Origin of the sequence: Streptomyces sp. NPDC090119 (genome assembly GCF_044747085.1) — a bacterium.
In the GTDB taxonomy this organism is placed as follows: domain Bacteria; phylum Actinomycetota; class Actinomycetes; order Streptomycetales; family Streptomycetaceae; genus Streptomyces.
Genome location: NZ_JBIVDK010000001.1, coordinates 511,947 through 961,047, shown reverse-complemented (window position 1 = coordinate 961,047; position 449,101 = coordinate 511,947). Strand labels below are relative to the sequence as shown.

The window sequence follows — 449,101 nt, the reverse complement described above, 5'->3', positions numbered from 1 at the left end:
AGGTGGCGGCCGTCGGCGTCCGCGAGCAGCACCGAGACCAGCACCTCCTCGGGCGCCAGCTCCTCGATGACCCGGGCCATGCCGTGCAGCACGTCGGTCAGCGGGGCCTGGCGGGCGATCTGCTCCAGCAGTGCCGCCTGCTCGGCCGTGAGCCGCTGGGCCTGCCTGACCTGGGTGGTCTCGACGCCGATCACGCGTACGCCGGTCACATTGCCACCGGCGTCCAGCCGGGGCTCGTAGGTGAAGTCGAAGAACGTCTCGCGGGCGTCGGCGCCGGAGCCGAGCAGCACCCGCCGGTCCCGGCCGGTGACGGGCCGCCCGGTGCGGTAGACCCGGTCCAGCAGGGTGATCAGGCCCTGTTCGACGAGTTCCGGCAGCAGCTCGCCGAGCGGCAGGCCGGTGCGGGCCCGCTCGGTGCCGCCGATCGCGGCGAAGAACGCCGGGTTGGCCGACTCCAGCATGTGCGCCGGACCGGCGAGGGAGGCGAAGACGGCCGTCGAGTGCCCGAACAGCGCGCGCAGATCGTCGTCCAGGCCACCCGAGGCACCCCCCGGCCGTCCGGGCTGGGGCTGGTTCAGCCCCGGTACGAGCGTCATGCGCTCCGCTCCTCATTCTGTTGAACCGCCGCGGCGACGCCACGTTCGTCCGAGCCCGCGGCAAGGGCCTCGGCAGCGTCCTTGTGCACGGAGAACAGCTGGTCCAAACCTGTCAGGGTGAACAGACGTGACACCGAGGCGGGTACGGCCGCCAGCCGGAGCACCCGCTGCTGTGCCGAGAGCCGCTGGTAGAGACGGAGCAGCGCGCTGATCCCGGAGGAGTCGCAGAAGGTCAGGGCGGCACAGTCGACCACGACCGGCAACGCCCCCTTCGACAGCGACAGTTCTTCGTCGGCAGCCTCGTGCAGCTGCACCACGCTGTCGAAGTCCAGCTCTCCGAACAACACGAACAGCACGCCCAGCGCGTGCTGTCTGACATCCACCGAGAACACCCTCAGCTGCCTCCCTTTCGGCTACCGCCGTCCGCCCTTGGTCACAGGAAGCGTCTCACGGGCGTGACGGCGGCCTCCTTCAGCCGCTGGAACGCCGCTCTCCGCCGCCATCTGTCGAGGTCGATGGCCACGCTGTGCTCCAGGTCGGCGTCGTAGTCGCGGTCGAGGGACGCGGTGAACTTCTCGTCCAGCACGGCGAGCATGACCTCCTCGTCGTGGTCCATGGAGCGCCGGTTGAAGTTGGTGGACCCGATCAGGGCGGCAACCGAGTCCACGGTCATGATCTTGGCGTGCATCATCGTCGGCTGGTACTGGCGGATGTCGACGCCCGCGCGCAGCAGCTTCGTGTAGTGGTGCTGTCCGGCGAGCTGGCAGGCGCGCTGGTCGGTGTACGGGCCGGGCAGCAGGATCTCCACCTGCACGCCCCGCTCCGCGGTGCGGCACAGCAGGTCGATGAAGTAGTCGTCGGGGGCGAAGTAGGCCGTGGCGAGGCGGAAGCGTTCCTCGGCGGAGGTGAGCATGACCCGGATGAGGGTCTGCATGTCCTGCCAGCCGATGCTGGCCGAGCCGCGCACGACCTGGACGACGGAGTCGCCGATCTGCTGGTGCTCGGTGAACCGGTCGCGGTCGTCGAAGAGTTCGTCGTGGCACTCGGCCCAGTTCTGGGCGAAGGCGGCGGCTATCCCGTCCACCGCCGGACCGCGCACCTGGACGTGGGTGTCGCGCCACTCGCCGGGGTTGCGGGCGTCGCCGCACCACTCCTCCGCGATGCCGACGCCGCCGGTGAAGGCGGTGTCCTCGTCCACGATCAGCGCCTTGCGGTGGCAGCGGTGGTTCTGCTTGAACGGCGAGAGCCAGACGGGCTTGCGGAACCAGGCCACCTGGACCCCGGCGGTGTCCATGAGGTCCAGCAGCGCGGGCTCGATCTGCTTGGCGCCGAAGCCGTCGAGCAGCAGCCGTACCCGCACCCCGTCCCGTGCCCGGTCGGCGAGGGCGGCGGCGAAGTCGCGGGCGATCTGACCGCGCCAGTACACGAAGGTCATCATGTCGATGGTGTGCCGGGCCGAGGCGATGGCCTCCAGCATCGCGGGGAAGATGGCGCTGCCGTTGCGCAGCGGGGTCAGCTCGTTCCCCTCGGTCGCGGCCACTCCGATCAGCCGCTCCAGGCGTCGGCGCAGACGCTGCTTGCGGGCGTCCGCGTCCAGTGCGCCGTCGGGGGCGAGAGCTACCGGTCTGCCGTCGAGGCTCACAGCGAATCTCCAGTGGTGCCGTTGCGCGAATGGGTCCGGGACGGCCGGAAGACCCCCGAGGAAGCTCATGCCCGGCACTCGGCCCATCATCCCGCGACCGTGAACCACCCATACGTGACCGGCATCACAGTGCGTCGATCGCTGTCCTCAGGTCATCATATGACCCGACCGTCGGCGAAAGGGCCTGGCAGTGAAGGGCGTCCGGGCGGCCACTGCGAGACAAGGATGTTGCGCGTGAACGACCAGAAGCCCCGTGTGGGCGTGGTGGGACTCGGGGCCATGGGTCTCGGGATGGCACGTAGCCTGCGGAACGCGGGGTACGACGTCGGGGTCCACGACCTGCGGCCCGACGTGGCCGCCGACTTCGCCCGGGAGGGCGGCATCGCCTTCGCCACCCCCGGTGAACTCGCCGCCGCCGTCGATGTCCTGGTCGGCGTGGTCGTCGACTCGGCCCAGATCGAGCAGGTGTTGTTCGGTCCGGAGGGTGCCGCCGAGCGGCTGCGGCCGGGTGCCGTGTTCGTGATGTGCTCCACCGTCGACCCCGTCTGGTCGGCCGAACTAGGGCTTCGGCTGGCCCGGTTGGACGTGCTCTACCTGGACGCCCCGGTCTCCGGCGGCGCCGTGCGCGCGGCGGCCGGTGAGCTGACCATGATGACGTCGGGCGCCCCGGAGGCGTACGCGCTCGCCGGGCCGGTGCTGGACGCGATGAGCGCGACCGTGCACCGGCTGGGCGACAGCGCCGGGCTCGGCTCCAAGGTCAAGGTCGTCAACCAGCTGCTCGCGGGCGTCCACATCGCCGCGGCCGCCGAGGCGATGGCGCTGGGCATCAGGGCTGGCGTCCCGGCCGACACCCTGTACGAGGTCATCACGCACAGCGCGGGCAACTCGTGGATGTTCGAGAACCGCATGGCGCATGTGCTGGCCGGTGACTACACGCCCCTGTCCGCCGTCGACATCTTCGTCAAGGACCTGGGGATCGTGCTCGACTCCGCCCGCCCGGAGCGCTTTCCGCTGCCGCTGGCCGCCACCGCCCACCAGATGTTCCTCCAGGCCGCGGCCTCGGGGCTGGGCGGCGAGGACGACAGCGCGGTGATCAAGATCTTCCCCGGGATCGACCTGCCGAAGCCGGAGGATGGCTGACATGGGAATCCGGCTCGGCGCCATCGCCGACGACTTCACCGGCGCCACGGACCTGGCGAACAACCTGGTGCGCGCGGGCATGCGCGTGGTCCAGCTCATCGACGTCCCCGAGGACGGCGGCCCCGAGAACGGCGGCCACGGCATCGTGGGGGACGCGGACGCGGTCGTCATCGCGCTCAAGTCCCGTACCGTGCCCGTCGCGGAGGCCGTGGACGCCTCGCTGCGCGCCCTGGCGTGGCTGCGGGGCGCGGGCGCCGAGCAGATCTACTTCAAGTACTGCTCGACCTTCGACTCCACCCCGGCCGGGAACATCGGCCCGGTCGCCGAGGCACTGATGGACGCGCTGGGCACGGACTTCACGGTCGCCACCCCGGCGTTCCCGGACAACGGACGCACCGTCTTCAAGGGTCATCTCTTCGTGGGCGACGTGCTGTTGAGCGAGAGCGGCATGCGGGACCACCCGCTGACGCCGATGACCGACTCCAACCTGGTCGACGTGCTGGGCGCGCAGACCACGCGTCCCGTCGGGCTCATCGACCACACGGTCCTCGCGGCGGGCGCGGACGCGGTGCGGGCCCGCATCGACGAACTCCGGTCCGGGGGAGCCGCGTTCGCCATCGCCGACGCCGTCTCCAACGACGACCTGGTGCGGCTGGGCGAGGCCGTGCGGGAGCTGCCGCTGGTGACCGCCGGTTCGGGGCTGGCCATCGGGCTGCCCGCCAACTGGGGGCTCCAACCGTCCACGGCGGCGGCTCAGTTGCCGCCCGCGAGCGGTCGCCAGGCCATTGTCTCCGGGTCGGTGTCCGTGGCCACCAACGGCCAGGTCCGGGCGTTCCTGGCCGGCGGGCGGCCCGCGTTCAGCGTGGACCCGCTGCGTATCGCGGCCGGTGCGGACGTGGCCGGGGAGGCGCTGGCCTTCGCCGACGCCCACCTGGCCGACGGGCCGGTGCTGATCTACTCCACCGAGGCGCCCGACGCGGTGCGCGGCGTGCAGAGCAGGCTCGGTGCCGCCGAGGCCGGTGAACTGGTGGAACGCACCCTCGCCGAGGTGGCGCGGGGGCTCGTGGCGCGCGGGGTCCGGCAACTCGTCGTCGCCGGGGGCGAGACCTCGGGCGCGGTCGTGCGGGCGCTCGGCGTCACCGGGCTCCGGATCGGCCCGCAGATCGACCCCGGTGTGCCCTGGTGCGCGGCGACGCTGCCCGACGGATCGCCGCTCCATCTCGCCCTGAAGTCGGGCAACTTCGGCGCCCCCGACTTCTTCACCGCCGCGTTCGCCCTGCTGGAGAAGTCATGACCGGCCCGGTGGAGGAGGCACGGCGCGAGATCGTACGGGTCGGCGCGAGTCTGTTCGCGCGCGGCTATGTCCACGCCAGCGCGGGCAACATCAGCGCCCGGGTGGGCGACTCCCACCTGATCACCCCGACCGACGCCGCCCTGGGCTTCCTGGAACCCGACCGGCTGGCCCTCGTCGACCCGCGGGGCGAGCAGCTAGCGGGCGACCGTGCCAGCAAGACCCTCACCCTGCACCGGCGGATCTACGCCGCCGACCCCACCGCCCGCTTCGTCGTGCACACCCACTCCACGCACCTGGTCGGGCTGACCCTGGCCGGTGTGTGGAGCCAGGACGACGTGCTCCCGCCGCTCACCCCGTACTACGTGATGAAGGTCGGGCACGTCCCGCTCGTCCCCTACCACCGGCCCGGCGATCCGCGCGTGGCCGATCTGGTGACCGCCCGCGTCGCCGAACGCGCCGCGCGCGGCACGCCGATCCGGGCCGTGCTGCTCGACCGGCTGGGCCCGGTCGTCTGGGGGCCCGACGCGGCCTCCGCCCTGGCCGTCCTGGAAGAACTCGAGGAGACCGCCCGCCTGTGGCTGCTCACCGAGCGCAGGCCCGCACCGCTCGCGGAACCCGAACTCGCCGAACTGCGTGCCGTGTTCGACGCCCGCTGGTGAACCTCACACCTCCGAACCCCCGTCCCCGTCCCGCCCGAGAATCCCCCTGAGCCGCTCAAAGGATTCGCCATGTCGCTCCCCACGGTCGCCGCCGAAGTCGACCTCACCCGCGAGAACGCCGTCTTCCGCAAGGTGGTCCGGCGTATCGTCCCCTTCCTCGTCCTCTGCTACATCGTCTCCTACCTCGACCGCGTCAACGTGGGCTTCGCCAAGCTCCAGATGTCGCACGACCTGGGGTTCAGCGAGGCGTCGTACGGCCTCGGCGCCGGGCTGTTCTTCATCGGGTACTTCCTCTTCGAGGTCCCGTCGAACCTGCTGCTCCAGCGGGTCGGCGCCCGCACCTGGATAGCCCGGATCATGATCAGCTGGGGCGTGGTCTCGGCGGCGTTCGTGTTCGTCACCGACGAGACGACGTTCTACGTGCTCCGCTTCCTGCTCGGCGCGGCCGAGGCCGGGTTCTACCCCGGTGTCATCCTGTACTGCACCTACTGGTTCCCGTCCCACCGCCGGGCCCGCGTCATCGCGATGTTCATGTCGGCGATCCCCGTGGCGGGCATCTTCGGCAACCCGCTCTCCGGCTGGATACTGGACGCCTTCCAGGGCACGGGCGGCTGGCAGGGGTGGCAGTGGATGTTCGCGCTGGAGGCCCTCCCCGCGCTGGCCGTCGGTGTGGCCACCCTGTTCTACCTGGACAACGGCGTACGGGACGCGAAGTGGCTCAGCGACGAGGAGAAGGACGTCGTGGAGCGGGCGCTCGCCGAGGACGCCGCGCACCGGACCGTGCACGGCAAGGTCTGGGACGGCTTCCGCGACCCCAAGGTGTGGCTGATGAGCCTCATCTACTTCTGCTTCATCATGGGCCAGTACGCGCTGACGTTCTGGATGCCGACCTTCGTGGAGTCCACCGGCATCAAGGGCAACCTGGCGATCGGCGTCCTGAGTTCGGTGCCGTTCCTGGCCGCGCTGGTCGCGATGAACCTCTTCGGCCGCTCGGCCGACCGGCGCCGCGAACGCCGCTGGCACCTGGTGATCCCGAGCCTCATGGGCGCCGTCGGCTTCACGCTGGCCGCCTCCTGGTCGGGCTCGACCGTGCTGTCCCTGGTCGCGCTGTCGTTCGCCGCGGCCGGTGTGCTGACCTGCGCCCCGCTGTTCTGGTCGCTGCCCACCGCCTTCCTGGGCGGCACGGCGGCCGCGGCCGGGCTCGCCCTGATCAACTCGGTCGGCAACCTGGCCGGTTTCGTCAGCCCGTACATGATCGGCGCGCTGAAGGACAGCACCGGTTCGGCGGCGATACCCATGTACGTGCTGGCGCTGAGCCTCGTCGTGGGCGCCGCCGCCGTACTCACCACCAAGAAGGACGTCGTCAACCGCTGACCGGCGCCTCATCGGCGTCATGGGAGTGACCATGCCGAGGTTCGCAGCGAACCTGTCCATGATGTACACCGAGCACCCGTTCCCGGCCCGCTTCGCCGCGGCCTCAGCGGACGGCTTCGAGGCCGTCGAGTACCTGTTCCCGTACGCGTACGAGCCCGCCGAGCTGCGCCGCCTGCTGGACGACCACGGGTTGCGGCAGGTGCTGTTCAACGCCCCGCCCGGTGACTGGGACGCGGGTGAGCGGGGTACGGCCGCGCTGCCCGGCCGCGAGGCGGAGACGCGGGCCGGGATCGACCGGGCGCTGGAGTACGCGGCCACGCTGGACTGCCCGCGCGTGCATGTGATGGCCGGACTGTCGACGGCCGGTGCGGCCCGCGAGACCTACCTGGGCAACCTCGCATGGGCCGCCGAGCGGGCCGGGGCGGCCGGGGTGGACCTCCTGATCGAGCCGATCAACCACCGTGACATGCCGGGCTACTTCCTGAACCGCCAGGCGGAAGCGCACGCTGTCGTACGGGAGTTGGGCGCCGACAACGTCAAGGTCCAACTGGACCTCTACCACTGCCAGATCACCGAGGGCGACCTCACCACGGCCCTGCGCCGGGACCTGCCGACCGGCCGGGTCGGGCATCTCCAGATCGCGGGCGTACCCGACCGGCACGAACCCGACGCGGGTGAACTGAACATCGGCCATCTCTTCCACGTCGTCGACGAGTTGGCCTTCGAGGGGTGGATCGGCTGCGAGTACCGCCCCCGTGCCGGGACGAGCGACGGGCTCGGCTGGCTGCGCGACTACCGAGGAGCACACGCATGAGGATCGTCATCACCGGTGGCTTCGGCTTCCTGGGGCGCCAGGTGGCCGAACGGCTGCTGGAGACACGGACGTTCGACGGCGTACCCGTGGACCGGCTGGTGCTGGCCGACCTGTTCGTACCGGACGCGTCGCCGCTCGCCGCCGACCCGCTCGTCCAGGTGGTCCAGGGTGATCTGACCGAGCGGCTCGGCGAGTTGTTCGCCGAGCCGGTGGACGCGGTGATCCATCTGGCGTCCGCCGTGTCGGCCGCGTGCGAGGCCGACTTCGACCTCGGTATGGCCGCCAACGTGGACACCACCCGCGCCCTGCTCGAAGCGGCCCGCGCCCAGTCGGCCGCCGGGGGCCCGGTCGTACGGCTGCTGTTCTCCAGCAGTGTCGCGGTGTACGGGTCGGACCCGGCGCTGCCGCTGCCCGAGCTGGTCGCCGAGGGCACCCTGCCGACGCCGCGGTCCAGCTACGGGGTGCAGAAGTTCGTCTGCGAGCAGCTGGTCGCCGAGTACACGCGGAAGGGGTTCGTGGACGGCCGGGTGGCCCGGCTGATGACCGTGTCGGTGCGGCCGGGCAGGCCCAACGCGGCCGCGTCCGGCTTCCTGTCCGGCATCGTCCGCGAGCCCCTGGCCGGGCTGCCCGCCGTCTGCCCCGTCGACCCCGCCCTGCGGGTGGCGCTGGCCTCGCCCCGGCGCACGGTGGCGGGCATCCTGCACATCGCGGAGCTGGAGCGGGGCGACGGTCCGGGTCAGCTGAGCGGGCGGCTCCCGGTCAACCTGCCCGCGCTGACGGTCTCCGTCGCCGAGATGCTCCGGACCCTCCGCCGGGTGGCCGGGGACGCGGTCGCGGACCTGGTGACCGTCGTGCCCGAGCCCGCCGTGGAGGCCATCGTGGGCTCCTGGCCCGCTGACTTCGACAACGCGCGCGCCGCCACGCTCGGCCTGGCGGCGGACCCGGACTTCGAGTCGGTCGTCCGGGAGTACCTGGCCGACCACGCCGACGCGGTGACCGCCGTCACCGCGCTCGGGGCCGGGCGGCAGAGCGCCGGTCGATAGACTGAAAAGCATGTTTTCCAAGGTGAGCGGTCCGATACGGCTCGCGGACCGGGTCGCCGCGATCCTCGCGGAGGAGATCGAGTCCGGGCGGCTCACCGAGGGCGACAGACTGCCGACCGAGGTCGCGCTGGTCAAACAGCTCGGAGTGAGCCGTACGGTCATCCGCGAGGCGGTGTCCCGGCTGCGCAACGCGGGCCTGGTCGAGCCGCGCCAGGGCCTCGGCGTCTTCGTCCTGCCCCGGCGCACCCGGCCGCTCGACCTGACGGCGGAGTCCCCGGGCACCAAGTCCAAGGTGCTCCAGATCGTCGAGGTCCGCGCCGCACTGGAGAGCGAGGCCGCGGCCCTGGCGGCGACCCGGGCCACACCGGACGACATCGCCCGGATGCGGCTGGCGCTGGCCGCGCTGGACACGGCGGTCGCCGCCGACGGTGACGGCGTCGATGAGGACCTGGCCTTCCACCGCACCATCGCGGAGTCCACCGGCAACCCGGTCCTCGTCCAGACGGTGCGCTACCTGGGCGAGGTCGCCCGCGACGGCATCCGCGTCACCCGCGCCAACGAGGCCCGCCGCACCGACTTCATCGAGGCGGTCCGCCAGGAGCACCACGCCATCCTCGCCGCCGTCGAAGCCCACGACCCCGAAGCCGCCCGGGCCGCCGCCCGCCTCCACCTCCGTCACGCCGCCGCCCGCCTCCAGGACGCGGACGACCGCTTCTGGACGGAGACCGACGGGATGGACGTGCGGCTGCGGCCGGACGCCTGACGGCCGGGTCCTGTCCCGCGCGGACCGGTCAGACATGTCCATGTCTCACCGGTCTGGATCATGGTTGACTTCACCTCGCGTTCACTCCGTGTACAGGCGCGGAGCATTCACGAGGGATGACACATGCTCAAACGAATACGGCTCCTGCTGGCGGCGGTGCTCACCGCGCTCAGCACCGTCGTGGCAGTGGCCGCGCCGTCGGTCGCGGCCGACACCCCGGTGCCCCCCTCGTCGGCGGGCCAGAGGTGGGCGCTGAAGGTGGCCGGTCACTTCGTGACGGTCTCCGCCGGAACGGGCGGTGACAGCAAGCTCAGGGCCAACCTGACCGCCACCGCACCCGAGACCACCGAGCAGTTCACGCTGCACACCGACTGGGTCACGGACAGCGGTTTCGGCAGCACCGTGAGCTTCCGCTCCGAGGCGACCGGCAACTACGTCACGACCGAGGACGACGCCAGCGCCTCCATGCTGCGGACCCGGGCGACGACGATCGGGGCCTGGGAGCGCTTCACCCTCAAGCAGCTGTCCGACGGCACCTTCGGCCTGCTGGCGTCCAACGGCAAGTATGTCGCGGCGGAACTGGGCACCTACCCGGACGCGGGCCTGCTGCGGGCGCGTACGGCGCCGCCCGCCAACCCGAACAGCCTCGGCTCCTGGGAGCGCTTCTCCCTGGTGAAGGTCGGCGGACAGGGTTCCACCAGTCCCGCGCCCGCGCCCACCACCCAGGCGCCGGTCGCGCGTGACGTCGTCTCCTGGAACGTCTGCGCCAACAACAACGGCTCGTGCTCCCTGAACGACGCCCCCTCCACGACCGTCGCCACCAACGTGTCGAACGCGCTCCACCAGGCCATGGGCACCCGGCGCCCCGACGCGATCTTCTTCCAGGAGATCTGCGAGAAGGCGGCCAAGCCTCTGGAGCTGGCGCTCGAGAGCTGGGCCGGTCCCATGGACGTGCGTTTCATGCCGACGTCCTTCAAGGTCGGCGACACGGCCATCGAGGCCCAGAAGGACTGCGACGACTCCAAGGACGGAGTCAGCCGGGGTTCTTTCGGCATCGCCCTCGCCGTGCCCGACAGCAACACCTGGTACCAGGGCACCGTCCTTCCGTCGCCGCCCAAGAAGAAGTCGACGGACTTCGCGAAGGAGCAGCGGCCCATGCTCTGCGCGGTCATGCCGGCCGAGGGCACCGCGTACTGCAATGCCCACTTCAGCAGCGGGCCGTACACGGACGCGAACGGCAAGCCCGCGGGCGACGACACCGACCCGTCGGACCTGTACCGCCCCAAGCAGGCCCAGGCGATGCGCGACACCGTCGACGGCCTGACGCCGCGCGGCTACACCACCTACTACGGCGGTGACCTCAACACCACGCAGAACGACGTCAGTTACCTCAACCCCCTCTACCCCGGCCACCAGGAGTGCGGGCAGCCGACCCCGTCCTCGCCGCACACCGGCGCACCCACGGACGGCAACAACAAGATCGACTACATCTTCGGCCCGCAGGGGCCCACGTACACGTGCCGGGTCGTGGACGGCACGCTGTCCGACCACCGCATGATCAACCTCACCACTTCCTGAGCCACCGCGAGAGCCACCGAGGGCCGTTCCGGATCATCCGGGGCGGCCCTTTCGCGTACGCGCCGTGATCTACGTCATTCCGGGCAATCCGTGGAATTTTCCCGGCCGTCTGGAAGGTTGGTGTTTACATCTGATCGTCGAGGACGCGAGGCACCCGTGAACCACTCCCCCACCGAGCAGGCCGCCGACACCGTGGCCCGGCTGCGCGGCACGTTCCGTACCGGACGGACCAAGTCCGTCGAATGGCGCAAGGAGCAGCTGCGCCGACTGCGCGCGATGCTCACCGAGCACGGTGCCGACCTCGCCGCAGCCCTCCACGCCGACCTGGGCAAGAGCGCCACCGAGGCATACCGCACGGAGATCGACTTCACGATCCGCGAGATCGACCACACCCTGGAGCACCTGGACGCGTGGCTGCGCCCCGAGCCGGCGCCGGTCCCCGCGTACCTCGGTGACGACGCCACGGCGTGGACGCAGTACGACCCGCTCGGCGTCGTCCTCGTCATCGCCCCCTGGAACTACCCGGCGCAGCTGCTGCTCGCCCCCGTGGTCGGCGCCCTGGCGTCGGGCAACGCGGTCGTGGCGAAGCCGAGCGAGCTGGCCCCGGCGACCTCCGCCGCGCTGGCCGAGCTGATCCCGGCCTACCTGGACACCGACGCGGTCGCCGTGGTCGAGGGCGGCATCCCGGAGACCACGGCTCTGCTGGCCGAGCGCTTCGACCACATCTTCTACACCGGCAACGGCACGGTGGGCCGTGTCGTCATGCGCGCCGCCGCCGAGCACCTCACCCCGGTCACCCTCGAACTGGGCGGCAAGTCACCGGCGTTCGTCGACCGGGACGCCGATCTCGAGGTGGTAGCCGACCGGCTGGCGCGCGGGAAGTTCCTCAACGCCGGGCAGACCTGTGTCGCCCCCGACTACGTCCTCACCGACCCGGAGACCGCCCCCGCCCTGGAGGCGGCGCTCGTCCGCGCGGTCGAGGGCATCTACGGCCCCGACCCGGCGGCCTCGGCGGAGTACGGCCGCATCATCAACGAGCGCCACTTCGACCGGCTTTCGGGCCTGCTGGACTCCGGCCGGGTGGCGGTCGGCGGGGGCAGCGACCGTGCGGACAAGTACATCGCGCCGACCGTGCTGGCCGACGTCGCGCCCGAGGCGCCGGTGATGCGGGAGGAGATCTTCGGCCCCATCCTCCCGATCGTGACCGTGCCGGACCTGGACGCGGCGGTGGACTTCATCAACGACCGCGACAAGCCGCTCGCGCTGTACGTCTTCACCGACTCCGACACCACCCGTGAGCGGATCGCCGCCGAGACCTCCTCCGGCGGCCTCGGCCACGGTCTCCCCCTCGCCCATCTCACCGTCTCCGACCTCCCCTTCGGCGGCGTCGGCGAGAGCGGCATGGGCAACTACCACGGCCGCTACTCCCTGGACACCTTCAGCCACCGCAAGGCGGTCCTCAGCAAGCCGCTGGCCTGACCCTCACAGCCACCGCAGCGCCGCCTCGACGCTGTCCCCGCCACTGGTGTTGAAGGCGAGGGCGGCGCGAGGGGCGTGGCGGTGGACGACGTTCACGATCTGCTCGAACAACGGCAGCAACTGCTCGGTCTTGCGGATGCCCCCGCCGACGACGAGTACGGAAGCCATGCGGCCAACCTACTCCCCTTCCACCACCCCGCGGGGCGGCAATTTCACACCGGTGCCGACGCGCTGACACGGCCGGTGAATGCCGCTAGCTTCCTGGCTGAGTTCGTGCCAACGCATGGGCCGACAGGGGAGGGATCTTCGGTGTTTTCCAAGAAAGTGCTGCCCAGAGGGCTGGGGAGAGCGGCGGCCGCGGTGACGGCGATGGCGTTCGTCGCGGTGCTGGGCTCGGCCACCGCCGCCAACGCCGGGGCGAGTTGCAGCCTCGCGGGCTGCTCGTCTTCCGTGAACGACACCGCGCTGGGCGCGACCGCGCTCAAGAACTGGTGCCGTGGCGGGGACAGTACGGGCGCGTGGACGGCCACGCAGCCGACGTGCAAGAGCGACAACGTGGCGCAGACCACCTACTACCTCTCCTCGGGCGGCGGCCACACTCCCTACAAGGAGGACTGGGACACGCTGCGCGTCGACGCCGGGTACTGCTACAAGGTGAAGTTCATCGTCGACCTGGGCTCCGACTTCACCAAGACCTATGACCGCCGCGGCACGTCGGCCGCCTATGTGAAGGCGGCGGACAACGCGGACGCCCACGTCGTCGGCCAGAGCTCCAGCTCCTGCCCGTGACCACGCGGACGGACCAGTAGACGACCCCCCGGCGGACGGCCGAACGACCGTCCGCCGGGCGGGCGTTCACCGGACCGCCCCGACCCGCTCGCCGGCCCGCGGAACCGCCTCGTGCCTCCGTACGGACGGCACCGCCAGCACCACCCCGACCGCGGTGAGCTGCCACAGCACCCCGAACCCCAGTACCCGGTCCGCGCCCACCACCCCCGACGCCGGCCCCGCCAGCGCCAGCCCGAGCGGCCCCAGCGCGAAGGCCCCGAGACTGTCGAAGGCGCTGATACGTCCGCGCACCTCCGCCGGGACGTCCCGCTGGATCACGGTCGTGGCGAGAGTGGTGCACACGGCGGCGCCGATACCGGCGCAGAAGGCGGCGGCAGCTACCCAGAAAAGCGGCAGCCCGACGGCCAGCGCGGCGGCGGGTACGGCCCAGCCCGCCGACGCGGCCACGGACCAGGCGAGCCCACGCCTGGGTTTCCGGCCAAGCAGCAGCACCCCTCCGACGATCGCGCCGACTCCTTCCAGCGCCAGCACCAACCCCCAGGCCCGCGCCCCGCCGAGCCGCTGCTCGGCCATGGACGGGCCGAGGACCAGGAACGGCGCCCAGAGGACGAAGTTGAACAGGCCGATGTGGAGAGTGGTGACCCACAACCAGGTACGTGAGGTGAACTCCCGCCAGCCACGCCCCAGTTCACTGAACATCCCACCCCCGGCGCCCTCGGCAGCCCGCGCCACCGGCAACCCCGCCAGGGCGACGACGCTGACGCCGTAGCTGACCGCGTCGACAGCGACCACCGTCCCGGCGTCGAAAGCGGCGACGAGCAGCCCGGCCAGCCCCGGTCCCGCGATGGAGGTCATCGGCCGGGTCATTTCCAACAACGCGTTGGCATTCGCGAGTTCGTCGGCCGGGACGAGGCCGGGGACCAGTGCCGACAAGCCCGGCATGAAGCCGCCCTCCCCGATCCCGAGGAGCACCGCCAGCACGACCACCTCCCAGATCCGCGCGCTGTGGGTGAGCAGCAGCACGGCCAGCACACCTTGGGAGAGGAACCGGAGCAGATCCGCCGCCAGCATGACCGTACGGGCCCCGAGCCGGTCGGTGAGCACCCCGCCGAGCAGCAGCACGACCAGCACCGCGAGAATCCGGGCCGCCATGACCCCGCCGACGGCGTCGACACCGCCACCGGGGAGCCGCAGCACGGCGAAGGTCGTGGCGATCGTGTTCATCCCGGAGCCGAGCAGCGAGGTGGTCCGGCCGAGGAGGAAGCGGCGGAATCGGGCGTGCCGCAGCACGCGCAGCCGGCGAGTTCCGAGTGTCATGAATGCGTACCCTGCCCTCGTCCGGCAATTTCCCGCAAGGGTTTCCATGAATAAAGCCCGCCCCTTTATGGAAAAAATTCCACCAAAGCGAGTTGGCGCAGTAAATGAATAACGTTTACTGCAACACCGCTGCTGGTACGGTCGGTTGGGGAAACGCGAGCAGGCTCCGTGAACTCATTTACTGCGGATGGACGGCGACATGAGCGACGAACAGTCGGCACCGGTCGAATTCGGCGCCGCCGTCGACCGCTATCTCGGCGCGGTGGACCTCGGCCCCGCCTCGCGCCGCGTCTACCGCATATCGTTGCTCGGCTGGGCCTGGCCCCTCGTCGACCGGCGGACCCCCACCGGGCGCGACCGCCGAGGTGCCAGTCCGCCGACCGTGCCGCTCGCGGTGCTGGACGACCCGAGGACCCCGGAGCGGCTGCGACAAGGACTGGCCGACCGCACCGCGACCACACGACCCGCCTCCCTCACACGCGAGTTGGCCTGTCTTCGAGCCGCGGGCGCCTGGTGGCTGGCGCGAGGCTGGATCGGCACGGACCCGACCATGGGCCTGGCACAGCCACCGGCGCCGCCCCGGCTCCCCGCCCCGGACCGCGCCCGAGCCGCCCTGGCCCTGCGGGCGCCGCTCCGCGAGCTGACCCTGTGGTACCTCCTCCACGAGTCCGGAGCACCGGTGGAACACGTACTCGCGCTGGACATCGACCACTTGGACCTCCCCGGGCGGCAGACGAGGAGGGGTGCCGGGGGCGGGCTGAGCTGGGGGCCGGGAACCGCACGGCTGCTCCCGCTGCTCCTGGCGGGCCGTACCGCGGGGCCGGTGTTCGTCACCGCTCGCCGGGCCCCCGCCGACGCGCCCCCGGCCGACCGCTGCCCGGTGACCGGCCGGGGCCGCCTCTCCTACCGTCGCGCCGCGGAACTCTTCACCGCCGCGACCAGCCCCCTCGACCCGTCCGGCCGCGGCTGGACCCTGCTGGCGCTGCGCGACCGCTCGCCCCGCGACCGGACAGCCGCGTCCTGACTGCCGGAAGTCAGACCGGCCCGTCCAGCACCACCCGCAACTGGTGCAGCCGTACCGCCAGATGGAGCCGCAGCGCGGAGTCGGCCGAGCGCCAGTCGTCGCCGAGGAGGGCCGCGATGCGGTCCAGGCGCTTCAGCAGCGTGTTGGTGTGCACATGGAGGGAGTGGGCGGTCCGGCTCAGGTTCCCGGAGTGGGCGAAGTAGGCGGCGGTCGTGCTCACCAGGTCGGTGGAGCGGCGGCGGTCGTAGTCGAGCAGGGGGCCGAGGGAGTCGGCGATGAAGCCGTCCAGTTCGTGGGCGCGGCGGGGGTCGAAGACGAGCCCGTACATCGCGTACCGCCGTGTGGTGGCGCCCCGGTCGGTCTCGCCGAGGGAGCGCATGACGTCCAGGCAGCGCTGGGCGAGCGTGACGGAGTGGGCGCGGTCGTGGCCGGTGATCCGGTCGGCGACCACGAGGACCGGCGTGCCGAGTCGGCGGCGCAGCCGCTGGTGCAGCGTCCGTACCGCGGCCTCGGGGTCGTCCGCGCGGAGCAGCATCGTCGCCCGGCCCAGGTATTCGCCCGCCAGGCCGGACCACTCCGGGGAGGAGGCGTGCAGCTCGCGGACGAGGTCACCGGCGGACCGGTCGGGGCAGTCGGCCGTGACCAGGACGTCGAGCCGGTCGACGTCGACGCCCCGGGCGAGCGCGCGGTCGCGCAGCGCGGGATGGACCGGCTGGAGCGGCGGGTGGGACAGCAGCTCCGTGAGCAGTTCGCCCCGTACCCGCTCCTCCGCCTCGACCCGGGCGTCGCGCAGGAGCATGAGCAGGCCCGTGATCTGGGCCGAGCGCTCCAGCATCCGGACGTCGGCCGACTCCGTGGGGGCCCGGCGCCGCAGGGACAGGGAGCCCAGGTGGCTGCCACCGGCCTGGATGGCGGCCACGCTGTGGACCGTGCCGTCGTCGTCCTGGCCGTGGACGCATCGCCCGGTCCGGCGGGCCCGCTCCAGCAGCTCCCGCTCGAGTCCGGGGTCGGCGCCCGGGGTTCCGGCGCCGGAGGAGCGGGTGGCCACGACCTCGTCGTCCCGGTCCCGGATGGTGACCACGCCCCGCAGATGCTCGACCAGCGACTGCGCGATGTCGCCCGGTCCGCCGCCGGTCAGCACCACATGGGTCAGCGCCTCGTGCACCGCGGCGGCCAGTTCCATCGTGGCGACCTGGTCCTCGATGACGCGGTACGCGTCCTGGAGGCGTTGGAGTGCCACCCGGCTCTCGTCGTACAGCCGCGCGTTGTTGAGGGCGATCGCGGCATGGTCGGCGAAGGCGCTGAGGAGGGCGACCTCGTCCTTCTCGAAGGGGCGCTCGGTGCGGTCGGCCGCGAAGAGGACGCCGATCACACGGTCGCCGACCAGGAGCGGTACGCCGAGCAGCGCCACCAGCCCCTCGTCGGAGACGAGGCGGTCGAAGGCGGGGTCGCGGTGGAAGCCGTCGGCGTGCCGGTAGTCGCTGACCCAGACCGGCGCCCTGGTCTCGGTCACCCAGCCGCCGAGACCGGCCCCGGCGGGCATGCGGGCGGAGGAGAACTCCGGCGAGATGGTGCCCGCCGCCGCGCTGAGGGTGAGGACGCCGTCCGCGTCGCACAGCGAGAGATAGACGAAGTCGCTGCCGATCAGCTCGTGCGCCTCCCGGACGATGGCCGGGAGCACCACGTCGACCTCGCCCAGCACGGTCAGCGAACGGGCCGTGGCGTACAGGCTGCTCAACTCGCGTTCGCGGCGCAGCCGGTAGGCGGCGAGTTCGCCCTGGCCGTCGTTCCTGTCGGGCTCGGACCCGGTCGGTGCCATCGCTCGCCTTCTGCCAGAGAAGGGAGGTGGTGGATTCACCCACCCCTGGGGTGCGAGGAGTGTAGCCAATCCCCATCTCCCAAAGCGCTTGCTCAGCCCTACTCTCACCCCACACAGAGCTGTGACACATACCCCGACCGGCCGGCGGACGTCCCCGCACACACCCCCTGACCAGAACCGGAGGGATGCCTCCCATGGCCTCATCCGCACAGGCCCACGTCCAGGGCGAGAACCCCGGTCCCGCCCCGGTGTCCGAACGCCGTACCGGCTGGAAGCTGCTGGCGGCCGGACTGATCGGCAGCTCGATCGAGTGGTACGACTTCTTCCTCTACGGCACGGCGGCGGCGCTGGTCTTCCCACACGTGTTCTTCCCGCACTCGTCGGCCCTCATGGGCACGCTGCTGTCCTTCAGCACCTTCTGGGCCGGGTTCGTGGCCCGGCCGCTCGGCGGGCTGCTCGCCGGTCACTTCGGTGACAAGCACGGCCGCAAGCCCACGGTCGTGGCCTGTCTGATCGGCATGGCGACGGCGACGTTCCTCATCGGCTGTCTGCCGAGCGCCGCGAGCGTCGGTGTTCTCGCCCCGGTCCTCCTGGTGCTGCTCCGCTTCGTCCAGGGGGCGGCGGCGGGCGGCCAGTGGGGTGGCATCGCGCTGCTCCTCACGGAGTCGGCACACCCCAAACGCCGTGGTTTCGCTGGCACGTTCGGCCAGACGAGCGTGCCCGTGGCGGTCATCATCGTGAACCTGATCTTCACCACGACCGGCTCGATCATCTCGAACGAAGCTTTCCTGGACTGGGGTTGGCGCATCCCGTTCCTGCTCAGCGCGGTCATGTTCCCCGTCGTCCTGCACATCCAGCACAAGGTCGAGGACACCCCGGACTTCCGCGCCCTCCAGGAGAAGGCCGCCGTCAAGCCGGAAGCGAGCGTGGTCCGGGCCCCGCTGACCGAGGCGATACGCCGTAACTGGCGCACCATCCTGCTCGGTTGCGGCACTCTGTCCGCGACCAACAGCCTCTTCTACGTGAGCATCACCGGCCTGCTGAGCTACGGCACCACGACGCTGCACATGGACCGCGACTCCCTGCTCACCGTCACCCTGCTCAGCTCGGCCCTGATGGCGGGAATACTCCCCTACGCGGGCCATCTGTCGGACCGCCTCGGCCGACGCAAGCTGGTCCTCGTCGGCGGACTCGGCGTGGCGGCCTGGGCGTTCCCCTACTTCACGCTGGTGGACACGGCGTCGGCGCCCCTGGTCTTCGTCGCGATCACCGTCGGTTTCCTCTTCCAGGGACTGACGTACGGCCCGATGGCCGCCTACCTCGGTGAGCTGTTCGCGACCGACGTCCGCTATTCCGGCGCCTCTCTGGCCTACCAGCTCTCCGCCATCGTCGTCAGCGGCGGTACGCCGGTCCTGATGACCGCCGTGATCGCGAAGACCGGGGCGACCACGCTGGTCGCGGCGTACATCGCGCTCATGGGCCTGATCACCTTCGGCTGCGCCTGGTTCCTGCCCGAGACGAACACCGCCGAGGTGCGCCGGGACCCCGACGCGCTGCCCGGAGCGCAGCTCTACCCGTGACCGGCCGGAATCCCTGAAGCCGAGGACACAGCGCCATGCGAACCGCCCGCCTTCCGTCACCTCGGGGCGCTCGGCGTCGCGGGCGGAGCGCCTCAACTAGTTGGTGCCAGCGGTGAGTTCGGCGAAGAGCCGGTTCGCGGTCTCCGAGGTGAACTGCCGCTGGAGTTCCGCTCGGGCGACCCGCTTGCGGAACTCTCCCGCGTGCCGGGTGTCACCGGCGTCGTGCATGACGTCGGTGATCCAGGTGGCGAACGCCTGGTAGTTCCAGATGTGGGGCAGGCAGGTCTCGGAGTAGCCGTCGAGCAGGCTCGTGTCGCCGTCCTCGGCCCAGCGGAGGACCGCGCGGGCGAACACCTCGGCGTCGTGCAGGGCGAGATGGATTCCCTTCGCGCTCATCGGCGGCACGAGGTGCGCCGCATCCCCGAGGAGGAAGAGCCTGCCGTGGCTCATCGGGTCGAAGACCACGCCGCGCAGCGGCACGATCTGCCTGCCGACGATCTCCCCGCGCGCCACCGAGGTCCCGAACCGGGCTTCCAGCTCGCCCCAGACCCGCTCGTCCGGCCACTGCTCGGGGGTGTCGTCCAGGGCGCACTGGAGGTAGACGCGGGTGGCGTGCGGACCGCGCGGGATCAGTCCGGCGAGGCCGCGCGAGTGGATCGCCATGCCGGACGGGCTGGTCGGGACGGCGGCCAAGGCGCTGAGCCAGGAGTACCCGTACTGGTGGGAGTACTCGGTGAGGACGCCCGCGGGGACGGCCCGCCGACTGACGCCGTGGAAGCCGTCGCACCCCGCGACGAGGTCGCAGTCGACGACCCTGGGCGTGCCGTCGGCATCCCGGTAGCGGGCGCGGGGGTGTGCGCCGTCGATGTCCTCCAGCGTCACGTCGGCGGCCTCGTGGCGCAGGTCGCCGCCCGCTCGCAGGAAGACGTCGGTGAGGTTGCGCACGAGGACCTGCTGCGGGCAGTAGAGGCTCTCGTTGTCGTCGTCCACGTCGATCGGCATGGCCTCCCCGTCGAGGTAGAAGCCGCCCTCGCTCCGCGGGACCGGATCGCCCGCCAGTACCTCGGCGAGCCCCCACTCACGGAGCATCCGCACCCCGAAGCCGTCGATGGTCCCGGCCCGCTGCCGCTGCTCGACATGGGCGCGGCTGTGCTTCTCCAGTACGACGCAGCCGACGCCGTTGCGCAGCAGGAAGTTGCCGAGCGCCAGCCCGGCGACACCGGCTCCGACGATGACCACGGCGGTGTGGGTGTGTGTCTCGGTCATGGGTGTACGGGCCTCCGTGCTCGGCGGGGTGGTCGGGGGGACTGCCACCACTCTGGAGCCGGGCCGGGGCGAGCAACCACCGGGAAAGGGACAGCGGATACCGGAAACCCGCCGACCTACCGACCGCGCAGCTCCGCCCGATACCGGCCGGGAGTCTGGCCGACCACCTCGGTGAACGCCTCGATGAAGCTGGAGGGGTTGGACCAGCCGCACACCATGGCGGTGTCGGTGACTGACAGGCCGCCGGTGAGATGGGCCAGGGCGTGCTGGACGCGCAGGGTGGTGCGCCAGCGGTGGAAGCCCATGCCCAGCTCGGTGTGGAACAGCCTGCTCAGCGTGCGCTCGCTCGCCCCGGCCGTCCGGCCCAGCTCGGCCAGGGTGGCGGGGTGCGCGGGATCGGCGTGCAGGAGGTCGGTGACGGCCCGCAGCCGGTCGTCGCGGGGTTCGGGCAGGTGCAGTGACTGCTCGGGGGCCCCGGCCAGCTCGTCCATGACCACGGCGAGCAGCCGGGCGTGGGCGCCGGGGCGGGTCTCCGGCCGGTCGGTCAGCACCAGGACCGCCTCGCGCAGCAGCGGACCGACCGCGAACACGCTCGGCCGGTCGGTGAGTTCACCGCACAGCTCCGGCGGGACGCTGAGGAGGCGGGCGTCCGTACGGCCGTAGAAGCGGTGGGAGTGGGCGAATCCGGGCGGGGTCCAGGTCACGCGGTTGGCCGGGGCGACCCAGGTGCCGCGCTCGGTGGTGGTGGCCAGTACTCCGGCGGCGGCGTAGACGAGCTGGCCGTGGGGGTGTGAGTGCGGGGCGAGGTGATAGCCGTGCGGAAGCCGGCCCGCCCCGCGCAGCGGCACGTCCACCGACTCGGGCAGGGACAGGTGGTTCTCCGGCATCGCCCGGCAGCGTACCGCCCTCCCCCACGCTCACTCGTTCAGCCGATGAGCAAATCGCCGTAAATCGATCTCCGGCACCTAACCTGCAAAAACCCCCAGCCAGTGGTCATCCCCTCGGAGATTCAGACATGAATGACGAGCAGAACGCGAACGACGTACCCCGGCGTCAGTTCGTCGCCCTCTCCGGAGCCGTCGGTGCCGCGACGCTGCTGACCGGCGCGGCCGCGCTGAGCGGCGGCACGGCCGCGGCGGCGAGCGGTGCCGACGCGGGCCCGACACCCGACACGTGCCCAACCACGCCTCCTCCCCCGGGCGGCGCGAGCCCGTGTCCCCCGGCCCAGCTCCAGGGCATCTGCGGCAGGCCCACGGACAACGAGCCGCTGTGGAACGACGTCCAGTACTGCGTCAACGGGACGGTCCCCCCGTCGGGGCAGAAGCCGGACTGCCTGAAGATGACCCCGAACTACATCGTGCTGCGCGGAAAGCCGGTGAGCACGCAGAACTATCTCCTGGTGCCGACGTGCCGCATCACGGGTATCGAGTGCCCGTTCCTCGAGACCAGCGGGGTCGCGAACTACTGGCACGAGGCGTGGGAGACCGGGCGCAGCGGCGGGGACGTCCCCGTGCAGTCCCGGTACATCGGATTCGGGATCAACTCGCAGGGGGCCCGGCAGCTCAACCAGCTCCACATCCACATGGCGGGCGTCCGGCCGAGCACCCAGCGGCGCCTGCAGGACCTGGAGGCGCAGGGCCGGATGGCCACGTCCCCCTCGCAGTGGGCGGCTCCGGCCAACCACGCCCCCATCACGGGCACCGGAGGCGACCGGGAGTACCGCATCCTCCGGCTCGCCAACCTCAGGGACAACCTCTTCAACCTGGTGTACCAGAACGTGGTGCGGCCGAACTCGCTGAACATGGCGGACCAGACCATCATCGTGGTCCCGAAGATCACCGCGACCGGCTTCGCCAACGCCTTCTACGTCCTCAACAGCGACAACTCGCTGCACGACGGCACGAGCACGTGCGACCGCCTGCTCGTCTACTGACGGGCACGTGGGACGGCAGGGCACCGGCCCGGTGAGGTGCACCGGGCCGGTACCCCCGGAAGAGGTAATCCGGGCCCGCACACCGATCCGGCCGGGGTGGCGGCACCGGATCACCGTCGATGAGGTCGAGCGTCCCCGCACTCGGCACCGTGCTCGTCCCCACGCGTGAGGTGATGTCGTGCGCTCGTTCCGCGAGCAGTCCGTGGTGGCCCGGTTCCCGGTGTTCGTCGTGGCCGCCTGGCTGGTCGTGGCTTTGTGCACGGCCGTCTTTCCCGGCCGCCTCGCGTCGGTCGCGGCCCAGCGGCCGCCTGCGACGCTGCCCGCCACGGCCGAGTCGAGCCGGGTGGCGGCGGAGCTTCAGCGGGGCGGACCGGCCGTAGGGCCACCGGTCGTGGTCGAGTGGGAGGCCGCGGCCCGGAAGGCCCCACCCGCGCGGCTGGACCCCGTGGCCGCACAGCGGGTCCTCGGCACGCTGCCCCGCTCGGTCGGGTCCCTCGGCCCCGTGACCGCCTCGGCCGACGGCCGGGCCCTCGTGGGCGTCGTCACGCTCACCGACCCGGACGAGTCCCGGCTCCAGCCGACTCTGGAGCGCATCAGGAAGATCGCCGGTTCGCTGCCGGACAGCAGGGTCCGGCTGGCCGGTCCCGCGGCTGCGCAGGCCGATCTGCAGACGTCGTTCGAGGGCATCGACGGGAGGCTGCTGCTGATCGCGCTGGCCGCCGTCGCCGCCATCCTGTTCCTCGTCCACCGCAGTGTCCTGCTGCCCCTGGTGGTGGCCGCTTCCGGGGTCGTCGCGCTGACCCTGTGCAGTGCGGTGCTGTACGCGCTGGGGAACTGGGGCGTGGTGACGATCGACGGGCAGGTGCAGGGCATCCTCTCCGTGCTGGTCATCGGCGCGACCACGGACTACGGCCTGCTCCTGCTGGCGCGGTATCACGAGCACGCGCCGGAGATGCCCGCCCCGGCCGCCATGCGGACGGCGCTGCGGGCGAGTTGGGCGCCCATCACGGCGAGCGCGGCGACGGTGGCCTGCGCCATGGTCGCCCTGCTCCTGAGCTCCCTCCCCGCCAACCACTCCCTCGCCCTGGCCGGAGCGGTGGCGATGGCCTGCTGCGTACCGGCCGCGCTCACCTTCGTCCCGGCCGCCGTGCTCCTCGGTCCCCGGGCGATGTTCTGGCCGCGGGGACCGCACTCCGGCCGGTCCGGCGGGCGGGTCTGGTCCCTGGTCGCGGCGGTGGTCGAGCGGCACGCGCGTCCGGTGTGGACGGTGGGCTGCGCGGCGCTCGCGGGCTGCGCCTGCCTCGCCGTACTGCTGGCACCGGGCGGCCTTCCGCTGGGCCAGGCGCTCGCGGCGCGGGCGCCCTCGGTGCTGGCCCAGTCGGCTCTGGAGGCTCACTTCCCCGCGGGAACGGGCAGCCCGGCCGTCGTCCTGGTCGACTCCGACGGCGCCGCACGGACGCGGCAGCGGATCGACGCCACGACGGGGGTCGCGCGGACGGAGGTCGTGCCCGGCGCCGGGCCGGCGACGGGTCGCACGGCCTTCGCGGTCACCCTCGACAGCGCCCCGGACAGCGCACGCGCCCAGGAGACCATCGGCCGCCTCCGCGCCGCCGCGGGCGCCCGAGCCCGGGTCGGCGGCCATCCGGCGCAGGTGTACGACATGCAGCGGGCGGCCGAACGCGACCGCTCCCTCGTCCTGCCCGCGGTCCTGGTGATCGTGCTGCTGCTTCTGCTCGGCCTGTTGCGCAGCCTCGCGCTGCCGGTCCTGCTCGTGGCCATCGCCGTGGCCAACTTCCTTGCCGCGCTGGGCATTTCGGCAATGATCTTCGACGTGGCCTTCGGTTCGACCGCGACGGAGCCGTCCCTGATCCTGTTCTCCTTCGTCTTCCTCATCGCGCTCGGGGTGGACTACAACATCTTCCTCATGCACCGCGTCCGTCGTGAGTCCCTGCTCGTGGGACAGCGCATCGGCACGCTCCGGGGGCTGCGCGCCACCGGGAACGCCATCAGTTCGGCGGGGGTCGTTCTCGCCGTCACCTTCGCCGCGCTGACCGTCATGCCGCTGCGCTATCTCGCGCAGATCGGCGTCATCGTCGCCGTGGGCGTCCTCCTCGACACCCTGTTCGTCCGCCCATTGCTCGTCCCGGCCCTCGCCGTCGACACGGGGCCCTGGCTGTGGTGGCCGACGAAGCCGGCGGACGGTCCGCGACTGGGCAACGTCGGCGAGCAGCGGGGCCAGCCGGAACTGGCCCCGGTCTGACACCGGGGGTCGGCGCGGGCTCGCCCGGCACGCCTGTCAGCGACGGGGTGCGCCGGCATCGCCGGACTCGCGATGCCGAGGGCGTCCCGATCCGCTGCGCGGTGGCCCGTACCCGTCAGGCGCGGCTCCGCGGACCGGCCTGCGTGGTGGGGGCCGCGGCGGACGCTCCCGCCGCCTGCCCCTCGTGCCCTGCCGTGCCGTCTCCTGCGGGGCGGGTCCCCGGCCCGGCTGCTCGTTCGGGGGTGGTGACGAGCATCCGGGCCACGGAGCGCGGGAACCACCAGTTGGCCCGCCCGAGAAGGGTGACCAGCGCGGGGGTGAGAAGGCCCCGGACCACGGTGGCGTCGATGACGATGCCCGCCGCCAGAGCGGTGGCGAACACCTTCACGTCGGTGACCGGAATGCCGGCCAGCGCGGTGAAGGCCAGGAAGAGGATGAGCGCCGCGGAGGTGACCAGCCGTCCGGTGCGGCTGATGCCGGTCACGACGGACGGGACCACGGTGTCGCGCTCGCCCTCGGCGGTCAGCTCCAGGTGCGTCTCCCGGATGCGGTGGAGGATGAACACCTCGTAGTCCATGGACAGCCCGAAGAGGAAGGCAAAGACCGCCATGGGGACCCAGATGGTCACCGCCCCGATCGCCGGGGTGTCGAACAGCGCCTCGCTGCCGTAGCCCTTCTGCCAGACGAGGACGATCACGCCGTAGGCCGCGCAGGTGGACAGCGTGTTGAGGATCAGGGCCTTGATGGGGAGGACGACCGAGCGCAGGGTACGGGCGAGCACCACGAAGGTGAGCAGGGCGACGAAGGCCAGGATGAGCCCGAGTGAGCCGTAGACGGCGTCGATGAAGTCCACGTCGGTGGCGGGTCCGCCACCGGCGAGGGCGCCGGGGGTGTCCTGGGCGAGGTCCATGACCTTGGTGACCGTGTCGCGGCCGTCGCCGCTGGACGGATCGGCACGGGTCCACACGTCGATGACGCGCTGTCCGCCGCCGGTCCACTCTCCCGGGGCGGCGGAACCGGCCACGCCGTCGAGACCGGCGAGCCTGCCGTGCAGGGCGTCGGCGCCGCCCGCGTCCACGATGACCTCGAGGGGACGGGCGATGCCCTCGCCGAAGCCCGCGTCGACGATCCGCTGGAACGCGGCGGCCGGCCTGCCCCCCTGAGCCAGTGTCACGGTGGCGGGCTGCCCCAGGCGCAGGGCGAACACCGGCGCGGCGAGGGCGAGCAGCACCGCTCCGCTGAGCACGGCGCACAGCGCGGGACGGCGGGTGGTGAGTCCGGCGATCCGGCCCCACAGCCTGCTGTCCGGGCGGTGGGTCCGGCGTGGCCGGTCGAGCTTGTCGCCGAGGGTGTACAGCAGGACGGGCAGCAGGGTGACCGCGATGGCGACGCTGACCAGCGGGATCAGCAGACCGGCGTACCCCACGCTGCGCAGGAACGGGACCGGCAGGACGACGAGCGCGGCGAGGGAGATGGCCACCGTGGCCCCGCTGAGCACGACCGCGCGACCGGCGCTGCCGACAGCTCGTACGATCGCCTCGCGGCGCGCTTCGGGGTCGGCGCCGTCGGAGCCGGGCTTCTGCCGTTCCTCGCGCCAGCGGGTGACGATGAGCAGCGCGTAGTCGATCGCGATGCCCAGGCCGATGAGCGCCACCAGGAACTGCACGATGAAGGAGACATCGGTGATGCCGGTGATGCCGCGCACCAGCAGGAACGTGGTGGGGACGGCGACCGCGGCCATCAGCAGGGGTACGACGGCCAGTCCGCTGGCGAAGACCAGGGCCAGGACGACCAGGGCCCCGAGGGCGCCGATCAGGGTCTCGTGGACCGGGCTGCGGGCCGCTCCGCCGTCCCGGCCGGAGAGCACCGGCTGGCCGGTCAGCTCGACCGGGGCCCCGGCGATCTTCGCCTGCGCGACCGCCGCCTGGATGTCCGGGAGGGACTGGGCGTACGGGGCGTTGGACCGGTTGGCGGGCGGGTAGACCAGCGCGACCGTGGTGCGCTGGTCCTTCGAGACCAGGGACTCGCCGCCGGGGCTCACGTAGGAGACGCTGCGGCCGCCCCGCGGAGTGACCTTGGCGACCAGGGCGCTCCACTGCCGGCGTACGCCGGTGTCGTCGACGCTCGCGCCCTGAGGCACGGTCACGACGAGCAGCAGCGGGGCGTTCTTGCCGCCGGTCCCCGAGAAGCGCTGAGCCAGTGCGTCGTTCGCGGCCTGTGACTGCTTGTCAGGGAGCCGCGACTCGTACGAGAGCTTGTCGATCGTGCCGCCGGCGAGTGCCCCTCCGGTCAGGGTCAGCACCACCCAGAACAGGACGACGGGCAGCCGATGGGAGAGCACCCATCGAGTCACGCGCTCCAAGGTAACCCCTCCTGTAGGGACACTACTGTGTAGCCACACTACATATACCGGAGGACAAGCTAGCCTGGTGATCGAGTCGAAGCAACACATTCCGGAGTGCGCGAAAGAGCCCCCGGCGGACGTGTTCTGACGAACAGTCAGCATTCGGGGGCGCTCGTGGTGCCGGTTGCTACGCGGAGCCCGCCCCGCGCAGGAAGGACAGGAAGCGCCTCAGCGCCGTCCCGAAGTACGCCCCCGCCAGCAGGGTCAGCGTCGCGGGGATGGCGACCATGGGCCAGTCCAGGGATTCGGGGTGACTCAGGCCCCGGTTGAGGAGCAGCAGGATCAGGGCGCCGAGCACGGCGAGCAGCCCGATGAGGGCGGCGAGCGTCCCCGTGACGACCCCCTGGTCACGCCGGGCGAGCGCCGCGGCCGGGCCGGTGCCCTTGCGCAGCCCGGAGAGCGCACCCGCCAGGGACAGCACACAGCCGAAGGCCACGATCCCCAACCCCGTCAGCAGCAGCGGCGGATGGTGCGGCCAGGGCCCGGCCGGGCCCCCGAGGAGCGCGGACGCCCAGGCGGCGGCGAGCAGCGGCAGGGCGCACACCGTCTGCACGGACAGCTGGTTGGCGCTGATGCGCAGGGTGGCGTCGTTGTAGGCACGGGCGACCTCGGACGCCGGGCCCCACTCCCGGACGGCACGGTGCGCCGCCTCCTCGCCGTCGGCGCCGTCGTCCACGTGGCACTCCACCAGGCACTGGAGACCGTCCAGCACCTCGTCGATGATGGCCGAGCGGCGCGAGTACGGCCCTACCAGGTGCTCCGCGACATGGTCGGCGTAGCGCCGCAGTACGGCCGCACGCGCCACGCTATCCGCCGAGGACGACGGAGATGACGGAGGAGATCTCCTGCCATGCCGTCCGCTTGTCCGCCAGGGCACGGCGTCCGGCCGGGGTGAGGAAGTAGTTGCGGCGACGTCGGCCGTTGTGCGTGGTCCACTCACTGCCGACCAGGCCCGCGGCCTCCAGCCGGTGCAGCGCCGGATAGACCGTCCCGGTGGGGAGGTTGATGGCATCGCCGCTGCGCCGCTTGAGTTCCTCGATCACGGCATAACCGTGCTGCGTGCCGGGTTCCAGCACCGACAGCAGCATGCCTTCCAGGTTGCCCCGCAGATTCTCCGCCCTCACATCCGCCCACCCTACACATCGGGACCGGTCCCGGACATGGCCGTTCACCCACCCATGGCGGTACCCGCACCCACGCGCGACCTACGGGAACGTGCGGCGCCCATCGTCATGGCGGCCATTCACCATGATGGCGACGCGGGGGCGGGTGGTCGCTGTTGATGATCTCCGCGTCGGTGACCTGCGCAGGGGTCCCGAGGAGGAGCGTCGCAGCACCTGACTGGGCGACATATGTGGCGATGCGCCAGGTTGCGGAACCCGCGGGCTGTCGGTTGCCTCGTGGACAGAGCGCGAAAGATGCGCCGCACCGGGTAGGCCGGACACCGTTCCGTTGGAGGATTCGCATGCGTTACACACACATAGGTGCAGGTATCGGCCTGGCTCTCGGTGCCCTCGGACTGCAGATCCCGGTCGCTGCCGCCGACGACTCGGATGTCCGTGTCTACCCGTGGAACGCCGCCCCGGGCTCCACGGTCACGGTCAGTACGAGCGCCTGCGACCCCGACGCGGACTACGGCAAGGGCCACTCGGAGGTGGGCGGGGATTTCCACCTCTTCGAGGGTGACGAGGAGGGTGAGCTCACCGGCGAGTTCCAGATCCCGGAAGGAGCCAGGGCGGGCAGTGACACGGTCACCCTGAAATGTCCGCCGCTGACCAAGGTCACGGAGACGTACGAGGTCACCGGTCACTCCCCGAAGGGCTCGGTCGACGCCGGATTCGGGCCGTCCGAGGACTCCGGCGTGGGGCTCGCCCTGGGCGGCGGACTGCTGGCCACGGCCGCCGCGGGCGGGCTGGTGCTGATGCGGCGCCGCCCGGACGACGTCCGAGCCTGATCGCCGAGCCTGGCGATGGCACCTGGACTCGGGCTGAGACTCGGACGCCGTATCAGCGCTTCCCGTGATCCGTACCTCTGCGCACGCCTCGGGCTGGCGTGCGCCATGGCGGCGGGTACGGTGCTGCTGATCTCCGGCGTGAGCGAGGAGGGCCCGTCCCAGCGTCGGCCGCCGCAGGCGGGCTCGACCGCTGTGGACTCCGGCCGCCCCCCAGGAGCCACCGCGGACCCGGCCCGCCCTGCGGTCTCCGCGCTGCCGCCCGCGGAGCCGGTCCGGCTGCGGATCGGTGCCATCGGCGTGAACGCGCCGATGGCACGCGTGGGGCTTGACGCGACCGGGGCGCTGCGGGCCCCGGCCGCGTCAGCCCCCGGCGTCGCCGGCTGGTACGGCGACGGCACGGCTCCCGGCTCGGCGGGAACCGCCGTCGCCACCGGGCATGTGGACACCCCCACCGGCGATCCCGGCGTCTTCTACGACCTCGGCGACCTGACCGAGGGCGCGACCATCGAGATCGGCCGAGCGGACCGGCGGACAGCGGTGTTCACCGTCCGCGCCGTCGAGCTTCACGACCGGAAGAACTTCCCCAACGAGAAGGTCTACGGCAGTACCGGCCGACCCGAACTCCGGTTGATCACCTGCGGCGGCCGCTACGTCAAGGGCACCGGCTACCAGAGCAACGTCGTGGTCTACGCGACACTGACCGCGGTGACGTAGCCCGAACGGTTACTCCTCCGTGCGGGGCGCGTTCCGGACCTCCTCCCGGCGAGGCGTGCGGGCGGCGCATAAAGGCGGCGGGAGCAGCCCTGCCGCGGGTCGGCGCGCGCGAGGGGAGCCCACGGCGCGCCCATCCCCATGATGCGCGGACGCGCCATGAGGGAGTCGGGGCGGGGGTGTCGATCCGCCGGTCGATGTCGGCCCCGATCGCATCGAGGGTGGCCGCGAGGCGTCCGCGCTCGGAGATCATCACCGCGGGGGTATACGTCACGTAGGGGCCGATCTCATAGGCGGTGTCCTCGATGTGGACCTGGAGGTCGAGTCGGCCACTGGATGGCCCTGCATCGTCGAGCCAAATTCTGCAGCCGGTCTGGCCGTGGGCGTCGGCCGTCGAAGCCGCCGGGTTCATCCGTGTGCGCAGCGGCGCGTACGCCACGTCCGTCGTCGACGCACGGACGGCCCGGCGCACGGCCAGCGCCCTGGCGGCCCGCGCCCACGCGGAAGAAGTCGAGCGGCAGGTCGCGGATGCACCGGTCCGAGTGGTGGGCCCGGTCACCTTGGGCTCGAGGACGGCCCGGTAGCGGGCCCAGTCCTGCTGCGCGAATATACATCGGGAGGAACCGTCAGGGGGCTGCGTCGGGTGGCGCACCGCCGTCCCGCGGGGGACTGAGGCGCTGGAGAAGGCGGTCTCCCTCCAGACTCTCCAGGGCTTTCGCCATGGTGCGCGCGTGGATCTCCTTCTCGTTCCGTTCGAACATGAGAGCAAGGGCGTCACGCAGCGCCCGCGACTCGGAGACGAGCGCCTGCGCCGCCCGGAGAGCCGTGTAAGTGCCCGTCGTCTGGGCTGGATTGACGCTGCTCAGGCGCCTGAGCACGGCTACGTAGGCATCCATCACGCGGCTCTCGGCGTCGGTGAGGGCCGGCACGCGTGGACCTTCTGAGAACATCACGGACTGACCGCCTGCCTCCGTCTTGTCAGTTGCCGGGGCGCAAATGGCTGGAGCGGGGCGTGATGACCTGGTCCACCAAGCCGTATTCGAGGGCCTGTTCGGCTGTGAGGATCTTGTCCCGCTCGATGTCCTTGCGGATCGTCTCCAGCGGTGTGGACGAGTGCTTGGCGAGCATCTCCTCCATCTGCTCTCGGATGCGGAGGATTTCGTTCGCCTGGATCTCCAGGTCGGAGATCTGACCCCGTCCGGTCTCGGTGTATGGCTGGTGGATCAGCACGCGCGCGCTCGGCAGCGCCATGCGCTTTCCGGGGGTGCCGGCGGCCAGGAGAACGGCCGCACCGGAGGCGGCCTGCCCCAGGCACACCGTCTGGATGTCGGGCTTCACGTACTGCATGGTGTCGTAAATGGCCGTCAGCGCGGTGAAAGAACCGCCAGGGCTGTTGATGTAGAGAGAGATGTCCCGGTCCGGGTCCATCGACTCCAGGCACACCAGCTGGGCCATGATGTCATTGGCCGAGGCGTCGTCCAGTTGCACACCCAGGAAAATGATGCGCTCTTCGAACAGCTTGGCGTAGGGGTCGTATTCGCGAACTCCCTGCGAGGTGCGCTCGACGAAGCGCGGAATCACGTAGCGTCCCTCGGCCTGGGGAAGCTGGGCGGCGGGTCGGGCGCCGGGTCGAAAACTCACGTATTCCTCCGTAGGGTTCGCATGAAAGGGCCTGGTCATGAATGGCGTGAAAGAATTATGGGAATTTCCGGGTCTACGGCTTCACGGCACGGGAGTGATCTGGCGGCAGTCGTCGGCGCTGTGGTCCGCGCGGCTTCGCGGTGCCGCCGTCCAGTCGCCGACCGCGCGGTCGAGGATGCGGGCGATTCCGGGAAGGCGGGCGCCGTCCATCAGTGAGTAGTGCGTCCCCGGGGCCCAGACCGCGGGGACGGGGCGCCCCACGAGCGCGGACCAGCCGAGGCACTCCGGCGCCGCGTTCCACCCGGTCTCCTCCCGGGCCCGGACCATCAGGAGCGGAGCGGCGCACGGGCGGGCCTGCCAGCCCTCGTCGAAGATGCCCTGATGCCAGGTGTAGATGTCCCAGAAGGGGCGCAGGTCCGCGCCCGTCAGGCCATGGGCGTCGCGCGCCGCGGCGATCAGTGCGGCGGCCTCGTCGAGCAGTTCGTCGACCGACCGGGCCCCGGACCCGGACATGTCGATGCCGAACAGTCCGCCGACCTCCGTGGCCAGGTCGGTCGTCCGCCCGCGCAGGGTCTCGTGGGTCGCGCTGTCCAGCAGGATGACGCCGGCCGCGCCGCGACCCTGCTTCTCGCAGAGGCGCGCCATTTCCACGGCGACCGGCCCGCTGAAGGACCATCCGACGAAGACCGGCGCCGAGTCGGGGTCGGCGCTCCGGAACTCCGCCAGGTAGGTCTCCGCTATTCCCTCGATGGAACGAGGCCGGTCGGGGTCGATTCCGGATGCCTGGAAGGCGTAGACGGAGCAGTCCGAGTCGAGATGGGGCTGCAGTGACCGGAACGATGCGGCCGATCCGCTCGCCGGATGGATGAAGACCAGCGCATTCGGGCCGTCGGCCTCCTTCAGGCGCACCAGGTTCCCCCGCACTTAAGGCAACTCCCTCTCGGTCGGCGAGAGGCGCCCCTGCCCCATGTGACGATTCGTCACCTGGGGCCCGAGCGCCCGTCTCAAACGTACAGGACGTACAGAGCGTATGATAGGGATCATGGCCCACGAGATCCCCGTGACGCAAGCCCGGTCCGAGCTGGCGGAACTCATCAACCGCGTTGTCTACGGCGGGGAACACGTCGTCCTGACCCGTCACGGCAAGCCGCTCGTCGCCCTCGTGTCGGCCGCCGACCTGGAACGGCTCGAGTCCGCCACGCAGGAGCGGGATCAGGATCAGGTGATCGGCACGGTCTCCGTCGTCCTGGACTCCCAGTCTCCGCAGGTGGAGAGGAACCAGTACGGCCTGACCGCCGAATACGGAAACCCGCAGGACTCTTACCGGACCCGGTGAACTCGTCGCGCCCGGCCGCTCGCGCGCGCACGGCCCGATCCGCCTACGGCGCGCGCCGGTTGTACAACCGCCCCCTCTGAACGCGCCGAGCCGAAGCCCCCGGCGCGCGGGCGGACCGACCCAACCGGCCCTGCGCTTCTCCACGCCTCATGGACATGACCGCCACCGCGTACCGGACACCGCGTACCGGACCGAACCTGGCGTACCGTCATCGGGCCCGCTCAGAATGTTGGGCCACTGGGCCCGACTGGTCCCCAAAAATGATCAAGGGCCGGTTTCGGATCTCTCCAAAACCGGCCCTGACCTGCGACTGTCTCCAGTCGGGACGACAGGATTTGAACCTGCGACCCCTTGACCCCCAGTCAAGTGCGCTACCAAGCTGCGCCACGTCCCGAGGTGATCCAGCGGAGTGCTCCGCGCGATCACGCAGGTCAACCCTACCGCACCCGCACTGGTGCCCGTACCGACGTGTCATTTGATCAGGGCGTTGGCGATGACCACCACGAAGCCGAGGAGGGCGTCCGCGAGGCCGATGAGGATCGCGGCGGGCCAGCTGCGGGCGGCCCAGCGGGCGGTGATGAGGCCGAGGGTGAAGAGGATGGCGATGTTGAGGTAGAGCGCGGGGTACTCGACGTCGCCCGGCGGCCACCACCCCCAGCCCGCACCGGCCAGCAGGAACACGGTCGGCAGGGTGGCCGCGACGAGCGGCCACTCGTCGCGGAGGACGCGCAGCACCTCGCCCCGGCGCCGGGGGCCGCGCTCGGCGACATGGTGGGCGTAGCCGTGGGCGAAGGCCGAGGCGAACGCGGTGACCAGCACCCACAGGGCGTCGTAGCGGCGGCTGGCCGCCGAACCGTGGCCGTGCTGGGTGAGCGCGGCGACCAGGGAGCTGGCCAGGACGGCGCCGTACACCCCGCCGAACAGGACGGACTCGCGGGTGTCGCGCCGCGGCCGGGGTGCGGCGGTCTCCGTCGTCGGGTCAGCAGCCATGCCTCCCACGATCACCCGGAGCCCGTACCCCCGCACGCCGGTGTGCACCGGTCGGGGGCGTGCACCAGGGTTGACACCCGGCATTTGTCCGCACAAAGGTGGGCCGGGCAGAGGTGGATCTGGTCCGGAGAAGGGCTGTCATGGTGGATGCGCTGGGTGTCGCCGTCGTCGGTTTCGGCTGGATGGGCCGGGTGCACACCCAGGCGTACGCCCGTCTGCCGCACCACTACCCCCGGCTCCCCCTGCGCCCCGAGCTGGTGACCGTCGCCGAGGAGGTGCCGGGGCGGGCGGAGGAGGCGGCCGCGCAGTACGGGTTCGCCACCGCCACCCGCGACTGGCGCGAGGTGGCCGCCGACCCCCGCGTACAGGCCGTCAGCGTCACCGCGCCGAACTTCCTGCACCGCGAGATCGGCGTCGCCATGGCGGAGGCGGGCAAGCACCTCTGGATCGAGAAGCCGGTCGGGCTGAGCGGCGCGGACGCCCGCGCTGTCGCGGACGCGGTCGCCATGGCCGGTGTGCAGGGCGCGGTCGGCTTCAACTACCGCAACGCGCCCGCCGTGGAGGCCGCCCGCGAGCTGATCGTCTCCGGCGGGATCGGCCGTGTCACCCACGCCCGCGTCCGGCTGCTGAGCGACTACGCGGCCCACCCGGACGGTGCCCTGACCTGGCGGTACGAGCGGGACCGGGGCGGCAGCGGGGTGCTGGGCGACCTGGCGTCGCACGGTGCCGACCTCGCGTACTTCCTGCTCGGGGACATCGCGTCGCTGGCCGCCGACACGGCGGTGTTCGTCCCGGAGCGGTCCCGGCCCACCGGTGCCACCGCCGGGCACACCCGCGCGGCGGCCGGTGAGCGCGGGCCGGTGGAGAACGAGGACTACGTGAGCTGCCTGCTGCGCTTCGCCTCCGGCGCCCGTGGCGTGCTGGAGGCGTGCCGGGTGTCGGTCGGTGAGCAGAACAACTACGGCTTCGAGGTGCACGGCACCGAGGGCGCGGTGTTCTGGGACTTCCGGCGGCTGAACGAACTCCGCGTCAGCCGGGGCGGCGCGTACCAGGACCAGCCGGTGAGCACGGTGTACGTCGGTCCGGGCGACGGCGAGTTCGCCGCGTTCCAGCCCGGCGCGGCCAACGCGATGGGCTACGACGACCTGAAGGTCATCGAGGCGTACCGGTTCCTCCGCTCGATCACGGAGGGCAAGCCCCACGGGGCCACGCTCACGGACGCGGTGCGCGCGGCCGGTGTGCTGGACGCGATGACGGTTTCCACGGCGGACCGGGGGTGGGTCGACCTGCCGGTGAGCTGAAGCGCGGCCCCCGTCACAAGCACGAGCGAGGAGTACTCGAGCACATGCGTATCGGAATTCTCGGCCTCGGCCGCATCGGCGCCTTCCACGCCGAGACCCTGTCCGCGCTGGACGCCGTCACCTCCCTCGTCGTCGCCGACCCGGTGGCGGACGCGGCGAAGGCTGCCGCCGAACGGTACGGGGCCCAGGTCGCGGACTCCCCCGAGGCGCTGCTCGCGGCCGGGGTGGACGGCCTGGTGATCGCGGCCGCCACCGACGCCCACCCGGCGCTGATCCGGGCCGGGGTCGCGGCGGGCGTGCCGGTGTTCTGCGAGAAGCCGGTGGCCCGCACGATCGCGGAGGGCGTGGCCGTGCTGGACGCCGTGCGGGACAGCGGGGTGCCGATCCAGATCGGCTTCAACCGCCGCTTCGACGCCGGTTTCGTGGCGGCGCGGGCCGCCGTCCGCTCCGGTGAGCTGGGCACACTGCACACGGTGCGCTCCACCACCCTGGACCCGGCACCACCGCCCGCCGCGTACGTCGCCACGTCCGGCGGCATCTTCCGGGACTGCTCGGTGCACGACTTCGACATGATCCGCTGGGTGACCGGCCGCGAGGTGACCGAGGTGTACGCGGTCGGCGGCAACCGGGGCGCCGCGTACATCGGTGAGGCGGGTGACGCGGACACCACTAGCGCGGTCCTCACGCTGGACGACGGCACGATCGCCGTGGTGTCCAACTCCCGCCACAACGCGCGGGGTCACGACGTACGCATGGAGCTGCTCGGGTTCGCGGACTCCCTCGCGGTCGGCCTCGACGACCGGCTGCCGCTCCGCTCGGCCGAGCCCGGCGTCACCTTCCCCTCCGACACCCCGCACGACTTCTTCATGGACCGCTTCACCGACGCCTACCGCGCCGAACTCACCGCGTTCACCGAGCTGGTGGCCGGTACCCGCCCCTCCCCCTGCACGGTCGAGGAGGCGCTCGAGGCGGGCTGGATCGCGGAGGCGTGCACGCTGTCGCTGCGCGAGCACCGGCCGGTGAAGCTGGCAGAGGTCCGCACCAGCTGAAGGTTCGGGCGCACAGGCCGTCTGCCATCCGCTTAGAAGACCTGCCTCGCCGCCGACCCTCATGACGGGGTGTGCGCGGGCCGGGGTGCGGTCATGTCGAGCAGGAGGAGCGCGTCGTGTTCGGGGGTGCCGGGTTCGGCGGTGTAGACGCCGATGCGCTGGCCGGGGGTGGCTTCGACGTGCAGGACCTGGGAGGTGAGGGTGACCGTGCCGACCTGGGGGTGGTGGAACGTCTTGGTGGCGGGTTTGCGCCGGGTGACTTCGTAGCGCTCCCAGAGTCCGGCGAACTCGGGACTTTTCAGGAGGAGTTCGCCGACGAGCCCGGTGAGGTCGGGGGCGTCCGGGGCGGTGCCGGCGACCGCGCGCAGGCGGGAGACGCAGCCGGTGATCTGCTGCTCCCAGTCGGTGAAGAGGTCGCGGGCCGCCGGGTGCAGGAAGAAGTAGCGGGCGAGGTTGCGCCGCGTGGCGGGCCAGTCGGCGATGCCCGCGTAGAGGGCGAGGCCGCCGGGGTTCCAGGCGAGCAGGTCCATGCTGCGGCTGATGACGTAGGCCGGGTACGGGCGCAGCGATTCGAGCAGCAGCTTGAGGTGCGGGCCTACCGAGCGGCTGGGCGCGGGCGGCGGCTCGGGGGTGTAACGGGCGGCGCGCGCGGCGAGTTCGCGCAGGTGGTGATGCTCCTGGTCGTCCAGGCACAGGGCGCGCGCGAGGGAGTCGAGCACGGCGGGGCTGGGCCGGGTCTCCTTGCCGCGCTCCAGGCGTACGTAGTAGTCGATGCTGATGCCCGCGAGCGTGGCCAGCTCCTCCCGGCGCAGGCCGGGGGTGCGGCGGATGCCCGGTCCGACGGTGAGGCCGACGTGCCGGGGGCTGGTCCGAATGCGGAGGGCGCGCAGAAAGCGACCCAGTTCGGCGCTCTCGCTGTCTGATGCCATTCCCTCAGTCTCCCCCGGCGGGGCGCGTACGAGAGGGGCCCTGTCATGACCCCCGAAGAGCCCGCCCTGCCACCCGGGCGCCGACCGGGCGAAGGTGGGGCTCCCCCCTTCCCCAGGAGCACTCATGCGCGCAGCAGTGATGTACGGAGCCGGAGACGTCCGCGTCGAGGACCGGCCCGACCCGAAGATCGTCAAGCCCACCGACGCCGTGGTCCGCACCGTCGCCGCCTGCGTGTGCGGCAGCGACCTGTGGCCGTACGCCTCGATGCCCGCCACCGGCACCGGCCGCCCCATGGGCCACGAGTTCCTCGGCGTGGTCGAGGAGAGCGGCGCGGAGGTGACCGGGCTGAAGGCGGGTGACCTGATCGTCGCCCCCTTCACCTACTGCGACAACACCTGCGACCACTGCGTCCGGGGCCTGCACATCTCGTGCCGCGACGGCGGCCGGTACGGCTTCGACGGCGTCGACGGCGGCCAGGGCGAAGCGGTCCGCGTGCCGTACGCGGACGGCACCCTGGTGAAGCTGCCCGTGGCCGCCGACTCCGCCCTGGTGCCCTCGCTGCTGGCCCTCTCGGACGTGATGACCACCGGGCACCACGGTGCGGTCACGACGGGCGTCGGACGCGGCGACACGGTGCTCGTCATCGGAGACGGCGCGGTCGGACTCTGCGCGGTGATCGCGGCCCGGCGGCTGGGTGCCGAGCGGATCGTCCTCGCGGGCCGCCATCCACAACGGACAGACCTGGGCAGGGAGTTCGGGGCCACCGATGTCGTCGCCGAGCGCGGTCCGGAGGGCGTCGCCCGTATCCGCGACCTCACCGGCGGGGTCGGCAAGGTGATCGAGGCGGTCGGCACCCGTGAGGCCCTCGACACCGCCCTGGGTACGGTCCTGGACGGCGGCACGATCAGCCGCCTCGGCGTCCCCCAGTACGAGCAAGGGCCGCTCGGCCGCACGGAGTTCCGGCGCAACATCACCCTGACCGGCGGAGCGAGCCCGGCCCGCGCCTACATCGAGCACCTGCTGCCCGACGTCCTGGACGGCACGATCGACCCCGGCCGCGTCTTCGACCGCCGATTCGCCCTGGACCAGGCGCCGGACGCCTACCGGGCCATGGCGGACCGCCGAGTCCTCAAGGCACTCATCCGGCCGTGAGCCGACATCACGGCAGCTCCGCCACATCCACTCCCCGCACCTGCGCCAACTCTTGCTTGAGCGCCGTGAGTTCCGTGCCGCCCGCCATGTGGTCGGTGAGGTCCTCCAGGGTGATGTCGCCACGGGCCGCGCTGAGTTCGAGGGTGCCGAGGCGGAGCACGCTGAAGTGGTCGCCGACCATGTAGGCGTGGTGGGGGTTGTGGGTGATGAAGATGACGCCGAGACCTCGTTCGCGGGCGGCGGCGATGTACTTGAGGACCACCCCGGACTGCTTGACGCCGAGCGCGGCGGTCGGCTCGTCCAGGATGAGCACGCGGGCGCCGAAGTGCACGGCGCGGGCGATGGCCACGCACTGGCGCTGGCCGCCGGAGAGAGTGCCGATGGGCTGCTCCAGGTCGTCCAGGGCGATGCCCATCTCCCGGAGTTCGCGGTCGGCGGTCTCCTTCATCCGGGCGATGTCCAGACGGCGCAACGGCCAAGGTCCTTTGGTGAGTTCGGAGCCGAGGAAGAAGTTCCGCCAGACCGGCATCAGCGGGATGGTGGCGAGGTCCTGATAGACGGCGGCGATGCCCTTGGTGAGGGCGTCGCGTGGGCTGTCGAAGCTCACCGGCTCGCCGTCCACGAGGAATTCGCCCTCGGTGTGCCGGTGCAGCCCCGAGATGATTTTGATCAGAGTGGACTTGCCCGCGCCGTTGTCGCCGAGGACGCAGGTGACCCGTCCGGCGTGCACGGTCAGGTCGACGTCGTGCAGGGCGCGTACATTGCCGTACGACTTGCCCGCGTCGCGCAACTCCACCAGCGGGGCGCTCTGTTGGTCGGTCATCTCACTCACCTCCGGGTCGCTGTGCGCTGGACCCACAGATTGATCAGGACGGCGCCGAGCAGCATCACGCCGAGGAACGCCTTGAACCAGTCGGGGTTCCAGCCCGCGAAGACGATGCCTTGGTTGACCATGCCGAACATGAACGCGCCGAAGACCGGCCCGATCGCGGACCCCGAGCCGCCGGTGAGCAGACAGCCGCCGATCACCGCGGCCGCGATGTAGATCAGTTCCTGGCCGACGCCCTCGCCGGACTGCACGGTGTTGAACGCGAACAGGTTGTGCATGCCGACGAACCACGCGCCGAAGCTGACCAGCATGAACAGCGTGATCTTGGTGAAGTCGACCCGGACACCGACCGCGCGGGCGCTCTCCTTGCTGCCGCCGACCGCGAAGATCCAGTTGCCGTACTTGGTGCGCAGCAGCACCCAGGTGGCGAGCGCGGCGAAGGCCAGCCAGTAGAAGACGGTGATCTTCACCTGGACGCCCCCGATGTCGACCGAGGACGCGAAGACCGCCTTGGCCTGACCGAAGCCGTCCATGTCACTGATGTCGTCGGTGGCGACATTGCCGGTGACCAGTTTGGTGACGGCGAGGTTGACGCCCTGGAGGATCAGGAAGGTGCCGAGGGTGACCAGGAAGCTGGGCAGCCCGGTGCGCACCACCATCCAGCCGTTGAACGCACCGATGGCCAGGCAGAGGACGAGGGAGACGAGGACGCCGGTCCAGGCGTTCACCGTGAGCTGGTAGCTGAGCATGCTCGCGGTGAGCGCGGAGGTGATGACGGCGACGCCGGAGGACAGGTCGAACTCCCCGCCGATCATCAGCAGGGCGACCGGCAGCGCCATCAGCCCAATGGTGGAGCACTGGTAGAGCACGGTGGCCATCGAGTCGCCCTGGCGCAGCGAGGGCGCCACGATGAGGAAGAAGACCAAGACGGCCAACGCGCCTAGGAACACGCCCACTTCGGGCCGGGCCAGCAGCCGCAGCGCGAGCGGACGCCCGGCGCCCGGTGCCGGACGGGACACGGGAGCGGACGCTGGTTCCGTCTGCTCGGCGGTACTCATCAGCGGGTGCCCTTCGCCGCGAACTCGGCGACCCGGTCCACGTTGGACTTGTCCACGAAGGCCGGACCGGTGAGCACCGGCTGCTCGCCGCCCCCGCTGTAGTTGCCGTTGTTCTTGTACAGCCACAGCGAGTCGACGGCCAAGTAGCCCTGGAGGTAGGGCTGCTGGTCGACGGCGAACTCGATGGTGCCCTTCTGGATGGCGCCGGTGAGGTCCTTGTTGAGGTCGAAGGTGGCGACCTTGGCCTTGCCGCCCGTCTCGGCGACGGACTGCACGGCGGTCAGCGCGAAGGGGGCGCCGAGGGTGACGACATGGTCGAGGGAGCTGTCCTGCTTCAGCTTGGCGGTGATGGTGGACTGCACGGAGGGCCGGTCGGTGCCGTTGACGTACAGCGTCTCGGTCTTGCCGGAGAAGGTCTTCTTCACGCCGTCGCAGCGCTGGGTGAGGCCGACATTGCCCTGCTCGTGGATCACACACACGATCTTCTTGGCGCCGACCTCGTTCAGCTTCTTGCCGAGCGCCTCGCCCGCGACGCTCTCGTCCTGCCCGAAGAACTGGAGCAGTCCGAGCTTCTTCCAGTCGCTGAGCCCGGAGTTGAGGCCGACCACGGGTATCTTCGCCGCGTTCGCCTTGGCGACGACGTCCTTCATCGCGCCGGGCTTGGCCAGGGTGAGCGCGATGCCGTCCACCTTCTGGTCGACGGCGTTCTGCACAAAGTTGGCCTGGTTTCCCGCACTGGGGTCGGCGGAGTAGACGAGCTTGATGTTGTCCTTGGCGGCGGCCGCCTCTGCGCCCTTGCGGACGATGTCCCAGAAGGTGTCGCCGGGCGACTGGTGGGTGACCAGCGCGACCGTCATCCGGGGGGTGTCGGCCTTCCCGGCCGGTGCCCCCGATCCGCCCTCCGCCGCCTTCTTCCCGCCGGAACCGCTGGAGCAGCCGGCGAGGGCGAGGGCTGCCGCGGCGGCCACTGCCACGACGGCGACCGGTCGGCGCGAGCGCGAGCGAGAAGAGCGGTCCATCTGTCGTGCACCTCACTGTGCTGGGAAGGGTGAGCGCTGTTGCGTCGGGACGGGATACAAGTCCCTGCACCGTCCGCTGTCAATGGTTTGTCCAGACATGCCGACCGGGTCAGGTCAGGATGTAAGCGCAAAGGGGCATTTCCCGGTCAGCGGGTGACCGGGGCCGACTGGGCGAGCTGGGCGAGGACGCGGGCCGCCGGTGCCGGGTCGACCAGCCACTTCAGATGGCTGCCCGCGAGGGTGCGTACGTCGTAGGGGTTGTCCGGGGTCAGCTCGTCGCCCTCGCGGATCAGCCGGTCCTGGAGGGCGAGGGGCATGCTCGCGTCGTCGGCAAGGCGGACGTAGGTCTTCGGTACCCGGCCCCAGGTGCCGGCCCGGGCGCGGTCGGCCGCGGTGCCCGCGTCGAGGTTCTCGTCGGGCTGGAAGGTGTTGAGGAAGACGAGGAACTCGTCGTCGGTGCCGTCCGCGAGGAAGGCGGCCTTGAGCGCGGCGAGGGCTTCCGGGTCGGCGGTGCGGAAGTTGACGCGGAGCAGGCCCAGCTCGGCCGGGTTTCCGGCCAGCGCGAGGGCGAGCGAGGCGGGGTCGGCCGTGGCCATCTCCGGCTCGGCGTAGTACTGGCTCGCCTCCAGCGCGACCGGGGCCCAGGCCGAGACGTACACCAGCCGGTCGATCAGGTCCGGCCGGGCGTTGGCGGCGGCGGTGGCCGTGACGCCGCCCCGGCTGTGCGCGACGAGGACGACGGGGCCGTTCGCCTTGGCCCGCTCCAGCACCCCGATCAGATGGGCGGTGTTGTCGGCGAGGGTGACGCCCTTGATCGCACCCGGCGCGGTGGCCAGTCCCTCCGGGTCCTGCGGTGCCTGGTAGGCGTGCGTATACGTGGCGGCGAACCCGTGGCCGGGCAGGTCGACGGCGACCGAGCGGTGCCCGAGCAGCCCCAGCTCGGCCTGGAGCGGGGCGAAGGAGAAGGAATTGGCGAAGGCGCCATGCACCAGTACGAACGTCGGCTGCACCGTCTGCTCACTCCCACCCGCGAGGCCCGTCATCGGTGGGCCACCGTACGCAGTCGAAGATCACCGGCACTAGCGGTAGGAGGCGATCCGCTTGTGCGGGTGCCGGGTACGACGAAGCCCGGCGGTCTCCAGGGGAGGCCGCCGGGCTTCGGGTGGCTGATCAGCCTTCGGAGCGGCGCCGCCGTCCGGCCATCACGGCGTAGACGAGGATGCCGACGAACAGGAACAGCACGCCCTGGTAGACCGCCGCGTAGCCCGCGCCCGCGACCAGCCAGATGGAGAAGCCCGCGGCGACGGCGGCGATCACCATGTCGCGCACCAGTCGCCGTCCGTCGACGGCGTCACGGCGGCCGGACGCGAGGTGGTAGAGCTGCGCGGCCGTGGCCAGCAGGTAGGGGACGGTCGCCGTGAAGGTGGTGACCAGCACCAGCACCTCGAAGACGTGCGCCGAGCCCGCCATGAAGTTGTAGACGGTCAGCAGCGAGGACAGGACGACCGTGACCCCGACGCCGACGGTCGGCACCCCGCGACGGCGCCGCGTGAAGGCGGCCGGGAAGAGCCCGTCGCGCGCGGCGGCGTACGGGGTCTGCGCGCTGAGCAGGGTCCAGCCGTTGAGGCAGCCGGTCATCGAGACCAGCGCGGCGAGCGCCACGGCCCAGCCGCCCCAGGTGCCGCCGAACATCGAGTTCACGGCGTCGGAGAACGGCGCGGTCGACTTCACCAGGCTGCTGTGGGAGACGGTGCCGAAGACGGAGACCGTACCGAGGAGGTAGACGACGGCGGCGCCCACGGTGCCGATCACGGTGGCCCGGCCGACGTTGCGGCGGGCATCGCGGACCTCGCCCGCGCTGACGGCGGCGGACTCCACACCGAGGTAGGAGTACAGCAGCAGCGCGGCGGAGGCGGAGATGGCCCCGAGCGGGCTGCCCCCGCCCGCGTTGAACGGGCCCAGCTTGTCCGGGTCGAAGAAGAACAGTCCGCCGACCGCCACGAGCAGCAGCGGTACGAACTTCAGCACGGTGGAGACCAGCTGTACGGCGCCGACCCAGCGGGTGCCCGCGAAGTTGGCGAGCGCCGGCAGCCACTGGATGACCAGGGCGGCCAGGCACGCGGTCCAGCGGTGGTGGCTGACCGGGATCAGTACGTCGAGGTAGCCCACGGCGGCGACGGCGAGCGCGGCGTTGGACACCCAGGTGGTGATCCAGTACGCCCAGGCCGCGAGGAACCCGGCGAAGTCGCCGAACGCCTCGCGGGCGTAGACGTACGGGCCGCCGGTGCGCGGGTCGCGCTGGGCGAGGCGGCCGAAGACCAGGGCGAGCGCGATGGCGCCGACCGTGAGGACGCCGAGGGCGACCAGGCTGACCGTGCCGTAGGGGGCGACGGAGGCGGGGAGCAGGAAGATGCCTCCGCCGATGATGTTGCCCATGACCAGGGCGGTGGCGACGGGCAGCCCGAAGCGGCGGGCGTGCTTGTTCGCGTTGCCGCCCGGCTCCTCGGCCGGGGCGCCGAGGGGGCCCGTCGCCGGAGCCGACGGCGGAGCGGTCCCGGTGACCTGCATGGCTGGGGGTTACCTCTCGCGGAACTGGCCGTGACCGGGCCAGAGGGGGACGGGCGGTGACCTGGCTCACGGAAAAGGCCAGGTGAGCGGCCCTCCCGGGGCACCGGGCCGAGCCCTATGGTCGGTGATGCCCCGAGTCGCCGCCAAATCGCCGCTTCTTGTCCCGTCCCGTCCACGTGATCACGCAAAAACCGCGCTTACGGGGCCTTGACACCGGCAGATATTCACCCCTGCCGTCGAATCCGTGTTTGGCTTCAGCTGGGACTGGCGGGTGATCTGGCGCAGAGGTGCTCAGGTCCGGAAGGTGATCACGTCGACTTCGTCCGTCCCCGCCAGCTCCGGGTAGTGGCGCGTGAGGACTTCCCGGAGTTCGGCCGCGGTCGTCAGCGCCTCGGCCCGGGCGTCCTGGTCGGTGAGGTCGCTGACCAGGCAGTGCCTGATGTCGGTCACCTCCGCCGACAGGACGACCTCGGGGTCGCTCTCGAACACCAGCCGGGCCGGTCCGAGCTGGGCGGGGTCCCGGAAGCGGGTGGTCCTGGTCTTGGCGCCGGAGCGGACGTCGTCGAGATAGCGCGGGTTGAACCGGATGACCGGCGGACCGGCCGACTCGGGGTCCTGGTAGAGCGACGGGTCGAGCTCCTGCATGCCCTCCGGGGTCCATCGCTGGGTCAGCGGCATCAGGTCGGCGGCGAGCACGGACCTGAGCCCCGCGGGCGTGGGCACGATGACGCGCATGGTGGGGTAGTAGTCCGCGAAGACCTGCCGATCGCGCCCGCACGGGCCGACGACCCCGCGCCCGTGGTTTCCCACGGCGACGATGCAGCGCATCTGGCGGGCGCCCTGAGCTCGCGCGGCCCCCAGCGCCACGAGTTCGGCGCAGGGGCCGCCGGTGAAGTGGTAGAGGTTCACACCGGCGAACATCCGGTGGTCGGCGGCCATGACCGCGGCGCCCATCGTGTGGGTCCCGTCCTCGTCGGGCCCGGCATCGGTGTGCGCGTCGATCGTGCGGCGCGCCAGCTCCACGAGCTCACGCTCGTCGTCATCGAGAGCTCGCGCGGATGACGGTACGTACACGTTCATAGCCTTCCCCTACACCGACGGTCACCGCAGAGCATTCCACGCCACATAGGTGGACTCCACGGGATTTCGGCTCGCCCCGGCCGGGACCATGTGGGCTGCTCACACAGCCGTCGCTGCGGCGGCCGCCCGGCCCGCCTGGCGTCCGGAGAAGAGGCAGCCGCCGAGGAAGGTGCCCTCCAGCGAGCGGTAGCCGTGCACTCCCCCGCCGCCGAAGCCCGCGACCTCCCCGGCCGCGTAAAGCCCCGGAACCGGTTCGCCGGAGGCGTTCAGCACGCGCCCGGAGAGGTCGGTCTGGAGCCCGCCGAGGGTCTTGCGGGTGAGCACGTTGAGCCGTACGGCGATCAGCGGGCCCGCCGACGGGTCGAGGATCTTGTGGGCGGGGGCGGTCCGGCTGAGCGAGTCCCCGATGTAGGAGAGGGCGTTGCGGATGCCCATGACCTGGACGTCCTTGGTGTACGGGTTGTCCATCTCCCGGTCGCGGGCCTCGATCTGCCGCTTCAGCCGGGCCAGGTCGATCAGGTTGTCGCCGGTCAGCTTGTTCATCCCGGCCACCAGCTCGGACAGCGTGGTGGCGACCACGAAGTCGGCGCCGTTCTTCTTGAACTTCTCGATCGGTTCGGGCGTCTGCCAGATCCGGGACAGCAGCTGCCAGACGTTCTTGTTGGTGAGGTCCGGGTTCTGCTCCGAGCCGGACAGCGCGAACTCCTTGGCGATGATCTTCTGTGTGGTCACGAACCATGAGTAGTCGTGGCCGGACGCGGTGATCGAGCCGAGAGTGTGCAGCGTGTCGTATCCGGGGATGTCGGGGGTGCCGAAGCGCTTGCCGGTGGCGTCGAACCACATGGAGGACGGCCCGGGCAGGATGCGGATGCCATGGCCGGGCCAGATCGGGTCGTAGTTGCGCAGCCCCTCGGTGTAGTGCCACATCCGGTCGGGGTTGACGATCCGCCCGCCCGCTCGCTCGGTGATGGCGAGCATCCGCCCGTCGACGTGCGCGGGCACCCCGGTGACCATGTTCTTGGGTGGCGTCCCGAGCCGGGCGGGCCAGTTCTGGCGTACGAGGTCGTGGTTGGCGCCGATCCCGCCGGAGGTGACGACCACGACCGGCGCCCGCAGCTCGAACTCCCCGATCGCGGTACGGGAGCTGGGCCTGCCGCGGGCCGCGCCGCTGGGTTCGAGCACGGCACCGCGTACGCCGGTCACGACACCCCCGGTGGTGACGATGCCGTCGACCCGGTGCCGGAATCTGAAGGAGACCTTCCCGGCCGCCACGGCCGCCCGCACCTTCTTCTCGAAGGGCTCGACCACGGCCGGACCGGTGCCCCAGGTGACATGGAAGCGCGGCACCGAGTTGCCGTGCCCGTCCGCGAGGCCGCCGCCGCGCTCGGCCCAGCCGACGATCGGGAACCACTGCACACCCAGCCCCGCGAGCCAGGACCGCTTCTCCCCGGACGCGAAGTCCACATACGCCTCGGCCCACTTGTACGCCCAGTGGTCCTGGCCCGCCGGATCGTCCACGCCCCGGTCGAACCCGGCGCTGCCCAGCCAGTCCTGCCAGGCCAGGTCGCGGGTGTCCTTGACGCCCATCAGCCGCTGTTCGTCGGAGTTGACGAAGAACAGCCCGCCGAACGACCAGAACGCCTGCCCGCCGAGACTCGCCTCGGGTTCCTGGTCCAGCAGCAGCACCTTGCGTCCGGCGGCGGCGAGTTCGGCCGTGGCGACCAGTCCCGCGAGGCCATGTCCGACGACGATCGCGTCCGCGTCCTGCGCCTCCCCGGCGAACGCCGGGAAGGCATGGGCGGCCAGCGTGGCCCCGGCGAGCATCCCGCCGGTGACGGTGAGGGCGCGGCGACGGGTGATCCCTGCGGGAGCGATGGGGTGGTCCATGGCTGCCTTTCGTCAGAGTTTCGTCCACGGGGTACCGGCGGTGCGGGTGACGAACGAAGGCCGACGAGGCGGGGAGGACGTGCTGACGGTCGCCGTCGGCAGGTGTTACCGACGGTAGCCCAGGGGGTGCGGGGGGACCAGGGGTGTGCGTCAACTCCGTTGTGCCATAGGCGAGTTACGGTCGACGTGGGGGCTTGAAGGCGTACAGCTCGAGGATGTCCGGCAGCGGGGCGACACCCGGTCCGCCGTCCCGCACCCAGCCGAGGACGTCCTCGGTGGCGTCGGGGTCGTTGACGAGGCCGAGCCACACCGGCCGGCCCCCGGCGGTGCGCCCGGCGGCGGAGGGCTGGACGACGATCACATTGGCCTGGTCGCACACGTCGAGGCACTCGGAGATTCGTATGGGCGCACACTCGGCGAGCCGGGCGGTCTGCGCGGCATGGTCGACCCCGGTCACCTTGGGACTGCCGCAGCAGCAGTCCCGGCACACCACGATCCGGCAAGGGGCGGGCTTCATCTCGGGCATGCCGTGATCGTCGCATCCGGGCTGGTGGAACGTCAGTGCCACCCCGGTTCGTCGGTGGACCGGGCCCCCGACCCGGCCTATGCTTCTACACACTTGTAGAAGCAGGAAAGGGAGTGGACGCCACATGGTGTTCAAGAGGCTGCTCGGCTCGCTCGGCGTGGGAGGGCCCGCGGTGGACACCGTCCTGGACCCCGGTGCCGTGCTGCCCGGCGGCACACTGTCGGGAGAGGTCCGCCTCACGGGCGGGTCCGCCTCGGTCGACGTCGACCACATCACGCTGGAACTGGTCGCCCGGGTGGAGGCCGAGCACGCGGATGGTGAGAGCGAGGGCTCGGTCGTCTTCGAACGGTTCAGCGTGGGCGGCGGGTTCCGGCTCGGGGAGGCTGAGCAGCGCGCGGTGCGGTTCGACGTTCCGCTGCCGTGGGAGACCCCGGTCACCGAGTTGTACGGGCAGCCGCTCGGCGTCGTGCTGGGCGTGCGTACCGAGTTGGCGGTCACCGGGGCGCGGGACAAGGGCGACCTGGACCCGCTGGCCGTCCGTCCGCTACCGGCCCAGGAGGCGGTCCTGGAGGCGTTGGGCCAGCTGGGCTTCGGCTTCAGGTCGGCCGACCTGGAGTACGGCCGCATCGGCGGTACGGGCCAGCGACTCCCCTTCTACCAGGAGATCGAGCTGACCCCAGCGCCGCAATTCTCCAACGAAGCAAGCGAGTTCGAGCTGACCTTCCTCGCCCACTCCGGTGGCATGGAGGTCGTGGTGGAGGCGGACAAGCGGGGCGGCTTCCTGGGCGGCGGCCATGACACGCTCGGCCGGTTCACGGTCACCCACGACACCGCGGGCGTGGACTGGAACACGCTGGTCGACGGCTGGTTCCGCCAACTGCTGCAGAACCGGGGCGCGGTGTACGCCGAGCCCCATCACGTCCACCACGAAAGCCGCCACGGCTCCGGCCCCGGCATGGGTACCGCTGTCGCGGCGGGCGCGGCCGGACTGGCGGTCGGTGTGGTCGGCGGCATGGTCGCGGCCGAAGTCGTCGACGAGGTGGGCGACTTCTTCGAGGGCGACGAAGACGAGGGCTGAGGAACTTCCCTGCGACGAGGGACACTTGGGGGCCGGGCAGTGGCACGGCTCCTTCCGTTTCGAGATCTGGAGTGATCATGGCCCTGTGGGACCGATTCAAGGAATCCGCCGCCACCATGCAGACGCAGCTGGTGGCACGGAAGAACGACCTCAAGAGCGGTGCCTTCCGCGACGCGTCGATGGCGATGTGCGCGCTGGTGGCGGCCGCCGACGGCACGGTGGACCCGTCCGAGCGGCGCCGGGTCGCCCAACTCATCGCCGGTAACGAGGTGTTGCAGAACTTCGATGCGATGGATCTGCAGCGCCGGTTCGAGGACAACCTCGGCAGGCTGACCGCCGACTACGACTTCGGCAAGGTCAGCGTGCTCCAGGAGATCGCCAAGGCGAAGAAGAAGCCCGCCGAGGCGCGTGCCGTCATCCAGATCGGCATCGTGATCGGCGGCGCGGACGGCGACTTCGACAAGGACGAGCAGGCCGTGGTCCGCGAGGCGTGCTTCGCCCTCGGCCTGCCGCCGCACGAGTTCGACCTCTGAGACGCCGAGTTCCGCGGGGCGGCCACCGCTACAACGGGGTGGCCGCCTTCAGCACCAGGAAGAGCGTCACCGCCGAATTGGCCGAGGACAGCGCCGAGATCATCGTCCCGGCCGCGGCTGCCCAAGCCGCCACTCCCACGGCCGTGAACAGCGAGGGCCACGCATGCACGGCGGGCGCGGGCCCCAACAGGGCGGCCACGCGACGCGGTACCGGCCCCGGGGCGGCGAACCCGGCCAGGACGGGGTGCGGCCGTGAGATCAGCGCCGCCCGGCCGATGGCGCGGGCCACCGTCCGCCGACTGCGCACCACCCCGGCCGCCTCCTCGTCGGCCCACCGCTCCACGGTGTACGACACGGCGGTACGCAACGGACGTAGGAACGGGTTGGCCCGCGCGGCCAGTTGGACCAGCAACAGGAACCGGTGGTGCCCGCCCGCCAAATGCGCCCGCTCATGCGCGAACAGCGCCCGCCGCTCCTGTGCGGCCAACCGGGTCAGCAGGCCGGTCGACACCACCACCCGCCCCCGGCCCCGCCCCGGCAGGGCGTACGCGTAGGGCTCCGGGTCGGGCAGTACGGCGACCGTACGCCGGGGCAGACCCGCGAGGCTCCGCTCGGCGCGTCGCCGTACCCGTAGATGCCGCCAGAGCACACGAGAGCAGCCCGCGAGCACGGCGAGCAGGGCGGGGATCGCGGCCTGGCCCGCGACCTCGTCGTACGGGACGGCCTCGCGCACCTCGTCGTCCGACCAGGCGTCCGGCAGTGGGTTGCCGGGGAGTTGGGCGGTGCCGACCACCATGAGCAGGGTCAGGCAGAGCGTGCTGCACAGGGCCAGCGCGCAGGCGGTGACGGTGAGCAGCCAGGTCGCGGCGCGGGGGTGCAGCCGCTGTTCGGCCAGCCGGGCGACCGGCCATGCCGTCAGCGGGAGCACCAGCGGCAGCAGGACGAACACGCCCATGGACTCTCAGCCTTCTCCGTCCGGGCCCGACTCGCCCAGCAGGTGCCGCAGGAGACGCTCGTCGTCCGGTTCCAGGGAGGTGACGAAGCGGGACAGCACCGCCTCACGGTCGCTCTCGCCGTCGAGCACCTTGCGCATCCGGTGCGCGGCCAGGCCCGCCTGGTCCGACACCGGGGTCCACACGAAGGAGCGGCCCGCGCGTTCGCGGGTGACGGCGCCCTTGGCGAGCAGGCGGGTGAGGATGGTGATGACGGTGGTGTAGGCGAGGTCGCCGCCGAGGTGTTCCTGCACCCAGCCGGTGGACGCGGGCGTACGGGCCTCGCGCAGGGCGGAGAGCACCAGCCCCTCCAACTCGCCCTGCCCCCGTCGCCGGGTACGCCGCTGGTCGTCCACGCCCGCTCCTGTCCCTTCCGCCGTGGATAGATCGTAGGCCGCGGGTGGGTCAGCTCCGTTCGTCGCGGGGCAGGACGGTGCCCTCTACGACGGGTCCCGTCGTGGCCGGGGCGTCCTGGGTGCGGAGGGCGCGGGACTCGCTCTTGAAGATGCGGGTGGCCTGACCGGCGGAGCGGACGAGTCCGGGCAGCTTCCGCACGCCGAGGAGGGCGATCAACACGATGAGGAGCAGGGCGATTTCACTCAAGCCGAACATCGGATGCGGTTCCTCCCAGCGGGGCGAGCGGCGACCGGGACCGGACGGCCCCGCTCACCATCATTATCTACATTGCTGTAGAAGTCTCGTACAGAGTCAGGCTGAGTACGGGCACGGGAGCAGGGCCCGGCGGTCGTTCCCCCGGACCACCGGGCCCTGCTCCTGCACATGGGAGAGTCCCGCTCAGTGTCCCGGGCCGTACTGGCCGTAGTGACCGCTGATCTGGTCCCGGTACGCCGCGTCGCCCAGGTGCTTGTCCTTGTCGAACTCGGGCGCGTCCTTGATCTGGTCCTTGGTCTGCGCCACGTGCAGGGTGCGCTCCTCGTGGTCGATCCCGGTGATCGTCCCGGCCGGCAGCAGCACCTCCTTACCGAAGATCCACACCCCGGTGTCCACGACGATGTACTGCTCCCCCACGTCGTTCGAGTGCTTGTCCACCTTGCCGATGTGCCCGTCGAGCGCCTCGACCTTGTACCCGCTCAGATCAGCGTCCGGCGTGTGCCCAGCGGTCGGGCCATAGCTCCACATGTTCTCGGCAGTCATAGACCACACCTCCATACTCCGGCCCCAGGAGGTGGATGCGGTCCACATCCGTCTCCCGCCAGGGGCGTAACGGGCGGGTGTCCGCCCTGAGGGCGAACAAACCCGGGGTCCCTCTTTGGGGGAGGTAATCGGCCTAGGGCTCCTCACACACCCGCTCGCGCGGCATCAGCACGGTGAGCCGCCCAGGAGCCCGCGAGGTCCATTGCCCTGCCCCGGACTCCGGCCGAAGCACCCACATGGACCCACCGCGCACGTCCTCGTCCGCCGAGGCGGTCGCCGTACGCGCGTCCGAGATCAGGTCCGGGAGCGCCTTCATCACGGTGTCGAACTCGGCGGAGTGATACTGCGTCCAGCCCTCCGCGATCTGCTCACGCAGCCGGTCGAGGGAGAAGTGCGCCGTCGGTGGGGCGGGTTCAGGGCCCCACAGCACCGGCATGACCGCGCGCCGCATCGCCACGAATCGCGGTCCGTCGTTCTCTCCGGAGGAGACGGCGGGCGGATCGCCCAGCAGCGTGGTCAGCTCCACGCCCAGGCCGTTGGCCAGCGCGTGCAGCGTAGGAAGACGGGCGGAGTGCTTTCGCCCCTGTTCCAACTGGCGGATCACGTCCACGGACACGTCGGAGCGGGCAGCAAGCTCCTCCTGCGTCAAGGATGCCAGCCGCCGCAGACGGCGCAGGGTCCGCCCCAGATCATCGTTTGCCACCCGGCCACCGTACGCCGCGGCCCCTGTCAGCAGCCCTCGAGACGGCACCAGGAGGCGCGGTCGCTATGTTGATCCGATCAGATGAGTAGCGGGTGGCAGGGGTGGTGGGTGGATGCAGGAGACGGCGGACCATGCCCGGGCGGCTCCCGCCCCGCCGGGCTGGCTGCGGTATTGGCCGTTGATCCTGCTCGGCGCTGCCCTACTACCCGGCGCGGCGGTCTTCCTCGTCGGCCGGTGGGGCGACGCCCCGGTCGTGCAGGCGTGGCGGACCGTCGCGCTGGCCGTGTTCTTGCAGGCCGTGCCGTTCATGCTGCTCGGTACGGCGCTGTCGGGGGCGATCAACGCGTTCGTACCGGCGTCCGTGTTCACCCGGCTGTTGCCGAAATGGCCCGCGCTGGCGGTGCCGGTGGCGGGGGTCGCCGGGGTGGTGTTGCCGGGGTGTGAGTGCGCGTCGGTGCCGGTGGCGAACAGCCTGATCGGGCGCGGCGTGGAACCGGCGGCCGCGTTCGCCTTCCTGCTCTCCGCCCCGGCCGTGAACCCGATCGTGCTGACCGCGACGGCGGTGGCCTTCCCCGGTCGGCCCATGATGGTGCTGGCCCGGCTGCTGGCCTCGCTGGTCGTCGCGGCCCTGATGGGCTGGCTCTGGCTCTGGCGCGGTAAGGCGGAGTGGCTGCGGCCGAACGTACGGCACACCGGGCACCGGCACGGGCACAGCCGCTGGGCGGAGTTCCGGGGCGGCTTCCAGCACGACTTCCTGCACGCGGGTGGGTTCCTCGTCGTGGGCGCCCTGGCCGCCGCCACCTTCAACGTGGCCGTACCGCCCGCCGTACTCGACGCGTTCACCGGCTCGGCCTGGCTGTCGGTGCCGTTCCTGGCGGGGCTGGCCGTCGTGCTGGCGGTGTGTTCGGAGGCGGACGCGTTCGTGGCGGCCTCGCTGACCGGGTTCTCACCGGTGGCACGGCTGACGTTCATGGTGGTGGGCCCCATGGTCGACCTGAAGCTGATCGCCCTGCAGGCGGGGACCTTCGGGCGGGCCTTCGCCGTACGGTTCTCCGCCGCGACCGCGCTCGTGGCAACCGTGTGCAGCGCGGCGATCGGAGGGGTCCTGCTGTGAAGCGTCCCGTACAGGCGGCGTTGCTCGCCCTCGGCGGCCTCGCGCTGCTGCGGGTCTCGCTCTTCTCCGACCTGTATCTGCGCTACGTCAAGGCAGGCATGCGCCCGCTGCTGATCGCCTCCGGCGCCGTACTCCTGACGCTCGGGCTGGCGGAGGCATGGTCGTGGTACCGCCGCACACGCCACGACGACAACCACCTCCCACCCCGCACCGCCTGGCTCCTGTTCCTCCCCATTCTCAGCCTCGCCCTCTGGGCCCCACCCGCACTCGGCGCGTACACGGCGGCCCGGGAAGCCCCGAAGTCCACCACCACCCAGCCCCAGGACTTCGACCCCCTCCCCACCACGTCCCCCCTCCCCCTCACCCTGGGCGACTTCACGGACCGCGTACGCGAGGACCACACGAAGGCGATCCGCATCCGCACCGTACGGATGACAGGCTTCGCGACCCCCGCGGGCCGGGGCGGCGGCTGGTACCTGACCCGCCTCATCATCAACTGCTGCGCAGCGGACGCCCAGTCGGTGAAGGTCCGCGTCTACGGCACCCCACCCCCGAAGCCGGACACCTGGGTCACGGTGACAGGCGTCTGGCACCCCCACGGCACCCTCGGCACCGCATCAGCCGAAGTAGCCCTGACCGCCCGCACCTTGAAGAAGATCCACCGTCCTACGAACGGCTACACGGACGCCCTCCCCCTGGGCTGAACCCGACTACGGCATCCCAAGGATTTCCGCAACGGCCTCCTGAACCTGCGTGGAGATCCGACTCAACTCGGCCCCGCCCCCAGCACGCTCCGACTGCCACTCGATGAACATGGGCGCAAACCAGATGAGTTGGACGAGCCGGGAATCCACAGTCTCTCCAACTGGCGGAATGCGGGCGAACAATGCCACGTAAGCGGCCCCGGCCTCGGCATCGAACTCCCCCGCCCGAAGCTTCCCGAGAAACCCGACCTCGTCGTCCCACGCCTCATCGAGAAGCGCAAGCACATCATCCGAAGGACTCACCACTCCCCGCCTCGGCGATACGGCGAGCCGCGTCGTCTGTCACCTCGCTCCACACGACCAGGCACTCCGACGCGAACGCCTCGGCGAGAGCAAGCCGGACCTCGTCCACCGGGCGATCACCGTGTGTGAGACGCACCTGCGCGACCGCCCGCTCGAACCGCTCCAGATACTCTCGGATACGCGGAGCAGCTTCGTCGTACTCGGCCGACTCAACCACCCCCGCATCACTCCCCCCGGGGACTCTACAGGGATCAGCGCGGAGAGCTTCCCCCGCTGCTCCCCTCCTCCTCGTCCCGCTCCCCCGGCGTGTCCACCTCCGCCCAGATCGTCTTCCCGCCCCCGCTGTCGTAGCGGGTCCCCCACCGGTCCGCGAGCTGGGAGACGATGAACAGCCCGCGTCCGCCCTCGTCGCCCTCCTGCGCGTGCCGGAGCAGAGGTGCGTTGCCGCCCGCGTCGGAGACCTCGATGGTGAGGGCCTGGTCGAAGATGAGGCGGAGGCGGGCGGGCGGGGAGCCGTGACGGACCGCGTTTCCGGCGAACTCGCTGACGATCAGCTGGCCGTTGAAGCGGACGTCGTCGTCCAGCCCCCACTCGCTGAGGTACCGCTCGCAGCAGGCGCGGGCGGCCTCGGCGGCCTGGGGGCCGTCGGGCAGGGAGAGGGTCGCCACGCGTTCGCGGGGGAAGGCCATGACCCGGCACACCAGTACCTGCGCCTCGATCGCGCGCGGGTGGGAGGTGAGCAGGGCGTCCAGTTCGTCGCAGAGGGCCCGTGGGTCGACGCCGTCGGCGGTGTCGGGGAGCCGGTCCAGCGCCTCGCGCAGCAGGCCGGGGACGGCGCCGGGGTCGTCGGTGAGGCCGGGGGTGTGCAGGATCAGCAGCGACTCGGGCGGGACGGCGGCGGTGACGGACGGGATCGGCTCGGCCGGACCGCCGAGGTGGGGGCCCTCGGGGCTGGCGATGGTGTCGATGGTGCCGTCGGGGCGGACGAGCACGATCTCGGGCCCGCCCGCCCGCGCGACGGTGACCTCGCAGGACAGCGGGTCCCACTCCGCGTAGGTGCACCCGGCGCGCAGGGGGCCGGACTTCCGCTGGTCCGCGCTCCGGTCGCGGGCCAGGGTGGCGGTCGTACGGCTCAGCCGCGCCAGCAGTTCGCCGGGCTGGAGGTCGAGCGTGGCGAGGGAACGCCCGGCGGTTCTCAGCTCGCCCATGGTGGTGGCCGTCCGCACGCCGAACCCGGTGACCTGTCCGACCGCGAGGCCGGTACGGGCGCCGGACAGCGGCATCACGTCAAACCAGCCGCCCCCGCTCTCCTCGCCGGGCAACCGCAGGTCCGCGATGTCGAGCGCGGCACCCGTCGGTGGCTGTCGGGGCAGCAGCGAGTGCTGGATGGCCAGCGCGATGGTGTGTTCGCGGTGGAAGCGCCGGGCGTGGTCCAGGCACCGTGCCGTGTGCGCGCAGACCTTCTCCACGAGGGCGATGTCCTCGGCGGAGAACGGCGCCGGTGTCTCGCCCCGGTAGAGCAGCAGCAGGCCGAGTACGGTGCCCTGCCGGGTGATCGGGGCGGCGAGCAGCGCGTGCGCTCCGGCCGCGCGCAGCAGGCGTTTCAGTCCGGGTTCGGTGTCCAGCCAGCCGGGGTCGGCCTCGGTGTCGGTGGCGCGTGGTGTCCGGGCGGCCAGGAGCGGGGCGAAGAGCCGCTGGTCGGCGGGCCAGATGCGGCTGTCCTCGGGGACGCCGCCGCACGCGATCGGGCACAGCGGCTCGGGGTGGTGCGGGGCCAGCGGCGGGGGTTCGCCCTGGGTGAGGTGTTCGGCGAGGGCGATGACGACGGTGTCGGCGGCGCCGGGGACGAGTGCCTCGGCGAGTTCGGTGCAGGTGGTGTCGTGGTCGAGCGTCTCCCCCACCTCGCCCTGGATGGCCGCCAGGCGGCGCAGCGGGTCGGCACCGGCCCGGTCCGTCTCGTCGGGGGTGATGTCGGCGATCGTGCAGACGAGCCCGGCACCCTCCTGGCCGGGCGGCGCCGGAAAGAAGGAGAGCGCCAGGGTCCTGGGGCGCTGCCGGAGCGTGTGGCGGGTGCGGACGAGCCGGTTCAGGGAGGCGACGCCGCTGGTACGTACCTCGCGCGCGTCGGCCGTCTCCGCCTCGGGGTCGCGCAGCGGGAGCACGTCGGTGAGCACCTGGCCGGTCAGGTCCTCGGCGGTGCTCGACAGCAGGCGGTGCGCGGCCTCGTTGCACTCGGTGACACGCAGCTCGTCATCGAGGACGAGGATCGCCAGGGGTGATGCGGCAAGGGCCTCGCAGGCCACGCGCATGGCCTCCGGGCAGGTCTCAAGGGTGCGCTCGCGTCGGGCGTCGCCTTCCATGGCACCTCCCCTAACCAGCATGCGCAAGGTGCTGGCGGGGCGCACTCCGGGCGGGGTTCCGCCCCGGCGATCGTCGCCGCCGGGGCGGAACCGCGTACGGATCAGGCCGTGCGGCGCCGGATGACGCGGAAGGAGGCCAGGACGAACAGCGCCGCCACCGCCAGCACCAGCGTGCTGGAGGCGATCTGGAACGGCCAGTAGTCGCCGGTGTCCAGGGCGTTGGTGAGGTAGGCGTCCTGCGGCAGCGCGTCATAGAACATCAGACCGAATACGGCGCCGGGGTGGTATCCGTCGACCTTGGCGAGCACGGGGAGGTCGAGCAGCAGCATCGCGCGCGAGCGGACGAGCAGGGCTGCCACCAGCCAGGTCAGGAGCGGGGCGGCGAGGAGCGTGGGCCACAGGCGCCGCAGCAGGGTACCGGTCAGGGCACCGGCGGCGACGCCGAGGACCACGTACGCGACGGTGACGGGGCCGATCGTGTAGTACGCGTTCTGCCGTTCGGCGCCGTAGGTGAGCAGGTCGAGGTGGAAGGCGTGGACGACACTCATCCGGTACAGCGCCACCAGCGGGACGGTCAGCACCACGAGGATCGCCGCCAGGACGGCCCAGCGGACGCCGAACCAGCGCCGGGGGGTGACCGTCTGGGTGAGGGCGAGGACCACACGCCGGGACTCCCATTCACGTGCGGTCAGCACACCGGTGAGGAGCGCGGCGAGCAGGGCGGGCTGGAAGGCGAGCATGGTGCCGTCATCCATGAGCCTCGCCGTCATGGTGTGGGCGTCATCCGTGTAGCGCCCGAAGTGGTACGCCTCGCTGCCGACATGGTCACGCAGGGCTATCGCGTCGGCCCAGCCCTGGTAGTGGTACACGATCTGGACGCCGATGCACAGGGCGAGCAGCAGCAGGATCGCGCCGGCGATCCAGTACTGGCGCAGGGCGATCCCGGCGAGTGGCCGGAGGCGGCCGGGCCGCCGTGCTGACTTCGGTGCGGCGGCGATGGCGGCGCTCATGCGGCGGTGTCCTTGCGGTGCGGTGTCGAGACGGGCAGGGAGGAGCCGGTGAGGTGGGCGAGCACCAGCTCCTCCACGGCAGGCGGCCGGACCTCCCAGTCGGCGGGCAGCGGACGCTCGCGGCGGATCAGGGCGCTGGTGCCACGCCCGGCGGGCCGGGACTCGACGACGGGGTGGCCGTCGAGCCGCTCGGCGCCCCCGGCGAAGGCCACCACGGCGTGGGAGTCGGTCAGTTCGTCGATGTCGCCGCAGAGCCGGGCCGTGCCGCGGTCCAGGAGCAGCAGGTGGTCGCAGACGTCGGTCAGCTCGGACAGGATGTGCGACGACATGATCACCGTGGCGCCGGTGTCGGCGACATGCGCCATGAGCAGGCCCATCAGCTCCTGGCGGGCGAGCACGTCCAGGTCCGCCATCGGCTCGTCGAGCAGCAGCAGGTCGGCCCGCTTGCCGAGGGCGAGGGCCAGGGCGATCCGGGTCCGTTCGCCGCCGGACAGGCTGCCGACGCGGGCGGCCTTGCCGAAGCGGGAGGGGTCGGCGAATCTCTCCGCCAGTTCGGCGTCCCAGTTGCCCTCGTTGAGCCGTGCGCCCAGGCGGAGCGTCTCGGCGACCGTGAACCGGGGGAACAGGGGGCGGTCCTGGGCCAGGTAGGCGACTCGCGGATGGCCGATGCGCGCGGGCCCGCCGAAGACCTCGACGGAGCCGGAGGTGGGACGCTGCAGTCCGGCCGCCAGCTCCAGGAGGGTCGACTTGCCCGCGCCGTTCGGTCCGACGAGGGCGCAGACGACCCCGGCGGGGACGGCGAAGGCGCAGCCGTCGAGCGCGTCGGGACCGCCGCGCCGGTATCTCCGTCTGACGCCGTCCGCGGCGAGCGCCGCTTCAGGGCTGCTGAGGGGGAACGACATCGGGTTCCTTCGGTGAGTACGTCGGTGAGTAGAGGTCTTCGACCACGGCGGCGAACAGCGCGGCGAGATCCTCGCGCTCCAGCCCCGCCGCACGGGCGCGCGCGGCCACGTCCGCCAGCTCCGCCCGCCAGGGCGAGTCGCCGGACGAGGCGCCCAGCGTGCCGGTGATGAACGTCCCGTGCCTGCGCCGGGTCTCGACCAGGCCCTGGGACTCCAGCTCGCGGTACGCCTTGAGCACGGTGTTGGGGTTGAGCGCGGTCGCCTCGACGACCGCACGAGCGGTCGGCAGACGATCACCGGGTTCCAACTGCCCCAGCCTGAGAGCCTGTTGAACCTGCTGCACGACCTGCACGTAGCTCGGCACCCCACTGGACCGATCGATCCGGAAGGCGAACGCCACGAGTGATCCCCCGCTTTCAACCAATGAACTAGTGGAATAATGCATTGACTGTTCCGAGCACGTCAAGGGCGCGCCGAGATCTCAGGCGGCCCCGCCGCCCCGGCCGAACTGGTCAGCCACCTGACCACCCGCGATCCGGACTTGACCATCGCCACCCCGTGCACCACGGGTCGGTGACCGGGTGACATGATCTCCACGCCACGAGGCGGTGTCTCCTGGCGCTGCCTCGCTCCGGCCGCGGGTGGCTCACCCGTACAGCCGTCCGGGACGGCCGCCACCGGGGACACTGCGCCAGGCTGGTGGTGCGGGACGGACCGAGATCCTCCGGGAGGGCTTCATGGGCGGGGCACTGAAGGCGCGGTTCCGGCCGGGGCTGGCAGCCCGGCTGCTCGCGCGGTGCGCCGTGGTGGCGGCGATCGGCGCCGTGGTGGTGCTGCTGCTCGCGGTGGGCGGCGGCGGTCTGCTCGTGGCCGTGGCCGGGATCGTCGGGCTGGTGCTCTGCGCCGCGGGCGTCTGGTGGTTCGTGGCCCGGCGCGGCGTGGTGCGGCTGCTCGGCGCGCTGGTGGCGGTCGCCGCGCCGGTCGGCGTCCTGGTGTTCCTCACGCGAAGCGGTCTGTGGCTGATCGCGCTGATCTCCGCCGTGTGCTGGTCGGTCGCGGGTGTCGCGGGCCGCGCGGCGCTTCGCAGGGCGCGGCCATCCCGCTCGCAGCGGCCCACCCGGGCACACCGGCCGAAACGGCCGGTACTGATCATGAACCCGAAGTCGGGCGGCGGCAAGGTCGGCCGGTTCGACCTGGTGGAACGGGCGGAGCGGCTGAACGCGCGGGTGATCCTGCTGGACCCGGCGGAGCCGGCCGACGTGGGCAAGCTGGCGCGTGAGGCCGTGGCCGACGGCGCCGACCTGCTCGGTGTCGCGGGCGGCGACGGCACTCAGGCACAGGTCGCGGCCGTCGCCGCCGAGCACCACCTGCCGTTCCTCGTGATCTCCGCGGGCACCCGCAACCACTTCGCCATGGACCTCGGCCTCGACCGCACCGACCCCGCCCGCTGCCTCGACGCGCTGACCGACGGCGAGGAGATCCGGGTCGACCTCGGCGACGTCTCCGGCCGCCCCTTCGTCAACACGGTGTCCTTCGGGGTGTACGCGGACATCGTGCAGAGCCCCGAGTACCGCGACAACAAGACCGGCACCGCCCTGAACCTGATGCCGGACCTGCTGGCCACGGAGGGCGTACGACGGCTCGGCGCGCGGGTGGACGGCACCCCGCTCGACGACCAGCAGGCGCTGCTGGTCAGCAACAACCCGTACGTCTCCCCCGACGAGCTGAGCGGCGGCGGGCGGCGGCCCCGGCTCGACACCGGTGAGCTGGGCGTGATCGGGATCAGGGTGGAGAACGCGGCCCAGGCGGCGGAGCTGGCCGTACGGGGCTCACAGGCACCGGGGCTCACCGTGACGACCGCCCGGCGGGTCGAGGTGACGGCCGGGGAGCCGCAGATCCCGGTGGCGGTGGACGGCGAGGCGCTCTGGCTGCGCTCACCGGTCACGTGCACGGTACGGCCCCGTGCGCTACGGGTGCTGCTGCCGCGCGACCGTCCCGGCGTGCCGCCCCCCGCACCGCCCGTCGACTGGCGGAAACTGCTCGACCTCGCGTTCGGTCCCGCCGAGCTCACCGCACCAGGAGAGAACCGTGCCTGACCGGAACACCGTCCCCGCCGTCCTCGGCGACCTGCGCGCGGTCGACGGAGCGCTGTACGCGGCCGTGGCCGCCACGCCCACCCCCGCGCTGGACCGTGCGCTGCGGATGGTGTCGCACGCGGCCGACCACTCGAAGATCTCGTTCGGTGTCGCGGCGGCCCTCGCCCTGCTGCCGGGCCGCCCCCGCCGCGCCGCGCTGGCCGGGGTCGCGTCGGTCACGCTGGCGTCGGCGGCGGCGAACCTGTTCGGCAAGCGGATGGTGCGCCGTCACCGCCCCGACCGGGAGGAGGCACAGGTGGCCGTGGCCCGGCACGTGCCCATGCCCGCGTCGGCGTCCTTCCCCTCCGGACACACCGCCTCGGCCACCGCGTTCGCCACCGCCGTGGGTGTCGTACTGCCCCCGGCGGCGGCCCCGCTGGGCTCGCTCGCGGCCGCCGTCGGCTACTCCCGTGTCCACACCGGCGTGCACTATCCGGGCGACGTCGCGGCGGGCGCGGTCCTCGGCTTCGCGGCGGCGGCGGTGTCGCTGGCCGTGGTACGCGGCCTCTCGCAGCGGCGGCCGGCCGGACGACTCACCCGGCACATCGCCGACGTCTAGCGCACGGCTCCGCGCGCCACCCGATAGCGGAGGTAGAGGACTCCCGAGCTGAACGTGCGGGTCTCGACGAGTTCGAGATCCACCCGGCGCTCATGCGGCGGGAAGAACGGAATGCCGCCGCCGACCAGCACCGGGTGGACCCTGACCCGGTACTCGTCGATCAGTCCCGACGCGGCCGCCTCGGCGGCGAGCGTGGGGCCGCCGATCGCGATGTCGCCCTCCCCCGGCGCGGCCCGCAACCGCTCGATCTCCTCCGCGAGGCCGCCGGAGGCCAGCCGGGCGTTGCCCCGTACCGTCGAGAGCGTGGTGGAGAACACCACCTTCGGAAGCGGCTTCCAGAGGGCGGCCCATTCGAGCATCGAGTCGTCGAGCGCGGGGTCCTGGTCGGCGGTCTCCCAGTACAGCATCGTCTCGTACAGCCGTCGCCCCATCAGGTGGACGCCGACCTGCCGGAGCTCGTCGGTGACGAACCGGAAGAGCTCCTCGTCGGGCGCCGCCCAGTCGAAGCCGCCGTCCGGCCCGACGACATGGCCGTCCAGGGACACACCCATCGAGCAGGTCACACTGCGCATCGCAACCCCTCCTCGGGAACAGGTCCGACACTACGACCTTCGACCCCGAAGGACTGGTCGGTCCCGCCCGACCGCAGGACGCGCGCGGCGAGGACGGAGGAGTGGCGACGGGACCACCGCGCCGAGTCGGCCCGCTCTGATCCACCGGCACCCCGACGCAGCGTGCGGTCCCGCTCCGGGTCAGGTTCCGGAGCGGGACCGCAGGGAGTGCGCGGGCGGGTCGGGTCAGCCCGTGTACGCCTCCAGCTCGGACAACTGTGCCGCGGGCCAGCCGGTGTTGGCGGTGACGGTCACGCGGAGGTAGCGGGTCGGGGTGCCGGACAGGGTGATGGTCGCGGTGTTGCCGCTCGACGGGTTGAAGGTGTACCCCGCCGACGGCTTCAGCGTGCCGAACGTGGAGTTGTCGGTGCTGCCGAGGATGCTCAGCGTCTGGGTGCGGGTGGCCCAGGCCGCAGCCGGGGGCAGCTTGAGGACGACGCGTTTGACCGCCTTCGCCGCGCCCAGGTCGACGGTGACGGACTGCGGGAAGGCGTTGTTGGCGCTCTCCCAGTACGTGTCCGCGTTGCCGTCGACGGCCTTGGTGGCCGGGTAGACGTCGGTGTGGCTCGTCTCGGTGACGGAACGGTTCTTGGCGAGGTTGACGGTGGGGTCGGTCGGCGGGTCCGTGGGGGGATCGGTGGGCGGGTCGGTCGGGGGCGTGGTGCCTCCGCCGGGTACTCCGCCGTTGGTCCACTTCGGGTCCGGCCAGGTGCCGGTGCACGCGGGCGGGTCCGCGTACCAGCCGCTGTTGCCGGTGCCGCGGGTGATGACGAAGCCGGAGCCGACGCAGTTGTGGATGGGGTTGGACTGGGCGATGTGCGTGGCCGTGACGTTGGTGAACGAGGCGTTGCCGGGCGACTGGATCTGCAAGGCGTAGGTGCCCGCCCCGTCGATCCGGACGTTCTCGAAGTGCAGGCCCTTCGTCGCGCCCTCGATGTTCATGATGGCGGCGTAGGAGCTGTCGAGGATCTCGGTGTCGGTGATGTTGACCGTCGCGTCCAGCGCTTCGTTGAGCCCGCTGAACCAGACCGCGCCGACGCCGAACTGCCAGTTGAAGTCGTTGTTCCCGGCCCGGATCAGGGTATTGCGAGCGGCTGTCGTGGTACCGGAGACAGCGGTACCCTGACCGGAGTTGACCCCCGGATACCGGTTGGCGACATGCAGACCGCCGCCGTTGGTGATGGTGTCCGCCATCACGTTGTCCGAGATGGTGATGTCCTTGCCGCCGTACGTGACGATGTTGTTGGCCAGGATCGGCAGGATCACCGTGTTGAAGGTGAACTTGTTCTTGACGTTCGGTATGGCTTCCGCCCACATGGCGAGTCCGTCGTCACCCGTGTTGCGTACGAACGTGTTGGTCACCGTGGAGTTGGTGACACCCATGTGGAAGTTCACGCCGTCCGCGGTCTGATCCAGGATGCGGCTGTTCTTGATGGTGAAGTTGTCCATGGGGCCGTCCATCCAGGCCCCGCACTTGGTGTGCTGCATCCACACGTTGTCGACGGTGGAGTTGGAGAGCGCGCCGCCGATGGCGTTGACCTGGTCGTCGTCGACGCGCTCGCGGATGTCGCCCAGGATGGCGAAGTCCTTGAGCGTGACGTTCTTGCTGCCGCCCTGGTTCGCGTACTTGCCGTACACGCCCACGGCCTTCGCCCGGTTCACCGGATCGCGGCCGGTGAGGACGCTGTACCAGGGACCCGCGCCCGCCAGGGTCACCTGGTCGACGACTATGTGGTCCCGCACCTGGAAAGTGCCCTGCGGTATGTAGACCGCCCTGCCCTGTGCCTTGCCCGCGTCGACCGCGGCCTGGATCTTGGCGGTGGAGTCGGCCGCGCCGGTCGGGTCGGCGCCGAAGTCGCTCACCACGTCCAGGGCTCCGGACGGCTTGCCGAGGGCCGTGCCCACCTGCTCGAAGTCGGCGAGGTCGATGGTGAAGGTCGGTGAGGCGCTGGTGGACGACACCTGCAGGCGCACCTTGGTCCCGATCGGCAGGGTCGAGCCGAGCAGGGTGCGGGTCTCGTCGTAGAAGTGGTGGGGGTTGGTGTCGCCGGGGTTGTTGTTGAACGGATAACCCCCGTAGTACCAGCCGTACTTGGAGGTCACGGGTACGGACTTGAGCTGGTTGCCGTTGATCTTCACGTCGAGGCTCGCGTCGCGTCCGGTACCGGCCGCGTTGTCGGGCAGCGAGTAGCGGAACGACATCGCGTTGGCGGGCGCGGTCAGGGTGAACTCGACGTACTCGCCGGGCGCGTCCAGTGTCACCGCCTGCCGCCCGGACGCCTCGGAGGGGAGATGGCCGTAGAGGCGGTCCGGTCCGATGAGGGTGCCGTTGGTGGCGGCGTACTCGGCCTCCTGCTCCTTGAACGGGACGGTCGCGCCACGGCCGGAGATGCCGACCGGGGACGGCGCGGGCACCCCGGCCGCGGCGGCGTCGGGTGCGAGCGCCACGGCGACGAGGGTGCCGGCCGCGGCCAGTGCCAGCGACACGGTCGCCGCCAGGGATCGGCGCAGGGGTCTGCGATCGGGGGGTGAGGTCATGGGTGTGCGTCCTTAGGGCTCGTGGGGTGAGCGGACGCAAGAAACGTAGGAGCGTACGGAAATGAAGTCTATGAACCTGCGCAAGATTGTTACAGGGCGACGCAGATTCTCGACGACCGATCATCCGCCCACGCGCCGCGGCTCCCGATGATCCACATGGCAGGATGACCGGATCGGCGGAGGAAACATGGTCCTTGCGCTGCTCAAGAGCGTCATTGGAAGAAAACGGCGGGGTCCCGGACATGACTGCTGAGTGGTACGTCCTCATCGAAGAGGACACTCGGGTGACGGAATACGTCGACGGCAACGAACTGAAGCTGCATCGGTGGATGTTGACGGGCACCCACCACATCGACGGCGACGAGGCACAGGCCGTCGCGGCCGCCGAGGACGCGGCCCTGCACTACGTACCGGGGACCATCGCCCGGCACGCCAAGCCCGGGGACGAACCGGCCCGGCATGCCCTGCTCGCCCAGGACGGTGCCTGGGTGGTGATCGTGCGGCAGCGCCACCGTGAGTGCCGCATACGCGTGACGACGGCCCGGCTCATGCACTCCCAGGAGGAGAAGGAGGCTCCCCCGAAGACGCTCAAGCAGTCCCTCCGCGGCGCCCTCCAGGCCCCGCCGGTGCCGCCGGGGCCCTGGGCACCGCCCGGTCAGGGCTGAGGGTCACCACCAGACCCGCGTCAGGGGGACTTCAGAGACTGGCCGACTGCTCCGGCCAGCCGTGATCAGAGGCCGGCCGGGTGGTGTCGTGCTCGGCCGCTCCGGGTCCGGCGTGGAGGACTTCGCGGGCCTGTTCGGCGGCGCGGGTGATGCTTTCGCTGATGAAGTCGAGGAAGCGGGCGATGTTCTCCAGACGGGTGGCGGCGGGGGTGTGCGGGCCGAGCACGGCGACGCCCCGGCGGGCGGTCTCGACGAGCCGGTCGTTGGCCCGGACGCTGGCGATCGTCGCCTGGAAGAAGAGTTCGTCGTCGACGACGTAGCGGTCACGGCGACGTTCGTCGCGTTCGCGGCGGACGAGACTCTGGCTTTCCAGGAAGGCGATCGCCTTGGAGACGGACGACGGGCTGACCTGGAGGCGTTGGGCGAGCCGAGACGCGCTCAGGCTGCCCGAGTCGGTGGTGAACAGGCAGGTCAGCACGCGTGCCGACATCCTGTTCAGGCCCGAGCCCATGAGGACGGCGGTGAACGTCCCCTCGTACTCGGCCATGGCGTCGGCGTCCCGCCCATGTGGCTGCGGGGCCGACTCCGGCCCTCGGGAGACGGCCGACCCGCGTCGGTGGGCGCGGCGTTCGGTGGCCTGGTGGGCCAGGTCGGCGCGGTAGGCGTTGGGTCCGCCGTTGCGCATCACCTCGCGCGTGACCGTCGAGGTCGGACGGTCGAGGCCGCGGGCGATCGCGGCGTAGGAGAGGCTGTCGGCCAGCCCCAGCGCGATCTGCCGACGCTCCTGGTGAGTGAGCCTGCCTCCCGGCATCGCTGCCTCCTCAATGATCCTTCGTGACGGTCACCGAGCGCCCACAGTAGCGTTCACTCCGCACCCATTGCAATGAACGCGACAGCTGACGTTGCGTTACCTTCAGGACCATTGCAACACTTTATAGCTTCCCAGCTGCATAAATGAATTCCCAGTGCAACAAGTACGTTGCCCAATCATGGAACGCAACGTAGCGTTTTCGATGTCAGAAACGACGAGCACTCGGGAGCAGACGATGCGGAAGTTCGACACCCCGGCCCCGATCTCCGCCGTCCTGGAGATCCCCGCCGGACGCGTCCGGTTCATCGCGGCGCAGCGCGCCGACACCACCGTCGAGGTCCTGCCCGCAGACCCCGCGAAGAGCCGGGACGTGAAGGCCGCCGAGCGGACCTCCGTCGCCTACGCCGACGGCGTCCTGCGGATCACGGCCCCGGCGCCGGACAGCCGGCTCTTCGGCCCCTCCGGTTCCCTGGAGGTCACCGTCCAGCTCCCGGCCGGCTCTCGCGTCGAGGGCAGGGCCGACGGCGCCGAACTCCGCGGCGTCGGGCGCCTGGGCGACATCTCCTTCGAAGGCGCGTACCGCCACATCAAGATCGACGAGGCGGCCGGTGTCCGTCTCACCGCGATCGACGGTGACATCGAGGTCGGCCGCCTCGGCGGTCCCGCCGAGATCAGCACCACGCGGGGCGACATCCGGATCACGGAGGCCCGGCGCGGAACGGTCGTGCTCCGTACCCAGGCGGGCGACATCTCGGTCGCCGCGGCCTCCGGCGTCTCGGCCGCGCTGGACGCCACCGCCGGTCATGGCCGCGTCAGCCACGCCCTCAAGAACGACGGCACCACCGCACTGGAGATCCGCGCCACCACCGCGAAGGGCGACATCACCGCCCGCAGCCTCTGAAAGAACACAGCCGGAACATTCCAGGACCAGGGGGAACACATGACGAAGAACAGCACGTCCGCGAACGGTTCGCGGTGGACCGGCATGGTGCCGGTCGAGGACACGGCCCTCGCCGTCACCGACACCGGCGGCCCCGGAATCCCGGTGGTCTACCTCAACGGCCAGTTCGCCACGCAGGGGTACTGGCGGCGGGTCATCGCCGAACTGGGCCCGGAATGGCGGCACATCACGTACGACGAGCGGGCCCGCGGCAGATCGAAGCGCTCGGCGGACTACTCCTTCGAGGCGGCCGTCCGCGACGTCGACGCCGTGCTCGCGGCCCGGGGTGTGGACCGGGCGTTGGTGGTGGGCTGGTCCTACGGAGCGGTCGTCGCGGCGCACTGGGCCGAGCGGAATCCGGAGCGCGCCCTGGGCGCGGTCCTGGTGGACGGCGCCTTCCCCTACGACTGGCTCGACGAGGCCATGGAGCGGCGCATCCGCAAGCTGTTCCGCCGGATGAGCTGGTTCCTGCCGCTGCTGCGCCCGACCGGCCTGGCCCCACGGATGACCGCCGAGCAGCAGGCGGACAGCAACATCGAACTCGGCAGGATCTCCCGCGAGCGCGAACTGGGCCCGGTACTGGACGGCATCACCGTCCCGGTGCGGTACGTGGTCGCCTCGGGAGCGTCCTTCGGCAGCCGCGGCGACGAGCAGGAACGCCTTCGCGCGGGCCTCGGCGCGGTGACCGGGCGCAATCCGAACATCCGGATCGCCGCGAAGGTGGCCAGCAACCACGGCGCGCTCCTCAAGAAGGACTTCGGTGCCATCGCCGAGGCCGTACGCGAGGTCGCCGCCCTCTCCCGCTGACGAGTTGATGGCGGGACGCGGGTCCCCGAGGACGGCCGGGGGCCGGTTACGGATCTCCCCGTAACCGGCCCCCACCCGGGCTTACAGTGCCCTCGTGAATGTGGATGATCTTCAGTGGCAGTTGAACCACCTCGGTGGTGTCCCGCCGCGAATGGTGAACGAGATCCTGGAACGCGGCGGTCTCGAGGTGTTGGTGGAGGCCGCACGCGAGCGCGAGGACTGGTTCTGCGCCGCAGGTGCGGCACGGGGACTGTGCACGGCGGGGGAGTTCGGGCGGGCCTGGACGGTCGTGGAGCCGTTCGCGGCATCGGGCTGGCAACCGGCGATTCGGGTGGCGATCGACGTCCTCCTGCGGTGGAACCACGTCGAACAGGCGCTGGAGCTGGCGCACCCCGACGGGCGGGGGCAGGAGAGCGGTGACGCGTGGCGGGACTACGCCGAAGCGCTGGTCCGTGCCGGGCGGGTGGACGACGCGATCAGCGTGCTGGTCCCGTTCCTCCGCGACAGACGGGTGCTGCGCGGCCTGGTGGAGATGACCGACGGGCAGGGATGCGACGAGCGGGTGCTGGAGGAACTCGCCCCGCTCGCCAAGGATTTCCGGCGCGATCCGACGCAGTGCCACGTCGGTGACCTGTGGGAGGTCCTGGCGGCGCAGGCCCGGGTCCTGGAACGGTCCGGCCGCGCGGACGAGGCGATCCGGCTGCTCGGCACGGACGTGGCGGTACGCCGGTACGGGCCGGAGAACACCATCGAGTTCTACGCCGAGCTGCTGGCCCGGCACGGTCGCATCGAGGAACTGCGCGACCTCGCCACCGGAACCCGGAGGTCCACCGTCGGGATCACGTACGTCAAGGCCCTGGAGAACATGGGCCGGGCCGGGGAAGCAGAGGCGTACCTGCGCGAGCTCATCGCTTCCGGACATCCGGGCTGGTACGAGCACGCGCTGGTGGATCTACGTGTCCGTCAGTGTCGCTTCGATGACGCCATCGAGGCGGGGAGGCACACGTTCGACGACCTCCATGACGGAAACCTTCTCCAGTCGACCATGATGCTGCTCGCCGAACAGGGCCGACACGACAAGGCCATCGACCTCACGGAAGGACGCAGCCCCGAGTTCCTCGCCGAGAACGAGGAGTGGCTCCGGTCCAACCGGTGGTCGCTGATGGGAGAGGCGGGACGCGCCCGGGAAGCCATCGAGGAGATCGAGGCACTCCCGGCCGACGAGGTCGACGACCGCGAGCTGACCCTCGCCTGGCTGCTCGCTCAGGACGGCCGGGTCGAACAGGCCGTCGCCCACCTGCGCCCACTGCCCGGCAGGCGGGCAGCGATCGACCTGGCCGAACTGCTGATCCGGCAGAACCGCTTCACCGAAGCTGTGGCTGTCATCCCCCGCAGGTGACAGCCAGATCGCGCACGATCGCGCGCCCGCGCCCAATCGAACCGGCCCCCGACCGGACCCCGAAAATGGTCAGAGGCCGCTTCAGGATTCCCTCTGAAGCGGCCTCTGACCTGCTACTTCGTAAATTCGTAGCGTCTCTGGCCCGGTGTTTTCCACGCAATTTTACGTTGACAGCCGGTCGCCGTGCTTGCCCGCGCGGCAGTCGTCCGCCGATCGCCCCGGGGTGCCCGCCCCGCTGGAGCGCACCACGCCGAGAAATGAGTGCAAGGCCGTGGCCGGAACGACCGGTGTCGACCCTGAGCACCTTGCTCAGCCACTCGCGTCAGCCTGCCCGATAAGTTCGATCAGCAGAGCAGTATCGGTTAGGTCTGGAATGACGTGGTGTGCTCCGGCGGCGGTGAGTTCGTGACGCGGAGTTGTCCCGGACGCGACGGCGATCACGCGGGCTCCTCCCTCTTGTCCGGTGCGGACGTCTTCGAGGGAGTCGCCGATGATCACGGTCGTTTCACGGGTGAAGTCGCAGCCGTAGCGGATACCAGCCCGCTGCTGCGCCACACGCACCAGCGCAGGGCGGTGGGAGTTGTCGGACGCGTATCCGCCGATGGCGAGATCGAGGTGCTTGTCGAGACCCAGGGCCTGGAGCTTGATCTCGGCGCTACCCTGCAGATTGCCGGTGACTACGGTCGGCACGAACTCGGGCTTCTGGTGGACAGCGGCGAGCGCTGCGGCAGCACCGGGCATGACCTTGCCCGTACGTACGAGGTCGCCCCGATGGCTCCCGAGTTGGTCGGGCATTCGCGAGATGATTTTGTGAGCGAGTCCCTCAATCTGCGTCGGCTCCACCGAGTTGACGCGCAGCAGTTCCCGCACAGCGAGTGGCATGGTCACCCCGGTTCCGCGCGCGGGCAGCTGTTCGGCGGGACGGCCGACCACCTCTTCGAACAGCTCGCGGTACACCCTCCGGTCGATGTCTCCCGTGTACAGCAGAGTGCGGTCGATGTCCCAGAGGACCAGGATCAGCATCGCGCGACCACCCGTTCCCTCAGCACGCTTCGTTCCCGGTCGAGGAGATCTTGCACGGGCGTGTAACTCCGATACAGACGGGCTTCGCCCAGCATGGTGCGTAGGTGATCATGGAGACGCCTGCACCGCGATGAGACGCGCACCACCGCCCAGTTCCTCGCGCGCGCTGCCATGGTCCAAATACGGGCTGGGGACGCCGATGCAGGCTACGTCACGGGCGTCCGCGAAGGCGAGGGCTGCACAGTCTGGCTTGCCTAGATCGAGGTGGCAACTGCCGGTCTGCCCAAGGATCTCGCCTGGAAGCGTGAGCTGCCCGGAGCGCCCCGAGAAATAGGTGCTGCGCGACGCAGAGCATCGGTGGTGCCCTGCAAAGAGTCGATCAAGCTCTCCGTGACGGTGGTGGTGCCGGTGGATGCGAGAGCTTCGACCGGGGCGACAGCGGACTGCAGAACGTTATTGGCTGGCGCTGGCGCAACAAGCCCCGGCACTTCACCCTCTTCTGATCGTCACCCTCTTCCGATGAAAGGAGGCCCAACGCCATGACCTATCTGCACACCGACCCGGAGCTCAACGCACGGGAGGAGCCGACGGGACGCGAGCGAGAGCTGATCGATACCGTCGACGCACTCCTCACCTCCGTCGGTCCAGTCGGGATCATCGGGGACGAAGCCCAGTGGTACCTCGGCACGGCTCTGGAAGATCAGGACAATCTGGAGCTGGCACTGCCGCTGGGATGGGACCGCGAGGTCGCCCTGCGCGTACGGCTGACGGCCACGTCGTTCACCATCGGCTGGGGTGGCGAGCTGGGCGAGAACCCGCTGGTGCTGTCCTTCGAGTCGGCCGCACCTTCGCTGGAGGAGATGACGGCCGCCGTCGAGGCGGAGCTGTCCCGTGAGCTGAGGGTCTCCGGACGCCGACGCCTCTTCGGCGGGGCATCGGAGTTCCACCTTCGCCACGCGGAGAGCTGGACCGACCTGCTGCGCGGCGGCACGCCGTCGCGGGAACGGGACCTGAAGCGCGCCTCGCAGGAGGCCACGCTGCGGACGGGCTGACCGCCTGTCTCACACCACACCGCGGGCGTGTTCCGTGTAGGCCGCGCCCGCGTACGCGGCTGCACACAGTCGACCGGCGGACCGGGGACCGGACCTTCCAGTGCGACGCGACGGCGGTGTGCCGGGTGCCGGACGGCATCCGCGCCCCGGAGGCGTCGATCTGTCAGAGGCGACCGCCTTGTTCGGTAGCCAGCCGCTTCGCGTGCCCGCGGGACACGGTGCTCATCACCGGAGCACCTTCTCCGGCGACCGAACCCTCGTCGTTGCCGCCCGAACAGTCACTCTTCTGGAGTCCGGACGTGCGTGGCTGGCGATCTCGCATCCGGAGCAGGCCAGATGCGCGAGAGGGCGTACCGACACGTGCTGTCGGTCATGACCCAGGTGACGTCGTCCCAAGCGCCGGATGGCGCTGGGTCTTCGCCCTGCACGCAGTGGCGCTCGCCGTCGTCCTGTGCCTCGTGCCGATCCCAGTGGGGCCGGGCCAGCACCGGAGTGACCACCCTCTTCGTGGGCGCGGTCGTTCCCCTCGTCGTCGGCGACCTCGGACTGCTCCTCCACACACCGCAGGTGTCCATCCCCGTCGTCGCTCTGCCCATCCTCATCACCGGCTCCGGCATGGCACTGGCCGCCGGCCTGGGCGATGGCCAGGCACTGGACCACCGTGACGGCCGAGGTTCACGACGGCATCGGCCGCTTCCCCTTCTTCCACGGCGACTCCGACCGTCTGGCAGGAAGCGTCGCCGTCGGAGACGTCGAGAACCAGGCCGCACAGGCAGCGGCCAGTCAGCGCACCGGCTTCACCACGTTCCTCATCGATGCCTACGACAGCGCGTTCCACCAGGTCCTGTTGGTCCTTGCCGCAGTCTGCCTCACCCTCCTGGCGACCGCGGCCACGCTGCTGCGCCGTTCGCACAGCAGCGAGATGAACTGACAAGCAATGACCAGGTCGAGCGGCGCGCGGCTTCGGAGATCGCGCACCGCTTGACGTCGCTGCTGGGGCTCCGTGCAGCGCTCCGCCGCATTCCTACGCCTGGCCCGGATCATCCGGCTGGGTCGACGCATTGGTGAACGACAGTGAGAGCGAGGTGGTTCGTCTGCCCTGGGCACACTGACGACGAGCCGCTTGAAACCTTCTCCAGCACGGAGTGCGGGCTCGCTCCAGTTCCTGACGCCGTGCTTGCGGTCAAGCTCCTGTGTCGACATACCGCCAAGTCACCCATCCATGGAACCGGGCGCCTCCCGAACCCATCGACAAGCGACGTCGCTACTGCTCGATGCCCGGGGGCGAGCCGCCGCGCGTGTGCGTGGTGGTGCCGGCCTCGACGGGCGTGCGATGCACGTACCCGTCCGAGCGCCCGCGACCGTCCGTGAGCGTGCGGATCGAGGGTTTCGCGCTGTACGCCCTTCCTCAGCTCGGACCCGAGCCTGAGCCGGGTTGACCCGGTGACATGGGCGCGGCATCCCAGCATGACGATCGTTCCTCCGGCCCCGGCCGCGCCGGGGCCGACCGGTGATGCCGGGGCCGGAGGAGTCACCACTCAGCCCACCGGGGGCGTCAACTGAGGATGTTGATCTGGGTGTTGCGGATGGTGGTGCCCAGCGGGCACTGGATGTCGGTGCGGACCTGACCGCCGCGGACGATGATCGGCGCCGACGTCTTGTTCTGGCCGTAGGTGCAGTTCAGGCGGAGGGCGAAGGTCCCGTTGCCCGAGCAGACCCCCCATCCCCAGGTGTTGCCGCTGCCGGCGTCGACGCCGGATGTGCAGTTGTAGAGCCCCGACGCCGGCGCCGCCGAGGCGGTGGCGGCGCCGGTCAGGGCGGGCACCGCCACGCCCACCAGCAGGGCGGCCGCCGCGAGCAGCCGTCGTCCGCGGCGTGCCGCGGCCCAGGGTGCGGGTATCGCCGTCGACGGAGCAGATGTGCCGTGATGCATGATGCTTCCCTTCGGTTCGGCCGGGCTCTTGCAGGGTCGTGCCGCCCGGTCCGCCTCAGTTGTAGGCCGCGCCGTGGCGCTCCGGCGCGGGGTGTGCAACGGGGCCCTCCGCCGTGCACCGCGCCGCCATATCGCGGCTTCTTGTGGTATGGCGCCGTCGCGCGGGGCCTTGAGGCGCCCACCGTCCTCAAACCCCCTCGCAGAAGGGGGAATAAGTGGTCCAGAGTGCGGTAAATCTGGACAGGGGTGTGATGTGTACGAGCGGGGGGTCCGTGTGGAACACAGTGACTTGACCGGTCCGGCGGCCATCCGCTGGACGCCGTGGCAGGTGCGAGCGGGATGGCTGCTGCGGGCTCACCGGCTGTGCCACGCCGACGCCTCACGGCGGGAACTCCCCGGGTTCGCCCAGGCCTACCGCGAGGGCCACCGCGGTGCGGCCGGGACGAGTCCCAGCTCGCTGTCGCGCTGGGAGACCGGCCGCGTGCCGGTGGTACAGGAGGCCGTGCGACGTTACGAGAGAGTGCTCGGGCTGCCCGCGTACTCCCTGCTCGCCCCGATCCAGACCATCGCCCGCCACGAGGGCGGTCCGGCCGCGGCGGCCTTCCTGCGCGGCGGGAGCGGCCCTGCGGTCCCGGACGGCGCGGACCCCCGCTTCGAGTCGCTGCTGGACCGGGCCCTGGACGGGGGCGTGCTGACCGGCGGCGACTGGGAGAGGCTGAGCCGCTGGGCCGTCCACGGCGGGGGTCACGTGTCGCCGGGGCGGGTGCGCAGCGCGGTCGTCCGGCGGCTGCTGGAGGAGACGCTGGTATCCGGCGGCGTCTCATGGATGAGGCGCTTCGAGTCGCTGGGCAGACTGATGGCCGACCCGCGTTGGGGCCCGGAGGTGATCGCCGTCTGTTCGGGGGCGGCCGAGCAGTCGGACCACGCCGGCCTGATCGAGGTGGTGTGCGCACTGGACGGCAGCCCACACCCGGATGCCGGCCGGGCGGTGCTGCGCCAGCTCACCGACCCGACCACGCCGGACAGCCTGTACGGGGCCCTGCTTGCCGCCGCCCGCAAGACACGCAAGCGGCACTTCGGCGCCGAGCAGACGCGCACCCTGGTGGACCTGGTCGACGGTGTCCTGACAAGCGGTCCGGGACCGGGACTGCCGCCGCCCGCTCTGGAGGCGGCCTCCGTTCTCCTGGCGTCGCTCCCGCTCGCACCCGCCCACGCCGCGCGGCTCACCCGCGCGGCCGCCGGCCGGGGCGGCGTCGTCCGGGCGGTCGTGACGCATGGCTCGCTGACGGACCCGGCCTCGGCCTCGGTGGTCGTCGGCCGGCTCCTCGCGCGGCTGGCCGGTGACGTGCCGAAGACGACCGCCGGCGTCCTGAGCGGACTCCTGGACGATCTGCTCCACCATCCGGTGGCGGACATGCGCCTGTACGCGGCGATACTGCTGCGGGCCAGCCCGTACGGCTCCGGAGTGGCCGCCGCGCTCGCCGCAGAGATCGGGCAGCCCGGCACGCTCCGCGCCGAGGACCGGGCCGTGCCGCTGCTGCACGCGCTGCGGGTCCTCGGCGGCCCCGGGCAGCGCGAGGTGGTCGCCGGCCTCACCCTGGCTCGGGGCCTGCCCGCGGGAGTCGTACTGGCCGCCGTCCACGCACTGGGCCACATCGGCGGGCACAGTCCCGAGAGCTACTGGCGTGCTGTCTTCGACCAGCACACCCGGGCGACCACCGCGGACCCGGCCGGACAGCACGGCGTCATGAAGCGGCTGGTCTACGGCTTCGCGATGGCCGGCGAACTCCCCCTGCTCACCCGGCTCGTGGAGGAACAGGACCGGGCCGCATCCGCACAGCACCTGTCGCGGTGGTGGACCGGCCTCGCCCACCACATCAGCGACAGCGCCCGCCGCGGCTGATCGTGCCGCAGCGGGCGCCGGGCCACCTGCGGGCGGGGCGAATCCGCCACCACCGACCAGACCTGAACCGGTACCGGCAACACCCACCGCCTGACCCCCGACAACGCCACCGGTCCCCGACTGGTCCCCGAGAACGGCCAAGGGCCGGTTGCGGATTTCTCCGTAACCGGCCCTCACCTGCGACTTCGTAAAGTCGGGACGACAGGATTTGAACCTGCGACCCCTTGACCCCCAGTCAAGTGCGCTACCAAGCTGCGCCACGTCCCGATGCGCTCACTCGCGGTGACCCGCGTGATCGCGCGAACAGCACTTTACCCCACGTACGGGACTCCTCCGAAGCGGGTTAGGGGCGGGGCGGGGCAGAATCGGCCGCATGGCAGACGCAACCGGAGACGGAGACATCGGCGGGCGGGACCGGGACCCGGAGGGCCGGGCGCGCAACGCGCGGCCCCGGGACGGGCTGGGGCGGCCCTTGCCGTACGGGGCGGCGGGGGTCGAGCGGCAGCCGGAGGGGGTGGTGCGCAGCCCGGCCGAGACGGTCGCGGAGGCGCAGGCGCTGCTGGACGCCGGGAAGCCGTTCCACGCGCACGAGGTGTTCGAGGACGCCTGGAAGTCCGGCCCGGACGCGGAGCGGGGCCTGTGGCGGGGCCTGGCCCAGCTGGCGGTGGGCCTCACCCACTCCGCGCGCGGCAACACCACCGGCGGTGCCCGCCTGCTGCGGCGCGGCGCGGCCGCCGTGACGGAGTGGTCCACCGAGCAGCACCGGCCCCGCCCCTACGACCTCGACCTCACCGGCGTGGCCTCCTGGGCCGGTGCCCTGGCCGGCCGGGTGGAGCAAGCCCCCACCCCCATCGACGCGGGCACCGAGGCGCCCCGCCTCCGACGCCCCTGACCCCTGCGGAGGGCCCCGGCCCCTGCATGGCACCGGCGCCAACCGGGTCCGGCCTCCGATGCCCGGGCCACCTCGGCGTCGTACCGACCCGCGTCGAAGTGGAACGTCGGGGGCCGTACCCCGCCGTCGGGGACCTGCCGGACCAGCGGACCGCGTCCCCCCTCGCCCACCGCGTCCGGAACCACCGCTCCGGGGACCTGGTGGCAACGTGCTGATCCGCAGTGGGTGCACCATCCGGACCCCCGTATCGCGTCGGGCGCGCCGATCCTGTTCGGCGGGGTGCCCGACGCCTACGCCTTCCGCCCCCGCAGTTCCTCGTCCGCCACGCCCCCGGCGCCCAGCAGGCCGGTCGGCGGAAGTGCCCGGTCGGCCTCCAGGCGGGGCAGCGCCCGGCGGGAGACGCGCAGCACGATCGGGGGCAGGATCGCGCGCCCCAGCTGGGCCAGCCGCAGCCAGGCGGGGACGTAGACGGAGGTGCGGCGGTGCTCCACCGCCCGGACCAGCCGCTCCGCGACGAACTCGGCCGGGTACACCTTGCGGGCCGGCGTGGGCATGTGGGCGCGGAGTTCGCGGAGTACGGGGTAGCGGTCGGCGTCACGGGTCATGTCGGTGTCGGTCCAGTTGATGTAGGCGATGCCCACGCCGACGGACTCGTGCGCGACCTCGGCCTGGAGGGCGTGGGCGAAGGACTCGACGCCCGCCTTGGAGGCGCAGTAGGCGCTCATCATCGGTGAGGTGCCGATGGACGCCAGCGAGGCCACCTGGAGGAAGTAGCCGGAGGTGGCCAGCAGGTCGGCGAGGAACGCCCGCGCGGTCAGCGCGCTCCCGACGAGGTTGACGTCGATCACCCGCCGCCAGGACTCCGGGTCGGACCCGGCGAAGGGGCCGCCCTCGGCGATCCCCGCGTTGGCGACGACGACGGACGGCGGCCCCAGCCGGTCCCGCACCTCCACCGCCGCGCGCTCCAGGGCGTGGAAGTCGGTGATGTCGACCTCCAGGGCGATCACCGGCGGCGGGAGCGAGGCGGCCACTCCCTCCAGTTCCGGACGCTCCAGGCCGAGCAGGGCGAGCCGGGCTCCGCGCTCGGCGAAGGCGTGGGCCAGGGCCGCGCCGAGGCCGCGCGCGGCCCCGGTCACGACGACGGTACGGCCTGCGAGGGGGCTGTCGTACATGGCGGCCTGCCTCCGATCGCGGGACCCGGCCCGTCCGGGCTCACCGGAAGGGCCGAGTACCCAGGTGCGAGGCGAAGCGACGAAGCGACCCCCTGGCGGGGACTAGTGCACCTGGTACTGCCCCACCGCGATGAAGTACCGCAGCTGCTCCAGCGTGCCGTCGAGCGCGGCGGAGGCGGCCGCGCGGAGGGCGGGGCTGGACTTGGGGTCGGCGAGGATGCGGAGGGCGGCCACGCGGTCGTCCTCGCCCTGCGCAAGCCGGTAACCCGTCTCCAGGAACGCCCGCTGGTCCGCGATCGTGCCGTCCAGGGCCTTGTTCGCCTCCCGCTTCACCGCCTTCCCGCTCTTCGGGTCCGCCAGGATGCGCACGATGGCCACCCGGTCGTCCTCGGCCTGCGCCAGCCGGTAACCCGTCTCCAGGAAGGCCCGCTGGTCCGCGATCGTCCCGTCCAGGGCCTTGTTCGCCTCCCGGAGGACCGCCTTGCCGCTCGCCGGGTCCGCGAGTATGCGGACGATGGCGACCCGGACGTCGTCGTCGGACATCTGGTTCACCGGGGTGGATGCCGTGGCCGACACCTTCGCGGCCTGGACGGCCGCGGACGCGGGGGTGGAGAGGAGGAGGGCCGGGGTGAGGGCCGTGGCCGCGAGGAGCAGTGCCGCGCGGGTCGTTCTCGTCATGCTGAGCCTCCGTCATCGAGTGGGCGGAAGATCACCGTCGCTCCCGCCGTGATCATTACCACGACGCCGCGGGCTCTCCGGTTCCCGTCGCCACCCCCGTATCCGGCCCGCCGCACCCCGTGCGGCAGACTCGGCGCGTGCGAAAGATTCATGTCATCGGTATCGGCGCGGGCGACCCCGACCAGCTGACCTTGCAGGCGGTCAAGGCGTTGCGCGGCACGGACGTGTTCTTCCTGCTCGACAAGGGCGAGGTGAAGAGTGATCTGACGCGACTGCGCCGGGACATCCTGGACGCGCATCTGCCCGAGGGCTCGTACCGGGTGGTGGCGGCCCGCGACCCGGAGCGGGACCGGCGGGCGGGCGGTGCGGCCTACTCCCCCGCCGTCGAGGACTGGCGTACGGCCCGCGCGGGGATCTACGAGCGGCTGATCGCCGAGGAGGTCGCGGAGGACGGCACGGGCGCGTTCCTGGTGTGGGGCGACCCCTCGCTGTACGACAGCACGCTCGGCATCCTGGAGGAGGTGCTGGCCCGGGGCGCGGTGGAGTTCACCTACGACGTGGTGCCCGGCATCAGCAGTGTCTCCGCGCTGGTCGCCCGGCATCGCACGGGCCTGAACCGGGTGGCGCGGCCGGTGCAGATCACCACCGGGCGGCGGCTGGCGGAGGGGTTCCCGGAGGGGGTGGACGACGTGGTGGTGATGCTCGACGCGCACCAGGCGTTCCGCGAGTACGCCGGGGACGACATCGACATCTACTGGGGCGCGTACATCGGCACCCCGGACGAGATCCTGGTCTCGGGGCCGCTCGCGGAGGCCGGTCCGGAGATCGAGCGGGTGCGGGCGGAGGCGCGGGAGCGCAAGGGCTGGATCATGGACACGTATCTGCTGCGCAGGCATCCCCAGGGGGAATGACCCCGGCCAGCCAGTCCAGTACGCCCTCCACGTCCGGCAGCGACCGCACACCGGTGGGGAGTTCGGGGCGGCGCACGACGACCACCGGCAGCGCGAGCGAGCGGGCGGCGGTCAGTTTCGGTGCGGTCGCCGCTCCTCCGCTGTCCTTCGTCACCAGTACGTCGACGCGGTGCGTCCGCAGCAGGTCCAGCTCGTCGGCGAGGCTGAACGGGCCGCGTTCCAGGATCAGTTCACAGTGCGGGGGCAGGGGCGGGTCCGGTGGTTCCACCGAGCGGACCACGAACTGAGTGTCCGTCAGATCACGGAAGGCGGCGAGTCCGAGCCGTCCCGTGCTGAGGAACACCCGTTGTCCCAGGCGGGGTACGACCCGCGCCGCCTCCTCCAGGGAGGCCACGGAACACCAGTCGTCGTCGAGGTCCCAGCCGGGGCGGCGCAGGACCGCGTGCGGGACTCCGGTCAGCCGTGCCGACTCCGTCGCGTTCGCCGTGATCCGCTCCGCGAAGGGATGGGTGGCGTCCACCAGCGCGGTCACCCGGTGGGCGCGCAGCCAGTCGGTCAGCCCCGTCACTCCCCCGAACCCGCCGACCCGGACCTCACCGTCGACGGCCCCCGGCCGCGTCACGCGTCCCGCGAGCGAGGTGGTGACCCGCGGGCCGGGGCGGGCGGCGAGGGCGGCGGCGAGGTGGCGGGCCTCTGTGGTGCCGCCGAGGATCAGGACGTGCGCGGGCATGGGGTGAGCGTACGCATCCGGTCAGCGCGGCAGGAGGTCAGCTCAGCAGGAGTTCGAGGGCTCCGACGACGGTCGCCACGATGACGATGCGGTCGAAGAGCCGCTGGTTGATCTTGTGGACGGCCCATTTGCCGAGGAACGCGCCGGGGATCACGAAGACCAGCAACGCAGCGTCCAGCAGCAGTGAATTGCCGTCGATCAGGCCGAGGGCGGCGCTGAAGGGGATCTTGGCGACGTTGACGATGAGGAAGAAGAAGGCGGAGGTGCCGAGGAAGCCCATCTTGCGGAAGCCCGCGGAGAGCAGGTACATCGACATCACCGGTCCGCCCGCGTTGGCGACCATGGTGGTGAAGCCCCCGGTCACGCCGTACGCGGCGGCTGTCGCGCGGCCGGTCCGGGTGCTGACGTCCTCCGTCGCCTCCTGGCGCCGTCGCCACAGGGTGATGCCGGTCATCATCAGCAGGATCACGCCGATGGAGGTCCGTACGATCCCGTCGCCGACGCGGGCGAGGAACAGGGTGCCCGCCACCACCCCGGCCGCGACGGCGGGGAACAGCCGCCACAGGGTGGGCCAGTGGGCGTGCCGCCGGTAGGTGAGGACGGCGAAGGTGTCGCCCGCGATGAGGAGCGGGAGGAGTACCCCGGTGGAGGCGCGGGCGGGCAGGACGGCCGCGAAGACGGCGAGGCTGACCGTGTTGGCCCCGCTGACCGCGGTCTTGGAGAAGCCGACCAGGAGGGCGGCGAGGGCCAGGGCGGCGAACTCCCAGCCGGATATGTGCCAGAGCGTCATCATGTTCATGCGGAGACCGATGCTATGTGCACACGTCCGGCCGGGCGCCGGGGGGCTCAGCGTGCGGTGTACCGAGCGCGCAGTTCCCGCTTGAGCACCTTCATGCTGGGGCCGAGCGGGAGTTCGTCCGCGAACTCCACGCGGCGCGGGTACTTGTGCTTGCCGAGGTGCTCCTTGGACCACTCAGTGATCGCGGCGGCGTCGGGGGTGACGCCCGGTGCGGGGACGACGACCGCGCAGACCTCCTCGCCGTGCAGCTCGTCGGGCAGGCCGATGACGGCGACCTGGGCGATCTCGGGGTGCCGGGCGAGGATCTCCTCGACCTCGCGCGGGTAGACGTTGTAACCGCCGCGGATGATGACGTCCTTCTTGCGGTCGACGATCCGCAGGAACCCGTCCTCGTCCTTGGTGCCGAGGTCACCGGTGCGGAACCAGCCGTCGACGAGCGCCTCGGCGGTGGCCTCCGGGCGGCCGAGGTAGCCGGAGAACACGTTGTGGCCCCGGATGACGACCTCGCCCAGCTCACCGGGAGGCAGGAGTTCGACACGGTCCTCGACGTCCGCCCGGGCGATCTCGGCGTCCACGCCCCACAGCGGGTGGCCGATGGTCCCGGCGCGGGTGCCGAAGACGGGCTGGTTGACGGTGGCGGCCGGGGAGGTCTCCGAGAGGCCGTACCCCTCGTAGATCTGCGCGCCGAACGCCGTCTCGAACCTCTCCAGCACGGCTACCGGCAGCGAGGCGCCGCCGGAGATGCACAGCCGCAGCTCGGGCAGGGCCGGGGCGTCGGCCGCGACGGCGGCCAGCGAGACGAACATGGTGGGGACCCCGTGGAAGGTGTTGACGCGCTCGGACACCATGATCTCGATCGCGCGGGCGGCGTCGAAGCGGGGCAGCAGGACGAGCGTCGCGCCCGCGCGCCAGGTGGAGTTGAGGGACACCGTCTGCCCGAAGGCGTGGAACAGCGGGAGCGCGCCGAGGACGATGTCGTCGGGGCGGATGTCGTTGGCGTCGAAGGCGTTGACGGTCGCGTTCATCACGATGTTGAAGTGGCTGAGCACGGCGCCCTTCGGGACGCCGGTGGTGCCGCTGGTGTAGAAGACGACGGCCGGGTCGTCGGCGGACCGGGTGACGTACGAGTACGGCGGCTCGGCGTCCACCGCGAGCTTCTCCAGCTCCTCGCCGAGGACGACCACGCGGATGCCGAGGGGGTCGGCGGCCGCGCGGGCGGTGGCCTCCTGGGCGGGGTGCGCGAGCAGCAGGGTGGCGCCGCTGTCCTGGAGGACGTGCTGCACCTCGGACGCGGAGAGCAGCAGGTGGACGGGGACGACGACTCCGCCCACCGCCATGGTCGCGTAGTAGGCGAGCGGGAACTCGGCGGTGTTGGGGGCCATCAGGGCGACCCGGTCACCCGGCCGTACGCCGAGGGCGGTGAGCGCGCCCGCCTGGGCGAGGGAGCGCCGCCACGCTTCGGCGAAGGTGAGGCGCAGGTCGCCCTCGACGAGTGCCGTCCGGTCGGGTCGGCGGCGGGCGTTCTCGGCCAGGATGGCGGCGACGGACAGGGTTGCCATGAGGTGCGGCTCCGTTTCCTGCGGTGCGACTCGGCTTACGGAACTCCCCTGTGGGGAAGTCCCGTCGGGGTGGTTCAGGGGCGCTCCACCAGGACCGCGCTGCCCTGCCCGACGCCGACGCACATGGTGGCGAGGCCGCGTCCGGCGCCGGTGCGGCGCATGCGGTGCAGCAGGGTGGTGAGGATGCGGGCGCCGGAGCAGCCGAGGGGGTGGCCCAGCGCGATGGCGCCGCCGGTGGGGTTCACCAGGCCGGGGTCGATGCCCAGTTGGTCGACGCAGGCGAGGGCCTGGGCGGCGAACGCCTCGTTGAACTCGGCCTCTTGGAGGTCGTCGATGTTCCAGCCGACGCGGGCGAGCGCCTTGCGGGTGGCGGGGACCGGGCCGATGCCCATCACGTCGGGGTGGACGCCCGCCGAGGCGCCGGCGACATAGCGGCCGAGGGATTCGAGGCCGAGTTCCTCGAGCGCGTCCTCGCTGACCAGGAGGAGTCCGGCGGCGCCGTCGTTCATGGGTGAGGCGTTGCCCGCGGTGACCGTGCCGTCCCCCCGGAACACCGGCTTGAGGCGGGCGAGTTTCTCCAGGGAGGTGTCCTCGCGTACGCATTCGTCGCGGTCGACGGTGATGCCGTCCGGGCGCTCCACGGGGAGGAGTTCGGCGTCGAAGTGGCCGTTCTTGCGTGCGGTGGCGGCGAGTTGGTGGCTGCGCAGGGCGAACTCGTCCTGCCGTGCACGGGAGATGCCGTACCGCCGGGCGACCTCCTCGGCGGTCTCGCCCATGGCCAGGACGCCGTGCAGGTCCTTCATCGCCGGGTTGGTGAGGCGCCAGCCGAGGCGGGTGTCGTAGGTCTCCATGCGGTGCGGGAGGGCCTCGTCGGGGCGGGGCAGCACGAAGGGGGCGCGACTCATGGACTCGGAGCCGCCCGCGATCACGATGTCCGCCTCACCGGCCGCGATGGTCCGGGCGGCGGTGGTGACCGCCTCCAGGCCGGAGGCGCAGAGCCGGTTGACGGTGGCGCCGGGCACGGAGTCGGGGAGCCCGGCGAGCAGGGCGGCCATGCGGGCGATGTTGCGGTTGTCCTCACCGGCCTGGTTGGCGGCGCCCCAGTACACGTCGTCGATACGGGCCGGGTCGAGGGCGGGCGCGCCGCTCACCAGGTCGCGGACGACGGCCGCCGCGAGGTCGTCGGGCCGCACCCCGGACAGGGCGCCACGCAGCTTGCCGATGGGGGTGCGGCGGGCGGCCGCGAAGTGGACGGGACGCAACTCGGGGACTCCTGACCGACGACGTTGTGGATCAGCATGAACCTACGCTCCGCCGGGGCGGAGCAAATTAATTAGCACTGCTAGTTTTGGGCTCTACCGGACTATAGACCGCACACCGGCCCGCTGGGAAGATCCTCCCGGAGTGACCCACGCGACCACGCCGGAGGAGACCCGCATGACCGACGTACGCGCCCACACCCGCCAGGGCGTCCACGGAGCGCTGCACATCCGCGCCTGGCCGCACCCCGCGCCCCGCTACCTCGCCCTGCTGGTGCACGGATACGGCGAGCACGCGGGCCGGTACGACGAGGCCGCCGGTGTGCTCCACAGCCATGGCGCCGCGGCGTACGCGCCCGATCACCTCGGGCACGGCAGGTCGGCCGGGGAGCGGGTGCTGATCGAGAACTTCGAGGACGTGGTCACCGACGTCCACACGGCGGCGGACCTGGCCCGCGCCGAACACACAGATCTGCCGCTGGTCATGGTGGGCCACTCCATGGGCGGCCTGATCGCGGCCCGGTACGCCCAGCGATACGGGTCCGAACTCAGCGCGCTGGTGCTGTCCGGCCCGGTGATCGGCGAGTGGGCGCTGCCCGGTCGGCTGCTCGCGCTGGACGAGATCCCGGACCTGCCGATCAGCCTGGCCGCACTGTCCCGCGATCCGGCCGTGGGCGCGGCCTACGCCGCCGATCCGCTGGTGTGGCACGGCCCCATGAAACGGCCGACTCTGGTGGCCTTCGAGCACGGGCTCGCGGCCGTGGCCGAGGGCGGCGACATCGGGGAACTCCCGCTGCTGTGGCTGCACGGCGACGACGACCGGCTCGTCCCGCTGCCGGGCAGCCGGGTCGGCGTCGACCGTCTCGGCGCGGGCCGGACCACCGAACGCGTCTTCCCCGGCGCCCGCCACGAGGTCTTCAACGAGACCGACCGGGCGAAGGTCTTCGAGGAGCTGACGGGGTTCCTGGACCGAGTGCTCGACAGCCGCACCGGCCGCTGACCGACGGGGGCCGTACGGAGGGCGCGGTACGTTGCCGCCATGTGCATCTCAACCGGCGGTGCTCCTGGCGAGCGACCCCTCCGCGATCCTCGCCGCGCTGGGGCAGGTGCCGCCGCACCGGCGTCCCGCTCTCGACCCCGACCTGCTGCGGTTCTACGCCGACCACTTCCCGGACCACACCCTCGCCGTCTGCTGCTTCGACAACGCCGACGCGCGCCGCGCCAAGCCCCTGCTGCTGTGGTACGCACCCCCTGGACCCCGACCGGCTGACCGTGCCCGCCCTGGACAGCCACACCGGCAGGGCGCCGGACCTCGACGCCGATGTGCCCGTGGACCACTGGGTCCTGCTCGCCACCGACCAGGCGCCGACCGGCTGGGGCACGCCCGTCGCGTACCCGGAGAACATGCGCCACCGCCTGCGCGCGTTCCTCCCGGACACCGTGGTGGGCCGCCACTACGGCGCGGGACGGATGCTGCCCAACGGCGACTTCACCATCAGCCACGACGACCTGCTCACCGGCGACCTCGACCACGTCGCGCGGGCCCGACCGGCCCGGAACTGACGGCTGTCACAAGCCCTGGAGGTCGATGCCGAGCAGCCGTGCGACCGTCCGCGGCACGCCCTGGTCGTTGTTGGACGGGGCCAGGTGGCGGGCCCGCCGGATGACGTCCGGGTGGGCGTTGGCCATCGCGAAGGACCAGTCGGCGGCGTCGAGCATCTCGAGGTCGTTGAGGTAGTCGCCGAAGACCATGGTCTGGGCGGGGGTGATGCCCAGTTCACGCTGGAGGCCGCGCAGGGCGGCACCCTTGTTGGCGGTGCGGTTCATGACGTCCACCCAGTGCGCGCCGGACACCACCACCTGGTGGCTGTCGGCGAAGGGCGCCAGGGCGGGGGCGGCGCCGGTCTCGGCGGAACCGAAGTCGTACACCGCGACCTTGATGATCTCGTCGTCCACCGCGGTCACGTCCTCGACCACCCGGTGCTCCACGTAGTACTTGCGCACCTCGGCGAGGAACGCCTCGTCGGTCCGCTCCACGTACGCGGCCCGCTTGCCGCAGACCACGGCGCCCGCGTCCACGCCCCGCGCGGCCAGGCCCCGCACGGTGCGGGCGAGGTCGGCGGCGGAGGCGGCGTCCAGCGGGTCGGAGCTGAGTTCCACCCCGTCGCGGACCACATAGGTGCCGTTCTCCGCTATGAACACCATGCCCTCGGCGACCTCGGCGAACTCCCGGGCCAGCGTGGCGTACTGGCGGCCACTCGCGGGGCTGAACAGCACGCCCCGGAGCCGGAGTTCGGCGAGGAGGGGCCACAGGGTGTCCGGCGGGCACTTGTCGTCGTCCAGCAGGGTGCCGTCCATGTCGGTGACGACGAGGCGGATGTCGGCGGGGCCGGTGGGCGGGCCGGGGACGTCGAGGAGGTGCGCGGGCGTCGCTGACATGTGCTGCTTCCGGTCGGTTCGCGGGACGCCTCCAGTGTTCCTCATGCCCCGAACAGGCTTTCCCCTGGGCGGCGCGGCCAGGTCCGGGAGTCGTCCGGGGATGCCCGTTCGGTGCCCGTTCGCGCACCGTGCGCGATTTTCGGGACAGCGCGATCGCCGGACGGCACAATGACGGGACGACGTGATCAAGGGCGGCGCACGACCGCACGTATCCGAGCCCGCCCGCGCCCGCGGCGGGTCCCCACCCGGAAAGTATGATCAAGCAATGTCTGACATGACCGAGACCACGCCCGGCTGGCTGACCACGGACGAGCTGGAGATGGCCAGGGCCCGGATGCCGATCCTGTACGTCGAGGCCGTGCCCGTGCGGGTGGACGACAGCGGCGAAGTCACCAGCATCGGACTGCTGCTGCGCATAGGACCGGACGGCACGGTCAGCCGCACCCTGGTCTCCGGCCGCGTCCTGCACCACGAGCGGGTGCGCGACGCGCTGCTGCGCCACTTGGAGAAGGACCTCGGACCGGTCGCACTGCCCCGGGTCCCGGTGTCCACCCAGCCGTTCACCGTCGCGGAGTACTTCCCCACGGCCGGAGTCACCCCGTACCACGACCCGCGCCAGCACGCGGTGTCGCTGGCCTTCATCGTGCCGGTGGCCGGCGACTGCCGTCCCCGGCAGGACGCGCTGGACCTCGTCTGGTTCACCCCGCAGGAAGCGGCCTCCGCGTCGCTGCACGACGAGATGCCGGGCGGCCACGGCGCCCTGCTGAAGCAGGCGCTGGCGCACGTGGGCATCGTCTTCTAGCGCTCGCCGTCTCGCGCTCGTCCGGCCGGGGCCGAAGGGTCCCCGGCCGGTTCTGGATCCACCCAGGGGGTGCGACGACGACGCCGTCCTGCAGGACGGCGCCCCACAGTTGCGAGCGTCCCTGGAGCGGGGCCCGGCATGGACGCTGAATGGGTAGGGGTCATGGACGTATTCGATGAGCTGGACGACGCTGCGCTCACGGATCTGTGTGCTGCCATGACCACCGGCCAGCGCCGCCACGCGGCCACGCTGGCGCTCTGGAGGCTGCGTGCGCCGCTGCTGATGCTCGGGCTCGAGCCCGCGTGGGGCCTTCACCGCACGGTCGTGGAGCGCGTGTTCCGCGCCATGGTCCTGCCCCCGGGCGAGGAGGAGTCTCACCGCGCCTACACGGAGGCGGTCGCGGAAATGGTCGGCACCCCCTTCTTCACCGACCCGGAGAAAGGTGAACCGGACAACATCATCGCGGAGGTCCAGATGGAGGCCATCGCGGAGCTGGACATGTGGAACGCGCTGGACGAGCTGAGCGCGGAGGACACCGAGCGCATCATCCGCCGACCCCGCGAGGTGTCAGGAGGGCTCGACAGCAGCACGCAGGACTCCCTGTGGGACCATCCCGCTCGCCGGGCCCACGAGCGGTACCTCGCGACCGCGCCCAGCCAGGTCCGTGACGCCGACTTCGGCTACCACGGCGCCCGTAACATCGCCGCCGAGGCCGCTTGCACTGACATCGTTCTGGCACTGCCCCCGGCTGCCGGTCTCCTGGACACCGCAGCCGGTCGAGAGGCACTGGCCCTCTGCGAGTCCTTCAGCGCCGAACTTGTCTCGACCCTGGCCTGGCAGCACAACTTGGGCCACTAGGTCCTGTCCGACCGTTCGCGACCACCACCCGGGTGCCGAGGATCATCGTCCGCCGACCATCCGCGATGACGGTCGTGAACCGTCTTCCAGCTACCGGAACAGAGAGGCAGGTCTGCCGAAGGGCGCCGGTACGCTGCCGGAACAAGATCCTGTTGCTCGCCCGAAGGTGGCACCGCAGGCGTCGACCCCACGTGGTGGAGCGGTGCTTCGAGCGCTTGCAGCAGGGGCGCGGCATCGTCGCTCGGCGCGAGGCCCGGTCCCCCGGAGGGACCCGTGGCCGTGGCCCGGGCGGCCCGTTGCGGTCAGGCTGGTGGGTGGGGCTGCTTCGGCCCCCGGACGCCAGGGAGGTGTGGACGATGCCCCGGACCGTGACCGTAGGACTGGACGGCTCCGCCGAGAGCCGGGCCGCCGCCGAGTGGGCGGCGCGCGAGGCGGTGCTGCGCGGGCTGCCGTTGCGGCTCGTCCAGGTGTGGGAGCCGCTGCCCGACCCGCTGGCGCAAGCCCCGCTGCTCGGCGCCGAGGCCGAGCAGGAGTGGACCGAGCGGGCGCCGAGCGAGAGCGCGGCGGGGCTCCGGCTGCGTCACCCCGGCCTGGAGGTGAGCACCGAGCAGCGCACCGGCGACCCGGTGGACGAACTGTGCGAGGCCGCCGGGACGTCCGAACTGCTGGCGCTCGGCTCACGCGGCCTGGGCGGGTTCCAGGGGGTCATCGTCGGCTCGGTCGGCATGGCGGTGGCCGGTCATGCCGGATGCCCGGTGGTGCTGGTCAGGGCGGGTGAGCAGGCCGCCGACGAGCACCTGGCGGACCCGGCGGGCATCCCGTCGGCCGCGACACCGTTCCGGCCGGTCGTGCTGGGCCTGGACATCACCGCGCCCGACGCGGCCCTGCTGGACTTCGCCTTCGGCACCGCCGCGCTGCGCGGTGCCCCGCTGCGGGTGGTGTACGCCTGGGTGCCGCAGCCCCCGCCCGCGTACACCAGCACCCCCGGCTACGCCTACGAGGCGGAGGCGCCCCCGGTCGCCGAGGAGGCGCTCGAACCACGCAACGCGTTCATGCTCGGCAGGGCGCTGGAGCCCTGGCGGAAGTCGTTCCCGGACGTCGACGTGGCCGAGGCGGCGGTCGAGGGCAGCGCCGGGTCCGTGCTGGTGGACGCCGCCCGCGACGCCTGCCTGGTCGTGGTCGGCCGCCGGGTGCGCAAGTCCCGGCTCGGCGCCCACCTCGGGCACGTCGCGCACGCCGTGCTGCACCACTCCCCCGCCCCCGTCGCCGTCGTCCCGCACGGCTGACCGAAGTGGAGAACCCGATGGACGAGCCGATCGTGGTCGGTGTGGACGGTTCCGCGCCTAGCCTGCGCGCCGTGGACTGGGGCGCGGAGGAAGCGGCCCTGCGCGGGGCGCCGCTGCGCCTGGTGTACGCCTCGCTCTGGGAGCGCTACGAGGGCGAGCTGATCGCCCAGGAGCTGAACCGCCCCGTGGAGGAGGTCATGGCCCGCGACGTGGTCGGCACCGCCGAGGCGCGGGCCCGGCTGCGCCGCCCCGGTGTGGAGGTCACCACCGATGTACTGCCCGGTGAACCGGAGTACGCGCTCGTCCGGGAGAGCCGTACCGCCCGCGCGATGGTGGTCGGCAGCCGGGGTCGCGGCGGGGTCGCCGAGGCGCTGCTCGGTTCGGTCAGCCTGACGGTCGCCGGGCACGCGCACTGCCCGGTGTTCGTGCTGCGCGACGGCCCTGAGGAGGAGGCGGCCGGCGGTTCCCCGCGGATCGTGCTGGCGGTCGGCGACAAGCCCCGTGACGCGGCCGCCGCCCGGTTCGCGGCCCAGGAGGCCGAGCTGCGCGGGCTGCCGCTGGAGGCGGTACGCGCCTGGCGGCGGCCCTCGGGCCCCTTCACCGGCCATGACGCGGCCGAGACCGACCCGGAGGAGGCCGCGCGGGAGGCGGCGGCCGAGGCCCTGCGGGAGGTGCCGGAGGGGGTGGTGACGGTGGTCCGTACCCCGGAGGGCCACACCCGTGACGCCGTGGCCGAGGCGGCACGCGGCGCCACCCTTCTCGTGGTCGGGGCCCACCCCCGGCATGGCGGCTTCGGTCTGCAGCTCGGCCGGGTGGCCCACGGCCTGCTCCACCGTGCGCCCTGCCCGGTCGCGGTGGTCCCGGAACCGGCTTAGGCGCGACGGGCGTGGGCGCGCTTCGGCGGATCGGCTTGGTGTGATTCTCGGCGATGCGTCGAGCGAAACGTATGTGGGCTCGCACTGTGTGGGCTCGCACTGTGTGGGGCCGCGACGTGTGGGCTCGCACTATGTGGGGCCACAACATGTGGGCTCGCACCATGTGAGCTGGCACTGTGTGGGCCCCGCCGCTCCCCTCCGGGGTACCCGTGTGGCCCGCCGCGTCGGGCGTGGGCCGGGCGGCCCGTGCGCGGGAGCGCCGGGGCGGCGAAGCTGGAGACAGGGGCCGGTTCCTGGCCGTGACGGCAGGCGCGGGATCAGCAGCGGGCCGGCCGACGAGGTGAGGAGCGCGTCATGAAGGGCTTCGTCTTTCACGGACCGGGCCAGGCGTCCTGGGAGGACGTCCCGGACCCCGCGGTCAAGGAGCCGACCGACGCGATCGTGAAGGTCGGCATGGTGTCCATCTGCGGGACCGATCTGCACATCCTCAAGGGAGACGTGCCCGAGGTGCCGCCCGGCACGGTGCTCGGCCATGAGGCGGTCGGCGAGGTCGTGGACGTGGGCAGCGATGTGCGCACGGTCCGGCCGGGCGACCGGGTGCTGGTCTCCTGCATCACGTCGTGCGGCCGGTGCCGCTTCTGCCGGGAGGGCCGGTACGGCCAGTGCCTGGGCGGGGGCGGCTGGATACTCGGGCATCTCGTGGACGGCACCCAGGCCGAGTACGTCCGGGTCCCGTTCGCCGACCTGTCCGTGCACCCGCTGCCCGCCGCCGTGCCGAGCGAGGTCGCGGTGCTGCTGGCGGACATCTTCCCCACCGCGTACGAGGTGGGGGTGCTCAACGGGCAGGTCCGGGCGGGTGACACGGTGGTGATCGTGGGTGCCGGGCCGATCGGGCTGGCGGCCGTCGTCGCGGCGCGGCTGTACGCCCCCGAGCGGATCATGGTGGTGGACCTGGCCAGGACCCGGTTGCAGGCGGCCCGGCGGCTCGGCGCGGACGTGGTCGCCCTCGCGGGTGAGGACCCCCGGCTGCTGGTGGACGATCTCACCGGCGGGCTCGGCGCGGACGTGGCCGTGGAGGCGGTCGGCGTACCGGAGAGCTTCGAGCTGTGCACCCGTGTGGTGCGGCCCTGTGGGCACGTGGCCAACGTCGGCGTCCACGGCTCCGCGGCGATGCTGCACCTGGAGGACCTGTGGATCAGGGACGTCACCATCACGACGGGCCTGGTGGACACGTACTCCACCCCGACCCTGCTGCGGATGGCGGCGGCGGGCCGACTGCCGACCGCGGAGTTGGTCACCCACACCTTCCCGCTGAACCACATGGCGGAGGCGTACGAGGTGTTCGCCCACGCCGCCGAGACGGGTGCGCTGAAGGTGGTGCTGGGCGCGGACCGGCACGAGGTGGCCATCCCGATGCCGTGAGTCCCTGGTCCTGACGGGCTCCGGACCCCGTGGTCCCGGCCGCGAGGGGGCGTGGCGCCGGGTCAGGTGCGCCAGAGGGTGGCCGCGGCGGCGGCGAGGGTGACCAGCGCGGAGAGGGCCACCATCACGGTTCTCAGGCGCCCCGGCCAACGTGCCCCGCGTCGCCGACGCGGGGGTTCCGAGAGCCGGTTGTCCGGCGGTAGGAGCAGCAGGCACCAGGGGCACTCGTCGTCAGGCGGGTGCGGCGGCAGCCAGTGGATCTCACCGCGCGGGGGCGGGCGGGGGTCGTCGCGCGCGTCCCTGTCGTCCCTGCGGTCCCTGTCGTCCCTGCGGTCTCTGTCGTCCCGGTCGTCTCTCATGTCACTCCGTGAGCGCGGTGGCCACCGCGTCATCGTTGCGAAACCCTGGGCCTTTGCCTCACCTAACAGCCAGGCCCTGGGGAGAGGTTGCGGGTCATGCCTGCCGTACGGTCGTTCTGCACATGCGCGAGCGACGGGTCAGGACTTCCACGGGACGCCGGAGGGGGTCAGCGGCGGCAGTCGCCCGCCACCACCCCGTAGGTGACGGCGCCGAAGACCAGGTGGGGCACCAGGTCCGACACCCAGTCCTTCGCGGACCACGTGCGGGGGTCGGTGACGCCCAGCCGGGTCATGGACGCGTCCGTGGCCGCCATGGCGAGCACACCGGTCACCAGGCTCCCCGCCCACCACGGCAGCCGGACGCCGACACGGTGCGCCAGGGAGACGACCACGCCGGTGGCGACACCGACGCCGATGCCGCTGAGCGCGCCGAGCCCGGAAAGCCGGTTCTCCCGCGTGTCGCCGGTGCCCCCGACGTGCAGCCCCACGTCCTCGGCGAGCTTGTCGGCGGCCTGGGCGGGCACGTCACTGGCGCCCCTGCCCCGCAGGGCCATGTCGGCGTAGGTGGCGGCGTCGAGGGCGGTGGTACCGGCGGCGCCCGCCGCCGCACCGCGCAGAATGCTACGAATCATGCGCCCCCGAGTTCCCGGAACGCCATCCGCGAACCATGAGGGCCCGCCGTACGGGTGTGGGGACTCCACACATGGTCGACACACACCGGGGGTGCCCCACCCCGGTGTCTCCGCACACCAGGGTCTCCACACACCCGCAAAGAACCTGTCACACAAAGACCGGAATGCGGCCTCGGTCGGTGGCCGTTCTGTAGGGCATGACTGTGGGAGCAGTGCTCAACACGCCCGGCGCCGTGAACCAGGTCGACGCCTCCGTCCTCCAAGCCCGCGAGGCCGCCGCGGCGGGACTGCGGTCCGTCTGGTTCGGCCAGACCTTCGGCGCGGACTCGCCCCAGCTCGCCGCGATCGTCGGCCGCGAGGTACCCGGTCTCCAGGTGGGCACCTCCGCGATCCCGGTGTTCGGCCGCCATCCCCTGCTCGTCTCCAGCCAGGCCCAGACCGCCCAGGCGGCCACGCACGGCCGCTACCACCTCGGTCTGGCGCTCGGCACCAAGCTGCTGACCGAGGGCGGGTTCGGGCTGCCCTTCGAGCGCCCCATCGCCCGGCTGCGCGAGTTCCTCACCGCGCTGCGCCAGCTCACCGAGACCGGGAACGCCGACTTCCACGGCGAACTGCTCACCGCGGTCACCCCGATCCCGGCACGGGTACCGGGTGCCGGGGACGGCGTACCCGTACTGGTGGCCGCGATGGGCCCGCAGGCGCTCAAGGTCAGCGGCGAACTCGCCGACGGCATCCTGCCGTACCTCGCCGGACCCCGGGCACTGGAGCGGGACATCGTCCCGGCGGTCACCGCGGCGGCCGAGGCGGCGGGGCGGCCCGCGCCCCGGATCGTCGCGCTGGTGCCGGGCGTGGTCACCGACGACGCGGACGCGGTACGGGAGAAGGCCACCGAACAGCTCGCGTTCTACGAACAGATCCCGTCCTACGCCCGCGTCATCGAACACTCCGGCGCCCGCCGGGCGTCGGACGTGGCCGTGATCGGCGACGAGCGGACGGTCGCCGCCGAGGTGCGCCGCTACCGGGACGCGGGGGCGACGGAGGTGGTCTTCGCGGGCACCGAGGTCGCCGGTGACGAGGCCCGGCTGCGCACCTGGGCCCTCCTCGGCGAACTGGCGGAATGAGCCGTCACCCCCGTACACCCCCCGCACACCCCAATAAGCACGACGAAGGAGCACCGATGACCACCCACGCCCCGGCGACCGACCTGCACGCCTTCACCGAGTCCTGGCTCGACTGGTACCGCGCGCACGAGGAACGTCTCGCCGACCCGCACGGCTTCCTCGCGGTCACCAGCCTGAACTGGCTGGACGAGCACCCCCGGCGCTTCCCCGACGCCCCCGGCGCCTGGCACACCGGCCCCGACGGCGTCACCGTGACCCTGGACGACGGCGAGGAGCTGACCGTGGCCGGGCAACCGGTGCGCGGGGAGCAGCACTTCGGTGTCCTCCCGGAGCGCGGCGGCGTGGAGGCGGTGTGGGGAGACGCCGTGATCGAGGTGGCCAGGCGTGGCGGCCACGACATCGTGCGTCCCCGGCACCCGGACGCCCCGCTGCGCACCGCCTTCGCGGGGACGCCCGCCTACGCGCCCGACCCGCGCTGGGTGGTGACGGGCCGGTACGAACCCTTCCCCGAGCCCCGCCCCACCACCGTCGGCGCCGCCGTGGAGGGTCTTGAGCATGTGTATGACGCGCCCGGCCGGATCACGTTCGAGCTGGCGGGTCGCACACTGTCCCTGACCGCCTTCCCCGGCAGTGGACCCGGCGCCCTGACGGTGTTGTTCACCGACGAGACCTCCGGTCGCACCACGTACGCCGCGAACCGTGTCCTCTCCCTGGCACCGCCCGCCGACGACGGCACGGTGGTGCTCGACTTCAACCGCGCGGCGAATCTGCCCTGCGCCTACACCGACCTGGCCACCTGCCCGCTGCCCCCGGCGGAGAACCGGCTGCCGGTGGCGGTGGAGGCGGGCCTGAAGATCCCGCGCGAGCGGGGTGGGGCGGCCTGACGGCACGTCGAGAAGAGGCCGGTCAAGAAGAAGCCGGGTCCCTCGTCCGAGGCCCGGTCACGCCTGCCGGTCGAGCGGCTTGACCACGGCGCCCTCGGGGTCCAGGCGTTCGAGTACGGCGTCGGCGATGGCGGCGAGCTGGTCCAGCTGCTCCGGCGTCAGGGCGTCGATGACGTTGTACCTGGCCGTGGCCACATGGCCCGGAGCGGCGGCGGCGAGCTTCTCGCGGCCGGCCTCGGTGAGACGGGCGTCGGTGGCCCGCTTGTCGTCCGGGCAGGGGGACCGGGCCACCAGACCGCGTTCCTCCAGCCTGCGCACCACATGGGAGAGCCGGGGGAGGGTGGCGTTCGTGCGGTCGGCCAGGGCCGTCATCCGCAGTTGACCCTCGCGCGCCTGGGAGAGCACGACGAGGACGTGGTAGTCGAAGTGGGTCAGGTCCGCGTCGCGGCGCAGCTGGGCGTCGAGCACACCCGGCAGCAGCTCCAGCACGGCGACCAGGCGCACCCATGCGCGCATCTCCTGTGAATCCAGCCAACGAGTGCTCATGAGGCCATTCTAGCCAAGAGGTTGACGCTACAACCTTCCCCGCCCTACCCTTTTGGTTGTAGCAACAACCTTCAACGGAAGTGAGCTCATGTCGAACCGCGAGATCGTCAGCCCCGTCACCGACGGCGTGCAGCCCTGCGCGTCCTCCCCCGACGAGGCCCGCGCCGCCGGCCGTACCCCCTACGAGAAGCCCACCCCGCAGAACAGCGTCATGCTGCTGATCGACCATCAGATCGGCCTCATGACCAGCATCCGGGACTTCCAGTCGCTCGCCACCCTGCGGGCCAACGTCCTGGGACTCGGCCGGATCGCCAAGGCTCTCGACATCCCCGTCCTGCTCAGCTCCTCCAACGCCCAGTGGCAGAACGGCGACACGATCCCGGAGCTGAAGGAGCTCTTCCCCGACGAGCCGATCTACCGCCGCACCGGCATCATCAACTGCTACGAGGACCCGAGCTTCCGCTCCGCCCTCGAGGAGCTGATGACCCGGACCGAGCGCACGCACGTGATCATCGCCGGTATCACCATGGGCACCTGTACGGCGATGCCGACCCTGTCCATGCTGAACGACGGCTACCGCGTCCTGCCCGTCATCGACGCCTGCGGCGCCTGGAACCAGTACGAGGCCCAGGCGGCCATGTCCCGCATGGCGAACGCCGGGGCCGAACTGGTCACCACCTTCGCCCTCGGCTGTGAACTCCAGGCCGACTGGAAGCTGCCCACCGCGGACGCCATGTTCGAGCCGTTCGTGAAGGAGCTGCCCGAGTACGGCTACCTCATCCAGAACTTCTGGAACAACGCCAACACCCACACCGTCGAGGACCCCTTCGGTCAGGTCAAGTAGTAGACGGCACACGGACATCGGCCCGTGCGCGCCCCTGGTCGCCCGACCGGGACGCGCACGGGCCGCCGACGCCGGTGCCCGTCACCACGCGCGCGTCAGTCGCGCGGGAAGAGGTGGTGCAGCGGCTCCCCGGCGGCGAACCGCCGTACCTGCTCGACGATGAGACGCTCCGCGCGGGGCCGAAACGCGGCCGAGCCGCCCGCGACATGCGGGGTGAGGAGCACTCCGGGGGCGTGCCGCAGGGGGTGTTCGGCGGGCAGCGGCTCGGGGTCGGTGACGTCCAGGGCCGCCCGAAGCCTGCCCGACCGGGTCTCGGCCAGCAGGGCCCCGGTGTCCAGCGTGCGGCCACGCCCGACGTTGACGACCAGTGCGCCGTCGGGCAGCGCGGCCAGCTCCGCCGCGCCGAACATGCCGACGGTGCCCGGGTTCTCGGGCAGCACGAGCACGACGACGTCCGTGTCCGGCAGCAGCGCGGGCAGGTCGGCCACGGCGTGGACGCCCTCCTGGGGCCGGGCGCGCCGCGCGACCCGGACGACCTCCGCCTCACAGGCGAGCAGGCGCCGTTCCAGCGCCGCGCCGATGGAGCCGTACCCGACGATCGTGACGCGGGCGTCGGCCAGGGAGCGGGTGAAGTGCGGCGCCCAGCGCCCGGCGGCCTGGTCGACGACCCACTGCGGGAGGTCCCGCTGGGCGGCGAGGATCAGCCCGAGGGCGTGCTCGGCGGTGGAGGCGTCGTGCAGGCCGCGCCCGTTGTGCAGGGTGACCCCGGCGGGCAGGTACGGGACGAGCTTCTCGACCCCGGCGCTGAGTGATTGCACCGCGCGCAGGTTCGGCAGCTTCGGCAGCAGGTCGACGGCGTCCGGCACGGCGTAGGGCATCACCCACAGGCCGACGCGCGCGAGCACGTCGTCGGCGGCTTCGGTGCCGGGGGTGGCGCCGTCCCACATGTGGACTTCCACACCTTCGGGCCAGGGGCCGTGGTGGCGGTCCAGGTCGGGCCAGGGCAGCAGGACGCCGGTGGCGGTGTGGTGCAGATCTCTGGTCATCGGACCCTCCGTCTCGTACCGTGCTTTCCGTCCAGTGAAACACTTTCCATCACACGGAAAACAGGGGGTCCGGGATGACAGCGACGTCACCCGCCACCGACACCGCAGCGGCGGCACCTGCGCAGGCAGGCTTCTGGCGGTCCTCCCGCGCCCGGTATCTGATGCCGGTCGCGTTCGTCACCTACTCGCTCGCCTATCTCGACAAGTCCAACTACGCGATCGCCTCCGCCGGGGGCATGGCCGAGGACCTCAAACTGTCGGCGGGGGCGGACTCCCTGATCGCCGCGTCGTTCTTCCTCGGCTACTTCTTCTTCCAGATCCCCGGCACGATCTACGCCGAACAGCGCAGCGCGCGCCGCCTGGTGGCCTGGTCGACCGTGGCCTGGGGTCTGCTCGCCGTGCTGCAGGGCCTGCTCAGCAGCCCGGCCCAGCTGATCGCGGTGCGGTTCGCGCTGGGCGTGGTCGAGGGCGCGGTGCTGCCGTCGATGGTGATGCTGCTGGGCCGGTGGTTCACGCGCGGCGAGCGCGGCCGCGCCAACACCTTCCTCATCCTGGGCAACCCGGTCACGGTGATGTGGCTGTCGGCGGTCTCCGGCTGGCTGGTGTCGGTCTCGGACTGGCGGGTGATGTTCATCGCCGAGGGCGTGCCGTCGGTGCTGTGGGGCGTGTGCTGCCTCTGGCTCATCAAGGACCGCCCGGAGCAGGCCCGTAACCTCCCCGAGGCCGAACTCGCGCTGCTCCGAGCTGACTTGGCGGCGGAGCAGGCGGCCGCACCACCGGTGACCGGCACCCTGCGCGAGCGGTACGGCCGGGTGCTGCGCTCCCCCGCCGTGCTCACCATGGCCGCGCAGTATTTCTTCTGGTCGTTCGGCATGTACGGCTTCGTCTTCTGGCTCCCGGCCATCATCAAGAAGGGCTCCGGGGAGGGCATCGGCGCCACCGGCCTGCTCACCGCGATCCCGTACGCCTGCGCGGCCGTGGCCATGCTGGTCAACTCCCGTCTCTCCGACCGCAGTGGGCGCCGACGGGTGGCCGTGTGGCCGTGGCTGGCCTGCGGCGGACTCGCCCTGCTCGGCTCGTACGCGGCCGGAGACGACTTCCCGCTCGCCCTCACCCTGCTCGTGGTGGCGGGCGTGTGCCTGTACGCGCCGTACGGCCCGTACTTCGCCCTGGTCACCACCCTGGCTCCGCCGGGGATCGCGGGCGCGGCGGTCGCGCTGGTCAACTCCTTCGGCGCGCTGGGCTCGTTCGCCGGGACCTACCTGGTCGGCTGGGTGCGCGGCACCGAGCTGGGCGACGCGGGCGCCTTCGGCCTGATGGCGGTGTGCGCCCTGGTCGCCGCCGCGCTGACCCTCGCGGCACCCGAGCCCGCGAAGAGCTCCGGCCCGGTCCCGGTACGGTGACCGTCGAAGCGGCGGCCGCCCCGGCACACGTACGGACGGCCGCCGCACCCCATCCCCACCCCGGCCACGACAGCGGCCGTGAACGACGAAAGGCGCGCACGGTGACCACACCATCCGGCGACGACATGCTGGGCCGGGGGCTGCGGCTGCTCACCGTGCTGGCCGAGCACCCCGCCGGTCTCGGCGTCAGCGCCGCCGCGCGCGCCGCGAAGCTGCCCGTGAGCAGCGCCCACCGCATCCTCGGCCGCCTGGTCGAGGAACGGTTCGCCACCTACGACGCGGAGGCCCGGCGGTACGCGCTGGGCTCCCGGGTGCTGGAACTGTCCCGCGGCTTCCAGCGCTCCCCCGCGGGCTACTCCGCCGCGGCCGCGCCGATGCGCGGACTCGGCGCGCGCACCGGCCTGCCCGTGATCGCGGGCATCCTCAACGACAGCGAGGTCCTGCTCGTCCTCTCCGTCCAGGGCACCCAGCATCTCCAACTGCGCAACGCCGAGGGCACCCGCAACCCCTGGCACGCCACCTCGCTGGGCAAGGCGCTGGCCGCCTGGCTGCCGGAGGCGGAACGCGAACGCCTGCTCGCCGGTCCGCTCCCGGCGGTGACCCCCCGCACGATCACCGATCCCGCCCTGCTGCGCGCCGAGTTGGCCCTCGTACGGGAGCGGGGCTGGGCGGAGGTCGACGAGGAGAACGAGATCGGCGTCCGCTCGATCGCGGTGGCACTGCCCGACACCCCGGAGGGCACCCCGCCGCTCGCGCTGTCCGTCGCCGCGACGGTCATCCTGACGGACGCCGACCAACTCCGCGCACACGCGCCCGCGTTGCGGGAGTGCGCGGAGGAGGTCGCGGCGCGGATGTCGCCGTAGGCCCGTCAGGACTCCGTCGGCTTCAGCAGAACCAGCCGTCCTGGACCCAGCCCCGGCGGTTGATGTCACCGTAGGCGAAGCCGTAGGCCCAGCCGGACTGCTTGCTCTCCACGAGGAACGTCTGTCCCTTGCTGAGCGTGCCCATCCAGGCGCCCAGCGGCTCGGTCCGCACGAAGAGATCCTGCGCGCAGACGGTCTCGCGGGTGCCGACGGTGCCGTTGGCGGCCTGCGCGGGGCCGGAACCCAGCAGCAGGACGGCGCCGACGGCGGCCACGAGCGCCGCGAAGCGGACGGTACGGGGTGCGGACATGCCCCTGCCTCCCTTGTCCCGGCTCACCATGAGCCGTAGCCGCCGATGCATTCGTCGCGCACATAGCCCCAGTCGTTGGGGCCGAAGTCGAAGGTGGCGGCCCAGCCGTTGTAGACGGGGTGGGCGCCCCGCGTGTGGCCGACCTTGTCGCCGTAGTACAGCGTCCGGACCAGGCCGGTGGGGCCGGAGGAACTGTCGTAGTTGGCGTAGAAGCTGGCGCTCTGGCAGGTGATGATCGCGTGATCCGGGACGACGGCGGCCTGGGCCGGGGCCGGGATCTGGAGCAGCGCGGCGGTGGCCAGCGCGGGGGCGGCAAGAGCGAGGGCTCGTCTGAGCAGGGGCACGGCGCATCGACTCCTCGTGGGGGAGGTGTGGGTTGACGCGGGTAGACCGTAGCGCCGTTTGGCATGCGCGCAACAGGGCGCATCGCAGATAGGACACGCCTATGACCGCGTCGGCGGGCCCTCTGGGCGGCGCTTTTCCGGGACATGAAAGAGCGGCCGTTTTATCCGGTGCTGCATTCCGTGCTGGAACACCGGGTAAAACGGCCGCCGAACCTATTGTTCAGGTTCAGTTCTTCTTGTCGCCTGCGGTGTAGGAGGCGGCGCCGGTGCCGGCGAGCTTTCCGCCGTCGACGATGAGGTATTCGTCGCGAATGGGCTTGTTGTCGAAGAAGTCTTCGAGGATCTCGCGGGTGCCTGCGGCGTAGCGGGCCTGGGCGGTCAGGGAGGTGCCGGAGATGTGGGGGGTCATGCCGTTGAACGGCATGGTGCGCCAGGGGTGGTCGGCCGGGGCGGGCTGGGGGTACCAGACGTCGCCTGCGTAGCCGCCGAGCTGGCCGGACTCCAGGGCGCGGACCACGGCGTCGCGGTCGACGATCTGGGCGCGGGCGGTGTTCACGATGTAGGAGCCCTTGCGCATGCTGTTCAGGAGCTTCTCGTCGAACAGGTTCAGCGTCTCGGGGTGGAGGGGTGCGTGGATGGAGACCACGTCGACGTTCTTGGCGAGGTCCTGCGCGGTTTCGTGGAAGGTGAGGTTGAGCTCTTCCTCGACCTCCTTGGGCAGGCGGCGCTTGTCGGTGTAGTGCAGACGCACGTCGAAGGGCTTGAGGCGGCGCAGGACGGCGACGCCGATGCGGCCGGCGGCGATGACGCCGACGTCCATGCCTTCGAGGTCGTAGGAGTGGGAGACGCAGTCGGCGATGTTCCAGCCGCCCTCGGCCGCGATCTTGTGCGAGGGGAGGTAGTTCCGCACCAGGGAGAGGACCATCATGACGGCGTGTTCGGCGACGCTGATGGAGTTGGAGTAGGTGACCTCGGCGACGGTGATGCCGCGGGCGATCGCGGCGTCGAGGTCGACGTGATCGGAGCCGATACCCGCGGTCAGGGCCAGCTTCAGCTTCGGCGCCTTTGCGATCCGCTCGGGGGTGAGGTAGGCGGGCCAGAACGGCTGGGAGATCACCACATCGGCATCCGGGAGTTCACGGTCCAGGACCGAGTCCGGGCCCTCCTTGTCGGAGGTGACGACCAGGGTGTGGCCGCGGGACTCCAGGAACTCGCGCAGGCCCAGCTCACCGGAGACGCTGCCCAGCAGCTCACCGGGGGTGAAGTCGATGCCGTCGGGGCTGGGCAGGGTCTGCCCGCCGGGATAACCCTCGATCTTCGGCAGACTCGTCCGGGCGTACCGGGGCGGGAATCCGTCGACCGGGTCCGGGTAAAGGACGCAGACAATCTTAGCCACGATTTCCTCCTCTGGAATGACGGAATAACCCCGGAATTCCTTACCGGTTTCCGTTCCGAAAACCACACTCCACCCGTCCGGGCAGCACGGTCAAAGAGGAGGATTCAACCACTTAATAGGAGTTGCTTATTGGTTGAGGTCTTCAACCTCCACGAGGGGAGGGCGTGGCGACCCCCTACAGCGGCCGCCGGGACCGAACTACCGCCTCCGAACTGCGCGTTCGAATGCCTTTCGCACCCTCTCCCGCACCCACGGGGCATCCGCAGGGCCACTCCCACCCGCCGCCGCGCCCCCACTTCAACGGCTTCCGGTGTGACCGATGCCACACCGCAAGTCCACCGCATATGCCATGCCAACCAGCACCACCAGCCGCACATGCAACCTGAAGCGCACTTTTGACATTGCATTCGCGTGCGACATCTCGAATTCGACTACCGCCCCCTCACACGAGCCCCGCCGTACTGCTCCGCGGTGACTCCCTCCGCCCAGGTGGTCTCCGGCGCGCCCCCGTCCCGCCCCTCCCACAGGGCGATGTGTTCCATGAAGTGGTCGGGAGTCGCGCCGTGCCAGTGCTGCTCGTCGGGCGGGCAGGTGACCGTCTCGCCCTGGTGGGCTTCCAGGACGGTGCCGTCCCGGGTGCCGATCAGGGCCACGCCGGAGATGACGTGGAGGGTCTGGCCGAGGGCGTGGGAGTGCCAGTGGGTGCGGGCGCCCGGTGCGAAGCGGACGAGGTTGGCGCGCAGCCGGGAGGGCTCCTGGCCGGCGACGATGACGTCCCACCACACGTCGCCGGTGAACCACTCGGCCGGGGCCTTGCTGGTGGGCTGTCGCTGGACGAATTCCACGGTGTCTCTCAACTCTGTCGTACGGAGGGCTGGTCGGGCATCGGTTCGGCGTAGTGCCGGAAACCGGTCCGCTCGGTGTGGAGGGTGTAGAGGCGTTCCGCCAGGACCTCGGGGCTGCTGTGCTCGGCGCCGGGGCGGATCGCGCCCGGCACGATGAGCTGGGCCGCGTGGATGTTCTCCCCGGCCAGCGCGTCATGGAGCAGCCGCGCGTAGGCACTCTCGGCGGCGAAGGCGATCGACGTACCGGCCCGCTCGGGGTGGGGGCGGACGGCGGTGCCGCCGTTGACGAACAGCAGCGTGCCCCGGCCCAGCGTCCGCATCCCCGGCAGGACGGTCCGGACGCAGGTGACCGGGCCCTTCACGGAGAACGCCAGCGGGGCGTCGAGGTCGGCGGCGTCCGTGTCGAGGACCGGCTTCATGAAGTCGGCGCGGGGCACCGGGCTGTACTGGAGGATCTCGATCGGCCCCAGTTCCTCGGCGGCGGCCGTCAGGGCGGCGGCGAGCGAGGCGGGGTCGAGTACGTCGGCGGTGTGACCGCGGGCCCGGACGCCGTCGCGGCCCAGTTCCTCCACCAGGCTCGCCAAGTGGTCCGCGTCGCGGGCGATCAGGGCGACGTCGTGTCCGGCGGCGCCGAAGCGGCGGGCGGCGGCGAGCCCCAGTCCGGGGCCCGCCCCGACGACGGCGAATGTGGTCATGATGCGTCCTCCGGAAGATTCAAAGCTTTCAGGGCTGCAGCAGCGTCTTGATCGCGCGCCGCTCGTCCATCGCCCGGTACCCCTCCGCCACCTGGTCCAGCGGCAGTGTCAGGTCGAAGACCCTGCCCGGATCGATGCGGCCCGACAGGACGAGGTCGATCAGTTCGGGCAGGTAGCGGCGGACGGGGGCGGGGCCGCCACGCAGGCCGACGTGGGAGAAGAAGAGTTCCTGGGCGTCGATCGTGACGTCGTGCGGGACGCCGACGAAGCCGACGTTCCCGCCGGGCCGGGCCGAGTGCAGCGCCTGTCGCATGGACTCGGCGGTGCCGACGCACTCCAGGACCGAGTCGGCGCCGATCCCGTCGGTGAGGTCCTTGATCCGGGCGACGCCCTCCTCTCCGCGCTCGGTGACGATGTCGGTCGCGCCGAACTCCAGGGCGAGTTTCCGCCGGGGCTCGTGCCGGCTCATCGCGATGATCCGCTCCGCGCCCTGCTCCTTGGCCGCGATCACCCCGCACAGCCCGACCGCGCCGTCCCCGACGACCACCGCGGTGGAGCCGGGCCGGACCTCGGCGGCCAGGGCGGCGTACCAGCCGGTGCCCATCACGTCGGAGACGGCGAGCAGACCGGGCAGGAACTCGTCGCCCGGGATCTCCTCGGTGGCGACGAGGGTGCCGTCCGCGTTCGGGACGCGTACGAGGTCGGCCTGGCAGGTGCTCATGAACTCCCGGTGCAGACAGCTGGACTGCCAGCCGTTGCGGCAGTTCGCGCAGGTGTTGTCCGAGGTGGCGAAGGAGCCCACGACGAGCTGTCCCGGCCGGACGGAGGTGACCTCGCCGCCGACCTCCTCCACCACCCCCACGTACTCGTGACCCATCGGATGCGGGTCCCCGAGCGGCTCCAGACCCCGGTACGGCCACAGGTCCGAGCCGCAGACACAGGTGACGACCGTACGGATGATCGCGTCGGTCGGCCGGAGGATCTTCGGGTCGTCGAGCGTCTCGAGGCGCACATCGCCGGGGGCGTGGATCACTGCTCCGCGCATGACGGGCTCCTTGGGGTCGGTGCGGTTGCTTCCGTATCCAGGTAACCGCTGTTCCGCGTGGGCAGCGAGGCACCGTCGAGGGGTGTACCAGCGGTACACCCCTCCCGTGGCGGGAGGGACGTACCGTCGAGGGATGGACAACCGTGACGAGGTCCGCGAGTTCCTGACCTCGCGGCGAGCGAAGATCACCCCCGGGCGGGCCGGACTGCCCGCCGGGCCCCGGCGCCGCGTGCCCGGCCTGCGCCGCAGCGAGGTGGCGGCGCTGGCGGACGTCAGCGTCGAGTACTACGCCAAGCTCGAACGCGGAAACCTCGCCGGGGTCTCACCGGCCGTCCTGGAGTCCGTGGCCCGCGCCCTCCAGCTGGACGACGCCGAGCGCGCCCACCTGCTGCACCTGGCCCAGGCCGCCGACGGCTCCGACGCCCTCACCCGGCCGCGCCGGAGACACGGCAAGGCACGGTGGACCCCGCACCGCAGCCTGCAGTGGACGCTGGACGCGATCACGGCGGGCCCCGCCTTCGTCCGCAACGCCCGGATGGACGTGGTCGCGGCCAACGACTTGGCCCGCGCCTTCTACAGCGACCTCTTCACCGGCACCGAGCAGCCGAACCTCGCCCGGTTCAACTTCCTCGATCCGGCCTCCCGGCGCTTCTACCCGGACTGGGACACCTTCGCCGACATCTGCGTCGCCATCCTGCGCACCGAGGCGGGCCGCGACCCGTACGACCGGGACCTGCACGACCTCGTCGGCGAACTCTCCACCCGTAGCGAGGAGTTCCGCTCCCGCTGGGCCGCCCACGACGTCCGCCACCACGGCACCGGCACCAAACGCTTCCACCACCCCACCGTCGGCCCCCTCACCCTCGCCTACGAGGGCCTGCGGCTGACCGCGGAACCGGACCTCACCCTCACCGTCTACACGGCCGAGCCGGGCTCCCCGTCGGAGGAAGGACTACGGCTGCTGGCGTCATGGTCGGCCACGGAGGAAACCGCCGCCGGTACCGGGCATCACCAGCCCGGCGCGCCATCCTGACCGGGACGGACGTCCGCGCCCGCGTTGGACCGGCGGTCGTCGGTGGTGGGGCCGTGCCAGTCCAGGCAGAGCACGGTGGCGTCGTCGTCGAGGCTGTCGCCCCCGGCCGCGAGGACCGCGGCGACCAGGACGCGGACGACCTCGCGCGGATGCTCCGTGGCGGTGTCGCGGAGGAGCCCGGGCAGGTCGACGGATGCCGCCCGGCGTTCCTGCGTGCCGTCGGTGTGGAGGAGGAGGCGGTCGCCGGGCCGCAGATCGAGGTCCTGCACCTCGTACGGGCCGCGTCGGCCGGTCACCCCGAACGGCAGGTTGACGTTCAGCCTGACCGGGGTGACCTCGCCGTCGCGCAGCCGCAGCGGCCAGAGGTGCCCGGCGTTGACGAGCTGGGCGCGGCTTCCGTCGAGGGCGATGCGCAGGAGTTGGCCGGTGGCGAAGGTCCGCCGTCCGTGGTCGAGCAGGGCCTGGTGGATGCGCTGGGCCTGCTCGGCGAGACCGGCCCCGGCGCGGCGGGCGCCGCGGGAGGCGTTGACCAGGAGGGTGGCCATGAGGGCGGCGTCGACGTCGTGGCCCATCGCGTCGGTGATGGACAGGTGCAGGGTGTCCTGGTCGAGGGTGTAGTCGAAGGTGTCACCGGCGCTGCTGTCGGCCGGGACCAGCGCACCGGCGAGGGCGAACTCGGCGGCCTCGCAGGAGGGGGCGGAGGGCAGCAGCTGGCGCTGGATCTCCGCGGCCAGGCTCACCGGGGTGGTGCGCTGCCCCCAGTGGTACAGGTCGGTGAAGCGGCGGTCGGTGACGACGATGTACGCCAGCGCGTGTGCCGCCTCCTCGACCTGCTCCAACACGTCCTCGGTGACGTCGGGCAGCCACAGCTCCAGTACCCCGATGGTGTCGCCGCGGTTGGTGACCGGGGCGACGACCCGCTGTCCCTGCCCGTCGTCGACCGCCCGCGCCGGTTTCTGGGTGCGCAGGACCTCGTCGTAGATGCTTCCGGCCAGGGGGATCTGGTCGGCGCGGTGTCCCCGCTGGATGGCCGACTCCTCGGTGACCCTGACCACACGCCGCCCGACGACGTCGACGAACAGGAGCGACACGGACTGCGCGCCGAACCGGTCGCACAGATTGCGGGCGACCACGTCGAGTGAGGCGACGGGAGCCGCGGCCTCCGCCGCCTCGAGTACTTCGGCCAGTCCGATCCTGTCGCGCGCCACATTTGCCTCCCTGGGTCGACCTCTCTCCTTCCCGCAGGTCGAAGGGACACGCAGGTGTGGACGATACGGACGCCTCGAGGGGGTGGCACCTCACTCGATGGCGGGCGGCGCCGACCTCCACCCCCGGCTCCAGCGCAGGGTCAGCCGGATCAGGCCGGCCAGGGTCAGCAGCCAGGTGGCCGCGAAGACCCAGAGCAGGACCGGGTGCGCGTAGGCGACGGCGACGGCGAGCAGGGTGAGGGAGACGACGGCGAAGGCGATCACCGCGATGGCGAGGGTGTGCGGCCTTCCGTGCGGGGCGGCCGTCGCGCCGGGGCGCATGACCCGTATCTCCGCGAGCCGCCGGGCGAGCGCCGGGTCGCGGCTGAGCGCCCGCTCCATCTCGGCCAGGACGCGCTTCTCGTGCGGAGACAGGCGGACTTCCTTCATGGCGGGCACCTCCTGCTCCGAAGCCGTCACCTGTGCTTCGGCCCTCCGCGCGCCCCCGGATGCAGCGCGCACGCGGAGGGGCCGCGCCCGTCGGACGCGGCCCCCGGGTGCGCGCTGTCAGTCGAGCAGCGTGACCGAGTAGTCGAGCGTGGTGCCGGTGACGGAGTACGTCGCCGTCTGCCCGTTGTCGCAGTACGAGACGTACCGGTTGCCGTAGTTCTTGGTGCCCGCGACGGCGTCGACGTACGGGCGCAGGTCGGTGCCCTCCGGGAACGACGTGGTCGTCAGGTCGATGGTCCGGGTCTGGTTCACGGGGTACGCGTCGGTCGACGGCGACTGCTCCCCGGTACGGGTGCTCGCGGCCCAGGAGAGCACGAACCCCGAGTTGTTCACCACCGCGACCTTCTGGACACAGGGCGCCGCCTGCGCGGGCGCGGCCTGCGCGGTCACCGCCGGGACGGCGGCGAGCGCGACGGCACCCATCAGCGGCAGCGCGGTCCTGAAGAGCTTGCGGTTCATCGTTCGACTCCCTCTCGTTAGTACGTCAAGTCCCGCTCCTTGTACGGGACTTGGGATGCGGCGCGAGTACCCGGAGATGCCCCGCGAGCACTACCGTCCTGGGCCCGGCGCAGGGAATCGGCCATTCGTTCGGATGGAAACGGAACGGCCGGGCGTCGCGACCCGTCCGACACGTGTCACACCTGCTGGCCGCCCCTCCGGACGCACCGGCCGCAGGGGGCGAGGCGCGTCACCGGCTCGGGGCGGGCACCCGTCGTACGAGGCGGGGCGAGGGCGGGGAGGGATACGGAATGGCTGAATCCGAGGACGGCCGGAGCCACCGGGACGACCGGGGGCCGGTCAGGCGGGCCAGGTGTAGCCGAGGGAGAAGTCGACCACGACCGCGAAGGTCAGGTACATGCACCAGAGGGCCGTCAGGATGCGGAACAGGCCCATGAGGCGTTCCAGCGCGGGGACGCCGACGAAGGTGACGAACTTGGTCGCGTAGACGAGGAAGAGACCGATGAAGAGCACCCCGACCGGCCAGGAGTGCGCCGCGAAGAACACCAGGATGCCGAGCGCGCCGAGCACCATGAAGGACAGTGAGAACCCGACGTTCACGCGCGGATCGTTGCCCCGGTAGCGGTCCCAGCCGAGGGCGAACCAGTGGATGCCGTACGCGGAGAAGGCGAGCGAGGCCATGTACAGCGGCGGTTCCCGGAACACCTCGAACCAGGTCAGTCCGACCGCGAGGATGATGCCGGTGACGAACTGGCAGAACCCCGGCATCCAGATGGCCCAGGTACCGAGCGCCCGGTCCACCGCCTCGCTCCGCGGCGGCCACCCCAGCAGCTCCTGGATGCCCCAGATCAGATAGCCGGTGCCGAGTCCGAAGAAGCCGAGCGCCAGCGGCGGGTACGCCGACGTGGTGAAGGTCACGTCCATGCGCCTCAGTCTTCCGAAGGGGGCGCCGGGCTGCATCTCCGGCGCCCTCTCCCCCGCGCGGCTCAGGCGGTGAAGCCACCGTCCACGTGGATCGAGGCTCCGGTGATGTACGCCCCGTCCGGGCTCGCCAGATGGGCGATCGTCGCTGCGATCTCGGCGGCTTCCGCGTAACGGCCCACCGCCGTGAGGCCGGTGATCGCCTCGGCGTTCGGCCCGTCGGCGGGGTTGGTGTCCGTGTCGGTGGGGCCGGGGTGCACCAGGTTGACGGTGATCCCGCGCGGCCCGAGTTCGCGGGCCAGCCCCTTGGTCATCCCGGCGAGCGCCGTCTTGCTCATCGAGTACAGCGCGAGTCCGGGGAAGGGGGCGCGGTCGGCGACGTTGCTGCCGACGCTGATGATGCGGCCGCCGGGGCCCATGTGGCGCGCGGCCGCCTGGGACGCGACGAACGGCGCCCGGACGTTCACCGCCAGGGTGCGGTCGATCTCCGCCGGGCTCATGCCATCCAGCGGGCCCACCACGAAGACGGCGGCGTTGTTCACCAGGATGTCGATCCGGCCGAACGTGGCGGCGGCCTCCTCCACCGCCGCGGTGACCGCCTCGGGGACGGCGCTGTCGGCCTGGACGGCCAGCGCCCGGCGCCCCATGGCCTCGACCTTCTCCACCACCTGTTCGGCGAGATCCGTACGACTCTCGTACGTCAGCACGACATCGGCGCCCTCTTCGGCCAGCCGTAACGCCACGGCGGCGCCGATGCCCCGGCTGCCACCCGTGATCAGGGCGACGTTTCCTTCGAATCTGTTCATGCGGTCGAGCATCGTCGTCACCGGCGCCGGGGGCTGGCGGGAAGCGGACCTGGCGTCACACCGCGAACTCGTCGAGCCGCGCCCTGCTCGGTCGCGGCCCCGGAGGGCAGGTCAGTGCCCGGCGCCGAGTTCGATGCACAGCACCCCGACGGCGATGAGGCCGATACCGGCACCCATGACCCTGGTGAGGGGTTCGCCGAAGAAGGCGCGGGAGGCGATGGCGGTGAGCGCGACACCGGCGGCGGCCCAGATGCCGTAGGCGACGCCGAGCGCCATGCCGCCGTCCAGGGCCAGGGTGAGGGCGGTGAACGCGGCCGGATACCCCACCACGGCACCGGCGAGCCACTTCTTGCCCGCGCCTCGGGAGGCCATCCCCAGACACAGGGTGGCCCCGACCTCGACAAGGATGGCCGTGCTGAGGAAGACCCAGATCACGAGGGTGCCCCTTCCTCGCCGGACCGGCTCGGCCGGGCGGCCTGTGCGCCGAGTTCGACACAGAGCACCCCGGCGATGACCAGGGCGATGCCGACACCCATGACCGCGCTGAAGGGGTCCCCGAAGAAGAGGGTGGCCAGGACCGCGGTGAGGGCGACACCGCAGGCGCCCCAGATGCCATAGGCGACGCCGAGGGCCAGTCCCGCGCGCAGCACGAGGGCCAGGGCGGTGAAGGAGCCGAGGTAGCCGACGGCCACGAGGACGTAGAGCGCCTGGTGGTCGATGGCTCCGCGCAGGGAGAGGGTGGCGGTGACTTCGAGCAGGATCGCCGTGGCGAGCAGCAGCCACTTCCTCATGACGCCGTCTCGTCTCCCAGGAGCCCCGCGATGACGGTCAGCAGCTCGGCGCGGTCGCGCTCGGGCACGGGGAAGACACCGGTGGCGGCGGCCATCCAGTACCCGTCCGCCAGCAGCCGGGCCGCCGTGAGCCGGGCCCGCAGCGGTTCCGGCAGGTCGTCCGGCAGGGTGAGCCAGGGCTCTATACGGCGCACCCAGGCGTCGGTCAGCGCGGTGCGGTAGTGCGCGTCGGTGTAGATGGCGAAGTCCGCGCGGTCGAACGGGGCGTCCAGCGCGACTTCGACATGGGCCCGGACGCGCTGGGCCGGGGTGGCGGTCTCCAGGGGCCGGCCCAGCCGTTCGAGCAGGAGCTTGTCCCAGCGGTCGGCGACATGGTCGATGACCCCCAGCATCAGGGCTTCCTTGGTCGGAAAGTGGTACATCAGGCCCGGCTTGGACAGTCCGACCTCCTTGGCCGCCGCCTCCAGGGTGATCGCTCCACCGCCCTCGACCCGGAGCAGGTTCAGAGCGCCGTCGAGGATGCGCTGCTTCGCGTTCTTCGCCATCACGCGACTTTACCAACCGGTCGGTAAAGCAGGTCAAGGAGTCAGTGGCTTACTGGACCGCTCGATCAAGAATCGATACGGTTCCCCCATGGCCAGGACCAAGGAATTCGACCCGGACGCGGCACTGCAGTCAGCCCTGGAACTGTTCTGGCGGCGCGGCTACGAGGCGACCTCGATGGCGGACCTCGTCGCACACCTCGGCATCGGCCGGGCCAGCATCTACGCGACCTTCGGTAACAAGCACGACCTGTACCTGAAGGCGTTGGACCGCTACAACGAACACCGCGACCTGACCCTCCTGCACGAGCTGTCCCGACCGGGCCCCGCACTGCCGGTCGTCCGCGCGGTGGTACGGCGCTTCGCGACCGAGGCGAGCAGCGAAGTCCAGCGCGACCAGGGGTGTTTCGTCACCAACACGGCGGTCGAGCTGGGCGCCGACGACCCCGCCGCACGTGGCCGGGTCGGGGCGAGCTGGGACCACGTCGAGACCCTGCTGCACTCCGCGCTGGTACGAGCCCGCGCGCAGGGCGAGCTGCCCCCGGAGCACGATCCGCGGGCCCTCGCCCGGATGCTGCTGGTGCTGATGCAGGGCCTGCGGGTGGTCGGCAAGGCGTCGAGCGATCCGGGGCGGGTCATGGACGCGGCCGAGCAGGCGCTGAGGCTGCTGGACTGAGCGGGGGCGGGTGGCCACGCCCCTCGTCGATGGCGGGCCGCCATGCCTCGAACGCTGCTATGCCTCGAATATGGAACGAACAGTCAATAATGGGAGTCGTCACCGTGACCGCACGCTTCACCGGCAAGACCGTCCTCGTCACCGGCGCGGGTTCCGGCATCGGCCGGGCCGTCGCTCTCGCCTTCGCCGCCGAGGGGGCCTCGGTGGTCGCGGCCGGTCGCACCGCCGCCCCGCTCGACGAGACCGTGACGCTCATCGAGGCGGCGGGCGGCAAGGCTGCCGCGGTCACGGCCGACGTGAGCAGCTCCGCGGAGGTCCGGGAAATGGTCCGCCGCACCGTCGACCAGTTCGGCAGCCTCGACGTCGCGGTCAACAACGCGGGCGTCTTCCGGGGTGGTGCGCCCGTGGCCGATCTCCCCGAGGAGGACTGGCGGGCCCTGCTCGACATCAACGTCAGCGGAGTCCTGTTCGGTCTTCAGGCCGAGATCGCCCAGATGCGCACGCAGCCCGGCGGCGGCGCGATCGTCAACATCGCCTCCAACCTCGGCGCGCACCGCCGCGCGAAGGGCCTGGCCGCGTACATCGCGAGCAAGGCGGCCGTCTCCGCGCTGACCCGCGCGGCCGCCCTGGACCACATCGGCGACGGGGTGCGTATCAACGCGGTGAGCCCCGGCCCGTCCGACACCGCGATGTCACGGAGGCCGGGCGAGTGCGACGCCGACCGGGCGGCCCGGATGAAGGACGTGGCGCCGCTGGGGCGGGTGTCCTCCACCGCCGAGATCGCGGCGGCGGTGCTGTACCTGGCCTCGCCGGACGCCGCCTCCGTGGTCGGCACCGACCTGGTCGTGGACGGAGGCGCGGCGGCCTGACGCGGGCTCACCAACGGTGGCCCGACAGGACTCACCATCGACGGCCCGACGCGGCTCACCAACGGTGGCCTGACCGGACTCACCATCGGCGCCCCGACCCGCCTCACCAGGGGACGACGCCCGCGTCCTCGTAGAACGCCCCGGAGGGCCCGTCGTCGGGCAGGGTGGCGAGCCGGATCGCGGTGGCCGCGCCCTGCTCGGGGGTGCGCGAGCCCGCGTGGTCGTTGAAGTCGGTGGCCACCAGGCCGGGGCACATGGCGTTGATCAGGATGCCGGTACCGGCGAGCTGCCGGGCGTACTGCAGGGTCATGGCGTTGAGGAACGTCTTCGACGGCGCGTACGCCGCCATGACGGGCCCGACCTCGATGTCCGGGTCCGCCTGGCGGCCGAGGGAGCCGACGGAGCTGGAGACGTTGACGACGCGCGGCGCGGACGAACGGCGCAGCAGGGGCAGCATCGCGTTGGTGACCCGGACGACGCCGAGGACGTTGGTGTCGACCACGGTGCGGATCAGGTCGAGGTCGATCGTGGTCGGGTCCTGCACCCAGTCCGGTCCCAAGTCGCCCGAGATCCCCGCGTTGTTGACCAGGACGTCCAAGCCTCCCGCCTGCTGCTCGACCAGCGCCGCGGCCTCGGTGACGCTCCGCTCGTCGGTCACGTCCAGCGGCACCCCGAACGCGTCCACCCCGGCGGCCCGCAGCTTCTCGACCGCCGCCTCGCGCCGCGCGTCGTCGCGGGCGCCGACGCCCACCCGGTAGCCGAGGGCGCCGAGACCGGCCGCGATCTCGTATCCGATTCCCTTGTTCGCGCCGGTCACCAGCGCGGTCTTCGTTTCGTTCATGTTTCGATGCTCGCTCGTGGACCGGGGGTGGTGCCAACACCAATGGGGTGGGCTGTGATACCCGGCGGGTATCACCGGGTCTACGCTGGCGTCATGGAGGCACTGGAGACCCGTGAGCTGCGGTATTTCATGGCGGTGGCGGAGGAGCTGCACTTCGGCCGCGCCGCCGAGCGCCTCGGCATGGCCCAGCCCCCGCTGTCCCGGGCGATCCAACAACTGGAGCGGCGCCTCGAGGTCTCCCTGCTGGCACGCGACCGCCGGGGCGTCTCCCTGACCGGCGCCGGTGAGGTGCTGCTGCACGAGGGCCGCGTGGCCCTCGACGCGGCCACCGCCGCCGCCCGCCGCACCCGTCGCGCGGGCGGCGCCGACGGTGCGGGCGGCTCCCGCGACCGTCTGGTGCTGGCGGTGAAGGCCGCCGCCGCCCACGACCTGCTCCAGAAGCTTCTCGCCGCGTACGCGGACGAGCCCGGCGCCGCCGAGATCGAGGTGCTGCCCAGCGGCATGTGCGAGCAGGAGGAGATGCTGCGCGACGGCCGTGCCGACGCGGCCCTCATGCACGCCCCGTTCAACTCCCTCGCCGGGTTCGACCACGAGGAGCTGATGCGCGAGGGCCAGATCGCCGTGCTGCCCGCCGGGCACCCGCTCGCCACCCGCACGACCCTCACCCTGGCCGACATCACCGACGTCCCCGGCCTGCCGCACGCCCGCTGGCCCCGCGACGGCACGTACCCGCCGGGGCCGGGCCCCGAGATCCACGACCAGACCCAGTTGGCCCAACTGATCGCGCTGGGCCGCACCATGGCCGTCTTCCCGGAGTCCGCCCGCGCCTGGCTGTGGTCCGAGCACGCCGCCGTACCGCTGACCGACGCGCCCCCGGTCGTCACCCACATCGCCTGGCCCGCGCACAGCCGTTCCGTCGCGCTCGCCGGTCTGATCCGTACGGCGACCCGGCTCTGACGGTGCCAGACTGGTCCCGTGACGGACACGGACCAGCGGCTCGAGCAGACCATCATGAGCCTGCTGGAACAGCGTGCCGAGACGTCCTCGATCTGCCCGTCCGACGCCGCCCGCGCGGCCTACGAGGGTGACGACGACGGCTGGCGCGACCTGATGGAAGCGGCGCGCCGGGCGGCCTGGCGGCTGGTCGCGTCCGGAGAGGTCGAGGTGACGCAGTCCGGACGGCCGGTCAAGGAGTCCGAGGCCCACGGGCCCATCCGCATCCGCCGCGCACGCCGGTAACGGCCCTGTCCTCCCCGACAGCGGGGCGAAGTCGGCGTGGGCCTGTTCGACGGCTTCGGGGTGCGCCTCGCGTTTGGCGTGTTTGACGAGGGCCCGGTAGATGCTGGCCACTGAGGGATTGTGTGTCTCTTGCGCTTGCCGGTGGGGATGATCAGGTCGGGCTGGATCTCCTCGACGGACTCGCCGCCCGCGCGGCGCCGGAGCACGGTGTGGAGCATGTCGTCGGTGACGGATACCGGTGAAGATCATCAGTGGTCGGCGGGGACGGCTGGGGTCATCTGTTCGGGCTTCGGCTCGCAGTCGGCGACGGCGTCGTGCGGGCCGCCCGCAGGGTTGGTTGCGGTAGGCGCCGCGCTTGACTGCCCATCAGCAGCTCCCCGACCCGTCATGACCGCCGCGAGGCCGCGTCAAGGAGAGCACGCCCAGCCTCGGTGAGCTCGTGCGTGGCCGTGCGACCGGCCCGGCTGCTGTCGATCAACCCGGCGTCTCGCAGGATCGCCAGGTGTTCGCTGGCCGTCGGGGGAGTGACGCTCACCAGCCTGGCCACAACGGTCGTCTGCAGCGGAGTGGCGAGCGCGGCCAGGATCCTCGATCGGGTCATCCCCAGGAGCCGGTCAAGCGACCCCGGAGTGGGAGGAGTCGCCCATAGGTACCGCCCGGATGCCGGGTAATAGATCGCCGGTGTCCAGTGGTCCGAGGTGGTGCACTGTATCCGGTCGGTGATGAACAGCGACGGAACAAGAATGAGTCCCTCGGGGCAGTCGACGTCGATGTCGACGGTCTTTTCGACGGTGACGGTGTCGCCCTCGCACGCAGCAGAAGGGTGCAGGCGCGGAAGGACTGCGCGCAACCCCTCGCGGTTGACCTGGAGGGCCCGGTCCAGCATCTCGGCACGCAACGCCTGCCGCATGGACGGCCATTCCGGTTCGACAACTGCCTTCCAGAGGCGGCGCAGCGCATCGGCGGCCTCGGACCTGGCTCGGTCGGGGTCATCGAGCAATCGGCGGCCTATTTCTGCCCCGCGCCCCCTCGCAGCGTCGACCAGCTCGGCGTACGTCTGGTCCGCCGGCGCGGCGAGGAGGGCATCCACACCTTCCTCGAACGTCGGCTCACTGGACATCGGCGACGGGTCGAGGAAGTCGGGTCGATACGCGCCATCGGCCATGAAGACCGTGAGCGCCCTCAAGTCCGGGAGCGAGAGACGGTGGCGGCGACGGCGAAGCCACGGGTGGAACATCGGGTGACGCTGCGGTTCGGTCAAAAGCCGGGCCAGACTGACCACTTCGTGCATCGGCGACACCGCCCACCGCACGCTCGCAGCACCAACGCCCAATCGGTAGCGGATCACTCCACCATTGTTAGGCCACCGCCGAAGTGAGCGCGAGTAGAACGGCGAAGCACCGAGACTCGGGGCATGACCGTGAAGTCGACTACTTCGATGGGCATGCCTGGCGAACACTGCTGCCCGGCGACACCGCGCATGCCGCGGTGGGTGACGTCCACGCCCTCCGGAAGGAGCGCGCCGAACCTGCCACCCTCCTGATGGCACTCTCGCCAGGTGTACCGCGGGCGGAGTACTTCGCACAGCTCACCACTGTGAACGAGCGTGACCTGAACCGGCTTCACGAAGCCCACGACAACCATTTCGTCGACGACTACGGACGGTGAGGGCACCGGCAACGGCATGTGCCCCCGGCCCACCCCACTGCCTTTATCGCGGCCGTAGCACTGCGCCCGCGCGTGAGCGCCACCGCCGATGCGAGGCGTTCGGCGCCAGCTCCTCTCGGCAAGACCGCGCTCACCGTCGCCTGATCCACCCCTTTCCCGACGGCTTCCCAGCAAAGGAATTCACTGTGCCCAGCATCGCCATCGTCGGAGCCGGACCCGGTATGGGCCTGGCCATCGCCCGTACCTTCGGCTCCCACGGCTTCGACGTCGCTCTCATCGCCCGCAACCGCGACAAGCTCGACGACCTGGCCGGTCGGCTCGACGCAGAAAGCATCACCGCCGCCGCGTTCCCCGCGGACGTACTCGACCATGACGCACTCACCCAGGCGCTCAAGGACGCCGCCACCCGCTTCGGCGGCATCGACGTCCTGGAGTACTCCCCAGGCGGGAGTCTCGAATCCACGCCGCTCACGGCTCCGTCCAAGACCAACCCGTCCGATGTGCGGTGGGCGATGGACATCCTGCTCCACGGGGCCATTGCCGCCACACGGGCCGTGCTGCCGGTAATGCGCGAGGCCGGCGCCGGCACCCTGCTCTACACCAACGGCGCCGGTTCGGTCGACCCCACTCCGATGCTCGGCAACCTCAACGCCGCCCAGGCCGCGCTGCGCAACTGGGTACTCGGCCTGCACAAGGAACTGGCCGACACCGGCGTCCAGGCCGCGCACGTCGCCATCGGCGTGTGGATCGGCACGGGCGGCCCACCCGGAGTACCGACGGCCTCGGCCGAGGAGGTCGCCCCCCTCTACTGGGACCTGCACACGCAGCGCGACGAAGTCGAACGCGTCTTCACCGTGTGATGCCGTGCCCGGACTCGAACACGCCGGTGTTCGCACATTTCGACTGGAGCAGGTGCTTCCGCCCCAGCGCGTTCAGCAGCGGCGAGAGCATCCGTGCCGCCCGGCTCCGCCACCGCCGCCTCCGCCACCCGTCCCCGAACAGCTCCGGCGGCAACTCCAGCGCCCGCAACCGCTGGAGCTTGTTCACCTCCGCCAGTCGCCGTAGCTTCGGGAGAGCAGGGCCATAACGAACCCTCACATCAGGTCAATTGGCGCTCCGTCACCTTCTCCAGGCGCGCCCGCTCACCGTCGGCGGACCGCGCCTGTTCCAGCAGCAGCCGGGCCGAACGGCCCTTCAGGTTCAGGGTCATGAGCTGGTTGCCGAACCAGGGGCCACCGGTGTGCCGCCAGACGACGGGGAGTTGGGCGCAGCGTCCGTGCCGGGCCAGCAGGCGGCCCAGCGCGCGTGCCGTCCGGCTCCAGCCGAAGCGGAAGCCGAACCGCATCGACCGGGGCACCGAGTTGTGCACCGGCGAGCAGGTGAGCTGTGTGACGCGGGAGTCGACCTTCCCGGACCGCCAGGCGGGCTCGGCGACGTAGGCGTGGTGGACGTCGCCGGACAGGACGCTGATCGTCGCCGGCGCCCCGGGGCCCGAGCCGGCCTCGGCGATCAGGTCCGCCAGCGCGGCGAACGAGGCCGGGAACGCCGCCCAGTGCTCCAGGTCCGCCGCCCGGCGCAGCCACTCCCCGAACCGGGCCCAGCGCGGGCCGCGCTCCCCCCGGCACAGGGCCGCGTCCCACGCCTCGGCGTCGTGCACGAGGTGGGGCATCAGCCAGGGCAGCGAGGTGCCGATCAGCAGGTGGTCGACCGATCCCCGGTCCGCGAGCGCTTGGTCCCGCAGCCAGCGCTCCTCCTCCGGGTCGAGCATCGCCCGCTCGTCCTCGGCCAGCACCCGCGCCGCCCGCGAGTCCACGATCAGCACGCGTACCCGGCCGAAGTCGCGGCGGTAGCTCCAGCGGGTCGAGGCCGGGTCGGCGTCGGCCTCCGCGGCGAAGGCGCGCAGCGCGTCGGTGCCGTCGGCGGCGGAGGTGACGGCGGTGTACAGCGGGTCGGCGGCCAGGTCGTCCGGGGCGAGGTTGCCGATGTGCTGGTAGACCCAGTAGGACATCAGGCCGCTCAGCAGCCGCTCGCGCCACCAGGGGGTGGCCCGCATGTCGGACAGCCAGGAGGCGGAGGTGTTCCAGTCGTCGATGACGTCGTGGTCGTCGAAGATCATGCAGCTCGGCACGGTGGACAGCAGCCAGCGCACCTCGGGGTCGAGCCAGGACTCGCGGTACAGCCCGGTGTACTCCTCGTAGTCCGCCACCTGGGAGCCGGGCGGTTCGTCCAGGTCGCGGCGGGCGGCGATCCGCTTCTGGGTCTCCTCGGAGGTCTCGTCGGCGTAGACCTGGTCACCGAGGAGCAGCAGGACGTCGGGGCGTTCGCCGCCCGCGACGAGCCGGGTGGCGAGGGTGTCGAGGGCGTCCGGACCGGCCGGGTCGTGGCCGCCGTCGGCGGGCGGCGCGGACCAGCGACAGGAGCCGAAGGCAACCTTCAGACCGTCCTCGGCGCCGGGTACGCGGATGCGGGACGGCGGGAAGGGCGAGTCCGGCAGCGGCCACACGGACTCGCTCTCCAGCAGCACCTCGTACTCCGCCTCGGTGCCCGGCGTGAGACCGGTCACCGGTATCAGGGCGTAGTGGTGGCCCGCTATCCGGAAGGTGCGCGCGGCGCCCTTGGCGCCGTCGGAGCAGCGCACCTCCGCGGTGCACGGACCGCTCGTCTCGACCCAGACGGTCGCGGACGAGTCGTCGACGTAGCGCAGCAGGGGGCCCAGGGTCAGGCTCGGCAAGATGTCCTCCGTCCCGCCCCGGCCGGTGCGGACGGGACGGACCGTACGGTAGTCAACGAGGAACACGGGCCGACAGCCCCTCCCCCACGACCGGACGGGATCGGCGACGACCGGGGTGCGCCGCTGTCGTCGGCACCGAGCGCGTCCGTTACTCCACCCGAGTGTCAAAACCCCCCGATCGGCGGCGTGTCGGCCGCTCAGCAATTCGGGGTCCGGCCGGAGCAGCAAGGATGGCCGTCACTGACGCCACGGCGCGGGCGGAACTCGATTACCAGGAGAAGCGCGACCTGTGACAATCATCAATCAGCCCGAGCCGGCGGCTGAGGACTCGAGCGAGAACGAGCTTCTCATCCAGCGCAGGCAGCCCGGAAACGTCGTCGTGAAGTGGCTGACGACCACCGACCACAAGACGATCGGCACGCTCTATCTGGCCACGTCGTTCGGGTTCTTCCTGTTCGGTGGCGTCATGGCGTTGCTCATGCGTGCCGAATTGGCGCGCCCGGGCATGCAGATCATCTCCAACGAGCAGTTCAACCAGGCGTTCACGATGCACGGCACCGTGATGCTGCTGATGTTCGCCACCCCGCTGTTCGCGGGCTTCACGAACTGGATCATGCCGCTGCAGATCGGCGCGCCCGACGTGGCGTTCCCCCGGCTGAACATGCTGGCCTACTGGCTCTACCTGTTCGGCTCGCTCATCGCGGTCAGCGGCTTCATCACCCCGCAGGGTGCGGCCGACTTCGGCTGGTTCGCCTACTCCCCGCTGACGGACGCGATCCGCTCCCCCGGTGTCGGCGGCGACCTGTGGATCATGGGTCTGGCCTTCTCCGGTTTCGGCACGATCCTCGGTTCGGTCAACTTCATCACCACGATCATCTGTATGCGCGCGCCCGGCATGACGATGTTCCGGATGCCGATCTTCGTGTGGAACGTGATGCTGACCAGCGTGCTGGTCCTGTTCGCCTTCCCCGTGCTCGCGGCGGCGCTGCTGGCGCTGGAGGCGGACCGCAAGTTCGGCGCCCATGTCTTCGACGCCGCCAACGGCGGGCCCTTGCTGTGGCAACACCTCTTCTGGTTCTTCGGCCATCCGGAGGTTTACATCATCGCGATCCCGTTCTTCGGCATCGTCACCGAGATCATCCCGGTGTTCTCCCGTAAGCCGATCTTCGGCTACATGGGCCTGATCGCGGCCACGATCGCCATCGCCGGTCTCTCGGTGACGGTGTGGGCGCACCACATGTACGTCACCGGTGGTGTGTTGCTGCCGTTCTTCTCCTTCATGACGTTCCTCATCGCGGTCCCGACCGGTGTGAAGTTCTTCAACTGGATCGGCACCATGTGGAAGGGATCGGTCTCCTTCGAGACACCCATGTTGTGGGTCACCGGGTTCCTCGTGACGTTCCTCTTCGGTGGTCTGACCGGTGTCATCCTGGCCTCGCCGCCGATGGACTTCCACGTCTCGGACTCGTACTTCGTGGTGGCGCACTTCCACTACGTGGTGTTCGGTACGGTCGTCTTCGCGATGTTCGCGGGCTTCCACTTCTGGTGGCCCAAGTTCACCGGCAAGATGCTGGACGAACGGCTCGGCAAGATCACCTTCTGGACGCTGTTCATCGGCTTCCACGGCACCTTCCTGGTCCAGCACTGGCTGGGCGCCGAGGGCATGCCGCGCCGGTACGCCGACTACCTGTCGGCCGACGGCTTCACCGCCCTGAACACGGTCTCCTCGATCTTCTCGTTCCTGCTCGGCCTGTCGATGCTCCCGTTCCTCTACAACGTGTGGAAGACCGCGAAGTACGGCAAGCCGGTCAAGGTCGACGACCCGTGGGGCTACGGCCGCTCGCTGGAGTGGGCCACCTCCTGCCCGCCGCCGCGGCACAACTTCCTCACCCTGCCGCGCATCCGCAGCGAATCCCCGGCGTTCGACCTGCACCACCCGGACATCGCGCGGGCGGAGCGCGAGGCGTACGCCATCGGGCACTGAGTCCGGAGACCACCATGACCAGAGTGCCGGGGCAGGAAGCCGAAGGCGCCGAACTCGGCAACGAGGTCGAGGGGTATCTGCTGTGGCAGGCCACCATCGCGGTGGCCGAGCAGCGGGCGCGGGAGTTCGTGGAGCGCATGGACTGGCTGACCACGGCGCAGCGCGAGGAGATCGAGCAGCTCCACATCTCCGACAGCCTGCGCCGTGCCCGGCAGGACCTGGAGCGCATCGCGGCCCGCTGCCGGTCGCTGCGGGGCGAGTACGAGGAGCGCTACCGCGTGTTGCGGCTGCGCTGTGTGGGATACACGCTGGGCGCGGCGGCCGGTCTCACCTCCGTGGCGGCCGCCGCGCTCGCGCTGAGCCGCTGACCGGAGAGGACCTCACATGAAGATCGCCGTCATCGGAGCGGGCGGATTCGTCGGATCGCGCCTGGTGGAGAAGCTGCGGACGACCGGCAACGAGATCACCGCGCACGACCGTTCCACCGGAGTCGACCTGCTGACCGGGCAGGGCGTGCCGGAGGCGCTGGCCGGAGCCGACGCCGTCGTCAACACCATCGACGCGCCCAGCTTCGACGAGGCCGCCGTCCCGTTCTTCCGCACCACGACGGAGACGCTGCTGCGCGCGGCGGACCGGGCCGGGGTCCAGAACGTGGTGCTCCTGTCCATCGTCGGTATCGACCAGGTGCCGGACGTGGACTACTACCGGGCGAAGCTGACGCAGGAGCAGCTGGTCGAGTCCGGGCCCGTCCCGTACACGATCGTGCGGGCCACGCAGTTCATGGACTTCGTCGAGCCGATCATGTCCTGGACCAGTTCGGGCGACACCGTACGGCTGCCCACCACCCGCATCCAGCCCGTCGCCATCGACGACGTGGTCGACACGCTCGCCGAGGCCGCCACCTCCGCCGCCCTGAACGGCATCATCAACGTCGCGGGCCCGGACGTCTTCTCCCTCGACGAGCTCGGCCGCCTCACCCTCCGAGCCCACGACGACGGCCGTGACGTGATCGTCGACGAGAACGCCGGACTGTTCGGCCAGGTCCCGCAGGACGCCGTCACCGCACCGCCGGGGGCCCACATCGGCACCACGTCGTACGAACAGTGGCTCCAGCACCACGCCTGAGACGCGGTGGCGGACCTTCCACGCCCGCGACCCCGACCCGACCGGCTACGGCCCCGGAAACCCGGACAGAGGTAGTGCGATGCCCCAGAACGACGAGCCCGCGCAGGGACACCGGTCCGAGGCGTGGAAGACCGCCGTGACCGTGGTCGGCGAAGCGGAGCCTCCCGCCTTCCCCGACGGCGCCCGCGTCGTCACCGCACGGGTCGAATTCCCTCCCGGAGACCCCGGCACCCCTCCCCACCGGCACTCCGGCCCCGTCTTCGGCTATGTGATCGAGGGCGAGATGCTGTACGAACTCGAAGGACAGCCGCCGCGAGTGATCCGCGCCGGTGAAGCCTTCTGGGAGCCGGGCGGCGACGTGATCCACTACCAGGACGCGAACCACCGTACGGACGTCCCCCTCCGCTTCCTGGCCACCCTGGTCTGCGAGCCGGGCAAGCCCCTCCTCGAACTCGTCGACGAGCGGGAACTCGAGCAGCGGCGGCACCGGCGCGCACCCCGGACCGCCTGACGACCCGGCGGTCTGCCGGTCACGGAGTGGAAGAAGAAGCCACTCAGCGCCGATGCGTGCCCTATACCACATAAGTCAACCGTCAAGCTATTAGACATTGACAAGATTGGGCGTTACACGCAAAATGGACAGAATCTTATAGTCTTTTGTCCGCTTCTGTGCGGTTACATCGAGTTCAGGAGCGAACCTCATGGCATTCCCGTCCGAGAACCGGCGCATCACCCTCGCCGAGCACACCGCCGACCAGGTCATACGGTCCGGCCGCCCGTTCGAGGTGGTGTCCCGCCACACCCCGTCCGGGGACCAGCCGAAGGCGATCGCCGAGCTGGAGAAGCACGTCCGCGCCGGGGAGCGCGACGTGGTCCTGCTGGGTGCCACCGGCACCGGCAAGTCCGCGACGACCGCCTGGCTCATCGAGAAGCTGCAGCGGCCCACCCTCGTACTCGCCCCGAACAAGACGCTCGCCGGACAGCTCGCCAACGAGCTGCGCGAGCTCTTCCCGCACAACGCGGTGGAGTACTTCGTCTCCTTCTACGACCACTACCGGCCCGAGTCGTACGCCCCGAGCACGGACACCTACTTCGCCAAGGAATCGGTGTCCAACAAGGAGGTCGACCGGCTGCGCCATTCGGCGACCTGGTCGCTGCTGAGCCGTCGTGACGTGATCGTCGTGGCGTCCGTGTCGTGCATCTACGGCCTCGGCACGCCCCAGTCCTACCTCGACCGCTCCTTCCAGCTCGCGGTGGGCGACACGCTCGACCGCGAGGAACTGCTCGCGGCGCTGGTGGACATCCAGTACACGCGCACCGAAGCCGAACCGGCCTCGGGCACCTTCCGCGTGCGCGGCGACACCATCGACATCCACCCCGCCTACGAGCACACGATGCTGCGGGTGGAGATGTTCGGCGACACCATCGAACGGCTCACCATCGCCGACACGGAGACCGGCGAGGTACGCGAGGTCATCGACCGCACCCGCGTCTTCCCCGCCACCCACTACTTCGCCGGACCCGAGCGGATGCGCGCGGCGGCGGAGTCGATCCAGGCCGAGCTGACGCAGCGGGTCGCGGAGCTGCGCCGGGGCGGACGACTGCTGGAGGCGGACCGGCTCCAGACGCGTACGGAGTACGACATCGAGCTGATCCGGCACACCAAGGTCGCCTCCGGCATGGAGAACTACTCCCGGCACCTGGACGGCCGCTCCCCCGGCGCGCCTCCGTCCACGCTGCTGGACTACTTCCCCGACGACATGCTCGTCGTCATCGACGAGTCGCACGTGACGGTGCCGCAGCTGTCCGGCATGAGCCACGGCGACGCCGCGCGCAAGAGCACGCTGGTCGAGCACGGCTTCCGGCTGCCGTCCGCGCTGGACAACCGTCCGCTGACCTGGCCGGAGTTCGCCGCGCGCTGCCCGCAGCGGGTCTACCTGTCCGCGACCCCGGGCCGGTTCGAGCTGACCGCCGCACGGGGCGCGGTCGTCGAGCAGATCATCCGGCCGACCGGGCTGGTCGATCCGCGGGTGACGGTGAAGCCGACCGCCGGGCAGATGGAGGACCTGCTCGAGGAGATCCGCGAGCGGTCCGCCCGCGGCGAGCGGACGCTGGTGACGACGCTGACCAAGCGGATGTCGGAGGAGCTGACCGACTACTTCGACACCCGGGGAGTCCGCGTCCGCTACCTGCACTCCGGCGTGACGACCATGCGCCGCGTGGAGCTGCTGGCCGACTTGCGCCGGGGCGAGTACGACGTGCTCGTCGGCATCAACCTCCTGCGCGAGGGGCTCGACCTCCCGGAGGTCTCGCTGGTCGCGATCCTGGACGCCGACAAGGACGGGATCTTCCGCTCCGACACGGCGCTGATCCAGATGATCGGCCGCGCGGCGCGCAACGTCAGCGGCGAGGTGCACATGTACGCGGACCGGATGACGCCCTCGATGCTGCGCGCGATCGACGAGACCGATCGCCGCCGCGCCCTGCAGGAGGCGCACAACGAGACCCACGGGATACGCCCGACCGCCCTGCGCAAGAAGATCAGGCACACGGTGTCCGCCCTGTACCCCCAGGCCCAGCACCCGACCACCGGTACGTCCTACAACCGCGGGATGGCGGCGTAGCGGCGCGGGGCCGCCATGCCGCGGGGGCCTTTCTCAGGCGCCGGTGACTCCGTCTATCTGCTCACGGATGAGATCGGCGTGACCGTTGTGCCGTGCGTACTCCTCGATCATGTGCACCATGATCCAGCGCAGCGAGACCCACTGATCGCCGATCGAACCCGCCTCCTGTTCGGGCAGCCGACCGGAATCGTCCAGCGAGGCGTCGGCGATCAGCGCACGGCCGCGGGCGATCTCGGCCTGCCAGGCGGCCGTCGCCTCGTCGAGCCCTCGGTCGGGCTGGAGGGCGTAGCCGTCGACGTTGCCCTCCCCGAAGACGGGCGGCATCTCCTGGCCCGCGAAGACGCGCTGGAACCAGTTGCGTTCCACCTCCGCCAGGTGCTGCACGAGACCGAGCAGCGTCACCGACGAGGCCGGCACCGCGGCAAGCCGTAGCTGATCGTCCTTGAGGCCCGAACACTTCAGGGCCAGAGTCGCACGATGAAAGTCCAGCCACGCTTCGAGCGTCCCGCGCTCGTCGGCGTGCGGGGGTGGGATCGGACGGCCGTCCGGTGTCGTGTTCATCGACACACCATGGCAGCAAGCGAGTTCGGGCAACAGGTGTTGATCACGCGGAGCGTTCTCCGCGGAGTCGGCGCCGGTCGCGGGCGGCTCAGGGCAGGCATCCGCGGTCGACGCCATGCCCTGAGGCCCACTCGTCAGGCCGCCGCGGCCGTTTCGGCCAGCTTCTGGAATTCCCCGAGGTCATAGTTGGCCAGCGCGGAGTCCAGGTTGGTGAGGGCGCCGAGGTGCTCGACAAAACCCTGCGGGTCGTACTCGATCTGCAGGGTGACGCGGCTGGTCGTCTCACTCAGGTGATGGAAGGTGACCACTCCGGCGTGATCGACTCCGTCGACCGTGCGCCAGGCGATGCGCTCTCCCGGTACGACTTCGGTCAGCTCCGCGACGAACTCCTTGTCGGCTCCGGGAAGCTTGAGCTGCCAGACGAAGCGCCGGTCGTCCACCTTCCGCACACTGCGAACGTGGCTCAGGAAGTCCGGCCACTTCGTCACGTTGCTCCAGAGCGCCCACGCGACGGAAACCGGGGCCTTGATGTCGAGAGTCTCTACCAACGATGCGGACAACTGACGCCTCTTTAGGTTCGGTGGGTCGGATTCCCGGGTCCGGTTACCCCGGCAGGAAGAGGCCACACTGCGCGCGATGTCAGCGATGGAGCAGGAGATCGATCAGGAAGAGCAGCACGCCGAACAGGCCGAGGGTGATACCGGCCCAGATGAGCCGTCCGAGCAGCTTCCGCTTCCTGTCCGCCGTCACGATGTGCACGCCCCCCCCTGAAATGATCAAAGGCCGGTTTCGGATTTCTCCGAAACCGGCCCTGATCTGCGACTCTCTCGAGTCGGGACGACAGGATTTGAACCTGCGACCCCTTGACCCCCAGTCAAGTGCGCTACCAAGCTGCGCCACGTCCCGATGCTGTTTGACCTGGGGTTTCCCTGGTCGAAACGCGCAGGGAAACTCTACCGCACTCGGGTCGGTGCTCGCGCACCGCTCACTGTTGACCTCAAGCGGGCTTGAGGTTGCAGGATCGTCGGCATGACGATCACAGCGGACCACGGCTACGACGATCTGCCCCGGCTGATGAGCCGGATGACCGGCGACGAGAAGCATGATTTCGCCGCCACCTCCACGCTCGACGTGCTGTGGGTGCTCTACGACCGGGTGCTCGACGTCACCCCCGAGCGGGCCGAGGCGCCGGACCGGGACCGGTTCCTGCTGAGCAAGGGGCACGGTCCGATGGCGTACTACGCCGTCCTCGCGGCGAGGGGGTTCGTGCCGGAGGAGTGGCTGCCCGGCTTCGGGGCGTACGACTCGCCGCTCGGGCACCACCCGGACCGCGTGCTCGTGCCGGGGGCCGAGATCGGCAGCGGCTCGCTCGGGCATGGGCTGCCGCTCGCCGTCGGCAGCGCGCTCGGGCTGCGGGCGCAGGGGCTCACGGACCCGGCCGTGTGGGTGCTGATCGGGGACGCCGAGCTGGACGAGGGCAGCAACCACGAGGCCATCGCCTACGCCGGGGCGGCCGGACTGGACCGGCTGCACACAGTGGTCGTGGACAACGCCTCCGCCAGCCACGCCCTGCCCGGTGGCATCGCGGCCCGGTTCGAGGCCGCGAACTGGTCCACCGCCACGGTCGACGGACGCGACCACGCCGCGCTGTACGAAGCCTTCACCGCCCCGCATCCCGGCCGCCCGCACGCGGTCGTCGCCCGGGTGGAACCGAAGAACGCCCGCTGACCGGAACAGGAAAGGTTCATCCTCGTGGACACCATCGAGACCGTCGAGAACCTCGCGACCACCGAGCACCTCGCGACCACGGATGCGACGGAGACCATGCGTGACCGGTTCGGCGCCGTCGCCTCCCGGCTGCTGGACGAGAATCCGCGGGTCGCGGTCGTTCTCGCCGAGATCGGCCGGGACGCGTTCACCGACGCCGCCCGCCGCCACCCCGACCGGCTGATCAACGTCGGCATCCGCGAGCAGCTCCTCGTGGGCGCCGCCGCCGGGCTGTCGCTCACCGGGATGCGGCCCATCGTGCACACCTTCGCCGCGTTCCTCGTGGAGCGCCCGTTCGAGCAGGTCAAGCTGGATCTCGGTCACCAGGACACGGGCGCGGTGCTGGTCAGCGCGGGCGGCTCCTTCGACTGGCCGGCCGGCGGTCAGACCCATATGTCGCCCGGTGACGTCGCCCTCCTGGACACCTTGGACGGCTGGTCCGTGCACGTACCGGGCCACCCGGACGAGGCCGAGACCCTGGTCAGGCACGCCGTCGCGGCGGGCGACGACAAGGTGTACGTACGCCTCTCCCTCCAGCGCAACCGGCTCCCCCTGCCCGTCGACGGCGCCCGCTTCCACACCGTGCGCGAGGGGCGGGCCGGGGTGGTCGTCGCGGTCGGTCCGATGCTGGACCCCGTGCTCGCCGCCACCGAGGGCCTGGACGTGACCGTGCTCTACGCGACGACCGTCCGCCCCTTCGACACGGCCGCCCTGCGCCGGGCCACCGGGACCGCGGGCACCGACGTGGTCCTCGTCGAGCCCTACCTCGCCGGAACCTCCACCCGGGCCGCCACGGAAGCCCTGTCCGACGTGCCGCACCGGGTGCTCGGACTGGGCGTCGGGCGCCGCGAGCTGCGCCGGTACGGCACGCTCGACGAGCACCTCGCCGCGCACGGTCTGGACGCCCGTGGCCTGCGGGAACGGATCGGCGCGTTCGTGGGAGCGGGCGCGGTCAGCGCCTAGTGCTCCTGCGGCACCCCCAGCTCCGGATGCTCCTCCAGCAGCCGTATGGGTGCCGCCTGGCGCCAGGAGTCGGCGAGGATGTCCCGGAGTTCGTCCTCGCCGTCCAGCGCGGCGAGCCGCGCCCGTACCCAGGCGAAGTGGGCCTCGTGGTCGGCGATCCAGAACTTCTCCGGCTCGGCCAGCACGAGTTCGTCCCGCTCCTCCTTCGGGCAGCGCACCGCGAGGGAGGTCTCCTCCTCCGGGAGCGTGGCGAACATCTTCCCGGCCACCCGGAAGGTGGGCATGCTCCAGGCCGTCTTCTCGGTCGTGTCCGGCAGGGACAGGGCGATACGGCGTACGTCTTCTGCGTCCGGCATGCAACGCACCGTAACCCCCGGCACTGACAACGGCCCCGGCTCAGCCCTCGGCGGCGACCTGCTCCAGCGCCTCCAGCACCGGCCGGATCAGCGGGTGCGCCTCGGCGCCCCGGCGCACGGCCGCGAAGACCCGCCGGGTCGGGGCCACGCCGTCCACGGGCCGTACGACGACGCCGGTGAGATCCATGCCGCGCAACGCGGAGCGGGGTACGAGGGCCACGCCCGCGTCGGCGGAGGCCAGCGCGACCACCGCGCGGAAGTCGTCGGAGGAGTGCTCCAGACGCGGCTGGAACCCGGCGCTCTCGCAGGCCAGCACGACCACGTCGTGGCAGGGGTTGCCGGGGTACGGGCCGATCCACGGGTCTTTCGACAGCTCCGACAGCTCCGCGAGCGGCATCTCGGCGTCGTCGGCGAGCCGGTGCCCGACCGGGACGACGGCGTCGAACGGCTCGGCGTACAGCGGGAGGTGGGTGAGCCGGGGGTCGTCGGCGGGCGGGGCGCCCCGGTACTCGACGGCCACCGCCACGTCGACCTGCCGGTCCAGCAGCATCCTGAGGCTCGCGTCGCCCTCGGCGTCCTGGACCCGGATGCCTATGCCGGGCGCCGCACGGCCCAGTCGGGCCAGGGCGGGTGCGACGACCTGGGCGATCCCAGTGGCGAAGGCGGCGACGGTGACCGTCCCGGCCTCCCCCTTGCCGTAGGCCGCGAGTTCCGCCTCGGCCCGCTCCAGCTGGGCCAGCACGGCGTTGGTGTGGCTGAGCAGGATCTCACCGGCCGGGGTGAGCCGTACGCCCTTCGCGCCCCGGTCGACCAGGCGGTGCCCGGTCTCCTGCTCCAGCGCGGTGAGCTGCTGGGAGACGGCGGAAGGGGTGAGATAGAGCGCGGCGGCCGCCGCCGTGACCGTGCGGTGGTCGGCCACCGCACGGAGGATGTGGAGCCGCCGCGCCTCGATCATGCCGCCATTATCGCAAGGCGGCCGCCCTGTTCCGGCGCAGGTCAGCCCGCCAGCTCGGCGCGGGCCGCGATGAAGGCGTCCACGGCGCGGTTCACGTCCTCGGTGGAGTGCGCGGCGGACAGCTGGACGCGGATGCGCGCCTTGCCCTGCGGGACCACCGGGTACGAGAAGCCGATCACGTACACCCCGCGCTCCAGCAGCAGCTCCGCCATGCGGCCCGCCTCGGACGCGTCGCCGATCATCACCGGGGCGATGGCGTGGTCGCCGGGGAGGATGTCGAAACCGGCCTCGGTCATGCGGGAGCGGAACAGCGCGGTGTTCTCGGCGAGCCGCACCCGCAGGTCGTCGGCGGACTCCAGCAGGTCGAGGACCTTCAGGGAGGCGGCGGCGATCACCGGGGCGAGGGTGTTGGAGAACAGGTACGGGCGCGAGCGCTGGCGCAGCAGGGCGACGATCTCGGCGCGGGCCGCGACATAGCCGCCGGAGGCGCCGCCGAGGGCCTTGCCGAGGGTGCCGGTGATGATGTCGACGCGGTCCATCACGCCGTGCAGCTCGGGCGTGCCGCGGCCGGAGGGGCCGACGAAGCCGACGGCGTGCGAGTCGTCGACCATGACCATCGCGTCGTAGCGGTCGGCCAGGTCGCAGATCTCGGCGAGCGGGGCGACGTAGCCGTCCATGGAGAAGACGCCGTCGGTGACGATCAGCTTGCGCCGGGCGCCGCCCGCGGTGGCCTCCTTGAGCTGGGTCTCCAGGTCGGCGAGGTCGCGGTTGGCGTAGCGGAAGCGGCGGGCCTTGGACAGGCGGATGCCGTCGATGATGGAGGCGTGGTTGAGGGCGTCGGAGATGACGGCGTCCTCCGCGCCGAGCAGGGTCTCGAAGACACCGCCGTTGGCGTCGAAGCAGGAGGAGTAGAGGATCGTGTCCTCCTGGCCGAGGAACGCCGACAGGCGGGCCTCCAGCTCCTTGTGCACCTCCTGGGTGCCGCAGATGAAGCGCACGGAGGCCATGCCGTAGCCCCAGCGGTCCAGCGCCTCGTGGGCGGCGGCGATCACCTCGGGGTGGTCGGCGAGGCCCAGGTAGTTGTTGGCGCAGAAGTTGAGTACCTCACCGGGGCGGCCGCCCTCGGTGACCTCGACGGTCGCGGACTGCGGGGTGCCGATGACCCGCTCGGGCTTGTGCAGCCCGGCGGCGCGGATCTCGTCGAGGGTGGCGCGGAGGTCGTCGCGGACGGTGTCGAACAAGGGGGGCTCCTACAGAGGTGTGAGTGCGAGTGAGCCGAAGGGGCGCGGCGGTGTCGGGAGAGCGAGCGCGCGGAGGCCCGAAGGGCTGAGCACGGTCGGTCTCCCGACACCGGCTCGGGCGCCCCGGAGGCGAACCGAGCCGGGAATCACGCGGTCCAGTCGAGGATGACCTTGCCGCCCTTGCCGCTGGCCGCGTCCTCGAAGGCCGCCTCGTAGTCGCGGTAGTCGTACCGGCCGGTGATCACGGGGGCGAGGTCGAGGCCGCCCTCCAGGAGGACCGACATGGCGTACCAGGTCTCGAACATCTCGCGGCCGTAGATGCCCTTGATGGTGATCATCGAGGTGACGATCCGGGACCAGTCCACCGGGAACTCCTGCGACGGCAGGCCCAGCATGGCGATGCGGCCGCCGTGCGTCATGTTGGCGATCATGTCGCGCATGGCCTCGGGGCGGCCGGACATCTCCAGGCCGATGTCGAAGCCCTCGCGCAGGCCCAGCTCCCGCTGACCGTCCGCGATCGAGGATCGCGAGACGTTCAGTGCCAGGCTCACTCCTATCTTGCGGGCCAGTTCGAGGCGCTCCTCGCTGACGTCGGTGACGACGACGTTGCGGGCGCCCGCGTGCCGGGCGACGGCCGCGGCCATCAGGCCGATCGGGCCCGCGCCGGTGATCAGGACGTCCTCGCCGACCAGCGGGAAGGACAGCGCGGTGTGCACGGCGTTGCCGAACGGGTCGAACACGGCGGCGATGTCCAGGTCCACGGGGACCCGGTGCACCCACACGTTGGCCGCGGGCAGCGCCACGTACTCGGCGAACGCGCCGTCGCGGCCCACGCCCAGACCGATTGTGGAGCGGCACAGGTGGCGGCGGCCGGCGAGGCAGTTGCGGCACTTGCCGCACACCAGGTGGCCCTCGCCGCTGACCCGGTCGCCCACCCGGATGTCGGTGACGTCGCGGCCCATGGACACGACCTGTCCGACGAACTCGTGGCCGACGATCAGCGGGGTACGGATCGCCTGCTGCGCCCAGCCGTCCCAGGCGCGGATGTGCAGGTCGGTGCCGCAGATACCGGTCCGCATGACCTTGATGAGCACGTCACCGGGACCCACTTCGGGCTCGGGCACGTCCATGAGCCGGAGACCGGGCTCCGCCTTCTCCTTGACCAGCGCCTTCAACGCTACGGCTCCTGTGGGTGAGGCCCGGCCGTACGGGCGCGCCGAGGCGTCCGCACCGGGTCCGAGGGGTGGAATCACCCCGCAATCTGCCGTATGCGCCGACCGGAATCCATCGAGCTTTTCTTAACCGGCGCCACAGGTTTCCTTCACGCGTCGGCGGCCTCCGTCCAACTCCGGTCTTATTTACGTTCGTTCAGATGGGCAGACCGTCGTCGGCGGCCCGTTCGATGCGTACGGCGAGTTCGGCGGCCATCCCCTTGATGGCCTCAAGCCCGGTCCTGCCCCAGTTGCGGGGCTGGGTGTCGGCGGCGCACACGGTGCCGAGCACCATGCCGGAGCTGTCGATGAGTGGGGCGCCCATATAGGAGCGGATGCCGAGGTCGTCGACGATCGGGTTGCCGGCGAAGCGGGGGTAGTCGCGGACGTCCTCCAGCACCAGGGCCTTGTGGCGGACGACCACATGTGGGCAGAAGCCATGTTCGCGGGGCAGCACCCGGCCGGCCCCGTCCGTGCGGGTGAGGCGGCCGGTGGGCGGGGCGCTCAGGCCCGCGAAGAACTGTTGCTGCTCGCCGATGAAGTTGACCATGGCGTACGGCGCGCCGGTGACCTGGGCGAGGTGGTCGGCGAAGGCGTCGAGCGCGGGCTCGGCGCGCTCCCCGAGGCCGAGGCGGCGCAGCCGGGAGGCGCGGGCCGGGGCTTCCTTGTCCTCCGGGGTGAGCAGCAGACCCCGGACCCGGCGGACCGGCTCGTACATCATGACCGCACTCCCTGGACGGGGGCTCCCTGCGCGGGGGCGGGCGCCGGGACGTGGGCGAGGAGGTGGCGCACGAGGGTGAGCAGGGTCTGTACGCCGGAGCTGGAGATACGGGCGTCGCAGGGGACGACCGGGACGGCGGGGCTCAGATCGAGGGCGGCGCGCACCTCGTCGGGGTCGTAGCGGAAGCCGCCGTCGAACTCGTTGACGGCGACGATGAAGGCGACGCCGCGTTCCTCGAAGAAGTCGACGGCGGGGAAGCACTCCTCCAGGCGGCGGGTGTCGGCGAGGACGACCGCGCCGAGCGCGCCCTCGGACAGCTCGTCCCACATGAACCAGAACCGTTCCTGGCCGGGCGTGCCGAACAGGTAGAGGACGTGCCGGGGGTCGAGGGTGATGCGGCCGAAGTCCATGGCGACGGTCGTCTCGACCTTGTTCTCGACGCCGTCGAGGTTGTCGGTGGCCGCGCCGACCGTGGTGAGCAGTTCCTCCGTGCTGAGCGGGGCGATCTCGCTGACCGCGCCCACGAAGGTGGTCTTGCCCACCCCGAACCCGCCCGCCACCAGGATCTTGAGCGCGGTGGGGAACGGGTCGGGGCTGTACGGGTCGGAGCTGTACGGGTCAGAGCTGTCGTCGTAGTCCATCGAGCACTGCCTCCAGCAGAGACCGGTCAGTGGGGTTGTGGCGGAAGGCGGGTGGCTTGGTGGTCAGCGCCCCGCAGTCGACGAGGTCCGAGAGCAGCACTTTGGTGACCACGGCGGGCAGCCTCAGGTACGCGGCCATCTCAGCCACCGAGACGGGCGCGCGGGACAGGTCGAGCGCCTGGGCGTGCTCGGGGCCGAGGTAGCCGAGCGGGGTGACTCCGGTGGCCATCACCTGGGAGATCAGGTCCAGGGCGACACTGGGTTCGGTACGGCCGTCGCTGACCGTGAACGGTCGCACCAGCCGCCCGGCCGCGTCGTCGAGCCAGGGCTCGTCGCCCACGGCGGCCACGCTCACGGCCTCATCGCCGTGGGGTCGGTGGCGGGCTGGCGGGGCGCGGTGACGAGGTACGGGCGCACGCTCTTGACCAGCATCGCCATCTCGTAGCCGAGCACGGCGGCGTCGGCCTCGCGGCCGGCGAGCACGGCGAGACAGGTGCCGGAGCCGGCGGTTGTGACGAACAGGAGGGTTGAGGCCAGTTCGACCACGACCTGGCGTACTTCCCCGCCGTCCCCGAACCGGACGCCCGCGCTGCGGCCGAGGGAGTACAGGCCGGAGGCGAGCGCGGCCATGTGGTCGGCGCTGTCGGGGTCCAGCCCGTGTACGGACTTCACCAGCCCGTCGCAGGACAGGAGCACCGCACTGCTGGTGTGCGGTACGCGCTGCACGAGGCCGCTCAGCAGCCAGTCGAGGTCGGATGCGTGGGCGGTCGGCGCATCGCTCGCCATGGTGGATCGACTCCTTGGGGTTCGGGGGGCTGCGGGAGCGCTGGTGGGGGTGGTGAGGGAGGTGGGGCTGAGGGTGAGGCTGGTGGGGGTGTGGGTCATACGGGGGGCGAACTCCTGTCCATGGGCCCGGGCTGTGTGTGATCGGGGGCCGTGGGGCTGGGCGCGGTGTGGCCGGGTGCCGTGTGGTCGACCTCCATGTGGCCAACCTCCATGTGGCCCGGCGCCATGTGGTCGGCATCCACGTGGTCGGCCTCCAGGTGGCCAACCTCCAGGTGTCCGGCATCCATGTGGCTGGCGCCCATGTGGTCAGCCTCCATGGGCACAGCAGCCATGTCGTCAGCGGCCATGAGCGCGGTGTCCGTATGCGTGCCCTCCATGTACGCGGTGTCCGAGGACACGGCTTCACCGGAAGACTGCAGCTCCCCGTACCCGTCGCTCCCGCCCCCGTCCTCCAGGCTCTGCTGGGACTCCGCGAGGCCGACGCCGCGTTGGAAGGCGGCCATGAGGCCGGGGTCGTGGCCCACGACGAGGTCGCTGTCCTGACGTGGCGCGGGACCACCGCGGAGCTGCGGGACGATGTGCTCCTGGGCGCGGCGGCGGGGCAGTTGAGGCCTGTCCGTACCCGTGGGTGCCACTCCCGCGCGCGGAGTCGGCAGCGCACCTGTGTGCGCCTCCACCACGGCCCGGTCCCCGGCGCTGATGCCGGGCACCGCCTCGGCGGGGTTGGCCCGCTGCTCCTGAGCCCCTCGCATGGGCAACGGAGGCGGCGTCGCAGCCCCCGTACCGGCACCGGCGTCCCCGCTCCCCCGCCGAGCCACCTGCCGATGCCGCCCGGTGGCCGGAGCGGGAACCGGAGCACTCAGTGCAGCTGCCACCGCCCCAGCCGCCTCGGCCGGAGGACCAGCCAGCTCCGGAGCGGGCACCGCCACAGCCCCCGCCCCCTCGCCCCCCGCCGAAGCCCCCAGCAAGCCCTGCGGCACGACCAGTACCGCCTGTACTCCCCCGTAGATGTTGGTCTGGAGGCGCACCGAGATGCCGTGGCGGCGGGCGAGTTGGGAGACGACGTAGAGACCGATGCGGCCGTCGGCCAGGAGGCTGGCGACCTTGACCTGGTCGGGGTCGGAGAGGAGGGCGTTCATCCGGTGCTGTTCCTCGACCGGCATGCCGAGTCCGCGGTCCTCGACCTCGATGGCGAGCCCGGAGGTCACCAGGTTTGCGCGGAGCAGGACTTGGGTCTGCGGGGCGGAGAACACGGTGGCGTTCTCGACGAGTTCGGCGAGGAGGTGGATGACGTCGGCGACGGCGTGGCCGCGCAGTTCGCCCTCGATGGGCGGGACGAGCTTGACCCGTGAGTACTGTTCGACCTCGGCGATGGCGGAGCGCAGCACCTCGGTCATGTCGACCGGGTTGCTCCACTGGCGCCGGGAGACGGCGCCGCCGAGCACGGCGAGGTTCTCGGCGTGGCGGCGGATGCGGGTGGCGAGGTGGTCGACGTGGAAGAGGCCCTTGAGCAGGTCGGGGTCCTCGATCTCGTTCTCCAGCTCGTCGAGGATGGAGATCTCCCGGTGCACCAGGGACTGGAGCCGTCGGGCGAGGTTGACGAAGACTTCGAGTTTCTGTTCGTTGGCGGCCTGGCTGGAGAGTTGGGCCGCGCGGACGACGGCGGTGACGGCGCCGTCGTGCGCGCGGGCCAGGTCGGCGGCGAGGAGTTCGAAGTCGTCGGCGTCCTCGGGCGGCCTGCGCCGGGGTTTGCCGCGCGGGGGTGCGTCGCCCCGGCGTAGCCCGTCGACCAGGGCGCGCAGGTCGGCCTCGCCTCGGGCGGCGTTGCGGCGCAGCGCGCCGACGCGGTCGCCGACGGAGCGGGCGGCGCGGTCGGCGGCGACGGCGGCGACGGCGATCGCGGCCCCGGCTACCACGACGGCGGCGGCGAGCATCGCCCAGAGGGCGAGGCCGGTGTGCGCGCGGGCGGTGAAGACGACGGCCGCGGTGGCGGCGAGGGCGACCGCGACGGGCGGGAGTACGGCGAGCCGCATGAGCTGGGGCCGTAGGAGTGTCTCGGGCAGTGCGGGAGCGGGTCGGGCGACCGGTCTCCCGTGTCGGCCGCCCTCTCGGCGGTCGGCGCGGGCGGCCGGTGCGCGGAGGTGAGACATCTGCGTCCTCGTACTGGTCCGTCGGGCCTGGTGTCGGAAAGAAAAAGGGAAGGGAAAAGGGCCCTGAGTTGTCCGACGGGAATTCACGGTAGTTGCCTGTGCGGTAGGTCCGGCGGGCAGTTGACAAACTCTCCCGGCCTGCGTCCCGCTCTGGTATGAGGCGTCGTACGTCCGATCGATAAAGCCGGTGGATTTCCGCGCCAGAGGGAAAAGGAAATGGTCCGACTCGATCAGAAGAAATCATTCCCCGTGATCCGCACGTGATCAGCACCGGGTACGCTCCCGCCTGATCGGTGTGCACCGACGCGGCAACTACGGGGGATACACGATGACTTGGGGACGTGCGGCGATACCCGCGCTGGTCGGCGGGCTGCTGCTCACGGCATTACTGTGGTGGGCGGGGGCGAGCACGGACGCGCTGCACCTGCCGGGGAGCGCCGATCTGCTCGGCGGTGAGGGGGTCGCCGAACTGCAGCGGTGGCTCACCCCGTGGGCGTACGACCCGCCGCAACCCCTGCAGTACGCGCCGGGCGGTGACGGCACGCACTACCTCGACCTGTTCCACACCGCGGTGCAGATCCGGTTCGGGGCGCTCTTCGGGTTCTTCACCGTCGGGGCGCTGTTCCTGATGCGGTGGCTGCCGCCGGTGGCGGGGCGGGTGACGGCCGCGCTGCTCGCGCTGTGGGCCTGGGGGCTGGCGGCCGCGATGCTGGCGATGACGGTGTCCGCGCCGTGGCAGATCGCCGCGTACGGGCACGGCAGCTATCGCTTCCTGCCGAATCTGGCGGGCGAGACGACCGAGGGACGCCCCCTCGTGGTGGTGGTCGGACTGATCGTGTCGGGGGCGACGGTACTTCTGGGGCGGATCATCGCCAGGGACGCGGGCCCGCTGCCCTGGCAGGAGGTGCCGGCGCGGGCCGCGCGACTGGCGGCCACGGCCGGCACGGCGATGATCGCGCTGTCGCTGCTGGTGCTGTCGTACGTGTCGGTCGCCGCCGCGATCCAGACGGCGCCCTACGGCGGCGGATTCTTCTCCGAGCCGGGTGATCTGCTGCGGGAGTGGCTGCTGCTCGGCAGTTGGTCGGGCCCCGCGGGCATGCCGTTCGGCGAGTGGCTGCTGGCCCGGCTGCCCGACCTGCTGGTGCTCGCCGTGGTGTGGTGGGCGCTCCGGCTGCTGCCCGGCCTGCTCACCAGGGTCACGGTCCCCGCGATGGTGGTCGGTACGATCTGCGCGACCCTCGTCGCCCTGACGGCCGGGCAGTTGCTGCGGATGGCGACCGTCGGGGGCGGCCCGGAGTGGGGGCTGCGGTACCTCGTCGGCGGTATCGGGGGCGGTCCGGCCGCGCTGACCTGGGGGCTGATCGCGGGGGTGGTGGCCGCCGTCACGCTGCGACTGTCGGCGCGTAGCGCGGCGGCCTCGGGGAAGGCCACCGCGCCGGGCGCGGCTCAGGGATGATCAGACGAGGGTGAGGACGACCGCGAGCGTGGAGTCGTACTTCTGCTGGCGCCCGGCGACCGATTCGAGGACCTGCTGGGCGCTCTCCCACTGCTCGGGCTGGGCCTTGGCGTAGTCGCGCCAGCCGATGACGACCATCAGACGGCCGGCCACCTCGGGGCCCCAGCCGATGTCGCCGCAGGCGTCCTGGAACGCTTGCCAGTTGCGTCCGGCGAACTCGGGCAGGTCGAGGGCCTTGGTGGCGCGGTCCATGAATCCGGCCTGGTCCGTGACTCCGGCGAGGTCGAGCGGGATGACCTTCCAGCCGGCCTTCTGGACGACCTCGGCGAGGGTGGCTGCGGGCATGTCGGCACCGCCTTCGGGGTCCGGGGATGGCGTCGGTCCCCCCATCATGCCCCGGTCGGAGCGGGTCCGCAGGTTCGCCGGACCGGCCCGGAGGCGCCGCCGGGGTGCTGGGCGCGCTCGGGGTGGCGCGGCTGGTGCGGTTCGTGCCGCGCGGCGCGCTGACCGAGGTCATCGTGGCGGCGGGCATCACGGTTCCGACCATGGGCGACCCGTCCTTCGCCTCGGTGGGCGGCCTGGCGCACCGTTTCGCCTCCGCCCCCGGTCCCGGCCGGGTGGTGGTCGACATGTCGGCCGCCCACGTGTGGGACGCCTCGTCCGTCGCCGCGCTGGACGCCGTCGAGGCGCGGTGCGCCGAATACGGCAAGACGGGCGAGATCAACGGCCTGAATGAGCGCCTCGCCCGTCTGCATAGCAGGCTGACCGGCGAGCTGACAGGCAAGGGCTGAGCGGACACGGGCCGTGTGGACGTGGAACATATGGCCCCGGACCATGTGGGCCGAGACCATATGGTCCGAGACCATATGGTCCGAGACCATGTGGTCCGAGACCATGTGGGCCGAGACCATGTGGGCCCGGACCACTCACCCGGTCGCGGCCAGCAGGGTGCGGCCGCCGAGCGCGACGGAGAACTGGTCGGTGATCTGGGCCAGCGCCTCGGCGGTACCGGGAGCGACGGCGAGGCTGCCGTCCTCGCGCACCACGATGTCCTTGTCGAGGGTGAACCAGCCCTGGACTATATGGGCGGCGCCCATGGAGCTGAGCACCGGCCGCAGGGCGTAGTCGATGGCGAGGACATGGGCCGTGGTGCCGCCGGTGGCGAGCGGCAGCACCGTCTTCCCGGTGAGCGCGTACTGCGGGAGAAGGTCGAGGAAGGACTTGAGCAGCCCGGAGTACGCGGCCTTGTACACGGGGGTGCCGATCACGACGCCGTCGGCCCGGTCGACCAGCTCGGCGGCGGCCGCGATCGCCGGATGGCGCACATCGGCACCGAGCAGCGCCTCGGCGGGCAGCCCGCGCACGTCCAGCGGGACCACCTGGTGTCCCTGACGGCTCAGCCGCTCGTCCAGGTGGCGCAGCAGACGGCCGGTGCGGGAGGTGGCGGAGGGGCTGCCGGAGATGGACAGGACGGTTGCCATGGGGGGACCTTTCAGCGGGGTTCGGTGGGGCGGGGGCCAGGAGGTGTCTCGATGTGACGCCTCCTACGCCTGCCGCCACAGGGTGGTGGGCGCTTCTGTCCGCACCACGGGGGCGATCTCCTCGGCGAACCAACGGAGTTGGTCGAGCTGCCGGGGCAGGGCGAGGCCGGAGCCGTCGACGGTGACGGACTGGAGGTCGTGGCGGTAGGCCGCGTGGAAGCCGAGGATCTTGTCGATGACCTGCTGCGGGCTGCCGATGAGGTGGGGCCCGTCCGCGATGGCCTCCTCGACGGTGCGGAACGGCGTGTTGTAGCCGGGCTTGCCCGCCAGGTGCGGCTTGTACGTCTGGCGGACGCGGGCCTCGTAGAAGTCCTTGAACTCGGCGACGGCCTGCTGGCTGGTGCGGGCGATGAACAGGCCGCCGGAGCCCGCGCCGACGTAGGCGTCGGCCGGGTCGTGGCCGTGGGCGGCGAAGCGTTCCCGGTAGTGGTCGATGAGCCGGGTGTACGCCTCGCGGGGCTGGATGGCGTTGGCGCTGAACAGCGGGTCCCCGTACCGGGCGGCCAGCTCGGGTGAGTTGAGGCTGGTCGCGGAGCCGTGCCAGACGCGGGGCGGGCGGCCCTCGTAGGGGCGCGGGAGGGTGGTGACGTCGGTCAGGGGCGGGCGGAACTTGCCCTGCCAGGTGACGTCCTCCTCGCGCCAGAGCGTGCGCAGCAGCTCGTACTTCTCGGCCTGGTAGTCCCACTGGAGGCCCTCGTCCAGGCCGAAGAGGTCGAAGTGGCCGGCTTCGGCGCCCTTGCCGATGACGAGTTCGAGGCGGCCGCGGGAGAGCTGGTGGAGGGTGGCGTAGTCCTCGGCGACCCGTACGGGGTCGAGGATGGCGAGGACCGTGACGCCGGTGAGCAGCCGGATGCGGGAGGTGCGGGCGGCGAGCGCGCCGAGCAGCACGGTGGGGCTGGAGGACAGGAAGGGTCCGGCGTGCCGCTCCCCGATGGCGTAGGCGTCGAAGCCCAGCTCCTCGGCGGCGACACCGGTTTCCACGATCTCGGTCAACCGGTCTGCGGCTGTGGCCTGTTCGCCGGTGAGGGGGTGCGGCGCGTGACCGCCGATGGTGAGGACCTGGAACCTCATGCGGACTTCTCCTGACGCGGTGCGGGGCGGCCGAGGCCGAGGTGGTCGCGCAGGGTGGGGCCCTGGTACTCGGTGCGCAGGACGCCGCGTTCCTGGAGCAGTGGGACGACCCGGTCGACGAACTCGTCAAGACCGCCGGGGGTGAGGTGGGGTACGAGGATGAAGCCGTCGGCCGCGTCGGTCCGGACGCGTTCGTCCATGGCGGCGGCGACCGAGCCGGGGGTGCCGATGAAGGATTGCCGGGCGGTGAGTTCGATGGCCAGTTCGCGGATGGAGAGGTGCTTCTCCTCGGCGAGGGCCCGCCAGCGGGCGGCGATGCCGAACCGGTCGGCCATGTGGGCCCAGCCCTGGGCGAGTTCGCCGTCGGGCACCGGTTCGACGTCCGGGAGGGGGCCGTCGGGGTCGTGGCCGGTGAGGTCGCGGCCCCAGACGTTCTCCAGCGTGGCGATGGCGGTCTGCGGGCTGACCTGCTGACGCCGGATGTGCGCGGCGCGTTCCTGCGCGTCGGCCTCGCTGTCGCCGAGGACGACGGTCGCGGCGGGCATGATCTTCAGCTGGTCAGGGGTGCGGCCGTACCGGGCCAGGCGGCCCTTGACGTCGGCGTGGAAGGCTCGGCCCGCCTCCAGGGTGCTGTGTCGGCTGAAGACGATGTCGGCGGTGCGTGCGGCGAACTCCCGGCCCTCGTCGGAGTCCCCGGCCTGGATGAGGACGGGGTGCAACTGGGGCGAATGGGGCAGCGTGGCGCGGGCGGTGATGTCGAACTGGGGCCCGCTGTGCCGCACGGTGCGTGGGGTGCCGCCGCTGGGCCAGGAGTCCCACAGGGCGCGGGCCACCTCCACGAACTCCTCGGCGCGCAGGTAGCGGTCTGCGCGGTCGAGGTAGCCGCCACGGCGGAAGTTCTCCCCGGTGAACGCGTCGGAGGAGGTGACGATGTTCCACGCGGCCCGACCGCCGGAGAGGTGGTCCAACGAGGCAAATCTGCGGACGAGTTCGTACGGCTCGTTGAAGGTGGCGTTCACGGTGGCGGCGAGTCCGAGGTGCTCGGTGACGGCGGCGAGCGCGTTCAGCACCGTCAGCGACTCGGGACGGCCGACCACGTCCAAGTCATGGATGCGGCCCTTGCGTTCGCGCAGCCGCAGCCCCTCGGCGAGGAAGAAGAAGTCGAACCGGCCGCGTTCGGCGGTGCGGGCCAGGTGCTGGAAGGAGGCGAAGTCGATCTGGCTGCGGGAGTCGGGGTCCCGCCACACGGTGGTGCTGTTGACGCCGGGAAAGTGTGCGGCGAGGTGGATCTGCTTGCGTCCGGCGGGAGTTGCGGCGCTCACAGTGCGGCCCCCGTCCGGACGGCGTAACGGCTGTCGGGGCGGGCCAGGCCGAGGTGGTCGCGCAGGGTGTGGCCCGCGTGGGTGGCGCGGAACAGGCCGCGGGCGCGCAGCGCGGGTACGACGTCGTGGATCACGGCGGGCAGTTCCTCCGCGGGGTCGGTGAGGGCGAGGTGGAAGCCGTCCGTACCGGCCTCGGCATGCCAGTCGGCGAGCAACTCCGCCAGCCTGTACGGGCTTTCGGCGACTCGTATCAGCACCCGCAGGTCGTCCCGGCCGGCGCGCCTCAGCAACTCGGCGTGGGCCTCGCGGGCGGCGGCCGGACTGTCCGCGTCCAGCAGCACGATCTCGGCGTGGTGTGCGGCCAACTCCCAACGACCGTCACGCCCTTGAGCGTCGAGTACGACGGCGACGGGAGGCCGTCCCTGCGGTGGCCGGGGCACGATGGACGGCCCCCGGACCGAGAAGTGCGGCCCCTCGAAGTCGGCGTAGTGCAGCTTGTCGCGGTCGATGAAGCGGCCGGTGTCGGCGTCCCGTATCTCGGCGTCGTCCTCCCAGCTGTCCCAGAGCCGGGCGGCGACCTCCGCGGCGTCGGCCGCTTCCGCCCACAGCTCGGGCGCGGGGGCGGGATCGCGGCGGCCGACGGCGCGGGCCGCTTCCTCGGTGGTGGAGACGTCGACCAGCCAGCCCGCGCGCCCCTGGCTGACGAAGTCCAGGGTGGCGAGGGCGGTGGAGGTGTGGAAGGGCTCGGTGTGGGTGGTGGTGACCGTGGGCACGAGGCCGATGCGGCTGGTGCGGGCGGCGGCGTGGGCCAGGACGGCGACGGCGTCGAGGCGGCCGTCGGCGTCGGCCGGGTCGAGGGAGTCGTCGAGGGTGACGAAGTCGAGCGCGCCGAGTTCGGCGAGCTGGACGAGCCCGGTCCAGTGGGCGGCGGGCCGGGGTCCGGCGTTGCCGAGGGCGACGGAGAGATGGAGTTCGCGGGTCATGCTGTCCTCCTCGCCTACTTCCCGGCCTTGGGCAGGCCGGGCGGGTTGATCTCGGACTTGGTCACGGCCTCGTCGGACAGCCCCCAGCGCTTCAGCACCTTCGCGTAAGTGCCGTTCTTGATCACATGGTCGAGGGCGTCGGCGAGGGGCTTGGCGAGGCCGCTGTCCTTCTTGGTGGTGGCGGCGATGAGGCCCTGGAGGGTGGCACCGGCACCGGAGTAGGTGCCGACGACCTCGGTCTCGCCGGTGGTCGCCGCGTGGTAGGCGGCGGTGGGGTTGGGGCCCACATAGAGGTCGATGCGGCCGGAGCGGAGAGCCAGGTAGGTGTCGCTCTCATCCTGGTAGTACTTGATGCGGATCGGCTTACGGCCCGCCTTCTCGTTCTCCTTGCTCCACTCGACCAGGAGCTTCTCCTGGTTGGTGCCGCTGGAGACGGCGACGGTGCGCCCGGCGAGGTCGGCCGGGCCGGTGACCTTCAGGCCGCTGCCCTTCTTCGCCGCGAACCCGAGGTTGTCCTCGCGATAGGTGGCGAAGTCGTACTTCTCCTTGCGTTCCTCGGTGACCGTGATGTTGCTGAAGCCCACGTCGTACTTGGCGCTGTCGAGGCCGACGAAGATGTTCTCCCAGGACACGGTGTTGAGGTGGGGCTTGAGCCCGAGCACTCCGGCGACGAGGTACGCGAGGTCGGGTTCGACACCGATGACGGTCTTGTTGTCGGTGGCGTGGAAGCCCAGTGGCGCTGCCGAGTTGGAGGAGTCGACGATCTCCAGGGTGCCTCTCTTCCTGATCTTCTCCGGGACCTCGGCGGCGAGGGAGGCGACCTGGGGCGTGGTGATCCGGTGCTGGTCGGGGCTGAGGTTGATCTTCGTGGTGGTGCCCTTGGCGGCCGCGACCTCGGCCGTGCCGCCGTCGGTGGGGTTGGCGCAGGCGGCCAGGACGAGGGCGGAGGCGAGGCCGAGTGCGGGGACGGCGATACGGCGGGCGGTGATGGACACGGGGAAATCTCCTCTACGAAAGATGAGTTGGAAAGGTCAGAGGACCTTGGCGAGGAAGGCGCGGGTGCGTTCGCGCTGCGGGGCGTCCAACACGGCGGACGGCGGGCCCTGTTCGACCACCGTGCCGTCGTCCATGAAGACCACGGTGTCGGCGACCTCGCGGGCGAAGCCGATCTCGTGGGTGACGACGATCATGGTGGTGCCGGTACGGGCCAGGTCCTTGATGACGTCCAGGACCTCGCCCACCAGCTCGGGGTCGAGCGCGGAGGTGGGTTCGTCGAAGAGGAGCACCTTGGGCTCCAGGGCGAGCGCGCGGGCGATGGCGACGCGCTGCTGCTGGCCGCCGGAGAGCTGGCGCGGGTAGGCGTCGGCCTTGTCGGCGAGGCCGACCCGGTCCAGCAGGCGGCGCGCGGTCGCCTCGGCCTCCTTCTTGGGGCGGCGCAGCGCGGAGACGGGGGCTTCGAGCAGGTTGTCCAGCACGGTGAGGTGCGGGAAGAGGTTGAAGTTCTGGAACACGAACCCGATGTGGGTGCGCTGCTTGAGGACGTCCCGTTCCTTCAGTTCGTGCAGCTTGTTCCCGGCGCGGCGGTAGCCGATGAGTTCGCCGTCGATGCTGATCCAGCCGCTGTCGACCTTCTCGAGGTGGTTGATGGTCCGCAGCAGGGTGGACTTGCCGGAGCCGGAGGGGCCGAGGATCACGGTGACCTCGCCCGCCCGCACGGTCAGGTCGACGCCGCGCAGCACTTCCAGGGGGCCGAAGCTCTTGTGGACGCTTCGTACGTCCACCATGACGTCGTTCATCGGTTCTCTCCCCGGAGGTGAAGTGCGGTGACGGGTGCCTCGCGCCGAGCGGCGGCCGCGCGGAGGTCGCGCAGGAAGCGGCGGGCCCGCTGGAGCGGGGTGGGTGGTGGGGTGCGGTCGGCGCCGCGGGCGTAGCGGCGCTCCACGTAGTACTGGGCGATCGACAGCAGCGAGGTCAGCAGGACGTACCAGGCGGTGGCGACGAGCAGCAGCGGGATGACCCGGCCGTTGCGGCCGTAGATGACCTGGACCTGGTAGAACAGCTCGCCGATGGCCATCACGTAGACCACCGAGGTGCCCTTGAGCAGGCCGATGATCTCGTTACCGGCGGTAGGCAGGATGGCGCGCATGGCCTGGGGCAGCACGATCCGGCGGATCTGCCGCAGCCGGGGGATGCCGAGCGCGGCGGCGGCCTCGCGCTGTCCGGCGTCGACGGAGAGGACTCCGCCCCGGACGATCTCGGCGGCGTAGGCGGCCTGGTGGAGGGTGAGGCCGATGACGGCGGCGCCGATGGTGCCGATCAGGCTGTCGCTGTCGACGGACCAGAAGACGGGCCCGAACGGGACGCCGATGCCGAGGCGTTCGTACAGGGCGCTCAGATTGAACCAGAACACGAGCTGCACGATCATCGGGATGGACCGGAACACCCAGATGTAGGTCCAGGCGACGGTCTGCAGCACCGGGCTGTGCGAGAGCCGCATGAAGGCGAGCACGGTGCCGAGGAGGAAGCCCAGCACGGTTGCGTAGGCGGTGAGTTGGAGGGTGACCCAGACGGCCTGGACGATCGTCTCGGACAGGACGTAGTCGCGGAAGACGTGCCACTCCCAGACCGGGTTGGTGGCGAGCCCGTGCGTGAACTGGGCGACCAGCACGAGGACGGCGGCGGCACCGGCCCAGCGGGCGGGGTGCCGGGCGGGTACGACCTTGAAGGCGGCCGGGTCGGCGGTGGCGGGCGGCACGTGGGGAGCGGCCGGGGCGGTGTCGGGGGCGGCGGTGGTCATGGTGGGTTCCGTCGCTTCTCAGGCGTGCTCGGGCGGGCTGATCCGCGAGCTGTCGATGGCGGAGCCGGTGGTTCCCCACTTCTCGAGGATGCGGCGGTAAGTGCCGTTCTCGATCAGCTCGTTGACGGCGCTCTGGAACGCCTTGGTCAGTTTCGAGCCCTTCTTGAAGGCGAAGCCGACGTCGAGGCGGTGGAATTCGCCGAGGAACGCGGTGTGCGCGGCGGGCTGGGCGGCCTGGTAGCGCAGGCCGTTGATGGTCGACATGATCACGTCGATGCGGCCCTGCTGGAGCGCGGTGACGGTCGCCCCGTTCTCCGCGTACACCTTCACCTCGTACGGCTTCTTCCCGGCCTCGGCGCAGACTCCCTTCCGCGCGGCGAGGGTGGCCTCGAAGGTGGTGCCCGCGTTGATGCCGACGGTGCGGCCGCACAGCTGGGTCAGCTCGGTGATCTTGCTTCCGAAGGAGGTGTCGCCCTGCTTCACGGCGAAGCCCTGGCCGTCGTCGATGTAGGTGACGAAGTCGATGGTCTTCAGCCGCTCGGTGGTGACGCCGAAGTTGCCGGTGCCGACGTCGTACTTGCCGCTGCCGAGGGCGGGGAGGATGGTCTCGAAGGAGGCGTCCTGCCGCTCCAGCCTGATCCCGAGGACCTTGGCGACCGCGGCGGCGATGTCGATGTCCTGGCCCTGGGGCGTGCGGGAGCCGTCCGGGTAGTACGCGGAGGGCGGCGCGCCGACCGAGCTGCCGATGCGCAGGGTGCCCGCGGCGCGTACGTCGGCGGGCAGCAGGGCGGCGGCGGAGTCGACCTTGTGGACGGCGGCGACGGGGTCGGCGGTCGGTGCGGGCGAGCCGCCCGCGGCGGTCGCCTCGGCGGGATCGCCGGAGCCGCACCCGGTCAGGGCCAGCAGGGGCAGGAGCGCGGCGGCGGCCACGAGCGGGCGTGCGCGGCCGGGGATGCCGGGGAGCTTCACTGGGCGGTGGCCTTTCCGGTGCGGAGGTCTTGTCCGTGCTCGGGCTGTCTTTCGAGGTGTTTCTCGAAGGGCAGCGGGCCGATGGACTCGGGGTCGGCCTGGGTGTCGAACAGCGGGTGGTAGCCGGTGTTCAGGTACAGCGCGCGGGCCTCGGGCTGGCGGGGTCCGGTGGTCAGGTAGATCCGCCGGTAGCCGCGGGCGTGTGCCTCGCGTTCCAGTTCGGCGACGACCTCGCGGGCGAGGCCCCGGCGGCGGTGGGCGGAGTGGGTCCAGATCCGTTTCAGCTCGGCGGTGGCCGGGTCGTACCGGCGGAAGGCACCGCCCGCCACCGGCTCGCCGCCCTCCAGGATCAGCAGGAGGACACCGCCGTGCGGTGGGGTGAACTCCTCGTCGGGGTAGCGGGCGAGTTCGGCGTGCGCGTCCTTGCCGTAGCGGGCGGAGTACTCCTCGCCGAGTTCGCGCAGCAGGGGGCGTACGCGCGGGTCGGAGACGGTCACCTGGACGACCGAGCGGGCGGAGAGGGCGGGCAGGCTCACTCGCCCACCGCCGTGAGCGGGCCGCCGTCGGCCGCGCGGGCGGCGTCCCGCTTGGCGACCTCCTCGCGGACGATCGGGATGACATGCCGGCCGAAGTCGATGGCGTCGCCGAGCAGGTCGTAGCCGCGCGCGGAGAGGATGTCGACACCGAGGTCGTAGTAGTCGAGCAGGGCCTGGGCGACCGTCTCCGGGGTGCCGACCAGGGCGTTGGAGTTGCCCGCGCCGCCGGTCGCGGCGGCGGTCGGGGTCCACAGGGCACGGTCGTACCGTTCGCCCGCCTCGGCGATGGCGATCAGCCGCTGCGAGCCGGTGTTCTCGGGGGCGCCGCCGCGGCGGTGGCGGACGAGGCCCGCCTCCCGGCGCTGCTTGATGGCGCCGACCGTGCGGTGCGCCTTCTCCCAGGCCAGCTCCTCGGTGGGGGCGATGATCGGGCGGAAGGCGACCTGGAGGCGGGGTACGTCGGTGCGGCCGGCCTCGCGGGCGGCGGCCTTGACCTTCTCGATCTGCGCGGCGGTCTCGGCCAGCGGCTCGCCCCACAGGCAGTAGATGTCGGCCTCGGCGCCTCCGGCGGCGTAGGCGGCGGGCGAGGAGCCGCCGAACGAGACGCCGGGGCGCGGCTGTTGGACGGGGAAGACGTCGCTGACGAAGTCATGGAACGTGTAGTGCTCACCCTCGTGGTCGAACGCCTCGTGGGTGGTCCAGATCTTCTTGACGATCCGGATGTACTCGCGGGTGCGGGTGTACCGCTCGTCCTTGGTGAGGGTGTCGCCCTCGCGGCCCTGTTCGTGGTCGTTGCCGCCGGTGATGAAGTGGACGGTGAGCCTGCCGTCGCTGATCTGGTCGAGGGTGGCGAAGGTCTTGGCGGCGAAGGTGGGGTACGAGACGTTGGGCCGGTGGGCGAGCAGGAGCTGCAGCCGGTCGGTGCGGGCGGCGATGTAGGCGGCGGCGGGCGCGGGGTCCGGGGAGCCGGAGCCGTAGGCGAAGAGCACCCGGTCCCAGTCGTGGTCCTCATGGGCGCGGGCGAGGCGGAGGGTGTAGTCCTTGTCGAAGGCCGCGCCCGAGCGCGGGGTGGTTTCGGAGCCGTCGTTGGTCGCGGCTATGCCGAGGAACTCCACTGGCATGAGTGAGCCTTTCCGGCGGAAGAGCGCAGGCGTGCGGGACTGAACCGCCAAGCGCGGCAAGCAATTTGAGGAAGCGTCAGAACGGACGTCAGAAATGCGGCGTGACGACGACGGGCGTCGGGCGGAACGGTGCGGCGGCAGCGCGCGGAAGGGATGGGCATCGGCCCGCGCCGGAATACGCCGGCGGAGGGAAAGGGCCGGTCAGACGGCCCGCTGCCGAGTCAGACGCAACACGAGGACGACCACACTCGACCGAAGTCGATGTGATCGCGCGTGACCAAGCGCTGCTGGGCATCCATGCGGTCAATTGAGCAGTGCGTCTCGCTTTTCGTCAACCCATGACCGCATGCCGGACCACAACCGACCTGCTGTCCGGTGTGGTTGCCGGAGGTGTGGTTGACAGACATGTGTGTCCCACCCATACGATCGACGGCGGACGGGCCCGTCACACGGCGGGCTCCTCCGGTCGCGTTGAGGGACGCGGCACGTGACGACGCAGGCCACCGGCCGCCGCACCGTACGCGCGTACGTGTGCCACCGGACGGTCCCCACGTCCGCACCTCCCTCCCGGAGCGTCTACCGATGGCCACGCCCTCCCCTGTCACCTCCACGCCTTCCGATGCCCCCTCCACCCCTGTCCTGAAGCCCTCCGTGGCCGCGCCGCCCTCCGACGGCACCGAGCTGCCCCGGATCGTGCCGCGCCGCCACCCCGGCCGCTGGATCGCCGCCGCCGTCGCCCTGCTGGTCCTCGCCATGGTGCTCAACTCCGTGGTGCGCAACGACGCCTTCCAATGGCAGGTGGTGGGGCAGTACTTCACCACCGCCGCCGTACTGGACGGGCTGCTGCTCACCCTGTGGCTGACGGCCGCCGTGATGGTGCTGGCATTCCTCCTCGGCACCGGCATGGCGGTGCTCCGCCTCTCCGCCAACCCCGTGCTGCGCACCCTGAGCTGGGGCTATGTGTGGATCTTCCGCTCGACGCCGCTGCTGGTGCAGTTGCTGTTCTGGTTCAACATCGGCGCGCTGTACCCGACGCTCGGCATCGGCATCCCGTTCGGCCCCGAGTTCATCAGCGTCAAGACGGTGAACCTGCTCGGGCCGACCCTGACCGCGCTGATCGGCCTCACCCTGCACGAGACGGCGTACGCGGCCGAGGTGATCCGGGGCGGCATCCTCTCCGTGGACGCCGGGCAGACCGAGGCGGCCCAGGCACTGGGCCTCGGCAGAGGGCGCACCCTGCGCCGGATCGTCGTCCCCCAGGCGATGCGCTCCATCGTGCCCACGGCCGGGAACATGCTGATCGGCACCCTGAAGGGCACCAGCATCGTGAGTGTGCTGGCCGTGCACGACCTGCTGTTCTCCGTCCAGCTGGTCTACAACCGGACCTACCAGGTCATCCCGCTGCTGCTGGTCGCCACCGTCTGGTACATCGCGGTGACCTCGGTGCTGAGTGTGGGCCAGTACCACGTCGAGCGGTACTACGGCCGGGGCGCCGCCCACACCCTGCCGCCCGCTCCGCTGGCCCGGCTGGGGCCCTGGCTGACCGTGCTCCGCGCCCGGGCCCGCCGCGCCGCCGCCCTCGGCGGTGACCGATGAGCACGCACACACTGGTGATCGTCGGGGCGGGGCCGCGCGCCACCGGACTGCTGGAGCGCCTCGCCGCCAATGCGCCCGAACTCTGGTTCGGGGAGCGCGAGTTGCACATCCATCTGGTCGATCCGCATCCGCCCGGTCCGGGCCGGGTCTGGCGGCACGAGCAGTCGCCGCTGCTGCGGATGAACTCCATGGCCGAGGACGTCACGATGTTCACCGACGAGACCTCCACCGTGGCCGGCCCCGTGCGCCCCGGCCCCTCACTGGCCGAGTGGGCTGCGCAGTTCGCCGGGCCGGACGCCCCGCGCTTCACCCCGTACGCGGAACCGGCCGACCCGGAGGTGCTGGCCGAGCTGAGCACCCTGGACCCGGCCGACTTCCCGACCCGGCGCGCCCAAAGCGCCTATCTGGACTGGGTGTTCCGCCGGGCGTTGGCCGATCTGCCGCCCTCCGTGGCCGTCGAGTGGCACCGCACCACCGCGACCTCGGTCACCGGCCCGGTCGACGGCCCCCAGGAGGTCCGCCTGGCCGGCCGAAGCGAACCGCTCCGCGCCGACCTGGTGATACTCACCCAGGGGCACCTGGGCTCGACTCCCGCCCCGGCGCACCGGGTGCACGCCGACTTCGCCCGCCGGCACGGGCGCTTCCATCTGCCGCCCGCCTTCTCCGCCGACGCCGACCTGTCGGGACTGCGGCCCGGTGAGGAGGTGGTGCTGCGGGGCTTCGGGCTGGCGTTCGTCGACCTGGTGGTGCTGCTCACCGAGGGCCGCGGCGGCGCCTACCGGACCGAGCCGGACGGCACGCTGACCTACCTGCCCTCCGGCCGCGAACCCGTGCTGCACGTCGGTTCGCGGCGCGGGGTGCCGTATCACGCGAAGACCGGCTACCGGCTCCAGGGTCCCCGCCCGCCGCTCCCCCGGTACTTCGGCCCGGAGGCGGTCGACGCGCTGCGCGCCGGGTCGGGCCCGCTGGACCTGCGGCGCGATGTGTGGCCGCTGATGGCCAAGGAGATCGGGTTCGGCCACTATCACGAGCTGTTCCACGCCCACCCCGAGCGCACCGCGATGCCCTGGCCGGAGTTCCTGGCCGCCTACGACCGCTTCGGCTGGTACTCCGACCGGCTCGCCGGGCTGGTCGCGACCGCCGTGCCCGACCCGGCAGACCGGCTGGACTTCGAGGCGCTGGACCGCCCGTTGGACGGGCTCGTCTTCGACACCCCGGACGCCTTCCAGGAGCATCTGCGCGCCTACGCCAGCCAGGACGTGGCCCGCCGCGAGAACCCCGAGCACAGCGCCGACCTCGGCGCGTTCCTCGCCCTGCTCTCCATCTACGGCCAACTCCCGGGGCTGGTCGCCTCCGGGCGGCTGACGGCGCGCTCGCTGGCGGACGGGCTGGACGGCTGGTGGCACGGGTTCTTCAGCTTCCTCGCCTCCGGACCGCCCGGCTTCCGGCTGCGCGAGCTGGACGCGCTGTCCCGCGCCGGTGTGGTGCGCTTCCTCGGCGCGGACGTCCGGGTCGGCACGGACGAGGCGACGGGCACCTTCACGGCGACCAGTCCCACCGTGCCGGGCCACACCGTGCACGCGACCGCCCTGATCGAGGCGTATCTGCCGGGCCCGAACCTCGACCGCACCGAGGACCCCCTGCTGCGGCACCTGCACCGTTCGGGTGCGCTCGCGGAGGAGGTGGTGGCCGACGGTACGCACCGGCACCGGTCCGGCCGGATCACCGTCTCCCCCGCCGACGGCCACCTGATCGACCCCGGCCTGGGCCGACCGCACCCCCGCCGGATCGCCCTGGGCGCCCCCACCGACAGCCGGGCCATCGCCGCCTTCGCGCGCCCCCGTACCGACGCGCCCGCCTTCCGGCAGAACGACACGGTGGCCAGGGAGGTGCTGCGGGCGCTGGACGCCGAACCGGAACCACATGTGCGAGGGCCACATGTGCCGGAACCACATGTTCCTGTGCAGGAGCCACACGTGTCGGGACCACACGTGTCGGAGCCACACGTGCAGAAGCCACATGTACCGGAACCACACGTGCAGCCGTCCCACGTCCCGAAGCCACATGTACCGGGACCAGCCGACGGCGCGCGGGTCGGACGCTGACGCACGGAGGGGCTGCCCGGACCATGACCGGGCAGCCCCTCCGTCTGTGCCTACGCCCGCGGCCCCACCGGGGCGTCGCCGCGCAGCGTGATGCGGTGCATCACCCGGTGTTGGTCGCCGTAGTCGCGGTTCGCGTAGTGCGAGGTGCTGCGGTTGTCCCACAGCGCCACATCGCCCGGCTGCCAGCGGTGCCGCACCACATGTTCCGGCTTGGTGAGGTGTGCGTAGAGAATGTCGAGCAGGCCCCGGCTCTCGTGCTCGGAGACGCCGACGATGTGCGAGGTGAAGCCGGGGTTGACGAACAGCCCCTTGCGCCCGCTCTCCGGGTGCACCCGCACCACCGGATGCTCCACCGGTGTGAGCTGCGTGAACACCTCGCCCTCCCACAGGTTGCCCTTCCCCTGACGGCGCTGGGCGAGGTAGTAGCCGAACTCGCGTGAGCCGTCGTGGACGGCGGTGAGAGTGTCGATGTGCGCCCGCAGCCCCGCCGACAGCGACTCGTACGCGGCCTGACTGTCGGCCCAGTTGGTGTCACCCCCGGTGGGCGGCAGCACCACCGCGCGCAGTACGGAGATGGCGGGCGGGCGCGGTACGAAGGTGACGTCGGTGTGCCACACGTCGGCGAAGCCGTTGTCCTGGCTGTCCAGCGAGTACACCTCGGGCGCCACGTCACCGGAGTCGTGCACCGGGTGCCCGACCGTGACCTCGCCGAGCCGACGGCCCAGCTCGATCTGCCCGGCGTCGTCGAGCTGGTGCTGTCCGCGCACGAAGAGGACCTTGTGACGCACCAGGGCCTCGCGGAGCGCGAGCACACCGTCGTCGTCCAACCGGGCCAGCTCGATGCCGTCGATCTCGGCGCCGATGTTCGGGCCGAGTTCGGTGAGCGGCAGCCGCGTCGCCACGGGCCGGTCGCTGAGGATGCTCATGGGGATGTCCTTTCCGGTACGGCCCCGTCCGGGACCTGGGATTTCTCGGGGTACGGCGTTCAGGAGGCGGCGGCGCTCTTCACGGCGTGCGCGACCTCGGCGCGCAGCTCGCCGAACTCCGGTGAGCCGCGCAGCTCTTCGGCGTCCACCGCACCGCGCGGCAGGGTGATCGGCAGGTCCAGGGCGACGGTTCCCGGGCTCTTCGTCAACACCACGATGCGGGAGCCGAGGAAGACGGCCTCCTCGGCCGAGTGCGTCACGAACACCGTGGTGCGCCCGGTCTGCGCGGCCATCCTCCGCACGTCCTCCTGGAGCCGTTCGCGGGTGAGCGCGTCCAGGGCGGCGAACGGTTCGTCGAGGAGGAGCAGCGGGTTCTCGGCGGCGAGCGCGCGGGCGATGGCGACGCGCTGCTGCTGCCCGCCGGAGATCTCCCAGACCCGGCGGGCCTCGGTGCCCTCCAGGCCGACTCGCGCGAGCAACTCGGCTCGTCGCTCCGGCCATTGGGCGCGTTCGACACCCGCGTACCGGAGGGCGAGGTCGAGGTTGCCGCGCACGGTGCGCCACGGGAAGAGCCTCGGCGTCTGGAACACCACGCCCGCCGTGTCGCCGGGGCGCGGGCCGGTGGCGGAGACCGTCACGGTGCCCTCGGTGGGCCGCTCGAATCCGGCGATGAGCCGCAGCAGGGTGCTCTTGCCGCAGCCCGAGGCGCCGACCAGGACGAGGAACTCGCCGGTGGGCACGGTGAGATCGACCGGACCGACGGCGGTCACCGCACCGTACCGGTGGGTGACGTGATCGAGCCGGACGGCACCGTTCTCGACACTTGGCTCAACTTGTGCCTCGGTCAGCTCACTTGAGGACATCGGGCAGCCCCTTGAGGTAGAACGCCTTCTCGACGGAGGTCGCCGAGGGCGCCGCGTCGATCTGCTTCTGACCGGCCAGGAAGCGGCCGGTGTCGCCGACGTAGGTCAGCAGCTTGCCGGGCTTGCCGTCGGTGCCCAGCCACTCGTCGGAGGTCACCTGCTCCGGGGTGAGGAACACGCCCTGCGCGAGCTGGGCCCGGGCGTCGGCGGCGCTGATGTTCAGCTCGGCCGCGACCGCCTTCACCGAGCCCTCGTGGTCGGACTTGAGCAGCCGCAGCGCCTCGGCCTCCGCCTTGCGCCAGGCGTCGATCGCCTTGGGATCGCGGGCGATCAGCTCGTCCGAGACGACGGCGAGGTCCAGGGTCGGCTTGCCCGAACCGGCCACCTGCTTGCTGCTGGTGAGCTGCTTGCCCGTCTTGCGCAGCTCGTCCAGCGTGGGCAGCCACACGTACGCGGCATCAATGTCGCCCCGCTGCCAGGCGGCGAGGATCGCCTGCGGCTGGAGGTCGATCAGCTTGACGTCGGACGGCTTCAGCCCGGCCTGGTCCAGCGCGGCCAGCAGGCTGTAGTGCGAGGTCGACGCGAACGGCGTGGCGATCGTACGCCCCTTCAGCCCGGCCACGTCGGAGACCCCGGTGCTCTTCCGCGCGACCAGCGCCTCGTTCTCCCCGGCCACGTCGAGAATCCAGGCGACCTTGTACGGGATCGGGGACGGCCCCGATATCCCGCGCGCGAACGGACTCGACCCGAGCGCGGCGATGTCGAGGGACTTGCCGAGGAAGGCCTGGTTGACGCTCGCCCCGGAGTCGAACTTGATCCAGGTGATGGTGTGGTCCGGCAGCGCCTTCTCCAGCAGCTTTCTGTTCTTGACGATCAAGTCGCCGCTGGGAAAGGCGAAGTAGCCGATCCGCAGCCGTTTCCCGGAGCCCGAGGCGGAGCTGTCGGTGGAGCAGCCGGTGACCGCGGCGGTGGCGGCGACGGCGAGGGCACCCGTGAGCAGCTGACGACGGGACGGGCGGAGCGGGGCGTGGGACATGGAAGTGCCGTTTCTCTGAGCGGGAGTTGGGCGTGCGGATCAGGTGCGGCCGCGCCAGGGCACGACGGCCCGTTCCAGGCGCAGCAGCAGGCCGTCGATGATCAGCCCGGAGATGCCGATGGCGATGATGCCGACGAGCACGACCGGAGTGTTGTTGTAGTTGGCGGCGTCCTTGACCATGCCGCCGATGCCGGGCAGCCCGTTGACCAACTCGGCGGCCACCAGGGAGGAGTAGGCGACCCCGACGGCCAGCCGGACGCCGGTGAGCGTCTCCGGCAGGGCGGAGGGGACGACGACGTCCCGTACGACGTCCCAGCGTGAGGCGCCGAGTGCGCGGGCGGCCTCGGTGAGTGCCTTCGGCACGGCTGCCACGGCGGTGGTGGTGGAGACGGCGACCGGCGGGAACGCGGCCACGGCCAGCAGGGTGATCTTGGGTTCCTCGTTGATGCCGAGCCAGATGATCAGCAGGGAGAAGTAGGCCAGCGGGGGCAGCGTCCGCAGGAAGGTGATCCACGGCTCGAACAGCGAGCGCACCCAGCCGACGGTGCCCATGAGCAGCCCGAACACCACTCCGGCGGCGATGCCGATCCCGGCACCGAAGGCGATGCGGCGCAGGCTGATGCCCAAGTGCTCGATGAGATAGGTGCCGTTGTAGCCCCGGACCCCGTCGTGTGTGGTCGACACGTCGATGAAGGCCCGCCACACCGTGGCCGGCGGTGGCACCAGCGTCTCGCTCCAGGTGCCGCTCACCGCGAGGAGTTGCCACAGGAGGAGGAACAGCACGAGCGAGCCGAGCGGAAGTGCGGTACGGCGTACGGCACTTGGTATCCGGGGTGGACGGGGCGCGGCGGCGGCCGGGAGTGGGTCGGCCTTCTCCGGGCGCAGGGAAAGGGACACGGGCGGCCTCCATGAGGGCCTCGTAACAGCGGCGATGTGAGAAGTGGGTACGGCGAAGCGCCGCCTGCACAGCGGGAAAGACCGGTCCTGCGAGACACAACTCGTCTGATACCGCGCCGGGTTACCTCACCGGGCGGAGTGGACCGTCAGGAACGCGCGCGGACAGCGGCGGTCAGCGACAACACGCGGCCGGGCGTCGGCACAGGTCGATGACCAGGCGTCGCACCAGCGGCATGGGATTCATGGGGCCCTTTTCTACCGCAGCGGGGGCCCACCACCAAGAGGTGTCCACGAAGTGGACCACAGGGTGAGAAGAGGGGTGGGGGGTGACCGGGAGAAACGTTCTGCCTGGACAGGCGGCCGAAACGCCCGGTGACCCGAGCGGCGGTCACTCGTTTGCCGTAGCACCAGCTCCGAACGTCCCCGGTCGAGGAAGGCAGTCACCCGATGGTCCTGTCCCCGCTCAGTCGTTCCCCGCACGATTCGCGCCGTCGCCTGCTGCACGCCGAGCGCAGACTCGCCGAGCGGTACGCCGAGCTGGTCCGCCTGGCCTACCTGGTCCTCCCGGCCTCCCTCGGCCGACACCGCCGGGTCCTCGCGGCGCACTCGCTGGTGCAGCGCAGCCTGCCCGACGCCACGCCCGCCGTACCGGCGCCCCGCTCGTCGGGGACCGACCCGGACCGGTCGCTCCGGGTGGCGGTGGTGCGTGCCGCGCTCGCCCAGTGCAGGCGGCCCCGGCTGTGGCCCGAGGGGGCCCGGCCGCCCCGGCTGCTGCTGCCCCGGCTGCCCGTGGTGGTCGGGCTGCGGCTGGCGCCGCGCTCGGGCGGCGCCGAGGAGATGGCGCTCGGCCAGGCCCTGTCGGAGCTGTCCGCCCCGGCCCGCGCCGCCTTCGTCCTGCTCCGCGTCGAGGGCCTCACGGCCGACCACACACGCGGGGTGCTGGAGGCGGCCGGGGTGGCCGAGGCGCGGGTGGCCGTACGGGAGGCGGCCCGGCTCGACACCTCGCTGGGAACCGCCGCCGCGTCGGTGCTCACCTCGGACGAGTTCGACGCGTGCACCCTGCGCGCCCGCCCCACCGACCTGGTGCGCCGCCGTCGCCGGGTGCGCCTGGCCGCCGTCGCCGTACTGGCGGGGGCGCTCACGGCGGGCGGACTGGCGGCGGCCGTCACGCACTCGACGCCGGACGCGCCGGGTCCGTACGGGCGTCAGCCCCGGTCCGCCGATCTGCTCCGGGGCGACCCCGACGCGTGGGCGGACACCTCGCGGGTCGACTTCACCGCCTGGCCCGCGCGCGGGGACCGGGTGCGGGACCGGGCGCTGCTGGACCGGGCGCTGGCCGTCTGGGCCGACCCGCCGTCCGGCACCCGGATCGTCCGCGCCCCCGGCACCCCGGCCGATCCCCCGCCGCGCGCGCCGCGACTGCTGTACGCCGGGTCGGTCGGCGGGCGCGCGGTGGTGGTGTTCCACGACGGCCAACGCCTGGTGCGGTACGGCGAGTCGGGCACCGGTGCGCTGCTCGTACTGGCCCGCGCGGACGACGCCGACGTGACCACGGCCGCGGCTGTGGCGCTGGCCGAGCGGGGCGGCGCGGTGCGCTATCTGCTGGCGCCGTGGGTGGCGGAGTCCTCGGTGCGCGACCTGACCCGGCCGGACTCCCCGGCCCGGCCGCTGTCGGTCGCGCGGGACGGGGTCACCGCGCCGGTGCCCCGGTGGACGGGTGGCGGCTGCGGGCGCCGTCCGGCGCTCCAGCTGCGGTCGTCCCCGGCGATCGCCGAGCACCACGCGTTCCTGCTGACCGACCTCGGCGGTCTCACGCCCGCGCATCTGACGTACACCCCGCTGCCGGGCCATGGCGCACCGCCCGCCCGGCAGCCGCGCGAGGCGACCGGCCCGGCCGCGCTGGTGGCGTGGGGCCAGACCGGCTGCGGCCTGGAGTCGGTGGACGGCTCGGGGGTGCGGGCGGTCAACGCCTGGGACTTCGCCGAGCAGGACCTCCCGGACGGCGGCGGGCGCGCCGTGTGGACGTGCGTGCGGGCGGACACCTGGCGGGGGCCGGGCGACATCACCGTCTCCCTGCGCCGTCCGGGCGAGAAAGCGCTGGTGGTGACGCGGGTGCGGTCGACGGCCGCGTGCAGCAGGTTCGGTCAGCATGTGGTGGCCCGGACGCACTGGAAGTCACCGCGCGGCCACTGGTACGTCCTGGCCGCGGGCAGCCGCGCGGTCACCTCGCTCACCCTCACCGGCGAGGTGACGGCCACCCGGAGCGGGCACACCCTGGCGGTACGGGCGCCCAAGGACGCCTCCACCGAGGTGCGGGCCCGGCTGGCTTCGGGCGGGAAACTGCCGGAGGTCGGTTCCGGGCCGTCCGGGGGTACCCGTCCCTAGCGGCGACCCGCTGCCCCGAGCACTGGAGAACGAGCATGGTCCACGTCCGACGTTCCTTCACCGTCCCCCGCCCCCTGCCCGCCGTGAACGCCTACCTGGCCGACTTCGCGAACGCCGTGGACTGGGACCCCGGCACCCAGGAATGCGCCCGGACGAACGGCACGGGCATCCCCACCGAGGGCGCCACCTGGCACAACGTCTCCGAGTTCCGGGGCCGTAGCACCGAGCTCGAGTACCGCCTCGACCACCGCTCCGAGGACCGCCTCACCTTCATCGGCACCAACAAGACGGCGACCTCCACCGACGACATCACCCTCCGCTCCACCCCCGAGGGCACCCAGATCACCTACGACGCCAACATCCAGTTCCACGGCCTGGCCCGCCTCGCGGACCCCTTCCTCCGAAGCGAGTTCGAACGCCTCGGCGACGAGATCACTCACACGATGCCGGAGGCGATCGAGTCGGCGGTGCCGCTGTCCTGACCGGTGCGCCGGGCTCCGGGCCGAGTGCGCTCGTTCTCACGCGGCAGCTCGATGCGGTGCCCTAGAGTCGCCGCATGCGACGACGAACAGGGCTGGCGGTAGCCGTGGTTGCCGCTCTGGCCTGGGGCGAGTGGGTGAACTGGCGCTGGTCCCGGATCCCGGTGAGAAGCAGCGGGGGCGCTTCGGAAGCCGTGGTCGTGTTGGGCTACCGCAATCCACGGCCGACGGCGAACTTCATCAACCGCTGGCGCGTCCGTGCCGGTCTTCGCTCCGTCGCCGCTGACGGTGCACGGGAAACTCTCGTGATCTTCAGCGGGGGCGCGACCGGCAGCTTCGCCGCGGAGGCCCAACTGATGGCCGACTACGCGAAGTCGGTGCTCGGGTTCGACGGTACGGTGCTGCTCGAGGACCGGAGCGCGACGACCTGGGAGAACATCACGAACGTGATCCCGCTGATCGAGGACGTCGACCGCATCAAGATCGTCTCCCAGCCGGCTCACGCGCTCAAGGCCCGTGCGTACCTGCGGCGGCAGCGCCCCGATCTCGCCCAGCGGCTCGTGCGCGCGGCCGACTACCGTCCTGGCGAGTGGATGTTCGGCAAGCCGCTGCTGGCTCTGTACGGGCTCTGGACACTCCGTGGCCTCACGGCGGAGGAGCGGGCCGGACGGCCAGGATGAAGCACGGCTCGACTCGGCGGCCCATCAGCCGCAGCAACCGGGCCTGCCGGGACTCCCCGGCAGAGGACTCGGCCACGGGTGCGGCGAAGAAGCGGTCGATGATGCCGACTGCGAAGGCGTGGGACATGGCCGCAGCGTAGGACTGCCGAAGGCGACGCGCTGGCGGACGTCGGCCACCGAGTTCGGCCCCCGGCAGTCGCCCGAGGTCAGGCGTCACTCCGCGAAGTCGAGATCCCCGCTCCGCTCCCCCGCGGCGGCCGGCACCGCTGGTCGCTGTGCGCGCCATGGGTGGGCGATCGGGCCGGACACCGACTGCCACCAGGGGTCGGTGGGGATCTTGCCGCCCGGCTCGAAGGGCTCGCCCGGGCGAGGGGAGGCGACAGGCTGGCCCGCTTCCGCGCTCGCGTCCCGCGTCCACTCCCCCGGTTCCGCCCACGCGTGCATCGCCAGGTTGAAGGTGCCCCAGTGGATGGGGAGGAGGACGCCGTGGGGGGTGCCGGACTGGAGGTCGAGGTGGGCGCGGAGGCCCTCTTCCGGGGTCATGTGGATGTCGGGCCAGTACGGGCTGTACGCGCCGATCTGGATCATCGTGACGTCGAACGGGCCGTGCGCCGCGCCGATGTCCTTGAAGCCGTCGAAGTAGCCGGTGTCGCCGCTGTGGTACACCCGGTGCTCCTCGCCCGCGACGACCCAGGAGGCCCACAGGGTGTGCTGGGTGTTGCGCAGGCCGCGCCCGCAGAAGTGGCGGGCCGGGGTCGCGGTCAGGGTCACCCCGCCGACCTCGGTGGACTCGTGCCAGTCCAGCTCGCGCAGCCGGTCCGGGGACACCCCCCAGTGTTCGAGGTGCGCGCCCACGCCCAGCGGGACGGCGAACAGGGTGTCGGTGTCGGCCAGGGCCTTGATGGTGGGCAGGTCGAGGTGGTCGTAGTGGTCGTGGGAGATGACCACCACGTCGACCGGGCCGAGCGCGGCCAGCGGCAGCGGGGCGGGGTGCAGTCGCTTGGGCCCGGCGAAGGGGAACGGCGAACAGCGCTCGCCCCAGACCGGGTCGAACAGCACCCGGTGCCCGTCGATCTCCACCAGCACGCTGGAGTGGCCGAGCCAGGTCACCCGCAGGCCGGAGACCGGCGTCTTGGACAGGTCGGCCACGGTGGTCGGGTGGACCGGGATGGTGCCGTGCGGTGCGCGGACGGGACGCGTGTCCTTGTCGAAGAACGCCTTGGCGAGGTCCAGCGCGGAGCCGGAGGGCCGGGTGCCGGCCGTGCCGCCGGGGTTCTGGAAGACGCCGTCCTTGAAGTGCGGGGAGCGGTGGATGCGCGCGAGGCGCTCACCGCGCGGTTCCGCGCCGAAGGCCTCGGGCTGTAGCGCGCGGAGCCCGGAGCTCAGGGAACGCAGACCGGACACGATACCTCCAGGTGGAGTCACTGCGGGCTCCCTCGTCGTCGGCGGCTGGGGCGGCCCGGAGCCGCCATGGGCCGGGTGACCCGGCCACCCGTCCCAACGCGCTCACGGCCCTCACTGTTCCCGAACAGTGTTCCGGATCTGACCCACCGCGAGCGGTCGACTCCGTTGCGCCCGGACGACGGCCACGCGACGAAAGCGTGCTGGGACCGCCGCCCCCGCGGATACCGGAGGTGCCGGGACGGCCGCCCCCGCGGATACCGGAGGTGCCGGGACGGCCGCCCCCGCGGATACCGGAGGTGCCGGGACGGCCGCCCCCGCGAGTACAGGACGTACGGCGGGGGCGGCGGGCGGCCTCACGCCACCGGCGCGATCCGCATCCTGATGTCGCTCGGCGACAGCAGGCCCTTGGCGACCACATGGTCCCCGGAGGACTCGCCGCGCAGTCGGCGGCCGATCCACGGCACGAGGTGCTGGCGCGCCCAGTGCACGTTGTCGCGCCGGATCTCCAGCGAGCCGCGCGGCGGCAGCACCGGCCACGCCTGCTCGGGGTCGGCCGGGACCGGGAGGCCGAGCGCCTGCCCGGCGCGCAGCGCCACCCGGGTGTGGCCCTCGGGCGAGAGGTGCAGCCGGTCGCCGTCCCAGGCCCTGCGGTCCTGGACGGACTTCAGGGACCACAGGTCCAGCACCGGGCAGTCGTACCGGTCGGCGATGGCCCGTACATGACCGTTGTACGTGGCGATCTTGCCGCGCAGGTGCTTGAGCAGCGGGACGCCGCGGGTGTCGAAGCCGGTCGCCACCAGCACGGTGCCCGCGCCCGCCGCGAGCTGGGCGACGGCGCGCTCGAAGCGCTCGGCGGCCTCGTCCGGGTCGGTGCCGGGGCGGATGATGTCGTTGCCCCCCGCACAGATGGAGACGAGGTCCGGGGCGAGCCGTGCCGCCTCGGGTACCTGGTCCGACGCGATCTGGTCGAGCAGTTTCCCGCGCACGGCCAGGTTCGTGTACATGAAGTCGCCTTCGGGGCGCCGGTCGGCGAGGAGTACCGCCAGCCGGTCGGCCCAGCCGACGAACGCCCCGTCGGGGCCGGGGTCGCCGACGCCTTCGGTGAAGCTGTCCCCCACCGCCACGTACGACCCGATCACTGTCCTGTTGTCATTCTCCGCATCGTCTGCCACGTCGGACCATGATTCACCTTCGGATGTGACCTACGCGACCGTAAGCAGGGGTTGACGAACGGTGAGATAAGCCACGCTTAAAGAATTTGCCAATCAAGGAATAGCGCTGTCGGCCGCCCTGTTGAACGGGCGGTCAACGGGGTCGGGGCCGGGGAAATCCCATGTCGTATCGTCGGCTGTGCGCCCGTCGACGAGCCGCGCGGCGGGGCGGAGCCTTCAGGGAGCACCCGTGACGCAGCAGGTCCCGTCGACCGAGCCCGAACTGGCCGCAGTCCGCAACTTCCGTGACGTGGGCGGCCTGCCGACGGTGGACGGACGCCGGGTGCGGCACGGGGTGCTGTTCCGCAGCGGGCATCTCGCGCACGCGACCGAGGAGGACGCGGCCTATCTCTCCTCCCTGGGCCTGCACACGGTCTTCGACTTCCGCAACACGGCCGACCAGCGGCTGGAGGGCCCCGATGTCGAGCTGCCGGGCGTGCGGAACGTGAACGTCCCGCTGAGCGACCCGGCGGACGGCGCCGAGTTCTGGCGGATGGTCCGCGACGGCGACCTCGACCAGCTGCGGGACATCCTGGCGGACGGCAAGGGCGCGGGCCGCATGATCGCCTCGTACCGGAAGATCGTCACCGAGCGCACCGCCGAGCACTCCCGGGTGCTGCACGCGCTGGCCGAGGACAGTGTGCCCGCGCTGATGCACTGCGCGGCGGGCAAGGACCGGGCGGGCATCTCGGTGGCGGTGACGCTGCTCGCGGTGGGCGTGGAGCGGGACGCGATCATCGCCGACTATCTCGAGTCCAACGCCAAGCACCGGCGTTACAAGGTCCGGCGGAACGGTGACCAGGCGAGCGCGTACACGCCCGAGGTGATGGAGCTGCTCAGCCCGCTCTTCGACGCCCGCGCCGAGTACCTCGCGGCGGCCTTCGACAGCATCGAGGACACCTGGGGCGACGTGGACGCGTACCTGGAGCGGGGGCTGAAGCTCTCGGACTCCGCGCGGGGGCGGCTGCGCGAGCGGCTGGTCGACTGACCGCCCGTCCCGGCCGCCCCTCGGCTCTCGGCGCCGATCAGTTCTTGGCGCCGAGTGTGAACAGCAGGTAGAGGAAGGCGGCCAGGAGATGGCCGAGCACGACGTAGATGATCACCCGGACCCACAGGGCGGGCGGCAGCTTGTCCTCGATGTCACTCATGACGGCTCTCCGGTGGGATGGCCCAGGCACAGCGTGGCCGTGGGGCTCTGCAGCAGGGTGTGGACGAACAGCAGCTCGACGCCGTCGTGGTCGTCGGCGTTGAGGCGGTGCGGGGTGAGCGAGTCGAAGTGGGCGCTGTCCCCGGGCGCGAGCAGGTGGGAGCTGTCCCCGAGGCGCAGCCGCAGGCGGCCGTCGAGGACGTAGAGCCATTCCTCGCCGGGGTGGACGCGCACGATGTCGCCCTGGGGGCGGTACGGCACCCGCACGCGCAGGGCCTGCATGCCGCGGCCGGGGGAGCCGGCCTGGAAGTAGGTCCAGCCCGCGGCGCGGGTGGGTTCCATGTCGGCGGCGCGGACGATGGCGTCCCGGTCGGCGGCCGTCTCACCGAGCAGGTCGGAGACCGTCGTACCGTAGATGCGGGCGAGGGCCAGGAGCATCGGCAGCGAGGGCTGGCGGTGGCCGGTCTCCAGCCGGGAGAGGTGCGCCGGGGAGAGCCCGGCGGCCCCGGCCGCGGCCTCCAGGGTGAGACCGGCCCGGCGGCGCAGGGCGCGCAGTTGGGGCGCCACGGCGGGCAGGTCGTCGCCCTGGCCCGCCGGGGAGGCCGCTTCGGAGGCGTTCATGCCTCCATTCAGCCGGAGTTTTGCCCGCTGGGCAATTTTCTTGCCTCAGAGGCAAAAACCACTGCGAAAAGCCTCAGCGTCCGGCCACCGCCTGCTTGATCAGGGTCCGGCCGAAGTCCCACATCAGCCCGCCGCCGCTGTGCGCGTCGTCCATGACGGCGGTGAAGGCGTCCACGAAGCGGTCCACGTCCGCCTCGTCGATCACCAGCGGCGGGATCAGCTTGATCACCTCCAGGTGGTCCCCGGAGACCTGGGTGAGAATCCGGTGCCGCTGGAGCAGCGGTACGACGACCATCTGCGCGAACAGCCCCTTGCGGGCGGCCTGGAGCATGGTCCAGCGGCCGCGCAGCTTGAGCGAGTCGGGGCGGCCGAACTCGATACCGATCATCAGCCCCCGCCCGCGCACGTCGGCCAGCAGCTCGTACTTGCCGATGAGCGCGGCCAGCCGGGACTTCAGCAGCTCGCCCATGGTCCGGGCGCGGGCGACGATCTGCTCGTCCTCCATGACGGAGAGCACGGCGAGCCCGGCGGCCATGGCCTGGGCGTTGGAGCCGAAGCTCGCGGAGTGCACCAGGACCCGGTCCATGGACGAGTAGACCTTCTTGAAGATCCAGTCCTTGCCGAGCGTGGCGCTGACCGGGACGTAGCCGCCGGAGAGCGCCTTGGCGACGCACACCAGGTCGGGTTCGACACCGTCCTCGTGCTGGTAGGCGTAGAAGTCGCCGGTGCGGCCGAGGCCGGTCTGCACCTCGTCGGCGATCAGCAGCGCCTTGTGCTTGTGCAGCAACTCCTGCGCGGCGCGCAGATATCCGGGCGGCGACTCGTGCACGCCCTTGCCCTGGATCGGCTCGACGATGAGGGCGGCGACATCACCCTTCTTCAACTCCCTTTCCAGCGCGGCGAGATCACCGAGGGGTACGGCGGTGTCGGGGAGCAGCGGGGCGAAGCCGTCGCGGAAGCCGTTCTCGCCGTTGACCGACAGGGAGCCGGTGGTGAGGCCGTGGAAGGCGTGGTCGCAGTAGAGGACGCGGGGGCGGCCGGTGGCGAAGCGGGCGAACTTCAGGGCGGTCTCGACGGCCTCGGTGCCGCTGTTGCCGAAGAACACCCGGTCCAGGTGCGGGCTGTGGGCGAGGAGGCGTTCGGCGAGCAGGCCGGGCAGCGGCTGGCAGTCGAAGCGGGTGAGGTCGGCCAGGTTCAGGTCGAGCACGTCGTGCAGGGCCTTGCGGACGACCGGGTGGTGGCGGCCGAGGCCCATCACGCCGAACCCGGCGAGCATGTCGAGGTAGTCGTTTCCCTCGGCGTCGAAGAAGTGGGCGCCCTCGGCGCGTTCGTAGACCTTGTCGAAGCCGATGGTGTGCAGCATGCGCGGGAGTTGGGGGTTGAGGTGGCGCGTGTGCAGGTCGTAGCGCTCGGCTCCGCGCGCGGCGAGGAGGGCTTCGAGGTCGAACTCCGTACTCATTCAGCTCTCCTGGTTCTGCCGTGCGCCGACGTCCTTGACGGCGAGGCTCGCGCTGATCCGCCCGGCGATCTCCACCGGTGTGAGACCGATGTCGGCCAGCACCTCAGCGCGCTTGGCGTGCGCGAGGAACTGGTCCGGGATGCCGAACCGCCGTACGGGCACGTCCACGTCGGCGTCCCCGAGGGCCAGCGCCACGGCCGAACCGACGCCCGCCGCACGGCTGTTGTCCTCGACCACGGCCACCAGCCGGTGCGCGGCGGCGAGTTCGGGCAGCGCGGGGTCGACGGGCTTGACCCAACGTGGGTCGACCACCGTGCAGTCGATCCCGCGTGCTCCGAGCAGCGAGGCCACCTGGAGGCAGACGGGTGCCATCACGCCGACGGAGACGAGGAGGACGCCGGGCTCGTCGTCCCGGTGGAGGACGTCCATGCCGCCGACGTGGCCCAGGGCCGGGACCTCGGGGCCGACGGACTCCTTGGGGAAGCGGACCAGGGTCGGCGCGTCGTCCACCGCGACCGCCTCGCGCAGCTGGGCGCGGAGCTGGGCGGCGTCGCGCGGGGCGGCGATCCTGAGGCCGGGGACGACCTGGAGGATCGACATGTCCCACATGCCGTTGTGCGAGGCGCCGTCGACGCCGGTGACCCCGGCGCGGTCGAGCACGAAGGTCACTCCGCAGCGGTGCAGGGCCACGTCCATGAGCAGTTGGTCGAAGGCGCGGTTGAGGAACGTCGCGTAGACGGCGACGACCGGGTGCGCTCCCCCGGTGGCGAGGCCCGCCGCGGACACGGCCGCGTGCTGCTCGGCGATGCCGACGTCCCAGACCCGGTCGGGGAAGCGGGCGGCGAACGGGCCGAGGCCGACCGGGTGCAGCATGGCCGCCGTGATGGCGACGACGTCCTCGCGCTCCTCCGCGATCCGGACGATCTCCTCACCGAACACCGTGGTCCACGAGGGTCCGCCGGAGGGGGTGAGCGGGGCGCAGGTCAGCGGGTCCATCACCCCCACGGTGTGGAAGTGGTCCTCCTCGTGGGCGAGGGCAGGGGGATAGCCGCGTCCCTTCTCGGTGAGGCAGTGCACCAGCACCGGTCCGTGGAACCGCTTGGCCCGGCGCAGCGCGGACTCGACGGCGCCGATGTCGTGCCCGTCGATGGGGCCCACGTACTTCAGCCCGAGGTCCTCGAACATGCCCTGCGGGGCGAAGGCGTCCTTGAACCCCTTCTTGGCGCCGTGCGCGGCCTCGTAGAGCAGACCGCCGACGACCGGGGTGCGCTGCAGCGCCTCCTTGCCCCAGGCGAGGACCTGCTCGTAGCCGTCGGTGGTGCGCAGCGTGGCGAGGTGGTTGGCGAGGCCGCCGATCGTGGGCGCGTAGGAGCGCTCGTTGTCGTTGACGACGATGATCAGCGGCCGGTCCTTGGCGGCCGCGATGTTGTTCAGCGCCTCCCAGGCCATGCCACCGGTGAGCGCGCCGTCCCCGATGACCGCGACGACGTGCCCGCGCTCCCCCAGCACCTGGCGCGCCTTGGCGAGGCCGTCGGCCCAGCCGAGGGAGGTGGAGGCGTGGCTGTTCTCCACGATGTCGTGCTCGGACTCCTCACGCGAGGGGTAACCGGACAGGCCGCCCTTGCCGCGCAGCTTGGAGAAGTCCTGACGGCCCGTCAGCAGCTTGTGCACATAGCTCTGGTGCCCGGTGTCCCACACGATGCGGTCGACCGGTGACTCGAAGACCCGGTGCAGGGCGATGGTCAGTTCCACCACGCCCAGGTTGGGGCCGAGGTGCCCCCCGGTCCTCGACACCGCCTCCACCAGGAACTCGCGTACTTCACCGGACAGTTGGTCCAGTTCTTCCTGCGACAGCGCCTTCAGGTCGCGTGGTCCCCGGATGCTCTCCAGAATCGTCACGCTGGCCCCCTCTCGGTCCGTGCCGTGCTCTGCCTCAACTCACCTGATCCGCTTGGCCGGTCTCCTCGGCCAGCCGCATGGCCTCCTCGATGAGGGTCTCCACGATCTTCGACTCCGGGACGGTCTTGATGACCTCGCCCTTCACGAAGATCTGGCCCTTGCCGTTGCCGGAGGCAACCCCGAGATCCGCTTCTCGCGCTTCACCGGGGCCGTTCACCACACAGCCCATGACCGCGACCCGCAGCGGGACCTCCATACCGGTCAGGCCCGCCGTGACCTCCTCGGCCAGCTTGTACACGTCGACCTGGGCACGCCCGCACGACGGGCAGGACACGATCTCCAGGCCGCGCTGCTTGAGGTTCAGCGACTCCAGGATCTGCAGGCCCACCTTGACCTCCTCCACCGGCGGCGCCGACAGCGAGACCCGGATCGTGTCACCGATGCCCTCGGACAGCAGCGCACCGAAGGCCACGGCCGACTTGATCGTGCCCTGGAACGCCGGACCCGCCTCCGTCACACCCAGGTGGAGGGGGTAGTCGCACTGGGCGGCGAGCTGCCGGTACGCCTCGATCATCACGACCGGGTCGTTGTGCTTCACCGAGATCTTGATGTCCCGGAAGTCGTGCTCCTCGAAGAGGGACGCCTCCCACAGCGCCGACTCCACCAGCGCCTCCGGCGTGGCCTTGCCGTACTTCTGCAGCAGGCGGCGGTCCAGCGAGCCCGCGTTCACGCCGATCCGGATCGGCGTGCCGTGCTCCTTGGCGACCTTGGCGATCTCGCGGACCTTGTCGTCGAACTGCTTGATGTTGCCCGGGTTCACCCGGACCGCCGCGCAGCCCGCCTCGATCGCCGCGAACACGTACTTCGGCTGGAAGTGGATGTCCGCGATCACCGGAAGCTGCGACTTCCGCGCAATGGTGGCCAGCGCGTCCGCGTCGTCCTGCGTCGGACACGCCACCCGCACGATCTGGCAGCCCGACGCCGTCAGCTCCGCGATCTGCTGCAACGTCGACCCGATGTCCGAGGTACGCGTCGTCGTCATCGACTGCACCGACACGGGCGCCCCGCCCCCGACCGGCACCGAACCCACCTGGATCTGCCGCGACACCCGGCGGGTGGCGACAGGACGGGCCGGTACCTCGGGGACGCCCAGGGAGACGGCGCTCATGGCCTCACTCCCGGTTTCCGGAGACGGTCTCGCGCATGGCCCGCAGCGACTCCTTCAGGGAGCCCATGGTGGCGAGGACGGCGGTCGGCTCGTAGCCGCAGTGCGCCATGCAGTTGGCGCAGCGCGGGTCCTTGCCGCGGCCGTACTTGTCCCAGTCGGTGTCCTCGACCAGCTCGCGGTAGGTCGGCACATAGCCGTCGCTCATCAGGTAGCAGGGGCGCTGCCAGCCGAAGAGGGAGTAGTTCGGGATGGCCCAGGCGGTGCAGGGGAAGTCGACCTTGCCCTCGAGGAAGTCCAGGAACAGCGGGGAGTGATTGAGCCGCCACCGCCTGCGGTTGCCGCCGGAGAACGCCTTCTTGAACAGCTCGCGGGTCTGCTCGACGCCGAGGAAGTGCTCCTGGTCGGGTGCCTTCTCGTAGGCGTAGGCGGGCGAGATCATCATCTCGTCGACCTGGAGGTCGTCGTTGAGGAAGTTCAGCACCTCGACGATGGTCTGCGGGGTGTCGGTGTTGAAGAAGGTCGAGTTGGTGGTGACCCGGAAGCCGCGCTGCTTGGCCTCCTTGATCGCCGCCACGGCCTCGTCGAAGACGCCTTCCTTGGCCACGGACTCGTCGTGCCGCTCACGCAGCCCGTCGATGTGCACCGCGAACGCGAAGTACGGGGACGGCGTGAACTTGTCCATCTTCTTGCGCAGCAGCATGGCGTTGGTGCACAGGAAGACGTACTTGCGCTTGGCGACCAGCTGGCGGACGATCTCGTCGATCTGCGGGTGCATCAAGGGCTCACCGCCCGCGATGGACACCATCGGCGCGCCGGACTCCAGCACCGCGCCCACGGCCTGGGCGACCGGCATGCGCTGCTTGAGGACGCCCGCCGGGTGCTGGATCTTCCCGCAGCCCTCGCACTTGAGATTGCAGGCGAACAGCGGTTCCAGCTCGACGATCAGCGGAAACTTGTCCCGCTTGCGGATCTTCTGTTCGGCCAGGTATGTAGCGACCTTGATGGACTGACGCAACGGCATGGCCATCTGGCTCACCTCCGGGGGAGCGGCAAGGAACGGTGCCATTCGAAGAAAGCGGGAAGGACGGAACGCAGAACGCGGAAGGCTGATATTCCACCGCGAAGCGTTCCGATCCGGACAAGTTCATGTTCTGGAGCGTCCACGACCACTCGTACGGCCGCAACCGGGCGGGGGCCCGCGCCGACGGCGCTCCGCAGGGTGGCCGCCGACTCCATGTCGACCGCGATGGCGCCGGTCGCCAGCAGATCGGCGCGTTCCGGGCCCCGGACCACATGGTCGGAGCCGGTCAGGGGGCCGGTGTGGACGGTGCGGCCGGGGACGGCCCGCCGCAGCTCCTTCACCAGCAGATCGGTGCGCACACAGGGGACGGTCCCCCGCTCGTCACGGGTCTCCTCGGCGACGACCAGGTCACCGGGGTGCATGCCCGGTGCCAGCCCGGCGCAGAAGCCGGTGGCCAGCACGGCGGCGTCGGTCATCCCCGGACCGGCGAGCCGCTCGGTGACGGACCGCTCCGCCGCCCGGGGGCCCATGCCGGTGCGCAGGACGCCGAACCGCGCCCCGACCCCGCCGCGGTCGCCGGTGCGCAGGGCGAACCGCTCGATGCCGAGCGCGCAGACGATCAGCAGCGGTGCCGAGGCGGGCCGGGGTCTCATTCAGCTCCCTCCGGCCACGGCGCGGACGCCTCGGCGGGCGGCCAGGGGCGCCTTGTCGAAGGGGTCGCCGTGCAGGTACCGGCCGAGCGCGGTGAGCGGGAAGACCTGCCGGTAGAGGTGGTAGTTGATCGAGAAGTCCCAGGGGAAGCCGGTGCCGGTGAAGTACGGCTCGTCCCAGGAGCCGTCCGCCCGCTGGGTCTCGGCCAGCCACCGCACACCCCGCTCGACGGCCCCCGAGTCCCGCTCCCCCGCCGCGAGCAGCGCCATCAGCGCCCAGGCGGTCTGGGAGGCGGTGGAGGCGCCGCGGCCGCTCCACTCCTTGACGTGCTTGTAGGAGCGCAGGTCCTCGCCCCAGCCGCCGTCGTCGTTCTGGACCTCCCGCAGCCAGTGCACCGCGCGGCGGATCGCCGGATGGGAGACGGGGAGTCCGGCCGCGGTCAGGGCGGGTACCACCGAGCCGGTGCCGTAGACGTAGTTGACGCCCCAGCGGCCGAACCAGGAGCCGTCGGCCTCCTGTTCGTCGAGCAGCCAGGTGATGCCGCGCCGGGTGCGCGGGTCGTGGGCGAGTCCTTCGGCCGCCATCATCTCCACGACGTGCGCGGTGACATCGGCGGACGGCGGGTCGATGACCTCGCCGAAGTCGCAGAACGGCAGCCGGTTGGGGAACGGGCTGGTGTTGTCGACGTCGAAGGCGCCCCAGGCGCCGTTCTTCGACTGCATCCCGAAGTTCCAGCGCACCGCCCGCGCGATCGCCCCGTCCATCCGGGCGGGGTCGGGGTGCTGGACCCGGCGCAGCGCGAGGGCGACCTCGGCGGTGTCGTCGATGTCGGGGTAGTTGTCGTTGTGGAACTCGAACGCCCATCCGCCCGGCGGGAGTTGGGGGCGCTTGACGGACCAGTCGCCGGGGCGGCGGATCTCCTCGCCCAGCATCCAGTCGGCCGCCTTCAACAACTGCGGGTGATCGGCGGGGACTCCGGCGTCGGCCAGCGCGATGACGGCGAGGCAGGTGTCCCAGACCGGGGACTGGCACGCCTCGATCATCCGGGACCCGTCCTCGCGCCAGATGGCGAACCGGTCCAGCGACGCCAACCCGGCCCGCATCACCGGGTGTTCGAGGTCGTAGCCCATCAGGTGCAGTGCGATGACCGAGTACACGGCCGGGGGCTGGATGCCGCCCCAGCAGCCGTCGTTCTCCTGGCGTTCGACGATCCAGCGGGCCGCGGTGTTCATCGCGGCCCGGCGCAGCCGGGGCGGTACCGCCTTGCGCAGCCGGTGCACCATCCGGTCGAGCCGCTGGAAGGCACCGTCCCAACTGGCCAGCGGAGCAAGCGGCTTGGGCGGGTTGGGGTTGGCCGGGTCGATGTGCAGCTCGTCGAGCGGGAAGGGTGCCGGGCGGACCGGACGCGTGGCCGAGACGATGGTCAGCGGCACGATGGTCTGCCGCGCCCAGCAGCCGAAGTCGTAGATGTTGAGCGGCAGCCAGGTGGGGAACCAGATGAGTTCCGGGGGGAGTTCGGGCAGGTCCTCCCACTTCCACCAGCCGAACAGGGCGAGCCAGATCCGGGTGAAGACGCGGGCGGAGGCGATGCCGCCGCGGGCGCGGACCCAGGCCGAGGCGCGGGCCATGTGGGGGGCGTCGGGGGCGTCACCGGCCAGGCGGAGCGCGACGTACGCCTCGACGGTGGCGGACAGCTCGCCGGGACCGCCGTAGAAGGTCGCCCAGGCGCCGTCGGCGCGCTGCTCGCCGCGGATGAACAGGGCGGCCGCGTGGGTGGTCGCCTCGTCGCGGATGCCGAGGAACTGGCGCAGCAGGAGGTCCTCGGCGTCCATGGTGACGTTGGTCTCCAGGTCGCCCTTCCACCAGCCCCCGGGGTCCTGCGCGGCGAGCAGGAACTCGGTGGCCCGTGCCACGGCGTGTTCGGCGGCCTCGGGTACCCCGGCCACCAGGGGGGTGGTGCTGTCGGTGTCGCTGGCCGCGGCAGCGCGGGGCGGGATCGTGGCCCCGGTGCTTCCGTCGGTCGTCGCTGTCATGGCTTCCCCTTTGCGCAGTCGTTCGAGTCGTGCTGCTGTGGGTCCGCCGTCGGCCGGTGAGGTGCATCGCGCCGCACCGGCCGGCGACTACGCGAGGATTATTCGGCCGATAGTGATCATCTCTTCCTCACGACGACGAAGTCGGCGAGCGCCGTGAAGGCGGCCCGCACCCGGTCGGGCATGTCGACGGCGTGCAGGGCCTCGATGGCGACGGTGTGCTGGCGCCGCGCCTCGTCCGCCGTCCACTCGCGGCCGCCCGCCTCCTCGATGAGGGCGGCGCGGGCCGCGAACTCCGCCTCGGAGAAGGCGGCGAAGTCGTTGCTCTTGGCGTCGGCGGCGAGGATCTCGCCGAGCCGCTCGGAGGCGGGACCACCGGCCGCGAGGGCGGCGACCACGGGCAGGGACTTCTTGCGCTGGCGCAGGTCGCTCCAGGTCTGCTTGCCGGTGGACTCCGGGTCGCCCCAGATGCCGAGCAGGTCGTCGACGGCCTGGAAGGCGAGGCCGAGGTGATAGCCGTAGCGCTCCAGCGCGTCGGCGGTGCGGTCGTCGGCGCCGCCGAGGACCGCACCGATGGAGGAGGCGCAGGCCAGCAGGGCGCCGGTCTTGTTGCCCTCCATCTCCAGGCACTCCTCGACGCTGACGCGGTCGCGGTGCTCGTAGGAGATGTCCTGGGCCTGGCCGTCGATCAGGGCGCGGGTGGCGGTGGTGAGGCGGCGGGTGGCGCGCCCGGCCTCGACGGTGCCGAGCTCCAGCAGGACCTCGTTGCCGAGGGCGAACAGGGCGTCGCCGACCAGGATGGCCTGGGCGGGGCCGTGCACCTTCCACACGGTGTCGCGGTGGCGGCGCTGCTCGTCGCCGTCCATCAGGTCGTCGTGCAGCAGCGAGAAGTTGTGCACCAGCTCGACGGCGACCGCGCCGGGTACGCCGACCTCGGGGGCGGCGCCGGTGACCTCGGCGGAGAGCACGGCGAGGGCGGGGCGCACGGCCTTGCCGCCGTCACCGGCCGACGGGTTCCCGGCGGCGTCGATCCAGCCGAAGTGGTAGGCGGCGACGGTGTCCATGGGGGGCGCCAGCCGGTCGACGGCGGCGCGCAGCACCGGGGTGGCCAGGGTCCGGCCGCGCTCCAGCAGTGCGGTCACGTCCACCGCGTCGGCGGCTGTCGAGGCCGGGGGCGGCACAGTGGGCACAGTCTCTCCTCTTGTTGCGGTACCGGGGGTGCGGGGCCCCTCCGGGCTGTGCTGATCGAGCATCACGCCGCCTCCTCGAACTGGAAGAGGTGGCGGGGGCGGGGGCGGCCCAGGGCGCCGAGCGCGGCGTCGGCCGCGCTCACTCCGCTGCGGACCGCGCCCTCCATGGTCGCGGGCCAACCGGTGGCGGTCCACGCCCCGGCCAGGTACAGGCCGGGAACCTTGGTGCGGGCGCCGGGGCGCAGCCGCCCGACGCCGGGGGTGGGGGCGAACGTCGCGGTGCGCTCGCGGGTCACGAAGAAGTCCCGTACTTCCGCGGTGCGGGCGCCGGGAATCAGCCGTTCCAGCTCGGGCAGATAGCGCTCGCGCAGGTCGGCGACGGGGAGGTCGATGTCGTCGTGGGCGGCCGACTGGGACAGCGCAAGGTACTGGCCCTCGCGCAGCCCGGAGGAGGCGGTGCGGTCGAACACCCACTGCACGGGGGTGCCGAGCGCGGTGAGGAGGGGCCGGGCGAGCACCGGGCGGTCGTAGACGACGTGCACGTTGAGGATCGGCGCGGTGCCGATGCGCAGCAGCCGCCCGGGGTCGTCCATCGCGCCGGCCGGGAGCAGGTCGTGGGTCTCGCGCTGGGGTACGGCGAGGACGACGGCGTCGGTGTCGATCGTCTCGCCGGGGATCTCGACGCTCCAGCGCCCGTCCGCGTTCCGGGAGACGGAGGTGACGCGGGTGCGGACCTCGGTGCGGACGCCGGCGGAGTCGAGCGACTTGCGGGCCAGCCGGTCGTGCAGGTCGCCCAGCGGGACGTGCGCCCAGCCGATGTCGGCCGCGCCGGGCTCGGACAGCAGACCGGTCTTGAACACCTTCGCGGCGAGTCCGAGCGAGGCGTCGCCCGCGACCGCGTTGAGGGTGGGGACCCCGATCAGGTCCCACAGCGCCTCGATGGCGCGCGCGGACTGGCCGTGCCGGGCGAGCCAGGTGCCGAAGTCCTGGTCGTCCAGCGCCGGGTCGGTGGGGTCGAGCCCCTTCAGCGCGAGCGCCGCCCGCCCGACCGAGGCACGCTCGGCGAGCGAGAGGTGCGGGTAGGTGGCCAGGCTGCGCCCCAGGTGCAGGGGTACGGGCAGCGGGTCGCGCCGCAGCCTGCCGAGCCGCCGCCCCTCGGGCTTGTCGACGTCGACCACGGGTACGTCGAGCCGGTCCTGGAGCGGGGCCAGCGCGGTGCCCTCGATGCGGTCGAGGAACCAGCGGTAGGCGGTGCAGCAGCGCAGGTAGACGTGCTGGCCGTTGTCCACGGTCAGGTCGCCGCGCTGGAAGGAGAAGGCGAGTCCGCCGAGCCGCGGCCTGCCTTCGAGCAGGGTGACGCGGACGCCCGCGTCGGCGAGCGCGAGGGCCGCGGTGACCCCGGCGAGTCCGCCGCCGACCACGACGGCGGTCCGGCCGGTGGGGCCGGTGTGCGCCCGTGCCGGGCGTGCGTCCTCGCTCATGCCGCGTCCTTCCGTGCGTGCCGCGCGTGCTCGTTGAACCGTGCACGTTCGGCCGTCGCCGTCAGGGACGCCACGCCGCGGGCGAGGGTTGCCCGCCGCGGCCGGGCCGCCGGAGCCGCCTCCTGGGCCTCGGCCGTCATCAGGCACGCCTCCTGAGCGTGTGCCGCGAGACATGGCGGGCGTCGAAGCCGGACAGGCCGCGCACGGCGACGTACGCCTTCTCGCGGCCGGGCAGCGAGACCCGGCCGCGCAGCACGGCCTCCGGGTCGCGCTCGATGCGGTCGAGCAGGCGCCGGTAGATGCCCGCCATGGCGGCGACGCAGGCGCCGCTGCGGCGGTCCAGCATGGGCAGCAGCCGGTAGCCCTCGGCGAAGAGGGCGCGGGCGCGGCGGACCTCGAAGTGGACGAGGCCCGCGAAGTCGGAGCCCGCGGGCGGGGTGGGTCCGGCGAACCCGGCCGAGCAGCCGAACTTGGCCAGGTCGTCGGCGGGCAGGTAGGTCCGGCCGCCCTCGGCGTCCTCGCGCACGTCCCGCAGGATGTTGGTGAGCTGGAGGGCGAGCCCCAGCGTGTCGGCGTACTCGGGGGCGCGCTCGGCGCCGGGTGCGCCCGCCTCGGTGCCGAAGACGCCGAGCGAGAGCCGGCCGATGGCACCGGCGACGCAGCGGCAGTAGACCTTGAGGTCGTCCCAGGTCTCGTAGGTCGCGCCGCGCAGGTCCATCTGGACGCCGTCGATCAGCTCGTCCAGGCCGCCGAGCGGGATCGGGAAGGCACCGGCGGCGTGGGTGAGGGCGACGGCCACCGGGTCGGTGTCGTCCTCCTCGACCGCGCCCGCCTGGATGCGGGCGAGCAGCGCCCGGGTGTCCTCCAGGCGGTCCACCTTGACGTCGCCGGGCAGCTCGCCGTCGCCGATGTCGTCGACACGCCGTGAGAAGGCGTAGAGCGCCGACATGGCGCGGCGCTCGGGCGTCGGCAGCAGCCGGATGCCGTAGGCGAAGTTGCGGGCCTGCTGTCCGGTGACCGTCTCGCAGTAGCGGTAGGCGGCGAGTACCGGTGCGGACACGGCTTGCGAAGCCTCCACTGCCCGGATCACCCCTCTCCTCGCAGGGTCGTGGCCGCCTCGCGCAGCAGCTGGAGCTTGCTGGGTTTCGGCGGGCCGGGAAGTACGTCGTGATCGGCGGCGGCGATCGCCCGGACCGCCGCCTTTCCTCCCGCCACGAACCCGGCGAGCAGCAGCTTCAGCCTGCCCTGGACGCTACCCACGAGGGGGGCGCCTTCATTCAGGAGTTCGCGTGCGCGCTGGGCTTCGTACGCGACCAGGGCGCGTACGGACGCGCCCGCGCTCGGGGCGGCGAGGTCGCTCTCCTGGACATGGAAACGCTTCATGTCCTGGGCGGGGAGGTAGATGCGGTCGCTGCCGAGGTCCTCGGCGACGTCCTGGAGGTGCTCGACGATCTGCAGCGCGGTGCACACGGCGTCGGAGCGGCGGACGCGCTCGGGGGTCGCGGTGCCGGTGACGCCGAGGACCAGGCGGCCGACCGGGTTGGCGGAGAGCTCGCAGTAGGCGCGCAGGTCGTCGTAGGTCTCGTAGCGGGTGACGAGCTGGTCCTGGCGGTTGGCGGCGATCAGGCCGAGGAAGGGCTCGGGGGTGAGGCCGCGGCGGCGCACGGTGGGCTGGAGGCGGCGCAGCAGGGGGTGGTGCGGGGTGCCGTCGAAGACGCGGCGCAGGTCGGTCTCGAAGGCGTCGAGCATGACGAGGCGGTCGTCGGCCTGCTCCGGGGAAACGCTCAGGGCGCGGGCGTCGGCGCCGCCGGGGGCCAGGTCGCCGTCGCCGATGTCGTCGACCAGGCGGGCGAAGCCGTAGACGGCCATGAGGTCGGTGCGCCAGGCGCGGGGCAGGAAGAACGGGGCCACGGGGAAGTTCTCGCGCGCGGCCTTGTCCAGCGTGGCGCGTTCCAGTGCCGTCGCCGTGTCGGTTCCCGTCACTGCGCGCTGCCCGGTCCAAGGACGGCGCGGTCCACGTTGAGCTGGGGAGTTTCCGTAGCCATTGCCGTCACATCTCCCGTTCTACACTGCTGACCCGATACACACTATTTCGGACACGCCGCCGACCCTCCGGGGGGCTTCCCCGGCGGAGGGTGTCGCGCATTATCGCCCCGATTGCCGGTTTCCGGCACCGGTACAGCTTACGTTGTACGACGCGACATGGTCCGTCGGGGTCTCCGGCGCCTCACCAGAACACCCGGACAGACGTCAACATTCCGCCGCACCAACGGAGTTGACGCATCCTTTGCGGACGTGGGGCCCCGCCGGAGGGGCGTCCGGCGGGGCCCTGACGAAGCGCGGGCTACTTGCCCGTGAACTTCTCGTACTCCTTGAGGACCTCTTCGGTGGGTCCGTCCATGCGGAGTTCGCCGCGCTCCAGCCACAGGACGCGGTCGCAGGTGTCGCGGATGGACTTGTTGTTGTGGCTGACCAGGAAGACCGTGCCGGCCTCCTTGCGCAGCTCCCGGATGCGTTCCTCGGAGCGCTTCTGGAAGGCACGGTCGCCGGTGGCCAGCGCCTCGTCGATCATGAGGACGTCGTGGTCCTTGGCGGCGGCGATGGAGAACCGCAGCCGGGCCGCCATGCCGGAGGAGTACGTCCGCATCGGCAGCGTGATGAAGTCGCCCTTCTCGTTGATGCCGGAGAAGTCGACGATCTTCTGGTAGCGCTCCTTGATCTGCTCACGGGACATGCCCATGGCGAGACCGCCCAGGATGACGTTCCGCTCACCGGTCAGGTCGCTCATCAGGGCCGCGTTGACGCCCAGCAGGGAGGGCTGGCCGTCGGTGTAGACCTTGCCCTTCTCCGCCGGCAGCAGGCCGGCGATGGCCCGCAGCAGGGTGGACTTGCCGGAACCGTTGGAGCCGATCAGACCGATGGCCTCGCCCCGGTAGGCGGTGAAGGACACCCCGCGCACCGCGTGCACCTTGCGCACCCCGCGCTGCTCGCCGCGCTTGAGGATGCGGCTCAGGGCGGAGGTGGCGCTGCCCTTGCCGGTCTTGGCGCCGTTGACCCGGTAGACGATGTGCAGCTCGTCCGCGATGACGGTCGGACGGCGCTCGCCGGTGTTCTGCTCAGCCACGGCCGTACCGCTCCTCTGCCTTCCAGAAGTACACGAAGCCGCCGAAGGCGACGACCACGGCCCAGCCCAGGGCGAGGGCCCACACGTGCGGGGGCAGGTTCGAGGCGCCGTAGTCGTCGATCAGCGCGAAGCGCATCAGGTCCATGTAGACGGCCGCCGGGTTGGCCTGCAGCACTCGGACGATCCACTCCGGCTTGCCCGCCAGCATGTTGCTGATGGAGAACATGACACCGGAGGCGTACATCCAGGTCCGCAGGATGAACGGCATCAGCTGGGCGAGGTCCGGCGTCTTGGCGCCCATGCGGGCCACGATCAGCGCGAGCCCGGTGTTGAACAGGAACTGCAGCACCAGCACCGGCAGGATCAGCAGCCAGGACAGCCGCGGATAGTTGCCGAACCCGATCGTCACCAGGAACACGACGATCATGGAGAACAGCAGCTGCTGGAGCTGCTGCAGGGAGAACGAGATCGGCAGCGAGGCGCGCGGGAAGTGCAGGGCCCGCACCAGGCCGAGGTTGCCGGAGATCGCGCGGACGCCCGACATCAGCGAGCTCTGCGTGAAGGTGAACACGAACACGCCGGTGACCAGGAACGGCACGTACGTGTCGTGCGACATGCCCCGGCTGGCCTTGAGGATCAGCCCGAAGATCGCGTAGTACACGGCCGCGTTCAGCAGCGGGGTGGCCACCTGCCACAGCTGGCCCAGCTTGGCCTGGCTGTACTGGGCCGTCAGCTTCGCCTGGGAGAAGGCGAGGATGAAGTGACGGCGGCTCCACAGCTGCCGGACGTACTCGACGAGCGAGGGGCGGGCACCGCTCGTCGCGAGCCCGTACTTGGCGGCGAGATCTGCCGCGGGCAGGCCCTCGTCGGGCGACGGAGCCGCGGTCACCGCGACACCGCCGTCATGGGTTCTCTCACTCACAGGTGGAAACTTTCGTCTTCGAGTGCGTCGTGTACTTCGCGTGCGCCGGGCCGCGTGCCCCGCGACACCGAGCTTCTCAGATCACCGGGGGACGGCCCAGCCGGGTCAGCCGCCACACCGTACGCCAGCGCATCGGGCGACGCGGACCGCAGGGGCTGGTCCAGCCCTCCTTGAAGCCGCCGAACCACGCCTTCAGCGCCGGTCCGGAGGGGCGGCGGGCCAGCGTGAGCAGCAGCCAGACGCCGAGGTAGACCGGGACGAGCGGCACGGGCAGGTTGCGGCGGGCCAGCCAGACGCGGTTGCGGGCCACCATGCGGTGGTACACCGCGTGCCGCGAGGGGGCGGTCGTCGGGTGGTACAGCACCATGTCCGACCGGTAGTCGATCATCCAGCCCGCGTCCAGCGCACGCCAGGCGAGGTCGGTCTCCTCATGGGCGTAGAAGAACTCGTCCGGCAGCCCGCCGACCTGGCCGATCACCTTCGTCCGGACGGCGTTGGCGCCGCCGAGGAAGGTGGTGACGCGCGAGGAGCGCATCGGGTCGGCGGCGCGCAGCCGGGGCACGTGGCGGCGCTGGGTCTCCCCGGTCTCGGGGTCCGCGATGCGGAAGCTGATGATGCCCAGCTCCGGGTCGGCGGCGAACGCGGCCCGGCACAGCTCGGCGGTGTCCTGCCGGGCGAGCAGACCGTCGTCGTCCAGGAACAGCAGGACGTCGACGTCGCTCCCGCCGGGGCCGAACGCCTCGATGCCGACGTTGCGGCCGCCGGGGATGCCCAGGTTCTCGGGCAGCTCGACGGTGCGCACGCCCTCGGGCACGTCGGGCACGGGCGAGCCGTTGCCGACGACTACCACGGAGACCTTGTCGCCGTCCTGCTTGGCGACGGAGTCGATGAGCGCCCGCAGCTCCTCCGGGCGGTTGCCCATGGTGATGATGACCGCGCCGACCTTCATGCCGTTCACCTCAGCCTGCTCGACGCGAGAATGGACACCAGGTGCAGCAGGGTCTGGAGCAGCGCGATGCCCGCCAGCACGGCGGTGCCGAGCCGGGTGAAGAAGAGGTCGCCGCGCACCTGGTCCACGATGGCCAGCACCAGGATCAGCAGCGACGCCTCGATGCCGAGGATCAGCCGGTGGAACTTGAGCGCGGCGGCGGCGCGCCGGGCCAGCGCCATCCCGGAGGAACGCGGCTCGGCGGCCGACTCCTTCACCGGGGGCAGCCCGGTCTGGTGCCGGGCGACCCCGACGAGGTCGGTCTCCGCCTTGATGAGGATCGCGCCGAGGGCGGCCAGGGTGCCGAGGAACGCCCACAGCCAGTCGATCCGGCCGCTGCCGAACAGGTCGGCGGCGCGCAGCCCGAGGCCGACCAGGACGGCGGCGTCGGTGAGGTAGGCGCCCACCCGGTCGAGGTAGACGCCGCCCAGCGAGTACTGCTTCCGCCAGCGGGCGATCTCGCCGTCCACGCAGTCCAGCAGCAGGTACAGCTGGGTGGCGACGATGCCGAGGACCGCGCCCGTGATCCCCGGCACCAGCAGGGCCGGGGCCGCGAGCACACCGCAGACGGTCATCAGGTACGTGAGCTGGTTGGGCGTGATCCTGGTGTTCACCAGGTAGCGGTCGATGCGCAGGGAGACCTCGCGCATGTAGAGGCGTCCCGCCCAGTGCTCACCGCTGCGCCGGTCCTTCACCCCCGCGGGGTGGACGACCGGGCGGAGTTCAGCTACCGATGGCCTTGACATAGTCGGCGTAGATGTCCTTGATCTGTTCAGTCTTGAGGTCGAGGTGTTCGAGGATCGTGTAGCGGCCCGGCCGGGTCTCCGGCGCGAACTCCACGACGCGGACGAACTCGTCCACGGTGAAGCCGATGTCCTCGGGCAGCACGGGCAGCCCGTGGCGGCGCAGCACGTCGGCCATGTGCGCCGACTCCTCGTGCGCCCCGCGCAGGTACATGGCGAAGGCGGCACCGAGGCCGCACTGCTCGCCGTGGCTGGCGGCGCGCTTGGGGAACAGCAGGTCGAAGGCGTGGTTGATCTCGTGGCAGGCGCCCGAGGACGGCCGCGAGTCACCGGAGACCGACATGGCGATGCCGGACAGCACCAGCGCCTCGGCGAGGACCTGGAGGAAGTCGTTGTCCTCGATCCCGCCGGGGTGCCGGAGCACCGCCTCGCCCGCCTGGCGGGCCATGGCGGCGGCGAGACCGTCGATCTTCTCTCCGTTGACCCGGTTGGCCAGCTCCCAGTCCGCGATGGCGGACACGTTGGACACCGCGTCGCCGATGCCGGAGCGCACGAAGCGCGTCGGGGCGGCCCGGATGACGTCCAGGTCGATCAGGACGGCGATCGGGTTGGGCACCCCGTAGGAGCCCCGGCCCGCGTCGTTGTCGAGGGTCGCGACCGGCGAGCACAGGCCGTCGTGCGCGAGGTTCGTCGGCACGGCGACCAGGGGCAGGCCGACCCGCGCCGCGGCGTACTTGGCGCAGTCGATGATCTTGCCGCCGCCGAGGCCGACGAGCGCGTCGAAGTGACCGCCGCGGATGTCGTCGGCGAGCCGGACGGCGTCGTCCAGGGTGCCGCCGCCGACCTCGTACCAGGTGGCACCGGGAAGCTGCGGGGCGACCCGCTCGCGCAGCCGGGCACCGGAGCCGCCGCTGACCGCGACGGCCAGGCGGCCGGAGTGCGAGATGCGCTCGTCGGCGAGGACGGTGGCCAGGTCGGCGAGGGCACCCGGGCGGATGTCCACGACGACCGGCGAGGGAATGAGCCTCGTCAGTACCGGCACGCGATCTTCCGTCCCTTGGCGAGGTCGTCGTGGTTGTCGATCTCGACCCAGGAGACCTCGCCGATCGGCTGCACGTCGATCTTGAAGCCTCGGTTGACCAGCTCCTGGTAACCGTCCTCGTAGTACAGCTGGGGGTCGCGCTCGAACGTGGTGCGCAGGGCGTCGGCCAGCTCCTCGGCGGCGTCGCCCTCGATGAGCGTGACGCCGATGTACTCACCGGTCGCCTCGGCCGGGTCCATCAGCTTGGTGATCTTCTGGACACCCTTCTCGGGGTCCACGACGACCTTCATCTCCTCGTCCGCCAGGGACTTGACCGTGTCCAGCGCGAGGATGATCTTCTTGCCGTCACCGCGCGCGGCCAGCAGCGTCTTCTCGACGGAGACCGGGTGCACGGTGTCGCCGTTGGCGAGGATCACGCCGTCCTTCAGCGCGTCCCGGCCGCACCACAGGGAGTAGGCGTTGTTCCACTCCTCGGCCTTGTCGTTGTCGATCAGGGTGATCTTCAGGCCGTACTTGGCCTCAAGGGCCTCCCGGCGCTCGTACACGGCTTCCTTGCGGTAGCCGACGATGACACCGACCTCGGTGAGACCGACCTCGGCGAAGTTGCCGAGGGTGAGGTCGAGGACGGTGAGCGACTCCTCGTCGCCCTCCGGGCCCACCGGCACCAGGGCCTTGGGCAGCGTGTCGGTGTAGGGGCGCAGACGCCGTCCGGCGCCGGCCGCCAGCACGAGGCCGATCATGCGGTTTCTCCTTCGTCGTGGACGGCGGGCGCCCCTGCGGACACCCAGAAGCGGATGCTCTCGACGAGCACCAGCAGAGCGACGCACACGGCGATGACCGTGAGCGCGACGGTGAACTGGGAGGCGGTGAGCAGAGCCGCGAGCACGGTGACGAGCAGCGTGCGCCCCTCCTGCCCCCCGATGGCGCGCACCAGCCAGGCCGGCGGCGCTCCGGCGTCGCCGCGGATGCGGTACACCGTGTCGTAGTGATGGTAGGCGACCGCCGCGACCAGCCCGAACGCCGCCGGGAGGGCGCCATGGACGTCGGCGCGGGCGGCCAGCGCGAGCACCGTGCCGTACTCGGCGGCGCGGAAGAACGGCGGGACGAGCCAGTCCAGCGAACCCTTGAGCGGGCGGGCCGTGGCGAGCGCCGAGGTGAGGACGTAGACCAGCGCGCCCACCACCGGCAGCCAGCCGCCGAAGCCGGTCAGCGCCGAACAGGCGACCACGGCGGCGCCGCCGAGAAGGGCGACGGCCGGGACCGCGAGGCCGGGCAGGCCGCGCTTCAGCACGCGGCCCAGGGCTCCGGCGAGCGGGCCGGTGTCCGCGAGGTCGGCGAGCGCGCGAGCGGCGCGGTCGGTACGGCGGGCCTTGCGGGTCAGCGACCGCAGCACGCGCCCGGCCGTCGTGTACGTGGCCGCGAGGGCGCAGCCGATCAGCAGCACGTAGAAGGTGATGCGCGGGGTGGTGACCGCGGTGAGGACAGCGATCATGGCCCAGCGTTCGCCGATGGGCAGGACGATCATCCGGCGGACCCAGACCGTCCAGCCGACGCTGTCCAGCTTGTCGGAGAGGGCGGCGGTGGGGCTGGTGTTGGCGGTGGCGTCGTGGTTGGCCTCGTTGAAGGAGAAGTCCACGACGTGCCGACAGGTCTGGAGGATCATCGCGCCGAGCGCGAGCGCCCATACGTCGTCGCCGCCGCGGGCCGCGCCGAGGGCGAGTCCGGCGTAGTAGGCGTACTCCTTGGCCCGGTCGAAGGTGGCGTCCAGCCAGGCGCCGAGCGTGGAGTACTGCAGCGAGTAGCGGGCCACCTGGCCGTCGGTGCAGTCCAGTACGAAGGAGGCGATCAGCAGCAGGCCCGCCGCGATGAAGCCGGGGCGGGTGCCGGTGGCCGCGCAGGCCGCCGCTATGAGCGCGGTGAGCAGCGAGGCGGTGGTGATCTGGTTCGGGGTGAGGCCCCGGCGGGCGCACCAGCGCGCGAGGTAGCGCGAGTAGGGGCTGATGCAGAAGGTGGTGAAGAAGCCGTCGCGGGACTTCACGGCCGACTTCAGCCGGACGTCCTCCTCGTCGACGGCGAGGACGGCCTGCCGGGCCTCGTTGCGGGCCTGCGGGTCGGCGGGTACGGCGGCAACCAGGCTGCCCAGCTCGGGGCGGTGCACCGGGGTGCCGTCGGCGTCGAGTGCGGTGACCAGCCGGTCAGGCAGGCTGTCGACGGCGACCGCGGTGCCGCCGCCGGTCTCGTCCTGCGTCCCGTCGGGCCCGTCCTGCTCGTTCAGGGCCCGGTGCAGCGTCTGCCGGGCGGTGCCCTGGGCGGTGACGGCGCCGGGGACGGCGGCGAGCGGGAAGCGGGGGTCGGTCAGGCCGAGCCGCAGGGCGTGCGGGTGGCCGACGAAGCGGGCGTCGACCAGGGCCACGCGCCCGTCCTCGGGGGCCGCCGCGAGCAGATCGCGGGCCTCGGCGGTGTCGGCGGCCATGCGCACATCGAAGCCGAGGGACCGCAGATCGCCCTCAAGTGACGATCCGGGGACCGGCTGACCGGTGACGATGGCGGTCGGCAACCGAATTCACTCCCTGGGTCCGGCGCGTCGGCGCCGGTCTGCTGCGTGATGGGGGCGCCCCTCGCCTGCGGCTCGCCGGGGCGGCATGTCGGCAGAGGCTATCGGATCGGCCGCGAGGGGCGTTCACCGGGCGTTCAGGCCCGGTCCACCGGGAACCGCACCCACCTGCGCCGCGGTCATCATCGGGGATGCGGGGGCCGCCCCACAAACCGCGCCCGGGCGAGCGGCACGTAATCGGGGCATCGGGGACACGGGGTGGCGACGACGTAGGGTCTGCGGGCATGACGTGGCTGATCACCGGCGGAGCCGGATACATCGGGGCGCACGTGGCGCGGGCCATGCACGGCGCCGGGGAGGACGTGGTCGTCCTGGACGACCTGTCGGCGGCGGTGCCCGAGCGACTGCCCGACGGGGTGGAGCTGGTCGAGGGCTCGACGCTGGACGGGGACCTGCTGAAGCGGGTGTTCGCCGAGCACGGGGTGACCGGTGTGGTGCATCTCGCGGCGCGCAAGCAGGTCGGGGAGTCGGTGGCGGAGCCCGTCCGCTACTACCGGGAGAACATCGGCGGTCTGGCGACCTTGCTGGACGCGATCGCGGACGCGGGCGTACGGCGGCTGGTCTTCTCCTCCTCGGCGGCCGTGTACGGCAACCCGGACGTGGACCTGATCACCGAGGACACCCCGTGCGCCCCGGTGAACCCGTACGGCGAGACCAAGCTGGCCGGTGAGTGGCTGGTCCGGGCGGCCGGGCGGGCGCATGGCATCTCGACGGTGTGCCTGCGCTACTTCAACGTGGCGGGCGCGGCCGCGCCGGAGCTGGCGGACACCGGGGTGTCCAACATCGTCCCGATGGTCTTCGACCGGCTGACCCGGGACGAGCCGCCCCGGATCTTCGGCGCCGACTACCCGACGCCGGACGGCACCTGTGTCCGCGACTACATCCATGTGACCGATCTGGCCGAGGCCCACCTCGCGGCGGCCCGGCGGCTGTCCGACGGCTCGGTCACCGGCGATCTGACGCTGAACATCGGCCGGGGCGAGGGCGTCTCGGTGCGGGAGCTGATCACGGTGATCGGTGAGGTCACCGGGGACCGGCGGGCGCCGGTGGTGGAGGACCGGCGGCCGGGGGACGCGCCGCGCGCGGTCGCCTCCGCCGAGCGGGCGGCGGCCGAGCTGGGCTGGCGGGCGCGGCTCGGGGTGCCGGAGATGGTCGCCTCGGCGTGGACCGGCCGGCAGCGCCACCACGGCCGGTAGGGCATGCCGCACGGCTCTGACCTGCGCATCGTTTCCGCAGGTCAGAGCACATGACAACGGTGTTCAGTGCCGCGTTGCCCGGTGGCCGCCGACCGTAGTTGACTGATGGCCGGTGCGTTCGTTTGCGAACCGGCGCGCGGCGCTGAAGGGCGGTCTTCCGATGGGGGCAGGGCACGATCACGGGCACGCGCACAGCCATGTGCCGCCCACGGGGACGGCCGCGGCCGCGTACCGGGGCAGGCTGCGCGCGGCCCTGGGCATCACCCTCACGATCATGGTGGTCGAGATCGTCGGCGGTCTCGTCGCGGACTCCCTGGCCCTGATCGCGGACGCCGCCCACATGGCGACCGACGCGGTGGGCCTGGTCATGGCGCTGCTGGCGATCCACTTCGCGGCCCGGCCGCCGAGTACCAACCGCACCTTCGGCTTCGCCCGCGCCGAGATCCTGGCGGCGCTCGCCAACTGTGTGCTGCTGCTCGGCGTGGGCGGCTATGTGCTGGTCGAGGCGGTGGAGCGGTTCCTGCGGCCGGCCGAGACGCACGGCGGGCTGATGGTCGTGTTCGGCGCGATCGGCCTGGTGGCGAACTCCGTGTCGCTCCTGCTGCTGATGCGCGGACAGAAGGAGAGCCTCAATGTGCGCGGGGCCTTCCTGGAGGTCGCCGCGGACGCGCTGGGCTCGGTGGCGGTGATCATCTCGGCGGCCGTGATCCTGGCCACCGGCTGGCAGGCCGCCGACCCGATCGCCTCGCTGGTCATCGGGCTGATGATCGTGCCGAGGACGCTGCGGCTGCTGCGCGAGACGCTGGACGTGCTGCTGGAGGCGGCACCCAAGGACGTCGACATGAGTGAGGTACGGACACACATCCTGGAGCTGGACGGTGTGGAGGACGTACATGACCTGCACGCGTGGACCATCACCTCGGGCATGCCTGTGCTCTCCGCACATGTGGTGGTGAGCACGGATGTGCTGAACGCCATCGGCCACGAGAAGATGCTGCACGAGCTGCAGGGCTGTCTGGGCGACCACTTCGACGTGGAGCACTGCACCTTCCAACTGGAGCCGGGCGGGCACGCGGAGCACGAGGCGCGGCTCTGTCACTGAGCGACACGTACGGGTCCAGGACATGCGGACGTGCCGGGAAGTGCAGGGAGTGCCCGTTTCGTACGGCAGACTTGGAGGTGCGAAGACCGACGCGAAGGATGGGTATGCCGATCACACCTGCCACCGAGACGCACAGCTCGTCGAACGGCACCACAGAGTCGATCTTGCTGGAACTCGTGGACGAGAACGGCGTGACGATCGGCACCGCGGAGAAGCTCGCCGCCCACCAGCCGCCGGGGCAGCTGCACCGGGCGTTCTCGGTGTTCCTCTTCGACGAGCGGGGCCGGCTGCTGCTCCAGCAGCGGGCGCTCGGCAAGTACCACTCCCCCGGCGTGTGGTCCAACACCTGCTGCGGCCACCCCTACCCCGGTGAGGCGCCGTTCGCGGCGGCGGCCCGGCGTACGCACGAGGAGCTGGGGGTCTCGCCCTCACTGCTGGCCCAGGCGGGCACGGTGCGCTACAACCATCCGGACCCGGCGTCGGGCCTGGTGGAGCAGGAGTACAACCACCTCTTCGTCGGCCTGGTGCAGCAGACCCTGGCGCCGGACCCGGCGGAGGTGGGCGGCACCGCCTTCGTGACGGCGGCGGAGCTGGCCGAGCGGCACGCGCGGGAGCCGTTCTCCGCGTGGTTCATGACGGTGCTGGACGCGGCGCGTCCGGCGATCAAGGAGCTGACGGGGTCGTCCGCGGGCTGGTAGGCCCCGCGCGGGGCCCTCTTCCGGCCTCGCTTCCGTGGGCCTCGCTGTCGTGGGCCGCGCGGGCCCTCATCTGGACAGCGTGGGTTTGAGCGGCAGGGCGGCCCAGATCACCTTGCCGCCGCTCGCCGTGTGCTCCACGTCGACCGCGCCGCCCGCCTCCCGCGCCACCTCGCGCACCAGCAGCAGGCCCCGGCCGCCGGTCTGGGCGTGGTCGGCCTCCAGCGCGGTGGGGCGGTAGGGGTGGTTGTCCTCCACCGAGACCCGGACCCACTCGGCGCCGACGGCCACTTCGACCCCGAGCATCGGGGAGAGCAGCGCTGCGTGCTTGACGGCATTCGTGACCAGCTCGGAGACGATCAGCAGGAGCCCGTCCACCACTTCGTCCGCGACCGGTACGCCTTGGCGCATCAGCAGGTCCCGCACGGCGTGCCGCGCCTGCGGGACCGAGGCGTCCACGGCGGGGGCGGTGAACCGCCACACGCCCTCGTACGGCAGGGGTTCGGGCGGTAGCCCGGCGCCCTCCGGCGGCCGCGGCACACCCCCGCGCCCGTGGTTGTCCATCGTCCGGTCGCCACCCTCGCGCTCGATTGTCACCACACGTCGAGTGTTGGTAACAATGGGCTCCGCCCCGGAGGACTGAACACAAGTCAGCGGGTATCGAACGGTTCCGACCGCTCTCGCACAGTGCGGTCACGCGGACGACCGCATCTGTCGTCCGGGCGACCGGTTCGAGAACTATTCAGCTTGTACGGGTTGATCAGGTCCGGTTGTACGGGTTGATCAGGTCCGGACCGGAGGCCCGGCACGGGCCGTCAGACGCGGGCCCCGTCGTCCATCATGCCGACCACCCGGCGCCCGCCGTATCCGGCGGCGATCAGGCCGAGGCCGTCGAAGAGCAGGGCGAGGGAGAAGAAGCAGCCGATGACGTACTGGCTGCTGCCGGGCCAGCTCACCAGGACCAGGATGCCCAGCAGCAGGTCGAACGCGCCGAGCAGCAGGGTCCAGCCGAACTGGGGGCCGCGCACCACCACGCTGCCGACCAGCCGGAACAGGCCCGCGGCGAGGAACAGCAGCGCGGCGAACATGGTCAGGGCGTCGGCCGCCGCGTGCGGCATCCGGATGACGACGATCCCGGCGGCGATGTTCAGGGCGGCCACGATGACGCCGAGCCAGAGGAAGTTGGTGCCACGTGCCTGCACCGAGTGCAGCAGGCCCACGACGCCGCCGATCAGCAGCAGCCAGCCGAACAGGATCATCGAGGTCAGTGTGGCCACCGCCGTGTAGACCAGGCCGACGATCCCGGCGATCACCAGGATCACCCCGAGCACCGCGAGCCAGCTGAAGTTCCGACTCAGGCCCTTCGCGCCCCTCGCCCCGGTTTTGCCGGATCTGGCCATCGCCGCCTCCTTGATCGCCCCTGTTTGCTGTTCTTCTCTCCTTTTGTCCCTCGGGTGGTGCGAGCTAACTCACCCGGCCGTGACCGGCACCCGCGGATAGCATCCGCCGCATGGAGCCCCAGCTGTCGCACGACGTCACCGACCGCGTCGCCACCGTCGTCATCCGCCACCCGGCCAAGCGCAACGCCATGACGGCCGCGATGTGGCGGGCGCTGCCCCCGCTGCTGGCGGAGCTGGCCGCCGAACCCGGGGTGCGCGCGCTGGTGCTCACCGGGGAGGGCGGGGCCTTCTGCGCGGGCGCGGACATCTCCACGCTGCGGGGTTCGCCCGCCGAGGCGCAGGGACTCGCGGTGGCCGCCGAGGAGGCGCTGGCCGCGTTCCCCAAGCCGACGCTCGCCGCGATCAAGGGCCACTGCGTGGGCGGCGGGGCCCAGCTCGCGGCCGCCTGCGACCTCCGGCTGGCGGAGGAGGGCGCGCTGTTCGGCGTGACCCCGGCGCGGCTCGGGATCGTCTACCCCGCCTCCTCCACCCGGCGGCTGGTCTCCCTGGTCGGCCCCGCGACGGCCAAGTACCTCCTCTTCTCGGCCGAGTTGATCGACACCGGCCGCGCCCTGCGCACCGGTCTGGTGGACGAGGTGCTCCCGGTCGGCGAGCTGGACAAGCGGGTCGCCGCCCTCACCGCCACCCTGGCCGCCCGCTCCCAGCTCACCCAGGCCGCCGCGAAGGAGTACGCCGACGGCCGCACCGACCGCGACGCCCACTGGACCGCCCAGGCCCGCGCCTCGACCGACACGGAAGAGGGCGTGACCGCCTTCCTGGAGCGCAGGGAGCCCCGGTTCACCTGGAGCGTGCCTACGACACGATGAACCGGCTGCGCGCGCGCAGGGCGTCGACCAGGTGGGCGGGCGCCTTGTCCGGCGAACCGGCGTCGTAGGGCGGCCGCGGGTCGTACTCGTGGGCGAGCTGGATCGCCTGGGCGTACTCGTCGCCCGCGATCCGGCCGAGCAGGGTGAGGCCCATGTCGATCCCGGCGGAGACTCCGGCGGCCGTCATGTACTTGCCGTCGGTCACCACGCGCTCCGGGACGTGTTCTGCGCCAAACCGCGCCAGTTCGCCGACGGCGAGCCAGTGCGAGGTGGCGCGGCGGCCCGTGAGCAGTCCGGCGGCGCCCAGCAGCAGGGAGCCGGTGCACACCGAGGTGGTCCAGGTGCTGGTGGCGTCCACCCGGCGCAGCCAGTCGAGCAGCGGGCCGTGCTCCATCAGCGCGCTCTGGCCGGGCCCGCCCGGCACCACCAGCACGTCGGGGCCGGTGACCTCGGCCAGGGAGCGGTCGGCGACCAGGGCGAGCTTGCCGGTGTCGGTGCGCACGGGTCCGGCCTGCTCGGCGACGAACACGGTCTCCGCGTCCGGTGTGCGGGCCAGGACCTCGTACGGTCCGACCGCGTCCAGGGCGGTGAAGCGGTCGTAGAGGAGGATGGCGATCTGCATGGCGGTCCTTTCGGCGTCCCCGCCGGGACCAGCAGGGTGTGCGGGTCGGGTGCGAGGGTGAGACCCCTGGAGGTGCGCACCGGGCCGCCGTCCGGGGAGGCGGTGACCAGCGGGTAACTGCCCGGGGCGGGGCTGCGGCATACGTCGATTCTTCGGCGGGCCGACGGCGTCCGCAATGACGGACCCCCAGCCTTTCCTGCCATCGGGATCGACGGAGGCGACCGGGCGTGCGCCGACGACCTCGGGGTACCCGGTGCGGACCGGGCAACCGCCGGGTGGATTGGAGTTCTCTCATGTTCCGTGCCATCGCCGATGTGCTGCGCCAGATAGGTGGCGCCATCGCCACCGTCGTCACCCTGCCGTTCCGGGCGCTCGCCCGGCTGTTCGGCGGGGCCTCCAGCGGGCGGGCCTGACGCGGGCGACCGGTGCGCCCTGTCGTCCGTTCCCCCGTGCCGCCTGCCACAATTGCCGCGCAACGTTCAGCGGAGAAGGCGGATGGGATCGTGACGACACCCCTCACAGGGTCCATCGAAAGCAGGATCGCCGGGGAACTCGGCGTACGGGAGCGGCAGGTGAAGGCCGCGGTGGAGCTGCTGGACGGCGGTTCGACGGTGCCCTTCATCGCCCGCTACCGCAAGGAGGTCACCGAGAGCCTCGACGACGCGCAGCTGCGCACCCTCGAGGAGCGGCTGCGGTATCTGCGTGAGCTGGAGGAGCGCCGGAGCGCGATCCTGGAGTCGGTGCGCGAGCAGGGCAAGCTCACCGCAGAGCTGGAGGAGCGCATCCGGGGCGCCGAGACCAAGGCGCGCCTGGAGGACATCTACCTGCCGTACAAGCCCAAGCGGCGCACCAAGGCGCAGATCGCCCGGGAGGCCGGTCTCGAACCGCTGGCCGAGGGGCTGTTGAGCGACCCGTCGGTGGAACCGGCGGCCGCCGCGGCCGCGTTCGTGGACGCCGACAAGGGTGTCGCGGACCCGCAGGCCGCGCTGGACGGGGCGCGGGCGATCCTGACGGAGCGGTTCTCCGAGGACGCCGACCTGATCGGCGAGCTGCGCGAGCGGATGTGGACGCGCGGTCGGCTGGCCGCCAAGGTGCGGGACGGCAAGGAGGAGGCGGGCGCCAAGTTCGCCGACTACTTCGACTTCACCGAGCCGTTCACCGCGCTCCCCTCGCACCGCGTCCTGGCGATGCTGCGCGGCGAGAAGGAGGAGGTCCTCGACCTCGTCCTGGAGCCGGAGGAGCCGACGGAGCCCGCCGGGGGCCGGTCGTCGTACGAGGGTGTCATCGCGGGCCGGTTCGGCATCGCGGACCGGGGCCGTCCCGGTGACAAGTGGCTCGGCGACACGGTCCGTTGGGCCTGGCGCACCCGCGTCCTGGTGCACCTCGGCATCGACCTCAGGCTGCGGTTGCGTACGGCCGCCGAGGACGAGGCGGTCGACGTGTTCGCCGCCAATCTGCGTGATCTGCTGCTGGCCGCCCCGGCCGGTACCCGCGCCACGCTGGGCCTGGACCCCGGTTTCCGTACCGGGGTGAAGGTGGCCGTGGTCGACGCGACCGGCAAGGCCGTCGCCACCGACGTGATCTACCCGCACGTGCCCGCCAACAGGTGGGACGAGGCGATCGCCAAGCTGGCCCGGCTGGCGAAGGAGCACACGGTCGACCTGGTCGCCATCGGCAACGGCACCGCCTCCCGCGAGACGGACAAGCTGGCCACCGAACTCATCGCCAAGCACCCGGAGTTGAACCTCACCAAGGTGATGGTGTCCGAGGCGGGCGCGTCGGTGTACTCGGCGTCGGAGTACGCCTCCCGTGAACTGCCCGGCATGGACGTGTCGTTGCGCGGCGCGGTCTCCATCGCCCGGCGGCTGCAGGACCCGCTGGCCGAGCTGGTGAAGATCGACCCGAAGTCGATCGGTGTCGGCCAGTACCAGCACGACCTGTCCGAGGTGAAGCTGTCCCGCTCGCTGGACGCGGTGGTCGAGGACTGTGTGAACGGTGTCGGCGTGGACGTCAACACCGCGTCCGTGCCGCTGCTTTCGCGGGTGTCCGGCATCTCCGCCACGCTGGCCGAGAACATCGTGACGCACCGCGACACCAACGGCCCGTTCACCTCCCGCGTGGAGCTGAAGAAGGTGTCCCGGCTGGGTCCGAAGGCGTACGAGCAGTGCGCGGGCTTCCTGCGCATCCGGGGCGGCTCGGACCCGCTGGACTCCTCCAGCGTGCACCCGGAGGCGTACCCGGTGGTGCGGCGGATGGTGAAGACGGCGGGGCAGGACGTGGCCTCGCTGGTCGGCGACACCGGGGTGCTGCGCTCGCTGCGGCCCGCCGACTTCGTGGACGACACCTTCGGTCTGCCGACCGTGTCCGACATCCTGAAGGAGCTGGAGAAGCCGGGGCGTGACCCGCGTCCGGCGTTCAAGACGGCGACCTTCAAGGAGGGTGTGGAGAAGATCTCCGACCTGTCCGCCGGGATGGTGCTGGAGGGTGTGGTGACGAACGTGGCCGCCTTCGGCGCGTTCGTGGACATCGGCGTCCACCAGGACGGCCTGGTGCACGTCTCGGCGATGTCGAAGACGTTCGTCAAGGACCCGCGCGACGTCGCCAAGCCGGGTGACATCGTCAAGGTGAAGGTCCTGGACGTGGACATCCCGCGCAAGCGGATCGCGCTGACGCTGCGGCTGGACGACGAGGCGGCCGCGCGGGAGCCGGGCGCTCCCCGTCAGCAGCGGGGCGGTGGCGGCCGCCCGCCGCAGCAGCGGCAGGGCCAGGGCGGTCAGGGTCAGGGCCGCCAGGGCCAGGGCCAGGGCGGTCAGGGCCGGGGCAGCGGTGGCGGCAAGGACCGGGGCGGGCGTCCGGCCCCGGCACCGGCCAACGGCGCCATGGCCGACGCGCTGCGCCGTGCGGGCCTGGTCGACCCGAAGAAGGGCCGCCGCTGATCGGCTCCCCGTTCTCGGCCCGGCCGTGCGGCCGGGCCGAGGGCGGGGTTCAGTGTTCGGTGACCTTGCCGTCCGCGACCTCCAGGCGGCGGGTCACCTTGATCGCGTCCAGCATGCGGCGGTCGTGGGTGACCAGCAGCAGGGTGCCGTCGTAGGAGTCGAGGGCCGACTCCAGCTGTTCGATGGCGGGCAGGTCGAGGTGGTTGGTCGGCTCGTCCAGGACCAGCAGGTTGACGCCCCGGCCCTGGAGCAGGGCGAGGGCGGCGCGGGTGCGTTCGCCGGGCGAGAGGGACACGGCCGGGCGCAGGACGTGGCCGGACTTCAGGCCGAACTTGGCGAGCAGGGTACGTACGTCCGCCGGTTCGGTGTCCGGGACGGCCGTCTGGAAGGCGTCGAGCAGTGACTCGGAGCCGTGGAACAGCTTGCGGGCCTGGTCGACCTCGCCGACCAGCACCCCGGAGCCCAGCGTGGCGTCCCCGGAGTCCAGCGGGACCCGGCCGAGCAGCGCGCCGAGCAGGGTGGACTTGCCCGCGCCGTTGGCCCCGGTGACCGCGATCCGGTCGGCCCAGTCGACCTGGAGCGAGACCGGGCCCAGGCGGAAGCCGTCGCGCCGGACCTCGGCGTCCCGGAGCGTGGCCACGACCGCGCCGGAGCGCGGGGCGGCGGCGATCTCCATGCGCAGCTCCCACTCCTTGCGGGGCTCGTCGACCACCTCCAGGCGCTCGATCATCCGCTGGGTCTGCCGGGCCTTGGCGGCCTGCTTCTCGCTGGCCTCGCTGCGGAACTTCCGGCCGATCTTGTCGTTGTCGGACCCCGCCTTGCGCCGGGCGTTCTTCACGCCCTTGTCCATCCAGGAGCGCTGCGTCTGCGCCCGGTCCTGGAGGGCGGCGCGCTTGTCGGCGTACTCCTCGTAGTCCTCGCGGGCGTGCCTGCGGGCCACGTCCCGCTCCTCCAGATAGGCCGCGTAGCCGCCGCCGTAGAGGTTGATCTGCTGCTGGGCCAGGTCGAGTTCGAGGACCTTGGTGACGGTGCGGGTGAGGAACTCGCGGTCGTGGCTGACGACGACGGTGCCCGCGCGCAGGCCGGTGACGAAGCGTTCCAGCCGCTCCAGGCCGTCGAGGTCGAGGTCGTTGGTGGGCTCGTCCAGCAGGAAGACGTCGTAGCGGGAGAGCAGCAGGGAGGCGAGTCCGGCGCGGGCGGCCTGGCCGCCGGACAGGGAGGTCATGGGCCGGTCCAGGCCGACGGAGAGGCCGAGGGTGTCCGCCACGTCCGCGGCGCGTTCGTCCAGGTCGGCGCCGCCCAGGTTGAGCCAGCGGTCCAGGGCGGTGGCGTAGGCGTCGTCGGCGCCGGGCGCGCCGTCGACCAGTGCCTGGGTGGCCTCGTCCATGGTGCGCTGGGCCTCGGCGACGCCGGTGCGGCGCGCCAGGAACTCGGCCACGGACTCCCCCTGCCTGCGCTCCGGCTCCTGCGGCAGGTGGCCGACGGTCGCGGTCGGCGGGGAGAGCCGCAGCTCGCCCTCCTCGGGCCGGGTGAGCCCGGCGAGCATCTTCAGCAGCGTGGACTTGCCCGCGCCGTTGGCACCGACCAGTCCGATCACGTCACCGGGTGCGACGACGAGGTCGAGCCCGGTGAAGAGGGAGCGGTCGCCGTAGCCGGCGGCGAGGTTCTTGGCGACGAGGGTGGCAGTCATCAGGACGCCGATTTTAGTCGCGGGCCGACGCGCCTCGGACCGGTGCCACCAGGACCCCGCCGGAGGTGCGGGCCACGAGGTACGCCTCGCCCCGGACCGTCCTCGGGTCGAGCGGCAGCCGGTGGTGGCCGGGGCCGAGGGTGGCGTCCAGGACGGTGTGGACGCGGGTGCGGCGCAGCCGGTCGAAGCGGTACGCGGTGAGCTGGACGCGGCCCGGCGCGGACACGTCGATCTCGGCGGCGTACGGGGTCGCGGTCAGCGCGGTGAGGCGGCGGCGCCCTTCCGGAGCCCGGTCCAGGGCCTGCTGGAGCTGGGCGACGAGGAGCGGGACGACGGGTGCGGGCGTGTCCACGAGGACGATGCCGGTTCGCGCGAACGCCTCGCGCAGGGCGGCCCGTTGAGGCTCCGAGACGGTCAGCGCGGCGCCGTACGAGGTGAGTTCCCCGGCCGGGACGTCGGTGGCGTCCGGGGTGATGTCGGCGCCGATGCCGATGCCGCGCAGGGCGGCCGCCAGCTTGGCGAGAAGGCCGGCGCGGGGGCCGACGAGGAGCACCCGGCGCGGTGGGGTGGCGTCGTGGGTGCCGTGGAGCAGCGCGGTGAGGGCGGCACGGTAGGCGGGGCCGTGGAAGCGGAACGGGCCGGTGCCGTGGTAGCCGTCGCGTTCGAGGTCGACGTGTTCGCCGGTCTGCCAGGCGAAGTCCCGCCAGCGGTAGTCGTCGCCGTCCCGTTCGATGACGACGGTGACGGCGCCGCAGCCCAGGTCGGCGCACTCCGGGCAGCCGTAGAGCACGAACCGGCCGCCGGGCAGCGGGGGTTCGTCCTCCAGCAGCAGGGCGCGGACCTGGGCGTCGAGCACGGCGGGCGGGAGGTCGGAGGCGAGCGGCGACACGGCGTCCAGGTCGGCGAGCCGGAACAGCAGCGGGCTGCCGTCGACGACGAAGTCCACGAAGTCGCGGTGGACCTGGTGGCCGCCGTCGGCGAGGACGGTGCCGACGCGGGTCGCCGGTTCCAGGCCGAAGGTGGCGTAGGCGGGTGACATGAGAGGAGTATTCCCACGTCCGGCCCGGGCAGCGGCCCGCACCGGTGCTCGCTTCCCCGCCCCGGCCCCCGGACCGGTCCTGTCCGGCGGCGGGCGTACGCGTGGTCGAGGGCGTACGGGCCGGACCGCGGCTTACCTTTCCGGCTCCCCCCACTCCCCGACGACCACCTCGTCCCCCACGGACACCTTGCCGGGGCGCAGTACGGCGTACTTCACCCCGAAGACGACCCCGCCCTGGGCCGCGCGGCGGTAACCGGCGAGGGTGCGCAGGGGCTCGGGGCCCGAACGGGCGCCGGTCTCCTGGTCGACCATGGTGACGGCGCAGCGGACGGCGAGCTTGGTGTAGCCGAGTTCGGCCGAGCCGAGGGTGAGGTGGTGGGCGCGGTCCTCGGTGTGCGGCTCGGCCCAGCCGTCGACGACGATGTTGGGACGGAAGCGGTTCATCGGCAGCGGGTCGGCACCGCGTTCCCCGAGCTTCTCGTTCAGCAGGTCGAGCGTGGCGCGGGAGAGGAGGTGCACGGCGGAGCTGTCGGCGTATCCGGAGGTCCCCGGTGTCCGGCCGTCGGTCACCCGGTCGTGGTCGGGCGGTACGCGGACCAGCCTGCTGGGGGCGCCGAGTACCGAGGACAGCCAGTCGGCGACCGTGTCGCCCTGGTCGATCCCCCGGTAGGCGACGCCGAACAGGTCGACGGGCCGGGCGGGACCGGACGCGTCGACGTCGATGGCCAGCGGTTCGAAGCCGGGCGCCCGGAGGGTGAGCCGGGCACCGTCGTGCGTGACGCGGGGCCGGATCAGCGCCAGCCGGGGGTCGCGCCGCTGGGTACGGAAGACCCCCGCGTCGCTGACGGCCATGAACCCGCGGTCGTGCGCGAGTCCGGCGGGGGTCAGCAGGGCTTCCTCGACCGGGACTCCGGCGCAGCCTTTGACGGGGTAGTACGTCAGCGCGGTGATGACAGGCATGAGCACTCCGACCGAGCGGTGACCTGGGCGAGGCTGCCATCGTCGCACCCCCGCCCGGTCCGGTGTCTACCGGTCGGCGCCCGCGGTGCAGCCGTCGCCGTGGCCGGTCGGGCAGCGCGGGGTGCCGACGACGGTGAGGGTGCGCTCGGCGGGCGGTGCGGTGGTGGCGCGGGTCAGGGCGGCCGGGCCGCCGGTCAGCGGGAGGCGGGCGGTGGTGCGGGAGAGGTCGAGGGTGAGGGCGGGGCGGGTGGCGGGCGGTTCGATGAGGTCCTTGTCGGTGCCCGCGACGACCAGCGCCAGCCGGTGACCCTCGGGTACGACGTGGTCGGTGGCGGCGAGGTCGAGGGTCATGGTGTAGGCGCGGCCGGGGGTGAGCGGGACGCCCTTGGCGAGCGAGGCGTGGTGGCCGAGGTCGGCCCAGCCCCGGCTGACGACGGTGGCGCCCACGTCGGCCGTCTTCGCGGCGGTGGTCTTGAAGCAGGCGCTGTCCCCGGCCGTGCTCTCGCCCCAGCAGGTGCGCCCGGTGAGGGTGGTGATGCCCTCGCCGCTGTCGGCGTAGTCCCGGATGGTGTCGGGGCCGAGGTCGATCAGGACGGCGGACAGGTGGGCGGAGGCGGTGCTCGGGGTGGCGGTGACGGTCACCCGGGAGGACCCGGAGATCCGCAGCGGGCCGGTGAGTGCCGGGGTGATGAAGGCGGCCTTGTCGGGGGTGGACCTGGTGAGGTCGGCCGCCCAGTCGGTCTCGCTCCGGCTCGGGTCGTCGGTGAAGGTCTCGGTGCCGGTGGCCCGGTGCAGGCCCAGGGTGCCGACGCCGGGCGTGGCGCCGCGGGCCGGGTACAGGGTGGTGGTGCGGGTGTCGCGCGGGGGCCAGACGGCGGAGGTGGTCCACTGGTCGGGGTGGCGTTCGATGTCGGCCATGGGCTCGCGGTCGATGCCGTTGTCGTAGCCGAGGAGTTCGTGGTCGAACCAGCGGTGCAGGGTGTCGACCCAGGCGCGGCGCCGATAGTCGAAGGGGTCGACGTGGCCGGTCTGGGAGAGCCAGATCTTGCGCTCGACGCCGTGCTTCGCCAGCGCGTCCCACCACTGGCCGAGGTGCTTGGTGCGGACGTTGAGGTCCTGCATGCCGTGCACCAGGAACACGCTGGCGCGGACCTTGCCCGCGTCCTTCACGTAGTCCCGCTCGGTCCACAGCCGGGTCCAGTCACCGGAGGCGGGGCTGCCGTCGGCGAGCTTCTTCTGTACGGCGGCGCAGTGGGCCCCTTCGTTCTCCACGTACCCGGCGAGTTCGTCGGGGCCGCCGTCGTAGAGCTGGGCGCCCTGGGCGAAGTAGTAGTCGTACCAGGAGGAGATGCCGCTGATCGGGACGATGGTCTTCAGGTTCTTGACGCCGGTCGCGGCGACACCGTTGGCGATGGTGGCGTCCCAGCTCTTGCCGATCATGCCGGTGGCGCCGTTGGTCCAGCCCGCCTTGACCTGGGTTCCGCCGGTCCGGGCGGTGTAGGCGCGGGCGCGGCCGCCGAGCCAGTCGACGACGGCCTTGGCGGAGCCGATGTCGGAGCGACCGCCGACGTCCACGCAGCCGTCGCTGCGATTGGTCCCGGTGAGGTCGACACCGACGAACGCGTAGCCGCGCGGCACGAAGTAGTTGTCGTAGAAGAGCGGCATCTGCACGACGTGCCCCTGCGCGTCGTACGTCTTCAGCTGGCTCTCGTTGCCGCGGCCGCAGCAGGAGTAGTAGGGGCTGGCGTCCATGATGACGGGCACCTTGCGGCCCGCGCGGGCGGCTTCGGCGGGGCGGACGATGTCGGCGGCGACGCGGTCGGTGCGGCCGTCGCCGTCCTCGTCCAGGCCGGTGTCCACCCAGACGGACTCGCGGACGGCGTCGGCGTACGAGTACACGGGCCTGCTCTCGCGCGGTGCCGCCTGGGCGGCGGTGGGGGCGAGGAGGACGGCCGTCAGTGCGCCGACGGCCAGGACCGCGAGCATTCTCCAGAGCGAGCGATTCGGCATGGGCGGACGCTACTCCCGTCAACACCCGTACAGAAGAGGGCCTTTCAGTGGTCACCGGGACGCGTGACGGCTGAATGGCGATCGTGTGACAGCTGGGGCCGTGGACACGTCAGAAGCAGCCGGGACTGAATAGGCTCCGAACAGACTTCCTGTCCAGAAGACTTGGAGCTGACGTGCACCGCAGAATCATCGCACCGGGCGCCCTGGCCGCGGCCTCCCTCCTGCTGGCGATCCCGGCATCGGCCGCGTCGTCCGCGCCCGGCGCGCCGGGCATCGGCGACCCCTACTACCCGCAGTACGGCAACGGCGGCTACGACGTCTCGCACTACGACCTGAGGCTCCAGTACCAGCCGAAGACCGATGAGCTGCAGGGCACCGCGACCATCCTGGCGAAGACCACGCAGGACCTGTCCAGCTTCGACCTGGACTTCCTGCTGGACGTCAGCGAGGTGCGGGTCAACGGCACCAAGGCCGCGTTCACCACGTCGGGCGAGCACGAGCTGGTCGTCACGCCGAAGACCCCGCTGGCCAAGGGGACGCAGGTCACCGTGGTCGTCCGGTACAGCGGGGTGCCGTCCACGAAGAGCGCGTACGGCTTCAACACCTGGCACCGCACCCCGGACGGCGCGATCGCGGCCGACGAGCCCGAGGCGGCCTGGTGGTGGTTCCCGAGCAATGACCACCCCAGCGACAAGGCGACCTACGACGTGTCGGTGGCGGTGCCGGACGGCACCCAGGCGATCTCCAACGGCACGCTGGCGTCGACCAGTTCGAAGCTGGGCTGGACCCGGTACAACTGGCGCCAGGACAAGCCGCAGGCCACCTATCTGGCCACGCTCGCGCTCGGCCGGTTCGACATCACCACCTCCACCTCCGAGGGCGGGGTGCCGGTGGTCAACGCGTACAGCAAGGATCTCGGCGCGAACGACGGCGCGGCGCGGGCGAGTGTGGAGCGCACCGGTGAGCTGGTGGACTGGCTGAGCGGCTATTTCGGGCCGTATCCGTTCTCCTCGGCGGGCGGCTACGTCCCGAACACCACCACCGGGTACGCCCTGGAGACGCAGACCCGCGTCTACTACAGCCCGAAGCAGTTCGCGGCCGGTTCCAACACCTCGGTGGTCGTGCACGAGCTGGCCCACCAGTGGTACGGCGACGACGTGTCGCTGAAGGGCTGGAAGGACATCTGGATCAACGAGGGCTTCGCCCGGTACGCGCAGTGGCTCTGGTCCGAGCACGAGGGCGAGGGCACCACGCGTGAGCTGGCCGACTACGTGTACGCCTCGCACCCGGCCGACGACCCGTTCTGGACCGTGAAGCCCGGTGACCCCGGCGCGGACGCGCAGTTCGACCTCGCCGTCTACGACCGGGGCGCGCTGGCCGTGCAGGCGCTGCGCGAGCAGATCGGCGACGACGCGTTCTTCGCCGTGCTGAGGGGCTGGCCGAAGGAGCACGCCTACGGCAACGCCTCGGTGGCCGACTTCCAGAAGTACGCCGAGCAGGTGTCCGGCAAGCCGCTGGCCGCGCTCTTCGACACCTGGCTGTTCCAGCCGTCGAAGCCGGACGCGCGGGGCCCGGCCTCGGCGGCCCGGTCCCTGACGGCGAAGGTCGCGCAGCCCAAGTCGTGGAAGAAGATCGAGGCGACGAACGACGTGCACGCGCACTGAGTCCCGCTTCGCACTGAGCCCCGCTTCTGCACTGAGCCCCGCTTCGCCTAGGCCGTGACGGTCTCCTCCCCGAGGAGACCGTCACGGCCTATCGCGTCCGCGCGGGTGGCCGGGACGGTGCAGGCGTAGGCGCCCGCTGTCGCGCCGTACCGGGCGCAGCGCTCGGGTGTCTCCCCGGCGAGGTGGCCGTAGAGGAAGGCGGCGGCGAAGGCGTCGCCCGCGCCGTTGGAGTCGACCACCGGGGCGGGCGGGGTCGTCGGTGGGACGTGGGTCAGCTTGCCGTCGGCCAGCAGATACGCCCCCTCGGCGCCCGCCGTGGCCACGACGACCTCGGCCCGGCCACGCTCGGCTATCCACCGCATGGTGCGCTCGGGGTCGTCGAGCGCGGCGGCGGAGACGAAGACCAGGTCGGCGGCGAGGGCGTACGGCTCGTGGTACGGGTTCTCGCCGTCCCAGTCGTGCAGGTCGGTGGAGAGGGGCACACCGGTCTCGCGGAGCAGCGGCAGGGCCTCGACGCAGGGCGGGGTGATCGTCACGTGGACATGCCGGGCCGCCACCGCGAGGGGGCGCAGCACGTCGTCGGGGAAGCGGTCGCCGGGGCGGGCGCGGCTGGTGTCGTACAGGGAGAGGCGGCGGCCGTCCGGGCCGACCAGGTTGACCGCCCGCTTGGTCCCGGCGGGCTGGGGCAGCGCGGTCAGGGCGATGCCCCGGTCCCGGTGCAGGGCGCGGACGAGGTCGCCCTCGGGGTCGTCGCCGATCAGGTCGAGGTGGTGGATGTCGAGGCCCAGCGCGGCCAGCCCGAGCGCGACGAAGTCGCCGGTCTGCCCGGCGCGGGTGTGCACCCCGGTGTCGACGTGATAGCTGTCGGCGAAGGGCAACGGCAGCTCGGGCACGCGGACGATGGTGTCCACCCCGGCTCCGCCCAGCACCAGTACGTCCGTCATGCGGCCTCCCCCTGGTCGTCCACGGTGGCGTGGTCGTACACAGTGACGGGGATGCCCCGTCCCGCCAGCCGCCCGCCGACGAGCGGCTCGACGAGCGGCCACTCGCCGCCCGCCAGGCCGCAGCCTATGCGGGGCATGTGCACGGAGGCGCCGAGTTCGATCACTTGGTCGGCGAGGCGGCCGAGGGCGGTGTCGATCGCCTCGTACCGCACCGGGGCGCCCTTGCCGCGCCCCCTGATGCCGTGCTGGCCGATCATGTTGGCCACCCACAGGCGCGGGCCGACCTCGACGAGCTGGACGGCGCCCAGGCCGAAGTCGTTGTCCGCGCGGCCCTGGTACCAGGCGCGGTAGGCCGCCTCCGGCTCCGGCCAGCGGTTGGACAGCGCGGAGACGAAGCCCCTCCCCCAGCCGCCGATGTCGTTGCAGACATGGGCGATCACGCGGGCGCCCTCCGCACATGGCGCGGTGGCGTCACCCCGGATGTAAACGATCTCCGACATGACGCCACCGTAAGGGCTGCCACTGACAGTGGCCGTGACCTGCTACTTCGTGAGGTCGGTCAGCTCCCGGTCGGCGTTCGCGGTGACGCGGCGGCGCACTCCGAACCAGCCCGCGACCAGCAGGACGGCGATCAGCGGGATCAGGTAGAGGGTGCGGCGGCCGACCTCGGGGTCGTTCCACATCATGCCGAGACAGACCAGCAGGAAGGCGATCGTGACGATCTCCGTGACCGGGCTGAACTTGAGCTGGAAGCGCGGGCGGGTGACCCGGCCCTCGCGGGCGCGGCGGACGAAGATCATGTGGCAGAGCATGATGATCACCCAGGTGCTGATGATGCCGAGCGAGGCGACGTTCAGCACGATCTCGAACGCCTGGCTGGGCACGAGGTAGTTCAGGCCGACGCCGAGCACGCAGACCGCGCAGGTCAGCAGGATGCCGCCGTAGGGGACCTGGCTGCGGTTCATCCGGGCGGTGAACTTCGGCGCGGAACCGGCCATGGCCATGGAGCGCAGGATGCGGCCGGTGGAGTACAGGCCGGAGTTCAGCGAGGACATGGCGGCGGTGAGCACCACCAGGTTCATCACGTCACCGGCCGCCGGGATGCCGACCTTGGACAGGACGGTCACGAACGGGCTCTGGTCGGCGGAGTACACCGAGCCGGGCAGCAGCAGGGCGAGCAGCACCACGGAGCCGACGTAGAACACGCCGACGCGCCACATGATCGAGTTCACCGCGCGCGGGACGACCTTCTCGGGGTGCTCGGTCTCACCGGCGGCGACGCCGACCAGCTCGAGCGCGGCGTACGCGAAGATCACGCCCTGCATGACGAGGACGACCGGCATCATGCCGTGCGGGAAGATCCCGCCGTGGTCGGTGATGAGGCTGACGCCGGGCTGGTGGCCGCCGACGTCGTGCTGGGTGGCCAGCAGGAAGATGCCGATGAGCATGAAGCCCACCAGGGTGGCGACCTTGATGATGGAGAACCAGAACTCCATCTCGCCGAAGATCTTGACCGAGATCAGGTTCACGGCGAGCACCACGGCCAGCGCGACGAGTGCCAGCACCCACTGCGGTATGGACGTGAACATGCTCCAGTAGTGCGTGTAGAGCGCGATCGCGGTGATGTCGGCGATGCCGGTGGTCGACCAGTTCAGGAAGTACATCCAGCCGGCGACATAGGCGCCCTTCTCGCCGAGGAACTCGCGCGCGTACGACACGAAGGACCCGGAGGACGGGCGGTACAGGACCAGCTCGCCCAGCGCCCGGACCACGAAGAAGGCGAAGACTCCGCAGACCAGGTAGGCCAGGGCGAGCGCGGGGCCCGCGTTATGCAGGCGGCCGCCCGCTCCGAGGAACAGGCCGGTGCCGATGGCGCCACCGATGGCGATCATGTTGACGTGGCGGGCCTTGAGGTCCTTGCTGTAACCGGCGTCGCCCGCGTCCGCGGGCGTCTGGGCCTGCTGCGTGGGGGCAGCGGCCGGGGCCGAGTCAACGGCGTCCTTGCTCACGGATCGTTCCACTCTCTGGTACTCCCGGGCCACGAGGGACCGGTTCCTTACAGGGCGGCCCGCGCCGCACGATCATGTCGCGGTACAGACCAAGGCAGCAGCTTCCCAGAGAGATCACCCGATATGCGGTGGTCCACGTCACAGAGCGGCACTTCTCACATGACCTTCGCGGGTTGCACACTCCCGCCTCCGCGGGTTTCACACACCTGCTGCGACAGCAATACTGCTGCGATGACCACCGAGGCCGAGGACCCGACCCTCACCATCGACGAGCTGGCCGCGCGGTCCGGCGTCACCGTGCGCACGGTGCGTTTCTACGGCACCCGCGGTCTGCTCCCGCCCCCGGAGATAGGCCCCCGCCGGGTCGGCCGGTACGGGCGCGAGCACCTGGCCCGCCTCGCGCTGATCGAGGAGCTGCGGCTCCAGGGCATGACGCTGGCGGCGATCGAGCGGTACCTCGGCCGCCTCCCGGCCGACCTCACCGCGCAGGACCTCGCGGTGCACCGGGCGGTCGTCTCCTCCTGGGCCCCGGAGGCGGTGGAGACGGTCGGCCGCGCCGAGCTGGACCGCCGGGCGGGGCGCAGGCTGACCGACGACGACGTACGGCGGCTGACGGCGATGGACGTGCTGGCGCGGCTGGACGAGGACGGCTACCGGGTCGACACCGGGCTGCTGCGTCTCGCCGTACAGCTCCTGGACCTCCCCTTCTCCCCCGAGGTCATCCTCGCCGCCCGCACCACCCTCCTCGACCACTCCCGCGCGGCCGCCCGCGAACTCTCCACCCTCCTGCGCGACGCGGTCCCCGAACACACCCCCCAGGACGTCCGCACCCTCTCCGCCCACATGCAGCCCCTGGTCATCCAGGCCCTCCTGACCACGTTCCAGCGGTCACTGCGGCAGGAGGTACGGGAGTGGCTGGGGGAAGGTGAGGAGGGCTAGACCGGGTCCGGGCCGGGGTGGCGGGGGCCCGTCAGATCGTCGCCGCACTGCTGCCGGAACGCGCGATACCGGCTGAAGGCTTCGTGACTGTCAGGGGTGAAGCGCCACTCCGACAGGGCCGCGTGAAGCTCCGACTCGGTCAGCCAGCCGTGCCAGGCGACCTCGCCGGGATCGGGGACCACGGCGTCCGGGATGACGGCCTCATGCACACCGAGCCAGTGCGGGCTCAAGCCACTGCGGTTGACGAACGTGAACAGCAGGCGCGGCAGGCCAAGAATGCCCAGCTCCTCGGTCAGCTCCCGCGCGGCGGCCTGTTCATAGGATTCGCCGACGATCGCCGCGCCCCCGACCATGACCTCATGGAGCCCGGGGAAGCGCGCCAGCTGCTCCGACCGCCGGTGCACGAGGAACCGGCCGCGCTCGTCACGGCACACCGTCGAGGCGATGCGATGCAGCCAGCCCTCCCGGACGGCCTGCCGACGCGTGACCACCCCCAGAACACGGTCCTGACCATCGACCCGCTCCACCAGTTCCTCCACGAACCACACCCTGACAGACCCCACTGACAACGCCGCTTCCCGGCAAGCCGCGAGCCGTTCCGGCCGCGACGTCAACGAGCACTCAGGGCGCGACGGGCCTCATTGACGAGGTTGTGCGCGTCAGTACGAGTCGCACACGGGCCGTGCGTGGTCACGCGCCCGTGGTGGAGCCGGGGCGGACGATCATCAGTACGGTGACCGCTGCCCACAGCAGGTTGAAGATGCCGGTGAGCATGGCGAGCCGGCCCGGTGCCACGGGAGGTGCCTGCGGCAGGGCGGATTCGGTGGCCACGGCCAGTGCGCGGTCCTGGGCGGGCAGGATCAGCAGGGCCAGGACGGCGGCGGCCGCCGCGGTCAGCAGGATCGAGGTGATCAGCCAGCCGTCGCCGAGGACGCCGAGGCTGCCGGCCGTGGCGAGGCCGAAGAGGGGAACGGCGATGCCGATGCCCGCGTAGACGCGGCAGATGCGGTGCAGTGTCCGCAGGGTCGTCCGGGCGTCGCCGTCGCCATCACCTTGAGCGCGGCGCAGCGTGGCGGGGAACATGCTCGCGGCGACCGTGACAGGCCCTACGGCGATCAGGGCGGTCAGGACGTGCAAGGAGAGGAGCACCTTGGTCATGCCAGCTGCTCCCCGGCCGGCCGGCGCTCGCCGATCACCTTCGAGGAGGGGAGGCGACCGGCCCGGGAGGTGCCCCGGAGGGTGTCGCCGTCGACCGTGACATCGAACGCCAGGTTCAGCCGCAGGGGGCGGGTGACGGCCTGTTTCCAGGTGAGCCGGCCGTCGTCGAGGGTGATGTCGCTGAGCGGCACCTCCTCGCCGGCTCCGCGGGCGACGCCCGTCAGCAGGCCGTCCCGCTCGTGGAGTTCCATCACGGCCTTGATCCGGCCGACGGGGGTGGAGACGGAAAGGTGCCAGGTGCCTTCTACGGACATGCTGATGTTCCTTCTGATGGTGCGAGGGGGGAAGCGGAGGGCCGAGTGGTCAGAGGGCGGCGGGCACCGGGCCCCGAGTCCGCCAGACGGTGCCGCGCCGCTCGTGGGCGAACAGCTCTTCGACGGCGTGCGCGATTCGGGGGCCCACCTCGCGCTCCAGCAGGTACAGGCCCAGGTCGAGCCCGGAGGTGACTCCGGCGCCGGTGACCAGATCGCCGTCGTCCACGACGCGGGCGCGGACCGCGTGGGCGCCGGTGGCGTCCAGCAGGTCGAGGCCCAGGTGGTGGGTGGTCGCGTGACGCCCCTCCAGCAGACCCGCCATGGCCAGGACGAGCGAGCCACCGCAGACGGCGGCGACCGTGATGCCCGGATCGTTCATGGCCCGCTCCAGGAGTGCGGGGAGCCCGGTGGTGAGCGTGCGGCCCAGCAGTACCGGGATGAACTCGTCCCGCTTCCACTCGCCGGCGCCCAGCTCCTCTTCGGGTGTCTCGCCGGGTTCGCCCACGCGCCCGGAGGCGCCGGGCACCAGAAGCAGGTCCGCGCGTTGCAGGTCGACGGCGCCGGTGGCGCGCAGTGTCAGCCCGCCGGTGCCGCTGATCACCTCACGCGGGCCCTCCGCGGAGACCAGCTCGACGGTCACCGCGCCGTCCGACGCCGTGCCACCGGCGTGGAGCACCTCATAGGGGGCGATGACGTCGAGCGGGTCGAAGCCGTCGAACAGGACAACCTGAACGTGCATGGAGGTTCCCTCGGAGTCGCTTTCCATCGGACACCCCGAAGTCAACCCGTGACCGCCGTGAGCGCCCAGTGGCAGTAGTGACAGGGTTCGACGGGAAAACGCCACGACCGCCCGAGGGCTTCGGAATGATGCCTGACATGGGGCGCCCGGACGGTTGACCGGCGCCGTCATGTCCGGTGGAGGAGTACGTTTTCGCCATGCACACCGTCGCCGTTCTCGCACTGGACCAGGTGATCCCGTTCGACCTGTCGACCCCGATCGAGGTGTTCTCCCGGACCCGCCTGCCGGACGGGCGGCCCGGCTACCAGGTACGGGTGTGCGCCGAGCGGGACGAGATCGACGCGGGAGCCTTCGCCCTGCGCGCCCCCTGGGGGCTGGAGGGCCTCCAGGGGGCGGACACGATCATCGTGCCGGGCATCGCCGAACCCACCGCCCCGCTCCCTCCCACCATCCGGGACGCGCTGCGGTCGGCTGCGGCCGACGGCACGCGGATCGCTTCCCTCTGCGTGGGCACCTTCCCCCTGGCCGCCACCGGCCTCCTCAACGGCCTGCGCGCGACGACCCACTGGCGGGCGGCCGCTCTCCTGGCCGCCGCACACCCCGACATCGACGTCGACCCGGACGTCCTGTACGTCGACAACGGCCAGTTCCTCACCTCGGCCGGCGCGGCCGCCGGCCTGGACCTCTGTCTGCACATGATCCGCCGTGACTACGGCTCGGCCGTGGCCGCCGACGCAGCCCGCCTGTCGGTGATGCCCCTCGAACGGGAAGGCGGTCAGGCCCAGTTCATCGTCCACGACCACGTACCCACCCCGCGGGGCTCCGAGCTGGAGACGCTGCTCGCCTGGCTGCGGGAGAACCTGGCCGGTGAAATCACCCTCACCGACATCGCGGAGCACGCGGGAACCAGCACCCGCACCCTGATCCGCCGCTTCCGCGACCAGACCGGCACCACCCCGCTCCAGTGGCTCCACCGCGCCCGCATCCGTCAGGCCCAGCATCTGCTGGAAACCACGGCCCACTCCGTCGAACGCATCGGTCACCAGGTCGGCTTCGCCTCCCCGACCACCTTCCGTGACCGTTTCAAGCGCACCACCGGTGTCAGCCCGCAGGCCTACCGGCGCACGTTCGCCTGAACCCGGCACGGAGTGGAGGAGACGACGAGGAGCGCCCCCGGAGGAACAGGTCCCCGAGGCGCGCCCCTCGTGACGGACGTCAGCGGGCGTCCGTGAACGTCTCCCCCCGCTCCGCCTTCTCCACCAGCAGCGCCGGGGGCGTGAACCTCTCCCCGTACCGTTCCGCCAGCTCGCGCGAGCGGGCCACGAATCCGGGCAGGCCGCCCTCGTAACCGTTGATGTACTGGAGGACGCCGCCGGTCCAGCCGGGGAAGCCGATGCCGAGGATGGAGCCGATGTTGGCGTCGGCAACGGAGGTGAGGACGCCCTCTTCCAGGAGGCGGACGGTGTCCAGGGCCTCCGAGAACAGCATGCGCTCCTGCATGTCCTCGAACGGGATCTCATGCCCCGGCTTGGTGAAGTGCTCGCGCAGGCCCGGCCAGAGGGTGGTGCGCTTGCCGTCCTCGTAGTCGTAGAAGCCCGCGCCGCCGCTGCGGCCGGGGCGGTCGAACTCGTCGACCAGGCGGTCCACGACCTCGTCGGCGGGGTGCGCGGTCCAGGTGCCGCCCGCCTCCTCCACGGCCCGGCGGGTCTCGGCGCGGATCTTGCGCGGGAGGGTGAGGGTCAGCTCGTCCATCAGGGAGAGGACCTTCGCCGGGTAGCCCGCCTGGGCCGCCGCCTGCTCGACCGAGGCCGGTTCGATGCCCTCGCCGACCATCGCGACGCCCTCGTTGATGAAGTGGCCGATCACCCGCGAGGTGAAGAAGCCGCGTGAGTCGTTGACCACGATCGGCGTCTTGTTGATCTGCCGGACCAGGTCGAAGGCGCGGGCCAGCGCCTCGTCGCCGGTGCGCTCGCCCTTGATGATCTCGACCAGCGGCATCTTGTCGACCGGCGAGAAGAAGTGCAGCCCGATGAAGTCGCCCTGGCGCTCGACGCCCTCGGCCAGCGCGGTGATGGGCAGCGTGGAGGTGTTGGAGCAGAGGAGGGCGTCCGGGGCGACGACGGACTGGATCTCCTGGAACACCTTGTGCTTGAGCGACGTGTCCTCGAAGACCGCCTCGATCACCGCGTCGCAGCCCGCGAGGGCGGCCGCGTCGGCGGCCGGGGTGATGCGGGCCAGCAGGGCGTCGGCCTTCTCCTGGGAGGTACGGCCCTTGGCGACGGCCTTGGCGCACAGCTTCTCGGAGTAGCCCTTGCCCTTGGCGGCCGATTCGAGCGAGACGTCCTTGAGGACGACCTCGATGCCCGCGCGGGCGCAGGAGTAGGCGATGCCCGCGCCCATCATGCCCGCGCCGAGCACGGCGACCTTGCGGACCTTGCGCGGTTCGATGCCCTGGGGGCGGCTGAGGCCGGAGTTGACGGCCTGGAGGTCGAAGAAGAACGCCTGGATCATGTTCTTCGCGGTCTGCCCGGCGGCCAGCTCCACGAAGTACCGCGCCTCGATGACCTGCGCGGTCTCGAAGTCGACCTGGGCGCCCTCGACGGCGGCGGCCAGAATGTTGCGCGGCGCCGGGTAGGGCGCGCCGTTGGTCTGCTTGCGCAGCGAGGCCGGGAAGGCGGGCAGGTTGGCGGCGAACTTCGGGTTGGCCGGGGTGCCGCCGGGGATGCGGTAACCGGGCTGGTCCCAGGGCTGCCTGGACTCCGGGTTGGCGTCGATGAAGGCACGGGCCCGCGCGGTCAGCTCCTCCGGCGTCTGGACCACCTCGTGCACGAGCCCGTTGTCCAGCGCGCGGCGCGGGTTGTACTGGGTGCCCTGGAGGAGGACCTTCAGCAGCGCGTCGGTGATGCCGAGCAGCCGGACCGTACGGGCGACGCCGCCACCGCCGGGGAGCAGACCGAGAGTTACCTCGGGGCAGCCGATGCGGGAGCCGGGGGCGTCCAGCGCGATGCGGTGGTGGCAGGCGAGGGCGATCTCGAAGCCGCCGCCGAGGGCCGCGCCGTTGATCGCCGCGACGACCGGAACGCCCAGGGTCTCGATGCGGCGCAGGTCGCGCTTGATGGCGAGGCCGCCGTCGAAGAGGTCCTGGGCGGTGTCGGGGGTGACCTGGATGAGGTCGCGCAGGTCGCCGCCCGCGAAGAAGGTCTTCTTCGCCGAGGTGAAGACGATGCCGCGGATCGAGTCCTTCTCGGCCTCCAGCCGGTCGGTGATCACGGCGAGGGAGTCGCGGAACGCCTGGTTCATGGTGTTCGCGGACTGGCCGGGGTCGTCGAGGACGAGGGTGACGACACCGGTGTCGTCCTGTTCCCAGCGGATGGTGGTGCTCTCGGTCATGACAGTCGTCTCCGTAGAAGTCGCTTGGTTCCGCTGATTCCGCTGGGAGTTCAGACGCGTTCGATGATCGTCGCGATGCCCATGCCGCCGCCGACGCACAGGGTGGCCAGGCCGTACCGCTTGTCCTGGCGCTCCAGTTCGTCCACGAGGGTGCCGAGGATCATCGCGCCGGTGGCGCCGAGGGGGTGGCCGAGCGCGATGGCGCCGCCGTTGACGTTGACCTTGTCCAGGGACAGGCCCATGTCCTTGACGAAGCGCAGCACGACGGCGGCGAACGCCTCGTTGATCTCGACCAGGTCGATGTCGTCGATGGTCAGCCCGGCCTTGGCGAGCGCCTTGCGGGTGGCCGGGGCGGGGCCGGTGAGCATGATGGTGGGCTCGGAGCCGGAGACGGCGGCGGAGACGATCCGGGCGCGCGGGGTGAGCCCGTACCGCTCCCCCACCTCGCGGGAGCCGATGGCGACCAGGGAGGCGCCGTCGACGATGCCGGAGGAGTTGCCCGCGTGGTGGACGTGGTCGATCTTCTCCACCCAGTGGTACTTCTGCAGCGCGACCGCGTCGAACCCGCCCAGCTCGCCGATGTCGGCGAAGGACGGCTTGAGACCGGCGAGGGAGTCCGCGGTGGTGCCGGGGCGGGGGAACTCGTCGTGGTCGAGGACGGTGAGGCCCGCACGGTCCTTGACGGGGACCACCGAGCGTTCGAAGCGGCCTCCCTTGATCGCGTCGGCGGCGCGCTCCTGGGACAGGGCCGCGTACTCGTCGACGTCGCGGCGGCTGAAGCCCTCGATGGTGGCGATGAGGTCGGCGCCGATGCCCTGCGGGACGAAGTTGGTGGCGAGGTTGGTCATCGGGTCGTTGAACCAGGCGCCGCCGTCCGAGGCCATCGGCACCCGCGACATCGACTCGACACCGCCCGCCAGCACCAGGTCCTCCCAGCCGGAACGGACCTTGGCGGCGGCCGTGTTGACGGCCTCCAGGCCCGAGGCACAGAAGCGGTTCTCCTGTACGCCCGCCACGGTGTCCGGGAGGCCCGCGGCGACGGCGGCGATGCGGGCGATGTCGGAGCCCTGGTCGCCGACGGGGCCGACGACGCCGAGCACGATGTCGTCGATGGCGGCCGGGTCCAGGCCGGGGAAGCGGGCGCGGATCTCGTGGATCAGGCCGACGACCAGGTCGATCGGCTTGGTGCCGTGCAGTGCGCCGTTGGCCTTGCCTCGGCCGCGCGGGGTGCGGATCGCGTCGTACACGAACGCTTCGGTGGTCACTGGTGTGCCTTTCGGGAGGGTGTCAGGCGGTGGCTTGCGGGAGGTCCCAGTCGCGGGTCACGTCCTCGGCGCCGGTGCCGGGCAGGGCGGGGCCGGAGCGGACGCGGGTGGGGGTGGCGGAGAAGCGCGGGGCGGGGGCGGGCTGGACCAGCCCGTCGTGCTCGGTGAAGGTGCCGCGGGCGGCGAGGTGGGGGTGGTCCGGGGCCTCGCGCAGGCCCAGTACGGGCGCCACGCAGGCGTCGGTGCCCTCGAAACGGGACGTCCACTCGGCACGGGTACCGGACTTGAAGCGGGCCGCCACCCGCTCGCGCAGCTCGGGCCAGCGGGCCGGGTCGTGGTGGGCGTCGGCCAGGCCGTCGAGGTCGAGGAGGCGGAGGAACTCGGCGTAGAACCGGGGTTCCAGGGCGCCGACCGCCATGTACTTCCCGTCGGCGGTCTCGTAGGTGCCGTAGTAGGGGCAGCCGCCGTCCAGGAGGTTGGCGGCGCGGCGGTCCTGCCAGGCACCGGCGGCGAGCATGCCGTGGATCATGGCGGAGAGGTGGGCGGTGCCGTCCACGATGGCGGCGTCCACGACCTGGCCGGTGCCGGTGGCGCGGGCGTGGTGCAGGGCGGCGAGGACGCCGACGACGAGGTAGAGGGAGCCGCCCGCGTAGTCCCCGAGGAGGTTGGCGGGCAGCGCCGGGGGTTCGCCGGGGCGGCCGATCATGCCGAGGGTGCCGGTGACGGCGATGTAGGAGGCGTCGTGCCCGGCGCGGTCGGCGAGCGGGCCGTCCTGGCCCCAGCCGGTCATCCGGCCGTAGACCAGACGGGGGTTGCGGGCGTGGCAGTCGGCGGGGCCGACGCCGAGCCGCTCGGCGACGCCGGGGCGGTAGCCCTCGATCAGGATGTCGGCGCGCTCGGCGAGGTCGAGCACGCGCGCGGGGCCGTCCGGGTCCTTGAGGTCGACCACGACGGAGCGCTTGTTGCGGTTGGTGACGTCGCGCGCGGGGTCGATGCCGAGGCCGGGGCCGTCGGGGCGGTCCACCCGGACCACGTCGGCGCCCAGGTCGGCCAGCAGCATCGCGGCGAAGGGGCCGGGGCCGATCCCGGCCAGCTCCACCACGCGCACCCCGCCGAGCGGGCCCTGTTCCGGCGTCGTTGCCGTCGTCATGCCGTCATGCCCCCAAGCGCGTATGACACAAACGATGTAACACCGGTGATGCTAGGAACACCGTCCACCGGGCACAAGACCTGAACGAGCGGGCGCTTAGCGAAGTGCCCCGGTGCGCCCTGATTCCCCGGAGCCGTCGCACGGGGCGCCCTTCGGGTCCCGCACCGTTCACGCTAGCCTCGGGCCCCGACAGCTGCGCGGGCTGCCTGGGCAAGGAGTGTCATGAGCAGGCTGAAAACGACGGACCGCCCCTACGACATCGTGCTGTTCGGCGCCACCGGCTTCGTCGGCACGCTGACGGCGGAGTATCTCGCCGAGCACGCTCCCGAGGGCCTGCGCTGGGCCGTCGCGGGCCGGGACCCCGGAAAGCTGGAGGCGCTGCGCGACCGGCTGCCCGGCGGCTCGGCCATCGGAGTGCTCCGCGCCGACGTCGGCGAACCCGCCACCCTGCGCGCGCTCGCGGAACAGGCCCACGTGGTCGCCTCGACCGTCGGCCCGTACGTCACCTACGGCGAGGAACTGGTCGCCGCCTGCGCCGACAGCGGCACGGACTACCTCGACCTGACCGGCGAGCCCGAGTTCGTGGACCTGATGTTCATCCGCCACGACGCCCGCGCCCGCGAGACCGGCGCCCGCCTGGTGCACGCCTGCGGTTTCGACTCCGTACCGCACGACCTGGGCGCCTATTTCACGGTGCGACAACTGCCCGAGGGGGTGCCGCTGCGGGTGGACGGGTTCGTCACGGTGGACGCCACCTTCTCCGGCGGCACGCTCGCCTCGGCGCTGAACCAGTTCGCGCGGCCCGGCAGCATGTGGGCGGCGGCCCGCGACCGGGCCCGGCACGAGCCGCGCCTGATGGGCCGCCGGGTCTCCGCCCCCGCCGGCGCGCCCCGGTTCGCCGGGGAGGTCGGCGCCTGGGCGCTGCCGCTGCCCACCATCGACCCGCAGATCGTGTCCCGCTCCGCCAGGTCCCTGGACCGCTACGGCCCCGACTTCCGCTACCGCCACTACGCGGCGGTCGAGCGCCTCCCGATCGCGGCGGCCGGGGTGGCGGGCGTCGGCGTCCTCGCGTTGGCGGCCCGGCTCGCCCCCGTGCGCTCCTGGCTCTCCGGTCGGCTCCAGCCCGGCGAGGGCCCGGACGCCGAGAGGCGCGCCCGGAGCTGGTTCCGTATCCGCTTCGTCGGCGAGGGCGGCGGGCGGCGCGTCTTCACCGAGGTCACGGGCGGCGACCCCGGCTACGGGGAGACCGCGAAGATGCTCGCGGAGGCGGCCCTGTCCCTGGCGACGGACGACCTCCCGGACCGCTCCGGCCAGCTCACCCCGGTGACCGCGATGGGCGACGCCCTGCTGGAACGGCTCCAGTCCGCGGGGATCGGGTTCCGGGTGGTGGCGGAGCGGAGCGTGGCGCCCGACGAGAAGGGGTGACCCGGTCGGCACCGCCGCCTCGCACGGGGCGCGTGATGCCGACAGGGGATGTCAGTGCCTCCGCGTAGGGTCGGGCCATGGATCACGAAGCGGGAGAGGCTCGCGGCACGGAGGGCGACGTGGCAGAGGTGAAAGAGGTGCGCGGCGCGGGGAACGACGCGATAGAGCGCTGGGCCCGCGCGCACGGCTACGTCGTCCACCACCGGGGGCGCATCCCCGCGGACATCCGCCAGCCGTACGAGGGTTGACGGCGGGGGCTCAGCTCTCCGCCGCCTCCCGCAGTGCCCGCCTGCACAGCGCGTCCGCTCGGCGGGTCGTCTCCGGGAGGCGGTAGCGCGGGGTCAGGGTGAGGGTGTGGGCGAGGGCGTTGTCGAGCGTGACGCGGTGGCCCACCGAGACGTAGACCGGTTTCACCCCGCTCCGGGTGCGCAGCGCCGCGCCCACCTCCTCGCCGTCCTCCGTGAGCAGCGGGGCGGTGCTCCCCCGTGCCGGTGCCAGGGTCGGGTGGGTGAAGGTGAAGGGGTTCTTGGCGACGCCCAGCGTGGGCAGGCCGGTCAGGACGCCCAGGTGGCTGGCGAGGCCGAAGCGGCGGGGGTGGGCCAGGCCGTAGCCGTCGCAGACGACCAGGCCGGGCGGGCAGGGCAGCGCCGCCAGGGCCGCGCGCACGGCGGGCAGCTCGCGGAAGGCGAGCAGGCCGGGGACGTAGGGGAAGGCGACGCGGCCCACGGCCGTCGACTCCGCGACCGTCTCCAGCGTCGCCGCGTCCAGGACCACGGCCGCCGCCGCGACCAGGTCGCGTGCGTCGTCGTAGGCCACGTCCACGCCGGTGACATGCCCGGTGCCGGGCGGCGGGCCGGGCTCGTCGCGGACGACCCGGCCGCGCAGCGCGTCCTGGACGGCGCGGGCCTGCTCCTCGGTGGTCGGCCAGTCGGCCGGAACCTGTGCGGTGATCATGGTGGCCATGACCCTACGGGGCGCGGGGGTAGGCTCGCGATCATGTTCGTACTGGAGCTGACCTACACCGCCCCGCTCGACGCTGTCGACGCCGCGATGACCGCTCACGTGGCCTGGCTGGACGAGCAGTACGACAACGGGCTGTTCCTGGCCTCCGGCCGCAAGAACCCCCGTGACGGCGGGGTGATCCTGGCCGTCGCGGACAGCCGGGCGGAGATCAAGGCGGTCGTCGCGGCCGACCCGTTCGTCACGGCCGGGGTGTGCGAGTACCGCGTCACCGAGTTCACCGCCACGAAGACGGCGCCCGAGCTGGCGCGGTACCGGCAGAGCGCGGGCTGAGCCCGCTCCGGCTCACTTCTTCTCGTCCAGCGCGCGCCGGAGCTGCTCCTTGTTCATGTCGGAGCGGCCGTGGATGCCGCGCTGTCTCGCCTCGTTGTACAGCTGGTCGTAGGTCGGGCCCTGCGAACCCTTCCCGGAGCGCAGCCCGCCGCGCCGCCCGGAGGAGATGTCCTCGGTCGAGGTACGGCTGGCCGTCCTGGACTCCCCCGCGCGGGCGCGCTCCTTGTTGACCGTGCGCGCGGCGATCTCCTCGGCGCGGTCCTCGCTCGCGCCGCGCTCCAGCTCGCTGTCCTTGATGTGCTCGTACTGCCGCTCACGCTTGGGACTGGAACCGGCCGGCATGATCGCTCCCTCCGCAGGGCCCTCGCAGGCTGTCCGGTACGGGACCGAGTACCCGGATTCGAGCCCGTTTCGCACCCCGGAATCGTGACCGAGGTCACTCCCACCGGGTGTGCACGGAACGGAGGCTTCCGTCGTCTCTCCCGGTGTCGGGCCGCGACCCGCGCAGGCAATGTCCCGCCGTCCCGAGGGAGCACAGGCTTTGTCCACCGTGATCGAGGCGATCGTGGAGGCGCGACTCGTCGCCGCCGCACCGCGCATGCCGAGCATTCCCGCCGCTCTGCACTACGACCGGCGCGACCCCTACGCCGTCCGGATGACCTTCCCCGCCCCGGCCACCCTGGCGGGCGTGGAGGTGTGCTGGACCTTCTCCCGCGAACTGCTCTCCGCCGGACTGCACGAGCCGCAGGGGCAGGGGGACGTACGCGTGCGGCCGTACGGCTACGACCGGACGGTGCTGGAGTTCCACGCGCCGGAGGGCACCGCGGTGGTGCATGTGCGCTCCGGGGAGATCCGGCGCTTCCTGCGGGCGGCCGGGGAGCTGGTGCCGGTGGGCCTGGAGCACCTTCAGGTCGACCTGGACCACGGTCTGGCCGAGCTGATGCGGGACTCCGGCTGAGCGGCTGAGCGGGCGGCTCCCGTTTCCGCTCCCGTGTTAATCGCGTTGACAGGCTTCACGGCCGTTCGTAGCGTGTTCACCGGTTCTGTTGCCGTCGATAGGAGAAGGACGTTGCTCGTCTGAGGTCATGAGACATCGCGTTCACACCGGTGAGGTGTGCGTGGCGTTCGACCTCGGCGTACGAGCCGTCCCTCAGGCACAGGCCCCTTTTTTTCTGCCAGGCCAGGTGTCTCCAGGCTTCCGGTTTCCGCCCCGCGGTGTCTCGTCAGTTCCCCCGACCAGACCGCACCCGGCAACCGTGAGGCCCCTATGTCATCACCCGCGACTTCGCTCTCCGCCACCTCCCTGACCTTCGCCTGGCCGGACGGCACCCCCGTCCTGGACGGCCTCGACATCTCCTTCGGCCCCGGCCGCACCGGCCTGGTCGGCGCCAACGGCTCGGGCAAGTCCACCCTGCTGAAGCTGCTCTCCGGCGCGCTCGTCCCGACGGACGGCACCGTCCGGGTGTCCGGCGAGATCGGCCTGCTCCCCCAGAACGTCACCCTCGACACCACCCTCCGGGTCGACCAGGCCCTCGGCATCGCCGCCAAGCGGGCCGCGCTGCACGCCATCGAGGCGGGCGACGCCGCGGAGGAGCACTTCGACACCCTCGACGAGGACTGGGACGTGGAGGAGCGCGCCCTCGTCACCCTCGGCGAACTCGGCCTCGGCCACATCGGCCTGGACCGCACCGTCGGCGAGGTCTCCGGCGGCGAGTCGGTGCTGCTCCGGCTGGCCGCGCTGCTGCTGCGCCGCCCGGACGTGCTGCTGCTGGACGAGCCCACCAACAACCTGGACCTCTACGCCCGCCGCAGGCTCCACGCGGCGGTGGCAAGCTGGCCCGGCGTCCTCGTCGTGGTCAGCCACGACCGCGAACTGCTGGACCTGGTCGACCAGATCGCCGACCTGCGCGCCGGGGAGGTCGCCTGGTACGGCGGCAACTACTCCGCCTACGAGGACGCCCTCGCCGTCGAACAGGAGGCGGCCGAGAGGACGGTGCGCGCGGCCGAGGCCGACGTCCGCAAACAGCGCAGGGAACTCACCGACGCCCACATGAAGCTGGCCCGCCGCAAGCGGTACGGGCAGAAGATGTACGACTCCAAGCGCGAGCCGAAGATCGTGATGGGCGCCCGCAAACGCGCCGCCCAGGAGTCCGCGGGCAAGCACCGCATCATGCACGAGGAGCGGCTCGCCGAGGCCCGGGAGCGGCTGGACGAGGCGGTGGAGGCGGTCCGGGACGACGACGAGATCCGCGTCGAGCTGCCGTACACCGCGGTGCCGCCGGGCAGGCAGGTGCTCACGCTGGAGAAACTGGAGACGGTCCACGGGCCGCGCGTGGAGGGCTTGTTGGACCTGCGCGGCCCGGAGCGGATCGCGCTCGTCGGACGCAACGGTGCCGGGAAGACGACCCTGCTGCGGACCATCACCGGGGAGCTGTCCCCGGTCGCCGGGCTGGCCGAGGCCCATGTGCCGCTGCGCTTCCTCCCCCAGCGGCTCGATGTGCTGGACGACGCGGCGACGGTCGCGGAGAACGTGGCCCGGTTCGCGCCGGGCGCCACCCCCAACCGCATTCGGGCCCGCCTGGCCCGCTTCCTGTTCCGGGGCAAGCGGGCCGACCAGCTCGCGGGCACCCTGTCCGGCGGCGAGCGGTTCCGGGCGGCGCTGGCCGCGCTGCTGCTGGCCGAACCCGCCCCGCAACTGCTGCTGCTGGACGAGCCGACCAACAACCTGGACATGGCGAGCGTGCGTCAGCTGACCTCGGCGCTGGAGTCGTACGAGGGCGCGCTGATCGTCGCCGGGCACGACCTGCCGTTCCTGGACTCCATCGGGATCACCCGCTGGCTGCTGGTGGCCGACGGGGTGCTGCGGGACGCGACACGGGAGGAGATCGGCTAGCCGAGCCGAGGGGGCGGGCTGGTCGGAGTCCTTACGCCCGCCTTAACCTACGGCTTCGTAACCTACGGACACGTAGGCTACGAAGCCGTAGGTTCACGGCACCGCCCTCCTGGGCGGGGATGTCGGCGAATCTCCCTTTTCTGCTCGGCCGTTTCTTGGAGTACCCCCGTGACGCTCACCTCCCCTCACCTCGGCAGCCCGTCCGCCGCCTGGACCGACGCGCGACTGCTGTTCGCGCTGGAAGAAGTGGTCGAGACGGAGCTGAACCGGCACCTGAAGGTCGCCAAGGACTGGATGCCGCACGAGTACGTGCCGTGGAGCGACGGGCGCAACTTCCCCGGTCTCTTCGAGGACGGCGAGGCATGGGGGAAGGAGCAGTCCAAGGTCACCGACATCGGCCGGGTCGCGCTGGTCGTCAACCTGCTGACCGAGGACAACCTGCCCAGCTACCACCACGAGATCGCCTCGCTCTTCGGCCGTGACGGCGCCTGGGGCACCTGGGTGCACCGCTGGACCGCCGAGGAGGGCCGGCACGGCATCGTGATGCGCGACTACCTGCTGACCTCCCGCGCGGTCGACCCGGACGCGCTGGAGCGGTTCCGGATGTCGCACATGAGCGAGGGCTTCGAGTCCGACAACCGGCACTCGATGCTGCACTCGATCGCGTACGTCGCCTTCCAGGAGCTGGCCACCCGGATCTCGCACCGCAACACCGGCCACCAGTCGGGCGACCCGGTGTGCGACCGCATGCTGGCCCGCATCGCCACCGACGAGAACCTGCACATGGTCTTCTACCGGAACCTGCTGAAGGCAGCGTTCGAGCTCGCGCCCGACCTGACCATGCAGGCGGTCCGCGACGTGGTGGTCGACTTCCGCATGCCCGGCCACGGCATTCCCGGCTTCGAGCGCGCGGCCGCGCAGATGGCCATAGGGGAGGTCTACAACCTCCGTATCCACCACGACGACGTGCTCCAGCCGGTGCTGCGCTTCCTGAAGGTCATGGACATCGACGGCCTGGGCCCGGAGGGCCTCAAGGCCCAGGAGGAGCTGGGCGTGTTCATGGGCGGGTTGGACTCGGAGGCCGCCAAGTTCGACGAGCGCCTCGCGGCCCGCAAGGCCCGCATGGCGGCGCGCGCGGCAGGCTGAGGCCGGGCCGTGGGGCCCGTGTTTCAGCGGGCCTCGCGGCGCAGGGCGAGCCGTTCGCGTTCGGACAGGCCGCCCCAGACGCCGAAGCGTTCGTCGTGGGCGAGGGCGTAGTCGAGGCAGGCGGGGCGGATCTCGCACAGCGCGCAGATCCGTTTCGCCTCGCGCACCGAACTGCCGGGCTCGGGGAAGAAGAAGTCCGCCCCGGTCTGCGCGCACAGGGCCTGCCCCTGCCAGGCGGAATCGGCCGGTGTGATCGTCTCGATGTGCATGGCCAGGATCGTGCCGCGCGCCGAAAAACGTTTGATCAACGTTGTGTCGACAAGGGCCGCGGGTGGGCCGTACCGATGATCCTCCGCCCGGACACGCCCGCGCACGGCGGCGCGCGGGGCGATCTTCCCCGCCCGGTGCCAGACTCGTCGGTGCCAGGACGGCACGGCCGACGGTCCCCGAGGAGGGCGCGCATGCTCACCACCCGTTTCCCCGACGGCGCCGCGAACTGGATCGACCTCGGCTCCCCCGATCTGGCGGCGAGCCTCGCGTTCTACGGCGGCCTCTTCGGCTGGCAGGCCGTTCCGGCGGGCCCGGAGACGGGCGGCTACGTCCTCCTCCAGCTCGACGGCCGTACCGTCGCGGGCGCGATGGCGCTCGACCCGGAGCGGGGCCGGGCGGGCTGGACGGTGTACTTCCGCTGCGCGGACGCGCTGGGCACCGCGGAGGCGGCCGGGGTGGCGCACGGCACGGTGGTGTTCTGGCCGACGGAGCTGCTGGGACTCGGCCGGGTGGCGGGCCTGAAGGACCCGGCCGGGGCGGCGTTCCGGGTCTGGCAGCCGGACCCGGTCGAGGGCCTGGCCGCGGCGACCGAGCCGGGTGCCCTGTGCTGGGTCGAACTGCACACCCCGGACGTGGCGGCGGCCGCCGCCTTCTACCACCGGGTGCTCGGCGTGGAGACCTCCGGCGTGGCCTTCCCCGGCGGTGTCTACACCTCGCTGTACCCCGGCGGCGCCGACGAGCAGGCCGCGTTCGGTGGCATCGTCCCCACCTTCGAGGGCTCCACCGACACCACCCCCTCCTGGCTCCCGTACTTCGGCGCCGCCGACACCGATGCCGTGGTGGCCCGCGCGGAGGAACTCGGCGGCTCGGTACGCCTCCCCGCGACCAGCGTCCCCGGCGTGGGCCGCCTGGCCCGCCTCGCCGACCCGCACGGGTACGAGTTCGCGGTGATCAAGGGCGACCCCTCGCAGGACGCCTAGGCCGAGGCCCGGCGGACGATCGTCGTCGGGAGGATGACGCCGCCCGTGGGGCCGCCGGTCAGGAGGAGGCGGGCCATCAGGCGGCCCATCTCCTCTATGTCCTGGCGGACCGTGGTGAGCGGGGGGTCGGTCTGTTCGGCGACCGGGGCCATGTCGTCGAAGCCGATCACCGCGACGTCCTCGGGGACGCGTCGGCCGTGGGCGCGCAGGACGCGCAGCGCGCCGAGGGCGGTGAGGTCGTTGGCGGCGAAGACGGCGTCGACGTCGGGGCGGCGGGCGAGGAGTTCACGCATGGCGTGCTCACCGCCGGCCGGGGTGAAGTCGCTCTCCACGACCAGTCCGGGGTCGGCGTCGCCCATCACGTCGCGGTAGCCGTCCAGCCGGTCCACCGCGGAGGTCTGGTCCAGGGCGCCGGTGATGTGCGCGATCCGGGTCCGGCCGAGCCCCACGAGGTGCCGTACCGCGTCACGGGCGCCGCCCCGGTTGTCGCTGTCGACGTACACCGCGCCGCCCGTGTCCCCCTCGTCCCAGTCGGGGCGACCGCCGAAGACGGTGCGGACGCCCGCGTCACGGATCAGGCCGGGCAGCGGGTCGTCCAGGTGGAGGGAGAAGACGAGGGCGCCGTCGACATGGCCGCCCGCGAGATAGCGGGCGACGCGGGCGTGGTCGTCGCGGCCCTCGGTGAGCAGCAGGACCAACTGGTTGTCGTGGGCGGTGAGTTCCTTGCTGATGCCGCGCAACTGGGCGGCGAAGAAGGGGTCCGCGAAGACCCGGGTGCCGGGTTCGGCGATGACGACCGCGACGGCGTCGTGCCGCTTGGTGACGAGGCTGCGCGCGGCCTGGTTGGGGACGTAGCCGAGTTCGTCGACCGCCTGGCGGACGCGGGTGACGAGCGAGTCGCGTACGCCGTCGCCGCCGTTGACGACACGCGAGACGGTGGCGCGGGACACCCCGGCCCGCGCGGCCACTGCCTCCAGCGTGGGACGCGACACTGCCTCGGTCACTCGGTGCTCCTCATCGGCGGCTGTGATCAGGATAGCCGCGGGGCCTCTTCGCGGATCAGGACGGCGTCTGGTCCTTGCGGGCCCGGCTCGGCTGTACGCGCTTGGGTTCGCCGGGCATCTTCGGGTACTCCGGCGGATACGGCAGATCACCCAGGCCGTGTTCGGCCTCGTCGCGGCGGGCCAGGTCCAGCAGGCCGTCGAGGGAGTAGGCGTGGTCGTCCATGTCGGCGTGCACGTCGCCCAGTTCGGCGAAGCGGCGCGGCATGGTGACGATGTCGAAGTCACGCGGGCGGGCGTCGGCGACCTCGTCCCAGCGCAGCGGTGCGGAGACGGTGGCGTCGGGCCGCGGGCGGACGGAGTAGGCGGAGGCGATGGTGCGGTCGCGGGCGGTCTGGTTGTAGTCGACGAAGATGCGTTCGCCGCGCTCCTCCTTCCACCACTTCACCGTGACGTGCTCGGGCATCCGGCGGGCCAGTTCGCGGCCGACGGCGATGGCCGCGCGCCGTACCTGGGTGAAGGTCCAGCGCGGTTCGATGGGCACGAAAACGTGCAGGCCGCGACCGCCGGAGGTCTTCGGCCAGCCGCGCAGGCCGCCGAACTCGTCCAGGACCGCGCGGAGTTCGAAGGCGGCGCGGACCGCGTCCTCGTAGCCGGTGCCGGGCTGCGGGTCGAGGTCGATGCGGAGCTCGTCGGGATGGTCGACGTCGTCGCGGCGCACCGGCCAGGGGTGGAAGGTGAGCGTGCCGTACTGGGCGGCCCACACCGCGGCCGCCTCCTCGGTGGGGCACATCTCGTCGGCGCTGCGCCCGCTGGGGAAGGTGATGTGGGCGGTGGGAATCCAGGACGGCATGTTCTTCGGGGCGCGCTTCTGGTAGAACCACTCCCCCTCCAGGCCCTCCGGGTAGCGCTGGAGGGTGGTGGGGCGGTCGCGCAGGGCGCGCAGGATGCCGGGGCCGACCGACGCGTAGTACTGGGCGATGTCCAGCTTGGTGTAGCCGTGCGCGGGGAAGAACACGCGGTCCGGGTGGGTCAGCCGTACGGTCCGGTCGCCCACCTGAAGTTCCACCGCGTCGCCCATGCGGCCACCGTAGGCGTACCCCGCGCGGCCCGCACACCGGGCGGTGGCGGGTGGGGGCGCGCAGAATCGGCGTATGGACCTGCCGGTGATGCCACCCGTGAAGCCGATGCTCGCCAAGGCGGTGGCGAAGATCCCGCCGGGCATGCACTACGAGGCGAAGTGGGACGGCTTTCGGGCGATCGTGTTCCGCGACGGCGACGAAGTGGAGCTGGGCAGCCGCACCGGCAAGCCGCTGACCAGGTACTTCCCCGAGCTGGTGGCGGCGCTGAAGGAGCGGTTGCCCGAGCGGTGCGTGGTGGACGGGGAGATCGTGATCGCGCGGGACGGCCATCTGGACTTCGACGCGCTGACCGAGCGCATCCATCCGGCGGAGTCACGGGTGCGGACGCTGGCCGAGCGGACCCCGGCGTCCTTCGTCGCCTTCGACCTGTTGGCGCTGGACGACCACGCCCTGCTGGACGTCCCCCTGACCGACCGGCGGGCGCTGCTGGAGCGGGCGCTGGCCGGGGTGACGCCGCCGGTGCATCTGGCGCCCGCGACGACCGACGCGGCGGAGGCGGAGCGCTGGTTCGAGCAGTACGAGGGCGCCGGGCTCGACGGGGTGGTGGCCAAGCCGCTCACCGTGCCCTACCTCCAGGACGAGCGGGCCATGTTCAAGGTCAAGCACGAGCGGACGGCGGACGTGGTGGTCGCCGGGTACCGCCTGCACAAGAGCGGCCCGGTGGTGGGCTCGCTGCTGCTCGGGCTGTACGACGACACGGGCGCGCTCCAGCACGTGGGGGTGGCGGCCGCGTTCACGATGAAGCGGCGCGCGGAGCTGGTGGAGGAGCTGGCGCCGCTCCGGATGGACGACGTGAGCGGGCATCCGTGGGCGCGCTGGGCGGAGGAGGCGGCGCACGAGACGGCCCGGCTGCCGGGGGCGCCGAGCCGCTGGTCGGGCAAGAAGGACCTGTCCTGGGTGCCGCTGCGCCCGGAGAAGGTCACGGAGGTGGCGTACGACCACATGGAGAACGGCCGCCGCTTCCGGCACACCGCCCGCTTCCGCCGCTGGCGCCCGGACCGCACCCCGGAGAGCTGTACGTTCGCCCAGCTGGAGGAGCCGGTGCGCTACGACCTGGCGGAGATCCTGGGCGGCGCGCCGGAGCGGTGAGCCCCCGTCAGCCGCCGAGGCTCTCCAGTGCCTCGCTCGCGCGGGCCACGAGTCCGTCCGCGCCGCACGCCTGGGCGAGGTCGCGGCCGCGGGTGAGTTCGGCGCGGGAGCGGGCGAGGATGCCGTGTTCGACGCGGGCGGCGGCGTGCTCGTACTGGCAGGGGGACGCCTCCAGATAGGCGACGGCCTTGGCGGCGAGGCGTTCCGCGCGCGGGCCGGTCTCCAGGGCGGCGGCGCACCGCAGGGCCTCTCCTATGGCGGTGTCCGTGCCGAACCGCTCGGCCTGGCGGCGGGCGTCGGTGAGGAGCGCGCGGGCCCGGTCCGGGTCGTGGTCGGCGAGCGCCCTGGCCAGGTCGACGGCCCACGGGGCGAGGACCGGGTTGTGGCCGCCCCGGGAGGCGGCGGCCTTCTCGGCGGCCTCCAGTTCGTTGACGCCCTCCTCGGTGCGGCCGACGGCGAGCAGCAGCCGTCCGCGTACGGAGCGGATGTCGGGCAGCACGATGGTGGAGGGGTAGGGCGGGGCGAAGCCGTACTGCTCGGCGACGGACCAGGCCTGGGCGACGTGGCCGCGGGCGAGCAGGGTGTCGATGAGTCCGCAGGTCGCCGACCAGTACAGCGGCAGGCCGCGGCCGACGCGTTCGGCCAGCCGGAGTGCCTCGCGCAGCGCGGTCTCGGCGTCCTGGAGCTTGCCCTGCCTGCGGTAGGCGAGGCCGAGGTAGGCGTTGGCCAGGGAGAGGTGGCCGCCGTGCCAGCCGGCCCGGGTGTAGGCGCGCAGGGCCTCGGAGAAGAGGCTCTCGGCGCGGTCGAGCCGGTCGGTGTGGGCGTAGGCGCTGCCGAGCATCATCAGCAGCTCGACGCCCCACTCGTCGTCGGTCCAGCCGAGGCCGGGTGCGAGGCGGCCGTTGACCAGGGCGCGGTCGCACAGCTCGACCACCTGCTCGGCGTTCTCCCCGTGGGTCATGGCGTCGAAGCCGCGCAGGATCAGCAGGGCACGTTCGGAGTTGTCGCGGCCGACGCAGGTGGCGGCGAGTTCGGCCAGGCGCCGGGAGCGTTCCGGGGAGACGGTCTCGCCGTGGACGGCCTCCCAGGTGAACTGCACGGCCTGGAGCCGCATCCGCACCGGTCCCGGCTCGTGCCGGTGGGCCTCGGCCTCCACGGTGCGGACGGCCTCCTCCAACTGGTCGTTGTGCAGCAGGGCCTGGGAGAGCCGGATGGAGGCGTCGACGCGCTGGGCGCTGTCGAGTCCGGGGGTGATGGCGAGGGCGTCCCGCAGATGCTCGATGGTGAGCGCGGGCGCCGACAGCAGCCTGGCGCGGCCGAGTTCGTACAGCACCTGAGCCCGCACCTGGGGCAACGGCGGTTCTTCCAGGGCGCGTTCGAGACAGGCGCAGGCGGCGTCGGGGGCGCCGACGGCGAGGTGTTCGCGGGCGGCCTCCCGCAGTTGTTCGACGAGGCTCTCGTCGCCGTCGGGGTGCACCTTCAGCAGATGCCGGGCGGCCTCGGCGGCGCTGCGTCCGGTCTCGGTGACGATGTTCGCGGCGATGCCGTGCATGGCGGTGCGCATGCCGTCCGTGATGGAGTCGTAGACGGCGGAGGCGATCAGCGGGTGCACGAACTCCAGCGTGACGTCCTGCGGTCGGGGCGCGGCCGGGTCGGGGGCGACCTCGGCGAGGATGCGGGCGCCGCAGAGCAGTTCGGCGCAGCGGGTGGCGGTGTCGGCGTCCAGCATGGCGAGCCGGGCGACGAGCGCGACGGGGCTGCCGGTGCCGAGGATGGCGGCGGCCCAGGCGAACTTGGTGGGTTCGAGGCCGAGTTCACCGAGCCGGTCGACGAGGCCGCCGCCGCGCGCGGAGCGGTTGAGGTCGCGCAGTTCGGCGGCTCGGTCCTCGACGGGGTGGAGTTCGCGGTCGCGGACCTTGGCGAGGAGTTCCACGGTGTCGTAGGCGTTGCCGCCGGTGACGGCCCACACCTCGCGGCAGAACGGGTCGTCGGCCTGCGGGCCGACGGTGGCGCGGGTGAGTCCGGCGGTGGCCTGCGGGGTGAGCGCGCTGAGGTTGCTGACGGGACGGCCCGCGGCGGCGATCTCGTCGAGCAGGCGGGCGCTCTCGCCGTGGGCCTCGCCGGGCCTGCGGGCGACCACGACGAGCACGGGCAGCTCGGCCAGCCGCCGGGCGAGGGCGGCGAGCCAGCGCAGCGTCTCCAGGTCGGCCCAGTGGGCGTCGTCGACCACGAGGACCAGCGGATAGGCACGGTCGGCGAGTCGGCCCACCGCGTACACGAGTCCGTCGCACACGGCGCTCGGGTCGGGGCTGACCTCGCCGGGCTCCACTATGCCGAGGGCGGGGCCGGAGATGTCGTACCAGGAGTCGAGGTAGTCGCGGGTCTCGTCCGGGGTGAGGGCGGCGAGCGCGGGCTGGAGGAGCTGCCGCAGGACGTGGAACGGGACGGACTTCAGGGTCTCGCCCGCTCGCGCCGACCAGACCACGCAGCCGCGTCGTTCGGCGATGCGGCGTATCTCGGTGAGCAGCGCGGTCTTGCCGAGTCCGGCCTCGCCGCGGAAGAGGAGGAGGCTGCCGCCGGACGCCTGGTCGGCGCACAGCACCTCGATCGCCTCGGTGACGGTGGCGATCTCCGCTTCCCGTTCCCACAGGAAGCCCGAGGCGGCCGAGTGTGGCCGTCCCTCCGTCATCCCGTTACCTCCACAGGTTGTCCGAACAGCGTACGAACCACGAGCGTAGCCGCCTGGACGGGCCGTTGGCGCCCGCTCGGGGCAGGTGTTGTCCCGCTGGGTGAACCGGGTCGCGGCCCGGCTGACGAACACCCCGCCCGACCGGCCGGTTTGTGTGTAGTCGCCCGTCAACTCCGTTGAGGAAGGCACTTATTGACCTGGAATCAGATAAACCTGTGAATCGGGACCGGTTTCCTCCGCCCGGCCCTCGGCGTCCTTCCGACCGGCCGTCGGCGCGCACGGGGCGGAGGCTCTCATCCGGCTTTCACCGACTCCTCATACGGTATGCCCATGACGCAGGTGACTCCTCCCGGCTGGTATCCCGACCCCGGACAGACGCACGACGCTCCGCCCACCGAGCGCTGGTGGGACGGCAACGCCTGGACGGCCGAGGTCCGTCCGTCCGGGACGGCCCATTCCGCTCCCCCGCCCGCCCACCCCGCGTACGCGTACGCGGGGTACCCCTCGAAGCCCCCGGCCGGGTCCCGGCGCGGGCTGCGCACCGGCATAGCCGTCGCGGCGGCGGCCGCGGTACTGGCGTGCGTCGGGGTCGGCGTGTACGCGCTGGCCAAGGACTCCGGTGGGGGCGACCGCGCCGACTCCCGCCCCCGGCTGGGGCAGGAGCGCCGCCAGGAAGGGCCGGGCGACCCCCAGGAGTCGCCGTCCCCCGAGCGCTCGGCGGCGCCCAAGGTGCCCGGCGGCGGGACCCTGCCGGACCCGGTCAACGGGATCAGCATGCCGGTGCCCGAGGGCTGGACGGGCCAGGCGTTCGCCATCGGCGCGCAGGTGACCTCGGACAAGTCCTACAAGTGCCCCGGCGACACGTCCAAGAACTGCACGGCGGGCGGCGCGTACGCGGCACCGGCCCGCGCGCTGGGCACCCGCGGCGAGACGGCCGAGGCCGTCGCCAAGGCCGATGTCGCGGCCAACGCCGAGGAGTCCTACGGCGGGAACTCGTACGGTGGCATCACCTCGCACCAGGTGCTGGCCTCGCGGGCGGTGACGGTGGCCGGGCAGAAGGGCTACCTGGTGCGCTGGAAGGCGGTCACCAGCAAGGGCGCGGACGGCTATGTGGAGTCGGCCGCGTTCCCCGCGCCCGCCGACCCCGGCCGCATGCTGGTGGTCCGCTTCGGGCTGGACGTGGGGCAGTCCACCGCCGTGCTGGACGAGATCCTCGAGGGCATCAAGGTGTCGTCCGGCGGCGGGAACGGACAGGACGTCTGAGCCTCAGGTGAAGAAGTACGGGCCGGGCGGGCTTCCCTCCGCTCAAGGGGAGCCCGCCCGGCCGGGGTACGCGCCGCCCCCGTCCCCACGGTGCGGCGCGGCCAGGTCACCGTTCAGTCATCCCGTGAACGGCGGCCTGGTGTCCGGGGCGGCCTGGTCGGCCGGGTCGCGGGTCAGGCCGAGAGCGGGAAGCACGACGGCCTCCACGAACCCGGCCAGGTAGTCCGCGTCGGCGTACTGCCCGCACAGCACGGGACGCACGCGCAGGACGCCGAACATCATCGCCGGGACGTACTCCAGCGCCGGGTGGCCCGCCGGGACCTCCCCCCGCGCGACGCCCCGCTCCAGCATCTCCTGGAGCGCGGCGATCTCCGGGTGGACCAGGGCCTCGCGCAGCGCCTCGGCCAGCTCCCGGTCGTCGGTGACGGCGTGCCCCAGCGACTGGAGCAGCCGGGTGTCCTTGCCGGACCAGTCGCCCGCGGCGCGCGCCGCCTGCCGCAGGTCCTCGGTGAGGGAGCCGGTGTCGATCCCGGCGAACCGCACCTTGCGGCTGGCGCGCAGCGCGGCGGCGACGAACTGGGGCTTGGTCTTCCACTGCCGGTAGAGCGTGGACTTGCTGCACCGGGTGCTGGCGGCGACGCCCTCCATGGTGACGGACTCGTAGCCGCAGTGGCGGATCTGGTCGAGCACGGCGTCGAAGAACTCCTGCTCGCGCTCGGGCGTGAGCTTGGAGCGGCGCGAGGCGACGACCGTCTCCGGTTCGTCCGCGGCCTGCGACGTCATACCTGGCTTCCCCTCACTCGTCCCGGCCCACTTGCACTGGGCGCGTACCGCCCGATCCCAGTGTGTCGCACTGTTCCGATACGGGAGTGTACCGGTACTCGACCGTATCGGTACACTGGCGTATCGGTACGGAAACGTATCGCTGAGTTCGGAAGCCGTCCGGACCCAGCACGCACCACCGTCAGTGAAGGGGGCCGGGGGATGAACGCCCGATCCGAGCCCGCCGGAGCGGAACCGGACTCAACCGTCCGGCCACCACTTCTGCGGGAGTTCCTGCTCGTCGCGGGGCTCTTCTTGGTCTACAAGCTCGGACGTCGCATCGCCGACGGCCACACCTCGGACGCCTTCCGCGACGCCCACCGGGTGTGGCATCTGGAGCGCGCCGTCCATCTGCCGTCCGAGACGGACGTCCAGTCGGCGCTGCTGCACGGCGACGCCCTGGTCCACCTGGCGAACACCTACTACGCGACCGTCCACTTCCCGGCCACCGTCGCCTTCCTGGTCTGGCTGTATCTGCGCCGCCCCGCCCACTACGTCTGGGCCCGCCGGGTCCTGGCGCTGGTGACGAGCGCGGCACTGGTGCTGACCTTCACCTTCCCGCTGGCCCCGCCGAGGATGCTGAGCGGCACCGGCCTGCTGGACACGGCCCGGATCTACGGGCCCTCGGTGTACGGGCCGCCCGCCAGCGACCACCTCTCCAACCAGTTCGCGGCGATGCCCTCGCTGCACTTCGGCTGGGCGCTGATGGTGGCCGTCGGACTGATCGCCGCCACCCGGTCCCGCTGGCGCTGGCTGTGGCTGCTGCACCCGCTGGTCACCCTCGCGGTGATCGTGGGCACGGCGAACCACTACTGGCTGGACTCGATCGTGGCGGCGGCACTGCTGGTCACCGCGCTCGCGGTGGTCCACTCCCCGCACCGGGCGCCGGACACCGCCCCGCCCCGGCCCCGGCTCCTCCCCCAGGACACCGTGCTCGCGGGACCGGCCCGATGAGCGGCGCACTGCTGGTCGCCATCGGCCTGTCCCTGATATCGGCCGTCGCCTACGCCTCGGCGGCCGTCGCGCAGGCGCGCCTCGCCTCCCGGAACGCGGGCGCGGGCCTGCTGCGGATGCTGAGCACCGGCGCGTGGTGGTCGGCGGTCGGCCTGAACGCGGGCGCCGCCCTGCTGCATGTCGTCGCCCTGCGGTACGGCCCGCTCACCGTGGTCCAGCCGCTCGGCGCGCTCACCCTGGTCGCGGCCGTGCCGCTCGGCGCGCGGGCGGCCGGACGCCGGGTCACCGCCCTGGAGTGGCGCGGTACGGCGGCGACCCTGCTCGGTCTCGGCGCGCTGCTGATGGCGGCCTCCGGCCCGGCGCCCGAGCGGGCGCTGAGCCTGCCCTCGGCGCTGGCGGTGGCCGCCACCACCATCGCCGTGATCGGCACCCTGAGCCGCCCCGGCACCCGGCCGGGCCTCAGGCACGCGACCGCGTCCGGCTTCGCCTCCGGTGTCGCCTCCGCGCTCACCCAGACCGCGACGGTGGCGGCCACCGAGGGCTCCGGGCCCGCGCTGAGCCCGCTGGTGATCGTGGTCGCGGTGCTGGTGGCCGCGTTCGCCACCGGCGGGCTGCTGCTGTCGCAGACGGCCTACCGGGGCGGGCTCGGCGCTCCGCTGGCGGTGGTCACCCTGGCCAATCCGCTGGCCGCCTCGGTCATCGGCCTGACCCTGCTCGGCCAGGGCCTGAACGGCGGCGCCGTCGGCATCCTGCTGGCGCTCGCCGGAGCGCTGCTGGCGGCCCGGGGCGTGGTCCTGCTGACCCGGGCGACACCGGCCGCGGCGACCGTACCCGCGCCCGCGCCGGGACCGGACGACGACGAGCATCCGGTGGCCGCGGTGCTGGCCCTGGAGCCGGGCACGGCGACCCGGGAACCGAGGCTGACCCGGCGGCGGTCGAGGCCACGCCGTCTGACCCGGCTGTAGACGGGGGAAGGGCGGCCGGCGCGTGATGCGCCGGCCGCCCTTCCGTCTGTCTCGGGACTCGTCAGCCCAGGCCGCGCGAATCCTGCTTCAGCGCGGTGTCCACGGTGAGCGCCGTCGCCACCACCAGGCTCAGCAGCGGCTCGGGCAGCGGACGGTGGATCTGCAGGACGTAGTTGTCCGCCGTGGTGAACAGCGTCTTGGCCAGACCTTCCCAGGTCTTGGTGATGCGGGCGATCTCGGTGCCCTCGTGGTCCACGATGGCGAAGTTCCACGCCCGCCAGTTCTCCGCCTTGATCGCGCCGACCTGGTGGCCGTCCACGTTCATGGCGAAGTTGATCTTCCCGATCATGTTCTGCTGGACGATCTCACCGACCGGCGAACCGTCCGGGCGGGCCACCAGGACCCGCGACTTGAAGATCTTCGCGGGCCGGGTGAGCAGCAGCTGCGGCTGCCCCTGGGTGTCCCGGATCTCCAGCCGGTGCGTGAGGAACTGGTCCCAGCTGGAGACGAAGCGCAGGATCTTGCGGAGTACGCCCTGCCCGACCTCGACCACGGAACCGAGGTCACGGCCGTTCTGGTCCATGACCTTGTACTCGTTGGTCAGTTCGATGAGCTTGGCCTTCTGGTTCACCACCAGGACCGGCTCGGTGAAGAGGGTGCCGCCGGGCGTCCCGGCCGCGCTGTTCGCGTCGGGGTACGAGCCTGCGGGAATGTTCGATTGCGTGGTCACCGGGGCACCCTATCCTGGCTTGATCCGTACCTGACCAAAATATTTCGGTCAGGGGGTCTGGTACGCCTCCACCTCGCTGAACTGCCCCGCGGGCCAGCCGGTGTTGCCGGTGACGGTCAGCCGCAGCTGGCGCAGACTCGTCCTGCTCGGCAGGGACACGGTGACGGTGTTGCCGCTGGCCGGATCGAAGCGGTAGCCCTGGGCGCCGGAGAGGGTGGTGTACGTCGAGCCGTCGGTGCTGCCCTGCACGGCGATGGTCTGGGTACGGGCGCCCCACGCCGAGGACGGGGGCAGCTTCAGGACGACCCGGCGGACCGGGTAGGCGGAGCCGAGGTCGGCCGTCCAGGACTGCGGGAAGGCGTTGTTGGCCGACTCCCAGTAGGTGTTGGCGTCGCCGTCGGCCGCCTTGCCGGGGGTGTAGACGTCCTGGGAGCCGGTCGCGGTGGCCGGGCGGCCCTTGACCAGGTTGCGGCCCGGGTCCGGCTCGGGGTTGCCCTGGCCGGGCTGGGGCCAGGTGGAACAGTCCGCCCAGGTGCTGTTCCAGCCGGAGTTGCCGCCGCCGTCGGTGAGCGCGAAGGACCCGGAGTTCGCCGGATAGGGGCAGTTGTAGATCCCGGCGACGCCCACCTGGGTGGCGGTGACGTTCTTGAAGGTGGCCGCGCCCTGCGCCTCGGCCTGGACGACCACGGTCCCGGTGTTGCGCACCGTCGCGCCGGTCACGTTGACGTTGCGCACCGGGTAGCCCTGGCCTCCGCCGGACACGAACTCGAAGGCGCTGTACGGGCTGTCGGTGATCGTGGTGTCGGTGATGTTGACCGTGGCGTTGATGGCGCTGTCGTAGGAGTCGACGCGCAGCGCGCCCATCGGGTGGTTCCAGTTGGGGTTCAGGGCGCCCGCGCGGACCAGGGTGTTCCCGGAGACCGTGATGGTGCCGGCCAGCGGGGAGAAGGGGTCCAGGAACTTCTGGTTGGAGATGGCGATACCGCTGCCGAGGGCGTTGGTGTCGGAGACCAGGTTGTTCTTGACCGAGATGTCGGTGCCGCCGTAGATGGCGATGCCGTTGGCGAGGTTGGGCTGCGAGATGGTGTTGTTCTCGAAGCTGGAGTTGCTGTCGGGGGCGTAGAGGGACCACATGGCGAGGGAGTCGTCGCCCTGGTTGCGCAGGAAGTTGTTGCTGACGCGCACCCCGCGGGCGTTGCCGTTGAGGTTGAGGCCGTCGGCGGTGGTGTCGAGGATGCGGTTGTTCTCCACGACCAGATTGTCGTTGTTGCCCAACAGCCATAGGCCGACCTTCATGTGCTGGACCCACATGCCGGACACGGACGAATTGGGGCCGACCGAGCCGTTGACGAAGTTGTCCGGGCTGGAGTCGACGCGCTCGGTGACCTCGCCGATGACGGCGAAGTCCCGCAGGTGGACGTTGCCGGAGGAGCTGGACTGGTCGATGAAGCGGGAGGTGCGCACGACCGAGTACCAGTGTCCGGCTCCGCGCAGGGTCACGTTCTGCACCCCGCTGAGCGAGGATGTGATCCGGTACTCGCCCGGCGGAATCCACACCGTGCCGCCCTGCGCGGCCGCGATGGCGTCGCGGAACGCCTGGGTGGAGTCGCCGCCGCCGCTGGGGTCGGCGCCCTTGGAGACGACGGACACCGAACCGGCGGGCTGGGCGGCGGCGGCCGCGGCCTGCTCGAAGTCGGCGACATCGACGGTGACTTGGGTGCCGGTGGACTCGAAGGCGACCTTGTCGCCCGCCTGGACGTTCTGCCCGAGCAGCAGGCGGGCGTTGTCGAAGAAGTGGTGGTTCTTCGAGCCCGGTATCCAACTGGTGTCGATGTAGCTGTACTTGGAGGTCACCGGGAGCGTCCTGGCGATCCGGGTGCCGTTCACGTACACGGCGAGCGAGCCGGACTGGCCGTCCGGGACGCTGTAGGAGACGTTCACGGCGTTGGCCGCGCGCGGCACGGTGAACTCCACGCGCTGCCCGGAGTTGAGGCGTACCGCCTGCCGTCCGGACGCCTCGGAGGCGAGGCTGCCCTGCGTGTAGTCGGGACCGACCTTGGTGCCGGTGGTGGTGGCGGACTCGGCCTCGACGGAGGTGAACGGGAGGGTGGCGCCGGAGGCGGCCTGCGCGGCCGGGGCCAGGGCGACCGTCATGCCCGCGGCGAGCGCGACGACGGCGCCCAGGGCGGGCAGGCTCCGGAGGTGTCTGGCGGTGCTGCTGCTGTGCATGTGCTGATCCCTTCAGGGTGGGGGTGCCGGGGATAGCAGGTGCGGGGGTGGGGCGGTTCAGGCACGCAGCCAGACCGCCGTGTCCTGCGGGAGTCGACCCGACTCGCCCAAGGGGCCGCTGCTGAGCAGGAGTTCGGAGTGCGCGGGCAGTTCGGCGGGGGCGGCGGCGAGGTTCACCACGCACAGGGCGCCGTCGGCGCGGGAGAAGGCGAGGACGCCCTCGGGGGCGGGGAGCCAGGTCAGCGGGGCCTCGCCGAAGGCGGGACGGGCGGCGAGGGCCTCGCGGTACAGGGTGAGCATGGAGTGCGGGTCGTGTTCCTGCCGGTCGGCCGCGTACGCCGCCCAACCCTCCGGCTGCGGCAGCCAGGGCTCCTCGCGCGAGCCGAAGCCCGCGTACGGGGCGTCCGAGGACCAGGGCAGCGGGACCCGGCAGCCGTCCCGGCCGGGGTCGGTGCCGCCGGAGCGGTGGTGCATCGGGTCCTCGATCCGGTCCACCGGGATGTCCGCCTCGGGCAGGCCCAGTTCCTCCCCCTGGTACAGGTAGACCGAGCCGGGCAGGGCGAGGGAGAGCAGGGCGGCGGCGCGGGCGCGGCGGGTGCCGAGGGCGAGGTCGGTGGGGGTGCCGAACGCCTTGGCGGCGAAGTCGAAGCCGGTGTCGGCGCGGCCGTAGCGGGTGACGGTGCGGGTGATGTCGTGGTTGCAGAGCACCCAGGTGGCGGGGGCGCCGACGGGGGCGTGCTCGGCGAGGGTGGAGTCGATGGCCGCGCGCAGCCGGTCCGCGTCCCAGGGGCAGGACAGGAAGGCGAAGTTGAAGGCGGTGTGGAGTTCGTCGGGGCGGAGGTAGCGGGCGAAGCGCTCGGCGTCGGGGAGCCAGACCTCGCCCACGAACACCCCGTCGTACTCGTCGGCGACCGCTCTCCAGGCGCGGTAGACCTCGTGGAGTTCGTCGCGGTCGACGAAGGGGTGCGGGTCGGGGGCCCCGGCGAGGTCGGGCAGGTCGGGGTCCTTGGCGAGCAGGGCGGCGGAGTCGATGCGGACGCCCGCGACACCGCGTTCGAACCAGAAGCGCAGGATGTCCTCGTGCTCGCGGTGCACGGCCGGGTGGGCCCAGTTGAGGTCGGGCTGCTCGGGGGTGAACAGGTGCAGGTACCAGTCGCCGTCGGGCAGCCGGGTCCACACCGGTTCGGTGGAGCCGACGAACTGCGACGGCCAGTCGTTGGGCGGGAGTTCGCCGTGCGGACCGCGTCCGGGGCGGAAGTGGAACAGGTCGCGCTCGGGGCTGCCGGGCCCGGCGGCGAGCGCGGCCCGGAACCAGGGGTGCTGGTCGGAGACGTGGTTGGGCACGATGTCGACGATGGTGCGGATGCCCAGCTCACGGGCCTCGGCGATGAGCTTCTCGGCCTCGGCGAGGGTGCCGAAGGCGGGGTCGACGGTGCGGTAGTCGGCGACGTCGTAGCCGCCGTCCTTCATCGGGGACAGGTACCAGGGGTTGAACCACAGGGCGTCCACGCCGAGTTCGGCGAGGTAGGGCAGTCGGGCGCGGACCCCGGCGAGGTCTCCGGTGCCGTCGCCGTCGCCGTCGGCGAAGCTGCGCACGTACACCTGGTAGATGACGGCCGAGCGCCACCAGTCGGCCTGCCTGCGGGCATGGGGGGGCTGTGCCACGGTGCGTGCCTTTCTGTCGGGGGGCCGGGTCAGCCCTTGGTGCTGCCCGCGCTGATCCCGGCGATGATGTGCCGCTGGAACACGAGGAAGAGCGCCACCATGGGGATGCTGGCGATCACCATGGCTGCAACGAGCACGGTGAGCTGGATGTTCTGCGACAACTGGACCAGGGCCACACTGATCGGCTGCTTGTCTGTGTCGGAGAAGACCATCAGCGGCCAGAGGAAGTCCTGCCAGACGGCGACCAGCGCGAAGATGGAGACCACACCGAGCACCGGCCGGGACATGGGCAGTACGACCGACCACAGGGTGCGCAGCTTCCCCGCGCCGTCGATCTCGGCGGCCTCCAGCACATCGCGGGGCAGCTGGTCGAAGAACCGCTTGAGCAGATAGAGGTTGAAGGCGTTGGCGACGGCCGGCAGCCAGATGCCGAGCGGGTCGTTGAGCAGGCTGGTGTGGATCAGCGGCAGGTCGGCCGCGGTCAGGTACTTCGGTACGACGAGCGCCTGCGCCGGGACCATCAGGGTGGCGAGGATGCCGCCGAGGACCACGTTGCCGAAGGCGGGCTTCAGCTTGGACAGGGCGTAGGCGGCGGCGGTGCAGAACACGAGCTGGAAGGCCCAGGCACCGGCCGCCTGGACCACGGTGTTCCACAGGTGCTGCGGGAGCTGCATGAGGTCCCAGGCGTCGGTGTAACCGCTGAGGTGCCAGTGCTCGGGGACCAGGGTGGGCGGGGTGCGGGCGATCTCGTCCGGGGACTTCATCGCGCCGGACGCCATCCAGTACACGGGGAACAGGAAGGCGACCGCGAAGAGGACGACGACGGCCCAGAACACCGTCCAGTACAGGGCCTTTCCGCGCGGGCGGGCGAGGGTGGCCGGGGAGATGAGGGTGCGGGTGCTCATGTGCCCTCCTCGGTAGGGGTGTTCATGCGTCCCCGTCGCTGCGGGTGAGCCGGAGGTAGAGGGCGGAGAAGGCGCCGAGCAGCGCGAGCAGCATGACGCTGAGGGCGCAGGCGCCGCCGAAGTCGTTGTAGAGGAAGGCGTACTTGTAGATGAGGTAGAGCACGGTGACGGTCGCGCTCTCCGGTCCGCCGCCGGTGATCACGAAGGGCTCGGTGAACACCTGCATGGTGGCGATGATCTGAAGGAGCATCAGCATGAGGATCACGAACCGGGTCTGCGGGATCGTGACGTGCCGGATGCGCTGGAGCAGGTTGGCTCCGTCGAGTTCCGCGGCCTCGTACAGCTCGCCGGGGATGGACTGGAGGGCGGCGAGGTAGATGAGGACGGTGCCGCCCAGGTTGGCCCAGGTCGCCACGATCACCAGGGAGATCAGTGCGGTGTCGGTGCCGTTGGACCAGTTCGAGGTGGGCAGGTGCAGGGCGCGCAGCGTCTCGTTGGCGAGTCCGGCGCCGGGGTCGTAGAACCACTTCCACAGCAGGGCGCTGACCACCGGCGGGATCATCACCGGGAGGTAGACCACGACCCGGAAGAACGCCTTGGCGTGCCGGAGTTCGTTCAGGACGAGGGCGAGCACGAAGGGGACCGCGAAGCCCAGGAGGAGGGCGAGCAGGGTGAAGGTGAGGGTGTTGCGCCAGGCCGCGCCGAACTCCGGATCGTGCAGCACCTGGCGGAAGTTGGCGGTGCCGACCCATTCGGGTGCCGAGCCGGGGGTGTAGCGCTGGAAGGCGATGACGACGGCCCGGATCGCCGGGTACCAGGAGAACAGGGCGAAGCAGACCAGGCCGCCGAGGAGGAAGCCGTAGGCGCGGACCTGGTCGGCGAGGACCCGGCGCCCCCGGCCGCCGCCCTCGGAAGGTGTGGGCGGGGCCAGGGGGGCGGCGGCCGCGGGGAGCCGCTCGGCCGTCTTGGTCATGGCGGTCAGCCCCGCGCCAGGATGCTGTCGATCTTGCCGGAGGCGTCCTTCAGGAGCTGGTCGACGTCCGCGTCCTTCTTGGTGAGGACGGCGGAGACGACACCGTCGAGCACCGAGTAGATCTGCTGGGCGTGCGGCGGCTCGATCTTCATGTCCAGGCTCTGGTTGCCGTCCAGGAAGGTCTGGTAGTTCTCCACCGGGACGTTGGCGTTGGCCTTCTTGACCTGCTGGTCCTTGGCGTCGGCGGCGCCGGTGAACAGGCGCGGCTCGGGCAGGCCGACCGGTGCGTCGTTCTTCTTGGCGCGGGCGTAGTCGCCGAGGAAGCCGTCTCCGGGGGTGAGGAACATGTGGTCGAGCCACTGCAGACCGGCGCGGATCTGGGCGGGGCTGGCCTTCTTGTTGAACATGTAGCCGTCGCCGCCGATGAGCGTGCCCTTGCCGCCGGGCATCGGGGCGAGCGCGAGGTCCTTGTAGGAGCCGCCCTTCTCCTTGACCAGGATCGGGATGTTGTCCGGCGCCGAGAGGTACATGCCGAGCTTGCCCGAACCCATCATCTGCTGGGCGTCGTTGATGACGAGGAGCTGCTTGCTGCCCATGGAGTCGTCCGCCCAGCGCATGTCGTGCAGGTTCTGCAGGACCGCCTTGCCCTCGGGGGTGTCGACGGTGGCCTTCTTCCCGTCGGCGCTGACGACGTCGCCGCCCTGGGAGTACAGCTCGGCGGTGAAGTGCCAGCCGCCCTGGTTCTGCGCGCTGTAGTCGGCGTAGCCGACGGTGCCGTTGCCGAGTCCGGCGATCTTCTTGGCGGCGGCGCGGACCTCGTCCCAGGTGGCCGGGGGCTTCTCGGGGTCGAGGCCGGCCTTCTTGAACAGGGCGCGGTTGTAGATCAGCCCCATCGAGTAGCCGGTGCGCGGGATGCCGTAGACCTTGCCGTCGACGGTGTAGATGTCCCGGAGCTGCTTCTGGATCGACTCGTAGCTCTTGAGGTCCTTCAGGTACGGGGTGAGGTCCGCGGCCTGGTGGATGTCGACCACATGCCGGGCGTCGGTGAAGTAGGTGTAGAACACGTCCTCCATCTGGCCACCGGCGAGCTTGGCGTCGAAGGTCTTCGGGTCCTGGCAGGGGAAGGCGTCGTGGGCGACGACGTCGACGTCCGGGTGGGTCTTCTCGAAGGAGGCGATGTCCTCGTCGAAGAACCGGCGGTCGACCTTGGCGCTCTTGGGCGGCTCGCAGTTGACGGTGATGCGGGTCTTGCCGCCCGCCGAGCTGTCGTCGTCCGAGCCGCAGGCTGCTGCGGTGAGGGCGAGGGAGGAACAGACGCCGATCGCGGCGACGGTGCGGCGGAACCCGGTGCTTCTCATCGGTGGACCCCTCAAGGCAGGAGCGGTGGGCGCCGCACACTCAAGCACCGACGACACCTGGCCGCAAGATGTCGCGCGTAATCTGTAATTATTCGACAGCTAGTTGGCTCCCCGGAGCGCTCAGTCGCGCGGGGCTTGCGCGGTGGAGCCCCGGACCACCAGCTCGGGTTCGAACAGCAGCTCCTCGGCGGGGACCGCGCTGCCGCCGATCTGCGCGTTCAGCAGTTCCACGGCGGCCCGGCCCATCGCCTCGATGGGCTGGCGCACGGTGGTCAGCGGGGGCTCGGTGCAGTTCATGAACGCCGAGTCGTCGTAGCCGACCACGGAGATCCGGCCCGGCACGTCGAGTCCCTTGCGCCGGGCGGCCCGCACCGCGCCGAGGGCGAGCGGGTCGCTGGCGCAGATGATGCCGGTGACGCCCTGGTCGATCAGCCGGGAGGCGGCGGCGTGACCGCCCTCGATGGAGAAGATGGCGCGGGCCACGTGGGCGTCCGGCAGGTCACCGGCCAGCGCGCGGGCGGCGGCGAGCTTGCGGGCGGAGGGCACGTGGTCGCCGGGACCGAGGACCAGGCCGATGCGCTCGTGGCCGAGGGAGGCGAGGTGCCGCCACGCCTGCTCGACGGCGACCGTGTCGTCGCAGGAGACGGCGGGGAAACCCAGGCGCTCTATGGCCGCGTTGACCAGCACGACCGGGATGTTGCGGTCGGCGAGCCTGCGGTAGTGGTCGTGCGGGGCGTCGGCCTGCGCGTAGAGGCCACCGGCGAACACGACGCCGGAGACCTGCTGCTGGAGGAGGAGTTCGACGTAGTCGGCCTCCGAGACGCCGCCCTTGGTCTGGGTGCACAGCACCGGGGTCAGCCCGAGCTGGGCGAGCGCGCCGCCGATGACTTCGGCGAACGCCGGGAAGATCGGGTTCTGGAGTTCCGGCAGGACCAGGCCGACCAGGCGGGCGCGTTCGCCGCGCAGCTGGGTGGGCCGCTCGTAACCGAGGACGTCCAGGGCGGTGAGGACCGACTGCCGGGTGGCTTCGGACACTCCGGGCTTGCCGTTGAGCACCCGGCTGACCGTGGCCTCGCTGACCCCGACCTTCTTCGCCACTTCCGCAAGTCGTCGCGTCATGCGCGCAAGGGTAGCGCAATTTACGCAAGCTGCTTGCGTAACGTGGGGCGTCGTCCCGGGTGCGGATGGCCCGGCGCCGTCGATGACCTGAACACCGACGGGGCCGGGCCGGGTCTAGGAAGTGGGGACGATCGTCAGGTGGGCGCGGCGGGCGGTGGCGGACGGCTGCCGGGGGATCATCGTCAGGCGCCGGTGGCCCAGGTCGCGCAGGAGCGGCGGGGTCTCGTCCACCACCCGGCACTCGGCGGTGCCCCGGCGCGGGTCCGGGTGGTGCAGCAGGCGTACGGCGCCGTCGAGCCGGGCGCCGCTCTCGCCGACCGCGTGCATCCAGTACGGCAGGCCCTGCCGGTAGGCGGCGTCCATGATCGGGTCGTGCGCCACGTCCCGGCGTATCGCCTGGAGTTCGTGATCGTGGCCGTACCCCTCCAGCGCGGTCTTCAGCTGGGCCAGCATCGGCAGGCACCAGCCCGGCTCGTGCTCGCCGAGCACCCGGCCCGCGTCGGGGTGGAAGAGGACGAACCGCAGGAAGTTGTCTCCGGGCATCGCGGTGGGATGGTCCCGCACCTCGCCGAAGAGGGTGGCGAAGGCGTCGTTGGCCAGGATGACCCGCCAGCGGTGGTCCACGACGAGCGAGGGGTGCGGAGCGGCCTCCACCACGGCGGCGTAGTCGTCCAGATACGCTCGGGCCGCACCGCTCTCGGGGACGGACCGGGGTACCGGTCGCCGCCCTCCCGCCTGATGTGCCATCGGGTGGTCACCCCTCTTGCCTCGGCCGCCCGTACGCGGCGCTGCGATCCTGCTGCGCCGACGAGAGCGGTGTCAACTATCGTGGCATTCCATGCCTGTTGACGGCTGAAATTCGCCACAGTTGTGGCGAGACCTGGATGCGGGTTCGAACCACGGGCTACTCTCCGGGATGTTCACGGCGGCCGGGGGTGACAAGCGCGCCCGATCTCGCGCGGCCCTTGAGAGACGTAGGAGTTCTGTCGGTGACGGATGGCTACGAGAATCCGGGCGCCACGGCGACCGCTCGGCTGCCGGCCGTCGTCGCCCGTGTCACCGCGCTCGCCGACCGGCTCGGCGTCCCGCACTCCGAGGTCTTCGACACCGTCCGGCTCTCGGTCGGCAGCGGGGTCCCGGAACCGGTGGTCAAGGCGCTGCTCTGCGGCCGCCCGGCCGGTGAACCGGATGTACAGGCCCGCTTCCTGCAACGCCTCGACCTGCTGCGCCGCACCCGGCTGAAGCCCGGCGGCCGCAGATACACCCAGCAGGAGATCGCGGACGGCGCGGGCATGTCCCGGCAGCAGGCGGGCGCCCTGATCAACGGTGACCGGCGGCCGACGATGGAGCACTGCGACGCGCTCCAGCGGTTCTTCCACGTGCACGCCGGTTTTCTCACGGCGGAGGACCCCGAGGCGCTGGCCGGCGCCTTGCAGCACATCGAGCAGGAGCTGCTCCAGAATCTGGCGGACCGGGAGCGAGCCGCCTCCGGCGCCGCACAGGACCCGCTGGAGCGGCTGCTCCAGGACCACGGGGTGCGCGGGATCGCCTGGCGGGCCGCCCAGCTCCCCACGGACCAGCACCGGGACAAGGTCGCGGAGTGGCTCGACATGCTCCTGGAGAGCGTCCGGCAGCCGGGGTCGTGAACGGGATGGGCTCCAGGAACACCGCCAAGAGCACCGCGAAGGGCATGCGGCGGCTGTGCGCCGAGCTGGTCGGACAGCTCGACCGGCGCCCCGCCCCGGTGCCGCCCGCGGAGCTGTACCACTCCCTGTGCTCGGCGATGAGCCGCAGGCGCGGCCGCCCGGTGCACTTCCGTACGTCGGCCTTCCCGCCCGGCACGGCCAGCGGGCTGTGGCTGGACATGACCGACCGTGATCTGGTCGTGGTGGAGGAACGCACCGCCCCCGACCACCAGTTGGTGATCCTCGGCCATGAGCTGTGGCACATGCAGACCGATCATGCCGCGCACCGGGTCGACGGCCTCGGCATGGGCGTGGCCACCCGGCTGCTGACGGACGACACCGACCGGGACGCGCTGCGGGCGGCCGTGCACCGGGTCGCCGCGCGCACCCGCTTCGACGCGGACGAGGAACGGGACGCGGAGACGTTCGGCCTGCTACTGGCGAGCAAGTGCCGTACCCGGATGACGGGTTCGTCACTGACCGGCCCGGTGCGCCGGGACGACGTGGCGGGACGCATCGGTACGTCGCTGGGGTATCCGGGGCCGCAGGGCTAGCGGATCGGCCGTACGGGGAGCCGGGCGGCAGGGCTACGGATGGGCCGTACGGGGGACCCCGGGCGGCCTGGAACGGCGGCGTTGTCAGTGGCGGACGGCAAGCTGGACCCCTGCGTGCCGCGAGGGGCGGCGCGTGGCGCCAGCGTGCGTGAACCGTGCCGCCGACCGGGGAGCCGACCGATGCCGACCGCCGTACTGACCGACCGTGAGCGCACCGCCGTCCAGGCGTATCTGCGGCTGCTGCACACCGTGCGCGCCACGCTGGACGGCCCGCCGGAAGCGGCCCCGGCCATGGTTCCGCCGTCCGTGCTGGCGGAGGCCGAACAGGCGCTGGAACGCGCGGGGTTGGCGGGGAACGAGGACGAGTTCTTCGAGCTGCTGCGCGCCTGGTGTCCGTAGGGCTCAGGGCGCCGGGACGGTCACCGCCGTGAGGACCAGTCCGTCGGCGATCAGCCAGCGGCCGTCGAACCCGGTCAGCCGGGTGCCGCCCACCAGGGGGCCCGGGACGAGCAGCCGGGCGTGGAAGGTGCCCCGGTCGTCGTGCGTGGCGACCAGCTCGATGTCCGCCTCGGAGAAGTCCAGCCAGGCGCGGGCCAGCGGGAACCACGCCTTGTACACGGACTCCTTGGCGCTGAACAGCAGCCGGTCGAAGTGCACGCCGGGCCGGGCGGCGGCCAGCGCTCGCCGGCGGTCCCGTTCGGCGGGCAGGGAGATGGCGTCGAGGACGCCCTCGGGCAGCGGTTCGTGCGTCTCGGCGTCGATGCCGAGGGAGGCGAGGTCACCCGAGCGGGCCAGCGCCGCACCCCGGTAGCCGTCGCAGTGGGTCATGCTGCCGAGCAGGCCGTCCGGCCACACCGGGGCTCCGCGCTCGCCGGTCGGCACGGGCGCGGGCGGGTGGCCGAGCTTCTCCATCGCGCGCCGCGCGCAGACGCGTGCGGAGGTGAACTCCAGGCGCCGCTTGGCGACCGCGCGGGCCACCAGTGCCCGTTCCTCCGGGTAGAGCGCGGTGTCCGGGTCGTCGTCCGGGACGCCGTACGACTCCACGGCGACCACCGGGTCCGGCAGCAGCTCCTCGATCACCGGTACCCGACCTCCCACGGCAGTGTGCGGCGCGGCACCACGACAGCACATCGGCCGGGGCGCGGGCAAGGGCGGCCGGTGCGCGCGGGGTGCCGCGGGGTCGGCGTGGCAGGGGCGGGCCGGGGTCGACGCGCCCGGCGAATCCGTAACACGCGCGTTGCACGAACCGCTCCGCGCAGGCCGTATGATCGCCCCATCACTCACCGCCCAACACCCCTTTTCCGAGGGCGGTTTGGTGTCCCTTCCTTCCTCCTGTCCGGGCGCGGACCGCTGAGTCCTGCCCGAAAACCCCCGAAAGGCGGCCCCGCATGGTCTCTCGCGTACGCGTCTGGCTCAACCGCACGTACGCGGAGAACGTGTTCTTCATGGATCAGCTGCGGAGAAATCCGAGCGACCGCGCCGTGGAGATCCACGCGACGCACGGCGACCCGGACTCGCCCGTGCTGGCCGCCGCCGACACCGCCGCGCTGGAGCCGGAGGGGCTGTCCCCGGCCGGGTACGTCGAGTACGCGCTCGACCAGTGCGCACGGCGTGGCGTCGATGTCTTCGTGCCCCGGCTGCACCAGGCGGCGATCGTGGCGCACCGCGCCGACTTCGCCGCGGCGGGCACGGCCCTGCTGGCGCCGACGCCGGAGGCGGTGGCGGTGTTCGAGGACAAGGTGACCGCGTACGAGGCGGTCCGCTCGGTGGGCGTGCCGGTGCCGCCGTGGTTCCGGGCCCGTAATGCGGACGAACTCATCGCGGCTGTTCAGGAGTTGGAGGGGGCCGGGTACCGGCCGTGCTTCAAGCCCGCCAGTGGTGCGGGTGGGGTCGGCTTCCGGATGATCACCCGTTCGCCGTTCTCGCTGGCGCATCTGAGCGGCTTCCCCAGCCCGTATGTGCAGCTGGATCTCGTCGTGGCCGCGCTGCGGGAGGCCGAGGAGCCGGTGAACCTGCTGGTGATGCCGAGGCTGGAGCAGCCGGAGGTGTCGGTGGACTGCCTGACCGGCCCGGACAACCGGACCCGGCTGATGGTGGGCCGCACCAAGAACGGGCGGCGTCGCGGCTTCACCCTGGACGAGCGGTGGCTCGGCCCGGCCCGGCTGGTCGCGGAGGGCTTCGGGCTGCACTACCTGTCCAACGTCCAGTTCCGCATGCTGGGCGACCGGCCGGTGCTGCTCGACGTCAACACCCGTGCCGCGGGCGGCCTGCACCAGCTCTCCCTCTGCGGGGTCAACGCCCCTTGGGCTGCGGTGCAGTTGGCGCTGGGCGACGACCCGGGCACGGTCGAGCCGCCGTTCCTGGGCCAGGACTACGCGGTCGTCTCCGGCCCCCGGCCGCTGGGCCCGACGACCCTCCCGGACCTGGACCCCGAGGAGGCGGAGGTGCGGCTGCCCGCGCCCGCCGCCCCGCTCGCCGCGTCGGCCGCCGCAGCGGCGGAAGCCGGAGCCGCGCTGCCGTTGTAGCACTCGGTCACCATCCCGGTATGGACCAATCCCGTACTGTCCCTTGACAGTTGGATTGGTCCATACCACTTTGGGGGGCGCACTCTCCGCAGGCTCGTCCCGCACTTCCCGCACCCCGGTGCACTCCCGAACGCCCCCATACCATCAGGGAGATCGCGTGCGACACCTTCTCGGGCGTCCCAGACGCCGGCTTCTCGCCCTGCTCGGCTCCGCCGCTCTCGCGCTCGGCGGGGCCGTCGCCCTGCCGGGCACCGCCCAGGCGGCCAACGTACTCACCAATCCCGGCTTCGAGTCGGGCGGCCTGTCCCCCTGGAACTGCTCCGGCAACCTCGGCTCGGTCGTGTCCTCCCCCGTGCACGGTGGCTCCAAGGCGTTGCAGGGCGCGGTGAGTTCGAGCGACACCGCGCAGTGCGCGCAGACCGTCGCCGTCAAGCCGAACACCGCGTACACCCTCACCGGCTGGGTCCGCGGCTCGTACGTCTACCTCGGGGTGGACGGCGGCGCCTCGACCTGGACCTCCTCCCCCTCGGCGTACAGCCAGCTCAGCGTCTCCTTCACCACCGGCGCCTCGCAGAACAGCGCCAAGGTGTACGTGCACGGCTGGTACGCGCAGGGCTCCTACCAGGCCGACGACATCAGCCTGGACGGGCCGGGCGGCGGCGGGAACGGCGACACCCAGGCGCCGAGCACGCCGGGCGGCCTCACCTCGACCGGCAAGACCTCCAACAGCGTCTCGCTGAAGTGGAACGCGGCCACCGACAACGTGGGCGTCACCGCGTACGACATCTACAGCGGCTCCAACCAGGTGCTCAGCGTCTCCGGCACCACGGCCACGGTCAGCGGGCTCTCGCCGAGCACGGCGTACACCTTCACCGTGAAGGCGCGGGACGCGGCCGGGAACAGCTCCGGCGCCTCCAACTCGGTCGCGGTGACGACGAACGCGGGCTCGGGCGGCGGCACCTTCAAGCAGGCCGCGCCGTATCTGTACGAGGGCTGGGGCGACCCGCCGAACCCGGCGACGGTGATGAACGCGACCGGGGTGAAGTGGTTCACCATGGCGTTCGTGCTGGACTCCGGCGGCTGCACCCCGTCCTGGGACGGCAGCAGGCCGCTGACCGGCGGGGCCGACCAGACCGCGATCAACCAGATCCGCTCGGCGGGCGGTGACATCGTGCCGTCGTTCGGCGGCTGGCAGGGCAGCAAGCTCGGCGCCAACTGCTCCTCGGCGAGCGCGCTGGCGGGCGCGATCCAGAAGGTGATCGACGCCTACTCGCTGAAATCGATCGACATGGACATCGAGAACACGGACGAGTTCGAGAACGAGGCCGTGCAGGCGAAGATCCTCACCGCGCTGAAGACGGTCAAGGCCAACAACCCCGGCCTGAAGACCATCGTCACCTTCGGCACCACGACCACCGGCCCGACCTACTACGGCAACCGGCTCATCGAGCAGGCCAAGTCGATCGGCGCCGACATCGACGTGTTCACGATCATGCCGTTCGACTTCGGCGGCGGCTCGGACATGTACGGCAACACGGTGAACGCGGCGGAGGGCCTCAAGGCCAAGCTGAAGTCGACCTTCGGCTGGGACGACGCCACCGCGTACTCCCACATCGGCATCTCCGGCATGAACGGCCTGTCCGACCAGCAGGAGAACACCACTCCGGAGATCTGGACCAAGATCCGCGACTGGTCCAACTCGCACCACATCGCCCGGCTCGCCTACTGGGCGGTCAACCGGGACCGGCCGTGCGCGGGCGGTGGCGTGGTGAGCAACTGCTCCGGCATCAACCAGAGCACCTGGCAGTTCACCTCGATCACGGCGGGCTTCACCGGCTGAGCCTCGTACGACCCGCGTGGGGGGCCGCTCGGCGGAGCGGCCCCCCACCCGTGTTCACTTCAGATACGCCAACTCCGGGTGGACGGCGGTGTAACCGTCGACCAGCCGCCGGGCCACGCCGACCGAGTCGACCAGCGGATGCAGCGCGAACGCCTTCACCGCCGTCTCCCGCGATCCCGACTCGGCGGCGGCCAGCACCTCCCGCTCGACCGCCTTCACCGAGCAGACCAGACCGGTGGCGTGGCCGGGCAGCGGGTCCGTGGCCAGCGGATGCGCGCCGTCCGCGCCGACCAGGCAGGGAACCTCGATCACCGCGTCCGCGTCCAGCGCGGCGAGCGTGGACCGGTTGCGGACGTTGAGGATCAGGGTGGTGCGCTCGTCGCGGGCGATGGCCCGCATCAGCGCGAGCGCCACCTGCTCGTAGCCGCCCGACAGATCCTCCTCCTCGCGCTCCCCGGCCCCGGCGCTCTCCCGGTTCTCCGCCATGTACGTCGCCTCGCGCTCGGCGCGGGTGTCCTCCCAGGCCCGCAGCGCGGACCCGCCGGGCCGCAGCGCGTCGGTGTAGAACCGTGACTGCTGGTCGCGCAGGAAGGCGCCACGGGTCAGCTCGGCCTGCTGGTAGGCGCGTACGGTCTCGCGGTTGAAGTAGTAGTAGTGCAGGTACTCGTTGGGGATGGCGCCGAGGGAGCGCAGCCATTCCGGGCCGAACAGCCTGCCCTCCTCGAAGGAGCCGAGCCGGTCCGGGTCGGCCAGCAGGCGCGGGAGTTCGTCGCGTCCGGCGACGCGCAGACCGCGTACCCAGCCGAGGTGGTTGAGGCCGACGTAGTCGACGAACGCCTCGCGCGGGTCGGCGCCCAGGGCGCGGGCGACGCGACGGCCGAGGCCGACCGGGGAGTCGCAGATGCCGATGACCCGGTCGCCGAGGTGCCGGGACATGGCCTCGGTGACCAGTCCGGCCGGGTTGGTGAAGTTGATGACCCAGGCGTCGGGGGCGAGCCGGGCCACCCGGCGGGCGATGTCGACGGCGACGGGCACGGTCCGCAGTCCGTAGGCGATGCCCCCGGCGCCCACCGTCTCCTGCCCGAGCACCCCCTCGGCCAGCGCCACCCGCTCGTCCTCGGCCCGCCCGCGCAGCCCGCCGACCCGGATCGCGGAGAACACGAAGTCGGCCCCGAGCAGCGCCTCGTCCAGGTCGCCGGTGGCCCGCACGGCGGGCGCGTCCGGCACCCCGGCCGCCTGCTCGGCCAGCACCCGGGTCACCGCGTCCAGCCGGGCGGTGTCCACGTCGTGCAGGACGACCTCGCTCACCCGGCCCTCGCCGCGGTCGGCCAGCAGCGCGCCGTACACGAGCGGCACGCGGAAGCCGCCGCCGCCCAGAATCGTCAGCCTCACGTCTCATCCTTTCCGGCGCACCTGACTCGATCATGGCACGCCGGTCCGGGGAGGAACCGGGACGGCGTGTCCCGCCACATACGCGACTTGCACCGGTACGGACGCCTTCATTGCGTGAACTCCCGTGCCGTGCAAAGAGTTTCCTTGCTTCAACCCTTGACGCCCGCAGGCGTGGAGAGCACATTGACCGCACCTTGAGAGCGCTCTCAGAAGGCTCGGAGAGCTCCCGGAGCGCTCTCGGGGACACCCCCGCACTTCACCCCGTACCCCGGAAGGCACCCCCATGAGTGAAACCTCCGGCACCTCCCCGGCCGGTGGCAGACGTCGGCGTTCCGTCCGGCGGGCGTTGATCGCCGCAGTCGGCACGCTGGGTCTCGCGGCCGTGACCGCGCTGGCGGCCATCGCCCCCGCCGACGCCTCGGCGCCCACCCCGCCGTCCGGCTGGACCCAGGTGTTCCTGGACGACTTCAACGGCTCGGCGGGCTCCGGTGTGAACACCTCGAACTGGCAGTACGACACCGGGACTTCGTATCCCGGTGGCGCCGCCAACTGGGGCACCGGCGAGGTCGAGACGATGACCAACAGCACCAGCAACGTCGCGCTCGACGGCAACGGCAACCTGCAGATCACCCCGCGCCGCGACTCCTCCGGCCGCTGGACCTCGGGCCGGATCGAGACCAACCGCACCGACTTCCAGCCCCCGTCGGGCGGCAAGCTGCGGGTGCAGGCGCGCATCCAGATGCCGAACGTCACCGGCGCGGCGGCCAAGGGCTACTGGCCGGCGTTCTGGGCGCTGGGAGCGCCGTACCGGGGCAACTACCAGAACTGGCCGGGCGTCGGTGAGCTGGACATCATGGAGAACGTCCAGGGCCTGAACACCGTCTGGTCCACGTTCCACTGCGGCACCAACCCCGGCGGCCCCTGCAACGAGACCACGGGCGTGGGCAATTCCGTGGCCTGCCCCGGCAGCACCTGCCAGTCCGCGTTCCACACCTACGCGATGGAGTGGGACCGCTCGACCTCCGTCGAGGAGATCCGCTTCTACGTCGACGGGGTGAACCTGCACACCGTGCGGGCGAACCAGTTCGACGCCACGACCTGGAACAACGCCACGAAGCACGGCTACTTCCTCATCCTCAACGTGGCGATGGGCGGCGGCTTCCCGGGCGCCTTCGGCGGCGGCCCCTACGCCGACACCGACCCGGGCCACCCGATGACCGTGGACTACGTCCAGGTGCTCCAGTCCGGCAGCGGTGGCGGCACCACTCCCCCGCCCACCGGCAACCGTGACGCCTACGGCACCATCCAGGCCGAGTCCTTCGACAGCCAGTCCGGCCTGAACACCGAGACCACCACGGACTCCGGTGGCGGCCAGAACCTCAGCTATGTCTCCAACGGCGACTGGGCGCAGTACAAGGGCGTCAACTTCGGCTCGACGCCCGCCAAGCAGTTCAAGGCCCGGGTGGCCGGCGGGGCGGCGTCCGGGGTGGGCGGCCTGGTGGAGGTGCGGCTCGACAGCCGGTCCAACGCCCCCGTCGGCAGCTTCGCCCTGTCCGGCACCGGCGGCTGGCAGAACTGGCAGACCATCCCGGCCAACATCAGCGGGGTCACCGGCACCCATGACGTGTATCTGACCTTCAGCAGCGGCCAGCCGGCCGACTTCGTGAACGTCAACTGGTTCAGCTTCGCGCACTGACGAAGGCGGCGGCGCCGGAGGTGATCGCGTCCGGCGCCGCCCGCCGTCAGTAGTTCCAGCGGTTCCGGCTGCCCTCGTCCCGGCAGAAGATCAGCCGCCCGTTCCCCGCGTGGGTGGAGCTGCCGACGTCCGCGTTGCGGCAGAACTGGCCCGCGTTGTAGCAGTTCCCGGCGTTCGAGACGATCTCGCAGGTGGTGCCGGCGCCGCCACCACCGCTGCTGCTGGAGGAGGAGGAGCCTGCAGAGCCGGACGAGCCGGAAGACCCACCGCTGCCGCTGTCCGCCGCGACCGGCGGCGTGTAATCCGGGTCGTTGGTCTTGTCCTTGTACGTCCCCGTCGCCGCCGGGCACCCGCCCTTGGTCAGCCACAGCGTGACATCCCGGTCGCCGACGACCTTCGTCCCGGCGTCCGGCGACTGGAAGCACACCTTCCAGTCGTCGTGCTCCGCGGCGACCCGCTCGTCCTGGTAGGACGCCTTGACGGAGATGTCTCCCTTCGTCACCCCGCCGACGGCCGTGGCGGCGGCCGCGTACGTACGGCCGATCACCCCCGGCATCGTCGGCCACGGGATCGGGCCGCCGTCCGCCTTGGGGCACGGCGCCCCGGACGCGACGGCCCCGAAGTCGACGCTGTCCCGGCCGTACTTCTCGAAGCAGACCGTCCAGTCGTCCGCCGGGGACGCGTCCTTCTGGCTCGCGTCGTGCGCGGTGACGCGGTAGCCGTGCTCCTCGGCGGCCCCGGTCGCGTCGGCGACCGTGCTCTTCACCTGGCTCTCCAGCAGGGCCGGTGTGGCCGTGACGGTCGCGGTGACCGTCACCGTGGGCCCCGGCTTGACGGCCGCGGCCGCCTTCTCCTCGTCCCCGCCGCCGCACCCGGTGACGAGGGCGCAGACCAGCAGCCCGGCCCCGACCCCCTTGAGCCACGCCTTGCGCGCGCCCCGAACCGGCGCCTGTGATCGTCCCGGACGATTCATGTGTCCCCCTGAGCCTCTCTCACACTGTGCGTGTGCGAGACCCGTGAAGAACTGGGGAAGTTGTCTTCACAACCGAAGCGAGACCGGAACGTGACTTCGGGATGAAGTCCAGGTGTCAGCGGAGCTCCGCCCGGAACCCGACCGGCGTGACCCCGGTGTGCAGCTGGAAGTACTTGGAGAAGTTGGCCGCGTCCGGGAAGCCGATCGCCGCGCCGACCCGACCGATGGGCATGTCGGTGTGGGCGAGGAGGCGCTTGGCCTCCAGGACCACGCGCTTGTCGATGAAGCCCTTGGGGGTCTGCCCGGTGGCGGCGCGCACCGCGCGGACGAGGGTGCGGCGGGAGTAACCGAGCGCGTCGGCATAGGCGTTGACGCTGTGGTTGGTGGGGAAGCCGCGCTCCACCGCGTCCCGGAACAGGGTGAAGGTGGTGTCCGCCTGGCTCCGGTTGGCCTCGGCGGAGCTGGCGGCGAGGTGGGCGAGGCGGAGCAGGAAAGCGGTGAGGCTGTGCCGCAGGACGGCCGTGTGCAGGCTGAGCGGCAGCGTGGAGGTGTCCTCGTACTCGCGGCCGAGCTGGGCGAGGGAGTTCTCCAGCGCGGCGAGCTGCGCCGGGTCGGGATGCAGCAGCGGGGGCAGGTCGTAGCGGTACAGGCCCGTCGCCTCGACGGTGGCGCGGGGCAGGAAGCCGGGCTGCATGGTGAGGACGGTGCCCCGGTACCGGCTGGTGCGGGAGAAGCGGTGCACCTGGCCGGGACGGATCCAGAGCACGTCACCGGCGCCGACCTCGTACTCGGCGAAGTCGATCATGTGCCGGACCGGACCCTCGGTGAACAGCATGACGACGTGGAAGTCGATGCGATGGACCCGGTCCAGCGGGGCATCCGCATGCCAGGTGCGGTCCTCACCCATGGCGCCGACCTGCATGCCGACACCACCCACGGCCAGCTCGGTCGGGAAGGGGAAGGTCCTGATCCCGTCACCGTCCGTGCTGCCGCGACCCACGCCTTGAGGCGATCTGTCCGCCATGTTCGATTTGCCGTTCCTATCAAGCGATCGGTGTCCCAGATTCACCACAGGCTGACACACCCCGACCTTTCCGCGAAAAAGTCAGACTTTTAAGTTTGAACGCGTTTGATCGACATCCCCGCTTCTGAAGAGGACTTCTTGAAGATGAGCACGCAGACCCCCGAGAGCTTCGAGTGGACCGATCTCGACCGCCGCGCCGTCGACACGGCCCGGCTTCTCGCGGCCGACGCGGTGCAGAAGGTCGGCAACGGCCACCCCGGCACCGCGATGAGCCTCGCGCCTGCCGCGTACACGATCTTTCAGAAGGTGATGAAGCACGACCCGGCCGACCCGGAGTGGACCGGCCGTGACCGCTTCGTCCTCTCCCCCGGTCACACCTCGCTGACCCTCTACACCCAGCTCTTCCTGGCGGGCTACGAGCTGGAGCTGGACGACCTCAAGGCGTTCCGCACCCAGGGCTCGAAGACCCCCGGCCACCCCGAGTACGGCCACACGGCCGGTGTGGAGACCACCACCGGCCCGCTCGGCCAGGGTGCCGCCAACGCGGTGGGCATGGCGATGGCCGCCCGCTACGAGCGTGGCCTCTTCGACCCGGAGGCCCCCGAGGGCACCTCCCCCTTCGACCACACCATCTGGGCGATCGTCTCCGACGGCGACCTGGAGGAGGGTGTCTCCGCCGAGGCGTCCTCGCTCGCGGGCCACCAGAAGCTCGGCAACCTGGTCTTCCTCTACGACGACAACCACATCTCCATCGAGGGCGACACCGCGACCGCCCTGTCCGAGGACGTCCTGAAGCGGTACGAGGCGTACGGCTGGCACACCCAGCGCATCGAGCCCACCGCCGACGGCGACGTGGACGTCCCCGCGCTGCACGCCGCGCTGGAGGCCGCCAAGGCCGAGACCGGCCGCCCCTCCATCATCGCCATGCGCACGATCATCGCCTGGCCCGCGCCGACCGCGCAGAACACCGAGGCGTCCCACGGCTCCGCCCTGGGCGACGAGGAGATCGCGGCCACCAAGCGCGTCCTCGGCTTCGACCCGGAGCAGACCTTCGAGGTCTCCGACGAGGTCCTGCGCCACGCCCGCCGCGCCCTGGACCGGGGTGCCGAGGAGCACGCCGCCTGGGACAAGAAGATCGCCGAGTGGCGCACCGCCCAGCCCGAGCGCGCCGAGCTGTTCGACCGCGTCTCCAAGGGCGAGCTGCCCGAGGGCTGGCAGGACGCGCTCCCCACCTTCGAGGAGGGCAAGTCCGTCGCCACCCGCGCCGCGTCCGGCAAGATCCTCCAGGCGCTCGGCCCGGTGCTGCCGGAGCTGTGGGGCGGCTCGGCCGACCTCGCGGGCTCCAACAACACCACGATCGACAAGACCAGCTCCTTCCTCCCCGCGGGCAACCCGCTGCCCGAGGCGAACCCGTACGGCCGTACCGTCCACTTCGGTATCCGTGAGTTCTCCATGGGCGCGGAGATGAACGGCATCGCCCTGCACGGCAACACTCGCATCTACGGCGGCACCTTCCTGGTGTTCTCCGACTACATGCGCAACGCCGTCCGTATGGCGGCCCTGATGCAGCTGCCGGTCACCTACGTGTGGACCCACGACTCCATCGGCCTCGGCGAGGACGGCCCGACCCACCAGCCGGTCGAGCACCTGGCCTCGCTGCGCGCCATCCCGGGCCTGAACGTGGTCCGCCCGGCGGACGCCAACGAGACCGCCATCGCCTGGGCCGAGATCCTGAAGCGGCACTCCACCGACCCGGCCCCGCACGGCCTCGCCCTCACCCGTCAGGGCGTACCGACGTACGCTCCGAACGAGGACGCGGCCAAGGGCGGCTACGTCCTCGCCGACTCCTCGACCGAGGTCCCGGAGGTGATCATCATGGCGACCGGTTCCGAGGTCCAGCTCGCCATGGCCGCCCGGGACGCCCTGGAGGCCGAGGGCACCGGTACCCGCGTGGTGTCCGTGCCGTGTGTCGAGTGGTTCGACCAGCAGTCCGCCGCCTACCGCGAGAGCGTGCTGCCCGCCGCCGTGAAGGCGCGCGTCGCCGTCGAGGCGGGCATCGGTCTGACCTGGTACCGCTATGTGGGTGACGCGGGCCGCATCGTCTCCCTGGAGCACTTCGGCGCCTCCGCCGACGCGAACACCCTGTTCGCCGAGTACGGCTTCACCCCCGAGAACGTCGCCGCCGCCGCCCGCGCCTCGCTGGCCGCCGCGCGCGCCTGATCCTCCGCGACACAGAATTACGCGACGAAGAAAGATGAGCACTGTGACCGAAGCAATCAGCACCCCCAAGGCCCTCACGCGTCTCGCCGACGAGGGCGTGTCGGTGTGGCTGGACGACCTGTCGCGCAAGCGGATCACCTCGGGCAGCCTGGCCGCCCTCGTGACGGACGGCGGCGTCGTCGGCGTCACCACCAACCCGTCGATCTTCCAGGCCGCCATCGGCTCCGGTGAGGGGTACGAGGAGCAGCTCACCGACCTCGCGGTGCGCGGTGTCACGGTCGACGAGGCCGTGCGGATGATGACGACCGCCGACGTGCGCGACGCCGCCGACGTGCTGCGCGGTGTGTACGACGCCACGGACGGCCGGGACGGCCGGGTCTCCATCGAGGTCGACCCCCGTCTGGCGCACGACACCGTCGCCACGGTCGCCGAGGCCAAGCAGCTGTTCTGGCTGGTCGACCGCCCCAACGTGATGATCAAGATCCCGGCCACCGAGGCGGGCCTCCCGGCCATCACCGAGGTCATCGGCCTGGGCATCAGCGTCAACGTGACCCTGATCTTCTCCCTGGAGCGCTACCGCGCCGTCATGGACGCCTACCTGGCGGGCCTGGAGAAGGCCAAGGAGCGCGGCCTGGACCTGTCCCAGATCCACTCGGTGGCGTCCTTCTTCGTGTCCCGCGTGGACTCCGAGATCGACAAGCGCCTGACCGCGATCGGCACCGACGAGGCCCTCGGCCTGAAGGGCCGCGCCGCCCTCGCCAACGCCCGTCTGGCCTACGAGGCGTACGAGGATGTGTTCTCCTCCGCCCGCTGGCAGGCGCTCGCCACCGCCGACGCCAACAAGCAGCGCCCGCTGTGGGCCTCCACCGGTGTGAAGGACCCGGCGTACAAGGACACCCTGTACGTGGACGAGCTGGTCGCCCCCGGCACCGTCAACACGATGCCCGAGGGCACGCTGAAGGCCACCGCCGACCACGGTGACATCACCGGTGACACGGTGACCGGCCGCTACGAGCAGGCCCGTGCCGACCTCGCCGCCGTGGAGAAGCTGGGCATCTCCTACGACGAGGTCGTCCAGCAGCTCGAGGACGAGGCCGTCGCCAAGTTCGAGGCGGCCTGGCTGGAGCTGCTGGGCGCCGTGACCGAGTCCCTGAAGAGCAAGGGAGTGGACGCGTAATGACGAGCAAGTCAGCGCCGGCGAAGGCGGACGCCGCCGAGGCGGAGCCGGAGGCGGCTCCCGCCGAGGCCGAGCCCAAGGCGCGGAAGACCCGGACCAAGGCGAAGCCCGCCGCGGTCCGCGAGGCCGAGGACATCCAGGTCCCGGTCACGCCCACCGCCGACTGGGACAACCCGCTGCGCGACCCCCAGGACCGCCGGCTGCCCCGGATCGCGGGCCCGTCCGGCCTGGTCATCTTCGGTGTCACCGGCGACCTGTCCCGCAAGAAGCTGATGCCGGCCGTCTACGACCTGGCCAACCGCGGTCTGCTGCCGCCGGGCTTCTCCCTGGTGGGCTTCGCCCGCCGCGACTGGGAGGACCAGGACTTCGCGCAGGTCGTCCACGACGCGGTGAAGGAGCACGCGCGGACGCCGTTCCGCGAGGAGGTCTGGCAGCAGCTCGCCGAGGGCATGCGCTTCATCCCCGGCGACTTCGACGACGACACCGCCTTCGACCAGCTCAAGCAGGCCGTCGACGAGCTGGACGCCTCCCGCGGCACCGGCGGCAACTTCGCGTACTACCTCTCGGTGCCGCCGAAGTTCTTCCCGAAGGTCGTCCGGCAGCTCAAGAAGCACGGTCTGGCGGACGCCCCCGAGGGCTCCTGGCGCCGCGCGGTCATCGAGAAGCCGTTCGGTCACGACCTGGAGAGCGCGCACGAGCTGAACAAGGTCGTGCACGAGGTGTTCGAGCCGGACCAGGTGTTCCGGATCGACCACTACCTGGGCAAGGAGACCGTCCAGAACATCATGGCGCTGCGGTTCGCCAACCAGATGTACGAGCCCATCTGGAACCGCTCCTACGTGGACCACGTGCAGATCACGATGGCCGAGGACATCGGCATCGGCGGCCGCGCGGGCTACTACGACGGCATCGGCGCCGCCCGTGACGTGATCCAGAACCACCTGCTCCAGCTCATGGCGCTCACCGCCATGGAGGAGCCGATCGCGTTCGACGCGGACTCGCTGCTCACCGAGAAGCTGAAGGTCCTGAAGTCGGTCCGCCTCCCGGACGAGCTGGGCGAGCACACCGTGCGCGGCCAGTACGCCACCGGCTGGCAGGGCGGCGAGAAGGTCGTCGGCTACCTCGACGAGGACGGCATCGACCCCAAGTCGAAGACCGACACCTACGCGGCCATCAAGCTGGAGGTCGACAACCGCCGCTGGGCGGGCGTGCCGTTCTACCTGCGCACCGGCAAGCGGCTGGGCCGTCGCGTCACCGAGATCGCGGTCGTGTTCAAGCGCGCCCCGCACTCGCCGTTCGACTCCACCGCCACGGAGGAGCTGGGCCAGAACGCGATCGTCATCCGGGTCCAGCCGGACGAGGGCATGACCGTCCGCTTCGGCTCCAAGGTGCCCGGCACCTCCATGGAGATCCGGGACGTGTCGATGGACTTCGCGTACGGCGAGTCCTTCACCGAGTCCAGCCCCGAGGCGTACGAACGGCTCATCCTCGATGTGCTGCTCGGCGACGCCAACCTGTTCCCGCGCACCCAGGAAGTGGAAGAGTCCTGGAAGATCCTCGACCCGATCGAGCGCTACTGGAACGAGCACGGCACTCCGGCGCAGTACGCGTCCGGAAGCTGGGGACCCGAGGAAGCGGACGAGATGCTCGCACGAGACGGACGGAGCTGGCGCAGGCCATGAAGATCGACCTGACCGACACCACGGCAAGCAAGATCAACAAGGCGTTGGTGGAGGGCCGCCGCGCCATCGGCACCCCGGCCGTGGGCATGGTCCTGACGATGGTCATCGTCACGGACGAGGAAAATGCCTACGACGCCATCAAGGCCGCCGAGGAAGCCTCGCACGAGCACCCCTCGCGCACCCTGGTCGTCATCAAGCGCCACGCCCGCATGCGGGACCGCACCACCTCCCGGCTCGACGCCGAGGTCCGGGTCGGCTCCGAGGCGGGCGCCGGTGAGACGGTCGTGCTGCGCACCTACGGCGAGGTGTCCGACCACGCGGGTTCCGTGGTGCTGCCGCTGCTGCTGCCCGACGCCCCCGTGGTCGTCTGGTGGCCGGTGGACGCCCCGGAGGCGCCCGCGAAGGACTCCCTCGGCGCGCTCGCCCAGCGCCGGATCACCGACCTGTACGCGGTCGACAACCCGCTTCAGGTGCTGGACGCCCGCGCCCGCACCTACGCCCCGGGTGACACCGACCTCGCCTGGACCCGGCTCACCCCGTGGCGCTCGATGCTCGCGGCCGCGCTGGACCAGGCCCGGGTGAAGGTGACCTCGGCCGCGGTGGAGGCGGAGGCGGACAACCCCAGCGCCGAGCTGCTCGCGCGCTGGCTGGAGGCCCGGCTGCACGTCAAGGTGGACCGTGTGGTCTCCGACGGCCCGGTGGTCACCGCCGTGCGGCTCGGCACCGAGAACGGCGAGATCGTCATCGACCGCCCGGAGGGCCCCCTCGCCACGCTGACCCTGCCGGGCCAGCCGCCGCGCACCCTGGCCCTGAAGGTCCGCCCGACCTCGGAGCTGATCGCCGAGGAGCTGCGCCGCCTCGACGCGGACGAGATGTACGCCGTCGCCCTCACCGGCGAGGCACTCAAGGAGAACGCCTGATGTCCGACGTATCGTCAGACACCCCCAAGCTCACCCGGCGCCCCGAGTGGACGGCCCTCGCCGACCACCGCGCCGGCGGTCAGCCGCAGCTGCGCGAGCTGTTCGCCGCCGACCCCGGCCGGGCCGAGCGCTACGTCGTCCAGGTGGGCGACCTGCACATCGACTACAGCAAGCACCAGGTCTCCGACGAGACCCTGGCCCTGCTCCAGGAACTGGCCGTCGCCACCGATGTGTTCGGGCAGCGGGACGCGATGTTCCGGGGTGACCGGATCAACACGACCGAGGACCGGGCGGTGCTGCACACCGCGCTGCGCGCGCCTCGGGGCGCGGTGGTCGAGGTCGACGGCGAGAATGTCGTCCCGGCCGTGCACGCGGTGCTGGACAAGATGACGGGCTTCGCCGACCGGGTCCGCTCGGGCGAGTGGACGGGCCACACCGGCAAGCGCATCCGGAACATCGTCAACATCGGCATCGGCGGCTCCGACCTGGGTCCGGCGATGGCGTTCGAGGCGCTGCGCCCGTTCACCGACCGCGACCTCACGGTCCGGTTCGTGTCGAACGTGGACGGCGCCGACCTCCACGAGGCCGTGCGGGATCTGGACCCGGCGGAGACGTTGTTCATCGTGGCGTCGAAGACGTTCATCACGATCGAGACGATCACCAACGCGACGTCGGCCCGTACCTGGCTGCTGGACGCGCTCGGTGACGACAAGGCCGTGGCGAAGCACTTCGTGGCGCTGTCGACGAACGCGGAGAAGGTCACCGGGTTCGGTATCGACGCGGACAACATGTTCGAGTTCTGGGACTGGGTCGGCGGCCGGTACTCCTTCGACTCCGCGATCGGCCTGTCGCTGATGATCGCGATCGGTCCGGAGCGGTTCGGTGAGCTGCTGGACGGTTTCCACACCGTGGACGAGCATTTCCGTACCGCTCCGGCGGAGGAGAACGCGCCGCTGCTGCTGGGCCTGTTGGGGATCTGGTACGGGAACTTCTTCGACGCGCAGTCGCATGCGGTGCTGCCGTACAGCCACTACCTGTCGAAGTTCACCGCCTATCTGCAGCAGCTGGACATGGAGTCCAACGGCAAGTCCGTGCAGAAGGACGGCAGCCCGGTGGAGTGGCAGACGGGTCCGGTGGTGTGGGGTACGCCCGGTACCAACGGGCAGCATGCCTACTACCAGTTGATCCATCAGGGCACGAAGCTGATCCCGGCGGACTTCATCGGCTTCGCGCGTCCGGTGGACGAGCTGAGTGACGAACTCAAGGCGCAGCACGACCTGTTGATGGCCAACTTCTTCGCCCAGACCCAGGCCCTCGCCTTCGGCAAGACCGAGGAAGAGGTCCGCGAGGAAGGCGTCGCCGAAGCGCAGGTGGCCCACCGCACCTTCCGCGGCAACCACCCCACCACCACGATCCTGGCCCGCGAGCTCACCCCCTCCGTGCTCGGCCAGCTCATCGCCCTCTACGAGCACAAGGTGTTCGTGCAGGGCGCGGTCTGGAACATCGACTCCTTCGACCAGTGGGGCGTCGAGCTGGGCAAGGTCCTCGCCAAGCGCATCGAACCCGCCCTCACCGAGGGCGCGGACGTCCCCGGCCTCGACCCCTCCACCACGGCCCTCGTCGCCGCCTACCGCTCCCTCAAGGAAGTGAACTGACATGCAGCTCGGACTCATCGGCCTCGGCAAGATGGGCGGCAACATGCGCGAGCGCATCCGCCGCGCGGGCCACCAGGTCATCGGCTACGACCGCAACCCGGAACTGACCGACGCCAAGGACCTCGCCGAACTGGTCGAGAAGCTCGACGCGCCGCGCACCATCTGGGTCATGGTCCCGGCCGGCACCGCCACCCAGGTCGTCATCGACGAGCTGAAGGACCTGCTCTCCCCCGGCGACGTCGTCGTGGACGGCGGCAACTCCCGCTGGACGGACGACGAGAAGCACGCCGCCGAACTGGCCATCAAGGGCATCGGCTTCGTGGACGCGGGCGTCTCCGGCGGCGTCTGGGGCCTGGAGAACGGCTACGCCCTGATGGTCGGCGGCGACAAGGAGAACGTCGACCGCCTCCAGCCCATCTTCGACGCCCTCAAGCCCGACGGGCCGTACGGGTACGTCCACGCGGGCCGCGTCGGCGCCGGGCACTTCTCCAAGATGGTCCACAACGGCATCGAGTACGCCATGATGCAGGCGTACGCCGAGGGCTGGGAGCTGCTGGAGAAGGCGAACTCCGTGGACAACGTCCGGGAGATCTTCCGCTCCTGGCAGGAGGGCACGGTCATCCGTTCCTGGCTGCTCGACCTCGCGGTCAACGCGCTGGACGACGACGAGCACCTGGACGAGCTGCGCGGCTACGCCGAGGACTCCGGCGAGGGCCGGTGGACCGTCGAGGCGGCCATCGACAACTCGGTGCCGCTCCCGGCCATCACCGCCTCGCTCTTCGCGCGGTTCGCGTCCCGTCAGGACGACTCGCCGCAGATGAAGATGATCGCCGCGCTGCGCAACCAGTTCGGCGGCCACGCGGTCGAGAAGAAGGGCTGACCCGCCGTGGGGGACCTCCTGCTGGTCCGCCACGGCGAGACGGAGTGGAGCAGGTCGGGCCAGCACACGAGCTGGACCGACCTGCCCCTCACCGAGCACGGTGAGGAGCAGGCGAGTTCGCTCGCCCCGCTCCTCGCCGACCGGGACTTCGCACTCACCCTGACGAGCCCCCTCGGCCGGGCCCGGCGCACCGCCGAACTGGCGGGCGTCACCGGCACCGAGACCGAGCCCGACCTGCGCGAGTGGGACTACGGCGGCTACGAGGGCATCACCACCGTCGACATCCACCGCACCCGGCCCGACTGGGACCTGTGGACCGACGGGGCGGTGCCCGGCCCCGAGGGGCATCCGGGTGAGTCGCCCGAGCAGATCGGGGCGCGGGTCGACCGGGTGCTGGCCCGCGTGGAGAAGGCGCTCGACGCGGACAACGGCGATGTGCTGCTCGTCGCGCACGGCCACGTACTGCGGGTGCTGACGGCCCGCAGGCTGGGCCTGCCGCCCAGCGAGGGACGGCTGTTCCAGCTGGCCACCGGCACGGTCAGCCGCCTGTCCACCGAGCACGGGCGCCCCGTGATCGCGGAGTGGAACCGGCAGCCCTGAGCGGCGGGACGGCCCGGAGTGACCTACTGGTCGCTCCGGGCCGTCTCCATGTCCGGCGGGCGGGGCTTCTACAATCGCCGACAGACCGGTAACCAGCCCCGCCGACAGCCGGAAGGAACGCGATGACCACTGTCGACGAACCGGCGTACCCTGAGCGGCGGTTACCGGACGCCGCCCGCACCCGGTCCGACATCCTCGACGCGGCCACCCGCGAGTTCGCCCGCGCCGGGTACGACGGCGCCCGCGTGGAGGAGATAGCGGCCCGCACCCGCACCACCAAGCGGATGATCTACTACTACTTCGGCGGCAAGAAGCAGCTGTTCGCGGCCGTGCTGGAGCGGGCGTACGGCGCGCTGCACGAGGTGGAGGAGCTGCTGGAGGTCGAGCACCTGGACCCGGTCGCCGCCGTCCGGCACCTGGCCGAGGTCACCTTCGACCACCACGAGCGGCACCCGGACCTGGTCCGTCTGGTCGGCATCGAGAACATCCACGGCGGCGAACACCTGGCCGCCGCCCGCCGGTTCGGCCGCATCGACTCCCCCGGCCTCGGCGCACTCCGCCGGGTGCTGGACGCCGGGCGGGAGTCCGGAGTCTTCACCGCCGATGTGGACGCGGTCGACCTGCACGCGATGATCAGTGCCTTCTGCTTCTACCGGGTCGCCGGACGCCACACCTTCGGCGCCCTCTTCGACCGCGACCTGGCCGCCCCGGCCCGCCGCGAGCACTACCGCGCGATGCTGGCCGACATGGTGCTGGCGTACCTGACCCGCTAGCCCTGCCGGCACCCCGTAGCTCGCGTACGTCCCCCTCTAATGTTGCGGCACCCCATAGGCGCGGTCCACATGGAGCCGGACCACAAGGCGCTTGTCGCGGACCATGGCCGCGCGGTAGTCGTCCCAGTCGTCGTGCTCGCCCAGCACCTCGCGGTAGAGCCGCACCAGCTCCTCCACCGTCTCGTCGTACGGGTCGGCGGCGACCGGACTCAGCTCGGCCGTGCCCTCGGCGACCGTGTACGCCCAGCGGTCGGCGCTGGTGACGTAGTAGGAGGCGCGGGGGTCCCGGCGCAGGTTGCGGGTCTTGGCGCGGTCGTCGGTGACGGAGATCCGGACGATCCGCTCGGCCGGGTCGTAGGCATGGCTGACGTTGGACAGCTGGGGGCGGCCGTCGCGCTTGAGCGTGACCAGCACCCCGCCGTGCCCCTCGGCGAGCAGCGCCAGCAATGCGTCCTGCGTCGTGTCCTGAGTCATATCCACGTCAACCCGACCGGGCTCGGTCGGCATTCCCGTAGTGCTGTAGACAGTGTCTACGCACGAGTGGTAGACACTGTCTATGAACGCATCCGACGCCGGTCTCCGGGACCGCCTGGTGGACGCCGGAGTGGCGCTGGTGGCCGCCGAGGGCGCCCAGGCGCTCACGCTGCGCGAGATCGCCCGCCGCGCGGGCGTCTCCCACGGAGCGCCGCGCCGCTATTTCCCCACCCACCTGGAGCTGCTCTCCGCCATCGCCCGGCGCGGCTTCACCGACCTGGGCGCCCGGGCGCGGGCGAGCCTGGCCGCGGCGGACGAGGGCCCGCGCGATCAGGTGGCCGCGCTGGCGCGCACCTATCTGCGGTTCGCGCTGGGGAACCCCGGCATGTACGAGCTGATGTTCCGTCACGATGTGCTGGAGAGCGGCCATCTGGGGCTGCGGGACACCAGCCTGCCGCTCTTCGGGCTGCTCGTGGAGCGGGTCGGCCGGGCCCGTCCGGACCTCGACGCGCGCCGGGTGACGGGCGCCCTGTGGGCCAACCTCCACGGGCTGGCCCAGCTCTGGCGCTGGGGAAGCCTGCAACTGGCGACCGGGGAAGAGGACTTCGGCCCGCTGCTGGATGCGTGCCTCACCGCGCACCTCGGGCCGGAGGACCGCTCGTGAACCGTCGGCTCGTCCTGGCGTCCAGTGTGGCCGGTGCGGTGCTGGTCGCGCTGGACGGCACGGTCCTCACGGTGGCCCAGCCGTCGCTGCAGCGCTCACTGGGTGCCTCGTTCGCCGAGGTGCAGTGGACGAGCACCGCCTATCTCGTCGCCGTGGCCAGCCTGTTGGTGTTCGCGGGCAGGCTCGGGGACCGGTACGGGCACCGGCGGATGTTCGCCGTCGGGATGCTCGGCTTCGGTGCGGCGTCGGCGGGCATCGCGCTCGCGCCGGACATCGGCTGGGTGATCGGACTCCGGGTCGCGCAGGGAGTGTGCGGGGCGCTGCTCCAGCCCGCCACGCTGGGCATGCTGCGGCTGGCGTACCCGCCGGACCGGCTCGCGATGCCGCTCGCGGTGCGGACCAGCGCGATCGGGCTGGCGGCGGCCGCGGGCCCGGTGCTCGGCGGGGCGCTGGTGAGCGGGCCGGGCTGGCGGGCGGTGTTCCTGCTCGGGGTGGTCCCGGCGCTGCTCTTCGGTGCGGCCGCGCTGGCGGGCGGAGCGCGCGCGAAGGGTGCCGCCGGGCCCGCGCTGGACCTGCCCGGCGCGCTGCTGCTCGCGCTGACGCTGGCGTGCCTGGTGTACGGCCTGGTCGCCTCCGGTGCGGTCAGGGTGGCGGGGCCGGCCGTGGCCGTACTGGCGGGCGTCGCCTTCGTACGGCGCGAGCGGCGCGCGGCGGACCCGCTGCTGCCGCCCGGTGTGATCGGCTCGCCGCCGGTCGCCGCCGCGCTGGGTGTGCTGGTCGCCGTGTCGGCCGCGTTGTTCGGCACCCTCTTCGTCGAAACGTACGTATTGCAGCGGGACTTGGGGCTCGATCCGTTCCAGAGCGCGCTGCGGAGTGTGCCGTTGGCGGTGCTGATGGTGGCCTCGGCGCCCTGGTGTCCGGTGCTGCTGCGCCGGGTGGGCGCGCGGTGGACGGTGGGGGCGGCCACGGCGCTGCTCGCGCTGGGCGGGCTGGTGCTCTCGCATGCCACCGGCACGGTCGCCCTGGGCTGCGGGTTCGCGCTGCTGGGGGCCGGGTTCGGCACCGTGATGGTGGCGGCCACCCATGTCGTCGTACGGCAGGCCGAGGTGACGGCGGCCGGGGTGGCGGGCGGTCTGCAGCAGACGGCGCTGAACGTCGGCCCGGTCCTGGGGGTCGCGGCCGCCACGGCGCTGATGGGCGTGGGCCCGCGTACCGCGCTGCTCGTGCTCGCCGCCGTCGCGGTCCTGGCGGTGCCGCTCGCCCGGCTGCTGCCCGGACGCGGAGTCGTGTCGCTCACAAGATCGGCGGAGGACGGGGTACGTGACGGTGATCATGCGCCACGATGAGCGATGAGGCCGACCCGGCGGCACCTGGGTACGGCATGACCCGAGGAGAGCCATGGCACAGCTGCGACAGGAAGTCGCCCCGCAGGACGTGGGGCTGGACGCGAAGGCGCTGGACCGCCTGGACGAGCACCTCACCGGGCTCGTGGACGAGGGCCGACTGCCCGGCTTCCTGGTGTCGGTGGCCCGTGGCGGCCGGGTGGCCCATCTGACGACCCACGGCCACCGCGACCTCGCGGCCGGGCTGCCGGTGGAGACCGACACCCTGTGGCGGATCTACTCCATGACCAAGCCGGTGACGGCGGTCGCGGTGCTGATGCTGGTCGAGGAGGGCCTGCTCGCCCTGGACGACCCGATCGACCACTACCTGCCCGAGTTCGCCAACCCTCGCGTGTACGTGGAGGGTTCGGGGGACGACGTACACACCCGCCCGGCCGCCGGGCCGATCCGCGTCCGGCATCTGCTCACCCACACGGCGGGCCTGACCTTCGCCTTCTACCACGACCATCCGGTGGACGCCCTGTACCGCGCGGCCGGGCTGGAGTCGTCCGTGCCCTCCGGGGCGGACCTCGCCGAGACCATCGCGGTGTACGCGTCCCTGCCCCTCCAGTTCGAGCCGGGCACCCAGTGGAACTACTCGGTCGCCACCAATGTGCTGGGCCGCCTCATCGAGGTGGTCTCGGGCCGCCCGCTGGACGCGTTCTTCGCCGAGCGCGTCCTCGGCCCGCTCGGCATGACGGACACCGGCTTCCACCTCACTCCCGAACAGGAGCCCCGGCTGGCCGAGTTGTACGGCGAGACCGAGGACGGCGGCATCACCCCGGTGGCGGGGCTGCCGGTGCGTGGGCGGCCCCGGTTCCTGTCGGGGAGCGGCGGACTGGTGTCCAGCGCGGGCGACTACCACCGGTTCATGGAACTGCTGCGCCGGGGCGGCGCACTCGACGGCGTCCGGCTGCTCTCCCCCGCCACGCTCGCCCTGATGACCCGCAACCAGCTCCCGGACGACGCCGTCCTGCGCGAGTTCGGCGCCCCCGCCCACCAGGAACGGGCCAATGACGGGCTCGGCTTCGGCTTCAACGTCTCCGTCGTCACCGACCCCACCCGCACCCTCGCCCCCTCCGCGCCGGGCACCTTCGGCTGGACCGGGGTGGCGACCACCGCCTTCTGGGTGGCCCCGGCACTGGACCTCACGGTGCAGTTCATGACCCAGGTACGCCCGCGCACCCTGAAGATCTTCCCCGACCTGCGCCGTCTGGTGCACGAGGCGGTCATTCACTGAACCCCGCCCGCACTGGCTGAAATTGGCTGGGAAACGAGAAGTCCGGCCGGGGAATCCGGCCGGACTTCTCGCATGGGGGAAGGTGGGGCTCAGGAGCCGTGGGCCACCGCGTCCAGGTGGGGCAGGTGGTGGTCGAGGCGCTCCCGCTTGGTGCGCAGATACGTGATGTTGTTCTCGCTCGGCTCGATCAGCAGCGGCACCTGCTCGGCGACCTCGATGCCGTGCTGCGTCAACGCCTCACGCTTGCGCGGGTTGTTGGACATCAGGCGCACCGAGCGCACCTTCAGGTCGTGCAGCATCTCCGCCGCCACCCGGTAGTCACGGGCGTCCACCGGCAGACCGAGCGCGAGGTTGGCCTCGACCGTGTCGAGACCCTCCGCCTGGAGCGCCATCGCCCGCAGCTTGGCCAGCAGACCGATGCCCCGGCCCTCGTGACCCCTCAAGTACAGGACGACACCGCTGCCTTCGGCGACCACCGCGCGCATCGCGGCCGCCAGCTGCTCACCGCACTCGCAGTGCTGGGAGCCGAACGCGTCCCCGGTCAGGCACTCCGAGTGCAGCCGTACCAGCACGCTCTCGGTGCCGATGTCACCGTGCACCAGGGCGACTTGTTCGTCACCGCGGTCGTGGTCCAGGTAGCCGATCGCCTGGAATTCCCCGTACACCGTGGGCAGCGGGGTGTTCACGACGCGTTCCGTGCCCGAACGGCGCGGGTTCTTCCCGCCGAAGGCGCCGATGTTTTCTGTCATGATCTGATTCCTAAGCAGAGACGAAAGGCCGTGGGAACATGAGTGGTTCGGGCGCGCGACCGGCGGCCTACGGGGTGATGCCCGCTGACACCACCGAGGACGTACGGGCGCGGGGGGCGGGTGTGTCACGTCAGGTCGCCGTCCTTCCGGTGGGGAGCTTCGAACAGCACGGTCCTTACCTTCCGTTGGCGACCGACACGCTGGTGGCCTGTGCCGTGGCCCGCGAGATCGCCGCCGCGTATCCGGTACACCTCCTGCCCCCGGTCACCCTCTCGTGCTCGCACGAACACGCGGCCTGGCCGGGAACCGTCAGTATCTCCTCCGTCACCCTGCACGCGGTGGTGCGTGACATCGCCGACTCGCTGCGCCGCTCGGGCGTGGAGTCGCTCGTCGTGGTCAACGGGCACGGCGGCAACTACGTACTGGGCAACGTCGTCCAGGAGGCGTCCGCGCGGGGCGAGTCGATGGCGCTGTACCCGGCGGCCGAGGACTGGGAGGAGGCCCGGCAGCGGGCGGGTGTGGTCACCTCGCTGCTCACCGACATGCACGCCGGGGAGATCGAGGCGTCCATCCTGCTGCACGCTCATCCCGAGTTCCTCCGCCCTGGCCATGAGTCGGCCGACTTCACCGCCGACGACCGTCGCCATCTGCTCACCACCGGAATGTCCGCCTACACCGAGTCGGGCGTCATCGGCCGCCCGTCCCTGGCCTCGGCGGAGAAGGGGAAGGGCCTGCTGGCGGGCCTGGTGGAGAACTTCGAGCCGTACTTCCGGCTGCTGACCTCGGCCGGGGAACCGGGCACCCCGCGCGGGTAGTCGCGCAGGGCGGCGGCCCAGCGGGCGACCAGGACGACGGCACCGGGCAGCGCGGCGACGAAGCTGAGCACGCCGTACACCACGGCGACGGCGACGCCGCTGCTCGCGCCGAGTCCGGCGGCGGCGAACGCCCAGGCGGTGACGCCCTCGCGGGGGCCGAATCCGCCCACGTTGAGCGGCAGCCCCATGGCGACCAGGGCGAGCACGGCGAGCGGCAGCAGCACCGCCACCGACGCCCCGCTCCCGGCGACCCGGGCCGCGACGACGAACATGCCGAGGTGTCCGGCGAGGACGACCGCCGAGGACAGCGCGACACCCGGCCCGCTCTCCCGCGACAGCAGACCCTGCCGTGCCTCCCGCAGCAGCCCGCTCCCCGGCAGCGAGCCGGGACGCCGGCCGGGCGCCCGGTTCATCCGGACGGCGAGGACGACCGCGAGCGCGCCCGCCCCGGCGAGCGCCACCGGCACCACGAAGGTGCGCAGGTCGTCGCGGACCGGGGACGGCAGGGTCAGCAGCAGGGCCGCGCCGCAGACGGCGAGGGCGAGCTGCCCGGCGACCCGCTCCAGCACGACCGCCTTGACGGCGCGCCGGATGTCCCCGGCGCTCTGTCCGTGCCGCACCGCCCGGTGCACGTCCCCGAGGACACCGCCGGGCAGCGCCGCGTTGAGGAACAGCGCCCGGTAGTAGTCGGCGACGGCGGGCCCCAGCGGCAGCCGGATGCCGAGCCCGCGCGCCGTCAACTGCCAGCGCCAGGCGCTGAACACGGTCGTGACCACGCCGATCCCGAGGGCCGCCAGCACGGTCGCCGTGTCGATCCGGCGCAGCCCGTCCACCAGCGGCCCGGTGCCGAGCCGCCACAGCAGCACGCCGAGGATGGCGACCCCGACGACCGTGCCGACGTGGGTACGGAGTCGGTGGCGCGCAGTGACGTTTCCCTCGGGGGAGCCGGGCGGAGGGGCAGGCTCCGGAACGCCGGTGTCGCGGACCTCCGCGACCGCCTCGCCCGTCCGCCCGTTCATCACGCCTCCACCGGCCGGGGCAGGGCCAGCAGGTCGCTGTGGTGCACCACGACCTCCAGCTCGCCCGCCTCGCACGCGGCCAGCCGGTCGCGCAGATAGCCCTCGGCGCGCGTCCGCAGCGCGGGCCGCTCCTCGACGGCCGCGCCGACCCAGCCGCGCAGCCACTGCGCGGTCAGCGCGGCGTGCTCCGGGCCGAGCCGCCACGGACTGGGGCTGACCCGTACGGTCGCGCCGTGTCCGTCGAACGCCTCGCCCGCCGCCGTGACCGCGTCCGGGCCGAGCAGTCCGTCCCGGCGCTGATGGGCGTTGAACGCCTCGGCGAGGTCGGCGTCCAGCGGGTCGGGGGACGCGAACTCCACGCGCCCGGCGACGGACAGGGTGAGCAGGGCGGGGCTGCCCGCGCCCGCGCAGGCGGCGGCCAGCGTCTCGATCTCGGCGCGGGTGAGCACGTCCAGCAACGCGGACGCCGTCACCAGCGAGGCGCCGGACAGCGCGTCCGGGGTGAGCCGGGCGACGTCGCCGCGCCGGGTCTCCACGGTGACCCGGCTGCCGTCGGCGGCGGTACGCGGGGAGGCGACCGCCGCGAAGTGCAGCAGGTAGGGGTCGCGGTCGTGCAGCACCCAGTGCTGGGCGCCGTCCAGCCGGGCCGCGAGCCAGCGACCCATCGAGCCGGTGCCGCAGCCCAGGTCGTGGATCACCAACCCGCCTTCTCGGGGCGGGAGTTCGGCCAGCCGCTTGCCCAGCGGCGTCAGCAGGCCGAGGGCCCGCGCGTCCGCGTCGGCCGGTTCGCGCAACTGGAGCCACTCGGGCGCGTACCGGGGCGCCTCGTCGGGCTCTCCCTCCCGCAGCCGTACGGTGGCCCGCTCGCCGGGGCGGCCGACGGGTCCGGCACCCGCGATGACGTCGGTGCCGGAGTGCTCGGTGGCGTCGTTCACCCGGTGCTCCTCGTGTGCGGCGGTGTCGGTGTCGCCCGGCTGGGTCAGCGTCGTCGGGTCGGTCATGCGGCCCTCCTGGGGGCGGCGGGGAGCCTGCCGATGACCCCGGCGAGGCTGCGGGCGGTGGCGGCCCAGCCGCCGAGCGCGCTGCGGCGGCCGCGCGCGGCGGCCTTGAGGCGGCGGCGCACATCGGGCTCGCCGAACCAGCCGCGCAGTTCGGCGGCGATGGCGGCGGGGTCCTCCGGGGGGACGAGGATGCCGGGCACGCCGCCGTCGGGGGCGCGGCCGACCGCCTCGGGCAGTCCGCCCACGTCGCTGGCGATGACCGGGATACCGCGGGCGAGGGCCTCGGTGACGGCCATGCCGTAGGTCTCGGCGTAGGAGGTGAGCACCAGGAGGTCGGCGGCGGCGTAGCTGGCGTCGAGGTCGGCGCCGGTGCGGGGGCCGGTCAGCCGCAGCCGGTCGGCGAGGCCGTACCGCTCGATCTGGGCGCGCAGCGTGGTCACGTACTCGGGGTCGGTGCCGAGGCCGCCGACCAGCGAGCAGGTCCAGGGCAGGTCCCGTACGGCGGCGAGGGCCTCGACCAGGCGGTGCTGGCCCTTGCGCGGGGTGACGGCGGCGACGCACACCAGGTGGGAGATGCCGTCGGTGCCGGGTGCGAGGGGCGCGATGTCGGCGCCGGGGGCGGCGAGGTGGACGTGGTCGGGGGCGAGGCCGTGGTGGGAGACCAGGCGGCGTACGGCCCAGTCGCTGGTGGCGATGGTGGCGGGCACCGCGCGCAGCACGGCGCGCTCGCGGGCGTCGAGGTCGGCGGCCACGGCCGGGTCGAGCCCGGTCTCGTCGCCGAGCGGCAGATGGACGAGGACGGCGATCCGGAGCCGCTGGGCCTCGGGGACGACGATGTCGGGGACCCCGCAGGCGACCAGGCCGTCCAGCAGGACCACGGTGTCGTCGGGCAGCTGGGCGAGGGTACGGGCGAGCGACTCGCGGGCGTCGGCGTCGGGGTCCGGCCAGGTGCCGTGGGCGGCGTGCCGGACGACCTGCCAGCCGAAGCCGGGGAGGTCCAGGCAGACCCGGCGGTCGTAGGCGTTGCCGCCGCTGGGCGCGGCCGGGTCGTCGACGCCGCCCGGCATGACGAAGTGCACGGTGCGCAGCGACATGGGGATGATCCCGAGGTTCTCGGTGGTGGCGAGGGGCTGTGCGGGCACGTAGGCGAGGCGGGCCCGGTCCACGGTCAGGTCGGTCACAGGTCACGCTCGTAACTCGCCCAGGCGATGTGGGACTCGTGCAGGGTCACCGAGAGCGCGGCCAGGCCCTTCGCGCCCTCGCCGAGGGCGCCCTTGGCGATGCGCTCGGCGAGGCGGTCGGCGATGACCTTGGCCAGGAACTCGGTGGAGGTGTTGATCCCGGCGAACTCGGGGTTCTCGTCCAGGTTGCGATAGTTCAGCTCGGCGGTGATGGCGCCGAGTTCCCGCGTGGCCAGGCCGATGTCGACCACGATGTTGTCCTCGTCCAGCTGCTCACGGCGGAAGGTGGCGTCCACCAGGAACGTGGCGCCGTGCAGGCGCTGCGCGGGTCCGAACACGTCGCCGCGGAAGCTGTGGGCGATCATGATGTGATCGCGGACGGTGATGCTGAACAACGGACGACCCTCCAGGTGCGGCGCGTCTGATCCCCCGGAGGTTCCCGTCCGGGGGTTGCCGACTAGTACGGCTCCTGACTTCCCCGTGTTCAGCCCTGTCTCACTCTTTTCTCAGGTCAGGCCGGGTCGGGGTACCGGATGCGGTGACACAGGGCGGGGATCTCCCCACTCGTCAGGCGGGGCATCAGCTCCGGGAGTTCGCCGAAGCCGCTCTCCCCGGTGATGAGCGCGTCCAGTGCCGGGTCGGCGAGCAGCTCCAGGGCGAGCGTCATCCGTTCGGCGTAACCCCGGCCGGGGCGGGCGGCCGGGGAGACGGTGCCGACCTGGCTGCCGCGCAGGGTGAGCCGACGGGAGTGGAACGCCTCGCCGAGCGGCAGGGTGACGCGCCGGTCGCCGTACCAGCTCAGCTCGACGACGGTGCCCTCGGGGGCGAGGAGTTCCAGGGCGCGGGTCAGGCCCGGTTCGGTGGCGCTGGCGTGGATGACGAGGTCGCGCTCGCCGGTGGCCTCGTCGGGGGTGGCGAAGTCGACGCCGAGGGCCTTGGCGGTCTCGGCGCGGGCCGGGTCGGCGTCGACCAGCTGGAGCCGGATGCCGGGGAAGCGGGCGAGCAGGGCCGCGACCGAGCAGCCGATCATGCCGCCGCCGACCACGCTGATCCGGTCCCCGAGCTGCGGGGCCGCGTCCCACAGGGCGTTCACGGCGGTCTCCACGGTCCCGGCGAGCACGGCCCGCGCGGCGGGCACCTGTTCGGGTACGACGGTCACGGCGCTCACCGGAACGACGTAACGGCTCTGGTGCGGGTGGAGGCAGAAGACCGTACGGCCGATCAGCTCATCGGGCCCCCGCTCGACGACGCCGACGCTCAGATAGCCGTACTTCACCGGGGCCGGGAAGTCGCCCTCCTGGAACGGCGCCCGCATCACGTCGTGTTGGCTCGTGGGAACACCGCCGCGGAACACCAGGGTCTCGGTGCCGCGGCTGACCCCGGAGTACAGGGCGCGCACCAGGACCTCGTCCTCGGCGGGCTCCGGGAGGGTGACGTCGCGCAGCTCGCCGTGGCCGGGTGAGCTGAGCCAGAACGCGCGGGCGGCAGGGTTCATCGGCATCCTCCTGAACGATCGGGAACTTGCTCACGTACCGAGAAGGGCACAGGCCGCGCACAGTACGCGGCCTTGATCGACTCTGTCACTCGGCCGGAGGATGCGCGGTGGCCCTGAACAACACGTATGACGCGAGGCTCCAGCAGGAGACGGCCGTGGGAGCGGCCGTACAGATCCTGCTGCTCGCCCTGCTCGGCACGGCCATCGGCTTGGGGGTGGCCGGCTGGCTGTCGGGGCTCGCCTTCGCGTTCGCCACCTGGGCGGTGCTCTCGCGCGCCCTGCACCGCTCCGCGCTGCGCTCCTTCGGCCCGGCGAACCGGGTCACCCTCGGCCGGGCCACCCTGGTCGGCGGGGTCACCGCGCTGGTCGCGGACTCCTTCGAGAGCGCCCCGCCGGTCACCCTCCTGGTCGGCCTGACGGCCGTCGCCCTCCTCCTGGACGGCGTCGACGGCAAGGTGGCCCGCCGCACCGGCACCTCCAGCGCACTCGGCGCCCGCTTCGACATGGAAGTGGACGCGTTCCTGATACTCGTGCTCAGCGTGTACGTCGCCACCCGGCTGGGCCCCTGGGTCCTCCTGATAGGCGGGATGCGCTACCTGTTCGTCGCGGCGGCCTACTTCGCCCCCTGGCTGAACGCCCCCCTCCCCCCGTCCTTCGCCCGCAAGACCGTCGCCGCCGTCCAGGGCATAGCCCTCCTCATAGCCGGCTCGTCCCTGCTCCCCCACCCGGCGGAACTCACCGTGGTCCTGCTGGCGCTGGGGTCCCTGGGGTGGTCCTTCGGGCGGGATGTGGTGTGGTTGTGGCGGCATGGGCGGGCTACGGGGGTCGCGGCGGAGGTGCCGGCGCAGGAAACGGCTGCCGTGCAGACACCGGTGCTGGAGCTGGCCGTCCGCTGAGCCTAGGGAACCTGGGCCACCCCCACATAGAACCCGCTCCGCTCCTGCGTCGGCGCAGGCTCCTCCTGGTACCACTCCGTGGCGAACACCAGGCCGGGGGCGACCAGGTCGAGGCCCTCGAAGAAGGGCTCCACCTCGGCGAGGGTCCGCATGCGGAGGGGGATGGTGCCCTTCTTGTAGGCGTCCTCGACCTGTTGGCGGAGGTCGGGGTGCTGGTCGGCCGTGCCGTGGGAGAGGACCAGGTAGCTGCCGGAGGGGAGGGCGGACAGGAGGGTGCGGGTGAGGGCGTAGGGGTTCTCGGTGTCGGGGAGGAAGTGCATGAGGGCGATGAGGGAGAGGGCGACGGGGCGGTCGAAGTCCAGGCGCTCGCGGGCGTGGGCGAGGATCGCTTCCGGGTGGCGTACGTCGGCGTGGATGTAGTCGGTCGCGCCCTCCGGGGTGCTGACCAGCAGCGCCTCCGCGTGCCGCAGCACGATCGGGTCGTTGTCGACGTAGACCACGCGGGACTCCGGGCGGATCGCCTGGACGATCTGGTGCAGGTTCGGCTCGGTGGGGATGCCGGTGCCGATGTCGAGGAACTGGTCGATGCCCCGCGCCGCCAGCCATGCGGAGGCGCGGTGCATGAACTCCCGGTTGCGGGCCGCGCTGCGCCGCGACTGTTCGGGCAGCGTCTCCCCTATCCGCTGGTCGACCGGGTAGTTGTCCTTCCCGCCCAGCAGCCAGTCGTAGACGCGGGCAGGATGGGGCTTGCTGGTGTCGATCTGCACGGACACTCCTCCGGCGCGAGAACCACGGCAGTCACCGAACTGGCCTGCGCCGCAAGGGTATCCGCCGCGTGCCGGGCGGCTACCGCTACCGCTTCTGTTCGACCCGCACCCAGTCCACCTCCGCCTGCACTCCCCCACCGGCGATCCGGTCCACGCTGGACTGCGGCAGCCCCCAGTACGGCGAGGTGACCTGGTTCCACCCGGCCGGGTAGGCGCCGCCCAGGGCCAGGTTCAGGATGACGTACTGGTTGTGGTCGAACACCCATTGCCCGCGCGTCGATTCCAGCTTGTCGCGGGTGGTCTCCTGGACGAGACGGTCGTCGACGTAGAACCGCATCGCGGTCGGTGTCCACTCCACGGTGTAGGTGTGCCACTGGTCGGCGCGGCCACCGTTCGGGTAGGTCTGGCGGGCGCCGATGTTGCCGTCCGCCGAGTAGCCGGGGCCGTGCAGCGCGGAGCTGGTCCAGTCGCCGTAGCCGATGTTCTCCATGATGTCGGTCTCGCCGGACGCGGGCCAGGAGACGGCCGGGTCGTCCACGTTGCTGCCCAGCAGCCAGAAGGCGGGCCAGAAGCCGTCGCCGACCGGCAGCTTCATCCGGGCGCTGACCTTGCCGTAGCTGAAGTCGAACTTGGTGTTGGTGTCGATCCGGCCGGAGGTGAAGTCGTACGTGCCGCCGCCCGCCTTGGTGCAGCCCTTGCAGTACTTGGCGCGGAGGATCAACTCGCCGTTCTCGGTACGGATGTTGTCGGCGGAGTCGACATACGCCTGGGACTCGCCGTTGACCGAGCCCATCTCGGAACCGGTGCGCACCACGCGCCACTTGGCGCGGTCGAGGGCCGTACCGGTGAAGTCGTCGAAGAACGTGGTCCGGTAGCTGCCGGACTGCTCGCCGGGCAGCGCCGGGTAGGCGGCGGAGGCGCTGCCGCCGGTGCCCCAGACCTGGAACTCGTAGAGGGAGTAGCCGAATTGCCCGGTGTAGGGCGCCGGGTTGTAGAAGGAGCGGCGCTCCTTGCCGAGCATGCGGACGTAGCGGCCGGTGGCCGGGGTCGGGAGGGTGACCGTGTCGTGCAGTCCGGCCGCGTCGCCGGGGGCCTGGACGTTGGCGCGGCGGGCGGATACCTCGGCGGCGGACGGCTGGTACACGGTGCGCCAGGCGCGGTTGTCGTCGGAGACCTGGAGCTGGTAGTCGACGGCGTAGGCCGACTCCCAGTAGAGGTCGACGGAGGAGATCGTGGAGGTCGCGCCGAGGTCGACGGACACCCAGCGGTCGGCGTTCCAGTCGCTGGACCAACGGGTGCTGTCGCCCTTGAGGTTGGCGGGCCAGCCGCCGTCGGTGACGAACGCCGGTGAGTTGCCCGCGTGTTGGTAGAGGTTGGAGTAGGCGGGGTGGTTGAGCGCGAGGTTGGTGCGGGTGGTGGAGGCGGGCGCGGGTTCGCCGCCGTAGACCTTGAAGGAGTAGAGCGAGTAGCCGTAGGGGGTGGCGCGTTCGAGGCCGCGCATCCGGACGTAGCGGCCGGTCACCTCCTGCGGGTAGGTGTGCGCGGTGACGGAGCCGCCGGTGCCCGCGGTCTCGGTGTAGAACGGCGTCCAGTCGGTGCCGTTGCGGGAGACCTCCAGCACGTATCTCTTGCCGTACGCGGCCTCCCAGTCGAGGACCACGCGGTCGACACGGATGGTGCTGCCCAGGTCGATCCGAATCCAGGCGTTGTCGGCGAAGTCGCTGGACCAGCGGGTGCTGCCGTTGCCGTCGAAGGCGAGCGCGGCGGCCGTCCCGGCGTTCTCGCTGCCGGAGGCGGTGACGGCGGCGGGGTTGGCGGCGTAGGCGGTGGCGGCGCGGTCGGTGTCCCAGGTGGCGGCCGCGGCGGCCGGTGCGGCGGTGGCGGGGGCGGTCAGGGCCGTGGTCCCGGTGAGCAGGGCGACGGCGGCGAGTGCGGTGAGCAGGGTGCGGGGGGTGCGTGACGGCATGCGGCTCTCCTCGGGAGGATCTGTCGGCTGTGCGGGGGCCTGGACAGTTCGGTGCCTGGTGCGTGTCACATGGAAGGTGGGGGGCGGGCGCGGGGTGAGCGCGCCTGCCCCGGGGGGCTCAGGCCGCGCGGCGCCCGAGCTTGCGGTGGGTGTCGATGATCTCCGCGTACCGGCGTCCGCTGGCCTTGATCGTGCGGGCCTGGGTCGCGTAGTCGACGTGGAAGAGGCCGAAGCGCTTGTCGTAGCCGTACGCCCACTCGAAGTTGTCCATCAGGGACCAGGCGAAGTAGCCCGCGAGCGGGGCGCCCTTGCGGGCGGCGGAGGCGCAGGCGGCGAGGTGGCTCTCGAGGTAGGCCCGGCGCTCGGGGTCGTCGACGGTGCCGTCCGGACCGACCAGGTCGGGGAAGGACGAGCCGTTTTCGGTGACGTAGATCTTGCGGGCGCCGTACTCCTCGGTGAGGCGCAGCAGCAGGGTCTCGATGCCGCTCGCGTCGATCTCCCAGTCCATGCCGGTACGCGGTACGCCCTCGCGGCGCACGGAACGGGCGTACGGAGCCGGGCCCTTGGGGTCGTCGGCGACATGGGCCGGCATGTAGTAGTTCAGGCCCAGCCAGTCGAGCGGGGTGGCGATGGTCTCCAAGTCGCCCGGTTTCTGCGGGAGTTCCACGCCGTACACCTCGACCATGTCGGCGGGGAAGCCGCGGCCGTGCACCGGGTCGAGCCACCAGCGGTTGACGTGGCCGTCCTGGCGGTGCGCGGCGGCCATGTCCTCGGGGCTGTCCGTGGCGGCGTGCACGGTGGAGAGGTTGGTGACGATGCCGATCTCGGCGTCGGGCGCGGCGGCACGGATCGCCTGGGTGGCGAGGCCGTGGCCGAGGAGCAGGTGGTAGGAGGCGCGGACGGCCGCGGTGAGGTCGGTCCAGCCGGGGGCCATCTTGCCTTCGAGGTGGCCGATCCAGGCCGAGCAGAGCGGCTCGTTGAGGGTGGCCCAGTGGTTCACGCGGTCGCCGAGGCGTTCGGCGACGGCCGAGGCGTACGCGGCGAAGTGCTCGGCGGTGTCCCGTTCCGGCCAGCCGCCCCGGTCCTGGAGCACCTGTGGCAGGTCCCAGTGGTAGAGGGTGACGGAGGGGGTGATGCCCGCCTCCAGCAGGGCGTCGGTCAACTCGTCGTAGAAGGCCAGCCCCTTGGCGTTGACCGGGCCGTCGCCGCCGGGCATCACGCGCGGCCAGGCGACCGACAACCGGTAGGTGTCGATGCCGAGTTGGCGCATCAGGTTCAGGTCGTCGCGCCAGCGGTGGTAGTGGTCGCAGGCGGTGTCGCCGTTGTCGTCGCCGTCGATCTTGCCGGGGGTGTGCGAGAAGGTGTCCCAGATCGACGGTGAGCGGCCGTCCTCGGCGACGGCGCCCTCGATCTGGTACGCCGAAGTAGCCGTGCCCCAGCGGAAGTTGTCCGGGAGGGCGGCGAGGTCGATGGGCTCGGACATGGAAGTCCCTTCGAGGTGCGGGGAGTCGGTCACTTGACGGCGCCCGCCGTCAGTCCGGTGACGAGATAGCGCTGGAGCAGCAGGAACCCGGCGACCACAGGGACGCTGACGACGAGCGAGGCGGCCATGATCTGGTTCCAGTAGACGTCGTAGAGGGTGGAGTAGCCCTGGAGTCCGACGGCGAGGGTGCGGGTGGTGTCGTTGGTCATCACGGACGCGAAGAGCACTTCTCCCCACGCGGTCATGAAGGCGTAGACGGCGACCGCGACGATGCCGGGGACGGCCGCGGGTACGACGACCCGGAAGAGGGCGCCGAGCGGGCCGCAGCCGTCGACGAGGGCCGCCTCGTCGAGGTCGCGCGGCACCGAGTCGAAGTACCCGATCAGCATCCAGATGGAGAACGGCAGCGAGAAGGTCAGGTACGTGAGGATCAGTCCGCCGCGCGAGCCGAACAGGGCGATCCCGGTGGCGTTGCCGATGTTGATGTAGATCAGGAACAGCGGGAGCAGGAAGAGGATGCCGGGGAACATCTGCGTGGACAGCACGGTGACGGTGAAGACGCGCTTGCCCCGGAAGTCGTACCGGCTGACCGCGTAGGCCGCGAAGACGGCGATGACGACCGAGCAGATCGTGGCCGAGCCAGCGACGATCAGCGAGTTCACGAAGTACCGGGCGAGCGGCACGGTGGACCAGATGTCGATGTACGGCCGGATCGTCAACTGGCTGGGAATCCAGCGGAACTTGTCGGTGACGTCGGCGAGCGGCTTGAGCGAGCTGGAGACCATCACGTAGACGGGCAGCAGCACGAAGCCGGTGAGCAGGGTGAGGAAGATCCGGCGGGACCAGAGGAACGAACGCGGGGGCGCCATGGGCGACGAGTCAGCCATTTGCGGCCCTCCTTCCGCGTGAGGTGAACAGCAGGTATCCGCCGGTCACGGCCAGCAGGAAGAGCAGCAGCAGGACGGACATGGCGGAGCCGGTGCCGAAGTCCCAGGTGAGGAAGGTGGTTTGGTAGATGTGCACGGAGATGAGGTCGGCCGCCTCGGGTGCCGCCCGGCCGAACAGGACGTAGGGCGTGTTGAAGTCGTTGAACGTCCAGAGGAACAGCACCAGGACCAGTACCTGGTTGACCGGGCGCAGCGACGGCAGGGTGATGCGGCGGATCTGCTGCCACAGCCCGGCGCCGTCCAGGGCGGCGGCTTCGTAGAGTTCGCGCGGGATGTTCTGCAGGCCGGCCATCACGATGAGGAAGGCGAACGGCCAGCCCTTCCACACCGAGACGGTGAGCAGGGCGTAGAAGCTGTTGTCGCCGATGAGCCAGAAGGACGGCTTGTCGGTGAGGTGGAGCTGGTCGTGCAGGACGTGGTTCACCAGGCCGTTGTCGTGCTGGAACATGAACACCCAGGTGATGACGGCCGCGTAGACGGGCAGCGCGTACGGCACCAGGAACAGGGCGCGCAGGATGCCGCGGCCCCGGAAGGTGTCCTGCATGAAGACGGCGGCGGCGGTGCCGAGCGCCCAGCACAGGGCGACGGAGAGCAGGGTGAAGCCGACGGTGACGGCGAACGAGCGCAGCAGCGCCTCACCGGCCGGGGCGTCGAAGTCCACGGCCACGCGGTAGTTGCGCAGCCCGTTCCAGGGGGCGTTGCTCCAGTCGCGCAGGGTGAAGCGGGTGATGGCCCGGAAGCTCATCAGGGTGCCGATGACCATCGGGACCAGATGCACGAGGAGTTCGAAGACCAGCGCGGGCAGCAGAAGCAGGTACGGGAGCGCGGTGCGGCGGGACCGCCCGGTGCGGCGCGGGCCGCGCGCCGCACCGGGGGTGTCCTCGCGCACCGGTTCCTTCAGAACGGTGGAGGTCATGGACGTCAGGCCGCCGGCATCTGCTGCTGGGCCTTCTCCAGCTTGGCCTTCACGGAGTCGGTGGTGACCGCGCGCCCGGCGGCGGCGTCCGCGAACAGGTCCTTCACCGCAGTGCCGACAGCCGTCTCGAACTGCGACTCGGTGGCGACCTGCGGCAGCGCGGCGGCGCTCTTGGCGAGGGTGTCCTTCAGCACGGCGGTGGACGGCCCGTCGAACGCCGGGTCTCCTTGCGCGGCCTTGACCGGCGGGATGGAGCTGTACGCCTTGTTGAGGATCTTCTGCTCGGCGTCGCTGGTCATGAACTTCACGAACTCGGTGGCGCCGTCGAGGTTGTGGCTGTCCTTGAACACGGCGATGTTGATGCCCGCGGCCATCGAGTTGACCTGGGCGCCGGGGCCGGGGGTGCCCTTCTGCACAGGCACCGGGGCGACCCCGTAGGCGTCGTCCTTCATGCCCTGGGACTTGAGGTTGGCGGCGGCGGACTGCCAGAGCAGCATGGCCTGCTTGCCCTTGGCGAAGTCGCTGACGGACTGGTTCTGCGCGTACTCGGCGTTGCCCGGCGGGATGGCCTTGTCCTTGGCCATGAGGTCGACGTACTGCTTGACGGCGTCGACCACCTTGGGGTTGGTGAAGTCGGGCTTGCCGTCGGCGGAGAAGAAGTCGGCGTCGTGCTGCTTGGCGAAGACGAAGACGTGGTGGATGTTCTCGGAGAGGTTCGAGCCCTCCGCGCCGAGCACGGACTTGCCCTTGGCCCTGATCTTGGCGCCGTCCGCGACGAGTTCGTCCCAGGTGGCCGGGGGCCCGGCTATCCCGGCGTCGGCGAAGATCTGCTTGTTGTAGTAGAGGGCGTACGACATCGAGTACAGCGGTACGGCGGCCGGGTCCTTGCCCTCGGCGCCGGTGGAGCCGAGCGCGGGGTCGACGAAGCGGTCCCGTCCGCCGATCTTGGCGAAGTTCTTGGCGTCCCAGGGCAGCAGCGCGCCGGTCGCCTGCAGGGAGGCGCTCCAGGTGTTGCCGATGTTCAGCACGTCCGGGCCCTGGCCGGAGGTGGTGGCGGTCAGGATGCGGTTGAGCAGGTCGGACCAGGGCACGACCTCGACCTTGACCTTGATGCCGGTCTGCTGCTCGAACTTGTCCAGCTCGGGCTGGAGTACCTGCTTGTCCACGGCGACACTGGCGCCCTGGTTGGAGGCCCAGTAGGTCAGCGTCTTGGACGAACCACCGGCCCCGTCCCCGCTGCCCGTACCTCCTCCGCACGCCGTTGCCGCGAGGGCGAGAGACATGACGACGGCGCCTGTGGCCGCGGCTCGGATGCTGCGCATGGCTCCAGCGGTCCCTTTCCGGGAGAGAGAAACCCCGAAAACCGCGTCGGCTCCTCAGGGCTTAATTTAGGACGTGAGTTAATCCGCCGGAGGGGGGTGCGTCAAGGGATGCGGCACGGGTAAGTGAGCGGGTCTCGCGTTCTGAGAAGATCACCCGTCAACTGTTCCGCACCGGAACGCGTTTCCGGGGCCGGACGAAGCAGGGGGGAGAGTCGATGAACACGCCCAGCGAGGCGTTCCGGCCGTTGCAGGCGGACGATCCGGTCGTGGTGGGGGGATATCAACTGGCCGCCAGGCTCGGCGCGGGCGGCATGGGCCGGGTCTATCTGTCGCACACGCGGGGCGGCCGCCCGGTGGCGATCAAGGTCGTCCGGTCGGAGCTGGCCGACGACCCCGCCTTCCGGCGCCGGTTCCGCCGGGAGATCGCGGCCGCCCGCCGCGTCCGGGGCGCGTACACCGCGGAGTTGATCGACGCCGGCCCGGAGGCCGAACCGCCCTGGCTCGCCACGCTGTACGTTCCGGGGCCCTCCCTGGCGGACGCGGTCGCCGAGCGCGGGCCGCTGCCGGTCCCGGCCGTGCTGTGGCTGATGGCGGGCGTGGCCGAGGCGCTCCAGGCGATCCACGAGGCCGGAATCGTGCACCGGGACCTCAAGCCGTCGAACGTACTGCTGGCCACCGACGGCCCCCGCGTCATCGACTTCGGCATCTCCCTGGCCACCGACGCCACGTCGTTCACCGCCACCGGTGTCACCATGGGCACGCCCGTGTTCATGGCTCCCGAGCAGGCGTCCGGCGGCGAGATCACTCCCGCGACGGACGTCTTCGCCCTCGGCCAGACGGCGGCGTTCGCGCTGCTGGGTGAACCGCTGTACGGCGACGGCTCGTTGCCCGCCGTGCTGTACCGGATCGTCCACTCCACGCCCGATCTCTCGGTGCTGCCTGAGGAGTTGCGCCCGCTGATCGCCCGCTGCCTGGCCGCCGATCCGAAGGAACGGGCCACTCTGGCGGACGTCGTCCAGTGGTGCAGGGAACGCATAGGCCCCGACCCCGAGGGCGGCGAAGGACCCTCCGTCTGGCGGGAGATCAGGGGAGCCGAGCCGACGGTCCCGGTGCCTCTCGGCCCGTCGACCCGGATGCTCCCACCCACCTCGGCGCACTGGCCCTACGCGCCCCCGCCGGCCGAGCCGATGTCCCGCAGGACGCGGGTGGCGCTGATCGCGGGCGCCCTCGGGGCCGTGGTGTCCCTGGCGCTGGTGGGGGGTCTGGTGTGGGCGGCGCTCGGCTCGGCGGGGTCGCACGGTTCCACGGCCACGGGGGCGCAGCGGCCGGGTACCGGTGCGTCGTCGGGAAAGGGGGCGGGCGCCAGTGGATCCGGCTCCGGCTCCGTGGGCGACGCGGTCGACGCCTCGCCCCGCCCCTCCCCCACCACCCCCGCGACACCACGGCCCATCGCCGAGCCCCTCCAGTCCCTGGACGCGACGAACTCCATGGACCTCGGTGAGCCGGACCTCCGGAAGGACCGCAAGGGCGACATCCGCTTCACCTGCGGCGCGCAGAAGTGCTCACTGGAGAGCCGCAGCAGTGTGCTCCTCCCGCGCTTCGCCGAGCCGGGCGCCACCTACGACATGTGCGAATTCGAACTCCGGCACGCCACCAGCCACCACTTGTCCCTGGCGGCCGTGGCCGCGGGGAGCGAGATCTGCGCCAGGGACCGCGCGGGCAACATCGCCCTCCTGGTGGTCCAGGTGAAGTCGACCGCGTCGCCCGAGGTGGGCTTCCTCATGGTGGACGTGACGGTCTGGCCGCACGCCTGAACGGGTGTGCCGGTCAGCCGAGGGGGTCCGCCAGGTGCCAGCCGTCGGCCAGCAGGCGGTCCACCGCCGTGAGGGCGGCGGTCAGGCGGGTTCGGCGGTCGCCGTGGAGTTCCTGCCAGGGGACGCCGGAGGTGGTGAGGGTCTCGCGGAAGCGGTCGGTCATCCAGCCGCGGAGGTGTTCGCCGTCGCGCAGGCCGTCGTCGTCGAAGGGGACGTCCTTGTCGGAGGTGAGCAGGTAGAGGGCGCGTGCGGGCATGGCGCGGGCGAGGTCGTGAACCGGGGCGGTGGTGCGGCCGCGGTAGCGCTCCTGCCAGATGGTGGTGGCCAGGGCGTCGGTGTCGCACACGAGCACGGGCCCGCCGCCGCGGGCGGCCCGCTGTTCGGTGCGGTTCTGGCGGCGGGCGACGAGTTCGAAGTCGGCGTCGTCCCAGTCGAGGTCCGCCACGGAGGGCATGGGCATCGCCGGGTCCGCCAGAGCGCGGGCGCGGACGCCGGCGAGCTTGGCGACGGTCAACTCCCGGCCGTACTCGGGCACCCAGCGGGTGAGCGCGTGCGGGCCGCCCCGGGTGCGCAGGGCGGCGGCGAGGTCGCGGGAGAGGGTGGTGGTGCCGGTGGACTCGGCGCCGACCACGACGACCCGGCGGGCCAGCCACGCGCGGACCGGCGGCTCGATCTCCGCCCAGTGGGCCACGGGGTCCGCGCGGACCTTCGTACCGGACACGGCGAAGGTGCCGCGGCCGAGGTCCAGCAGCACGGGGGCCGCGCCGAAGCGGCGGGCGAGTTCGGTGCCGTAGGGCTCGGAGCTGAACACCGCGTCGATCGCGGGCGCGTGCGGACCCAGGGCGACGGCCTCGCGCATCAGGCCGACGTGCCCCTCCCAGGCCGTCTCGCTCTCGTAGTCGACCGGCAGCTCGTCGACGACGCCCACGATCGCGACGTGCGGATCGTCGGCCCAGTGTTCCCGTATCCAGGCGACGCGCTCCGCCAGCGGGATCGACTCCTGAGCGGCCGCCATCACGACCACCGTGACGGCGTCGCAGGCGTCGGCGGCGGAGCGGATCAGGAAGTGGTGGCCGGAGTGCGGCGGGTAGAACTTGCCGATCACCAGCCCGTGGGCGAAGCGGGCGCTCACGCGGGCACCGTCCGCCCGGCTTCCGCCATGGGGCCGCTCGCCAGTTCGCGGCGCCAGGACCGCCATCCGACCACGCACATGGCCAGGAAGAGCACGTAGACGATGCCGGTGAGGTCCAGTCCCTTGCTGAAGTACAGCGGGATGTAGACGAGGTCGGCGGCGATCCAGAAGTACCAGTTCTCGATCTGCTTGGCGTTCAGCAGCCACTGCGCGGCCAGCGAGAGTGCCGTGGTCAGGGCGTCCCAGAAGGGCGCGGAGTCGTGCGCGCGGGTCAGCAGCACGGTCAGTCCCCAGGTGACCGGCACCAGCAGGGCGAGCAGGACGTACAGGGTGGAGCGGGACGCGTGGCCCATGCGTCTGCGGGAGCGGCGCTCGCCGCCGCGCAGCCAGATGCCCCAGCCGTACGCGGCGAGGACGAGGTAGACCACCTGGAGCGAGGCGTCCGCGTAGAGCCGGGCGCTCCAGAACAGCACCAGGAAGAACAGGTTGTTGGCGATCCCCACCGGAAAGTTCCACACGCTGGCCCGCACACACAGCCACACGCACACCGCACCGGTGACGAATCCGAGCAACTCGGCCCAGGTGACGGCGTCCTGACCGAGCTTGAACAACTCCTGGTTCAACGGCGCGACCAAGCCACCGAGCACATCCGAAACAGCCATGCCGTTCCCACCCCTCCAGTTAATGTCGAAGTGACGATAACAGGGTCGAGCCCCGGAGTCGATGGCGGCCGGGACTTGGTGCTCGTGGTGGACTCCCAGCGTTCGCCCACGCCAAGCCACCCACCTCGCTAAGGTCACCCTCAGATGCGTCGGCACAGGGGACCCGGCGCACGACGTGAACGGGGTGGTTGTGATGGGCGACACGACGGCCAAGGGAAGCGGTCGTGGCCTCTTCGATGACTTCGGGGCCTACCGGACCGCGACGGAAGTTGACTTCACCGCCGTGCTGACGGACGGCTTGGTCGCCCCCGACGCGAACGTGCTGCTGAACCTCTACCGGTATACGGAGCAGGCGCGCACGGACCTGCTCGGAGCACTTGGCGCTCTCGGCGACCGCCTCTGGGTTCCGCACCAGGTCGTCGACGAGTTCTGGCGGAACCGGGAAACCGTCATCAGCGACGCGCGATCGACCAGCAAGGGCGCCGCCCAGGAGATGAGCGGCCACGCCGGGACCGCGGTACAAACCTTGCGTACCTGGGCCAACCGCGTAGCTCTGAGCGACGACGACCTGGCGGATCTCCGCGACCGGCTGACGAGTGTCTTCGACGAGGTACAGAAGAAGATCACCGAGGTCGGGGAAGGTGAATGGCAGAGCATCACCCACGACACCAGCGCCGATCCGGTGATCGCCGGCCTGGACCATGCGCTGGCCGGCCAGGTCGGAAGGCCCTTCAGCCCCGAGGAACGCACCGAACTCACCGAACTGGCCAAGGAACGCGTCAAGAAGCGTGTTCCGCCCGGTTACATGGATGCCAAGAAGGACGGCGACGGCGCGGTCGGTGACTTCTTCGTGTGGGAGCAGCTCCTGCGCGCGGCATCCGAACGCGGCAGTGACGTCCTGTTCGTGACCGCTGACGCCAAGGAGGACTGGTGGCGGAAGGAGCACGGTTTCAATCGAGGTCCTCGCCCGGAGCTGACCGCGGAACTCCGGAGGCGAGGCGGCGGACGGCTGTTCCTGCTGTCGCCGAAGCAGTTCCTCGAGGTCGCCGCTCCCATCCTCCAACTCAGCCTGCAGGCCGGGTCCGTGGAAGACATCGAGCGAGTGGAACGCATCGAGGCCGAGCCGTCCCACGGAGGCTGGACCGCCGCGGCCATCGAGGCCCTGTTCAACGGCCTCTCGTACGAGGGTTACGGCAATCGTGTCGACGTCATCCGCCACGCGGCCGAAATGGACGGCCGTATCGAGGCACTGTCCGTGTACGAGATCTGTGACTACGACGACGACCGCAGCCTGAGGGGCTTCACCCGACCGATCAAGCGGATCGCCGGAAACCTCGTGGAACAGGGAGTCGTCCCGGACTCCGCGGTGCCGGTCCTCACCGCGGAGTATGAGAACGGGCCGGGCCGCGCCTCCGGCTTCGCGGTGCATCCTCTACTCGTTCCGCTGATCAACGACGTGGCGGACGACGACGAGCAGTAGGCGCCGAAGGTTCGCTGGCCAAAGTCCCCCCGTCACCACGCCCTGCGGCTCGCCGTTGATCGTCACGGCCGGGTCGGCCTCCACCACGCGCACGGACACGTCGATCGGTGCGGGGCGTGCAATGGCCGTTTCGGCTGCCGAGAGGTGTCGGACGTTTGGCCGCGTCCGTGGCGATCAACATGCGGCTGGTCGGGGCCGTCGCGCACCTCCGAGGATGGGACATCCTCGATCCGCACCTGCGGATTGTGGCGATGATGCTCGCGATCGGGATGAGCACGCAGAACATCCTGGCAAACCTCGGCGTCAAGGTCGGCCAGAAGCTTGGCGAGCAGATGATCAAGAAGATCCCGATCGCAGTGATCCGGGCGATCAACAAGAAGGCCGGAACCTTCCTCGTCGCGAAGTATGGGACCTGGCGTGCCGCGATCACACTCGCCAAGGGTGTCCCGATTCTGGGAGGCCTCGTCGGCGGAGCTGTGGACGCGGGATCGACCGCTGTCATCGGACGGGCGGCGGACAGGGCCCTGCGCGACGACACCCTGTAGGCCGGGGAAACGAAGTAATGAAGAGGCGAGCCGGACAGAGCATGCCGAGCCGGACAACAGAAAGACCCCTGCATCAGCAGGGGTCTTCGCAGTGGGTCGTTCACGAAATCCCCTGGCCAGGCACAGCGTGCCTAAATACTCACGAACATCCCGTCGGGCGCAAGATCACCTCCCAACAATATGCACATGCATGCATGAGCGTCGCGGTGATCCCGCGACCTGCGCCCCCTGACCTGGGAGCTTCGCGACCGCGACGGCAAGTACGGTCGTCCTTTGATGCCGTCTTCGAAGTCGAAAAGACGAAGATCCTCAAAAGCGTTCCACCAGCTACCCGGCCGAACCCTGTCGAGTCGGCCTCGTAGGCCACGGCCACGGGCCCGGCAACCGCTCCAGCCAGTCCACCACCGCCGCAGTGTCGGGGACCAGGTGTTCGGCGACGACCTCGCCGATGAGGCCGTCCAGGGCCCAGGCCACGGTCGATCGGTAGTGAACGTCCAGCCCGACCGCAGTACCCACGATTGCGGCACTACCGCTCACGGTCCTCCGTGGCGGCAATCCGCAGTAACTTGCGCGCAAGGCCCCCGGTCTTTCGTTCCCGGTCCCGCAGTCTTCTCCCCGGGCCCGCCCGGAGAGAAGGCCGATCACTCTCGGTTCAAACGGGCGGTGTTAAGGCTCGCGAAGCGACCGCGCAGCGGCCGACCTTGACACCACCCGCGAAACCGGGAACCTACCCGGCCGGGCAGGCCCGACACCGCAAGTACCGCACTTCATACGGCCTAACATGACGCTGGCACGACACCCTTCGAGGGGACAGGTGCGCTTCAAGGGGGGCGATTGACGAGCAAGAACAGGCACGGCTGGAGTCCTGCCGCTCGGGACCAGTTGCGTGGTCCCGAACCGCCTTGCGATAACCCCTCTCCCACACATGCGGAGGCAGTCGCTGCCTGCCGAGCGACCCTGGCAGAGGTTCACCGGCTGTCTCGGGACGGGGCCTCGGCGGAGAAGACGACTAGGCAGTTTGTCGACTTCCTTACGTCAGTGGAGGTCACCGACGCACCGCCAGTCGGCGCGCCGATGAGGATCGTCCTGATGGGGCGGACGATGGCCGGCAAGAGTACTCTCCTTGCGGCGCTCACCGGCGGGTCTGTGGAGCGGATTGGGGACGGCCAGCAGCGGTACTCGCGCGATGTCTTCGCGGCCCCGGCGGTGGACCTGCACGACGTTGAGATCGTCGACACTCCTGGAGTGGGTGCCAGGGACGGTACGGATGACGTCGCCCAAGCGATGGCTGAGGTCCCCGGTGCCGACCTCGTGCTGTGGGTTGCGAGCAACGATTCTTTTCAGGAGAAGACTGCACAGGAGCTACGTGCCGTGGCATCGCGCGGTAAGCCTGTCGTTGTGGCATTGAACTGCCGCAAACCACTCGTGGACGATCTGGACCACGAGGAGTTCCTGGAGGACCCGGATTCAGTCTTCGCCGAGCACGAGGGTCACTTCAAGATGATCCGTTCCCATCTATCCGCTGCCGCCGTACGCCCCGTCGCCGAGGTAATGCTCCATGCCGAGGCCGCCCGCCAGGCGCGGGCGGACGGCGACTACGGTGCTGACCTTTGGGAAGCGAGCCGCCTTAGCGCCCTGCTCGCCATCCTGGAACAGGAAAGCAGCAAGCGCCGCACCGCCCGGCGGGTACTGCTCGAGGCCGACGAGGTTCGCTCGCAGGCACAGGCGTTGAGCGAAGCTCTCGCCGCTGTGGAGCGGGAGACCCGAGAGATCGTCGATGTCGGCCGGAGGATGCGCGAAGACCAGGAACGACGGACCGTACGCCTGGTCGATGCCTGCATGCAGAGGATGGAGGACGACGTTGTTCGCCTTGTCGGCCGACGGCAGGGGTGGTCCCAGAACGTCACTGACTTCGGCCCGCAGATCGTCGAGCAATGGGACACGGAACAGGCCGCTTTGGTCGCCGAACTCGACGAGAGGCTGGAAGCACGGCTCAGCAACCTCGCGCGAGCGATCGAGGAAGTGGCTGTCGCCGTCGAGCACGAATGGACGACGGCTGTCCGCCCGCACCTTAAGGTCAGCGGAATGCGTGACTTCAGGGGGCTGTGGAAGCAGAAAGCAGCCGGGGTTGCGGTTGGGGCAGGCGGAGCGCTCGCCTCCATGGCGCTTGGCGCGTACGTGGGTTCTTTGGCAGGTCCAGCCGGCACAGTCGTCGGCGCCGTCGTCATGAGCCTCGGTTCGCTACTCGTCACTCCGGTGCGCAAGAAGGTCCAGTCACTTTTCACGAGCAGAGCGGAAATCTTGGAGGCGAACCGCGATCTGCTGCGGACCGAGATCAGCAAGGTCCTCAATGAGCTGGAGGCCCAGGTGCTGGCCGAGGTGTCTGAGACCATCGCGCGGGTTCTGGAGACACTCACCACTTCCCACGTGCGACGCGCAGAGGCCGAGGCCGCCGCGTCGGTCGTGGCCGACCTTCTGGCTAGTCAGCAGCAGGTGATTGACTCCGCGGTCTCCACCCTCGACCACGAGACGGTCCGCTGCCTGCTGCGCGTAGACGGCCGGCCTCGCCTAGCTGCGTCCGTTGGGAAAGTGACCCGGCTTCCCGGGGTCTGCATCTTGGTCGAGGTGCCTGATGAGGCTCTAGCAGATACACAGCTGTTCCCGCCGTCCTCGCCCGAATTCCTGGCCTTCGGGCGCACACCGTCACCTGACCTGCCGGGCGCGTCCGCGATGTCATACGTCCTCGGCCTGACCGAAGGGGTACCGGCCTTCATTCGCTGTCGCCCCGACGGCACCATCGTTACCACCACTGCTCCAGCGCCAAACCAGGTGCTGGAGGCATGGTCCGCAACCCTGTCTGACCACCTGGGCACCCCGGTGAAGATTGTCCGACCAAGCGCACCGAGGAGCGTGCCAACATGAATGACCTTCTGTATCACTCCGCCCCTGCGGTGACGCGCGACCTCTCGGAGCGGCTCGTCGAGCTGATCCGAAACCTTCGACCCGATGATGCGTCGAGGCTCCAGCGGATGCTGGCAGTGGATGAACACCATCGTCCCCAGATGGTCCTCACCGGGCAGTACAGCAGCGGCAAGTCGACCTTGATCAAGGCACTCACGGACGGCAAGTATCAGGTTCCGAGGGGCTCGGCGGTCACGACGGACAGGGTCGAGGTCTTCAACTGGGACGGCATGGTCGACCTGGTCGATACCCCGGGCGTGCAGGCGGGTCGGCCGGAGCACGACGAACGCGCGGAGGAGGCCCTACGCTCCGCAGATCTTGTGTTGTTCACCGTCACTGTTGACTTGTTCGATGATCGCTTGGTCGAACACCTGCGGCACGTCACCGAGGATCTGCGTAAGGCGCCGCAGTTGCTTGTGGTGCTCACCAAGTGCCGCAGCCTTCGCGCGGCCGAAGGAGTGCGGGAGGCCGAGGTCCGTGAAGCTCTCGGCAGCTTCGCCGACCAGGTGCCATGGGTCGAGTGCGACGCCAAAACCTACCTGGAAGCGCTAGAGGTGGACCCGTCGCGGGCCGCCCGCCGCATCGCGGCGTCCCGGATGGACAAGGTCGCGGACGCGATCAACCGGATCGCGCGAGCCCGCGGCGACTTGGCCAGCTTCCGTGTGGCGCTCCAGCGGGTCGCGCTCGTCGCGGGCGAGGCACTCGCCGCGCTCACAGACGACCCCGACGAGGAAGCAGTCTTGACTGTCCTCGCACGCCAGCGCAGTGCGCTCACAACGCGCCGGGGGCTCTTGGACTCGGCCCTCGAACGGCAGGCAACCGAGTTCCGCACAGCGTGTATCCGGGCAGCCGAGCACCTCGCCGACACGGTGGAGTCGATCCAGGAGTCGCCGAACCACGACTGGTCTAGGGTCGACACCGCCTCCGTGACTCTGAACGACGAGCTGAGCTCGGCGAACCAGAGGTTCCTGGACGGGGTACGCGCCGTCCTGGCCTCTCAGCTTGCCGACTTGACCTCCGAGGTACGGGAGATCGAGGCGTCACCGTACGCCCGCCAGCTGCTCGCCCTTGATGTCCAAGGGGACATCGAGACGCAGAACATCCCGGTAGACCCAGGCCTGGCACGCCAGCCAGGTCGGAAGCAACCCCGCGTCCCAGCCTGGGGTCCGAAGTCGATCGAGCATCTGAAGGTCTTCCAGAAAGTCTGGGGCGCAGGCGACGGCATCAAGAAGTCGGCAGGCAGCGCGGGGCACAAGATCGTCTACAAGGCTGGAAAGCTCGTCGACATCAAGTTCAAGCCGTACCAGGCCGTGCGCTGGGCGAACAACATCGGAAAGGTTGCCAAAATCGGCGGCGCTGTACTCCCTGTTGCCCTTGAAGCCTATGCGGTCGTCAAAGAGGAGCGTCAGGAGGTGCATGCTGCGAAAGGAAAGATGCGCCGCCGGAACGCCCTGGTCGGCCGCGTCCTTGCGCAGTGCGATGACATCTCGAGCAAGACGCTTATCCAGGTGCGTCTTGAACTCGACGACGAGTTCGGCAAAGCGCTCCGCGCGATCGACGAGGTGAACCGGTCAGTTCGCGACGCTAGGGCTTTCCGTACCGACCTGGACCGCAAAATCAGCGCGATCCAGATCGAAGCCCAGTCAATGCTCGATCAACTCGGAGCGCCCGCGCTGGAGGCGTGAGAGTCGAAATGGGGTCTGATCACTGTTCCCGAACGGACGGCCGAGATTCTCGGCCGGTGCATAATCCGGACATTGCGCCAGTCAGCTGGCCTAGACCCGAATCCTCAGGTGCTGCCTGCTGCTCCATCTCGGTGTCGGCTGCGGGCTCGCCGTTGAGGATCTTGTGTACGTTCAGGGGCGGGACATCTTCGCGGGCCCCACCGGCCGGGCACGGGTCAAGGTGCACGGGCGCCGTCCGCGCACTGTCGTATGCCGGTACGCCTACGACGAACTGCTGCTGGCGGAAGCCGCCCACATCCCGGCAGACGCGTACGCCTTCCGGCCGGACTGGCAGGACCGCACCAGCAAGCACATGGCATCGGACTGGCTGGCCAGGTACCCGCAGATCATCGGCCGTTGTGACGGTGCAGGGGCCTCCCACCGGCATCTACACCCATACGAACGCGACATGACAGCCCATCACAGGTCGATCTCACTCAACCGGCGACCTCGCAAAGTTCGTGCGCTCGGACTAGCCTTCCGAAGGTGTAGGGGACGCGGATCAGCAAGTGACAGGGGGGGGTACGTGGGGTTCTGGCACACCGGCTACATGGAGTTCCATGAGCCGATCGGACTCGACTCGGCCGGACCGCCAGCCCCGCCAAAGCCCCCTCGGTTTCCCTGCGCTGAGTGTGGACTCGTCTTCTCGTCCGAGCGCGCCCGCCGAGAACACCGCTTCGACGGTCATGCGACCAAGCGGCCGATCCTCCTCTTCAGGGGGCGAGAGTGCGGGCGCACGCGCTTGACGGTCACGAGCTCCAGCAGCTCCGCCGATTGGGTGACATCGGATGTCGAATCCATCACCGTCAACGGCCGCGAAACCTCCACATCTGAAGCCGCCGGCTTCCTCGCGTCGGTGAAGGTCGGCGTCCAGACAGTGGCCGTCTCCAATGGCCCGCTGGAGCGGACGTTTGAGTTCGATTTCTGCCTTGCCGAGGAAGAGGACCTCTGCCTTGTCGACCAAGCCTTGGAGAAGCTCATCTCCAGCCGCGAGTTGAGTCTCAACGCAATCGACACCTTCATCATGCGTGCCGGCCGCGGGGTGACGGCCCGCCGATACCGCGAAGGTGTGGCGGCGTACCTGTACGGCGTACTCGCGCGTGAAGCGGTCGAGGACCCCGGCCGGGTAGATGCGTCGGGCGCGACGATCTACGAGCAGCGGTACAACAGTGCGGTCTCTCTGCTGTCGACCTTCGACCGCCCCGCAGCGGAGGCGATCTGCGGGTTGGTCGCGTTGCACTACAACCAGTTCGAACTTGCGGTGCGCAAGACCAACAGCCACCGTGTCTCCGATGTCGCGGCGCGGTTCCGATTCCTCCTCGCAGGCGGCGCATTCCTCATGACAAGCCTGGCCGACCGGTCGCACGGAAGCTTCGATCGGGCCTTGAGCGATTCCGTTACCGAGGACCTCCTGGACCTCGGTGCGACGGCTTTGGACGGGACACAGTCATCCATGGTCACCCAGCGACTGCCCTCGCTGAGCGAGCTCCGGCCCCAGGACCAATTCAAGGTCCGACTCATCGCGGCTGAGGCGCTGCTCGCTGTGGGAGACATCGATGGTGCATCACGACACGGCGAGGCGCTCAGGCACTCCAAGGAGACCGGCGCCTGGTACGCAGGATTTCGGACCCGATTGCAAGAGGTAGGACGTTGAGCAACGAGACCATTCCAGAGCCCGGCGCGGAGTCGGGGCCGAGCGACCCCGCATCGGCTACCGCTACCGGCGATGGCACCGGCTCGGCCGCGCCTACTGACAATGCGTCAGCGGCACCCGCTGCGGAGAAGGGGACACAGCGGAGCAAGTTCAAGACGAAACCGAAGCCGATCATTACCTCGATCGAGGAGTTGCTGACGTTCGCCTACGAGTCGAAAGCTCGACTGCTTGAGATCTCGAGGGAGGACCTCAAGAAGCTGGCGATTACCGATGAGGGCATCGCGTCACAGAGTGCGCTGGTCGAGTCTCTCGCGCCGACAGACCCAACGTTGTCGGCCCCGTTCAAGCTGCTTCAGTACGCGGCGCGCCAAGGGGTCCCGCTCAAGCGCGCCGAGGACGGTGGCCTCACACCGGCGTTGAACCGGCTCGTTGACCTCGCGGTAGTCGCACTGGGCCACAGCCCGGTGTTCGGGGGCAGGGTGGACCAGCTGGTCGATCCCCGCAAAGATCCGCAGCTCTCGATCGAACACGTGCGTGCCGCGGCTCAGCGGGTCGTCGACGAACTTGGAGCGGCCCCGAAGCAGTTCAAAGCCGCAAACAGTGAGCGCCTCGTCAGGCATGCAATCGCGTGCTACGGACTCCTCCGCGCACTCCAACGTGAGTGGACCCTGGATCAGTTCATCGATGCGTCGTACGACTCTCTCTGGAGGTACGAGGCCCCGGAGGCAGCAGGGCTGGAGCGAGCCGCCAGCCAGGTCGGGGCAAGCAGCGATCACAAGGCGCTCGGCATCGTTGGCGCGAACTACCGCGCCCGGATCGCCCGCTTGGAACGGCAGGTCACACATCTCGAGAGTGAGGCTGCCGCTGCTCGGAATCGCGAGACTCGGCTCCGCAATGAGCTTTCGACCGTCGAGGAGCGTGAGCAATCTGCGCTGGCTCGCGCCGACGCGTTCTCTGCCGACGTGGTGCGACTGCAGAAGGAGCTCGCGGCCGAGCGCGATAACAGAGTGGTCGACAAGAGCCATATGGCGGACGACTACGAAACGCTGCGAACGCGCGTCATCCGGTGTCTCGGGGGTGAGATCGATCTGCTTACCGATGGTCTGCACGCACTCCGGAACGGTGCGCCCGACGTCGCGGAGGAGTTCCTCGACCGTTCTCTGCTTGCCCTCACGCGTGAGGTCGAGCAGCTGAAGGACGCGGCTGGAGGCTTCGCGTGATCGTCGGGTTCGACTTCGGCACGACCAATAGCCTTGTTTCGGTGGTAGTTGGTGACCGCGTGATCGACGTGATGGACGTCGAGACTGGCCGGCCACATCCCTCGATCGTCCGGTACGAGGGCGAGCAGGTAGTCGTCGGCCGCGATGCCAAGGACGCGTTGGGTGCCGCGGGCATTGGGGTGCACGGCAACACGGTGAAATCTCCGAAGTTCCTCCTCGGCGAGGAGGCGATCGCAGTCGGAGGCGTCGACCGGAGCCCCGTGGACATCGTTGCGGACGTCGTGCGGCACGTCCGGTCGGAGTCCCTGCGCAGTCCGCAGCGGAAGGTGCTCGGCAGCCTCGACAACGCTGTGGTCACGATCCCCGTGACCATGAATGGGCACCGCCGCGCGGCGCTGCGAGAGGCGTTCGCCGGGGCCGGGATGCGTATAGCCCAGTTCGTCCACGAGCCGCTCGCCGCCCTGTACGGGTTCATCCGGGGAGCAATCGACCCAGAAGAGCTGGCACGGCGGCTTGCACGACGAAACGTCCTGGTTGTCGACTGGGGCGGCGGAACGCTGGACCTGACTCTCTGCCGAGTCGACGAAGACCAGGTTCGACAACTTCGTAACGGTGGCTCGACCCAGGTCGGCGGTGACGAGTTCGACAAGGTAATTCGCGACGAGGTCGTGAAGCGCGCTCGGGCTCGCGGAAGTGTCACTGACGATGACCTTGCGATCCCTGAGGCCGAGCTCCGGCTCCTCCAGGACGCGGAGCGCAACAAGATCGAGCTCTCGGCTGACCGTGTTGACGTGACGTTCTACCGGCCAAGTTACTTCCAATCAGGTGCCACGTTGCAGTACCGGCTCACTCGTCAGGAGCTGGAGGAGATCACGCGGCCGCTCGTGACGGCAGGTATTGATGAGATCGAGTCGCTGCTCGGCAGCTTGTCGATGGCACCCGGGCAGGTCTCGCTGGTCGTAGTGGTCGGTGGCATGGCGGCCATGCCCGCGATTCGGAGCCGGCTGCACGAGCTGTTCGGTCCGGACCGAGTTGAGGTGCCGACGAACAGTGCCACGTTGATCTCACAAGGAGCTGCGTGGATCGCGCATGACAGGCAGAGGCTCCGACTGGCAAAGCCCATCGAACTCGAGCTCGCCCGCGGGTCGTTAATGCCACTCCTCGCTGCGGGCAGCGAAATGCCTCTCGGTGGAGACGTCAAGCACGAAACCCTCCACCTGTACTGCGCGGATCCGACGGATGGAAAGGCGAAATTTCCGATCGCCACTCCGACCGCGTTGTCATCACACCCGCAGGCGAGCGAGCGGCGAACGTCGCTGGGAATGATCACACTTGGCGTCGACGAGACCGCGCCGCCACTGCACGAGCGTCTCGAGCTGAAGGTCGTTCTCGACGACGACTTGGTGTTGTCGGTCGAGGCGTCATCAAGCCAGAAGCACGATCGAGTCACGGCGTCGTACTACGACCTGGAGTTCGGTCTTGGCCTCCCTGCTTCCGCTATGCCCGGAGGTGCAGCCGCGCACCAAAAAGTACCTGAGGAGTCCGTGGTCGTGCCACAGGCGGGACTGGTCGTCCGTGCGAATGTGGCGAGGGACAAGGACCAGGCGACCGTTCCCGGCGACGTGCTGTATCGGCACAATTCGAGGGCCTTCACCCGGCACGTGCGCGACGGTGCGACAGAAGCCCAGTTGCGGGAACACCTTTACTACAAGCCGTGCGCCGCCTGCAAGCGCCAGTGGGGGCACCCGGAGTGTCGATGCGGAACGGCGTGACATGGCGAGCGCCAACGCACTGGTGCGAGTGCTTGACCACGGAACGGAAGTCGAGTCTGGAGTCCGCCGTCCGATTCGTCTGACTCCCGATGGATACGCGGGCGTCGCGTATGCGGGCTCCGTCTACCCACTCCGGCAGGGTGATCTCATCGACTTGGACGGAACGAGCTGGGAACTCGCGGACTGCGATCGGTTCCTGTTTATCGGAGCAGAGGTTCCGTACGCTCCAATTACCGGTAAACCGCTGGAGAAGACCAGCGGTTTCGACGTCGAGTGGCACCTTGAATCCAACCAGTACGGGCACACCGTCGTCTTCAACGCGTCGGAGCACGTTGCCAGCAGCTTGGTGTCAGCGCTTGAGGACGCGGGTCTCGGCATCCAGCGCTGGGACGTCAGCCATCGTCCAGCAGATGACGGCAACTTCTACGACTGGTTCGTGCGCCTTCGGTTCAAAGGCAGCCAGGCCGAAGCACTAGCGCTCGTCGGGGATGTCATCGCACCGCCGTCGTCTCTCGCGCCGACGGTGCCAGTCACAAATCCGACCACAGCTCGCCTTGCTGATGCCGAGTCTCGGATCGAGGGGCTGCACAACCAACTGTACGTCGCGACACGCAAGGGCGAGGCGGCTGAAGGTGAGGTCGCGCAGCTCCGTCACGATCTTGCGAACGCAGAAGCGAGCGAGCATCGATATCGAGAATCCGTTGCCCTCGCAGAACGCCGTCATTCAGATCTGCAAGAGCAACTCGCCGTGCTTCGACAAGGCCTGGGAGGCATGGCTGACACGGCGGAACTGGTGGAGAACCTCGCTGACGCCGAGGAACTTCGAGAACTCGCTCTTGCCGAGAACTCCTTGCTGCTGGAGCGTGTGCGAGCGGCCGACTCGGAAGCGGCAGAAAGCGGAGCACGCGCTGACAACTTGGCGGTGCAGGTAGACGCACTCCTTGGGAGAGTGTCGGAACTTGAGGGCCTAGAGACCGAACCACTTCGCGCCGCGACCGCGCAACGGCCTCGGCGCGGGGGCGTCATTGACTTCCTGCCTCGGGCGTTCAGCCGCCTTGAGTTCGTTCTCGATGCAGTCGATGTGATCGCCAACCTCGACTCGCCAGCGTCCACGATGAAAGCACTTGCTGAAATCGACTCTGGGCGCCCTGTCGGGAAGGACCTTTCGGGAATGCGTGGCTGGTTTGAGGTGACGGAATTGGCGACGGGCATCGCGGGAAGCGAGCGACTTGGCCGCATCTACTACAAGCCGGACGGTCAAAGAGTGCTTGTCAGTGTGCACACTGAACAGGACGAAAAACAACAGAGACATCACATCGAGAGGCTGCGAGCCTTCTGACCCCGGTTACCGGCGTCTGAGGCATGCCTCGATGTCAATTCGAGGCGCAGTTCCTTGGCGTCTGACCTGGCGGTCCAGGGCCCAGATCGGTGACAGTAGGCGGCGCACTCCGGAGTAGGACCAGTGCCGTCCCGATGGTGCCGCACCAACTCGGCCACACCTCAAGTGCTCTGGGAACTCGCAGCCGCCCTGGTGTGGAGAACAGGGGGAGTCCGTTGATGCGCTGTCTGTCGGCGCCGCCCCAGGGGGTTGGTACCGGGCGCCTGCGCCAGCGCCCCCCGGCGTTGCCGAAAGTCCAGTCGTGGACGGCCTTGAGGATGGATCGGGCGTGTCCTGGCACCTTGCATAATCCAGTCGACCGTACTGGCCTCTCGTCCGAAATCAGCACCTACCCTGAAGCAGGATCACGTAGTTTCTGCCGATGCAACGCTCCGGCAGCCAACAAGGGGTGGCAAGTGACAGCGGATGTCCGTGGGCCGGCATGGGCACTCGAGGGATTGGGCGTGCGGTCCGGGCGCTATCCCCTGGCGGTGGAGGGCCCGGTGATGCGGGCGGTGGACCGGTTGGTTCCTGGAGTGTCCACGGTGACCCGCTACATCCGTTACCACTCGCTGTATGCAGCGATCGCGGCGCACGCGGAACGGAACGCATGGGACATCACCGCGTGCCGCCGGGCTGTCCGCCGCAGCGAGGTCCTGCTGGCGGCGCTCCAGCACCACAGGGAGGCAGATCCGGCGTGGCTGGCCCACGGGATCGATCGGGTGCGGCGTTTCTGCACAGAGGAACTGGAACTCGCGCGAGCCGCCGACGAGGAGCAGCTGAGCCAGTCGTACTCACCCCGCCGCTGGGGCTTTTGGGACCAGTACGGCGGACCCGCCACGGTGCTCGGCACCGTGGACGTCCGGGACGGAGTGCTCAGACCCGGCCGGCACCCGTGCCCTCCCGCGGTCAAGGATCTCTTCGCCCCTCTGCTGTCTCTCGCGGCGCGGGACGTCGTGCGCTTCACCGACCTGGAGACAGCGGAGCAGGCGGCTCTTGGCGTCCCGAGTCCGGCCGAGCAGGAATGGCTGACGGACGTGCTGGCCGCAACTCACGGTGGAGGAACCCACGTTCAGGGGGACTGGAAGGCGTCCGACCACACTCGGCGTGCGACCCTCCGTATCCTCGGCCGGGCGATCGATCTCCACGGTCATGAGGGCGACGGGTACCAGGAGACGCTGCGCTCCGCGGTGGCCTTCGGTGGCGAGGCGACAACGGATCCCGTTCTGGCGGCGATTCCCGAGACGGCCGGTTGGCGGGGAGTGATGCTGCGCCATTACTCCGTCGGCGCCTGGCGTCGGCTGTGGGCGGCATTGGTGGCCGGTGTCGGCTCCAAGGACGGCGAGGCCGACCGCTCCGCCGAGGAACTGCGCGACTGGCTGGCGCAACAGGCCCCGGATGCGAATGTACGGCGCGCCCTGGACGACCTGCCTCCCCTCAAAAACGCGGCGGGTCAGTTGTTGCCGGTCGAACGGCAACTCCTGACGCAGGGTGCCAATGCCCCGATGACCAATGTGCTGCTCCTGATGGTGGGAGGGCTGCGCTCCCGAGAGGGTCATCTGCCGGACGACGTACGGGCCGTCTTCCTGGGCCGTCAGCGGCGCTGGGCCGAGTTCCTCGACCCGACGTGGGTCGAAGGCCTCATCGACGACTACGCCGACCGGCCGGTCCGCGACCTGGCCGCCCGGCTGGTGGACGACATGCTCGCTCAGTCCCGCAGGGTCGCCCTCGCGAAGCTGCGCACCGACCCCGCGACCGGCGGGCTGAAGATCTTCTCCCGTCTGCACCTTCGCAACGAGCGTTATTTCAAGACCGGTGACGAAGGAGACTCCGACATCGGCACCCGCATCCCCCAACTGGGCTCTTTGGCGGCGCAGCTGGGGCTTTTCGCCGTCCGCGACAACTGCCACACCGTCACGGCGGAGGGACGGCGAGTCCTGGAGACAAGCCCATGAACGCGGCACACCACACCCGGTTCGCATCCCCCGTCACGCTGCTGAGAGAGTGGAGCGAACGCAGCGATCAGCAGGCGCTGCACGAAGCACTCTTCCTCGGTTTCACAGTCGATCTTCCCTTCCTTGAGAAGGTCGCCATACCCGTCGCCCGTGGTCTGGGTGCCCGCACCGCGGTGATCGGTGATGCGGCCCAAGGGCTGTACGAACCGGTTGATGTGCGCATGGCCGGCCGCAGTTATCTGCACGGCCTGGCCTCCTGCCAGCGTGCGTTCCACCCCAAGGTCGTCCTTCTGGTCGGAGAACACGCCTGCCGGCTCGCAGTGGGTTCGGGGAACCCGACGCTGTCCGGCTGGGGTGCCAACGACGAACTGTGGACGGTGGTGGAAACCGAGGACGACGACTCCCACGCGCTCCTGGCCGACCTCGCCCACTGGCTGGAGGCACTGCCCTCCGCCGTGGAACTGGCCCCTTGGTCGGCGAGTCATCTGATCGAACTGGCTGCCCTTCTGACCGAACGGCATGTCAACGCCCCGGCCGGACCGGAAACCGGTGCCCGGCTTCTGCACAACCTCCAGGAGAGTCTGCTGGACCAACTGCCGCTCGGTCCTGTCGACGAACTGCACGCGTACGCCCCGTTCGTCGACGAGGCTGGTCATGCCCTCAGCGGACTGCTCGGCCGTCTGACACCCCGCCGCACTATCCTCGGGCTCCAGCCTCGCTGGTCCAGCTACGACGCCGGAGCGATCAAGAGGGCACTCGGCGGCTTCGACGCGCAGATCCGTTTTCTCGAGGAGACTCGGATGCGGCACGGCAAAATCATCGAGTGGCAGGCTGGCGGCCGCCGATACGCTCTCACCGGGAGCCCGAATCTCACCCGCGCCGCGCTGTGCACCAGCACCCAGGACGGCGGCAACTGCGAGCTCGCCGTACTCGCCGCCGACATCGCGCCGCTGCTTCCCGAACAGGGGCGCATCGCCTCACTCGCGAGCCTGACGGGCCGCACCATCCGGCCCTTCCAGTCCACCGGTCACACGCTCGTCCTGCTGGGCGCGAAGACAGACAGTGAAGGCCTGCACGTCTCTCTGGCGCACCCCCAGCCCCTGCCCGTGGTGATCAGCACGTCTCCGGACGGTTCACCGGGTTCCTGGACACGGACCGGAACCATTCCGGCGGGGGCGGCGGCCTGCTCCTTCCCGCTGCCCGAGGTTCCTGGTGCGGCGGTTCGCGCCACGTACGCCCGTCCTGACGGCACCACCGCCGAATCCGCCGTCGTCTTCGTGTACAGCCCCGTGCACTGCGCACGGCGCCACAGCGCCGACAGCGGTCCCCGGCTGAGATACGACTACACGGCGCAGACCCTGTTCGCCGACGAGCGTGCCGCACGCCGTTTCGAAACCGATCTGCTGCGCCTGCGCGAACTCACCGCCGGAACGTCCGCTCCCCGGGTGAGCCCGGCGGGAGACACGACAACGGGCTCGGTGACATCGAGCGGCGTCGACCGCTGGGACGCCTACCTCACCGACTGCCGCCGGATGATCGGGGCGCCGTTGACGGATCTGGCGTTTGGCACCTCGCCGCTCGACCTGCCGCAGGCACCCTCGTCGCGGTGGATCGTGTCGGCGGTCACCCTTGGCGTGCGGGAGGAGGACGACGAAGAGCACGAGGACGAGACGGAGGAGGCGGACCTCCCCATCATGAGCGAGCCGCTCGCCCCGTATGTCGCGCCAGAGCAGCGTGCCCGTTGTCGCGCCTGGGCCCAGCGCTGGGGCGCAGCGCTCACAGGCCCTGACGGTTCGGCCGCGGCACCGGTTCCGCTCCGGCTGCTCGTGGCCAACCTGTACGTCCAGCTCCTGGCCGCCGGAGTCTGGGACGAGCAGGACCAGAGCTGGCGCGACGGACTCAGCCGCCTCCTCGAAGCACTCCGTTCCGAAGACCTGGCGGGCGAGGCGGACCACGATGCGCCGCCCGAGATCCGGCGACGGCTGGACGCGGTGGCGGCCGTGGTGATGACACTGCTCGTCCAGGACGCCACCTTCACCGGCGGCGGCGAGCACGACGTACTCGCGGCCCGCGCCTGGCACGGCGGCAAGGTGATGATCGCGCGTGCCGAGCCCGCCGAGGCGGAGGACCTGATGATCCCGCCGGAGCGGGCGCTCGCCCGCGTCGCGCCCTGGAGCGAGGTGGACAGACTCATCGCTCTGGCGCAGGCGGACGACCCCTACGCGGAGGCGATCGAGGGGCTCACGGCGGCCGGCTGGTCGGTCGTGTGCGAGGACGGGCTCTGGGAGATCACGGGTTCCTTCGGCAATCCGCTTCCGGTCGTGGCCAAGGCCGCCGAGCGACTCGGGCGGCACCACGCCGACGGCGTGCTCGTGCGAGCCCGCAGCAAGAACCGCTGGGCCTTCATGGCATGGGCGGACCCCTACCTGGTCCTGCTGAATCCCCCGGCACGCGTCTGGTTCACCTACCAGGTACGCCCCCCTGCCACACCGGAATCACGGTTCAGCGGCGGCGACCTTTCCGCGGTACCCGGCCGCGTCGGTTCCCCAGCCCCGCTGCAGAAGGGGCCGCCGGAAGCTCTCAGGAAGATTCTCGCCGAAGCAGGTCTCATCTACCCGGAGTTGGTCAGTCGCCTGTTCACACTCGACACGTGATGGGGAAAGCAGGCGATCAGCGCCGTGACACCACCGGCGACGGACCGTCGAGCGGCTGGTTTCCCTCGATCGACCTCGTCTCACCGTCACGCCGCTGCTCAAGGCGGGCAGGCGCGATGATGGTGGGAGCCTGTCCCGGAGGCAGGGAGCTGTCCGCTCCGAGCACTTGGCAGCGCGCCAGTCCGTGCCGGGACCACAGCGCGGCCGTCCACGCACAGAGCAGCGCATCGATGAGGTCCTCCCGATGCTTGTAGTCAGCTGCCTTCTGAGGTGAGGGCTCGGAGCGCAGTTGACGGGAGACCGGATGAGAGGAGAGCAGGAGGGGCGGATCGGCGGTGGCCAGGCCCGCCATGTGCCCGATCAGCCCGTCGCACTCCGCCGCCCGGACCGCTCGCCACTGTGCCGTCGGAACTCGTGCCGGTCGGCGCTTGTACGGGGGGCGTTCCCGGTCGTAGCCCAGCTCGGCGGCTCCGACCAGGGTCGTGTACGGATAGCACTCGGAGAAGACAAGACCGCCGGTCGGCGGCCCGCCCCAGCCGTCGTCGTAGGACCAGCCCGCCTCCTTCAGCCGTTCCCGCAGCAGCACTCCGGCCTGTCGGGGAGAGCTCTGGTTGGTACTGTTCGCGCTCACCTTCCAACGGCCGTACCGCCAGCCGACCTCCCGCTCGCAGGGCCGCTGGCCGGCCGGGTTGTCGACGATCAGCGGTGCGTCGACGAATGCCAGGGGGGATCCGTCGACGGCTGTGCTGGCCAGCCATGACATCGTCTCCTCGAGGCCACGAGTCCAGCCGCATTCGATCACGACGCCGTGCGCGTCGATGGCGGCCACGCCTGTTTCATTGGGCTTGGTGCGGGCTCCGCCCTGGGCCTGGGCGAGGTCGATGCCTATGAACCGTTCGCTCCGCCGAAATGGGCAGGAATGTCACCGCACTGTTAGCGGCGTTAACGCAGGCGTCTTGCCTATACCATTTGAGGTGTGTACGGTCCCGTCATGGCCGCCGACGAATTCGCCCCCGCGGCGGTCGTCACGGCTGCCGAGATCGCCCGCCTCGCCGGGGTGACCCGTGCCGCCGTCTCCAATTGGCGCCGCCGTCACCCCGACTTCCCGCGCCCCGCCGCCGGCACCGCGACCAGCCCCCTGTTCGCGCTCAAGGAAGTCCAGCAGTGGCTGGACCGACAGGGCAAGGGCCGGTCGACCTCCGCTGAGGTCGACCTGTGGCACGCACTGCGCGCTCAGTACGGCGACGACCTGCTCACCGCCCTTGGCGCGGTCGGCGCGCGGTTGCTCGGAACCGCCGTCGAGCAGCCGCTTGCCGAGCCCGCCGCGACTGCCCTCACCACCTTGTCCGCAGAGCGTGGCGCACAAGCCCTCTACGTCGACCTTGTGGAGCGCTGTATAGCCTCCACCACCCGCAGCGGCGGTGACCCGATGACCACCCTCGCCCTGGAGCGGATCGTCTCGGCGTTCACAAGGTCGGCCGACGATGCAACCGGAGCATCCGACCGCGCCATCGGCACAGTCTACGACCCGGCGTGCGGCATTGGGACGCTGTTACTCACTGCCGTCCCGGGTGCCCACCGGTACGGCCAGGAACTCAATCCGGCGACCGTCGCCATCGCCGAGTTCCGCGCCCGACTCGACGGCAGGACCGCCACGCTGGCCTGTGGAGACTCGCTGCGCAAGGACGCCTTCCCCGACCTGCGTGCCGATCTGGTCGTCTGCGATCCCCCAGCGGGCGTGGCCGACTGGGGGCGGGACGACCTGCTGCTCGATCCCCGCTGGGAGCTGGGCGTACCCCCGCGCTCGGAGAGCGAACTCGCCTGGGTCCAGCACTGCTACGCCCACACCGCCCCCGGCGGCCGGGCGCTGCTGGTGCTGCCCTCGTCCGTCGCCTACCGCAAGGCCGGTCGCCGGATCCGGGCCGAACTGGTCCGCCGAGGACTGCTGGCCTCCGTCGTGGCACTCCCGCCCGGTCTGATGTCCAGCCACTCACTCCCCGTGCACCTGTGGATCCTGAGGCGACCGGCCCAGGGCGATCCCGCCCTGACACACATCCGCATGATCGACCTCAGCACCGCCGACCCGGACGGCATCGGCATTGGCATCGGCATGAAGGACCGCGCACCGACGCCGGAGCAGATCGCGGACGTTCCGCCCGTCGACATCCTGGACGACGACGTCGACCTGAGCCCCAGCCGCTACGTCACCCCGCACCACGGCGACTACCCCGTCGAGTACGCCGCGCTGCGCGACCGCGTCCAGAGCCTCGCCCGGGGCCTGCTCGACCTGCTCCCCGTGCTCCCCGCCGGCCCCGGCCGCATCGAGGCCGCGCCGATGGGACTCGGTGACCTCGTCCGGAGCGGTCTGGTCGACCTGGACGGCACCGAGCCGACCTCCCGGACCGACCAGCTCGACACCGACTACCTGCGCGGTTTCCTGCGTAGCGCGGCCAACACCCGCCGCAGCACCACCGCCAGTGGCACCCTCCGCCTGAACGCCTCGGGCGCACAGGTTCCGCAGATGGACATCGGGCGCCAGCGGGAGTACGGCGAGGCCTTCCGGCGTCTGGCCGCCTTCGAGGAACTGCTGCGCGACGCCGCCGCCGTCGGCGACCGGGTCGGCGCACTCGCGTACGACGGGCTGACCAACGGTGCCCTGCTACCGCCGTCGGCCACCAGTGCCTCTTCGGGGAAGAGCGAGTCCCAGGAGGCGGAGGATCAGTGAACCGACCCGCTGATAACCTCGCTCTCGTCCAGCCAGGTCAGGACAGTACGGGGGCAAAGGTGCTGCAGCCGCTCAGAGCGGGCGACCCGACGACGGTCGGGAACTTCCGACTGGTCGGCCGACTGGGGCAGGGCGCGATGGGTGTCGTATACCTGGGCTACCGTTCGACCCGCCCGGTCGCGGTGAAGGTCGTCAGACCGCAGCTCGCGGAGGACGAGTACTTCCGCAAGCGCTTCGCGCTGGAACTGGAGGCGATCCGCCGCGTCGGCGGCTTCCACACCGCCGCTCTGGTAGACGCCGACCCGCGAGCGGCGACGCCGTGGATCGCGACCCAGTACATCAACGCGCCCTCACTGCTGGAGCTGGTGGAGCAGCACGGCCCGGTCAGCGAGCTGGGTGCGTGGTGGCTGGCAGCGGGTCTCGCTGACGCCCTGATGCACATCCACTCGGTGCGTTTACTGCACCGGGACCTCAAGCCCGGCAACGTCCTGGTCGCCACGGACGGCGTCCGGGTCATAGACTTCGGCATCTCCCACGTCAGCGGCGGCACCGGCCTGACCACGGCGAGCGCGGCCCTCGGCACCCTCTCCTACATGGCCCCGGAACAGGCGGCGGACTCCCGGAAGGCCAGCGAGGCGTCGGACGTCTACAGCCTCGGCGCGACGCTGGCACACGCGGCGACCGGCCACGTCCCCTTCTACGCACAGATGCCGGCACAGCGGACGCTGGACATCCAGCCCGACCTGACCGGCCTCCCGCCCGCACTGCTCGACCTGGTCACCCACACGCTGGCCTTCGACGCCGAGGACCGGCCGACGGCACAGAACGTGCTGGAGGAGGCGATGGGACGCCTGCTCGACTTCGGCGTGCCGACGGATGCGCAGGCGTACCCGCCGCTGCCGGAGGCGTTCCTCGCGGCGGTGCTGGAGCGGCAGGCCACACCGGTCGAGGCACCGGATGCCGTACCGGATCCCGATGCCGCGGCGGACGACCAGCCGGACGGAGTTCCGGACATCGCCCCCGAGCCGGTACCCGAGGCCGCGCCGTTCCCCAGGCCCGCGCAGCCGCTCGATCCCGGGCCCCAGCCGGACGCCATGCCGGACCGCTGGGCCGCACGATGGCGCAGCCGTATCGAGGACCGTCGCAGCGACTACGGCGGCTGACCTAGTCAAACCCACGCACAAACCACGAACGCACAGTGCCTGAACGGCACAGCGGCAGAGCAGCAATCGAAGGAGACCCGCCGATGACCACCGTCGCCGACAGTGCGTCAGGCAACGTCCCGGGCGATGCGTCCGGCAGCGTCCGGTTCGCCGCCGGGATGCAGGTCCGCGCCCGCGACGAGGACTGGCTGGTCGTGGAGGCCGCCGAGACCGCCAACGACGGCACCCGCCTGGACGTACGCGGCATCTCGCCCCTGGTCCGCGGCCAGCGGGCCGTCTTCTTCGCGCACGAAGGCCTCGACCAGGTGACCCCGCTGCGCCCCGAGGACACCGAGCTCGTTCCCGACGACTCCCCCGAGTGCCGCCGTTCCCGCCTGTTCATCGACGCGCTGATCCGCAAGACCCCGCTGCCCCTCTCCGAGCAGCGCCTCGCCACCGTGGGCACCCACCTCGTCGACGACCTCGCCTACCAGCGCGAACCCGCCAAGGCCGCACTGCGCGCCCTGCGCCCCCGACTGCTGATCGCGGACGCGGTCGGCCTCGGCAAGACCCTTGAGGTCGGGCTGCTGCTGTCCGAACTGATCAGGCGCGGACGCGGCGAGCGCATACTCGTGGTGACGCCGAAGAACATCCTGGAACAGTTCCAGCACGAGCTGTGGACGCGCTTCGCGATCCCGGTGGTGCGGCTGGACTCGGCCGGCATCGAGCGGATCAAGAACGACATCCCCGCCGGCCGCAACCCCTTCTCCTACTACAAGCGCGCGATCATCTCCATCGACACCCTGCGCTCCGACCGCTGGCGCAGCCATCTCATGCAGGTCACCTGGGACGCCGTCGTCATCGACGAGTCGCACAAGCTCATCAACACTGGGACGAAGAACAACCGCCTCGCGCAGCTCCTCGCGCCGAAGACCGACGCCCTGATCCTGGCCAGCGCCACACCGCACAGCGGCCAGCGGGAGTCCTTCGGCGAGCTGCTGAGCCTGCTCGACCCGACGGCCATCCCCAACACCAGCGACTACGACGAGACGCAGCTCCAGCACCTCTACATCCGACGCCACAAGATGTCGCCCGACGTCTCGGCCGAGATCGGCCACATGTGGGCCACACGCAAGCCGCCGGTCGCCATCGACTGCACGGCGACCCCGGCCGAGCAGCAGGTCTTCGACGAACTGTACGACGTCTGGATCAACCCGAAGGACGGCCGCAAGGCCCCTGTCTCCGACAAGGGCGCCCGGCTCTTCCCCTACACCCTGCTGAAGTCCTTCCTCTCCTCCCACTCCGCGCTCGTCGAAACGGTCGACAACCGGATCGACAGCATCGACCGGAGCACCAACCCACAAGAACGCCAGGCCGAACGCGACGCACTGGTCAACCTCGGCACCATCGCCGAGGCCATAGACATCGAGGACGCCGCCAAGTTCCGGCAACTGGTGAAGGTCCTCAAGGACGAGATCAAGGTCGGCCCCGGCTCCGACACCCGCGTCGTCATCTTCTCCGAGCGCCGCGCCACTCTCCAGATACTGCAGAACACCCTGCCCTCGGCCCTCGGCTTCGCACCGAGCCGGGGAAAGGCAAGCGGCGCCGTCCGCCAACTCCACGGCGGCCTCTCCGACGACGAGCAGCAGCGCACCGTCAAGGACTTCGGCCTGGCGAGCAGCGAACTACGGGTCCTGCTCACCGGCGACATCGCCGCCGAGGGCATCAACCTGCACCGCCAGTGCCACCAGATGATCCATTACGACCTGCCCTGGTCGCTGATCACCATCGAGCAGCGCAACGGCCGTATCGACCGCTACGGCCAGCAGCACTGCCCGGAGATCCGCGCGCTGTTGCTGCTCACCGCCGACGAGGACCCCGACCGCCCCTCGGCCGACCGAGCAGTGTCCGGGCGCCTGCTCAAGCGTGAGGACGAGGTCCACCGCACCCTCGGCGAGGCGGCCTCCATCCTGGGCTTGCGTGACGAGGACGCCGAGACGAACGCCATCATGGAACGGCTCCTGGCGAACGAGGAACCGTTCGACGCTGCCGTTCCGTCGGTCCCGCTGGACCCCTTCGAGGCGTTCCTCGCCGACCACACCCCGGACGGCGACGCACCGAGCTACCGAGTGCCTCAACTGTTCGCCTCCACCCGCGCGTTCGTCGAAGAGGCCCTGAAGGAGGTCTACGACAACCCGGAGCAGCGCATCGGCAAGCACTGGGACGACGACCACCCCAAGATGATGGTCTTTACCCCGGACCGGGAACTCCAGCGCCGCCTGCTGGTCCTCCCCAAGTCGTACCTGGACGAGCGGCAGGTCCTGGACCAGCTCCGGGTCACCTTTGACAAGCAGTTCGGCCAGGACCGGCTGGACCGGGCCCGTGAGCGCAGCGGCAACCGTGCCAAGGGCGCGATCACCAAGCAGGAGCGCACCGAGACCTCCGGCTGGCCCGATGTCAGCTACCTCACGGACCAGCACCCGGTGGTGGAGTGGCTCACCGACAAGGTCCTCGTCAGACTCACCCGCAACACCGCCCCGATCATCACGGCGGACGTCGGCGAACCGGTGTTCCTCACCCAAGGCATGTACTCCAACGCCAAGGGCCACCCGACGGTCCTGGCCTGGACATGCGTGACGGGCTTGGCGAGCGGCACACCCACCTTCGACGACGACCTGGTGGGCGTACTCGAACGGGCCGGGGTCAAGCCGGGAATGCTCAACCGGCCCTTCACCGGCGATAGGACTGCACTCCAGGCACTGGTCCCGGCGGCGGTACAGGCGAGCCGCGAGCACATCGGCGCGCTGCGCAACGAGCAGGAAACTCCGCTGGTGGAGCAACTCATAGAGTATGAGCAGCGGTTGGAGGCATGGCGTAAGGCCAGCCTGTCGACGTTCGAGCAACTGAGCTTCAGCGGCATGCGGCGGAAGCATGAGGAGACGCGCGTGCAGAAGACCGCGGTGGAGGTCGAGCAGCTCATCGAGCAGCTGGCCACACAGGGCGAGGCGATGGTGCGGGTGATCGGAGTCCTGGTGCCGGCCTCGACCGCCGGCGGCGACGTGATTCAGCAGCAGAGGGGTGCGTGACACCGTGGCATTCGAAGCGATCACCAACCGCGGTGAGTACATCTCCGCCCACTACCTCGCCGAGCTGTTCGCCAAGGACCTCACCGAGTTGCGCAAGCGCTGGACCTCCGCCGACCGGGCGGGCGCTCAGTCGTCTCGGTCGGGCGTGAAGGGCCTGCGCCGCGCGTACTTCAAGGCCAAGGTCCGCATCACCGAGAACAAGGCCTTCGACGGCCCCGAGGTACGGGAGCTCAACGACCACTTGTTGGCGGCGCTTGCGTATGTCGAGCCGGAGGACGAGGGCAAGGACGCCGAGCCCGCCACTCCAGAGCCCGCGGGTTCCACCCACACCCGACTGCGCCGGGGTGACATCGGTGTGATGCAGGGCGACAAGGAACGGTCGGTGCCGGTGGCGCTCGCCGTCACGGGCCCAGGCGGCCTGGAACTCGTCGCCCTGGACGTCACCTGGCAGGTGGACGGCGAACTCGTCGTCGCGGACATCGAGGACGGCGGCGCACAACTCCTCGACCCGATCCAGCTCGACGGCAAGCAGCTCATCACCAGCGCGGCCAACGCTGTCACCTTCCTCTTCGGCTGCGAGGACGGCTACGCCCCGCGCTACGTCCTTCTCCTCGCGGGCGGCGCGGTACTGCTCGCCGACCGCACGGCGTGGCACGAGGGCCGGTTCCTCGCGGTGGGCGTGGACGAGGCCCTGGACCGCAACCTCAGCGCGGACGGCGAGGAACTGGAGGCGGTGGCCGCGCTGTTCGGCGCGGAGTCGCTGCTGACGGAAGGTGGTGTCGCCGGGTACCTGGACGGCCTGGTCGACAAGGGTCGCAAGCATGCGGTGGGCGTCTCGAAGGAGCTGCGGGAAGGGCTGCGGCAGTCAGTCGAGCTCATCGCCCAGGAGGTCCTGGACCGGCTCAAGGAGGGTGGCGCCGATCCGGCGGAGCTGGGTGACCCCGCCGACCTCGCGAGCCGGCTCACCCGGGAGTCGCTGCGGTACCTGTACCGGATCTTGTTCCTCCTTTACGCGGAGGCTCGGCCCGAACTTGGCATCCTGCCGAGCAAGGACGACGCCTACCAGGACGGCTATGGCCTGGCCCGGCTCGGTGAACTGGTCTCCTACGACCTTCCGGAGGAGGCTCAAGACCGCACGCACTTCGCCGCTTCGCTGGACCTGCTGTTCCGGCTGGTCGACCAGGGACACCGCCCCCTGGGCAGGGACGCGGCGCCGACCGAGGACGGAGTGTCCGTCCTTGACGCGGACGGGCTGCGCTTCGAGGCCCTGCGTAGCGACCTGTTCAAGGCCGACGCGACCCCGCTGATCGGCTCGGTGTTGGTCGAGGGCGAGCGGATCGAGACGAAGCTGCGGAACAAGGTGCTGTGGCGGGTGCTCAACCTGCTGATGCTCACCCAGGGGCGCCGCAGCGGGCGCGGCAAGGCCGGCGGCGGCACCGGCAAGGGCTTCATCTCGTACGCGCAGCTCGGCATCAACCAGCTCGGTGCGGTATACGAGGGCCTGATGTCCTATACCGGCTTCTTCGCTTGGGACGACCTGTACGAGGTCGCCAAGCCGGACTCGGACGGGCTCAGCGGCACCTGGGTCGTGCCCTTCGAGGACGCCGACAAGTACGACGAGGAAGTCTTCGTCAAGCGGCGTGACGAGCTGACGGGTGATTTCAAGCGGGTCGAACACAAGAAGGGTACGTTTGTCTACCGCCTGTCCGGTCGGGAGCGGCAGCGATCGGCGTCGTACTACACGCCGGAGGTACTGACCCGCAGCACGGTCAAGCACGCGCTGGCGGAGCTGCTGGACCAGGACGGCGTCACGACGCCCGCGCGGGCGATTCTCGACCTGAAGGTGTGCGAGCCCGCCCTCGGCTCAGGCGCGTTCCTCAACGAGGCCATCAACCAACTGGCGGCGGAGTACCTGAAGCGCAGGATGGCGGAGCTTGGCGGTGAGCAATTGCCTCCCGACCGGTACGAGGCGGAGCTCCAGAAGGTCAAGGCGTACATCGCATTGCACAACTGCTACGGCGTCGACCTCAACCAGACCGCTGTTGAGCTAGCCGAGGTCTCACTGTGGCTCAACTCGATGCACGAGGGCCTGAAGGCTCCCTGGTTCGGCCTGCACCTGCGTCGCGGCAACTCGTTGATCGGGGCACGACGGGCCGTGTACGCGGCGGAGGCGCTGAAGCGAAAGGCATGGCTGACGACGATCCCGACGGACCGGCCGCTGCGGGCAGGGGCCGAGGACGGCCAGTTTCAGTTGGGCAAGGAGATCCACCACTTCCTGCTCCCAGCTAAGGGTTGGGGCGCTGTCGCGGATGCCAAGCAGGCCAAGGAGCTGGCAAAGGACGAGCGCGACGCACTGGCGAAGTGGCGAACCGCAGTCACGGCGACGCCGTCCGCAGCGCAAGGCAAGCGACTGCTGGCACTGGCAACGCGGGTCGAGCGCCTATGGGAGCTGACCCGGCGCCGCTTGATCGTGAGTGAGCGGGAGGTCCGGCGCCAGATCGAGGTGTGGGAAATCGGCCCCAACCAGCCGCTGGAGAAGGCATCGGGAGACGTCACGCGTGAGCAGATCGAGAGCGCGCTGAACGAGCCGGGCTCGCCGCGTGGCCGGCTGAAACTCGTCATGGACGCCTGGTGCTCCTTGTGGTTCTGGCCGGTGGGGCAGCCCGACACTCCGGCGCCTCCCACCATGGAGGAGTGGCTGGCGTTCTGCGAGGCAGTGCTTGGTGTCCCGCCCGCTAAGGCGAAGGCAAGCAGCAGGCATGGCGGTGCGGCAGGGCTGGACGACAAACTCGGGCTATTCGGTGACACGGGCGAATTCGAAAGACTGGCCGATGACGACGAGTTCGACCGGCTGATGAGCCAGTGCGTGGACATGCCGTTGGTGATGGGACGCTTTTTGTGGCTGAGTGAGGTGGACACGGTCTCGCGGCGGGAGGGATTCTTCCACTGGGAGCTGGAGTTCGCACACATTTTTGAGCGAGGCGGTTTCAACCTGCAGGTAGGAAATCCTCCATGGGTTAAGCCTGATTGGAATGATCATATTGCACTCGCAGAGCACGATGCATGGTTCGGCCTAACCGATAAGCCACCCGCCGAAGTAGCCGCCCCTAGGCGCGCAACCGCACTCGGCCACACCGATGCCGCTCGCGAGTATTTGCACGACCTGGCTGGATGGGCAGGATTGACAGCCATCCTCGGCTCCTCTACCGAATATGCGCTACTTGCAGGCCTCAAGACCAATCTTTACATGAACTTCATGGAGCGGGTTTGGAAGAATTCCGACACCGCAGGGATCGCTGGCCTCATTCATCCTGAAGCCCACTTTAACGCTGTCGCCGGAAAGAAATTCCGAGCTGCCGTATACCCGCGACTTCGCCGCCACTTTCAATTCCGTAACGAATTGAAACTTTTCGAAATTATGAATACACGCGAATACGGAATTCACGTGTATGGGAATTCGCGGGATGTAGACTTCATTAACATCTCCGGTTTGCTGCACCCCTCGACGTGCGACGACTCGATACATCACGCTGGATGCGGCGCAACCCCTGGGCGCCAGTTTGAGTCCGGAGGTTGGGATCTTCGTCCGCACCGTGAACGTGTAGTGAAGGTCGATGCGCAAGTGCTCGCCCAGTGGGCGTCCCTCGTCGATGGCCCTAACACTCCCGCCCTCGAAGCTCGTATGCTGCGTCCATTGACTGCTAGCGATGCCGCCGCCACAAATGTTCTTGCAGCCTTCCCCCAGCGGCTAAGGGGAAGGAGCTACTGGTGGACCTGGGGGTTGCATGAAAAGCAAATGGTGGATGCCGACGTAATAAAGAAGGAAACTCAAATTCCCGAGAATCTCAGGGAGGGGATTCTGCAGGGTCCGCACCTGGGCGTGGGAAGCGCCTTCGCGCAACAGCCAAACCCCGGGTGCAAATCCTACAAAGACTACTCTTCGCTGGATTTCACCACAGTCGCTAGCGATTTTGTTCCGCGAGTGAACTATGTTCGGGTGTGCTCGCCGGGCAAATTCTCTTCATCTCATAAGCTTTGGGGAGATAAGCGGGCGATTGAGTTTTTTCGCGCCGCGTGGCGTCGACGAGTTGATTCCATAACGGAGCGCACTCTTCAGTCGGGCCTAATTCCTCCTGGAGTGACGCACGTGCACGGAGTTTATTCACTGGCCCTGGCGTCAGATCGGGATACTGCTCTCATGGGTGGCTTGTGGTCGACTCTCCCACTTGACTATATGGTTAAAGTGACGGGTAAGGATGACATCCAGGCTGAGATGCTGGAACAATTCCCTGCACCTCTTGATCACCCTCTAGCCGCCCCTCTATTGCTACGGAACCTCCGCCTAAATTGCATAACTCAAGAGTACGCTCCCCTATGGGAAGAGACATTCGAATCAACTTGGCAATCAGATCGTTGGAGCACCCCCTTCGGCATGAAAGTTCCTATTGGTTCCGTCCTTGAGGAGTGGTCGGAAAGCACCCCTCTCCGAACTGATTATGACCGCCGTATGGCTCTGGTTGAAATGGACGCTATCGCGGCGATCATGCTAGGGCTGACCGCGAGTCAGCTATGCGCGCTTTACCAGTCCCAATTCGACACACTTCGCAAATACGAGTGGGGAATGTTCTTCACTCCAGATGGTCACCGAGTTGGCGCAGAGACTCACAGTGCTGGCATCCGGCAAACTGAGGAAGAGACCGCCTTCGTCAAGGCCTGGGCCAAAGCCGCCCGCGCAGGCGACCCCACGCCCGTCATCCCCGAGGGCTGGGTCAAGCCCAACCGCGAGGCCGAAATGACTCGCGCCCACGCCGACTTCACTGCTCGCCTCCACGCTGGTGAATACGGCGACTACGCCGCCTACCTCGCCGAGCACCCCCTCACCACCCCCGCGCCCGCCGAGTCCACCGCCACGCCCACCCCCGCCCCGGAAAGCAGGTAGCACCCAGCCATGCTTCCCTCCCTGGCCGCCGAGGATCTGCGCCGTGCCCTCGCCGCGTACCTGACGACGAGCTTCGCGCTCGCCGACGACGACGTCCGCGAGGAGCTCGAGGCGTTCCTTGAGCGGCCGGAGAGTCGGCTCTTCCGGGGCCCGTACCTCCGTGTCCGTACGCCCTTCCGGTACGCGCCCCCCGGCTGGGAGAAGGCCCTGGATTGGTCGCCCAGTATCCGCCCCTACACCCACCAGGCAACCGCCTGGCGGCGGCTGTCCAGCAAGTCGGGCCACGCCCCCGAGCCGACGATCGTCACCACCGGCACCGGCTCCGGAAAAACCGAGTCCTTCCTCGTCCCGATCCTCGACCACTGCGCCCGCGCCCGCGCCGCCGGTGTGAAGGGCGTCAAGGCGCTGCTCCTCTACCCGATGAACGCGCTGGCCGACGACCAGGCCCGCCGTATCGACGACTTTCTCGCCAAGAACGCCGCCCTCTCCTCCGTCACCGCAGGCATCTACATCGGCGGCGCCTCCGGCAACCGCCCCCCGGACGACGAGGACGAGAACGCCCCCGGCTCCTACGCCCGCGAGTCCGGCGCGAGCACCATCACCCCCGCCCAGCTGTCCCCCGACAGCCGCCTGATCACCGACCGTGAGGCCATCCGCGCGAACCCGCCGGACTTGCTGCTCACCAATTACAAGATGCTGGACCTCCTCCTCCAGCGCATCCCGGACGTCCCGCTCTGGCAGGACGGCGGGCTGACGTACGTCGTCCTGGACGAGTTCCACACCTACGACGGCGCCCAGGGCACCGATGTGGCGATGCTGTTGCGCCGCATGGGCGCGGCCACCGGTAAGGCCGAGCCGGGTCGCCCCCTCGGCACGATCACCCCCGTCGCCACCTCCGCCACCCTCGGCGGCGGAACCGGCGGAACGGACGCAACCGATGGAACCGGCGCCGTCGGCCGCACCGCAGCCACTAGCGGCACCCCCTCTGCCGAAGCGGCCCCCACCTCCGACGGCCCCCAGAAGTCCGACCGCGAACTCCTCCTCGAATTCGCCGAGAAGGTCTTCGGCACCCCCTTTCCGGACGCCGCCCTCATCGGCGAGGACCGCCAGACGCCCGGCGAGTTCGTAGCCGAGCCCGACTTCCTTCTCCCCGTGCCCTCCCCGGCCGCCCTCGCCGCTGTCCCCGACCCCCTGGACGACCCGTCGGCCCTCCACCGACTCTCCGAACTCGTCGTCGGCGTGGACTTCGCGAACCCGATCCAACTCGGCGAGAAGCTCCGCCAGCACAACCTGATCCGCGCCCTCCTCGACGTCGCGGGCGACACTCCCGTCACCGTCCCCGAGATCGCCCGCGAGTTCGCGAAGCGCGGCGGCGGCGCGGCCTGGGACGAGGCGGCCCGGACTGACATCGACGTGGTCGCGACCGGCCTCGCGCGACTCCTCGCGCTGGTCTCGACCGCCCGCGCCTACGACCCGATCGCCGACCGCACCATCCCCTTCCTCCGCGTCGAGGCCCAGCTCTGGGTCCGTGAGGTGCGCCGCGTGATCCGCGCCGCAACGCCGACGCCCCACTTCCGCTGGTTCGACGACGACGGCCCCACCGGGGACACCCGGCCCAACCCGGCCAACCTCGCCGTCTACCCGTCCGCCGAGGTGGACAGCACCGCCGACGCCGACACGGACCCATATGCCCCCGGCGACGGCGCCTCCGCCCTCACTCCGGACGGCCCCGTCCCATTCGTCCGCCCCGTCGGCCCGGCCTACCGCGCCCACCTCCCCGCCGTGTACTGCCGCCACTGCGGACGCTCCGGCTGGGCGGCGCTCTCCACGGATCTGGAGTGGCAGCAGCTCAAGACGAAGCCGTTGGAGATCTACCGGGCCTCCGCCCAGGGCAATCGCGCCGTCCGCTGGATGATCCGCGCCAGGCCCGGCGAGCACACCCCCGTCTTCCTCCATGCCGAGGAAGCCGAACTGCGCACGGTGCCGAGCAACGACACCGTGCCCGTCATCACCGTCGCCGGGCCCATCCCCGCCAACGCGGGCGACAAGTGCCCCTCCTGCGACCTGACCGACGGCATGCGCTTCCTCGGTGCGGGCACCGCCACCCTCGCCTCCGTCACCACCACCCAGCTGTTCTCCGACCGCGGCCTGACCAACGACGAGCGCAAGCTACTGGTCTTCACCGACTCCGTCCAGGACGCCACCCACAGGGCCGCGTTCATCGCCAACCGCAGCTTCGGCTTCACCTTCCGCGGGCTGCTCGCCGAGCAGCTCAAGCCTGGCACCCCCGTCGCCGTACACGATCTGGCCACTGATGCCGCCGAAGCCGTGGTGACGGCGGCGGAGAAGGGCGAGATGAGCAAGCTCGCCTCGATCGTGCCGCCCGACCTGCGCGACAACCCGGAGATCCGGACGCTCCTCAGCGGTGGCGGGTTCAGCGACGCGGGCGCGTACATGCTGCAGGACCGCATGGTCTTCCAGACGCTGCTGGAGTTCGGCCTGCGCTCACGCCTGGGCCGTACCCTCGAACTGACCCGTACCGCCGCCGCCGAGGTACACCTCCCCGACGCCGCCGCCGTCGCGGCTCTGCTGCGGGAAGCCCACCAGCGCCTCCCTGGGCAGATCACCCTTCCCACCGACGACGCCGACTACGTCGTCTACCTGCGCGGCCTGCTGGAGCGCATGCGCCTGCGCGGGGCGCTGTTCCACCCCTGGCTCAAGGAGTACATCGCCCAGGCCGGCGCCCGGCGCTGGCCGATCTGGGGCGGGCGGCCCGCGGGCATGCCCGCCTTCCCGCGCGGCCTGGCCGCACCGACGTTCCCGGTCCTCGGGCGCCTCGGCACATCCGAGTTCGACTCGCTGGCCCGCGACAACACCTGGTTCGCCGACTGGGGGTACCGCACCCTCGGCTGCGAGCGACGCGAGGCCCGCGCCCTCGCCGAACAGGCCATGAAGCTGCTCGCGCAGCGCAAGGTACTGGCGACCTACCCGGCGGAGGGCGGCTCGACCGTCTTCGCTCTTCGGCCGCGCACCATCATGGTGCACAGCCTCGCCACCGACCCGTCGTCCCCTGACGACGGCAGCGGGGCGGACGGGGCCGGGGCCGACGGAACGGGCGTCAACGACCACGGCGTCCGCTGCGACAGCTGCACCTGGCGGCAGACCGTCCCGCCCGGCCGACGCGAGGACTGGCTCGGCACGCCCTGCCTGCGCTTCCAGTGCGGTGGCACATTCACCACCGACGACCGTGACTACAGCGACGACTACTACCGCCGTCTCTACACGGTCGACCGGCCCGGTGACGTCCTCACCGCCGAGCACACGGGCGCGCTCAGCCGGTCCCGCCGCGAGGAGGTCGAGCAAGCGTTCAAGAACCGCCCCTCGCCGTTCGACCCGAACGTGCTGACCTGCACGCCCACCCTGGAACTCGGCATCGACATCGGCGACCTGTCCGCCGTGCTGCTCGCCTCCCTGCCGCCCGCGCCCGCCAACTACGCGCAGCGCATCGGCCGTGCCGGCCGCAGCACCGGCAACTCGCTCACCGTCACCTTCGTACCGCGCGGTGCCCGCAACCAGTACTACCTGCACGCGCCCGAGCAGATGCTCGCGGGCCGGATCATCCCGCCGGACTGCTACCTCGACGCCTCCGAGATCCTGCGCCGCCAGTACCTGGCGTACCTGCTAGACCGGGCCGCCGACCGCAGCCTGTGGGGGGGGACGATGATGCCCGAGGAGCCCATGCCGCACCGCATCGGCGCGCTCTTCACCCGGGGGCTGGCCAAGGACGGCTGGTTCCGCCGCTTCCTGGACGTCGCCCACGCCCGCCACGCCGAACTCGCGTCCTCCTTCGTCCAGCTCTTCCCCGGCATGTCGCCCGAGGCCGAGCAGGGCCTGCGGCAGTTCGCTCAGCTGGAGTTGGAGCAGACCGTCGGCCAGGCCGCCACCGCGTGGCGCAAGCGCCTGGAGGCTCTGCGCTCCCGGTCCCGGCAGATCGGCCGGGCCTTCGACGCTCTGTCCACCGCCTCCGGGGACCGCGAACGCGACGAGCAGCGCCGCCAGCTCTACGCCGAGCGCAGGTCAGTCAACCGGCGCAGGGACGCTCTGGTCGGCGAGAACTCGGTCAACGCCATGGTGCGTCTGGGCCTGCTGCCCAACTACACCCTCCACGACGACGCCACGCTGCTCGACGCGACGCTGTGGTGGAAGGACACCGACGGCGAGTTCCAGGACCAGTTGACCGAGTACGGGCGGGGCTCACGCATGGGCCTGCTGGAACTGGCGCCCGGCAACACCTTCCACACCGACGGCTACAAGTACATCGTCAACGGCCTGGACCTGGGCGCCGGCGAGGGCGACACCGCCTACGCCAAGTGGCGGCTGTGCCCCGAGTGCGGCTACGTCGCCACCGCCGAGTCCGGGCTGGACCTCGCCGCCTGCCCGCGCTGCCTGACGCCGCAGATCGCCGATCCCGGCGCGCTCCACACCGTGCTCGTGCCCGAACGGGTCACCGCCCGCGAGCGGCGCGAGGACGCGCGGCTCACCGACGAGCGCGACGAGCGGGAGCGGCGCCGGTTCAACGACATCACGCTGGTGGACATCGACCCGGACCAGCCCCAGGGGCTGCGCGCCTGGAAGCGGATCGGGGAGCTGCCGTTCGGTGTGGAGTTCGCCCGGGTGGCGACCATCCGCACCCTCAACCTCGGCCCGGCCGCCTCCGCGGGTCCCGAGCACCAGATCGCCGGCGACGACGTCCAGGTACCCGGCTTCGAGACCTGCCTGGAGTGCGGGGCCGTACGCGGCGTGCACCCCCAGGCATGGGACCGGTCCGCCCAGCGGCTCGGTACCCGGCACGCGTACTGGTGCGGCCACAAGGACGACGGGATCGACGCGGAGACGGCGTCGATGCAGCGACTCGTCCTCGCGCACGAGCTGACGACGCAGGCGCTGCGGATCCTGCTGCCCGTCTCCACGATGGAACTGCAGACCCGGCTCGTGTCGTTCAAGGCTGCGCTGCTGCTGGGCATAACCAAGCACTTCGGCGGCGCTCCCGACCACCTGCGCGTCGTACCCGCGACCATGCCGGGCGGCACCCGGGAACTGCGCCGCCGCTTCCTCGTGCTGCACGACTCCATGCCGGGCGGCACCGGCTACCTGGAGCACCTCGCCGACGCGACCGTCCTGCACCAGGTGCTCACCCTCGCCCAGACCGCCCTGCGGGACTGCCCCTGCGGCAAGGAGAACCTGCGCACCCCCTGCCACCGCTGCCTGCTGCCGCACGTCAGCAGCAACGAACACCCCTTCGCGTCGCTGCGGGTCGCCAGGGAGCTCCTGGACGAGATCCTCACGGGCTGGGACACCGAGCAGGTCGACACCCTGTCCGGGGTGCGCATCGACCAGCTCGCCGAGAGCGAGCTGGAGAAGCAGTTCGTCCGCACCCTCGTGGACTGGGGCAGCCGCCGCCCGGAGTCCGGCTCGGTGACGCCCCGCGCCGGGGAACGCGGCATGGAGTACGAGCTGCGGTTCACCCGCCCGGACGGCAGCGGCACCCGCTGGCTCTTCCAGGACCATGTGCGGCAGCTGACGTCCGCGCCCAGTGAACCGGACTATCTGCTGACCCGGATCGACGGGCCGTCGACGCGCATCGCGGTCTTCCTCGACGGTTACGCCTTCCACGCCAGCACCGGCATCAACCGGATCGCCGACGACGCCGCCAAGCGCGAGGCGCTGCGGGCCGAGGGCATGCAGGTGTGGCAGTTCACGCACGCAGACGTGATGGCGTGGAAGGCGGCGGTGGAGGGGACCGCGGACGACCGCGAGGTGCGCACCCCCGCCGAACCGCTCCTCGGGGAGGGCGCGCTGCGGACCGCCCGGCAGATCCACCAGATGCTGACGGGCGGCCCACGCCCCGACGACACCCTAAATCCGGCACTGCGCAACCCGATCGAGACGCTGCTCGCGGTGCTCGCCGATCCCGACACGGAGAAGTGGTCCCGCAGGGCGGCAGCACTGATCAGCGGCTTCGCCGGGGGTGGAGCGGCGCGGCAGCCGATCGACCGGCGTTCGGTGGGCGAGCGGCTGCCGGACGTGCTCGCGGGCGGACCCCTGCCGGTCGCCGGCAACCCGGCCGCCGCCGACGCCATCGCGATGGACGTCCGCGCCCTGGGCGGGCTGCGCGTCATCGGACTGCTCGACCGGCGGGCCGAGCCCGCGACCGGGCAGCCCGGGATGTCCGCCTGGTCGGCCTTCACCGTGCTGGACGACCGCGACGAGGCGGTCGCCGAGCCGGGCCATCGGGCGCGGTGGGCCGACTGGCTGCGGTGGTCCAATCTGCTGCAGCTGCTGACGGGCGACCGGGGTTCGGCACTGCCGCGTTCGTTCCACCAGGTGGCGATGTCCACGGCCGGGCAGCTCGACCCGCACTCGGTCGCCCTCCTCGCGGGTGCGTTGCCCACCACCGCGGGCCTGCCCGACGAACTGCCGGAACCCTGGGCGGAGGCGGTCGAGTGGGCCTCCTCACAAGCCGAGGAACTGCTGTTCGCCCTGTGCCGGGAAGCCCGCACCCGTCATTTCGGCGCCCCGGAGGTCGGCTTCGAGCTCGACGACCGGGTCGCGCAGCAGGCGGAACTCGCCTGGCCAGACGCCAGGGTGGCGGTGTTCCTCGACGTGGAGGAGCACCGTGACGCCGCGTTCGCGGAGGCCGGCTGGCACGTCGTACACGCCGGGACAGTTGATGTGGCCGAGTTGGCCGAGCGTTTGGAGAATGTGTGATGTCCAAGGCCCAGGTCGTCATGGCGGACGTCTTCGGCAAGTACTACGACAAGCTCGACGGGTCGGTCCAGGCACAGGTCCTGCAGTTCATCATGAAGATGCAACGCGACCCGGACGCCAACGGGCTGAACCTCAAGCCGCCGAAGGGCGCCGAGGACAAGCGGGTGCGCACGGCGAGGATCAACGACAACTTCCGCGCGGTGCTGATGCACTACGCCGACCGGATCTACTACCTGGTCGCGGTGCTGCCGCACGACGACGCCTACACCCTCGCGTCGCACATCATCTTCGACATCAATAAGGTCACCGGCGGCGTCGAGCTGATCAACCTCGCGAGCCTCCACGGCACCCTGAGCGGGCAGCCCGCCCAGGCCGCCGTCACCGCGGAACCCTCCGTTTTCGCCCATGTCTCCGACGCCGACTTCGACCGGCTCGGCGTGCACCCCTCCGTCGTACCGGCGCTGCGGGAGATCCGCAGCATCGACGCGATACTCGGGTTCGTGGAGCACCTGCCCAAGCTCGCCAGGGACGTGATCCTCTGCCTCGCCGACGGCATGACCGTCGAGGACGTCTGGGAGCACGTCAGCTCCGTCGCCGCGACCAGCGACACCGTCGACCCGGACGACTACGAGGCCGCCAACGAGCGCCCCGCGACCAAGGAGTCGTTCGTCGTCACCGGTGACGTCGCCGAGTTCGGCCGGATCATGTCCGAGCCGCTGTCGGCCTGGCGGATCTTCCTACACCCGGCCCAGCGCGCCCTGGCCGAGCGCAAGACCCCCAACAAGGGCTCGGTACGGGTCACCGGCGGCCCAGGTACGGGCAAGACCGTCGTCGCCTTGCACCGGGTCAAGGCCCTTGCCGAACGGCTGCCGCCCGGCCAGGCGATCCTGCTCACCACCTACACCACCACCCTCGCTGAACTGCTGCGCTCGCTGCTGGAAGACCTCGGCGGCACCCAGCTCACCGCAAAGGTGGACGTCCGCAACATCGACAAGGTCGCCTACGGAATCGCCAAGGAGACCTTCGGCGCGAAGACCCCCAAGTCCCTCGGCGACGACGAGATCCGCAAGCGCTGGGACGACCTGGCCGACGAACAGCAGCCGCACCGCTGGGACGCGCGCTTCCTGGAGGCCGAATGGAAGCAGGTCGTACTCGCCCAGGACGTACGCAGCCGTGACGAGTACCTCGCCGCCAGCCGGGCCGGTCGCGGCCGGCGCCTCAACCGCCCGGAACGGGCACAGGTGTGGAGCCTGATCGAGGCCTTCGAACATCGGTTGGACGCGGCAGGTGAGGTCGGCGTCACCCAGCTGGCCGCGCAGGCGGCCCGGATCGCCTCCGGCTGGAGCGACGAGACCCGCCCGTACCGGCACATCGTGGTGGACGAGGCCCAGGACCTGCACGCCGCGCATTGGAAGCTGCTGCGGGCGCTCGTCCCGGTCGGCGAGGACGACCTGTTCATCGTCGGTGACGCCCACCAGCGGATCTATGACAACCGGACCGCGCTGAGCGCCCACGGCATCAACGTGCGTGGGAGACGCTCCAGGCGACTGACTCTGAACTACCGCACGACCCGTCAGATCCTCGGAACCTCGCTGAGCCTGCTGGGCGACGCCAGCTTCGACGACCTCGACGACGCGAACGAAGACCTGGGCGGCTACCGGTCCGTCCTCGGCGGGGCCAAACCCGAGTTGATCGAGTACCCCTCCACCGCCGCCGAACTCACCGGCCTGGCCGGACGGGTCGAGGAGTGGCTGGGCGAAGGCCTGAAGGAGGATGAAATCGTCGTCACCGCCCGGACCAACAAGCTGGCGGACGCGGCGGTGGAGGCGCTGCACAGCGCGGGGATCAAGGCCGTCAGGGTGAAGCCGCGACAGACTCCGGCGATCGGTTCCGGGGTGCACGTGATGACGATGCACCGGATCAAGGGCCTGGAGTACCGGGCGGTCGCGATCATCGGGGTGGGTGCGGACCATGTGCCGCAACCCGGCGCCGTCACCCCGTTCTCCGAGGACCGTCTCCAGAACGAGCGTGACCTGCAGCGCGAGCGCTCGCTGCTGTTCGTCGCCGCTACCAGAGCCCGCGAACAGCTCTCCATCACCTGGGCGGGATCACGCAGCCCATTCCTGGAAGGAAGCCACTGACCTGCGGTGACTCGGCACAACAGCGCCGCGTTAGAGTCACCACGGAGCCGGCCGTCGTCCGGCTGTCACCTCAGAACGGGATCCGGGCGGACGAGAATGTACTTGAAGAACCTTCGCCTACGGAACATCAGGTCGTTCCACGGTGCGCGCAACGTCGACCTGGACCTGACCAGGCCCGACGGCTCATACGCCGGCTGGACGGTCCTCGCGGGCCGCAACGGCTCGGGGAAGACGACCCTGCTGCGCGCGGTCGCCCTGACGATCAGCGGACCGGCCGTCGCCCGCAGCCTTGTCCCCGGGTTCGACACCTGGGTATCCCGGGACGAGACGGTGGCGAAGGCCGAAGTATGCCTGGTCCATGACCCGGAGCAGGACCAGTTCACCGTGGGGCGCCGTCCGGTCCGGCCGATCTGGGCCGGGCTGCGCTGGACCGCGGCGGACCAGTCGTCGCTCTCCGGCAAGCCGGGCTCCAGCAGGGCCGGCCAGCCGGCGCTGAACGCCATCGGCTACCAGAAAGAACGCCCCGTCGCCCAGCGCGGCCCATGGGCGGACAATCCGGTGGGATGGTTCTGCGCGGGGTACGGGCCCTTCCGCAGGCTCGCCGGCGGTTCGAGCGACATCCAGCGGCTGATGTCCAGCTCAGGCGCGGTCGCCCGATTGACGAGCCTCTTCCACGAGGACGCGTCACTGGCGGAAGGCGTGAGCTGGCTCATCGAGCAGCACCTGCGAGCCTTCGAGGACAAGGACGGCGCCCGGGACCTCAAGGCGGCGGCCCTGGCCATCCTGGGCGACGACCTGCTGCCCGACGACTACCGGATCGACCACGTCGACTCCGAGGGCCTGTGGGTCGTCAACCAAAACCATCGGTTCCCGCTACGAGAGATGAGCGACGGGTACCGCACGGTGGCGGCCCTCGTCGTGGACATCCTCAAGCAGATCCACGACGCTTACGGCGAGCTCCTCCTGGACACGACGGAGGGCACACCGAACGTTCCGACTTCCGGGGTCGTCATCATCGACGAGATCGACGCCCATCTGCATGTCTCCTGGCAGAAGCGCATCGGCGGCTGGCTGAAGGCGCACTTCCCGAACATCCAGTTCATCGTCACCACGCACAGCCCCTACATCTGCCAAGCAGCGGACCCAGGGGGCATCATTCGGCTACCGGGGCCGGACGAGGACAGCCCTGTGGAAGTTGTGCCTCAGCACCTCTACGACCGCATCATCTTCGGTAGCGGTGACGACGCCGTACTCTCAGACCTCTTCGGACTCGACACTCCCTACTCGGACCAGGCTGAGCAGAAGCGGGAGGAGCTCCTCTCCCTGGAGTTGGACGTGGTGCGGGGCCGGGCCAGCGAAGAGGAGAAGGACCGCTACCGTCATCTGAAGCGCAAGCTGGCCAGTTCCCCGGCTACTCGCGTCGATGAAATGGCAGCGCGGCTCCACTCCCCCCACACACGGCGCGATTCGTGATCCGGGTGGCGCGGGTGCCACTCCCGCAGACGACGCTGACGTCGATGACCGACCACACCGATGACATCGGACAGGCCGCAATTCCCAAGCAGCGAGCCAAGCAGTTATGGAAGCACACGACTGTACGAAGGCACATACATCCGGTGCTGAAAGGCGCCCTCGCAGAGATGGCACCGGGGCTGGAACGCTGCATGTACTGCGGGGACAACCAGGGCACGGACATCGACCACTTCGAGCCCGTCCACATCAATCCCTTACGGACCTTCGACTGGCACAACCACCTGCTCGCGTGCTCGCTCTGCAACAGCCACCTCAAGCGTGACCTCTTCCCCCTCGCCGACGATGGCACGCCCCTGCTCATCGACCCGAGCAGTGAGGACCCCGCTCCGCATCTGCACCTTTCGCTCGCAGCCGGTGAATACCTCGACCTCACCGACAGAGGTACCGCGACGATCAAGGTCTTCGGTCTCAATCGGAGCATCCTCGTCCGGGGACGGCGCAACGCGTATCGGATCACCCCGCTCCTACTGGACAAGTGGCGTGCTGCCTTCGAGAAGGACGACCTGGAGGAGGCAGCGGCCTGTGCGGCAACCATCTGGGAGCAGCCCACCGCCGACGTTGTTCATGCCATGTTCCACCAAGCAGTCGTCCCGGGCGCCGAGGACATCTTCACCGACGAGTCCGACACCCTCGCTCTGCTGCGTGATCCGATGATCCGTACCGGACTGCTGGGCACCTGCTAGGTCAGCGCCCTGCGCAAGCACGTTCTCGCTGAGAGCTTCCCTCGAGAGAAGAAAAGGGAGGACACCGCCGTGAAGCTGAGTTCGGCGGTCGGTGACTGTCGACGTTCAAGTTTTTCCCTAGGTTGGGCGGTTTGAGCGCCATGTAATTTCCCATCCTGAATCCTCCTAATTGGCCATGGGTAGCGCGGAGGTCGGGATCGAGGGACCTGGTCGTCGCGGAGCTGCTCATGTTCCTCGTCCCGTGGTCCGGATGGCCGATGGGCAGCCCGGATGGCGAGGAGAACGTTCGTCGTGGTCGACATCACCGAGATCTACGTCCACTGGTACGCGGGTCGCTCGAAGAGCGAGCTGGCCGCGTCGCTGGGGGTGGACCGCAAGACGGTCAGGAAGTCCCTGGCGTCGGCGGAAGCGGCCGGGATCATTCCGGGCGGCCCGCCGATGAGCGAGGCCGACTGGTCGAAACTGATCAAGGAGTGGTTTCCCGGGCTCATCGGCAGAAGGCTGAGGCAGGTGACCTGGCCGGACATTGATCAGCACCGCGACTACATCAAGAGCCTGCTCGGGACGGCCTGAAGGTGATCCTCAAAGCGTCGGGGCTCGGAACCCTGCACAGCCTCTCGCGATACCTCGTCTTCCTCCACGACGTGCCCGAAGCGGAGGCATCCGATCTGTTGCGGGGGGCGGCGGCATGAGCAGGAAGAACCCGGAGAGCAAACCCTGCCGGGGTACCGGCCTCGCCCTACGCCCTGCACCGCAGGCCCCCGGCCGTACCCTCAACGACCGCATTGTGAACCAGGTCTTCGACCTCGTGCGCCACAGCGGAGTACTGGAACGCCTTCCCTCCAACGAGCACCGGCCAGGCCCGAAGGGCTTCCCGTTCCGCACAGTGCTGATCGGCCTGATCTTGTCGCAGTACATGGGCAAGAGCGCGAACATCAACGACGCATGGGAGACGCTCTTCTTCGCCTTGTCTCCAGGGTCCAAAGCCCTCCTTGACGTCCCCGACGTCGACCTGCACATCCGCGAGGACGCAACCCGAGAAGAAATCGACCGCGTCGCGCACCACCAGTACGCGACGTCCAAGCGCGTCTACAGGTCCTGGTCCTCGATGACCCGGCGCCTTGACCCTGCACCGCACGACCGCCGCAAGCGGCTGTCCCTCAGCGAGGCCAAGAAGATCCGACGGAAGTGGAATGCCCGCGACAACCAGGACACCGTACGCAACCTGGAGGCCACCGCCCAGGATTTGATTCTCGCTCCGGTGATGGCTTCCTACCGGCGCGGCGACTTCGCTCGGTGGCCCGGCCACATCGCGGTCGACGACACTCCGGTTCCGGTCTGGGGCAAAGAGCCGGACTTCTATCAGGACCGGGCCTCGCTTGAAATCACCGCCGGGATGTACGTGAAGGGAGGAACGCAGAAGAAGTCGGGGCCCAGCGGCAAAGCTGCGGCCTCCACGAACACTGGCACCCGGCGCGGCACGGCAAACAAGCCAGTGCCTCGCAAGACCAAGTCGGTACGGGAGAAGAAGGCCAAGGCGCCGGAGAAGAGAGAGTTCCGCTACGCCATGATGGCCGCGTTCCCAGGCCATGGCCATGGCGACCTCGCCGGCGCCTACCCCGCGGTCTGCCTCGGCATGATCCTTCACACCTCAGGCACCGAACCCGGCCCGGCCGCCCTGCGCGCCATCCAGCCGGCCTTCGAACGAGGCCTGGTCAAAGACCTGTTCTGCGCCGACCGGGGCATCACCCAGGCCAAGCCTCACCACCTGCATCGGCAGCTGCTGAAACTCGGCCTCAACGCGGTGAAGCACTACAACGACGACAAGGTCGACCGGCAGGGAGAGTTCCGCGGCATGCAGCTGGTCGGCGGCGAGTTCTACTGCCCGCTGATGCCCACCCCGCTCGTCACTGCGGGCGCCACATACATCGACAGCCGCGCGGACGAGGACCGCGCCCACGCGCTCAACCTGATCCAGTCCCGGAAGGACTACCAGACCAAGATCAAGGAGTACGGGCCCGCAGGGGACCAGCGTCGACAGTGCCCCGCACTCGGGTCCCACGCCACGGTCACCTGCTACCGCCAGCCCCAGCCACGCCCGTCCACCGTCGTCGACCTCGACGCCCCCACTGTGCGTACCCCGGCAGCCCTGCCCGCCATCCCCAGGCCCAAGCGGGACACCCCCGCCTACCCCGACATCTGCAGGGGGAAGAGCATCACCGTCCCGGGCACCGTGTTGGCCAAGTGGCGGCAGAAATACACCCCGTCCCCCCCTCTGTGGCCGGAAGCCTGGTCCGGACTGCGCAGTCAGAACGAGGGCGGCAACGGCAACCTCAAGAAGTCCGCCCTCGACAGCATCGACAATCCCCAGCTCCGCCTGCCGCACGAACGCGTCGCACAAACCCTGCTCAATGCCGTCATCATCTTCGTGGCGAACCTCAGAGCCATCCGACGGTTCCTCCGCGACCAGGACATCCAGCCCCGCGAAGCCTGCACGCAGAGCGCCGCAACCCAACCCGGTGAGCCCTCGGACCCGTCCCTGGCGCGACCGCTTACGGCCGAGCAGGTCGAGCCTCCGCCACGCGAGTGACGCACCTCCGCCGCGCTCCGCCCCCTGAAAACCCCACATGCCTGCGCCACGGCTACCAGCCGTCGCGCAGGCATGTCCTGTTTCCGCAGGTGAGCGGCGCAGTACCTGGACCGCCACCGCCTCACCCCCTCACCGAGCCGATCACGAGGCCTGAAGGCCGCAGAAACGACGAAATACCGGTGAGCCACATGACTCGACCGGTATTTCATGAACGCTTCGGGACGATCTCGCGATGTCCCCACGTGGTGTCCGAGGGGGGACTTGAACCCCCACGCCCGATAAAGGGCACTAGCACCTCAAGCTAGCGCGTCTGCCATTCCGCCACCCGGACAAGGTGTCTGTCACCTGGCCGGGGGTGTTCCCCGCGGCGACATGGACAACAATACCAAGGTTTCGGAGCGCCTTTCACCTGCGTATCTGTGCCCTCGGCCACCCCCCGGGTCAGGGGCAGCGGATCACCTGGCCCGCGTACGACAGGTTGCCGCCGAAGCCGAAGAGGAGGGCCGGGTCGCCGGTTCGGACCTTGCCCTGTTCGATCAGCTTGGACAGGGCGAGGGGGATGCTCGCGGCGGAGGTGTTGCCGGACTCGGTGACATCGCGGGCGACGACCGCGTTCACCGCGCCGATCTTCTGCGCGAGGGGTTCGATGATCCGCAGGTTGGCCTGGTGGAGGACGACCGCGGCGAGGTCGGCCGGGGCGATGCCCGCCTTCTCGCAGGCCCGGCGGGCGATGGGCGGCAGCTGGGTGGTGGCCCAGCGGTACACGCTCTGCCCCTCCTGCGCGAACCTCGGCGGCGTGCCCTCGATCCGTACCGCGTTGCCCATCTCCGGCACCGAACCCCACAGCACCGGCCCGATCCCCGCCTGCTCCCCCGGTGCGCACGCCTCGACCACGGCCGCGCCCGCGCCGTCGCCGACCAGGACGCAGGTGGTGCGGTCGGTCCAGTCGGTGACCTCGGACATCTTGTCCGCGCCGATCACCAGCGCGCGGGTCGCGGCGCCCGCCCGGACGGTGTGGTCGGCGGTGGCCAGGGCGTGGGTGAACCCGGCGCAGACCACGTTCACGTCCATCGCGGCGGGCTCGGGGATGCCGAGGCGGGCCGCGACGCGGGCGGCGGTGTTCGGGGAGCGGTCGATCGCCGTGGAGGTGGCGACCAGCACCAGGTCGATGTCGCCGGGGGCCAGCCCCGCGGTGGCCAGGGCCTTGGCGGCGGCGTGGGCGGCCAGCTCGTCCACCGGCTCGTCGGGGCCCGCGATGTGCCGGGTGTGGATGCCGACCCGGCTGGTGATCCACTCGTCGCTGGTGTCGACCATCCGCGCCAGGTCCTCGTTGGTGAGCACCCTGGCGGGCTGGTAGTGGCCGATCGCGGCGATACGCGAGCCGTGCATGTCGGGGTCCCCTCGTTGCTGCCGTGGGTGGCGGGACCCTCCAGTGTGCGCAGTGACTCACGGGTACGGGGGTACGTGAAGCCACAGGAATCGGGCATCCCAGTTGTCGGCTTCACGCAGACCCTCGTACGTCTGAATTCCGCTCACACGCTCGGCGTTTCGCTCGTACGGGCGGTGCCCGGCGCGCGGCCGGGCACCGGTGGTCTCACCCCGTGAACAGCTGCGTCGCCTTCCGCACCAGTTCGTACAGCCCGTAGGCGAGCGGTGCGCCCACCCAGAGCCAGGAGAGGGCGATCAGGGCGCGCCGGTCAGGCGGGCTGCTCTCGCTGGGCATCGGGGGCCTCCTTCGGGGCGGCGGGGACGTGGTGGCGGGCGTGGACGGGGCGGACGAGTTCGTTGGCGACGAAGCCGACGAGGAGCAGGCCGATCATGATCGAGAAGGAGAGGCCGTACAGCGCCGGTCCGTGCTTGCCCGCGGCCTCCTGGCGGTCGGCGATCCAGTTGACGATCAGCGGGCCGAGTACGCCCGCGGTGGACCAGGCGGTGAGCAGGCGGCCGTGGATGGCGCCGACCTGGTACGTGCCGAAGAGGTCCTTCAGATAGGCGGGGACCGTGGCGAAGCCGCCGCCGTAGAAGGAGAGGACGACCAGCGCGCACAGCACGAACAGCGGCTTGGAGGTGTCGCCGAACAGGGCGAGGACCAGGTAGGTCAGCGCGCCGACGCCCAGGTAGACGCGGTAGATGTTCTTGCGGCCGATGAGGTCGGAGGTCGAGGACCAGCCGATCCGGCCGGCCATGTTGGCCGCCGACAGCAGCGCGACGAAACCGGCCGCCGCCGAGACGGACACCGGGGTGGAGCTGTCCGCGAAGAAGTCCGTGATCATCGGGGCGGCCTTCTCCAGGATGCCGATCCCGGCCGTGACATTGGTGCACAGCACGACCCACAGGCACCAGAACTGCGGGGTGCGCAGCGCGCTGCGGGCCGAGACCTGGACGCCCTGGACCACGCTCGGGCCGCTCTCCGCGCGCTCGGCCGGTCGCGGTACCCGGACCAGCAGGACCCCGAGCGTCATGAACACGGCGTACGCGAGACCGTGCACGAGGAAGGCCAGCGCGATCCCGGAGTGGTCCGTGCCGAAGGAGTCCAGCATCTGGGCCGACCAGGGCGAGGCGATCAGGGCGCCGCCACCGAAGCCCATGATGGCGATGCCGGTGGCCATGCCGGGCCGGTCCGGGAACCACTTCATCAGGGTGGAGACGGGCGAGATGTAGCCGATGCCGAGGCCGATGCCGCCGACGAAACCGTAGCCGAGGACGATCAGCCAGTACTGCTGGGTCTGCGCGCCGAGGGCGGAGATCAGGAACCCGGAGGAGAAGCAGACCAGGGCCACGGTCATCGCCCAGCGCGGGCCATTGCGCTCGACCAGGGTGCCGCCGAACGCGGCCGAAAGACCGAGCATCACGATCGCCAGCTGGAACGGCAGCGCGCTCTGGGTGCCGTCCAGGTGCAGCGCGGATTCCAGGGGTGGCTTGAACACGCTCCAGGCGTACGCCTGGCCGATGGAGAGGTGGACGGAGAGCGCGGCGGGCGGTACTAGCCAGCGGCTCCAGCCCGGGGGCGCGACAGGGGGGCTGCTCATGGAGCCGGACGGTAGGTCGGGGCGGGTGGGTTGAGAAGGTGGGGCGCGGGGCGTTGCGGTGAACGGTCGGCTCCGTGCGTCGGGCGGTCGGCGGGGGCCGTCCAGGTGGCCGGAAGGGTCCGGTCTCAGTCCTGGTCAGCCGCCCCGAAGCCCAGCCGTCCGACGGTGGTGACGGTGCCCAGCCTGGGGAAGTCCAGCCGTACCGAAGCGTCGTGCTCGGCGGCCGTGAACGCGGCCATCGCGTCCTCCACGAAGACCAGTCCGTATCCGAGGTCGGCGGCGGCGCGGGCGGTGGACTCGACGCCCAGGTTGGTGGCGATGCCGCCGAACACCAGGGTGTCGACGCCGTGGGCGCGCAGCCGCTCGTCCAGCTCCGTGCCCTGGAACGCGCCGATGGTCCGCTTGACCACCTCCAGGTCCCCGTCGTGCGCGAGTCCGGCGACGAGACCGCTGCCGGGTGGCTGTTCGGCGACGGTGGGCCGTTCGACCCGGACGAGTACGACGAGCGCGCCCTCGGCACGGAAGCGCTTCGCCAACTCCTCCCCGGCGGCGAGCACTTCGGCGCCCTTGCGGGGTTCCAGCGGCAGCGCGACGAGGCGGTCCATGAGGTCGACGAGGACGAGGGCGGTGCGGCGGGGGTCGAGTACGGGGGCTGCGGTCATGACGGAACGTTAGCCTTCGTGGGCTGTCCGTGCTGGAAATCCCGGTCAACGGGTCCGTGAACGAGACGCGTTCGGCCGTCTACGGGGCGTCGCGACCGTCCGGCCGGACGCGTGGGCGGGGTACCTGGGCGGCCGGGGCCGGGGGCTCCTCGGGGTCGTGGGCGCGGCGTTTGGCGATGACCGCGCAGACCATGAGCTGCATCTGGTGGAAGAGCATCAGCGGCAGCACGGCGAGGGAGGCGTGGGCACCGAACAGGACGCTGGCCATGGGGAGTCCGGAGGCGAGGGACTTCTTCGACCCGGCGAACTGGATGGCGACGCGGTCGGCGCGGCCGAAGCCGAGGGCCCGCGCGCCGTACCAGGTCAGCGCGAGCATCACGGCGAGCAGGACCGCCTCCACGAGGAGCAGCGCGCCGAGCCGCGGGACGCTCACCTGGTGCCAGATGCCCTGGGCCATGCCCTCGCTGAACGCGGTGTAGACGACCAGCAGGATCGAGCCACGGTCGACCAGCCCGAGCACCTTCTTGTGCCGGGCGACGAAGCCGCCGATCCAGCGCCGCAGGAGCTGCCCGGCGAGGAACGGCACCAGCAGCTGCAGCACGATCTTCAGCAGCGAGTCGACGGAGAAGCCACCGCCCGAGTTGCCGAGCAGTACGGAGGCGAGCAGCGGGGTGACGAGGATGCCGACGAGGGAGGAGAAGGAGCCCGCGCAGATGGCGGCGGGGACGTTGCCGCGCGCGATGGAGGTGAAGGCGATGGAGGACTGGATGGTCGACGGAACCAGGGTGAGGAACAGCAGACCCTGGTAGAGCGGCTGGGTCAGCAGTGCCGGTACCAGTCCGCGCGCGGCCAGCCCGAGGAGCGGCAAGACGACGAAGGTGCAGGCCAGCACGGTGAGGTGGAGCCGCCAGTGGCGCAGCCCGTCCATCGCCTCGCGGGTGGAGAGGCGGGCGCCGTAGAGGAAGAACAGGAAGGCGATGGCGGCCGTGGAGGCCCCGGAGGCCACGTCGGCGGCGACGCCCCGCGCGGGCAGCAGCGCGGCCAGGCCCACCGTGCCGAGGAGCAGCGCGATGTACGGGTCGATGGGCAGCCGGCGTTTCACAGGGCTCCGTAGCGTGTCGGTGGGGGCGGACGATCTCCATCGTGCCTGGTCGACGCCGATCGCGGAATCCGGCATACCGCTCTGACTGCGATCGTGATCCGTGATGACCACGGCTAGGCTGCGGTCATGTACGACCCCACACAGCTGCGTACGTTCCTCGCGGTGGCGCAGACGTTGAGCTTCACGCAGGCCGCGCGGCGGCTGGGGCTGCGGCAGTCGACGGTGAGCCAGCATGTGCGCAGGCTGGAGGAGGCGGCCGGGCGGCAGCTGTTCGCGCGGGACACCCACTCGGTGGAGCTGACCGGGGACGGCGAGGCGATGCTCGGCTTCGCGCGGCGGCTGCTGGAGGTGCAGGAGCAGGCGGCGGCCTACTTCTCCGGGACGCGGGTGCGGGGCCGACTGCGGTTCGGCGCGTCGGAGGACTTCGTCCTGACCCGGCTGCCGGAGATCCTGGAGGGCTTCCGGTACGACCACCCCGAGGTCGACCTCGAACTGACGGTGGAGCTGTCCGGCACCCTGCACGAGCGGCTGGCCGAGGGCAAGCTCGACCTGGTGCTGGCCAAGCGGCGCCCTGAGGACCCGCGCGGGCGCCTGGTCTGGCGAGACGACCTGGTGTGGATCGGCGCGGAACGCCTCCGGCTGGACCCGGACCGCCCGGTCCCGCTGATCGTCTATCCCCCGCCGGGCGTCACCCGGGCGCGCGCCCTGGAGGCACTGGAGGCTGCGGGCCGTCCCTGGCGCATCGTCTGCACGAGCGGCAGCCTCAACGGCCTCGTCGCGGCCGCCCGCGCGGGCCTCGGCGTGATGGCCCACTCCCGTCGGCTGATCCCACCGGGGCTGGTCCGGGTGCCGGACCGGGCGGGCCTGCCTGACCTGGGCCGTATCGACTTCGCGCTGACCCACGCCCGGTCCAGGGGCGCGACCCAGGACGCGGCGGACGCGCTGGCCGCGGCGATCCTGGCGGGCGGGGAGCGGCTTCGGCGGCAGAGCGGCTGAGGGGGTCAGGAGGGGCGGCGGCGGTCGCGGTCCCGGACTCGGGTCAGGGCGGCGACGGCTTCCTCCCGCCAAGGTGCCGAGACATCCCCGACGTGGAAGGTGAGCCGCTGGTCGGTGTCGCCGACGCGCCGCACCTCCATGGTCAGTGTGTCGTAAGACCCCATGAAGCAGCGCAACTCGATGTTCTGGTAGTCGGCGTCGGCCAGCATGCTCAGGAGGGTTTCGGCGCCGCCCATCAAGGGTTCCCGCTTCCCGGCGGAGGTGTCGCGGAAGCCGGTCAAGCGGTCCAGGAGCGGGGGCGTGACCAAGATACCGGCTTCCGACAAGGCGCTGACCAATTCCTGCGCCGCGTGCCGGGTGAGCGCCGGACGGCGCCAGAGGAAGACATTTCGCGCCGTCTCGGTTGCGGCCCGGCGGCTCTCCGCGAAGTACTCCTCGAAGATGGCCCGCGCCCGGTCCGAGGAGACTTCGGGACACACGTAGTTCCGCGCCCGAATATGGGCGACGAGCCCATGGGGCAACGCCACATGGTGCCGGCGCACATAGTGGGCCAGCTCGATCGGCCACACCCAGGTGCCGTCGGTGATCAGCGACCCGGCGCCCGTGATCCACACATCGTCGGCGATGGCGTCCCGCTCGGCACCCATGGTGGTGTAGATCTCCGGGCAGGCATCGAGATAGGCGAGCACCCGCCCCTCGTCGCCCTCCCCGACCGCACGCGCCGCATCCCGAAGTGAGGGCACGCCGTCTCCGACGGCACCCAGTTCCCGATACCGCCGCGCGTGCCTGAACATCGTCTCTCCCCTGCCGACTGGCGCATATTCTCCCAACACCCCGGTGGCAGTGGCCGACAGTGTCCCCGCCCCCTCCGCGCCACGCCCCGCCCCGTGACCGGCCCGTACAGATTCGGTGGAGATTACGACCGGGGTACGTACCGACCCGTCAGTATCGTGTCCGGCCCTTCCGCATGTGGGGGGATTTTCCGGGTGGTGTCCGTGAGGTACGTGAGGTTTGGCCGGTTTCCGGACCCCTCCCATCCGGCCATTCGGTGGGGTAGCTTTCACGGCGCTGTGCGGAGCGTCGCGGGGGCGTGACGGTGGAGCGAGGAAGAGCGAGCAAGGGGGGAGCGAGGTTTGCGCGAGTTCACCAACCCTGTGACGGAGATGGAGTCGGAGCCGCCGGTGGGTGGGCTGGCCGACGCCGTCTTCGACAACGCGCGCACCGACCCGCTGCACATCGCCCTCGGCCGCAAGGACGATCGGGGGCAGTGGCGGGATGTGACCGCCGCCGAGTTCCGTGACGAGGTCGTCGCCCTCGCCAAGGGTCTGCTCGCCCAGGGCGTCCGCTTCGGCGACCGGGTCGCCATCATGTCCCGCACCCGCTACGAGTGGACCCTGTTCGACTTCGCGCTGTGGACCATCGGTGCCCAGGTGGTGCCGATCTACCCGACCTCCTCCGCCGAGCAGTGTTTCTGGATGCTGCACGACGCCGAGGTCACCTCCGCCGTGGTGGAGCACGAGGACCACGCGATGACGATCGCCACGGTCATCGGCCGTCTCCCCCGGCTGCGCCAGCTCTGGCAGCTCGACGCGAACTGTGTGCGGGAGCTGTACGACGCGGGCGCGCACCTGGACGACGAGGTGGTGCACCGGCACCGCAAGGCGGTCACCCCGGACTCGACCGCCACCATCATCTACACCTCGGGCACCACGGGCCGCCCCAAGGGCTGTGTCCTCTCGCACGGGAACTTCATGTTCGAGGCGGACACCGTGATCCGCCGCTGGGAGTCGGTGTTCCACTCCAAGAAGGGCGACCAGGCGTCCACGCTGCTGTTCCTGCCGCTGGCGCACGTCTTCGGCCGCATGGTGGAGGTCGCCGCGCTCAGGGGCCGGGTCCGCTTCGGGCACCAGCCGCAGCTGCACGCGTCCGCCCTGCTGCCCGACCTGGCCGCGTTCCGGCCGACGTTCATCCTGGCGGTGCCGTACATCTTCGAGAAGGTGTTCAACTCGGCGCGGCGCAAGGCGGAGAAGGAGGGAAAGGCGACGCCCTTCGAGAAGGCGGTCGACGTGGCCGTGAAGTACGCCGACGCGCTGGAGGCCAAGGCGTGGGGCCTCGGACCGGGACCGTCGGCGGGCCTGAGGATGCAGCACCAGCTCTTCGACAAGCTGGTGTACGCCAAGGTCCGCGCGGCGATGGGCGGCCGTATCCGCAACGCGATGTCGGGCGGCTCCGCGATGGACCGCCGTCTCGGCCTGTTCTTCGCGGGCGCGGGCGTGCAGATCTACGAGGGCTACGGCCTGACCGAGTCGACGGCCGCCGCGACCGCCAATCCGCCCGAGCACACCCGTTACGGCACCGTCGGCCAGGCCGTGCCCGGGGTGACGGTGCATGTCGCCGACGACGGCGAGGTCTGGCTGCACGGCGGGAACGTCTTCCAGGGGTATCTGAACAACCCCAAGGCGACCGACGAGACCCTGCACGACGGCTGGCTGGCCACCGGTGACCTGGGGTCGCTGGACGCGGACGGCTATCTGACGATCACCGGCCGCAAGAAGGAGATCCTGGTGACCTCCGGCGGCAAGAGCGTCTCCCCCGGTGTGCTGGAGGAGCGGGTGCGGGACCATCCGCTGGTCAGCCAGTGCATCGTCGTCGGCAACGACCGCCCGTACATCGCGGCGCTGGTCACCCTGGACCAGGACGCGGTCGACCACTGGCTCCAGATGCGCGGCAAGCCCCGGCCGACCCCGACGGAACTCGTGCGGGACGCCGATCTGGAGACGGAGGTGCGGCGGGCGGTGGTCGCGGCGAACACGCTGGTCTCGCAGGCCGAGTCGATCCGCACCTTCCGTGTCCTCGCGCAGCCGTTCACCGAGGAGCACGGCCTGCTGACGCCGTCGCTGAAGCTGAAGCGCAAGGCGATCGAGAAGGCGTACGAGCGTGAGGTGGAGGCCCTCTACAGCTCTTGATCGGCCGGTCAGGAATGCATACCGGCGCGTGATCGTTGACGATGGGTGTACCACCTGTCCACAACCGAAGGATCATGAGCTCGTGAGCAGCAAGGTCCCCCCGATCATCCTCAACAACGGCGTCGAGATGCCCCAGCTCGGCTATGGCGTCTGGCAGGTTCCGGACGACGAGGCGGAGCGCGCGGTCGCCACGGCGCTGGAGACCGGGTACCGCAGCATCGACACAGCGGCGATCTACGGCAACGAAGAGGGCACCGGCAAGGCCATCGCGGCGTCCGGCCTGCCCCGCGAGGACCTCTTCGTCACCACCAAGCTCTGGAACACCGACCAGGGGTACGACTCCACCCTGCGTGCCTTCGACACGTCGATGGAGAAGCTCGGTCTCGACTACCTCGACCTCTATCTGATCCACTGGCCGCTGCCCGCGCGGGACAACTATCTCGACACCTACAAGGCGTTCGAGAAGCTGTACTCCGACGGCCGTGTCCGCGCGATCGGCGTGTCCAACTTCCTTCCCGAGCACCTTCAGCGGCTGATCTCGGAGACGTCGATCGTCCCCGCGGTGGACCAGATCGAGCTGCACCCGCAGCTCCAGCAGCGTGCGGCGCGGGAGTTCAACGCCGAGCAGGGCATCGCGACCGAGGCGTGGTCGCCGCTCGGCCAGGGCAAGGGCCTGCTGGAGGTCCCGGCGATCGTGGCCATCGCCCAGAAGCACGGGCGTACGCCGGCGCAGGTCGTGCTGCGCTGGCACATCCAGCTCGGCAACATCGTCATCCCGAAGTCCGTGACTCCGTCGCGGATCAAGGAGAACATCGAGGTGTTCGACTTCAGCCTGGACGACGAGGACCTCGCCGCCATCAGCGCGCTGAACGAGGACAAGCGGCTGGGTCCCGACCCGGCCACGTTCGACATGGTCTGACACCCGTACGCCACAGGGTCGCTCGTCCCCGCACAAGGGGGCGGGCGGCCCTGTGCGCTACGCCGAGCTTCGCCGACCGAAGGGCTCCGCGCCGTGCGTCTTCGTCCACTGGGTCTCGCCACCGCCGCCGGGACCGTCCTGCTCTGCGCCACGGCCCTGGCCGCCGCCTATGGCGACGCGCCGAGGCGGGCGCGGGAGGGCACGGTCGCCGCGGCCGACCTGCTGGCGAAGCTGAAGTCGTGCGAACGGCTCTCCGACGGCCTGTACCGCACCGACGCGGAGAGCGCCGCGACCGTACCGGTGTGCGGGCTGAAGGGCGCGGTGTTCTGGAAGGCGGACCTGGACGTGGACTGCGACGGGCAGCGCACGACGCACTGCAACGAGGATCGCGACCCCTGGTACCAGGATGACACTGCTTTCCACCAGTCCGACGGCAAGCCCCTGCGTGCCGACACGCTGCCGTACGTGGTGGTGCCCGGCAAGAGCGACCGGTGGGACCACACGGCGGCCGGGATCGGGGGTGGCGGTGTGGTCGCCGTCATCCATGGCGACCAGGTGGAGTACGCGGTCGTCGGGGACACCGGCCCTAAGGAGATCATCGGGGAGGCGTCGTACGCCACCGCCGAGGCCCTGGGCATCGACCCGGACCCGGCGACCGGGGGCGCCGAGTCCGGGGTGACGTACCTCCTGTTCAAGGACTCGCGGGTCTCCCCGATCGAGAGCCACGGTGCCGCGGTCACGCTCGGGGACCGGCTGGCCCGGCAGTTCCTCGCCGAGAACTGATTCAGCGGGGGCGCACGGCCGTGTAGACGGTGTACGCGTCCAGCACGAACAGGTCCAACCGGTGGTACAAGCTCTCCGGGTCGGCGCGGTCGAGGAGTCGGTCCACGGTGGCACGGTCGTCGGCGTCCAGGGAGTCTTCGCCCAGGCCGTCGCGCAGCCGGGTGAAGTAGGCGGCGGCGTAGTCGCGGGCGGCCTCGTCGGCGGGGGCGGGCAGGTCCAGCAGGAAGGTACGCGTCCGGGTGGGCTTCAGGCCGGCCGAGGTGAGCAGGGCGGGCCAGTCCTCGGGCTCGGCGACCGCGCCGGGCAGCTCGGCGCGCATCCGGCTGAACCACTCCTCCTCGGCCGCGTTGAGCCGGGACTGCAGGCCGGGGCGGCCGATGCCGATGTCGCGGGGGAGGTAGCGGGCGGGGAGTCCGCCTTCAAGGAGCGCGAGGGTGCCGCCGGGGGCGAGCCGCTCCGCGAACGCGGCGAGCCCGGCCCGCTGGTCGCCGAGGTGGTGCAGGCTGCGGCTGGCCCACAGCAGGTCGGCCGGGAACTCCAACTCGTCGAGTGCGGCCGGGAGTTCGCCGGTGACAGTGGAGAAGCGGCCGTCCACGCCGACTCGGGCGGCGCGGTCGCGGGCGCGTTCCAGCAGGGGTCCGCTGCCGTCGACGGCGGTGACCCGGGCGCCGGGGAACTCCTCGGCGAACAGGCAGGCGACGACGCCCGGTCCGCTGCCCGCGTCCACGATCAGCCCCGGCTCGGGGGTCTCCTCGGCGAGCCAGCGCATCGACTCCCGGTACAGCGGGGCGAGCAGCTCCGCCTGGGACTCCAGCACCGGGCCCATCTCGGCCCAGTCGATGTCGGTGTCGTGCGCGTGCCCGTGTCCGTGTCCGGCGGGTGCGTGCTGGTGGTCGTGCGCCATGCTGGTCAGCCTCTCTTCCCCGGCTCTGCTCCGGTCCTGCCCGGCTCTGCTCCGGCTGCGCCCAGCGTGCGACGGGGCGGTGTCCGGCGGCAAGCTCTGTTGCCGATACGGCAAGCGCGTGGCGTGGCGGGGGCTGCTGGCCGGAGCGGGCCTGGTCGTCGTCGCGGACCACGGGCCGGCCCTGCGGGCGCTGCGGGCGCTGGGTGTGAGCCGGTCGCGCTATCTGGCCGACGTACTGGTGTCGTCCCGCCCCATAGTGGCCGCAGCGCTGAACCGGCGCCCGGAGGTGTGGCCGCCGCACATGTGGCCGGACAACACCCCTACCCGGAGCGCCTGTAGGCGTGAAGGGTGAAGACGGGGTCGGCGCGGGGGCGGTCCTGGTCGGGCAGACGGGCCAGCCGGGTGGCGAACTCCTCGGTACGGGGCTCGCCGGGCGGCAGCAGGGTGAACCAGCCGCGCCGGAGGTCCTTGATGGTGCGGCGCGGGCTGCGGCCCTGGCCGACGCCGGTGAAGCGGGCCTGACCGGTCCGGACGAGCCCGGCCTCGGCGGCGTACGCGTCCACCTTGGCCGGGTCGTCGGAGGCGGGCCGCCGGGGACGCGGGCCGAGCACGGCGTCGATGTCGCTGCCGACGTCGTGCGCCTTCGCCTTGTCGACGGTGGTGACGTAGGTGCCGCCCGGCCGGAGCACTCGCGCGCACTCGGCGAGCACCGCGCGCAGGTCGGCCGGGTCGTCCAGCAGATGCAGCAGCCAGACGCTGGTGACGGCGTCGAACGTGCCCTCGGGGAAGGGCAGTCGGCGACTGTCGGCACGCACCACGGTGCCGGGCAGCCGGGCGGCGGCCCGGTCGGTCATGGCGGGCGTGAGGTCCACCCCGGTGACCCGCAGCGCGGGCCGCGCCTCGGCCAGGCGGCGGGTGACGATGCCGGTGCCGCAGCCGTTGTCCAGCAGGCGGCCTTCGTGGTCCGGGATCAGCCCGAGGACGGTGTCTGCGGCGGCGCGGGCGCGGGGCTCGCCGCCACGGAGGTTGTCGTAGGACTCGGCTTCCTTGTCGTAGTCGAGCACAGACTTCCATGTGCCCACCTGCGCCGATCCCATGTCCCGCGATTTCACGGGGAGTTCGTCATTCCCGGGATGCTCGGCACCGCCTCGGGTCAGCGCGCGTCCAGGCCGTCGACGAGGCGGTCGAGGAAGCGGGTGAAGGTGGCTTCGGGGTCGGCGGGGCGGCGGGGGCCGGAGAGGGCTTCGGCCAGTTCGGGGTGGCGGCCGTCGTGGGCGACCGCGGCGAGGTAACGGGCCTCGGCGGCGGCGCGTTCGGGGGCTCGGGCGGCCTGGGCCGCGGCGAGTTCATGGCTGACGTGTCCGGCGACGAACGCGGTGAGCTGGGCGAAGATCTCCAGCCGTGCGGCGCCGTCGAGTCCCGAGGGGCGCAGGGCGGCCAGGGCGTGTTCGAGGAAGACCAGGACGTTCGGGCCGGGGGTGCGGTGAGTCGCCAGGGCGGCGGGGAGCCAGGGGTGGCGCCGCATGTGGCCGCGCTGGAGGTGGGCGAGGCGCTTCAGGTCGGCCCGCCAGTCGCCGGTGAGCGGGCCGGTGCTCGACAGTTCGGCGCTGACGTGGTCGACCATCAGCTCCAGCAGCGTGTCCTTGTCGGGGGCGTAGCTGTAGAGCGACATGACCCCGGCCCCGACCGCCGTGGCGACCCGCCGCATGCTGACCGCGTCCAGCCCCTCCGCGTCCGCCAGGGCGACGGCCGCCTCGGTGATCGCTTCCCTGCTGAAGGAGGGCTTGCGGCCCCTGCGGGGTTCGGCGGGGCGCAGCCAGAGCCGCCCGGGGTCCACACCTGCGACTCCCTCGCTCTGAGCCATGCTCCAGCACCCCTTTTTCTGATCCGTGGACCGTTCGCCCTTGCCAAGGTCATCCAAGCATCCCCTATTCTCGTACACCGTACGCAATACAGGAGGGGAACACCATGTCAGTCCGCAAGCCACCTCTGGCCTCACGTCTGATGCGCGCCACCTGGCGCGGCCTTCCGGCTAAGCGGTACGACGTCGGCTGGGAGCCGGGGCTCGCGGTGCCCGGTGCCGACGGCAGCCCGCTGCGCACCGACCACTACTTCCCGCGCGCCGAGGGCGACTTCCCCACCCTGCTGGTCCGCTCGCCCTACGGCCGGGGCCTGCCGTGGTCCCCGATGTACGGCCTGCTCTTCGCCGAGCAGGGCTTCCACGTGGTGCTCCAGAGCTGCCGGGGCACCGGTGGTTCCGGGGGCGCGTTCGACCTGTGGCGCAACGAGGCCGCCGACGGCCTGGCCACCGTGTCCTGGCTGCGCGCACAGCCCTGGTTCGACGGACGGTTGGGCACCGTCGGCCCCAGCTACCTGGGCTATGTGCAGTGGGCCCTCGCGCTGGACCCGCCGCCTGAGCTGAAGGCGATGGTCGTCCAGGTGGGACTGCACGACCCGTACGCCCTCTTCCACACGGGCGGCACGCTGCGCCTGGAGAACGCCCTCGTGTCCGGCCTGGGCATGACCCACCAGCACCGGGGCATGGCGGCCTTCGCGCGAGCCGCCCTGCGTCTGCGGCGCCACCTGCGCGCCGTCACCATGGCCCGGCCCCTGCGCGGGGCGTACACCTCCGCACTCGGCGGCGAGGTGCCCTGGCTGGACGAGGTGTTGGCCCACCCGGACGCCGACGACCCTTACTGGAAGGGCGCGTCGGTGGCACCGTCGGAGAACTTCCGCGTGCCCACGAGCCTGATCACCGGATGGCACGACGCGCTGGCCGACCAGACCTTCGAGCAGTACGCGCGGCTGCGCCGGGCAGGCTGCGAGGCCGCGCTGCTCGTCGGCCCCTGGACCCACGCCTCCGCCCTCCAGCAGGGCTGGCCCGAGGTGTTCGCCGAGAGCCTCGCGTGGCTACGCGCCCACATATGCGCCGACCCCAGTGGGCTGCGTCCCACAGCGGTGCGCGTACACGTGGGTGGGGAGCACACGGGTGGGGGTGACGTGGGTCGGCACCACATGGGTGAGGACCACACCGGTCGGAACCACATGGGTGGGCACCACACAGGCGAGGACCACACAGGCGCGGACCACACAGGCGCGGACCACACAGGCGCGGACCACACAGGCGCGGACCACACAGGCGCGGACCACACAGGCGCGGACCACACAGGCGGGCATCATACAGGTGAGGACCACATGGGTCGAGATCACATGTGGCGCGACCTCACCGAATGGCCGCCCACCTCGAAGCCCACCTCCTGGTACCCCACCAAAGACGGCCACCTCACCCACCAACCCCCCACCGACTCCACCCCCCTGACCACCTTCCGCTACGACCCCTCCGACCCCACCCCCGCCGTAGGCGGCCCCCTCCTCTCCCCCGCCGCCGGGCCGCGTGACAACCGTCAGCTGGAGTCCCGCACGGACGTAGTGACGTTCACCGGCCCCCCACTCACCGAACCACTCGACATCGTCGGCCCCGTCACCGCACTGCTGACCGTCTCCACCGACACCGGTCACGCCGACCTCTTCACCCGCCTGTGCGACGTGGACCCCACCGGCCGCTCGGTGAACGTGTGCGACGGCCTGGGCACGTTCGCGGCATCCCCGGACGCCCCTCGGCAGCTCACCGTGCCGATGAGCGCCACCGCGCACCGCTTCGCCCAGGGCCACCGGGTCCGCTGGCAGATCAGTGCGGGCGCCCACCCCCGCTACGCCCGCAACCCCGGCACCGGCGAACCTCCGGGGGACGCGGCCGAGTTCGTCCCGGTACGGCTCACTCTCCATGCCGACTCCGCCCTGCCCCTCCCCGACTCGGCCAACTCCGGTCCTTCGATGGCTGATTGATCCCCGGTGTGCGGCTGACCTCCGCGTGGCACACTGCCCGCATGCGTCGGCGGGCAGGGGAGGGTGAGGCGTGAGTGAGCGGCGGGCCGCTCCCACCGTGGGTCAGGTGGTGCTCGGCAGGCGGTTGCAGCAGTTGCGGGAGTCGACCGGGCTGAGCCGGGACGAGGCGGCACGGGTGCTCCGGGTGGCCTCGGCGACCATCCGGCGGATGGAGACGGCCGAGGTCGCGCTGAAGATCCCGTACGTGCAGGCGCTGCTGGCCGCGTACGGGGTGGGCGAGGAGGAGGCCGCCGCGTTCGTGCGGCTGGCCGAGGAGGCCAACCAGCCCGACTGGTGGCAGCGTTTCCACGACGTGCTGCCGGACTGGTTCAGCCTGTACGTGAGCCTGGAGGGCGCCGCCCGCCTGATCCGCTCCTACGAGCCGCACTTCATTCCCGGCCTGCTCCAGACCGAGGCGTACGCGCGGGCGGTGCTGGAGGCCGGGACGATCGGGCAGCACGGCCCGGAGACGGTGGAGCGGCATGTGACGCTGCGCCTGGAGCGGCAGCGGCTGCTGGAGCGGGAGGACGCCCCGCACCTGTGGTTCGTGATGGACGAGACGGTGCTGCGGCGGCCGGTGAGCACCCGGTCCGAGGTGATGCGCGACCAGTTGGACCGGCTGCTGGAGTACGCCGACCGGGACCGGATCACGCTCCAGCTCGCGGAGTTCGCGGCGGGCCCGCATCCGGGGACGTACGCGCCCTTCACCCTGTTCCGGTTCGCCGAACGGGAGTTGCCGGACATGGTGTTCACCGAGTATCTGACCGGCGCGCTCTACCTGGACTCGCGCGACGAGGTGGCCGCGCACCTGGAGGTGCTGGACCACATGACGGCGCGGGCGGCCTCCGCGCAGCGCACCCAGAAGCTGCTGCGGGAGTTCCGCGAGAGCTTGTGACCGGTGCCGCGCCGGTCAGCCCTGACGACGCGACACCGGAAGAGCCACGGGCTTCAGGCCAGTTCGGCCGTGAGGCTGATGTCGGTGCCGGTCAGGGCCTGGCTGACCGGGCAGTTCTTCTTGGCGTCCTCGGCGGCCGCGCGGAAGCCGTCCGCGTCCAGGCCGGGGACCTCGCCGCGCACGGTGAGGTGGATGCCGGTGATGCCCTCGCCGGGCTGGAAGGTCACGTCGGCCTTGGTCTCCAGCCGGGTGGGGGGCGTGCCCGCGCCGGTCAGACCGTGCGACAGCGCCATGGAGAAGCAGCTGGAGTGCGCGGCGGCGATCAGCTCCTCGGGGCTGGTGCGGCCGTTCGCCTGCTCGGCGCGCGACGGCCACGACACCGGCTGGGAGCCGATGCCGGAGGAGTCGAACGTGACGGTGCCGCTGCCCGACAGCAGTTCGCCTTCCCAGACCGTGTGTGCGGTGCGCGTGGTAGCCACGGTGGTTCCTTTCGCGTGTGTTCCGGTTTCCGGTGTCCCGGTGCTCCGGTTCTCGTGCCCCCGTACCCCCATCCGATCACATCCGAGGTCACGGCACCGTGAGGACCGGCCCGTGTGCTCAGGCGGCCCGGCGTTCGGGGTCGACGTCGAGCGGGACCTCGGGGCCGTTCAACTCGCCGAGCCAGCGCCGCAGTACGTCGTGCACGTGCTCGGCGCCGGAGAGGGTCTCGCCGTCCTGCTCGGGCACGGAGAGGGTGAGCGGGGAGAGCAGGAAGGGGCGGGACTGGGCGCCGCCGAGGCCGCCGTGGGAGCCGATCTGCTCCTCGAAGGCGTGCACGTGGCCGGTCGCCGGGTCGTGCCAGGAGTTGACCATGATGTCGGCGGTGTGCGGGAAGGCGTGGGCGCGGCGTACGGCGTCGGCGGCGCCGGGGCCGAAGCGGGCCAGCGGTCCGGGCCGTTCGTCCAGTTCGGCGAGCGGGATCTCGGTGCCGCACGGGCCGAGGACCACGCCGTCGTGCTCGGCGCTGCGGACCAGCAGGAAGCCGATGCCGGGATGGTTGGCGAGGGTGGGGAGGAGCGCCGGGTGGCGGGCGTCGATCTCCTCCTTGGTCATCCGGTGCGGGACGTCCGGGAAGGAGACCAGGCCGAGGTTGCCGGAGGCGAGCACCACGGGTTCGGAGCGCGGGGCGGGTCCGGTTTCCACGCCGTCGGCCCGGCCGAGGGCGGCGCGTACGGCGGCGCGGGCCTCGGCGCCGCTGGGGGTGCGTCCGGCGCCGCGTGGGACGGGCAGTCCGCTTCCGGCGCGGACGAGGTCGGTGAGGGTGAGGCCGTAGCGGCAGCGGAAGGTTTCGCCGGGGCTCTGGCCGTGGTCGGAGAGGACGACCAGGCGGTAGGGGCGTGGGGCGTGTTCGGCGGCCTTCTCGATCAGGGCGAGGGAGCGGTCGAGGCGTTTGAGGACCTTGCGGGCGTCGCGGCTGTCGGGTCCGGAGTGGTGGGCGACCTCGTCGTAGGCGACGAGGTCGGCGTAGACGGCGGTGCGTCCGGCGAGGAGGTCGCCCATCACGGCGGCGACGACGACGTCCCGTTCGACGACGGTGGCGAAGGCGCGGACGAACGGGTAGAGGCCGCCCCGGCCGACGCGGGGGTGCGCTCCGGCGAACCGGGCGCGGGTGGACTGGCCGATCTCGCGGCCGATCTCGGCGAAGAAGGACAGGGCGGTGCGTACCGCGTTGGCGGGGTCGGAGAAGTAGGCGAAGTATCCGGCGCGGGAACGGTTCTCCCGGCCCCGGCGGCGGGTGGCGATCGAGAGTACGAGGGCTTGTTCACCGGCGCCGCCGCTGAACAAGTTGCCCCGGCTGGCGCCGTCGACGGCGAGGAGTCCGGCCTCGCCGGTGCGGGTCATGGCGCGGTGCTGCAACTCGGCGGCGGAGGTGGGCCGGTTGCAGACCATGATCTCGCCGCGGTCCTTCTCGTACCAGCGGAAGGCGGGGACGTCCCAGGTGCTGCCGTGCAGGATGCCGAGTTGGCTGGCGCCGGTCTGGCTGGACCAGTCGGTGCGCCAGGGGGTGAGGCGGTGGGTGGGCGGGATGATGCCGTCGGCGGCGAGCCAGCGGGCCACGGTGGGCATCAGGCCGTCGCGGACGGCGGCGGTGAGCACGTCGTGGCCGACGCCGTCGAGCTGGACGCAGACCAGGCCGGGGGTGCTCGCGCAGGGCAGGGTGGCGCGTCGGCGGCGGTCGGCGAGGCGGAGCAGGCGGCGGCGGTAGGCGTCGTCGTCGCGTACGGCGAGCGCGCCTCCGGTGGCAGAGGCGACGGCGGACATCACGGCGGCGACGATGACGGCGGTCTCGGGCGCCACCTCGCCGCGCCCGGAGGGGTTGACGCGCAGGGCGACCAGGAGCAGGGAGCCGTTGAGGAAGAAGACCAGCAGGCCGAGGAAGAGCGCGGGCACGAGCAGCAGCATCCGCACCAGTGCCGGCCAGACGAGCGCCGACAGCAGGCCGAACGCCCCGGCTCCGCAGGCGGCGGTGATGGCGATCCGGGTGGCGCTGTCGCCGTTGGGCGCCTGGAGCCGGAAGTCGGGGAGAAGTCCGGCGAGTACGAGCATGGTGAGTGTGGAGACCGCCCACACCGTGACGCTCCGACCGATCTGACCGGCAACCCGCCGCCACCGCACGCCCCGCGCACCTCACGTCCCGGCCCGCCCCACGGAGCCTGCCCCCACCTTGTCACACCGGTCGGACGCGCCGAGGTGGGGGCAGGCGTGACCGGGGGTGGCCGGGGGTGGCCTACTTGCCGTCGTACCCGGCCGTCGGCATCGAGAGCCGCCGGTGTACGCGCGCCTTCATCCGGGCGTCGTACGCGGGTTCGGCGCTGCCGACGGTCTCCACGCGGACCCCGCGCCGGGCGCACTCGGCGGTGAACTCCTCCACCGAGGACAGCGCGCGTTCCAGGACCCGTCGGCTGGGGGCGACGAACACGTCCACGCCGGGCCGCATCCCGTCCCACAGCGCGCCGTGGTCGAAGCGCAGCCCGCCGACGAGGAGTTCGCGCGCGATGACATAGCCCTGCTCGGCGGCCCAGCGGGCGCACATGGCGTGCTGGCTGCGGGAGTCGACCAGGAAGGGGTCGGTCTCCAGTTCCTCCAGCGGGGTCAGGCTGGCGATGGCGGTGATCCGTACCGTCGCCGCACCGGCCGAGGCACCCTGTAACGGTCCCATGGCGTCCCCTCACCTCCGGGTTTCGCCGCCGACCCTACCGCTGCCCGTAGGCTTCGGGGGAGTCGCGCGGCGGAGGTGAGGGTAGTGCCGGTGGAGGTCACCTGGTGGGGTCATGCCACCTGCACGATCGAGGACTCGGACACCCGGGTGCTGACCGACCCCTTGTTCGCCTCGCGGCTGGCGCATCTGCGGCGCCGCCGGGGTGGTCCGGCGCCCGCCGGGGCCCGCCGCGCCGACGCGGTACTGGTCTCGCATCTGCACTCCGATCATCTGCATCTGCCGTCGCTGGCGGGGCTGGCGCCGGGTACCCGTCTGCTGGTGCCGTGGGGCGCGCGGCGGGCGGTGCCGGGGCTGCGTCGGCTGCGGGGGCTGGACATCACCGAGGTGGCGCCCGGTGACGAGGTGCGGCTCGGGGATCTGCGGGTGCGGGTGGTGCCCGCGCTGCACGACGGGCGGCGGCTGCCGTTCGGCCCGCACCGCTCCCCCGCGCTCGGTTATGTGGTGGAGGGCGAGGCGCGCACCTACTTCGCGGGTGACACCGGGCTGTTCGACGCGATGGCCGAGGAGGTCGGTCCGGTGGACGTGGCGTTGCTGCCGGTGGGCGGCTGGGGGCCGAACCTCGGTGAGGGGCATCTGGACGCGGGCCGGGCGGCGCGGGCGCTGGCCGAACTGGCGCCGGGCTGGGCGGTGCCGGTGCACTACGGGACGTACTGGCCGATCGGGATGGACGCGGTGCGTCCGCACGAGTTCCACGCGCCGGGTGAGGAGTTCGTGCGGCTGGCGGCCGAGGCGGCGCCGAAGGTGACGGTGCACCGGCTGGGGCACGGGGAGGGCGTACGGCTGGAGGTCGGCCGGTGAGATCCGTGGGGGGCGTGGCGGTGCTGGCCGCGGCCGTGACGAGCGGGGTGCCGTTGGAGCCGTCGCAGCAGGCGTTCGGGTATCCGTCGCTGTTCCTGCTGGTGTTCGTCGGGGCGCTGATACCCGTGGTGCCGACGGGGGCGCTGGTGAGCACGGCCGCGGTGGTGGCGGTCCATCGGACGGCGCCGTTCTCCCTGCTGCTGGTGTTCGTGACGGCGTCGCTGGCGGCGTTCCTGGGGGACGCGGCGCTGTACTGGCTGGGGCGGCGGGGGCTGGGCTCGCGGAGCGGGTCGCGCTGGCTGGAGGCGCTGCGGTCGCGGGCACCGGAGGAGCGGCTGAACCAGGCGCGGGAGAAGCTGGCGGAGAACGGGGTGACGGTGCTGGTGCTGTCCCGGCTGATCCCCGCGGGCCGGATTCCGGTGATGCTGGCGTGTCTGCTGGCCGAGTGGCCGCTGCGGCGGTTCTCGCGGGGCAACCTTCCGGCGTGCCTGGCGTGGGCGCTGACGTATCAGCTGATCGGGGTGCTCGGGGGTTCGCTGTTCGCCCGGCCGTGGGAGGGCGTGCTGGCGGTGGTGGTGCTGACCGTGCTGGTCAGCGCGGCTCCGGGGCTGGTGCGCCGGGTGCGGGGCGGGGAGCGGTAGGGCGCGGGTCCGGTTCCAGGACCCGGGAGGCGCCTACGGGGAGGTCCCACAGGTCGGTCCGGGCGAGGCCCGCCTGCTCCCAGGCGGCGCGGACGCGGGTGAGGGGTTCGAGTACCGGTTCGGCGGAGAGCACGAACGTCCCCCAGTGCATGGGCGCCATCCGGCGGGCGCCGAGGTCGAGGGTGGCCTGTACGGCTTCCTCGGGGTCGCAGTGGACGTCGCTGAGCCACCAGCGGGGGTCGTAGGCGCCGATGGGCATCAGGGCGAGGTCGATGCCGGGGTAGCGGCGGCCGATGCGGCCGAACCAGTGGCCGTAGCCGGTGTCGCCCGCGAAGTAGAGGCGCTGTCCGTCGCGCGCGGTCATCACCCAGCCGCCCCACAGGCTGTGGCAGGTGTCGGTCAGGGTGCGCTTGGACCAGTGGTGCGCGGGCACGAAGTCGAAGCGCACACCGGAGAGTTGGGCGCCTTCCCACCAGTCCAGCTCGGTGACGTGGGTGAACCTCCTGCGCCGGAACCAGCGTCCGAGTCCGGCGGGTGCGAACACCGGTGTGTGGCGCGGGAGTCGGCTCAGGGTGGGGGCGTCCAGGTGGTCGTAGTGGTTGTGGCTGACCACGACCGCGTCGATGGGCGGCAGGCTCTCCCAGGCCACGCCGACGGGGGTGACGCGGGCCGGGGTGCCGAGGATGCGGCGCGACCACACCGGGTCGGTGAGCACGGTCAGTCCGCCGATCCGCACCACCCAACTGGCGTGTCCGGCCCAGGTGACGGCGAGGGTGTCGGCGCCCACGCGGGGCAACGGGCCGGGCTCGTAGGGGAGTCGGGGGATGTCGACGAGTCCCTCGGGCTCGGGGCGTACGGCGCCCTCGCGGGCGAAGCGGGCCATGGCGCGCCAGCCGGGCAGCGGCGCGGTGAGCCGGTCGTGGAAGGTGCGCGGCCATACCCGGTGTTCGCCCAGCGGGCGGGGTTCGGCCAGTGGCGGTGACGCGGGCGCGAGCGGGGCGCGGACGACGACCTCGGGCGCGGCGTCCACGAGTTCGGGGGCGCTCGGCGGGGGTGTGGTGGCCGTCGTGGCGGTGGCCCCGGGCTCATGCGTCTGCTGCGTCATCGCGGAGGCTCCCGTCGCACGGTGTCGTCACGGAGTTCGTCGAGGACCGACCTCAGGGACAGCAACGCGTCCCGGGTGTACGGCAGTTCCGTCGGATCGGACAAGGTGAGCGCGGCCTCGCGCTCTTCGTCCGTACCGCCCAGCAGCGGGCCGGTGGACAGGCGTACGCGCAGGGCGCCGAGGTCGTCGCCGAAGCGGTGGCCGCCGGGCGCGGGCATGCCGAGCCGGGCGGTGAGGAAGTCCTCCAGTTCCTGCGCGTCCCCGACTCCCCGCGCGGCGAGGGGCTCGCGCAGCGGGCCGAGGTCGGCGTAGAGGTGGCGGCCCGCCTGCGGGGGCGGGGCGAGCGCGCCGCCCGCGAGGACCGTGCGGTGCGCGGCGGCGGCCAGCCGGGCGTGCAGCCGTACGGCGGCGTCGCGGCGGGCGGTGACCGGCTCGGGTTCGTCCAGCGCGTACTGGGCGGCGGCCGCGACGGGGGCGGCGAGGCGGGCGCCGAGCGCGGTGAGCACGTCCAGTACGCGGGCGTGGGCGTCCTGCCCGGCCGCGGTGTCCGGGAAGCGGGCGACGGCGGCGGGCCAGCCGACCGGGAGCAGCGATCCGGCGAGGTCGGCGACGACGGTGACGTGGTCGGGCAGCATCTCGGCCGGGCTGACCAGGACCGTGTCGTGCGGGTGGTGCCGGGTGTCGCGCCAGGTCTCGTCGCTGATCAGGTGCAGGCCCTCGGCGGCGGCCGCCTCCACGGTCTCGTGCAGCAGCTCGGGCGGCGGGACGGCGGCGGTCGGGTCGTCCGCGACGGACAGCACCAGCAGCCGGGGATCGCCGCCCTCGGCGCGGACCCGGCGGACGGTCTCCAGCAGCGCGTAGGGGTCGGGTATGCCGCCGCTTCCGGCCGGGGCGGGCACCGGGAAGAGACGTCGGCCGAGCAGCCGGGCGCTGGGCGCCCACCAGGCGGCGCGAGGGCGGGGTGCCAGGATGTCGCCGTGGTCCCCGGCGAGCGCGGCGATGAGCGCCGGCAGCAGCGGGGGCGCGCCGGGGGCGAGGGTCACACGGTCGGGGGTGCAGGGCAGTCCGCGGCGGGTCCAGTAGCCGCAGGCCGCCTCCAGCAGGGCCGGGATGCCACCGGCGGGCTGGGCCTCGCCGTGGTGGTCGGCGGCGGCCAGGCGGGCGGCGAGTTCCGGGAGGACGGGCAGGCCGTCGGCGGGGAACGGGGGGCCGTAGCGGACGGGGCCGTGGCCCTCGGATTCCCTTCGCCGCATGTCCGCCTCCGCGCGGTCCGTGTGCCGAATCCCCTGTGTCCCCGGTTCCCCTGGTGTCCTTGGTGTCTCGTGCCGTGTGGCCGGTGCGCGGGGTGCCTGCTGGTGGTGCCCTCGGGAAGGTGTGTACCCGGCGAACGGCCCGGCATGGCTCGCGTCCGGCGTCGTCCCGGTCACAGGTGTCTTCCGGTGCCCGCCGTCAGCGCCCGGCCGGGCGCCTGCGGCCGAGCACCCGGTAGCCCGCGCCCGCGGCCGCCGCGGCGATCAGCGCGCCGCCCGCCGCGAGGGCGGGCACCGAGTCGGTGAAGGTGCCTCCGGCCCCGGCCTGCACGCCGTGCTCCACGGTGGGCGGGGCGTCCTTCGCCGGGCCGGAGTCCCAGTCCCCACCGCCCTCGTCGCCACCCTCGTCGCCGTCCTCCCGGGCCAGGTCGTCGGCGCCCTGCCCGGTCTTCCCGGCGGAGCCGCCCGCGCAGCCTTCCGCGCCGCTCCACGCCGGGGCGGTGGGGGCCTTGCCGCCGGGGTCGGGCGCCGCGCCCAGGTACGGGGCTCCGGGCGCGGGACCGCCGGTGCCGGTGGGAGCACCGTTCCCCTGCCCGGTCCCGGTGCCCTCGTACGACGAACCGGGCGACCGGGGCGCCGACGCGGCGGGGTCCTCGCAGGGTGCGCCCGACTCGGCGGAGGCGGGCCCGGCTATGGCGAGCGTGGCTCCGGTCAGGGCGGCGGCGGCGGAGAGGGCGCGTACGGTGCGGCGCATGGGGCGGGCTCCTCGGCGGTACGGCGGTCGGGGCACGCGTTCCGTGCCCTCGCTGCCATCAGAGCCCCCCGGGCGCCGCCCCGCGCGCGGCCGGACCCCATTCGCGGGACACGGACGACGCCCAACGGGTGACACCGGCCCCCGGAGTGTGCCCGGATCTCATGCCTCCCCCGGCTCCCCGCAGCCGCGTTCGCGGGCGCCCTCGCGGGTGCGGCCCGCGCTGACCAGGCGGCGCGGGTTGCGGCGGAGGTACTCGCCCTCCAGCTGGGCCATGCGTTCGTTGTGGGCGCGCAGGGCGTCGTTCGAGCCGTACAGCAGGGTGTCGTGGCGTGTGCGGTGGATCGTCTCCAGCTCTTTCATGAGCTGCTGGTCGTCCAGTCGGCCGGGGTCGACTCCGGTCATGGTGGTACCCCCGCTCGTGAGGTCCGCGGTCCTGAGGTCCACTGTACGAAGATCCCGCTCCCCCGGCCTCCGCGCGTCCCGCCCGCGCGCGTACCCCGGGCGGCGGCACAAGAAAGGCGCGCTTCGGGGTAGTGGGTCGAGCATGAGCGCAGATGTCGACCTCACCGCTGTCCCGGCCACCGGCCGCAATGTCCTGCGCCGGCTGCTCGCGGCCGACGCCCGCCTCTTCGAGGTGGCCGCCGAGCGGAAGTGGCCCGGCGCCCAGAAGGTGCTGCCCCGCCTGAGCCGGAGTGCCAACCACGGGGTGCTGTGGTTCGCGGTGGCCGGTGCGATCGCCGCGACCCGCACCCCGAGGGCGCGCCGGGCGGCCGTGCGGGGGCTGGCCTCGCTGAGCCTGGCCTCGCTGACCGTCAACACGCTCGGCAAGCGGTCGGTGCGCCGTACCCGGCCGGTGCTGGACCCGGTGCCGCTGTCCCGGCAGCTCAAGCGGCAGCCCATCACCACCTCCTTCCCGTCCGGCCACTCCGCGTCGGCCGCCGCCTTCGCGGCCGGGGTCGCGCTGGAGTCCCCGGCGTGGGGTGCGGCGGTGGCGCCGGTGGCGTTCTCGGTGGCGACGTCGCGGGTGTACACCGGCGCGCACTTCCCGAGTGATGTGCTGGCGGGCGCGGCGCTCGGGGTCGGGGCCGCGTTCGTGGTGCGGAAGCTGGTGCCGACGCGGGCGGCGGCCCGCCCGGTGGCGCGGCCGCGGGCGGACGCCCCGGCGCTGCCGGACGGCGAGGGCCTGGTGATGGTCGCCAACCGCGCCTCGGGCACCGCGGACCGGGTGCGGGCGCTGCACGACGCGTTGCCGATGGCGGAGATCGTGGAGTGCGAGCCGGAGGAGGTCCGGGCCGAGCTGGACAAGGCGGCGGCGCGGGCGCGGGTCCTCGGGGTGTGCGGCGGCGACGGCACGGTGAACGCGGGCGCGGAGGTCGCCCTGCTGCACGGCCTGCCGCTGGCGGTGCTGCCCGGCGGCACCCTGAACCACTTCGCGTACGACCTCGGGGTGGAGGACGCGGCCGGTCTGGCCGCCGCCGTCCGCGCGGGCGAGGCGGTCCAGGTGGACGTCGGCAAGTTCACCGCCGACGACCGCTCCAGCGTCTTCCTGAACACCCTGAGTCTCGGCGTCTACCCGGAGTTGGTGCGTGAGCGCGAGCACTGGTCGCCCCGGATCGGCGGCTGGGCGGCCGGGGTGCTGGGCGCGGTGAAGGTGCTGCGCGCCGACCGGCATCCGCTGGTGGTCGAGGCGGCCGGCAAGCGGCATCCGCTGTGGATGCTGTTCATCGGCAACGGCGTCTACCGCCGCAGCGGCCTGGGCGCCGGGCGCCGTACGGAGCTGTCGGACGGCCCGCTGGACGTCCGGGTGGTGCACGGCAACGGCTGGCCGACGCTGCGTCTGCTGGCGGCCGCGGTGGCGGGCCCGCTCAGCCGGTCCCAGGGCCACGCGGCGGTGCAGCTGGGCCGGCTGCGGCTGTCGGGCCTCGCGCCGGGCACCCCGCTGGCGTACGACGGTGAGGTCACGTCGGTGTCCGGCACGGTGACGGTGGAGAAGCTGCCGGAGATCCTGACCGCCTACAGCCCCCGTCCGAACGCTTCCTGACATTTCGTCAGTCCGTATCACGGAACGGCGGTCTCAGTATCCGGGTCATGGGCGTACCGTGACGTCATGCCGGAGACACGCGAGACCGCCGTCTACACGCACGGGCACCACGAGTCGGTGCTGCGTTCGCACACCTGGCGCACGGCCGCCAACTCGGCCGCCTATCTGCTCGGTTCACTCGCCGCCGACATGCGTGTCCTCGACATCGGGTGCGGCCCCGGCACCATCACCGCCGACCTCGCCGCGCTGGTCCCGGACGGCCGGGTGACCGGCGTCGACCGTGCCCCCGCCGTGCTGGAGCAGGCCCGCGCCACGGCCGCCGGGCGGGGTCTGGGCAACGTGGACTTCGCGGTGGCCGACGTGCATGCCCTCGACCACTCCGACGGCACCTTCGACGTGGTCCACGCCCATCAGGTGCTCCAGCACGTCGGTGACCCGGTGGGGGCGCTGCGCGAGATGGTCCGGGTGACCCGGCCCGGCGGGCTGATCGCGGTGCGCGACGCGGACTACGCGGCCATGGCCTGGTATCCGGCCGCGCCCGGCCTGGACGACTGGCTGGACCTGTACCGGCGCGTCGCGCGGGCCAACGGCGGTGAACCGGACGCCGGGCGGCGGCTGCGGAGCTGGGCGCTGGCGGCCGGGCTGAGCGACATCACCGCGACCTCGGGCACCTGGACGTACGCCACTGCCGAGGAACGCGCCTGGTGGAGCGGGCTGTGGGCGGACCGTACGCTCGCCTCCGCCTACGCCGACCGCGCGGTGGAGGGCGGCCACGCCACGCCGGAGGAGCTGCGCGCGGTGTCCGACGCGTGGCGGGAGTGGGGGCGGCGGGAGGACGGCTGGTTCGCCGTCCTGCACGGCGAGATCCTGTGCCGCAAGCCCGCCTGAACACCACGGCGGGCGCCGCCCTGAGCGACGCCCGCCGCGACGGAGTACGGCCCTAGCTCACCACGGCCTCGCCGACCAGCAGACGGGCGGTCGCCGCGATGTTCGCGGCGTCGATCCCGGCCGCGTGCAGCTGCTCGTCGGGCGTGGCGGAACCCGGCATCATCCGGACCGCGAGGCGGACCAGGCGCGGTACGGGACGCCCGTCGGTGAAGGCTTCCACGACCGCGTCGCCGATGCCGCCCTCCTCGTGGTGGTCCTCGACCGTCACCAGGCAGCCGGTGTCGTCGGCGGCCCGGCGCAGCGTCTCCACGTCGACGGGCTTGACCGAGTACAGGTCGACGACCCGGACCTTGATGCCCTCCTCGGCGAGCTGGTCGGCGGCCGTCAGCGCCTCCTGCACGGTGACCCCGGCCGCGACGATCGTCAGCCGGTCCTCGCCGCTGGAGCGGAGCACCTTGCTGCCGCCGACGGGGAACTCCTCGTCGGCGTCGTAGATGACCGGGCTCTCGCCGCGCGAGGTGCGCAGGTAGCGGACGCCGTCCAGGTCGGCCATGGCGGCGACCAGGCGGGCGGCCTGGTTGGCGTCGCAGGGGTAGAGGACGGTGGAGCCGTACACGGAGCGGAACATCGCCAGGTCCTCCAAGCCCATCTGGGAGGGCCCGTCCTGTCCGATGGCGACACCCGCGTGCGAGCCGACCAGGTTGATCCCGGCGTCGCTGATCGAGGCCATGCGCACGAAATCGTAGGCGCGGCTGAAGAAGGCCGCGAAGGTGGACGCGTACGGCAGCCAGCCGCGTGCCGCCATGCCGACGGCCGAGGCGACCATCTGCTGCTCGGCGATGTAGGACTCGAAGAACCGCTCGGGGTGCTCCTCGGCGAAGACTCCGGTGCGGGTGGAGTCGCCGACCTCGCCGTCCAGGGCGACGACGTCGCCGCGTGCGGTGCCGAGGGCGGCGAGGGCCTTGCCGAAGGCGTCGCGGGTGGCGACCTCCTCGCCCTTGTCGAAGCGGGGCAGCTTCAGCGGCTCGTGGGCGAGCTTCTCCGGGGTCGCGGCGGGCGGCTCGCTGACGTGGACCCGGATGTCGCGGCGGCCGCCCAGCTCCTCGACGGCCTCGTCGGCGTCGGGCAGCGGCTTGCCGTGCTTGCCCTCCTTGTCCTCCACGGCGGCGACGCCCTTGCCCTTGAGGGTGCGGGCGATGATCGCGGTGGGGCGGTCCTTGGTGGCCTCGGCCTCGCTGTAGGCGCGGTCGATGGCGGCGACGTCATGGCCGTCGATCTCGATCGTGTGCCAGCCGAACGCCTGGAAGCGGCGGGCGTAGGCGTCCAGGTCGTGGCCGTGCCGGGTCTCGCCCCGCTGCCCGAGCCGGTTGACGTCGACGATCGCGGTGAGGTTGTCCAGCCTGTCGTACGCGGCGGCCTCGGCGGCCTCCCAGATGGAGCCCTCGGCCAGCTCGCTGTCGCCGCACACCACCCAGACGCGGTAGTCGGAGTGGTCCAGCCGCTTGCCCGCCAGCGCGATGCCGACGCCGACCGGGAGGCCCTGACCGAGGGAGCCGGTGGCGGTCTCCACCCAGGGCAGCCTGCGCGGGGTCGGGTGGCCCTCCAGGCGGCTGCCGAGCTTGCGGAAGGTGAGCAGTTCGGCGTCGTCGATGGCGCCGGCCGCCTTGTAGACGGAGTACATCAGCGGGGACGCGTGTCCCTTGGAGAGCACGAAGCGGTCGTTGGCGGGGTGGTCGGGGCGTTCGAAGTCGTAGCGCAGATGGTTGGCGAGCAGGACGGCCAGCAGGTCGGCGGCGGACATCGAGGAGGTGGGGTGTCCGGATGCCGCGGCGTCCGCCGCCCGTACGCTGTCCACCCGCAACTGCTGCCCGAGTTCGGCGAGTTCGTCGTTGTTCATGGGTCTCCTTTCCGCGGGTCCGAGGTGACTCGGACACTCTGGCGATCCCGGCCCGTCACGATGGGTGACCGGCTGCGGCCGCATCGGTGGAACGGTTCGTCCGAGGTCTTCCGCGTAACCGGCGTCACGGCACCCAAACCCCCGCCACGTCACCCGGCCGCCGCGCACGCCCCCCGAAGCGGGGCGACGGTCTGTGCGCTCCGGTCCGCCCCAACTAGGCTCGTGCGCATGGAGATTCTTGGCGCCACCCTGCGCATCTGCGTCGACGACCTCGAGGCCGCGATCCCGTTCTACGAGCGGCTGGCGGACGGCACCGCCCTGCGCTTCGAGCGCGGTGGCGTACGGGTCGCCGCGATCGGCTCGTTCCTGCTGATGAGCGGGCCGGGGGCGGAGCTGGAGGTGCTGCGCAAGGTGACGGCGACGATCGCCGTGAAGGACGTCGAGGAGGCGCACCGGCTGCTGTCGGACCTGGGCGCGCAGATCATCGCGGGCCCGGTGCCGACGCCGGTGGGCCGGAATCTGCTGGTGATGCACCCGGACGGCACGATCCTGGAGTACGCCGACCAGTCGGGGGCCTGAGCGGGGCCCGGATCAGCCCCGCATCTCCGCCGTGAGGGCCCAGCGTTCGTGGTCGCGCCACTCGCCGTCGACCCGGAGCATCGCGGGCGAGAACCCCTCCAGCCGGAACCCGGCGCCGCGCGCGAGGGCGATGGACGCGGTGTTGCCGGGCTGGACGTTGATCTCCAGCCGGTGCAGCCCGAGCGGCCCGAAGGCGTACTGGATGACCAGGTCCAGCCCCTCCCGCATCAGCCCCCGCCCGGCCGCGTGCGCGAACGCCCCGTATCCGAGCGCCCCGCACTGGAAGCCGCCCCGGACGATGTTGTTGATGTTGACGAACCCGGCGATGTCCCCGCTGTCCTTCTCACACACCAGGAACCCGGCCCGCGCCGCGTCGTCCCCCATGAGGCGTCCCGCGTAGTCGGCGTACGCCTCGTCGCTGTCGGGCATCACCAGCCACGGCCGGTGCAGGTCCTTGCTCTCCCGCACCCGGGCGGTGAACTCGTGCCCGTCCTCCATCCGGAACCGTCGGACGGCCACCCGGGGGCCCTGGGCGAGGTAGTGGGGTGCGGTGTGCGGCATCGGGTCAGCCTACGGTGCTGAGCGCGGCCACCACCGTGCGTGGATCGTCGGCGTGGAACCGGAGCACGCGAGCGCTCCCCTTCCTGCCCAACGGCCTTGTGAACGTGACCGGTTCGGCCAGTTCCACGCGCACCGTGGTCTGGCCGCCGACCGAGAGGTCGAGCACGCCGTCCGGGTCGACCGCGACGAGCCCCCGGCCGAGGTGGCGCCGTTCGACCCGCGCGGAGACGATGACGGCGGCCGGTACCGCGAGGTCGAACAGCGCGCCGTACCGCAGCCGCAGCGAGCCGTCGGAGGCGACGAGGTGCGGCCGGACCACGCAGGCCGCGTGCAGGGCGAGGACCAGCACGATCCCGTACCCGTCCACGACGAGCAGCACGGCGTGCGCGAGCGGCCACGGGATCACCAGGGCGAGCATGACGGTCTCGACGAGGGAGACGAACAGCAGGCCGTACATCATGGCGGTCTGCGGCCCGGTGTAGGCGGCGGCGAGGGCGCCTTCGGGGACCTGGCGGCGGCGCAGCGTCCACAGGACCAGCGAGTACAGCGCGCGGACCTCGTGCGTGAGGAGCCGTCGCATGGCGACGGGGACAGGGGTGCGTGCGCTCATGACCGGTTCCTGTCCATCCGGGTGGCCAGCGTGTTCATCACCCGGCGCACCACCTCGGCCTGCGCGGGCGGGTAGTCGGCGAGCAGTGCCGCGCCGAAGTCGGGGGTGGCCCGGCCGGAGACGGGGATCGCGGCCAGTACCTCGTCGGGGACGGCGGCGGACATCTCCTCGGCCAGCACCGCGATCCGGGGGTCGTCCGCGGGGGCGTCCGCCAGTTCGTCCAGCCGCTGGTACAGCTGGAGCACCTTCGGGTCCTCGGACAGGGGGTGCAGGGCCGCGTACACCGCGTCCCCGCCGGCCACCGTGTCCAGCAGCACCAGGTGCTCCCGGTCCTTGGCGGCGGCGGGCGACGTGCTGTCGGGGGCGGCCCGGAGCAGTGCGGCGAGGCCGGGTGAGAGCGGGGCGTCCGGGGTGAGGGGTCCCGCGAGCAGGTCCGCCAGGACCTCGCGGCGGCGCCGGATCTCCCGTTCCTGCCGGGCGAGGTCGGCGTCGAGTTCCCGCAGGACTTCGGCCAGTTCGCGTCCGGCGTCGTCGGCGAGGACGTCCCGCACCTCGTCCAGGGCGAGGCCCAGCTCGGTCAGCCGCCGGATGCGGGCGAGCAGCACGGCGTGCCGCAGGGTGTAGGAGCGGTAGCCGTTGGCCCGCCGGGTGGGTTCGGGCAGCAGGCCGACGTGGTGGTAGTGGCGTACGGCTCGTGTGGTGACTCCGACGAGCGCGGCAAGCTCTCCGATGCGCATGCCGTCAGTAGAAACGTTGACGCCACGGCAAGGTCAACTCAGCGCAGGGCGGGCTCCTCCAGGGTCAGGGTGCCCGTGTCCGCGTCGAGTTCCGCCGCCATGCCGAAGGGGATCGTCAGGGCGTCCGGGCTGTGGCCGAAACCGGCGTTCTCGAGGACGGGGACGCCGAGGGGGGCCAGGCGGTCGGTGAGCAGGGGGCGGAGGGTGTCGTACGGGTCGCAGTCGTGCCAGGAGCCGAGGAGGACGCCGTGGACGCGGTCCAGCCAGCCGGAGCGGAGCAGCTGGGTGAGGTAGCGGTCCAAGCGGTAGGTCTCCTCGCCGACGTCCTCCAGGCAGAGCAGGCCGCCCGCGGCGGAGGGGCGGGCGTACGGGGTGCCCAGTTCCGCCGCGAGGAGAGAGAGGCAGCCGCCGAGGGTGGTGCCGCGGGCGCGGCCGGGGACGAGGGGTTGGCCGTCGGTGGTGATCTCCTGGACCTTCTCCGGGGTGAAGAGGGTCGCGTGGAGGTGGTCGCGGGCGCGTTCGCTGCCGATGAAGTCGGTTCCGGCGGCCATCGGGCCGTGCAGGGTGACGAGGTCCAGGCGGGTGGCGAACGCCTCGTGCAGGGCGGTGATGTCGCTGAAGCCGACGAACACCTTCGGTCCGGCCGCGCGCATCGCGTCCCAGTCGAGCAGATCCACCATCCGCTGGACGCCGTAGCCGCCGCGCGCGCAGAGCACCGCGTCGACCGCAGGGTCGCACCAGGCCCGCTGGAGGTCCTCGGCGCGGTCGGCGTCGGTGCCCGCGAGGTAGCGGAACTGGCCGTGCCGGTCCAGCACATGGGGTGCGGCGACCGGGTCGAGGCCCCAGCCGCGCAGGATGTCGAGGCCCGCGCGCAGCCGTTCTCCGGGCACCGGCCCGCTGGGCGCGACCACGGCCACCCGGGCGCCGGGGGCGAGCCGGGTGGGCCGTTCGAGTTGCTTCACGTGTCCAGCTCCAGTTTCGGGACCCCGGGCAGCTCGAAGCCGAACACCTGGGCGTACAGGGACAGTTCGGCCTCCGTGGCGCGGACCATGGTGTCGGCGCGGCGGAAGCCGTGGCCTTCTCCGGCGAAGGCCAGGTAGGCGTGCGGCACGCCCCGGCCCGCGACGCGGTCGAGGAAGTGCTCGCACTGCTCGGGGGCACAGATCACGTCGTCCAGGCCCTGGAGGAGCAGGAAGGGGGCGGTGAGCCGGTCGGCATGGTTGGCGGGCGAGCGCTCGGCGTAGCGTTCGGGGACCTCGGCGGCGGGGCCGACCAGGGACTCCAGGTAACGTGACTCGAAGTCGTGGGTGCGGCCGGGGCCCCAGGTGGTGAGGTCGAGGATCGGGTAGCTGATCGTGCCGCAGGCGTAGACGTCGGTGCTGGTCAGGGAGGCCGCGGTGGTCCAGCCGCCCGCGCTGCCGCCCCGGATCGCCAGCCGGTTCCGGTCGGCCGTGCCCTCCTCGGCCAGCGCGAGGGCCACGGTCGCGCAGTCCTCCACGTCGACCACGCCCCACTGGTGCCGCAGCCGTTCGCGGTACGCGCGGCCGTACCCGGTGGAGCCGCCGTAGTTGACCTCGGCGACGCCGATGCCGCGTGAGGTGAAGGCGGCGATGGCCAGGTCCAGCACGAGCGGCACCCGGCTGGTGGGGCCGCCGTGCGCCCAGATCACATAGGGCGGCAACTCGCCATCGGGACCGGTGGTTTCGGGGTGCCTCGGCGGATAGACGTGCGCGTGCACCTCACGGCCGCCGGGCCCGGTGAAGGTGCGGACCTGGGGCTCGGGGTAGTACGCGGGGTCGACGGGGTCCCGGTGCCGGGCGCCGACGGTGCGGGCGCGGCCGGTGCCGGTGTCCAGCTCGATCACCTCGTACCCGGTGCGCGGGCTCGCGCCGATGGCCGCGACCCGGCTGCCGTGGGCGGCGAGGGAGGACGCGAACTCGGTCCAGGGACCGGCCGCGTCGGCGATCTCACCGGTCTCGGGGTCGAGTATCCCGAGCACGGCGGCCCCGCGCCCGTGCAGCACCGCGAGCAGCCCGTCCGCCAGCGGGACGAACCAGCGCTGGCCGAGCTTCCACAGCGGCCCGCCGAACTCCTCCTGGCGCGGGCACAGCGGTACGCCGTCCCGGTACAGGTTCCACCAGCCGCCCCGGTCGCTCGCGTACAGCAGCCGCCCGTCCGGCGCCCACTCCACCTGGGCGACGGCCTCGTCGTCACCCCCGGCGACCGTGCGCACGTCCCGGAAGCGGCCGTCGTCGCCGACCTCCGCGACGAGCAGTTCGGTGCCGTCCCAGGGCATCCGCGGATGGTCCCAGGCGAGCCACGCGGCCTTGCTCCCGTCCGGCGACACGCGGGCGCCGGTGACGAACCGGTGCCGCTCCTCGGCGAGTTCGCGTACGGCCGACCGGTCGTCGGCGGCCGAGCCGTCCAGCGGTACGGCGGCGAGCACGCGTCGCACGTCACCGCTGCCCTCGCCGGTGAACTCCTCCAGCACGCACCGGACTTCGCCGCGCTCCGGGTCCACCTCGGGCTCTGCCCAGCGCAGTCCGCCGCCGACCGGCGAGACCGGGGTCAGCGGGACCGGCTCGCCTCCGGGTTCGTAGCGGTAGAGCCGCTGGTCGTCGAAGTGGGTGAAGACGACCAGCGGCCGGTCCGTGCCGGGGGCGGCGGTCCAGGGGCGGCCGCCGTACTCCATGACGCGGTTGCGCACGTTCCACGGCGGCGGCAGCACCGGTTCCTCGGCGCCGTCGGCCGTACGGCGCACCAGGGCACGGCGACCGCCCTCGGCGGGCCGGGGTTCGGTCCACCAGACCTCGTCCCCGACGAACCCCACCCACTCGGGGTGTCCGTCGTGCGCGGCGGCGAGCGCCGCGTCGATCGGCGACGGCCAGGAACCGTACGGCTGGACCTGCATCTCTTCCCCCATCTGGTCAGGCGGTCCGCAGGAAGCGGTCGAGGACGTGGACGCCGAACTGGAGGGCCTCCACGGGCACGCGTTCGTCCACCCCGTGGAACAGCGCCTGGTAGTCGAAGCCCTCGGGCAGCCGCAGCGGGGCGAACCCGTAGCCGGTGATGCCGAGCCGGGAGAACTGCTTGGCGTCGGTGCCGCCGGACATGCAGTACGGGACGACGTGCGCGCCGGGCGCGAACTCCTCCACGGCCGCCCGCATCCTGCCGAACAGCGGTGCGTCGACCGGTGCTTGGAGGGCGACCTCGCGGTGCACGTAGTCCCAGTCGACGCCGGGGCCGGTGAGCCGGTCCAGGGTGGACTCGAACTCCTCCTCGCCGCCCGGCAGGAAACGTCCGTCGATGTGCGCGTGGGCCTCGCCGGGGATGACGTTGACCTTGTAACCGGCGTCCAGCATGGTCGGGTTGGCGCTGTTGCGGACGGTCGCCTCGACCAGCGCCGCGGCGGGACCGAGCTTGTCCAGCAGCAGTTCCACGTCGTCGAAGTCGGGCTCCAGGCCGTACAGCGCGGCGAGTTCGGTGAGCGCGGCCCGCACGGTCGGGGTGATGCGCAGCGGCCACTGGTGCTCGCCGATCCGGGTGACGGCGGCGGCGAGCCGGGTCACCGCGTTCTCCCGGTTCACCTTGGAACCGTGCCCGGCACGCCCCCCGGCGGTGAGCTTCAGCCAGCCGGTGCCCCGCTCCCCCGCCGCGACGGGGTAGATCTCGCGCCCGGTGCCGTCGTGGAAGGTGAAGGCGCCGGACTCCCCGATGGCCTCCGTACAGCCCTCGAACAGCTCGGGGTGCCGGTCGGCGAGGAAGCCGGAGCCGTCCTCGGCGCTGGCCTCCTCGTCGGCGGTGAACGCGATGACCAGGTCCCGGCGCGGCCGCACGCCCTGCCGGGCCCAGCCGCGCAGCACGGCCAGGATCATCGCGTCCATGTTCTTCATGTCGACGGCGCCGCGCCCCCAGACCACGCCGTCGCGGACCTCGCCGGAGAAGGGGTGCACGCTCCAGTCGGCGGCCTCGGCGGGCACCACGTCCAGATGCCCGTGCACCAGCAGCGCGTCGGCGGACGGGTCGGTGCCGGGCACTCGGGCGACGACATTGCCGCGCCCCGGTGTCCGCTCCAGCAGCAGCGGTTCGAGCCCGGCACCGGCGAGGCGCTCGGCCGCGTACTCGGCGGCGGGCCGTTCCCGGCAGTCGCCGCCGCCCCGGTTGGTGGTGTCGATCCGGATCAGCTCGGAGGTGAACTCGACCACCTCGTCCAGCGCGCGCTGGTCAGCCATACTGCTCCTCCACGGCGGCCGAGGCGATCGTGGTGACCGCCTTGAACGTGCGAATTGCCTCGTACATCGTGTCGGTGGTGTACGCCACCTTCCGCTCCCCGATCCGCGCGACGCCCGGCACCACGGTGACGGCCATCGCCAGATGCTCGGCGTCGAACTCCACGGCGACGGTGAACGGCCCCTGCTCCGAGGGCTCCTGGCGCACCGCGAGCCGGGCCGCCTCCTTGGCCGCGGCCCAGATGTCGGCGGCGGTGCGGGCCGGGGTGCGGCAGACGGCCGCGTACCGCGAGACATGGTCCTTGACCGCGACCTTCAGCGCCTCGGGCGCGTAGCCGAGCGCGTCCTCGCAGGCCAGGTCGTCCCCGGTGACCAGCACCACGGGCACCCCGTACTCCGCGACGACCCGCGCGTTGAGCAGGCCCTCGCTGGCGCGTACGTCGTTCAGCCAGACCCCGGTGATCTGGTTGGCGAGGTAGGTGTGGGCGAGGACGCCCTCCATCCCGGCGCCCGCGTGGTAGCCGACGAAGGCGATGCCGTCGACGTCGCCGTGCTGGACGCCCTCCACCATGGACAGCGCCTTGTGCCGCCCGGTCAGCATCTCGACCCGCTCGTCCAGCCGCTCCAGCAGCAGGTTCCGCATGGTCCAGTGCGCCTCGTTGACGAGCACCTGATCGGCCCCACCGTCGAAGAAGCCCTGCGCGGCGGCGTTCACGTCGGACGTGAACATGCCCCGGCAGCGCTCCCACTCCGCCGTCCCCGGCAGCACGTCGGCGGGCCAGGTGACCCCGGTGGCGCCTTCCATGTCGGCACTGATGAGGATCTTCATGCCGCGCAGGTTACGCGTCCGGCCCGGCGGCGGCTACGACCAGCCCCTCGGCCGCCGCCCGGCCCGCGCGCCGCTCACTCCCGCGCCAGTACGAACCAGCGGGCAGGCAGGTCGATGCGGGTGCCGTCCGGGAAGTGTTCGGTCTGGGGGAGGACCGTCTCGCCGGTGGCGAGGATCTTGAGGCCCGCTTCGGTGAGGAGGCGGGGGATCTCCTCGTCCGGGGCGTCCGCGGGCTTGAGGTCGTGGTGGAAGACGCGGCGGAGCTTCGGGGGCGGCCCGTCGGGGCCGGTGGCCGCCCGCTGCAGGACGTCACGGGACGCGGAGGTCAGTTCGACGACGAAGGCGCGGCCCGACTCCCCGAGGAGTTCGGCCACGGCGGCGGCGACGAGCGGCCGGGCCTCGGGTTCGCTCTGGTGGATGACGGCACGCATGTAGACGTGGGCGTCGCCGAGGCGTTCGTGCAGGCCGCGTACGGCGTCGGTGTCGGTCAGGTCGAGCTGCTCGAACTCGGCGGCGGCGCCCGCCGTGGCGCGGCGGGCGTGGTCGATCGCGGCGTCCGAGAGGTCGACGCCGACGGCGCGGGCGAACCGGGTGGCGAGATAGCGGGTCTGGGTGCCGTTGCCGCAGCCGAGGTCCACGATGACGCGGCCCGGTTCGGCGTGCGGCAGGAGGAGGTCGCTGTGCGGCTCGGCGGTCAGCGAGGGGTCGGCGTCCCAGATCGCGTCCCCCCGCTCGTCCGAGGTCTCCCGCCAGTAACTCTCCCAGTTGGAGCGGTAGTTGTCGGAAACGTTCACTGCGATCTCCCCAGGTTCGGTGCCATGATCGGGATATCGCGCCTGGTGCCCCCGGACAAGGGGTCCATGGCCCTTTTTTACGGGATCGGCTTACGGCATCGGCTCTTACGGGGTCAGCGCCTGCTCGAACCACACCGTCTTGTGGTGTCCGCTCGTCGTGGCGCCCCACTCCTTGGCCAGTCGGCTGACCACGCGCAGGCCCCGGCCCGCCTCGTCGTCCGGTCCGGCGGTGAGCATGTCGGGCAGCTCCGGCTCCGCGTCCGTGACCTCGAACAGCAGGTCCTCGGTGCGGACCACGCGGAGTCCGACGGGGCCGCCCCCGCCGTGCCGTACCGCGTTGGTGACGACCTCGCTGACCAGCAGCAGCGCGGTGTCCACCGCCTGCGGCAGGCCCCACTTCAGCAGTCGCTCGCGGACCAGGTACCGGGCGCGGGAGACCTCGCGCGGGTCGGAGGCGAGATGCCACTGGGCCACGTGGTCGTCGGGGATGCCGTTGAGCCGGGCCATCAGCAGGGCCACGTCGTCCTTGCGGCCGCCACGCGTGTTGAGGGCGCGGATGATGGTGTCGCAGGCGGCGTCCATCGACGCGGCCGGATGCGCGGCGGACTCGCAGAGCGCGGCCAGCCCCTCCCCGATGTCGGAGCCGCGCACCTCGACCAGGCCGTCCGTGCACAGCACCAGCCGGTCGCCGGGCGCGATCCGGACCGTGGTGGCCTCGAAGGGCACTCCGCCGACGCCGATGGGCGCGCCGGTGGGCAGTTCGAGCAGTTCGCTGCCGCCGTCCGCCGCGCGCACCAGCACGGGCGGGATGTGCCCGGCGTTGGCGAGCTGCACCTCGCCGCGGATCGGGTCGTAGACGGCGTAGAGACAGGTGGCGAGGTAGTTCTCGCCGAGCCGCCGCGCCAGGTCGTCCAGGTTGCGCAGCAGTTGGGCGGGCGGGGTCTCCAGTACCGCCATGGTCTGCACGGCGGTGCGCAACTGGCCCATCATCGCGGCCGAGTTGAGGCCGTGCCCCATCACGTCGCCGACGACCAGCGCGGTGCGTGAGCCGGGCAGTTTGACGGTGTCGAACCAGTCGCCGCCGATCCGGCCGAGCCGGGTGCCGGGCAGATAGCGGGTCGCCACGTCGCACCCGGCCATGCGCGGGGTGACCTGCGGGAGCATGCTGTCCTGGAGGGTCTCGGCGACGTTCTCCTGGTACGTGTACATGCGCGCGTTGTCGAGCACCAGTCCGGCGCGGGCGGCGAGTTCGGCGCCGGTGGTGCGGTCCATGTCGTCGAAGGGCAGCCGGTCCGCGCGGCGCAGCAGCACCATGAAGCCGAGGACCACGTTGCGCGCCTTGAGCGGGACGATCAGCAGGGAGCGGCCGTTGATCAGCGGCCGGAGGTCGCGCTTCTCGAACTCGCCGGAGATCCGGTTGCCCAGTTCGTCGCTGATCCTCGGGATGAGGACCGGTTCGCCGGTGACCATGCACTGGTAGAACGGCGTGTGCTCGGGGAAGGCGAACGCCTCGCCGACCGGCACGGTGTCGTCCCAGCGGCCGGGTTCGTCGTTGTGCTCGACCCAGACCCGGTGCATCAGGGTGCTGGCGTCGGGCGGCCCGTCGGGGAAGCCCTCGCCCGCGAGGACGGCGGAGCGCAGATGGGTACCGGCGAAGTCCGCGAACCGGGGTACGGCCGCGCTGGTGACCTCGCGGATCGTCTCCCCGAGGTCGAGGGAGGTGCCGATGGCGGAGCTGACCTCGTTGAGGAACTCCAGCCGCTCCCGTACGGCCGCGTACTCCAGGTCGGCCAGGGCGTCGGCCGGGATCAGGGGCTCGCTGCGGGGGCGGGGGACAACGCTGTCAGAGCGGCCGGGGCGCCGGGGCACTCCCCAGTACGGGGTGACGGGCACCCGCTCGTACTGGCTGAACTCCAGTACCGGATAGCCGAGTTCGAGGACCTGAGAGACGATGCGGGCGCTGAGTCCGGGGCCCATGTTGGGCAGGATCTCGGGGAGCCTGCGCTCCAGGTCGGCGGCGGTGGGCAGTTCGGTGTGCCGGGCGAAGCCGGGCGCGATGCGTTCGGTGCCCTCGTCGAGGTGGCCGCGCTCCTCGCGCAGCCGGGTGGCGTCGGCGGCGAGCACCAGCAGCCGGGAGGGGCCGGGGCCGACCAGCGGGTAGGCCCACCACACCACGTCGATCCGCTCGTCGTCGCCGCGTCCGGGCGGGGTGAGCCGGGCGCGGCCCGCGGTCGGGTAGCCGGTGTACCCGCCGAGGGAGCTCTCCAGGTCGGGGCCGTCGTCGTCGGGCGTGTCGTCGCCCAGCAGGTCGTCGGGCAGGGCGCCGGTGACGGGCAGCAGGTCCGCGACGGGTTGCCCGACGGCCTCGTCCCGGCCGGGGCCGAACATCCGCCCGGCGCCGCTGCTCCAGTGGGACACCAGGCCCGCGCGGTCGACGATCACCACGGCCAGCGGAATCCGGCCCGCCGCGGGACTCCCCGCACCGCGGCTGGGAGACGCGTCCCGCTCGCTGCCACGGTCCATGGCCAAGGCCCTCTCTCCCCACGGCTGTACGCGAACGATCAATGCCGCCCGCCACTACGGTACGGGGGAGTCACGTCGCCATGTGTGGCAAACCGCGAATTCCGTCCCGGAGATCCGCCGTGGGTGGAGAGGGATCGTAACCCTCAGTCCTCGTGCCCCAGTTGCAGGTCACGCTCGGTGCGGCCGCCGCCCGCGACCTGGAGCACCGTGGCGACCGGCGGGTAGCCCGCGGCGATGACGGTGTACTCGCCGGAGGAGAGGTCGACGAAGCGGAAGGTGCCGTCGGCGCCCGTGGTGAGGGTGTCGACGACGTTCCCGGCCGCGTCGAGCAGGGTCACGCGCGCGTCCTCCACGGCCCGCCCTCCCCCGGCCCGGACGGTGCCCTTCAGCACGGCGCCGCCCGCGAGTTCGACGTCCTGCCGGGTCTCGCGGGACGCCTGGACGCTGACCGGCAGGGCGGCCGGACGGAAGGCGGGCGCGCTGGCGGCGAGGGTGTACTCCCCCGCGACCAGCTCGGTGATGACGTACCCGCCCTCGCGCCCGCTGCGGGTGGCGGCGACGACCTCGCCGTGCACATTGGTGAGGGTGACGGTGGCGTCGCGTACGGGGCTGCCGTCGGCGGTGAGCACGGCGCCCGCAAGGCGTCCGGCGCCGCCGAGGACCACGTCCAGTTCGACGGGGCGCTCGCCGACGGTGACGGAGACGGCCTGCGGCTGGTGGCCGCCCGCCGCCGCGATCAGCACGTAGGAGCCGACGCCGGGGGTGGCGAGCGCGTAGCGGCCGTCGTCGCCGCTGGCGCCCCGGCCGATCTGCACTCCGCCGACGTCGATGAGGGTGAGCGCGGCGCGGGGCACCACGGTGCCGTCGGGGTGCTGGACGGTGCCGCAGACCGCGATCCCGGCGGTGTGCGGCGCGCGGGCCTGGGGCGGTACGGGGATGCCCGGCACGGTGTCGGGTTCGGTGGCGGTGGGGGCGTGCTGGGACACCAGGGGTTTCTCCTTGAGGAAGAAGGCGATGATCAGACCGAGGACGAGCACCGGCACCAGGTACAGGAAGATCCGGGGCATCGCGTCGGCGTAGGCGTGGATGTAGGCGTCGCGCAGCGCTGGAGGCAGTGCGTGCACCAGTTGCGGGGTGATCGCCTCGGGGTCGGGCAGCGCGGCCGAGGCGTCCGGCGGGAGGTCCTCGCGCAGGGCGTCGGTGAGCCGGTCGGCGAAGAGGGTGCCGAAGATGGCGGCGCCGACGCTGCCGCCGATCTGCCGGAAGTAGTTGTTGGCGCTGGTGGCGGTGCCGAGGTCGGCGGGGCGCACGGAGTTCTGCACGGCGAGCACCAGGACGGGCATGACCAGGCCGATGCCGGTGCCGAGGACGGCCATCCAGACGCTGTAGGCGAGCCGGGAGGTGTCGACCTCCAGCCGGGACAGCAGCCACATGCCGAGCGCGGCGAGCGCGGCGCCGAGCAGCGGGTAGACCTTGTAGCGGCCGGTGCGGCTGATGAGCTGACCGCCGACGATGGAGGCGATGACGATGCCCGCCATCATGGGCAGCATCAGCAGCCCGGACTCGGTGGCGCTGGCCCCGTCGACCATCTGCAGGAAGGTCGGCAGATAGCTGGCCGCGCCGAACAGCGCGACGCCGATGACCAGTCCGACCAGGCCGGTGACGTTGAAGACGGAGTCCCGGAACAGCCGGAGCGGGATGAGGGGTTCGGCGGCGAAGTGTTCGGCGACGACGAAGAGGACCACGGCGGCGACGGCGCCCGCGCCGAGTCCGATGATCTCGCGCGAGTCCCAGGCGTACTCGGTCCCGCCCCAACTGGTCAGCAGCACCAGACACGTCGAGGCGGCGGCGAGCAGCAGCGCGCCGGGCACGTCCAGCCGGGCGCGCTTCCTCGGCCGGGGCAGCTTCAGCACGGCGGCGACCACGGCGAGGGTGACCAGGCCGAAGGGGACGTTGATGTAGAAGCACCAGCGCCAGGAGAGATGGTCGGTGAAGTAGCCGCCGAGCAGTGGTCCGGCGACGGAGGCGAGGCCGAAGGCGGCGCCGATCAGGCCCATGTAGCGGCCGCGCTGCCGGGGCGGCACGATGTCCGCGATGATCGCCTGCACGCCGATCATCAGGCCGCCCGCGCCGATGCCCTGGACCGCGCGGAAGGCGATCATCTGGTCCATGCTCTGCGCGCGCCCGGCGAGGGCGGAGCCGACCACGAAGACCAGGATGGCGAACTGGAAGACGCCCTTGCGGCCGAAGAGGTCGCCGAGCTTGCCGTAGAGCGGCAGGCCGATGGTGGAGGTCAGCAGGTAGGCGGTGATCGCCCAGGACATCTTGTCCAGGCCGTGCAGCTCGCCGACGATCTTCGGCAGCGCGGTGGCCACGATCATCTGGTCCAGCGCGGCCAGCAGCAGCGCGAGCATCAGCCCGATGAAGACCAACCGCACCTGGCGCGTGCCGAGTTCGGGTTCGGAGGCGGGTGGTGGGTCCAGATGTTCGACCGGAACCGGCACCGCCTCGGTGTCCGGCTCCTCGCACACCAGCGTCGTTCCGCCCACGTACCGCTCCCCTCGCTCACACCTGTCGCACATCCCGCGTTACGCGACAACTGCGAACACATACGGCGAGTTACGGCATGAATCCGGTCTCGGCGGCAATCACTCGAACCGGTGAAGGGGAGCAACGCCCCCCCGCACCGGCCGGTGTTTCGGGTCAGCTCTCGACGTCGGCGGCGAGCTTGTCGAGCACCGAGTCGTAGATGCGGCCCAGGCCCTTGGGGGCGAAGGTGCGCTCGAAGAAGCCGCCGATGCCGCCGGCGCCCTTCCAGGTGGTGGTGACCACGACGCGCGAGCGGCCCTCCCCGGCGGGGGTGACGCGCCAGGTGGTGACCATGGTGGAGTTGCGGTCCTTCTCGACCAGCTCGCCGTCGGTGGGCTCGCCGACCTCGAGCAGGCAGTCGCGTACGCGCTTACTGGTGGCCTGGAGCTTCCAGTGGACGAGGGTGCCCGCGCCGTGGCCGCCCTCGCGCACCTCGTACTCGCTGAAGTGCTCGGGGAGCAGCCGCTGACGCGTGCCGCGGTAATCGGCGAGGGCGTCGAACACCTTCTCCGCGTCCGCTGCGACGACCCGTTCCGTAGTGGCCTCGACCTGCGCCATTGCGTTCCTCCACGAGCTGATTCCTCAGGGTTTCGGCAAGCCAACCACCCCCGTGGCCCGCGGCCAAATCGGGGCCCTCCCGGAGGGGAACACGCGTTCCAGCGGCTGCGCTCAGTCGGCCGGGCTCGGGTGGTGCCGGCCCGCGGTGAGGAACTCGGCGACCAGGAAGGCCAGGTCGAGGGACTGACCGCGGTTGAGGCGGGGGTCGCAGGCCGACTGGTAGCGGGAGGAGAGGTCGGCGAAGTCCAGCTCGTGGCCGCCGCCGACGCACTCGGTGACGTCGTCGCCGGTCAGCTCCACATGGATGCCGCCGGGGTGGGTGCCGAGACCGAGGTGGACCTCGAAGAAGCCCCTGACCTCGTCGAGGACGTCGTCGAAGCGGCGGGTCTTGTGCCCGGAGGGTGCCTCGATGGTGTTGCCGTGCATGGGGTCGCAGATCCAGGCGGGAGAGGCACCGGAGGCGGAGACCTTCTCGATGAGCGGCGGCAGCAGGTCCCGCACCTTCTCCCGGCCCATGCGGGTGATGAACGTGAGCCGTCCGGGGACGCGGTCGGGGTCGAGCCGGTCGATGAGGCGCAGCGCGGTGTCGGCGCCGGCGGAGGGCCCCAGTTTGACGGCGACCGGGTTGGCGACCTTGGAGAGGTACTCGACGTGCGGGCCGACCGGGTCGCGGGTGCGTTCGCCGATCCACAGCAGGTGTCCCGAGGCGGCGTAGGGCAGTCCGGTGAGTTCGTCCACGCGGGTGAGGGCGGTCTCGTAGTCGAGCAGCAGCCCTTCGTGGGAGGCGAAGAACTCGGCTCTGTCGAAGTCCTCGGGGCGTCCTCCGGTGGCCCGCATGAAGCCGAGGGCGTGGTCGATGCGGTCGGCGAGCCGTTCGTAGGTGGTCTTCAGCGGGGAGCCGGCGACGAAGTCCCGGTTCCACTCGTGGACCTGGTCGAGCCCGGCGTAGCCGCCCGCCATGAAGGCCCGGATCAGGTTGAGGGTGTTGGCGGAGGACTGGTACACGCGCAGCAGGCGCCGGGGGTCGGGGGTGCGGGCTGCGGCGCTGAAGGCGAGCCCGTTGACCGCGTCGCCGCGGTAGACCGGCAGGGTGACGCCGTCGCGGGTCTCGGTGGCCCGGGAGCGGGGTTTGGCGTACTGGCCGGCGATCCGGCCCACGGTGACGACCGGCATGGTGGCCGCGTAGGTGAGGACGGCGGACATCTGGAGCAGGGTGTTCAGCTTGTCGCGGACGGTGTCCGCGGTGACGTCGGCGAAGGTCTCGGCACAGTCGCCGCCCTGGAGGAGGAACGCTTCGCCGCGGGCGACGCCGGCCAGCCGCTCCCGCAGCCTTTCGCACTCGCCCCACAGCACCAGCGGGGGTGACGCGGCGAGTTGGCGGGTGACGTCGTCGAGGGCGGCCGGGTCCGGCCAGGCGGGCTGCTGGGCGGGGGGAAGCAGGGTGTCCACGGAACTCACTCTCCTGGTGGGCTGGGCCGGGCCGCGGGCCCGAGATGCGCTGCCTGGCCGGACACCGTCGTCCGCAGGTCGGATGGTGCGAGGAGTGCGGTGAGCGGGAGGCTTCAGGTCCTGGCCAGATCCAGCACGTACTTGCCGTAGTTGGAGGAGGGCGAGAGTTCCTTGCCGAGCAGAGCCAGTTGGTCCTTGTCGACATAGCCCATGCGGTAGGCGACCTCTTCCAGGCACGAGATGCGGATGCCCTGGCGCTTCTCCAGCACCTGGACGAACATCGACGCCTCCAGCAGGCTGTCGTGCGTCCCGGTGTCGAACCAGGCGGAGCCGCGGCCCAGGTTGACCAGGCGGGCCCGGCCCTCGCTCACGTAGCTGAGGTTGAGGTCGGTGACCTCCAGCTCGCCGCGGGTGGACGGGGCGAGGGCGGCGGCGCGCTCGGCCGCGGTGCCGTCGTACATGTAGAGGCCGGTGACGGCGAGGTTGGAGGTGGGGCGGGCCGGCTTCTCGGTGAGGGTGGTGATGGTGCCGTCCTCGTCCACCGTCGCCACGCCGTAGCGCTCGGGGTCGCTGACCGGGTAGCCGTACAGGGTGCAGCCGTCGAGGCGCGCGGCCTCCTGGCGCAGCAGGTCGGGCAGGCGGTGCCCGTAGAAGATGTTGTCGCCGAGGATGAGGCAGACCGGCTCGCCGTCCGCGAAGTCGGCGCCGAGGACGAGGGCTTCGGCGATGCCGCGGGGCTCGTCCTGCACGGCGTACCGCAGGCGGATGCCGAGGCGGCTGCCGTCGCCGAGGAGCGAGCGGTAGGTCTCCAGGTGCTCGGGGCCGGAGATGAGCAGGATCTCGCGGATGCCGGTGTGCATCAGGACGGACAGCGGATAGTAGATCATCGGCTTGTCGTAGACCGGCAGGAGCTGCTTGGAGTGCACGCTGGTCAGTGGCCGCAGTCTGGTGCCGGACCCGCCGGCGAGGATGATGCCGCGCATGGGGGAAGAGGTCCTTCCGCTTCGTCGGGGCGTGCGTGGTGCGTTCGGGCTCAGGCGGCCGTCGCGGTCAGCGGCTCCCACCAGGCCGGGTTCTCCCGGTACCAGGCGATCGTCGCGGCGAGGCCGTGGGTGAAATCCACCTGGGGGCGGTAGCCGAGGGCGCGCAGCTTGGCGTCGTCGAGGGAGTAGCGGCGGTCGTGGCCCTTGCGGTCGGGGACCGGGCGCACCGACGACCAGTCGGTACCGCAGGCGTCGATGATCAGCTCGGTCAGCCGCCGGTTCGTCAGCTCGGTCCCGCCGCCGATGTTGTAGACCTCTCCGGGGGCTCCCTTGGCGAGCACCAGGTCGATGCCGCGGCAGTGGTCGTCCACGTGCAGCCAGTCCCGGACGTTGAGTCCGTCGCCGTACAGGGGGACCGTGCCGCCGCGGGCGAGCGTGGTCACGAAGTGCGGGATGACCTTCTCGGGGTACTGGTAGGGGCCGTAGTTGTTGCTGCACCGGGTGATGCCGACGTCGAGCCCGTGCGTGCGGGCGTAGGAGCGCACCAGCAGGTCCGCGCCCGCTTTGGCCGCCGCATAGGGGGAGTTGGGTTCCAGCGGCCACTCCTCCGTCCAGGAGCCCTCGTCGATCGAGCCGTAGACCTCGTCGGTGGAGACGTGCACGAACCGGGAGACCCCGGCGCGCAGCGCGGCCTGCAGGAGGTTGTGGGTGCCGAGGACGTTGGTGGTGACGAACGCGGCGGAGTCGTGGATGGAGCGGTCGACGTGGGTCTCGGCGGCGAAGTTGACGACCGCGTCCACGCCGGCGAGCAGTTCGGGGACCAGGACGGCGTCCCCGATGTCGCCCTCCACGAAACGCAAGGCCGGGTTTCCGGCCACGGCGGCCAGATTGACCATGTTTCCCGCATAGGTCAGCTTGTCGAGGACGGTGACCCGATCGGCCGCAATGTCGGAACGTCCGTCCAGCAGCCTGCGCACGTAATTACTGCCAATGAATCCGGCACCGCCGGTTACCAAAATGTGCATGCCGAAACGCCCTTCCATGGGAATCCCTCGCACTTTATTCCATCCGACGTTGAAGCATCGTAGAACATCGAACATGCCTGCGCAACGTGTTTGATCATCGTGCCCGGCGAGCCCGGTGGGTACGTTCGACCGGCTGCAATCGACCCAAGGCAATGACTTCTTAAAAAGATCCACTTGAACGAGGGAATCGGAACTTTGCGTTCCATTGACCATCTCCATATGTGAAATCTGCGTTACTCGAATACGCACGCGCCGCCGCAACTCCGATTCTCGGAAGGGCTTGCGGAAATGAGTGATGGGGACTTAATTTCCATGGTCATGGAGTTTTTCGCGGAGCACGGAAAGCACATGGCCCCGTCCGCGGTCGATCCGGCCGCCCTCATCGAGGCGGGCACGGAGGTGGCCGCCGGCTCGACCGTCGGGCCCGGCGCGTGGGTCCGGCACGGCACGACCCTGCGCGACTGCGCCGTCGAGGGCGGGGTCTTCGTCGGGTTCCGCTGCCTGATCGGTTCCGCGCGCATCGCCTCGGGCTGCCAGATCGCCTCCCTCACCCGGATCGGCCGGGCCGGCGCCGCCCGCGTTCTCATCGAGGGCGCCGCCTGGATCGGCGCCCGGGCGGTCATCGAGCCGGGCGTCCGCATCGGTCCCGGCGCGGTGGTGGCCGCGGGCGCGCACGTGACCGGCGACGTTCCGGCGGACACCGTCGTAGTGGGCCGTCCGGCGCGGACCCTGCGCCGGCGCGAGGTGACCGAGGACGGCTCGCCCGACTTCGGCGCCATCATCGCGCGGGTCCGGGCCCGCCCCGACTCGGGCCGCAGGGAGCTGCCCGCCGGCTGGGTCTCGGACGGCGGCGGCGCCCTGGACGCCGACATGTCCGGCGGCCCCGGCGTCCGCCTGGGCGCTGGAGTGATCGCCATGGGCCGTGCCGACGGCCCGTCCCCGCGCGGCGGAGTGCGCGCCGGTCCCGGCGTGCGGATCGGCGCCGGCGCCGTCCTGGAGGCGTCCGACGGCATCGACATCGGCGCCGGCGCCGATCTCGGACCGGGAGTGCTCGTCGTCTCCAGCGGGCACGACCTCAGCCGCCGCTCGCTGCCCTGGCGGGGCGGCGCGGTGCACATCGGGGAGGGCGTGCGCGTCGGCGCGGACGCCACCCTCGTCGGCCCCTGCGTCCTCGGCGACGGTGCCGAGGTGACCGCGGGCGCCGTCGTCGTCGGGGACGTCCCCGCCCGGCACACCACATCCGGAGTCCTGGAGAGGAACCCGTCATGAGGATCGTCTTCGCCCCCGCCCCGACCGGATCGGGGCACAACATGCGCGCCCTCGCCCTGGCGCGCGAGCTGCGCCGGCAGTGGCCGGAGGCCGAACTCACCGTCCTGCTCGGCTCCTTGCAGTCCACCTTCGGCCCGCTCTTCGAGGCGGCGGGTGTCGAGGTCGTCGACGTCGCGGGCGACCACGTCGACCACGCCACCCGCTCGAACCTCAGCCGCGACCTGGACTGGCGGACGTACATCAAGGGCTACGTCGCCCCGGCGTTCGTCAACGGCGAGCGGGTGCTCGGCTACCTGTCCCACTATCAGGACCTGGACGCGGACCTGGTGGTGAGCGACTACAACATCTCCGCCAGCATGGCCGCCGCCATCGCCGGCGTCCCGCACGCCCTGGTCACCGAGCGGTACGACTTCACGCTCCTCCAGATCGACGACACCACCCTGGAAGCCGGCGGTTTCCGCGTCGCCCACGAGGACCTGCGGAGGGGCCGCAACTCCCTGCACGCGGTCTTCGACTGGATCGTCTCCACGGCCGAGGTCGTCCTGACCGACAAGCCGTACGTCCCCGAACTCGACGCCGGCACCTCCGTCGCCGCCGCCCTGGACACGGGCCGGGCCGTCTTCACCGGTCCGATGATCCGCGAGATACCCGAGCGCGGCGACGGGGCGGCCGTACGCGCCTCCCTCGGGCTGGGACCCGGGCCCGTCATGGTCGGTTCGGTCGGCGGCACCAGCATGTTCCTGGAGAACAAGCAGCGCGTCCTCGACACGTACATCGAGGCCCACCGCCTGCTGAAGCGGACCCACCCCGGGCTCCAGCTCGTCCTGCTGGGCAGGGAGGCCGTGCGGGCCCCCGACGACGTGGTGGTCCTCACCTATCTGCCCGACTGGATGCCGCTGCTGCGGGAGGCCGACGTGCTGGTGTCCGCCCCCGGCTGGATCACCGTCACCGAGGTGGCGGCGCTGGGGGTGCCGACGGTGTTCGTGCTCAGCAGCCTGGGCGAGTACCACGAGGTCGAGGCGTCCGACCGGCTGCGCCGCCTCGGGTTCCCCTCCCTGGTGGCCCCCACAGCCGACCGGCTCGCGGACGCGGTACGGCCCCTCGTCGGCGCCCGGGGCGCCGCTCCCAGCCCGGCGCACCTCGCGACAGCCCCCGAGGGCTCGGGCACCGGCCGGGCCGCCGAGCTGCTGGCGCGGGCGGCCCGCGGCGCCCGCGAGCGCCGCCCCGCACGCCGTGAGGAGGCCGTACGGTGAGTGAACTCCCCGACACCGATGTCCCGTTGATCGCGGGAGCCACCCGGATGCTGCTGGCCGGGGACGGCTCGACCACGCTGCTCCTCGAAGCCCTGCTGGACACCCGGCTCACCGTGCACGTCGAGCGGCAGGAGAAGGTCCCCGGACGGCAGCTCGGCGCGGCGGCGACCGCCGCGCTGGGCCTGCCCGCCGACGGTGCGGCCGTACTGCGCGTCTCCACGCTGCGCACCCCGGCGGGCCATGTGGTCAGCCGCAACACCGTGGCCTTCACCGCGCCGCCCGCCGCCTGGTCGGGTTCCGCCGACGACCTGGCACCCCTGGGTCGGCGGCTGCGCGAAGGGCGCACCCGGCAGCACCGGGAGATCCTCTCCGCGGGCACCGCCCGCTGGCGGGAGGGCGGGCAGTACCGCCCGTGCGCGTACAAGGAGTACGTCATCACGTGCGACGACGGCGCGCGGCTGTACGTCCACGAGCGGTTCGCCCCCGACCGCGTCCGCCCGCTGCCGGACCCGCGGCATCCGCACCGCCTGCCCCGGACCGGCTGAACGTCCCTGGCCGCACGGCTTCAACCCTGCTAGGCTCCACGCTTATTCGATGTTTCACGAACAACGATGTTCTACTGGTACGAGCACCGAAGATGCTGAGCCATGACGAGGAGTACCGCCATGAGCACCGCACCCTCCTTACGCACCTTCTTCCTGGAGCGATTCCTGGACGAGGACGCGCACGTCCCCGCGGTCGTCGGCCGCGACGCCACCGACGTGATCACCACCGACCGGACACTGCGCGACGCGGCCCTCGCCCTCGTCGTCCTGCCGGGCCCCGACGACCGAACCCTGACCACCCGACTCCTGTCCGCCTTAAGGGAGTTCATCGACCCCGAACAGCCCGGCTTCCGCGAACTCCTGGACGTCACCGGCGTCCCGCACCCGATCGGCGACGTCCGCACCCCCTCCTGGCAGGCCCTCGCGGCCTGGGCACTGCACCGCGCGGGCACCCTGCTCGACGACGCCGCCCTGACCGCCGAGGCGGACCGGTGCCTGCGCCGGGTCACCGACGCGCTGCTCGCGCACGGCTGGCCCGCCCGCCTCGACCGCAGTTGGTCCACCGTCCTCGACGGCGCGAGCCCGCTGGAGGAGGCCGCCCTGCCCGTGTTGGCCGCGGACGCGCTCACGGCGCCGGGCACGACCTCCGCCTTCCTCGACGAAGCCGCCCGGCACCTGGAGCGGTTCGTCCACGGCGACGGTGTCTGGGCCGCCCTCACCCCGCGCGGCACCCCGGACACCGTGCACGGCCACCGCACCCGCGCCGGCGCCCTCGCCGCGCTGGCCTGGACGGCCCTGCACGGACGCGGACACGACCGGGCGGCCGGGCTCGCCCGCTCCGCGCTGCTGCACATCCAGGCCCGGCATCCGCACGCCGGCGCGCGCGGCTACTGGGACCGCAGTGACGCCTCGTCCGTGGTCCGCGTCGACGCCGTGGCCGCCCTGCACGGCCGACCCGACTCCCCCTTCCCCGCCAAACTCGTCGCCGACCACGCCCTGCTCGCGCTGGCCGCCCGCCGGGCCGCCGAGTCCGGCACCGGCGACGACGACTCCGCCGTCCTGCTCAAGGCGCTCGCCGAGGACGCCACGGCCGAGGTGGAGCGGTACACCGACGTACGGGCCGGCGGGGTCTTCCAGGGCCAGGGGAGCTGGTTCTCCACCCCGGTCGACCCCACCGTCCCGCTCGCCCGGCACGTCATGGTCCCGCCGCGTACGCCCGGCTCCTTCGCCGTCGGCAACACCACCTACGTGCCCTTCCACGGCAAGCACGCGCAGACGCAACTGCTCGCACTGTGGGCCCTGGGCGACCGGGTCCCAGACGCGCCCGAACCGCCGCCGCTCACCCGAGCGCCCGAACCGGACCCCTTCGACAACGACCTCGGCCACGTCACCAGCGCGCCCGTCACCGACGGCCTGGTCGACTTCGCCGCCTACCTGCGCTGGCTCAGGTCCACCCGGTCCGGCCTCGGCTACGGCCTCACCCCGTACCGCGCCCCGCTCGGCCTGCGGTCGGACCGCACGCCGCAGACCTTCTCCGTGCTGCACGTCGTCTCCGACCTGCTGGCGCTCGGCGAACCGGTACCGGACGTGCCCGGCGTGCTCGCCGGGGTCTTCGCCACCCAGAACCCCGACGGCGGCTTCGGCGAGCAGCCCGCCCTGCCGTCCGAGGCGTTCACCACGTACTGCGCCGTCCTCACCGCCGTCGTCCTCGGCGGCGCCGAGCACCCCTCCTTCGACCGCGCCGCCTGCGTGGAGTTCCTGCGGTCCTGCCAGCGCCCCGAGGGCGGCTTCGGCAACGCGCCCGGCTTCCCCGGCGACGCCTGGCACTCCCACCTGGCCACGCTCACCCTGGTCGCGCTCGACGCCCGGCCGGAGCGCCCCGACGACCTGGTGGCGTTCCTGCTGGCCTGCCAGAACCCCGACGGGGGCTACGGCAACCTGCCCGGCTCGCCCTCCGACACCTTCGCCACCTTCCGGGTGGTGGGCGCGCTCATCGCGCTCGGACTGCGTCCGCCGCGCGCCCCGCAGACCACGGCGTGGCTGCGCAGCCTCCAGACCGAGGCCGGCGGCTTCTGCTACCGGGACGGCGCGGTGGAGAGCTTCGTCGGGTCCTACCACGCCATCGGGGCGCTCTACATGCTGGGCGCCCTCCCCGCCGACACCGACGCCTGCGTGCGGTGGATCGCGGTCCGGCAGAGCGCCGACGGCGGCTTCTCCCGGACACCCGGCGGGCCATCGGAAACCACCGACGAGGGGTTCATCGCGATCCAGGCCCTCCACATGCTCGAAGGGAAACTCAACCGCTCCTGGGCGGTGATGATGACATGACCAGTACCTCCTCCACCACGGCCACCGCCGTCACCGGAACCGCGGGCCCCACGCCGCGCACCGTCTCCCTGCTGGCCTTCGCCACCATGTTCGTGATCGGCACGGACACCTTCCTGGTCGCCCCGCTGCTGCCGACCCTGGCCCGCACCTTCGCCGTATCCGGCGACGTGTCCGGCTGGATGGTCAGCGCCTACGCGCTGGGCTACGCCCTGTTCGCTCTGATCGCCGGCCCTCTGTCCGACGGCCGCGACCGGCGCCGGGTGCTGCTGGCCGGGCTCGTCGGGTTCATCGTGACGACCGCCCTGTGCGGCTTCGCCCAAGGGTTCTGGACGATGATCCTGTTCCGGTTCCTGGCGGGGGTGAGCGCCGCCTTCGTCTCCCCGCAGATCTGGGCGTCCATCCCGGTCCTGGTCCGGCCGGAACTGATCGTGCGCACCATGGGCTTCGCCACCGCGGGCCTGTCCATCGCCCAGTTCGCGGGCATCCCGCTGGGCAGTTGGCTCGCGGCCGTCTCCTGGCACCTGCCGTTCTGGGTGATCGGCGGGGTCTCGGCGCTGCTGTGGCTGCTGCTGGCCCGCTACTTCCCGTCGGTGCCCGGCCGCCCCGGCGCGGCGGGCGCGGGGGCGCGGCACATCCTGCACACCTACGGCACGGTGCTGGGCGGCGGCCGCCTGCGCTGGTACCTGCTCGGCTATCTGGCCTTCCAGACGGGCAACTTCGAGGCCATCTCGTTCTTCGGCTCCTGGTTCACCAAGGACTTCGGCCTGAGTGTCGGGTCCGTCGGCACGGCGATGATGGCGGTCGGCGCCGGCAATGTGATCGGCTCGCTGTGCGGCAGCCAGGTGGTGCAACGCCTGGGCCTGTACCGCTCGTTGCTGGCCGCCGTCCTGACGATGGCCGTTCTGTACTGCCTGGTGCCGCTCTCCCCGAACCTCGGCACCGCGCTGGTCCTGCTGGCGTTGGTGATGATGGTCGCCGGGTTCGTCTTCCCGGTGTTCATGAGCATCCTCCAGCAGCAGACCGAGACCGCCCGCGGCACCGTCTCCTCCCTGGCCAACGCCGCCATGTACGTCGGCACGACGATCGGCGGGGCGGCCGGCGGTGTCCTGCTCGCCAAGGTCGACGGCTTCTGGGGGGTCGCCGCGTTCACCGTCGCCGCCTACCTGCTGTCGCTGGGCGTGTACACGGCCGCGGGCGCCTTCCGCCGAACCGAGGAGGCCGCGTGAGCACAGCCGTCCTCTTCGACCGGTACGGCGGCCCGGACGCGCTGTACGCCACCGACACGCCGGTGCCCTCGGCCGGCCCGGGCGAGGTGGTGGTCCGCTACACCGCGATCGGCGTCAACCCGATCGACTGGAAGATCCTGCGCGGCGACCTGAAGGCGATGCTCCCGCTGGAGCTGCCGGGCGCCTGCCCGGGCGTGGAGGCGGCGGGCACGGTCGTCCAAGTAGGTTCCGGTGTAAGGCGGTTCCGCGTCGGCGACCCCGTCATCCGGCACGGCCGGCCGGGCACCTTCCGTACCCACGAGGCCGTTCCGGCGTCCCAGCAGGCCGACGAACTCACCGCCTGGCCCAGCCGGTTCACCGCCGAGCGGGCCGCGGTGCTGCCCGTGGCCGCCGGGACCGCGTACTCGGCGCTGCGCCAGGTGGGACTGCGGGCCGGCGAACGGCTGCTGATCCACGGCGCGTCCGGAGGGGTGGGCCTCGCCGCGGTCCAGCTCGCGCTGCTCGACGGGGCGGCCGAGGTGGTCGGCACCGGCTCGGCCCGCCACCACGACCTGCTGCGCCGGCTCGGGGCGGTGCCCGTCGAGTACGGCGAGGGGCTGTCCGAACGGCTCGCGGAACTGGGCCCGTTCGACGCGACGGTGGACTGTGCCGGGGGGCTGGAGCCCGCCGGGGCCGCGGTCCGGGCGGTACCCGAGGAGGCCCGCCGGGTCACCATCGTCGCCGACCCCGCGGTGCAGGCGCTCGGCGTGCCCTTCCTGGAGCACGTACCGCTCGAACTGGCTTCCACCCTGGACCTGATCGGCCACAGCCCCTTCGAACTCCCCGTCACCGCCCGCTTCCCGCTGTCCCGCGCCGCCGACGCGCTGGCGCTGGGACAGCGGGGCGGGCTCGGCGGAAAGCTCGTCCTCCTGCCCACCCTCGCAACCGAACAGGACGCGGATCATGACGTATCCCTTTGACGCCGACCTCGTCGAAGCCGCCGGGAACTTCGGGGTCTTCGACCTGACCGACCCCGCCCGGACCCGGGCCACGCTCATCGCGGCCGGTGCCCAGCGGCCCGCCCCCGACACCACGGGCGTCGAGGTGACCGACCTGGAGATCCCCGGTCCGGACGGCGAGCCGCCGGTGCCGGTACGGGTCTACCGCCCCGCCGGGGTGCCACGGGAGCTGCCGGCGGTCCTCAACATCCACGGCGGCGGGTTCGTCATCGGCCGGATCGAGGTCGACGACGACACCTGCCTGGACATCGCCCGCCGGGCGGACGTGGTCGTGGTCTCGGTCGGCTACCGGCTCGCGCCCGAAGACCCGTACCCGGCGGGCGTGGAGGACTGCTACGCGGCGCTGCGGTGGCTGGACGCGCACGCCGGGGATCTGCGGGTGGACGCCACCCGGATCGCGGTGCACGGCATCAGCGCCGGCGGCGGACTGGCGGCGGCGGTGGCCCTGCTGGCCCGGGACCGGGGCGGCCCGGTGCTCGCCTTCCAGTACCTGGACCTGCCCGAGCTGGACGACCGACGGGACACGCTGAGCATGGCCCGGTTCACGGACACGCCCGGCTGGAACACGCCGAACGCGGAGCTGAGCTGGCGCCACTACCTGGGGGAGGCCGCGGGCGGTGACGACGTGCCCGTGTACGCGGCGCCCGGCCGCGCCAAGGACCTCTCGGGGCTGCCCCCCGCGTATGTGACGGCGCTGGAGTACGACCCGTGCCGGGACGAGGCGGTGGCGTACGCGGAGAACCTCTTCGCGGCGGGCGTCCCGGTGGAGACGCACGTGTTCTCGGGGGCCTACCACCTCGCGTACCTGCTGCCGACGGCGAAGGTGTCGCTCCGGCGGGCCGAGGAGCGGATCGTCGTACTGCGGTCGGCGCTGCACGGCTGAGCGGCACGGCCGGACGGCCGGGAGCGCCGGGAGGCTTCTTTCCGGCGCCCAGCCTCCTGTTCCCGGCAACCCTGTTCTATCATCGTAGAACGTTGAAAGATCATGCGACAGGGGTCGAACGGACCACGAGGAGGGTGGGTATGCGCACGGAACTCTTCCACCCCGGCCGGGACGAGATCTCCCTGGACCGGGTGCTGCACGCGCTGAGTGATCCGATCCGGCGCGACATCGCCAGGGTGCTGCACGAGGAAGGCTCGCGGGTCTGCGGGCAACTGGAGTATCCCATCGCGAAGTCCACGCTCTCGCACCATCTGAAGGTGCTGCGCGAGTCCGGGGTCATGCACACCGAGGTCCGGGGCACCACGCGCGTCATCACCCTCCGCCGCGACGACATCGACACCCGTTTCCCGGGGCTGCTCGACGCGGTCCAGGTGACGGCCCCGGCCGCGACCCTCTCACTGGCCTGACGGATGGCCCGGTTCCTCCCCTCGAGCCAGCGTTCGGGGGCATCCCGGGACCCGTTCGGGTCACGTCCGGCCGGAGCGGGTTCCCAGGGGTCCTGATCCCGGGACGATGCGGCGAGGATCGTCGCACGCCGTCCCGGGAGGACCCCTTTGAGCACACGCGCAGTCGTCCTGGGCGCGACGGCCGTCCTGCTGGCCGCCTCGGCCACCGCCCTGCCCGTCCAGGCCGCCCCCGCCCCCGCCGCACCGGGCCTGACCTGGAAGGACTGCGGCACCGACGACTATCCGGCCCTCCAGTGCGCGTCCCTGAAGGTCCCGCTGGACCACGCGCGGCCCGCCGGGCGGCAGATCTCGCTCGCCCTGTCCCGCGTCCCGCACACGGGCAAGACCTCCGAAGGCCCCCTGCTGGTCAACCCCGGCGGCCCCGGCGGCAGCGGTCTCGGCCTCGCCGGTTTCGTCGCCTCCGCGCTGCCCGCCAAGGTGGCCGCGCGGTACGACGTCATCGGGTTCGACCCGCGCGGCGTCGGCAAGAGCACCCCGGCGCTGAACTGCGCCCCGGACCACTTCGCGCCGGTACGCCCGGACACCGTCCCGGCCACCCCCGAGCTGGAGCGGCGGAACCTGGACCGGGTGCGGTCCTTCGCCGCCGCCTGCGGCAAGGCGCACGCGGACGTGCTGCCGTACATCGACACCGTCTCCGCCGCCCGCGACCTGGAGTCGGTCCGCGCGGCCCTGGGCGCCGAGCGCCTCAGCTACCTGGGCTACTCGTACGGCACCTACCTGGGCGCGGTCTACGCCAAGCTCTTCCCGGCGCGGGTGCACCGGCTGGTGCTGGACTCGATCGTGAACCCGACCGGCGTCTGGTACGAGGACAACCTCACCCAGGACCACGCCTTCGACGCCCGCCACAAGGCCCTGATGGCGTGGATCGCCGGGCACGACGAGGCGTACGGCCTGGGCACCGACCCCGCGCGGATCGAGGCCGACTGGTACACGATGCGGGCCGCGCTGGCGAAGGACCCGGCGGACGGCAAGGTGGGCGCCGCCGAGCTGGAGGACACCTACATGCCGGGCGGCTACTACGACGGCTACTGGCCCTACCTCGCCGAGGCGTTGGCCTCCTGGGTGCATGACAAGGACACCGGGCCGCTGGAGCAGGCGTACCGGAACTTCGCCGCCGTCGACGCGGGCGGCGACAACAACTACAGCGTCTACACGGCTGTCCAGTGCCGGGACGCGGCCTGGCCGCGCGACTGGCGCCGCTGGTCGCGGGACACCTGGGCGGCCCACCGCAAGTCGCCCTTCATGACCTGGAACAACGCCTGGTACAACGCGCCCTGCGCGTTCTGGCCGACGCCGCCGCGCGAGCCGGTCAACATCGCCAACGGCAAGCTCCCTCCGGCCCTGCTCTTCCAGGCGACGGACGACGCGGCCACCCCTTACTCGGGCGGCCTGCTGACCCACCGTCTGCTGGCCCGCTCCAGCCTGGTGGTCGAGCAGGGCGGCGGCAACCACGGCCTCACCCTCACCGGGAACTCCTGCCTGGACGACCACCTCACCGCCTACCTCACCGACGGCACCGTCCCCCATGGCCGCGGCGAGGTGGACGCGGTGTGCGACAGGTCCCCCGCCCCGAAGCCCCTGGACGCGAGGACGGCACCCGCCGCTTCGAAGGGCTCCACCCTCCACGGACTGCTCGGCTTCCGCCGCTGACGGCCCCGCCGGTGCCCGCCCGTCCGGCGGGCACCGGAAAATCCAGGGGCGCCGACCCGTCTTCCTCCTTAGGCTCTCCGCCATGGACACGCTCAGCATCCGCCCGATGACCCTCTCCGACTGCGACCGGGTGGCCGAGATCCGGGTGGCGGGCTGGCGGCACGCCTACCGGGGGCTGATGCCGCAGGCGGATCTCGACGAGCTGAGCGTCGCGGCGGACGCCGAACGCCGTCGGGCCCACTTCACGCGCACCGACGACCCCACCACCCACCTGGTCGCCGAACGCGCGGGCCAAGTCGTCGGCTGGGCCTCGACCGGACCGTACCGGGACGGTGAAACCCGCACCGAGGAAGCCGAGTTGTACGCGCTCTACGCCGATCCCGACCACATCGGGACCGGCGTCGGACGGGCGCTGCTCACCGAGGCGCTCGCCCGCACCGCCGACCGGCCGCGCATGCTGCTCTGGGTCCTGCGCGACAACACCCGCGCCCGCCGCTTCTACGAGCGGGCGGGCTTCCGGCCGGACGGCGCCGAGGACGGCACGTCGGTCCCGGAGGTGCGGTACGCGCGGCCTCAACTCCGTTGCTGCTGACGTGGGATGCGGCCCAGTGCCGTCGTCGCCGCCTCCGCCAGGAGCGGGTGGGCCAGGGCCTCCGTCAGGACGCGCTTCGCTCTCGGGTCGGCCAGGGTGCCGAGGCCGTCCACGCAGGCGAGCGCGACCCGGCGGTAGGGATCGTGCGGGCGCAGCCGGCGTTCGAGGGTGGTGATGAGGGCCGGGACGGACTCGGGGGCGCGCAGGCGGACCAGGAGGCGTACCGGCTGCAGGGCGTAGGCGACGCGGAGTTCGTTGGTGGCGAGGGCGGCGGCCGCGCGGGCGGTGCGCGGGTCGCCGAGGGCGGCCAGCGCGTCGGCGGCCGCGGCGCAGCGCGGTGGGTCGCGGTGGTTGAGGAGCAGCACCAGGGACTCGAACGCCCGTCGGTCCCCGGCGACTCCGAGCCGGTACGCGGCCAACTCCCTGGCCCACAAAGGCTGTCCGGGCGCGGTGAGTACGTCGGCCAGCTCGTCGTGATCTCCGGTGCCCACCAGCCTCTCGTACGCGGACCCGCCCCGCGACTCCTGCCGTAAGCGTTCGGTGAGCACTCGCAACTCTTCGTCCACACACCCAGCGTAGGCGCGCGATGACGGGAGAGGGAGGTACATCACAAAGCCGAGTTGGCGTCCGCCACTGGCGCGCTCGTTACTCACTGGTTAAGCTCAGACGAGCGAGTTACCCACTCGCGCTTCGGCTGGCGACGGTCTGGTGACGCAACCGTCGAGAGCACGACCCGGCTCCGGGACAGGGCCGGTCGGCAAGTTGGACCGTCCTGGGCGTGTGCGCGCCCGACATGACGGCACCGGGCGTGTGCGCTTCGCGGCCCGGCAACACCCGCATCCCCGCGCTCAGTCGCGTGTGCGTTCACGCGTCCGGCGCGTTCCCTCGTCGTCACCACTCTTCCTGGAGTTCCGCGATGGCCACTCCCCTGTCCCACACCCCTCCCTCAACACTCCGCAACGTCGCCGTGGTCGGCCTCGGCACCATGGGCACCGGTCTCACCGAGGTCCTGGCGCGAGCCGGTCGCCAGGTGGTCGGCATCGACATCGACGCCTCGCAGGCCGCCCGGTGCGTCCAGGCGCTGGAGACCTCCACCGCCCGTGCCGTCGAGCGCGGTCGGCTCACCGAGTCCGAGCGGGCGGCCCTGCTGGACCGGGTCACCACCTCCACCGACCTCGCCGCGGCGGCCGACGCCGACCTCGTGATCGAGGTGGCCCCGGAGTCGTACGAGATCAAGCAGCAGATCCTCTCCGAACTCGACCGCGTGGTGCGGCCGGAGACCATCCTGGCCACCGGCACCAACGCGCTGTCGGTCACCCGGCTCGCCGCCGGCTCGGACCACCCCGAGCGCGTCCTCGGCCTGCACTTCTTCAACCCGGTGCAGGCGATGAAGCTGGTGGAGGTGGTGTCCTCGGTGCTGACCGCGCCACAGGCGGTCACCGCCGTCACCGACCTCGCGGTGGAGCTGGGCAAGGAGCCCGTCGCGGTCGGTGACCGCCCCGGATTCGTCGCGGACGGCCTGCTGTTCGGCTATCTGAACCAGGCCGCCGCGATGTACGAGGCGCGGTACGCCTCCCGCGAGGACATCGACGCGGCGATGCGGCTGGGCTGCGGCCTGCCGATGGGCCCGCTCGCCCTGCTGGACCTGATCGGCGTGGACACCGCCCGCCGGGTCCTGGAGGCGATGTACGCCGAGTCCCGCGACCGGCTGCACGCCCCGGCCCCGATCCTGAAGCAGCTCAGCCAGGCGGGCCTGACCGGCCGCAAGGCGGGCCGCGGCTTCTACACCTACGCGGCTCCGGGCAGCGCCGAGACCGTCCCGGACGCCCTCACCCCGGCCCCCGGCGACGCCGCGACGGCGGGCCGTACGGTGCGCTCGGTGGGCGTGGCCGGGTCGGGCACGATGGCGTCGGGCATCGCGGAGGTGTTCGCCAAGGCCGGGTTCGAGGTGATCCTGGCCGCGCGCAGCGAGGAGAAGGCGCAGGCCGCCAAGGCCCGCGTCGGCAAGTCGCTGGACCGCTCGGTCGCCAAGGGCCGCCTGACCGCCGAGTCGGCGGCCGGGATGCTGGAGCGGATCACCCCGGCGGGCGGTTACGAGGCGTTCGCCGACGTCGACCTGGCCGTGGAGGCCGTCGCGGAGGACCTGGACGTCAAGCGGCAGCTCTTCCAGGCGCTGGACAAGGTCTGCAAGCCGGGCGCGGTGCTGGCCACCACCACCTCCTCGCTGCCCGTCGTGGCCTGCGCCCGCGCCACCTCGCGTCCGCAGGACGTGATCGGCATGCACTTCTTCAACCCGGCCCCGGCCATGAAGCTGGTGGAGGTGGTGCGCACGGTGCTCACCGCCGACGACACCCACGCCACCGTCCGCGAGGTCTGCGCCCGCCTCGGCAAGCACCCGGTGGACTGCGGCGACCGGGCGGGCTTCATCGTGAACGCGCTGCTGTTCCCGTACCTGAACAACGCGATCAAGATGGTCGAGGAGCACTACGCGACCCTGGACGACATCGACGCGGCGATGCGGCTGGGCGGCGGCTACCCGATGGGCCCGTTCGAACTGCTGGACGTGGTCGGTCTCGACGTCTCGCTGGCCATCGAGAAGGTGCTGCACCGCGAGTTCCGCGACCCGGGTCTCGCCCCGGCGCCGCTGCTGGAGCACCTGGTGGCGGCGGGCTGCCTGGGCCGCAAGACCGGCCGGGGCTTCCGCGAGTATGCCCGCCGCTGACGGCGACGGTTTCCGGGACGGACCGGAGTGGGGCGGGCTGCTCGAACCGGGCGGCCTCACCCCGCCCGGCCGGGCCCCCGCCCGCTCCGGGGACGAGGAGGGCCTCCCGGCACCCGCGCGTGGGACGGCGTCGATGCAGTACGTTCGGGTCATGTCCCAGCCCGTCAGGTCCTCACGTACATCCGCCGCCTCCGACGCCCCGGAGAGCGCCGTGGGCGGTCGCGCCGCCGCCCAGCGGCTGAAGATGCGCCGGGAACTGGCGGCGGCCGCGATGGAGCTCTTCGCGTCCAAGGGGTACGAGGCGACCACGGTCGACGAGATCGCCGCGGCGGCCGGGGTCGCCCGCCGCACCTTCTTCCGCCACTTCCGCTCCAAGGAAGAGGCGATCTTCCCCGACCACGACGACACCCTGATCCGGGCCGAGGCGGTGCTCAACGCGGCCCCGGCGCACGAGCATCCGCTCGACACCGTGTGCCGCGGGATCAAGGAAGTCATGAAGATGTACGCGGCCCAGCCGGAGATCTCGGTGGCCCGCTACCGGCTGACCCGCGAGGTGCCGACGCTGCGCGAGGCGGAGATCGCCTCGGTGGCCCGCTACGAGCGGCTGTTCACCCGCTATCTGCTGGGCCACTTCGACGAGCGGGCACACGCGGACGACGCCAACGACGACCCGCTGCTGGCCGAGGTCGCCGCGTCCGCCGTGGTCACCGCGCACAACCACGTCCTGCGGCGCTGGCTGCGGGCGGACGGCCAGGGCGAGGTGGAGGCGCAGCTCGACCACGCCTTCGCCATCGTCCGCCGGACCTTCGGCACCGGTATCGGCGCCGGCCGGAGCACGGCCGCCGCCCCGGCCCCGGCGACGGTCTCCGCGCACGGCGAGGTGCTGGTGACGGTCGCCCGCACCGACGCCCCGCTGGACGAGGTCATGCGGACCATCGAGCAGGCGCTCAAGGAGCGCTGAGCACGCGCCTCCCGCCGCGACGACGGCGCTGTGACGACGGCCACCCTTCGGGGTGGCCGTTTTGCCATGTCCGGGCCCGTTTTTGGGCGCCTTCCGGAGCCCGTTCGATCGATCATCGCTCATTTGTTACGTAAAGATTTCATGTGAGGGGAAGTTCTGGCACTCAGTGCCTTGCCGCCTGACACGCGGTGTCATACGTTGAGAGTGTCCGGACGGCCGGCGCGTAGCGAAATCCCGCGCGTCGGCTGTCCCCGCAAGCCACCCGGCTCGCGCGTCCGGACGCCTGCGTCACAGGCAACCTCCCGCGCCACAAAGCGCCGCCGAAGCATCCGCCGCCCACAGACGGCACACCCCTCACATCCCCGAGCGCACTTCCCGCACCGACGAAACCCCAGCGCCCCTCCCTCAGGGCGCTCACCGCCGGAGGCAATACCGTGACCGTGAAGGACATCCTCGCCGCGATCCAGTCGCAGGACGCCACGTCCGCCGACTTCGCCGCCATCCCGCTGCCCGAGTCGTACCGCGCGATCACCGTGCACAAGGACGAGACGGAGATGTTCGCGGGCCTCGAGACCCGCGACAAGGACCCCCGCAAGTCCACCCACCTCGACGAGGTGCCGCTGCCCGAGCTGGGCCCGGGCGAGGCCCTGGTGGCCGTCATGGCCTCCTCGGTGAACTACAACTCGGTGTGGACCTCGATCTTCGAGCCGCTGTCCACCTTCGGGTTCCTGGAGCGCTACGGCCGCACCAACGAGCTGGCCAAGCGGCACGACCTGCCGTACCACATCATCGGCTCCGACCTCGCGGGCGTCGTCCTGCGCACCGGCCCCGGCGTCAACGCCTGGAAGCCCGGTGACGAGGTCGTCGCGCACTGTCTGTCCGTCGAGATGGAGTCCTCCGACGGCCACAACGACACGATGCTCGACCCCGAGCAGCGCATCTGGGGCTTCGAGACCAACTTCGGCGGACTGGCGGAGATAGCCCTCGTCAAGTCCAACCAGCTGATGCCGAAGCCCGGCCACCTGAGCTGGGAGGAGGCCGCCGCCCCCGGTCTGGTCAACTCCACCGCCTACCGCCAGCTCGTCTCCAAGAACGGCGCCGGGATGAAGCAGGGCGACAACGTGCTGATCTGGGGCGCCAGCGGCGGCCTCGGCTCGTACGCCACCCAGTTCGCCCTCGCCGGCGGCGCCAACCCGATCTGTGTCGTCTCCAGCGACCAGAAGGCCGACATCTGCCGCTCGATGGGCGCCGAGGCGATCATCGACCGCAACGCCGAGGGCTACAAGTTCTGGAAGGACGAGCAGACCCAGGACCCCAAGGAGTGGAAGCGCTTCGGCAAGCGCATCCGCGAGCTGACCGGCGGCGAGGACATCGACATCGTCTTCGAGCACCCCGGCCGCGAGACCTTCGGCGCCTCCGTCTTCGTCACCCGCAAGGGCGGCACCATCACCACCTGCGCCTCGACCTCGGGCTACATGCACGAGTACGACAACCGCTACCTGTGGATGTCGCTCAAGCGCATCATCGGCTCCCACTTCGCCAACTACCGCGAGGCGTGGGAGGCCAACCGCCTGATCGCCAAGGGCAAGATCCACCCGACGCTGTCCAAGGTGTACTCCCTGGAGGACACCGGCCAGGCCGCGTACGACGTGCACCGCAACCTCCACCAGGGCAAGGTCGGCGTGCTGTGCCTGTCCCCCGAGGAGGGCCTCGGCGTCCGCGACGCCGAGCTGCGCGCCGAGCACATCGACGCGATCAACCGCTTCCGGAACGTCTGAGGAGCGAACCGTGACAGAGCGTCAGGCGCCGCAGGCGCGCCAGAAGGACCGTCCGTGGCTCATGCGGACCTACGCCGGGCACTCGACGGCGGAGGCGTCCAACGAGCTGTACCGGCGCAACCTCGCCAAGGGCCAGACCGGTCTGTCGGTGGCGTTCGACCTGCCCACCCAGACCGGCTACGACGCCGACCACATCCTCGCCCGCGGCGAGGTCGGCCGGGTCGGCGTGCCCGTCTCGCATCTGGGTGACATGCGCAGGCTGTTCCAGGACATCCCCCTGGACCAGATGAACACCTCGATGACGATCAACGCGACCGCCATGTGGCTGCTGGCGCTCTACCAGGTCGTCGCCGAGGAGCAGGGTGTCGACATCACCCGGCTCCAGGGCACGACACAGAACGACATCGTCAAGGAGTACCTCTCGCGCGGGACGCACGTCTTCCCGCCGGGACCCTCGCTCCGGCTGACGACCGACATGATCGCGTACACGGTCTCCCACATCCCCAAGTGGAACCCGATCAACATCTGCAGCTACCACCTGCAGGAGGCCGGGGCCACGCCGGTCCAGGAGATCGCGTACGCCATGTCCACCGCGATCGCGGTGCTGGACGCCGTGCGCGACTCCGGGCAGGTGCCCGAGGAGCGCATGGGCGACGTGGTGGCCCGGATCTCCTTCTTCGTCAACGCGGGCGTCCGCTTCGTCGAGGAGATGTGCAAGATGCGGGCGTTCGGCCGCATCTGGGACCAGGTCTGCCGCGAGCGGTACGGCATCGAGAACCCCAAGCAGCGCCGGTTCCGCTACGGCGTCCAGGTCAACTCGCTCGGCCTGACCGAGGCACAGCCGGAGAACAACGTCCAGCGGATCGTGCTGGAGATGCTGGCCGTCACCCTCTCCAAGGACGCCCGCGCGCGTGCCGTGCAGCTCCCCGCCTGGAACGAGGCGCTGGGCCTGCCCCGGCCCTGGGACCAGCAGTGGTCGCTGCGCATCCAGCAGGTACTGGCCCACGAGAGCGACCTGCTGGAGTACGAGGACATCTTCGCCGGCAGCCACGTCATCGAGGAGAAGGTGGCCGCCCTGGTCGACAACTCCTTCGCCGAGATGGCCCGGATCGAGGAGATGGGCGGCGCGATGGCCGCCGTCGAATCGGGTTATCTCAAGGCCCAGTTGGTGGCCTCGCACGCAGAGCGGCGGGCGCGGATCGAGTCGGGCGACGAGAAGATCATCGGCGTCAACATCTACGAGACCACCGAGCCGAACCCGCTCACCGCCGACCTGGACACCGCGATCCAGACGGTCGACCCGGCCGTCGAGAACCGGGTGATCGAGGCCCTGGGCACCTGGCGGGACACCCGCTACCAGCCGCCCTTCAACCACCCGCGCCCCTGCAAGGCGCTGGAGAAGCTGAAGGAGGCCGCGAAGGGCACCGCCAACCTCATGGAGGCCACCCTGGAGTGCGCCCGCGCCGGTGTCACCACCGGCGAGTGGGCGGGGGCGCTGCGCGAGGTGTTCGGCGAGTACCGGGCGCCCACCGGCGTCTCCTCCGCCCCCGTGGCGGTCCCCGCCGAGGCGGGCTCCGCGATGGCCGGGGTGCGGGCGCGGGTGGACGCCACCGCCCGTGACCTGGGCGTGGGCAAGCTGCGCTTCCTGGTCGGCAAGCCGGGCCTGGACGGGCACTCCAACGGCGCCGAGCAGATCGCCGTACGCGCCCGTGACGCCGGGTTCGAGGTGGTCTACCAGGGCATCCGGCTGACCCCGGAGCAGATCGTGGACGCGGCCCTCGCCGAGGACGTGCACGCGGTCGGCCTGTCCATCCTGTCCGGCTCGCACGCCCAGCTGGTGCCGGACGTGCTGGACCGGCTGCGCGAGGCCGGGGCGCACGACATCCCGGTCATCGCGGGCGGGATCATCCCGAACGCGGACGCCGAACTGCTGAAGTCGGCGGGTGTGGCGGCCGTGTTCACCCCGAAGGACTTCGACATCACCGGAATCATCGGCCGTATCGTCGACGAGATCCGCACAGCGAACAAGCTCGACCCCCTGGAGGTCCCCGCATGACCGTCAACCGTCTGCGTCCACGCCGTTCCTGTCTGGCGGTGCCGGGGAGCAACCCGCGGTTCCTGGAGAAGGCGCAGGGTCTCCCCGCCGACCAGGTCTTCCTGGACCTGGAGGACGCGTGCGCGCCGCTCGCCAAGCCGGAGGCGCGGCACACCATCGTCAAGTTCCTCAACGAGGGTGACTGGACGGGCAAGACGCGGGTCGTGCGGGTCAACGACTGGACGACCGAGTGGACGTACCGCGACGTCGTGACGGTGGTCGAGGGCGCCGGTCCCAACCTGGACTGCATCATGCTGCCCAAGGTGCAGAACGCCCAGCAGATCGTCGCCCTGGACCTGCTGCTGACGCAGATCGAGAAGACGATGGGCTTCGAGGTCGGCCGGATCGGCATCGAGGCCCAGATCGAGAACGCGCAGGGCCTGAACAACGTCAACGAGATCGCGCAGGCGTCCCCGCGCATCGAGACGATCATCTTCGGCCCGGCCGACTTCATGGCGTCGATCAACATGAAGTCGCTGGTCGTGGGCGAGCAGCCGCCGGGCTACCCGGCGGACGCCTACCACTACATCCTGATGAAGATCCTGATGGCCGCCCGCGCCAACGACCTCCAGGCGATCGACGGCCCCTACCTCCAGATCAAGAACGTCGACGGCTTCCGCGAGGTGGCCGGCCGCGCCGCCGCGCTCGGCTTCGACGGCAAGTGGGTGCTGCACCCCGGCCAGGTGGAGGCCGCCAACGAGGTGTTCTCCCCCTCGCAGGAGGACTACGACCACTCCGAGCTGATCCTGGACGCCTACGAGTACTGCACCTCGGAGGCGGGCGGCAAGAAGGGTTCGGCGATGCTCGGCGACGAGATGATCGACGAGGCCAGCCGCAAGATGGCCCTGGTCATCGCGGGCAAGGGCCGCGCGGCCGGGATGCGGCGGACGACCAAGTTCGAGATTCCGGAGGCGTGAGCATGCAGTTCGGGCGCACCTACGAGGAGTTCGAGGTCGGGGCCGTCTACAAGCACTGGCCCGGCAAGACGGTCACCGAGTACGACGACCACCTCTTCTGCCTCCTCACCATGAACCACCACCCGCTCCACATGGACGCCAACTACGCCGAGAGCACCACGGACTTCGGCAAGAACGTGGTGGTCGGCAACTACATCTACTCGCTGCTGCTCGGCATGTCGGTGCCGGACGTGTCCGGCAAGGCGATCGCCAACCTGGAGATCGAGTCGCTGAAGCACGTGGCGCCGACCTTCCACGGCGACACGATCTACGGCGAGACGACCGTGCTCGACAAGTGGCCGTCGAAGTCGAAGAACGACCGCGGGATCGTGCACGTGGAGACCAAGGGCTACAAGCAGGACGGCACCCTGGTGTGCGTCTTCCGCCGCAAGGTCATGGTGCCGACCGAGACGTACATCAAGGAGCGCGGCGGCGAGCAGCCCGGCCGCCCGGAGCTCAAGGAGCAGGTGAAGTAGATGGCGCGCCTCGCCCAGACCGCCGGTCTGACGGACATCCAGCGGGAGATCCTCTCCACCGTCCGCGACTTCGTGGACAAGGAGATCATCCCGGTCGCCACCGAGCTGGAGCACCGCGACGAGTACCCGCAACAGATCGTGGACGGCCTGAAGGAACTGGGCCTCTTCGGTCTGATGATCCCCGAGGAGTACGGGGGTCTGGGCGAGTCGCTGCTCACCTACGCGTTGTGCGTGGAGGAGATCGCCCGGGGCTGGATGTCGGTCTCCGGCATCATCAACACGCACTTCATCGTGGCGTACATGCTCAAGCAGCACGGCACGCAGGAGCAGAAGGACCACTTCCTGCCGCGCATGGCGGCGGGCGACATCCGGGGCGCGTTCTCGATGTCGGAGCCGGCCCTCGGCTCGGACGTGTCGGCCATCACGTCCAAGGCGGTGAAGGACGGCGAGGAGTACGTCCTCAACGGCCAGAAGATGTGGCTGACGAACGGCGGGACCTCGTCCCTGGTGGCCGTTCTGGTCCGGAGTGACGAAGGACACCCCGAGGGCACCGCGCCGCACAAGTCCATGACGACCTTCCTGGTGGAGAAGGAGCCCGGCTTCGGCGAGGTCCGGCCCGGTCTCACCATCCCCGGCAAGATCGACAAGATGGGGTACAAGGGCGTCGACACCACCGAGCTGATCATGGACGGTCTGCGGGTGCCCGCGGACCGGGTGCTCGGCGGCGTCACGGGCCGGGGTTTTTACCAAATGATGGACGGCGTCGAGGTCGGCCGCGTCAACGTCGCGGCGCGTGGCTGCGGTGTCGCCCAGCGCGCCTTCGAACTGGGCGTCCAGTACGCCCAGCAGCGGCACACCTTCGGCAAGCAGATCGCCCAGCACCAGGCCATCCAGTTCAAGCTGGCCGAGATGGCGACCAAGGTCGAGGCGGCGCATGCGATGATGGTGAACGCCGCACGCAAAAAGGACTCCGGGGAGCGAAACGACCTGGAGGCCGGAATGGCCAAGTACCTGGCCTCCGAGTACTGCAAGGAGGTCGTCGAGGACGCCTTCCGCATCCACGGCGGCTACGGCTTCTCCAAGGAGTACGAGATCGAGCGCCTGTACCGCGAGGCGCCGATGCTGCTGATCGGCGAGGGTACCGCCGAGATCCAGAAAATGATCATCGGCCGCCGACTGCTCGAAGAGTATCGATTCCAGGGCTGATTGTCCCGAGACGGGGTGTTTTCTCCGAGAAGAAGATCACACCCCGTCGACACTCTTCGGCCGCCGACTCGGCTTCCTGGCTTGCCCAGTTGCGCCCCGCGCCCGGTACGATCCCCGGAAAGCCGCCGTCCCCCGTCATTGCGCGGCATCATCCGCTACGAAGGTCATCCATGCCCCACAGCCAAACCTCTGCACCCAGCGACAGCCGAGCCGGCGGCGTACGCCTCGCGCGCGGAGCATCGCCGTGGCTCCTCCCGACCGTCGCCACCGCGGCCCTCAGCCTGGCACGCTCCCGCCGCTCGGGCGTCGCCAAGGCCGTCGCCGTGCCCGCCACCGCTCTCGCGGCGGGCATGCTGTGGTTCTTCCGCGACCCCGAGCGCGAGATCGCCACGGGCCGCGTCATCTCGCCCGCCGACGGTGTGGTGCAGAGCATCATGCCCTGGAAGGACGGCCGCACCCGCGTAGCCATCTTCATGAGCCCGCTCAATGTCCACGTCAACCGCGCGCCCCTCTCGGGCACCGTGACGTCGGTCGAGCACATCCCCGGCGGCTTTGTTCCGGCTTTCAACAAGGAGAGCGAGAACAACGAGCGCGTAGTCTGGCATTTCGACACCGAACTCGGCGACATCGAGATGATCCAGATCGCGGGCGCGGTGGCCCGTCGCATCGTGCCCTACATCCCGGAGGGCACGAAGGTCGAGCAGGGCGACCGCATCGGCCTGATCCGCTTCGGCTCGCGTGTCGACCTCTACCTGCCGGAGGGCGTGGAGGTCGACGTCGAGGTCGGTCAGAAGACCGTGGCTGGGGTGACTCGCATTGACCGTGATTGATCCAGAGACACAGGCGGGCTGGGTGCCCGAGGCCGACGAGGCGGGCGACGAGGAGGAGATGCCCCTCTCTATGCGCCTGTCGATAGCGGACACGCTGACGCTCGGCAACGCGACCTGCGGCTTCATGGCGGTGTACTTCACCACCACCGGCATCCTGATCCCGCACCTCACCGGCAGCCAGGAATCCGGCATGGCCCGCCACAGCGCGGCCACGGCGGTCATCCTGATGCTCTGCGCGGCGGTCTTCGACCTGTTCGACGGGCTGGTGGCGCGCAAGCTGCGTTCCTCCCCGATGGGCGCGGAGCTGGACAACCTCTCCGACCTGATCAGCTTCGGCCTGGCCCCGGCGTACTTCGTCCTCGTCTACGGCATGGTCGCGGACGACGCGCACCAGCGGGTGGCGGCACTCGGGGCGATCGTGGTGCTGCTCGCCGTCGTCCTGCGGCTCGCGCGGTTCTCCTGCGTGACGCTGAAGGACGGCATGTTCCAGGGCATGCCCTCGCCGTTCGGCGCGCTGACTGTCGTCTCCATCGTGCTGCTGGAGCTGCCGTTCCCGGCCACGCTGCTGGCCATCGTGGGCACCGCCTGGCTGATGGTGAGCCGGGTCGAGTACCCGAAGCCGCGCGGCCGCTCCGCCGGTGCCGTGCTCGGCTGGATCGTCCTCTCGATGGGTCTGCTGGCCGCTTGGGCCTTCGACGGACCGGGCGGGCAGCTCCTCCTTCAGGCGGGCTGCGCGCTCCAGCTGGTGATGGGCGCGGTGATCCCGCTGTTCGCCACGGCCCGCCGGGTGAACAACTTCCGCGACAACCGCCGGGAGGCCCGCGCGACGCAGCTGCCGTAGGGCGGACGCGGGCGGACGGCTTGGCTCGAGGGCCCCGGACCATTTGGTCCGGGGCCCTCGGTCTGTCCGGCTCCGGGTGGTGGGCCCGGCTTCAGGCCAGGTGCCGCTCCGCGATCCGGGAGGCGAGGCGTTCCAGCAGGGGGCCCGCCTGGGCGATGCAGACGGCGGGGTCGGGGTCCAGGGCGGTCAGGGGGTAGGCCGCGGCGATGCCGGCCCGGTGCAGGGTCTCTGGGGGCAGCGTCAGGCGGCCGCACACCGCGACGACCTCCTTGCCCGCGGCGCGGGCCGCCGCGGCCACCCCGGCGGGGGCCTTGCCCCGCAGGGTCTGTTCGTCCAGGGCGCCCTCGCCCGTGATGACCAGGTCGGCGCAGGCCAGGGCCGCGTCGAAGCCCAGGACGTCGAGCATGACCTCGATCCCGGCGCGGAAGCGGGCGCCGAGGAGGAGGGCCGCGTATCCGACACCACCCGCCGCGCCCGCGCCGGGCGCCGCCGCGAGGCCGGGCGCCAGGACGGCCGCGAGGTGGGTCAGGGCCGCGTCCAGGAGGGTCACGTCGGCCGGGGAGGCGCCCTTCTGCGGGCCGTAGACGGCGGCGGCGCCCTGCGGGCCGGTGAGGGGGTTGTCGACGTCGCTCGCCAGGACCAGGCCGACCGAGGCCAGCCGGGGGTCGAGGCCCGTCAGGTCGGCGTGGGCGAGGTCGGCGAGTCCGCCGCCGCCCGGCGCGACCGGCTCGCCCCGCGCGTCCAGGAACCGCGCGCCGAGCGCCGTGAGCATCCCGGTGCCGCCGTCCGTCGTGGCGCTCCCGCCGACCCCGAGGACGATCGTCCGGGCGCCCGAGTCCAGCGCGGCCCGCAGCAGCTCTCCCGAGCCGTGGGTGGAGGCGGTCAGCGGGGCGAGGGTCCCGGCCGGGAGGCGGCGCAGTCCGCTCGCCTCGGCCATCTCCACGACCGCGGTGTCCCCGCTTACCGCGAAGGCGGCGGTCACCGGATGCCCGAGCGGCCCGGCGACCCGTACCTCCCGGCGCTCGAACCCGGCCGCGAGGGCCGCGTCCACCGTGCCGTCCCCGCCGTCCGCCACGGGCAGCGTCTCGACCGCCACGCCCGGCACGGCCCGCCGCAGCCCGGCCGCCACATGGGCGGCGACCTCCGCGGCCGTCAGCGACCCCTTGAACTTGTCCGGGGCGACGAGCACCCCTCGGCCGACACCGTCCACCACTCCACGTCCCCTCACCGCTCGTCCGCCGCCCTGCGGGCCGACGCGGCTGCCACCCTAGGGTGTGTCCCCCACCCGCCCCTGACCGGCCCGGACACCACGACACCGGCCACACCGTCCTCCACGAGTCCCTCACCCGCCTGCCTTGGCTACCCTGCCTGGATGACCGCCTCTGACGACTTCGCCACGTACATCGCGGGTCTGCCGCGCGTCCTGTCCGCCGCCGCGACCCTGTTCCGGGACGCGGAGGGGCGGGTGCTGCTGGTCGAGCCGAACTACCGGGCGGGCTGGGGGCTGCCGGGCGGCACGATCGAGTCGGACGACGGTGAGACGCCCCGGCTGGGCGCGCGCCGCGAGACGCTGGAGGAGATCGGCCTGGACCGCGCGCCGGGCCGCCTGCTGGCCGTGGACTGGGTCCCGGTCCCCGGCCACATGCCGCTGGTCGCCTACCTCTACGACGGCGGCATCCTCACCGACGCCGACCTCAAGGCCATCCGCCTCCAGGAGGAGGAACTCCTCTCCTGGCGCCTGGTCCCCCGCACCGACCTCCCCGACCACCTGCCCCCGCCCCTGGGCCGCCGGGTGCTCGCCGCCCTGGACGCCCTGGAGGAGGGCGACGGTCCCGCGGAGCTGGAGAACGGGCACCGGGCGGCGGGATGAATCGCCTTCCGTGGAGCACTCCCCAAGTGAGATCATCGCGTGACTGTTCGAAGCACTGTTGGCGACATCCACGGGGGAGCGACTGTCGTTCGAAGCAGAGTGGGCACAGCTCAGGACCAGTGCCCTCGCGCGCCAGTCCTCGAGTACGCAGATCGATCACGTACCGGCCGACGGTGCGGGCGGCGCGAGTCCGGGCGTGAGCCTGGTGGCGGACGCCGGCTCGATCAACGGAACCCGAACCTATTGATCGAGATGGCCGGCTTTCTCCAGGACTACGCCTCCCGACTCATCGAGGCACGCAAGCTGGTATCCGAGCTCGCAGAAGGCTACGACAAGGCCGCCCTCGCCCTGACCGACTACGCGATCGCCCCAGGGATTGCCAAGGCGCACTACTCCAATGGCAAGGCCGACGAGCAGGCCCTCGCCGAGCTCATACACACCAAGGGCACCGCGATCACCCGCAACGCCCGAGAGGCCGAGCCGATGCGTCAGGGGGAGGACATGCGGGCCACCACGGACGTCATGGACTTCCTGGCCGAGGTGACCATGGACGTGGACGACATCCGCGAGGACGCCAACCGGCTGCACGACGCGGCCGGCGGTGACTTCCACCTGGCCAAAACGACGGAGCACGAGGCCCGCGAGCTGTGCCTTCACCGGCTGAAGCAGGCGTACACCCCCACCGCCGGGGACGGCCCTGTCTCGCCGACGCTCCAGAACATCCGCCTCCAGATCGCCGGCCTTCCCGGTGCAAGGGACAGTTACTGGGACCCGCCCGGGAACGGCGGGGAACGCGCCGACCGGATCTCGGCGAACAGGGAGATCATCAGGGCGGCGGCACGCAACTCGGGCCTTCCACCAGCCATGATCGCCGGCATCGCCTGGCAGGAGATCGGTGGTCAGCCGGGCATCCGCGACGACCTGACGGACACGATCCGCGAACAGGCCGACTCCCCGCTCAGCCCGATCGCCCCGGAGAGCCTGCCCTGGCGGCTCGCCGGCGATCCCGACAACACGTCTGTGGGGCCCATCGCCGTCCAAGTGCGCCGAGGCGCCGAGGTCTTGGGCCACGACCCGGACAACCTGACCGACCAACAGCGCAACGTGGTGAAGGACTCCCTCCAGGACCCGGCACAGAACATCTTCATCGCCTCCGAGTACCTGGCCCAGCTCAAGGCGGAGAGCGAGTTCGCCGACGTGCCCGCGGAGGAGATGACATCGGCTCAGTACCAGGAACTCGCCGCCCGCTACGACGGCGGCCCCTACTGGCAGGACAGCCAGGCCCAGGGATACGGGCGTGGCTTCATGAACAACCTGAACAACGCAAAGGGTGCGCTGCGCTGATGACCGACTCCCCGCACGAGCAAATCGACGACCGCGGTTGCCTCGTCATGGTGCTCGCCGTGCCGATCGTGCTGCTGACCCTCGTCTCCGCCTACTTCTGTTGGACCGCACTGACCATCCAGCCCTCTGGGGCGTGGGACGACGACGCGTACGCGGGGATCGTGCTGGCATGTGTGATGAGTGTCGCGGCGGCCGGGGTGGCGGCGGGGGTGTGGGTGTTGCCGGGGGTGCGACGGGTGTTGGGGTGGGGGTGGGTGGCGCCGGCGTTGATGCTGGGGGTGATCGCGGGGGTGCGGTGGGCGACAGGGGTGTGAGGCGGTTCCGTTGACCGAGCGGAATGGGAACGGCTTAGCCTCGGGGGCATGCTGATCCGACTGTCCCTGAAAATTGGGCTCTGGTCCGACTTCTGTGGTGTGCCTACTCCCTGTGACCGTTGATCTTGCTAGCCGTTCCGCCGGGTCGGGACGGGTGCACGGGTCCTACCTGCGGTTCCCCGCTGACCTCCCGGTGGTGGGACGGCGGGTGGTGCTGTGTCTTCGTGTCCGGCGCTTCAGGTGCGAAGACCTCGCCTGCGGGCGGCGCACGTTCGTCGAGCAGGTCGCGGGGCTGACCCGGCGGTACAGCCGGCGAACCGAACGCATGCGGTCGATGCCGGCCGAGGTCGGCCTCGCGTTGGCCGGCCGGGCTGGCGCCCGACTGGCCGACGTCTTCGGGGCGAGGGTCAGCCGGAATACGGTCCTGCGGCTGGTCGACGTCGAGACCCGCAGGCCGGTGGACCTGGGTCAGTCGCGGAACCGTCAGACCGGGCTCGACGACTTCAAGCCGTACCTGCACGAGCGATGGGCAGAGGGCTGCACGAACGCCTGGACCCTCTGGGAAGAGGTCAAGGCGCATGGCTACACCGGCGGCTACGGGGCCGTCCGTGCCTACCTCCAGCCGTGTCGCACATCCCCGACCGCACCTGTAGCTCGCCCTCCGTCCCCACGCACGGTCCCCGGATGGATCCTGACTCATCCCGACACCCTGCCGGAGCGCGCGTACCTGAAGCTCAAGTCCGTCCTCGCCGACTGCCACGAACTGGATGCTCTCACCGGGCACGTCCGCGCTTTCGGGAAGATGCTGACCCAGCTCCAGGGCGACCAGCTTCCGCGATGGACGGCGACGGTTCGGACCGACCACCTTCCCAGCCTCCACACTTTCGTCAAAGGCCTCGAACGGGACCTCGCCGCCGACACCGCCGGCCTCACGCTGCCCTGGAACTCCGGCATGGTCGAAGGCCACGTGAACCGGATCATGCTGTGGAATCAGCGATGTCAAGCCGTGCGCTTGTGCATCACGTCGAGGTAGTGCCGATCGCGGTGGGGAACGTGGTGGTCCCGGCCAGGCAGGCTGAACACAGCGCAGACCTCGGCCGGCTGGGTGAGGATGCTCGACTGCTCGCCGAAGGTCAGGACAGGGTTGACCTCGTGGTGGCAGCCAGCGGTGTCGAGGGCGGTGAGCAGTTCCTCGCGGAGCACGGTGGCCTCGAATGACTCGGAATCGGGCAGGACGAGAGGCGGGAGTTCGGCGGTCGAACCAGGCCAGAGGTCGATCCAGATGCCACTGACGGCCCGCTGCGTGACCACCAGTCGCAGCCCGTTCCAGGAGTAGGGGTAGCCGTCGATATCGGGCCCCATCATGATGTGGGCGGGGTGCGGGCGCCCCGGGCCGAGAAGGTCTTCAGCCTCGGTCAGGGGCATACCGCAATGAAGAGGGCCGATCCGGCCGGTTCGGGCGAAATCAACGAGCACGTTCATCAAGGTCACGGCAGTGACTTTGACACTCTCTTGGGCCTGTGCGCACTCCGATATCAGCGCGGTGCGGAGCCTGCCCCGCCCTGTCGGACGTCGACGAGCGGCAGAAGACGGGCTGTCGCCGTTTGTCGATGCAGTGCGTGGAGACGCGGCGGGCCCGGATGGCGAACAGCAGGTCGACGCGCGCGCCGGTGCGGCGGTCGGTGAACTTCGGCTGATCCGGGCGGACGGCCAGCTCGGCGAGCGGTCCCGTCTGATCTACGCGATCCGCGAGTACCGGGCCGCAAGGCCGAACCGAAGGGCTTCGGCTGGAAGGACTACCGCGACCTGGTCATCCGCGCCCATACCCAGCTCGGCGGCCCGATCGTCCTGCGACCTGCGCCCCGGACCTCAACCCGCAGGAGGGCATCTGGTCGCTGGCCAAAAGCGACCTCGGCAACCTCGCTGCCGCCGACCTCAGCCAGGTAACCCGCGCGGTGAAACGCAAGCTCAAGATGCTTCAGTACCGGCCGGAAGTCATCGGTGGCTGTCTGACGGGCACCGGCCTGAGCATGGATCTGGCGCCTGACCAACGCGGTGATGAAAATGCCCGACCCCTTACGGCGCCAGGTATGGCAGCATCATCGCCATGTCTTTGCTGACCTGGGACTACGACGGTGATCTGTTCTGCGCCCTCACGACCGAGACGGGCGCAACTGAAGGCCGGATGACACATTTCGAGCTCAGCGAAGCCCGCATGGTTCCGGGCGGAGCCTCTTCTGTGCCTGCTTCACCGGCGCCAGGGCCGACAACCGTGACGGTGCTTGTCTACGCAGCCGAGGAGGAGAAGCCGGCAGAGGTCTACTTCGACGGGAATCAAACGCTGCCGTTCGCCGTCCTCCAGCACTTCGTGGCGCTCGTTGCCTCACGCTTGGAAAGCACAGGATCGTAGAGCAGACGTCCTGACAGCACAGGGAGATCCAGGGCCGACATCACGAGTTCAAGTTCAGTAGCAACGGTGATGTTCGGCGAGAACCTCGACCCGGTGGTCCTCGGCCAGGCGCCGGCGATCAGCAAGGCGTGCTCGGTGTTCGTGGCCGTGGGGAGCACCCTCCAGGTGCAGCCCGCCGCCGGGGCGGCCGGGGTCGCGGCGGACCACGGCGCCCGGCTGATCGTCGTCAACGCCGAGCCGACCCCGTACGACGACCTCGCGGACGAGGTGGTGCGCGAGCCGATCGGCACGGCGCTGCCGACGCTGCTGCAGGGGCTGGTCCCGGTGGGCGACGGCTAGGCGTGTCGCGAGCCGGGCGGGACTGTGCGGGCCCGCCCTAGAACAGCACTCCCGCCTCGGCACGCTCCGAGCCCCGCTCGAAGGCCAGGAGCCGCCGCTTGCGGTCCAGGCCGCCGCCGTAGCCGGTGAGGCTGCCGTCGGAGCCGACGACGCGGTGGCAGGGGACGATGATGCCGACCGGGTTGCGGCCGTTGGCGAGGCCGACCGCGCGGGAGGCGCCGGGGGCGTCGAGGGCGAGGGCGAGTTGGCCGTAGCTCCGGGTCTCCCCGTAGGGGATCTCGTTCAGCTGGTCCCAGACCCGGCGCTGGAACGGGGTGCCGTGCAGGCCGAGCCGGACGGTGAACCGCTGGATCTCACCGGCGAAGTAGGCCGCCAACTGCTCCTGGGTCTCGGCGAAGACGCGGAGGCTGTCGTCGCGCGGGCCGAAGGTGTCGTCGGCCGGGCGGTGCCGCTGGTCGGTCATGTACAGGCCGCACAGGGCGTCGTCGGCGTCCGCGACGAGGGTCAGCGGCCCGTAGGGGCTGTCGATCACGGTGTGGTGTCGCACGGGGATTCCTTACTGGGTAACCCTGAGGCGGTCAGGCGATGCGGGCGGTTCAGGCCGGGAGGAAGTTGATCGGGTGGCTGTCGGTCGCCCACAGGTACTGCACGGCGTAGGCCCGCCAGGGGCGCCATGCCTCGGCGCGGGCGGTGAGCGCGGCCGGGGTGCCGGGCAGGCCCAGGGTCTCGGCGGCGCGCCGGACGCCGAGGTCGGTGGGGAGGAAGGCGTCGGGGTCGCCCAGAGCGCGCATGGCGATGACGTCGGCGGTCCAGGGGCCGAAGCCGGGCAGGCTCAGCAGCTGGGCGCGGGCCTCGGCCCGGTCGGTCTCGACGCCCAGGTTCAGGGTGCCGTCGGCGAGCGCGCCGACCAGGGTCATCAGGGTGTTGCGGCGGCTGCGCGGCATGGCGAGGGTCTCGGGGTCCACACCGGCCAGCGCGTCGGGGTCGGGGAAGAGATGGGTGAGGCCGCCCTCGGGGTCGTCCAGCGGTTTGCCGTGCGCGGTGACCAGCCGGGCCGCGTGGGTGCGGGCGGCGGCCGTGGACACCTGCTGCCCGAGCACCGCGCGTACGGCGAACTCCGCCTCGTCGACCGTACGCGGCACCCGGCGCCCCGGCCCGGCGTCCACCAGCGGGGCGAACAGCGGGTCGGCGCGCAGCCGCTCGTCCACCGCGACCGGGTCGGCGTCGAGGTCGAGCAGCCTCCGGCATCGGCTGATGGCGACGGTGAGGTCCCGCAGGTCGCTCAGGCCGATCCGGCAGCCGATGTGGGTGGCCTCGGGGGTGAGGGCGACGATGCCGTGCCCGTACGGCAGCCTGAGCGTGCGCCGGTAGGCGCCGTCCCGCCACTCCTCCACGCCGGGTACGGCGGTGGCGGCGAGGTGGCCGAAGAGGTTGCTCGGGTTCAGCGGGGCACGGAACGGCAGCCGGAGCGTGAGTGTGCCCGCGGTCCCGGCCGCCTGGGCGCGGGGTGCGCGGGCGCGCAGGTCGCTGGGGGCGAGGGCGAAGACCTCGCGGACGGTGTCGTTGAAGGTGCGGATGGAGGAGAACCCGGCGGCGAAGGCGATCTCCGCCATGGGCAGCGCGGTGGTCTCGATCAGCAGCCGCGCGGTCTGGGCGCGCTGGGCGCGGGCCAGCGAGAGGGGTCCGGCGCCGAGTTCGGCGAGGAGCTGGCGCTCTATCTGGCGGGCGGAGTAGCCGAGCCGGGCGGCGAGTCCGGGCACGCCCTCGCGGTCCACGACGCCGTCCGCGATGAGCCGCATGGCGCGCGCCACCAGGTCGGCGCGGTGGTTCCACTCCGGGGAGCCAGGGGTGGCGTCCGGGCGGCAGCGCTTGCAGGCGCGGAACCCGGCGCGCTGGCAGGCGGCGGCGCTCGGGTAGAAGGTCATGTTCTCGGGCTTGGGCGGAACCGCGGGGCAGCTCGGGCGGCAGTAGATGCGGGTGGTGAGCACGGCGGTGAAGAACCAGCCGTCGAACCGGGCGTCCTTGGACTGGACGGCGTGCACGTGGTGCTCCCGGTCGAAGGAGGGGGGCTGGGTGCTGGTGGTCGCGTTCCGCATGCCTCCAGCATGGGGCAGGGCGACGCCCGAGGCTGGCGAGTTTCCGACATTCACGTCGGACGGGATCAGCCCCGCTCCTGCCGGTACCGGGTGATCCACTCGGCGGTCGGCCGGAGCCCGCCGAAGGTGTAGAAGTGCAGCTTGACGGTGCCGTGGCGGGCCGGGTCCCAGCCGTCGGCCAGGGCGTCCAGGAAGCGGTCCGGGCCTGCCGTGCCCATCAGGTTGGTCAGCGACAGCCCGTACTTCCGGGCGACCGTGGCCCCGGTGCCGACCCCGAACCGGGTCGCGTACCCGAGCAGCCGCCGCACCCCCGCCGGGCCGGGCACGCCGACCCGCACCGGGAGGTGGACCCCGCGCCCGCGCAGGGCCTCCAGCCAGCCGAGGACGGCGTCGGCGTCGAAGCCGAACTGGGTGATGACCTCACCCGCGAGCCCCGCCTCCTCGAGCGCGGCCGCCTTGTCGGTGAGCGCGGACCACAGCGTGTCGTCGTCGATCGCCGGGTGCCCCTCCGGGTAGCCGCAGACGCCGACGTGCCGGACCCCGTACCGCTGGAGCAGGCCGCCGCGGATCACGGAGAGCGCGTCCTCGTACGGTCCCTCGGGGCGGGCGGGGTCGCCGCCGACCACGAACACGTTCTGCACGGCGCCCGCCTCGGCGAGCCCGGCGAGGAAACGTTCCAGCTCCGCGCTGGACGGCAGTCGCCGGGCCGACAGATGCGGCACCGGCACGAACCCGTGTCCGCGCACCGCACGCGCCGCCGTGAGCCGCATACCGGGGTCCTCGCCCGCGAGATACGTGACGTTGATCCGGGTCCCCGGGGTGATGCCGTCGCGCGCCTCCTCCAGTCGGGGCGCGTCCTTGCCGGTCATCTCCAGCGAGACCCCGTCGAGCAGCGCCCCGGCCCGGCCGGACACCCCCAGAACCCGTTCCATCACCCTCCGCGACCCTTTCTGCACCGGAACCCCGGCCGATGATGCCACGGGGCCGGGGCGGGCCGTCTCAGAGGTCCCGCCGGTCAGGAAGGCCGGGGCGGATTCGAACGCGCTCGGGGGACGTGACCGCTGGTAAGGCCGGTCGTTGGCTGTGCGTGGGGCTGGGGCGGGCGCGGGTGGCCGGGGTCGTTCCGGCGCCGCGTGTCCCGTCGTACGAACAGCAGGAGCTCCCACCGTGCCCCTTGCCGGACTCCTCCCCAGGATCTGGACCCAGCTACCCGCGCTGTGCGCGATATGCGCGCTGTTCGTGCTGTTCGCCGGGCAGCTGACCGGCGCGCTGCTCCCGAACGCCCCGCTTCTCGTCGCCTCCGGCGCGGCCGGTCTCGCGCTCGACGCGTACCTCCTGCACCGGTACCCGGCGCTGCTGTCCCCGCTGAGCCGCATCCGACTGGACGTGACCGTACGGCAGTTGCTGCGCGACATGCTGCTGATGGTGGCGCTGCTGCGGATCGACGGCATCGACCCGGAGCGGGAGACGCCCGCGCTGCTCGGCGGGCTGAGCGTGTTCTACGTGCTGCACTTCGCCTGCCAGGCGGTCTCGCTGCTGGTGCGGCGTGCCCGGACCCTGCCGGTCGTGACGCGCAACATCGACGTCTCCGCGCTGAACCCGACCGTCGCGCCGCCGCGCGTCCTGGCCCGCCGGGCCGGTCACCGCCTACTGGCGTTCTCCGCCCCGGCCACGGCGGGGCTCCTGGTCACCGCCCTCACCGCGCACGCCCGTTGGGGAGCGATCGGCCTCGCCGCCTCCCTCACCCTGATCGCCATGGGCGTCGCCCGTCTCGCCACCTGGCTGCTGCCGGAGAGGCGGGCCGCGAGCGACACGCGGGTCATGGAGTGGCTGGACGACTGGCTGGCCGAGTACCGCCCGACCGTGGCGATGTACTTCTCCGGCGGCGCCTCCTCCGCCTACCAGGCCAACATGTGGCTCGCCACGCTGGCCGGTCTTGAACGGCCGCTGATCGTTCTGCGCGAGCGGTTCATGGTGCAGAAGATCGACGCGACGGACGTACCCGTCCTCTGCCTCCCGAAGGTCGCCACGCTGTTCGCGCTGGAGAACTCCACGCTGAAGGCGATGCTGCATCCGGCCAACTCCGGCAAGACGTCCCAGGTGTTGCGCATTCCCGCCATCAAACACGCGTTCGTCAACCACGGCGAGAGCGACAAGCTGTCCTCCTGCAACCCCTACGCGAAGGCGTACGACGAAGTGTGGGTGGCGGGACCGGCGGCGCGCGAGCGGTACGCGCTCGCCGACGTCGGGGTGGAGGACAAGGACGTCGTGGAGGTCGGCCGCCCTCAACTGGCGCCGATCCAGGCGTACTCGGGGCCGCCGGAAGGCGCGTACACGACCGTGCTGTACGCCCCGACCTGGGAGGGGTGGGACGGCAATCCGGGCAACACCTCGGTGGTCCTCGCGGGCGAGCACATCGTCGCGCAGCTGCTCAACGACCCGCTGGTCCGCGTGCTGTACAAGCCGCACCCGATGACCGGCTCGGTGGACCCGCGCGCGGGCGCGGCCGACGCACGCGTCCGGACGCTGATCCGCGAGGCGAACGCGCGGCGCTCCGGCCCCCGGCCCGGCCAGCGGGCTCAGGACGAACTGGTGCGCCGCACGGTGGAGTTGGACGGTCTCACCTCGACCGTGTTCCGTGGCGCGGCGGACGAACTGGAGCGGATGATGCTCCAGGGCACCCCCGACGGCGACCGCGAGTCCCGGATCGAGTGGGCCACGGCCGCCTGGGAGAAGGCGTATTGGGCGTCGTTCCCCGAGTGGGAGCACCTGATCGTGACCGGCCCCCGCCCGGCGCTCTACGCCTGCTTCAACGTGGCCGACCTGCTGATCAGCGATGTGTCCAGCGTGGTCTCGGACTGGCTGAGCAGCGAGAAGCCGTACGCCGTCGCCAACACCTCAGGGCTGCCCGAGGAGGAGTTCCGGGCCGCCTTCCCCACGGTGTCGGCCGGCACCGTACTCACTCCGGACGCGGCGACCGTACGGTATCTGCTGGACTCGGTGCGCGATCCGCGCCAGGACCGGTACACGGCGGACCGCGCCAAGCTCAAGGAGCGGCTGCTCGGCCCGGAGGACCCGCCCTCTCCCGAGCGATTCGCCTCGGCGGTACGGGAGTTGTGCGAGAAGTCCGACGAACGCCGGTCCCGCGTGCACGCTCGCCTCGCCCCCGCGATCCCGGCCCCGCGGGCGGCGGCCGAAGGCTCCTCGGCCCGGCGGGCACCGGACGCGTAAAAAGGGCTCCCGCATCAGGTCACGTCCGCTGGGCGGCGCCTCCGTGCCCGAGCACCAGGTCCAGCAGGCCGGGGAATTGGGCGTCGAACTCCGGCTTGCGGAGCCGGTTGAGGCGCTTGGGTCCGGCGTCCCGCTGCTCCAGGAGCCCCGCTTCGCGCAGCACGGCGAAGTGGCGGCTGAGGGTCGCCTTGGTGACCGGTACGTCGAAGCTGCCGCAGGCCCGCTCCCAGTCCCCGGCGTCGGCCAACTCCCGCACCAGGGTCTGGCGTACGGGATCGGCGAGGGCCAACAGGGCGGTCTCCAGCGCGACTTCGTCCGGGGGTGTGTGGACGGGCGGGGTGCGGTGGCTCGTCGCGTCCTGACGCCGAGGGGTCTGTGCCGCCATGCCTGATCGCTCCGTCTCGCTCGCTTCCGCACACGCCGGGCGTACGGGATTGCAGAGTGTTCGATGATCTGCGTACACTCCAACTGTTCGTCTAGCAGCGAACAGTCTACCGGAGCGGCCGGCATACCGCCCTGCGCCCGCACCCCCACTTCCCCTCCCCCGCTCGGAAGGAAGACCCGTGCCCCGGACCCAACCGCACCAGACCCGGCCAGGACTCACCCTGTTCGCCGCGTGCCTCGGCTTCGTCGTCGTCATCCTCGACGTGAGTGTCGTGAACGTCGCCACCAAGGCGCTCGGCGCCGAGTTCGGCGGCAGCCTCTCCGGCCTGGAGTGGGTGATCAACGGCTACGCCCTCACCTTCGCGGCCTTCCTGCTGACCGCGGGCGCCATGGGCGACCGCTACGACCCCAAGCGGATCTTCATAGGCGGCTACGCGCTCTTCGCCGTGACCTCGCTGATCTGCGGCGCCGCCCCCACCCTGGTCACGCTGATCGCGGCCCGCGTCCTCCAGGGGGTGGGCGCCGCGATGATCGTGCCGTCGTCGCTGTCCGTGGTGAACACCAACTTCCCCGACCCCGGTGCGCGCAGCCGCGCGGTGAGCCTGTGGGCGGCGGCGGGCAGCCTCGCCCTGGCCCTCGGCCCGGTGGTGGGCGGTCTGCTGGTGGAGACCGTCGGCTGGCGCTCGATCTTCTTCGTCAATGTCCCGATCGCCGCCCTGGGCATCGTCCTCGTCCGGGCCTACGCCCGTCCCGCGCCCGCCCGTGACGTCTCCGCGGCCCGCTCGCTGGACCTGCCGGGCCAGTTGCTCGCGGTGGTCGGACTGGGCGCGCTGACCGGGGCGATGGTGGAGGCCAACGCGCGGGGCTGGACCTCGGCCACCGTGCTGACCTGCCTGGTCGTCTGCGTGCTGGCCCTGACCGGCTTCCTGGCCGCCGAACGCCGTACCCACGACCCGATGCTGCCGCTGCGCCTGTTCCGCCGCCCCGCGTTCACCGCGACCTCGCTCATCGGCGCGCTGCTCAACTTCGCGTTCTACGGCCTCATCTTCGTCTTCAGCCTGTTCTTCCAGCAGGTCTGGGGCTACTCCCCGATCACCGCGGGCCTCGCCTTCGTGCCCATGACAGCCGCCGTCATGACCGCCAACCTGTGCTGCGGCCCGCTGGTCAAGCGGTACGGCGCCCGTTCCGTACTGATCATCGGCAACACCCTGGGCACCCTCGGCTACCTCGCCCTGATCCCGGTCGTCGGCTCGGACTCGTACGTGCGGATCGTCGCGCAGTTCGTGGTCGCCGGGTTCGGCCTCGGCCTGGTCGTACCGTCCATGACCAACGCCATGCTCGGCTCGGTGGACCCCGCCAACGCGGGCATCGCCTCCGGCGTCCTCAACGCCTCACGCCAACTGGGCGGCCTCATCGGGGTGGCGGTGATGGGGCTCCTGGTGGGCCAGGCGTCCTCGGGTCACTTCCTGACGGGGCTGCGGGCGGCGCTGGTCGCTGCGGTGGTGGCGCTGGGGGTGAGCGCGGGGCTCAGCGTGTTCGGGCCGAGGAGGGTACGCACGGTGCCCGTCACGGAGGATCGACAGCTCGTGTCGGCGGAGGCCCGCTGACCTGGGTCACCGGGGCGCGGAGACGAGCCAGCGCTCGTCCTCGAACTCGGCGGGGATGTCGTCCTCCCCCGGCTCGATCCCCCGCCGCTCCAACTCCTCGAACCACCGCTCCCGTTGCGACTCAGGCAGCCGCCGCCCGCACCAGGAACAGAATCCGATGGCACTGCTCGATGTGCCACCGTCGTGGATGATCAGCCCGTACTCCTGGAACTTGGCGCTGAACTCGACCAACGCGTCGGGGCAGGAGTACGGGTCGTCGTGCTGATCGCAGGATGCGTTCACCTGGCGGCTCATCGCCTCGCAGCAGTGGTCGGTCACGGCGGGAAGTAGACCATGGCCTGTGCTGGCGAGCAGAGTTGCGCGCAGCATCGGAGTCATCAGGTGGAATCCACGTTCCACACCTCCGGCAGGTCGCTGCCACAGAAGACGCAGACGAAGTAGTTCTCGCGGACGATGTTGTGTTCCTGGCATCCGGGGCACCGCCGGAACACCACCTCGTGCGTGAAGCGGGACGGCCGCCCGAGCCCGACATCGTCCAACGCCCGAGCGACGGCCGACCAGGACGTGACGTCCGGGCAGTAGCCGGTGGAGTGATTACTCACCTCACCCACGCCCCAGCCCCCTGCCTCACGCACAAAGCTGATCTCCCCGGCGCCCAGAACCGCCCCTCCCCCGGCACAGGCCACATGCTCGCTCCGCCGCGGCGCCAACCGAAGCACACCGTCCACACCGACCACGAAGGTGAACGGCTCGGCCAGTTCGGACGCCGACTGCTCACCGACCCACCTCCCGAACTCAGCCGCCGAGCCGATCCGGCGCCCACCACCGCCAGACGGGACCATCATCAACAGCTCGACCGGTCCGACATATCGGTACCTCCGCCCCAACAGGTTCACATGAGCCAACCTAGACGGTCGTCTCAGACTGAAACCCCCTACTGGCGGCGGGCCTTGCTGGGTGACCTGAGCCGCACGGTCGTGTCGACACCTCGGCCTACCGGCGGCCGTAGGGATACGGCACGAACCGGAGGCTGCCACTGGCCTTCTCAGCCAAGGTCAACCGGGCTTTTGCGCGGGTGAGTTCGTGGTGGCCCCAGCAGGTAGCGAAGCCCCAGATCCTGCCGTCCCCGACTCGCACGTCCGGGTCAGGCGAGCAGCAGGTAGCCGTAGTCAGTCAGCACCTCGCGCGCCTCGGGTACGTCCTCGTACTGCTTCAGCCGGTGCAGAACCTCGCGGGCCCGCGCAGCCGTGCGCTCCGAAGACAGGTCTCCCGATGTGTCGATGACGTGCCGGGCCTCTTCGGCAGCCCACGCTCCGCTGACTGCTCGTGTCGACCACAGAAAGCCCCGGACGGGGGCGCCCGGTGACCATGACCACCACATCCCGTCCGACCGGGCACCCCGGTTACAGCGAGACCCTGCCACGCGAGCCGGAGAGCACCGGCACAGCTCGGCGCCTCGTGCGCGCGGCCTGTACCGCGTGGGGTCTGGAGAGGCTTGCCCAAGATGGTGTCCTGGTCGTCTCCGAGCTGGTGGCCAACGCCGTGCGGCACGCCCGCCGCGAGTCCATCCGCGTGATCGTGGAACGCACGGCGCCGTCCACCGTCCGCGTGGCCGTGGCGGACTTCTCCCGGACGCCGCCCGCGCCGTGCACGCCGAAGGATGACGAGGAGAGCGGGCGTGGCCTGTACCTCGTGACAGCGCTGGCATCGGACTGGGGGCACCGACGTGCGGCGCTGGGGAAAGGTCGTCTGGGCCGACCTAGAGGGGCGCGGGTGACCATCGGAGAAACCCCCGGCCGTAGCGCGGCTCGAGCCCACCTGTCGCAGTTGATCGACCTGTTCGGCACGGACGGCTGCCTGCGGATCAGCACGGCGTCTGCACACGACAGGGGCGGCTCGGCTTCGGATCGCGCCCTGGAAGGCGACGAACCGGGGTGTGACGAGCAGTCGTGAAGTACTACTGAGGCCCCTCAGAGATGGAGCCGCGCCCGCGCGCTCCGACCGTGGAGCCTGAACGGCCGCAGTCTCCGGCACGGACCGGGTCAGGGGGAGTACATGACGGTCTTCTACTGCTCCAGGTGCGGCAACGCACGCACACCGGACTGGGCTCGCCAAGCAGCGGTGACGCACCCTTCCTCCCAGTGCCACCACTCCTTGGCCGCACCGTGCTCCAGGAGCCTTCGAATTCTTGGGAGGTCCGCGTCGGGCGGGACGTCCAAGGCCACCATCCGGTACCGCTCGATCCCCTCCCCGGTCGTGCCGAGTCGGTGGAAGACCTCCAGCACACTCTGCCGGGCGGCGGCCGAGCCTCCGTCCTTCATCACGATCAGACGGATCGTGCAGTTCTCCGACTCCTGGACCGTCTCTCCGGCCCAGCGCACGCCGTCCTCGTCGCTCTGCACCTGGATGACGTCCCCACTGGCGACCCCACGCACGAACCAGGGCGTGTTGTCGAGCCGCACCGTCCCGTCGCCGAGGTCGACCGCCCACAGGCTCTCGACACTCGCTGGAGGCCAGCCGTCCTCGTCCACGTCCATGCGGAAGTGGACCTTCACATGGGCGTCGCTGATATTGGTCACCCCGCTATCTTCCACGTCTCCTGGACACGGCAGAACCCTTCTCCCGACCGGCGGACCTTCCTCGCCGCGTGGTGGGCCAGAATCGGGGAAATGGACGTCCCCAAGCTGCTCGAAGCGGCGACCCTGCTGGTCCCCGAAGAGATCGCCACCGAGAACGACATCACGGTGCGGGACGTCTGGGAGTACCTCAGGGAAGACGAATGGGACACCGCTCTCGCGTTGCTGGAGGAACTCGGCGACATCGAACCGCTCCCCCTCAGCTTCTGGGAGACCTTGACCACCGCGGCCGAGCAGCTGCGGCTGACGAGAAGTGCGGCCTGGTGTCGTTGGCGCTCCTACGAGACACGCCACGGCGTCATCCGAGCAGATCTCACCCTCCGGCAAGCCTCCGAAGCTCGACGGCAAACCCCCTTCGACGGGGCCGGTGTCCTGCGACCGATGTGGAACATCGGAAATCGAACCCCTAGCGGCGAACCCGCCCTCGACATCGCCCGGCTCTGGGTGGAGTCCATACCCTTCTTGGCACCCGGCGGACGATCATCGGTGCGACTCGCCCCGCTCGATCCTCCGCAATGGCAGCACCTCCGGCCCGGCCAGGTGATCACCATGCACGAGGACCGATCCATCGCCGGAACGGCCGTCATCCTGGACATTCACTACCCCCGGACACCCCGCGTCCAGTAGCTCGCGGCGAGAACTCCGGGCAAGCGAGCTCGGACGAGGCAGGGCTACTCGGCATTCAGAAGACCGCGCATGATGACCAGCGTGGGAATTGATGTGGAACTGCACTCGGCACGTCCGGCTCGAAACTGGAAGAAGGCCCGCGTGACGTTCCTGTGGGGGTGCTACGGCGCTGCGGAGGCGTTGGCCGACGCGTTGGGGTCGCTGCACTATCTCGGGGTCCCCGGTCGGCTCACCGCCGTAGACCTCTACGGGGACACGGTGATGAACGAGCAGGAGGCCGCAGCCGCCCTCACCGAGGTGCCTGGTCTGAAGCAGCGGTGCGCGGACGAGCGGCAGCGTTCAGCGCTGGATGATCTCTCCGAAGTGCTGCGTGAGTGCGTGTCCACCCCAGGCAGTTATGTGTGGTTCGCGGGCGACTGAGCAGCGGGCCCTAGCCCGGTTGCCCTCAGGAACGCCCAGCCCCCTTCACCCCGCCACCCCCTCGAAAGTCTCATCGAGCATCTTGAGATGAGGCGGCACCTACCTGGACGCGCGATCCATGCCGTTTGCCAGTCAGTCGGTCGGGATGCTCGGCGACGACGCTGCGGACCATGGGCCGGGCCCGGGAGTGAAGCTAAGTGGTCAACGCTCAAAGTCCTTCGGGGTTTGATCATGCGGTGAGACGGGCGGAGGATTCTTCCGGCCGATCGAGTGTGTGTCGGTCGAGCCTGGCCAGCAGATCGTCCAGGTCGGAGGTGGTGAACCTCCACTGGAACGGCTGTGCTGTGGCGTTGTAGCGGTCTGGTTCGTCCAGGAGGCGTGCACGGGGGTGTGGACCATGACAGCGTTCGGAAACGCCCTGGTCAAGCGATCTATGGCCTTCTTCCCTCGGTGGGATGAGCCGTTGTCGACGATCCAGAAGACGCGTCTGGCACTGGCGTAGGGCTCGGTGGTCATGACTTGGGTGGCCAGGTTCATGAAGGGCCTGATGCCGGTCTTGGGTTCGCAGCGGCCAAAGACACGGGCGTGATGGACGTCGTAGGCGGCCAGGTAGGCCAACGCCGGTCTCGGCGGGTAACTGACAGGCCAGCGCCTTGGCCTCGGCAACCTGCAGCGCGGTGAACGAGACCGGCCGGCCGGACCGCTTGCGGTCAGCCAGGGCGGGCATGCCTCCAGCGGCGAAGCGGCCCCGCCAGGTGCGCACCGTGTCCACGTGCAGCCGGGTCTGCGCGGCTATCCGGGCGTTGGGGCGCCCTCGGGCGCCAGTAGCACGATGGTTGCCCGCTGCCGGGCCTGATGCGGAGTCTTGTGGCCGTAGGCCATCTTCCTCAGCCGGTGGCGCTCGGAGGCGGTCAGCACGACGGGCACGGCGGAGGCGAGGGGCATGGGAGGAAAGCGGCCGATCCTTCGAGGACAACGGAGAACGGGCCGACACCAGGCCACACCCGTCCCTGCATCCTGCGACGTCATGGCGTCGACGCCCTGCCGCAAGTACTGAGCCGGGCTTTCGACGGTCATCGTGCAGGGATTGTCAGTGCTGTGCGCAAGGCTGCTGCGCGATACAGACGATCAAGATTCGAGGGGTGCGGAATGAGCACGAAGGCCAGCGGAACGTTCAACCTCACATCATTCGAACCGGAGGTGCTCGACGAAGGCCCGGGCGCCGCGCTTGGCCGTGCGGATCACCAAGACCTTCCAGGGCGGCTTGGCTGGCACCAGCACCGTGCACATGCTGTCGGTGGCCGACATCGAGGGCAGTCCCACCGCCTATGTCGCCGTGGAGCGATTCACGGGCGAACTCAACGGCCGCAAGGGCTCCTTCGTCCCCCAGCACAGCGCGCCCGGTAGCCATGGTGAGCAGATCGCGATCCGCGTGGTCCAGGGAACAGGTTCCGGTGACCTCGCGGGGATCACGGGTGCCTTCGAGATCACCCAGTCCGAAGACGGCAGCCACTCCTACGTTTTGGAGTACACACTGGGCTGACACATGCCCGCCTCGCCGTCTGGACCATCAGGGTGTCGTTGACATACTCGTCAACGACACCCCCTGACTGGGCGATCAGCGACTGGGCCCGGCGAGCAGCAGCGGCGGCGCTATACGGCGGCCCGACCCTGGTGGCAGCCTCGCTCTACAACCAAACAACCCGGCCCAGTCTCGCCACAAACCCTGTTCTCGGGTCAACCCCCGAAGGACTTCGAGCGTCGACCACTAAGTTCTTCGTATGTCTTCGCACCTCACTCACGGCGCCTCGGGGGCCCTGCGACGCTTCGCCGGCTGGCTTGCCCGAGGATCGGTGGGCCATCCGATGTTGGACGGGATCGATTACTGGGAAGAGCTGCGCGAGTCACCCTCACAGATGGAAATCTGCGTGGCGATCTTCGCCAATACTCTCGAACTGGACGAGCACGGTGAACCAGTCAATGAGAAGTACGCGGAGCGCCGGGCAGCGGTGTGGCTCTATCAGTACTGCACGGGGAAGCTGCCTCCAGGGGAGCCTGAAATCGAGCCCTGGGAATGCCGGCTTTATTGACCACTACCGCCCTAGGAAGGTGGGCAGTTGCCCGTCCATCACGTCCACCCGTGGCAGGCGCAATCGGAAGTGCTCCTCGAGCGCCAGGACGCTCAGTCGACGGACGCGTTCGGCGTCCGTATCGCTCAGCTGTGGCTGAGCCGGTAGCACTCGCGCCCTGGTGAGCGCGGGAACCAGCAGGTCGGGATTCTTGCCCCACCGGCGGGATTCTTCCCCTATGCCGAATGAGCAGACGTGGTCGCCGTCGTGGTGGTAGGTGAACATCGACGGCGGATGCCACGGGCTCAAGGAGAAGCTGACCGCCTCCACCCCCATGGCAGAGACAGCACTCAGGCCGCTGCTGGTGGGACCGACAGCGTCGCCGTACTCGATGGCGAAGGACCAGTCGCCCGCGCGTCCCACCCTGACGACACTTTCGACGCCACCACCCGCGAGCAGGTCCATCGCCTCTGCCGAAGACGCCCGCCGCGGCTGCTCACCTGGACGCGCTCCCAGCCGGAGCGCAAGCTCGGCAGGCTCGGCACCGCGGGCGAACGTCACGGAGTCGATCAGACAGGGCTCCAGAATCCATGCGATGCCCTCGGTCACGCCTCCCCCTTAGCCCAACTCCCCCGCGAACAACCCGAACATCCGCTCGTCGAACAGCACGAACCGAACTTCCTCCACCCCCGTATCAGCCGCCCGCACCGTCTCCACCGCGACCCGCGCCGCCTCCTCCGCAGGCCAGCGGTACACCCCGGTGGAGATCGCCGGGAACGCGACCGTCCGTGCCCCCACCTCGTCCGCCACCCGCAGTGCCTCCCGATAGCAGGACGCCAGCAAGGCCGGATCGGAGCCGGGCCCCTGCCACACCGGGCCCACCGTGTGGATGACCCACTCCGCCGGAAGATCCCCCGCAGTCGTGGCGACAGCCTCGCCCGTGGGGAGACCCCCGCCGTAGTGGGAGGCGCGGAGGTCGCGGCAGGCGGCCAGGATCGACGGGCCGCCTCGGCGGTGGATCGCGCCGTCCACCCCTCCCCCGCCCAGCAAGGACGAGTTCGCCGCGTTGACGATCGCGTCGACGCGCTGCTCCGTGATGTCGCCCTGGACGAGCGTGATCGTGGTCATCGTTGCCTCAGCCTTCTCCAGACGTCCTTGGCCGCGTTGTGGCCCGACATGCCGTGTACCCCGGCGCCGGGGGGAGTCGCGGAGGAGCAGAGGAAGACGGCGGGGTGGGGGGTGCGGTAGGGGAAGAGGGTGGGGCGGGGGCGGAGCAGGAGTTGGAGGCCGTCCACCGCGCCGCAGGCGATGTCGCCGCCGATGTAGTTGGCGTTCCGCGCCGCCAGCTCGGGTGGGCCCGCCGTGGCTCGGGCCAGGACTCGGTCGCGGAAACCCGGGGCGAAGCGCTCCAGTTGGCGTTCGATCGCGTCCGTCAGGTCGCCCTGCCAGTTGTTGGGGACGTGGCCGTAGACCCAGAAGACCTGCTTGCCCTCGGGGGCGCGGGTGGGGTCGGCCACGCTGGGCTGCACCGTGATCAGGAACGGGGGGTCCGGGGCGCGGTCCTCGCGGGACGCGGCACGCAGGGCGCGGGCGATCTCGGCCTGGTTCGCGCCCAGCTGGACCGTGCCCGCCACGCGGGCCTCGGGGGCGGTCCAGGGGACCGGGCCGTCCAGCGCGTAGTCGATCTTGAAGACGCTGGGGCCGTAGCGGTAGCCGTCGTAGTAGTTGCCGAAGCCCGCGATACGGGCCAGGGCGGTGGGTGAGGTGTCGAAGATGTAGGCGCGGGCCGGGGGGAGGTCGTCCAGGCGTTTGACCTCGTAGTCGGTGTGCACCGTGCCGCCGAGGTCGAGCAGGTACGCCGTCAGGGCGTCCGAGATCGACTGGGAGCCGCCCTGTGGCAGCGGCCAGCCCCGGGCGTGCGCGGCGAGTGCGAAGACCAGGCCGATGGCGCCGGTGGCGAAGCCGCTCAGCGGGGCGATCGCGTGGGCGACCAGGCCGGAGAAGAGGGCCTTGAAGCGCTCGTCGTGGAAGCGGCTCATCAGAGCCGTGGCGGGCGGCAGGCCGGCCAGGCCGAAGCGGGCCAGGGTGACCGGGTCGCGGGGCAGCGCGGTCAGCGGCAGGGACATGAAGTCCCGCAGCAGGGTGTCCCAGCGGTGCAGGAAGGGGGTGATCAGGCGGCGGTACGCGCCCGCGTCGCGCGGGCCGAAGGACGCGGCCGTCTCCGCGACCGAGCGGGCCAGCACGGCCGCGCTGCCGTCCAGGAAAGGGTGAGCCATGGGCAGCTCGGGGTGCAGCCAGCGCAGCCCGTACCGCTCCAGTGGCATCGCGCGGAACGCGGGCGAGTTGACCCCGAGGGGATGCGCGGCCGAGCAGGGGTCGTGCCGGAAGCCGGGCAGCGTCAGCTCCTCGGTGCGGGCGCCCCCGCCCACGGTGGACCGCGCCTCGAAGACGGCCACGGAGAAGCCCCGGCGGGCCAGCTCCACGGCGGCGGTCAGCCCGTTCGGCCCCGCTCCCACCACGACCGCGTCCAGCATCGACGGCACCTTCCGACCCCCTCGTCAGCCGATGGCAACTCGGATCAGCATAGGCCGGGGTCTCCGCGGCCCCCCGGCCGCATCCGTCACCCGGTGCGCAGCAGTTCCCCGACCTTGCGGGCCGTGGTGGCGTCGCGGGCGGCGGTGAACGGCAGCGCGTTGCCGCCGGTTATCCGGAAGGGCTCACCGGTGAGGGTGAGGTGGGCGCCGCCCGCCTCCTCCACCAGCAGCAGGCCCGCCGCGTGGTCCCAGGCGGCCTCCCAGGAGAAGGCCACGGCATCGGTCTCGCCCCGCGCTATCGCCAGGTACTCCAGGCCCGCCGAGCCGCAGGAACGCGGGGCCACCCCGTCGGTCCACAGGGCCCGCAACGCGCGCTTCTGCTCCTCGGTGGTGTAGTCCGGGTGGGAGACGGCCACGGCCAGGTCCCGGCCGGGCGTGGGCGGCCCGGCGAACAGGCGCTCCCCGTCCAGGAAGGCGCCCTTGCCGCGCACGGCGGTGGCGAACTGGTCCCGGACCGGCGCGTACGTCCAGGAGGCCAGCACGGTGCCCCGGTGGGCGAGCGCGACCAGGGTGCAGAAGCCGTCGTTGCCGTGCACGAACTGGCGGGTGCCGTCGACCGGGTCGATGATCCACACCGGTGCGTCGCCCCGGATGGCGTCGTACGTCGCCGGATTCGCGTGCACGGCCTCTTCGCCCACCACGACGGAACCGGGCAGCAGGCGGCTCAGCTCCTCGGTGAGATACCGCTCGGCGAGCCGGTCGGCGTCGGTCACCAGGTCGTGCGGCCCGCTCTTCTGGTCCACCTCGTGCTCGGCGAGGCGGCGGAAGCGGGGCAGGATCTCGGTGGCCGCGGCCTTGCGGATCGCCTCCTCCACGTCGGCGGAGTGGTGGGCGAGAAACTCCTCGATGGTTCCGGTGTCGTCGATCATGTGTCCATGAGACCACGGTCCGCCGACATCCCCCTCCCGGCTGTGGACAACCTCCCGGCCGGCCGACATCGCCACCCCGGCTGTGGATGACTCCGCGCCCCGCCGGGCGGCTCAGCGGCCCACCGCGTACCCCTGCATTCCCCGCGGATTGGCCGCGGCGGACAGCACCCCGGTGGCGGGATCGCGGGCGACCGCGCACAGCCGCCCCTCCGACCAGGCGGCCCCCACGGTGACGTCGTGCCCCCGGCGGCGCAGCTCCGCGACGACCTCCTCCGGCATCCGGGACTCGACGGTCACGCTGCCGGGCCGCTGGCCGCGCGGGTAGAACGAACTGGGGAAACCGTCGTTGTGCCAGTTCGGGGCGTCGATGGCGCCCTGGAGGTCGAGGCCGCCCCGGACCGGTGCGCGCAGGGCCGCCGCGAGGAAGAAGTGCGTCTGCCACTGGTCCTGCTGATCGCCGCCCGGGGTGCCGAAGGCCAGCACCGGCACGCCGTCGCGCAGGGCGAGCGACGGGGAGAGCGTCGTACGGGGGCGGCGGCCCGGCGTCAGCGTGTTCGGCAGGCCCTCCTCCAGCCAGGTCATCTGGAGCCGGGTGCCGAGCGGGAAGCCCAGTTCGGGCACGACCGGGTTGGACTGGAGCCAGCCGCCGCTGGGGGTGGCGGCGATCATGTTGCCCCAGCGGTCGACCACGTCGAGGTGGCAGGTGTCCCCGCGTGTGGTGCCGTCGGGGCTCACCCGGGGCTCGGCCGCCATGGCCACCGTGGGCTCGCCCACCCCCACCGCGTCGCCCGGCACGCGCGCGTGGGCGAGCTTCGGCAGCCGGGGCGTGCGTCCGCCGGGGCTCCCCGGCCGCAGCTCCCAGGAGGCGTCGGCGCCGACCAGGTCCCGCCGGGCGGTGTTGTATTCCGCCGACAGCAGCTCGGTCAGCGGCACCTCGTCCGCGTCGCCGTACCACGCCTCGCGGTCGGCCATGCTGAGCTTGCAGCCCTCGATCAGCAGGTGGACGTAGTCGGCGCCGCCGTACGCCGGGAGGTCGGCCGGGAGCAGGGCGAGCTGCTGGAGGAGGGCCGGGCCCTGGCTCCAGGGGCCCGCCTTGCAGAGGGTCCAGCCGTGCCAGTCGTACGTGGCCGGAGCCTCGTAGCTCGCCGTCCAGTCCGCGAGGTCGGTCTCGGTCAGGGTGCCGGTGTGACGCGAGCCGCTGGAGTCCAGCGTGGGGCGGCGGGACTGGCGGAGCAGGGCCTCGGCGATGAAGCCCGTACGCCACACCGCGCGGGCGGCGTCGATACGGGCCTCCCGGTCGCCCGCGCCCGCGGTCTCGGCGAGCAGGCGCTTCCAGGTCGCGGCGAGGGCCGGGTTGCGGAGCAGCTCGCCGGGGCGGGGGGCGTGGCCGCCGGGCAGGTACACCTCGGCCGAGCTGGTCCACTCGGTCTCGAACAGCTCCCGCACGCTCTCCACGGTCGCGGTGACGTTCTCCACGGGCGGGTGGCCGTCCTCCGCGTACCCGATGGCGTACTTCAGCACGTCGTCCAGGGGTTTGGTGCCGTGGTCGCGCAGAAGCAGCAGCCAGGCGTCGAAGGCGCCGGGCACGGCGGCCGCGAGGGGCCCGGTGCCGGGTACGAGGTCGAGTCCGAGGGCCCGGTAGTGCGCGACCGTGGCGCCCGCCGGGGCGACGCCCTGCCCGCACAGCACCCGTACCTCGCCGTCGGCCGGGGCGAGCAGGATGGGCACCTCGCCCGCCGGGCCGTTCAGGTGGGGTTCCACGACGTGCAGGACGAACGCGCCCGCCACGGCCGCGTCGAAGGCGTTGCCGCCGTCCTCCAGCACGGCCATGGCCGACTGCGAGGCCAGCCAGTGGGTGCTGGACACCATGCCGAAGGTGCCCTGGAGGGTGGGACGGGTGGTGAACATGCTTGCCTCTTCCCTGCACGGTGTCAGCTCTGCCCGGTGACTCATGCAGGATGAAACTTGTTCCGCCCGAGCCGACGCAAGAGGCACCTACGAGGCAGCACGCGCGAAGACCCCGCGAGCAGGCTGCCCGCGGGGCCGTTGTGCGCGAGGAGGGTCAGGCGGTGTGCAGGGTCAGGCCGTAACGGCCCAGGATCTCGTTGATCGGCTGGAACCAGGTCTCGCCGCCGCTGGAGCAGTTGCCCCAGCCGCCGGAGGTGACGCCCTGGGCCTGGTCGCCGCTGATGAACGAGCCGCCGGAGTCACCGGGTTCGGCGCAGACGCTGGTCTTGGTCATCTGGTGCACCGCGCCCTGGCTGTAGTTGACGGTCTCGTTCAGCGCGAGGACGTTGCCGCAGTGCCAGTGGCTGGTGGAGCCGGACCGGCAGATGGAGGTGCCGGGCGGCGCGACGTTGGAGCCGCGCACCAGCTGGTCGGAGACGGTGCCCCAGCCGAGCACGACCGGTACGGTCCACCAGCCGCTGCCGACGTTGACCCAGGCGTAGTCGTTGTCGGGGAACGACGAGCCCTGGAAGTTGCCGACGTAGGACCGGTCCCAGCCGTACACGGCGGACGAGGGCTGGCCGCAGTGACCGGCGGTGACGAAGCCGCCGTACACCGAGAAGCCGATGGAACAGCGGACATTGCCCGTGTAGTACGGGTCTCCGCCGACCGTCCCGGCCGCGAGGGTGCTCACCGATTCGGCGACCTTGTTGACGGTGACGGGGCCCGCCTGGCGGGCGCTCGCCAGGAAGCGCTGGACATCGTTGTCGGCGGCCTTGGAGCGGACCACGTCGATCACGACGGACCCGGTGCTCGGGTCGGCGCGCCAACTGGTCACGGACTTGGGGGCCTTGAGGCGGTCGACGCGTGCCTTGGCCGCGTCCAGCTCGTGGGCGCTGCGTGCCACCGTGCGTACGGTGGCCCCGGCGTCCTGGAGCTTCTGGCGGACGCTCGCGGAGGCGTCGTCGGTCACGGCCACGGTCAGCCGGTTGCTCTTGGCGTCGAACCAGGAACCGCCGTACGCGGCACCGGCGGTGGCGCGTGCCTTCGGGTCCAGGTCGGTGGCCGCGCGCTCCGCCTTGAGGCGGGCCTCGGCCTGGGACTTGGTGAGCCCGAAGTCGTGCTGCATGGCGGTCAGCATGCTCTGGGAGGCGAGGGGTTCGCCGGCGTTCTGCGCGGAGGCGGGGAGGGTGCCCGCCGCGGAGAGACCACCGAGCATGAGGAGTGCGGCCGCGGCGGCGCGCATGACTTTCTTGCGTCTCATGGGGAGTTGCCCTTCGTCGTTCCAACGAGGTGGGGGTGGAACAGCCGATTTCTGAGAGCGCTCTCATCAGTGCGGGGCAGAGCCTAGCGGCACCTTCACAACAGGTCCATGCCAATCACACGGCCTCTCTTCCGGCTGTGGCGGCCATGGAGAAACGGGCGGTATGCGACTCCTCGGCGCACGGTCCGTGTCACGGGTCGGGTACACAGCGAGTTCGGGCTTCCGCGTCGCGCGTCCCTCGTGTGAGACTGGCGTCCCCCGTCCCTGCGGACCCCTTCCGTCACCCCCTCCCCCACGAGAAGTGCGCCGTGAGTTCTCTGCCTCTGCCGCTCGCCCTCACCGCTCGCCTGTCCCCGGTCGTCGTGCTGGCCGTCGCGGGCTGGGCCCTCAGCTCGGGTCCCGCCGCCACCGCCAACTCCGGTACGGCGCAGGGAAGTCAGACGTCCACCAACGCCTCCGCCGTCCCGGCCGCGTCCTCCGCCGCGCCCGCCGCGAAGACGTACGACGCCGCGCCCGCGCCCTGCACCGGTGTGCCCGTGGCCACCGTCAAGTCTCTGGTGCCCGGCGCGAAGACGGCGGGCAAGGAGATACCGTCCACCGACTCCACGCTGCGCCGGACCTGCTCCTGGAACGCCCTCAAGGGCTACGACTACCGCTGGCTGGACGTCTCCTACGAGGTGGCCGCCACGGATGACGCCGCGGAGAAGGAGTACCAGCAGCGGGTCACCGAGAAGAGCGGCGGCGGAGCCGTGCCGGGGCTCGGTGACGGCGGCTACTCGGTCGTGAACCTCACCACCGAGGACAAGCAGCAGACCCGCGAGGGTGTGGTGCTGGCCCGGGTCGCCAACGCCCTGGTGGTCGTCACCTACAGCGGCAGCGACTTCGAGAGCAAGAGGGCCCCGGACACGTCCACGATCAACAAGGGCGCGATCAAGGCGGCGAAGGACGCGGTGGCGTCCCTGCGGAGCGGCGCCAAGTAGGCGAGAAGTCCCGGCGGCCGCACCTCGGCCACCGGGACTTGCCTCGTCAACTCGACGCTGGGGCACTCCTCTTGCCGCTCGCCAGCGTCAGCACCACGTACAGCACCAGCGATGTGCCGAGTCCGACCGCCCAGCCATAGTTCGCCAGCGGACTGAGGGCCGGGATCGGGCGGCCGTCGATCAGCGGGTGGAAGTCGGCGCCGCCGACGGCGAGGACACCGCCCACCACGAAGGCGACCACCGCCCGCCAGTTCCAGCCGCCCGAGTACCAGTAACGCCCGCCCGCGCGGTACAGGTCGGCCAGGTCGAGGCGGGTGCGGCGCAGGAACCAGTAGTCGGCGACCAGGATGCCCGCGACCGTGCCGAGCAGACCGCCGACCAGACCGAGCCAGGTGAAGATGTAGCCCTGTGGGTCGGAGTACAGCCGCCACGGGAAGATCAGCACCGCGAGGACGGCGGTGATCAGCGCGCCGGTGCGGAAACTGACCTTGCGCGGCGCCACGTTGGAGAAGTCGAAGGCCGGGGAGACCAGGTTGGCCGCGATGTTCACGGAGAGGGTCGCCACCAGCACGGTGACCAGGGCGTAGATCAGGCCCACCACGTTGTCGGTCTTGGCGGCGAGCTGGACCGGGTCCCAGACCGGCTCGCCGTACACCGCCTGCGAACCCGAGGTGACCAGCACCGACAGGAACGCGAACAGGGTCATGGTCGTGGGCAGTCCGAACGCCTGGCCGAGGGTCTGGGCGCGCTGGCTGCGGCCGTAGCGGGTGAAGTCGGGGATGTTCAGGGAGAGGGTGGACCAGAAGCCGATCATGCCCATCAGGGAGGGCCAGAACAGCTTCCAGAAGTCGCCGCCCCAGCCCAGCTTGGACGGCTGGTCGAAGAGCGGGCCGACTCCCCCGGCCTGGTCGCTCATCCACCACAGCATCACGAACGCGCCGACCAGCACGAAGGGCGCTGCCCAGTTCTCGAAGCGGCGGATGGTCTCCATGCCCCGCAGGATGATGGCCACTTGGATCGCCCAGAAGATGGCGAAGGAGAGCCACATGGTCCACGCGTAGCCGCCGATGTGCGAGGCGCCGGACCAGCTGTCGCCGATCAGCTTGCCCGCGAGGAAGAAGATGGCCTCGCCGCCGATCCAGGTCTGGATGCCGAACCAGCCGCACGCCACCAACGCCCGTACGACAGCGGGCAGGTTGGCGCCGCGCACACCGAAGGAGGCGCGGGCGAAGACCGGGAAGGGAATGCCGTACTTGGGCCCGGCGTGCCCGGTGAGCAGCATCGGCACCAGCACGATCAGGTTGGCCAGCGCGATGGTGAACACGGCCTGTTTCCAGTCCATGCCGACCGCGATCAGACCCGAAGCCAGGGTCCAGGAGGCGGTGTTGTGGGCCATGCCGACCCACAGCGCGGAGAAGTTGTACGTCGTCCAGGTCCGCTTGGCGGCGGGTACGGGGAGCAGGTCCTCGTTGGCGTAGGGGCCGCTGGGGGCGGGTGCGCCGGGGGCGATCTCCACCCGGCCGTCGGCGAGGGTGACTTGATCGGCTGGTGGTATGGCTGCTGTGTCGGTCATGGTGCAGGCCAATCGGATGGGAGGGTCGGGACAGGCCGTGCGGGGGGGGTGCGTCCCGTAAGGGTTCCGTACGGGCGTCCTGGCCCCCTTCCGCGCGCGGGGCGGGAAGGGGGAGTTCGATTCGCCTGCGCTGCTCAGGCGTTGACGGCGGGGATCACCTTCGAGCCGTAGGCGTCGATGGTGGCCTCCTGCGCGTCGTGCATGTCGTACACCGCGAACTGGTCGACGCCCAGGGCCCGGAGTGCGTTCAGTTTCTCGATGTGGGCGTCGACCGGGCCGATCAGGCAGAACCGGTCCACGATCTCGTCGGGCACGAACTGGGTGTCGGGGTTGCCGCTGCGGCCGTGGTGGGCGTAGTCGTAGCCCTCGCGGGTCCTGATGTAGTCGGTGAGTTCGGCGGGGATCTGCGCGGAGTGCTCGCCGTAGCGGGAGACCAGGTCGGCCACGTGGTTGCCGACCATGCCGCCGAACCAGCGGCACTGTTCGCGGGCGTGGGCGAGTGCTTCGGGCGAGTCGTCGTCGGTGACGTAGGCGGGGGCGGCCACGCAGATGGTGACCTCGTCGGGGTCCCGGCCGGCGGCGACGGCGGCGTCCTTGACGGCCTTCACCATGAACTCGGTGAGGTAGAGGTCGGCGAGCTGGAGGATGAAGCCGTCGGCCTCCTCGCCGGTCATCTTCAGCGCCTTGGGCCCGTACGCGGCCATCCAGACCGGGAGTTCGGCGCCCGGCTTCACCCAGGGCAGGCGGATCGGGGTGCCGCCGAGGTCGGTCTCCTCGCCGCGGCCGAGGGCGCGGATGACCTTCATGGCCTCGCTGATCCGGGCGAGCGTGTTGGGCTTGCGGCCCGCGACGCGCATCGCGGAGTCGCCGCGGCCGATGCCGCACACCGTCCGGTTGCCGTACATGTCGTTGAGGGTGGCGAAGGTGGAGGCGGTGACCTCCCAGGTGCGGGTGCCCGGGTTGGTGACCATCGGGCCGACGGTCAGCCGGTCGGTGTTCGCCAGGATCTGGCTGTAGATGACGAACGGCTCCTGCCAGAGCACGGCCGAGTCGAAGGTCCAGCCGTAGGTGAAGCCGTTGCGCTCGGCCCGCTTCATCAGGTCGATGACGCGGGAGGCGGGCGGGTCGGTCTGGAGTACGAGTCCGAAGTCCATGGGCACCGGTCCTAGTTGAGGTACTGACAGGTGGAGCGCGGGGTGTAGACGCCGTGCCCGGCGTGGCCGGTGTACTCCCGGTCGGTGATCACGGGTACGCCACGCGAGAGGACCGTCTCGACCCGGCCGGTGATCCGCCTGCCCTCGTACGCCGAGTAGTCGACGTTCATGTGGTGCGTCTCGGCCGAGATCACCTGCTCGGCGTGCGGGTCGTAGATCACCACGTCGGCGTCGGCGCCGGGCGCGATGGTGCCCTTCTTCGGGTACATGCCGAACATGCGGGCCGGGGTGGCGCAGGCGATCTCGATCCAGCGGCGGCGCGAGATGTGGCCGTCGACCACGGCCTGGTGGAGGAGGTCCATGCGGTTCTCCACGCCCGGCATGCCGTTGGGGATCTTGGAGAAGTCGCCCCGGCCCAGCTCCTTCTGGCCGGAGAAGCAGAACGGGCAGTGGTCGGTGGAGACCACCTGGAGATCGTTGGTGCGCAGGCCCCGCCACAGGGCGGCCTGGTGCTCCTGGGGCCGCAGCGGGGTGCTGCAGACGTACTTGGCGCCCTCGAAGTCCGGCTCGGCGAGGTTGTCGGTGGACAGGAAGAGATACTGCGGGCAGGTCTCGCCGAAGACGTTCAGCCCCTCGTCGCGGGCCCGCGTCAGCTCCGTGACCGCCTCCTGCGCCGAGACGTGCACGACGTACAGGGGTGCGCCGGCGACCTGGGCCAGCTTGATCGCGCGGTGGGTCGCCTCGGCCTCCAGCAGGGCCTTGCGCACCTCGCCGTGGTAGCGGGGGTCGGTCTCGCCGCGGGCGAGGGCCTGCTCGACCAGGACGTCGATGGCGATGCCGTTCTCGGCGTGCATCATGATCAGCCCGCCGTTCTCGGCGGCCCGCTGCATGGCGCGGAGGATCTGGCCGTCGTCGGAGTAGAAGACCCCGGGGTACGCCATGAACTGCTTGAACGAGGTCACGCCCTCCTCGACGAGCAGATCCATCTCCTTGAGCGTCTCCTGGTTCACGTCGGAGACGATCATGTGGAAGCCGTAGTCGATGGCGCAGTTGCCCTCGGCCTTCTGGTGCCAGGCGTCCAGGCCCTCGCGCAGGGTGCCGCCGACGTTCTGGATGGCGAAGTCCACGATGGTGGTGGTGCCGCCCCAGGCGGCGGCCCGGGTGCCGGTCTCGAAGGTGTCGGCGGCGTAGGTGCCGCCGAACGGCATCTCCATGTGGGTATGGCCGTCGACGCCACCCGGGATGACGTACTTCCCGGTCGCGTCGATCGTCCGGTCCGCCGTGAACGCCTCGGCGGCGGCGGTTCCGGAGGCGGCGAGGGCGGCGATACGGCCGTCCTCGATCAGTACGTCGGCGTGGATCTCGTCGGAGGCGGTGATGACGAGACCGTTGCGGATGAGGGTACGGGTGCCCATGCTCCTGCTCCTGGATCGAACGGTCTGCTGAACGGGACCTGTCGGTTACGGCGCGGTCAGCGGGCCGTACGCGTTCGGCTCGCGGTCGCGGTAGAACTGCCAGCGGTCGCGGACCTCGCGCAGCTTGGCCATGTCGAGGTCGCGGACGACGAGTTCGGTCTCCTTGTCGCTCGCCACCTCCCCGACGAACTGGGCCTCGGGGTCCACGAAGTACGTGGTGCCGTAGAAGTCGTTGTCGCCCAGGTCCTCCACGCCGACCCGGTTGATGGCGCCGACGAAGTACTCATTGGCGACGGCCGCCGCGGGCTGCTCCAACTGCCAGAGATAGCGGGAGAGTCCGCGTGAGGTGGCCGAGGGGTTGAAGACGATCTCGGCTCCGGCGAGGCCCAACGCCCGCCAGCCTTCCGGGAAGTGGCGGTCGTAGCAGATGTAGACGCCGATCCGGCCGACGGCGGTGTCGAAGACGGGCCAGCCGCTGTTGCCGGGACGGAAGTAGAACTTCTCCCAGAATCCCTGGACTTGCGGGATGTGGGTCTTGCGGTACTTGCCCAGGTAAGAGCCGTCCGCGTCGATCACGGCGGCGGTGTTGTAGAGGACGCCGGGCTGCTCCTCCTCGTACATGGGCAGCACCAGGACGATGCCCAGTTCCTTCGCCAGCGCCTGGAAGCGGCGGACGGTGGGGCCCTCGGGGATCTGCTCGGCGTACTCGTAGAACGCCTTGTCCTGGACCTGGCAGAAGTAGGGGCCGTAGAACAGCTCCTGGAAGCAGAGGACTTGGGCGCCCTGGGCGGCGGCGTCGCGGGCCGCCTGCTCGTGCACCTGGGTCATGGATTCCTTGTCGCCCGTCCAGGCCGTCTGGAAGAGGGCGGCGCGGATCACTCGGCTCATCGGGACCTCCGGCTAGCTCGACGTAGGGGGAGCCTAAGAAGGTTGCGCGGCCGGTTTGAGTGGCAGCGTGTCACGTCTGCGGGGTGTGGGCGTGCCACCGTGTCACGTCTTTCCGTGGCCATGTTTCACCGCCGTTTTCCCAGGTCGGGGCATGTTTCAGCCCTGTTGCGCGTCGTGTGCGAGGAGTGCGATGTGCACGGAGGCCGCCTGTTCGAAGTCGTCCAGGTCGATCCCGAGCCGCGTCTGTATGGCCTCCAGGCGGCGGTACAGCGCGGGCCGGGAGACGTGGTGGAGCTGTGCGGTACGGGACTTGTTGCGGCCGGTCGCGAGGTAGGTGCGCAGCACGTCCAGCAGCTCACCCTCGGCGCCGCACAGCAGGCCGTCCAGCTCGCGTTCGGCGAAGGACTGCACCTGGGGGTCGTCGCGCAGCAGCCGGATCAGTCCGCGCAGATGCACGTCCCGGAGCCGGACCACCGGGGGCGGGTCGAGGGCTCCCCCGGCGACCGCGTCCGCGACATGCCGGGCCTCCCGCAGTCCGGCGGGCACGTCGTCCCAGCAGGTGCGCGGGTCGGCGGCGGCGATCACCGCGTCCGGCAGGCCGGGGGTGCGCAGCCGGGCGGCGAGGCGGGCGGTGAGCGCCTCGGCGTCCTGGTCGCGGGCGAGGCTGAGCAGTACGGCGGTGGCGCCGTCGGCCAGTTCCGCGACCAGCCCGGTCAGGCCGAGCGTGCGCAGTACCCGGTCGAGCCGTTCGGGCTCGGCGCCTGGCACCACGAGCGGCACGAACGTCCGTCGGTTGACGGGGAGTCCGGCCGCGCGCGCCCTGGGCAGCAGGGTGCGGGCGGGTACGGTGCCGGAGGCGAGGTCGGTCAGCAGCCCGTGCGCGGACTGTTCCTCCCAGGTGCGGCCGGAGGCGCCACCGAGCATCCGGTGCAGCACCAGCGCCTCGGCGGCCCGGTCGGCGAGCAGGCGTCCGGTGGCCGTGTCGCCCCGGTACCCGCACAGCAGCAGCCTGCCCCAGCGTTCCCCGCGGCCGCCCAGCTCGGCGCGGACCCAGCCGTCGCCCTCGCTGCCCCCCGCCTGCCGGGCGATGCGCTCCCAGTCGCGCAGCACGTCGTCCACGGCGGGCCGCTCCCCCGCCGTGGCGAGGACGCGGTGCGCGAGGTTGGTGAGGACGACGGGACACCCGCTGTGCTGCGCGACCTCGTCCAGCAGCCGTTGCAGCGGGGCGCCGGAGGTGATCAGGGCGGTGAGGCCGGTGCGGACGGCCTCGGACAGGCTGACGGCGGCGAACTTCCGCCGCACCAGCCGGGATTGGACCTCTTCGGTGAGTTCGGCGAACGGGAAGGGCCGGTGCAGCACGACCAGGGGCAGCCCGCACCGTTCGGCGGCCCGGCGCATCACCTCGGGCGGGGTGGGGAAGGCGCGGCCGAGTCCGAGGACGACGGCGGCGGCCTCCGCCCGGTGCAGCGACTGGATGTACGCGGCCTGCTTGGCCTCGTCACCGGCGAGCAGCACCCCGGTGGTGAGCACCATCTCGCCGCCGCTGAGCATCACGCCCACGTCGGCGGCCTCGGCCACGTGCACCCAGCGCACCGCCCGGTCGAGCCCGTCGGCCCCCGCCACCACCTCGGGCTCCCCGGCGAGCACCCGCTCCAGCGTCAGCACCTGCCGGACGGACAGGGCCGGTTCCTCCGGCCGGGACGCGTGCCGGAACTCCGAGGTCATGGTCATCGGCGCTACCTCCTAGTACGTACTCCCCAGCGCGTCCTCGAGGATCGCCGCGCCCTCCTCGGCCTCCGCGACGGTGAGCGTCAGCGGCGGGGCGATGCGCAGGACGCTGGTGTCGTAGCCGCCGCCCTTGCCGATCAGCAGGCCATTGCGGCGGGCGGTCTCCATGACGGCGGCGGCCGCGGCCGGGTCGGCCTCGTCGGTGCCGGGCTTCACCAGCTCGACGCCGATCATCAGCCCCCGGCCGCGCACCTCGCGGACGCCGGGCAGTGAAGCGGTGACGGCGCGCAGCAGCTCGATGAGCAGGCCACCGACCCGGCGGGCGTTGCCCTGGAGGTCGTGTTCGAGGTGGTAGGCGAGGTTGGCGAGGCCGCCCGCCATGGTGATCTGGGTGCCGCCGAAGGTGGAGATGCTGTTGGCGTCGACGCAGTTCATGATCTCGGCGGGGGCGATCACCCCGCCGATGGACATGCCGTTGCCGATGCCCTTGGCGAAGGTGACGATGTCCGGCGGCCCGTTGCGGTCGTGCGCCTGCCAGCCCCAGAAGTGCTCGCCGGTGCGGCCCCAGCCGGTCTGGACCTCGTCGGAGATCCACAGGATGCCGTGTTCGTGCAGGACTTCACGGAACGCCGCGTACAGGCCGTCCGGTGGGGAGGTGAAGCCGCCGACGCCCTGGATGGGTTCGGCGATCAGCGCGACCGGGGGCCGGGTCTGGCCGAGGAGGTCGCGCAGGTCGGCCACGCAGGCGTTGATGAACGCGCGGTCGTCGAGGTGGGCGTACGGGCCGCGGGTGCGGACCCCGCCGTGCACGTAGAGGGTCTGGAGCGGGGAGAGGGAGGTCGGGGACCAGGTGCGGTTGCCGGTGATGCCGACCGCGCCGAAGGAGCGGCCGTGGTAGCTGTTGCGCATCGCCAGGACGGTGTTGCCCTGGCGGTAGGTGGTGGCGAGCAGCATCGCCGTGTCGTTGGCCTCGGTGCCGGAGGTGGTGAAGAAGACCCGCGCGTCCGGGATGCCGCTCACCATGGCGATGCGTTCGGCCAGTTCGACCATCGGCCGGTTGAGGTAGAGGGTCGAGGAGTGGATGATCCGCCCGGCCTGTTCGGCCACTGCCTTGGTGACCTCGGGCAGGGCGTGCGCGGTCATGGTGGTGAGGATGCCGCCGAAGAAGTCCAGGTAGCGGTTGCCCTGGGCGTCCCAGACGTGGCGGCCCTCGCCGTGGGTGATCTCCAGCGGGTCGTCGTAGTAGAGCGCGAGCCAGTCGGGCATGACCTCGCGGTGGCGGGCGTACAGGTCGTTCACGGGTTCACCAGCCCCTCGTAGGCGTCGGGGCGGCGGTCGCGGTAGAACGCCCACTGCTGCCGGACCTCGTCGATGAGGTCGAAGTCCAGGTCCCGGACGAGGAGTTCCTCGACCTTGTCGTCCCCGGTCTCGCCGACGAACTGGCCGCGCGGGTCCACGAAGTACGAGGTGCCGTAGAAGTCGTTGTCGCCGTACCCCTCCTGGCCGACGCGGTTGATGGCGGCGACGAAGTACTCGTTGGCGACGGCCGCGGCGGGCTGCTCCAGCTGCCAGAGGTGGGAGGAGAGGCCGCGGTGGGTGGCGGACGGGTTGTAGACCAACTGGGCTCCGTTGAGACCGAGTTGTCGCCAGCCTTCCGGGAAGTGCCGGTCGTAGCAGATGTAGACGCCGACCTTGCCGACCGCCGTGTCGAAGACGGGCCAGCCGAGGTTGCCCGGTTTGAAGTAGTACTTCTCCCAGAAGCCCTTGACCTGGGGGATGTGGTGCTTGCGGTACTTGCCGAGGTAGCTGCCGTCGGCGTCGATCACGGCGGCGGTGTTGTAGTAGAAGCCGGAGCCGTCGATCTCGAAGACCGGGGCGACGATCACCATGCCGGTCTCGCGCGCCAGTTCACGCATCCGGGTCACGGTCGGGCCGTCCGGGACCGGTTCCGCCCAGCGGTAGTGCTCCGGCTCCTGCACCTGGCAGAAGTAGGGGGCGTTGAAGACCTCCTGGAACCCGATGATCTTTGCGCCCTGGCGCGCGGCCTCGCGGGCGTACTCCTCGTGCTTCTCGATCATGGACTCGGTGTCGCCGGTCCAGGTGGCCTGAACCAGTGCGGCACGTACGACGTTGGCCATGAGCTGCTCCTTCGACGCGGCGTCCGAGCCTCTACGCCCGTAGAAACGGGCCGTAGAGGGACGAAAGTAAGCCTCCTGGACGCCCTTGCCAAGACCATCGTCACCAACCCGCTGATTCGATCCCGATTCACACCCCTGCGGGTGAGCGGGGTGCCGGTCAGGGGGTGATCCCGGCGGCCCGGAGCGCGTGCGCGAGGTTCCGGTGGTGGTCCTCGGAGACGTGCCGGGCCGCCTCCAGGAGGAGGGGGGCGAGCCGGTCGGGGTCCTCGGCGGCGGTGCGGGCCGCGTCCTCGGGGGTACGGGCACGGACGCAGGCGTCCAGGAGGGCGCGGGCCGCTCCGTGACGCCCCTCGGCGTCGAGTCGTGCCACGGCCGCGCCGGTCTCCTCGGGCGGACGGGCGGCGCCCTCTCGCAGCAGACGGTGGCCTTCCCGGGCGTGACCTGCCGACTCCAACGCGGCTGCGGCGGCGACCAGTTGCGCTGGGGGCAGTGCGGCCGCCTCCCAGCGGAGGGTGGCCCAGTCCGCGTCCAGTCCGGCCCCGGCCAGCGCCTCCGCGAGCAGCGGGAACCGGAGGGCGGGCCAGCGGGCGACCTCCGCCAGGAGTATGTGCGCCTCACCGGTACGGCCCGTGGCGCGCAGGGCGCCGAGGCTTGCCACGGCGTGGGCCACGGCGCGGTGATCGTCGGCGTCGGGTACGGGTTCCGCGCGCTCGCCGTCCGGCACCTCCTCCGCCTCCGCCTCCGCTCCGGCGAAGCGGGCGCCCCGGAGGTCGGGGGTGGCCTGCGGGGCGCCGGGGAGGACCAGCGGCGCGGAGGGGGCGTCGTCCAGCCCCGCGAAGCGGGCGCTGCCCCGGCGGCGCTTGCGGTCGGCGGAGGGAGCGGGGGTTGCCTCTCGGCCGTCGGCGGCAGCGGGCGCCGTGGCCAGGCGGGCATCGGCCGGGCCACGTGGGGCGGGCCCGGCCGAGTGGGACGCGGGGCCTGCACCGGGCGCCCCCGCCTGCCCGGGAACCCGTACGGCCGTCGGTTCCGGGCGGGCCATCCGGGACAACCGGTCCCGGAGTTCCGCACACCGGGCCGTCGCCCGATGCCGGTCGTCCCGGGCCCAGGCCAGCTCGACACGGAGGGACTCCGCCTCGGACTCCGTGGCCGCCCCGGCGAGGCGCTGAGCCAGCGCGGCCTCGCGGTCGTCGGCATGGCGGCGCGCGCGGAGCGTGGCGTGCAGGCGGTGGGTCAGGGTGTCGTGGGCGCCGGGACGGGCGTCGTACGCAGTGAGCGCGGCCGTGTGCAGCAGGCGGGCCCGCTCGCGCTCGGCGAGGGCGGGGGCCGTACCGTACGCCGCCGCGAGGTCCCGCAGCAGGGCGTCGACCAGGTCCCACGGAGGCACCTCGCGCCCCTCGCGGCAGGCGCGCATGCCGTCCGGGTCGCGCCGCCAGAAGACCCCGCACCAGCCCGCGCCCTGGTCGAGCCGGGCCAGGAGTCCGTCCAGGTAGGACCCGAACTCCCCTACCTTCGCCGTGAGTTGTTCCGCCATCGACCGGCTCCCGCCCGATTGCCAGCACTGCGGGAGCCAGGCAACACCAGGCGTGTTACGGCCCTGCTACGCACAGTTTGCGGAACGGGGGCACCCTCAGACGGGCACCAGCGCGCAGCGGACGACCAGATCGTCCATGGACAGCTCCAGCGCCCGCGCGAGCGCCGCCACGGTGAAGAAGGCGGGGGTCGGCGCCCGGCCGGTCTCGATCTTGCGGAGGGTCTCGGCGGAGATCCCGGCGACCGCGGCGACCTCGGTCATGCTCCGCGCGCCGCGCGCCTCGCGGAGCAGCCGGCCGAGCTGCTCGCCACGCTCGCGCTCTTCTGGGGTCAGGGGGGTGCGCACCATGGCACCCATTCTAATACCGGTATAGTAATTGGCATGGTTGAACTCAAGACGGACGCCTCCATCGAGGCCATGTACGCCTCCGGCCAGGTCGTCGGCCGCGCCCTGACGGCGGTACGAGACGCCGCTGACGTGGGCGTATCCCTGCTGGACCTGGACGAGGTGGCCCGGCAGGTACTGCGCGAGGCGGGCGCGACCTCGCCCTTCCTCGGCTACCGGCCCTCCTTCGCGCCGACCCCGTTCCCGGCGGTGATCTGCGCCTCGGTGAACGACGCGATCGTGCACGGCATCCCGACCGGTTACCGCCTGCGTGACGGCGATCTGCTCTCCGTGGACTGCGGCGCGCTGCTGGACGGCTGGGCCGGTGACTCGGCGGTCAGCTTCGTGGTCGGACGCCCGCGCGCCGAGGACCTGACCCTGATCGAGACGGCCGAGCGCGCCCTGTCGGCCGGGATCGGGGCGGCGGTCGTCGGCAACCGCATCGGCGACATCGCGCACGCCATCGGCACGGTGTGCCGGGCGGCCGGGTACGGCATCCCCGCCGACTTCGGCGGCCACGGCATCGGCCGCAAGATGCACGAGGACCCCGGCGTGCCGAACGAGGGCCGCCCCGGCCGGGGCATGCCGCTGCGCCACGGGATGGTCCTGGCGATCGAGCCGATGCTGATCGCGGGCGGCGAGGACGGCTACCACCCCGACCCCGACGGCTGGACCCTGCGCAGCAACGACGGCTCCCGCGCGGCCCACGTCGAGCACACGGTGGCCATCACGGACGCGGGCCCGCGCGTCCTGACGGCGCGCGAACCGGTGCGGCAGGGCGCGGGGTCGTGACGCGGGAGTGTGCGGCGGAGGGGCTTAACGCGGGACCGTGAGACGGGGGGCATAACGCGGGACTGTGAGGCGGGGTCGTAACGCGGGACCGTGAGGCGGGGCTGTCGCGGCGGCCTGCGGGTGCCCTTCCCCCCGCCTCGTGCCATCGTTTCAAGAGCGGCCGATCCGGGGTACCCGGCCGCTCCGCACGTCCGTCGTCTGCGAAGGACGGAAACGATGACCAGCGGCTACATCGGCCCCGAGGGCGACCCCTTCGGGGAGTTCTTCTCCCGCTTCTTCGGCGGCTCCGGGGGCCAGGGCCAGCCCGGCGGCCCCCGCCAGATCGACATCGGCCGCCTGCTGAGCCAGCCCGCGCGCGAGCTGGTCAAGGGGGCCGCGCAGTACGCGGCGGAGCACGGCAGCCGGGACCTGGACACCCAGCACCTGCTGCGCGCCGCGCTGTCCAGCGAGCCCACCCGCAGCCTGCTCAGCCGGTCCGGGGCGAACCCGGATTCGATGGCGACCGAGATCGACGGCCGGGCGGGCCCGGTACAGCACCCGCCGGGCAAGGTGCCGCCGACCGCGCTGTCCCTGACCCCGGCCGTGAAGCGGGCGCTGATGGAGGCGCACGAGATGGCACGGGCCAGCGGCGCCGGGTACATCGGCCCCGAGCACGTGCTGAGCGCGCTCGCCATGAACCCCGACTCCGCCGCCGGGCACATCCTGCACGCGGCCAGGTTCAAGGCGGAACCGGCACCGCCCGAGGCCCCGGACACCGCGCAGGGCCGCCAGGACCGTCCCCGGCCCACGTCCACGCCGACGCTGGACAAGTACGGGCGCGATCTGACCGAACTGGCCCGCGAGAACCGGATCGACCCGGTGATCGGCCGGGAGAAGGAGATCGAGCAGACCATCGAGGTGCTGTCCCGGCGCGGCAAGAACAACCCGGTGCTGATCGGTGACGCGGGCGTCGGCAAGACGGCCGTGGTCGAGGGGCTGGCGCAGCGCATCGCGGACGGGGACGTGCCCGAGGGTCTGGAGGAGCGCCGGGTGGTGGCGCTGGACCTGACCTCGGTGGTGGCCGGAACCCGCTACCGGGGCGACTTCGAGGAGCGCCTGAACAACATCGTGCAGGAGATCCGCGCGCACTCCGACAAGCTGGTCGTCTTCATCGACGAGCTGCACACCGTGGTGGGCGCGGGCACCGGGGGTGAGGGCGGCGCCATGGACGCGGGCAACATCCTCAAGCCCGCCCTGGCTCGCGGTGAGCTGCACATCGTCGGCGCGACCACGCTGGAGGAGTTCCGGCGGATCGAGAAGGACGCGGCGCTGGCCCGCCGGTTCCAGCCGATCCAGGTGCCGGAGCCGTCCGTCGAGGACGCGCTGGAGATCCTGCGCGGACTCCGCGACCGCTACGAGGCCCACCACCAGGTCCGCTACTCGGACGAGGCGCTGGCGGCGGCCGTGGAGCTGTCCGACCGTTATCTCACCGACCGCCGGCTCCCCGACAAGGCGATCGACCTGATCGACCAGGCGGGCGCGCGGGTCCGGCTCGGCGCGCGTACCAAGGGCGCGGACGTGCGGGCGCTGGAGCGTGAGGCCGAGCAGCTGGTCCGGGACAAGGATCAGGCGGTGGCGGACGAACAGTACGAGCAGGCGACGCAGTTGCGGGACCGGATCGCCGACATCCAGCGCCGGATCTCGGAGGCGGCCGAGGACGGGGAGGCCGTCGAGGGGCAGAACCTCCAGGTGACGGCGGAGGCCATCGCCGAGGTGGTGTCCCGGCAGACCGGGGTGCCGGTGAGCCGGCTGACCCAGGAGGAGAAGGACCGCCTGCTCGGTCTGGAGGAGCATCTGCACGAGCGGGTGATCGGCCAGGACCAGGCGGTCAACGTGGTCGCCGACGCCGTACTGCGCTCCCGAGCGGGCCTGTCCAGCCCGGACCGGCCGATCGGCAGCTTCCTGTTCCTCGGTCCGACCGGGGTCGGCAAGACCGAACTGGCCCGCGCGCTGGCCGAGTCGCTGTTCGGCAGCGAGGACCGCATGGTGCGGCTCGACATGAGCGAGTACCAGGAGCGGCACACCGTGTCCCGGCTGGTCGGGGCGCCGCCCGGTTACGTCGGCCACGAGGAGGCGGGGCAGCTCACCGAGGTGGTGCGCAGGCATCCGTACTCGCTGCTGTTGCTGGACGAGGTGGAGAAGGCGCACCCGGACGTGTTCAACATCCTGCTCCAGGTGCTGGACGACGGTCGGCTGACCGACGCCCAGGGGCGGACCGTGGACTTCACCAACACGGTGATCGTGATGACCAGCAACCTGGGCTCGGACGTCATCACCCGGCGCGGCGCGGGCATCGGCTTCGGGCCGGGCGGCGCGGACGCGGACGAGGAGGCCCGGCGGGAGCAGATCCTGCGCCCGCTGCGGGAGCACTTCCGGCCGGAGTTCCTCAACCGGATCGACGAGATCGTGGTGTTCCGCCAGCTCACGCCCGAGCAACTGCGCCGGATCACCGACCTGTTGCTCAACGGCACCCGTGAGCTGACCAACGCGCAGGGTGTGACGGTGGACTTCACCGATGCGGCCGTGGACTGGCTGGCCGAGCGCGGTCATCAGCCGGAGTACGGGGCCCGTCCGCTGCGCCGTACGATCCAGCGCGAGGTGGACAACCAGCTGTCCCGGCTGCTGTTGAACGGCACGGTGGCCGAGGGCGGCGAGGTGACGGTCGATGTGACGGACGGGCGGCTGGACTTCCGGGTCCAGGGCCAGGAGGCCCAGCCGGCCGAGGCGCGACGCGAGGGCGCCTGAGTCCTGCCTCAGTGTGCCGGGTTCACCACCATGGCGGAGCCGCCGCCGCGTCGGGTCGTCTCGGCGGCGGCCAGCCACTTCCCGTCCGGCAGCCGCTGGACGCCGGTCGCGGCGCCGATCTCGGGGTTGAGCTTGAAGCTGTGCCCGAGCTGTTCCAGCCGCTCCCGCAACGCGCTGTCGTACAGGGCGGGTTCGGCTTCGGTCTGGGCGGCGTTGCGCTGGCTGGCGCGGGGCGCGGCGATGGCGTCGACCAAGGGGAGTCCCCGGTCGAGGAACCCGGTGAGGGTCTGGAGCACGGTGGTGATGATGGTGGCGCCGCCGGGCGAACCGAGCGCCACCACGGGCCGGTTGTGCCGGTCCAGGACGATGGTCGGGGAGATCGAGGAGCGCGGGCGCTTGCCGGGTCCGGGCAGGTTGGGGTCGGGGACGCCGGGGCTCGCGGGGGCGAAGGAGAAGTCGGTCAGCTCGTTGTTGAGCAGGAAGCCCCGGCCGGGCACGGTGATGCCGCTGCCGCCGGTCTGCTCGATGGTGAGCGTGTAGGCGACGACGTTGCCCCACTTGTCGGAGACGGTGAGGTGGGTGGTGTTCTCCCCCTCGTACGTGGTCGGCGCGGCCTTGCCCTTGGTACCGCAGGCGGCCGGATGGCGGGGGTCGCCGGGGGCGAGCGGGCTGGTGAGGACGGCGTCGTCCTTGATCAGGCAGGCGCGCGAGTCGGCGAACCGCTGCGACAGCAGCTGCCTGGTCGGTACGTCCTCGAAGGCGGGGTCGCCGACCCAGCGCCCCCGGTCGGCGAAGGCGATCCGGCTCGCCTCGATGTACCGGTGCAGGTACTGCGTCTCGCTCGCCTTGGAAAGGTCGCTCTTCTCCAGGATGTTGAGCGCCTCGCCCACGGTGGTGCCACCGGAGGAGGAGGGCGCGATGGAGTACACCTTCAGACCGCGGTACGAGGTGTCGGTGGGCCGCTGGAGCTTGGCGCGGTAGCTCGACAGGTCCTTGGCGGTCAGCTTGCCGGGACGGGCGTTCCAGCCCGAAGAGGGGTCGACCGGGGGCTTGTTGACGGTGGCGAGGATGTCGCGCCCGAGGTCGCCCCGGTAAATGGCGTCGGCGCCCTTCCGCCCCAACTCTTGGTAGGTCCGGGCCAGATCGGGGTTCTTCAGGGTCGAGCCGACGGCCGGGAGCTTGCCGCCGGGCAGGAACAGCTCGGCGGTGTCCGGAAAGGAGCGGAACCGGGCCTCGTTGGCGGCGGTCTGCGAGCGGAACGTGTCGTCCACGGTGAAGCCGTCGCGGGCGATGCGCTCGGCGGGCCGCAGCACCTTGGCGAGGCTGTCGGTGCCCCAGTTGCGCAGCGCCGTCTGCCAGGTGGCGGGGGTGCCCGGTGTGCCGACGCTCAGCCCGCTGGTGACGGCGTCCGCGAAGGCCAGCGGCTTGCCGTTCTCCAGGAACAGGTCGGAGCGGGCGGTGAGCGGAGCGGTCTCGCGGCCGTCGATGGTGTGCACGGTGCGGGACTTGGCGTCGTAGTAGACGAAGTAGCCGCCTCCGCCGACGCCCGCCGAGTACGGCTCGGTGACGCCCAGCGCCGCCGCCGTGGCCACGGCTGCGTCGACCGCGTTGCCGCCGTTGCGCAGCACCTCGATACCGGCCGCGCTGGCGTCGGCGTCGACACTGGAGACCGCGCCTCCGTAGCCGACGGCCACGGGTACCTTTCCGCCGGGCCCGCCCGGTGCGGCCGGTGGAGCGGCGGCTCCCATGGACGACACGACGGCGGCCGAGACCACCAGCACCGTCAGCTTCCGCGTACCAGGACGACCCATCCGAACCTCCCGAGAACACCGTCCGCGCAGCGTAACCAGATCCCCAAGGCCCCCGACAGTATGCCTCGCGGCCCGCACCCCCGCACGCGGACTCAGCCCGCCCGGATGGTGTGGACGGCCATCACCGGGTCGACCGGCGGCACCAGCTCCCGCCTGACGACCTCCACCAGCTCCGCCGGAGCCTCGCCCTGGCCCAGCCCGGTCACGTAGGCGACGACCTGGCCGTGCGCCAGCGCAGGCACCCGCTGCCGCAGCAGATGCATGGCGTGAATACGGCCCCGCTCCGCGAGGGCGGCCCGGACCTCGTCGTGCAGATCGTCCATGGCGGTCCGCACGACCTCCCCGCGGATGCGCACCCGGTAGTCGGCCTCCCACTCCCCCGGCCTCGCGGAGACGACACCGACCGAGTGCAGCCCCCCCGTCCACACGATCGACCAGATAGGGCCCGGCCCCGACCAGCAGGAAAGAGGGGTCACGGGTCCGCAGGTACTCCGCGGCCGCCCCCTCGACGATCCACACCAGCTCATGCCGCACGGCCCCGGCGACGACCAGCCTCAGCGTCCGCACCCCCAACACCGACTGCCGCCGGAACTCCCGCTCCAACTCTTCCCCGACGATCCCCACCGCGACGTCCACCTCGATCACGGGCCCAGCATCGCGCGGGTGTCGCGCTGCGACCACCAAATTTCGGCAGTTGTCTGGGGCCGCTGTCGCGCCATCGCTAGTTCTGTGACTGCACTGGTTCGCCAGGTTGACCGAGCGCCGGTCGCCATTCATCGGACTGGGTGGGGGTCCGGCTGTCAGTCGGCGAGCCCGGCGTTGACGATCGCCCTGATGTACGGGAGGTCATTGCCGGTCCCCGTCGGGTTCAGTGAGTACACCACGCGGTGTCGGAGGTCGCGGGTGGCGAAGAGCCCGTTGTCCCAGCCGGGGCGGGAACCGGTCTTGCCCCACGCGTATTCGCCACTTGGGAGCTGGTAGCGCAGGAGTCCGCCGATGCTGTAGCAGGCCGCCTGGCCGACACAGTTCGTGTTGTCGGCGGCGCTCTTCACGTTCGGTATCTCGAATACCAGCTTCTGCTGGGCGGGTGGGAGCAGGCTGCCCCGGAACAGTGCGGTGATGAAGCGGTCCAGGTCAGCGGCGGTGGAGATCATGCCTCCCTCGGCCCACGGGTACGGGCTCTGCTCGGTCACGTCCTCCCTATCGAGGTACACCTCCGCGTGGGGCGAGGGGATCGTCGGGTCGTCGGCGGCGGGCAGGCTCGTGTGCCTCAGATGCAGCGGCCGGATGATCCTGCGCTGCAGTTCGTCGGTGAAGGAGTGGCCGGTGGCTTTCTCGACGATCAGGCCGAGGACGAAGGAGTTGAGTCCGTTGTACTGCTGCTCGGAACCGGGTGCGGGCGGCACGTCGGTGGCTGCGGCGAACGAGTCGCGCAAGAAGTTTTCGGGCGTCACAGATTTGAGCTGCCATCCGGGTCCGTCGGCAGGGACAGGGGTCGGGGCGGGTTTGGGCAGGCCACTCGTGTGGTCGAGGAGCTGGCGCACGGTGACACGGTTGTACGCCTCGGGCAGCACTTGGGGGACGTGCCTTCGCGCCGGTGTGTCCAAGCCGATCCGGTGCTCGGCGACGAGTTGGAGAACCGCCGTGTTGGTGAACGCTTTGGTGACACTGCCGATCCGGGCATAGGCGTCAGCGGTGACCGGGCCGGCGGTGGCGCCCACGCCGTCCCGTCTGATCAGCGCGCCCGCAACGACGTCGTCGGGCAGGTGGTCGAGGATGTCCTGAACGCTGAGGTTCGCGGACAGCGGGGCGCTGGAAGCAGGCGTGGCGGCGGCCGCGGGCAGGGCCGCGCCGGCGGTGAGAGCGGTGGCCAGGGCGAGGATGGTGACGGCAAGGCGGATGCACATCGAAGCTTCTTCTCCACGGCGCTGATGGGGCGTGTTAGAACGCCAACTCTCCTGCGTGCAGTCGCCGTCGCCCATCAGTGATCACCCTGATCACAACCCTGAACTGCCCCTGACAGACGCGTCCTCTGCAAGACCGGGGCGTCCCAGTCGCGAGGTTCGACTCCGGCGGCTTCCCGGCCACCCTGTCGGTGCACCCCGAGATCACCTCGAGCGGCCTGCGAGGGCAGCTACGCACCCCGTCCCGGACAGCCGATCTGGCGGCCGTCCGCGCGCTCTACTACCGGCGCCCAAGCGGCTTCACCTTCCCTCACCTCAGCGCACAGAACGCCAGGTTCGCTGTGGCACAGGCGCGATACGAAGTGGGTGGCGTGCTCGCGCCGCTGCCCGGCTGCCTCTGGGTGAACCACCCGCACCGCATCGGTGACGCCGAGTTCAAGCCGTCCGGCCTCACCGGCGCTGTGCAAGCCGGCTTCGACGTCCCGCCGACCCTCATCACCTCGGACGCCGACGCCGCCCGGTCGTTTGCGTGCGCATCGACTCCGAGCTGCTGGACTGGCGTACCGACTACGACCGCCTGGCCTACTCCGTCGTGGAGCCGCCGCCGGACATCTACCGGGCGCTAGGCGCCTACTTGGACCACTTCGGGCTCGTCTTCGGGGCATTCGACTTCGCCGTGGGCGAGGACGGCCGATGGTGGTTCCTGGAATGCAACCCCTCCGGCCATTGGTACTGGCTGGAGCCCGAGACCGGCCTGCCGATGCTCGCCGCGATGGCCGACCTGCTGGAAGGGAAGACATGAGCGTCCCGGACCAACTGCACCACCAACTCGTCGACAGCCTCACCGCCGCCGGGGCCCTGCGCACGAAGGCATGGAAGGCAGCTGCCGAAGCGGTGCCGCGGCACCAGTTCCTCTCCGGCGGATTCTTCCAGCGGGTCCCCGACTCCTCGCCGACCTCTTGGCGTCCGGTCCTGGAGGGCAGCGTCGGCTGGCTCTCCGGCTGCTACACGGACGAGTCTCTCGTCACGCAGATCGCCGGCACCATCCGGCCCGAGGACGTCCGCGGTGAGATCCTGCGCGAGCCGACCAGCTCCAGCACGCTGCCCTCCTTGGTGCTGCGGATGCTCGAGGACCTCCAGGCCGAGCCGGGCATGAAGGTGCTGGAGATCGGCACCGGCTCCGGCTACTCGACAGCCCTGCTCTGCACCCGCCTGGACGATGACAGCGTGACCTCGATCGAGTACGACCAGGACGTCGCCGAGCGCGCTCATCGGGCACTCGCTATGTTCGGTGTCCACCCGACGCTCGTGACGGGGGACGGCCTGCTCGGCTACGCCGGGGATGCGCCCTACGACCGGATCATCGCGACGTGCGGCGTGCACACGGTGCCGGCTGAATGGCTTGAGCAGACCCGGCCGGGCGGGCAGATCCTGGCGACCGTGAGCGGCTGGCTGGGCTCCTCCGAACTAGTCCGCCTGACGGTTCACGGGGACGGCACGGCTTCCGGCCCAGTACTCGGCGGCAGCTTGCACTTCATGCTCGCCCGTCCACATGTGCCGCCGACTTTGGGTCTGTTGCCCGACCTGAGCGTGGGCCAAGAGCGCGAAGCCGTCATCGGCGGTGATGTCCTGGACGACCGGGCCACGCGGTTCGTGGCCCAGTTCGCCGTACCGGACGCCCAACAGTTGCGGCTGAACCTGGACGGCCGCGACGAGCGCGTACTGATCGACGTGGAGAGAAAGTCATGGGCTACGCTCCACGATGACAAGGGCCGGTGGACCGTCCGGCAGAGCGGCCCCGTAGCGCTCTGGGACGCCGTCGAAGAGCACCTCGGCCGCTGGCGCACGGCTGGAACGCCGGGCCTGAAGGAGGCGACCGTGCGGGTCACCCCCGGAGGGCAGAGCATCCTCTGGTAGGACGCCATCGCCAAGTCAGGAAGCCCGCCCCCTCATTCGACACCCCGGACCCGCTACCATCCCGCCGCATGAACGACGACGTGCGCAACATCGTCCTAGGGGTCATAGCCGCCGGAGTGAGTGCCGCGCTCGGGTGGGTGGCTCGTACCTATCTGTGGCGGCGGAGACTGCGGCGGAAGCAGGTGTTCTTCGGGTTGCCGGACAACTCGGAGTCGCTGTTCGTGGTGAACCGGGACCCGGCCGCGACCGAGCCGGCGGTGCACCGGTTCGACGTGTTCGCGCTGTTGGAGCTGTCGGCGCTGATCAAGGACTGTGGTGCGCATCTGCAGTTGGTGACGCAGGACGTGTCGCACCAGGGGTTCGGGGAGCGGACCGAGTTCTGTGTGGGTGGCCCGGCGTCCAACCGGCGGATGCTGGCGCACATGTCGGCGATGCTGCCGGGGGTGCGGATGAACACCGAGAAGGAGAAGGGGCCGAACCGGGGTGCGTTCCGCGTCGGCGGCGAGACCTACCGGATGGAGCCCGGCACGACCGAGTACGTGCTGCTCGCGAAGGTCTCGGCGGGACGGCAGACGCGGCCGGTGTTCCTGTTCTGCGGGCAGCGGGCGATCACCAATCAGGCGGCGACGCGTTATCTGGCCCGTAACCACGAGCGGTTGGCCCGTAAGCACGGCTCCGGATCGTTCGTGCTGCTGCTGAAGGTGGTCAACTCCCAGGCGTACGGCCCCGATCTGGTGGAGCTGGTCGGTGATGTCACGCGGGCGGCGCAGGCGCCGTTCCCGGAGACCGAGGAGACGCCCGCTCCGGCGACGCCCGCCTCCTGAGCCGACGCTCCCTCAATCCTTGGGCAGTTGGAAGTACTGGGGGGCGTCCATCGAGAGCTGGAACACCATCCCGTGGCGCTTCCGGATGTCGGCCACGCTCGCCGCCGCGGGCTCCCGCACGCACCGCCGCACGGGCGGATCGTCGACGACACATGCCTCCGGCTCCTCGATCGGCATGGGGGGCTCGCGGTACAGCGTGTCCCAGGACAGGCTGTACGAGCCAAGGTCCATCCTGCCCGGCTCCATCCGGCCGTCGTCGGCGCCGGCGTGACGGTAGTAGTCACGGATCGCCCCGTCGCCCGCCCGCGTGTACGGGATCTGCGAACCGGGCCGTTCCCCGGCGCCGAGCACTTCGTCGAGGACGGAGGCGATTCGTTTCGGATCGGCGCCGAAGTACGCGGTGATCTCCATGCGGCATTTGATCTTGTACGGGTCACCGGGCTCCAGCCACTGGTCCCCCTCCCCTCCGAAGCATGTGTCACGCAGGACGACAAGGCCGAGATCGAGGGACGTGCGGTCGACGTACTCGCTTGCGGCGGAGCGGAGTTGATTTTCAGCGTCCCGTCGGGCCGCTGCCGCCTTGGCGCTTCCCGCCAGTTCGCGCACCTCCTGCGGGCTGGTGCCACGGTCGGCCGAGCAGGCGGCAAGGGTCATGGCGAAGACCATGGCAATCGCGCCCCACATCGACTTGCGAACTCCCGACACGCCCTCTCCCCCCTGACCACGACCCCCCGCGCCACTGTCCCGCCCGGCCAGCGCATCGCGCATGAGTACCCGTACCTACACCCGGCGTCCCAAGCTTCAACTATTGTTACCCGTACGTAACTTACCCACGGGTTACTTGAGGTAAGAACCACCCACTACTGTCGGGTCACTTTCGCACTGGCACGCGTCAGGAGTGATCATGGCCCCCACCCGAAACACCCTGCGCACCGGCGCCGTCGGCGCCCTCTCCGCGGCTCTGGTCGCCGGGACCGTCGTCGGACTGGCGCCCGTCGCGCACGCGGCCCCCGCCGTACGGTTCGTCGACATTCCCGGCGACGGGGGCACCGTACTGAAGGCGAACGTCGTCACCCCGGTCGGTGCCGGCAGCCATCCGTTGCTGGTGCTGCCCACGAGCTGGGGGTTCCCGCAGGTCGAGTACCTCGCCCAGGCCCAGAAGCTCGCCGACTCCGGCTATGTGGTCCTCACCTACAACGTGCGCGGCTTCTGGCAGTCCGGCGGCGAGATCGAGGTGGCCGGGCCGCCCGACATGGCGGACGCCTCCAAGGTGATCGACTGGGCGCTGGCGAACACCCCCGCCGACCCGGCCCGTATCGGCATGGCCGGTGTCTCGTACGGCGCGGGCATCAGCCTGCTCGCCGCCGCCCACGACAAGCGGATCAGGGCGGTGGCGGCGCTCAGCGGCTGGGCCGACCTGATCGGCTCGATCTACTCCGGCCGGACCCAGCACGTCCAGGCGGGCGCCCTGCTGGACGGCGCGGGCCTCGTCACCGGCCGGGAGAGCCCCGAGCTGCGGAGGATCTTCGACGACTTCTACGCCTCCGACCTCTCCGACGAGCAGAGCCTCATCGACTGGGGCAAGCGGCGCTCCGCCGTGACGTATCTGGACCAGCTCAACGCCAACAAGCCCGCCGTCATGCTCGCCAACGCCTGGAGCGACTCGATCTTCCCGGCCAACCAGTACGCGAGTTTCTACGAGAAGCTGACCGGCCCCAAGCGCCTCCAGCTACGCCCCGGCGACCACGCGACCCCCGAGCTGACCGGCCTGGCCGGGCTGCCCAACGACGTCTGGCAGGACACCGGCCGCTGGTTCGACCACTATCTGCGGGGCGTGGACAACGGCGTCGACCGCGAGCAGCCCGTCCGGCTGGAGTCCCGGAGCGGGGGCGGTTACGAGGGCTACCCGGACTGGAAGTCGGTCGCCGCCACCGACCGCAAGATCGCGCTGGCGGGCAGCACCACCATCCACACCAACGTCGACTCGGGCGCGGACGGCGGTGTCGTGCTGCTCTCCGGCCTCCTGGACCAGGTCGCCAAGGTGCCCCCGATGGCCTCCATCCCGCTGCTCCCGCGCCGCTGGGCGGCCGTCTGGCAGTCGGAGCGGTATGCGGCGCCCCAGCGCGTACGCGGCACCGCCAGGCTGCACACCACGCTCACCCCGACCGCGGAGAGCGGCACCTTCGTGGCCTACCTGTACGACGTCGGCCCGCTCGGCATCGCCAAGCTGGTCACCCACGCGCCCCTGACCTGGCACGACCGTACCCCCGGCGAGCCGTTCGGGGTGGATCTGGACCTGTTCTCCACGGCCTACGACGTACCGGCCGGGCACCGGCTGGCCCTGGTGGCCGACACGGTCGATCCACTCTACGTCGAGCACAACCCGTCCGGCGCGCGGCTGACCTTCTCCTCGCCGAAGGACGACCCGTCGTACGTGTCGGTCCCCCTGCGCGAGCAGTGATCTCCGGCCGCCGCCGGACGAGCATGGCCCGTGTGAACCGCCGCCTTCGTCACGGCTTCGGAGCCGTGGGTGGCTCCCCACCCGGCAGCGGCGCCCCAGGGCCGGGCGCGGCGACAGCCACGGCCTCGGTCTTGGGACTGCGCTGCTCCCGGCGGGACACCCAGACGGCGAACCACGAGAGCAGCATGCACATCCCGATGTAGATAGGCGAGATCACCATCACCACGGGGATGAACGGCAAATCGTAGTCGAGGTTCGAGGCGATGAGCTTCCCGGCGTGGAGGAACTCCTCGTAGGTGATGAGGAAGCCCAGCGACGTGTCCTTCAGCGCGACCACCAACTGGCTGATGATCGCTGGCAACATGGCGCGTACCGCCTGCGGTACGAGCACGTAGGACATGACCTGGGTTTTTCTCATGCCGAGAGCGAACGCGGCCTCTCGCTGGCCACGTTCCACGGCGTTGACGCCGGAGCGGAAGACCTCGGCGAGCACCGAGCCGTTGTAGAGGGTCAGTCCGGCGACGAGGGCGGGCAGTGGCTGCACCTTGAGCGCCACGAAGATGAAGAAGATCATCACCAGCACGGGCATCGCGCGGAAGAACTCCACGACGAGGGTGGCCAGCCAGCGCACCGGGGCGTGGTCGGACAGGCGTCCGGCGGCGAGCACCCCGCCGAGGGCGAGGGAGAGCACGGCGGCCATGGCGAACGCCTTGAGGGTGTTGCCGAGGCCGCGCAACAGCAGTTCCTGGATGCCCTTGTACTCGAACGGCGTCCACTTGGTGGCGGTGAACTGGCCGGTGGAGAACAGGAGATAGAGCACCCAGGCGACCAGGCCCAGCAGGACGGCGGTGGACAGCCCCGCGTACAGCGCGTGCCGTCGGCGGGTGCCGGGGCCGGGGACGTCGTAGAGCGCGGTGGTCTCGGTTGTCATCGGGCCACTCCCCACTTGCGTTCCAGCAGGTTGAACAGGGCGCTGATGGCGAGCGTGATGATCAGGTAGCCGACGGCGATCCAGACGAAGGTCCAGATGATGTTGTAGCCCAGCTCGCTCAGCGTCTTGTAGGTGCCGAGCAGTTCGGTGACGCTGAAGGCACCGGCGATGGCGGAGTTCTTGGCCAGCGCGATCAGGGTGGAGCCGACGGGCGGGATCACCGAGCGGAACGCCTGCGGGAGCACGATCACGCTCAGCGTCTGCGAGAAGGTCATGCCGAGGCTGCGGGCGGCCTCCCCCTGGCCCCGGGGCACGGTGTTGATGCCGGAGCGCAGCGCCTCGCAGATGAACGCGGAGGTGTAGCAGCCGAGGGCGAGGACGGCGAACGCCTGGAAGGGCAGGACAAGTCCGAACCGGGGCAGGCCGAGCAGCACGGCGAAGAACAGCAGGGTGAGCGGGGTGTTGCGCAGTACGGTCACCCAGACCGTGCCGAAGACCCGCAGCGAGGCCACCGGCGCGACCCGGAAGGACGCCATCAGGAAGCCGAGCGCGAGGGCCAGCAGGGAGGCGTAGACGGTCAGTTCGACCGTGCCGAGGAATCCCTCGCCGTAGATGGCGAAGTTGTCTGTCAGTACGTTCATGGCGTCCTCGGTCAGCTCGCCGGGTAGCGGTCGATGGGCGGCGGCTTCGGCGCGGGAACCCCGGACAGGCCGAGCGTGGCGTCGTACGCCCTCTTCCAGTCGCCGTTCTTCTCGCGGGCGGCGAGGGCGGTGTCCAGGGCGAAGCGCAGGGCGTTGTCATTGCGCGGGACGCCGATGCCGTACGGCTCCTTGGAGAACGGTTTGCCGACGACCTTGAGTTCGTCGGGGGCCTTGGCCGCGTAGCCGATGAGGATGGCGTCGTCGGTGGTGACCGCGTCGACCTGGTAGGTGAGGAGGTTGTCGACGCAGACCGAGTAGGTGTCGTAGGCGACCAGGACGGCCTTCGGGTAGTCGTCCTTGATGCGCTGGTACGGGGTCGATCCGGCGGCCGAGCAGACGCGTTTCCCGGCGAGGTCCTGGGGTCCGTGGATGTCGTCGGTGTCCTTGCGGACCAGGAGGGACTGGCCGGCCATGTAGTAGGGGCCCGCGAAGCCGACGAGCTTCTTGCGGTTGGCGTTGATGGTGTAGGTGCCGACGTAGTAGTCGATCTGGCCGTTCTGCAGGGCCGTCTCGCGGTTGGCGGAGGCGATGGTGCGGAAGCGCACGCTGTCGCCGGGGAAGCCGAGGGAGGCGGAGAGCATCTTGGCGATCTCGATGTCGAAGCCGGAGTACCGGCCGGTCGCCGGGTCCTTCTCGCCGAGGTAGGGCTGGTCCTCCTTGGCGCCGACGACGAAGTGACCGCGCTTCTTGGCGCGGACCCAGGTCGGGGAGCCGGGGAGGCTGAAGTTCCGGGCCACCGCGTAGTGCGGGAGCTGGTCGGGGGCGGGGCCCTTGGTGGGCGGGCTGCCGTCCTTGCCGCAGGCGGCGGCGAGCAGGGCGAGCGAGGTCAGCAGGGGGGCGAGCAGGGCGATGGCGCGGGGCGCGCGGCTGTGGCGGGACATGGGTCGCACTCCCCCGGTCAGTGCTTGAGGATCTTGGAGAGGAAATCCTTGGCGCGTTCGCTGCGCGGCGCGGTGAAGAACTCCTCGGGGCTGCGGTCCTCCACGATGCGGCCGTCGGCCATGAAGACGACGCGGTTGGCGGCGGAGCGGGCGAAGCCCATCTCATGGGTGACGACGATCATGGTCATGCCCTCGCGGGCGAGCTGCTGCATGACCTCCAGCACCTCGTTGATCATCTCGGGGTCGAGCGCGGAGGTGGGTTCGTCGAAGAGCAGCGCCTTGGGGTCCATGGCGAGGGCGCGGGCGATGGCCACGCGCTGCTGCTGGCCGCCGGAGAGCTGGGCGGGGTACTTGTCGGCGTGGGCCGACAGGCCGACCCGGTCGAGGAGTTCACGGGAGCGGCGGTCGGCATCGGCCTTCTTGCGGCCGCGCACCTTGGTCTGCGCGAGGGAGACGTTCTCCAGGACCGTCTTGTGGGCGAAGAGGTTGAACGACTGGAAGACCATGCCCACTTCGGCCCGCAGCCGGGCCAGCGCCCGGCCCTCCTCGGGCAGCGGCCGCCCGTCGAGCGTGATGGTGCCGGACTCGATGGTCTCCAGCCGGTTGATGGCCCGGCACAACGTCGACTTCCCCGACCCGGAGGGGCCGATGACCACGACCACCTCCCCCTTGCCGACGGTCAGATCGATGTCCTGCAGGACATGCAGCTCCCCGAAGTGTTTGTTGACGTCACGCAGTTCGATCAACGGATCGACGGCCATCCGCAGCCCTACTCACTCTCAGCCGAGTCGTAGTGGCCGAAACTATCCAGACCGTGCGGGGGCGCGCGGACGACACGCACTTGGGGGCATTAGCCGTATTTACGACCCGTTGCGCGCCCCGGTCCCCGACTCCGAGGGCTCGGCGAGGGCAGGTCCCCGGATACCTCTCGCCGGATACCTCTGCCGGATACCTTTAAGCGATTATCACAGCACTGTTATATTAGCGCTGTGACATCTTCGGACCCCACAGCGCTACCCGACCCCTGGCATGCACTGCACGAGCTGCTGGCAGTCATGGACGCCGAGATCGAGCAGGTCTACGTCGAGCGCGGTATCGAGGGGGTGCGGCCTCGGTTCGCCTATCCGCTGATCCGGCTTGCCCACACCGGACCACTGACCATTCGCGAGCTCGCCGAGTCCCTGGACCGCTCACACTCCGCGATCAGCCAGACCATCGCCGCCATGCGCAAGGAGGGGCTGGTCACCTCCGAGCCGGGGCCTGACGCCCGCACCCGGCGGATCGACCTGACCGAGCGCGGCCGGTCGCTGGTGCCGTTCCTGGAGGCGGAGTGGCGCGCCACCCACGAGACGGTCGCCGAGCTGGACGGCGAGGTCCCGTACGCGATGACCACGGTTGTCGAGGAGGTGCGGCGGGCGCTGGAACGCCGGTCGATGCGGCAGCGGGTCCTCCACCACCTTGTCGAGCCACCGCGTTGACGGGGCGCGTCCGGGTCCGGTTCCTCGACACCCGTCCGCTGCGCGGCAGTCAGTCGTTTCGCGATCTGTGGATCGGCACCTCGGTCTCTCAAGTCGGCGGGCAGATGGCCAACGTGGCGGTGCTGGCCCAGGTCTGGGACCTGACGGGCAGCCCAGCGGGCACCGGTGCCATCGGGCTCGCCACCGGCCTGCCGATGGTGCTGTTCGGGCTGCTCGGCGGCACGTTGGCCGACACCTTCGACCGCCGTGCGGTGGTGCGGGCCACCACCGCGGGCCAACTGCTGGCTGCCGCGGGGATGTGTGCCCAGGCCCTGTCGGACAACCGCGACGTGCTGCTGCTGCTCGCCCTGGTGGCCCTGGGGACGGGCTGCGGCGCCCTCGGAGCGCCCGCGCGCCGCACCTTCCCGGTCCGGCTGTTGCCGGGTGACCAGGTCGCGGCCGGTCTCGCGCTGACCAACGTCTCGTTCCAGGCGGCGATGCTGGCGGGCCCCGCGCTGGCCGGGCTGATCATCGCCCGCTGGGGCCTCCCCGCCGCATACGCGACCCAGGCCGTGGCCATGGCCGTCTCGGCGCTCGCGCTGATCCGCCTGCCAGCCATCCGCCCCGAGGGCACCGACGCGGCAGGCAGCAGACGCAGGCCGGAGCGTGGCGGTCGGCGGATCGTCCTGCGCCGCCCGGCGCTGTGGGGCTCGATGGCCACCGACCTGTCCGCAACGCTGCTCGCCATGCCCGTCGCGCTCTTCCCGCTGGTCAACGAGATGCGCTTCGGCGGAAACCCGCAGACCCTCGGCCTGTTCCTGTCGGCCGTCGCGGTCGGAGGGATCACGGCTGGTCTGCTCTCCGGTACGGTGACGCGCCGGCGTCGTGGCGGCCTGGTCCAGCTGTCCGCAGCGGGCCTCTGGGGGCTGGCGCTGGCCTGTTTCGGTCTGGCGGGGCCGTTGTGGCTGGCGCTCGGATGCCTGGCCGTGGCGGGCGCCGCCGACACCGTGTCCGTCGTCACCCGCAGCGCTCTGGTCCAACTGGAGACCCCGGACGGATACCGGGGACGGGTCTCCTCGGTGGAGCACGTCATCGGTGTCGCGGGTCCCGAACTCGGCAACTTTCGTGGTGGCTTGTTGGCGTCGGCCACCTCCGCCCCCTTCTCCCTGGTCTTCGGCGGACTGTCAGCGATCCTGGCGGTCGCCGCCGTGGCCGCGGTCAACACGCCTCTTCGCGCCTACCGCATGCCGCCTGCTGCCGCCAAGCCGACCGTCCCCGGGGCCGCCGACGCGACGACCGCCGGCCAGGTTCCTGATCAACCCCCAGGGGGCGGGGAGTTCACGGTTCGGCGATCTCCGCGTAGAGCTGGGAGAGTTCGGGGAGGCCGGTGGCGGCCCACTGGCGGCCGGGGTCGGTGACCTCGACCTCGCGGCCGGAGGCGAGGAGCAGGACGGGCTCGCCGTCCCGTCTGATGCGCCAGGTGGCGCCGGGGACGGTGCGGACGACGACGGTGCCGAGGTAGAGCCCCGCGTCGTTGCCGAGCCAGGGCAGCGTCTCGGGGTCGTCGCGCCAGCGCGGGACCAGCTGGTCCAGGGCCTCCAGGGAGGCCGGGGTGTCGTCCAGGCGGACGCCCGCCCGGTCCGCCTGGGAGCGCAGCAGTTCGCACTCGGAGAGCAGCGCGGCGATGGCCTCGGGGTCGGCCGGGAGCGCCGCGTCACCGCTCTTGCCGCGCCGGTGGCCCAGGAACGGGATGTTCATGGACCCCAGCGTGGCATCAGACGTCGAGGTCGACCACCACCGGCGCGTGATCGGATGCGCCCTTGCCCTTGCGCTCCTCGCGGTCGACGTAGGCGTCCTTGACCGCCCCGGCGAACGGGCCGTTGCCGTACACCAGGTCGATGCGCATGCCGCGGTTCTTGGGGAAGCAGAGCTGGCGGTAGTCCCAGTACGTGTAGGGGTGGTCGTACTTCAGCGGGCGGGGCACGACATCGCTCAGGCCGGTCTCGCGCAGGGCGGCCAGGGCGGCGCGCTCGGCGGGGGTGACATGGGTGGCGCCCTCGAAGGCGGCGCGGTCGTAGACGTCGTCGTCGGCCGGGGCGATGTTGTAGTCGCCGAGGACGGCGAACGGGCGGCCGCCCGCCGCGTCGCCGGCGACGGCGGTCTTCAGGGCGTCGAGCCACTGGAGCTTGTACGCGTAGTGCGGGTGGTCGACCTCGCGGCCGTTGGGGACGTACACCGACCAGACGCGGACCGGGCCGCAGGTGGCGGAGACGGCGCGGGGCTCCTGCGCGCCCTCGTAGCCCGGGTCGCCGGGCAGGCCCTTGACGACGTCCTCGAGGCCGACGCGGGAGAGCACCGCCACGCCGTTCCACCGGCCGGTGGCGTGGATCGCCGCCTCGTACCCCAGCTCGCGGAGCGGCTCGACGGGGAACTGCGCCTCGGCGACCTTGGCCTCCTGGAGGCACAGCACGTCGGTGCCGCTGCTCTCCAGCCAGGCGAGCAGCCTCGGGAGGCGGGCGGTGATCGAGTTCACGTTCCAGCTGGCGATACGCATGTCCCTCAACCTACCCGCCGGGTCTGACAACCGGCCTCACAGCTCGGGCCTCCCGGCTCGGGCTTCACGGCTCCGGCCTCACAGCTCGGCGGAGGCCCCCGGTGCCAGGCGTAGGTGCTCGGCGTCGGCCAGGCCGCCGATCTGGCGGTCGTAGATCGGGCGGGCCAGGTCGGTGAGGAGGGCGTCGTGGATGTCGTAGGCCCGGCGCGGCCGCACCTCGCGGACGTAGTCGATCACCTCGGAGATCTTGTTCCAGGGTGCCATCACCGGGAGCATCAGGGTCTCCACCGCCTGGTCGGGGACGGTGAGGGCGTCGCCGGGGTGGAAGACCTTGCCGCCGTCGATGAGATAGCCGACGTTGGTGATGCGCGGGATGTCCGGGTGGATCACGGCGTGCAGCTCGCCGTGCACCTGCACGTCGAAGCCCGCGGCGGTGAAGGTGTCGCCGTGGCCCACGGTGTGCACCCGGCCGGGGAAGGCCGCCGTGAGCTGGTCCGCGACCGACCTCAGCGTCCAGATCTCGGCCTGGGGGTTCGCCTC

Annotated in this window: 418 protein-coding genes, 4 tRNA genes and 8 pseudogenes (2 of these 430 only partly in view); 183 read left to right on the top strand and 247 right to left on the bottom strand. The window is 71.3% G+C overall.

Annotated features, from left to right (window positions below; genetic code table 11):
* The 3 genes in view from ACIPPM_RS04425 to ACIPPM_RS04415 are tightly spaced (at most 41 nt apart) and all read right to left on the bottom strand, a layout consistent with a single transcriptional unit that may run on beyond the window.
* Positions 1-596: the start of a SpoIIE family protein phosphatase gene (locus ACIPPM_RS04425; RefSeq protein ID WP_401442809.1), read on the bottom strand. It extends 1,612 nt beyond the left edge of the window; 596 of the gene's 2,208 nt are visible here — the first part of the coding sequence; the start codon lies at positions 594-596; its stop codon lies off the left edge, out of view.
* Complete coding sequence (locus tag ACIPPM_RS04420) at positions 593-988, bottom strand: STAS domain-containing protein (protein ID WP_401442806.1); 396 nt, start codon at positions 986-988, stop codon at positions 593-595. Before ACIPPM_RS04420 ends, ACIPPM_RS04425 begins: the two co-directional genes overlap by 4 nt.
* Positions 989-1,029: 41 nt before the next feature.
* Positions 1,030-2,238, bottom strand: coding sequence for a phosphatidylserine/phosphatidylglycerophosphate/cardiolipin synthase family protein (locus ACIPPM_RS04415; RefSeq protein ID WP_401442804.1), 1,209 nt, complete (start codon positions 2,236-2,238; stop codon positions 1,030-1,032).
* A gap of 234 nt (positions 2,239-2,472) precedes the next feature.
* Here ACIPPM_RS04415 and ltnD point away from each other — a divergent pair, with 234 nt between their 5' ends.
* The 9 genes from ltnD (at position 2,473) to ACIPPM_RS04370 (ending at position 12,382) form a co-directional block, all read left to right on the top strand.
* On the top strand, positions 2,473-3,378 hold the full coding sequence (gene ltnD / locus ACIPPM_RS04410; protein ID WP_401442801.1) for an L-threonate dehydrogenase: 906 nt from the start codon (positions 2,473-2,475) through the stop codon (positions 3,376-3,378).
* Between the two features lies 1 nt (position 3,379).
* Positions 3,380-4,672 (top strand): 3-oxo-tetronate kinase, encoded by a 1,293-nt coding sequence (gene otnK, locus ACIPPM_RS04405; RefSeq protein WP_401442798.1) that lies wholly within the window; start codon positions 3,380-3,382, stop codon positions 4,670-4,672.
* On the top strand, positions 4,669-5,331 hold the full coding sequence (locus ACIPPM_RS04400; protein WP_401442795.1) for an aldolase: 663 nt from the start codon (positions 4,669-4,671) through the stop codon (positions 5,329-5,331). Before otnK ends, ACIPPM_RS04400 begins: the two co-directional genes overlap by 4 nt.
* 69 nt (positions 5,332-5,400) lie before the next feature.
* A complete protein-coding gene (locus tag ACIPPM_RS04395) occupies positions 5,401-6,705 on the top strand; it encodes an MFS transporter (RefSeq protein ID WP_401442793.1) in 1,305 nt (434 codons plus the stop codon).
* Positions 6,706-6,736: 31 nt separating this feature from the next.
* Positions 6,737-7,519 (top strand): 2-oxo-tetronate isomerase, encoded by a 783-nt coding sequence (gene otnI, locus ACIPPM_RS04390; RefSeq protein ID WP_401442791.1) that lies wholly within the window; start codon positions 6,737-6,739, stop codon positions 7,517-7,519.
* Positions 7,516-8,562 carry a D-erythronate dehydrogenase gene (gene denD, locus ACIPPM_RS04385; protein WP_401442788.1) on the top strand — a complete coding sequence of 349 codons (1,047 nt, stop codon included), beginning with the start codon at positions 7,516-7,518 and terminating at the stop codon, positions 8,560-8,562. Before otnI ends, denD begins: the two co-directional genes overlap by 4 nt.
* Before the next feature lie 10 nt (positions 8,563-8,572).
* Positions 8,573-9,325: a FadR/GntR family transcriptional regulator gene (locus tag ACIPPM_RS04380; protein WP_401442786.1), complete on the top strand. Its 753-nt coding sequence runs from the start codon at positions 8,573-8,575 to the stop codon at positions 9,323-9,325.
* A 123-nt stretch (positions 9,326-9,448) separates the two neighbouring features.
* Positions 9,449-10,903, top strand: coding sequence for a fascin domain-containing protein (locus tag ACIPPM_RS04375; protein WP_401442783.1), 1,455 nt, complete (start codon positions 9,449-9,451; stop codon positions 10,901-10,903).
* A gap of 156 nt (positions 10,904-11,059) precedes the next feature.
* Entirely contained in the window at positions 11,060-12,382 is a 1,323-nt protein-coding gene (locus tag ACIPPM_RS04370) for an aldehyde dehydrogenase family protein (protein ID WP_401442781.1), read from the top strand.
* 3 nt (positions 12,383-12,385) lie between these two features.
* On the opposite strand, the gene ACIPPM_RS04365 is transcribed toward ACIPPM_RS04370, so the two are convergent.
* Positions 12,386-12,550: a hypothetical protein gene (locus ACIPPM_RS04365; protein WP_401444248.1), complete on the bottom strand. Its 165-nt coding sequence runs from the start codon at positions 12,548-12,550 to the stop codon at positions 12,386-12,388.
* 141 nt (positions 12,551-12,691) lie between these two features.
* Between ACIPPM_RS04365 and ACIPPM_RS04360 the strand changes: the two genes are divergently transcribed.
* Positions 12,692-13,171: a hypothetical protein gene (locus ACIPPM_RS04360; protein WP_401442778.1), complete on the top strand. Its 480-nt coding sequence runs from the start codon at positions 12,692-12,694 to the stop codon at positions 13,169-13,171.
* A gap of 66 nt (positions 13,172-13,237) precedes the next feature.
* Here ACIPPM_RS04360 and ACIPPM_RS04355 read toward each other — a convergent pair whose 3' ends face one another.
* Complete coding sequence (locus ACIPPM_RS04355) at positions 13,238-14,488, bottom strand: MFS transporter (protein WP_401442775.1); 1,251 nt, start codon at positions 14,486-14,488, stop codon at positions 13,238-13,240.
* Between the two features lie 199 nt (positions 14,489-14,687).
* On the opposite strand from ACIPPM_RS04355, the gene ACIPPM_RS04350 reads away from it, so the two are divergent.
* A complete protein-coding gene (locus ACIPPM_RS04350) occupies positions 14,688-15,512 on the top strand; it encodes a hypothetical protein (RefSeq protein ID WP_401442773.1) in 825 nt (274 codons plus the stop codon).
* A gap of 10 nt (positions 15,513-15,522) precedes the next feature.
* Here ACIPPM_RS04350 and ACIPPM_RS04345 read toward each other — a convergent pair whose 3' ends face one another.
* On the bottom strand, positions 15,523-17,331 hold the full coding sequence (locus tag ACIPPM_RS04345) for a helix-turn-helix domain-containing protein (protein ID WP_401442771.1): 1,809 nt from the start codon (positions 17,329-17,331) through the stop codon (positions 15,523-15,525).
* A 194-nt stretch (positions 17,332-17,525) separates the two neighbouring features.
* On the opposite strand from ACIPPM_RS04345, the gene ACIPPM_RS04340 reads away from it, so the two are divergent.
* Positions 17,526-18,911 (top strand): MFS transporter, encoded by a 1,386-nt coding sequence (locus ACIPPM_RS04340; RefSeq protein WP_401442768.1) that lies wholly within the window; start codon positions 17,526-17,528, stop codon positions 18,909-18,911.
* 96 nt (positions 18,912-19,007) lie between these two features.
* On the opposite strand, the gene ACIPPM_RS04335 is transcribed toward ACIPPM_RS04340, so the two are convergent.
* On the bottom strand, positions 19,008-20,177 hold the full coding sequence (locus ACIPPM_RS04335) for a 4-hydroxybenzoate 3-monooxygenase (RefSeq protein WP_401442765.1): 1,170 nt from the start codon (positions 20,175-20,177) through the stop codon (positions 19,008-19,010).
* 116 nt (positions 20,178-20,293) lie between these two features.
* Entirely contained in the window at positions 20,294-21,064 is a 771-nt protein-coding gene (locus ACIPPM_RS04330; protein ID WP_401442762.1) for a helix-turn-helix domain-containing protein, read from the bottom strand.
* A 128-nt stretch (positions 21,065-21,192) separates the two neighbouring features.
* Here ACIPPM_RS04330 and ACIPPM_RS04325 point away from each other — a divergent pair, with 128 nt between their 5' ends.
* Complete coding sequence (locus ACIPPM_RS04325; protein ID WP_401442760.1) at positions 21,193-22,110, top strand: CDP-diacylglycerol diphosphatase; 918 nt, start codon at positions 21,193-21,195, stop codon at positions 22,108-22,110.
* A 178-nt stretch (positions 22,111-22,288) separates the two neighbouring features.
* Positions 22,289-24,370: an MMPL family transporter gene (locus tag ACIPPM_RS04320; RefSeq protein ID WP_401442758.1), complete on the top strand. Its 2,082-nt coding sequence runs from the start codon at positions 22,289-22,291 to the stop codon at positions 24,368-24,370.
* 115 nt (positions 24,371-24,485) lie between these two features.
* On the opposite strand, the gene ACIPPM_RS04315 is transcribed toward ACIPPM_RS04320, so the two are convergent.
* The 3 genes from ACIPPM_RS04315 to ACIPPM_RS04305 form a co-directional block, all read right to left on the bottom strand.
* On the bottom strand, positions 24,486-26,723 hold the full coding sequence (locus ACIPPM_RS04315; RefSeq protein ID WP_401442755.1) for an MMPL family transporter: 2,238 nt from the start codon (positions 26,721-26,723) through the stop codon (positions 24,486-24,488).
* Positions 26,724-26,901: 178 nt separating this feature from the next.
* Positions 26,902-27,579 (bottom strand): hypothetical protein, encoded by a 678-nt coding sequence (locus ACIPPM_RS04310; RefSeq protein ID WP_401442752.1) that lies wholly within the window; start codon positions 27,577-27,579, stop codon positions 26,902-26,904.
* 1 nt (position 27,580) lies between these two features.
* A complete protein-coding gene (locus ACIPPM_RS04305; protein ID WP_401442750.1) occupies positions 27,581-27,898 on the bottom strand; it encodes a PadR family transcriptional regulator in 318 nt (105 codons plus the stop codon).
* 341 nt (positions 27,899-28,239) lie between these two features.
* On the opposite strand from ACIPPM_RS04305, the gene ACIPPM_RS04300 reads away from it, so the two are divergent.
* On the top strand, positions 28,240-28,728 hold the full coding sequence (locus ACIPPM_RS04300; protein WP_401442748.1) for a sortase: 489 nt from the start codon (positions 28,240-28,242) through the stop codon (positions 28,726-28,728).
* A 105-nt stretch (positions 28,729-28,833) separates the two neighbouring features.
* On the top strand, positions 28,834-29,442 hold the full coding sequence (locus ACIPPM_RS04295; RefSeq protein ID WP_401442745.1) for a class F sortase: 609 nt from the start codon (positions 28,834-28,836) through the stop codon (positions 29,440-29,442).
* A gap of 623 nt (positions 29,443-30,065) precedes the next feature.
* Here ACIPPM_RS04295 and ACIPPM_RS04290 read toward each other — a convergent pair.
* From ACIPPM_RS04290 to ACIPPM_RS04280, 3 genes are all read right to left on the bottom strand, one after another.
* Positions 30,066-30,368 carry a hypothetical protein gene (locus ACIPPM_RS04290; protein ID WP_401442742.1) on the bottom strand — a complete coding sequence of 101 codons (303 nt, stop codon included), beginning with the start codon at positions 30,366-30,368 and terminating at the stop codon, positions 30,066-30,068.
* A gap of 49 nt (positions 30,369-30,417) precedes the next feature.
* Positions 30,418-31,080: an ATP-dependent Clp protease proteolytic subunit gene (locus ACIPPM_RS04285; protein ID WP_401442739.1), complete on the bottom strand. Its 663-nt coding sequence runs from the start codon at positions 31,078-31,080 to the stop codon at positions 30,418-30,420.
* An 81-nt stretch (positions 31,081-31,161) separates the two neighbouring features.
* Positions 31,162-32,004 carry a thioesterase domain-containing protein gene (locus ACIPPM_RS04280; protein ID WP_401442736.1) on the bottom strand — a complete coding sequence of 281 codons (843 nt, stop codon included), beginning with the start codon at positions 32,002-32,004 and terminating at the stop codon, positions 31,162-31,164.
* 118 nt (positions 32,005-32,122) lie between these two features.
* Between ACIPPM_RS04280 and ACIPPM_RS04275 the strand changes: the two genes are divergently transcribed.
* Entirely contained in the window at positions 32,123-32,416 is a 294-nt protein-coding gene (locus tag ACIPPM_RS04275) for a type II toxin-antitoxin system Phd/YefM family antitoxin (protein ID WP_401442733.1), read from the top strand.
* Between the two features lie 320 nt (positions 32,417-32,736).
* Here the strand turns inward: ACIPPM_RS04275 and ACIPPM_RS04270 are convergent.
* Both ACIPPM_RS04270 and ACIPPM_RS04265 read right to left on the bottom strand, forming a co-directional pair.
* Positions 32,737-32,810: transfer RNA gene (locus ACIPPM_RS04270), tRNA-Pro, on the bottom strand.
* Positions 32,811-32,887: 77 nt separating this feature from the next.
* A complete protein-coding gene (locus ACIPPM_RS04265; RefSeq protein ID WP_401442730.1) occupies positions 32,888-33,406 on the bottom strand; it encodes a hypothetical protein in 519 nt (172 codons plus the stop codon).
* 140 nt (positions 33,407-33,546) lie between these two features.
* Here ACIPPM_RS04265 and ACIPPM_RS04260 point away from each other — a divergent pair, with 140 nt between their 5' ends.
* Positions 33,547-34,707 carry a Gfo/Idh/MocA family protein gene (locus tag ACIPPM_RS04260; RefSeq protein ID WP_401442728.1) on the top strand — a complete coding sequence of 387 codons (1,161 nt, stop codon included), beginning with the start codon at positions 33,547-33,549 and terminating at the stop codon, positions 34,705-34,707.
* Between the two features lie 44 nt (positions 34,708-34,751).
* Positions 34,752-35,756 (top strand): Gfo/Idh/MocA family oxidoreductase, encoded by a 1,005-nt coding sequence (locus tag ACIPPM_RS04255; RefSeq protein ID WP_401442726.1) that lies wholly within the window; start codon positions 34,752-34,754, stop codon positions 35,754-35,756.
* Positions 35,757-35,815: 59 nt separating this feature from the next.
* Here ACIPPM_RS04255 and ACIPPM_RS04250 read toward each other — a convergent pair whose 3' ends face one another.
* Positions 35,816-36,685, bottom strand: coding sequence for a helix-turn-helix transcriptional regulator (locus tag ACIPPM_RS04250; protein ID WP_401442723.1), 870 nt, complete (start codon positions 36,683-36,685; stop codon positions 35,816-35,818).
* A 124-nt stretch (positions 36,686-36,809) separates the two neighbouring features.
* Here ACIPPM_RS04250 and ACIPPM_RS04245 point away from each other — a divergent pair, with 124 nt between their 5' ends.
* Positions 36,810-37,838 (top strand): zinc-binding dehydrogenase, encoded by a 1,029-nt coding sequence (locus ACIPPM_RS04245; RefSeq protein ID WP_401442720.1) that lies wholly within the window; start codon positions 36,810-36,812, stop codon positions 37,836-37,838.
* A gap of 7 nt (positions 37,839-37,845) precedes the next feature.
* On the opposite strand, the gene ACIPPM_RS04240 is transcribed toward ACIPPM_RS04245, so the two are convergent.
* From ACIPPM_RS04240 to ACIPPM_RS04205, 8 genes are all read right to left on the bottom strand, one after another.
* Positions 37,846-38,661: an ATP-binding cassette domain-containing protein gene (locus tag ACIPPM_RS04240; protein ID WP_401442718.1), complete on the bottom strand. Its 816-nt coding sequence runs from the start codon at positions 38,659-38,661 to the stop codon at positions 37,846-37,848.
* Between the two features lie 5 nt (positions 38,662-38,666).
* Positions 38,667-39,725, bottom strand: coding sequence for an ABC transporter permease (locus ACIPPM_RS04235; RefSeq protein ID WP_401442715.1), 1,059 nt, complete (start codon positions 39,723-39,725; stop codon positions 38,667-38,669).
* Positions 39,725-40,744: a sugar ABC transporter substrate-binding protein gene (locus tag ACIPPM_RS04230; protein ID WP_401442712.1), complete on the bottom strand. Its 1,020-nt coding sequence runs from the start codon at positions 40,742-40,744 to the stop codon at positions 39,725-39,727. Before ACIPPM_RS04230 ends, ACIPPM_RS04235 begins: the two co-directional genes overlap by 1 nt.
* 146 nt (positions 40,745-40,890) lie before the next feature.
* On the bottom strand, positions 40,891-41,787 hold the full coding sequence (locus tag ACIPPM_RS04225; RefSeq protein ID WP_401442709.1) for an alpha/beta fold hydrolase: 897 nt from the start codon (positions 41,785-41,787) through the stop codon (positions 40,891-40,893).
* 127 nt (positions 41,788-41,914) lie between these two features.
* Complete coding sequence (locus ACIPPM_RS04220; protein ID WP_401442707.1) at positions 41,915-43,312, bottom strand: amino acid permease; 1,398 nt, start codon at positions 43,310-43,312, stop codon at positions 41,915-41,917.
* A 291-nt stretch (positions 43,313-43,603) separates the two neighbouring features.
* Positions 43,604-44,392, bottom strand: coding sequence for an ASCH domain-containing protein (locus tag ACIPPM_RS04215; protein WP_401442704.1), 789 nt, complete (start codon positions 44,390-44,392; stop codon positions 43,604-43,606).
* 99 nt (positions 44,393-44,491) lie between these two features.
* Positions 44,492-46,279 (bottom strand): FAD-binding dehydrogenase, encoded by a 1,788-nt coding sequence (locus ACIPPM_RS04210; protein WP_401442701.1) that lies wholly within the window; start codon positions 46,277-46,279, stop codon positions 44,492-44,494.
* A 175-nt stretch (positions 46,280-46,454) separates the two neighbouring features.
* Entirely contained in the window at positions 46,455-46,805 is a 351-nt protein-coding gene (locus tag ACIPPM_RS04205; protein WP_401442699.1) for a (2Fe-2S) ferredoxin domain-containing protein, read from the bottom strand.
* Between the two features lie 124 nt (positions 46,806-46,929).
* Here ACIPPM_RS04205 and ACIPPM_RS04200 point away from each other — a divergent pair, with 124 nt between their 5' ends.
* Both ACIPPM_RS04200 and ACIPPM_RS04195 read left to right on the top strand, forming a co-directional pair.
* The gene (locus ACIPPM_RS04200) at positions 46,930-47,883 is read left to right on the top strand and encodes a sporulation protein (RefSeq protein ID WP_401442696.1); all 954 of its coding nucleotides are present in this window, start codon (positions 46,930-46,932) and stop codon (positions 47,881-47,883) included.
* A 77-nt stretch (positions 47,884-47,960) separates the two neighbouring features.
* The gene (locus ACIPPM_RS04195; RefSeq protein WP_401442694.1) at positions 47,961-48,416 is read left to right on the top strand and encodes a tellurite resistance TerB family protein; all 456 of its coding nucleotides are present in this window, start codon (positions 47,961-47,963) and stop codon (positions 48,414-48,416) included.
* A gap of 28 nt (positions 48,417-48,444) precedes the next feature.
* On the opposite strand, the gene ACIPPM_RS04190 is transcribed toward ACIPPM_RS04195, so the two are convergent.
* The 5 genes and pseudogenes from ACIPPM_RS04190 to ACIPPM_RS04170 form a co-directional block, all read right to left on the bottom strand.
* Positions 48,445-49,371 (bottom strand): M56 family metallopeptidase, encoded by a 927-nt coding sequence (locus ACIPPM_RS04190; RefSeq protein ID WP_401442691.1) that lies wholly within the window; start codon positions 49,369-49,371, stop codon positions 48,445-48,447.
* A gap of 6 nt (positions 49,372-49,377) precedes the next feature.
* Entirely contained in the window at positions 49,378-49,764 is a 387-nt protein-coding gene (locus ACIPPM_RS04185) for a BlaI/MecI/CopY family transcriptional regulator (protein WP_393600807.1), read from the bottom strand.
* A gap of 49 nt (positions 49,765-49,813) precedes the next feature.
* A complete protein-coding gene (locus tag ACIPPM_RS04180) occupies positions 49,814-50,020 on the bottom strand; it encodes a twin-arginine translocase TatA/TatE family subunit (RefSeq protein WP_401442688.1) in 207 nt (68 codons plus the stop codon).
* Positions 50,021-50,203: 183 nt separating this feature from the next.
* Positions 50,204-50,563 carry a PRC-barrel domain-containing protein gene (locus tag ACIPPM_RS04175; RefSeq protein ID WP_401442686.1) on the bottom strand — a complete coding sequence of 120 codons (360 nt, stop codon included), beginning with the start codon at positions 50,561-50,563 and terminating at the stop codon, positions 50,204-50,206.
* Positions 50,564-50,807: 244 nt separating this feature from the next.
* Positions 50,808-51,266, bottom strand: a pseudogene (locus tag ACIPPM_RS04170) (helix-turn-helix domain-containing protein); the annotation flags it as partial.
* A gap of 112 nt (positions 51,267-51,378) precedes the next feature.
* Here ACIPPM_RS04170 and ACIPPM_RS04165 point away from each other — a divergent pair.
* Both ACIPPM_RS04165 and ACIPPM_RS04160 read left to right on the top strand, forming a co-directional pair.
* Positions 51,379-52,380: a permease gene (locus tag ACIPPM_RS04165; RefSeq protein WP_401442684.1), complete on the top strand. Its 1,002-nt coding sequence runs from the start codon at positions 51,379-51,381 to the stop codon at positions 52,378-52,380.
* On the top strand, positions 52,377-53,084 hold the full coding sequence (locus ACIPPM_RS04160) for a TIGR03943 family putative permease subunit (protein WP_401442682.1): 708 nt from the start codon (positions 52,377-52,379) through the stop codon (positions 53,082-53,084). Before ACIPPM_RS04165 ends, ACIPPM_RS04160 begins: the two co-directional genes overlap by 4 nt.
* 6 nt (positions 53,085-53,090) lie before the next feature.
* On the opposite strand, the gene ACIPPM_RS04155 is transcribed toward ACIPPM_RS04160, so the two are convergent.
* The 6 genes from ACIPPM_RS04155 to ACIPPM_RS04130 all read right to left on the bottom strand — a co-directional run bounded on the left by ACIPPM_RS04155 (position 53,091) and on the right by ACIPPM_RS04130 (position 58,059).
* The gene (locus ACIPPM_RS04155; protein ID WP_401442680.1) at positions 53,091-53,387 is read right to left on the bottom strand and encodes a hypothetical protein; all 297 of its coding nucleotides are present in this window, start codon (positions 53,385-53,387) and stop codon (positions 53,091-53,093) included.
* Positions 53,371-53,604 carry a hypothetical protein gene (locus tag ACIPPM_RS04150; RefSeq protein WP_401442678.1) on the bottom strand — a complete coding sequence of 78 codons (234 nt, stop codon included), beginning with the start codon at positions 53,602-53,604 and terminating at the stop codon, positions 53,371-53,373. The genes ACIPPM_RS04155 and ACIPPM_RS04150 overlap by 17 nt, the downstream gene beginning before the upstream one ends.
* Positions 53,605-53,638: 34 nt before the next feature.
* Complete coding sequence (locus ACIPPM_RS04145) at positions 53,639-55,747, bottom strand: SpoIIE family protein phosphatase (RefSeq protein ID WP_401442676.1); 2,109 nt, start codon at positions 55,745-55,747, stop codon at positions 53,639-53,641.
* A gap of 101 nt (positions 55,748-55,848) precedes the next feature.
* Positions 55,849-56,757 (bottom strand): hypothetical protein, encoded by a 909-nt coding sequence (locus tag ACIPPM_RS04140; RefSeq protein ID WP_401442673.1) that lies wholly within the window; start codon positions 56,755-56,757, stop codon positions 55,849-55,851.
* The gene (locus ACIPPM_RS04135) at positions 56,754-57,659 is read right to left on the bottom strand and encodes an ABC transporter ATP-binding protein (protein WP_401442671.1); all 906 of its coding nucleotides are present in this window, start codon (positions 57,657-57,659) and stop codon (positions 56,754-56,756) included. The genes ACIPPM_RS04140 and ACIPPM_RS04135 overlap by 4 nt, the downstream gene beginning before the upstream one ends.
* Positions 57,634-58,059: a GntR family transcriptional regulator gene (locus tag ACIPPM_RS04130; RefSeq protein WP_401442669.1), complete on the bottom strand. Its 426-nt coding sequence runs from the start codon at positions 58,057-58,059 to the stop codon at positions 57,634-57,636. The genes ACIPPM_RS04135 and ACIPPM_RS04130 overlap by 26 nt, the downstream gene beginning before the upstream one ends.
* A gap of 337 nt (positions 58,060-58,396) precedes the next feature.
* Here ACIPPM_RS04130 and ACIPPM_RS04125 point away from each other — a divergent pair, with 337 nt between their 5' ends.
* On the top strand, positions 58,397-59,755 hold the full coding sequence (locus ACIPPM_RS04125; protein WP_401442667.1) for a diacylglycerol/lipid kinase family protein: 1,359 nt from the start codon (positions 58,397-58,399) through the stop codon (positions 59,753-59,755).
* Positions 59,748-60,353 carry a phosphatase PAP2 family protein gene (locus ACIPPM_RS04120; protein WP_401442665.1) on the top strand — a complete coding sequence of 202 codons (606 nt, stop codon included), beginning with the start codon at positions 59,748-59,750 and terminating at the stop codon, positions 60,351-60,353. Before ACIPPM_RS04125 ends, ACIPPM_RS04120 begins: the two co-directional genes overlap by 8 nt.
* Here ACIPPM_RS04120 and ACIPPM_RS04115 read toward each other — a convergent pair.
* Together ACIPPM_RS04115 and ACIPPM_RS04110 are read right to left on the bottom strand one after the other, a co-directional pair.
* Positions 60,350-60,925: a dihydrofolate reductase family protein gene (locus ACIPPM_RS04115; protein ID WP_401442663.1), complete on the bottom strand. Its 576-nt coding sequence runs from the start codon at positions 60,923-60,925 to the stop codon at positions 60,350-60,352. The two genes, ACIPPM_RS04120 and ACIPPM_RS04115, sit on opposite strands and share 4 nt — an antisense overlap.
* Before the next feature lie 225 nt (positions 60,926-61,150).
* Positions 61,151-63,502 (bottom strand): discoidin domain-containing protein, encoded by a 2,352-nt coding sequence (locus tag ACIPPM_RS04110; protein ID WP_401442661.1) that lies wholly within the window; start codon positions 63,500-63,502, stop codon positions 61,151-61,153.
* A 242-nt stretch (positions 63,503-63,744) separates the two neighbouring features.
* Here ACIPPM_RS04110 and ACIPPM_RS04105 point away from each other — a divergent pair, with 242 nt between their 5' ends.
* A complete protein-coding gene (locus tag ACIPPM_RS04105) occupies positions 63,745-64,167 on the top strand; it encodes a hypothetical protein (RefSeq protein WP_401442659.1) in 423 nt (140 codons plus the stop codon).
* 31 nt (positions 64,168-64,198) lie between these two features.
* Here the strand turns inward: ACIPPM_RS04105 and ACIPPM_RS04100 are convergent, their stop codons facing one another.
* Entirely contained in the window at positions 64,199-64,978 is a 780-nt protein-coding gene (locus tag ACIPPM_RS04100; RefSeq protein ID WP_401442657.1) for a helix-turn-helix domain-containing protein, read from the bottom strand.
* A 235-nt stretch (positions 64,979-65,213) separates the two neighbouring features.
* Here ACIPPM_RS04100 and ACIPPM_RS04095 point away from each other — a divergent pair, with 235 nt between their 5' ends.
* The 3 genes from ACIPPM_RS04095 (at position 65,214) to ACIPPM_RS04085 (ending at position 68,124) form a co-directional block, all read left to right on the top strand.
* Positions 65,214-65,879 carry a DUF4097 family beta strand repeat-containing protein gene (locus ACIPPM_RS04095; RefSeq protein ID WP_401442655.1) on the top strand — a complete coding sequence of 222 codons (666 nt, stop codon included), beginning with the start codon at positions 65,214-65,216 and terminating at the stop codon, positions 65,877-65,879.
* 39 nt (positions 65,880-65,918) lie between these two features.
* The gene (locus tag ACIPPM_RS04090) at positions 65,919-66,725 is read left to right on the top strand and encodes an alpha/beta fold hydrolase (RefSeq protein WP_401442653.1); all 807 of its coding nucleotides are present in this window, start codon (positions 65,919-65,921) and stop codon (positions 66,723-66,725) included.
* 151 nt (positions 66,726-66,876) lie between these two features.
* Positions 66,877-68,124 carry a hypothetical protein gene (locus ACIPPM_RS04085; protein WP_401442650.1) on the top strand — a complete coding sequence of 416 codons (1,248 nt, stop codon included), beginning with the start codon at positions 66,877-66,879 and terminating at the stop codon, positions 68,122-68,124.
* 309 nt (positions 68,125-68,433) lie between these two features.
* Here ACIPPM_RS04085 and ACIPPM_RS04080 read toward each other — a convergent pair whose 3' ends face one another.
* Positions 68,434-69,147 carry an HAD family hydrolase gene (locus ACIPPM_RS04080; protein ID WP_401442647.1) on the bottom strand — a complete coding sequence of 238 codons (714 nt, stop codon included), beginning with the start codon at positions 69,145-69,147 and terminating at the stop codon, positions 68,434-68,436.
* 539 nt (positions 69,148-69,686) lie between these two features.
* Here ACIPPM_RS04080 and ACIPPM_RS04075 point away from each other — a divergent pair.
* Together ACIPPM_RS04075 and ACIPPM_RS04070 are read left to right on the top strand one after the other, a co-directional pair.
* Positions 69,687-70,199, top strand: coding sequence for a hypothetical protein (locus tag ACIPPM_RS04075; RefSeq protein WP_401442645.1), 513 nt, complete (start codon positions 69,687-69,689; stop codon positions 70,197-70,199).
* A 661-nt stretch (positions 70,200-70,860) separates the two neighbouring features.
* Positions 70,861-71,130: a hypothetical protein gene (locus ACIPPM_RS04070; protein ID WP_401442642.1), complete on the top strand. Its 270-nt coding sequence runs from the start codon at positions 70,861-70,863 to the stop codon at positions 71,128-71,130.
* Positions 71,131-71,463: 333 nt separating this feature from the next.
* Here ACIPPM_RS04070 and ACIPPM_RS04065 read toward each other — a convergent pair.
* Positions 71,464-71,592 (bottom strand): annotated as a pseudogene (locus tag ACIPPM_RS04065) (helix-turn-helix domain-containing protein); the annotation flags it as partial.
* 162 nt (positions 71,593-71,754) lie between these two features.
* Positions 71,755-72,132, bottom strand: coding sequence for a hypothetical protein (locus ACIPPM_RS04060; protein WP_401442640.1), 378 nt, complete (start codon positions 72,130-72,132; stop codon positions 71,755-71,757).
* Between the two features lie 289 nt (positions 72,133-72,421).
* On the opposite strand from ACIPPM_RS04060, the gene ACIPPM_RS04055 reads away from it, so the two are divergent.
* Positions 72,422-74,035: a hypothetical protein gene (locus tag ACIPPM_RS04055; protein WP_401442638.1), complete on the top strand. Its 1,614-nt coding sequence runs from the start codon at positions 72,422-72,424 to the stop codon at positions 74,033-74,035.
* Positions 74,036-74,228: 193 nt separating this feature from the next.
* On the opposite strand, the gene ACIPPM_RS04050 is transcribed toward ACIPPM_RS04055, so the two are convergent.
* Positions 74,229-74,302: transfer RNA gene (locus ACIPPM_RS04050), tRNA-Pro, on the bottom strand.
* A 106-nt stretch (positions 74,303-74,408) separates the two neighbouring features.
* Between ACIPPM_RS04050 and ACIPPM_RS04045 the strand changes: the two genes are divergently transcribed.
* Positions 74,409-74,927, top strand: a complete 519-nt coding sequence (locus ACIPPM_RS04045; RefSeq protein WP_401442635.1) for a DUF309 domain-containing protein — start codon at positions 74,409-74,411, stop codon at positions 74,925-74,927.
* Between the two features lie 290 nt (positions 74,928-75,217).
* On the opposite strand, the gene ACIPPM_RS04040 is transcribed toward ACIPPM_RS04045, so the two are convergent.
* Both ACIPPM_RS04040 and ACIPPM_RS04035 read right to left on the bottom strand, forming a co-directional pair.
* Positions 75,218-76,099 (bottom strand): SDR family oxidoreductase, encoded by an 882-nt coding sequence (locus ACIPPM_RS04040; RefSeq protein WP_401442633.1) that lies wholly within the window; start codon positions 76,097-76,099, stop codon positions 75,218-75,220.
* Between the two features lie 102 nt (positions 76,100-76,201).
* The gene (locus ACIPPM_RS04035) at positions 76,202-76,777 is read right to left on the bottom strand and encodes an ALF repeat-containing protein (RefSeq protein ID WP_401442631.1); all 576 of its coding nucleotides are present in this window, start codon (positions 76,775-76,777) and stop codon (positions 76,202-76,204) included.
* 137 nt (positions 76,778-76,914) lie between these two features.
* Between ACIPPM_RS04035 and cobF the strand changes: the two genes are divergently transcribed.
* On the top strand, positions 76,915-77,688 hold the full coding sequence (cobF, locus tag ACIPPM_RS04030) for a precorrin-6A synthase (deacetylating) (RefSeq protein WP_401442629.1): 774 nt from the start codon (positions 76,915-76,917) through the stop codon (positions 77,686-77,688).
* Here cobF and ACIPPM_RS04025 read toward each other — a convergent pair.
* The 4 genes from ACIPPM_RS04025 to ACIPPM_RS04010 form a co-directional block, all read right to left on the bottom strand.
* Positions 77,645-78,418, bottom strand: coding sequence for a cobalt-precorrin-6A reductase (locus ACIPPM_RS04025; protein WP_401442626.1), 774 nt, complete (start codon positions 78,416-78,418; stop codon positions 77,645-77,647). The two genes, cobF and ACIPPM_RS04025, sit on opposite strands and share 44 nt — an antisense overlap.
* 37 nt (positions 78,419-78,455) lie before the next feature.
* Entirely contained in the window at positions 78,456-79,217 is a 762-nt protein-coding gene (locus ACIPPM_RS04020; RefSeq protein ID WP_401442623.1) for a sulfite exporter TauE/SafE family protein, read from the bottom strand.
* A 47-nt stretch (positions 79,218-79,264) separates the two neighbouring features.
* Positions 79,265-80,776 carry a long-chain fatty acid--CoA ligase gene (locus tag ACIPPM_RS04015; protein WP_401442621.1) on the bottom strand — a complete coding sequence of 504 codons (1,512 nt, stop codon included), beginning with the start codon at positions 80,774-80,776 and terminating at the stop codon, positions 79,265-79,267.
* Between the two features lie 74 nt (positions 80,777-80,850).
* Entirely contained in the window at positions 80,851-82,038 is a 1,188-nt protein-coding gene (locus ACIPPM_RS04010) for a thiolase family protein (protein WP_401442619.1), read from the bottom strand.
* Positions 82,039-82,213: 175 nt separating this feature from the next.
* Here ACIPPM_RS04010 and ACIPPM_RS04005 point away from each other — a divergent pair, with 175 nt between their 5' ends.
* Together ACIPPM_RS04005 and ACIPPM_RS04000 are read left to right on the top strand one after the other, a co-directional pair.
* Complete coding sequence (locus ACIPPM_RS04005; RefSeq protein ID WP_401442617.1) at positions 82,214-83,035, top strand: lysophospholipase; 822 nt, start codon at positions 82,214-82,216, stop codon at positions 83,033-83,035.
* A 272-nt stretch (positions 83,036-83,307) separates the two neighbouring features.
* Positions 83,308-83,598, top strand: coding sequence for a hypothetical protein (locus ACIPPM_RS04000; protein ID WP_401442615.1), 291 nt, complete (start codon positions 83,308-83,310; stop codon positions 83,596-83,598).
* 6 nt (positions 83,599-83,604) lie between these two features.
* Here ACIPPM_RS04000 and ACIPPM_RS03995 read toward each other — a convergent pair whose 3' ends face one another.
* Positions 83,605-84,474: a Cof-type HAD-IIB family hydrolase gene (locus ACIPPM_RS03995; protein ID WP_401442612.1), complete on the bottom strand. Its 870-nt coding sequence runs from the start codon at positions 84,472-84,474 to the stop codon at positions 83,605-83,607.
* 274 nt (positions 84,475-84,748) lie between these two features.
* Here ACIPPM_RS03995 and ACIPPM_RS03990 point away from each other — a divergent pair, with 274 nt between their 5' ends.
* Complete coding sequence (locus ACIPPM_RS03990) at positions 84,749-85,276, top strand: NUDIX hydrolase family protein (protein WP_401444177.1); 528 nt, start codon at positions 84,749-84,751, stop codon at positions 85,274-85,276.
* Between the two features lie 162 nt (positions 85,277-85,438).
* Positions 85,439-86,134 (top strand): hypothetical protein, encoded by a 696-nt coding sequence (locus ACIPPM_RS03985; protein WP_401442609.1) that lies wholly within the window; start codon positions 85,439-85,441, stop codon positions 86,132-86,134.
* Positions 86,135-86,181: 47 nt separating this feature from the next.
* Here ACIPPM_RS03985 and ACIPPM_RS03980 read toward each other — a convergent pair.
* Positions 86,182-86,321: pseudogene (locus ACIPPM_RS03980) on the bottom strand (transposase); the annotation flags it as partial.
* Between the two features lie 169 nt (positions 86,322-86,490).
* Here ACIPPM_RS03980 and ACIPPM_RS03975 point away from each other — a divergent pair.
* The 3 genes from ACIPPM_RS03975 to ACIPPM_RS03965 all read left to right on the top strand — a co-directional run bounded on the left by ACIPPM_RS03975 (position 86,491) and on the right by ACIPPM_RS03965 (position 89,717).
* Positions 86,491-87,420, top strand: coding sequence for a universal stress protein (locus ACIPPM_RS03975; protein WP_401442606.1), 930 nt, complete (start codon positions 86,491-86,493; stop codon positions 87,418-87,420).
* 17 nt (positions 87,421-87,437) lie between these two features.
* Positions 87,438-88,295, top strand: coding sequence for a universal stress protein (locus tag ACIPPM_RS03970; RefSeq protein ID WP_401442603.1), 858 nt, complete (start codon positions 87,438-87,440; stop codon positions 88,293-88,295).
* 354 nt (positions 88,296-88,649) lie between these two features.
* Entirely contained in the window at positions 88,650-89,717 is a 1,068-nt protein-coding gene (locus ACIPPM_RS03965; protein ID WP_401442600.1) for a zinc-dependent alcohol dehydrogenase family protein, read from the top strand.
* 62 nt (positions 89,718-89,779) lie between these two features.
* Here ACIPPM_RS03965 and ACIPPM_RS03960 read toward each other — a convergent pair whose 3' ends face one another.
* Positions 89,780-90,076: a hypothetical protein gene (locus ACIPPM_RS03960; protein WP_401442597.1), complete on the bottom strand. Its 297-nt coding sequence runs from the start codon at positions 90,074-90,076 to the stop codon at positions 89,780-89,782.
* A 167-nt stretch (positions 90,077-90,243) separates the two neighbouring features.
* Complete coding sequence (locus tag ACIPPM_RS03955; protein ID WP_401442594.1) at positions 90,244-90,708, bottom strand: hypothetical protein; 465 nt, start codon at positions 90,706-90,708, stop codon at positions 90,244-90,246.
* Between the two features lie 197 nt (positions 90,709-90,905).
* On the opposite strand from ACIPPM_RS03955, the gene ACIPPM_RS03950 reads away from it, so the two are divergent.
* Together ACIPPM_RS03950 and ACIPPM_RS03945 are read left to right on the top strand one after the other, a co-directional pair.
* On the top strand, positions 90,906-91,829 hold the full coding sequence (locus tag ACIPPM_RS03950; protein WP_401442591.1) for an LLM class F420-dependent oxidoreductase: 924 nt from the start codon (positions 90,906-90,908) through the stop codon (positions 91,827-91,829).
* A gap of 56 nt (positions 91,830-91,885) precedes the next feature.
* Positions 91,886-92,713: a DUF1684 domain-containing protein gene (locus tag ACIPPM_RS03945; RefSeq protein WP_401442589.1), complete on the top strand. Its 828-nt coding sequence runs from the start codon at positions 91,886-91,888 to the stop codon at positions 92,711-92,713.
* 57 nt (positions 92,714-92,770) lie between these two features.
* Here the strand turns inward: ACIPPM_RS03945 and ACIPPM_RS03940 are convergent, their stop codons facing one another.
* Positions 92,771-93,259, bottom strand: a complete 489-nt coding sequence (locus ACIPPM_RS03940) for a MarR family winged helix-turn-helix transcriptional regulator (RefSeq protein ID WP_401442586.1) — start codon at positions 93,257-93,259, stop codon at positions 92,771-92,773.
* A gap of 88 nt (positions 93,260-93,347) precedes the next feature.
* On the opposite strand from ACIPPM_RS03940, the gene ACIPPM_RS03935 reads away from it, so the two are divergent.
* A complete protein-coding gene (locus tag ACIPPM_RS03935) occupies positions 93,348-94,103 on the top strand; it encodes an isochorismatase family protein (RefSeq protein ID WP_401442583.1) in 756 nt (251 codons plus the stop codon).
* 95 nt (positions 94,104-94,198) lie between these two features.
* Here the strand turns inward: ACIPPM_RS03935 and ACIPPM_RS03930 are convergent, their stop codons facing one another.
* Positions 94,199-95,149, bottom strand: a complete 951-nt coding sequence (locus tag ACIPPM_RS03930; protein WP_401442580.1) for a 2-hydroxyacid dehydrogenase — start codon at positions 95,147-95,149, stop codon at positions 94,199-94,201.
* Positions 95,150-95,223: 74 nt separating this feature from the next.
* Here ACIPPM_RS03930 and ACIPPM_RS03925 point away from each other — a divergent pair, with 74 nt between their 5' ends.
* Positions 95,224-96,552 carry an MFS transporter gene (locus ACIPPM_RS03925; protein WP_401442577.1) on the top strand — a complete coding sequence of 443 codons (1,329 nt, stop codon included), beginning with the start codon at positions 95,224-95,226 and terminating at the stop codon, positions 96,550-96,552.
* Positions 96,553-96,653: 101 nt separating this feature from the next.
* Positions 96,654-97,415 carry an IclR family transcriptional regulator gene (locus tag ACIPPM_RS03920; protein WP_401442574.1) on the top strand — a complete coding sequence of 254 codons (762 nt, stop codon included), beginning with the start codon at positions 96,654-96,656 and terminating at the stop codon, positions 97,413-97,415.
* A 22-nt stretch (positions 97,416-97,437) separates the two neighbouring features.
* Here the strand turns inward: ACIPPM_RS03920 and ACIPPM_RS03915 are convergent, their stop codons facing one another.
* The 6 genes from ACIPPM_RS03915 to ACIPPM_RS03890 form a co-directional block, all read right to left on the bottom strand.
* The gene (locus ACIPPM_RS03915; protein WP_401442571.1) at positions 97,438-97,725 is read right to left on the bottom strand and encodes a hypothetical protein; all 288 of its coding nucleotides are present in this window, start codon (positions 97,723-97,725) and stop codon (positions 97,438-97,440) included.
* A 23-nt stretch (positions 97,726-97,748) separates the two neighbouring features.
* On the bottom strand, positions 97,749-98,069 hold the full coding sequence (locus ACIPPM_RS03910; protein WP_202448902.1) for a hypothetical protein: 321 nt from the start codon (positions 98,067-98,069) through the stop codon (positions 97,749-97,751).
* A gap of 226 nt (positions 98,070-98,295) precedes the next feature.
* Positions 98,296-99,465, bottom strand: a complete 1,170-nt coding sequence (locus tag ACIPPM_RS03905; RefSeq protein ID WP_401442567.1) for an NAD-dependent formate dehydrogenase — start codon at positions 99,463-99,465, stop codon at positions 98,296-98,298.
* A 431-nt stretch (positions 99,466-99,896) separates the two neighbouring features.
* Entirely contained in the window at positions 99,897-100,310 is a 414-nt protein-coding gene (locus ACIPPM_RS03900; protein WP_401442564.1) for a cupin domain-containing protein, read from the bottom strand.
* Positions 100,311-100,318: 8 nt separating this feature from the next.
* On the bottom strand, positions 100,319-101,005 hold the full coding sequence (locus ACIPPM_RS03895; protein WP_401442561.1) for an SDR family NAD(P)-dependent oxidoreductase: 687 nt from the start codon (positions 101,003-101,005) through the stop codon (positions 100,319-100,321).
* A gap of 28 nt (positions 101,006-101,033) precedes the next feature.
* Positions 101,034-102,050 carry a zinc-dependent alcohol dehydrogenase family protein gene (locus tag ACIPPM_RS03890; protein WP_401442559.1) on the bottom strand — a complete coding sequence of 339 codons (1,017 nt, stop codon included), beginning with the start codon at positions 102,048-102,050 and terminating at the stop codon, positions 101,034-101,036.
* Between the two features lie 133 nt (positions 102,051-102,183).
* On the opposite strand from ACIPPM_RS03890, the gene ACIPPM_RS03885 reads away from it, so the two are divergent.
* On the top strand, positions 102,184-103,083 hold the full coding sequence (locus ACIPPM_RS03885; RefSeq protein ID WP_401442556.1) for a helix-turn-helix transcriptional regulator: 900 nt from the start codon (positions 102,184-102,186) through the stop codon (positions 103,081-103,083).
* Here the strand turns inward: ACIPPM_RS03885 and ACIPPM_RS03880 are convergent.
* The 8 genes from ACIPPM_RS03880 to ACIPPM_RS03845 all read right to left on the bottom strand — a co-directional run bounded on the left by ACIPPM_RS03880 (position 103,059) and on the right by ACIPPM_RS03845 (position 108,302).
* The gene (locus ACIPPM_RS03880; RefSeq protein ID WP_401442554.1) at positions 103,059-104,291 is read right to left on the bottom strand and encodes a PP2C family protein-serine/threonine phosphatase; all 1,233 of its coding nucleotides are present in this window, start codon (positions 104,289-104,291) and stop codon (positions 103,059-103,061) included. The two genes, ACIPPM_RS03885 and ACIPPM_RS03880, sit on opposite strands and share 25 nt — an antisense overlap.
* Before the next feature lie 90 nt (positions 104,292-104,381).
* Positions 104,382-104,720 carry a DUF3040 domain-containing protein gene (locus ACIPPM_RS03875; RefSeq protein ID WP_401442551.1) on the bottom strand — a complete coding sequence of 113 codons (339 nt, stop codon included), beginning with the start codon at positions 104,718-104,720 and terminating at the stop codon, positions 104,382-104,384.
* Positions 104,721-104,837: 117 nt separating this feature from the next.
* Positions 104,838-105,239 (bottom strand): hypothetical protein, encoded by a 402-nt coding sequence (locus ACIPPM_RS03870; RefSeq protein WP_381138857.1) that lies wholly within the window; start codon positions 105,237-105,239, stop codon positions 104,838-104,840.
* 339 nt (positions 105,240-105,578) lie between these two features.
* Entirely contained in the window at positions 105,579-106,163 is a 585-nt protein-coding gene (locus ACIPPM_RS03865) for a hypothetical protein (protein ID WP_401442548.1), read from the bottom strand.
* A 62-nt stretch (positions 106,164-106,225) separates the two neighbouring features.
* Complete coding sequence (locus ACIPPM_RS03860) at positions 106,226-106,966, bottom strand: SDR family oxidoreductase (RefSeq protein ID WP_401442545.1); 741 nt, start codon at positions 106,964-106,966, stop codon at positions 106,226-106,228.
* 111 nt (positions 106,967-107,077) lie between these two features.
* Entirely contained in the window at positions 107,078-107,401 is a 324-nt protein-coding gene (locus ACIPPM_RS03855) for a DMT family transporter (protein WP_401442542.1), read from the bottom strand.
* On the bottom strand, positions 107,398-107,757 hold the full coding sequence (locus tag ACIPPM_RS03850; RefSeq protein WP_401442540.1) for a DMT family transporter: 360 nt from the start codon (positions 107,755-107,757) through the stop codon (positions 107,398-107,400). The genes ACIPPM_RS03855 and ACIPPM_RS03850 overlap by 4 nt, the downstream gene beginning before the upstream one ends.
* Positions 107,754-108,302, bottom strand: coding sequence for a TetR/AcrR family transcriptional regulator (locus ACIPPM_RS03845; protein ID WP_401442537.1), 549 nt, complete (start codon positions 108,300-108,302; stop codon positions 107,754-107,756). The genes ACIPPM_RS03850 and ACIPPM_RS03845 overlap by 4 nt, the downstream gene beginning before the upstream one ends.
* An 88-nt stretch (positions 108,303-108,390) precedes the next feature.
* Here ACIPPM_RS03845 and ACIPPM_RS03840 point away from each other — a divergent pair, with 88 nt between their 5' ends.
* Entirely contained in the window at positions 108,391-108,975 is a 585-nt protein-coding gene (locus ACIPPM_RS03840) for a TetR/AcrR family transcriptional regulator (protein WP_401442535.1), read from the top strand.
* 104 nt (positions 108,976-109,079) lie between these two features.
* On the top strand, positions 109,080-109,844 hold the full coding sequence (locus tag ACIPPM_RS03835) for an SDR family NAD(P)-dependent oxidoreductase (RefSeq protein ID WP_401442532.1): 765 nt from the start codon (positions 109,080-109,082) through the stop codon (positions 109,842-109,844).
* A 103-nt stretch (positions 109,845-109,947) separates the two neighbouring features.
* Here ACIPPM_RS03835 and ACIPPM_RS03830 read toward each other — a convergent pair whose 3' ends face one another.
* Entirely contained in the window at positions 109,948-110,685 is a 738-nt protein-coding gene (locus ACIPPM_RS03830; protein ID WP_401442529.1) for an SDR family NAD(P)-dependent oxidoreductase, read from the bottom strand.
* Positions 110,686-110,778: 93 nt separating this feature from the next.
* Here ACIPPM_RS03830 and ACIPPM_RS03825 point away from each other — a divergent pair, with 93 nt between their 5' ends.
* Both ACIPPM_RS03825 and ACIPPM_RS03820 read left to right on the top strand, forming a co-directional pair.
* Positions 110,779-111,642, top strand: a complete 864-nt coding sequence (locus ACIPPM_RS03825) for a LysR family transcriptional regulator (RefSeq protein WP_401442527.1) — start codon at positions 110,779-110,781, stop codon at positions 111,640-111,642.
* Positions 111,643-111,696: 54 nt separating this feature from the next.
* Entirely contained in the window at positions 111,697-111,924 is a 228-nt protein-coding gene (locus ACIPPM_RS03820) for a DUF3253 domain-containing protein (protein ID WP_401444175.1), read from the top strand.
* A gap of 385 nt (positions 111,925-112,309) precedes the next feature.
* Here ACIPPM_RS03820 and ACIPPM_RS03815 read toward each other — a convergent pair whose 3' ends face one another.
* A complete protein-coding gene (locus ACIPPM_RS03815; RefSeq protein WP_401442525.1) occupies positions 112,310-113,272 on the bottom strand; it encodes a DUF5937 family protein in 963 nt (320 codons plus the stop codon).
* Positions 113,273-113,298: 26 nt separating this feature from the next.
* Between ACIPPM_RS03815 and ACIPPM_RS03810 the strand changes: the two genes are divergently transcribed.
* Positions 113,299-113,592 (top strand): hypothetical protein, encoded by a 294-nt coding sequence (locus tag ACIPPM_RS03810; protein ID WP_401442523.1) that lies wholly within the window; start codon positions 113,299-113,301, stop codon positions 113,590-113,592.
* Positions 113,593-113,777: 185 nt separating this feature from the next.
* Positions 113,778-114,452, top strand: coding sequence for an SDR family NAD(P)-dependent oxidoreductase (locus ACIPPM_RS03805; RefSeq protein WP_401442521.1), 675 nt, complete (start codon positions 113,778-113,780; stop codon positions 114,450-114,452).
* Here ACIPPM_RS03805 and ACIPPM_RS03800 read toward each other — a convergent pair.
* Both ACIPPM_RS03800 and ACIPPM_RS03795 read right to left on the bottom strand, forming a co-directional pair.
* Positions 114,442-114,639 (bottom strand): hypothetical protein, encoded by a 198-nt coding sequence (locus ACIPPM_RS03800; RefSeq protein WP_401442518.1) that lies wholly within the window; start codon positions 114,637-114,639, stop codon positions 114,442-114,444. The genes ACIPPM_RS03805 and ACIPPM_RS03800 overlap by 11 nt on opposite strands.
* Positions 114,640-114,691: 52 nt before the next feature.
* Positions 114,692-116,323, bottom strand: coding sequence for an alkaline phosphatase D family protein (locus tag ACIPPM_RS03795; protein ID WP_401442515.1), 1,632 nt, complete (start codon positions 116,321-116,323; stop codon positions 114,692-114,694).
* Positions 116,324-116,612: 289 nt separating this feature from the next.
* Here ACIPPM_RS03795 and ctaD point away from each other — a divergent pair, with 289 nt between their 5' ends.
* The 5 genes from ctaD (at position 116,613) to uvrB (ending at position 122,056) form a co-directional block, all read left to right on the top strand.
* A complete protein-coding gene (ctaD, locus tag ACIPPM_RS03790; protein WP_401442512.1) occupies positions 116,613-118,307 on the top strand; it encodes a cytochrome c oxidase subunit I in 1,695 nt (564 codons plus the stop codon).
* A gap of 14 nt (positions 118,308-118,321) precedes the next feature.
* Positions 118,322-118,675 (top strand): cytochrome C oxidase subunit I, encoded by a 354-nt coding sequence (locus tag ACIPPM_RS03785; RefSeq protein WP_401442510.1) that lies wholly within the window; start codon positions 118,322-118,324, stop codon positions 118,673-118,675.
* Between the two features lie 16 nt (positions 118,676-118,691).
* Positions 118,692-119,432: an SDR family oxidoreductase gene (locus ACIPPM_RS03780; RefSeq protein ID WP_401442507.1), complete on the top strand. Its 741-nt coding sequence runs from the start codon at positions 118,692-118,694 to the stop codon at positions 119,430-119,432.
* A gap of 79 nt (positions 119,433-119,511) precedes the next feature.
* Positions 119,512-119,943: a cupin domain-containing protein gene (locus ACIPPM_RS03775; RefSeq protein ID WP_401442504.1), complete on the top strand. Its 432-nt coding sequence runs from the start codon at positions 119,512-119,514 to the stop codon at positions 119,941-119,943.
* Positions 119,944-120,133: 190 nt separating this feature from the next.
* Positions 120,134-122,056, top strand: coding sequence for an excinuclease ABC subunit UvrB (uvrB, locus tag ACIPPM_RS03770; RefSeq protein ID WP_401442501.1), 1,923 nt, complete (start codon positions 120,134-120,136; stop codon positions 122,054-122,056).
* A gap of 33 nt (positions 122,057-122,089) precedes the next feature.
* On the opposite strand, the gene ACIPPM_RS03765 is transcribed toward uvrB, so the two are convergent.
* The 3 genes from ACIPPM_RS03765 to ACIPPM_RS03755 form a co-directional block, all read right to left on the bottom strand.
* Positions 122,090-122,617 carry a DinB family protein gene (locus ACIPPM_RS03765; protein ID WP_401442498.1) on the bottom strand — a complete coding sequence of 176 codons (528 nt, stop codon included), beginning with the start codon at positions 122,615-122,617 and terminating at the stop codon, positions 122,090-122,092.
* A 134-nt stretch (positions 122,618-122,751) separates the two neighbouring features.
* The gene (locus tag ACIPPM_RS03760) at positions 122,752-123,177 is read right to left on the bottom strand and encodes an SRPBCC family protein (RefSeq protein ID WP_401442497.1); all 426 of its coding nucleotides are present in this window, start codon (positions 123,175-123,177) and stop codon (positions 122,752-122,754) included.
* Between the two features lie 272 nt (positions 123,178-123,449).
* Positions 123,450-123,523: transfer RNA gene (locus tag ACIPPM_RS03755), tRNA-Pro, on the bottom strand.
* 123 nt (positions 123,524-123,646) lie between these two features.
* Between ACIPPM_RS03755 and ACIPPM_RS03750 the strand changes: the two genes are divergently transcribed.
* On the top strand, positions 123,647-124,345 hold the full coding sequence (locus ACIPPM_RS03750) for a transketolase (protein WP_401442494.1): 699 nt from the start codon (positions 123,647-123,649) through the stop codon (positions 124,343-124,345).
* A gap of 96 nt (positions 124,346-124,441) precedes the next feature.
* Positions 124,442-125,347 (top strand): transketolase family protein, encoded by a 906-nt coding sequence (locus ACIPPM_RS03745; RefSeq protein ID WP_401444173.1) that lies wholly within the window; start codon positions 124,442-124,444, stop codon positions 125,345-125,347.
* Here the strand turns inward: ACIPPM_RS03745 and ACIPPM_RS03740 are convergent.
* The 9 genes from ACIPPM_RS03740 to ACIPPM_RS03700 form a co-directional block, all read right to left on the bottom strand.
* Positions 125,344-125,703: an MmcQ/YjbR family DNA-binding protein gene (locus tag ACIPPM_RS03740; RefSeq protein ID WP_401442491.1), complete on the bottom strand. Its 360-nt coding sequence runs from the start codon at positions 125,701-125,703 to the stop codon at positions 125,344-125,346. The genes ACIPPM_RS03745 and ACIPPM_RS03740 overlap by 4 nt on opposite strands.
* A 40-nt stretch (positions 125,704-125,743) precedes the next feature.
* A complete protein-coding gene (locus ACIPPM_RS03735; protein ID WP_401442489.1) occupies positions 125,744-126,658 on the bottom strand; it encodes a LysR substrate-binding domain-containing protein in 915 nt (304 codons plus the stop codon).
* A gap of 41 nt (positions 126,659-126,699) precedes the next feature.
* Complete coding sequence (locus ACIPPM_RS03730) at positions 126,700-127,899, bottom strand: glycine C-acetyltransferase (RefSeq protein ID WP_401442486.1); 1,200 nt, start codon at positions 127,897-127,899, stop codon at positions 126,700-126,702.
* Between the two features lie 146 nt (positions 127,900-128,045).
* Positions 128,046-129,074, bottom strand: a complete 1,029-nt coding sequence (gene tdh, locus ACIPPM_RS03725) for an L-threonine 3-dehydrogenase (protein ID WP_393591646.1) — start codon at positions 129,072-129,074, stop codon at positions 128,046-128,048.
* A gap of 193 nt (positions 129,075-129,267) precedes the next feature.
* Positions 129,268-129,831, bottom strand: a complete 564-nt coding sequence (locus ACIPPM_RS03720; RefSeq protein WP_401442484.1) for a GAF domain-containing protein — start codon at positions 129,829-129,831, stop codon at positions 129,268-129,270.
* Positions 129,828-130,472: a GTP-binding protein gene (locus ACIPPM_RS03715; RefSeq protein ID WP_401442482.1), complete on the bottom strand. Its 645-nt coding sequence runs from the start codon at positions 130,470-130,472 to the stop codon at positions 129,828-129,830. Before ACIPPM_RS03715 ends, ACIPPM_RS03720 begins: the two co-directional genes overlap by 4 nt.
* Complete coding sequence (locus tag ACIPPM_RS03710) at positions 130,450-130,821, bottom strand: DUF742 domain-containing protein (protein ID WP_393911974.1); 372 nt, start codon at positions 130,819-130,821, stop codon at positions 130,450-130,452. Before ACIPPM_RS03710 ends, ACIPPM_RS03715 begins: the two co-directional genes overlap by 23 nt.
* Before the next feature lie 2 nt (positions 130,822-130,823).
* Positions 130,824-131,258 (bottom strand): roadblock/LC7 domain-containing protein, encoded by a 435-nt coding sequence (locus ACIPPM_RS03705; RefSeq protein WP_393591652.1) that lies wholly within the window; start codon positions 131,256-131,258, stop codon positions 130,824-130,826.
* Between the two features lie 95 nt (positions 131,259-131,353).
* Positions 131,354-133,408 carry a sensor histidine kinase gene (locus ACIPPM_RS03700; protein ID WP_401442480.1) on the bottom strand — a complete coding sequence of 685 codons (2,055 nt, stop codon included), beginning with the start codon at positions 133,406-133,408 and terminating at the stop codon, positions 131,354-131,356.
* A gap of 328 nt (positions 133,409-133,736) precedes the next feature.
* On the opposite strand from ACIPPM_RS03700, the gene ACIPPM_RS03695 reads away from it, so the two are divergent.
* A complete protein-coding gene (locus ACIPPM_RS03695; RefSeq protein ID WP_401442478.1) occupies positions 133,737-134,864 on the top strand; it encodes a hypothetical protein in 1,128 nt (375 codons plus the stop codon).
* Here ACIPPM_RS03695 and ACIPPM_RS03690 read toward each other — a convergent pair whose 3' ends face one another.
* A complete protein-coding gene (locus ACIPPM_RS03690; protein WP_393591657.1) occupies positions 134,865-135,209 on the bottom strand; it encodes a barstar family protein in 345 nt (114 codons plus the stop codon). It abuts the gene before it with no gap.
* A gap of 104 nt (positions 135,210-135,313) precedes the next feature.
* Between ACIPPM_RS03690 and ACIPPM_RS03685 the strand changes: the two genes are divergently transcribed.
* On the top strand, positions 135,314-135,655 hold the full coding sequence (locus tag ACIPPM_RS03685) for an STAS domain-containing protein (RefSeq protein WP_401442475.1): 342 nt from the start codon (positions 135,314-135,316) through the stop codon (positions 135,653-135,655).
* Between the two features lie 135 nt (positions 135,656-135,790).
* On the opposite strand, the gene ssuE is transcribed toward ACIPPM_RS03685, so the two are convergent.
* The 10 genes from ssuE to ACIPPM_RS03635 all read right to left on the bottom strand — a co-directional run bounded on the left by ssuE (position 135,791) and on the right by ACIPPM_RS03635 (position 145,204).
* Positions 135,791-136,345, bottom strand: coding sequence for an NADPH-dependent FMN reductase (gene ssuE / locus ACIPPM_RS03680; RefSeq protein ID WP_389001673.1), 555 nt, complete (start codon positions 136,343-136,345; stop codon positions 135,791-135,793).
* Positions 136,346-136,408: 63 nt separating this feature from the next.
* Positions 136,409-137,476: an LLM class flavin-dependent oxidoreductase gene (locus ACIPPM_RS03675; protein ID WP_401442471.1), complete on the bottom strand. Its 1,068-nt coding sequence runs from the start codon at positions 137,474-137,476 to the stop codon at positions 136,409-136,411.
* The gene (locus ACIPPM_RS03670) at positions 137,473-138,798 is read right to left on the bottom strand and encodes an NtaA/DmoA family FMN-dependent monooxygenase (protein ID WP_401442468.1); all 1,326 of its coding nucleotides are present in this window, start codon (positions 138,796-138,798) and stop codon (positions 137,473-137,475) included. Before ACIPPM_RS03670 ends, ACIPPM_RS03675 begins: the two co-directional genes overlap by 4 nt.
* On the bottom strand, positions 138,795-139,781 hold the full coding sequence (locus ACIPPM_RS03665) for an LLM class flavin-dependent oxidoreductase (RefSeq protein ID WP_401442465.1): 987 nt from the start codon (positions 139,779-139,781) through the stop codon (positions 138,795-138,797). Before ACIPPM_RS03665 ends, ACIPPM_RS03670 begins: the two co-directional genes overlap by 4 nt.
* 14 nt (positions 139,782-139,795) lie before the next feature.
* Positions 139,796-140,770, bottom strand: a complete 975-nt coding sequence (locus ACIPPM_RS03660; RefSeq protein ID WP_401444170.1) for an ABC transporter substrate-binding protein — start codon at positions 140,768-140,770, stop codon at positions 139,796-139,798.
* Positions 140,771-140,812: 42 nt separating this feature from the next.
* On the bottom strand, positions 140,813-141,577 hold the full coding sequence (locus ACIPPM_RS03655; protein WP_401442462.1) for an amino acid ABC transporter ATP-binding protein: 765 nt from the start codon (positions 141,575-141,577) through the stop codon (positions 140,813-140,815).
* The gene (locus ACIPPM_RS03650; protein WP_401442459.1) at positions 141,574-142,578 is read right to left on the bottom strand and encodes an amino acid ABC transporter permease; all 1,005 of its coding nucleotides are present in this window, start codon (positions 142,576-142,578) and stop codon (positions 141,574-141,576) included. The genes ACIPPM_RS03655 and ACIPPM_RS03650 overlap by 4 nt, the downstream gene beginning before the upstream one ends.
* A gap of 18 nt (positions 142,579-142,596) precedes the next feature.
* Positions 142,597-143,547, bottom strand: a complete 951-nt coding sequence (locus ACIPPM_RS03645) for an ABC transporter substrate-binding protein (protein ID WP_401442456.1) — start codon at positions 143,545-143,547, stop codon at positions 142,597-142,599.
* Entirely contained in the window at positions 143,544-144,083 is a 540-nt protein-coding gene (locus ACIPPM_RS03640) for a GNAT family N-acetyltransferase (protein ID WP_401442454.1), read from the bottom strand. Before ACIPPM_RS03640 ends, ACIPPM_RS03645 begins: the two co-directional genes overlap by 4 nt.
* On the bottom strand, positions 144,080-145,204 hold the full coding sequence (locus ACIPPM_RS03635) for an LLM class flavin-dependent oxidoreductase (protein ID WP_401442451.1): 1,125 nt from the start codon (positions 145,202-145,204) through the stop codon (positions 144,080-144,082). The genes ACIPPM_RS03640 and ACIPPM_RS03635 overlap by 4 nt, the downstream gene beginning before the upstream one ends.
* Positions 145,205-145,786: 582 nt before the next feature.
* Here ACIPPM_RS03635 and ACIPPM_RS03630 point away from each other — a divergent pair.
* The gene (locus ACIPPM_RS03630; RefSeq protein ID WP_401442448.1) at positions 145,787-146,800 is read left to right on the top strand and encodes an amino acid ABC transporter permease; all 1,014 of its coding nucleotides are present in this window, start codon (positions 145,787-145,789) and stop codon (positions 146,798-146,800) included.
* Positions 146,797-148,905 (top strand): FAD/NAD(P)-binding protein, encoded by a 2,109-nt coding sequence (locus ACIPPM_RS03625; RefSeq protein WP_401442446.1) that lies wholly within the window; start codon positions 146,797-146,799, stop codon positions 148,903-148,905. Before ACIPPM_RS03630 ends, ACIPPM_RS03625 begins: the two co-directional genes overlap by 4 nt.
* A 50-nt stretch (positions 148,906-148,955) precedes the next feature.
* Here ACIPPM_RS03625 and ACIPPM_RS03620 read toward each other — a convergent pair whose 3' ends face one another.
* The 4 genes from ACIPPM_RS03620 to ACIPPM_RS03605 are packed head-to-tail and all read right to left on the bottom strand — an operon-like array spanning position 148,956 to position 152,558.
* Complete coding sequence (locus ACIPPM_RS03620; protein ID WP_401442444.1) at positions 148,956-149,831, bottom strand: TauD/TfdA dioxygenase family protein; 876 nt, start codon at positions 149,829-149,831, stop codon at positions 148,956-148,958.
* Between the two features lie 59 nt (positions 149,832-149,890).
* Complete coding sequence (locus ACIPPM_RS03615) at positions 149,891-150,694, bottom strand: ABC transporter ATP-binding protein (RefSeq protein WP_401442442.1); 804 nt, start codon at positions 150,692-150,694, stop codon at positions 149,891-149,893.
* A complete protein-coding gene (locus ACIPPM_RS03610; RefSeq protein WP_401442439.1) occupies positions 150,681-151,730 on the bottom strand; it encodes an ABC transporter substrate-binding protein in 1,050 nt (349 codons plus the stop codon). The genes ACIPPM_RS03615 and ACIPPM_RS03610 overlap by 14 nt, the downstream gene beginning before the upstream one ends.
* Positions 151,731-151,769: 39 nt before the next feature.
* The gene (locus tag ACIPPM_RS03605) at positions 151,770-152,558 is read right to left on the bottom strand and encodes an ABC transporter permease (RefSeq protein ID WP_401444168.1); all 789 of its coding nucleotides are present in this window, start codon (positions 152,556-152,558) and stop codon (positions 151,770-151,772) included.
* Positions 152,559-153,074: 516 nt separating this feature from the next.
* Here ACIPPM_RS03605 and ACIPPM_RS03600 point away from each other — a divergent pair.
* The 3 genes from ACIPPM_RS03600 to ACIPPM_RS03590 all read left to right on the top strand — a co-directional run bounded on the left by ACIPPM_RS03600 (position 153,075) and on the right by ACIPPM_RS03590 (position 156,171).
* The gene (locus ACIPPM_RS03600; RefSeq protein ID WP_401442436.1) at positions 153,075-155,012 is read left to right on the top strand and encodes a hypothetical protein; all 1,938 of its coding nucleotides are present in this window, start codon (positions 153,075-153,077) and stop codon (positions 155,010-155,012) included.
* A gap of 35 nt (positions 155,013-155,047) precedes the next feature.
* The gene (locus ACIPPM_RS03595) at positions 155,048-155,494 is read left to right on the top strand and encodes an SRPBCC family protein (RefSeq protein ID WP_401442434.1); all 447 of its coding nucleotides are present in this window, start codon (positions 155,048-155,050) and stop codon (positions 155,492-155,494) included.
* Positions 155,495-155,568: 74 nt separating this feature from the next.
* The gene (locus ACIPPM_RS03590) at positions 155,569-156,171 is read left to right on the top strand and encodes a YdcF family protein (protein ID WP_401442432.1); all 603 of its coding nucleotides are present in this window, start codon (positions 155,569-155,571) and stop codon (positions 156,169-156,171) included.
* Here the strand turns inward: ACIPPM_RS03590 and ACIPPM_RS03585 are convergent.
* The 3 genes from ACIPPM_RS03585 to ACIPPM_RS03575 all read right to left on the bottom strand — a co-directional run bounded on the left by ACIPPM_RS03585 (position 156,137) and on the right by ACIPPM_RS03575 (position 158,714).
* A complete protein-coding gene (locus ACIPPM_RS03585; protein WP_401442429.1) occupies positions 156,137-156,298 on the bottom strand; it encodes a hypothetical protein in 162 nt (53 codons plus the stop codon). The two genes, ACIPPM_RS03590 and ACIPPM_RS03585, sit on opposite strands and share 35 nt — an antisense overlap.
* A gap of 86 nt (positions 156,299-156,384) precedes the next feature.
* The gene (locus ACIPPM_RS03580) at positions 156,385-157,575 is read right to left on the bottom strand and encodes an MBL fold metallo-hydrolase (RefSeq protein WP_401442426.1); all 1,191 of its coding nucleotides are present in this window, start codon (positions 157,573-157,575) and stop codon (positions 156,385-156,387) included.
* 353 nt (positions 157,576-157,928) lie between these two features.
* Positions 157,929-158,714: an SGNH/GDSL hydrolase family protein gene (locus tag ACIPPM_RS03575; RefSeq protein ID WP_401444166.1), complete on the bottom strand. Its 786-nt coding sequence runs from the start codon at positions 158,712-158,714 to the stop codon at positions 157,929-157,931.
* 262 nt (positions 158,715-158,976) lie between these two features.
* Here ACIPPM_RS03575 and ACIPPM_RS03570 point away from each other — a divergent pair, with 262 nt between their 5' ends.
* On the top strand, positions 158,977-159,774 hold the full coding sequence (locus ACIPPM_RS03570; RefSeq protein WP_401442423.1) for a tyrosine-protein phosphatase: 798 nt from the start codon (positions 158,977-158,979) through the stop codon (positions 159,772-159,774).
* A gap of 37 nt (positions 159,775-159,811) precedes the next feature.
* Here ACIPPM_RS03570 and ACIPPM_RS03565 read toward each other — a convergent pair whose 3' ends face one another.
* The 20 genes from ACIPPM_RS03565 to ACIPPM_RS03470 form a co-directional block, all read right to left on the bottom strand.
* On the bottom strand, positions 159,812-159,934 hold the full coding sequence (locus tag ACIPPM_RS03565) for a DUF6126 family protein (RefSeq protein ID WP_401442420.1): 123 nt from the start codon (positions 159,932-159,934) through the stop codon (positions 159,812-159,814).
* Entirely contained in the window at positions 159,931-160,554 is a 624-nt protein-coding gene (locus ACIPPM_RS03560) for a helix-turn-helix domain-containing protein (protein ID WP_401442417.1), read from the bottom strand. The genes ACIPPM_RS03565 and ACIPPM_RS03560 overlap by 4 nt, the downstream gene beginning before the upstream one ends.
* A 73-nt stretch (positions 160,555-160,627) precedes the next feature.
* Positions 160,628-162,013, bottom strand: coding sequence for an aspartate aminotransferase family protein (locus ACIPPM_RS03555; RefSeq protein ID WP_401442414.1), 1,386 nt, complete (start codon positions 162,011-162,013; stop codon positions 160,628-160,630).
* Positions 162,014-163,912, bottom strand: a complete 1,899-nt coding sequence (dxs, locus tag ACIPPM_RS03550) for a 1-deoxy-D-xylulose-5-phosphate synthase (protein WP_401442411.1) — start codon at positions 163,910-163,912, stop codon at positions 162,014-162,016.
* A gap of 34 nt (positions 163,913-163,946) precedes the next feature.
* Complete coding sequence (gene ispG, locus ACIPPM_RS03545) at positions 163,947-165,080, bottom strand: flavodoxin-dependent (E)-4-hydroxy-3-methylbut-2-enyl-diphosphate synthase (RefSeq protein ID WP_401442408.1); 1,134 nt, start codon at positions 165,078-165,080, stop codon at positions 163,947-163,949.
* Positions 165,081-165,084: 4 nt separating this feature from the next.
* Positions 165,085-166,107 (bottom strand): adenosyl-hopene transferase HpnH, encoded by a 1,023-nt coding sequence (hpnH, locus tag ACIPPM_RS03540; RefSeq protein WP_393591711.1) that lies wholly within the window; start codon positions 166,105-166,107, stop codon positions 165,085-165,087.
* A 5-nt stretch (positions 166,108-166,112) separates the two neighbouring features.
* On the bottom strand, positions 166,113-166,754 hold the full coding sequence (locus ACIPPM_RS03535; protein WP_401442405.1) for a 1-hydroxy-2-methyl-2-butenyl 4-diphosphate reductase: 642 nt from the start codon (positions 166,752-166,754) through the stop codon (positions 166,113-166,115).
* On the bottom strand, positions 166,755-168,785 hold the full coding sequence (shc, locus tag ACIPPM_RS03530; RefSeq protein ID WP_401442403.1) for a squalene--hopene cyclase: 2,031 nt from the start codon (positions 168,783-168,785) through the stop codon (positions 166,755-166,757). It lies immediately after the preceding gene.
* Between the two features lie 116 nt (positions 168,786-168,901).
* On the bottom strand, positions 168,902-170,035 hold the full coding sequence (locus ACIPPM_RS03525) for a polyprenyl synthetase family protein (protein ID WP_401444163.1): 1,134 nt from the start codon (positions 170,033-170,035) through the stop codon (positions 168,902-168,904).
* Positions 170,035-171,453 carry a hydroxysqualene dehydroxylase HpnE gene (gene hpnE / locus ACIPPM_RS03520; protein ID WP_401442401.1) on the bottom strand — a complete coding sequence of 473 codons (1,419 nt, stop codon included), beginning with the start codon at positions 171,451-171,453 and terminating at the stop codon, positions 170,035-170,037. Before hpnE ends, ACIPPM_RS03525 begins: the two co-directional genes overlap by 1 nt.
* A complete protein-coding gene (locus ACIPPM_RS03515; RefSeq protein ID WP_401442398.1) occupies positions 171,450-171,593 on the bottom strand; it encodes a DUF6380 family protein in 144 nt (47 codons plus the stop codon). Before ACIPPM_RS03515 ends, hpnE begins: the two co-directional genes overlap by 4 nt.
* Complete coding sequence (gene hpnD / locus ACIPPM_RS03510; RefSeq protein ID WP_401442397.1) at positions 171,593-172,543, bottom strand: presqualene diphosphate synthase HpnD; 951 nt, start codon at positions 172,541-172,543, stop codon at positions 171,593-171,595. The genes ACIPPM_RS03515 and hpnD overlap by 1 nt, the downstream gene beginning before the upstream one ends.
* Positions 172,540-173,436 carry a squalene synthase HpnC gene (hpnC, locus tag ACIPPM_RS03505; protein WP_401442395.1) on the bottom strand — a complete coding sequence of 299 codons (897 nt, stop codon included), beginning with the start codon at positions 173,434-173,436 and terminating at the stop codon, positions 172,540-172,542. The genes hpnD and hpnC overlap by 4 nt, the downstream gene beginning before the upstream one ends.
* Before the next feature lie 361 nt (positions 173,437-173,797).
* On the bottom strand, positions 173,798-174,577 hold the full coding sequence (locus ACIPPM_RS03500; RefSeq protein WP_401442393.1) for an ABC transporter ATP-binding protein: 780 nt from the start codon (positions 174,575-174,577) through the stop codon (positions 173,798-173,800).
* Positions 174,570-175,499 (bottom strand): ABC transporter permease, encoded by a 930-nt coding sequence (locus ACIPPM_RS03495; RefSeq protein ID WP_401442391.1) that lies wholly within the window; start codon positions 175,497-175,499, stop codon positions 174,570-174,572. Before ACIPPM_RS03495 ends, ACIPPM_RS03500 begins: the two co-directional genes overlap by 8 nt.
* Before the next feature lie 76 nt (positions 175,500-175,575).
* On the bottom strand, positions 175,576-176,448 hold the full coding sequence (locus tag ACIPPM_RS03490; protein ID WP_401442390.1) for a glycosyltransferase family 2 protein: 873 nt from the start codon (positions 176,446-176,448) through the stop codon (positions 175,576-175,578).
* A 5-nt stretch (positions 176,449-176,453) separates the two neighbouring features.
* The gene (locus tag ACIPPM_RS03485) at positions 176,454-177,233 is read right to left on the bottom strand and encodes a CDP-alcohol phosphatidyltransferase family protein (RefSeq protein ID WP_135786016.1); all 780 of its coding nucleotides are present in this window, start codon (positions 177,231-177,233) and stop codon (positions 176,454-176,456) included.
* Positions 177,211-178,272: an iron-containing alcohol dehydrogenase family protein gene (locus ACIPPM_RS03480; protein WP_401442389.1), complete on the bottom strand. Its 1,062-nt coding sequence runs from the start codon at positions 178,270-178,272 to the stop codon at positions 177,211-177,213. The genes ACIPPM_RS03485 and ACIPPM_RS03480 overlap by 23 nt, the downstream gene beginning before the upstream one ends.
* Entirely contained in the window at positions 178,260-179,012 is a 753-nt protein-coding gene (locus tag ACIPPM_RS03475) for a sugar phosphate nucleotidyltransferase (RefSeq protein ID WP_401442387.1), read from the bottom strand. The genes ACIPPM_RS03480 and ACIPPM_RS03475 overlap by 13 nt, the downstream gene beginning before the upstream one ends.
* The gene (locus ACIPPM_RS03470; protein ID WP_401442386.1) at positions 179,009-180,829 is read right to left on the bottom strand and encodes a DUF5941 domain-containing protein; all 1,821 of its coding nucleotides are present in this window, start codon (positions 180,827-180,829) and stop codon (positions 179,009-179,011) included. The genes ACIPPM_RS03475 and ACIPPM_RS03470 overlap by 4 nt, the downstream gene beginning before the upstream one ends.
* A 281-nt stretch (positions 180,830-181,110) precedes the next feature.
* On the opposite strand from ACIPPM_RS03470, the gene galE reads away from it, so the two are divergent.
* From galE to idi, 3 genes are all read left to right on the top strand, one after another.
* Entirely contained in the window at positions 181,111-182,082 is a 972-nt protein-coding gene (gene galE, locus ACIPPM_RS03465) for a UDP-glucose 4-epimerase GalE (protein ID WP_401442384.1), read from the top strand.
* 160 nt (positions 182,083-182,242) lie between these two features.
* A complete protein-coding gene (locus tag ACIPPM_RS03460; protein ID WP_401442383.1) occupies positions 182,243-183,184 on the top strand; it encodes a cation diffusion facilitator family transporter in 942 nt (313 codons plus the stop codon).
* A gap of 104 nt (positions 183,185-183,288) precedes the next feature.
* Positions 183,289-183,882 (top strand): isopentenyl-diphosphate Delta-isomerase, encoded by a 594-nt coding sequence (gene idi, locus ACIPPM_RS03455; RefSeq protein ID WP_401442381.1) that lies wholly within the window; start codon positions 183,289-183,291, stop codon positions 183,880-183,882.
* 66 nt (positions 183,883-183,948) lie between these two features.
* On the opposite strand, the gene ACIPPM_RS03450 is transcribed toward idi, so the two are convergent.
* Complete coding sequence (locus tag ACIPPM_RS03450; RefSeq protein ID WP_401444161.1) at positions 183,949-184,443, bottom strand: ATP-binding protein; 495 nt, start codon at positions 184,441-184,443, stop codon at positions 183,949-183,951.
* 251 nt (positions 184,444-184,694) lie between these two features.
* Positions 184,695-185,279, bottom strand: a complete 585-nt coding sequence (locus ACIPPM_RS03445; RefSeq protein WP_401442379.1) for an HdeD family acid-resistance protein — start codon at positions 185,277-185,279, stop codon at positions 184,695-184,697.
* A 110-nt stretch (positions 185,280-185,389) separates the two neighbouring features.
* Here ACIPPM_RS03445 and ACIPPM_RS03440 point away from each other — a divergent pair, with 110 nt between their 5' ends.
* Positions 185,390-186,145, top strand: coding sequence for an enoyl-CoA hydratase/isomerase family protein (locus ACIPPM_RS03440; RefSeq protein ID WP_401442378.1), 756 nt, complete (start codon positions 185,390-185,392; stop codon positions 186,143-186,145).
* Here the strand turns inward: ACIPPM_RS03440 and ACIPPM_RS03435 are convergent.
* Positions 186,132-186,767, bottom strand: a complete 636-nt coding sequence (locus ACIPPM_RS03435; RefSeq protein WP_401442376.1) for a DJ-1/PfpI family protein — start codon at positions 186,765-186,767, stop codon at positions 186,132-186,134. The two genes, ACIPPM_RS03440 and ACIPPM_RS03435, sit on opposite strands and share 14 nt — an antisense overlap.
* A 293-nt stretch (positions 186,768-187,060) precedes the next feature.
* Between ACIPPM_RS03435 and ACIPPM_RS03430 the strand changes: the two genes are divergently transcribed.
* Together ACIPPM_RS03430 and ACIPPM_RS03425 are read left to right on the top strand one after the other, a co-directional pair.
* Complete coding sequence (locus ACIPPM_RS03430; protein ID WP_254641675.1) at positions 187,061-187,180, top strand: LPFR motif small protein; 120 nt, start codon at positions 187,061-187,063, stop codon at positions 187,178-187,180.
* A gap of 90 nt (positions 187,181-187,270) precedes the next feature.
* Positions 187,271-189,703, top strand: coding sequence for a Tex family protein (locus ACIPPM_RS03425; RefSeq protein WP_401442375.1), 2,433 nt, complete (start codon positions 187,271-187,273; stop codon positions 189,701-189,703).
* Positions 189,704-189,752: 49 nt separating this feature from the next.
* On the opposite strand, the gene ACIPPM_RS03420 is transcribed toward ACIPPM_RS03425, so the two are convergent.
* The 4 genes from ACIPPM_RS03420 to ACIPPM_RS03405 all read right to left on the bottom strand — a co-directional run bounded on the left by ACIPPM_RS03420 (position 189,753) and on the right by ACIPPM_RS03405 (position 195,402).
* Positions 189,753-191,393, bottom strand: a complete 1,641-nt coding sequence (locus tag ACIPPM_RS03420; protein ID WP_401442374.1) for an ABC-F family ATP-binding cassette domain-containing protein — start codon at positions 191,391-191,393, stop codon at positions 189,753-189,755.
* Between the two features lie 13 nt (positions 191,394-191,406).
* Positions 191,407-192,432, bottom strand: a complete 1,026-nt coding sequence (locus tag ACIPPM_RS03415) for an oxidoreductase (RefSeq protein WP_401442373.1) — start codon at positions 192,430-192,432, stop codon at positions 191,407-191,409.
* Between the two features lie 132 nt (positions 192,433-192,564).
* A complete protein-coding gene (locus tag ACIPPM_RS03410) occupies positions 192,565-193,392 on the bottom strand; it encodes an MOSC domain-containing protein (protein WP_401442371.1) in 828 nt (275 codons plus the stop codon).
* Between the two features lie 66 nt (positions 193,393-193,458).
* On the bottom strand, positions 193,459-195,402 hold the full coding sequence (locus ACIPPM_RS03405; RefSeq protein ID WP_401442370.1) for a Xaa-Pro dipeptidyl-peptidase: 1,944 nt from the start codon (positions 195,400-195,402) through the stop codon (positions 193,459-193,461).
* A gap of 173 nt (positions 195,403-195,575) precedes the next feature.
* Here ACIPPM_RS03405 and ACIPPM_RS03400 point away from each other — a divergent pair, with 173 nt between their 5' ends.
* Complete coding sequence (locus ACIPPM_RS03400) at positions 195,576-197,066, top strand: M1 family metallopeptidase (protein WP_401442369.1); 1,491 nt, start codon at positions 195,576-195,578, stop codon at positions 197,064-197,066.
* Positions 197,067-197,113: 47 nt separating this feature from the next.
* On the opposite strand, the gene ACIPPM_RS03395 is transcribed toward ACIPPM_RS03400, so the two are convergent.
* The 3 genes from ACIPPM_RS03395 to ACIPPM_RS03385 are packed head-to-tail and all read right to left on the bottom strand — an operon-like array spanning position 197,114 to position 200,019.
* On the bottom strand, positions 197,114-198,010 hold the full coding sequence (locus ACIPPM_RS03395; protein ID WP_401442367.1) for a PfkB family carbohydrate kinase: 897 nt from the start codon (positions 198,008-198,010) through the stop codon (positions 197,114-197,116).
* On the bottom strand, positions 198,007-198,510 hold the full coding sequence (locus ACIPPM_RS03390; RefSeq protein ID WP_401442366.1) for a macro domain-containing protein: 504 nt from the start codon (positions 198,508-198,510) through the stop codon (positions 198,007-198,009). The genes ACIPPM_RS03395 and ACIPPM_RS03390 overlap by 4 nt, the downstream gene beginning before the upstream one ends.
* 42 nt (positions 198,511-198,552) lie before the next feature.
* Positions 198,553-200,019 (bottom strand): amino acid permease, encoded by a 1,467-nt coding sequence (locus ACIPPM_RS03385; protein WP_401442364.1) that lies wholly within the window; start codon positions 200,017-200,019, stop codon positions 198,553-198,555.
* A 231-nt stretch (positions 200,020-200,250) separates the two neighbouring features.
* On the opposite strand from ACIPPM_RS03385, the gene ACIPPM_RS03380 reads away from it, so the two are divergent.
* Positions 200,251-200,958 (top strand): MerR family transcriptional regulator, encoded by a 708-nt coding sequence (locus ACIPPM_RS03380; RefSeq protein ID WP_401442363.1) that lies wholly within the window; start codon positions 200,251-200,253, stop codon positions 200,956-200,958.
* Here the strand turns inward: ACIPPM_RS03380 and ACIPPM_RS03375 are convergent.
* From ACIPPM_RS03375 to ACIPPM_RS03360, 4 genes are all read right to left on the bottom strand, one after another.
* A complete protein-coding gene (locus tag ACIPPM_RS03375; RefSeq protein WP_401442362.1) occupies positions 200,955-201,497 on the bottom strand; it encodes an NUDIX hydrolase in 543 nt (180 codons plus the stop codon). The two genes, ACIPPM_RS03380 and ACIPPM_RS03375, sit on opposite strands and share 4 nt — an antisense overlap.
* 151 nt (positions 201,498-201,648) lie before the next feature.
* Entirely contained in the window at positions 201,649-202,116 is a 468-nt protein-coding gene (locus tag ACIPPM_RS03370; RefSeq protein ID WP_401442360.1) for a hypothetical protein, read from the bottom strand.
* The gene (locus tag ACIPPM_RS03365; protein ID WP_401442359.1) at positions 202,113-202,430 is read right to left on the bottom strand and encodes a hypothetical protein; all 318 of its coding nucleotides are present in this window, start codon (positions 202,428-202,430) and stop codon (positions 202,113-202,115) included. Before ACIPPM_RS03365 ends, ACIPPM_RS03370 begins: the two co-directional genes overlap by 4 nt.
* A gap of 49 nt (positions 202,431-202,479) precedes the next feature.
* Positions 202,480-203,169 carry a DJ-1/PfpI family protein gene (locus ACIPPM_RS03360; RefSeq protein ID WP_401442358.1) on the bottom strand — a complete coding sequence of 230 codons (690 nt, stop codon included), beginning with the start codon at positions 203,167-203,169 and terminating at the stop codon, positions 202,480-202,482.
* Between the two features lie 197 nt (positions 203,170-203,366).
* On the opposite strand from ACIPPM_RS03360, the gene ACIPPM_RS03355 reads away from it, so the two are divergent.
* On the top strand, positions 203,367-204,305 hold the full coding sequence (locus ACIPPM_RS03355) for a GlxA family transcriptional regulator (RefSeq protein WP_401442357.1): 939 nt from the start codon (positions 203,367-203,369) through the stop codon (positions 204,303-204,305).
* 79 nt (positions 204,306-204,384) lie between these two features.
* On the opposite strand, the gene ACIPPM_RS03350 is transcribed toward ACIPPM_RS03355, so the two are convergent.
* From ACIPPM_RS03350 to ACIPPM_RS03340, 3 genes are read right to left on the bottom strand one after another with little or no spacing between them, the layout of a single operon-like run.
* Positions 204,385-206,559 carry a 3-hydroxyacyl-CoA dehydrogenase NAD-binding domain-containing protein gene (locus ACIPPM_RS03350; protein ID WP_401442355.1) on the bottom strand — a complete coding sequence of 725 codons (2,175 nt, stop codon included), beginning with the start codon at positions 206,557-206,559 and terminating at the stop codon, positions 204,385-204,387.
* A 50-nt stretch (positions 206,560-206,609) separates the two neighbouring features.
* Positions 206,610-207,824, bottom strand: a complete 1,215-nt coding sequence (locus ACIPPM_RS03345; RefSeq protein ID WP_350901260.1) for an acetyl-CoA C-acetyltransferase — start codon at positions 207,822-207,824, stop codon at positions 206,610-206,612.
* A 22-nt stretch (positions 207,825-207,846) separates the two neighbouring features.
* Entirely contained in the window at positions 207,847-208,974 is a 1,128-nt protein-coding gene (locus ACIPPM_RS03340; protein ID WP_401442354.1) for a CaiB/BaiF CoA transferase family protein, read from the bottom strand.
* Between the two features lie 222 nt (positions 208,975-209,196).
* Here ACIPPM_RS03340 and ACIPPM_RS03335 point away from each other — a divergent pair, with 222 nt between their 5' ends.
* Together ACIPPM_RS03335 and ACIPPM_RS03330 are read left to right on the top strand one after the other, a co-directional pair.
* Positions 209,197-210,399 carry a saccharopine dehydrogenase family protein gene (locus ACIPPM_RS03335; protein WP_401442352.1) on the top strand — a complete coding sequence of 401 codons (1,203 nt, stop codon included), beginning with the start codon at positions 209,197-209,199 and terminating at the stop codon, positions 210,397-210,399.
* A gap of 77 nt (positions 210,400-210,476) precedes the next feature.
* Positions 210,477-210,647: a histone-like nucleoid-structuring protein Lsr2 gene (locus tag ACIPPM_RS03330; protein ID WP_401442351.1), complete on the top strand. Its 171-nt coding sequence runs from the start codon at positions 210,477-210,479 to the stop codon at positions 210,645-210,647.
* A 10-nt stretch (positions 210,648-210,657) separates the two neighbouring features.
* On the opposite strand, the gene ACIPPM_RS03325 is transcribed toward ACIPPM_RS03330, so the two are convergent.
* Positions 210,658-211,353 carry an endonuclease V gene (locus tag ACIPPM_RS03325; protein ID WP_401442350.1) on the bottom strand — a complete coding sequence of 232 codons (696 nt, stop codon included), beginning with the start codon at positions 211,351-211,353 and terminating at the stop codon, positions 210,658-210,660.
* Positions 211,354-211,395: 42 nt separating this feature from the next.
* Between ACIPPM_RS03325 and ACIPPM_RS03320 the strand changes: the two genes are divergently transcribed.
* Positions 211,396-211,692, top strand: coding sequence for a YciI family protein (locus tag ACIPPM_RS03320; RefSeq protein WP_401442348.1), 297 nt, complete (start codon positions 211,396-211,398; stop codon positions 211,690-211,692).
* A 12-nt stretch (positions 211,693-211,704) separates the two neighbouring features.
* Here the strand turns inward: ACIPPM_RS03320 and ACIPPM_RS03315 are convergent, their stop codons facing one another.
* Entirely contained in the window at positions 211,705-212,034 is a 330-nt protein-coding gene (locus tag ACIPPM_RS03315; protein WP_401442347.1) for a plasmid stabilization protein, read from the bottom strand.
* A 199-nt stretch (positions 212,035-212,233) separates the two neighbouring features.
* Here ACIPPM_RS03315 and ACIPPM_RS03310 point away from each other — a divergent pair, with 199 nt between their 5' ends.
* The 3 genes from ACIPPM_RS03310 to ACIPPM_RS03300 all read left to right on the top strand — a co-directional run bounded on the left by ACIPPM_RS03310 (position 212,234) and on the right by ACIPPM_RS03300 (position 215,731).
* The gene (locus ACIPPM_RS03310) at positions 212,234-212,650 is read left to right on the top strand and encodes an SsgA family sporulation/cell division regulator (RefSeq protein WP_399711263.1); all 417 of its coding nucleotides are present in this window, start codon (positions 212,234-212,236) and stop codon (positions 212,648-212,650) included.
* Positions 212,651-212,959: 309 nt separating this feature from the next.
* Entirely contained in the window at positions 212,960-214,585 is a 1,626-nt protein-coding gene (locus ACIPPM_RS03305; protein ID WP_401442345.1) for an ABC-F family ATP-binding cassette domain-containing protein, read from the top strand.
* A 168-nt stretch (positions 214,586-214,753) separates the two neighbouring features.
* The gene (locus ACIPPM_RS03300; RefSeq protein WP_401442344.1) at positions 214,754-215,731 is read left to right on the top strand and encodes an acyl-ACP desaturase; all 978 of its coding nucleotides are present in this window, start codon (positions 214,754-214,756) and stop codon (positions 215,729-215,731) included.
* Between the two features lie 23 nt (positions 215,732-215,754).
* Here ACIPPM_RS03300 and ACIPPM_RS03295 read toward each other — a convergent pair whose 3' ends face one another.
* Complete coding sequence (locus tag ACIPPM_RS03295; protein WP_389001862.1) at positions 215,755-216,000, bottom strand: WhiB family transcriptional regulator; 246 nt, start codon at positions 215,998-216,000, stop codon at positions 215,755-215,757.
* A 192-nt stretch (positions 216,001-216,192) separates the two neighbouring features.
* Between ACIPPM_RS03295 and ACIPPM_RS03290 the strand changes: the two genes are divergently transcribed.
* Positions 216,193-216,981, top strand: a complete 789-nt coding sequence (locus ACIPPM_RS03290; RefSeq protein WP_401442342.1) for a VOC family protein — start codon at positions 216,193-216,195, stop codon at positions 216,979-216,981.
* Here the strand turns inward: ACIPPM_RS03290 and ACIPPM_RS03285 are convergent.
* Entirely contained in the window at positions 216,978-217,985 is a 1,008-nt protein-coding gene (locus tag ACIPPM_RS03285; protein WP_401442341.1) for a LacI family DNA-binding transcriptional regulator, read from the bottom strand. The two genes, ACIPPM_RS03290 and ACIPPM_RS03285, sit on opposite strands and share 4 nt — an antisense overlap.
* Positions 217,986-218,040: 55 nt before the next feature.
* Positions 218,041-219,063: a non-homologous end-joining DNA ligase gene (gene ligD, locus ACIPPM_RS03280; protein ID WP_401442340.1), complete on the bottom strand. Its 1,023-nt coding sequence runs from the start codon at positions 219,061-219,063 to the stop codon at positions 218,041-218,043.
* A 73-nt stretch (positions 219,064-219,136) separates the two neighbouring features.
* On the opposite strand from ligD, the gene ACIPPM_RS03275 reads away from it, so the two are divergent.
* Positions 219,137-220,213, top strand: a complete 1,077-nt coding sequence (locus tag ACIPPM_RS03275) for an ATP-dependent DNA ligase (protein WP_401442338.1) — start codon at positions 219,137-219,139, stop codon at positions 220,211-220,213.
* Between the two features lie 7 nt (positions 220,214-220,220).
* Here ACIPPM_RS03275 and ACIPPM_RS03270 read toward each other — a convergent pair whose 3' ends face one another.
* A complete protein-coding gene (locus ACIPPM_RS03270; protein ID WP_401442336.1) occupies positions 220,221-222,902 on the bottom strand; it encodes an ATP-binding protein in 2,682 nt (893 codons plus the stop codon).
* Positions 222,903-223,232: 330 nt separating this feature from the next.
* Here ACIPPM_RS03270 and ACIPPM_RS03265 point away from each other — a divergent pair, with 330 nt between their 5' ends.
* Positions 223,233-224,165, top strand: a complete 933-nt coding sequence (locus tag ACIPPM_RS03265; protein ID WP_401442334.1) for a DUF2510 domain-containing protein — start codon at positions 223,233-223,235, stop codon at positions 224,163-224,165.
* 117 nt (positions 224,166-224,282) lie between these two features.
* On the opposite strand, the gene ACIPPM_RS03260 is transcribed toward ACIPPM_RS03265, so the two are convergent.
* A complete protein-coding gene (locus ACIPPM_RS03260) occupies positions 224,283-224,948 on the bottom strand; it encodes a TetR/AcrR family transcriptional regulator C-terminal ligand-binding domain-containing protein (protein ID WP_401442332.1) in 666 nt (221 codons plus the stop codon).
* Between the two features lie 201 nt (positions 224,949-225,149).
* Between ACIPPM_RS03260 and ACIPPM_RS03255 the strand changes: the two genes are divergently transcribed.
* The gene (locus ACIPPM_RS03255) at positions 225,150-225,941 is read left to right on the top strand and encodes a phosphatase PAP2 family protein (RefSeq protein ID WP_401442331.1); all 792 of its coding nucleotides are present in this window, start codon (positions 225,150-225,152) and stop codon (positions 225,939-225,941) included.
* Positions 225,938-226,906, top strand: a complete 969-nt coding sequence (locus ACIPPM_RS03250) for a hypothetical protein (protein ID WP_401442329.1) — start codon at positions 225,938-225,940, stop codon at positions 226,904-226,906. Before ACIPPM_RS03255 ends, ACIPPM_RS03250 begins: the two co-directional genes overlap by 4 nt.
* Before the next feature lie 61 nt (positions 226,907-226,967).
* On the opposite strand, the gene ACIPPM_RS03245 is transcribed toward ACIPPM_RS03250, so the two are convergent.
* The 8 genes from ACIPPM_RS03245 to ACIPPM_RS03210 all read right to left on the bottom strand — a co-directional run bounded on the left by ACIPPM_RS03245 (position 226,968) and on the right by ACIPPM_RS03210 (position 236,632).
* Complete coding sequence (locus tag ACIPPM_RS03245; RefSeq protein ID WP_401442327.1) at positions 226,968-227,636, bottom strand: LURP-one-related/scramblase family protein; 669 nt, start codon at positions 227,634-227,636, stop codon at positions 226,968-226,970.
* Between the two features lie 48 nt (positions 227,637-227,684).
* Complete coding sequence (locus ACIPPM_RS03240) at positions 227,685-229,865, bottom strand: discoidin domain-containing protein (protein WP_401442326.1); 2,181 nt, start codon at positions 229,863-229,865, stop codon at positions 227,685-227,687.
* A 57-nt stretch (positions 229,866-229,922) separates the two neighbouring features.
* Entirely contained in the window at positions 229,923-231,530 is a 1,608-nt protein-coding gene (locus tag ACIPPM_RS03235; RefSeq protein ID WP_401442324.1) for a glycoside hydrolase family 13 protein, read from the bottom strand.
* A 29-nt stretch (positions 231,531-231,559) separates the two neighbouring features.
* Positions 231,560-232,435, bottom strand: a complete 876-nt coding sequence (locus ACIPPM_RS03230; RefSeq protein ID WP_401442322.1) for a carbohydrate ABC transporter permease — start codon at positions 232,433-232,435, stop codon at positions 231,560-231,562.
* 22 nt (positions 232,436-232,457) lie between these two features.
* A complete protein-coding gene (locus ACIPPM_RS03225; RefSeq protein WP_401442320.1) occupies positions 232,458-233,408 on the bottom strand; it encodes a carbohydrate ABC transporter permease in 951 nt (316 codons plus the stop codon).
* A 5-nt stretch (positions 233,409-233,413) separates the two neighbouring features.
* The gene (locus tag ACIPPM_RS03220) at positions 233,414-234,766 is read right to left on the bottom strand and encodes an ABC transporter substrate-binding protein (RefSeq protein ID WP_401442319.1); all 1,353 of its coding nucleotides are present in this window, start codon (positions 234,764-234,766) and stop codon (positions 233,414-233,416) included.
* A 120-nt stretch (positions 234,767-234,886) separates the two neighbouring features.
* On the bottom strand, positions 234,887-235,885 hold the full coding sequence (locus tag ACIPPM_RS03215) for a LacI family DNA-binding transcriptional regulator (RefSeq protein ID WP_401442317.1): 999 nt from the start codon (positions 235,883-235,885) through the stop codon (positions 234,887-234,889).
* Positions 235,886-235,999: 114 nt separating this feature from the next.
* Positions 236,000-236,632: a PAS domain-containing protein gene (locus ACIPPM_RS03210; protein ID WP_401442316.1), complete on the bottom strand. Its 633-nt coding sequence runs from the start codon at positions 236,630-236,632 to the stop codon at positions 236,000-236,002.
* Positions 236,633-236,874: 242 nt separating this feature from the next.
* On the opposite strand from ACIPPM_RS03210, the gene ACIPPM_RS03205 reads away from it, so the two are divergent.
* From ACIPPM_RS03205 to ACIPPM_RS03195, 3 genes are all read left to right on the top strand, one after another.
* Positions 236,875-237,531, top strand: coding sequence for a helix-turn-helix domain-containing protein (locus ACIPPM_RS03205; protein WP_401442314.1), 657 nt, complete (start codon positions 236,875-236,877; stop codon positions 237,529-237,531).
* A gap of 44 nt (positions 237,532-237,575) precedes the next feature.
* Positions 237,576-238,124: a toxin-antitoxin system, toxin component gene (locus ACIPPM_RS03200; RefSeq protein WP_401444158.1), complete on the top strand. Its 549-nt coding sequence runs from the start codon at positions 237,576-237,578 to the stop codon at positions 238,122-238,124.
* A gap of 180 nt (positions 238,125-238,304) precedes the next feature.
* On the top strand, positions 238,305-238,523 hold the full coding sequence (locus ACIPPM_RS03195) for a hypothetical protein (protein ID WP_401442313.1): 219 nt from the start codon (positions 238,305-238,307) through the stop codon (positions 238,521-238,523).
* Positions 238,524-238,526: 3 nt separating this feature from the next.
* On the opposite strand, the gene ACIPPM_RS03190 is transcribed toward ACIPPM_RS03195, so the two are convergent.
* Positions 238,527-239,204, bottom strand: coding sequence for a 4'-phosphopantetheinyl transferase (locus tag ACIPPM_RS03190; protein WP_401442312.1), 678 nt, complete (start codon positions 239,202-239,204; stop codon positions 238,527-238,529).
* 308 nt (positions 239,205-239,512) lie between these two features.
* Between ACIPPM_RS03190 and ACIPPM_RS03185 the strand changes: the two genes are divergently transcribed.
* Positions 239,513-240,649 (top strand): ATP-grasp domain-containing protein, encoded by a 1,137-nt coding sequence (locus ACIPPM_RS03185; RefSeq protein ID WP_401442310.1) that lies wholly within the window; start codon positions 239,513-239,515, stop codon positions 240,647-240,649.
* 157 nt (positions 240,650-240,806) lie between these two features.
* Positions 240,807-242,489, top strand: a complete 1,683-nt coding sequence (locus ACIPPM_RS03180; protein ID WP_401442308.1) for a carbohydrate binding domain-containing protein — start codon at positions 240,807-240,809, stop codon at positions 242,487-242,489.
* Positions 242,490-242,543: 54 nt separating this feature from the next.
* Here the strand turns inward: ACIPPM_RS03180 and ACIPPM_RS03175 are convergent, their stop codons facing one another.
* On the bottom strand, positions 242,544-243,881 hold the full coding sequence (locus ACIPPM_RS03175) for a 6-phospho-beta-glucosidase (RefSeq protein WP_401442307.1): 1,338 nt from the start codon (positions 243,879-243,881) through the stop codon (positions 242,544-242,546).
* 283 nt (positions 243,882-244,164) lie between these two features.
* Here ACIPPM_RS03175 and ACIPPM_RS03170 point away from each other — a divergent pair, with 283 nt between their 5' ends.
* Positions 244,165-245,577, top strand: coding sequence for a glycoside hydrolase family 16 protein (locus ACIPPM_RS03170; protein ID WP_401442305.1), 1,413 nt, complete (start codon positions 244,165-244,167; stop codon positions 245,575-245,577).
* A 46-nt stretch (positions 245,578-245,623) separates the two neighbouring features.
* On the opposite strand, the gene ACIPPM_RS03165 is transcribed toward ACIPPM_RS03170, so the two are convergent.
* Both ACIPPM_RS03165 and ACIPPM_RS03160 read right to left on the bottom strand, forming a co-directional pair.
* A complete protein-coding gene (locus ACIPPM_RS03165) occupies positions 245,624-246,550 on the bottom strand; it encodes a hypothetical protein (RefSeq protein ID WP_401442304.1) in 927 nt (308 codons plus the stop codon).
* Positions 246,551-246,665: 115 nt separating this feature from the next.
* Positions 246,666-247,574, bottom strand: coding sequence for a helix-turn-helix domain-containing protein (locus ACIPPM_RS03160; protein ID WP_401442303.1), 909 nt, complete (start codon positions 247,572-247,574; stop codon positions 246,666-246,668).
* A 144-nt stretch (positions 247,575-247,718) separates the two neighbouring features.
* Between ACIPPM_RS03160 and tkt the strand changes: the two genes are divergently transcribed.
* The 8 genes from tkt (at position 247,719) to ACIPPM_RS03120 (ending at position 257,481) form a co-directional block, all read left to right on the top strand.
* Positions 247,719-249,794, top strand: coding sequence for a transketolase (tkt, locus tag ACIPPM_RS03155; protein WP_401442301.1), 2,076 nt, complete (start codon positions 247,719-247,721; stop codon positions 249,792-249,794).
* A 34-nt stretch (positions 249,795-249,828) separates the two neighbouring features.
* A complete protein-coding gene (gene tal, locus ACIPPM_RS03150; protein WP_401442300.1) occupies positions 249,829-250,971 on the top strand; it encodes a transaldolase in 1,143 nt (380 codons plus the stop codon).
* Positions 250,971-252,653 carry a glucose-6-phosphate dehydrogenase gene (zwf, locus tag ACIPPM_RS03145; protein WP_401442299.1) on the top strand — a complete coding sequence of 561 codons (1,683 nt, stop codon included), beginning with the start codon at positions 250,971-250,973 and terminating at the stop codon, positions 252,651-252,653. Before tal ends, zwf begins: the two co-directional genes overlap by 1 nt.
* The gene (gene opcA, locus ACIPPM_RS03140) at positions 252,650-253,573 is read left to right on the top strand and encodes a glucose-6-phosphate dehydrogenase assembly protein OpcA (RefSeq protein WP_393591836.1); all 924 of its coding nucleotides are present in this window, start codon (positions 252,650-252,652) and stop codon (positions 253,571-253,573) included. The genes zwf and opcA overlap by 4 nt, the downstream gene beginning before the upstream one ends.
* A complete protein-coding gene (gene pgi / locus ACIPPM_RS03135; RefSeq protein WP_401442298.1) occupies positions 253,573-255,228 on the top strand; it encodes a glucose-6-phosphate isomerase in 1,656 nt (551 codons plus the stop codon). Before opcA ends, pgi begins: the two co-directional genes overlap by 1 nt.
* Before the next feature lies 1 nt (position 255,229).
* Positions 255,230-256,108, top strand: a complete 879-nt coding sequence (gnd, locus tag ACIPPM_RS03130; protein WP_393591839.1) for a phosphogluconate dehydrogenase (NAD(+)-dependent, decarboxylating) — start codon at positions 255,230-255,232, stop codon at positions 256,106-256,108.
* 6 nt (positions 256,109-256,114) lie between these two features.
* A complete protein-coding gene (locus ACIPPM_RS03125; RefSeq protein ID WP_401442297.1) occupies positions 256,115-256,708 on the top strand; it encodes a histidine phosphatase family protein in 594 nt (197 codons plus the stop codon).
* Positions 256,709-256,830: 122 nt separating this feature from the next.
* Complete coding sequence (locus tag ACIPPM_RS03120; protein WP_401442295.1) at positions 256,831-257,481, top strand: TetR/AcrR family transcriptional regulator; 651 nt, start codon at positions 256,831-256,833, stop codon at positions 257,479-257,481.
* Between the two features lie 36 nt (positions 257,482-257,517).
* Here ACIPPM_RS03120 and ACIPPM_RS03115 read toward each other — a convergent pair whose 3' ends face one another.
* Complete coding sequence (locus tag ACIPPM_RS03115) at positions 257,518-257,955, bottom strand: PPOX class F420-dependent oxidoreductase (RefSeq protein WP_401442294.1); 438 nt, start codon at positions 257,953-257,955, stop codon at positions 257,518-257,520.
* An 82-nt stretch (positions 257,956-258,037) separates the two neighbouring features.
* Between ACIPPM_RS03115 and ACIPPM_RS03110 the strand changes: the two genes are divergently transcribed.
* The 3 genes from ACIPPM_RS03110 to ACIPPM_RS03100 are packed head-to-tail and all read left to right on the top strand — an operon-like array spanning position 258,038 to position 261,241.
* Entirely contained in the window at positions 258,038-258,619 is a 582-nt protein-coding gene (locus ACIPPM_RS03110) for a TetR/AcrR family transcriptional regulator (RefSeq protein ID WP_401442293.1), read from the top strand.
* Complete coding sequence (locus ACIPPM_RS03105) at positions 258,616-259,965, top strand: MFS transporter (protein WP_401442292.1); 1,350 nt, start codon at positions 258,616-258,618, stop codon at positions 259,963-259,965. The genes ACIPPM_RS03110 and ACIPPM_RS03105 overlap by 4 nt, the downstream gene beginning before the upstream one ends.
* A gap of 52 nt (positions 259,966-260,017) precedes the next feature.
* Entirely contained in the window at positions 260,018-261,241 is a 1,224-nt protein-coding gene (locus ACIPPM_RS03100; RefSeq protein WP_401442291.1) for a serine hydrolase domain-containing protein, read from the top strand.
* 89 nt (positions 261,242-261,330) lie between these two features.
* On the opposite strand, the gene ribA is transcribed toward ACIPPM_RS03100, so the two are convergent.
* Complete coding sequence (ribA, locus tag ACIPPM_RS03095; RefSeq protein WP_401442290.1) at positions 261,331-261,990, bottom strand: GTP cyclohydrolase II; 660 nt, start codon at positions 261,988-261,990, stop codon at positions 261,331-261,333.
* Positions 261,991-262,028: 38 nt separating this feature from the next.
* Here ribA and ACIPPM_RS03090 point away from each other — a divergent pair, with 38 nt between their 5' ends.
* Complete coding sequence (locus ACIPPM_RS03090) at positions 262,029-262,805, top strand: creatininase family protein (protein ID WP_401442289.1); 777 nt, start codon at positions 262,029-262,031, stop codon at positions 262,803-262,805.
* A 53-nt stretch (positions 262,806-262,858) separates the two neighbouring features.
* On the opposite strand, the pseudogene ACIPPM_RS03085 reads toward ACIPPM_RS03090, so the two are convergent.
* The 5 genes and pseudogenes from ACIPPM_RS03085 to ACIPPM_RS03065 all read right to left on the bottom strand — a co-directional run.
* Positions 262,859-263,824: pseudogene (locus ACIPPM_RS03085) on the bottom strand (lysylphosphatidylglycerol synthase transmembrane domain-containing protein); the annotation flags it as partial.
* Positions 263,824-264,825 carry a class I SAM-dependent methyltransferase gene (locus tag ACIPPM_RS03080; RefSeq protein WP_401442288.1) on the bottom strand — a complete coding sequence of 334 codons (1,002 nt, stop codon included), beginning with the start codon at positions 264,823-264,825 and terminating at the stop codon, positions 263,824-263,826. The gene ACIPPM_RS03080 and the pseudogene ACIPPM_RS03085, both read right to left, overlap by 1 nt.
* Positions 264,822-266,006, bottom strand: coding sequence for a glycosyltransferase family 4 protein (locus ACIPPM_RS03075; RefSeq protein WP_401442287.1), 1,185 nt, complete (start codon positions 266,004-266,006; stop codon positions 264,822-264,824). Before ACIPPM_RS03075 ends, ACIPPM_RS03080 begins: the two co-directional genes overlap by 4 nt.
* Complete coding sequence (locus tag ACIPPM_RS03070; protein WP_389001984.1) at positions 266,003-266,401, bottom strand: 6-pyruvoyl tetrahydropterin synthase family protein; 399 nt, start codon at positions 266,399-266,401, stop codon at positions 266,003-266,005. Before ACIPPM_RS03070 ends, ACIPPM_RS03075 begins: the two co-directional genes overlap by 4 nt.
* Positions 266,402-266,517: 116 nt before the next feature.
* Entirely contained in the window at positions 266,518-267,501 is a 984-nt protein-coding gene (locus ACIPPM_RS03065) for a dehydrogenase (RefSeq protein WP_401442285.1), read from the bottom strand.
* A 107-nt stretch (positions 267,502-267,608) separates the two neighbouring features.
* Between ACIPPM_RS03065 and ACIPPM_RS03060 the strand changes: the two genes are divergently transcribed.
* Positions 267,609-268,397, top strand: a complete 789-nt coding sequence (locus ACIPPM_RS03060) for a CDP-alcohol phosphatidyltransferase family protein (protein WP_401442284.1) — start codon at positions 267,609-267,611, stop codon at positions 268,395-268,397.
* Positions 268,398-268,399: 2 nt separating this feature from the next.
* On the opposite strand, the gene ACIPPM_RS03055 is transcribed toward ACIPPM_RS03060, so the two are convergent.
* The 6 genes from ACIPPM_RS03055 to ACIPPM_RS03030 all read right to left on the bottom strand — a co-directional run bounded on the left by ACIPPM_RS03055 (position 268,400) and on the right by ACIPPM_RS03030 (position 275,798).
* Positions 268,400-269,164: an SAM-dependent methyltransferase gene (locus ACIPPM_RS03055; protein ID WP_401442283.1), complete on the bottom strand. Its 765-nt coding sequence runs from the start codon at positions 269,162-269,164 to the stop codon at positions 268,400-268,402.
* 85 nt (positions 269,165-269,249) lie between these two features.
* Positions 269,250-271,130, bottom strand: coding sequence for a discoidin domain-containing protein (locus ACIPPM_RS03050; RefSeq protein ID WP_401442281.1), 1,881 nt, complete (start codon positions 271,128-271,130; stop codon positions 269,250-269,252).
* A gap of 118 nt (positions 271,131-271,248) precedes the next feature.
* The gene (locus ACIPPM_RS03045; RefSeq protein WP_401442279.1) at positions 271,249-272,613 is read right to left on the bottom strand and encodes a GH1 family beta-glucosidase; all 1,365 of its coding nucleotides are present in this window, start codon (positions 272,611-272,613) and stop codon (positions 271,249-271,251) included.
* A 29-nt stretch (positions 272,614-272,642) separates the two neighbouring features.
* Positions 272,643-273,482 carry a carbohydrate ABC transporter permease gene (locus tag ACIPPM_RS03040; RefSeq protein ID WP_350901917.1) on the bottom strand — a complete coding sequence of 280 codons (840 nt, stop codon included), beginning with the start codon at positions 273,480-273,482 and terminating at the stop codon, positions 272,643-272,645.
* A gap of 10 nt (positions 273,483-273,492) precedes the next feature.
* The gene (locus ACIPPM_RS03035; RefSeq protein WP_401442277.1) at positions 273,493-274,476 is read right to left on the bottom strand and encodes a carbohydrate ABC transporter permease; all 984 of its coding nucleotides are present in this window, start codon (positions 274,474-274,476) and stop codon (positions 273,493-273,495) included.
* Positions 274,477-274,481: 5 nt separating this feature from the next.
* Positions 274,482-275,798 carry an ABC transporter substrate-binding protein gene (locus tag ACIPPM_RS03030; RefSeq protein WP_401442275.1) on the bottom strand — a complete coding sequence of 439 codons (1,317 nt, stop codon included), beginning with the start codon at positions 275,796-275,798 and terminating at the stop codon, positions 274,482-274,484.
* Between the two features lie 215 nt (positions 275,799-276,013).
* Here ACIPPM_RS03030 and ACIPPM_RS03025 point away from each other — a divergent pair, with 215 nt between their 5' ends.
* A complete protein-coding gene (locus tag ACIPPM_RS03025) occupies positions 276,014-277,612 on the top strand; it encodes a protein kinase (RefSeq protein WP_401442274.1) in 1,599 nt (532 codons plus the stop codon).
* 13 nt (positions 277,613-277,625) lie between these two features.
* Here the strand turns inward: ACIPPM_RS03025 and ACIPPM_RS03020 are convergent, their stop codons facing one another.
* Together ACIPPM_RS03020 and pnuC are read right to left on the bottom strand one after the other, a co-directional pair.
* Positions 277,626-278,744, bottom strand: a complete 1,119-nt coding sequence (locus tag ACIPPM_RS03020) for an AAA family ATPase (RefSeq protein WP_401442272.1) — start codon at positions 278,742-278,744, stop codon at positions 277,626-277,628.
* Positions 278,741-279,406, bottom strand: a complete 666-nt coding sequence (gene pnuC, locus ACIPPM_RS03015) for a nicotinamide riboside transporter PnuC (protein ID WP_401442270.1) — start codon at positions 279,404-279,406, stop codon at positions 278,741-278,743. Before pnuC ends, ACIPPM_RS03020 begins: the two co-directional genes overlap by 4 nt.
* Positions 279,407-279,467: 61 nt before the next feature.
* Here pnuC and ACIPPM_RS03010 point away from each other — a divergent pair, with 61 nt between their 5' ends.
* Together ACIPPM_RS03010 and ACIPPM_RS03005 are read left to right on the top strand one after the other, a co-directional pair.
* Positions 279,468-280,886: a PIN domain-containing protein gene (locus ACIPPM_RS03010; protein ID WP_401442268.1), complete on the top strand. Its 1,419-nt coding sequence runs from the start codon at positions 279,468-279,470 to the stop codon at positions 280,884-280,886.
* Between the two features lie 167 nt (positions 280,887-281,053).
* Positions 281,054-281,431: a hypothetical protein gene (locus ACIPPM_RS03005; protein ID WP_401442267.1), complete on the top strand. Its 378-nt coding sequence runs from the start codon at positions 281,054-281,056 to the stop codon at positions 281,429-281,431.
* A 327-nt stretch (positions 281,432-281,758) separates the two neighbouring features.
* On the opposite strand, the gene ACIPPM_RS03000 is transcribed toward ACIPPM_RS03005, so the two are convergent.
* On the bottom strand, positions 281,759-281,905 hold the full coding sequence (locus ACIPPM_RS03000; protein WP_401442265.1) for a hypothetical protein: 147 nt from the start codon (positions 281,903-281,905) through the stop codon (positions 281,759-281,761).
* Positions 281,906-282,469: 564 nt separating this feature from the next.
* Between ACIPPM_RS03000 and ACIPPM_RS02995 the strand changes: the two genes are divergently transcribed.
* The 8 genes from ACIPPM_RS02995 (at position 282,470) to ACIPPM_RS02960 (ending at position 296,749) form a co-directional block, all read left to right on the top strand.
* Positions 282,470-284,353, top strand: a complete 1,884-nt coding sequence (locus tag ACIPPM_RS02995) for a GTPase (protein ID WP_401442264.1) — start codon at positions 282,470-282,472, stop codon at positions 284,351-284,353.
* On the top strand, positions 284,350-286,077 hold the full coding sequence (locus tag ACIPPM_RS02990) for a GTPase (protein ID WP_401442263.1): 1,728 nt from the start codon (positions 284,350-284,352) through the stop codon (positions 286,075-286,077). Before ACIPPM_RS02995 ends, ACIPPM_RS02990 begins: the two co-directional genes overlap by 4 nt.
* A gap of 781 nt (positions 286,078-286,858) precedes the next feature.
* Positions 286,859-287,770 (top strand): hypothetical protein, encoded by a 912-nt coding sequence (locus tag ACIPPM_RS02985; protein WP_401442262.1) that lies wholly within the window; start codon positions 286,859-286,861, stop codon positions 287,768-287,770.
* Positions 287,767-288,990, top strand: coding sequence for a hypothetical protein (locus ACIPPM_RS02980; RefSeq protein WP_401442261.1), 1,224 nt, complete (start codon positions 287,767-287,769; stop codon positions 288,988-288,990). Before ACIPPM_RS02985 ends, ACIPPM_RS02980 begins: the two co-directional genes overlap by 4 nt.
* Complete coding sequence (locus tag ACIPPM_RS02975) at positions 288,987-290,762, top strand: Hsp70 family protein (protein ID WP_401442260.1); 1,776 nt, start codon at positions 288,987-288,989, stop codon at positions 290,760-290,762. The genes ACIPPM_RS02980 and ACIPPM_RS02975 overlap by 4 nt, the downstream gene beginning before the upstream one ends.
* A 1-nt stretch (position 290,763) precedes the next feature.
* The gene (locus tag ACIPPM_RS02970; RefSeq protein WP_401442258.1) at positions 290,764-292,101 is read left to right on the top strand and encodes a hypothetical protein; all 1,338 of its coding nucleotides are present in this window, start codon (positions 290,764-290,766) and stop codon (positions 292,099-292,101) included.
* 584 nt (positions 292,102-292,685) lie between these two features.
* Positions 292,686-294,095 (top strand): hypothetical protein, encoded by a 1,410-nt coding sequence (locus ACIPPM_RS02965; RefSeq protein WP_401442256.1) that lies wholly within the window; start codon positions 292,686-292,688, stop codon positions 294,093-294,095.
* Complete coding sequence (locus ACIPPM_RS02960; protein ID WP_401442254.1) at positions 294,092-296,749, top strand: hypothetical protein; 2,658 nt, start codon at positions 294,092-294,094, stop codon at positions 296,747-296,749. Before ACIPPM_RS02965 ends, ACIPPM_RS02960 begins: the two co-directional genes overlap by 4 nt.
* Before the next feature lie 16 nt (positions 296,750-296,765).
* Here the strand turns inward: ACIPPM_RS02960 and ACIPPM_RS02955 are convergent, their stop codons facing one another.
* Complete coding sequence (locus ACIPPM_RS02955; RefSeq protein WP_401444156.1) at positions 296,766-297,632, bottom strand: DUF429 domain-containing protein; 867 nt, start codon at positions 297,630-297,632, stop codon at positions 296,766-296,768.
* A gap of 108 nt (positions 297,633-297,740) precedes the next feature.
* On the opposite strand from ACIPPM_RS02955, the gene ACIPPM_RS02950 reads away from it, so the two are divergent.
* The 10 genes from ACIPPM_RS02950 (at position 297,741) to ACIPPM_RS02905 (ending at position 322,356) form a co-directional block, all read left to right on the top strand.
* On the top strand, positions 297,741-299,474 hold the full coding sequence (locus ACIPPM_RS02950; protein ID WP_401442252.1) for an N-6 DNA methylase: 1,734 nt from the start codon (positions 297,741-297,743) through the stop codon (positions 299,472-299,474).
* A 59-nt stretch (positions 299,475-299,533) separates the two neighbouring features.
* Positions 299,534-300,637 (top strand): protein kinase, encoded by a 1,104-nt coding sequence (locus ACIPPM_RS02945; RefSeq protein WP_401442251.1) that lies wholly within the window; start codon positions 299,534-299,536, stop codon positions 300,635-300,637.
* Positions 300,638-300,720: 83 nt separating this feature from the next.
* Positions 300,721-303,702 (top strand): DEAD/DEAH box helicase, encoded by a 2,982-nt coding sequence (locus ACIPPM_RS02940; protein WP_401442250.1) that lies wholly within the window; start codon positions 300,721-300,723, stop codon positions 303,700-303,702.
* Positions 303,703-303,706: 4 nt separating this feature from the next.
* Entirely contained in the window at positions 303,707-308,641 is a 4,935-nt protein-coding gene (locus tag ACIPPM_RS02935) for a type II restriction endonuclease subunit M (protein WP_401442249.1), read from the top strand.
* Between the two features lie 9 nt (positions 308,642-308,650).
* A complete protein-coding gene (locus ACIPPM_RS02930) occupies positions 308,651-315,409 on the top strand; it encodes a DEAD/DEAH box helicase (RefSeq protein ID WP_401442248.1) in 6,759 nt (2,252 codons plus the stop codon).
* Positions 315,409-317,550, top strand: coding sequence for a UvrD-helicase domain-containing protein (locus ACIPPM_RS02925; RefSeq protein WP_401442247.1), 2,142 nt, complete (start codon positions 315,409-315,411; stop codon positions 317,548-317,550). The genes ACIPPM_RS02930 and ACIPPM_RS02925 overlap by 1 nt, the downstream gene beginning before the upstream one ends.
* A 96-nt stretch (positions 317,551-317,646) precedes the next feature.
* Positions 317,647-319,023, top strand: coding sequence for an AAA family ATPase (locus tag ACIPPM_RS02920; protein WP_401442246.1), 1,377 nt, complete (start codon positions 317,647-317,649; stop codon positions 319,021-319,023).
* Positions 319,024-319,067: 44 nt separating this feature from the next.
* The gene (locus ACIPPM_RS02915; RefSeq protein WP_401442245.1) at positions 319,068-319,766 is read left to right on the top strand and encodes an HNH endonuclease; all 699 of its coding nucleotides are present in this window, start codon (positions 319,068-319,070) and stop codon (positions 319,764-319,766) included.
* A 291-nt stretch (positions 319,767-320,057) separates the two neighbouring features.
* Positions 320,058-320,339, top strand: a complete 282-nt coding sequence (locus ACIPPM_RS02910) for a hypothetical protein (RefSeq protein ID WP_401442243.1) — start codon at positions 320,058-320,060, stop codon at positions 320,337-320,339.
* 115 nt (positions 320,340-320,454) lie between these two features.
* The gene (locus ACIPPM_RS02905) at positions 320,455-322,356 is read left to right on the top strand and encodes a hypothetical protein (protein ID WP_401442242.1); all 1,902 of its coding nucleotides are present in this window, start codon (positions 320,455-320,457) and stop codon (positions 322,354-322,356) included.
* 243 nt (positions 322,357-322,599) lie between these two features.
* On the opposite strand, the gene ACIPPM_RS02900 is transcribed toward ACIPPM_RS02905, so the two are convergent.
* The 6 genes from ACIPPM_RS02900 to ACIPPM_RS02875 form a co-directional block, all read right to left on the bottom strand.
* Positions 322,600-322,687: transfer RNA gene (locus ACIPPM_RS02900), tRNA-Leu, on the bottom strand.
* Positions 322,688-322,797: 110 nt separating this feature from the next.
* Positions 322,798-323,745 carry a beta-ketoacyl-ACP synthase III gene (locus ACIPPM_RS02895; protein ID WP_393591888.1) on the bottom strand — a complete coding sequence of 316 codons (948 nt, stop codon included), beginning with the start codon at positions 323,743-323,745 and terminating at the stop codon, positions 322,798-322,800.
* A gap of 205 nt (positions 323,746-323,950) precedes the next feature.
* Complete coding sequence (locus ACIPPM_RS02890) at positions 323,951-324,079, bottom strand: hypothetical protein (RefSeq protein ID WP_267881266.1); 129 nt, start codon at positions 324,077-324,079, stop codon at positions 323,951-323,953.
* Entirely contained in the window at positions 324,054-325,385 is a 1,332-nt protein-coding gene (locus ACIPPM_RS02885) for an OFA family MFS transporter (protein ID WP_401442241.1), read from the bottom strand. The genes ACIPPM_RS02890 and ACIPPM_RS02885 overlap by 26 nt, the downstream gene beginning before the upstream one ends.
* Positions 325,386-325,510: 125 nt before the next feature.
* On the bottom strand, positions 325,511-326,047 hold the full coding sequence (locus ACIPPM_RS02880; protein WP_401442240.1) for an isochorismatase family protein: 537 nt from the start codon (positions 326,045-326,047) through the stop codon (positions 325,511-325,513).
* 79 nt (positions 326,048-326,126) lie between these two features.
* On the bottom strand, positions 326,127-327,137 hold the full coding sequence (locus tag ACIPPM_RS02875; protein WP_401444154.1) for a bile acid:sodium symporter family protein: 1,011 nt from the start codon (positions 327,135-327,137) through the stop codon (positions 326,127-326,129).
* 138 nt (positions 327,138-327,275) lie between these two features.
* Here ACIPPM_RS02875 and ACIPPM_RS02870 point away from each other — a divergent pair, with 138 nt between their 5' ends.
* Positions 327,276-328,145, top strand: a complete 870-nt coding sequence (locus tag ACIPPM_RS02870) for a LysR family transcriptional regulator (protein WP_401442239.1) — start codon at positions 327,276-327,278, stop codon at positions 328,143-328,145.
* A gap of 5 nt (positions 328,146-328,150) precedes the next feature.
* On the opposite strand, the gene ACIPPM_RS02865 is transcribed toward ACIPPM_RS02870, so the two are convergent.
* The gene (locus ACIPPM_RS02865; RefSeq protein ID WP_401442237.1) at positions 328,151-328,888 is read right to left on the bottom strand and encodes a hypothetical protein; all 738 of its coding nucleotides are present in this window, start codon (positions 328,886-328,888) and stop codon (positions 328,151-328,153) included.
* Between the two features lie 390 nt (positions 328,889-329,278).
* Between ACIPPM_RS02865 and ACIPPM_RS02860 the strand changes: the two genes are divergently transcribed.
* The 3 genes from ACIPPM_RS02860 (at position 329,279) to ACIPPM_RS02850 (ending at position 332,813) form a co-directional block, all read left to right on the top strand.
* The gene (locus ACIPPM_RS02860) at positions 329,279-331,111 is read left to right on the top strand and encodes an AMP-dependent synthetase/ligase (RefSeq protein WP_401442236.1); all 1,833 of its coding nucleotides are present in this window, start codon (positions 329,279-329,281) and stop codon (positions 331,109-331,111) included.
* An 82-nt stretch (positions 331,112-331,193) separates the two neighbouring features.
* Positions 331,194-332,030 carry an aldo/keto reductase gene (locus ACIPPM_RS02855; protein WP_401442235.1) on the top strand — a complete coding sequence of 279 codons (837 nt, stop codon included), beginning with the start codon at positions 331,194-331,196 and terminating at the stop codon, positions 332,028-332,030.
* A gap of 93 nt (positions 332,031-332,123) precedes the next feature.
* Positions 332,124-332,813: a glycoside hydrolase family 75 protein gene (locus tag ACIPPM_RS02850; protein WP_401442234.1), complete on the top strand. Its 690-nt coding sequence runs from the start codon at positions 332,124-332,126 to the stop codon at positions 332,811-332,813.
* A gap of 1 nt (position 332,814) precedes the next feature.
* Here ACIPPM_RS02850 and ACIPPM_RS02845 read toward each other — a convergent pair whose 3' ends face one another.
* Positions 332,815-333,717, bottom strand: a complete 903-nt coding sequence (locus ACIPPM_RS02845) for a class I SAM-dependent methyltransferase (RefSeq protein ID WP_401442233.1) — start codon at positions 333,715-333,717, stop codon at positions 332,815-332,817.
* Here ACIPPM_RS02845 and ACIPPM_RS02840 point away from each other — a divergent pair.
* Positions 333,716-334,069, top strand: coding sequence for a hypothetical protein (locus ACIPPM_RS02840; RefSeq protein WP_401442232.1), 354 nt, complete (start codon positions 333,716-333,718; stop codon positions 334,067-334,069). The genes ACIPPM_RS02845 and ACIPPM_RS02840 overlap by 2 nt on opposite strands.
* Here ACIPPM_RS02840 and ACIPPM_RS02835 read toward each other — a convergent pair.
* Both ACIPPM_RS02835 and ACIPPM_RS02830 read right to left on the bottom strand, forming a co-directional pair.
* Entirely contained in the window at positions 334,038-334,781 is a 744-nt protein-coding gene (locus tag ACIPPM_RS02835) for a class I SAM-dependent methyltransferase (RefSeq protein WP_401442230.1), read from the bottom strand. The two genes, ACIPPM_RS02840 and ACIPPM_RS02835, sit on opposite strands and share 32 nt — an antisense overlap.
* Positions 334,782-334,870: 89 nt before the next feature.
* The gene (locus ACIPPM_RS02830; protein ID WP_401442228.1) at positions 334,871-335,581 is read right to left on the bottom strand and encodes a TetR/AcrR family transcriptional regulator; all 711 of its coding nucleotides are present in this window, start codon (positions 335,579-335,581) and stop codon (positions 334,871-334,873) included.
* Positions 335,582-335,721: 140 nt separating this feature from the next.
* Between ACIPPM_RS02830 and ACIPPM_RS02825 the strand changes: the two genes are divergently transcribed.
* Together ACIPPM_RS02825 and ACIPPM_RS02820 are read left to right on the top strand one after the other, a co-directional pair.
* The gene (locus ACIPPM_RS02825; protein ID WP_401444151.1) at positions 335,722-337,563 is read left to right on the top strand and encodes a CocE/NonD family hydrolase; all 1,842 of its coding nucleotides are present in this window, start codon (positions 335,722-335,724) and stop codon (positions 337,561-337,563) included.
* Positions 337,564-337,633: 70 nt separating this feature from the next.
* Positions 337,634-338,497: a helix-turn-helix domain-containing protein gene (locus ACIPPM_RS02820; RefSeq protein WP_401442227.1), complete on the top strand. Its 864-nt coding sequence runs from the start codon at positions 337,634-337,636 to the stop codon at positions 338,495-338,497.
* Between the two features lie 53 nt (positions 338,498-338,550).
* Here ACIPPM_RS02820 and ACIPPM_RS02815 read toward each other — a convergent pair whose 3' ends face one another.
* The 3 genes from ACIPPM_RS02815 to ACIPPM_RS02805 form a co-directional block, all read right to left on the bottom strand.
* Complete coding sequence (locus tag ACIPPM_RS02815) at positions 338,551-338,976, bottom strand: OsmC family protein (RefSeq protein ID WP_030809452.1); 426 nt, start codon at positions 338,974-338,976, stop codon at positions 338,551-338,553.
* Between the two features lie 118 nt (positions 338,977-339,094).
* The gene (locus ACIPPM_RS02810) at positions 339,095-341,152 is read right to left on the bottom strand and encodes a phage holin family protein (protein ID WP_401442225.1); all 2,058 of its coding nucleotides are present in this window, start codon (positions 341,150-341,152) and stop codon (positions 339,095-339,097) included.
* A gap of 112 nt (positions 341,153-341,264) precedes the next feature.
* Positions 341,265-341,696, bottom strand: a complete 432-nt coding sequence (locus ACIPPM_RS02805) for a hypothetical protein (RefSeq protein WP_401442224.1) — start codon at positions 341,694-341,696, stop codon at positions 341,265-341,267.
* Between the two features lie 84 nt (positions 341,697-341,780).
* Here ACIPPM_RS02805 and ACIPPM_RS02800 point away from each other — a divergent pair, with 84 nt between their 5' ends.
* Both ACIPPM_RS02800 and ACIPPM_RS02795 read left to right on the top strand, forming a co-directional pair.
* Positions 341,781-342,554, top strand: coding sequence for an MBL fold metallo-hydrolase (locus ACIPPM_RS02800; protein WP_401442222.1), 774 nt, complete (start codon positions 341,781-341,783; stop codon positions 342,552-342,554).
* A 14-nt stretch (positions 342,555-342,568) separates the two neighbouring features.
* Positions 342,569-343,195: a DedA family protein gene (locus tag ACIPPM_RS02795; RefSeq protein WP_401444149.1), complete on the top strand. Its 627-nt coding sequence runs from the start codon at positions 342,569-342,571 to the stop codon at positions 343,193-343,195.
* Here ACIPPM_RS02795 and ACIPPM_RS02790 read toward each other — a convergent pair.
* The 4 genes from ACIPPM_RS02790 to ACIPPM_RS02775 all read right to left on the bottom strand — a co-directional run bounded on the left by ACIPPM_RS02790 (position 343,146) and on the right by ACIPPM_RS02775 (position 346,706).
* Positions 343,146-344,300: an MBL fold metallo-hydrolase gene (locus ACIPPM_RS02790; RefSeq protein WP_401442221.1), complete on the bottom strand. Its 1,155-nt coding sequence runs from the start codon at positions 344,298-344,300 to the stop codon at positions 343,146-343,148. The genes ACIPPM_RS02795 and ACIPPM_RS02790 overlap by 50 nt on opposite strands.
* On the bottom strand, positions 344,297-345,553 hold the full coding sequence (locus ACIPPM_RS02785; protein WP_401442220.1) for an aminotransferase class I/II-fold pyridoxal phosphate-dependent enzyme: 1,257 nt from the start codon (positions 345,551-345,553) through the stop codon (positions 344,297-344,299). The genes ACIPPM_RS02790 and ACIPPM_RS02785 overlap by 4 nt, the downstream gene beginning before the upstream one ends.
* 196 nt (positions 345,554-345,749) lie before the next feature.
* On the bottom strand, positions 345,750-346,304 hold the full coding sequence (locus tag ACIPPM_RS02780; RefSeq protein WP_401442219.1) for a hypothetical protein: 555 nt from the start codon (positions 346,302-346,304) through the stop codon (positions 345,750-345,752).
* 159 nt (positions 346,305-346,463) lie between these two features.
* Positions 346,464-346,706, bottom strand: coding sequence for a DUF6158 family protein (locus ACIPPM_RS02775; RefSeq protein ID WP_401442218.1), 243 nt, complete (start codon positions 346,704-346,706; stop codon positions 346,464-346,466).
* Between the two features lie 142 nt (positions 346,707-346,848).
* On the opposite strand from ACIPPM_RS02775, the gene ACIPPM_RS02770 reads away from it, so the two are divergent.
* Complete coding sequence (locus ACIPPM_RS02770) at positions 346,849-348,345, top strand: bifunctional phosphatase PAP2/diacylglycerol kinase family protein (RefSeq protein WP_401442216.1); 1,497 nt, start codon at positions 346,849-346,851, stop codon at positions 348,343-348,345.
* 66 nt (positions 348,346-348,411) lie between these two features.
* Positions 348,412-349,233 (top strand): methyltransferase domain-containing protein, encoded by an 822-nt coding sequence (locus tag ACIPPM_RS02765; protein ID WP_401442214.1) that lies wholly within the window; start codon positions 348,412-348,414, stop codon positions 349,231-349,233.
* Between the two features lie 52 nt (positions 349,234-349,285).
* On the opposite strand, the gene ACIPPM_RS02760 is transcribed toward ACIPPM_RS02765, so the two are convergent.
* Positions 349,286-351,130, bottom strand: a complete 1,845-nt coding sequence (locus ACIPPM_RS02760) for a transketolase (protein WP_401442213.1) — start codon at positions 351,128-351,130, stop codon at positions 349,286-349,288.
* A gap of 228 nt (positions 351,131-351,358) precedes the next feature.
* Between ACIPPM_RS02760 and ACIPPM_RS02755 the strand changes: the two genes are divergently transcribed.
* A complete protein-coding gene (locus ACIPPM_RS02755) occupies positions 351,359-351,709 on the top strand; it encodes a VOC family protein (protein WP_401442211.1) in 351 nt (116 codons plus the stop codon).
* A gap of 12 nt (positions 351,710-351,721) precedes the next feature.
* Here ACIPPM_RS02755 and ACIPPM_RS02750 read toward each other — a convergent pair whose 3' ends face one another.
* From ACIPPM_RS02750 to rfbB, 14 genes are all read right to left on the bottom strand, one after another.
* On the bottom strand, positions 351,722-352,270 hold the full coding sequence (locus ACIPPM_RS02750) for a GNAT family N-acetyltransferase (RefSeq protein WP_401442210.1): 549 nt from the start codon (positions 352,268-352,270) through the stop codon (positions 351,722-351,724).
* Between the two features lie 4 nt (positions 352,271-352,274).
* On the bottom strand, positions 352,275-352,880 hold the full coding sequence (locus tag ACIPPM_RS02745; protein WP_401442208.1) for a hypothetical protein: 606 nt from the start codon (positions 352,878-352,880) through the stop codon (positions 352,275-352,277).
* Positions 352,877-353,617, bottom strand: a complete 741-nt coding sequence (locus ACIPPM_RS02740) for a MerR family transcriptional regulator (protein WP_401442207.1) — start codon at positions 353,615-353,617, stop codon at positions 352,877-352,879. The genes ACIPPM_RS02745 and ACIPPM_RS02740 overlap by 4 nt, the downstream gene beginning before the upstream one ends.
* Before the next feature lie 38 nt (positions 353,618-353,655).
* Positions 353,656-354,579 carry an LD-carboxypeptidase gene (locus ACIPPM_RS02735; RefSeq protein WP_401442206.1) on the bottom strand — a complete coding sequence of 308 codons (924 nt, stop codon included), beginning with the start codon at positions 354,577-354,579 and terminating at the stop codon, positions 353,656-353,658.
* Positions 354,576-356,528: a prolyl oligopeptidase family serine peptidase gene (locus ACIPPM_RS02730; RefSeq protein ID WP_401442205.1), complete on the bottom strand. Its 1,953-nt coding sequence runs from the start codon at positions 356,526-356,528 to the stop codon at positions 354,576-354,578. The genes ACIPPM_RS02735 and ACIPPM_RS02730 overlap by 4 nt, the downstream gene beginning before the upstream one ends.
* A 16-nt stretch (positions 356,529-356,544) precedes the next feature.
* Complete coding sequence (locus ACIPPM_RS02725; RefSeq protein ID WP_401442204.1) at positions 356,545-357,849, bottom strand: M20/M25/M40 family metallo-hydrolase; 1,305 nt, start codon at positions 357,847-357,849, stop codon at positions 356,545-356,547.
* Positions 357,842-358,675, bottom strand: a complete 834-nt coding sequence (locus ACIPPM_RS02720; RefSeq protein ID WP_401442203.1) for a M55 family metallopeptidase — start codon at positions 358,673-358,675, stop codon at positions 357,842-357,844. Before ACIPPM_RS02720 ends, ACIPPM_RS02725 begins: the two co-directional genes overlap by 8 nt.
* Positions 358,676-358,749: 74 nt before the next feature.
* Positions 358,750-359,469: a class I SAM-dependent methyltransferase gene (locus ACIPPM_RS02715; protein WP_401442202.1), complete on the bottom strand. Its 720-nt coding sequence runs from the start codon at positions 359,467-359,469 to the stop codon at positions 358,750-358,752.
* Between the two features lie 105 nt (positions 359,470-359,574).
* Positions 359,575-361,992, bottom strand: coding sequence for a SpoIIE family protein phosphatase (locus ACIPPM_RS02710; RefSeq protein WP_401444146.1), 2,418 nt, complete (start codon positions 361,990-361,992; stop codon positions 359,575-359,577).
* Between the two features lie 143 nt (positions 361,993-362,135).
* On the bottom strand, positions 362,136-364,541 hold the full coding sequence (locus ACIPPM_RS02705) for an MFS transporter (RefSeq protein ID WP_401442201.1): 2,406 nt from the start codon (positions 364,539-364,541) through the stop codon (positions 362,136-362,138).
* Between the two features lie 154 nt (positions 364,542-364,695).
* Entirely contained in the window at positions 364,696-365,139 is a 444-nt protein-coding gene (locus tag ACIPPM_RS02700) for an SRPBCC family protein (RefSeq protein ID WP_401442200.1), read from the bottom strand.
* Between the two features lie 111 nt (positions 365,140-365,250).
* A complete protein-coding gene (locus ACIPPM_RS02695; protein WP_401442198.1) occupies positions 365,251-366,588 on the bottom strand; it encodes a class II 3-deoxy-7-phosphoheptulonate synthase in 1,338 nt (445 codons plus the stop codon).
* A 113-nt stretch (positions 366,589-366,701) separates the two neighbouring features.
* A complete protein-coding gene (gene rfbA / locus ACIPPM_RS02690; protein WP_401442196.1) occupies positions 366,702-367,571 on the bottom strand; it encodes a glucose-1-phosphate thymidylyltransferase RfbA in 870 nt (289 codons plus the stop codon).
* 50 nt (positions 367,572-367,621) lie between these two features.
* On the bottom strand, positions 367,622-368,596 hold the full coding sequence (gene rfbB, locus ACIPPM_RS02685; protein WP_401442195.1) for a dTDP-glucose 4,6-dehydratase: 975 nt from the start codon (positions 368,594-368,596) through the stop codon (positions 367,622-367,624).
* A 348-nt stretch (positions 368,597-368,944) separates the two neighbouring features.
* Between rfbB and ACIPPM_RS02680 the strand changes: the two genes are divergently transcribed.
* From ACIPPM_RS02680 to ACIPPM_RS02635, 10 genes are all read left to right on the top strand, one after another.
* Positions 368,945-369,865 (top strand): acyltransferase, encoded by a 921-nt coding sequence (locus ACIPPM_RS02680; RefSeq protein WP_401442193.1) that lies wholly within the window; start codon positions 368,945-368,947, stop codon positions 369,863-369,865.
* The gene (locus ACIPPM_RS02675) at positions 369,862-371,118 is read left to right on the top strand and encodes a hypothetical protein (protein WP_401442192.1); all 1,257 of its coding nucleotides are present in this window, start codon (positions 369,862-369,864) and stop codon (positions 371,116-371,118) included. Before ACIPPM_RS02680 ends, ACIPPM_RS02675 begins: the two co-directional genes overlap by 4 nt.
* Entirely contained in the window at positions 371,115-371,663 is a 549-nt protein-coding gene (locus ACIPPM_RS02670) for a hypothetical protein (RefSeq protein WP_401442191.1), read from the top strand. The genes ACIPPM_RS02675 and ACIPPM_RS02670 overlap by 4 nt, the downstream gene beginning before the upstream one ends.
* A gap of 120 nt (positions 371,664-371,783) precedes the next feature.
* A complete protein-coding gene (locus tag ACIPPM_RS02665) occupies positions 371,784-373,991 on the top strand; it encodes a prenyltransferase/squalene oxidase repeat-containing protein (RefSeq protein ID WP_401442190.1) in 2,208 nt (735 codons plus the stop codon).
* Positions 373,988-375,217, top strand: coding sequence for an MFS transporter (locus ACIPPM_RS02660; protein WP_401442189.1), 1,230 nt, complete (start codon positions 373,988-373,990; stop codon positions 375,215-375,217). Before ACIPPM_RS02665 ends, ACIPPM_RS02660 begins: the two co-directional genes overlap by 4 nt.
* On the top strand, positions 375,214-376,176 hold the full coding sequence (locus tag ACIPPM_RS02655) for an NADP-dependent oxidoreductase (RefSeq protein WP_401442188.1): 963 nt from the start codon (positions 375,214-375,216) through the stop codon (positions 376,174-376,176). Before ACIPPM_RS02660 ends, ACIPPM_RS02655 begins: the two co-directional genes overlap by 4 nt.
* On the top strand, positions 376,160-377,098 hold the full coding sequence (locus ACIPPM_RS02650) for an alpha/beta hydrolase (RefSeq protein WP_401442187.1): 939 nt from the start codon (positions 376,160-376,162) through the stop codon (positions 377,096-377,098). Before ACIPPM_RS02655 ends, ACIPPM_RS02650 begins: the two co-directional genes overlap by 17 nt.
* A 140-nt stretch (positions 377,099-377,238) precedes the next feature.
* The gene (locus tag ACIPPM_RS02645) at positions 377,239-377,565 is read left to right on the top strand and encodes an ArsR/SmtB family transcription factor (protein ID WP_401442186.1); all 327 of its coding nucleotides are present in this window, start codon (positions 377,239-377,241) and stop codon (positions 377,563-377,565) included.
* Positions 377,566-377,712: 147 nt separating this feature from the next.
* A complete protein-coding gene (locus ACIPPM_RS02640; RefSeq protein ID WP_401442185.1) occupies positions 377,713-379,275 on the top strand; it encodes an alpha/beta hydrolase in 1,563 nt (520 codons plus the stop codon).
* A gap of 82 nt (positions 379,276-379,357) precedes the next feature.
* Positions 379,358-379,867, top strand: a complete 510-nt coding sequence (locus ACIPPM_RS02635) for a GNAT family N-acetyltransferase (RefSeq protein WP_401442184.1) — start codon at positions 379,358-379,360, stop codon at positions 379,865-379,867.
* Here the strand turns inward: ACIPPM_RS02635 and ACIPPM_RS02630 are convergent.
* Positions 379,849-380,433 (bottom strand): adenylosuccinate lyase, encoded by a 585-nt coding sequence (locus tag ACIPPM_RS02630; RefSeq protein ID WP_401442182.1) that lies wholly within the window; start codon positions 380,431-380,433, stop codon positions 379,849-379,851. The two genes, ACIPPM_RS02635 and ACIPPM_RS02630, sit on opposite strands and share 19 nt — an antisense overlap.
* 350 nt (positions 380,434-380,783) lie before the next feature.
* Here ACIPPM_RS02630 and ACIPPM_RS02625 point away from each other — a divergent pair, with 350 nt between their 5' ends.
* The 9 genes from ACIPPM_RS02625 (at position 380,784) to pssA (ending at position 391,732) form a co-directional block, all read left to right on the top strand.
* The gene (locus ACIPPM_RS02625) at positions 380,784-382,589 is read left to right on the top strand and encodes a 3-hydroxyacyl-CoA dehydrogenase family protein (protein WP_401442180.1); all 1,806 of its coding nucleotides are present in this window, start codon (positions 380,784-380,786) and stop codon (positions 382,587-382,589) included.
* A 133-nt stretch (positions 382,590-382,722) separates the two neighbouring features.
* Positions 382,723-383,550, top strand: coding sequence for a TetR family transcriptional regulator (locus ACIPPM_RS02620; RefSeq protein WP_401444143.1), 828 nt, complete (start codon positions 382,723-382,725; stop codon positions 383,548-383,550).
* A 434-nt stretch (positions 383,551-383,984) separates the two neighbouring features.
* Positions 383,985-385,328, top strand: coding sequence for a crotonyl-CoA carboxylase/reductase (gene ccrA / locus ACIPPM_RS02615; protein ID WP_401442179.1), 1,344 nt, complete (start codon positions 383,985-383,987; stop codon positions 385,326-385,328).
* Positions 385,329-385,338: 10 nt separating this feature from the next.
* Positions 385,339-387,384: a protein meaA gene (locus ACIPPM_RS02610; protein ID WP_401442178.1), complete on the top strand. Its 2,046-nt coding sequence runs from the start codon at positions 385,339-385,341 to the stop codon at positions 387,382-387,384.
* Positions 387,381-388,340, top strand: coding sequence for an HpcH/HpaI aldolase/citrate lyase family protein (locus ACIPPM_RS02605; protein WP_389002154.1), 960 nt, complete (start codon positions 387,381-387,383; stop codon positions 388,338-388,340). Before ACIPPM_RS02610 ends, ACIPPM_RS02605 begins: the two co-directional genes overlap by 4 nt.
* A 2-nt stretch (positions 388,341-388,342) precedes the next feature.
* On the top strand, positions 388,343-388,855 hold the full coding sequence (locus tag ACIPPM_RS02600; protein ID WP_030809541.1) for a MaoC family dehydratase: 513 nt from the start codon (positions 388,343-388,345) through the stop codon (positions 388,853-388,855).
* Positions 388,856-390,061, top strand: coding sequence for an acyl-CoA dehydrogenase family protein (locus ACIPPM_RS02595; RefSeq protein WP_389002157.1), 1,206 nt, complete (start codon positions 388,856-388,858; stop codon positions 390,059-390,061). It begins immediately after the preceding gene.
* Positions 390,062-390,231: 170 nt separating this feature from the next.
* Entirely contained in the window at positions 390,232-390,891 is a 660-nt protein-coding gene (locus tag ACIPPM_RS02590) for a phosphatidylserine decarboxylase (protein WP_401442176.1), read from the top strand.
* Positions 390,878-391,732, top strand: a complete 855-nt coding sequence (pssA, locus tag ACIPPM_RS02585; RefSeq protein ID WP_401442174.1) for a CDP-diacylglycerol--serine O-phosphatidyltransferase — start codon at positions 390,878-390,880, stop codon at positions 391,730-391,732. The genes ACIPPM_RS02590 and pssA overlap by 14 nt, the downstream gene beginning before the upstream one ends.
* A gap of 91 nt (positions 391,733-391,823) precedes the next feature.
* Here the strand turns inward: pssA and ACIPPM_RS02580 are convergent, their stop codons facing one another.
* A complete protein-coding gene (locus tag ACIPPM_RS02580) occupies positions 391,824-392,942 on the bottom strand; it encodes a glycerate kinase (protein WP_401444141.1) in 1,119 nt (372 codons plus the stop codon).
* Positions 392,943-393,104: 162 nt separating this feature from the next.
* Here ACIPPM_RS02580 and ACIPPM_RS02575 point away from each other — a divergent pair, with 162 nt between their 5' ends.
* The 4 genes from ACIPPM_RS02575 (at position 393,105) to ACIPPM_RS02560 (ending at position 396,293) form a co-directional block, all read left to right on the top strand.
* A complete protein-coding gene (locus tag ACIPPM_RS02575; protein WP_401442172.1) occupies positions 393,105-393,602 on the top strand; it encodes an NUDIX domain-containing protein in 498 nt (165 codons plus the stop codon).
* 252 nt (positions 393,603-393,854) lie between these two features.
* Positions 393,855-394,946 (top strand): hypothetical protein, encoded by a 1,092-nt coding sequence (locus ACIPPM_RS02570; RefSeq protein WP_401442170.1) that lies wholly within the window; start codon positions 393,855-393,857, stop codon positions 394,944-394,946.
* The gene (locus ACIPPM_RS02565) at positions 394,946-395,260 is read left to right on the top strand and encodes a hypothetical protein (protein ID WP_401442168.1); all 315 of its coding nucleotides are present in this window, start codon (positions 394,946-394,948) and stop codon (positions 395,258-395,260) included. Before ACIPPM_RS02570 ends, ACIPPM_RS02565 begins: the two co-directional genes overlap by 1 nt.
* Before the next feature lie 112 nt (positions 395,261-395,372).
* Positions 395,373-396,293: a hypothetical protein gene (locus ACIPPM_RS02560; RefSeq protein ID WP_401442166.1), complete on the top strand. Its 921-nt coding sequence runs from the start codon at positions 395,373-395,375 to the stop codon at positions 396,291-396,293.
* Here ACIPPM_RS02560 and ACIPPM_RS02555 read toward each other — a convergent pair.
* Positions 396,260-396,751, bottom strand: a complete 492-nt coding sequence (locus tag ACIPPM_RS02555) for a hypothetical protein (protein WP_401442165.1) — start codon at positions 396,749-396,751, stop codon at positions 396,260-396,262. The genes ACIPPM_RS02560 and ACIPPM_RS02555 overlap by 34 nt on opposite strands.
* 616 nt (positions 396,752-397,367) lie before the next feature.
* Between ACIPPM_RS02555 and ACIPPM_RS02550 the strand changes: the two genes are divergently transcribed.
* Together ACIPPM_RS02550 and ACIPPM_RS02545 are read left to right on the top strand one after the other, a co-directional pair.
* Positions 397,368-397,670, top strand: coding sequence for a hypothetical protein (locus tag ACIPPM_RS02550; RefSeq protein ID WP_401442163.1), 303 nt, complete (start codon positions 397,368-397,370; stop codon positions 397,668-397,670).
* Between the two features lie 60 nt (positions 397,671-397,730).
* Positions 397,731-398,009 (top strand): annotated as a pseudogene (locus ACIPPM_RS02545) (hypothetical protein); the annotation flags it as partial.
* Positions 398,010-398,046: 37 nt separating this feature from the next.
* On the opposite strand, the gene ACIPPM_RS02540 reads toward ACIPPM_RS02545, so the two are convergent.
* The 3 genes from ACIPPM_RS02540 to ACIPPM_RS02530 form a co-directional block, all read right to left on the bottom strand.
* A complete protein-coding gene (locus ACIPPM_RS02540; RefSeq protein WP_401442161.1) occupies positions 398,047-398,556 on the bottom strand; it encodes a methylated-DNA--[protein]-cysteine S-methyltransferase in 510 nt (169 codons plus the stop codon).
* Positions 398,557-398,605: 49 nt separating this feature from the next.
* Complete coding sequence (locus tag ACIPPM_RS02535) at positions 398,606-400,105, bottom strand: DNA-3-methyladenine glycosylase 2 family protein (protein WP_401442159.1); 1,500 nt, start codon at positions 400,103-400,105, stop codon at positions 398,606-398,608.
* Between the two features lie 65 nt (positions 400,106-400,170).
* The gene (locus tag ACIPPM_RS02530; RefSeq protein ID WP_401442157.1) at positions 400,171-401,037 is read right to left on the bottom strand and encodes a methylenetetrahydrofolate reductase; all 867 of its coding nucleotides are present in this window, start codon (positions 401,035-401,037) and stop codon (positions 400,171-400,173) included.
* Between the two features lie 235 nt (positions 401,038-401,272).
* Between ACIPPM_RS02530 and ACIPPM_RS02525 the strand changes: the two genes are divergently transcribed.
* Positions 401,273-403,336, top strand: a complete 2,064-nt coding sequence (locus ACIPPM_RS02525; RefSeq protein ID WP_401442155.1) for a hypothetical protein — start codon at positions 401,273-401,275, stop codon at positions 403,334-403,336.
* Positions 403,337-403,355: 19 nt separating this feature from the next.
* Here the strand turns inward: ACIPPM_RS02525 and ACIPPM_RS02520 are convergent, their stop codons facing one another.
* Entirely contained in the window at positions 403,356-403,721 is a 366-nt protein-coding gene (locus ACIPPM_RS02520; protein ID WP_401442154.1) for an ArsR/SmtB family transcription factor, read from the bottom strand.
* Positions 403,722-403,899: 178 nt separating this feature from the next.
* On the opposite strand from ACIPPM_RS02520, the gene ACIPPM_RS02515 reads away from it, so the two are divergent.
* Positions 403,900-405,327 (top strand): MFS transporter, encoded by a 1,428-nt coding sequence (locus ACIPPM_RS02515; protein ID WP_401442153.1) that lies wholly within the window; start codon positions 403,900-403,902, stop codon positions 405,325-405,327.
* Between the two features lie 6 nt (positions 405,328-405,333).
* On the opposite strand, the gene ACIPPM_RS02510 is transcribed toward ACIPPM_RS02515, so the two are convergent.
* The gene (locus tag ACIPPM_RS02510; RefSeq protein ID WP_401442151.1) at positions 405,334-405,696 is read right to left on the bottom strand and encodes a DUF6980 family protein; all 363 of its coding nucleotides are present in this window, start codon (positions 405,694-405,696) and stop codon (positions 405,334-405,336) included.
* Between the two features lie 8 nt (positions 405,697-405,704).
* Positions 405,705-406,172 carry a hypothetical protein gene (locus ACIPPM_RS02505; RefSeq protein WP_401444139.1) on the bottom strand — a complete coding sequence of 156 codons (468 nt, stop codon included), beginning with the start codon at positions 406,170-406,172 and terminating at the stop codon, positions 405,705-405,707.
* 523 nt (positions 406,173-406,695) lie between these two features.
* Here ACIPPM_RS02505 and ACIPPM_RS02500 point away from each other — a divergent pair.
* Positions 406,696-407,104: pseudogene (locus ACIPPM_RS02500) on the top strand (ATP-binding protein).
* Entirely contained in the window at positions 407,101-407,280 is a 180-nt protein-coding gene (locus ACIPPM_RS02495) for a hypothetical protein (RefSeq protein WP_401442150.1), read from the top strand. The pseudogene ACIPPM_RS02500 and the gene ACIPPM_RS02495 overlap by 4 nt, the downstream one beginning before the upstream one ends.
* Before the next feature lie 113 nt (positions 407,281-407,393).
* Here ACIPPM_RS02495 and ACIPPM_RS02490 read toward each other — a convergent pair whose 3' ends face one another.
* Complete coding sequence (locus ACIPPM_RS02490) at positions 407,394-407,906, bottom strand: DUF4265 domain-containing protein (protein ID WP_401442148.1); 513 nt, start codon at positions 407,904-407,906, stop codon at positions 407,394-407,396.
* 90 nt (positions 407,907-407,996) lie between these two features.
* Between ACIPPM_RS02490 and ACIPPM_RS02485 the strand changes: the two genes are divergently transcribed.
* Both ACIPPM_RS02485 and ACIPPM_RS02480 read left to right on the top strand, forming a co-directional pair.
* Complete coding sequence (locus tag ACIPPM_RS02485) at positions 407,997-408,590, top strand: hypothetical protein (protein WP_401444136.1); 594 nt, start codon at positions 407,997-407,999, stop codon at positions 408,588-408,590.
* Positions 408,591-408,671: 81 nt separating this feature from the next.
* Positions 408,672-409,010, top strand: a complete 339-nt coding sequence (locus ACIPPM_RS02480; protein ID WP_401442147.1) for a hypothetical protein — start codon at positions 408,672-408,674, stop codon at positions 409,008-409,010.
* A 229-nt stretch (positions 409,011-409,239) separates the two neighbouring features.
* Here the strand turns inward: ACIPPM_RS02480 and ACIPPM_RS02475 are convergent, their stop codons facing one another.
* On the bottom strand, positions 409,240-409,773 hold the full coding sequence (locus tag ACIPPM_RS02475) for a helix-turn-helix domain-containing protein (protein ID WP_401444133.1): 534 nt from the start codon (positions 409,771-409,773) through the stop codon (positions 409,240-409,242).
* A 29-nt stretch (positions 409,774-409,802) separates the two neighbouring features.
* Positions 409,803-409,955, bottom strand: coding sequence for a hypothetical protein (locus tag ACIPPM_RS02470; RefSeq protein ID WP_401442146.1), 153 nt, complete (start codon positions 409,953-409,955; stop codon positions 409,803-409,805).
* A gap of 289 nt (positions 409,956-410,244) precedes the next feature.
* On the opposite strand from ACIPPM_RS02470, the gene ACIPPM_RS02465 reads away from it, so the two are divergent.
* Both ACIPPM_RS02465 and ACIPPM_RS02460 read left to right on the top strand, forming a co-directional pair.
* Entirely contained in the window at positions 410,245-410,553 is a 309-nt protein-coding gene (locus ACIPPM_RS02465) for a DUF3224 domain-containing protein (protein WP_401442145.1), read from the top strand.
* 238 nt (positions 410,554-410,791) lie between these two features.
* Complete coding sequence (locus ACIPPM_RS02460; protein WP_401442144.1) at positions 410,792-411,100, top strand: hypothetical protein; 309 nt, start codon at positions 410,792-410,794, stop codon at positions 411,098-411,100.
* Between the two features lie 3 nt (positions 411,101-411,103).
* Here the strand turns inward: ACIPPM_RS02460 and ACIPPM_RS02455 are convergent, their stop codons facing one another.
* The 6 genes from ACIPPM_RS02455 to ACIPPM_RS02430 all read right to left on the bottom strand — a co-directional run bounded on the left by ACIPPM_RS02455 (position 411,104) and on the right by ACIPPM_RS02430 (position 417,753).
* Entirely contained in the window at positions 411,104-411,688 is a 585-nt protein-coding gene (locus tag ACIPPM_RS02455) for a DUF6461 domain-containing protein (RefSeq protein WP_401442142.1), read from the bottom strand.
* Positions 411,689-411,697: 9 nt separating this feature from the next.
* Positions 411,698-412,207, bottom strand: a complete 510-nt coding sequence (locus tag ACIPPM_RS02450) for an O-acetyl-ADP-ribose deacetylase (RefSeq protein WP_401442141.1) — start codon at positions 412,205-412,207, stop codon at positions 411,698-411,700.
* Entirely contained in the window at positions 412,204-413,622 is a 1,419-nt protein-coding gene (locus ACIPPM_RS02445) for a phytoene desaturase family protein (protein ID WP_401442139.1), read from the bottom strand. Before ACIPPM_RS02445 ends, ACIPPM_RS02450 begins: the two co-directional genes overlap by 4 nt.
* Positions 413,623-413,699: 77 nt before the next feature.
* Positions 413,700-414,542 carry an inositol monophosphatase family protein gene (locus tag ACIPPM_RS02440; RefSeq protein ID WP_393591981.1) on the bottom strand — a complete coding sequence of 281 codons (843 nt, stop codon included), beginning with the start codon at positions 414,540-414,542 and terminating at the stop codon, positions 413,700-413,702.
* 111 nt (positions 414,543-414,653) lie between these two features.
* Complete coding sequence (locus ACIPPM_RS02435; RefSeq protein ID WP_401442137.1) at positions 414,654-416,450, bottom strand: gamma-glutamyltransferase family protein; 1,797 nt, start codon at positions 416,448-416,450, stop codon at positions 414,654-414,656.
* A 154-nt stretch (positions 416,451-416,604) separates the two neighbouring features.
* Positions 416,605-417,753 carry a S1 family peptidase gene (locus tag ACIPPM_RS02430; protein ID WP_401442136.1) on the bottom strand — a complete coding sequence of 383 codons (1,149 nt, stop codon included), beginning with the start codon at positions 417,751-417,753 and terminating at the stop codon, positions 416,605-416,607.
* Positions 417,754-418,061: 308 nt separating this feature from the next.
* On the opposite strand from ACIPPM_RS02430, the gene ACIPPM_RS02425 reads away from it, so the two are divergent.
* Entirely contained in the window at positions 418,062-418,733 is a 672-nt protein-coding gene (locus ACIPPM_RS02425; RefSeq protein WP_401442135.1) for a hypothetical protein, read from the top strand.
* Between the two features lie 46 nt (positions 418,734-418,779).
* On the opposite strand, the gene ACIPPM_RS02420 is transcribed toward ACIPPM_RS02425, so the two are convergent.
* The 9 genes from ACIPPM_RS02420 to ACIPPM_RS02380 form a co-directional block, all read right to left on the bottom strand.
* Positions 418,780-420,306, bottom strand: coding sequence for an NCS1 family nucleobase:cation symporter-1 (locus tag ACIPPM_RS02420; RefSeq protein ID WP_401442134.1), 1,527 nt, complete (start codon positions 420,304-420,306; stop codon positions 418,780-418,782).
* Positions 420,307-420,440: 134 nt separating this feature from the next.
* On the bottom strand, positions 420,441-421,460 hold the full coding sequence (locus ACIPPM_RS02415; protein WP_401442133.1) for a TIGR03842 family LLM class F420-dependent oxidoreductase: 1,020 nt from the start codon (positions 421,458-421,460) through the stop codon (positions 420,441-420,443).
* 11 nt (positions 421,461-421,471) lie between these two features.
* The gene (hydA, locus tag ACIPPM_RS02410; protein ID WP_401442131.1) at positions 421,472-422,875 is read right to left on the bottom strand and encodes a dihydropyrimidinase; all 1,404 of its coding nucleotides are present in this window, start codon (positions 422,873-422,875) and stop codon (positions 421,472-421,474) included.
* Positions 422,876-422,920: 45 nt separating this feature from the next.
* Positions 422,921-423,763, bottom strand: a complete 843-nt coding sequence (locus ACIPPM_RS02405; protein ID WP_401442130.1) for a nitrilase-related carbon-nitrogen hydrolase — start codon at positions 423,761-423,763, stop codon at positions 422,921-422,923.
* Positions 423,764-423,919: 156 nt separating this feature from the next.
* Positions 423,920-425,494 carry a PucR family transcriptional regulator gene (locus ACIPPM_RS02400; RefSeq protein WP_401442129.1) on the bottom strand — a complete coding sequence of 525 codons (1,575 nt, stop codon included), beginning with the start codon at positions 425,492-425,494 and terminating at the stop codon, positions 423,920-423,922.
* A 12-nt stretch (positions 425,495-425,506) separates the two neighbouring features.
* Positions 425,507-426,757 carry an aspartate aminotransferase family protein gene (locus tag ACIPPM_RS02395; protein ID WP_401444131.1) on the bottom strand — a complete coding sequence of 417 codons (1,251 nt, stop codon included), beginning with the start codon at positions 426,755-426,757 and terminating at the stop codon, positions 425,507-425,509.
* Between the two features lie 29 nt (positions 426,758-426,786).
* Positions 426,787-427,629, bottom strand: a complete 843-nt coding sequence (locus ACIPPM_RS02390; protein WP_401442127.1) for a nitrilase-related carbon-nitrogen hydrolase — start codon at positions 427,627-427,629, stop codon at positions 426,787-426,789.
* 157 nt (positions 427,630-427,786) lie between these two features.
* Positions 427,787-429,160: a hypothetical protein gene (locus ACIPPM_RS02385; protein WP_401442126.1), complete on the bottom strand. Its 1,374-nt coding sequence runs from the start codon at positions 429,158-429,160 to the stop codon at positions 427,787-427,789.
* Positions 429,161-429,256: 96 nt separating this feature from the next.
* A complete protein-coding gene (locus ACIPPM_RS02380; RefSeq protein WP_393591999.1) occupies positions 429,257-429,508 on the bottom strand; it encodes a helix-turn-helix domain-containing protein in 252 nt (83 codons plus the stop codon).
* Positions 429,509-429,541: 33 nt separating this feature from the next.
* Here ACIPPM_RS02380 and map point away from each other — a divergent pair, with 33 nt between their 5' ends.
* Together map and ACIPPM_RS02370 are read left to right on the top strand one after the other, a co-directional pair.
* Positions 429,542-430,336: a type I methionyl aminopeptidase gene (map, locus tag ACIPPM_RS02375; protein WP_401442124.1), complete on the top strand. Its 795-nt coding sequence runs from the start codon at positions 429,542-429,544 to the stop codon at positions 430,334-430,336.
* A 216-nt stretch (positions 430,337-430,552) separates the two neighbouring features.
* The gene (locus ACIPPM_RS02370; RefSeq protein ID WP_401442123.1) at positions 430,553-433,120 is read left to right on the top strand and encodes an ATP-dependent Clp protease ATP-binding subunit; all 2,568 of its coding nucleotides are present in this window, start codon (positions 430,553-430,555) and stop codon (positions 433,118-433,120) included.
* 8 nt (positions 433,121-433,128) lie between these two features.
* On the opposite strand, the gene ggt is transcribed toward ACIPPM_RS02370, so the two are convergent.
* The 4 genes and pseudogenes from ggt to ACIPPM_RS02350 all read right to left on the bottom strand — a co-directional run bounded on the left by ggt (position 433,129) and on the right by ACIPPM_RS02350 (position 436,913).
* Positions 433,129-434,931 carry a gamma-glutamyltransferase gene (gene ggt / locus ACIPPM_RS02365; protein ID WP_401444128.1) on the bottom strand — a complete coding sequence of 601 codons (1,803 nt, stop codon included), beginning with the start codon at positions 434,929-434,931 and terminating at the stop codon, positions 433,129-433,131.
* A gap of 92 nt (positions 434,932-435,023) precedes the next feature.
* Positions 435,024-435,359 (bottom strand): hypothetical protein, encoded by a 336-nt coding sequence (locus ACIPPM_RS02360; RefSeq protein WP_401444245.1) that lies wholly within the window; start codon positions 435,357-435,359, stop codon positions 435,024-435,026.
* A gap of 40 nt (positions 435,360-435,399) precedes the next feature.
* Positions 435,400-435,708, bottom strand: a pseudogene (locus tag ACIPPM_RS02355) (hypothetical protein); the annotation flags it as partial.
* A 23-nt stretch (positions 435,709-435,731) separates the two neighbouring features.
* The gene (locus tag ACIPPM_RS02350) at positions 435,732-436,913 is read right to left on the bottom strand and encodes a serine hydrolase domain-containing protein (RefSeq protein ID WP_401442122.1); all 1,182 of its coding nucleotides are present in this window, start codon (positions 436,911-436,913) and stop codon (positions 435,732-435,734) included.
* Positions 436,914-436,963: 50 nt separating this feature from the next.
* On the opposite strand from ACIPPM_RS02350, the pseudogene ACIPPM_RS02345 reads away from it, so the two are divergent.
* From ACIPPM_RS02345 to ACIPPM_RS02335, 3 genes and pseudogenes are all read left to right on the top strand, one after another.
* Positions 436,964-437,637 (top strand): annotated as a pseudogene (locus ACIPPM_RS02345) (MvdC/MvdD family ATP grasp protein).
* Entirely contained in the window at positions 437,634-438,752 is a 1,119-nt protein-coding gene (gene tgmC / locus ACIPPM_RS02340; RefSeq protein ID WP_401442121.1) for an ATP-grasp peptide maturase system methyltransferase, read from the top strand. The pseudogene ACIPPM_RS02345 and the gene tgmC overlap by 4 nt, the downstream one beginning before the upstream one ends.
* Positions 438,753-438,820: 68 nt before the next feature.
* Complete coding sequence (locus ACIPPM_RS02335) at positions 438,821-439,576, top strand: hypothetical protein (RefSeq protein ID WP_401442119.1); 756 nt, start codon at positions 438,821-438,823, stop codon at positions 439,574-439,576.
* Positions 439,577-439,588: 12 nt separating this feature from the next.
* On the opposite strand, the gene ACIPPM_RS02330 is transcribed toward ACIPPM_RS02335, so the two are convergent.
* The gene (locus ACIPPM_RS02330; protein WP_401442118.1) at positions 439,589-440,344 is read right to left on the bottom strand and encodes a hypothetical protein; all 756 of its coding nucleotides are present in this window, start codon (positions 440,342-440,344) and stop codon (positions 439,589-439,591) included.
* A gap of 136 nt (positions 440,345-440,480) precedes the next feature.
* On the opposite strand from ACIPPM_RS02330, the gene ACIPPM_RS02325 reads away from it, so the two are divergent.
* Positions 440,481-442,037: a CocE/NonD family hydrolase gene (locus ACIPPM_RS02325; RefSeq protein WP_401442117.1), complete on the top strand. Its 1,557-nt coding sequence runs from the start codon at positions 440,481-440,483 to the stop codon at positions 442,035-442,037.
* Between the two features lie 49 nt (positions 442,038-442,086).
* On the opposite strand, the gene ACIPPM_RS02320 is transcribed toward ACIPPM_RS02325, so the two are convergent.
* From ACIPPM_RS02320 to ACIPPM_RS02305, 4 genes are read right to left on the bottom strand one after another with little or no spacing between them, the layout of a single operon-like run.
* Complete coding sequence (locus tag ACIPPM_RS02320) at positions 442,087-442,968, bottom strand: amino acid ABC transporter permease (RefSeq protein WP_389002271.1); 882 nt, start codon at positions 442,966-442,968, stop codon at positions 442,087-442,089.
* Positions 442,965-443,609: an amino acid ABC transporter permease gene (locus tag ACIPPM_RS02315; protein ID WP_393592010.1), complete on the bottom strand. Its 645-nt coding sequence runs from the start codon at positions 443,607-443,609 to the stop codon at positions 442,965-442,967. Before ACIPPM_RS02315 ends, ACIPPM_RS02320 begins: the two co-directional genes overlap by 4 nt.
* A gap of 11 nt (positions 443,610-443,620) precedes the next feature.
* Entirely contained in the window at positions 443,621-444,550 is a 930-nt protein-coding gene (locus tag ACIPPM_RS02310; protein ID WP_401442116.1) for a glutamate ABC transporter substrate-binding protein, read from the bottom strand.
* 17 nt (positions 444,551-444,567) lie between these two features.
* A complete protein-coding gene (locus tag ACIPPM_RS02305) occupies positions 444,568-445,311 on the bottom strand; it encodes an amino acid ABC transporter ATP-binding protein (RefSeq protein ID WP_393592014.1) in 744 nt (247 codons plus the stop codon).
* A gap of 228 nt (positions 445,312-445,539) precedes the next feature.
* On the opposite strand from ACIPPM_RS02305, the gene ACIPPM_RS02300 reads away from it, so the two are divergent.
* Positions 445,540-446,028: a MarR family winged helix-turn-helix transcriptional regulator gene (locus ACIPPM_RS02300; RefSeq protein ID WP_401442115.1), complete on the top strand. Its 489-nt coding sequence runs from the start codon at positions 445,540-445,542 to the stop codon at positions 446,026-446,028.
* Positions 446,025-447,425: an MFS transporter gene (locus ACIPPM_RS02295; protein WP_401442113.1), complete on the top strand. Its 1,401-nt coding sequence runs from the start codon at positions 446,025-446,027 to the stop codon at positions 447,423-447,425. The genes ACIPPM_RS02300 and ACIPPM_RS02295 overlap by 4 nt, the downstream gene beginning before the upstream one ends.
* Here the strand turns inward: ACIPPM_RS02295 and ACIPPM_RS02290 are convergent.
* The 3 genes from ACIPPM_RS02290 to ACIPPM_RS02280 all read right to left on the bottom strand — a co-directional run.
* A complete protein-coding gene (locus ACIPPM_RS02290; RefSeq protein WP_401442111.1) occupies positions 447,346-447,765 on the bottom strand; it encodes a DUF6278 family protein in 420 nt (139 codons plus the stop codon). The two genes, ACIPPM_RS02295 and ACIPPM_RS02290, sit on opposite strands and share 80 nt — an antisense overlap.
* A gap of 16 nt (positions 447,766-447,781) precedes the next feature.
* Positions 447,782-448,561, bottom strand: coding sequence for an exodeoxyribonuclease III (locus ACIPPM_RS02285; RefSeq protein ID WP_401442109.1), 780 nt, complete (start codon positions 448,559-448,561; stop codon positions 447,782-447,784).
* A 78-nt stretch (positions 448,562-448,639) separates the two neighbouring features.
* Positions 448,640-449,101: the 3' portion of an MBL fold metallo-hydrolase gene (locus ACIPPM_RS02280; protein ID WP_401442108.1), read on the bottom strand. Its footprint extends 174 nt past the window's final position; the window shows 462 of its 636 coding nt (coding positions 175-636); the start codon falls outside the window, past its right edge; it ends in the stop codon at positions 448,640-448,642.

Bases quoted from the DNA above. Each gene is read 5' to 3' on its own strand.
- ACIPPM_RS02505 (WP_401444139.1), bottom strand. From the start codon at position 406,172: ATGATGGTCCCGTCTGGCGGTGGTGGGCGCCGGATCGGCTCGGCGGCT.
- ACIPPM_RS02940 (WP_401442250.1), top strand. From the start codon at position 300,721: ATGACCACCGTCGCCGACAGTGCGTCAGGCAACGTCCCGGGCGATGCG.
- ACIPPM_RS04230 (WP_401442712.1), bottom strand. From the start codon at position 40,744: ATGGACCGCTCTTCTCGCTCGCGCTCGCGCCGACCGGTCGCCGTCGTG.
- uvrB (WP_401442501.1), top strand. From the start codon at position 120,134: ATGGCATTCCCGTCCGAGAACCGGCGCATCACCCTCGCCGAGCACACC.
- ACIPPM_RS03745 (WP_401444173.1), top strand. From the start codon at position 124,442: ATGCGTGACCGGTTCGGCGCCGTCGCCTCCCGGCTGCTGGACGAGAAT.
- ACIPPM_RS03865 (WP_401442548.1), bottom strand. From the start codon at position 106,163: ATGGACGTGACCTTCACCACGTCGGCGTACCCGCCGCTGGCGCTCGGC.
- ACIPPM_RS03600 (WP_401442436.1), top strand. From the start codon at position 153,075: ATGGTCCTGTCCCCGCTCAGTCGTTCCCCGCACGATTCGCGCCGTCGC.
- ACIPPM_RS03295 (WP_389001862.1), bottom strand. From the start codon at position 216,000: ATGCACATCGAGACGATCACACCGGCCGATTCCGCCTGGCAGGGGCAG.
- ACIPPM_RS02310 (WP_401442116.1), bottom strand. From the start codon at position 444,550: ATGTCCCGCCACAGCCGCGCGCCCCGCGCCATCGCCCTGCTCGCCCCC.
- ACIPPM_RS03080 (WP_401442288.1), bottom strand. From the start codon at position 264,825: ATGACCGACCCGACGACGCTGACCCAGCCGGGCGACACCGACACCGCC.
- ACIPPM_RS03360 (WP_401442358.1), bottom strand. From the start codon at position 203,169: ATGCACGTTCAGGTTGTCCTGTTCGACGGCTTCGACCCGCTCGACGTC.
- ACIPPM_RS03220 (WP_401442319.1), bottom strand. From the start codon at position 234,766: ATGAGAAGCACCGGGTTCCGCCGCACCGTCGCCGCGATCGGCGTCTGT.
- ACIPPM_RS02400 (WP_401442129.1), bottom strand. From the start codon at position 425,494: ATGACCATGACCTCGGAGTTCCGGCACGCGTCCCGGCCGGAGGAACCG.
- ACIPPM_RS04355 (WP_401442775.1), bottom strand. From the start codon at position 14,488: ATGACACTCGGAACTCGCCGGCTGCGCGTGCTGCGGCACGCCCGATTC.
- ACIPPM_RS04375 (WP_401442783.1), top strand. From the start codon at position 9,449: ATGCTCAAACGAATACGGCTCCTGCTGGCGGCGGTGCTCACCGCGCTC.
- ACIPPM_RS04330 (WP_401442762.1), bottom strand. From the start codon at position 21,064: ATGCCGGAGAACCACCTGTCCCTGCCCGAGTCGGTGGACGTGCCGCTG.
- ACIPPM_RS02805 (WP_401442224.1), bottom strand. From the start codon at position 341,696: ATGGGACCGTTACAGGGTGCCTCGGCCGGTGCGGCGACGGTACGGATC.
- ACIPPM_RS03065 (WP_401442285.1), bottom strand. From the start codon at position 267,501: ATGAACCCTGCCGCCCGCGCGTTCTGGCTCAGCTCACCCGGCCACGGC.
- ACIPPM_RS03315 (WP_401442347.1), bottom strand. From the start codon at position 212,034: ATGCCGGCCGGTTCCAGTCCCAAGCGTGAGCGGCAGTACGAGCACATC.
- ACIPPM_RS03490 (WP_401442390.1), bottom strand. From the start codon at position 176,448: ATGAAGGTCGGCGCGGTCATCATCACCATGGGCAACCGCCCGGAGGAG.
- ACIPPM_RS03930 (WP_401442580.1), bottom strand. From the start codon at position 95,149: ATGACCAGAGATCTGCACCACACCGCCACCGGCGTCCTGCTGCCCTGG.
- ACIPPM_RS03595 (WP_401442434.1), top strand. From the start codon at position 155,048: ATGGTCCACGTCCGACGTTCCTTCACCGTCCCCCGCCCCCTGCCCGCC.
- ACIPPM_RS02450 (WP_401442141.1), bottom strand. From the start codon at position 412,207: ATGACCACGATCACGCTCGTCCAGGGCGACATCACGGAGCAGCGCGTC.
- ACIPPM_RS04215 (WP_401442704.1), bottom strand. From the start codon at position 44,392: ATGAACGTGTACGTACCGTCATCCGCGCGAGCTCTCGATGACGACGAG.
- ACIPPM_RS03305 (WP_401442345.1), top strand. From the start codon at position 212,960: ATGTCATCACCCGCGACTTCGCTCTCCGCCACCTCCCTGACCTTCGCC.
- ACIPPM_RS02960 (WP_401442254.1), top strand. From the start codon at position 294,092: ATGAACGCGGCACACCACACCCGGTTCGCATCCCCCGTCACGCTGCTG.
- ACIPPM_RS03775 (WP_401442504.1), top strand. From the start codon at position 119,512: ATGCCCCAGAACGACGAGCCCGCGCAGGGACACCGGTCCGAGGCGTGG.
- ispG (WP_401442408.1), bottom strand. From the start codon at position 165,080: ATGAGCGCCGTCTCCCTGGGCGTCCCCGAGGTACCGGCCCGTCCTGTC.
- ACIPPM_RS03430 (WP_254641675.1), top strand. From the start codon at position 187,061: ATGTTCCGTGCCATCGCCGATGTGCTGCGCCAGATAGGTGGCGCCATC.
- ACIPPM_RS03340 (WP_401442354.1), bottom strand. From the start codon at position 208,974: ATGACGACGGCAACGACGCCGGAACAGGGCCCGCTCGGCGGGGTGCGC.
- ACIPPM_RS03120 (WP_401442295.1), top strand. From the start codon at position 256,831: ATGACCACTGTCGACGAACCGGCGTACCCTGAGCGGCGGTTACCGGAC.
- ACIPPM_RS02430 (WP_401442136.1), bottom strand. From the start codon at position 417,753: ATGAGACGCAAGAAAGTCATGCGCGCCGCCGCGGCCGCACTCCTCATG.
- ACIPPM_RS03935 (WP_401442583.1), top strand. From the start codon at position 93,348: ATGTCGAACCGCGAGATCGTCAGCCCCGTCACCGACGGCGTGCAGCCC.
- ACIPPM_RS04195 (WP_401442694.1), top strand. From the start codon at position 47,961: ATGGCCCTGTGGGACCGATTCAAGGAATCCGCCGCCACCATGCAGACG.
- ACIPPM_RS03445 (WP_401442379.1), bottom strand. From the start codon at position 185,279: ATGGCCAGATCCGGCAAAACCGGGGCGAGGGGCGCGAAGGGCCTGAGT.
- ACIPPM_RS03335 (WP_401442352.1), top strand. From the start codon at position 209,197: ATGAGCAGGCTGAAAACGACGGACCGCCCCTACGACATCGTGCTGTTC.
- ACIPPM_RS04205 (WP_401442699.1), bottom strand. From the start codon at position 46,805: ATGCCCGAGATGAAGCCCGCCCCTTGCCGGATCGTGGTGTGCCGGGAC.
- ACIPPM_RS03665 (WP_401442465.1), bottom strand. From the start codon at position 139,781: ATGACCCGCGAACTCCATCTCTCCGTCGCCCTCGGCAACGCCGGACCC.
- ACIPPM_RS02645 (WP_401442186.1), top strand. From the start codon at position 377,239: ATGCGCACGGAACTCTTCCACCCCGGCCGGGACGAGATCTCCCTGGAC.
- ACIPPM_RS02405 (WP_401442130.1), bottom strand. From the start codon at position 423,763: ATGAGCCGAGTGATCCGCGCCGCCCTCTTCCAGACGGCCTGGACGGGC.
- map (WP_401442124.1), top strand. From the start codon at position 429,542: ATGGTTGAACTCAAGACGGACGCCTCCATCGAGGCCATGTACGCCTCC.
- ACIPPM_RS03290 (WP_401442342.1), top strand. From the start codon at position 216,193: ATGCTCACCACCCGTTTCCCCGACGGCGCCGCGAACTGGATCGACCTC.
- ACIPPM_RS04380 (WP_401442786.1), top strand. From the start codon at position 8,573: ATGTTTTCCAAGGTGAGCGGTCCGATACGGCTCGCGGACCGGGTCGCC.
- ACIPPM_RS02570 (WP_401442170.1), top strand. From the start codon at position 393,855: ATGGCCGGCTTTCTCCAGGACTACGCCTCCCGACTCATCGAGGCACGC.
- ACIPPM_RS04080 (WP_401442647.1), bottom strand. From the start codon at position 69,147: ATGCTGATCCTGGTCCTCTGGGACATCGACCGCACTCTGCTGTACACG.
- ACIPPM_RS03700 (WP_401442480.1), bottom strand. From the start codon at position 133,408: ATGTCTCACCTCCGCGCACCGGCCGCCCGCGCCGACCGCCGAGAGGGC.
- ACIPPM_RS02770 (WP_401442216.1), top strand. From the start codon at position 346,849: ATGAGCGCAGATGTCGACCTCACCGCTGTCCCGGCCACCGGCCGCAAT.
- rfbB (WP_401442195.1), bottom strand. From the start codon at position 368,596: ATGCACATTTTGGTAACCGGCGGTGCCGGATTCATTGGCAGTAATTAC.
- ACIPPM_RS02880 (WP_401442240.1), bottom strand. From the start codon at position 326,047: ATGACCGCAGCCCCCGTACTCGACCCCCGCCGCACCGCCCTCGTCCTC.
- ACIPPM_RS02625 (WP_401442180.1), top strand. From the start codon at position 380,784: ATGGCCACTCCCCTGTCCCACACCCCTCCCTCAACACTCCGCAACGTC.
- ACIPPM_RS02325 (WP_401442117.1), top strand. From the start codon at position 440,481: ATGGCCCCCACCCGAAACACCCTGCGCACCGGCGCCGTCGGCGCCCTC.
- ACIPPM_RS02675 (WP_401442192.1), top strand. From the start codon at position 369,862: ATGAGGATCGTCTTCGCCCCCGCCCCGACCGGATCGGGGCACAACATG.
- ACIPPM_RS03030 (WP_401442275.1), bottom strand. From the start codon at position 275,798: ATGCGCAGCATCCGAGCCGCGGCCACAGGCGCCGTCGTCATGTCTCTC.
- ACIPPM_RS03100 (WP_401442291.1), top strand. From the start codon at position 260,018: ATGGCACAGCTGCGACAGGAAGTCGCCCCGCAGGACGTGGGGCTGGAC.
- ACIPPM_RS03850 (WP_401442540.1), bottom strand. From the start codon at position 107,757: ATGAGGAAGTGGCTGCTGCTCGCCACGGCGATCCTGCTCGAAGTCACC.
- ACIPPM_RS02335 (WP_401442119.1), top strand. From the start codon at position 438,821: ATGAACGACGACGTGCGCAACATCGTCCTAGGGGTCATAGCCGCCGGA.
- ACIPPM_RS04275 (WP_401442733.1), top strand. From the start codon at position 32,123: ATGGCCCACGAGATCCCCGTGACGCAAGCCCGGTCCGAGCTGGCGGAA.
- ACIPPM_RS02590 (WP_401442176.1), top strand. From the start codon at position 390,232: ATGCCCCACAGCCAAACCTCTGCACCCAGCGACAGCCGAGCCGGCGGC.
- ACIPPM_RS02915 (WP_401442245.1), top strand. From the start codon at position 319,068: ATGACCGACCACACCGATGACATCGGACAGGCCGCAATTCCCAAGCAG.
- ACIPPM_RS04240 (WP_401442718.1), bottom strand. From the start codon at position 38,661: ATGACCGACCAACAGAGCGCCCCGCTGGTGGAGTTGCGCGACGCGGGC.
- ACIPPM_RS02885 (WP_401442241.1), bottom strand. From the start codon at position 325,385: ATGAGCAGCCCCCCTGTCGCGCCCCCGGGCTGGAGCCGCTGGCTAGTA.
- ACIPPM_RS03840 (WP_401442535.1), top strand. From the start codon at position 108,391: ATGGCCAGGACCAAGGAATTCGACCCGGACGCGGCACTGCAGTCAGCC.
- ACIPPM_RS03270 (WP_401442336.1), bottom strand. From the start codon at position 222,902: ATGACGGAGGGACGGCCACACTCGGCCGCCTCGGGCTTCCTGTGGGAA.
- ssuE (WP_389001673.1), bottom strand. From the start codon at position 136,345: ATGGCAACCGTCCTGTCCATCTCCGGCAGCCCCTCCGCCACCTCCCGC.
- ACIPPM_RS03565 (WP_401442420.1), bottom strand. From the start codon at position 159,934: ATGAGTGACATCGAGGACAAGCTGCCGCCCGCCCTGTGGGTCCGGGTG.
- ACIPPM_RS02665 (WP_401442190.1), top strand. From the start codon at position 371,784: ATGAGCACCGCACCCTCCTTACGCACCTTCTTCCTGGAGCGATTCCTG.
- ACIPPM_RS03225 (WP_401442320.1), bottom strand. From the start codon at position 233,408: ATGACCAAGACGGCCGAGCGGCTCCCCGCGGCCGCCGCCCCCCTGGCC.
- ACIPPM_RS03970 (WP_401442603.1), top strand. From the start codon at position 87,438: ATGGACGAGCCGATCGTGGTCGGTGTGGACGGTTCCGCGCCTAGCCTG.
- ACIPPM_RS04245 (WP_401442720.1), top strand. From the start codon at position 36,810: ATGCGCGCAGCAGTGATGTACGGAGCCGGAGACGTCCGCGTCGAGGAC.
- ACIPPM_RS03845 (WP_401442537.1), bottom strand. From the start codon at position 108,302: ATGGCGAAGAACGCGAAGCAGCGCATCCTCGACGGCGCTCTGAACCTG.
- ACIPPM_RS02895 (WP_393591888.1), bottom strand. From the start codon at position 323,745: ATGCACGGCTCGCGTATCGCCGCGATCGGCCACTACCAGCCCGCCAGG.
- ACIPPM_RS04115 (WP_401442663.1), bottom strand. From the start codon at position 60,925: ATGCGCAGTGTGACCTGCTCGATGGGTGTGTCCCTGGACGGCCATGTC.
- tal (WP_401442300.1), top strand. From the start codon at position 249,829: ATGAGCACTGTGACCGAAGCAATCAGCACCCCCAAGGCCCTCACGCGT.
- ACIPPM_RS02470 (WP_401442146.1), bottom strand. From the start codon at position 409,955: ATGCCCCTCGCCTCCGCCGTGCCCGTCGTGCTGACCGCCTCCGAGCGC.
- ACIPPM_RS03870 (WP_381138857.1), bottom strand. From the start codon at position 105,239: ATGAACCGCAAGCTCTTCAGGACCGCGCTGCCGCTGATGGGTGCCGTC.
- ACIPPM_RS03965 (WP_401442600.1), top strand. From the start codon at position 88,650: ATGAAGGGCTTCGTCTTTCACGGACCGGGCCAGGCGTCCTGGGAGGAC.
- ACIPPM_RS03230 (WP_401442322.1), bottom strand. From the start codon at position 232,435: ATGAGCACCCGCACCCTCATCTCCCCGGCCACCCTCGCCCGCCCGCGC.
- ACIPPM_RS04325 (WP_401442760.1), top strand. From the start codon at position 21,193: ATGAATGACGAGCAGAACGCGAACGACGTACCCCGGCGTCAGTTCGTC.
- ACIPPM_RS03475 (WP_401442387.1), bottom strand. From the start codon at position 179,012: ATGATCGGCCTCGTGCTGGCGGCCGGCGCCGGACGGCGTCTGCGCCCC.
- ACIPPM_RS03955 (WP_401442594.1), bottom strand. From the start codon at position 90,708: ATGATTCGTAGCATTCTGCGCGGTGCGGCGGCGGGCGCCGCCGGTACC.
- ACIPPM_RS04100 (WP_401442657.1), bottom strand. From the start codon at position 64,978: ATGCCGGGAGGCAGGCTCACTCACCAGGAGCGTCGGCAGATCGCGCTG.
- ACIPPM_RS03885 (WP_401442556.1), top strand. From the start codon at position 102,184: ATGGACAACCGTGACGAGGTCCGCGAGTTCCTGACCTCGCGGCGAGCG.
- ACIPPM_RS03825 (WP_401442527.1), top strand. From the start codon at position 110,779: ATGGAGGCACTGGAGACCCGTGAGCTGCGGTATTTCATGGCGGTGGCG.
- ACIPPM_RS02535 (WP_401442159.1), bottom strand. From the start codon at position 400,105: ATGCGGAACGCGACCACCAGCACCCAGCCCCCCTCCTTCGACCGGGAG.
- ACIPPM_RS03045 (WP_401442279.1), bottom strand. From the start codon at position 272,613: ATGTCCGAGCCCATCGACCTCGCCGCCCTCCCGGACAACTTCCGCTGG.
- ACIPPM_RS02920 (WP_401442246.1), top strand. From the start codon at position 317,647: ATGTACTTGAAGAACCTTCGCCTACGGAACATCAGGTCGTTCCACGGT.
- ACIPPM_RS03635 (WP_401442451.1), bottom strand. From the start codon at position 145,204: ATGCCAGTGGAGTTCCTCGGCATAGCCGCGACCAACGACGGCTCCGAA.
- ACIPPM_RS04345 (WP_401442771.1), bottom strand. From the start codon at position 17,331: ATGGCACCGACCGGGTCCGAGCCCGACAGGAACGACGGCCAGGGCGAA.
- ACIPPM_RS04035 (WP_401442631.1), bottom strand. From the start codon at position 76,777: ATGACGAGAACGACCCGCGCGGCACTGCTCCTCGCGGCCACGGCCCTC.
- ACIPPM_RS03115 (WP_401442294.1), bottom strand. From the start codon at position 257,955: ATGACTCAGGACACGACGCAGGACGCATTGCTGGCGCTGCTCGCCGAG.
- ACIPPM_RS02595 (WP_389002157.1), top strand. From the start codon at position 388,856: ATGGCGCGCCTCGCCCAGACCGCCGGTCTGACGGACATCCAGCGGGAG.
- ACIPPM_RS04235 (WP_401442715.1), bottom strand. From the start codon at position 39,725: ATGAGTACCGCCGAGCAGACGGAACCAGCGTCCGCTCCCGTGTCCCGT.
- ACIPPM_RS03420 (WP_401442374.1), bottom strand. From the start codon at position 191,393: ATGACTGCCACCCTCGTCGCCAAGAACCTCGCCGCCGGCTACGGCGAC.
- ACIPPM_RS03950 (WP_401442591.1), top strand. From the start codon at position 90,906: ATGACTGTGGGAGCAGTGCTCAACACGCCCGGCGCCGTGAACCAGGTC.
- ACIPPM_RS02740 (WP_401442207.1), bottom strand. From the start codon at position 353,617: ATGCGCATCGGAGAGCTTGCCGCGCTCGTCGGAGTCACCACACGAGCC.
- ACIPPM_RS03655 (WP_401442462.1), bottom strand. From the start codon at position 141,577: ATGAACGACGTCATGGTGGACGTACGAAGCGTCCACAAGAGCTTCGGC.
- ACIPPM_RS04295 (WP_401442745.1), top strand. From the start codon at position 28,834: ATGGCGGCGGGTACGGTGCTGCTGATCTCCGGCGTGAGCGAGGAGGGC.
- ACIPPM_RS02510 (WP_401442151.1), bottom strand. From the start codon at position 405,696: ATGCTGCGCGCAACTCTGCTCGCCAGCACAGGCCATGGTCTACTTCCC.
- ACIPPM_RS03945 (WP_401442589.1), top strand. From the start codon at position 91,886: ATGACCACCCACGCCCCGGCGACCGACCTGCACGCCTTCACCGAGTCC.
- ACIPPM_RS03895 (WP_401442561.1), bottom strand. From the start codon at position 101,005: ATGACCACATTCGCCGTCGTCGGGGCGGGCCCCGGACTGGGGCTCGCC.
- ACIPPM_RS02720 (WP_401442203.1), bottom strand. From the start codon at position 358,675: ATGAAGATCCTCATCAGTGCCGACATGGAAGGCGCCACCGGGGTCACC.
- ACIPPM_RS03355 (WP_401442357.1), top strand. From the start codon at position 203,367: ATGCACACCGTCGCCGTTCTCGCACTGGACCAGGTGATCCCGTTCGAC.
- pgi (WP_401442298.1), top strand. From the start codon at position 253,573: ATGTCCGACGTATCGTCAGACACCCCCAAGCTCACCCGGCGCCCCGAG.
- ACIPPM_RS03390 (WP_401442366.1), bottom strand. From the start codon at position 198,510: ATGTCGGAGATCGTTTACATCCGGGGTGACGCCACCGCGCCATGTGCG.
- ACIPPM_RS02415 (WP_401442133.1), bottom strand. From the start codon at position 421,460: ATGGACTTCGGACTCGTACTCCAGACCGACCCGCCCGCCTCCCGCGTC.
- ACIPPM_RS03990 (WP_401444177.1), top strand. From the start codon at position 84,749: ATGACCGAGACCACGCCCGGCTGGCTGACCACGGACGAGCTGGAGATG.
- ACIPPM_RS03265 (WP_401442334.1), top strand. From the start codon at position 223,233: ATGACGCAGGTGACTCCTCCCGGCTGGTATCCCGACCCCGGACAGACG.
- ACIPPM_RS03160 (WP_401442303.1), bottom strand. From the start codon at position 247,574: ATGGCGGACAGATCGCCTCAAGGCGTGGGTCGCGGCAGCACGGACGGT.
- ACIPPM_RS04220 (WP_401442707.1), bottom strand. From the start codon at position 43,312: ATGCAGGTCACCGGGACCGCTCCGCCGTCGGCTCCGGCGACGGGCCCC.
- ACIPPM_RS03440 (WP_401442378.1), top strand. From the start codon at position 185,390: ATGGAGCCCCAGCTGTCGCACGACGTCACCGACCGCGTCGCCACCGTC.
- ACIPPM_RS03960 (WP_401442597.1), bottom strand. From the start codon at position 90,076: ATGAGAGACGACCGGGACGACAGAGACCGCAGGGACGACAGGGACCGC.
- ACIPPM_RS02700 (WP_401442200.1), bottom strand. From the start codon at position 365,139: ATGGCGCAGGTCGAGGCCACTACGGAACGGGTCGTCGCAGCGGACGCG.
- ACIPPM_RS02385 (WP_401442126.1), bottom strand. From the start codon at position 429,160: ATGGCGGAACAACTCACGGCGAAGGTAGGGGAGTTCGGGTCCTACCTG.
- ACIPPM_RS03350 (WP_401442355.1), bottom strand. From the start codon at position 206,559: ATGACCGAGAGCACCACCATCCGCTGGGAACAGGACGACACCGGTGTC.
- ACIPPM_RS03590 (WP_401442432.1), top strand. From the start codon at position 155,569: ATGCGACGACGAACAGGGCTGGCGGTAGCCGTGGTTGCCGCTCTGGCC.
- ACIPPM_RS02790 (WP_401442221.1), bottom strand. From the start codon at position 344,300: ATGACGCAGCAGACGCATGAGCCCGGGGCCACCGCCACGACGGCCACC.
- ACIPPM_RS04025 (WP_401442626.1), bottom strand. From the start codon at position 78,418: ATGCCCGCGCACGTCCTGATCCTCGGCGGCACCACAGAGGCCCGCCAC.
- ACIPPM_RS02320 (WP_389002271.1), bottom strand. From the start codon at position 442,968: ATGACAACCGAGACCACCGCGCTCTACGACGTCCCCGGCCCCGGCACC.
- ACIPPM_RS04095 (WP_401442655.1), top strand. From the start codon at position 65,214: ATGCGGAAGTTCGACACCCCGGCCCCGATCTCCGCCGTCCTGGAGATC.
- ACIPPM_RS04085 (WP_401442650.1), top strand. From the start codon at position 66,877: ATGGTGAACGAGATCCTGGAACGCGGCGGTCTCGAGGTGTTGGTGGAG.
- ACIPPM_RS03260 (WP_401442332.1), bottom strand. From the start codon at position 224,948: ATGACGTCGCAGGCCGCGGACGAACCGGAGACGGTCGTCGCCTCGCGC.
- ACIPPM_RS02650 (WP_401442187.1), top strand. From the start codon at position 376,160: ATGACGTATCCCTTTGACGCCGACCTCGTCGAAGCCGCCGGGAACTTC.
- ACIPPM_RS03720 (WP_401442484.1), bottom strand. From the start codon at position 129,831: ATGATGTACGAGCCGGTCCGCCGGGTCCGGGGTCTGCTGCTCACCCCG.
- ACIPPM_RS02530 (WP_401442157.1), bottom strand. From the start codon at position 401,037: ATGGAACGGGTTCTGGGGGTGTCCGGCCGGGCCGGGGCGCTGCTCGAC.
- ACIPPM_RS03860 (WP_401442545.1), bottom strand. From the start codon at position 106,966: ATGAACAGATTCGAAGGAAACGTCGCCCTGATCACGGGTGGCAGCCGG.
- shc (WP_401442403.1), bottom strand. From the start codon at position 168,785: ATGACAGCGACGACCGACGGAAGCACCGGGGCCACGATCCCGCCCCGC.
- ACIPPM_RS02620 (WP_401444143.1), top strand. From the start codon at position 382,723: ATGCAGTACGTTCGGGTCATGTCCCAGCCCGTCAGGTCCTCACGTACA.
- ACIPPM_RS04300 (WP_401442748.1), top strand. From the start codon at position 28,240: ATGCGTTACACACACATAGGTGCAGGTATCGGCCTGGCTCTCGGTGCC.
- ACIPPM_RS02765 (WP_401442214.1), top strand. From the start codon at position 348,412: ATGCCGGAGACACGCGAGACCGCCGTCTACACGCACGGGCACCACGAG.
- ACIPPM_RS04190 (WP_401442691.1), bottom strand. From the start codon at position 49,371: ATGGGCGTGTTCGTCCTGCTGCCGCTGGTGCTCCCGCTGACGGCATGG.
- ACIPPM_RS02290 (WP_401442111.1), bottom strand. From the start codon at position 447,765: ATGAACATCCCGTTCCTGGGCCACCGGCGCGGCAAGAGCGGTGACGCG.
- ACIPPM_RS02460 (WP_401442144.1), top strand. From the start codon at position 410,792: ATGTCTTCGCACCTCACTCACGGCGCCTCGGGGGCCCTGCGACGCTTC.
- ACIPPM_RS03170 (WP_401442305.1), top strand. From the start codon at position 244,165: ATGAGTGAAACCTCCGGCACCTCCCCGGCCGGTGGCAGACGTCGGCGT.
- ACIPPM_RS04340 (WP_401442768.1), top strand. From the start codon at position 17,526: ATGGCCTCATCCGCACAGGCCCACGTCCAGGGCGAGAACCCCGGTCCC.
- ACIPPM_RS02485 (WP_401444136.1), top strand. From the start codon at position 407,997: ATGGACGTCCCCAAGCTGCTCGAAGCGGCGACCCTGCTGGTCCCCGAA.
- ACIPPM_RS03330 (WP_401442351.1), top strand. From the start codon at position 210,477: ATGGATCACGAAGCGGGAGAGGCTCGCGGCACGGAGGGCGACGTGGCA.
- tkt (WP_401442301.1), top strand. From the start codon at position 247,719: ATGAGCACGCAGACCCCCGAGAGCTTCGAGTGGACCGATCTCGACCGC.
- hpnE (WP_401442401.1), bottom strand. From the start codon at position 171,453: ATGAGCGAGGACGCACGCCCGGCACGGGCGCACACCGGCCCCACCGGC.
- ACIPPM_RS02305 (WP_393592014.1), bottom strand. From the start codon at position 445,311: ATGGCCGTCGATCCGTTGATCGAACTGCGTGACGTCAACAAACACTTC.
- ACIPPM_RS03010 (WP_401442268.1), top strand. From the start codon at position 279,468: ATGGCGGCCGGGACTTGGTGCTCGTGGTGGACTCCCAGCGTTCGCCCA.
- ACIPPM_RS03485 (WP_135786016.1), bottom strand. From the start codon at position 177,233: ATGTCAAGGCCATCGGTAGCTGAACTCCGCCCGGTCGTCCACCCCGCG.
- ACIPPM_RS02660 (WP_401442189.1), top strand. From the start codon at position 373,988: ATGACCAGTACCTCCTCCACCACGGCCACCGCCGTCACCGGAACCGCG.
- ACIPPM_RS03185 (WP_401442310.1), top strand. From the start codon at position 239,513: ATGGTCTCTCGCGTACGCGTCTGGCTCAACCGCACGTACGCGGAGAAC.
- ACIPPM_RS02520 (WP_401442154.1), bottom strand. From the start codon at position 403,721: ATGGCGGCACAGACCCCTCGGCGTCAGGACGCGACGAGCCACCGCACC.
- ACIPPM_RS02870 (WP_401442239.1), top strand. From the start codon at position 327,276: ATGTACGACCCCACACAGCTGCGTACGTTCCTCGCGGTGGCGCAGACG.
- zwf (WP_401442299.1), top strand. From the start codon at position 250,971: ATGACGAGCAAGTCAGCGCCGGCGAAGGCGGACGCCGCCGAGGCGGAG.
- ACIPPM_RS03915 (WP_401442571.1), bottom strand. From the start codon at position 97,725: ATGTCCGCACCCCGTACCGTCCGCTTCGCGGCGCTCGTGGCCGCCGTC.
- ACIPPM_RS02440 (WP_393591981.1), bottom strand. From the start codon at position 414,542: ATGATCGACGACACCGGAACCATCGAGGAGTTTCTCGCCCACCACTCC.
- ACIPPM_RS03275 (WP_401442338.1), top strand. From the start codon at position 219,137: ATGGACCTGCCGGTGATGCCACCCGTGAAGCCGATGCTCGCCAAGGCG.
- ACIPPM_RS04105 (WP_401442659.1), top strand. From the start codon at position 63,745: ATGACTGCTGAGTGGTACGTCCTCATCGAAGAGGACACTCGGGTGACG.
- otnK (WP_401442798.1), top strand. From the start codon at position 3,380: ATGGGAATCCGGCTCGGCGCCATCGCCGACGACTTCACCGGCGCCACG.
- ACIPPM_RS04225 (WP_401442709.1), bottom strand. From the start codon at position 41,787: ATGACGGGCCTCGCGGGTGGGAGTGAGCAGACGGTGCAGCCGACGTTC.
- idi (WP_401442381.1), top strand. From the start codon at position 183,289: ATGCCGATCACACCTGCCACCGAGACGCACAGCTCGTCGAACGGCACC.
- ACIPPM_RS02730 (WP_401442205.1), bottom strand. From the start codon at position 356,528: ATGCAGGTCCAGCCGTACGGTTCCTGGCCGTCGCCGATCGACGCGGCG.
- ACIPPM_RS03405 (WP_401442370.1), bottom strand. From the start codon at position 195,402: ATGCCGAATCGCTCGCTCTGGAGAATGCTCGCGGTCCTGGCCGTCGGC.
- ACIPPM_RS02905 (WP_401442242.1), top strand. From the start codon at position 320,455: ATGAGCAGGAAGAACCCGGAGAGCAAACCCTGCCGGGGTACCGGCCTC.
- ACIPPM_RS04180 (WP_401442688.1), bottom strand. From the start codon at position 50,020: ATGTTCGGCTTGAGTGAAATCGCCCTGCTCCTCATCGTGTTGATCGCC.
- opcA (WP_393591836.1), top strand. From the start codon at position 252,650: ATGAAGATCGACCTGACCGACACCACGGCAAGCAAGATCAACAAGGCG.
- ACIPPM_RS04175 (WP_401442686.1), bottom strand. From the start codon at position 50,563: ATGACTGCCGAGAACATGTGGAGCTATGGCCCGACCGCTGGGCACACG.
- ACIPPM_RS03320 (WP_401442348.1), top strand. From the start codon at position 211,396: ATGTTCGTACTGGAGCTGACCTACACCGCCCCGCTCGACGCTGTCGAC.
- ACIPPM_RS02990 (WP_401442263.1), top strand. From the start codon at position 284,350: ATGAATGACCTTCTGTATCACTCCGCCCCTGCGGTGACGCGCGACCTC.
- tgmC (WP_401442121.1), top strand. From the start codon at position 437,634: ATGAGCGTCCCGGACCAACTGCACCACCAACTCGTCGACAGCCTCACC.
- ACIPPM_RS03625 (WP_401442446.1), top strand. From the start codon at position 146,797: ATGAGCACGCACACACTGGTGATCGTCGGGGCGGGGCCGCGCGCCACC.
- ACIPPM_RS03785 (WP_401442510.1), top strand. From the start codon at position 118,322: ATGACCAGAGTGCCGGGGCAGGAAGCCGAAGGCGCCGAACTCGGCAAC.
- ACIPPM_RS03750 (WP_401442494.1), top strand. From the start codon at position 123,647: ATGACGATCACAGCGGACCACGGCTACGACGATCTGCCCCGGCTGATG.
- ggt (WP_401444128.1), bottom strand. From the start codon at position 434,931: ATGGGTCGTCCTGGTACGCGGAAGCTGACGGTGCTGGTGGTCTCGGCC.
- ACIPPM_RS02925 (WP_401442247.1), top strand. From the start codon at position 315,409: ATGTCCAAGGCCCAGGTCGTCATGGCGGACGTCTTCGGCAAGTACTAC.
- pnuC (WP_401442270.1), bottom strand. From the start codon at position 279,406: ATGGCTGTTTCGGATGTGCTCGGTGGCTTGGTCGCGCCGTTGAACCAG.
- denD (WP_401442788.1), top strand. From the start codon at position 7,516: ATGAGGATCGTCATCACCGGTGGCTTCGGCTTCCTGGGGCGCCAGGTG.
- ACIPPM_RS03435 (WP_401442376.1), bottom strand. From the start codon at position 186,767: ATGCAGATCGCCATCCTCCTCTACGACCGCTTCACCGCCCTGGACGCG.
- ACIPPM_RS03025 (WP_401442274.1), top strand. From the start codon at position 276,014: ATGAACACGCCCAGCGAGGCGTTCCGGCCGTTGCAGGCGGACGATCCG.
- ACIPPM_RS02710 (WP_401444146.1), bottom strand. From the start codon at position 361,992: ATGGACCGTGGCAGCGAGCGGGACGCGTCTCCCAGCCGCGGTGCGGGG.
- ACIPPM_RS02950 (WP_401442252.1), top strand. From the start codon at position 297,741: ATGGCCGCCGACGAATTCGCCCCCGCGGCGGTCGTCACGGCTGCCGAG.
- ACIPPM_RS03450 (WP_401444161.1), bottom strand. From the start codon at position 184,443: ATGGACAACCACGGGCGCGGGGGTGTGCCGCGGCCGCCGGAGGGCGCC.
- ACIPPM_RS02785 (WP_401442220.1), bottom strand. From the start codon at position 345,553: ATGCGGCGAAGGGAATCCGAGGGCCACGGCCCCGTCCGCTACGGCCCC.
- ACIPPM_RS04200 (WP_401442696.1), top strand. From the start codon at position 46,930: ATGGTGTTCAAGAGGCTGCTCGGCTCGCTCGGCGTGGGAGGGCCCGCG.
- ACIPPM_RS04040 (WP_401442633.1), bottom strand. From the start codon at position 76,099: ATGTACGACAGCCCCCTCGCAGGCCGTACCGTCGTCGTGACCGGGGCC.
- ACIPPM_RS03200 (WP_401444158.1), top strand. From the start codon at position 237,576: ATGCGGCGGCTGTGCGCCGAGCTGGTCGGACAGCTCGACCGGCGCCCC.
- ACIPPM_RS02635 (WP_401442184.1), top strand. From the start codon at position 379,358: ATGGACACGCTCAGCATCCGCCCGATGACCCTCTCCGACTGCGACCGG.
- ACIPPM_RS03370 (WP_401442360.1), bottom strand. From the start codon at position 202,116: ATGACCAAGGTGCTCCTCTCCTTGCACGTCCTGACCGCCCTGATCGCC.
- ACIPPM_RS03250 (WP_401442329.1), top strand. From the start codon at position 225,938: ATGAGCGGCGCACTGCTGGTCGCCATCGGCCTGTCCCTGATATCGGCC.
- ACIPPM_RS03050 (WP_401442281.1), bottom strand. From the start codon at position 271,130: ATGCCGTCACGCACCCCCCGCACCCTGCTCACCGCACTCGCCGCCGTC.
- ACIPPM_RS04250 (WP_401442723.1), bottom strand. From the start codon at position 36,685: ATGGCATCAGACAGCGAGAGCGCCGAACTGGGTCGCTTTCTGCGCGCC.
- ACIPPM_RS02330 (WP_401442118.1), bottom strand. From the start codon at position 440,344: ATGCGCGATGCGCTGGCCGGGCGGGACAGTGGCGCGGGGGGTCGTGGT.
- ACIPPM_RS02420 (WP_401442134.1), bottom strand. From the start codon at position 420,306: ATGACCGACACAGCAGCCATACCACCAGCCGATCAAGTCACCCTCGCC.
- ACIPPM_RS03325 (WP_401442350.1), bottom strand. From the start codon at position 211,353: ATGATCACCGCACAGGTTCCGGCCGACTGGCCGACCACCGAGGAGCAG.
- ligD (WP_401442340.1), bottom strand. From the start codon at position 219,063: ATGGGCGACGCGGTGGAACTTCAGGTGGGCGACCGGACCGTACGGCTG.
- ACIPPM_RS03195 (WP_401442313.1), top strand. From the start codon at position 238,305: ATGCCGACCGCCGTACTGACCGACCGTGAGCGCACCGCCGTCCAGGCG.
- ACIPPM_RS02750 (WP_401442210.1), bottom strand. From the start codon at position 352,270: ATGCCGCACACCGCACCCCACTACCTCGCCCAGGGCCCCCGGGTGGCC.
- ACIPPM_RS03210 (WP_401442316.1), bottom strand. From the start codon at position 236,632: ATGGCACATCAGGCGGGAGGGCGGCGACCGGTACCCCGGTCCGTCCCC.
- ACIPPM_RS04265 (WP_401442730.1), bottom strand. From the start codon at position 33,406: ATGGCTGCTGACCCGACGACGGAGACCGCCGCACCCCGGCCGCGGCGC.
- ACIPPM_RS02285 (WP_401442109.1), bottom strand. From the start codon at position 448,561: ATGCGTATCGCCAGCTGGAACGTGAACTCGATCACCGCCCGCCTCCCG.
- ACIPPM_RS03615 (WP_401442442.1), bottom strand. From the start codon at position 150,694: ATGTCCTCAAGTGAGCTGACCGAGGCACAAGTTGAGCCAAGTGTCGAG.
- ACIPPM_RS02315 (WP_393592010.1), bottom strand. From the start codon at position 443,609: ATGAACGTACTGACAGACAACTTCGCCATCTACGGCGAGGGATTCCTC.
- ACIPPM_RS03620 (WP_401442444.1), bottom strand. From the start codon at position 149,831: ATGAGCATCCTCAGCGACCGGCCCGTGGCGACGCGGCTGCCGCTCACC.
- ACIPPM_RS02780 (WP_401442219.1), bottom strand. From the start codon at position 346,304: ATGCGCCGCACCGTACGCGCCCTCTCCGCCGCCGCCGCCCTGACCGGA.
- ACIPPM_RS02755 (WP_401442211.1), top strand. From the start codon at position 351,359: ATGGAGATTCTTGGCGCCACCCTGCGCATCTGCGTCGACGACCTCGAG.
- ACIPPM_RS02380 (WP_393591999.1), bottom strand. From the start codon at position 429,508: ATGGTGCGCACCCCCCTGACCCCAGAAGAGCGCGAGCGTGGCGAGCAG.
- ACIPPM_RS03090 (WP_401442289.1), top strand. From the start codon at position 262,029: ATGAGTGGTTCGGGCGCGCGACCGGCGGCCTACGGGGTGATGCCCGCT.
- ACIPPM_RS04075 (WP_401442645.1), top strand. From the start codon at position 69,687: ATGACCTATCTGCACACCGACCCGGAGCTCAACGCACGGGAGGAGCCG.
- ACIPPM_RS03925 (WP_401442577.1), top strand. From the start codon at position 95,224: ATGACAGCGACGTCACCCGCCACCGACACCGCAGCGGCGGCACCTGCG.
- ACIPPM_RS02435 (WP_401442137.1), bottom strand. From the start codon at position 416,450: ATGTTCACCACCCGTCCCACCCTCCAGGGCACCTTCGGCATGGTGTCC.
- ACIPPM_RS04125 (WP_401442667.1), top strand. From the start codon at position 58,397: ATGGGCGGGGCACTGAAGGCGCGGTTCCGGCCGGGGCTGGCAGCCCGG.
- ACIPPM_RS04015 (WP_401442621.1), bottom strand. From the start codon at position 80,776: ATGGCAACCCTGTCCGTCGCCGCCATCCTGGCCGAGAACGCCCGCCGC.
- ACIPPM_RS03395 (WP_401442367.1), bottom strand. From the start codon at position 198,010: ATGACGGACGTACTGGTGCTGGGCGGAGCCGGGGTGGACACCATCGTC.
- ACIPPM_RS03690 (WP_393591657.1), bottom strand. From the start codon at position 135,209: ATGCCCGCAGCCACCCTCGCCGAGGTCGTCCAGAAGGCCGGCTGGAAG.
- ACIPPM_RS03675 (WP_401442471.1), bottom strand. From the start codon at position 137,476: ATGAGGTTCCAGGTCCTCACCATCGGCGGTCACGCGCCGCACCCCCTC.
- ACIPPM_RS02605 (WP_389002154.1), top strand. From the start codon at position 387,381: ATGACCGTCAACCGTCTGCGTCCACGCCGTTCCTGTCTGGCGGTGCCG.
- ACIPPM_RS03040 (WP_350901917.1), bottom strand. From the start codon at position 273,482: ATGGCGCCCCCGCGTTCGTTCCTCTGGTCCCGCCGGATCTTCCTCACC.
- ACIPPM_RS03035 (WP_401442277.1), bottom strand. From the start codon at position 274,476: ATGACCTCCACCGTTCTGAAGGAACCGGTGCGCGAGGACACCCCCGGT.
- ACIPPM_RS02825 (WP_401444151.1), top strand. From the start codon at position 335,722: ATGCGCGCCACCTGGCGCGGCCTTCCGGCTAAGCGGTACGACGTCGGC.
- hydA (WP_401442131.1), bottom strand. From the start codon at position 422,875: ATGGGCACCCGTACCCTCATCCGCAACGGTCTCGTCATCACCGCCTCC.
- ACIPPM_RS03740 (WP_401442491.1), bottom strand. From the start codon at position 125,703: ATGCCGGACGCAGAAGACGTACGCCGTATCGCCCTGTCCCTGCCGGAC.
- ACIPPM_RS02930 (WP_401442248.1), top strand. From the start codon at position 308,651: ATGCTTCCCTCCCTGGCCGCCGAGGATCTGCGCCGTGCCCTCGCCGCG.
- ACIPPM_RS03165 (WP_401442304.1), bottom strand. From the start codon at position 246,550: ATGAATCGTCCGGGACGATCACAGGCGCCGGTTCGGGGCGCGCGCAAG.
- ACIPPM_RS02970 (WP_401442258.1), top strand. From the start codon at position 290,764: ATGGCGAGCGCCAACGCACTGGTGCGAGTGCTTGACCACGGAACGGAA.
- ACIPPM_RS02775 (WP_401442218.1), bottom strand. From the start codon at position 346,706: ATGACCGGAGTCGACCCCGGCCGACTGGACGACCAGCAGCTCATGAAA.
- ACIPPM_RS03410 (WP_401442371.1), bottom strand. From the start codon at position 193,392: ATGCCTGTCATCACCGCGCTGACGTACTACCCCGTCAAAGGCTGCGCC.
- ACIPPM_RS03995 (WP_401442612.1), bottom strand. From the start codon at position 84,474: ATGTCAGCGACGCCCGCGCACCTCCTCGACGTCCCCGGCCCGCCCACC.
- ACIPPM_RS04145 (WP_401442676.1), bottom strand. From the start codon at position 55,747: ATGGAAGGCGACGCCCGACGCGAGCGCACCCTTGAGACCTGCCCGGAG.
- ACIPPM_RS03715 (WP_401442482.1), bottom strand. From the start codon at position 130,472: ATGGACTACGACGACAGCTCTGACCCGTACAGCTCCGACCCGTACAGC.
- ACIPPM_RS04135 (WP_401442671.1), bottom strand. From the start codon at position 57,659: ATGTCGTTCCCCCTCAGCAGCCCTGAAGCGGCGCTCGCCGCGGACGGC.
- ACIPPM_RS03650 (WP_401442459.1), bottom strand. From the start codon at position 142,578: ATGACCACCGCCGCCCCCGACACCGCCCCGGCCGCTCCCCACGTGCCG.
- ACIPPM_RS03215 (WP_401442317.1), bottom strand. From the start codon at position 235,885: ATGACGCGACGACTTGCGGAAGTGGCGAAGAAGGTCGGGGTCAGCGAG.
- ACIPPM_RS03765 (WP_401442498.1), bottom strand. From the start codon at position 122,617: ATGAACACGACACCGGACGGCCGTCCGATCCCACCCCCGCACGCCGAC.
- ACIPPM_RS02725 (WP_401442204.1), bottom strand. From the start codon at position 357,849: ATGGCTGACCAGCGCGCGCTGGACGAGGTGGTCGAGTTCACCTCCGAG.
- ACIPPM_RS02550 (WP_401442163.1), top strand. From the start codon at position 397,368: ATGTCTTTGCTGACCTGGGACTACGACGGTGATCTGTTCTGCGCCCTC.
- ACIPPM_RS04090 (WP_401442653.1), top strand. From the start codon at position 65,919: ATGACGAAGAACAGCACGTCCGCGAACGGTTCGCGGTGGACCGGCATG.
- ACIPPM_RS03940 (WP_401442586.1), bottom strand. From the start codon at position 93,259: ATGAGCACTCGTTGGCTGGATTCACAGGAGATGCGCGCATGGGTGCGC.
- ACIPPM_RS03560 (WP_401442417.1), bottom strand. From the start codon at position 160,554: ATGAACGCCTCCGAAGCGGCCTCCCCGGCGGGCCAGGGCGACGACCTG.
- ACIPPM_RS03415 (WP_401442373.1), bottom strand. From the start codon at position 192,432: ATGTCACCCGCCTACGCCACCTTCGGCCTGGAACCGGCGACCCGCGTC.
- ACIPPM_RS04365 (WP_401444248.1), bottom strand. From the start codon at position 12,550: ATGGCTTCCGTACTCGTCGTCGGCGGGGGCATCCGCAAGACCGAGCAG.
- ACIPPM_RS03110 (WP_401442293.1), top strand. From the start codon at position 258,038: ATGAACGCATCCGACGCCGGTCTCCGGGACCGCCTGGTGGACGCCGGA.
- ACIPPM_RS04060 (WP_401442640.1), bottom strand. From the start codon at position 72,132: ATGCATCACGGCACATCTGCTCCGTCGACGGCGATACCCGCACCCTGG.
- ACIPPM_RS03975 (WP_401442606.1), top strand. From the start codon at position 86,491: ATGCCCCGGACCGTGACCGTAGGACTGGACGGCTCCGCCGAGAGCCGG.
- ACIPPM_RS03535 (WP_401442405.1), bottom strand. From the start codon at position 166,754: ATGAGACCCCGGCCCGCCTCGGCACCGCTGCTGATCGTCTGCGCGCTC.
- ACIPPM_RS03780 (WP_401442507.1), top strand. From the start codon at position 118,692: ATGAAGATCGCCGTCATCGGAGCGGGCGGATTCGTCGGATCGCGCCTG.
- ACIPPM_RS03610 (WP_401442439.1), bottom strand. From the start codon at position 151,730: ATGTCCCACGCCCCGCTCCGCCCGTCCCGTCGTCAGCTGCTCACGGGT.
- otnI (WP_401442791.1), top strand. From the start codon at position 6,737: ATGCCGAGGTTCGCAGCGAACCTGTCCATGATGTACACCGAGCACCCG.
- ACIPPM_RS03985 (WP_401442609.1), top strand. From the start codon at position 85,439: ATGGACGTATTCGATGAGCTGGACGACGCTGCGCTCACGGATCTGTGT.
- ACIPPM_RS03460 (WP_401442383.1), top strand. From the start codon at position 182,243: ATGGGGGCAGGGCACGATCACGGGCACGCGCACAGCCATGTGCCGCCC.
- ACIPPM_RS03255 (WP_401442331.1), top strand. From the start codon at position 225,150: ATGAACGCCCGATCCGAGCCCGCCGGAGCGGAACCGGACTCAACCGTC.
- ACIPPM_RS02845 (WP_401442233.1), bottom strand. From the start codon at position 333,717: ATGGCGCACGACCACCAGCACGCACCCGCCGGACACGGACACGGGCAC.
- ACIPPM_RS03585 (WP_401442429.1), bottom strand. From the start codon at position 156,298: ATGTCCCACGCCTTCGCAGTCGGCATCATCGACCGCTTCTTCGCCGCA.
- ACIPPM_RS02890 (WP_267881266.1), bottom strand. From the start codon at position 324,079: ATGCCCAGCGAGAGCAGCCCGCCTGACCGGCGCGCCCTGATCGCCCTC.
- ACIPPM_RS02830 (WP_401442228.1), bottom strand. From the start codon at position 335,581: ATGGCTCAGAGCGAGGGAGTCGCAGGTGTGGACCCCGGGCGGCTCTGG.
- ACIPPM_RS02840 (WP_401442232.1), top strand. From the start codon at position 333,716: ATGCTGGTCAGCCTCTCTTCCCCGGCTCTGCTCCGGTCCTGCCCGGCT.
- ACIPPM_RS03830 (WP_401442529.1), bottom strand. From the start codon at position 110,685: ATGAACGAAACGAAGACCGCGCTGGTGACCGGCGCGAACAAGGGAATC.
- ACIPPM_RS04255 (WP_401442726.1), top strand. From the start codon at position 34,752: ATGCGTATCGGAATTCTCGGCCTCGGCCGCATCGGCGCCTTCCACGCC.
- rfbA (WP_401442196.1), bottom strand. From the start codon at position 367,571: ATGCGCGGCATCATCCTCGCCGGCGGGTCCGGCACCAGACTGCGGCCA.
- ACIPPM_RS04110 (WP_401442661.1), bottom strand. From the start codon at position 63,502: ATGACCTCACCCCCCGATCGCAGACCCCTGCGCCGATCCCTGGCGGCG.
- ACIPPM_RS03240 (WP_401442326.1), bottom strand. From the start codon at position 229,865: ATGCACAGCAGCAGCACCGCCAGACACCTCCGGAGCCTGCCCGCCCTG.
- galE (WP_401442384.1), top strand. From the start codon at position 181,111: ATGACGTGGCTGATCACCGGCGGAGCCGGATACATCGGGGCGCACGTG.
- ACIPPM_RS03820 (WP_401444175.1), top strand. From the start codon at position 111,697: ATGAGCCTGCTGGAACAGCGTGCCGAGACGTCCTCGATCTGCCCGTCC.
- ACIPPM_RS04165 (WP_401442684.1), top strand. From the start codon at position 51,379: ATGCAGGAGACGGCGGACCATGCCCGGGCGGCTCCCGCCCCGCCGGGC.
- ACIPPM_RS02565 (WP_401442168.1), top strand. From the start codon at position 394,946: ATGACCGACTCCCCGCACGAGCAAATCGACGACCGCGGTTGCCTCGTC.
- ACIPPM_RS02370 (WP_401442123.1), top strand. From the start codon at position 430,553: ATGACCAGCGGCTACATCGGCCCCGAGGGCGACCCCTTCGGGGAGTTC.
- ACIPPM_RS02395 (WP_401444131.1), bottom strand. From the start codon at position 426,757: ATGCCCGACTGGCTCGCGCTCTACTACGACGACCCGCTGGAGATCACC.
- ACIPPM_RS03555 (WP_401442414.1), bottom strand. From the start codon at position 162,013: ATGAGTACGGAGTTCGACCTCGAAGCCCTCCTCGCCGCGCGCGGAGCC.
- hpnH (WP_393591711.1), bottom strand. From the start codon at position 166,107: ATGGCCATGCCGTTGCGTCAGTCCATCAAGGTCGCTACATACCTGGCC.
- ACIPPM_RS04395 (WP_401442793.1), top strand. From the start codon at position 5,401: ATGTCGCTCCCCACGGTCGCCGCCGAAGTCGACCTCACCCGCGAGAAC.
- ACIPPM_RS04260 (WP_401442728.1), top strand. From the start codon at position 33,547: ATGGTGGATGCGCTGGGTGTCGCCGTCGTCGGTTTCGGCTGGATGGGC.
- ACIPPM_RS04045 (WP_401442635.1), top strand. From the start codon at position 74,409: ATGGCAGACGCAACCGGAGACGGAGACATCGGCGGGCGGGACCGGGAC.
- ACIPPM_RS03630 (WP_401442448.1), top strand. From the start codon at position 145,787: ATGGCCACGCCCTCCCCTGTCACCTCCACGCCTTCCGATGCCCCCTCC.
- ACIPPM_RS04350 (WP_401442773.1), top strand. From the start codon at position 14,688: ATGAGCGACGAACAGTCGGCACCGGTCGAATTCGGCGCCGCCGTCGAC.
- ACIPPM_RS04140 (WP_401442673.1), bottom strand. From the start codon at position 56,757: ATGAGCGCCGCCATCGCCGCCGCACCGAAGTCAGCACGGCGGCCCGGC.
- ACIPPM_RS03875 (WP_401442551.1), bottom strand. From the start codon at position 104,720: ATGAAGGAAGTCCGCCTGTCTCCGCACGAGAAGCGCGTCCTGGCCGAG.
- ACIPPM_RS03890 (WP_401442559.1), bottom strand. From the start codon at position 102,050: ATGCGCGGAGCAGTGATCCACGCCCCCGGCGATGTGCGCCTCGAGACG.
- ACIPPM_RS02390 (WP_401442127.1), bottom strand. From the start codon at position 427,629: ATGGCCAACGTCGTACGTGCCGCACTGGTTCAGGCCACCTGGACCGGC.
- ACIPPM_RS03515 (WP_401442398.1), bottom strand. From the start codon at position 171,593: ATGACGGCCGAGGCCCAGGAGGCGGCTCCGGCGGCCCGGCCGCGGCGG.
- ACIPPM_RS03380 (WP_401442363.1), top strand. From the start codon at position 200,251: ATGACCACCGAGGCCGAGGACCCGACCCTCACCATCGACGAGCTGGCC.
- ACIPPM_RS03365 (WP_401442359.1), bottom strand. From the start codon at position 202,430: ATGTCCGTAGAAGGCACCTGGCACCTTTCCGTCTCCACCCCCGTCGGC.
- ACIPPM_RS03705 (WP_393591652.1), bottom strand. From the start codon at position 131,258: ATGGCGAGCGATGCGCCGACCGCCCACGCATCCGACCTCGACTGGCTG.
- ACIPPM_RS02575 (WP_401442172.1), top strand. From the start codon at position 393,105: ATGACCGCCTCTGACGACTTCGCCACGTACATCGCGGGTCTGCCGCGC.
- ACIPPM_RS02745 (WP_401442208.1), bottom strand. From the start codon at position 352,880: ATGAGCGCACGCACCCCTGTCCCCGTCGCCATGCGACGGCTCCTCACG.
- ACIPPM_RS04210 (WP_401442701.1), bottom strand. From the start codon at position 46,279: ATGGACCACCCCATCGCTCCCGCAGGGATCACCCGTCGCCGCGCCCTC.
- gnd (WP_393591839.1), top strand. From the start codon at position 255,230: ATGCAGCTCGGACTCATCGGCCTCGGCAAGATGGGCGGCAACATGCGC.
- ACIPPM_RS04020 (WP_401442623.1), bottom strand. From the start codon at position 79,217: ATGAACATGATGACGCTCTGGCACATATCCGGCTGGGAGTTCGCCGCC.
- ACIPPM_RS04005 (WP_401442617.1), top strand. From the start codon at position 82,214: ATGACCGACGTACGCGCCCACACCCGCCAGGGCGTCCACGGAGCGCTG.
- ACIPPM_RS02760 (WP_401442213.1), bottom strand. From the start codon at position 351,130: ATGAACAACGACGAACTCGCCGAACTCGGGCAGCAGTTGCGGGTGGAC.
- ACIPPM_RS04400 (WP_401442795.1), top strand. From the start codon at position 4,669: ATGACCGGCCCGGTGGAGGAGGCACGGCGCGAGATCGTACGGGTCGGC.
- ACIPPM_RS03735 (WP_401442489.1), bottom strand. From the start codon at position 126,658: ATGATCGAGGCGCGGCGGCTCCACATCCTCCGTGCGGTGGCCGACCAC.
- ACIPPM_RS03695 (WP_401442478.1), top strand. From the start codon at position 133,737: ATGACTTGGGGACGTGCGGCGATACCCGCGCTGGTCGGCGGGCTGCTG.
- ACIPPM_RS02350 (WP_401442122.1), bottom strand. From the start codon at position 436,913: ATGGGCGACGGCGACTGCACGCAGGAGAGTTGGCGTTCTAACACGCCC.
- ribA (WP_401442290.1), bottom strand. From the start codon at position 261,990: ATGACAGAAAACATCGGCGCCTTCGGCGGGAAGAACCCGCGCCGTTCG.
- ACIPPM_RS03525 (WP_401444163.1), bottom strand. From the start codon at position 170,035: ATGCTCGATCAGCACAGCCCGGAGGGGCCCCGCACCCCCGGTACCGCA.
- ACIPPM_RS02680 (WP_401442193.1), top strand. From the start codon at position 368,945: ATGGCCCCGTCCGCGGTCGATCCGGCCGCCCTCATCGAGGCGGGCACG.
- ACIPPM_RS02600 (WP_030809541.1), top strand. From the start codon at position 388,343: ATGCAGTTCGGGCGCACCTACGAGGAGTTCGAGGTCGGGGCCGTCTAC.
- ACIPPM_RS04335 (WP_401442765.1), bottom strand. From the start codon at position 20,177: ATGACCGAGACACACACCCACACCGCCGTGGTCATCGTCGGAGCCGGT.